This window comes from Chryseobacterium sp. CP-77 (assembly GCF_036362765.1).
GTDB classification, from domain to species: Bacteria; Bacteroidota; Bacteroidia; order Flavobacteriales; family Weeksellaceae; genus Chryseobacterium; species Chryseobacterium cupriresistens.
The window spans coordinates 346,029-807,401 of the sequence record NZ_CP143637.1; the positions used below are offsets into that span (position 1 = coordinate 346,029).

The 461,373-nt window shown below is 37.5% G+C and carries 388 protein-coding genes, 2 tRNA genes, 1 pseudogene, 1 CRISPR repeat array and 1 riboswitch (2 of these 393 running past the window's edge); of the genes and pseudogenes, 226 read left to right on the plus strand and 165 right to left on the minus strand.

Features of this window, described 5'->3' with window-relative positions; translation table 11 throughout:
* Positions 1 to 122: direct repeats of the CRISPR family, unit length 47 nt; unit sequence GCTGTGACTAATCACGAAGATAATAATTTTTGAAAGCAATTCACAAC (it extends 2,467 nt beyond the left edge of the window).
* A 1,616-nt stretch (positions 123 to 1,738) separates the two neighbouring features.
* Positions 1,739 to 2,056: a DUF6922 domain-containing protein gene (locus V0410_RS01550; RefSeq protein WP_330746028.1), complete on the minus strand. Its 318-nt coding sequence runs from the start codon at positions 2,054 to 2,056 to the stop codon at positions 1,739 to 1,741.
* A gap of 37 nt (positions 2,057 to 2,093) precedes the next feature.
* A complete protein-coding gene (locus V0410_RS01555; protein WP_227941659.1) occupies positions 2,094 to 2,774 on the minus strand; it encodes a nucleotidyl transferase AbiEii/AbiGii toxin family protein in 681 nt (226 codons plus the stop codon).
* A gap of 819 nt (positions 2,775 to 3,593) precedes the next feature.
* Between V0410_RS01555 and V0410_RS01560 the strand changes: the two genes are divergently transcribed.
* From V0410_RS01560 to V0410_RS01585, 6 genes are all read left to right on the plus strand, one after another.
* On the plus strand, positions 3,594 to 5,144 hold the full coding sequence (locus V0410_RS01560; protein WP_330746029.1) for a T9SS type A sorting domain-containing protein: 1,551 nt from the start codon (positions 3,594 to 3,596) through the stop codon (positions 5,142 to 5,144).
* Positions 5,145 to 5,147: 3 nt separating this feature from the next.
* Positions 5,148 to 8,300, plus strand: coding sequence for a hypothetical protein (locus V0410_RS01565; protein ID WP_330746030.1), 3,153 nt, complete (start codon positions 5,148 to 5,150; stop codon positions 8,298 to 8,300).
* Positions 8,301 to 8,304: 4 nt separating this feature from the next.
* The gene (locus V0410_RS01570; protein WP_330746031.1) at positions 8,305 to 11,820 is read left to right on the plus strand and encodes a DUF6443 domain-containing protein; all 3,516 of its coding nucleotides are present in this window, start codon (positions 8,305 to 8,307) and stop codon (positions 11,818 to 11,820) included.
* Entirely contained in the window at positions 11,814 to 12,470 is a 657-nt protein-coding gene (locus V0410_RS01575) for a hypothetical protein (protein ID WP_330746032.1), read from the plus strand. The genes V0410_RS01570 and V0410_RS01575 overlap by 7 nt, the downstream gene beginning before the upstream one ends.
* A gap of 195 nt (positions 12,471 to 12,665) precedes the next feature.
* Positions 12,666 to 12,791, plus strand: a complete 126-nt coding sequence (locus V0410_RS01580) for a hypothetical protein (RefSeq protein WP_330746033.1) — start codon at positions 12,666 to 12,668, stop codon at positions 12,789 to 12,791.
* A 278-nt stretch (positions 12,792 to 13,069) separates the two neighbouring features.
* Entirely contained in the window at positions 13,070 to 14,236 is a 1,167-nt protein-coding gene (locus tag V0410_RS01585; protein ID WP_330746034.1) for a hypothetical protein, read from the plus strand.
* 591 nt (positions 14,237 to 14,827) lie between these two features.
* Here the strand turns inward: V0410_RS01585 and V0410_RS01590 are convergent.
* Both V0410_RS01590 and V0410_RS01595 read right to left on the minus strand, forming a co-directional pair.
* A complete protein-coding gene (locus V0410_RS01590; protein WP_330746035.1) occupies positions 14,828 to 15,922 on the minus strand; it encodes a transposase in 1,095 nt (364 codons plus the stop codon).
* 1 nt (position 15,923) lies between these two features.
* Positions 15,924 to 16,745, minus strand: coding sequence for an RNA polymerase sigma factor (locus V0410_RS01595; RefSeq protein ID WP_330746036.1), 822 nt, complete (start codon positions 16,743 to 16,745; stop codon positions 15,924 to 15,926).
* 364 nt (positions 16,746 to 17,109) lie between these two features.
* Between V0410_RS01595 and V0410_RS01600 the strand changes: the two genes are divergently transcribed.
* Positions 17,110 to 17,334, plus strand: a complete 225-nt coding sequence (locus V0410_RS01600; RefSeq protein ID WP_330746037.1) for a helix-turn-helix domain-containing protein — start codon at positions 17,110 to 17,112, stop codon at positions 17,332 to 17,334.
* Between the two features lie 403 nt (positions 17,335 to 17,737).
* Here the strand turns inward: V0410_RS01600 and V0410_RS01605 are convergent, their stop codons facing one another.
* Positions 17,738 to 18,001: a transposase gene (locus V0410_RS01605; RefSeq protein WP_330746038.1), complete on the minus strand. Its 264-nt coding sequence runs from the start codon at positions 17,999 to 18,001 to the stop codon at positions 17,738 to 17,740.
* A gap of 327 nt (positions 18,002 to 18,328) precedes the next feature.
* Here V0410_RS01605 and V0410_RS01610 point away from each other — a divergent pair, with 327 nt between their 5' ends.
* The gene (locus tag V0410_RS01610) at positions 18,329 to 20,653 is read left to right on the plus strand and encodes a TonB-dependent receptor (RefSeq protein WP_330746039.1); all 2,325 of its coding nucleotides are present in this window, start codon (positions 18,329 to 18,331) and stop codon (positions 20,651 to 20,653) included.
* A 1,001-nt stretch (positions 20,654 to 21,654) separates the two neighbouring features.
* Positions 21,655 to 22,947, plus strand: a complete 1,293-nt coding sequence (locus tag V0410_RS01615) for a hypothetical protein (protein ID WP_330746040.1) — start codon at positions 21,655 to 21,657, stop codon at positions 22,945 to 22,947.
* Positions 22,948 to 23,296: 349 nt separating this feature from the next.
* Here V0410_RS01615 and V0410_RS01620 read toward each other — a convergent pair whose 3' ends face one another.
* Positions 23,297 to 25,051: a hypothetical protein gene (locus V0410_RS01620; protein WP_330746041.1), complete on the minus strand. Its 1,755-nt coding sequence runs from the start codon at positions 25,049 to 25,051 to the stop codon at positions 23,297 to 23,299.
* Positions 25,052 to 25,507: 456 nt separating this feature from the next.
* Between V0410_RS01620 and V0410_RS01625 the strand changes: the two genes are divergently transcribed.
* The 3 genes from V0410_RS01625 to V0410_RS01635 all read left to right on the plus strand — a co-directional run bounded on the left by V0410_RS01625 (position 25,508) and on the right by V0410_RS01635 (position 26,813).
* Positions 25,508 to 25,819 carry a helix-turn-helix domain-containing protein gene (locus V0410_RS01625; RefSeq protein ID WP_330746042.1) on the plus strand — a complete coding sequence of 104 codons (312 nt, stop codon included), beginning with the start codon at positions 25,508 to 25,510 and terminating at the stop codon, positions 25,817 to 25,819.
* A gap of 130 nt (positions 25,820 to 25,949) precedes the next feature.
* Complete coding sequence (locus V0410_RS01630) at positions 25,950 to 26,276, plus strand: hypothetical protein (protein ID WP_330746043.1); 327 nt, start codon at positions 25,950 to 25,952, stop codon at positions 26,274 to 26,276.
* A gap of 306 nt (positions 26,277 to 26,582) precedes the next feature.
* On the plus strand, positions 26,583 to 26,813 hold the full coding sequence (locus tag V0410_RS01635) for a hypothetical protein (RefSeq protein WP_330746044.1): 231 nt from the start codon (positions 26,583 to 26,585) through the stop codon (positions 26,811 to 26,813).
* A 472-nt stretch (positions 26,814 to 27,285) separates the two neighbouring features.
* On the opposite strand, the gene V0410_RS01640 is transcribed toward V0410_RS01635, so the two are convergent.
* Positions 27,286 to 28,074, minus strand: coding sequence for an AraC family transcriptional regulator (locus V0410_RS01640; RefSeq protein WP_330746045.1), 789 nt, complete (start codon positions 28,072 to 28,074; stop codon positions 27,286 to 27,288).
* 89 nt (positions 28,075 to 28,163) lie between these two features.
* On the opposite strand from V0410_RS01640, the gene V0410_RS01645 reads away from it, so the two are divergent.
* From V0410_RS01645 to V0410_RS01800, 32 genes are all read left to right on the plus strand, one after another.
* Positions 28,164 to 28,424 (plus strand): hypothetical protein, encoded by a 261-nt coding sequence (locus tag V0410_RS01645; protein ID WP_330746046.1) that lies wholly within the window; start codon positions 28,164 to 28,166, stop codon positions 28,422 to 28,424.
* Positions 28,411 to 29,745, plus strand: a complete 1,335-nt coding sequence (locus V0410_RS01650; RefSeq protein ID WP_330746047.1) for a TolC family protein — start codon at positions 28,411 to 28,413, stop codon at positions 29,743 to 29,745. Before V0410_RS01645 ends, V0410_RS01650 begins: the two co-directional genes overlap by 14 nt.
* A gap of 11 nt (positions 29,746 to 29,756) precedes the next feature.
* Positions 29,757 to 30,803 (plus strand): HlyD family secretion protein, encoded by a 1,047-nt coding sequence (locus tag V0410_RS01655; protein ID WP_330746048.1) that lies wholly within the window; start codon positions 29,757 to 29,759, stop codon positions 30,801 to 30,803.
* A gap of 2 nt (positions 30,804 to 30,805) precedes the next feature.
* On the plus strand, positions 30,806 to 32,395 hold the full coding sequence (locus V0410_RS01660) for an MFS transporter (protein ID WP_330746049.1): 1,590 nt from the start codon (positions 30,806 to 30,808) through the stop codon (positions 32,393 to 32,395).
* A 573-nt stretch (positions 32,396 to 32,968) separates the two neighbouring features.
* Entirely contained in the window at positions 32,969 to 33,694 is a 726-nt protein-coding gene (locus tag V0410_RS01665) for an NUDIX hydrolase (RefSeq protein ID WP_047430953.1), read from the plus strand.
* A gap of 15 nt (positions 33,695 to 33,709) precedes the next feature.
* Entirely contained in the window at positions 33,710 to 35,194 is a 1,485-nt protein-coding gene (locus V0410_RS01670) for a xylulokinase (RefSeq protein WP_330746050.1), read from the plus strand.
* Positions 35,195 to 35,301: 107 nt separating this feature from the next.
* Positions 35,302 to 36,630, plus strand: coding sequence for a xylose isomerase (xylA, locus tag V0410_RS01675; protein ID WP_330746051.1), 1,329 nt, complete (start codon positions 35,302 to 35,304; stop codon positions 36,628 to 36,630).
* A gap of 93 nt (positions 36,631 to 36,723) precedes the next feature.
* Positions 36,724 to 39,618, plus strand: coding sequence for a SusC/RagA family TonB-linked outer membrane protein (locus V0410_RS01680; protein WP_330746052.1), 2,895 nt, complete (start codon positions 36,724 to 36,726; stop codon positions 39,616 to 39,618).
* A gap of 12 nt (positions 39,619 to 39,630) precedes the next feature.
* On the plus strand, positions 39,631 to 41,589 hold the full coding sequence (locus tag V0410_RS01685) for a RagB/SusD family nutrient uptake outer membrane protein (RefSeq protein ID WP_330746053.1): 1,959 nt from the start codon (positions 39,631 to 39,633) through the stop codon (positions 41,587 to 41,589).
* Between the two features lie 79 nt (positions 41,590 to 41,668).
* On the plus strand, positions 41,669 to 42,844 hold the full coding sequence (gene uxuA, locus V0410_RS01690; protein WP_330746054.1) for a mannonate dehydratase: 1,176 nt from the start codon (positions 41,669 to 41,671) through the stop codon (positions 42,842 to 42,844).
* 31 nt (positions 42,845 to 42,875) lie between these two features.
* On the plus strand, positions 42,876 to 43,691 hold the full coding sequence (locus V0410_RS01695; protein WP_330746055.1) for an SDR family oxidoreductase: 816 nt from the start codon (positions 42,876 to 42,878) through the stop codon (positions 43,689 to 43,691).
* 224 nt (positions 43,692 to 43,915) lie between these two features.
* Entirely contained in the window at positions 43,916 to 45,334 is a 1,419-nt protein-coding gene (uxaC, locus tag V0410_RS01700) for a glucuronate isomerase (protein ID WP_330746056.1), read from the plus strand.
* 4 nt (positions 45,335 to 45,338) lie between these two features.
* Entirely contained in the window at positions 45,339 to 46,334 is a 996-nt protein-coding gene (locus tag V0410_RS01705) for a sugar kinase (RefSeq protein ID WP_330746057.1), read from the plus strand.
* Entirely contained in the window at positions 46,331 to 46,963 is a 633-nt protein-coding gene (locus V0410_RS01710; protein ID WP_330746058.1) for a bifunctional 4-hydroxy-2-oxoglutarate aldolase/2-dehydro-3-deoxy-phosphogluconate aldolase, read from the plus strand. The genes V0410_RS01705 and V0410_RS01710 overlap by 4 nt, the downstream gene beginning before the upstream one ends.
* Before the next feature lie 4 nt (positions 46,964 to 46,967).
* Positions 46,968 to 48,242, plus strand: coding sequence for an MFS transporter (locus V0410_RS01715; RefSeq protein WP_330746059.1), 1,275 nt, complete (start codon positions 46,968 to 46,970; stop codon positions 48,240 to 48,242).
* Between the two features lie 180 nt (positions 48,243 to 48,422).
* Positions 48,423 to 50,141, plus strand: coding sequence for a glycoside hydrolase family 43 protein (locus V0410_RS01720; RefSeq protein ID WP_330746060.1), 1,719 nt, complete (start codon positions 48,423 to 48,425; stop codon positions 50,139 to 50,141).
* Positions 50,142 to 50,227: 86 nt separating this feature from the next.
* Positions 50,228 to 51,835 carry a glycoside hydrolase family 43 protein gene (locus V0410_RS01725; protein ID WP_330746061.1) on the plus strand — a complete coding sequence of 536 codons (1,608 nt, stop codon included), beginning with the start codon at positions 50,228 to 50,230 and terminating at the stop codon, positions 51,833 to 51,835.
* Between the two features lie 346 nt (positions 51,836 to 52,181).
* On the plus strand, positions 52,182 to 54,110 hold the full coding sequence (locus tag V0410_RS01730; RefSeq protein ID WP_330746062.1) for an alpha/beta hydrolase-fold protein: 1,929 nt from the start codon (positions 52,182 to 52,184) through the stop codon (positions 54,108 to 54,110).
* 313 nt (positions 54,111 to 54,423) lie between these two features.
* Positions 54,424 to 56,871: a glycoside hydrolase family 31 protein gene (locus tag V0410_RS01735; RefSeq protein ID WP_330746063.1), complete on the plus strand. Its 2,448-nt coding sequence runs from the start codon at positions 54,424 to 54,426 to the stop codon at positions 56,869 to 56,871.
* Between the two features lie 16 nt (positions 56,872 to 56,887).
* Positions 56,888 to 58,282, plus strand: coding sequence for a glycoside hydrolase family 43 protein (locus tag V0410_RS01740; RefSeq protein ID WP_330746064.1), 1,395 nt, complete (start codon positions 56,888 to 56,890; stop codon positions 58,280 to 58,282).
* 8 nt (positions 58,283 to 58,290) lie between these two features.
* Positions 58,291 to 59,667, plus strand: coding sequence for a glycoside hydrolase family 43 protein (locus V0410_RS01745; RefSeq protein ID WP_330746065.1), 1,377 nt, complete (start codon positions 58,291 to 58,293; stop codon positions 59,665 to 59,667).
* A gap of 2 nt (positions 59,668 to 59,669) precedes the next feature.
* Positions 59,670 to 61,607, plus strand: a complete 1,938-nt coding sequence (locus tag V0410_RS01750) for a glycoside hydrolase family 97 protein (protein ID WP_330746066.1) — start codon at positions 59,670 to 59,672, stop codon at positions 61,605 to 61,607.
* 27 nt (positions 61,608 to 61,634) lie between these two features.
* Positions 61,635 to 62,855: an SGNH/GDSL hydrolase family protein gene (locus tag V0410_RS01755; RefSeq protein ID WP_330746067.1), complete on the plus strand. Its 1,221-nt coding sequence runs from the start codon at positions 61,635 to 61,637 to the stop codon at positions 62,853 to 62,855.
* A 17-nt stretch (positions 62,856 to 62,872) separates the two neighbouring features.
* Positions 62,873 to 65,395: a glycosyl hydrolase 115 family protein gene (locus V0410_RS01760; protein WP_330746068.1), complete on the plus strand. Its 2,523-nt coding sequence runs from the start codon at positions 62,873 to 62,875 to the stop codon at positions 65,393 to 65,395.
* Between the two features lie 269 nt (positions 65,396 to 65,664).
* Positions 65,665 to 68,403, plus strand: coding sequence for a T9SS type A sorting domain-containing protein (locus V0410_RS01765; RefSeq protein WP_330746069.1), 2,739 nt, complete (start codon positions 65,665 to 65,667; stop codon positions 68,401 to 68,403).
* A 399-nt stretch (positions 68,404 to 68,802) separates the two neighbouring features.
* On the plus strand, positions 68,803 to 71,436 hold the full coding sequence (locus tag V0410_RS01770) for a glycoside hydrolase family 3 C-terminal domain-containing protein (protein WP_330746070.1): 2,634 nt from the start codon (positions 68,803 to 68,805) through the stop codon (positions 71,434 to 71,436).
* Between the two features lie 52 nt (positions 71,437 to 71,488).
* Positions 71,489 to 73,477: an alpha-L-arabinofuranosidase C-terminal domain-containing protein gene (locus tag V0410_RS01775; protein WP_330746071.1), complete on the plus strand. Its 1,989-nt coding sequence runs from the start codon at positions 71,489 to 71,491 to the stop codon at positions 73,475 to 73,477.
* 128 nt (positions 73,478 to 73,605) lie between these two features.
* Positions 73,606 to 75,306 (plus strand): ribulokinase, encoded by a 1,701-nt coding sequence (locus tag V0410_RS01780; RefSeq protein WP_330746072.1) that lies wholly within the window; start codon positions 73,606 to 73,608, stop codon positions 75,304 to 75,306.
* A 33-nt stretch (positions 75,307 to 75,339) separates the two neighbouring features.
* Positions 75,340 to 76,050 carry an L-ribulose-5-phosphate 4-epimerase gene (locus V0410_RS01785; RefSeq protein WP_330746073.1) on the plus strand — a complete coding sequence of 237 codons (711 nt, stop codon included), beginning with the start codon at positions 75,340 to 75,342 and terminating at the stop codon, positions 76,048 to 76,050.
* A gap of 39 nt (positions 76,051 to 76,089) precedes the next feature.
* Positions 76,090 to 77,586 carry an L-arabinose isomerase gene (gene araA, locus V0410_RS01790; RefSeq protein ID WP_330746074.1) on the plus strand — a complete coding sequence of 499 codons (1,497 nt, stop codon included), beginning with the start codon at positions 76,090 to 76,092 and terminating at the stop codon, positions 77,584 to 77,586.
* Positions 77,587 to 77,613: 27 nt separating this feature from the next.
* The gene (locus V0410_RS01795) at positions 77,614 to 78,771 is read left to right on the plus strand and encodes an aldose epimerase family protein (RefSeq protein WP_330746075.1); all 1,158 of its coding nucleotides are present in this window, start codon (positions 77,614 to 77,616) and stop codon (positions 78,769 to 78,771) included.
* Positions 78,772 to 78,774: 3 nt separating this feature from the next.
* Positions 78,775 to 80,502: a sodium:solute symporter family transporter gene (locus V0410_RS01800; protein ID WP_330746076.1), complete on the plus strand. Its 1,728-nt coding sequence runs from the start codon at positions 78,775 to 78,777 to the stop codon at positions 80,500 to 80,502.
* A 743-nt stretch (positions 80,503 to 81,245) separates the two neighbouring features.
* Here V0410_RS01800 and V0410_RS01805 read toward each other — a convergent pair.
* The 4 genes from V0410_RS01805 to V0410_RS01820 all read right to left on the minus strand — a co-directional run bounded on the left by V0410_RS01805 (position 81,246) and on the right by V0410_RS01820 (position 85,698).
* Positions 81,246 to 82,115, minus strand: coding sequence for an IS3 family transposase (locus tag V0410_RS01805; RefSeq protein WP_330746077.1), 870 nt, complete (start codon positions 82,113 to 82,115; stop codon positions 81,246 to 81,248).
* On the minus strand, positions 82,112 to 82,546 hold the full coding sequence (locus tag V0410_RS01810; RefSeq protein ID WP_330746078.1) for a hypothetical protein: 435 nt from the start codon (positions 82,544 to 82,546) through the stop codon (positions 82,112 to 82,114). Before V0410_RS01810 ends, V0410_RS01805 begins: the two co-directional genes overlap by 4 nt.
* Positions 82,547 to 82,640: 94 nt before the next feature.
* A complete protein-coding gene (locus V0410_RS01815; RefSeq protein WP_330746079.1) occupies positions 82,641 to 84,362 on the minus strand; it encodes an RICIN domain-containing protein in 1,722 nt (573 codons plus the stop codon).
* 649 nt (positions 84,363 to 85,011) lie between these two features.
* Positions 85,012 to 85,698, minus strand: a complete 687-nt coding sequence (locus tag V0410_RS01820; protein ID WP_330746080.1) for an NUDIX hydrolase — start codon at positions 85,696 to 85,698, stop codon at positions 85,012 to 85,014.
* Between the two features lie 514 nt (positions 85,699 to 86,212).
* On the opposite strand from V0410_RS01820, the gene V0410_RS01825 reads away from it, so the two are divergent.
* Genes V0410_RS01825 through V0410_RS01850 form a run of 6 tightly spaced genes read left to right on the plus strand, consistent with a single transcriptional unit; the run spans position 86,213 to position 96,176 of the window.
* Entirely contained in the window at positions 86,213 to 88,588 is a 2,376-nt protein-coding gene (locus tag V0410_RS01825) for a glycoside hydrolase family 127 protein (protein ID WP_330746081.1), read from the plus strand.
* 32 nt (positions 88,589 to 88,620) lie between these two features.
* The gene (locus V0410_RS01830) at positions 88,621 to 90,525 is read left to right on the plus strand and encodes a sialate O-acetylesterase (protein WP_330746082.1); all 1,905 of its coding nucleotides are present in this window, start codon (positions 88,621 to 88,623) and stop codon (positions 90,523 to 90,525) included.
* A 28-nt stretch (positions 90,526 to 90,553) separates the two neighbouring features.
* Positions 90,554 to 91,999 (plus strand): MFS transporter, encoded by a 1,446-nt coding sequence (locus tag V0410_RS01835; RefSeq protein WP_232719807.1) that lies wholly within the window; start codon positions 90,554 to 90,556, stop codon positions 91,997 to 91,999.
* A gap of 10 nt (positions 92,000 to 92,009) precedes the next feature.
* On the plus strand, positions 92,010 to 93,119 hold the full coding sequence (locus V0410_RS01840; protein ID WP_330746083.1) for an endo-1,4-beta-xylanase: 1,110 nt from the start codon (positions 92,010 to 92,012) through the stop codon (positions 93,117 to 93,119).
* Between the two features lie 21 nt (positions 93,120 to 93,140).
* Complete coding sequence (locus tag V0410_RS01845; protein ID WP_330746084.1) at positions 93,141 to 94,115, plus strand: glycoside hydrolase family 43 protein; 975 nt, start codon at positions 93,141 to 93,143, stop codon at positions 94,113 to 94,115.
* Between the two features lie 27 nt (positions 94,116 to 94,142).
* Positions 94,143 to 96,176, plus strand: a complete 2,034-nt coding sequence (locus V0410_RS01850) for an alpha-glucuronidase (protein ID WP_330746085.1) — start codon at positions 94,143 to 94,145, stop codon at positions 96,174 to 96,176.
* A 124-nt stretch (positions 96,177 to 96,300) separates the two neighbouring features.
* On the opposite strand, the gene V0410_RS01855 is transcribed toward V0410_RS01850, so the two are convergent.
* Positions 96,301 to 96,897 (minus strand): hypothetical protein, encoded by a 597-nt coding sequence (locus V0410_RS01855; protein ID WP_278353373.1) that lies wholly within the window; start codon positions 96,895 to 96,897, stop codon positions 96,301 to 96,303.
* 156 nt (positions 96,898 to 97,053) lie between these two features.
* On the opposite strand from V0410_RS01855, the gene V0410_RS01860 reads away from it, so the two are divergent.
* The 17 genes from V0410_RS01860 to V0410_RS01940 all read left to right on the plus strand — a co-directional run bounded on the left by V0410_RS01860 (position 97,054) and on the right by V0410_RS01940 (position 113,619).
* Positions 97,054 to 97,926 carry an AraC family transcriptional regulator gene (locus V0410_RS01860; protein WP_330746086.1) on the plus strand — a complete coding sequence of 291 codons (873 nt, stop codon included), beginning with the start codon at positions 97,054 to 97,056 and terminating at the stop codon, positions 97,924 to 97,926.
* Between the two features lie 167 nt (positions 97,927 to 98,093).
* Positions 98,094 to 99,278, plus strand: coding sequence for a galactokinase (gene galK, locus V0410_RS01865; protein ID WP_330746087.1), 1,185 nt, complete (start codon positions 98,094 to 98,096; stop codon positions 99,276 to 99,278).
* Positions 99,262 to 100,311: a UDP-glucose--hexose-1-phosphate uridylyltransferase gene (locus V0410_RS01870; RefSeq protein ID WP_330746088.1), complete on the plus strand. Its 1,050-nt coding sequence runs from the start codon at positions 99,262 to 99,264 to the stop codon at positions 100,309 to 100,311. Before galK ends, V0410_RS01870 begins: the two co-directional genes overlap by 17 nt.
* Positions 100,312 to 100,388: 77 nt before the next feature.
* Positions 100,389 to 101,189, plus strand: coding sequence for a Cof-type HAD-IIB family hydrolase (locus V0410_RS01875; protein WP_330746089.1), 801 nt, complete (start codon positions 100,389 to 100,391; stop codon positions 101,187 to 101,189).
* A gap of 40 nt (positions 101,190 to 101,229) precedes the next feature.
* Entirely contained in the window at positions 101,230 to 101,436 is a 207-nt protein-coding gene (locus V0410_RS01880) for an ArsR family transcriptional regulator (protein ID WP_330746090.1), read from the plus strand.
* Between the two features lie 309 nt (positions 101,437 to 101,745).
* Positions 101,746 to 102,567, plus strand: a complete 822-nt coding sequence (locus tag V0410_RS01885) for an alpha/beta fold hydrolase (protein WP_330746091.1) — start codon at positions 101,746 to 101,748, stop codon at positions 102,565 to 102,567.
* 16 nt (positions 102,568 to 102,583) lie between these two features.
* A complete protein-coding gene (locus V0410_RS01890) occupies positions 102,584 to 102,895 on the plus strand; it encodes a phosphoribosylpyrophosphate synthetase (RefSeq protein WP_330746092.1) in 312 nt (103 codons plus the stop codon).
* Positions 102,896 to 102,927: 32 nt separating this feature from the next.
* A complete protein-coding gene (locus V0410_RS01895) occupies positions 102,928 to 103,560 on the plus strand; it encodes a hydrolase (protein WP_330746093.1) in 633 nt (210 codons plus the stop codon).
* Between the two features lie 19 nt (positions 103,561 to 103,579).
* Positions 103,580 to 104,968, plus strand: a complete 1,389-nt coding sequence (locus V0410_RS01900; RefSeq protein WP_330746094.1) for an alginate export family protein — start codon at positions 103,580 to 103,582, stop codon at positions 104,966 to 104,968.
* 20 nt (positions 104,969 to 104,988) lie between these two features.
* Entirely contained in the window at positions 104,989 to 105,732 is a 744-nt protein-coding gene (locus tag V0410_RS01905; protein WP_330746095.1) for a M17 family peptidase N-terminal domain-containing protein, read from the plus strand.
* Between the two features lie 6 nt (positions 105,733 to 105,738).
* Positions 105,739 to 107,628, plus strand: coding sequence for an amidohydrolase (locus V0410_RS01910; RefSeq protein WP_330746096.1), 1,890 nt, complete (start codon positions 105,739 to 105,741; stop codon positions 107,626 to 107,628).
* Between the two features lie 12 nt (positions 107,629 to 107,640).
* Positions 107,641 to 108,066 (plus strand): DoxX family protein, encoded by a 426-nt coding sequence (locus tag V0410_RS01915; RefSeq protein ID WP_330746097.1) that lies wholly within the window; start codon positions 107,641 to 107,643, stop codon positions 108,064 to 108,066.
* A gap of 1 nt (position 108,067) precedes the next feature.
* Complete coding sequence (locus tag V0410_RS01920) at positions 108,068 to 108,541, plus strand: Dps family protein (protein WP_330746098.1); 474 nt, start codon at positions 108,068 to 108,070, stop codon at positions 108,539 to 108,541.
* A gap of 4 nt (positions 108,542 to 108,545) precedes the next feature.
* Positions 108,546 to 109,211, plus strand: coding sequence for a YoaK family protein (locus V0410_RS01925; protein WP_330746099.1), 666 nt, complete (start codon positions 108,546 to 108,548; stop codon positions 109,209 to 109,211).
* Between the two features lie 45 nt (positions 109,212 to 109,256).
* On the plus strand, positions 109,257 to 111,524 hold the full coding sequence (locus V0410_RS01930) for a tetratricopeptide repeat-containing sensor histidine kinase (RefSeq protein ID WP_330746100.1): 2,268 nt from the start codon (positions 109,257 to 109,259) through the stop codon (positions 111,522 to 111,524).
* 12 nt (positions 111,525 to 111,536) lie between these two features.
* Positions 111,537 to 112,889, plus strand: a complete 1,353-nt coding sequence (locus V0410_RS01935; RefSeq protein ID WP_330746101.1) for a sigma-54-dependent transcriptional regulator — start codon at positions 111,537 to 111,539, stop codon at positions 112,887 to 112,889.
* 115 nt (positions 112,890 to 113,004) lie between these two features.
* The gene (locus V0410_RS01940; protein ID WP_330746102.1) at positions 113,005 to 113,619 is read left to right on the plus strand and encodes a TMEM175 family protein; all 615 of its coding nucleotides are present in this window, start codon (positions 113,005 to 113,007) and stop codon (positions 113,617 to 113,619) included.
* Here the strand turns inward: V0410_RS01940 and V0410_RS01945 are convergent.
* The 20 genes from V0410_RS01945 to V0410_RS02040 form a co-directional block, all read right to left on the minus strand.
* Complete coding sequence (locus V0410_RS01945) at positions 113,616 to 114,098, minus strand: hypothetical protein (RefSeq protein ID WP_330746103.1); 483 nt, start codon at positions 114,096 to 114,098, stop codon at positions 113,616 to 113,618. The genes V0410_RS01940 and V0410_RS01945 overlap by 4 nt on opposite strands.
* Before the next feature lie 5 nt (positions 114,099 to 114,103).
* Entirely contained in the window at positions 114,104 to 115,657 is a 1,554-nt protein-coding gene (locus tag V0410_RS01950; protein WP_330746104.1) for a sigma-54 interaction domain-containing protein, read from the minus strand.
* A gap of 133 nt (positions 115,658 to 115,790) precedes the next feature.
* Positions 115,791 to 116,612, minus strand: coding sequence for an alpha/beta fold hydrolase (locus tag V0410_RS01955; RefSeq protein ID WP_330746105.1), 822 nt, complete (start codon positions 116,610 to 116,612; stop codon positions 115,791 to 115,793).
* 47 nt (positions 116,613 to 116,659) lie between these two features.
* Positions 116,660 to 117,178: a DsbA family protein gene (locus V0410_RS01960; RefSeq protein ID WP_330746106.1), complete on the minus strand. Its 519-nt coding sequence runs from the start codon at positions 117,176 to 117,178 to the stop codon at positions 116,660 to 116,662.
* 2 nt (positions 117,179 to 117,180) lie between these two features.
* Positions 117,181 to 117,642, minus strand: coding sequence for a redoxin domain-containing protein (locus V0410_RS01965; RefSeq protein WP_123899497.1), 462 nt, complete (start codon positions 117,640 to 117,642; stop codon positions 117,181 to 117,183).
* A 4-nt stretch (positions 117,643 to 117,646) separates the two neighbouring features.
* Positions 117,647 to 118,339, minus strand: a complete 693-nt coding sequence (locus V0410_RS01970) for a YoaK family protein (RefSeq protein WP_330746107.1) — start codon at positions 118,337 to 118,339, stop codon at positions 117,647 to 117,649.
* A 5-nt stretch (positions 118,340 to 118,344) separates the two neighbouring features.
* The gene (locus V0410_RS01975; RefSeq protein WP_330746108.1) at positions 118,345 to 119,391 is read right to left on the minus strand and encodes a cupin domain-containing protein; all 1,047 of its coding nucleotides are present in this window, start codon (positions 119,389 to 119,391) and stop codon (positions 118,345 to 118,347) included.
* 133 nt (positions 119,392 to 119,524) lie between these two features.
* Positions 119,525 to 120,082: a hypothetical protein gene (locus V0410_RS01980; RefSeq protein WP_330746109.1), complete on the minus strand. Its 558-nt coding sequence runs from the start codon at positions 120,080 to 120,082 to the stop codon at positions 119,525 to 119,527.
* Positions 120,083 to 120,283: 201 nt separating this feature from the next.
* Positions 120,284 to 120,835, minus strand: coding sequence for an antibiotic biosynthesis monooxygenase (locus V0410_RS01985; protein WP_330746110.1), 552 nt, complete (start codon positions 120,833 to 120,835; stop codon positions 120,284 to 120,286).
* A gap of 22 nt (positions 120,836 to 120,857) precedes the next feature.
* Positions 120,858 to 121,916 (minus strand): NADH:flavin oxidoreductase/NADH oxidase, encoded by a 1,059-nt coding sequence (locus V0410_RS01990; protein WP_330746111.1) that lies wholly within the window; start codon positions 121,914 to 121,916, stop codon positions 120,858 to 120,860.
* A 12-nt stretch (positions 121,917 to 121,928) separates the two neighbouring features.
* Entirely contained in the window at positions 121,929 to 124,136 is a 2,208-nt protein-coding gene (locus V0410_RS01995; RefSeq protein ID WP_330746112.1) for a hybrid sensor histidine kinase/response regulator, read from the minus strand.
* Positions 124,137 to 124,248: 112 nt separating this feature from the next.
* Complete coding sequence (locus V0410_RS02000) at positions 124,249 to 124,944, minus strand: LytR/AlgR family response regulator transcription factor (RefSeq protein ID WP_002978774.1); 696 nt, start codon at positions 124,942 to 124,944, stop codon at positions 124,249 to 124,251.
* Positions 124,945 to 124,998: 54 nt separating this feature from the next.
* Positions 124,999 to 125,472, minus strand: coding sequence for a Dps family protein (locus V0410_RS02005; RefSeq protein WP_110011611.1), 474 nt, complete (start codon positions 125,470 to 125,472; stop codon positions 124,999 to 125,001).
* Between the two features lie 164 nt (positions 125,473 to 125,636).
* The gene (locus tag V0410_RS02010; protein ID WP_330746113.1) at positions 125,637 to 126,479 is read right to left on the minus strand and encodes a sugar phosphate isomerase/epimerase family protein; all 843 of its coding nucleotides are present in this window, start codon (positions 126,477 to 126,479) and stop codon (positions 125,637 to 125,639) included.
* Positions 126,480 to 126,497: 18 nt separating this feature from the next.
* The gene (locus V0410_RS02015; RefSeq protein ID WP_330746114.1) at positions 126,498 to 127,907 is read right to left on the minus strand and encodes a carbohydrate porin; all 1,410 of its coding nucleotides are present in this window, start codon (positions 127,905 to 127,907) and stop codon (positions 126,498 to 126,500) included.
* Between the two features lie 5 nt (positions 127,908 to 127,912).
* Positions 127,913 to 129,157 (minus strand): sugar MFS transporter, encoded by a 1,245-nt coding sequence (locus V0410_RS02020; protein WP_330746115.1) that lies wholly within the window; start codon positions 129,155 to 129,157, stop codon positions 127,913 to 127,915.
* A gap of 10 nt (positions 129,158 to 129,167) precedes the next feature.
* Positions 129,168 to 130,082, minus strand: coding sequence for a carbohydrate kinase family protein (locus tag V0410_RS02025; RefSeq protein WP_330746116.1), 915 nt, complete (start codon positions 130,080 to 130,082; stop codon positions 129,168 to 129,170).
* Positions 130,083 to 130,137: 55 nt separating this feature from the next.
* Positions 130,138 to 131,145 carry a LacI family DNA-binding transcriptional regulator gene (locus V0410_RS02030; protein ID WP_330746117.1) on the minus strand — a complete coding sequence of 336 codons (1,008 nt, stop codon included), beginning with the start codon at positions 131,143 to 131,145 and terminating at the stop codon, positions 130,138 to 130,140.
* A 366-nt stretch (positions 131,146 to 131,511) separates the two neighbouring features.
* Positions 131,512 to 131,658, minus strand: a complete 147-nt coding sequence (locus V0410_RS02035; protein ID WP_330746118.1) for a bacteriocin-like protein — start codon at positions 131,656 to 131,658, stop codon at positions 131,512 to 131,514.
* 27 nt (positions 131,659 to 131,685) lie between these two features.
* The gene (locus V0410_RS02040) at positions 131,686 to 131,829 is read right to left on the minus strand and encodes a bacteriocin-like protein (RefSeq protein ID WP_330746119.1); all 144 of its coding nucleotides are present in this window, start codon (positions 131,827 to 131,829) and stop codon (positions 131,686 to 131,688) included.
* A 271-nt stretch (positions 131,830 to 132,100) separates the two neighbouring features.
* Here V0410_RS02040 and V0410_RS02045 point away from each other — a divergent pair, with 271 nt between their 5' ends.
* From V0410_RS02045 to V0410_RS02055, 3 genes are all read left to right on the plus strand, one after another.
* Complete coding sequence (locus V0410_RS02045) at positions 132,101 to 132,961, plus strand: alpha/beta fold hydrolase (protein ID WP_330746120.1); 861 nt, start codon at positions 132,101 to 132,103, stop codon at positions 132,959 to 132,961.
* Positions 132,962 to 132,968: 7 nt separating this feature from the next.
* Positions 132,969 to 133,190 (plus strand): hypothetical protein, encoded by a 222-nt coding sequence (locus V0410_RS02050; protein ID WP_330746121.1) that lies wholly within the window; start codon positions 132,969 to 132,971, stop codon positions 133,188 to 133,190.
* 247 nt (positions 133,191 to 133,437) lie between these two features.
* Positions 133,438 to 133,980, plus strand: coding sequence for a hypothetical protein (locus tag V0410_RS02055; protein WP_330746122.1), 543 nt, complete (start codon positions 133,438 to 133,440; stop codon positions 133,978 to 133,980).
* Between the two features lie 83 nt (positions 133,981 to 134,063).
* Here the strand turns inward: V0410_RS02055 and V0410_RS02060 are convergent, their stop codons facing one another.
* Positions 134,064 to 134,525, minus strand: a complete 462-nt coding sequence (locus V0410_RS02060) for an Lrp/AsnC family transcriptional regulator (protein ID WP_047422640.1) — start codon at positions 134,523 to 134,525, stop codon at positions 134,064 to 134,066.
* A 195-nt stretch (positions 134,526 to 134,720) separates the two neighbouring features.
* A riboswitch (cobalamin riboswitch) is annotated at positions 134,721 to 134,906 on the plus strand.
* A gap of 172 nt (positions 134,907 to 135,078) precedes the next feature.
* On the opposite strand from V0410_RS02060, the gene metE reads away from it, so the two are divergent.
* Entirely contained in the window at positions 135,079 to 137,382 is a 2,304-nt protein-coding gene (gene metE, locus V0410_RS02065; RefSeq protein ID WP_330746123.1) for a 5-methyltetrahydropteroyltriglutamate--homocysteine S-methyltransferase, read from the plus strand.
* Between the two features lie 190 nt (positions 137,383 to 137,572).
* Here the strand turns inward: metE and V0410_RS02070 are convergent, their stop codons facing one another.
* From V0410_RS02070 to V0410_RS02105, 8 genes are all read right to left on the minus strand, one after another.
* Positions 137,573 to 138,370, minus strand: a complete 798-nt coding sequence (locus tag V0410_RS02070; protein WP_330746124.1) for a helix-turn-helix domain-containing protein — start codon at positions 138,368 to 138,370, stop codon at positions 137,573 to 137,575.
* 115 nt (positions 138,371 to 138,485) lie between these two features.
* Positions 138,486 to 139,901 (minus strand): aldehyde dehydrogenase family protein, encoded by a 1,416-nt coding sequence (locus V0410_RS02075; RefSeq protein WP_330746125.1) that lies wholly within the window; start codon positions 139,899 to 139,901, stop codon positions 138,486 to 138,488.
* Between the two features lie 365 nt (positions 139,902 to 140,266).
* Positions 140,267 to 140,668, minus strand: a complete 402-nt coding sequence (locus V0410_RS02080; protein ID WP_330746126.1) for a DoxX family protein — start codon at positions 140,666 to 140,668, stop codon at positions 140,267 to 140,269.
* Between the two features lie 13 nt (positions 140,669 to 140,681).
* Positions 140,682 to 141,302, minus strand: coding sequence for a hypothetical protein (locus V0410_RS02085; protein WP_330746127.1), 621 nt, complete (start codon positions 141,300 to 141,302; stop codon positions 140,682 to 140,684).
* Between the two features lie 65 nt (positions 141,303 to 141,367).
* Entirely contained in the window at positions 141,368 to 141,967 is a 600-nt protein-coding gene (locus V0410_RS02090; RefSeq protein ID WP_442879196.1) for a Crp/Fnr family transcriptional regulator, read from the minus strand.
* A 132-nt stretch (positions 141,968 to 142,099) separates the two neighbouring features.
* A complete protein-coding gene (locus tag V0410_RS02095) occupies positions 142,100 to 142,513 on the minus strand; it encodes a hypothetical protein (RefSeq protein ID WP_330746129.1) in 414 nt (137 codons plus the stop codon).
* A gap of 196 nt (positions 142,514 to 142,709) precedes the next feature.
* On the minus strand, positions 142,710 to 143,912 hold the full coding sequence (locus V0410_RS02100; protein WP_330746130.1) for an MFS transporter: 1,203 nt from the start codon (positions 143,910 to 143,912) through the stop codon (positions 142,710 to 142,712).
* A gap of 115 nt (positions 143,913 to 144,027) precedes the next feature.
* Complete coding sequence (locus tag V0410_RS02105) at positions 144,028 to 144,984, minus strand: helix-turn-helix domain-containing protein (RefSeq protein ID WP_330746131.1); 957 nt, start codon at positions 144,982 to 144,984, stop codon at positions 144,028 to 144,030.
* 271 nt (positions 144,985 to 145,255) lie between these two features.
* On the opposite strand from V0410_RS02105, the gene V0410_RS02110 reads away from it, so the two are divergent.
* Entirely contained in the window at positions 145,256 to 146,101 is an 846-nt protein-coding gene (locus V0410_RS02110; RefSeq protein WP_330746132.1) for a hypothetical protein, read from the plus strand.
* 132 nt (positions 146,102 to 146,233) lie between these two features.
* On the opposite strand, the gene V0410_RS02115 is transcribed toward V0410_RS02110, so the two are convergent.
* The 3 genes from V0410_RS02115 to V0410_RS02125 form a co-directional block, all read right to left on the minus strand.
* A complete protein-coding gene (locus tag V0410_RS02115) occupies positions 146,234 to 146,845 on the minus strand; it encodes a response regulator (protein ID WP_227941448.1) in 612 nt (203 codons plus the stop codon).
* On the minus strand, positions 146,838 to 149,840 hold the full coding sequence (locus V0410_RS02120) for a sensor histidine kinase (RefSeq protein ID WP_330746133.1): 3,003 nt from the start codon (positions 149,838 to 149,840) through the stop codon (positions 146,838 to 146,840). Before V0410_RS02120 ends, V0410_RS02115 begins: the two co-directional genes overlap by 8 nt.
* A gap of 950 nt (positions 149,841 to 150,790) precedes the next feature.
* Positions 150,791 to 151,438: a DUF1349 domain-containing protein gene (locus V0410_RS02125; RefSeq protein ID WP_330746134.1), complete on the minus strand. Its 648-nt coding sequence runs from the start codon at positions 151,436 to 151,438 to the stop codon at positions 150,791 to 150,793.
* Between the two features lie 89 nt (positions 151,439 to 151,527).
* Here V0410_RS02125 and V0410_RS02130 point away from each other — a divergent pair, with 89 nt between their 5' ends.
* The 9 genes from V0410_RS02130 (at position 151,528) to V0410_RS02170 (ending at position 160,442) form a co-directional block, all read left to right on the plus strand.
* Positions 151,528 to 152,265: a response regulator transcription factor gene (locus V0410_RS02130; protein WP_330746135.1), complete on the plus strand. Its 738-nt coding sequence runs from the start codon at positions 151,528 to 151,530 to the stop codon at positions 152,263 to 152,265.
* Between the two features lie 91 nt (positions 152,266 to 152,356).
* Positions 152,357 to 152,713 (plus strand): helix-turn-helix domain-containing protein, encoded by a 357-nt coding sequence (locus tag V0410_RS02135; RefSeq protein WP_330746136.1) that lies wholly within the window; start codon positions 152,357 to 152,359, stop codon positions 152,711 to 152,713.
* A 434-nt stretch (positions 152,714 to 153,147) separates the two neighbouring features.
* Positions 153,148 to 154,404, plus strand: a complete 1,257-nt coding sequence (locus V0410_RS02140; RefSeq protein WP_110011634.1) for an aminotransferase class I/II-fold pyridoxal phosphate-dependent enzyme — start codon at positions 153,148 to 153,150, stop codon at positions 154,402 to 154,404.
* Positions 154,405 to 154,409: 5 nt separating this feature from the next.
* Positions 154,410 to 155,042, plus strand: coding sequence for a TetR/AcrR family transcriptional regulator (locus V0410_RS02145; protein ID WP_047375406.1), 633 nt, complete (start codon positions 154,410 to 154,412; stop codon positions 155,040 to 155,042).
* Between the two features lie 97 nt (positions 155,043 to 155,139).
* On the plus strand, positions 155,140 to 156,225 hold the full coding sequence (gene dnaX / locus V0410_RS02150) for a DNA polymerase III subunit gamma/tau (protein WP_202842770.1): 1,086 nt from the start codon (positions 155,140 to 155,142) through the stop codon (positions 156,223 to 156,225).
* A gap of 38 nt (positions 156,226 to 156,263) precedes the next feature.
* A complete protein-coding gene (locus V0410_RS02155; RefSeq protein ID WP_330746137.1) occupies positions 156,264 to 156,839 on the plus strand; it encodes a hypothetical protein in 576 nt (191 codons plus the stop codon).
* Between the two features lie 400 nt (positions 156,840 to 157,239).
* Positions 157,240 to 158,319 carry a chorismate mutase gene (locus tag V0410_RS02160; RefSeq protein ID WP_047431451.1) on the plus strand — a complete coding sequence of 360 codons (1,080 nt, stop codon included), beginning with the start codon at positions 157,240 to 157,242 and terminating at the stop codon, positions 158,317 to 158,319.
* 162 nt (positions 158,320 to 158,481) lie between these two features.
* A complete protein-coding gene (rsgA, locus tag V0410_RS02165) occupies positions 158,482 to 159,408 on the plus strand; it encodes a ribosome small subunit-dependent GTPase A (RefSeq protein WP_330746138.1) in 927 nt (308 codons plus the stop codon).
* 617 nt (positions 159,409 to 160,025) lie between these two features.
* Positions 160,026 to 160,442 (plus strand): nucleoside-diphosphate kinase, encoded by a 417-nt coding sequence (locus V0410_RS02170; protein WP_034722935.1) that lies wholly within the window; start codon positions 160,026 to 160,028, stop codon positions 160,440 to 160,442.
* 65 nt (positions 160,443 to 160,507) lie between these two features.
* On the opposite strand, the gene V0410_RS02175 is transcribed toward V0410_RS02170, so the two are convergent.
* Complete coding sequence (locus V0410_RS02175; RefSeq protein ID WP_330746140.1) at positions 160,508 to 162,355, minus strand: alpha-L-fucosidase; 1,848 nt, start codon at positions 162,353 to 162,355, stop codon at positions 160,508 to 160,510.
* Positions 162,356 to 162,508: 153 nt separating this feature from the next.
* On the opposite strand from V0410_RS02175, the gene chrA reads away from it, so the two are divergent.
* The 3 genes from chrA to chrI are packed head-to-tail and all read left to right on the plus strand — an operon-like array spanning position 162,509 to position 164,354.
* Entirely contained in the window at positions 162,509 to 162,730 is a 222-nt protein-coding gene (chrA, locus tag V0410_RS02180; protein ID WP_442879166.1) for an MNIO class RiPP chryseobasin precursor ChrA, read from the plus strand.
* Between the two features lie 3 nt (positions 162,731 to 162,733).
* Positions 162,734 to 163,831 carry an MNIO family chryseobactin maturase gene (gene chrH, locus V0410_RS02185; RefSeq protein ID WP_330746142.1) on the plus strand — a complete coding sequence of 366 codons (1,098 nt, stop codon included), beginning with the start codon at positions 162,734 to 162,736 and terminating at the stop codon, positions 163,829 to 163,831.
* A gap of 37 nt (positions 163,832 to 163,868) precedes the next feature.
* Positions 163,869 to 164,354, plus strand: a complete 486-nt coding sequence (gene chrI, locus V0410_RS02190; protein WP_330746143.1) for a chryseobasin maturation helper ChrI — start codon at positions 163,869 to 163,871, stop codon at positions 164,352 to 164,354.
* 209 nt (positions 164,355 to 164,563) lie between these two features.
* Here the strand turns inward: chrI and rpe are convergent, their stop codons facing one another.
* The gene (rpe, locus tag V0410_RS02195) at positions 164,564 to 165,214 is read right to left on the minus strand and encodes a ribulose-phosphate 3-epimerase (protein WP_034698534.1); all 651 of its coding nucleotides are present in this window, start codon (positions 165,212 to 165,214) and stop codon (positions 164,564 to 164,566) included.
* Between the two features lie 124 nt (positions 165,215 to 165,338).
* Positions 165,339 to 166,412, minus strand: coding sequence for a chryseobasin maturation metalloprotease ChrP (chrP, locus tag V0410_RS02200; RefSeq protein WP_062670358.1), 1,074 nt, complete (start codon positions 166,410 to 166,412; stop codon positions 165,339 to 165,341).
* Positions 166,413 to 166,463: 51 nt separating this feature from the next.
* Between chrP and V0410_RS02205 the strand changes: the two genes are divergently transcribed.
* On the plus strand, positions 166,464 to 167,168 hold the full coding sequence (locus tag V0410_RS02205; RefSeq protein ID WP_110011641.1) for a DUF4294 domain-containing protein: 705 nt from the start codon (positions 166,464 to 166,466) through the stop codon (positions 167,166 to 167,168).
* A 21-nt stretch (positions 167,169 to 167,189) separates the two neighbouring features.
* Here the strand turns inward: V0410_RS02205 and V0410_RS02210 are convergent, their stop codons facing one another.
* Complete coding sequence (locus tag V0410_RS02210; protein WP_110011642.1) at positions 167,190 to 167,606, minus strand: NUDIX domain-containing protein; 417 nt, start codon at positions 167,604 to 167,606, stop codon at positions 167,190 to 167,192.
* A gap of 199 nt (positions 167,607 to 167,805) precedes the next feature.
* Positions 167,806 to 168,480 (minus strand): tRNA (5-methylaminomethyl-2-thiouridine)(34)-methyltransferase MnmD, encoded by a 675-nt coding sequence (gene mnmD / locus V0410_RS02215; RefSeq protein WP_062670352.1) that lies wholly within the window; start codon positions 168,478 to 168,480, stop codon positions 167,806 to 167,808.
* 85 nt (positions 168,481 to 168,565) lie between these two features.
* On the opposite strand from mnmD, the gene V0410_RS02220 reads away from it, so the two are divergent.
* The 6 genes from V0410_RS02220 (at position 168,566) to V0410_RS02245 (ending at position 174,480) form a co-directional block, all read left to right on the plus strand.
* A complete protein-coding gene (locus V0410_RS02220) occupies positions 168,566 to 169,636 on the plus strand; it encodes a branched-chain amino acid aminotransferase (protein WP_277694593.1) in 1,071 nt (356 codons plus the stop codon).
* Between the two features lie 172 nt (positions 169,637 to 169,808).
* Positions 169,809 to 170,321 carry an FKBP-type peptidyl-prolyl cis-trans isomerase gene (locus V0410_RS02225; protein WP_227941437.1) on the plus strand — a complete coding sequence of 171 codons (513 nt, stop codon included), beginning with the start codon at positions 169,809 to 169,811 and terminating at the stop codon, positions 170,319 to 170,321.
* 82 nt (positions 170,322 to 170,403) lie between these two features.
* Positions 170,404 to 171,441, plus strand: a complete 1,038-nt coding sequence (locus V0410_RS02230; protein WP_228406592.1) for a peptidylprolyl isomerase — start codon at positions 170,404 to 170,406, stop codon at positions 171,439 to 171,441.
* Between the two features lie 166 nt (positions 171,442 to 171,607).
* Positions 171,608 to 172,183, plus strand: a complete 576-nt coding sequence (locus V0410_RS02235; protein WP_330746144.1) for a hypothetical protein — start codon at positions 171,608 to 171,610, stop codon at positions 172,181 to 172,183.
* 147 nt (positions 172,184 to 172,330) lie between these two features.
* On the plus strand, positions 172,331 to 172,552 hold the full coding sequence (locus V0410_RS02240; protein ID WP_330746145.1) for a hypothetical protein: 222 nt from the start codon (positions 172,331 to 172,333) through the stop codon (positions 172,550 to 172,552).
* A 143-nt stretch (positions 172,553 to 172,695) separates the two neighbouring features.
* Positions 172,696 to 174,480: a DUF262 domain-containing protein gene (locus V0410_RS02245; RefSeq protein WP_330746146.1), complete on the plus strand. Its 1,785-nt coding sequence runs from the start codon at positions 172,696 to 172,698 to the stop codon at positions 174,478 to 174,480.
* 63 nt (positions 174,481 to 174,543) lie between these two features.
* Here V0410_RS02245 and V0410_RS02250 read toward each other — a convergent pair whose 3' ends face one another.
* The 8 genes from V0410_RS02250 to V0410_RS02285 form a co-directional block, all read right to left on the minus strand.
* Entirely contained in the window at positions 174,544 to 174,774 is a 231-nt protein-coding gene (locus V0410_RS02250; RefSeq protein ID WP_330746147.1) for a hypothetical protein, read from the minus strand.
* 1,066 nt (positions 174,775 to 175,840) lie between these two features.
* Positions 175,841 to 177,199: a M20/M25/M40 family metallo-hydrolase gene (locus tag V0410_RS02255; protein WP_330746148.1), complete on the minus strand. Its 1,359-nt coding sequence runs from the start codon at positions 177,197 to 177,199 to the stop codon at positions 175,841 to 175,843.
* A 3-nt stretch (positions 177,200 to 177,202) separates the two neighbouring features.
* Positions 177,203 to 178,561, minus strand: coding sequence for a M20/M25/M40 family metallo-hydrolase (locus V0410_RS02260; RefSeq protein WP_330746149.1), 1,359 nt, complete (start codon positions 178,559 to 178,561; stop codon positions 177,203 to 177,205).
* A 2-nt stretch (positions 178,562 to 178,563) separates the two neighbouring features.
* Entirely contained in the window at positions 178,564 to 179,967 is a 1,404-nt protein-coding gene (locus V0410_RS02265) for a M28 family peptidase (RefSeq protein ID WP_330746150.1), read from the minus strand.
* 54 nt (positions 179,968 to 180,021) lie between these two features.
* Positions 180,022 to 181,266 (minus strand): DUF1015 domain-containing protein, encoded by a 1,245-nt coding sequence (locus tag V0410_RS02270; RefSeq protein ID WP_137903953.1) that lies wholly within the window; start codon positions 181,264 to 181,266, stop codon positions 180,022 to 180,024.
* 2 nt (positions 181,267 to 181,268) lie between these two features.
* Positions 181,269 to 182,234, minus strand: a complete 966-nt coding sequence (locus V0410_RS02275) for a D-2-hydroxyacid dehydrogenase (RefSeq protein ID WP_330746151.1) — start codon at positions 182,232 to 182,234, stop codon at positions 181,269 to 181,271.
* Positions 182,235 to 182,357: 123 nt separating this feature from the next.
* The gene (gene serC, locus V0410_RS02280; protein WP_330746152.1) at positions 182,358 to 183,422 is read right to left on the minus strand and encodes a 3-phosphoserine/phosphohydroxythreonine transaminase; all 1,065 of its coding nucleotides are present in this window, start codon (positions 183,420 to 183,422) and stop codon (positions 182,358 to 182,360) included.
* Positions 183,423 to 183,531: 109 nt separating this feature from the next.
* Positions 183,532 to 183,882, minus strand: coding sequence for a 4Fe-4S binding protein (locus V0410_RS02285; protein ID WP_126650419.1), 351 nt, complete (start codon positions 183,880 to 183,882; stop codon positions 183,532 to 183,534).
* A 59-nt stretch (positions 183,883 to 183,941) separates the two neighbouring features.
* Here V0410_RS02285 and V0410_RS02290 point away from each other — a divergent pair, with 59 nt between their 5' ends.
* From V0410_RS02290 to V0410_RS02300, 3 genes are read left to right on the plus strand one after another with little or no spacing between them, the layout of a single operon-like run.
* Positions 183,942 to 184,976: an acyl-CoA reductase gene (locus tag V0410_RS02290; protein WP_330746153.1), complete on the plus strand. Its 1,035-nt coding sequence runs from the start codon at positions 183,942 to 183,944 to the stop codon at positions 184,974 to 184,976.
* Between the two features lie 47 nt (positions 184,977 to 185,023).
* Positions 185,024 to 185,458, plus strand: a complete 435-nt coding sequence (locus V0410_RS02295) for a peptidylprolyl isomerase (RefSeq protein WP_330746154.1) — start codon at positions 185,024 to 185,026, stop codon at positions 185,456 to 185,458.
* 39 nt (positions 185,459 to 185,497) lie between these two features.
* The gene (locus V0410_RS02300) at positions 185,498 to 186,187 is read left to right on the plus strand and encodes a Bax inhibitor-1/YccA family protein (protein WP_110008636.1); all 690 of its coding nucleotides are present in this window, start codon (positions 185,498 to 185,500) and stop codon (positions 186,185 to 186,187) included.
* Between the two features lie 525 nt (positions 186,188 to 186,712).
* Here V0410_RS02300 and V0410_RS02305 read toward each other — a convergent pair.
* From V0410_RS02305 to V0410_RS02330, 6 genes are all read right to left on the minus strand, one after another.
* Positions 186,713 to 186,961: a DUF6952 family protein gene (locus V0410_RS02305; protein WP_002980002.1), complete on the minus strand. Its 249-nt coding sequence runs from the start codon at positions 186,959 to 186,961 to the stop codon at positions 186,713 to 186,715.
* Positions 186,961 to 187,269, minus strand: a complete 309-nt coding sequence (locus V0410_RS02310) for a thioredoxin family protein (protein ID WP_062670320.1) — start codon at positions 187,267 to 187,269, stop codon at positions 186,961 to 186,963. Before V0410_RS02310 ends, V0410_RS02305 begins: the two co-directional genes overlap by 1 nt.
* A 126-nt stretch (positions 187,270 to 187,395) precedes the next feature.
* On the minus strand, positions 187,396 to 188,028 hold the full coding sequence (locus V0410_RS02315) for a peroxiredoxin (protein WP_002980000.1): 633 nt from the start codon (positions 188,026 to 188,028) through the stop codon (positions 187,396 to 187,398).
* Positions 188,029 to 188,277: 249 nt separating this feature from the next.
* A complete protein-coding gene (locus V0410_RS02320; protein ID WP_330744724.1) occupies positions 188,278 to 189,615 on the minus strand; it encodes an IS1182 family transposase in 1,338 nt (445 codons plus the stop codon).
* Positions 189,616 to 189,721: 106 nt separating this feature from the next.
* Positions 189,722 to 192,661 carry a M16 family metallopeptidase gene (locus V0410_RS02325; RefSeq protein ID WP_330746155.1) on the minus strand — a complete coding sequence of 980 codons (2,940 nt, stop codon included), beginning with the start codon at positions 192,659 to 192,661 and terminating at the stop codon, positions 189,722 to 189,724.
* A 34-nt stretch (positions 192,662 to 192,695) separates the two neighbouring features.
* Complete coding sequence (locus V0410_RS02330; protein ID WP_330746156.1) at positions 192,696 to 193,889, minus strand: pyridoxal phosphate-dependent aminotransferase; 1,194 nt, start codon at positions 193,887 to 193,889, stop codon at positions 192,696 to 192,698.
* Between the two features lie 250 nt (positions 193,890 to 194,139).
* Here V0410_RS02330 and V0410_RS02335 point away from each other — a divergent pair, with 250 nt between their 5' ends.
* From V0410_RS02335 to V0410_RS02360, 6 genes are all read left to right on the plus strand, one after another.
* Entirely contained in the window at positions 194,140 to 195,477 is a 1,338-nt protein-coding gene (locus V0410_RS02335; RefSeq protein WP_330746157.1) for a M20/M25/M40 family metallo-hydrolase, read from the plus strand.
* Between the two features lie 98 nt (positions 195,478 to 195,575).
* On the plus strand, positions 195,576 to 196,211 hold the full coding sequence (gene rsmG, locus V0410_RS02340) for a 16S rRNA (guanine(527)-N(7))-methyltransferase RsmG (RefSeq protein ID WP_110008640.1): 636 nt from the start codon (positions 195,576 to 195,578) through the stop codon (positions 196,209 to 196,211).
* A gap of 62 nt (positions 196,212 to 196,273) precedes the next feature.
* The gene (locus tag V0410_RS02345; RefSeq protein ID WP_330746158.1) at positions 196,274 to 196,678 is read left to right on the plus strand and encodes a hypothetical protein; all 405 of its coding nucleotides are present in this window, start codon (positions 196,274 to 196,276) and stop codon (positions 196,676 to 196,678) included.
* On the plus strand, positions 196,678 to 197,214 hold the full coding sequence (locus tag V0410_RS02350) for a DUF922 domain-containing protein (RefSeq protein ID WP_330746159.1): 537 nt from the start codon (positions 196,678 to 196,680) through the stop codon (positions 197,212 to 197,214). The genes V0410_RS02345 and V0410_RS02350 overlap by 1 nt, the downstream gene beginning before the upstream one ends.
* Positions 197,211 to 199,898, plus strand: coding sequence for a PD-(D/E)XK nuclease family protein (locus V0410_RS02355; protein ID WP_330746160.1), 2,688 nt, complete (start codon positions 197,211 to 197,213; stop codon positions 199,896 to 199,898). Before V0410_RS02350 ends, V0410_RS02355 begins: the two co-directional genes overlap by 4 nt.
* A 169-nt stretch (positions 199,899 to 200,067) precedes the next feature.
* Positions 200,068 to 202,431 (plus strand): patatin-like phospholipase family protein, encoded by a 2,364-nt coding sequence (locus V0410_RS02360; protein WP_330746161.1) that lies wholly within the window; start codon positions 200,068 to 200,070, stop codon positions 202,429 to 202,431.
* A 107-nt stretch (positions 202,432 to 202,538) separates the two neighbouring features.
* On the opposite strand, the gene V0410_RS02365 is transcribed toward V0410_RS02360, so the two are convergent.
* The 4 genes from V0410_RS02365 to V0410_RS02380 form a co-directional block, all read right to left on the minus strand.
* The gene (locus V0410_RS02365; RefSeq protein WP_330746162.1) at positions 202,539 to 204,494 is read right to left on the minus strand and encodes a T9SS type A sorting domain-containing protein; all 1,956 of its coding nucleotides are present in this window, start codon (positions 204,492 to 204,494) and stop codon (positions 202,539 to 202,541) included.
* Positions 204,495 to 204,655: 161 nt separating this feature from the next.
* Positions 204,656 to 205,834, minus strand: a complete 1,179-nt coding sequence (locus V0410_RS02370) for an acyl-CoA dehydrogenase family protein (protein ID WP_110008646.1) — start codon at positions 205,832 to 205,834, stop codon at positions 204,656 to 204,658.
* Between the two features lie 128 nt (positions 205,835 to 205,962).
* Positions 205,963 to 206,751, minus strand: coding sequence for an NUDIX hydrolase (locus tag V0410_RS02375; protein WP_052186977.1), 789 nt, complete (start codon positions 206,749 to 206,751; stop codon positions 205,963 to 205,965).
* Between the two features lie 16 nt (positions 206,752 to 206,767).
* Positions 206,768 to 207,952: an MFS transporter gene (locus V0410_RS02380; protein ID WP_330746163.1), complete on the minus strand. Its 1,185-nt coding sequence runs from the start codon at positions 207,950 to 207,952 to the stop codon at positions 206,768 to 206,770.
* A gap of 176 nt (positions 207,953 to 208,128) precedes the next feature.
* Here V0410_RS02380 and V0410_RS02385 point away from each other — a divergent pair, with 176 nt between their 5' ends.
* The 6 genes from V0410_RS02385 to V0410_RS02410 all read left to right on the plus strand — a co-directional run bounded on the left by V0410_RS02385 (position 208,129) and on the right by V0410_RS02410 (position 218,666).
* Positions 208,129 to 211,050: a SusC/RagA family TonB-linked outer membrane protein gene (locus tag V0410_RS02385; protein WP_330746164.1), complete on the plus strand. Its 2,922-nt coding sequence runs from the start codon at positions 208,129 to 208,131 to the stop codon at positions 211,048 to 211,050.
* Between the two features lie 11 nt (positions 211,051 to 211,061).
* Complete coding sequence (locus tag V0410_RS02390) at positions 211,062 to 212,612, plus strand: RagB/SusD family nutrient uptake outer membrane protein (RefSeq protein WP_330746165.1); 1,551 nt, start codon at positions 211,062 to 211,064, stop codon at positions 212,610 to 212,612.
* Between the two features lie 3 nt (positions 212,613 to 212,615).
* A complete protein-coding gene (locus V0410_RS02395) occupies positions 212,616 to 214,040 on the plus strand; it encodes a glycoside hydrolase family 30 protein (RefSeq protein WP_330746166.1) in 1,425 nt (474 codons plus the stop codon).
* A 9-nt stretch (positions 214,041 to 214,049) separates the two neighbouring features.
* Positions 214,050 to 216,272, plus strand: coding sequence for a beta-glucosidase BglX (bglX, locus tag V0410_RS02400; RefSeq protein ID WP_330746167.1), 2,223 nt, complete (start codon positions 214,050 to 214,052; stop codon positions 216,270 to 216,272).
* A 104-nt stretch (positions 216,273 to 216,376) separates the two neighbouring features.
* Entirely contained in the window at positions 216,377 to 217,186 is an 810-nt protein-coding gene (locus V0410_RS02405; RefSeq protein WP_330746168.1) for a glycoside hydrolase family 16 protein, read from the plus strand.
* A gap of 40 nt (positions 217,187 to 217,226) precedes the next feature.
* Positions 217,227 to 218,666, plus strand: coding sequence for a glycoside hydrolase family 30 protein (locus tag V0410_RS02410; protein ID WP_330746169.1), 1,440 nt, complete (start codon positions 217,227 to 217,229; stop codon positions 218,664 to 218,666).
* 89 nt (positions 218,667 to 218,755) lie between these two features.
* On the opposite strand, the gene V0410_RS02415 is transcribed toward V0410_RS02410, so the two are convergent.
* The 3 genes from V0410_RS02415 to V0410_RS02425 form a co-directional block, all read right to left on the minus strand.
* On the minus strand, positions 218,756 to 220,618 hold the full coding sequence (locus V0410_RS02415) for a DUF3472 domain-containing protein (RefSeq protein ID WP_330746170.1): 1,863 nt from the start codon (positions 220,616 to 220,618) through the stop codon (positions 218,756 to 218,758).
* A 431-nt stretch (positions 220,619 to 221,049) separates the two neighbouring features.
* On the minus strand, positions 221,050 to 221,862 hold the full coding sequence (locus tag V0410_RS02420) for an enoyl-ACP reductase FabI (protein ID WP_202842680.1): 813 nt from the start codon (positions 221,860 to 221,862) through the stop codon (positions 221,050 to 221,052).
* A 120-nt stretch (positions 221,863 to 221,982) separates the two neighbouring features.
* Positions 221,983 to 222,282, minus strand: coding sequence for a hypothetical protein (locus tag V0410_RS02425; RefSeq protein ID WP_114821904.1), 300 nt, complete (start codon positions 222,280 to 222,282; stop codon positions 221,983 to 221,985).
* 139 nt (positions 222,283 to 222,421) lie between these two features.
* On the opposite strand from V0410_RS02425, the gene V0410_RS02430 reads away from it, so the two are divergent.
* The gene (locus V0410_RS02430; RefSeq protein ID WP_330746171.1) at positions 222,422 to 222,979 is read left to right on the plus strand and encodes a DNA-3-methyladenine glycosylase I; all 558 of its coding nucleotides are present in this window, start codon (positions 222,422 to 222,424) and stop codon (positions 222,977 to 222,979) included.
* A 146-nt stretch (positions 222,980 to 223,125) separates the two neighbouring features.
* The gene (locus tag V0410_RS02435) at positions 223,126 to 223,887 is read left to right on the plus strand and encodes a hypothetical protein (RefSeq protein ID WP_330746172.1); all 762 of its coding nucleotides are present in this window, start codon (positions 223,126 to 223,128) and stop codon (positions 223,885 to 223,887) included.
* A gap of 319 nt (positions 223,888 to 224,206) precedes the next feature.
* On the opposite strand, the gene V0410_RS02440 is transcribed toward V0410_RS02435, so the two are convergent.
* Positions 224,207 to 225,061, minus strand: a complete 855-nt coding sequence (locus V0410_RS02440; RefSeq protein WP_110366003.1) for a nucleoside phosphorylase — start codon at positions 225,059 to 225,061, stop codon at positions 224,207 to 224,209.
* A gap of 21 nt (positions 225,062 to 225,082) precedes the next feature.
* A complete protein-coding gene (locus V0410_RS02445; RefSeq protein WP_330746173.1) occupies positions 225,083 to 225,568 on the minus strand; it encodes a hypothetical protein in 486 nt (161 codons plus the stop codon).
* A 230-nt stretch (positions 225,569 to 225,798) separates the two neighbouring features.
* On the opposite strand from V0410_RS02445, the gene V0410_RS02450 reads away from it, so the two are divergent.
* A complete protein-coding gene (locus V0410_RS02450; protein WP_330746174.1) occupies positions 225,799 to 227,628 on the plus strand; it encodes a cytochrome-c peroxidase in 1,830 nt (609 codons plus the stop codon).
* 198 nt (positions 227,629 to 227,826) lie between these two features.
* Here V0410_RS02450 and V0410_RS02455 read toward each other — a convergent pair.
* A pseudogene (locus V0410_RS02455) lies at positions 227,827 to 228,236 on the minus strand (XRE family transcriptional regulator).
* A gap of 339 nt (positions 228,237 to 228,575) precedes the next feature.
* Between V0410_RS02455 and V0410_RS02460 the strand changes: the two are divergent.
* Together V0410_RS02460 and V0410_RS02465 are read left to right on the plus strand one after the other, a co-directional pair.
* Positions 228,576 to 230,729, plus strand: a complete 2,154-nt coding sequence (locus tag V0410_RS02460) for an alkaline phosphatase PhoX (protein ID WP_330746175.1) — start codon at positions 228,576 to 228,578, stop codon at positions 230,727 to 230,729.
* 58 nt (positions 230,730 to 230,787) lie between these two features.
* The gene (locus V0410_RS02465; protein ID WP_330746176.1) at positions 230,788 to 231,687 is read left to right on the plus strand and encodes a leucine-rich repeat domain-containing protein; all 900 of its coding nucleotides are present in this window, start codon (positions 230,788 to 230,790) and stop codon (positions 231,685 to 231,687) included.
* Between the two features lie 2 nt (positions 231,688 to 231,689).
* Here the strand turns inward: V0410_RS02465 and V0410_RS02470 are convergent, their stop codons facing one another.
* Entirely contained in the window at positions 231,690 to 232,013 is a 324-nt protein-coding gene (locus tag V0410_RS02470) for a translation initiation factor (protein ID WP_002979957.1), read from the minus strand.
* Between the two features lie 111 nt (positions 232,014 to 232,124).
* Here V0410_RS02470 and V0410_RS02475 point away from each other — a divergent pair, with 111 nt between their 5' ends.
* The 6 genes from V0410_RS02475 (at position 232,125) to V0410_RS02500 (ending at position 238,418) form a co-directional block, all read left to right on the plus strand.
* A complete protein-coding gene (locus V0410_RS02475; protein ID WP_330746177.1) occupies positions 232,125 to 233,357 on the plus strand; it encodes a CBM20 domain-containing protein in 1,233 nt (410 codons plus the stop codon).
* Positions 233,358 to 233,556: 199 nt separating this feature from the next.
* Complete coding sequence (gpmI, locus tag V0410_RS02480) at positions 233,557 to 235,098, plus strand: 2,3-bisphosphoglycerate-independent phosphoglycerate mutase (protein WP_227941400.1); 1,542 nt, start codon at positions 233,557 to 233,559, stop codon at positions 235,096 to 235,098.
* A gap of 150 nt (positions 235,099 to 235,248) precedes the next feature.
* Positions 235,249 to 236,226: an acyl-ACP desaturase gene (locus V0410_RS02485; protein WP_110008663.1), complete on the plus strand. Its 978-nt coding sequence runs from the start codon at positions 235,249 to 235,251 to the stop codon at positions 236,224 to 236,226.
* Between the two features lie 97 nt (positions 236,227 to 236,323).
* On the plus strand, positions 236,324 to 236,755 hold the full coding sequence (locus V0410_RS02490) for a BT0820 family HAD-type phosphatase (protein ID WP_330746178.1): 432 nt from the start codon (positions 236,324 to 236,326) through the stop codon (positions 236,753 to 236,755).
* Between the two features lie 86 nt (positions 236,756 to 236,841).
* Positions 236,842 to 237,651, plus strand: coding sequence for a type I methionyl aminopeptidase (gene map / locus V0410_RS02495; RefSeq protein ID WP_110366009.1), 810 nt, complete (start codon positions 236,842 to 236,844; stop codon positions 237,649 to 237,651).
* Positions 237,651 to 238,418 carry a class I SAM-dependent methyltransferase gene (locus tag V0410_RS02500; RefSeq protein ID WP_262908293.1) on the plus strand — a complete coding sequence of 256 codons (768 nt, stop codon included), beginning with the start codon at positions 237,651 to 237,653 and terminating at the stop codon, positions 238,416 to 238,418. Before map ends, V0410_RS02500 begins: the two co-directional genes overlap by 1 nt.
* A gap of 56 nt (positions 238,419 to 238,474) precedes the next feature.
* Here the strand turns inward: V0410_RS02500 and V0410_RS02505 are convergent, their stop codons facing one another.
* The 3 genes from V0410_RS02505 to V0410_RS02515 all read right to left on the minus strand — a co-directional run bounded on the left by V0410_RS02505 (position 238,475) and on the right by V0410_RS02515 (position 240,485).
* A complete protein-coding gene (locus V0410_RS02505; RefSeq protein ID WP_330746179.1) occupies positions 238,475 to 239,188 on the minus strand; it encodes a T9SS type A sorting domain-containing protein in 714 nt (237 codons plus the stop codon).
* Positions 239,189 to 239,338: 150 nt separating this feature from the next.
* Positions 239,339 to 239,671, minus strand: a complete 333-nt coding sequence (locus V0410_RS02510; RefSeq protein ID WP_202842646.1) for a DMT family transporter — start codon at positions 239,669 to 239,671, stop codon at positions 239,339 to 239,341.
* Between the two features lie 250 nt (positions 239,672 to 239,921).
* A complete protein-coding gene (locus V0410_RS02515) occupies positions 239,922 to 240,485 on the minus strand; it encodes a Crp/Fnr family transcriptional regulator (RefSeq protein WP_330746180.1) in 564 nt (187 codons plus the stop codon).
* Between the two features lie 349 nt (positions 240,486 to 240,834).
* Here V0410_RS02515 and era point away from each other — a divergent pair, with 349 nt between their 5' ends.
* The 3 genes from era to V0410_RS02530 all read left to right on the plus strand — a co-directional run bounded on the left by era (position 240,835) and on the right by V0410_RS02530 (position 244,742).
* On the plus strand, positions 240,835 to 241,710 hold the full coding sequence (gene era, locus V0410_RS02520; protein WP_110008669.1) for a GTPase Era: 876 nt from the start codon (positions 240,835 to 240,837) through the stop codon (positions 241,708 to 241,710).
* Positions 241,711 to 241,776: 66 nt separating this feature from the next.
* On the plus strand, positions 241,777 to 242,205 hold the full coding sequence (locus V0410_RS02525; protein WP_110008670.1) for a DoxX family protein: 429 nt from the start codon (positions 241,777 to 241,779) through the stop codon (positions 242,203 to 242,205).
* Between the two features lie 134 nt (positions 242,206 to 242,339).
* Complete coding sequence (locus V0410_RS02530) at positions 242,340 to 244,742, plus strand: alpha/beta hydrolase family protein (protein WP_330746181.1); 2,403 nt, start codon at positions 242,340 to 242,342, stop codon at positions 244,740 to 244,742.
* Positions 244,743 to 244,828: 86 nt separating this feature from the next.
* Here the strand turns inward: V0410_RS02530 and V0410_RS02535 are convergent, their stop codons facing one another.
* Positions 244,829 to 245,518 (minus strand): HAD family hydrolase, encoded by a 690-nt coding sequence (locus tag V0410_RS02535; RefSeq protein ID WP_330746182.1) that lies wholly within the window; start codon positions 245,516 to 245,518, stop codon positions 244,829 to 244,831.
* A 76-nt stretch (positions 245,519 to 245,594) separates the two neighbouring features.
* Here V0410_RS02535 and V0410_RS02540 point away from each other — a divergent pair, with 76 nt between their 5' ends.
* Positions 245,595 to 246,158, plus strand: coding sequence for a Crp/Fnr family transcriptional regulator (locus V0410_RS02540; protein WP_330746183.1), 564 nt, complete (start codon positions 245,595 to 245,597; stop codon positions 246,156 to 246,158).
* A 343-nt stretch (positions 246,159 to 246,501) separates the two neighbouring features.
* Positions 246,502 to 247,005, plus strand: a complete 504-nt coding sequence (locus V0410_RS02545) for a GNAT family N-acetyltransferase (protein ID WP_330746184.1) — start codon at positions 246,502 to 246,504, stop codon at positions 247,003 to 247,005.
* 158 nt (positions 247,006 to 247,163) lie between these two features.
* On the opposite strand, the gene V0410_RS02550 is transcribed toward V0410_RS02545, so the two are convergent.
* The 9 genes from V0410_RS02550 to V0410_RS02590 form a co-directional block, all read right to left on the minus strand.
* Positions 247,164 to 248,525: an MATE family efflux transporter gene (locus V0410_RS02550; protein ID WP_330746185.1), complete on the minus strand. Its 1,362-nt coding sequence runs from the start codon at positions 248,523 to 248,525 to the stop codon at positions 247,164 to 247,166.
* Between the two features lie 100 nt (positions 248,526 to 248,625).
* Positions 248,626 to 249,810 carry a sigma-54-dependent transcriptional regulator gene (locus V0410_RS02555; RefSeq protein ID WP_110008675.1) on the minus strand — a complete coding sequence of 395 codons (1,185 nt, stop codon included), beginning with the start codon at positions 249,808 to 249,810 and terminating at the stop codon, positions 248,626 to 248,628.
* Between the two features lie 56 nt (positions 249,811 to 249,866).
* Positions 249,867 to 250,526 carry a YggS family pyridoxal phosphate-dependent enzyme gene (locus tag V0410_RS02560; RefSeq protein WP_330746186.1) on the minus strand — a complete coding sequence of 220 codons (660 nt, stop codon included), beginning with the start codon at positions 250,524 to 250,526 and terminating at the stop codon, positions 249,867 to 249,869.
* A gap of 64 nt (positions 250,527 to 250,590) precedes the next feature.
* Positions 250,591 to 251,457: a polysaccharide deacetylase family protein gene (locus V0410_RS02565; protein WP_330746187.1), complete on the minus strand. Its 867-nt coding sequence runs from the start codon at positions 251,455 to 251,457 to the stop codon at positions 250,591 to 250,593.
* 296 nt (positions 251,458 to 251,753) lie between these two features.
* Positions 251,754 to 252,482, minus strand: coding sequence for a DUF72 domain-containing protein (locus tag V0410_RS02570; protein ID WP_330746188.1), 729 nt, complete (start codon positions 252,480 to 252,482; stop codon positions 251,754 to 251,756).
* Between the two features lie 4 nt (positions 252,483 to 252,486).
* A complete protein-coding gene (locus V0410_RS02575) occupies positions 252,487 to 255,354 on the minus strand; it encodes a heavy metal translocating P-type ATPase (protein ID WP_330746189.1) in 2,868 nt (955 codons plus the stop codon).
* A gap of 190 nt (positions 255,355 to 255,544) precedes the next feature.
* Entirely contained in the window at positions 255,545 to 256,105 is a 561-nt protein-coding gene (locus tag V0410_RS02580; RefSeq protein ID WP_330746190.1) for a helix-turn-helix domain-containing protein, read from the minus strand.
* Positions 256,102 to 256,497: an acyl-CoA thioesterase gene (locus V0410_RS02585; protein ID WP_137903989.1), complete on the minus strand. Its 396-nt coding sequence runs from the start codon at positions 256,495 to 256,497 to the stop codon at positions 256,102 to 256,104. The genes V0410_RS02580 and V0410_RS02585 overlap by 4 nt, the downstream gene beginning before the upstream one ends.
* A gap of 97 nt (positions 256,498 to 256,594) precedes the next feature.
* Positions 256,595 to 257,008 (minus strand): DUF6157 family protein, encoded by a 414-nt coding sequence (locus V0410_RS02590; protein WP_330746191.1) that lies wholly within the window; start codon positions 257,006 to 257,008, stop codon positions 256,595 to 256,597.
* A gap of 346 nt (positions 257,009 to 257,354) precedes the next feature.
* Here V0410_RS02590 and V0410_RS02595 point away from each other — a divergent pair, with 346 nt between their 5' ends.
* Both V0410_RS02595 and V0410_RS02600 read left to right on the plus strand, forming a co-directional pair.
* Positions 257,355 to 257,705, plus strand: coding sequence for an RNA recognition motif domain-containing protein (locus V0410_RS02595; RefSeq protein WP_034696719.1), 351 nt, complete (start codon positions 257,355 to 257,357; stop codon positions 257,703 to 257,705).
* Between the two features lie 86 nt (positions 257,706 to 257,791).
* Complete coding sequence (locus tag V0410_RS02600) at positions 257,792 to 258,028, plus strand: hypothetical protein (protein ID WP_330746192.1); 237 nt, start codon at positions 257,792 to 257,794, stop codon at positions 258,026 to 258,028.
* A gap of 63 nt (positions 258,029 to 258,091) precedes the next feature.
* On the opposite strand, the gene V0410_RS02605 is transcribed toward V0410_RS02600, so the two are convergent.
* Genes V0410_RS02605 through V0410_RS02615 form a run of 3 tightly spaced genes read right to left on the minus strand, consistent with a single transcriptional unit; the run spans position 258,092 to position 261,009 of the window.
* Positions 258,092 to 259,876 carry a DUF4153 domain-containing protein gene (locus V0410_RS02605; protein ID WP_330746193.1) on the minus strand — a complete coding sequence of 595 codons (1,785 nt, stop codon included), beginning with the start codon at positions 259,874 to 259,876 and terminating at the stop codon, positions 258,092 to 258,094.
* 24 nt (positions 259,877 to 259,900) lie between these two features.
* Positions 259,901 to 260,398, minus strand: a complete 498-nt coding sequence (locus tag V0410_RS02610; protein WP_110008685.1) for a BlaI/MecI/CopY family transcriptional regulator — start codon at positions 260,396 to 260,398, stop codon at positions 259,901 to 259,903.
* Between the two features lie 8 nt (positions 260,399 to 260,406).
* Positions 260,407 to 261,009, minus strand: coding sequence for a phosphatase PAP2 family protein (locus V0410_RS02615; RefSeq protein ID WP_110008686.1), 603 nt, complete (start codon positions 261,007 to 261,009; stop codon positions 260,407 to 260,409).
* Positions 261,010 to 261,203: 194 nt separating this feature from the next.
* On the opposite strand from V0410_RS02615, the gene V0410_RS02620 reads away from it, so the two are divergent.
* The 11 genes from V0410_RS02620 to V0410_RS02670 all read left to right on the plus strand — a co-directional run bounded on the left by V0410_RS02620 (position 261,204) and on the right by V0410_RS02670 (position 271,214).
* Positions 261,204 to 261,629: an NIPSNAP family protein gene (locus V0410_RS02620; RefSeq protein ID WP_330746194.1), complete on the plus strand. Its 426-nt coding sequence runs from the start codon at positions 261,204 to 261,206 to the stop codon at positions 261,627 to 261,629.
* A 317-nt stretch (positions 261,630 to 261,946) separates the two neighbouring features.
* The gene (pdhA, locus tag V0410_RS02625) at positions 261,947 to 262,948 is read left to right on the plus strand and encodes a pyruvate dehydrogenase (acetyl-transferring) E1 component subunit alpha (protein WP_110008687.1); all 1,002 of its coding nucleotides are present in this window, start codon (positions 261,947 to 261,949) and stop codon (positions 262,946 to 262,948) included.
* A gap of 84 nt (positions 262,949 to 263,032) precedes the next feature.
* Positions 263,033 to 264,628 carry a 2-oxo acid dehydrogenase subunit E2 gene (locus V0410_RS02630; protein ID WP_330746195.1) on the plus strand — a complete coding sequence of 532 codons (1,596 nt, stop codon included), beginning with the start codon at positions 263,033 to 263,035 and terminating at the stop codon, positions 264,626 to 264,628.
* Positions 264,629 to 264,923: 295 nt separating this feature from the next.
* A complete protein-coding gene (locus V0410_RS02635; protein WP_002979895.1) occupies positions 264,924 to 265,592 on the plus strand; it encodes an ABC transporter ATP-binding protein in 669 nt (222 codons plus the stop codon).
* A gap of 15 nt (positions 265,593 to 265,607) precedes the next feature.
* Entirely contained in the window at positions 265,608 to 266,186 is a 579-nt protein-coding gene (locus V0410_RS02640) for a murein L,D-transpeptidase catalytic domain-containing protein (RefSeq protein ID WP_330746196.1), read from the plus strand.
* Positions 266,187 to 266,203: 17 nt separating this feature from the next.
* Positions 266,204 to 266,881, plus strand: a complete 678-nt coding sequence (gene radC / locus V0410_RS02645; RefSeq protein WP_330746197.1) for a RadC family protein — start codon at positions 266,204 to 266,206, stop codon at positions 266,879 to 266,881.
* On the plus strand, positions 266,878 to 267,792 hold the full coding sequence (locus V0410_RS02650; RefSeq protein ID WP_330746198.1) for a hypothetical protein: 915 nt from the start codon (positions 266,878 to 266,880) through the stop codon (positions 267,790 to 267,792). The genes radC and V0410_RS02650 overlap by 4 nt, the downstream gene beginning before the upstream one ends.
* Positions 267,793 to 267,865: 73 nt before the next feature.
* The gene (locus V0410_RS02655) at positions 267,866 to 268,798 is read left to right on the plus strand and encodes a phytanoyl-CoA dioxygenase family protein (RefSeq protein WP_330746199.1); all 933 of its coding nucleotides are present in this window, start codon (positions 267,866 to 267,868) and stop codon (positions 268,796 to 268,798) included.
* Positions 268,799 to 268,872: 74 nt separating this feature from the next.
* Complete coding sequence (locus V0410_RS02660; protein WP_330746200.1) at positions 268,873 to 270,048, plus strand: hypothetical protein; 1,176 nt, start codon at positions 268,873 to 268,875, stop codon at positions 270,046 to 270,048.
* A gap of 24 nt (positions 270,049 to 270,072) precedes the next feature.
* Positions 270,073 to 270,585: a DUF7935 family protein gene (locus V0410_RS02665; protein WP_137903997.1), complete on the plus strand. Its 513-nt coding sequence runs from the start codon at positions 270,073 to 270,075 to the stop codon at positions 270,583 to 270,585.
* 17 nt (positions 270,586 to 270,602) lie between these two features.
* Positions 270,603 to 271,214, plus strand: a complete 612-nt coding sequence (locus tag V0410_RS02670) for an inorganic pyrophosphatase (protein ID WP_047495607.1) — start codon at positions 270,603 to 270,605, stop codon at positions 271,212 to 271,214.
* Between the two features lie 83 nt (positions 271,215 to 271,297).
* On the opposite strand, the gene V0410_RS02675 is transcribed toward V0410_RS02670, so the two are convergent.
* A complete protein-coding gene (locus V0410_RS02675) occupies positions 271,298 to 273,019 on the minus strand; it encodes an amidohydrolase (RefSeq protein WP_330746201.1) in 1,722 nt (573 codons plus the stop codon).
* A gap of 135 nt (positions 273,020 to 273,154) precedes the next feature.
* Between V0410_RS02675 and V0410_RS02680 the strand changes: the two genes are divergently transcribed.
* Positions 273,155 to 275,887, plus strand: a complete 2,733-nt coding sequence (locus tag V0410_RS02680; RefSeq protein ID WP_330746202.1) for a sodium-translocating pyrophosphatase — start codon at positions 273,155 to 273,157, stop codon at positions 275,885 to 275,887.
* Positions 275,888 to 276,049: 162 nt separating this feature from the next.
* On the opposite strand, the gene V0410_RS02685 is transcribed toward V0410_RS02680, so the two are convergent.
* Positions 276,050 to 277,189, minus strand: coding sequence for an aminotransferase class I/II-fold pyridoxal phosphate-dependent enzyme (locus V0410_RS02685; protein ID WP_330746203.1), 1,140 nt, complete (start codon positions 277,187 to 277,189; stop codon positions 276,050 to 276,052).
* A 160-nt stretch (positions 277,190 to 277,349) separates the two neighbouring features.
* Here V0410_RS02685 and V0410_RS02690 point away from each other — a divergent pair, with 160 nt between their 5' ends.
* The 6 genes from V0410_RS02690 (at position 277,350) to V0410_RS02715 (ending at position 284,132) form a co-directional block, all read left to right on the plus strand.
* A complete protein-coding gene (locus V0410_RS02690) occupies positions 277,350 to 278,390 on the plus strand; it encodes a M28 family metallopeptidase (protein ID WP_330746204.1) in 1,041 nt (346 codons plus the stop codon).
* Between the two features lie 388 nt (positions 278,391 to 278,778).
* Positions 278,779 to 279,813, plus strand: coding sequence for an IS110 family transposase (locus V0410_RS02695; protein ID WP_330742961.1), 1,035 nt, complete (start codon positions 278,779 to 278,781; stop codon positions 279,811 to 279,813).
* Positions 279,814 to 279,929: 116 nt separating this feature from the next.
* Entirely contained in the window at positions 279,930 to 280,751 is an 822-nt protein-coding gene (locus V0410_RS02700) for a GNAT family N-acetyltransferase (protein ID WP_330746205.1), read from the plus strand.
* Positions 280,748 to 281,248, plus strand: coding sequence for an endonuclease V (locus V0410_RS02705; RefSeq protein ID WP_330746206.1), 501 nt, complete (start codon positions 280,748 to 280,750; stop codon positions 281,246 to 281,248). The genes V0410_RS02700 and V0410_RS02705 overlap by 4 nt, the downstream gene beginning before the upstream one ends.
* Before the next feature lie 156 nt (positions 281,249 to 281,404).
* Positions 281,405 to 282,580, plus strand: coding sequence for an acetyl-CoA C-acyltransferase (locus V0410_RS02710; protein WP_330746207.1), 1,176 nt, complete (start codon positions 281,405 to 281,407; stop codon positions 282,578 to 282,580).
* A 241-nt stretch (positions 282,581 to 282,821) separates the two neighbouring features.
* The gene (locus V0410_RS02715; protein ID WP_330746208.1) at positions 282,822 to 284,132 is read left to right on the plus strand and encodes a GEVED domain-containing protein; all 1,311 of its coding nucleotides are present in this window, start codon (positions 282,822 to 282,824) and stop codon (positions 284,130 to 284,132) included.
* Positions 284,133 to 284,230: 98 nt separating this feature from the next.
* On the opposite strand, the gene V0410_RS02720 is transcribed toward V0410_RS02715, so the two are convergent.
* Positions 284,231 to 287,572 carry a DEAD/DEAH box helicase gene (locus tag V0410_RS02720; RefSeq protein WP_330746209.1) on the minus strand — a complete coding sequence of 1,114 codons (3,342 nt, stop codon included), beginning with the start codon at positions 287,570 to 287,572 and terminating at the stop codon, positions 284,231 to 284,233.
* A 134-nt stretch (positions 287,573 to 287,706) separates the two neighbouring features.
* On the opposite strand from V0410_RS02720, the gene V0410_RS02725 reads away from it, so the two are divergent.
* Positions 287,707 to 288,504 (plus strand): SDR family oxidoreductase, encoded by a 798-nt coding sequence (locus V0410_RS02725; protein WP_227942818.1) that lies wholly within the window; start codon positions 287,707 to 287,709, stop codon positions 288,502 to 288,504.
* Between the two features lie 76 nt (positions 288,505 to 288,580).
* Positions 288,581 to 289,495: a helix-turn-helix domain-containing protein gene (locus V0410_RS02730; RefSeq protein WP_330746210.1), complete on the plus strand. Its 915-nt coding sequence runs from the start codon at positions 288,581 to 288,583 to the stop codon at positions 289,493 to 289,495.
* Between the two features lie 51 nt (positions 289,496 to 289,546).
* On the opposite strand, the gene V0410_RS02735 is transcribed toward V0410_RS02730, so the two are convergent.
* Positions 289,547 to 290,158: a GNAT family N-acetyltransferase gene (locus V0410_RS02735; RefSeq protein ID WP_330746211.1), complete on the minus strand. Its 612-nt coding sequence runs from the start codon at positions 290,156 to 290,158 to the stop codon at positions 289,547 to 289,549.
* 429 nt (positions 290,159 to 290,587) lie between these two features.
* Here V0410_RS02735 and V0410_RS02740 point away from each other — a divergent pair, with 429 nt between their 5' ends.
* The 3 genes from V0410_RS02740 to V0410_RS02750 all read left to right on the plus strand — a co-directional run bounded on the left by V0410_RS02740 (position 290,588) and on the right by V0410_RS02750 (position 293,467).
* Positions 290,588 to 291,745 carry an MFS transporter gene (locus V0410_RS02740; protein WP_330746212.1) on the plus strand — a complete coding sequence of 386 codons (1,158 nt, stop codon included), beginning with the start codon at positions 290,588 to 290,590 and terminating at the stop codon, positions 291,743 to 291,745.
* Between the two features lie 122 nt (positions 291,746 to 291,867).
* Positions 291,868 to 292,725: a helix-turn-helix transcriptional regulator gene (locus tag V0410_RS02745; RefSeq protein WP_330746213.1), complete on the plus strand. Its 858-nt coding sequence runs from the start codon at positions 291,868 to 291,870 to the stop codon at positions 292,723 to 292,725.
* A gap of 91 nt (positions 292,726 to 292,816) precedes the next feature.
* Positions 292,817 to 293,467: an HD domain-containing protein gene (locus V0410_RS02750; RefSeq protein ID WP_330746214.1), complete on the plus strand. Its 651-nt coding sequence runs from the start codon at positions 292,817 to 292,819 to the stop codon at positions 293,465 to 293,467.
* Between the two features lie 64 nt (positions 293,468 to 293,531).
* On the opposite strand, the gene V0410_RS02755 is transcribed toward V0410_RS02750, so the two are convergent.
* The gene (locus V0410_RS02755) at positions 293,532 to 293,921 is read right to left on the minus strand and encodes a hypothetical protein (RefSeq protein WP_330746215.1); all 390 of its coding nucleotides are present in this window, start codon (positions 293,919 to 293,921) and stop codon (positions 293,532 to 293,534) included.
* A gap of 38 nt (positions 293,922 to 293,959) precedes the next feature.
* On the minus strand, positions 293,960 to 295,336 hold the full coding sequence (locus V0410_RS02760) for an MFS transporter (RefSeq protein ID WP_330746216.1): 1,377 nt from the start codon (positions 295,334 to 295,336) through the stop codon (positions 293,960 to 293,962).
* A gap of 71 nt (positions 295,337 to 295,407) precedes the next feature.
* Between V0410_RS02760 and V0410_RS02765 the strand changes: the two genes are divergently transcribed.
* From V0410_RS02765 to V0410_RS02775, 3 genes are all read left to right on the plus strand, one after another.
* A complete protein-coding gene (locus tag V0410_RS02765) occupies positions 295,408 to 296,253 on the plus strand; it encodes an AraC family transcriptional regulator (RefSeq protein ID WP_330746217.1) in 846 nt (281 codons plus the stop codon).
* A 115-nt stretch (positions 296,254 to 296,368) separates the two neighbouring features.
* A complete protein-coding gene (locus V0410_RS02770; RefSeq protein WP_330746218.1) occupies positions 296,369 to 296,863 on the plus strand; it encodes a MarR family winged helix-turn-helix transcriptional regulator in 495 nt (164 codons plus the stop codon).
* On the plus strand, positions 296,860 to 297,624 hold the full coding sequence (locus V0410_RS02775; RefSeq protein ID WP_330746219.1) for a hypothetical protein: 765 nt from the start codon (positions 296,860 to 296,862) through the stop codon (positions 297,622 to 297,624). The genes V0410_RS02770 and V0410_RS02775 overlap by 4 nt, the downstream gene beginning before the upstream one ends.
* A gap of 65 nt (positions 297,625 to 297,689) precedes the next feature.
* Here V0410_RS02775 and V0410_RS02780 read toward each other — a convergent pair whose 3' ends face one another.
* Entirely contained in the window at positions 297,690 to 297,932 is a 243-nt protein-coding gene (locus V0410_RS02780) for a hypothetical protein (protein ID WP_330746220.1), read from the minus strand.
* A gap of 187 nt (positions 297,933 to 298,119) precedes the next feature.
* Here V0410_RS02780 and V0410_RS02785 point away from each other — a divergent pair, with 187 nt between their 5' ends.
* Positions 298,120 to 299,415, plus strand: a complete 1,296-nt coding sequence (locus V0410_RS02785) for a cryptochrome/photolyase family protein (RefSeq protein ID WP_330746221.1) — start codon at positions 298,120 to 298,122, stop codon at positions 299,413 to 299,415.
* A 97-nt stretch (positions 299,416 to 299,512) separates the two neighbouring features.
* Here V0410_RS02785 and V0410_RS02790 read toward each other — a convergent pair whose 3' ends face one another.
* From V0410_RS02790 to V0410_RS02810, 5 genes are all read right to left on the minus strand, one after another.
* Complete coding sequence (locus tag V0410_RS02790) at positions 299,513 to 300,208, minus strand: ABC transporter ATP-binding protein (RefSeq protein WP_330746222.1); 696 nt, start codon at positions 300,206 to 300,208, stop codon at positions 299,513 to 299,515.
* Positions 300,202 to 301,548: an ABC transporter permease gene (locus V0410_RS02795; RefSeq protein ID WP_330746223.1), complete on the minus strand. Its 1,347-nt coding sequence runs from the start codon at positions 301,546 to 301,548 to the stop codon at positions 300,202 to 300,204. The genes V0410_RS02790 and V0410_RS02795 overlap by 7 nt, the downstream gene beginning before the upstream one ends.
* Positions 301,549 to 302,994, minus strand: a complete 1,446-nt coding sequence (locus V0410_RS02800; protein ID WP_330746224.1) for an ABC transporter permease — start codon at positions 302,992 to 302,994, stop codon at positions 301,549 to 301,551.
* Between the two features lie 3 nt (positions 302,995 to 302,997).
* Positions 302,998 to 305,307: a TonB-dependent siderophore receptor gene (locus tag V0410_RS02805; protein WP_330746225.1), complete on the minus strand. Its 2,310-nt coding sequence runs from the start codon at positions 305,305 to 305,307 to the stop codon at positions 302,998 to 303,000.
* 130 nt (positions 305,308 to 305,437) lie between these two features.
* Positions 305,438 to 305,791, minus strand: a complete 354-nt coding sequence (locus V0410_RS02810) for a hypothetical protein (RefSeq protein WP_137904009.1) — start codon at positions 305,789 to 305,791, stop codon at positions 305,438 to 305,440.
* 300 nt (positions 305,792 to 306,091) lie between these two features.
* Between V0410_RS02810 and V0410_RS02815 the strand changes: the two genes are divergently transcribed.
* Entirely contained in the window at positions 306,092 to 306,478 is a 387-nt protein-coding gene (locus tag V0410_RS02815; RefSeq protein WP_330746226.1) for a Rid family hydrolase, read from the plus strand.
* 580 nt (positions 306,479 to 307,058) lie between these two features.
* On the opposite strand, the gene V0410_RS02820 is transcribed toward V0410_RS02815, so the two are convergent.
* The 6 genes from V0410_RS02820 to V0410_RS02845 all read right to left on the minus strand — a co-directional run bounded on the left by V0410_RS02820 (position 307,059) and on the right by V0410_RS02845 (position 314,196).
* On the minus strand, positions 307,059 to 309,320 hold the full coding sequence (locus V0410_RS02820; RefSeq protein WP_330746227.1) for a PAS domain-containing hybrid sensor histidine kinase/response regulator: 2,262 nt from the start codon (positions 309,318 to 309,320) through the stop codon (positions 307,059 to 307,061).
* 2 nt (positions 309,321 to 309,322) lie between these two features.
* Positions 309,323 to 310,459, minus strand: coding sequence for an FIST signal transduction protein (locus V0410_RS02825; protein ID WP_330746228.1), 1,137 nt, complete (start codon positions 310,457 to 310,459; stop codon positions 309,323 to 309,325).
* 436 nt (positions 310,460 to 310,895) lie between these two features.
* Positions 310,896 to 311,939: an MlaD family protein gene (locus V0410_RS02830; protein ID WP_330746229.1), complete on the minus strand. Its 1,044-nt coding sequence runs from the start codon at positions 311,937 to 311,939 to the stop codon at positions 310,896 to 310,898.
* 12 nt (positions 311,940 to 311,951) lie between these two features.
* The gene (locus tag V0410_RS02835) at positions 311,952 to 312,731 is read right to left on the minus strand and encodes an ABC transporter ATP-binding protein (protein WP_330746230.1); all 780 of its coding nucleotides are present in this window, start codon (positions 312,729 to 312,731) and stop codon (positions 311,952 to 311,954) included.
* Positions 312,731 to 313,495 carry an MlaE family ABC transporter permease gene (locus V0410_RS02840; RefSeq protein ID WP_330746231.1) on the minus strand — a complete coding sequence of 255 codons (765 nt, stop codon included), beginning with the start codon at positions 313,493 to 313,495 and terminating at the stop codon, positions 312,731 to 312,733. The genes V0410_RS02835 and V0410_RS02840 overlap by 1 nt, the downstream gene beginning before the upstream one ends.
* A gap of 38 nt (positions 313,496 to 313,533) precedes the next feature.
* Entirely contained in the window at positions 313,534 to 314,196 is a 663-nt protein-coding gene (locus V0410_RS02845; protein ID WP_330746232.1) for a BON domain-containing protein, read from the minus strand.
* Positions 314,197 to 314,446: 250 nt separating this feature from the next.
* On the opposite strand from V0410_RS02845, the gene V0410_RS02850 reads away from it, so the two are divergent.
* The 10 genes from V0410_RS02850 (at position 314,447) to V0410_RS02895 (ending at position 329,467) form a co-directional block, all read left to right on the plus strand.
* Complete coding sequence (locus V0410_RS02850) at positions 314,447 to 315,811, plus strand: L,D-transpeptidase family protein (protein WP_330746233.1); 1,365 nt, start codon at positions 314,447 to 314,449, stop codon at positions 315,809 to 315,811.
* Positions 315,812 to 315,822: 11 nt separating this feature from the next.
* Positions 315,823 to 316,698, plus strand: coding sequence for a universal stress protein (locus tag V0410_RS02855; RefSeq protein ID WP_330746234.1), 876 nt, complete (start codon positions 315,823 to 315,825; stop codon positions 316,696 to 316,698).
* 120 nt (positions 316,699 to 316,818) lie between these two features.
* On the plus strand, positions 316,819 to 318,006 hold the full coding sequence (locus tag V0410_RS02860) for a PAS domain-containing sensor histidine kinase (protein ID WP_330746235.1): 1,188 nt from the start codon (positions 316,819 to 316,821) through the stop codon (positions 318,004 to 318,006).
* Between the two features lie 11 nt (positions 318,007 to 318,017).
* Positions 318,018 to 319,070 carry a response regulator gene (locus V0410_RS02865; protein ID WP_330746236.1) on the plus strand — a complete coding sequence of 351 codons (1,053 nt, stop codon included), beginning with the start codon at positions 318,018 to 318,020 and terminating at the stop codon, positions 319,068 to 319,070.
* Positions 319,071 to 319,151: 81 nt separating this feature from the next.
* Entirely contained in the window at positions 319,152 to 319,523 is a 372-nt protein-coding gene (locus V0410_RS02870) for a hypothetical protein (RefSeq protein ID WP_330746237.1), read from the plus strand.
* A gap of 69 nt (positions 319,524 to 319,592) precedes the next feature.
* Positions 319,593 to 320,009: an Hsp20/alpha crystallin family protein gene (locus V0410_RS02875; protein WP_110008728.1), complete on the plus strand. Its 417-nt coding sequence runs from the start codon at positions 319,593 to 319,595 to the stop codon at positions 320,007 to 320,009.
* Between the two features lie 11 nt (positions 320,010 to 320,020).
* Positions 320,021 to 321,400 carry an MBL fold metallo-hydrolase RNA specificity domain-containing protein gene (locus V0410_RS02880; protein ID WP_330746238.1) on the plus strand — a complete coding sequence of 460 codons (1,380 nt, stop codon included), beginning with the start codon at positions 320,021 to 320,023 and terminating at the stop codon, positions 321,398 to 321,400.
* A 235-nt stretch (positions 321,401 to 321,635) separates the two neighbouring features.
* The gene (locus V0410_RS02885) at positions 321,636 to 324,143 is read left to right on the plus strand and encodes a cation-translocating P-type ATPase (protein ID WP_330746239.1); all 2,508 of its coding nucleotides are present in this window, start codon (positions 321,636 to 321,638) and stop codon (positions 324,141 to 324,143) included.
* A 660-nt stretch (positions 324,144 to 324,803) separates the two neighbouring features.
* Entirely contained in the window at positions 324,804 to 325,925 is a 1,122-nt protein-coding gene (locus V0410_RS02890) for a T9SS type A sorting domain-containing protein (protein ID WP_330746240.1), read from the plus strand.
* Positions 325,926 to 326,503: 578 nt separating this feature from the next.
* Positions 326,504 to 329,467, plus strand: coding sequence for a response regulator (locus V0410_RS02895; RefSeq protein ID WP_330746241.1), 2,964 nt, complete (start codon positions 326,504 to 326,506; stop codon positions 329,465 to 329,467).
* A gap of 92 nt (positions 329,468 to 329,559) precedes the next feature.
* Here the strand turns inward: V0410_RS02895 and V0410_RS02900 are convergent.
* The 3 genes from V0410_RS02900 to V0410_RS02910 all read right to left on the minus strand — a co-directional run bounded on the left by V0410_RS02900 (position 329,560) and on the right by V0410_RS02910 (position 332,090).
* Positions 329,560 to 329,631 (minus strand) — tRNA-Arg (locus V0410_RS02900).
* Between the two features lie 569 nt (positions 329,632 to 330,200).
* Positions 330,201 to 330,971, minus strand: a complete 771-nt coding sequence (locus tag V0410_RS02905) for an alpha/beta fold hydrolase (protein WP_330746242.1) — start codon at positions 330,969 to 330,971, stop codon at positions 330,201 to 330,203.
* A gap of 9 nt (positions 330,972 to 330,980) precedes the next feature.
* Positions 330,981 to 332,090, minus strand: a complete 1,110-nt coding sequence (locus V0410_RS02910) for an epoxide hydrolase family protein (RefSeq protein WP_330746243.1) — start codon at positions 332,088 to 332,090, stop codon at positions 330,981 to 330,983.
* Positions 332,091 to 332,437: 347 nt separating this feature from the next.
* Here V0410_RS02910 and V0410_RS02915 point away from each other — a divergent pair, with 347 nt between their 5' ends.
* Complete coding sequence (locus V0410_RS02915) at positions 332,438 to 333,079, plus strand: NAD(P)-dependent oxidoreductase (protein WP_330746244.1); 642 nt, start codon at positions 332,438 to 332,440, stop codon at positions 333,077 to 333,079.
* A 148-nt stretch (positions 333,080 to 333,227) separates the two neighbouring features.
* Here the strand turns inward: V0410_RS02915 and V0410_RS02920 are convergent, their stop codons facing one another.
* Together V0410_RS02920 and uvrA are read right to left on the minus strand one after the other, a co-directional pair.
* Positions 333,228 to 333,995 carry a methyltransferase domain-containing protein gene (locus V0410_RS02920; RefSeq protein WP_330746245.1) on the minus strand — a complete coding sequence of 256 codons (768 nt, stop codon included), beginning with the start codon at positions 333,993 to 333,995 and terminating at the stop codon, positions 333,228 to 333,230.
* A 90-nt stretch (positions 333,996 to 334,085) separates the two neighbouring features.
* Positions 334,086 to 336,878 carry an excinuclease ABC subunit UvrA gene (gene uvrA / locus V0410_RS02925; RefSeq protein ID WP_330747648.1) on the minus strand — a complete coding sequence of 931 codons (2,793 nt, stop codon included), beginning with the start codon at positions 336,876 to 336,878 and terminating at the stop codon, positions 334,086 to 334,088.
* Between the two features lie 639 nt (positions 336,879 to 337,517).
* Between uvrA and V0410_RS02930 the strand changes: the two genes are divergently transcribed.
* Positions 337,518 to 339,329 (plus strand): TonB-dependent receptor plug domain-containing protein, encoded by a 1,812-nt coding sequence (locus tag V0410_RS02930; RefSeq protein ID WP_330746246.1) that lies wholly within the window; start codon positions 337,518 to 337,520, stop codon positions 339,327 to 339,329.
* A 72-nt stretch (positions 339,330 to 339,401) separates the two neighbouring features.
* Positions 339,402 to 340,118 carry a DUF2490 domain-containing protein gene (locus tag V0410_RS02935; RefSeq protein ID WP_330746247.1) on the plus strand — a complete coding sequence of 239 codons (717 nt, stop codon included), beginning with the start codon at positions 339,402 to 339,404 and terminating at the stop codon, positions 340,116 to 340,118.
* Here V0410_RS02935 and V0410_RS02940 read toward each other — a convergent pair.
* The 12 genes from V0410_RS02940 to V0410_RS02995 all read right to left on the minus strand — a co-directional run bounded on the left by V0410_RS02940 (position 340,115) and on the right by V0410_RS02995 (position 351,651).
* Entirely contained in the window at positions 340,115 to 340,561 is a 447-nt protein-coding gene (locus V0410_RS02940) for a phosphohydrolase (RefSeq protein ID WP_041461800.1), read from the minus strand. The two genes, V0410_RS02935 and V0410_RS02940, sit on opposite strands and share 4 nt — an antisense overlap.
* Positions 340,562 to 340,642: 81 nt before the next feature.
* Complete coding sequence (locus V0410_RS02945) at positions 340,643 to 340,978, minus strand: YegP family protein (protein WP_330746248.1); 336 nt, start codon at positions 340,976 to 340,978, stop codon at positions 340,643 to 340,645.
* 27 nt (positions 340,979 to 341,005) lie between these two features.
* On the minus strand, positions 341,006 to 341,320 hold the full coding sequence (locus V0410_RS02950) for a hypothetical protein (RefSeq protein WP_330746249.1): 315 nt from the start codon (positions 341,318 to 341,320) through the stop codon (positions 341,006 to 341,008).
* 145 nt (positions 341,321 to 341,465) lie between these two features.
* Positions 341,466 to 343,241 carry an acyl-CoA dehydrogenase family protein gene (locus V0410_RS02955; RefSeq protein ID WP_227942772.1) on the minus strand — a complete coding sequence of 592 codons (1,776 nt, stop codon included), beginning with the start codon at positions 343,239 to 343,241 and terminating at the stop codon, positions 341,466 to 341,468.
* 113 nt (positions 343,242 to 343,354) lie between these two features.
* Entirely contained in the window at positions 343,355 to 343,723 is a 369-nt protein-coding gene (locus V0410_RS02960) for a four helix bundle protein (RefSeq protein ID WP_131433628.1), read from the minus strand.
* A 53-nt stretch (positions 343,724 to 343,776) separates the two neighbouring features.
* The gene (locus V0410_RS02965; RefSeq protein ID WP_114822156.1) at positions 343,777 to 344,955 is read right to left on the minus strand and encodes a thiolase family protein; all 1,179 of its coding nucleotides are present in this window, start codon (positions 344,953 to 344,955) and stop codon (positions 343,777 to 343,779) included.
* 104 nt (positions 344,956 to 345,059) lie between these two features.
* Positions 345,060 to 345,524, minus strand: coding sequence for an IS200/IS605 family transposase (gene tnpA, locus V0410_RS02970; protein WP_330746250.1), 465 nt, complete (start codon positions 345,522 to 345,524; stop codon positions 345,060 to 345,062).
* An 81-nt stretch (positions 345,525 to 345,605) separates the two neighbouring features.
* On the minus strand, positions 345,606 to 347,999 hold the full coding sequence (locus tag V0410_RS02975; protein ID WP_330746251.1) for a 3-hydroxyacyl-CoA dehydrogenase/enoyl-CoA hydratase family protein: 2,394 nt from the start codon (positions 347,997 to 347,999) through the stop codon (positions 345,606 to 345,608).
* A 53-nt stretch (positions 348,000 to 348,052) separates the two neighbouring features.
* Positions 348,053 to 348,505 (minus strand): MarR family winged helix-turn-helix transcriptional regulator, encoded by a 453-nt coding sequence (locus V0410_RS02980; RefSeq protein ID WP_330747650.1) that lies wholly within the window; start codon positions 348,503 to 348,505, stop codon positions 348,053 to 348,055.
* Between the two features lie 165 nt (positions 348,506 to 348,670).
* On the minus strand, positions 348,671 to 349,594 hold the full coding sequence (locus tag V0410_RS02985; protein ID WP_330746252.1) for an ABC transporter ATP-binding protein: 924 nt from the start codon (positions 349,592 to 349,594) through the stop codon (positions 348,671 to 348,673).
* A gap of 502 nt (positions 349,595 to 350,096) precedes the next feature.
* A complete protein-coding gene (locus V0410_RS02990) occupies positions 350,097 to 351,068 on the minus strand; it encodes an iron ABC transporter permease (protein WP_330746253.1) in 972 nt (323 codons plus the stop codon).
* 19 nt (positions 351,069 to 351,087) lie between these two features.
* On the minus strand, positions 351,088 to 351,651 hold the full coding sequence (locus V0410_RS02995) for a TlpA disulfide reductase family protein (protein ID WP_330746254.1): 564 nt from the start codon (positions 351,649 to 351,651) through the stop codon (positions 351,088 to 351,090).
* Positions 351,652 to 351,684: 33 nt separating this feature from the next.
* Here V0410_RS02995 and V0410_RS03000 point away from each other — a divergent pair, with 33 nt between their 5' ends.
* Positions 351,685 to 352,809: a ferredoxin--NADP reductase gene (locus V0410_RS03000; RefSeq protein ID WP_330746255.1), complete on the plus strand. Its 1,125-nt coding sequence runs from the start codon at positions 351,685 to 351,687 to the stop codon at positions 352,807 to 352,809.
* Between the two features lie 56 nt (positions 352,810 to 352,865).
* Entirely contained in the window at positions 352,866 to 353,423 is a 558-nt protein-coding gene (locus V0410_RS03005) for a SanA/YdcF family protein (RefSeq protein ID WP_395974871.1), read from the plus strand.
* Here V0410_RS03005 and tamL read toward each other — a convergent pair.
* On the minus strand, positions 353,420 to 356,029 hold the full coding sequence (gene tamL / locus V0410_RS03010; RefSeq protein ID WP_330746256.1) for a translocation and assembly module lipoprotein TamL: 2,610 nt from the start codon (positions 356,027 to 356,029) through the stop codon (positions 353,420 to 353,422). The two genes, V0410_RS03005 and tamL, sit on opposite strands and share 4 nt — an antisense overlap.
* On the opposite strand from tamL, the gene V0410_RS03015 reads away from it, so the two are divergent.
* Positions 356,015 to 356,740, plus strand: a complete 726-nt coding sequence (locus V0410_RS03015; protein WP_110008752.1) for a TrmH family RNA methyltransferase — start codon at positions 356,015 to 356,017, stop codon at positions 356,738 to 356,740. The genes tamL and V0410_RS03015 overlap by 15 nt on opposite strands.
* A 67-nt stretch (positions 356,741 to 356,807) precedes the next feature.
* On the opposite strand, the gene V0410_RS03020 is transcribed toward V0410_RS03015, so the two are convergent.
* The 5 genes from V0410_RS03020 to porQ all read right to left on the minus strand — a co-directional run bounded on the left by V0410_RS03020 (position 356,808) and on the right by porQ (position 359,897).
* Positions 356,808 to 357,308: a phosphoribosyl-ATP pyrophosphatase gene (locus tag V0410_RS03020; protein ID WP_202842456.1), complete on the minus strand. Its 501-nt coding sequence runs from the start codon at positions 357,306 to 357,308 to the stop codon at positions 356,808 to 356,810.
* 3 nt (positions 357,309 to 357,311) lie between these two features.
* Positions 357,312 to 357,620 (minus strand): phage holin family protein, encoded by a 309-nt coding sequence (locus V0410_RS03025; RefSeq protein ID WP_202842454.1) that lies wholly within the window; start codon positions 357,618 to 357,620, stop codon positions 357,312 to 357,314.
* A gap of 79 nt (positions 357,621 to 357,699) precedes the next feature.
* On the minus strand, positions 357,700 to 358,050 hold the full coding sequence (locus tag V0410_RS03030) for a YtxH domain-containing protein (RefSeq protein ID WP_047431084.1): 351 nt from the start codon (positions 358,048 to 358,050) through the stop codon (positions 357,700 to 357,702).
* A 95-nt stretch (positions 358,051 to 358,145) separates the two neighbouring features.
* Entirely contained in the window at positions 358,146 to 358,820 is a 675-nt protein-coding gene (gene cmk / locus V0410_RS03035; RefSeq protein WP_330746257.1) for a (d)CMP kinase, read from the minus strand.
* 84 nt (positions 358,821 to 358,904) lie between these two features.
* Positions 358,905 to 359,897, minus strand: coding sequence for a type IX secretion system protein PorQ (gene porQ / locus V0410_RS03040; RefSeq protein WP_110008755.1), 993 nt, complete (start codon positions 359,895 to 359,897; stop codon positions 358,905 to 358,907).
* Positions 359,898 to 360,063: 166 nt separating this feature from the next.
* On the opposite strand from porQ, the gene pyrH reads away from it, so the two are divergent.
* A complete protein-coding gene (pyrH, locus tag V0410_RS03045; RefSeq protein ID WP_076355472.1) occupies positions 360,064 to 360,771 on the plus strand; it encodes a UMP kinase in 708 nt (235 codons plus the stop codon).
* Between the two features lie 81 nt (positions 360,772 to 360,852).
* Here the strand turns inward: pyrH and V0410_RS03050 are convergent, their stop codons facing one another.
* Together V0410_RS03050 and V0410_RS03055 are read right to left on the minus strand one after the other, a co-directional pair.
* A complete protein-coding gene (locus tag V0410_RS03050; protein WP_330746258.1) occupies positions 360,853 to 362,208 on the minus strand; it encodes a lipase family protein in 1,356 nt (451 codons plus the stop codon).
* Between the two features lie 462 nt (positions 362,209 to 362,670).
* Positions 362,671 to 363,609: a DUF4238 domain-containing protein gene (locus V0410_RS03055; protein ID WP_330746259.1), complete on the minus strand. Its 939-nt coding sequence runs from the start codon at positions 363,607 to 363,609 to the stop codon at positions 362,671 to 362,673.
* Positions 363,610 to 364,107: 498 nt separating this feature from the next.
* Between V0410_RS03055 and V0410_RS03060 the strand changes: the two genes are divergently transcribed.
* The 3 genes from V0410_RS03060 (at position 364,108) to V0410_RS03070 (ending at position 366,386) form a co-directional block, all read left to right on the plus strand.
* Positions 364,108 to 364,299: a hypothetical protein gene (locus tag V0410_RS03060; protein ID WP_330746260.1), complete on the plus strand. Its 192-nt coding sequence runs from the start codon at positions 364,108 to 364,110 to the stop codon at positions 364,297 to 364,299.
* Between the two features lie 272 nt (positions 364,300 to 364,571).
* Positions 364,572 to 365,126, plus strand: coding sequence for a ribosome recycling factor (gene frr / locus V0410_RS03065; RefSeq protein ID WP_034694343.1), 555 nt, complete (start codon positions 364,572 to 364,574; stop codon positions 365,124 to 365,126).
* Between the two features lie 198 nt (positions 365,127 to 365,324).
* Complete coding sequence (locus V0410_RS03070) at positions 365,325 to 366,386, plus strand: 3-oxoacyl-ACP synthase III family protein (protein ID WP_330746261.1); 1,062 nt, start codon at positions 365,325 to 365,327, stop codon at positions 366,384 to 366,386.
* Positions 366,387 to 366,428: 42 nt separating this feature from the next.
* Here the strand turns inward: V0410_RS03070 and V0410_RS03075 are convergent, their stop codons facing one another.
* The 5 genes from V0410_RS03075 to V0410_RS03095 form a co-directional block, all read right to left on the minus strand.
* Entirely contained in the window at positions 366,429 to 367,073 is a 645-nt protein-coding gene (locus V0410_RS03075) for a hypothetical protein (protein ID WP_330746262.1), read from the minus strand.
* An 83-nt stretch (positions 367,074 to 367,156) separates the two neighbouring features.
* Positions 367,157 to 367,948 carry a hypothetical protein gene (locus tag V0410_RS03080; protein ID WP_330746263.1) on the minus strand — a complete coding sequence of 264 codons (792 nt, stop codon included), beginning with the start codon at positions 367,946 to 367,948 and terminating at the stop codon, positions 367,157 to 367,159.
* 131 nt (positions 367,949 to 368,079) lie between these two features.
* Positions 368,080 to 369,537 carry an LptF/LptG family permease gene (locus V0410_RS03085; protein WP_330746264.1) on the minus strand — a complete coding sequence of 486 codons (1,458 nt, stop codon included), beginning with the start codon at positions 369,535 to 369,537 and terminating at the stop codon, positions 368,080 to 368,082.
* 110 nt (positions 369,538 to 369,647) lie between these two features.
* Complete coding sequence (locus V0410_RS03090) at positions 369,648 to 370,295, minus strand: LolA family protein (RefSeq protein ID WP_227942755.1); 648 nt, start codon at positions 370,293 to 370,295, stop codon at positions 369,648 to 369,650.
* A gap of 64 nt (positions 370,296 to 370,359) precedes the next feature.
* Entirely contained in the window at positions 370,360 to 372,939 is a 2,580-nt protein-coding gene (locus V0410_RS03095; protein ID WP_330746265.1) for an FtsK/SpoIIIE family DNA translocase, read from the minus strand.
* A gap of 362 nt (positions 372,940 to 373,301) precedes the next feature.
* Here V0410_RS03095 and V0410_RS03100 point away from each other — a divergent pair, with 362 nt between their 5' ends.
* The 13 genes from V0410_RS03100 (at position 373,302) to V0410_RS03160 (ending at position 391,390) form a co-directional block, all read left to right on the plus strand.
* Positions 373,302 to 373,937: a cysteine hydrolase family protein gene (locus V0410_RS03100; protein ID WP_330746266.1), complete on the plus strand. Its 636-nt coding sequence runs from the start codon at positions 373,302 to 373,304 to the stop codon at positions 373,935 to 373,937.
* A 325-nt stretch (positions 373,938 to 374,262) separates the two neighbouring features.
* Complete coding sequence (locus tag V0410_RS03105) at positions 374,263 to 374,841, plus strand: Crp/Fnr family transcriptional regulator (protein WP_330746267.1); 579 nt, start codon at positions 374,263 to 374,265, stop codon at positions 374,839 to 374,841.
* 269 nt (positions 374,842 to 375,110) lie between these two features.
* A complete protein-coding gene (ccsA, locus tag V0410_RS03110) occupies positions 375,111 to 378,380 on the plus strand; it encodes a cytochrome c biogenesis protein CcsA (RefSeq protein WP_330746268.1) in 3,270 nt (1,089 codons plus the stop codon).
* Positions 378,381 to 379,143: 763 nt separating this feature from the next.
* Positions 379,144 to 380,010 (plus strand): SPFH domain-containing protein, encoded by an 867-nt coding sequence (locus tag V0410_RS03115; RefSeq protein ID WP_110008771.1) that lies wholly within the window; start codon positions 379,144 to 379,146, stop codon positions 380,008 to 380,010.
* Positions 380,011 to 380,088: 78 nt separating this feature from the next.
* Positions 380,089 to 380,277 carry a hypothetical protein gene (locus tag V0410_RS03120; protein ID WP_034694367.1) on the plus strand — a complete coding sequence of 63 codons (189 nt, stop codon included), beginning with the start codon at positions 380,089 to 380,091 and terminating at the stop codon, positions 380,275 to 380,277.
* Between the two features lie 475 nt (positions 380,278 to 380,752).
* Positions 380,753 to 382,303 carry an L-piperidine-6-carboxylate dehydrogenase gene (gene amaB, locus V0410_RS03125; RefSeq protein WP_330746269.1) on the plus strand — a complete coding sequence of 517 codons (1,551 nt, stop codon included), beginning with the start codon at positions 380,753 to 380,755 and terminating at the stop codon, positions 382,301 to 382,303.
* 112 nt (positions 382,304 to 382,415) lie between these two features.
* Positions 382,416 to 383,741: an L-lysine 6-transaminase gene (lat, locus tag V0410_RS03130; RefSeq protein ID WP_330746270.1), complete on the plus strand. Its 1,326-nt coding sequence runs from the start codon at positions 382,416 to 382,418 to the stop codon at positions 383,739 to 383,741.
* Positions 383,742 to 383,802: 61 nt separating this feature from the next.
* Positions 383,803 to 384,033, plus strand: a complete 231-nt coding sequence (locus tag V0410_RS03135) for a DUF2007 domain-containing protein (RefSeq protein WP_110008774.1) — start codon at positions 383,803 to 383,805, stop codon at positions 384,031 to 384,033.
* A gap of 430 nt (positions 384,034 to 384,463) precedes the next feature.
* Positions 384,464 to 384,976, plus strand: a complete 513-nt coding sequence (locus V0410_RS03140; protein WP_330746271.1) for a GNAT family N-acetyltransferase — start codon at positions 384,464 to 384,466, stop codon at positions 384,974 to 384,976.
* A gap of 116 nt (positions 384,977 to 385,092) precedes the next feature.
* Positions 385,093 to 385,548 (plus strand): hypothetical protein, encoded by a 456-nt coding sequence (locus V0410_RS03145; RefSeq protein ID WP_034694378.1) that lies wholly within the window; start codon positions 385,093 to 385,095, stop codon positions 385,546 to 385,548.
* 1 nt (position 385,549) lies between these two features.
* The gene (locus V0410_RS03150; protein WP_110008776.1) at positions 385,550 to 386,737 is read left to right on the plus strand and encodes an efflux RND transporter periplasmic adaptor subunit; all 1,188 of its coding nucleotides are present in this window, start codon (positions 385,550 to 385,552) and stop codon (positions 386,735 to 386,737) included.
* Positions 386,737 to 389,883 (plus strand): efflux RND transporter permease subunit, encoded by a 3,147-nt coding sequence (locus tag V0410_RS03155; protein WP_062670038.1) that lies wholly within the window; start codon positions 386,737 to 386,739, stop codon positions 389,881 to 389,883. The genes V0410_RS03150 and V0410_RS03155 overlap by 1 nt, the downstream gene beginning before the upstream one ends.
* Before the next feature lie 91 nt (positions 389,884 to 389,974).
* Positions 389,975 to 391,390, plus strand: a complete 1,416-nt coding sequence (locus V0410_RS03160; RefSeq protein WP_330746272.1) for an efflux transporter outer membrane subunit — start codon at positions 389,975 to 389,977, stop codon at positions 391,388 to 391,390.
* Between the two features lie 152 nt (positions 391,391 to 391,542).
* Here the strand turns inward: V0410_RS03160 and V0410_RS03165 are convergent, their stop codons facing one another.
* Together V0410_RS03165 and V0410_RS03170 are read right to left on the minus strand one after the other, a co-directional pair.
* Complete coding sequence (locus V0410_RS03165; protein ID WP_330746273.1) at positions 391,543 to 392,394, minus strand: C1 family peptidase; 852 nt, start codon at positions 392,392 to 392,394, stop codon at positions 391,543 to 391,545.
* Between the two features lie 230 nt (positions 392,395 to 392,624).
* Positions 392,625 to 393,605 carry a BtrH N-terminal domain-containing protein gene (locus tag V0410_RS03170; RefSeq protein WP_330746274.1) on the minus strand — a complete coding sequence of 327 codons (981 nt, stop codon included), beginning with the start codon at positions 393,603 to 393,605 and terminating at the stop codon, positions 392,625 to 392,627.
* A 168-nt stretch (positions 393,606 to 393,773) separates the two neighbouring features.
* Here V0410_RS03170 and V0410_RS03175 point away from each other — a divergent pair, with 168 nt between their 5' ends.
* Together V0410_RS03175 and V0410_RS03180 are read left to right on the plus strand one after the other, a co-directional pair.
* Entirely contained in the window at positions 393,774 to 394,262 is a 489-nt protein-coding gene (locus tag V0410_RS03175; RefSeq protein WP_330746275.1) for a GNAT family N-acetyltransferase, read from the plus strand.
* A gap of 2 nt (positions 394,263 to 394,264) precedes the next feature.
* Positions 394,265 to 394,747 carry a MarR family winged helix-turn-helix transcriptional regulator gene (locus V0410_RS03180; RefSeq protein WP_330746276.1) on the plus strand — a complete coding sequence of 161 codons (483 nt, stop codon included), beginning with the start codon at positions 394,265 to 394,267 and terminating at the stop codon, positions 394,745 to 394,747.
* Here V0410_RS03180 and V0410_RS03185 read toward each other — a convergent pair whose 3' ends face one another.
* Positions 394,748 to 395,374, minus strand: coding sequence for a hypothetical protein (locus V0410_RS03185; protein ID WP_330746277.1), 627 nt, complete (start codon positions 395,372 to 395,374; stop codon positions 394,748 to 394,750). It lies immediately after the preceding gene.
* Between the two features lie 169 nt (positions 395,375 to 395,543).
* Here V0410_RS03185 and V0410_RS03190 point away from each other — a divergent pair, with 169 nt between their 5' ends.
* On the plus strand, positions 395,544 to 396,125 hold the full coding sequence (locus V0410_RS03190; RefSeq protein WP_330746278.1) for a YdeI/OmpD-associated family protein: 582 nt from the start codon (positions 395,544 to 395,546) through the stop codon (positions 396,123 to 396,125).
* Positions 396,126 to 396,214: 89 nt separating this feature from the next.
* Here the strand turns inward: V0410_RS03190 and V0410_RS03195 are convergent, their stop codons facing one another.
* On the minus strand, positions 396,215 to 398,824 hold the full coding sequence (locus V0410_RS03195; RefSeq protein ID WP_330746279.1) for a TonB-dependent receptor: 2,610 nt from the start codon (positions 398,822 to 398,824) through the stop codon (positions 396,215 to 396,217).
* A 374-nt stretch (positions 398,825 to 399,198) separates the two neighbouring features.
* Between V0410_RS03195 and V0410_RS03200 the strand changes: the two genes are divergently transcribed.
* The 7 genes from V0410_RS03200 to V0410_RS03230 all read left to right on the plus strand — a co-directional run bounded on the left by V0410_RS03200 (position 399,199) and on the right by V0410_RS03230 (position 404,768).
* Positions 399,199 to 399,594, plus strand: coding sequence for a low affinity iron permease family protein (locus tag V0410_RS03200; protein ID WP_330746280.1), 396 nt, complete (start codon positions 399,199 to 399,201; stop codon positions 399,592 to 399,594).
* 27 nt (positions 399,595 to 399,621) lie between these two features.
* Positions 399,622 to 400,191, plus strand: coding sequence for a CinA family protein (locus V0410_RS03205; protein WP_330746281.1), 570 nt, complete (start codon positions 399,622 to 399,624; stop codon positions 400,189 to 400,191).
* A gap of 24 nt (positions 400,192 to 400,215) precedes the next feature.
* Positions 400,216 to 400,968 carry an SDR family oxidoreductase gene (locus V0410_RS03210; RefSeq protein ID WP_330746282.1) on the plus strand — a complete coding sequence of 251 codons (753 nt, stop codon included), beginning with the start codon at positions 400,216 to 400,218 and terminating at the stop codon, positions 400,966 to 400,968.
* A gap of 11 nt (positions 400,969 to 400,979) precedes the next feature.
* Positions 400,980 to 402,458 carry an alpha-amylase gene (locus tag V0410_RS03215; protein ID WP_330746283.1) on the plus strand — a complete coding sequence of 493 codons (1,479 nt, stop codon included), beginning with the start codon at positions 400,980 to 400,982 and terminating at the stop codon, positions 402,456 to 402,458.
* Between the two features lie 163 nt (positions 402,459 to 402,621).
* Positions 402,622 to 403,194, plus strand: coding sequence for a YciE/YciF ferroxidase family protein (locus tag V0410_RS03220; RefSeq protein ID WP_330746284.1), 573 nt, complete (start codon positions 402,622 to 402,624; stop codon positions 403,192 to 403,194).
* 224 nt (positions 403,195 to 403,418) lie between these two features.
* Positions 403,419 to 404,027, plus strand: coding sequence for an alpha-ketoglutarate-dependent dioxygenase AlkB family protein (locus V0410_RS03225; protein ID WP_330746285.1), 609 nt, complete (start codon positions 403,419 to 403,421; stop codon positions 404,025 to 404,027).
* Positions 404,028 to 404,156: 129 nt separating this feature from the next.
* Positions 404,157 to 404,768, plus strand: coding sequence for a DUF4142 domain-containing protein (locus V0410_RS03230; RefSeq protein ID WP_330746286.1), 612 nt, complete (start codon positions 404,157 to 404,159; stop codon positions 404,766 to 404,768).
* Between the two features lie 122 nt (positions 404,769 to 404,890).
* Here V0410_RS03230 and V0410_RS03235 read toward each other — a convergent pair whose 3' ends face one another.
* Entirely contained in the window at positions 404,891 to 405,352 is a 462-nt protein-coding gene (locus V0410_RS03235; protein WP_330746287.1) for a PA2169 family four-helix-bundle protein, read from the minus strand.
* Between the two features lie 255 nt (positions 405,353 to 405,607).
* On the opposite strand from V0410_RS03235, the gene pnuC reads away from it, so the two are divergent.
* Both pnuC and V0410_RS03245 read left to right on the plus strand, forming a co-directional pair.
* Complete coding sequence (gene pnuC / locus V0410_RS03240; protein WP_330746288.1) at positions 405,608 to 406,204, plus strand: nicotinamide riboside transporter PnuC; 597 nt, start codon at positions 405,608 to 405,610, stop codon at positions 406,202 to 406,204.
* Complete coding sequence (locus tag V0410_RS03245; RefSeq protein WP_330746289.1) at positions 406,191 to 407,222, plus strand: hypothetical protein; 1,032 nt, start codon at positions 406,191 to 406,193, stop codon at positions 407,220 to 407,222. The genes pnuC and V0410_RS03245 overlap by 14 nt, the downstream gene beginning before the upstream one ends.
* 492 nt (positions 407,223 to 407,714) lie before the next feature.
* On the opposite strand, the gene V0410_RS03250 is transcribed toward V0410_RS03245, so the two are convergent.
* Positions 407,715 to 408,251: a GNAT family N-acetyltransferase gene (locus tag V0410_RS03250; protein WP_330746290.1), complete on the minus strand. Its 537-nt coding sequence runs from the start codon at positions 408,249 to 408,251 to the stop codon at positions 407,715 to 407,717.
* 165 nt (positions 408,252 to 408,416) lie between these two features.
* Between V0410_RS03250 and V0410_RS03255 the strand changes: the two genes are divergently transcribed.
* The 3 genes from V0410_RS03255 to V0410_RS03265 all read left to right on the plus strand — a co-directional run bounded on the left by V0410_RS03255 (position 408,417) and on the right by V0410_RS03265 (position 409,728).
* Positions 408,417 to 408,490: transfer RNA gene (locus V0410_RS03255), tRNA-Ala, on the plus strand.
* Between the two features lie 411 nt (positions 408,491 to 408,901).
* Positions 408,902 to 409,336 (plus strand): NAD(+)--rifampin ADP-ribosyltransferase, encoded by a 435-nt coding sequence (gene arr / locus V0410_RS22990; RefSeq protein WP_442879197.1) that lies wholly within the window; start codon positions 408,902 to 408,904, stop codon positions 409,334 to 409,336.
* Between the two features lie 206 nt (positions 409,337 to 409,542).
* Positions 409,543 to 409,728 (plus strand): bacteriocin-like protein, encoded by a 186-nt coding sequence (locus V0410_RS03265; RefSeq protein ID WP_330746292.1) that lies wholly within the window; start codon positions 409,543 to 409,545, stop codon positions 409,726 to 409,728.
* A gap of 89 nt (positions 409,729 to 409,817) precedes the next feature.
* Here V0410_RS03265 and V0410_RS03270 read toward each other — a convergent pair whose 3' ends face one another.
* Positions 409,818 to 410,501 carry a hypothetical protein gene (locus V0410_RS03270; protein WP_330746293.1) on the minus strand — a complete coding sequence of 228 codons (684 nt, stop codon included), beginning with the start codon at positions 410,499 to 410,501 and terminating at the stop codon, positions 409,818 to 409,820.
* A 382-nt stretch (positions 410,502 to 410,883) separates the two neighbouring features.
* Between V0410_RS03270 and V0410_RS03275 the strand changes: the two genes are divergently transcribed.
* The gene (locus V0410_RS03275; RefSeq protein ID WP_330746294.1) at positions 410,884 to 411,252 is read left to right on the plus strand and encodes a hypothetical protein; all 369 of its coding nucleotides are present in this window, start codon (positions 410,884 to 410,886) and stop codon (positions 411,250 to 411,252) included.
* 39 nt (positions 411,253 to 411,291) lie between these two features.
* Here V0410_RS03275 and V0410_RS03280 read toward each other — a convergent pair whose 3' ends face one another.
* Entirely contained in the window at positions 411,292 to 411,936 is a 645-nt protein-coding gene (locus V0410_RS03280) for a hypothetical protein (protein ID WP_330746295.1), read from the minus strand.
* Between the two features lie 181 nt (positions 411,937 to 412,117).
* Here V0410_RS03280 and V0410_RS03285 point away from each other — a divergent pair, with 181 nt between their 5' ends.
* The 16 genes from V0410_RS03285 (at position 412,118) to V0410_RS03360 (ending at position 428,733) form a co-directional block, all read left to right on the plus strand.
* Positions 412,118 to 412,663 (plus strand): C40 family peptidase, encoded by a 546-nt coding sequence (locus V0410_RS03285; protein WP_330746296.1) that lies wholly within the window; start codon positions 412,118 to 412,120, stop codon positions 412,661 to 412,663.
* 240 nt (positions 412,664 to 412,903) lie between these two features.
* The gene (locus V0410_RS03290) at positions 412,904 to 413,515 is read left to right on the plus strand and encodes a methyltransferase family protein (protein WP_330746297.1); all 612 of its coding nucleotides are present in this window, start codon (positions 412,904 to 412,906) and stop codon (positions 413,513 to 413,515) included.
* Between the two features lie 71 nt (positions 413,516 to 413,586).
* Positions 413,587 to 414,399, plus strand: a complete 813-nt coding sequence (locus V0410_RS03295) for a 2,3,4,5-tetrahydropyridine-2,6-dicarboxylate N-succinyltransferase (RefSeq protein WP_330746298.1) — start codon at positions 413,587 to 413,589, stop codon at positions 414,397 to 414,399.
* Positions 414,400 to 414,428: 29 nt separating this feature from the next.
* Positions 414,429 to 415,598, plus strand: a complete 1,170-nt coding sequence (locus V0410_RS03300; protein ID WP_330746299.1) for a glycosyltransferase family 87 protein — start codon at positions 414,429 to 414,431, stop codon at positions 415,596 to 415,598.
* A gap of 5 nt (positions 415,599 to 415,603) precedes the next feature.
* The gene (locus V0410_RS03305; RefSeq protein WP_330746300.1) at positions 415,604 to 416,533 is read left to right on the plus strand and encodes a glycosyltransferase family 2 protein; all 930 of its coding nucleotides are present in this window, start codon (positions 415,604 to 415,606) and stop codon (positions 416,531 to 416,533) included.
* 1 nt (position 416,534) lies between these two features.
* Positions 416,535 to 417,311 carry a polysaccharide deacetylase family protein gene (locus V0410_RS03310; RefSeq protein WP_330746301.1) on the plus strand — a complete coding sequence of 259 codons (777 nt, stop codon included), beginning with the start codon at positions 416,535 to 416,537 and terminating at the stop codon, positions 417,309 to 417,311.
* Positions 417,308 to 418,405: a glycosyltransferase family 4 protein gene (locus V0410_RS03315; protein ID WP_330746302.1), complete on the plus strand. Its 1,098-nt coding sequence runs from the start codon at positions 417,308 to 417,310 to the stop codon at positions 418,403 to 418,405. The genes V0410_RS03310 and V0410_RS03315 overlap by 4 nt, the downstream gene beginning before the upstream one ends.
* A gap of 247 nt (positions 418,406 to 418,652) precedes the next feature.
* Positions 418,653 to 419,510, plus strand: coding sequence for an ATP phosphoribosyltransferase (gene hisG / locus V0410_RS03320; protein WP_330746303.1), 858 nt, complete (start codon positions 418,653 to 418,655; stop codon positions 419,508 to 419,510).
* Positions 419,511 to 419,832: 322 nt separating this feature from the next.
* Entirely contained in the window at positions 419,833 to 421,107 is a 1,275-nt protein-coding gene (gene hisD / locus V0410_RS03325) for a histidinol dehydrogenase (RefSeq protein ID WP_330746304.1), read from the plus strand.
* Positions 421,108 to 421,370: 263 nt separating this feature from the next.
* Positions 421,371 to 422,396 carry a histidinol-phosphate transaminase gene (gene hisC, locus V0410_RS03330; protein WP_330746305.1) on the plus strand — a complete coding sequence of 342 codons (1,026 nt, stop codon included), beginning with the start codon at positions 421,371 to 421,373 and terminating at the stop codon, positions 422,394 to 422,396.
* An 83-nt stretch (positions 422,397 to 422,479) separates the two neighbouring features.
* Positions 422,480 to 423,574 (plus strand): bifunctional histidinol-phosphatase/imidazoleglycerol-phosphate dehydratase HisB, encoded by a 1,095-nt coding sequence (gene hisB / locus V0410_RS03335; protein ID WP_330746306.1) that lies wholly within the window; start codon positions 422,480 to 422,482, stop codon positions 423,572 to 423,574.
* A 2-nt stretch (positions 423,575 to 423,576) separates the two neighbouring features.
* Complete coding sequence (gene hisH, locus V0410_RS03340) at positions 423,577 to 424,155, plus strand: imidazole glycerol phosphate synthase subunit HisH (protein ID WP_330746307.1); 579 nt, start codon at positions 423,577 to 423,579, stop codon at positions 424,153 to 424,155.
* A gap of 2 nt (positions 424,156 to 424,157) precedes the next feature.
* Positions 424,158 to 424,880, plus strand: a complete 723-nt coding sequence (gene hisA / locus V0410_RS03345) for a 1-(5-phosphoribosyl)-5-[(5-phosphoribosylamino)methylideneamino]imidazole-4-carboxamide isomerase (protein ID WP_330746308.1) — start codon at positions 424,158 to 424,160, stop codon at positions 424,878 to 424,880.
* The gene (hisF, locus tag V0410_RS03350; protein ID WP_330746309.1) at positions 424,873 to 425,625 is read left to right on the plus strand and encodes an imidazole glycerol phosphate synthase subunit HisF; all 753 of its coding nucleotides are present in this window, start codon (positions 424,873 to 424,875) and stop codon (positions 425,623 to 425,625) included. Before hisA ends, hisF begins: the two co-directional genes overlap by 8 nt.
* Positions 425,622 to 426,209 carry a bifunctional phosphoribosyl-AMP cyclohydrolase/phosphoribosyl-ATP diphosphatase HisIE gene (gene hisIE / locus V0410_RS03355; RefSeq protein ID WP_330746310.1) on the plus strand — a complete coding sequence of 196 codons (588 nt, stop codon included), beginning with the start codon at positions 425,622 to 425,624 and terminating at the stop codon, positions 426,207 to 426,209. Before hisF ends, hisIE begins: the two co-directional genes overlap by 4 nt.
* Before the next feature lie 400 nt (positions 426,210 to 426,609).
* On the plus strand, positions 426,610 to 428,733 hold the full coding sequence (locus V0410_RS03360) for a TonB-dependent receptor (RefSeq protein ID WP_330746311.1): 2,124 nt from the start codon (positions 426,610 to 426,612) through the stop codon (positions 428,731 to 428,733).
* A gap of 73 nt (positions 428,734 to 428,806) precedes the next feature.
* Here V0410_RS03360 and V0410_RS03365 read toward each other — a convergent pair whose 3' ends face one another.
* The 6 genes from V0410_RS03365 to V0410_RS03390 form a co-directional block, all read right to left on the minus strand.
* On the minus strand, positions 428,807 to 429,976 hold the full coding sequence (locus V0410_RS03365; protein WP_330746312.1) for a M28 family peptidase: 1,170 nt from the start codon (positions 429,974 to 429,976) through the stop codon (positions 428,807 to 428,809).
* Between the two features lie 196 nt (positions 429,977 to 430,172).
* Positions 430,173 to 431,408: a M28 family peptidase gene (locus tag V0410_RS03370; protein ID WP_330746313.1), complete on the minus strand. Its 1,236-nt coding sequence runs from the start codon at positions 431,406 to 431,408 to the stop codon at positions 430,173 to 430,175.
* Positions 431,408 to 432,589 (minus strand): M28 family peptidase, encoded by a 1,182-nt coding sequence (locus V0410_RS03375; RefSeq protein WP_330746314.1) that lies wholly within the window; start codon positions 432,587 to 432,589, stop codon positions 431,408 to 431,410. The genes V0410_RS03370 and V0410_RS03375 overlap by 1 nt, the downstream gene beginning before the upstream one ends.
* 353 nt (positions 432,590 to 432,942) lie before the next feature.
* The gene (gene rplT, locus V0410_RS03380; protein WP_002979659.1) at positions 432,943 to 433,287 is read right to left on the minus strand and encodes a 50S ribosomal protein L20; all 345 of its coding nucleotides are present in this window, start codon (positions 433,285 to 433,287) and stop codon (positions 432,943 to 432,945) included.
* A gap of 117 nt (positions 433,288 to 433,404) precedes the next feature.
* The gene (rpmI, locus tag V0410_RS03385; RefSeq protein WP_034694453.1) at positions 433,405 to 433,602 is read right to left on the minus strand and encodes a 50S ribosomal protein L35; all 198 of its coding nucleotides are present in this window, start codon (positions 433,600 to 433,602) and stop codon (positions 433,405 to 433,407) included.
* 230 nt (positions 433,603 to 433,832) lie between these two features.
* On the minus strand, positions 433,833 to 434,654 hold the full coding sequence (locus V0410_RS03390) for an alpha/beta fold hydrolase (RefSeq protein ID WP_330746315.1): 822 nt from the start codon (positions 434,652 to 434,654) through the stop codon (positions 433,833 to 433,835).
* A 972-nt stretch (positions 434,655 to 435,626) separates the two neighbouring features.
* Between V0410_RS03390 and V0410_RS03395 the strand changes: the two genes are divergently transcribed.
* The 3 genes from V0410_RS03395 to V0410_RS03405 all read left to right on the plus strand — a co-directional run bounded on the left by V0410_RS03395 (position 435,627) and on the right by V0410_RS03405 (position 440,993).
* Positions 435,627 to 438,092, plus strand: coding sequence for a tetratricopeptide repeat protein (locus V0410_RS03395; protein WP_330746316.1), 2,466 nt, complete (start codon positions 435,627 to 435,629; stop codon positions 438,090 to 438,092).
* Between the two features lie 61 nt (positions 438,093 to 438,153).
* A complete protein-coding gene (locus tag V0410_RS03400) occupies positions 438,154 to 440,361 on the plus strand; it encodes a tetratricopeptide repeat-containing sensor histidine kinase (RefSeq protein ID WP_330746317.1) in 2,208 nt (735 codons plus the stop codon).
* 2 nt (positions 440,362 to 440,363) lie between these two features.
* The gene (locus V0410_RS03405; protein WP_330746318.1) at positions 440,364 to 440,993 is read left to right on the plus strand and encodes a response regulator transcription factor; all 630 of its coding nucleotides are present in this window, start codon (positions 440,364 to 440,366) and stop codon (positions 440,991 to 440,993) included.
* 81 nt (positions 440,994 to 441,074) lie between these two features.
* On the opposite strand, the gene V0410_RS03410 is transcribed toward V0410_RS03405, so the two are convergent.
* Positions 441,075 to 441,641: a hypothetical protein gene (locus V0410_RS03410; RefSeq protein ID WP_330746319.1), complete on the minus strand. Its 567-nt coding sequence runs from the start codon at positions 441,639 to 441,641 to the stop codon at positions 441,075 to 441,077.
* Between the two features lie 86 nt (positions 441,642 to 441,727).
* Positions 441,728 to 442,801, minus strand: a complete 1,074-nt coding sequence (locus V0410_RS03415; RefSeq protein ID WP_330746320.1) for a resolvase — start codon at positions 442,799 to 442,801, stop codon at positions 441,728 to 441,730.
* 158 nt (positions 442,802 to 442,959) lie between these two features.
* Here V0410_RS03415 and V0410_RS03420 point away from each other — a divergent pair, with 158 nt between their 5' ends.
* Positions 442,960 to 443,523, plus strand: coding sequence for a hypothetical protein (locus tag V0410_RS03420; protein WP_330746321.1), 564 nt, complete (start codon positions 442,960 to 442,962; stop codon positions 443,521 to 443,523).
* Between the two features lie 98 nt (positions 443,524 to 443,621).
* Here V0410_RS03420 and infC read toward each other — a convergent pair whose 3' ends face one another.
* Together infC and thrS are read right to left on the minus strand one after the other, a co-directional pair.
* Positions 443,622 to 444,122, minus strand: a complete 501-nt coding sequence (infC, locus tag V0410_RS03425) for a translation initiation factor IF-3 (protein WP_027372223.1) — start codon at positions 444,120 to 444,122, stop codon at positions 443,622 to 443,624.
* A gap of 174 nt (positions 444,123 to 444,296) precedes the next feature.
* Positions 444,297 to 446,216: a threonine--tRNA ligase gene (gene thrS, locus V0410_RS03430; protein WP_330746322.1), complete on the minus strand. Its 1,920-nt coding sequence runs from the start codon at positions 446,214 to 446,216 to the stop codon at positions 444,297 to 444,299.
* Positions 446,217 to 446,459: 243 nt separating this feature from the next.
* On the opposite strand from thrS, the gene V0410_RS03435 reads away from it, so the two are divergent.
* On the plus strand, positions 446,460 to 447,431 hold the full coding sequence (locus tag V0410_RS03435; protein WP_330746323.1) for a dipeptidase: 972 nt from the start codon (positions 446,460 to 446,462) through the stop codon (positions 447,429 to 447,431).
* Positions 447,432 to 447,726: 295 nt separating this feature from the next.
* On the opposite strand, the gene V0410_RS03440 is transcribed toward V0410_RS03435, so the two are convergent.
* Positions 447,727 to 449,271 (minus strand): hypothetical protein, encoded by a 1,545-nt coding sequence (locus V0410_RS03440; protein WP_330746324.1) that lies wholly within the window; start codon positions 449,269 to 449,271, stop codon positions 447,727 to 447,729.
* A 148-nt stretch (positions 449,272 to 449,419) separates the two neighbouring features.
* Here V0410_RS03440 and V0410_RS03445 point away from each other — a divergent pair, with 148 nt between their 5' ends.
* The 4 genes from V0410_RS03445 (at position 449,420) to leuB (ending at position 453,917) form a co-directional block, all read left to right on the plus strand.
* Positions 449,420 to 450,583, plus strand: a complete 1,164-nt coding sequence (locus V0410_RS03445; protein WP_082798676.1) for a 2-isopropylmalate synthase — start codon at positions 449,420 to 449,422, stop codon at positions 450,581 to 450,583.
* A 30-nt stretch (positions 450,584 to 450,613) separates the two neighbouring features.
* Complete coding sequence (gene leuC / locus V0410_RS03450; protein ID WP_330746325.1) at positions 450,614 to 452,002, plus strand: 3-isopropylmalate dehydratase large subunit; 1,389 nt, start codon at positions 450,614 to 450,616, stop codon at positions 452,000 to 452,002.
* A 201-nt stretch (positions 452,003 to 452,203) separates the two neighbouring features.
* Positions 452,204 to 452,812, plus strand: a complete 609-nt coding sequence (gene leuD / locus V0410_RS03455) for a 3-isopropylmalate dehydratase small subunit (protein ID WP_330746326.1) — start codon at positions 452,204 to 452,206, stop codon at positions 452,810 to 452,812.
* Complete coding sequence (gene leuB / locus V0410_RS03460) at positions 452,793 to 453,917, plus strand: 3-isopropylmalate dehydrogenase (protein WP_110008826.1); 1,125 nt, start codon at positions 452,793 to 452,795, stop codon at positions 453,915 to 453,917. The genes leuD and leuB overlap by 20 nt, the downstream gene beginning before the upstream one ends.
* A gap of 98 nt (positions 453,918 to 454,015) precedes the next feature.
* On the opposite strand, the gene V0410_RS03465 is transcribed toward leuB, so the two are convergent.
* From V0410_RS03465 to V0410_RS03500, 8 genes are all read right to left on the minus strand, one after another.
* A complete protein-coding gene (locus tag V0410_RS03465; protein WP_062669731.1) occupies positions 454,016 to 454,201 on the minus strand; it encodes a hypothetical protein in 186 nt (61 codons plus the stop codon).
* Positions 454,202 to 454,273: 72 nt separating this feature from the next.
* Positions 454,274 to 454,879 (minus strand): DUF4230 domain-containing protein, encoded by a 606-nt coding sequence (locus tag V0410_RS03470; protein WP_330746327.1) that lies wholly within the window; start codon positions 454,877 to 454,879, stop codon positions 454,274 to 454,276.
* Positions 454,880 to 454,882: 3 nt separating this feature from the next.
* Positions 454,883 to 455,446 (minus strand): TlpA family protein disulfide reductase, encoded by a 564-nt coding sequence (locus V0410_RS03475; protein ID WP_330746328.1) that lies wholly within the window; start codon positions 455,444 to 455,446, stop codon positions 454,883 to 454,885.
* A 3-nt stretch (positions 455,447 to 455,449) separates the two neighbouring features.
* On the minus strand, positions 455,450 to 455,917 hold the full coding sequence (locus V0410_RS03480; protein ID WP_110008830.1) for a nucleoside triphosphate pyrophosphohydrolase family protein: 468 nt from the start codon (positions 455,915 to 455,917) through the stop codon (positions 455,450 to 455,452).
* A gap of 232 nt (positions 455,918 to 456,149) precedes the next feature.
* Positions 456,150 to 456,569: a hypothetical protein gene (locus tag V0410_RS03485; protein ID WP_330746329.1), complete on the minus strand. Its 420-nt coding sequence runs from the start codon at positions 456,567 to 456,569 to the stop codon at positions 456,150 to 456,152.
* 10 nt (positions 456,570 to 456,579) lie between these two features.
* Positions 456,580 to 457,293, minus strand: a complete 714-nt coding sequence (locus tag V0410_RS03490; RefSeq protein ID WP_330746330.1) for a hypothetical protein — start codon at positions 457,291 to 457,293, stop codon at positions 456,580 to 456,582.
* Between the two features lie 440 nt (positions 457,294 to 457,733).
* Positions 457,734 to 459,935, minus strand: coding sequence for a zinc-dependent metalloprotease (locus tag V0410_RS03495; protein WP_330746331.1), 2,202 nt, complete (start codon positions 459,933 to 459,935; stop codon positions 457,734 to 457,736).
* 189 nt (positions 459,936 to 460,124) lie between these two features.
* Positions 460,125 to 461,373: the 3' portion of a reprolysin-like metallopeptidase gene (locus tag V0410_RS03500; RefSeq protein WP_330746332.1), read on the minus strand. 1,682 nt of this gene lie beyond the right edge of the window; 1,249 of the gene's 2,931 nt are visible here — the last part of the coding sequence; its start codon lies off the right edge, out of view; it ends in the stop codon at positions 460,125 to 460,127.

Here is a 461,373-nt window from a genome sequence, read left to right on the forward strand (position 1 = left end):
GTGACTAATCACGAAGATAATAATTTTTGAAAGCAATTCACAACATCAATATGGTTTAATGATCAAGGCATTAAGCTGTGACTAATCACGAAGATAATAATTTTTGAAAGCAATTCACAACATAGGCTTGATTTAATTGCCTCAATTTCGGGCTGTGACTAATCACGAAGATAATAATTTTGAAAGCAATTCACAACGTTCGTTAAATCATACCGGTTCCTGGCGATGCTGTGACTAATCACGAAGGTAATAATTTTTTGAAAGCAATTCACAACGTCGTTTTCGATTCGGATTAATCTCTTTTCGCTGTGACTAACCACGAAGGTAATAATTTTTGAAAGCAATTCACAACAACGAATTCGTTACGCAAAATATTTCCAATGCTGTGACTAATCACTAAGATAATAAAGATTGAATGCAATTCACAACAGTCCTCCGCATGGGGTCTTTGTGCTCTAAGCTGTGACTAATCACGAAGATAATATTTATTGAAAGCAATTTACAACTAAATCAAAAAGCTACACTTTGGTTAGTTTGCTGTGACTGATCACGAAGGTAATAATTTTGAAAGCGATTCACAACTACTGACTCGATTGCTTCTTTTCTTACTTCGTTGTGACTAATCAAAGGTGATAATTTTGAAAGCAATTCACAACTAAATCAAAAAGCTACACTTTGGTTAGTTTGCTGTGACTGGTCACGAAGGAATAATTTTTGAAGGCAATTCGCAACTGATAAACTGGTCTTCCGGAAGGTTGAAGAGCTGTGATTAATCACGAAGGTAATAATTTTGAAAGCAATTCACAACACATGGTCTCTTTTAGTTCAGTCCAGGTTTGCTGTGATTAATCACGGAGGTAATAATTTTTGAAAGCAATTCACAACGTTGTGTTTGTGATTTGAATCCGGTAAATGGCTGTGACTAATCACGAAGATAATAATTTATGAAGGCAATTCACAACTCCATGGAAAAACATGGAAGAAATAGAAAGAGCTGAGACTAATCACAAAGATAATAATTTTGAAAGCAGTTCACAATTGGGGTTAACAAACAATGGATGAAATGCCGGTTGTGACTAATCACGAAGATAGTAAATTTTGAAAGCAATTCACAACTGTATCGCCTGTAGGTGATAATAAAACACTGCTGTGACCAATCACTAAAGTAATAATTTTCGAAAGCAATTCACAACCATTTCCGTGAGAACTTCACTCAAAGGCACTTGTAACTAATCACTAAGGTAACAATTTTTTGAGAACAACTCACAGCCATGAGCCTCATTACTTCCGGGAATTAAATGCTGTGACTAATCACTAAGGTAATAATTTTTGAAAACAATTCACAGATAACTACTAATATGTTTCCCCATTGGTTTGGCTATGACTACAAGAAGATACTAATTCTCGAAAGCAATTCACAATTTATTTGATAGTCTAGGTTCATGATTGAAAGCTGTGATTAATCACTAAGGTAATGATTTTTGAAAGCAATTCACAACTTAACAGCACATATACCAATGAAACAAGCGCTGTGACTAATTACTAAGATAATAAATTTTGGAAGCAATTCATATCTATGCAATGTATCGTGAAAGGTTTTAGGCTGTTGTAAGTGGTTGGAAAGATAGTAATTTTTGCAATTCATAATCGTTTATCCATTACTATTGCCATTGTTATTTCCAATGTAGCTCCTTTCAATTATATTTTTGAGTTATGTCTCAAATAACTAGTTTCTTAGCTATATCCAATGATATGGTTTATCCTTACGATTGATATAGCAGTGCATATCCTCTTTTTTAAGTTCGGGGAAAAATTCTATAGCTTTATCAATTGCATAATTTGGAAGGAAATGGATTTCGTCACGAATTGCTTTGACTACTTTTTCGTAAGTATAAAATTCTACAATTCTATCAATGTCGTTTTGATTGCCACGTTCAACAATACGGGCAATAATTGACTTATAGGCTTTATCTAGATCCATCTCATCTAAATCAAAATCCCAAAAAAATGAAGGATCAATATCAAAACTTGGTCTTTTTTTATTTCCTGTTTCCATAGTATAAATTTACTGAATAATAGTGATATATAAAAGTTTAATGCTTGAATCCACGTCTCTTTTGTTTATTATTTTGCTCTTTGATTTCAGTAAATTTAAGTAATGGGTTATGTACTGACTTTTTTAATCTCTCCTCTATCTTTTGCCAGGTTATATCTTTACTTTTTATCATCTTTACTTGTACATTCCTATCGATATTGTCGTGATGTAGTAAACTTAATGCAGCAAGTGAGGGATTTCCTCCGTATTTTTTTTGATAAAAATCAAGATAAGTCTTAAGGGAATTATGTTCTAATAGAAAATGCATATCAACGAAATCTTTAATTCTGCTTCCATCTTGAAATATAGCGTGAAGTTTCATAGCGCCTATATCCTCAAGGGATGCCAGCCTAATGTCTTCTTTTGTTATTATTCTAGGTAATTGCCATGGATACTGATGGGCAAGGATATCGACCTTGATTTCAGATATTTTCAAAAGTAATGTGTTTTCAAATGTATTTTTAATTTCTACAGGATAGTTATTCGAAAGATAGTTTAGGACAGACTTCTCATTAAATGGTTTAGTTGTAAACAGATCAATATCAATACTTAAACGATGGCCAAGCATTAGACTGAGTGCGGTACCACCTACCAGGGTAAAGTCCTTTAGTCTTTCTTCTTTCATTAGTTTTTGAAGAAGTTCCCACATTTCCTTACTGACAGTTTCTTTATGTAGCATATTTCATTTTTCAGAAAATTAAATCTGCAAATGATGTATACCTTTACAATGGCGTTGCAAGGAACTATTTGGCTTTGATTATCAATGAAAGCTAAATTATCAGCCTTTTATTGATGGAGATATTAGTAAGTGGAATTACAATTTTTTTCTGTTGGCAGTTAGTATCTGCATAATGATACAGTCCACTTAAATTTTGACATAGTTTGTTCTTCTAATTGGCTCTTATAATTCTAAGAAGTCCACCTTTTAGTTGAATACCTTAAAATCTACAATATGTAGATGGCTTCATTTTGTATTTTTTTAAGATTAATGAAAACCCCTGCGTTATAAAAAGTAATGTTCCTAAAATTCTGTTTTAAGAAAGTATTAAAATGCGTATGATTTTACAACTATGTGCAGAAGTTAGGAGCTCATTCGCAACTTTGAAAGTCCTGATGTCCTAACAAAGTTGCTGCTTCGCTCTGTGAGACTTTGATTTTTACCAAATAATATGGTTGAAGTTTGTTAATCTAAATCTGAGTTGATACATTTTTCTTTTAAGTCACATGCCAGAGTATCTACTAGTTTACTTTTATTAGCAAATATTTAGCTTTCTTTATAAACCGAAAATAATACGACACATTTAGTCGCTTTATTTAAATACCTTTGCCTTGTTAAAGAAATTTAATACCCCTCTTTGGGATAAACTTTAAAAGTCATAATTTTGTGAGCATTAAAAAACAAACATAATCATGAAAACAATAATTACACTCGGTAATTTATTTATTTCTATATACACAATAAATTAATCAACATTTACTTAACATTAATAACACAAGTATGAAAGAATTCTACATGTGTGCATTATCTTTATGCACTACTATGGGCATATTTGCTCAGGAGGTACTCTGGCAGAAAGATATTAAATCCAATTCTCAGGATTTTTTAAGCCAGGTCACTACGACAATTGACGGACAGTACCTTATCACGGGGAGTAGCATTCACACTGATAAGCTCCAAGAAAACAGCAAACAAAATAACGGTTACGATTTGCACCTGATTAAATTAAACCAGCAGGGGGGACAGGTTTTTGAAAAATATTTTTCTGGAAACAATCACGACTATTTATCTTCAACGGTTACTACCCAGGACGGAGGTTTCCTGATTTCTGGAACTTCATATTCAGGAAAAGGACTTGATAAAAAAGACGATTCTAAAGGAGGCTCTGATATCTGGCTAATCCGAATCAATGAATTTGGTGATGAATTATGGCAGAAAACCTTAGGAACGTCTTCAAATGAGGAAGCAAGAGTTGTGATTCAGACTACAGATCAGGGATTTTTTATAGGTGGTAATATACAAAACTCTTCTAAAGGTTATGGCTCAAAAGATGTCCTGATTATTAGATTAGACAAGAATGGAAAAACACTATCTGAACAAACATTAGGAGGGCGAGGTTTAGACGAAGTAGAAAAGATGATACCTACTCGTGATGGAGGAGCACTACTTGGAATTTATTCCAGAAGTTCTATAAGTGGAACAAAGAAAACAGAGAACTTCGGTGAAGGCGACTACTGGATTGTCAAGTTAGACAAAAACGGAAGGGTAGAATGGGAAAAGAATTTTGGAGGAAAAGGAGATGATCATATCAGAACTCTGGCATTAACTTCAACTGGTTTTATTATTGGTGGAGAATCCAGATCGGAAAGATCAGGAAATAAAACGACAGGCCTTGAAGAAGGTTCGGATCTTTGGCTGATTTCCTTGAGTGAAGGAGGCGATGAACAGTGGCAGAAATCCTTCAATTTCAAGAACCGTGATATCCTGATGGGTATAAGTGTAGTAAGCGGGAGGCTGGAAGATGGAAGCGAGAAGTCTAAAGGTATTCTGCTGGGAGGTTTTACTCAGGCTGAAGGAAGAATACAAACTGATGATGAAACTTTCTGGATACTTTACCTGGACCAAAACGGAAATGAGCAGTGGAGAAAGCATGTAAAAGGAGAAACCAAAAAAAAGGAAGAAAGACTTTCCGATTTAAAATTGAACAGAGACGGGTCTATTGTTCTTGCAGGTACAAGCGCAGAAGAACTCGGTAAAGAAAACTGGAAAATTGTAAAGCTGGGTGACAAACAGCTAGATCAATTAATTGAAAAATATGATATCAAGATTTATCCAAATCCTGTGTCTGATTATGCTTACGTAGAAATTGGCTTTGACTTTAAAGATGCAGATATTTTGTTATATGATATGAGCGGAAGACAGCTTCAAAGTATTAAAACAAAGAATAAAGTGACAAAGATAAATACAAAGGCTTTGGTACAGGGTGCTTATCTGGTAACTATCAAAACTGACACGAATAAAATGACAAATGCTAAATTGATTAAAAAATAAACAATGAATAAAAGATTAACAATATTATTTTTTTCACACGTATTCCTATTCTACCTTTCACAGACAAAACCTCCTGAGAGCTATTCATTAATGAGAGGAGTAAATGAAAATATTAACTTAAATAGAGGACTTGTAGATCTTACTATTCCTTTATTTGACATTTCGGAGGGAGGGTTTAAAATCAGTAATAGTCTTACCTATGAATCGAGAGGATTTGTTCCATATCTATACCCAAGTTATGTAGGACTGAACTGGAATCTCAACCAGTTTGGAAAAATAACCCGCGAGTCTAAAAAAATAGATTTAACAACCACGACAAGTAAGATTCTTAATCCTTTTTATGGAAATTCAGACAGTAGTTTAAATGATTTACAATATTCTTCATTTCAGTATGACGATGTTCGCAGTTACGATAGAAATGACTGCATCAAGACCATTTACGCTAATAATGCAAAGAAAAAAGAAATATATGATAATGCCGGGGATTATTATGCTACGAATCAGTTTCAAGGTATAGGAGGCTATTATGGAAAATCTTATAACTATGAGCCAGATAAGTACTATTTTGATTTTATGGGATATAAGGGTTATTTTGTTGTAGACAATACTATGAAGCCTATTGTTTATTGTGAAAATGCATCTTTAAAGGTTGATATATCAGGAGTAAACTGTTATGATATTTTTGGAAATATTTCTTTTTCACAATTTGTAATACATGATGATAAAGGGAATCAGTATCTTTTTGGAGGAAATACAGATGCTCTGGACATTAACTATAGCTATAATAGATTTACTTATTACATTCCTGTAGATACTGCGCCTTTTACCTATCAAGGATCTAGCTCAAACCGTACAAACTATATTGATTCCTGGTTATTAAAGAAGATTGTTCTAGCCAATGGATCCGAAATTAATGCTTATTATAGACAAAATGATCTTACCGTACTTAATAATTACAGAGGAACATATTCTGGGTATAATGGTAATGAGAGTATCAATTATACTCAGGAGAATAATCATGTTTATTATATTAATGAAAACACGGGATTTCCTGCCAAGCAAACCCTTTTACAGAATAATCTTTCTGTAAAGCATTCCAGATCTATAATGCGTGATTTTGATAATGTTATGGAAAGCTTCGAAACTCAGGTAGATACATATACCAAGATGGCAGTATTAGACAGTATCAGTTTTAATGATGTTACCATAGGATACAAATACCATAATACCCTTAACCCTCTGGAACTTAGCAATAACTACCTGGATGAGATCGTTATGAAGAAAAAAAATAAAACCATCAAAAAAATAGATCTAATTTATCAAGAGCTGGGGAGCACAAATAAAAGAACTTTTTTAAAGCATATAAATAACTCAGCAGGTGAAAATATTGGATTTGATTATTATAACACAGATGATTTTCCTGCATATAAAAACAGTGCCATACTAACCCACATTGGAGGTGTATGGAATGGAAGCCATTCTATTTATTACCCTCCTACTGCCACTCAATACCAGAACTCTTATGATACAGGTTTATTAAAGAAAGTCACATATCCTACTAAAGGAAGTACCACCTATAGTTATGAATTTTCAGATTATTCAAAAATAATGGCTTATAGTAAAAATTATAATGGTATCAATATACTTGACTACCAGCATTCTCTTAATGCTCCCAGGTTAAAAAAGAAAGTCGAAAGCAGCATGCCTAGTGATAGTGTTGTAACTAGATATAGTTATTTAAATGATGCAGGAGCCTCTTCCGGAGTTTTAGAAGCAGGAAAGCTATATTCGGTTGCCGTCATCAATGATACTTATTTAAAAAATCTGCTAGGTCCTGTAGCTCCAAACATACAAGGTCTAGTAAAATACAGTTTAGTTAAAGTCTCTACCGAAGGAAAGGGTTTTAATAAGCTATACTTTAGTGATTATGTAACAAATTCCGACACCCTTACCGTTAGGTATGATCATCAGGAACATGAGTATCTCTCCAAAAGCAATGAAAGGGGAAAATTATTAAAAGAACTGGTTTATAACAATAATAATACTTTGCTTAAGGAAACCATGTATAAATACCGGAACTTCCTTGGTAAGCTCCCTGTGATAAACACTATGGAGAATTGTACAAATTGTAAAGTATCTGATTTAAATTATTATATAAGTGTAAAAAGTGAACCTATTATGTATAATAATAACAATTACTACAGCTATAATAATAGATATACAATGTATGTTCCGGTTATTCCTTATTTATTAAGCTCTCAGACGACCAAAGAATATTTTGGTGATAAGGTTATTGAAACGGTTAAAAAAAATATATATAATGATAAATCAAATAACTGGGGTTGGCATCCTTATCCAATTGAAGAGTCATTAACCTCACCTGTTGGAACAGTTACAAAAAGATATTTATTTGCTCCAGATTTGCTTAAAAAAGATTGTCGAGGATTTATGGGTTGCAGGAACGAAAATTCTGCTGTTGGTGCACAATGGGACATCTATGATGGGATGATTGCTTCTAATTATTTTGTTCCACTGGTAGAGATGACCAAAACTACAGATAGTAAATTTTCGCTTAAAGAAAATCTATTTACAAAGGGAGCTACCTTTTTATACGCCCCAAAGAAAATAAGACATTCATTGGCAAATGCTGTATCAGATTTTGACAATTATAATATTTCTTTAGTAGATAACATAGTAGACGATATAGATTTTAATGTATATGACAACAAAGCAAACAGTCTTCAAAGTACAATGAAAGATGGCATTCCTGTGACTACAATTTATGGATATGATCAAACATTACCAATTGCTACAATTACAGGAATATCTTATGAACAGTTGATGCAAATATTTGGATTACCAGTAACCTCTACAGGATATTTAAGTTTAGATATTGTTTCTAAATCTAATACTGACAAAGACGAGGCAGGTGAACAATTATTGCTTACTGCATTGAATAATTTTAGAAATAATGCTTCATTATCTGGATATCAGATAACAACCTATACCTACGATCCTTTAATTGGAGTAAGAAGTATTACACCACCATCAGGAATAAGGGAGAATTACCTCTATGATTCAGCAGGTAGGCTTCAGAAAGTAGTGGATGTAAATGGCCAGATTGTAAAGGAAATGAAGTATAATTATAAAAACTAAACTGATGAAAAAACTCATAATACCGATGGGAGCATTACTCTTATCGAATATAACCTATGGCCAGCTTTCCACTATTTCAAGCAATGAAAATTATATTCAAACTAAAACATATTTAGATTATAATGGAACTACGGTTACCAAATCCTCAGAAACGGTACAGTATTTTGACGGGCTGGGAAGACCCAAGCAGATTGTTAAAGTAAAAGCATCACCACTGGGAAAAGATGTGGTTACTCCTATAGAATATGATCCATTTGGAAGACAGGTTATGGACTATCTTCCTGTTCCCCAGGGAGGTACTTTAAACGGAGCTATTACCCCTAACCCTTTAAGCAATCTCTCCAATAGCCCTTATGGCAATGAAAAGATTTATTCTGAAAGAGTTCTGGAAAAATCCCCTTTAGATAGGGTTCTGGAACAGAAACAGGTAGGTAATGACTGGAACGGAAAATCTGTGAAGTTCAGCTATGACACCAACGGATTTAATGAAGTATATCAGTTTACCACGACCACAAGCTGGGTAGATGGAGCTACTAAAAGTGCACTGAGCTTATCCTCTGCCACGGTTTATGCCCCCAACCAGCTTTATAAAAACTCTGTCAAAGATGAGGACGATAATGAAACCATAGAGTTTAAAAACGGTAAAGGTCAGGTTCTATTGGTAAGGAAAATAAAGAGTTCTTCGGAACATATAGATACCTATTATGTTTACAATGAATATGACCAGCTGGCTTTTGTTATTCCTCCACTGGCTGTTCATAAACCTATTACGGATGATCTTCTCAATACCTTATGCTATCAGTACCGTTATGATGGCAGGGGAAGACTTGTGGAAAAGAAGCTTCCCGGAAAAGGCTGGGAATATATGGTGTATAATAAAGCTGATCGGCTTATCCTGACCCAGGATACGGTTCTTAAAGGAAAAGGACAATGGCTTTTCACTAAATATGACCAATTTGGAAGAGTGATTTATACTGGAATAACAGGTAGTACTTCCAGCAGGGTATCAATGCAAAACAGTGCCAATATCAATGTTAATTTATATGAGACCAGAACTGCTACAGCTGGTTTGACTTTAAATGGTATGCCTGTATATTACACTAAGGTTTCCACTCCTACCAATGTTACTCAGGTGTTAAGTGTTAATTATTATGATACTTATCCTGCCTACAGTTTTAATCCGGCTTTTCCTTCAACGATTCAGGGAGAGCCGGTATTGACTGAAACTCCTACAGCTGACGGAAGAAGCACCAAAGGACTACCTGTAATGAGTTTTGTAAAGAATATTGAAGATAACAACTGGACAAAGAACTATACCTATTACGATCAGAAAGGAAGAGCTATTGGAAACCACTCCACTAATCATTTGGGAGGATATACCTATACAGAATCCAAACTTGATTTTGCAGGAGTTACGAAACAGACTGTAACAAGACATAAAAGACTTAGTACGGATACTGAAAGGGTCATTACGGAAACCTATGATTATGATAATCAGAACCGCTTGGTTACCCACAAACATAAGATTGATAATAATGCTGAAGAAATTCTGGCTCAGAATACTTATAATGAACTTTCCCAGTTGGAATCAAAAAAAGTGGGAGGAGTTACCGCTTCTTCTCCGCTTCAGCAGATAGACTACAAATACAATATCCGTGGGTGGCTAACTCAGATTAACGATCCTGCCAATTTAGGAAATGACCTGTTTGGGTATAAGATCAATTATAATAAAGTGGAAGGTTTGGAAATTCCTAATTCGGATTATCCCAATCAAAAAGTAAAACCGAGATACAACGGAAATATTGCAGAAGTATCCTGGAAAACATTAACTGAGGAAAATGAACCACTGAAAAGATATGGTTATGTATATGATCCATTAAATAGACTTTCAGCAGGATTCTACCAAAAAGCAGGTAATGAAACGGCAAAAGAATATTTTGAAAAGATAGAATATGATCTTAATGGGAATATTGCGAGATTGCAAAGATCAGCAGGTTTATTGACAGGCAGTACTATAGCACTATCAATTGACAACCTTAAATATGACTACACTGGAAACAGACTTACAAAAGTTACGGAGGAACAGATAGGAAACAGCGACGGTTATCCGTATTTAGCTACTCATAATATTATTGGTTATGATGATAATGGAAATATGACCTCGCATAAGGATAAGGGCATCACTGATATACAGTATAACTCTCTGAATTTAGTCAAAAAGTTTAGTTATTCATATGGTTCATTTTCTTACAAATATAGAGCTGATGGAGTAAAAGTAGAAAAAGAATCTTATTTCATCATTCCGAACGAAACATATCGAGTTCATTATTTTGATGGATTTCAATACTCTGAATATAATGATAGTAAAATATTTGGTCTTGATTTCGTACCTACTGCAGAAGGCTATTTCGATTTCAGAAAAAATTTATACATTTACAATTATGTTGATCATTTAGGAAATATAAGGTTAAGTTATTCTGACTCAAATAAGGATGGAACAATTCAACCAAGGGATATGTCTACAGATCACTGTATAGACTTAGGTAATGGTATGACAGGCTGTACTGCAGTCTGGATTCCAGGAGAAATTGTTGAAGTTAACAATTATTATCCTTTTGGATTAAAGCATGAGGGATATAATAATTCTAATTTAGGATTTACGCCTTATCAGTATAAGTATAACGGAAAGGAGCTTCAAGAGTCGGGGATGTATGATTATGGGGCGAGGATGTATATGCCGGATTTGGGTAGATGGGGAGTAATAGATCCACTAGCTGAAACTTCAAGAAGATGGACTCCATATAATTATGCGTTTAATAATCCTTTGAGGTTTATTGATTCTGATGGAAGGAAGGCAACTGATTGGATCAGACAGGATGGCGTCTGGCGGTATGATCCTAATGTCACTAGTGTAGAACAGGCTCAAAAAATAAAAGGAGTAGACGGCTTTGCTAAGAACGGGACAGTACTTTCGAATGTGAGCGTAGACGGAGGAAAGGAATCTGCTTATGCACAATTAAATGAGGGAGGTTCTATAACAAAACTTGCTGCAGATGATCTGGCTTCCATGAATGCAATTGTAGATGCACTACCAATGTCTTTAGGTGGTTCCTGGACAACCTGGACTCAAGAGACATTCCAGATTTTTACAGGTGGGGCAAATGAAACAGATCCTGAAACTATGAAAAAAGTTTTACCTGGAGACAAGCTTGAAACAAACAATATGTTTGAGTATATATTGAACGGATTTAATAGATCACGTTCTCCTGACCTAGATCAATTTGCTATTGATATGCAAGGAATTGGAAATCCTTTTAATTTCAAGAGTAATGATAGTACTGCTTTAGTGGAGCAAATCTCAGATTCTCCATTTTCTTATTCAAGAGATACAATAAAAAAAGTTCCTACTCAAACAAAAACTAATGACAGTATTATGTTTAATAAAGCTGTTAAAAATGTTAATGATCAAAAGTTAAAAAACTTTTATAATAAAATAAATTTTCTAGGCAAAAAATGGTAGTAAAAAATAATAAAAGAACGGCGAAAAATTTTCTTTTACTTTTAATTATCTTTTTCTCTTTTTCATGTAAAAAAGATGATAAAAAGTTTAGTAAACAAGTCAATATTCAGAATATTACTAATGAACATAATTATGCAATTAGTAGTAAAAAAGAAAATGATTCAATAATTTTAATTAGTGGTGAAAGTAATCAATATACTTTGCAAGGCTATAAGAATGTTAAAAATAATGAAAAAATCGGATGGTGGAAAGTTAAGGATAAAACTAACGATTTTTTGTATGAGATTGAGTTTTTGTCAGTAAATATGGAAAAAGAAAATCAGATTAAATTTTATGAAAAAGGTAAATTGATAAATCGATTTAGTCAATATTATGATGTTATTTATAAGAATAACGGATATGAATTTAAATTTTATTTTCCAAAGTATAAAGATGAAAAAACCAGAGTAGAATTTAATTATATGACAAAAAATAATAATACCATAGAAGATAAAAGGATCGATTGTAAAACCGAAAATGACTATTATATATGTTTTATTCCTGGGGAAAAAAAAGAAAAATCAATTGCAGGGGTTGCAACATTTTTTTCTGAAAGTGAAAATAAAAAAGAAACAACTTTTTCATCTGTAAGTATGTTTGTTAATAATTAAAGCTTCGTGCTGGCGTTGCTCTCACACGAATTGTTCATAACCACTGCTGTTTTTGCAGTGGTTTTTGTGTTTAATAAGAATTTTGAATTTTTTATAGTTGTAGTAATGAATAAAAAATCATGATGGAAATGTTAAAGAGTTTATGAAAAACAGTGGGGTATACCCAGCAATATATGTCCAAGATTATATCCATGGATGTATTACAGCCGCAAAAAAAGAGGTAATGTAAGGATTTATGATAATAAAGGGAAGCTGGCTAAAGCTTTAGACTTTCCGGTAGAAGATGTCAAAGAAGAAGCCTTCCAGTATTGTTCAGAATAATGATAATCTGATCTTCAATGATAACTCTGGTGATTATAATTATTATTGCAGTATAGAGACTGAAATAGATTATGCATCACTGCTTTTTTATGTTGCATTTAGTAGGCGAAAGATAACCGAATAGATGGAAGATCGATTAATATATGATTTTGAAAATCTTTGAATAATCCGTATCTGATAGATACGGATTTATTTATTATTAAAGCCAATAGATGACGGTTAAAGCCAAATGAGTTTTATTATTTATATGTAATAATAAATGAACTATTTTGTTAGATATGAAAACGTCTATCAATTTTAAGGCAGTCAAAACAGATTCCGAAGCGCACAATTTCAGAAGAAAAACTTTTGATTATATAAAAAAAGATCTTACGAAAAAAAATGAATATTGGGTAGAAAGTAAGATTTCAGATAGGCTAATATCAATAGAAGATTATTGTAAGGAAAAGTCTGGAAGAAAATTACAAAAAAATGCATTACCCATTAGAGAAGCTGTAGTCGTAATTAAAGAGAATACAACAATGCAGGATTTGCATAAGCTTTCTAAAAGGCTTGAAGAAGAACTGAGAATAAGAATTTTTCAAATTGCTATCCATAGGGATGAAGGGCATTATGATAAAGATTCTAAAGAATGGAAATCCAATTATCATGCTCATTTAGTAGCCGACTGGCAGGATTTAGAAACTGGAAAAACATTGAAGCATCAATCCTTTCACTATTCAAAAATGCAGGATATTACGGCTGAATGTCTGGAAATGGATAGAGGTGTTTCAGGGTCTAAAGTACGACTTGAAGCCATAGAATTTAAAATTCAAAAAAGAGAAGAAGAACTTTTGTTGCTAAACAACAAAATAACAGAAATAAAAGCAACGCTCAATTCTAAAAAGTTTGAAGATCTTATCGTAAAAGAAAATGACTTTCTAGGCTTTAGTAAGATCAAAACAGATAAAACGATTGAAAACTACGAGAGAGCTTTTAAATCATATAATACAGAACTGCTTAAAAATAAAGAAACTCTTCAATCCAAAGCTAAAATAATTACTGAGCTTCAACAAAAGAATATTGAGTTAACCAAAGAAGTTTCACTACTAAAAAACAAGCTGTCCACTATTCTGTCTAATATCACAGCGTATACAAATGAAAAGGACATTTATTTCAATTCAGTGAAAGATACAATTATAAAGGCCATACGGTTTGAAAAATTTAAACAGCCCAAATTATTCGATACTACCAAAGAGAAACTCATATCAATAGTTGATCGTATTTGTAAAAAATTTTCTGAAGAGAATAATATTCCTTTTTCATCACTGGAGGAGATTTTTAGAAATCCTGACAGCAGCTTAGAAATTTTTTCGTTATTGAATTTTGATAATCATGGAACAAAGTATAACACCGAAGATATTCAGGTTCAGCAAAAAAGGAAAAAGATAAAGAGGTCACAGTAGAACTGTGTAAAAATTCATAAAAGAAAACGAAGGTATTGTTTCAGATTTTTAAAAGACAAGTTCAAGTCCAAAGGATATGCTAAAAAATCTCCACCTTGCAGGTCGTATTTTTCATCATAAACTTGCTTTTTAAAATCTTTCATAATGAATTTTGTGCTTTCTTTTTTTCCTTTTTCTTTTGAAAAATATAATTGATCGTCGGTGAATTAGGGTAAGAACTCCAAAATTTTCAATGGAAAAAACAATTAAACGACTATTAAAATTGGAAATATATTTGTTTTTAGATCCTTTTAGAATATTTAATACAGCATTAATAATTTAGCCAGATAACTCTATTTTGTTCAGTCAAAAAATTATATTTCGTTTCTTCCTTTTTGAGAAAGAAATTTCTTCTGATTGAGTCAAGAACTAAAGCCTCTTGCTTTATTCAAAACATTATTGTAAAGCGTTTTATGTTTCTCTCTTATATATTTTCTGTTCAATATTATAAGTAAGAAAAGAACCCACGCCGTTGTATATACTATCATGTATTTAGTGAGAGTTCATAACCTCACCCTACGGGTGTACAAGCACCCTCGTTATTTTTTTTAGCTATCCAATGATTAATTCGATACCAGCTTTTTCTGCTTTATATTTTATTTTGGTCTGTAATTCATAATAACTCCAGTTGCGAAGCACAAATTCCTGTTCTTTTGCGATACCAATTTTGTCCTCTTGATTTTTAAGAATTAGTGTGCCCGCCTGTTGTTGGATGCAGAAATCGATAAGCTTCCGGCTGTACACATGAAGTCGATGACTTACATATCGGCTCTCCAAATTTTCAGTTTTATACAATGCCTTTTGTTTGCGTTTAGCTCCTTTTCCCGAGCGGGCATAAGCAATGCCGCTTTGAATTCTCTTTTGACTTGCCTGAATGGCGAGCCTGCGGTATAAAAACTCTTCTTTTGAACCAATATTGATTCGTACATTATTGGCTTTTGCTACGATAGGATGTTCAAGAGACAGGGAAGCTTCTGCAATGATTTCAGGTTTTAAATAATGTTCTTCCTTTTCAAATTCAAAAACTGCAAGCCAGAAGATTTTCCTGGCTTTCAGTTGAATCTGTGATGTACAAAGCTTGATCTCTCCCCTTAAAAGCCGTTCCATCATAAGGCGCTTATCAGAAAAGTCTCTCCCTAAATATGTTTTAACAGGAATTGCAAACATGTTGAAGCAAAAGGATTTCGTTCTTTCGTCATATCTCATTTTGCTGATACATTTAACAGGAAGCGGGATTGGAATGTTTTTTTTATAGTTTCTCAATGATTTTGTTCCCTGCCAATAGTCGGTTTTATTTTTAGAGAAAGTAGATTGAATCGTATGGTTGAGACTCCCTAGAATATCGGTAGGGATTTCCCCTTTGAATCGATCAAAGACCATTCTTGCTGTGCTGTTTGTTTTCGAACGGTTAAACATTCCCATTTGATCTTTTTTTTCATCAGCCAACTTGTATTGAATTTCTTCGGTGAAGTAAAAAAAATCCTTGATCATTTCCTGAACATACAGATGGGAAGCTATTAAGTTTGCCGCTCGGAAACACCTATTCTGATAACGGTAGAGCTTGTCCCACACTTCATTTTTTTTTTCTGACGGGACATCAATCAGCAACTGAATTTTTCGGGTAAGTATAGTCGTTGATTTTTCCATTTCAAAAAGGGATTTGAGAGATATTTCGATTTTGTAGAAACTGATAAGCATATAGAAATTCTAGGTGGACTTCTTTTTCAGAAAGTTTGAGTTCCCTGGCAATTATTATGAAAGAAGATTTTTGCTCAAACCTTCTTTTTAATATCTCGAGCTGCCGGTTACTGAGTTGAGCTGGCTGCTCTTCATTATCGTAAGCTTTTTTCTGTGGCTGTTCAAAAGAACTTCCTTTAATGATTTTCCGAAGATCATCTATGGCTCTGTTTATTTCATTGCTAATATCCTTTACACTGCTTCCCATTGCTTCTGCAATGGGTTTGTACCGAAAACCATAATGAAGGCAAAGCTCGATTAGTTTTTTTCTTTTGGGGTTTATCACCTTTAATACCTTATTGACTTCATCAAAATTTTTTTGATCTGACTCCTGCTGAAGAAGATGTTCTTTATCTTGCAGAGGATCATATCCGATAAGATAATCCTGATAGTTCTCAAAACTTTCAAGTGACGCTGTTAAGCGTGCGAATTTATTTTTTGGAGTGCTATAGTACGTTATACAGTCTCTTTTCAAAACAAACCGTAAAAAGCCAAGAATATGATTAGGAGTTTCAATGGAATCACGGTGTAGCCACAATTTAAGGAAGACATCCTGCACAAGCGTATCCACTACAAAATCATCATCGAGCAGTTGCTTTCCGAGCCAGAAAAGAAGTCTTTTGTATCGTAAATGAATATGTTCTAAAGAGGTCGGATTGCCTTTTTTCAGCAGTTCATATAACTGGTTATCATTCAACATACGGGGCAATGGTAACGAATCTGTTCTTTTCATAAGCAGTGTATTAGCTGAATTATTGCTGGAAGGAACTGCTTAGATAAAAAGAATTCACTACATCTTGCTCAAAAGAAAAGGCGTGGAACTCAACTTATTGACTAGAGGTACTGGTATACCCGTGTACGATAAGAGAGCCCACGCCGCGGTCGTGAGCTAATTTACTTATCTTCTCGTACACATAAAATTACCAGTTTTCTAGTCGAGAATCTAAGCAATAGCTTCGATTATTTTTTTGAAGTATTGCAAAGTTACCATTATTGTAACTTATTTAGCAAATATAAAACATTTTTCTTTATGTAGGTTAATTCAACTACAATAATTTATTTAAATCTTATCATTTTGTCTATTCAAGTTAACTGCGATGGATAAATTAGAATTTAGAATAGCATTTGGTAAAAGAGTTGAGAAGTTTAGAAAAAAGTTGAATTTGAGTTATAGAGAGTTGGCTCAGAAATGTGATGTAGATCATAGTAATATTAGTAAAATAGAAAAAGGGGAAGTAGATCTTAGAATTTCTACCATTCAAGAGTTAGCCAAAGGACTAGATGTGCATCCACAGGAGCTATTTGATTTTAAATTAAAATAAAAAAACTACTCTTAAACAATTTTTTTAATTCATAAATGAATAAAATACTAACGACGATTGGTATTTTATTGTCTTATAAATGTGATGAGAGTATTTTAGGATTAATCAGATCAGAGAACTAAATTTACTTTGTGATGTAGCTCATAGATACTGAATAGGGAAGGGCTTACTGATGGAGCGTTGCCTGAAAATTCTAGTCACAATTAAAAAATGATTCTCTGACAAATATATTAATAATAGATTTTTTATATTTGTAATTCGAAACTAAAGAATTCTTTAGTCAAGATTTAAGATTTTGCAGATTATAAAAATATATAGAGTTGTGTCAAATTCGTGGCAATTGTCTGAAACTTATTTAATTTATACGATATTCAGATAGTTTTTATTGCTAGGTTCGAATCCCTCACTCTCCGCAAAAAAAGCCTTGAATTAAATGATTCAAGGCTTTTTTATTGCTCATCATTCTAAAGAGCAATTCGGGATCAAGGATCAAGCGCAAAAGTTGGGGACTAGGCAAAAATTTTGTTAATCTGAAGAGAAAAAATGTTCTGTCCTTCACACCTCTGAGCTGAATTCTAAAGTTTTTGATTCTGGCATTGAAGGATTCAGCTGCTGCATTGGAGCTTCTTTGATGAAAATAGTTTAAAATATCCCTGTAATGAATCATTATTGTTTTTCTTAAGGTAGAAAAAAGATTTAAAATCTGCTTCTTCCACCTTTTTGAACCAATGGGCAAGTTTAGTCATAGCCAAAGATTTAGGAATATTCTGATGATAAATCTTTCGCAGTCCATCGGTCAACTGATACCTCTTTTACCTTTATCCGAAGTTTTCTGCTGATCTTTAAAAGATGTCCTCGTCACATTTAAATTTCACCAATTTTGCCCTGTTATTTATTTAGAATTAATAAAAATAATATATCTTTGCATTCGCTGATTTATCAGCAAAATTCGAAAATCTATTCAGTACAAGCAATGAAAATTAATCAATACAATATGGCTAAGATCACAGCCGTATTATTATATTGTTCTTATTCCGTATCCTCTAAAGTTTCTGCTGCGGTACCTTTTGTTCAACCCACTCCTTCATCTTTTTATTTGTTTCATTTTCAGCAAAATGGTGTTGTCGCTGGCCGTGTTGTCAATGAACAGGGGCAACCTTTGTTTAATGTCAATATTCAGCTAATTGGAGCAGGAGAAACAAGGTCTGATAAAGATGGGTATTTCAGATTCGAAGGGATAGAATATGGAAAATATAACTTGGTACTTAGTTCAGCGGGATTTGAAAGTATTACCAGAGAGGTTGAGCTGACAGAAGAGTCCTTTATATTTTCCAGTCCATTTGTCATGCTTGAAAAAGGGCATAATTTGGATGAAGTTGTTGTTACAGCGAGCAGATTAGCAGAGCATATTGATGAAGTGCCTTCGTCAATTACTTATATTGGAGGTAAAGCACTTGATCAACAAAGGCAGATCAATGACAATCTGCCTTCAATCCTGATGCAGAAAGTTCCCAGCATTTCTCCAAGTGAAGAAAGTCAGAATAATTTTATTGCCAAGATCCGCGGACGTAATTTCCTGGTGCTGATTGATGGTATTCCACAATCCACACCTTTACGTAATGGAGGACGAGATCTTCGTACGATTGATGCCAGTGCCATAGATCATATTGAGGTGATCAACGGAGCCACAGCCATGTACGGTAACGGAGCTGCTGGCGGAGTGATCAACTACATTACAAAAAAGCCTAGAAAAAATAAAAATTTCAGCTCTTCAACTTACCTCAATAATTCTATGAGCCTTGTGAAACCGAGTGCAACTTATGGTTATAATATTGCACAACTTTTTTCGGGACAGGTTGGCAAATGGGACTATGTTGTCCAGGGGAAGATAGGACACAGTGGTGTTGTTCGCAGCGCTGATGGGGTAATAGTAAGTCCGTTTTATGGGCTGGGTGAAACAAAGTCTTATAATGCGCTGGCTAAAATTGGCTATCAGCTTTCTCAGAATCATCACATAGAATTAATGGGAAACTATTATCGCAGTTTACAGGATAGCAAATACGCAGGCACAACGGGTATATTTGGGCAATCACCGGCAATTGGCATTCCATCTGATGTGGTTGCCAATGGTGGGACTCCTTATAACAAAGCCCTGCATTTAAAATATGATGGACAATACGGAAATACGGCAGCGAACTTAAGTCTGTATTATGAAGATATGAACACTGTTTTTGAAACCTATAATCAGAATTATTCTGATCACAAAGGGGCAAGACTTAACTTCAACACACCATTTCAACTAGGCAGTTCTTCTAAGATGTCTCTTATCTACGGTCTGGATCTCCTGAAGGATCATACAGTACAGAAAACTCTCAAAGAGGAACTGGTAACACCGGACATGAATATGAACAATTTTGCTGTTTATGTGCAGAGTAAGTTAAACATGGGTACATACTGGATTCTAAAAGGAGGAATTCGTTATGAGAATATCCGGTTTAAGGTCGGGGATCTGACAAAAAACGGCAAACTTACAGTCGGTGAAAACAGTAATTCTGATGCTTTTGTTTTTAACCTTGCGACCAGATATAATAAATATAGCTATCTTCAACCTTTTGCGTCCTTTTCTCAAGGGTATTCTATTGGTGATGTGGGACTTATATTGCGTAACGGTGTGCCTTTGAGCCAGATTGACCCCAAACCTGTTGTTGTCAACAATTTTGAATTGGGTATCAATGGCAAGCTATCTTTTTGGGACTACCAGCTTACAGGTTATTATAGTACGTCTAAGAAAGGAACCAACTTTGCAGAGACGTCCGTGCCCGGTAAGTATGAACTACTCCAGGTTCCTCAACGTATTTATGGTGTCGAATTTGTGGCAAATGTAAAACCGGTTCAATGGTTGTCTATTGGTACGGTACTAGGGTACATGGACGGACGTCAGGATTTGAAAAATGAAGGTACCTTTAGGGATAAGCTGGACAATTCTATAATTTCTCCTTTCAAAATTAATCTGAATGTTGATTTTAAGCTGACAAAACAATGGAATGTTTATCTGCAGTACCTGCATTTAGGAGGAAGAGATGTCTTTCCTACAGATGCATATAACTATGGTAAATATCCGATTTCCGGATACAATCTTGTTGACTTTCAGACGAAATACAAATATCACAATTTTACTTTCTTATTCTCCGTTAATAACTTATTTAACGCCGATTACTACCCGATACATGCTGAAGTACGTGGTGCAACCAATGAGGGACGCTACTACATCAAAGGGGCAGGAACAATGGCTAATCTGGGGATACAGTTTGACCTGTAGTAATAAGCATTTAATTCGGATGAAGTTGATTCTACATAGGATAAAAGTAGGGATAACTTTTCCTGTGATCACCTTATAAAGTATGGCTCCGGAAAACTCCGGAGCCTTTTTAGCCTTTTTCCGGCTTATCTAACTGCGTCCTACATTGCTAAGTGGAATTTAGTTGCTGTATTTTTTCAGATTTAACTGGAGATTAAGATTCATTAAAGAAATATTTTTCTTCTTACCTTTTAAATCCTTTTTGTTCACCCCATTATCAGCAATATGTTCTCTAATTCCCATACACCTCAGAAGATCTTTTTCTAAATCATTTTTATGAATGGGTTTTTGAGTGATTGGTTTATAAAGACCTTACATAGCTCTTTAATTTATAAAATGATTACATTTTTCACTTACAAAAATACGAGAAATATTACTTTTCAAATAGTGATTGAACTTATTGCGTTTATTTAAGATTTGTTAATCATATTGTTGTGCTGAATTGTATACCTAATGTATACTTGGCTTTTTGAGACTGCATACAGTATGTATACTCTGTTTTCTTTTATCTTACGGCTTATCTATAGATCTTTGTACAGGGATTAAATCCGAGTAATATTCGAGTTGCTACCCATTTTAATTTAAGTAAAAATACGATAGCATCTTGGAAAAAACAGTTTTTAATAAAATAATAATTAAGATAACTGATTTTAAATATAGACATTGGTTCATATCTAAGTACATTGTATAGATTGTGAAATGAGCCCATTACGAATCAGTAATTAAAAAACGGAAAAAGGAAAAATGACTTCTGCCAGAGTCATTTCAGAATACAGGATTCCCAAAATAACTTATACACGTAGTATCAAAAAGATGGAAACAATAATATTTCCAAAGCAAAATAAGATTGATACTTCGACATTTTTTACGGACACAAATTTAGTATATAACTCGGGAAAAGGAATTGTTATAAATTTCCTTTTCTCTCTTTTTCAAATTAAAATTTTTAAAACAAGTAAGTAATGAAAAAAAACATTCTAGTAATTTTAACAGTATTGTCCAGTTCACTTTACTTTGGGCAGGTAGGAATAAATACAACAAACCCACAAGGAATTTTCCATGTAGACGGCGCAAAAGATAATCCCGCAACAGGAAGTACGTCGCAAGCTCAGCAGGCAAATGATTTAGTAATTACGCCTACTGGTAGCACAGGAATTGGTACTGTTACTCCTGATGCTTCTGCAATATTAGATTTGACATCTTCGGATAAAGGGATGCTGGCACCGAGGGTAAATCTTACTTCGGCAACAATGCAGTTGGGAACTAGTGCAAATGCGGTTGGATTATTGGTGTTTAATACAGGGACAGCTTTATCTCAGGGATATTATTTTTGGAATGGTTCAGAGTGGCGTATTGTGAGCTCAACAACGGCAACTCCGCCTGCTATAGCTGGTCTTAATTGTACTGCTGCAACATTAAGTCCCGGTACCTATATCCAGGGAACTCCATATGTGGGAGTATTAAGAATACCTTATACGGGAGGTAATGGTGGAATTTATAGTTCAGGGGCACCAATTACTGTTAATGGTTTGACTCTGACTCTGCAATCAGGGCAATTGGAAGCTGGTGATGGCTTCTTGATATTTAATGTGACAGGAACACCTACGGTAAGTACGCCTACTCCTACAGATTTTCCTATTAGCTCCACAGTAGTTCCTTTTTATACAGGAAGCTGTACTGTTACGGTAGGGAAATTACAAGCAGCAGATGTTAATACAATTGCATTTTCAGGACCTTTGATGTTGACTTCTGATAATGGTAGAGTAGGATACTCTTTAGATGCAACCACGCCGGATGGCAAGTTTTCTGTAAGATGCTTTGTGCCGCAAGCAATGCTTTTTTCTAATGTGAATCTTCAGATAAGAAATAATGACACTGCTAATACAGTTGACATTATATCAAACACTGCCTATTTTTGGGGAGGTCTTGGGTCTTCTCAAAACAACCAGGCAAGATTACCCGCAAACAACTGGGCAGGGTATTCTGGAAGTTCAGCAAGTTTGGTAATAGCAACCGCACAAAATTCAACAAACTTTCCAAACTGGTGGGATCCGGAGGTATATGCCGGAGGTATGCCAGAATACAGACTTTACCACTGGAGTAAGGCAGATCCTACAGACAAAACATTTTACACCATGGAATTTATGATGGCAAGTACAACACCTGCTGGAGTTGCCAATTCTACAACTTGCCCAGGAGGAACATGTTCCAGTACAAAAGTGTTTTTCTATTTAAGACAGATTGTGACACCATAAGCACTTTTTTAATACAGAAAATTGAACATAAAGTAAGTATAACGTAATTTTCAACATTCAGATGGTTGTAATGATATTGTCTCTTTGCAACAATTGACCTCACAGATCTAAATCTGTGAGGTTCTGTTTCTCCCTCTATTTCTCCTTTATTTCTCCGGTTGTGGATGGAAGCTATACCTATCATAAAAAAGGGAGTTGATATGCAGAAGTAGCTATTAAAGAAACAAAGTACCTCAGAAAAAGTTTAAGAATTCTTAAAAATAAATTAAGCAATTTTGTCGTGCATGCAGATAATTTCAGACTTCAAAATTCTTCAGAGACACTCCCAATTCTACCGTAGAAATGCCTATTAAAAGTTTAAGTTTTGCAGGAACAAGTTCAGGTCCTGATCTTTAGGCAAACCTATCTTTTGTTTTAGTCTGTATTTTTGTATTTTCACAGTGTTAGGATCAGTTTTAAGTATTTGGGATATCTCTCTGTTATTCATATGTAAATAAATATATCCGGCATATTTCAGATCTAAATCTGTAAGCTTCTTACTTGAAATTTCTATTAATTTTTTGTAAAAACCAGGATGAATTTCCTCAAATAAAATCTTAATATTTTTAATATCACCTGAAATGATTTTATCTTCTTTTAATTCTTTTTCTATATTGATATCTTCCTGATTACTTACTTTTGCCGACAGGTTTTTGATGAAGTTATTCTTTTGCTCCAGTTGTAAAGAAGTCGCAAGTATTTGCCTGTATAATTTTTCCTTTTTTGTTTTTGTTAATTGTAATTCTTCTCTTACCTTATTCTTCTCCTCTTTTTCCCTGATAAATGATTGCTCTATTTCTACTTTCTCCCTTCTGATTATGTTCATTTTGCGAAGTTTCAACTTTAATCTGTTACGATAATAGTAAAGTAAGAGAGCCATACCTATGAGGGATACAGTAATAATAATAAAAAGGATAATGCTTTTATTCTTTAACTGTCGCAGCTGAAAACCTTCTTTTTTTTCAGACTGATAAATTACTTCATAGGTGGAATTATAATTATTAAACAGTGATTCATAGTACTTATTTGTAATATGCTGGCTTTCTTTTGTATACTTTATCACTTTATCATAATCTTTCATACTTCCATAGAGATTGGAAATATTATCTATGATCATTACAAGATTCAATACGTTGGTATCATCATTTTTTTTAGATAAATTATAAGCTTTTAAAAGATAGTTTTCTGCAGTTTTGTATTCCCCTAATGTATAATAATAAGTACCTATATTGTTGTATATAAGTGGGGTAAAGTAGGAAAGCTTAGGCTCATTGGCTGCTATTTGCAGTGCTTTAGCGTAAGCCTTCTGACTTTCTGCCTTCTGATTTTTATACAGTTCTCCATACTGTAAATAGTATTTTACGAGGCATCTTTCGCGTGCCGCTTGAAATTTTATCTTTTCTGCATATTGATAAGAAACCTGCAGCGCATTCCCGGCCATTTTTCTATAACCTTCATTGTTTGTCTTTGCTAATTGTTTTATATAATAACTGCTCAGGTTTGTATAAGATGAACTTATTGCTATTGGGTTTTTGGAGAGTTGTGCATACCTGGTTAACTCTAAATAATATTTTCGTACGTCTCTTTTTATATTATGCTGAACATAAAAATTGACTTTAAGGTACGATATAACAGCGAGGAGAAAATTGTTGTTTTTATGCTTTTCAAAAATGTTGATGCTACTGTTGACATATTTTCTGAATAAGTACTTATCATTAAGACCTGCATAATAACTTGCGTAGCCATAATTAACGTACGCTGTTAATAATTCTTCTTTATCTTCTGAAAGTAATTGGGATGCTTTCTCTAAAGTTTGTTTGGCTTCAGGATATTTTTTTAATTTGGTATAATAATCTATCAGATACACCATACCTATAATCTTCTTAGAGTGATCAGATGAATTTAGAAACTTAGTATCTATATTATCTTTTGCTTTTTCAAAATCTCTCCCGAATAAATAGGCATACGTTTCCTGTTGTTCCCAATCTGTATCACTTTGAGCATAACATTTATTGGTAACACCTACTATGAAAATCAGCAATAGAAAATAAAAACTTTGCATCATTTAAATATTTACAAAATGAACTCATTTTTTACTACAAAAATATAAGAAATTATACTTTTTTGATAAATGATTTAATTCATGGTTTTTTATTAATGTATTGATAGTTAATGGCTTTTGTTAAATTGTATACAGAATGTATACCTGTCTTTTGGCGCTGTGCACTCTAAGTATACTTTGGTTTCTCTTCTCTTCAAAATCGTCTGCGGAACTTTGCAGAGAAAATGAGAACAGATTATACCTCTTTCAATTTTCTAATATTTTTTACTATTAATCTATTAAAATTAAGAATTTATATATATAAAAAACAACTAAGTATAAAATATTATTCTAAACTATGGATTTTATTTTAAAAGATCAATAAATATTACACTGATAGTCGTATCTCGCTTATCAATTTTTTCAGGAAGGTATTAAACACATTAAAATAACTTCAGATTACAATTAAAATTTCTAAAAATGGATAGACCAAACTACAAGCAAATTTACAATGATATTATCCTTGAACAGTTTCCCAATAAAATGAAACAATGTCAAGATATTCTTAGTAAAAGTGTTTTATCTGCACTAGATGTTATTAAACTTAATAATATCCTTTGGATAAAGCATAATGCTAACAACCAGAAACATAAGTCTTATGATAAGGCAAGTATTTTAAAAATGCTTGAATTTCAGAAAAAAAATAAAATGAATAATCTGCAGTTGGCTGCCCATTTTAATGTCAGTAGAAACACGGTAACTGCCTGGAAGAAAAGATTTTTAATAAAATAAAAATAATCAGATGGTTAATTATAACAATATACACATTGGATCCTATATCAAAATGCGTTGCAAAGAGTGTGAAATAAGTTCACTAAGAATAGTTAATTTTTTTGGCTGTTCAGTTTCTGAAATCGAAAAGATGTATCTACAAGAAGCGATGTGTACAGATTTACTACTGAAGTGGTGCAAATTACTGGAATATGATTTCTTTAGAATTTATACCCAACATTTGATTCTGTATTCACCGCCCTCCAAAGAAAATAATAACAAAACGACAAGAACACTATTACCTAAATTCAGAAAGAACATTTATACAATGGAAATCATTGAATTTATCCTTCGTAAGATCGAAAAAGGAGAAATAACCAGAGCTGAAGTGATTTCTAAATACAGAATCCCAAAAACAACTTTATACAAGTGGTTTCAAAAATATAGAAGTGGAAATGTTCCCAACAATAACCACTAGTGTAAAGTTTTTTTATAAACACAAATTAATTATATAATCAGAAGGAAAGCATTATGAAAAACTTTTCTTTTTTACAATGCAAAATTTAAAAGCAAAAATGGTAATGAAAAAGTCATGATCTCCGACACTTTGATGAACAGTCATATTCCATTTTTTTAGCTTAATCATGGAGCAGAGATGATTTGAAGTTCAATGAATAGGTTTGCGGTAGTAAACACTTTTTGATGATATCGAATCTGAATAATCCCTAAAGCTACTGGAAATGAAGATACAACAATTTATGTTAAACTAAAATATCTAAGTATATTGAAAAACTTATTTTATTACTCGTTGAAAGGTAAAACAAAATCCCAGACTGTTACAAGGCTTAAAGAAACTGCCGGAAACATAATTGAAAATGAAGACAGTATTACTATTATCATCAATAGATGGTATGTAAAGGTTGTTATTTCTCTGATATTATTAAATGATTCTGTTGCAGTGATTGTTATAAAAAAAAAGAGTGTACCGTTCTTTGAAAAATATACGGTATTTTAAAGAAAAACAATCTTCTTCACCATGGAACCCGATATAGAGGCAAAATAGAAAATAATATTTTCAGTAGGAGATTAAATAACAAAATATATACAGATAGCTGATCAGAGGCTTTGCTATGGGAAATCGTAAAAATTGATAATATCAAATTCCTTATCCAAAAAACGCCTTTATATCTTTAATGGTAGTGTTATCTTTAATGGACTCCAGAGGTGCTTCGACATAAAAAATGACTTCTGTTGTTGGTGGATCAACCTGTTCGCGTGTCTTTCTGATGACAGATATTTCTTTATCGTTTTAATTAACAGCTCATCATCAAATAGTCAATACTAAAATAAGTACTGCCGCCAAGTCCGAATCCCTCATTCTTCGCAAAAAACCTTAAATCATTTGATTTAAGGCTTTTTTATAATGTCTTATTTGTCCATAATTCTTAAACAGCAATTCCTTAGAATCACATCTGATAAATGAGTTTTCATATTCTGGACATTGTTCTGAATTCGGTAGGTCTCATATTGGTTAACTGATAAAAATTATTGCTGAAAGCCGCAATATTGGAGTACCCAATTTCATAGGTAATTTCAGTCATATTCAGATCGGTATCTTTGATCAATTCCATTGCCCGGATAATCCGGAGCATTTTTATATACTGAATAAACGTAATATGAAGTTTTGTCTGAAAAAGCCTTGTCAGACTTCTTACACTCATTCCTGCTTGTCTGGCGGTATTCTCTAAAGTAAGCTTTTCATGTAACTGGGTCCTGAGATGATCCGTAATAGCATTAAGCCGGTGGTCATCAGTTGTAGGAAGCTGGATTGAAAATTTTTTGAGATTTTCTCTTGATATAAGTTCCTTCAGTGTTGTAAGAAATTGAAATTCCCAGGAACCTTTATAATAGTCTCCCTGCCATTTTTCGCTGAACGTAAGCATTTCCGATAATAGCTTGCTTACCGGATAGATTCCCAGTTCATTATAAAATCCGTTAGTGTTTTCTTCCGGAAAGTAAATGTTAATAATGTACAGATCCTGAGTATTAAACATCAGATTATGGGGATATCTTCCAGGTATCCAGATGTAATGGCTGGACGGAATATAAAAATCCTTCTCAGCAGTCTTCAGATAAGCAATTCCTCCAAAAACCAATAACAGCTGCGCCTTATCATGCTGATGTGGAGGCATCTGCTGTTCAGTTTGCTGTCGCACCACCAGGATAGAGTCGGGGTTTTGATCTACGCTGTCTAAAAGTTGTTTAAGAATTTCCATATGGCCAAATATAACAAATATCAGGCTGATTATATTAAAAGATAGTTTTTGACCATGAATAATTTTGCTCTTGTAAATAAAACAGAATTATGATAAAACATACAATAACAAACCGGGATCACAACCCCGAAACTGAAACCAAAGAAAAAGCTTTCGATCATAGCGGTTTTGATCAGGCAGAAACTTTCGAACAAATTAATTTCTACCGCTGGGCCTATTCTTATCCTTATGTGCCTATGGTTGATTTAACTTTAATCTTTGATGAACTAGGGAAAATGATGGCAGACCGGCTCTTTAAAAGAAGGGAAAATAGAAACACTTACAAAAATAAAATTCATGAAACCCTATAAATTACTTCCAATATGGGTGGCAGTATTGTTGCTGCCCATGTCAAATATTCATGCCCAGAACACAGCCGCTGCTCAGGTGATGAGCCTGGAAGAAATGTGGAAAGCAGCCGAAGCGAATAATCGTCAACTGAAACTGTCAGATTTATATCTCCGGCAAAGTAAAATGGAAGTACTTGAAGCTAAAGACCGTTTGCTGCCGGAACTTTCGCTGGGTGGAGAAGTGAAGCTCAATTCCAGATTCCTTCTTTATAATGAAGGTTTATTTTCGTCTCCGCAGGATGTACCCGTTAAAAGCTATGGATATGGAGCAGGATATAGTCTGAATTTTAATCTCTATAATGGCGGAAAGGAAAGGATAAATATAAAAATGAAGCGGGAAGAAGAGTTACGCAGGCAATATGAAGCTCAGCTGGAAAAGCACGGTGTGAAATATACGATTGCAGTTGAGTATTTTGATTTGTACAGATTCTTGTATTTCCGGGATTTTCTCTATGCAGAAATTGCTGCAGAAAAAAAACAGTTATCAATGATCGCGAGCCTGCATCAAAATGGAGTAGTACTAAAAAGCGATGTGCTGCGAACCTCTGTAAAATTATCCCAATTGGAACTAAACCTGTCTGATATAGAGAAAAAAATAGATATCAGAAAACAACGTCTGAATGTGCTGATGGGAAGAGATCAGCTTCAACAGCTGGAAATTGATTATAAAAAAAGTCAGGATATGGAAATTATTCAGGACAGCAATTACACCGGTTACCTCGATATTGCGCTCAGCCAGTCACCGGAACTTAAGATGATGGACAGCGATATTAGATCGAGTGAATTAAATATCAGTCAGGTTAAAGCAGCACGTTTGCCAAAAGTGTCATTATATTCCACTTATAATTATACCTATCCCCAGATCTCATTCTATCCTTACTCAAATGATATATGGGGATTCGGGCAAACCGGAATCAGAGTACAGTTTTCCCTGGATAATTTATACAAAAGCGAACATTCCATTGCTTTGACCAGGATTATCAGCATCGAAGCTAAGGAAAAAGCCAATAGGAAAAATGATGAAGTTACCCTTCAGATCAAAGAAGCTTATCTCCAGCAAAAACAAGCTTTGGAAAGCGTGGAAACCGCAGAGAAAAATATCTTAAGGACTACGGAGACTTTACGGGTAATCCGAAACAGTTATCTCAATCAGGAATCCCTGCTCACCGATCTTCTTGAAGCAGAAAACGCCTTACTGGAAGCAAAATTTGATTTAACAACTGCACAAACAAACGTAAAACTTAGTCGTATCCGGATTCTGGCAATCGCTGGAATTCTTTAAAACCAATAATTATGAATAAAAATAAAACAGATCAATGGATTGTCAACCTAACTCAATGGTTGGGAGCTGTATTGTTAACAGGTATTTTCATATGGGGAGTCCTGTATTTCATAAGACAATATCGCTATGAACAAACCAATGATGCACAGGTAGATGCCTATTTGTCTCCCATTAATGCAAAAGTAGGAGGGTATATCAGTAAGATTTATTACAAAGACAATCAACAGGTGAAAAAAGGGGATACACTGGTTCTTATTGAGCTTGATGAATATGGTTTAAAAAGAGATATTGCATCAGCGGAACTGGCAGGTTCATATGCTAGATTGCCTATTTTGGCTGCCAGTGAAGAAACACAAAGAAAAAGTATTGAGGTGATAAAAGCACAACTGGCCGGAGCTGATGCCAAACTGAAACAGCAAAAAAGAGAATTCCAACGCTACAAAAACCTTCTCGCAGACGAGTCAGCCACACCACAAAAATTTGACAATGTCAGCACTGCTCTGTCTATCACACAATCTGATTACGATCAGACCCAGGCCTCCTTACGGGTAGCCGAATCAAAGCTCAGTGATATTCATGCACAGCGAAATGCAGCAGAAGCAGAAATAAAAATCAGGAAAGCTATGGTGAAACGCCAGGAACTGGACATTAAATATACTGTAATTACTGCACCTTTTGACGGACAGATTGGTAAAAAGACGATTCAGGAAGGACAATTGATACAGCCGGGTCAGACGCTGGCATTTCTGGTGAATAAATCAGCGGAAAAATGGGTGACTGCCAATTTTAAGGAGACACAGATTGGCAGCTTCAAAACCGGTCAGGCTGTAACGGTGGAAGTAGATGCTTTTCCGGATGAACAATTCCATGGAGCCATCGAATCACTTGCTCCCACAACAGGTTCCCGATATTCATTGCTGCCACCGGATAATGCCACCGGAAATTTTGTGAAAATCATACAGCGTATTCCTGTGCGCATCAGACTGAGAGATACCCCTGAAAAATTAGCAAAACTTTCTGCGGGAATGAATGCCAATGTTTACATTTTAAAAGATTAACGATGCAGGCTCACAAAATTCCGGTTTTTAAACCCTGGGTTTCCGAATGGCTGGCAAGATCCGTAATATTCGCCATTTTGATGACCTGCCTTTTTAGTTTTGCTTACTATAGCAGTCCTGTTTCTGCAATGGGTTTTTATGGTGTGCAAGCTACTGATGTTCAATATGCCATGGTGGTAACTTATGGTTCAACTGTAGCCTTTTTAGCATTGGATTTTCGTATTGTAAAATATTTTGCTCCAAGAAAATATTTGTTGACGGCGTTTGCAGCTAATATAATATGTTCTGTTATCTGTTTTTATTCCAAAGACTGGACACTGTTTGTAATCTGTCAGTTTGTGCAGGGAATTACCTGTGCACTGACCTCGGGGATTGTCTTACAGCTTATCTTTCCGAGATTGCATTCCACACGTGCAAGGATAATTGCATATAGTCTTCTCTATGGGAGTATACAGATTGCTGTCCCGTTCTATTCCATCTACTCCAGCATCGTGCTTTATTTTTATGACTTCAACAGGCTGTTCTATGGTCTCGTCATGATACTTATTTTACTGGCGTTGGTTGTATTGGTAACAATGAACGGTAAGGCAAGATTTACCAGAAAAATACCTCTTTATCAGGTAGACTGGGCCGGTTATTTGTTTTATGGCTCTTTTATTTTGATTCTGGGATACATCCTTGTATATGGAAGGCAGTCAGGCTGGTATGACAGTCCGGTAATTATTCTGCTTACTCTCTGCAATATAACTATTCTTGCGCTTTTTGTTGCCAGAGAGTTGAAGCTTAAACGGCCATTGATTAATTTACAAATTTTCAGAGCAAAGAATTTTGTGATCGGATTGCTGTTGCTTTTTCTGTTTTATATTTTCAAAGGAAGCACGGGGCTTGCTTATGGTTATCTTGAGGCTATTTTAGGTAATGATCCACTCAGCACGATACCGATCTGGATAGCCGTAATTGCAGGAACTACAGTGGGAATGTTTGTTACCTCCCGGTTGATACTGATGGGGTTTAATCTGATCAGGATTATTATTGCAGGATTTGGTTTTATGGCTCTCTACTACGTCTACATGCTGATTTTTGTTTCTGTGCAGGGTGAAACAGCAGATTTCATTCTGCCTATGTTGATCTATGGTGCCGCAACAGGTGTTTTATTTGTTCCGATTGTTTCTTTTACTACATCCGCGGCACCGCCAAAAATTGCCGGCAATGCATCATTGATAGGAATATTGGCCAGATTTGTTGGTTTTAGCGCCAGCCTGGCTGTTAATAATGAACTTCAGCTGTTTACCAAATCGGCCGTAAGGGAAAAATTCCGGGAAACATTAACAGAAACGAATACCCAATTGCCTGTTAGTTTAATGGATATTCAAAACCAATATATGAATGCGGGCAATGATGTGTATACTGCAAAAGCTGCTTCAGCTGCCCAATTCAATGCTTTGATCCGGCAGCAGGTTTTGGCGCGTGCTACCCGGGATTATTATGACTGGATGCTGTTGGGAATAGTGTGTGTTATGATAATGCTCCTTCTGTTTCCAAAAATTCAGCAAGTGCTGCTTAGACTAAGGAAAGGAAATATACCCTATTAGAAAGAAGCAAATCTTTAAGATATTTTTCCGTTTGAGACTGGGAAACATAACTTTCATCTAATCCTGCAGAATCCCATTTTTGCAGGGTTTTTTGTTCTCTGATTTCCGAAATTTTCAGGTGTCTCCCAGATGCTGTTTTGTGGAGTTTTTTTATGTTTACATTCTTATATCATATTATTATTTAAGCTGACTGTTTCGTAATTATTTGTAGTTAGAGCATAAAAAATGGTAATCTAAAATGATGATTTACCTCTTTTTTAATAATGAAAAGTGTGCTTTTTACATTTTTTTTTCGTGCAAAATGAAAAAAAAAATAATTCTTCTTATCATAATATTTATTCAGAAAAAAATAATCTTTTTAAGGGTATTATAAAATTGCAATTGATTGTGAATTCATGTCTTATGAAATAAGTAAGTGTAAAATTAATGATAACCTTATCATATTTTTTATACAATTGATATCATAAAAATTCGATATGTAAATCATTGATAAGCAGTAGATAATAGCGGATTTATTTTTTTTATTCAGATGAATTTTTATATTTGTAATGTTACCAAAATGTTAACAAACTAATGAATCAGAACTTTATTCATACTTATGTCTCTGTAGATTGTGTTGTCTTTGGATTTGACCATGAAAACAGGTTGAATATATTACTAGTACAACGCCATGTTGATGACGTTCCGTTGGAAAAGCAGATCAAACTTCCTGGAAGTCTTATTTTCAGCGATGAGGATGTAGATGATGCAGCACAAAGGGTACTTCATGAACTGACAGGGATTAAAAAAATGGTTCTCAAACAGTTCAAATGCTTTGCCGATCCCATGAGAGCGAGCAATGCCCATGATATCAAATGGATGGATCAGGAATACAAACATCATATAGACAGGATTATTACAGTGGCCTATCTTTCTCTTTGTAAAATAGATCATAAGATCAACAGTACAAAATATGATACCGTAGACTGGTATCCTATTGATGAGGTTCCGGTACTGCCTTTTGATCATAACAAAATTATCACTGAATCTTTAATGGAGATCAGAAAATGGATTGAATCTGATTTCTCCATTATTTTTGAGCTGCTGCCTAAAAGATTCACCATAAGACAGCTTTATCAGCTGTACAGTGCTTTAAATGAAAAGAATATTGATATTAAGAATTTTCATAAAAAAATATCCTCATTCCCCTATATCGTTCCTTTGGATGAAATTCAAAAAGATGTATCACACCGCGCCGCAAGATATTACCGATTTGATGCTAAGATCTACAAGAAAAACAATACAAAACTTATAAAATAACCCTTTTAAAAAATTATGTACTTACTAGGCTATGACATTGGCAGTTCTTCTGTGAAAGTGTGTCTCATTGAGGCGTCCAGCGGAAAAGTGATTGCTTCTGAATTTTCTCCCAAAAAAGAGATGAAAATCACTGCTATAAATCCCGGCTGGGCAGAGCAAAATCCGGTAGACTGGTGGATCAATCTTAAGTTGGCACACGAAGCTGTCATGCATGAATCCGGAGTACATGCAGAAGATATCAAAGGAATTGGAATTACCTGGCAGATGCATGGGTTGATTCTTGTAGACAAAGATCAGAACCTTTTAAGACCATCCATTATCTGGTGTGACAGCCGTGCTGTACCTTATGGTGAAAAGGCTTTCAAAACCATAGGAGAAGAAAAATGTCTTTCACATCTGTTGAATTCACCGGGAAACTTTACAGCATCAAAGCTTGCCTGGGTAAAAGAAAACGAACCTGAGATCTTTGAAAAGATAGATAAAATAATGCTTCCCGGAGACTATATTGCCATGAGACTTTCAGGGCAGATAGGAATGACCATTGAAGGATTGTCAGAAGGAATATTCTGGGATTTTAAAAACAACTGCATTTCGGAGGATATCATTAACCACTATGGAATTTCTGAAAGTTTCTTCCCGGAAATTGTACCAACATTTGGTATTCAGGCAACAGTTTCAAAGGCAGCATCAGAAGAATTAGGCTTAAAGGAAGGTACACCTATTTCTTACAGAGCGGGAGATCAGCCCAACAATGCGCTTTCCCTGAATGTCTTTAATCCTGGAGAAATTGCCTCTACAGCAGGAACTTCAGGAGTGGTTTATGGAGTGCTGGACCAGCTGGAATATGATAAATTATCAAGGGTCAATACATTTGCCCATGTCAATTACACACCGGAACAGATCAGGCTTGGGGTTTTACTGTGTATCAACGGAACCGGAATTTTAAATTCCTGGCTGAAGCACAATTTTGCAACTTCGCTTTCTTCCTATGGTGATATGAATGATATGGCTTCACTTTCACCCATCGGATCTAAAGGGTTAAGCATTATTCCTTTTGGAAACGGAGCTGAAAGAGTGCTGGAAAATAAGGATACAAGCTGTTCAATTCACGGAATAAACTTCAATATCCATTCAAAAGGCGATATTCTTCGTGCAGCACAGGAAGGTATTGTATTCTCTTATGAATATGGAATGGATATCATGAGAAATATAGGCATGGATATCCAGGTGATCCGTGCAGGAAATGCCAATATGTTTTTAAGTTCAATCTTTCGCCAGTCGCTATCCAGTGTCAGCAATGCGGTTATTGAACTTTATGATACCGATGGAGCGGTAGGAGCAGCAAGAGCTGCCGGAATGGGAATAGGATTTTATTCAGATTCCAGAGAAGCATTCTCTTCACTCGAAAAAATAGCAGTGATAGAGCCCGAACATGAAAAACAGGAACAATATTTAGAAGCCTATGCCAGATGGAAACATCATCTTAACGAAATAATCTAGGACCATTACAACAGCATTTTTCGTCCTCTTACTGACTTTTCAGAATCAGTGAGAAGGGAATTTCTACGCAAAAAATTAAAAACAAAAATAAAAATAATCAAATAAATATGAACACTTTAACAGGTACAAAAGAGTTTTTTACAGGTATTGAAAAAATTAAGTTTGAAGGGAAGGAAAGTAAGAACCCGTTGGCATTCCGTTACTATGATGCGGAAAAGATCGTGATGGGAAAACCTATGAAAGACTGGACAAGATTTGCAATGGCATGGTGGCATACCTTATGTGCCAACGGAAGCGATCCGTTCGGAGGACCTACCATTCACCACCCATGGGATATCGGAAACGATCCGGTAACAAGAGCAATGCACAAAATGGATGCAGGTTTCGAATTCATGTCTAAAATGGGCTTCAACTATTACTGCTTCCATGATATCGATCTGGTAGACCCTGCCAACAACTGGAAGGACTACGAAAAAAATATGCAGACTATTGTGGAATATGCAAAACAAAAACAGCAGGAAACAGGAATTAAGCTTTTATGGGGAACAGCCAATGTTTTCACTCATGAAAGATACATGAACGGTGCTTCTACCAATCCAAATTTTGATGTAGTAGCCTGTGCAGGAACTCAGGTGAAAAATTCAATAGATGCTACCATAGCGCTTGGTGGTGAAAATTATGTTTTCTGGGGTGGAAGAGAAGGATATATGAGCCTTTTGAACACAGACATGAAGCGTGAAAAAGATCACCTTGCCCGTTTCCTTTCCATGTCAAGAGACTATGCACGCCAGCAAGGTTTTAAAGGAACTTTCCTGATTGAGCCTAAACCAATGGAGCCTACCAAACATCAGTACGATTATGATTCTGAAACCGTAATAGGATTCCTTAGACATTACGGATTAGATAAGGATTTTAAACTGAATATTGAAGTGAATCACGCTACATTGGCAGGTCATACATTCGAACATGAGCTTCAGGCTGCTGTTGATGCAGGCCTTTTAGGAAGTATTGATGCCAACAGAGGAGATTATCAGAACGGTTGGGATACAGATCAGTTCCCAATTGATTATTACGATATGGTTCAGGCTTGGCTTGTATTGCTTCCGGCAGGAGGTCTGGGAACCGGAGGGGTAAATTTTGATGCCAAAATCAGAAGAAATTCTATTGATGCTGAAGATCTGTTCATTTCCCACATTTCAGGAATGGATGTATTCGCAAAAGGTCTTCTTGCTGCAGCTGATATCCTTGAAAATTCAGATTACAAAAAGCTGAGAACAAACCGTTATGCTTCTTTTGATAACGGAAACGGAAAAGCATTTGAAGAAGGTACGCTTACACTGGAAGATCTGCAGAGAATAGCTCACGAAATCGGCGAACCACAGCCAAAAAGCGGAAAACAGGAATTGTTTGAAGCCATCGTGAATATGTATATATAATTAAAAATAAAAGGCTTATAAACACTAAGGATTTTTATACACAATAATTATTAAAGAGCCTTTTATTCAACAACTAATATTAAAATAATAATTATGAACCGATTTTATTTCAATAAAAGCAATAGAGCAGCACTGTTTTTTGCAATGACTCTATTGCCTTGCGGCATAGCATATTCACAGGTTAAGAAAGATACAGTAGCTAAAGAAAATAAAATAGATGAAGTTGTTGTGATAGGATATGGAACCCAGAGAAAAGAAGCTGTAACAGGTTCTGTAGCCACTGTAAAAGGAGATGCCCTGCGTGAAGTACCTTCTGCCAACATTACCCAGGCATTACAGGGAAGAACGGCAGGGGTAGATATCTCACAAACCTCCACAAAACCGGGGGCTGCCATGCAGATCCGTATCAGGGGAACACGATCTCTGACAGGAGATAATAACCCGCTGATTGTATTGGATGGTATTCCTTTCGTAGGGTCACTGGGAGACATCAGCTCAAGTGATATCAAAAGTATTGACATCCTGAAAGATGCTTCTGCTACAGCTATCTACGGGTCCAGAGGAGCAAACGGTGTTATCCTCGTTACCACCAACAGAGGAGCAAAAGGGCAGAGGCCCAAATTCAGTTATAATACCTTTACAGGAGTCCAGACATTGTTTTCAAAATATCCGATGATGGATGGTCCTAAGTTTGCAAAACTGCGTGCTTATGCCATTCCTGCAGGAAATACGACACCTTTGTATTCCAACGGAGCTGATGAAAATAACAGCGTCAATACTGACTGGCAGAGCCTGTTTTATAAACCGGCGATGATGACCAGTCACGATGTAGGGGTTTCAGGAGGAACAGAAGGTGGAAATTATAATGTAGGATTGTCCTATTTTAAACAAAATGCATTAATTCCTATTCAGAGTTACGAAAGATTCGCCCTGAGAATGGCGATTGACCAGCAGGTAGGATCTGTCTTTAAGTTTGGTTTTACAACCAATACAAACTATTCTGTTTCTGAAGGAAATGGGGTAAACCCAGGAGCTGTTTTAGGATATTCTCCTATTGCTAATCCTTATAATGCGGACGGAACTCCCAAAAGAGTAATGAGTACAGCTGGCGGTATCGATCAGACATGGATTTATACCAGAAGAAGCCTGGAGAGCCTGGCGGAGAAATATATTGACGAAACCAAATCTTTTGCATCCTATAACAACCTTTACGGAGAAGCCAGCCTTCCAATCAAAGGATTAAAATACAGGTTAAATGTAGGGTTGGATTTCCGTACTTCAAACAGCGGAAACTATAGTGGTGTAGGAGTCTTCAATACAAACCCTCTGGGACCGTCAGCTGCAGGAAGAGGGAATAACCAGACCTACCACTGGGTGTTGGAAAACCTTTTAACGTATGACCGTACATTTGGTAAACATAAGGTAAATGCTGTAGCTCTTTATTCAGCAGAACAGAATAAGTATACAAGCTCATACATGAGTGCAAAGAATGTTCCGGCAGACTTTTTCCAGTATTATAATTTAGGACAGTCGCCTCAGGCTGATATTACCGTAAGACCTGAAGACCAGGTGTACTGGAAAACCGGCCTGCTTTCAGCGATGGGAAGAATCATGTATACGTATGATAACAGGTACATGCTTACAGCGACACTTCGTGCCGATGGATCTTCCAGACTGGCACCGGGTAACAAATGGCATACCTATCCCGCATTATCACTAGGATGGAATGTTACCAACGAATCTTTCATGCAGAATATCAAAGCAATTAATCTCCTTAAATTCAGAGCCGGATGGGGACAGACCTCCAATCAGGCAGTGGATCCATATTCTACGATGGGAAGATTTAACGTTGCTCCTTATAACTACGGAAGTGCAGGAAGTACAGGGATCTATGGAAATCAGCCACCTAACCCAAGCCTGGGATGGGAATATTCAAAAACACAAAACTACGGAGTAGATTTCGGGATTTTGAACAACCGCCTTACAGGGAGTGTGGAGTATTACAAAACCCATACCTATGACCTGTTAACACAGAAAAGCCTTCCGGCATCAAGCGGATGGTCTTCCATTGTTTCCAATGTAGCAGAAACAGAAAATAAAGGAGTTGAAGTTTCTTTAAACGGGGTTATTTTTGATAATCCGGATGGATTTACCTGGGAAGCAGGAGTTAATTTTTACACCAATAAAAACAAAATTTTATCGCTTGCATCCGGAACACAACGTGACATCAATAACTCATGGTTTGTAGGACATAATATCAATTCATTGTATGATTATCAGTACATCGGTCTTTGGCAGGCTGGTGACCCGTATCAGAGCATTCTGGAGCCGGGAACTGCTGCGGATGTTATAGGATCTATCAAGGTTCTTTATACCGGAGGCTATAATGCTGACGGAACTCCGGTAAGAGCAATTGGACCGGATGACAGACAGATTTTTGATACGGCTCCGAAATTCCAGGGAGGTTTTAATATGCGCTTTGCCTACAAAAATTTTGAACTGAGTACAGTAGGAGCTTTCCAGCACGGAGGAATCCTGGTGAGTACGATTTACGGATCAGCAAGTTATCTTAACAGATTAACGGGAAGAGGGAATAACGTGGATGTAGACTACTGGACAGAAGACAATACAGGAGCTTATTTTCCACGTCCGGGGCGCCATCTGAGTGGTGATAATCCGAAGTATTCTTCAACTTTAGCCATGTTTGATGCTTCTTATCTTAAGCTTCGTACCATTACTTTAGGATATAATGTCAACAAAGATTTTTTAAAGGATCTGAAAATTACCAGCTTAAGAATTTACTTCACCGTGACTAATCCTGTTGTACTATTCTCACCGTATCATAAGTTCTCAGGGATGGATCCGGAACCGAACTCTTTCGGAAATGAAAATCAGGCGGTAAGCGGATATCAGAGCCGCCAGCTTGTTATAGGAACCAATAACCCTTCCACAAGAAATTACTTAATGGGACTTAACTTAACCTTTTAAAACTGTATTGTCATGATAAATTTTAATAAAAAACTGTTATTAGGAGCAATCTTTTTATCCTTAACATTTACAGGTTGTAATGAAATTCTTGATGAACAGCCAAGATCAATATATACCGCTGATTATTTTAATACGCCGGATGGTGTTAATCAGGGATTTACGGCTTTATACAGACAGATGAGATTACTGTATGGCAACGGCTACTTTATGAGCAATTGTCAGAACGGAACTGATGAATCTACCTGGGCACAAAGTGCGGATGGAAACTTCAAAGAATTGGATATGTCCGGAAACGGGATTATCAATTCCAATACCTTTCCTACAAGTATGGTCTGGAACTCCGTATTTCCGTATATCAATACTGCCAACGGAATTATTGAAAAAGGACCAGGATTCGGAATTGCAGAATCTATGATTTCTGAAGCCCGTTTCTTCCGCGGATTTTACTACTTCATGCTCGTACAGACCTATGGAGGAGTTCCTCTGGATTTAGGAGCAGGAGAATTGAAATATAACACTTTACCTTCCACCTCTTCCGTAAGAAATACCGTACCGGAAGTATATACAAAAACGGTTTTTGCTGACCTTAAAAAAGCAATAGAAAATTTACCTGCATCACCAAGGGTAACGGGAGGTGTAACCAAAAATGTTGCAAGATTGATGCTTGCCAAAGCTTACCTTACTTATGGATGGTGGCTGCAGAATCCAAACGGAATTCCAACGTATCCTGAAACAGCAAGAACTGACCCGGACGGACACAATGCCCAGTGGTATTTCCAGCAGGCTTATGATATCGCCATGGAAGGAATCAACAATCCCGGACCTTATGCGCTTCAGCCTACTTTCTATGATGTGAATGTAGGTTCCAATGACAGGAATGCCGAATCGATGTTGTATGCAGATCATACTCAGTCGAGCACATACTATAACGAAAGTGATCCTGTAGGATTCGGATCAGGCTGGGCTCCGGACAATTTTGCAGCATGGATGCAGACCTGGAACTATACTGCCATCAAAAGTAGTAGAACAACAGCATGGTTAGGGGCAGACGTTGTTAGCCCCGTACAGAGAGAAGCATCACAGCCTTTGGGACGTCCTTGGGTTCGTATGTGTCCTACTTTAGGGGTTATTAAAAATACTTTTGCAGATAAAACCAACGATTCCCGTTATGACGGAACCTTTGTAACCACTTACAGAGGAAACTGGAACAAGAATGGAACGGGTCTTACGACAGTACCTGTACTTTATAATGCCAATAATCTGCCTGTACAGCCAGGAGGAGCTATTTTAAGCTTCCTTAATGATGACAGCCAGACTCCTTCTTATCCTACGGGAGCAGGGCAAAGTGGTGTGGGAGCAGGAACTCTGTCAGGAAGAGCAGACTGGGTCATTGCACCGAACGGAATCAGCAGAATTGTATATCCTGGTCTTTGGAAAATAGGAACTTACCGTACCGATGATCCAAATGGATTAGGATATCCGAATGCAGGATTAACCCGTCCTTTCAGTGTTGCCAAATTTTCAGAATTCTATTTTATTGCTGCAGAAGCAGCTGTAAAAGGTGCTTCAGGAGCTATGACAGCCAGAGATCTTATCAACGTCATCCGTGCCCGTGCCGGAAAATGGAAGTTCAATAATGCACAGAATACCGCTTATGTAGCAGATAACAGTGCAGCGATGACGGCTGCTACGCCATCTGTAATTACCATTGATTATATCCTTGCAGAAAGATCCCGTGAATATTACGGAGAATTCTACAGATGGTATGATCTGGTACGTACACAGAAGTGGGGAGATTATGCGGCAAGTTATCAGATTGGAGGAGCTTCTTATGGAGATCATGCTCCGCAAACGGTTACTAGAACGATAAAACCATTTCATTATCTGAGACCGATTCCTCAGAATCAGATTGATGCGATGGAAGTATCGGCAGATATTAAAGCAAAATATCAGAATCCAGGATACAATTAATTTCATTCTACATTCATATCAGTAACAGAGTAGGTGTGAAAAGCACCTGCTTTGTTTATCTGAATTAAATTTTAAAACTATGGAAAAAACCTGGCGTTGGTTTGGCAAAAAAGACAAAATAGCACTCACCACACTTCGTCAAATAGGAGTAGAAGGAATTGTTTCTGCCCTGCACGATATCCCAAACGGAGAAATCTGGAATTCAGAGGCCATCAATGATTATAAAAACTATATAGAAAGCCACGGACTTCGCTGGTCTGTTGTGGAAAGTCTTCCCGTGAGCGAAGCCATCAAATATGGAGGTGAAGACCGTGACTCTTTAATAGAAAATTATATCATAAGCCTGGAAAATCTGGGTAAAGCAGGTGTTACAACAGTTTGCTACAACTTCATGCCCGTTCTTGACTGGGCACGCACCGATCTTTTTCACGAATGGGAAGACGGTTCATCCTCTCTTTATTTTGACAAAGCCAAGTTTGCGTACTTCGAAATTCATATCCTTAAAAGAGAAGGAGCAGAAAACGATTATGACCCGGAAATCCTTCAAAAGGTAGAAGAATTAAAAAATACCTTAACGGAAAAAGATAATCATGACCTGATAGACTCAGTCATTGTAAAAACACAAGGATTCGTGAATGGAAATATCAAAGAAGGCGAATTGAATCCTGTAGAAAAGTTCAAAAGTCTGCTGGCTTTGTACGATGGTATAGATAAGCATCAGCTTCGTCAGAACATGAAATATTTCCTTGAAAAAATAATGCCTGTCTGCGAAAAATGGAATATCCAGATGTGTGTACATCCTGATGATCCGCCTTTTTCATTACTGGGCTTACCCAGAATAGTGACCAATGAAGAAGATATCGACTGGCTTCTGAAAGCTGTTGATAATCCTCACAACGGATTAACATTCTGTGCCGGATCTTTAAGCGCCAACCTTCAGAATGATGTTCCAAAGCTTGCGCAAAAATTTGCCAACAGAACCAAATTCGTTCACCTGAGAAGTACAAATGTCTTTGAAAACGGTGATTTTATCGAGGCTCATCACCTGGGAGGAAGAGGAAAGCTCATTGAAGTGATCCGTGTATTCGAAAAAGAAAATCCTGATCTTCCGATGAGGATTGACCATGGTAGGCTTTTAACGGAAGATGTTGACAAAGGATATAATCCCGGCTATTCATTTTTAGGAAGAATGCTGGCATTGGGCCAGATCGAAGGAGTAATGGCTGCAGTACAGTCGGAATTACAAAAAAATTAATCTGCGTTTGTAATAAATAATAAAAAGTAAAATGAAAGACCTGTTTAGTATTGAAAACAAAGTAGCAGTCATCACAGGGGCTTCGGGCGTTTTAGGAGGCAGCCTTGCCAAAGGTTTTATAGAAGCCGGAGCAAAAGTTGTTGCACTGGGAAGAAACCAGGAAACACTGGAAGCCCGGGTAAAAGAACTGACAGATTTGGGCGGAGATGCACTTGCTGTAGAAGCCAATGTGATGGATATTGAAAGCCTTGAAGCCGCTTCAGTGAAAATAAAGGAAAAGTATGGCCGTATTGATATTCTGCTCAATATAGCGGGTGGAAATATTCCGGCAGCCACCTTATCTCCCGAACAGTCATTTTTTGATATGGATATGAAAGGATGGGCAGAGGTTACCGATCTTAATATCAACGGAACCGTTTACCCTAGCTATGTTTTCGGAAAAGTAATGGCTGAGCAGGGGAGCGGAAACATTATTAATATTTCTTCCATGGCTGCGTATTCAGCAATTACAAGAGTAGCCGGATATTCTGCCGCCAAATCAGCAATTACCAATTTTACCCAATGGCTGGCCTCTGATCTGGCATTGAAATTTGGAGATAAAATACGCGTTAATGCCGTGGCTCCCGGATTTTTCATTGGAGATCAGAACCGTGCAATCCTTCTGAATCCGGATGGAAGCTTAACGGAGAGAAGCAAAAAAGTAATGGCGAAAACACCCATGCAGAGATTTGGAGAAGTAGAAGAACTGAACGGGGTTGTACAGTTTCTGTGTTCCGATGCTGCAAGTTTCATCACAGGAGCACTGATTCCTGTTGACGGAGGGTTCAGCGCATTCAGCGGAGTATAAAAAGCTAATTTCTTCATATCATCAAACAGAACCTTAGTGGTTTCATTAAGGGTTCTGTTTTTAAATGTAGACACCTAAGTGTTGTGAAAATCTTTGATTTTCATCTTATGTGAACTTTTCTGCATAAGCATAATTGAAGTGTTCTAAAAACAAAGCTTTTGTGACTTTTGTGGTTTTGCAGAGCTTAAACAAGTTAATTAAATCCAGGATTGTAAAAATAAATAATGAGTAATTCCATTAAAAATAAAAACGTTTTCGGAGAATTGTTTTTGCTTGAATCAGCAAAGGCAGAGAATCTGTATTTTGGATATGCCAAAGACATGCCGGTGATCGATTATCACAATCATCTGGAACCGGATGTTATTTCTGCTAATCAGAACTTCCGTTCTCCAAATGCTATCTGGCTGGATGGTGATCATTATAAATGGAGAGCCATGAGAAATTTTGGCATTGATGAACAATTTATTTCCGGAAATGCTTCTGATCACGAAAAATTCATGAAATGGGCAGAAGTGGTGCCTTATACCCTTCGCAATCCGCTGTTTCACTGGACCCATCTGGAACTCAAAAATCCTTTTGGTATCAACGAATATTTATCACCCAATAATGCAGATACGGTATATCATCAGATGAATGAAAGTCTGCAGACAGACGGCTTTTTACCACAATCCATCATTCAGAATTTTAAAGTAGAAGCGTTGTGTACTACGGATGATCCTGCAGATGATCTGGTTCATCATAAAGCTTTAAAAAACAGTGGATTTAACACAGCTGTTCTTCCGGCTTTCCGCCCTGATGCTTATATTAATATGATTAATTCCGAACAGTATCTTTTAGGAATTAAAAAGCTTGAAAAAGTCTGCGGGTTTTCCATCGTGTCAGCTTCTGATCTGTTGAATGCACTTCACTCCAGAATCAATTATTTTGTGGAAACAGGAGCAAAAGTAGCGGATCACGGCTTTGAATATTTCCCGGATACCACAAAGTGGAATCAAAACCTTGAAAAAGAGTTTTCAGAATTTCTGAAAGGGAATATTCCGACATTTTCCGACCCGGATGCCTTATGCGGTTATATGCTGAAAGAGCTTTGCAAAATGTATGCAGAAAAAGGATGGGTACAGCAGTTTCATGTAGGGGCAACCCGAAACAACAATTCAGAAATGTTCAGGAAAATGGGTGCTAATGCAGGATACGATGCCATTGGAGAACCCTATTATGCACAGCGGTTGAGTGTTTTGCTTGATGCATTGAATTCAGAAGGAAAACTGGCCAAAACCATTATATACAATCTGAATCCGGCATGTAATGAAGTTCTGGCAGCCCTTGCCGGAAATTTCAACGAAGGAGGCATAAAATCCAAAGTACAGTTTGGAGCAGCCTGGTGGTTTCTCGATCAGCTCGACGGGATGACCAAACAGATGAATACACTTTCCAATATCGGTCTGATCAGCACTTTTGTAGGAATGCTTACCGATTCCCGAAGCCTGCTGTCATTTTCAAGACACGATTATTTCAGAAGACTTTTGTGCAATCTGTTTGGAAGTGAAATGGAAAGAGGTCTTCTTCCCGATGATGAAAAATGGGTAGGAAAGATCATTCAGGATATCTGTTATCATAATACCAAAAATTATTTTGAAATCTAATACCATGCAGGACTCGGCGAAAATACTATGTTTCGGGGAACTGCTCCTCCACTTTGCCCCGGATTCCGAAGGAAACTGGCTCAATGAGCAGTCTCTGAAGATGTATGTGGGCGGCGCTGAATATAATGTCGCAGCAGCACTTTCCCAGTGGAAGAATCCTGTGAAATTGCTTTCAGCTTTACCGGAAAATTTCGTAGGAAACCAGCTGGAATCCCAGCTTAACAATAAAGGAATAGAAGTCCTTGCAGAAAAAACTCAAGGGAGAATAGGAACATTTTATCTTTCTTCTGATGGAGATATGCAGAACGCTTCAGTAGTGTACGACCGCTTTCCGTCTGTTTTTACCCAGTCGGATTTTGAAACTTTCAGTGATGATGACATATTTTCAGGAGTAAAATGGCTGCACATCAGTACTATTACACCTGCTCTGAGTGACAATGCATTCCGCAAATGTCTGCAAATCATGAAAGAAGCCAGAACAAGAAACATTACGGTTTCTCTCGACCTGAATTACAGAGCGTTGCTTTGGCAAAATCAGAACCCTCACAAAATTAAGGAACTAATGCCTTTTGTGAATGTTCTCATGGGAAATATCTGGTCTGTGGAGAAGTTCCTGAATATTCCTGTTGAATATGAGCTTAATGGAAAGTTTGATGATGAAAATCTTCTGAAACAGGCCGAAAAAACAGCATTGGAAATCAGAAGACAATTCCCGGAGGTGGAAAAAGTTGCGAATACCTTCCGCTTTACAAACGGAAACCGGGTCAATTATTTTGCCACCTTATTTACTGATGAGCTTTTGATTTCGGAAAAATATAACTCAGATACCATTGAAGAAAGGGTAGGAAGCGGTGATTCTTTCATGGCGGCCTTGATTCATGGAATTTTAAAAGGAAATCCCGATCAGCAGATCCTTGAGGATGCGACAAAAGTTGCTTTTAAAAAACTTTTCGTAAAAGGAGATACCATTGATGAAAGCATTAATATCGAAACATTATGAGTGAAATAGTACTAAAAATAAAGGATCAGAAAATCGTTCCGTTGTTTTATAACGAATCGTTTGAAGTCTCAAAAAATATTGTAAAAGCTTTATACGAAGCAGGAATCCGTGTGATAGAATACACCAACCGGGGCCATCAGGCATTGGAAAATTTCACTAAGCTGAAAGAAATTTCCCATACAGAATTTCCTGGTCTGTTGTTAGGAATCGGAACGGTAAAAAACATACAGGAAATGGATGATTATGCTAACGTAAAAGCAGACTTTATCATTACACCTGTTATCAATGAAGCACTGGTGAAACATGCTCTCGAAAAAAATATCCTTTTGATTCCGGGCTGCTTTACCCCTTCCGATATCAATATTGCCTATCAGAATGGATTGACACTCGTTAAAATATTCCCGGCAGATGCTTTAGGGAAGAACTACATCAAATCGGTGCAACCTGTTTTTCCGGGAATGAATTTTATGCCAACCGGAGGAATTCATGCTGAAACTGAAGATATCAGAGAATGGCTCAATGGAGGCGCCATAGCGGCAGGGTTGGGAAGTTCCCTAATTGGAAAAGATTTTAATGAAGAAGAACTGACAGTGAAAACAAAAAAATTATTACAACAACTTAATCAATAACTCAATGCAGGCTCCTCAAAACCGTAATATAAGATGGTGGATGCTGTCTCTTGTCTTTCTCGCCACTACGATCAATTACCTTGACCGTCAGGTAATGGGTTTGCTGAAACCTGTGCTGGAAAAAGAATTCAGCTGGGATGAAAAAGATTACAGCTATATCGTCATGGCCTTTACCACGACATATGCCATCGGTTATATGGCGATGGGAAGGTTTATAGATAAGGTAGGAACCAAAATCGGGTATGCGGTTTCCCTTATTGTATGGAGTTTGGCCTCTATAGGACATGGTTTTGTAAAAAGTACCATTGGGTTTATCATTGCGAGAAGTACCTTAGGCATCAGTGAAGCAGGAAATTTTCCTGCTGCCATCAAATCTGTGGCCGAATGGTTTCCCAAAAAAGAAAGAGCACTGGCAACGGGAATTTTTAACTCGGGAGCGACGGTGGGAGCGATTTTGGCGCCGCTATTGGTTCCGTTCATTCTTGGGCATTACGGCTGGAGACAGACCTTTGTATGGATTGGTGCTTTGGGCATGGTCTGGATTATTCTTTGGTGGAAATTTTATACCGTACCGGAAAAAGCCAAAAATATCAGCAAGGAAGAATTGCAGTACATAAAAAGTGATCAGGCTGAAAAAATAGATGAGAAAACCAGAATTCCTTTATCGGAATTACTGAAATATAAAGTAACATGGTCATTTGCCATCGGTAAAATGTTAACCGATCCTATCTGGTATTTCTTCATGTTCTGGCTTCCGGCGTATTTCTCGGATGTATTCAAGATGGATTTAACAAAACCATCCCTTCCATTGATTATTATTTACAGCGGAACTACCATCGGAAGTATTGGCGGAGGTTATCTCTCATCATTTCTGATCAAAAAAGGCTGGGCCATCGGAAGGGCCAGAAGTATTACAATGTTATTATTTGCATTAATGGTGGTTCCGGTCATGTTCTCAAAATATGTAGATAATATGTGGATGATCACGATCATCATTGCCTTGGCAACAGCTGCGCATCAAGGATGGGGAGCCAATCTTATGACTACGGTCGGAGATCAGTTGCCTAATAACTATGTCAGTTCTGTCATTGGTTTTGGCGGAATGCTGGGCTCAGCGGCAGGAATTATTTTTCCGCTTTTTATCGGAATTGTTCTCGACGCTTTTAAAAAATCAGGAAACATCAACGGGGGCTACAACATTATATTTTTCATAGCCGGAATATCCTATGTTACAGCCTGGGGATTGATTAAAATAATCAACCGCAAGAAAACCTTATAAAAACTATATAAATAATGATCTGTAATTGATTATAATAATAAAATATGATACGCATTGCTGAGTGTAACGCCCTTGCGAAACTTATTAAGGATGTAGTTGAAAAATTTGCGGACTTAGCGTTAAAAAGAACAACACCTATTCAAAAATATACATTTTAAAAACTATAAAAAAAGAATAACAATGAAACAGAATATAATGAATTTAGCTTTCTTCAGAAATAAAACGAATATCCTTGCAGCAGCTGCTTTGCTCTCGGTGACTTCGATTTCTGCCCAGACATTCTCAGACTTTAATTACCGTGGAAACGATAAAATATATAATGACAATCCTCTTAAACCGGACGAATTTTATTCTCCGATTTTACAGGGCTGTTATCCCGATCCAAGCATTACCAAAAAAGGCGACGATTATTACCTGGTAAACTCTTCTTTCTCAATGTTTCCGGGCGTTCCGATTTTTACGTCTAAAGATCTGGTAAACTGGAAACAGGTGGGACACGTTTTGGACAGGCCTTCACAGCTTAAAGTTGAAAATTCGGGCGTTTCGCATGGAATTTATGCACCGGATATCAAATACAATAAGCATAACGATACTTTTTATATGATTACTACCCAGTTTGCAGGTGGTATCGGAAATATGGTCGTAAAAACCAAAGATCCGTCAAAAGGATGGAGCGAAGTTCAGAAACTGAATTTTGAAGGTATTGATCCCTCTGTTTTCTTTGATGATGACGGAAAAGCATATATCGTTCACAATGATGCTCCGCCGAAAGGTACTGAGCAGTACAACGGCCACCGTGTTATTAAGATTTGGGACTATGACCTCGAAAAAGACCAGGTAGTTGCGGGCTCGGATAAGATTATTGTAAACGGAGGCGTGGATCTTTCCCAAAAACCCATCTGGATTGAAGGTCCCCATATTTACAAAAAGAACGGAAAATATTACCTGATGTGTGCAGAAGGCGGAACCGGAGGCAACCATAGCGAAGTGATTTTTATGGCAGATTCTCCGAAAGGACCGTTTGTTCCCGCTAAAAATAATCCAATTCTTACACAAAGATATTTTCCGAGAGACCGAAAAGAAAAAGTGGATTGGGCAGGTCACGCAGATTTGGTGGAAGGTCCGGACGGACAATGGTATGGTGTATTTTTAGCAATTCGTCCGAATGTCAGCAACCGGGTTAACAAAGGCCGTGAAACGTTCATTCTTCCTGTAGACTGGAGCGGAACGTATCCAGTTTTCCAAAATGGCCTGGTTCCGATGAAACCAAAATTGAAAATGCCACAAGGCGTTCAGAACCAAACCGGGCAAAGCGGATTTTTCCCGAACGGAAACTTTACCTATAACGATAAATTAACCGATAAAAATCTTGATTTCCGATGGATTGCGATGCGCGGACCGCGTGAAAGCTTTATTACGGTTACAAAAAACGGTGTAAAAGTAAACCCTTTTGCAACCAATATCAAAGCATTGGCCCCGGTTTCGGCATTATTCCACAGATTACAGCACGAAGATTTTGAAACCTCTGTAACCTTGGATTTTAAGCCTAAATCAGGAAAAGAGCTGGCAGGAATTACCTGTTATCAAAGTGAAACATTCAATTATGTTTTCGGAATTACCAAAAAAGATAAAGATTTCTACATCGTATTGGAAAGAACGGAAAAAGGACAGTCAAAGCTGATTGCCAGCGAGAAAATTTCATTATCCAAACCGGTTAAATTGCAGGTTGTTGCTGATAAAGATCAACATAGCTTCAATTATTCTTTGGACGGCAAAAACTTCAAAAATCTTGGCGGACCCGTTTCAGGAGATATACTTTCCACTGATGTAGCGGGAGGCTTTACAGGAAGCCTTATCGGGCTTTACAGCACCTCTTCCAATGATATTATACCGAATTAAGTTAGTATTAGCAATGTCACACTGAGCTCGTCGAAGTGTTTCCTTCTAAAATTGAAAAAGAATAAAACCAAACATCACAGTACATTTTGAAAATCAAAAAATCTTATATAGTTTCTTTATTGGGATTTATCGGGCTGAATCTTCTTTCAGCCCAGGTAAATCCTTCCGGAAAACAGAGTACGACATTTACAAACCCAATCATATGGGCAGATGCACCGGATTTATCCATTACCAGAAACGGAAACGATTTTTACCTGATCAGTACCACTATGCATCTGATGCCGGGAGCTCCGGTGATGCATTCCAGGGATCTGGTACATTGGGAAATGTCAGGATATGTTTTCGATACTCTGAATGACAACCCGAAATATGATTTATTGAACGGAACCGTTTACGGCAGAGGCCAATGGGCTTCCTCAATCCGCTATCATAAAGGGAAATATTACGTTTTATTCTCTCCGAATGATGAACCTTTCAAATCTTATTTCTATGTGACTGATGATCCCGAAAAAGGAAAATGGAAACTCATTACCAGAACACGGCATTTTCATGATGCTTCACTGTTTTTCGATGATGATGACAAAATATATGTTTTCACTTCCAACAAGGTTTTTGAACTGAGTCCTGATTTTAAAGAAGTGATCGGAAATCCGGATGGCACTGAGGTATTTCAGAAAGATGCCTCGGAGACCGGACTTCTGGAAGGAAATCAGATCATCAAAAGAAACGGAAAATATTATATGATGATGATATCCTGGCCAAGAAACGGAAAACGCCGTCAGGTAGTCTACAGGGCAGATAAAGTGACAGGTCCTTACGAGAAAAAAGTAGTTCTGGAAGATAATTTTTTAGGATTTTCCTATGCAGGACAGGGCGCTTTGATAGATGATAAAAACGGAAACTGGTATTCCCTTATTTTCCAGGACAGAAATGGAGTAGGACGCGTTCCGCTGCTGCTGCCTGTTCAATGGGAAAATGACTGGCCGGTACTGGGAGATAACGGAAAAGTTCCTTTGAAAGGAGAAGTTCCGCTTCCACCATTCAAACCCAAAAATCATTTGGTGGAAAGCGATGAATTCTCTGATAAAACAATGAAAATCCAGTGGCAATGGAATCATAATCCGGTGAATGAAGCGTGGTCTTTATCTGAAAGAAAAGGCTTTCTGAGACTGAAGACCAGCAGAGTGGTAGACAATCTGTACGCTGCACCCAATACTTTGACCCAGAGAATGGAAGGCCCAACTTCGTCAGCAGTTGTGGCAATGGGTCTTAAAGGAATGAAAGATGGAGACGTTGCAGGTTTCAGTGCTTTCAACGGAGATTCCAGGATCTTGTCAGTAGTGAAGGAAGGTGAAGAAAAATTCATTGTTTTTTCAACCAACGAAGTGAGCCTGGACAATAAAACAAAAGCCATTACTAGAGTTAAAAAAGAAGAAAAAAAACGGATTCCTCTTAATTCTGATAAGATTTTTCTCCGTATTGATGCTGATTTTAACCTCGGGAAAGATCTTGCAGACTTTTATTACAGTACTGATCAGAAGAACTGGACGGAAATGGCAAAAGACTACAAAATGATCTTTGATTACCGTAGATTTTTTATGGGTTCGAAATTCGCAGTTTTTAATTATGCCACTAAAAATACCGGAGGATTTGTAGATGTGGACTTTTTCAGAGTCAGTGAAGCTGGAAAATAAGAATCAGAAGCAGATAAAAGCCTGCTGTAAATAGATAGAATTAATGTTAGGTTGTTTGAACTTAACATAACCACAAAAGGCACAAAAGCTTTCATTTTAAAACACTTGAGTTCACTTAAGTAAGTTTAAAATGATTGTGTAAAAAAGTTCACATAAGATGAAAATCAAAGATTTTCACAAAACTTAGGTGTACTTATTACACATGAAGTTTGGCTCTGAAAAGATTAAAGTGTTTAAAACTTTTGTGCCTTTTGCGGTTAAAAATAATCAATTATAAAACTTTAAAACAGCGTTGCTATTATTTTTTTATCTGAAATAATAAGTGTAAAAAATACAAATAAAAATCATGAATAAATCAGTTGTATGGGCTTTAGGACTTGTTTTGTCGGGAATATTTGTTTCCGCACAAACTCTTGATCAACAGGCGCCGCAGGGTTTCGATGTGGAAAACGCTGCTGTTTCCCACGGGAAAATTGACACGATTCAATATCCGTCAAAAACTGTTGGAACAACAAGAAAAGCTTTGATTTACACACCACCGGGATTCAAAAAAGGTGAAAAATATCCTGTTCTTTATCTTCTTCACGGCATCGGCGGGGATGAAAAAGAGTGGTTTAATCAGGGAAAACCCAATATTATTCTGGACAATCTGTATGCACAGGGAAAACTGCAGCCGATGATTGTTGTACTTCCCAACGGCCGTGCGATGAAGGATGACAGAGCAACGGGAAATATAATGGCTCAGGATAAAGTTGAGGCCTTCGCAACTTTTGAAAAAGATCTGCTGAATGACCTGATTCCGTTTGTAGAGAAAAAATATCCGGTTAAAAAAGACCGTGAAAACCGTGCTTTGGCAGGGTTGTCAATGGGAGGCGGACAGACACAGAATTTTGCTTTCGGAAACATTGATAAGTTTGCCTGGCTGGGCGCATTTTCTTCTGCACCCAATACAAAAGAGCCCAATAAGCTTTTACCCAATCCACAGGATGCGTTAAAGCTGAAGCTGATTTTTATTTCCTGCGGTGATGCAGACGGGCTGATGCCTTTCAGCAAAAGAACCAGCGATTATCTGAGAAAAAATAAAATCCCTCATATCTTTTATATAGAACCAGGCGGTCACGATTTTAAGGTTTGGAAAAATGATTTATACATCTTTTCACAGCTGTTGTTTAAGCCTGTTGACAAAACTAAGTTTGAAGGATTTACCGTTTTGGGAACTCCTGCAGCAACCAATATCAGAAATGCCCGGTATCCTCAGATCCTTCCGGACGGAAGAGTGATGTTCAAAGTGAAGGCACCGGAAGCACAGAAAGTTCAGATCGATTTAGGGAAAAAATATGACCTGAAAAAAGATGCTGATGGCTTCTGGACAGGTACAACTGATCCGCAAAGCGGAAGCTTCCATTATTATTATTCCCTTCTGATTGATGGTGTTGCGGTTGCTGACCCGTCCAGCGAAACATTCTACGGAATGGGAAGGTATGCCAGTGGAATAGATATTCCTTTCGAAGGAGATGATTTCTATGCATTAAAAGACGTCCCTCATGGAGATATCCGTATTAAAAACTTCTATTCCAAAGTTACCAATTCCTGGAGAAGAATTTTTATTTACACGCCACCGGGTTACGACCAGAATCCTGCTGAATCTTATCCTGCACTGTATATTTTACATGGCGGAGGTGAAGATGAAAGCGGTTGGGCGAACCAGGGCAAAACCAATCTGATTCTGGATAATCTGATTGCAGAAGGAAAAGCAAAAAAAATGATCATCATTATGCCGGATGCGAATATCGGGCAGGGCGGAATCCGGAACTTTGGAGAACGCAATCTTCAGATGTTTGAAAAAGAACTGAAAGAATCCATCATTCCGTTTGCCGAATCTAATTACAGGATAAAAAAAGGTAAAGAAAACCGTGCGTTGGCAGGACTTTCCATGGGTGGAATTTATACGCTGTATGCCGGAATTCAGAACTCTGATATGTTTTCCGGTTTGGGAGTTTTCAGCTCAGGATATATGTTACCGATGCTTCAGGATGTTGCCGATAAACAGTACAAATTTTTAAATGAAAATAAATCTGCTTTTTCATCCAGTATCAGAAATTTCTGGATTTCAATGGGTGGAAAAGATGATATTGCTTATGAAAACGGTCAGAAAATGTTGAAAGAACTGGATAAAACCGGAATTAAATATACGTACACAGATTATCCGGGAGGTCATACATGGCCGGTTTGGAGAAATAGTCTGCATCAGTTTGCCCAGGTACTTTTTAAATAGTAAAGTGACTTAGACTTATAAAACCACAAAAGTCACAAAAGCTTTTATTTAAGCCACTTGAGTTCACTTAAGTAAGTTTAAAAATGGTACCGCAGAAAAGTTCACATGAGATGAAAATCAAAGATTTTCACAAAAACTTAGGTGTACTTATTTACGCATAAAGCTTGGGCTTTGAAAAAACTTAAGTGTTTAAAACTTTTGTGCCTTTTGACTTCGTCGAATCTTCGATTTGTGGTTAAAAATAATGAATATAAAAGTTGCAACAGCTTCAATGTTTTAAGGTAATGATATAATAATTCAAATTTAAAATGAAATGAGCTTTACAAAGATGAACATCAAAACTTCCATTATTACAGTCATCATGTTTTCCGGAATGGTAAATGTCAGTGCGCAGTCTTATCAGAAAACAGATTCAGGATTGAAGTTTTTCGCTGATCATATGAATGTTGAAGTGAAATTTTATGGAGAAAATAAGATCAGGATTATTAAATATCCCGCCGGAAAATCATTTGTCAAAAATAGTTTGTCGGTCATTAAACAGGAGCAGAAAATCAAATTCTCAGTTTCAGAAAAAAATAATATTATTTCATTAAAAACAAATGACCTTCTGCTTTCCATTAATACTAAAAATGGAGTGATCACCTATACATTGCTATCCGGAAAAGAGCTTTTGAAAGAAACCGCAAATGATTTCAAACCATTTAACGATGCTGGAACGCAAACTTATTCCGTAAGACAGGATTTTCAGCTTGAAAAAGATGAACCAGTTTACGGTCTGGGAATTCTGCAAAATGGAAAAATGTCCCAGCGGAATACCGATGTAAAAATGATTCAGAATAACACATGGGATTTTGTGCCTTTTTTCCAGTCTGTAAAAGGATATGGCGTCTTTTGGGACAACTATTCGCCGACACAATTTACGGATACGCCTCAGAAAACATCCTTTTCATCAGAAGTGGGAGATGGTATTGATTATTATTTTATCTACGGTAAAAATGCAGATGGAGTAATTGCCGGAATGCGTGACCTTACGGGAAATGTACCGATGCTTCCTTTATGGACATATGGCTACTGGCAAAGCAAAGAACGTTACAAAAGCCAGGATGAACTAACAGAGGTGGTTAAAAAATACCGTGATCTGAAAGTTCCTTTAGACGGAATTATACAGGACTGGCAATACTGGGGAAATAATTATCAGTGGAACGCCATGGACTTCATCAGTCCCGACTTTCCGGATGCTAAAAAAATGGTACAGGAGATCCATGATATGAATGCCCATCTTTCAGTTTCCATCTGGTCGTCATTCGGGCCAATGACCAGGCAATACCGTGAAATGGATTCAAAGGGAATGCTTTTCAATATCAGTACATGGCCTGAATCAGGCCGTGATGTCTGGCCTCCGGATATGAATTATCCTTCCGGTGTCCGTGTTTATGATGCGTACAATCCTGAAGCCAGAAATATTTATTGGAAATATCTGAACAAAGGTATTTTCAGCCTGGGAGTAGATTCCTGGTGGATGGACTCAACAGAACCCGATCATCTCAGCCAGAAATCAGAAGACCTGGACACTAAAACCTACCTTGGCTCATTCAGAAAAGTAAGAAACGCATATCCGCTGATGACAGTAGGCGGTGTTTACGATCATCAGCGTGAAACCACTGGTGATAAAAGGGTTTTTATTTTAACAAGATCAGCTTTTGCAGGCCAGCAGCGATATGCCGCCAACACCTGGTCCGGAGATGTCAATTCTTCCTGGGAAACATTGCGCAAACAGGTACCGGCAGGATTGAATTTCAGTCTTACAGGAAATCCGAATTTCAACTCTGACATCGGTGGTTTCTTTGCTGGTACTTACAAAAGAAATGGAGGTTCAAAAAATCCAATGTTCCAGGAACTGTATGTCCGATGGCTGCAGTATGGAACCTTTACGCCAATGATGCGCTCTCATGGAACCGATGTTGCGAGGGAAATTTATCAGTTTGGAAATAAAGGAGACATTGTGTATGATGCAATAGAAAAATTCATCAGACTGCGTTACAGTATGTTACCTTATATCTATTCTGTTTCCCATGATGTTTCAAAAAACGGGTCAAGCTTTATGAGAGCCCTTTCCATGGATTTTCCTTCAGACAGAAAAACATGGGATATAAATAACGAATATCTTTTTGGAAAATCATTGCTGGTGGCGCTGGTTCTCAATGCCCAGTATACTCCTGAAAAGACAGTTAAAACCGATGAAAATGAAGGCTGGAATAAAATCGACGGCAATAAGGATAATTCGGTTTCCAATATAGATTTTACTCAAAATAAAAGCGTGAAAGTTTACCTTCCGGAAGGAACAGATTGGTTTGATTTCTGGACCAATGAAAAATACAGTGGAGGAAAAGAAATTCAGAAATCTGTTAATCTTCAGACTATTCCTTTGTATGCAAAAGCAGGAAGCATCATTCCGTTGGGGCCTGATGTACAATATGCCACTGAAAAAAAATGGGATCATCTTACCATAAAAGTTTATCCGGGAAGCGATACCGATTTCATTGTATACGAAGATGAATTTGATAATTATAATTATGAAAAAGGTGCCTATACAGAAATACCTTTTCACTGGAACGAAAAATCAAAAACACTCACGATAGGTGACCGGAAAGGTAAATACAAAGGGATGATTGAGACAAGGAGTTTCAACCTGATTCTTCCTGATGGCCGACAGAAAACGGTAAGTTATTCAGGGCAAAAAACAGATATTCATTTTAAATAAACTTAAAATATTGAATATGAAAAATTTAAGTTTAATAATAGCATTAGGGTTTTTCCAGGTTTGTTTTGGCCAAAATCCAATTATTCAGACCCATTTTACGCCAGATCCGGCTCCCATGGTCTATAAAGGGAAAATGTATGTTTATACAGGGGATGATCAGCCGGGATTTGATTTTTATACAATGACCAAATGGAGGGTGTATTCCACAGAAGATATGGTCAATTATACAGACCATGGTTCGCCTATTTCTTTAGAGTCCTTCAGCTGGGCACGGGACAGGGCCTGGGCAGCACAGTGTATTGAAAGAAACGGAAAATTCTACTGGTATATCTGTGCCCAGACCGTTGACAACAATATGGCTATTGGGGTTGCGGTGTCTGACAGTCCCACCGGGCCGTTCAGAGATGCTTTGGGAAAACCTCTGATTTCAACCGGAACCTGGGATAATATTGATCCTACGGTTTTTACAGATGATGACGGACAGGCTTATCTGTATTGGGGAAACAGTAAATTATTTTATGTGAAGCTCAATAAAGATATGACTTCCTACCAGGGGAAAATCACAGAAATTCCGCAATCGGTGGAAGCTTTCGGCGGGCTGAGACGTCCCGGGAAAAGTGATGAAGTTCTGCAAAAGCAGGAAAAATTTGATGATGTATATGTAGAAGGACCATGGCTTTACAAGCGAAACAATCAATATTATATGATGTATGCCGGAATGACCGGAAGAACAGAATGTTTATCCTATTCAACCAGCCCATCGCCAACCGGGCCGTGGAAATATCAGGGGAAAATAATGACCGACCAGCCGACCAACAGCTTTACCAATCACGGTGGAATTATTGATTTCAAAGGAAAATCCTATCTGTTTTACCATACCGGATTATTGCCGGCCGGAGGAAGCTATGGACGCTCAACTGCTTTAGAAGAATTCACATATAATGCTGACGGGACTATTCCGAAGATCACCATGACCAAAGAAGGTGTAGCTCCGGCTGGAACCTTAAATCCATATCAGAGAACCGAAGCCGAAACTATGGCATGGTCGGAAAAATGCAGCACTTCCGAAAACAGAAAAACCGGAGTGTATGTCTCCGATGCCAGAGCAGGAGGGTATATCAGGGTCCGTTCGGTAGATTTTGAAAAGGGAACTTCAGGATTTTCAGCTTCCGTTGCCGCAGGAATTGATGGCGGAATTCTGGAAGTTCATCTGGATAATGTTAAAGGGCCAAAAATAGCCGAGATTGAAATTCCGAGAACCGGTGGCTGGGAAGAGTTCAAAACCCTGACCTCAAAAATTTCAGAATCTGTTTCCGGTGTTCACGATGTCTATTTTGTGTTCCAGGGAAAAAATATTACGGCAGGGAGAAAGCTGTTTAATTTCGATTACTGGAGCTTTCAGAAAAAATAAAAATGACTATGAAAAATACAATACAATATATACTGGGGCTTTGTCTGATAGGTTTTTCCGAAAGTTTATCAGCGCAGAACCCTATTATTCAGACCAATTATACTGCAGATCCTGCACCGATGGTTTACAATGACAGGCTGTATGTGTACACCACACACGATGAAGACGATTCCACCTGGTTTACCATGAACGACTGGAAAGTATATTCCACCAACGATATGGTGAACTGGACAGACCACGGGACAATTCTCTCGTATAAAGATTTCGACTGGGCGAAACGCGATGCCTGGGCCGCACAATGTGCAGAAAGAAACGGAAAGTTTTTTTTATACGTTCCGATGTGGTCCAAAACCAATAACAAAGGCGCTATAGGGGTTGCCGTTGGCGACAGCCCGTTTGGGCCTTTTCATGATCCGCTGGGAAAACCTCTTGTTCAGAGCGAATGGGGAGATATTGACCCCACCGTTTTTGTGGATGATGACGGACAGGCTCATATGTATTGGGGAAATCCTAAATTAAAATACGTAAAGCTGAATGAAGATATGATCTCCTATTCCGGAAATATTACAGAAGTTCCGATGACCGAAGAATCATTTGGAAAAAGGGACGGAAAACCTAACCCGGAAAGACCCACAAAATACGAGGAAGGCCCGTGGCTGTACAAAAGGAAAAACCTGTATTATCTTTTCTGGCCGGGTGGCCCGCTTCCAGAATTCATAGGATATTCTACAGGTAAAACAGCACACGGACCCTGGCAATATGGAGGAATTGTAATGCCTACTGAAGGGAAGTCATTCACCAATCATCCCGGTGTTATTGATTTCCGGGGGAAAACGTATTTCTTTTATCACAATGGGGTATTGCCAGGCGGAAGCGGTTTTACAAGATCGGTAAGTCTGGAAGAGCTTACATTCAATAAAGACGGTTCCATCTCACCATTTAAAATGACCAACGGAATTACAAAAGCTATCGCGACAGTTAATCCTTATTCATTCAATCAGGCTGAAATGATTGCTTGGTCGGAAAATGTAAAATCCTATCAGAATAAAGAGGCTGGTGTTTTCATCAAAGCAAAGAAAAATGGGGCTTATAGCAGTGTAAAGAATGTAGATTTCCGGAAAAAAGGAGCTGCTGCCTTCTCTGCAAGAGTAGGAACTACTCATAACAGTGACGTTACAATGACCGTTCATCTGGATGCTGTGAACGGCCCGGTTGCTGCAACGGTAAAGGTTCCGCTGACGGGTGGAGATGACCGCTGGGAAACAGTAAAAGTTCAGTTGACTGAAAAAATTACCGGCATTCATGATCTGTACTTTGTATTCAATGGAAAAGCCCCAACAGATATTATGTATTTCGATTACTGGACCTTTCTTGAAAATAATTAATTATGAGAAAAAAAGTTTTATATATCGTATTCAGCCTGTTCCTGATCAGCAAAAGCTTTGCACAGGTAGCAGAAATTTCAAGCCCTGATGGGCATCTGAAGCTTCAGGTTTTTTCAGAAGAGGGAAAAGCATCGTATAATGTTATCCTTCAGGGAAAAATAATGCTTGAAAAATCTCCGCTGGGTTTGGTAACCAATGAGTCCGATTTTTCAAAGAATCTGAAATTTTTGGACAGCAAAAAAGATTTCGTTTCTAAGAAATATACGAACGAAAAAATCAAAAAATCTGAGATTGATTATAAGGCCAATGCTTTATCGGTTAATTTCATCAATGCAGACCAGCATCAGATTGGCATTGAATTTCAGGTAAGCGATAACAATATTGCTTTCCGCTACAATATTCCACCAATGAAAGAACGGTTGAGTGTTGTGGTACAGTCAGAAACTACAGGATACAGATTCCCGTCACAGACCACTACTTTTCTTTCACCTATGATGAAGCCGATGACAGGATTTGCCCGCACAGCGCCAAGTTATGAAAGCGGCTATAAAGCAGATGCTGAGCTGGGAATGCCATCCGATTACGGATACGTTTTCCCTGGTCTTTTCCATATCGGAAATGAAGGCTGGGTATTGCTTTCCGAGACAGGCGTGAACAGTTCGTATTGTGCTTCACATCTTGAAACCACAGCAGAAAAAAATCTTTATAAAGTAGCATATCCGAACATTGCTGAAAATAACGGTTTCGGAAGTACCGGAGCAGCTGTTTCTCTTCCCGGAAAGACGCCGTGGAGAACAATCACGTTAGGCAGCTCCCTGAAACCCATCGTAGAAACTACCATTCCTTTTGATGTGGTAGATCCGATGTATGAGCCTTCACAGGAGTATCAGTTCGGAAAATCTACCTGGAGCTGGATTCTTTGGCAAGATAACAGTATGAATTATGATGATCAGGTGAAATTCATAGACCTTGCTGCTGCACTGAATTATCAGTTTATTCTTATGGATGCGCTTTGGGATAAAAACATAGGTAAAGATCGCATGAAAGAGCTTATTCAATATGCAAAATCGAAAAATGTCGGGGTATTGCTCTGGTACAATTCTAACGGTGCTGCGAATGATGCACCGATGGGACCTAGAAATAAAATGAGCTCATCCGTTGAACGGAAAAAGGAAATGAAATGGCTGAAAGAAGCAGGTGTAAAAGGGCTGAAAGTAGATTTCTTCGGAGGAGACAAACAGGAAACCATGCGTCTTTACGAAGATATTCTGTCAGATGCCAATGATTTTGGACTAACCATTATTTTCCATGGAGCTACTTTACCGAGAGGCTGGGAAGTAATGTACCCGAATTATGCAGGAAGTGAGGCCGTTCTTGCTTCAGAAATGCTCTATTTCTCAGAAGATGTCCGTAAACAGGAAGCTTTTTTTGCCACACTTCATCCTTTCATCAGAAATACAGTGGGAAGCATGGAGTTTGGCGGCACTTTCCTCAACAAATATTTAACGAAATCCAACAGGGATAAAAATAAAAGACATACTACGGACGGTTTTCAGCTGGCTACAGCAGTACTGTTTCAGAATCCCGTTCAGATGTTTGGCATCATGCCGAATAACCTGACCGATGCTCCGGAATTTCAGCTCAGCTTTATGAAAGAAGTTCCGACACTTTGGGATGAAACCATCTTCATAGACGGCTATCCCGGGAAATATGCCGTGGTTGCGAGAAGACATGCGGATCAATGGTATGTGGCTGGCGTAAATGCTGAGAAGCAATCCCAAAAACTGAAAATAAAGCTTCCGATGTTTGCAGGGAAAAACTTGAAACTTATCAATGATGATGCAAAAGGAAATACATCAGAAAAGGGAGTGAAAGTAAATGCAAAAGGCGACTTTACGATTGAAATTCAGCCGAACGGAGGATTTGTACTAAGAAATTAAAGATTGATAAAACGAAAAACAGAAAAAATGCGCTTCAAAAACTTATACATCTTTATCATTTCGGGATTTTTGGTTTCCTGCTCTTCCTCACAGAGTCTGGAAAAGCAGTCTTCCAAAGACCAGTGGCTTACCACCTGGGCAACGGCTCCCCAATTGGTGGAACCTAAAAACCTTCCGCCGGAACCGGGGCTTTCGGGGAATACCCTGCGTCAGATTGTCCGTGTATCTGTGGGTGGAAAAAAATTGCGGTTACGTTTTTCCAACAAATATTCCATGGACAGCCTGGCGGTAAAAGCCGTTTCTATTGCCGTGCCATCTGATAGCAGCAATGTGAATGCAGCCACCATCAAATCATTAACGTTTGAGAAGAAAAACAATTTTAAAATTGCCCCCGGATCTGATATCTATTCTGATGAAGTGAACTTTAACCTGAAGCCTAATTCGTTGCTGGCTATTACCATTTCCTATGGAAAAGTAACCCAATCTGTCACCGGACATCCGGGGTCAAGAACAACCTCTTTTATTGTAAAAGGTGAGCAGACCAATGCTGCTGTATTTAAAAATCCAATAAAGACAGATCACTGGTATTCGCTTTTTAACATCGATGTAAAAACCAGTGAACCCTCACATGTGGTGGCTATTATGGGAAATTCCATTACCGACGGAAGAGGATCGGGAACCAACAGGCAGAATCGCTGGCCGGATATTTTTTCTCAGCGGTTACTGGCGAATCCTTCTACCGGGAATGTAAGTGTTCTTAATTTCGGAATTGGTGGGAATTGTGTAGTGCGTGGCGGTTTGGGTCCTACAGCATTAGACCGTTTTGATTATAACATTCTCAATCAGCAGGGCGTAAAATGGCTTATTATTTTGGAAGGAGTGAATGATCTGGGAGGAACTAGAGATCCTGATGACGCTTCCAAAAGAACAGAAGAACTGATTGCCGCTTACCAGGTGATGATCGATAAGGCACATGCTAACGGAATCAAAGTGTACGGAGCAACGATTCTTCCTTTCGGAAAGTCATTCTACGACAAACCTTTCCGTATCGAGGCCTGGAAAAAAGTAAATGACTGGATCAGGAACAGCGGGAAGTTTGATGCCGTCATCGATTTTGCAAAACAAATGCAAAGTGAAAATTCGGAGGTCATCTTAAACGATATGCACGATCATGATTTTCTTCATCCCAATGAATCCGGCTACAGAAGAATGGGAGAATTTGTGGATCTGAACTTATTTAAAAATTAAAATCAAAAAGATATAGTATGAATTTTACAAAAAACATTTCGCTGTTTCTTACGTTGTTGTTTATATTTTTTGTAAAAGCAACCGAACCATTTATTTCTTTTGCCAGGACTGAAAATTCGATGGTGTTGAAAGAGCCCAATTCAGGTTTGATGCTGCTTTCAGATAGCGATTCAGACAAAGGAATTCTGCGTGCCGTTGCGAACCTTCAATCTGATTTTCAAAAAGTAACCGGTGTTCAGCCTGAGCTTATTTCCCAAAATTCCGGTATGAACGGAATGGTCATCATTATTGGTGAAGCAGGTAAAAGCAAAACCATTGATGCTTTGATCAGACAAAAAAAGCTGGATGGAAAAATATTAACAGGGAAAAGAGAAAAATATATCATTCAGAATGTCAGTAATCCTTTTCAGGGCGTTTCTGAAGCCATTGTGATTGCAGGAAGTGATAAAAGGGGAACGATTTACGGAATTTATGAAATGTCTCAGCAGATAGGTGTTTCACCATGGTATTATTGGGCAGATGTTCCGGTTGAGAAAAAAGAAAATGTATACTTTAAAAAAGGAATATATACTGATGGTGAGCCTGCTGTAGAGTATCGCGGTATTTTTCTTAACGACGAAGAGCCTTCGTTGGGAGGTTGGGCCAGAGCAACATTTGGCGGAGTAAACAGTAAGTTTTATGAGAAAGTTTTTGAGCTGATCCTGCGCCTTAAGGGAAACTATATCTGGCCGGCAATGTGGGGGAAAGCATTCTATGATGATGACCCTCTGAGCGGACCGTTAGCCAATGAAATGGGTATTGTCATGGGAACTTCCCACCATGAGCCTATGGCTTTGGCACAAACCGACTGGCACAGATATATTAAAAAAAATAACCTCCCGAATGTCTGGGACTACGCTAAAAATGCGGACGTTTTACAAAAGTTCTGGAAATCCGGACTCGAAAGAAGCAAAAACTGGGAAAAGCTTGTTACAGTAGGGATGAGGGGTGATGGTGACGAAGCGATGGGAGAGGGAACTAATATTTCCCTGCTTGAGAAAATTGTAAAAGATCAGCGTAAAATCATTGCTGATGTTACCGGGAAAAAGGCTGAGAAAACACCGCAGGTCTGGGCATTGTATAAAGAAGTTCAGGACTATTATGATAAGGGAATGAGGGTTCCGGATGATGTGATCCTGCTGTTCTGTGATGATAACTGGGGAAATGTAAGAAAGCTTCCGGATCTTTCAAAACCTTTGCATAAAGGAGGCTATGGCATCTATTACCACTTCGATTATGTCGGCGGCCCGAGAAACTCAAAATGGATCAACATAAGCCCCATCCAGAGAGTCTGGGAACAGATGAACCTTTCCTATGAACACAAAGTAGATAAGCTTTGGGTCGTGAATGTAGGAGATTTAAAACCGATGGAGTTTCCGATCAGTTTTTTTCTGGAAATGGCCTGGAATCCGAAGCAGTTTAATACTAAAAATCTTTTGGAATATACTGAGAAATGGGCTGCTCAGCAGTTTGGTGCAAAACACGCGAAAAAAATTGCCGGGATGATTAATCTGTATACCAAATACAACAGAAGAGTAACCCCTGAAACCCTTGACAGCAAAACGTACAGCCTTCAGAATTACCATGAATTTGAAACGGTTTTAAATGATTACAGAGCATTGGCTGTAGAAGCCTTACGGTTAAAAGAACAGATTCCTGCCGAATATCAGGATGCTTATTATCAGCTGGTTCTGTACCCGATTGATGCATGCAGTAATTTGTATGAAATGTACTATGCGGTAGCAAAAAACAGGGAACTCGCAGCTCAATATGACTTAAAAGCAAATGATTACGCTGATAAGGTAAAAGAGTGTTTTGAAAGAAATGCTTATCTGGATAACCAGTACAACAATGTGATTGCCGGCGGAAAATGGAAGCATATGATGGATCAGATGAGGATAGGTTATAAAAGCTGGGCAGACGGAAAAGAAAATATAATGCCTGAAGTGACCTACATTTCTGATGCTGAGGTTCGCAAAGAAAAGATATTTCAGGAGAAAAACGGCTATGTTTCCATTGAAGCAGAAAATTTTGCAAGAATGAGCAATTTTGACCGGATCCATTGGGAAGTGATTCCTGATTTTGGAAAAACAAAGTCGGGAGTGACAACCTTTCCACAGAATGCCTATCCAAAAGCTGATGAAAATATCTGGCTGGAATATGATATCAATTTTGAATCAAAAGGCGAGTTTGAAGTCCAGTTACTATTAGCACCGACTTTAAATTTTAATCATAATAAAGGACTCCGCTACGAAATTTCTTTTGACAACGAGACTCCGCAAATTGTCAACTTCAATGGCCATTACAAAGGAGAATTGGGAAGATGGCAGTCTGAACATATTATTAAATCCGCTACAAAACATTCGGTTCAGCAGGCTGGAAAACACACGTTACGTTTCAGAGTGCTGGAACCCGGCATTGTCCTTGAAAAGATACTGATCAACACCGGAGGCTTAAAATCCTCTTACCTGGGCGCTCCCGAAAGCGAAATGCTTCACTGAGTGACCCAATATTCATCACAAACAACACTTTAATTATGAAACACGAATCTTAATTCACATTCCAATCTGAAATACAGTTCCCTCACAGAGAATGAAGAGAAAGAACAGCGAATGATTTTGTAAGCAACTTTATTTAACAGATCGCGGCCTGATATCATTCAGGGTATTTTCCTGACGGTTTTTGAAAATGAACCGTCTTGATGGGGAATCTATTGCCCTTACTTTAATTGTTTACGATCAAAATCACGACTATCTAAAACTAAACCATTATGAAAAAAATTTTAAGTCTTGTAACCATTCAGTCTATAGCTCTGTTTTGCAGCCTGATGCTGCATGGACAGCTTACAACCGTAAAAATTGATAAGAATATTCCTTATCAGAAAATAAAAGGATTCGGAGGATTTGTCTGCAGTCCCCAGTTTGCGTATAACCATATGTCTACGTCAGAGATTCAGACGCTTTGGGGAGCTTCCAGTGAAGGTGGGTATAATATTATGAGATTGTATATTCCCGAGAACAGCAGCAACTGGAGTTCTGTACTGGCTACAGCACAACTCGCCAAATCTATGGGACTTACCATTTTTGCTTCGCCCTGGACCATGCCCGCAGCCTGGAAAACCAATAACCATGTCAATGCAGTGTATACTGATGCTAACGGAGTACAACAGATCGGATATTTAAAGCCGGAAAATTATCAGGATTATGCCCTTTATCTCAACAGTTTTGTAACCTATCTTCAGAACAACGGAGTAGAGCTTGATTATATATCCATTCAAAATGAGCCGGACGAAATGGCTCAGTATCAGGGATGTATCTGGACTCCTGCACAAATTGCAACTTTTATCAAGAACTATGGGCAGCTCATCAACTGTAAAGTGATTGCCCCGGAAAGTGTGGGATTTACGGATAATTTTGCCAATGCTTTGCTGGATCCTTCGGCAATGGCTAATTTTGAAGTGTATGGAGGGCATCAATACGGGCTTATGCAGTCTACCTACAAACAATTCCAGAATTACAACAAAGAAATCTGGCAGACAGAATATCTGATCAACTGGAACTCTTCATCCACCCAGCCGGCCCGTGACTTCAGCTGGAATACAGATGCATTTACCTTTGCCAGCAGCGTCAACAATGCACTATTAGGTAATGTCAATGCATGGATTCATTACTCTGCAAAAAGGTATTATGGCTTAATGGGTGATGGAACTTACGGAACTCCTGCAGGTGTAATGACCAAAAGAGGTTACATCCTTTCTCATTATGCCAAATACACAACAGGAAAAACGAGAATAGAAGCCAAATGGGATGACAAAACCGGAGTTTTACAAGGATCTTCCTATATTTCCCAGGATGGAAATCAGGTTGTTCTTATGGTTATTAATCCTTCTCAGAATTCCTATAGTTTGAAGGTTGACCTGCCTTTTTACACTACTTCAGGAACAAAAGTACTGACCAATACACAATCCAATATGGTGAGTACACCTATTTCTTTGAGTACGGCAACATTCCGGCCTACTGCTGATATCAGCCCTTCCAGCGTCATGACTTTTGTTTTCAATAAAAGCGGTGACAGACCAGCTTCTCTCATGACAGGCGGCGATATTCATTATAATAAAATTGAAACCCAGACTGCGACCAGTACAGCTTTTGGGACAGGATTCAATATCAGTAATACAACGGTGACGTTCTCCAATCCAAGCCCTCTTATCAGTAATAATATGACTGCGGCTAACGGATATCTTCAGCTTAATGACCGATACAATAAACTGATCCTGCATGTAAACAGCTATACAACAGCGGGACAAAGCTATTCGGACAATACGACTTTATATTACATCAACAGTCAGGGTGTAACAAAATCATATAATTACGGCAAGATTAATTTTCCACAGGGAGGAAATTTCGATATCACATTAGATATTTCAAGACAGGTGCTTACGGACGGATGCAAAGGAATTTTAGGACTGAGAAATTCCAATTACAGCTCTGTACTGACTCTTAATCTGGGAGATGTTTATTTCAATGTAGGAAATGAAATTGCTTCTAAATTCGGAGGAACCTACTCCGCAAGCGACAGCTATCTGATGGATGCACTGGAAAACGGCTATTATACTTCTGTAGATTTCAGAAATGTATCAGGAGTTACTTCTTCCAACAACTGGCAGCCTATGAGTGCCAACACTAACAGCATTTATTATGTGAATTCAAATGTAAGTTCATCTGCCAATAATGTGATTTCAGGGACAGCTTGTTCAAATCTTGTCCTTTCCGGTCAGGGTAAGGATTTTCAGGTGCCGTTTAACTTTACAGCCAATACAGCTTCTTACAGCCGTACCATTAATGGCTATGACGTCCTTATCTTGCCATTCCAGGCTAATATACCTTCCGGAGTTACTGCTTATCTGATGTCTCCGGATGCAAGCAATATCAATTGTACCGCAATTTCAAACGGGATCATTCCCGCGAATACTCCGGTACTCATCAATGCGACAGGGAATATTACTTTCAACGGTACAGGAAATGTTTCCACATCCAAAGCAATCACGGTCAATCAGATGAACGGAGTCTATCAGAGTATCAAAGTTCCGGCGAATGCCTATGTGCTGAAAACAGAAAACGGAGTAACAGGCTTTTATAAAGTAACTGCCGGAAGTGAGCCTGTAATAGGATCTTTCAAAGCATATCTTACAGAAGAAAATGCCTATTCAGCTAATGTTCTTCCTTTAAATTTCGGATCGTTAAGTGCCAGAAACATTTCTGCTGAAGCTAAAAAAGAGGGAATAAAAATATATCCTAACCCGGTAAAAGCAGACCTTTTCATTGATTCTGATCTGTCAGAAGCTGCCGCCACCATTTTTGACGGAAGGGGAAGTGTGATCAGATCCGGATTAAAAATAAATTCAGGAAAAAACCATATTAATGTGGGAGATTTCCCGGCCGGTATTTACTTTATTGAGGTTACTCATAAAAATAATACGGTACTAAAACAAAAATTTACCAAAGAGTAAACTGAATCCAAAGCCATCATGAGCATTGCTTATGGTGGCTTTATTTCCACAATTTGGTAGATGAAAACCAAAAGTAAGTAGGATTTACTATCAATTTAAGTGTATTATTTACATTTATTTAAAATAGAACGTTATATTTGTTTTTTAGAGCATTGCTGCCCAATGATAAGGCAATTTGTATAAAATAAGAATGAAAACATAATTATCCATGAAGATATGTGAAATCAGTGGTTAAATCATTATTTGCAGAATCCACAAAAGTTTTTAGGACTTTACTGACCTCTAATTATTATAAAGAAATATGCGCAGTCATCTGTGAAAATCCGTGAAATCAGTGGTTAGAAATCATTATTTACAGAATCCACAAAGTCTTAGGACTTTATCGAAACCATATTACCTATGAAAAGAATTGTATTAATCCTATGTGCAACCCTGGCAGCACCTTTATTTTTTGCCCAGAGCCATTATAAATACCCATTCAGAAACCCGGATCTTCCGGTTAATGAAAGAATAGAGAACCTTCTTACTTTACTGACAACAGAAGAAAAGATAGGAATGATGATGGATAATTCCCAGGCAGTTCCCCGTTTGGAAATTCCAGCCTACGGATGGTGGAATGAAGCGCTTCACGGGGTGGCAAGAGCAGGAACAGCTACTGTTTTTCCTCAGGCGATCGGGATGGCGGCAACATGGGATGTTCCGGAGCATTTGAAAACTTTTGAAATGATCTCTGATGAAGCACGGGCAAAATACAACAGATCTTTTGATGAAGCCCAAAAAACAGGGCGGTACGAAGGACTGACCTTCTGGACACCCAATATCAATATCTTTCGTGACCCAAGATGGGGAAGAGGCCAGGAAACCTATGGCGAAGACCCTTATCTTACCTCTGTTCTGGGTGTTGCTGCAGTAAAAGGGCTGCAGGGAAATGACCCGAAATATTTTAAAACCCACGCTTGTGCCAAGCATTTTGCAGTACATAGCGGACCGGAATGGAACCGCCACTCTTATAACGCAGAAATATCAAAAAGAGATCTGTATGAGACGTATCTTCCTGCTTTCAAAGCATTGGTTCAGGAAGGAAATGTAAGAGAAGTAATGTGCGCCTACAATGCTTTTGATGGCCAGCCGTGTTGTGCCAATAATACGTTGCTTACTGAAATTCTCCGTGGAAAATGGAAGTATGATGGAATGGTGGTCTCAGACTGCTGGGCACTGGCCGATTTCTTTCAGAAAAAATACCATGGCACTCATCCTGATGAAAAAACAACCGCAGCAGATGCTTTGAAACATTCTACAGATCTGGAATGCGGAGATACCTATAACAATCTGAATAAATCTCTTGCAAGTGGACTGATTACCGAAAAGGATATCGATGCATCAATGCGCAGAATCCTTAAAGGCTGGTTTGAGCTGGGAATGCTTGATCCGAAATCTTCCGTTCACTGGAATACCATTCCATATGCTGTAGTCGATTCTGAAGAACATAAAAAGCAGGCACTGAAAATGGCACAAAAATCAATTGTGCTGATGAAAAACGAAAAGAATATTCTGCCTCTCAGCAGAAATATTAAAAAAATTGCCGTTGTAGGACCAAACGCTGATGACGGATTGATGCAGCTGGGAAATTATAACGGAACCCCTTCTTCCATTGTAACCATTTTGGACGGAATCAAAACCAAATTCCCGAACGCTGAAATTATCTACGAAAAAGGAAGCGAAGTCACAGATCCTTCTTCCAGAACCTCACTCTATCAGAATTTTATCAGTCAGAAAAACGGCGCGAAAGGAATGAAAGTAGCGTTCTTCAATAACAATGAATTCAAAGGCCAGCCGGCCAATGTTTCCGTAAATTCTACTGCCATCAGCTACAACAGCTTTGGAGGAACCCAGCTTGCACCCAATGTAGGAAGAGAAAATACCTCAGCGATCATTTCAGGGATTTTTAAAAGTACCTATACAGGAGAGGTCGTGTTTTCTGCTTCCACTTCCGATATCTATACCCTTTTCGTGGACGGAAAAGAAATCGCAACAAGAAAAGGACCTGATGCAAGACATCCTTCAGAGTTTCCTGTAAAAATGGAAAAAGGAAAAGAATACAAGATAGAACTGCGTCATACACAAAAAGGAAAATATGTGAGCATCACCTTTGAAGCGTACAGAAAAGACCCTGTTAATTTTGCTTCGGTGAGAGAAAAGGTAAAAAATGCAGACGTCATTGTCTTCGCAGGCGGACTTTCACCAAGTCTGGAAGGTGAAGAGATGATGGTGAATGCAGAAGGCTTCAGAGGAGGTGACAAAACTTCGATTGCCCTTCCTAAAGTCCAGAGGGACCTGTTGGCGGAGCTTAGAAAAACCGGAAAACCTGTTGTTTTTATTCTTTGTACAGGAAGCGCCCTGGGATTGGAACAGGATGAGAAAAATTATGATGCTTTGTTGAATGTCTGGTATGGCGGACAATCCGGAGGAACGGCTGTAGCAGATGTTTTGGCAGGAGATTATAACCCTTCCGGAAAACTGCCCATTACTTTTTACAAAAACCTTGAACAGCTGGATAACGCTCTTTCAAAGACAAGCAAGCACGAAGGATTTGAAAATTATGATATGCAGGGGAGAACGTACCGTTATATGACAGAAAAGCCTCTTTATCCGTTCGGGCATGGCCTGAGCTATTCAAAATTTGTTTACGGAGATTCAAAACTCAGCAAAAATACGATCAGTACCAGCGAAAATGTGACGATCACAATTCCGGTAACCAATATTTCAGAAAGGGAGGGTGAAGAAGTCGTTCAGGTCTATATCAAAAGAAATCATGATGCCCAGGCACCGGTAAAAACGTTAAGAGCTTTTGAAAGAGTTTTAATCAAATCTGAAGAAACAAAAAATATTCAGCTAACCCTCTCCAAAGAGTCATTTGCCTTCTATGATGAAAAAGCAGATGATCTGGTTGCAAAACCCGGCGATTATACCATTTTTTATGGCGGAACTTCTGATGATGCGGGGTTAAAAAGTATTCAGTTAAAAGTAAAATAAAATTGATTCAGGATAAATTGAGGTATGCTTTAGCTTTCAAAATATATGATCTATGACAACAACAAATAAAATATTTTCCATCGCGGTTTCTCTGAGTGCTGCTTTTTTTTCGGCTCAGAATAATACGGTCCGTACTTTTAACCTGGATTTGAAAGAAACTCCGGCACCTGTTAAAATACAACCCACCATGTACGGGATTTTCTTTGAAGACATCAATTTTGCTGCAGATGGCGGATTATATGCGGAGCTTATTAAAAACCGCAGCTTTGAATTTGACGAACCTTTCACAGGATGGAAACAGCCCAACACAAAAACACTTTCTCCTAATCTGGACTCCGGGTTTCTGACCATTTATTCCGATCCTGCCAAAACCAATAAGAATTATGCAAGAATTACCGTTCTCAATGATAAAAATTATATTCTGGAGAATGAAGGTTTCAGGGGAATAGGGCTTCACCAGGGAGAACAATATGATTTCAGCTTTGATCTGGAGAATGTTTCAGGAAATATTGCTGCGGTAAATGCAAGTCTTGTTGATGAAAATGGAAAGGAAATTTCTTCAGTCTCCACACTCATTAAAGGAAAGGGCTGGCAGAAATATACAGCCGTTTTTAAATCACCACAAACTGTAGAAAAAGCAAAACTGCAGATTACATTTACCGGAAACGGCATTGTCAACATGGATATGATCTCACTTTTTCCTCAAAATACCTGGAAAAGCAGAAAAGGAGGATTACGAAAAGACCTTGTTCAGAAACTATACGATTTGCAGCCCGGATTTTTGAGATTTCCGGGAGGCTGTATTGTAGAAGGAAGAACTCTGGCAGAACGGTATCAGTGGAAAAAAACAATAGGAAATGTGGCAGACCGTGAATACCTCATCAATAAATGGAGCACAGGCTTTCCACACAGGCTTACACCGGATTACGGACAGTCTTTCGGATTAGGATTTTATGAATATTTTCAGCTTTCCGAAGATCTGGGTGCAGAACCGGTTCCTATTCTGAGCTGTGGAATGGCATGTCAGTTCAATACCGCAGAGCTGGTAAAAATAGAAGACCTCGATCCTTATATTCAGGATGCCCTTGATCTGATTGAATTTGCCAACGGAGATTCCGGAACAAAATGGGGTAAAATCCGTGCTGAAATGGGACATCCACAACCTTTTAATTTAAAATTTATCGGAGTGGGAAATGAACAGTGGGGAGCGGATTATATTGAACGTTATAAAGTATTTGAAAAAGCCATTCATACAAAATATCCCGGCATTAAGATTATTTCCGGAAGCGGACCATCACCCGATGGCGAGTTCTTTGAATATGGCTGGAAAGAACTGAAGCAGCTTAACGCACAGATTGTAGATGAACATTATTACAACTCACCCGACTGGTTTATGAAAAATGCAGGCAGATATGACCAGTATGACCGTTCCGGGCCAAAAGTCTTTGCCGGGGAATATGCAGCCCAGTCGGTAGGAGTGGTAAAACCTGATAACAAAAATAACTGGCTGACGGCCCTTTCAGAAGCTGCTTTTATGACCGGTCTTGAAAGAAATGCAGATGTGGTCTATATGACTTCCTACGCACCGCTTTTTGCCCATGCTGATGGCTGGCAGTGGACGCCCGATCTCATCTGGTTCAATAATCTGAAATCTTACGCCACTCCCAATTATTATGTTCAGAAATTATTCTCCAACAATAAAGGAACGGATGTACTGAAAATAGAAAGCAACGGAAAAGCAGTATCCGGCCAGGAAAAATTATACGCTACAGCAGTTAAAGATGCCAAAACTCATGAGATCATTATAAAAATGGTCAATACTGATACTCAGGCTAAAACGGTAAGTATCAACCCCGGAACTCTGAAAATCGGTAAAAAAGTAACCAAAATTCTTCTGTCTGCCCCACAGCTTTCCAGTGAGAATAATTTCGATGCTGAACCTGTGAAACCCAAAGAGGAGAATTCAGAAGCTAAAAAAGGTGAAATTTCAACGGAAATTCCGGCCAATTCTTTGGTTGTTTTAAAGGTGAAAACAATTTAATAAACTGTTTTATAGTATGTTATAAAAAATAAGTGTGTTTTTTACATTTATTTAAAATAGAATCTTATATTTGTTTTTATCTCATCAGGAGAATTTAAAATCTCAATAATCAAAAACGTTTCACCACCATGAAAAAATATGTTATCGGGCTGGACTACGGTACAGATTCCGTACGGGCCGTCCTTATTGATACTGAAAACGGTTCTGAAATAACTTCTTCAGTCAGCTACTACCAGAGATGGAAGGAAGGTAAATTTTGTAATCCTTCAGCCAACAGTTTCAGACAGCATCCTTCAGATCATATTGAAGGTCTGGAGAAAACCATTTCAGAAGTAGTAAAAGAAAGCGGGGTACCGGCAGAGCAGATCGTCAGTATTTGTATTGATACTACAGGCTCTTCACCGCTTCCGGTTACAAGTGACGGAACAGCTCTGGCGCTGGTTCCGGGGTTTGAGGAAAATCCCAATGCCATGATGGTTTTATGGAAAGACCACACCGCTATCCGTGAAGCCGAAGAAATCAATACCCTTGCAAGAACCTGGGGTGGTGAAGATTATACAAAATATGAAGGCGGTATTTACTCTTCAGAATGGTTCTGGGCCAAAATACTGCACATCAGCAGAGCTGATGCAGAGGTAAAAAATGCTGCATACACCTGGATGGAGCACTGTGATTATCTGACCTATCTTTTATCAGATCATAAAGACCTGGCAACCTTCAAAAGAAGCCGTTGTGCTGCCGGCCACAAAGCCATGTGGCATGAATCATGGGACGGGCTGCCTTCCGAAGAATTCCTCAACAGGCTAGATCCTTCTCTGGGAACGCTCAGAGGAAGATTATACAGGGAAACCTATACTTCAGATGAAATTGCCGGCTGCCTGAATGAAGAATGGGCCGCAAAAACCGGTCTTACCACCCAAACTATTATTACAGTAGGAACTTTTGATGCCCATTCAGGCGCAGTGGGAGCAAAGGTGGAAGAAAATACCCTGATCAGAATTATGGGAACTTCTACCTGTGATATTATGGTAGCCTCACAGGAAGCTATCGGAGATACAACCGTAAAAGGAATCTGCGGACAGGTTGACGGCTCTGTAATTCCCGGACTGATAGGACTTGAAGCAGGGCAGTCTGCCTTTGGAGATGTACTGGCATGGTATAAAGATATCCTGATGTGGCCGGTTCATCAGGTGATGATGCATTCCGAAAGTATTTCAGAGGAGCAGAAGACAAAGCTTGCTGAAGAAATGGAGACCGGACTTATCCGAAAATTGACCCTTGAAGCAGAAAAAATTCCTCTTTCAGATACTGTTCCGGTTGCCTTGGACTGGGTAAACGGAAGAAGAACACCGGATGCAGATCAGGAACTTAAGGCAGCGATCAGCCAGCTTTCTCTGGGAACAAAAGCACCCCATATTTTCAAAGCTTTAGTCAATGCCATTTGTTTCGGAGCTAAGAAGATCGTTGACCGTTTTGAGGAGGAAGGGGTGAAAATCAATAAAGTGATCGGAATCGGAGGAGTCGCAAGGAAATCGCCGTTTATCATGCAGACCCTTGCTAATGTTCTGGATATGCCGATTGTTGTTGCCGCTTCAGACCAGACTCCTGCTTTGGGAGCTGCTGTTTATGCGGCCGTGTCAGCAGGAATTTATCCGACCGTTCAGGAAGCCAGTATGAAAATGGGCTCCGCATTTGAAGCGGAATACCAGCCGAAAGCGGAAGAAGTGCAGCACTACAGAGAACTAATGCAGCAATACCAGAAGCTCGCTGATTTTGTAGAAAACAATACCAGACTGAAAAACAACAGGAAAGAACTTCAAAACTCCTGATTCTCCCATTTAACCTTTTGAATACTACTCAAAATGAATACCTATAAAGAACTCCAAAGAGAATGCTATGAAGCGAATATGCAGCTGGATGCCCTGAAGCTGGTGGTCTATACTTTCGGAAATGTAAGCGCTGTAGACCGTGATAAAGGTATTTTTGCCATTAAACCAAGCGGTGTTCCCTATGACATTTTAAAGCCGGAAGATATGGTGATTTTAGACTTTGATGCCAATGTCATTGAAGGCAGTCTCAGACCTTCTTCTGATACCAAAACCCATGCTTATCTGTATAAAAACTGGGAAAACATCGGTGGAATTTCCCACACGCATGCGATCTATTCCGTGGCGTGGGCACAGGCACAATTGGATATCCCTGTTTTCGGGACCACCCATGCAGATCATCTTACGACGGATATTCCCTGCGCTCCACCGATGCGGGACGAGCTGATCGAAGGAAACTACGAATACAATACAGGAATACAGATTCTGGAATGCTTTAAAGAAAAACAGCTCTCTCCGGAAGAAGTAGAAATGGTTCTTATAGGCAATCACGGTCCGTTTACCTGGGGGAAAAATGCAGAGAAGGCTGTCTACAACAGCAAAGTGCTGGAAACCATTGCCGAAATGGCTTATCTCACCAGGCAGATCAATCCTGATGCGGAACGTCTGAAAGACTCACTCATCAAAAAACATTATGAACGTAAGCACGGCAAGAATGCCTACTACGGACAGAAATTTAAACACTAAACACTTTAAGATAAACAACTATTAACGATCAACAAAACTATGTTAACACCTCTCAATACCAAAGAAGTCTGGTTCATCACAGGAAGTCAGCATTTATATGGGCCAGAAACACTGGCACAAGTGGCAGACCACTCAAGAAAAATTGGGGAAGAACTAGAAAAATCTTCTTTCATTCCGGTAAAAATCATTGTAAAGCCAACGGTAAAAACTACCGAAGAGATATTTGAAACTATTGCAGCCGCCAATCATGCAGAAAACTGTATAGGAGTTATCACCTGGATGCACACCTTTTCACCAGCCAAAATGTGGATCAGAGGATTAAAAATTTTACAGAAACCTCTTCTGCATCTGCATACCCAGTTCAACAGAGATATTCCGTGGTCTACCATGGATATGGATTTTATGAACCTTAACCAGGCGGCTCATGGAGACCGTGAATTTGGTTTTATGGTAAGCAGGCTCCGAAAGAACAGAAAAGTTGTGGTTGGGCACTGGTCGGAAGAAAGAGTTCAGAAGCAGATCGGCGACTGGAGCCGTGTTGCTGCAGGCTGGGACGACTGGCAGGGAGCTAAATTTGTACGCTTCGGAGATAATATGCGATTTGTTGCCGTAACAGATGGAGATAAAGTGGAAGCTGAAACCCAGTTCGGCTTTTCAGTCAATACCTGGGGAATCGGTGATCTTGTAAGCGTTATCAATTCTGTAAGCGAAGGAGAAGTAAAAAGCCTTATGGAAGAATATGAATCTTCTTATCACATGGCAGCTTCCCTTCTGGAAGGAGGTGCTAACAGAAGTTCACTGCACACCGCCGCAAAAATTGAATTAGGACTTGAAAAATTTTTAAAAGATGGAGGATTTAAAGGATTTTCAGATACCTTTGAAGACCTTCACGGGCTGGAACAGCTGCCGGGAATTGCCGTACAGCGCCTGATGCAGAAAGGATACGGATTTGCAGGCGAAGGAGATTGGAAAACAGCGGCACTGGTACGTGCCATGAAAACAATGGGGCAGGGCCTTGAAGGTGGAAATGCCTTTATGGAAGATTATACCTATCATCTTGATCCTTCTAACCCTTCTATTTTAGGCTCCCACATGCTGGAAGTAGACCCTGTGCTGGCAGCCGGAAAACCTTCATGTGAGATCCATCCGTTGGGAATCGGAGGAAAAGCAGATCCTGTTCGTCTTGTTTTTAACTCCAGAGGAAATATTGATTCTCTGAACGCAGCACTGATGGACTTTGGAAACCATTTCAGACTGCTGATCAACAAAACCAGAGCATTGGAAATTACAGAAGAGCTGCCAAAACTTCCGGTAGCAAGAGTTTTATGGAAACCTCTTCCTGATTTATACACAGCCGCAGAAGCCTGGATACTGGCGGGAGGGGCACACCATACATGTTACAGTGAAAATATTTCGGCAGAGCAGCTGGAAGATTTTGCTGAAATAGCAGGAATTGAATCATTAGTCATTGATGAAGATACCAGAATGCGTGATTTTAAAAATACACTTCGTTGGAATGAAATGTATTATCGTTAATTAATTGTAAAAAATATGTAAATAATTATGAAAAAAACAACATATAACGGCATTTTTATTTTATTATTTTTAATTATTTTCGGCTGTAGAAAAGAAAATAACAAACAGGATATTTCAGGAAAAATGGAGAATGTTCAAACTTCAGCCTATGGAGTGACGCCCAAAGGTGATTCTATTAAAAAATACACGCTGACCAATAAAAACGGGATGAAAGTTGAGGTCATCAACTTCGGAGGAATTATCACCTCTTTAACCGCTCCGGACAGAAACGGAAAATATGAGGATGTAGTCCTTGGCTTTACAAAACCCGAAGGATATTTCGATGGCAACCCTTATTATTTCGGAGCATTGATCGGAAGATACGGCAACAGAATTGCTAATGCCAAATTTACACTCGATGGCAAAACCTATGAAATCAACAAAAATGATGGTCCCAACAGCCTTCACGGAGGAAAGGAGGGATTTCATACCAGATTCTGGAATATTGAGATAGTAAAGGATGCAAAATTTCCGACATTGAAATTATCCTATACCAGCGCAGACGGTGAGGAAGGATATCCGGGGAAGGTAACAACAACTGTTTTCTACACCCTTACAGACGATAACGCCTTGGAAATTTCTTACGAGGCTGAGACGGATAAGCCTACAGTGGTAAATCTTACCCAGCATTCTTATTTTAACCTGTCCGGGAATTTTACTAAAACGATTACTGATCATGAACTACAGATTAATGCAGATCATTTTCTTCCGGTAAATGAAACATTGATTCCTACTGGTGAGCAGAAAGCAGTAAAAGGAACTCCTTTTGATTTTACGGTTTCAAAGTCTATCGGAAAAGATATCAGTGCAGACGATGATCAGCTGAAAAAAGGAAAAGGATATGACCATAACTGGATTTTAAATGGAAAAGGTTTGAGAAGTATCGCGAAAGTGTATCACCAGGGAACAGGAAGATTAATGGAAGTCTTCACGGATGAACCCGGTGTGCAGTTTTATTCCGGAAATTTTCTTGATGGAAAATTTGATACCAAAACCGGAGGTAAAAATGAATTCAGAACAGGATTCTGCTTAGAGACACAGCACTTCCCGGATTCACCGAATCAGGCCTCTTTTCCTTCCACAGAACTGAAGCCCGGACAGAAATACCACTCGAAAACCATCTATAAATTCTCCGTAAAAAAGTAAACTATGGGAAAATTAGCAACTATTGATATCATCATATTCCTGATCTATTTTGTAGTGGTAGCTTCTTACGGATTATGGATCTATAAAAAGAAAAAGTCTGAATCCACAGGAAGTAAGGATTATTTCCTTGCGGAAGGATCTTTGACCTGGTGGGCGATCGGAGCCAGCTTAATTGCTTCCAATATTTCTGCTGAACAGTTTATCGGAATGAGCGGTGAAGGTTTCTTTGTCGGAATCGCTGTTGCCGCTTACGAATGGATAGCTGCTCTTGCGTTGATCATTATCGCAGTCTGGTTTATTCCCATCTATCTTAAAAATAAGATCTATACCATGCCCCAGTTTCTGGAAAGAAGGTATAACAAATCTGTTTCACTCATCATGGCCGTATTCTGGCTGTTTCTGTATGTTATTGTGAATCTTACTTCCATTCTTTACCTTGGAGCTCTTGCTATTGATACTTTATTGGGAGGAGAACATCTTCACGGTATTATGATCGGTCTTTTGCTTATGGCCCTTCTGATTGGTCTCGGAGGAATGAAAGTAATTGGATATACAGACGTTATACAGGTGGCTGTCCTAATTATCGGAGGTTTTGCAACAGTGTATATGGCTTTGCAGATCGTGGATCAGAGAATCAACGGAGCAGCTGTAGGAAATGCACTGGCAGGATTCAATACCCTGATCAATGAGGCTCCGCAGCACTTTAAGCTGATTCTTCAAAAACCAACAACTACGAATACTACTTTGGCAATGCCTCAGAACCTTGAGGTACAGAAATATGTGGTGTTACCGGGTCTGGCCATGTATTTTGCCGGGCAATGGATTGTTAACCTGAACTATTGGGGGTGCAATCAGTATATTACACAGAGAGCTTTGGGAGCAGATCTGAAAACGGCAAGAACAGGAATTCTGTTTGCAGGTTTTCTGAAACTATTTATGCCTGTGATTGTAATGCTTCCGGGAATTGCCGCTTATGTTTTATATTCAAAAGGACACCTTCCCGGATTCAACGGAGTGAAAGACGGTGCCTACTCTGCAATATTGGGATTCTTACCAGTAGGATTGAAAGGATTGGCTATTGCAGCATTGACCGCAGCGATTGTAGCTTCACTGGCAGGAAAAGTGAACAGTATCTCAACCATTTTTACCCTGGATATCTATAAGAAATACCTTAAAACAGATGCCACCGAAATTCAGATGGTGAGAACGGGTCGTTGGGTTATTATTATCGCCATGATGGCTGCACTGGCCTTTACCTGGACAGATGTTTTAGGAATTGGTGGCGAAGGCGGTTTCACATTTATCCAGAAATATACAGGCTTTATCAGTCCGGGAGTTTTTGCCATGTTCCTTCTGGGAATGTTCTGGAAAAGAACAACTGGCACAGCGGCTTTGGTAGGAGTAATTTTAGGATTTGTCCTGGCGATCTTCTTCAACAGCTTTGCCGTGGGAATTTTTGGGAAAGAAACCTGGATGTATACCGCATTCACTTATGAAAAGCTTGAGAACGGAGTAGTGCATACCATTACCGAAATTCCTTTCCTGATCAATATGGGATGGTCATTCTTTATCACCATAATCGCGATGATTCTGATCAGTCTTGCAGGTCCGAAAATTAATCCTAAAGCCTTTGCCATTGATGTAGCAATGTTTAAAGTAGACAACAGGACATTAGTTTTGATTGTGATGACGCTGCTTTTACTGACCGCCTTGTATGTAAGATTTTGGTAAACGTAGAAATATGTTATAAGTGAATGGTCAATAGTGAATTCGTTTCACTTGTCAATTTTAAAAATTCACCATTGACTTGCGAAGCAAAATTGACTTTTCACACATTATTAAAAATAGGATGCTTTTTTTTGAGCATCCTATTTTTTTTTATTTCAGAATTAGCTATATGCACTTCTATTGCGCTTGGTTCATCTCAATATATTTGAATCTGAATTTTAGTTTTGATCGTATGCAATGCTTTTACTGATTATTTTGTGTAGATTGAATATATGACAAAAGTGAATGGTCAATAGTGAATTCATTTCACTTGTCAATTTTAGAAATTCACCATTGACTGCGAAGCAAATTGACTTTTTAAAAGTTAATAGTCAATAGTGAATTCGTTTCACTGTCAATTTTAAAAATTCACCATTGACTTGCGAAGCAAATTGACTTTTCACACATTATTAAAAATAGGATGCTTTTTGAGCATCCTATTTTTTTTGTTTCAGAATTAGCTATATGCACTTCTATTGCGCTTGGTTCATCTCAATATATTTGAATCTGAATTTTAGTTTTGATCGTATGCAATGCTTTTACTGATTATTTTGTGTAGATTGAATATATGACAAAAGTGAATGGTCAATAGTGAATTCGTTTCACTTGTCAATTTTAAAAATTCACCATTGACTTGCGAAGCAAAATTGACTTTTCACTGACTAGTCCTGAAAATCTGATACAGATTATAGTACAAAAATAAATAATTAAACCAGAGTAATTTTACTATTGCTTTGGTTTTTGTTTTTATAGGTTTTCATTTTAATTTTTGACTGGTTATGCATTTGGTTTGGAGTTAGATAATGATTTGAAAAATGTGGGCGTAAATTATTGTAGATTTCGATAGATTCATTTACTATCTTTTTCCTTAAATTGTTGTTTATATCATGTTTATCAATATCAAACTCATGCTTTAAAATACCATTTATTCTCTCTGCTACTGCATTTTCATAAGGATCAGAGTTTTGTGTCATACTACATTTTAATTGATGTTTCTGTAAAAGTCTTTGATACTCGTTCGAGCAGTATTGTAAACCACGATCGGAATGATGGATTAAAGATTCTCTCATACCTTTATACTTTTTTAGAGCTCTTTTTAAAGCTATAATACTACTCTGTGTATTTAAATTGTCTGCAACAAAGTGTCCCATTATTTTCTTAGAATACGCATCAGTTATTAAACTTAAATAGCTTGGATTTTTTCGGTTCCCTATATAAGTAATATCTGCAACCCATACCTGGTTGGGCTTTGTTATGTGATAGTCAAGGAGCAGGTTCTTATGCTTTCTAAAACGATGATGAGAGTTGGTTGTAATGTGATAGCTTTTGCGAGGTTCAATCAATAAATTATTAGCTTTTAAGATGGCAAAGAATTTATCTCTCCCTACCTTAATGGAGCTTAAGGATCTCTGTAAAATAAAATATAATTTCCTGCCTCCTAACCTTGGCATCTTAACACGAAGATTCTCTACAAGCTTTACTACCTCTGAAGCTTTATCTTTACAAACTTTCGTACGCTTTATACTTCTATAATAGATTTGTCTATTTAACCCTAACAATCCGCAAGTAAAAATCAAAGTTTCTTTTTCTTTACTGCGGAAGTAATCGATTGTTCGGGTGGTGAGTTTTTTCGAATATCAATGTGATATTCTTTCTCAGCCAGATCAATCATCATATCAAAAAATATGGACTTCTTATCTGCAATATAAGCCTGCTTTTCTAAAAAAGCCTTTTGCTTTTCAAGAAGCCTTACCCGGGCTTCTAATTCCATAATACGTTGTTCAGGTGTTTTTTCCATGGCATAAGGTCTTTGGTTTTCCCAATCAAAGTTACCATATTTTCTCAGCCAATTTAAAATAGTACCATGAGATTGAATACCATATTTCTTACGACAACTAGTAATAGTGGACGCTCCACATTCAACTTCTTTCACGATTTGAAGTTTTAAACTTAAACTGTAATCCTTCTGTGTGCGTTTAATGTACGTGGATGTTAATGTTTCTTCCATAACGATTCTTTTTTGTGTATCGCTATTTCAGGACGAGACACACATACAATAAAAAAACAGGATGCTTAAAAAGCACCCTGTTTTTTTATTGATATCAGTTCATTCCAATATATTTAAACTTGAACAATTGACATGACGTACCATAATAATCCCAAAGGTGTAAGTTTGAATTGCCATCCATGGTACAGTTGGGAATGTCCCAGCCACGTGTAGGGTCTACCTTGGACAGGATTTTATAATAACCATTGGAGACAGCAACTACCTGCCAGGCTTGTGCATCATTACCATAGTTCTGCCAAAGCCTTATCGAAGTTCCCAGTGTATTGCTGTTACTGGCTAAATCAATGCAGCGATTGGTTGCACTCGCTTTGGATACAAAACGCCAGTAACCATTGCCGGCGTCAATGGCAACCCAGCGCTGTGCGGCAGCACCATTCCTTGTCCATGGTCTTAACACTGCGCCATTGGCATCCTCTCCGGATTTTAGATCAACTACTTTATTGGCATCGGTCTGAAACTCGATCTCATAAATACCATTATTAACCAGGCTGCTGGTTGTATTACAGTTTCCAACAGGATAATTGGAGGATGCATATTGCTGAAACCACTGTTTAACTGGTGCGGCGCAGGCTTCCCAATCGTTGTTGTAGGCTGTTCCTGCATTAGGATCGCCTTTGTGGAGGAGATTATCCGGGGCAAGAACATTCCAGCTTACATTGCCTGACTGATCCACGATATATTTTAAATTGGCGCCAAATCCGCTTCCGCCTGCGGTACCTGTTGTACCGATACCAAAAGTACCATAGCCCTGCGGTGCCCAGTCGGTCTCGGTAATGGCAATCGGTGCAATGTCTGCAATCGGTTTAACATTGATATTCCATGCGTTCTGAAAGGCTTGATAGTTGCTGAGACCGCCCCAGTAAGCTGGATAAATATGAACAGCATAACCAATATTACCACCTGTAATCTGGTTATTGACATAGCCTTGGTAATGGGATTGCCATCCTGTGCCCGGTATCCAGCAAACATTATTGGCTCCATTGTTGCGAATGATGTTAACCAATGGCTGGAAGAAGTTTTTAAGTGCTGCAAAGTGCTCGTTTCCAGTCGATCCCCATGTGCCATTGGTGCCCAGAATCTCAACTGGTTCGTTGGCCAATTCGAACATTACATTGTCAGCGTTCTTTAGGCCCGGATGTTGCGACAAAAAGGTCCATACGGTTTTAAGATAGCTATGATAGGCATCGTTCACAGCAATACGGTTTGGACATACACCTGGTGGACGCAGGATGACATACATTCCCAGGCTGCGGGCATGGTTAATCAGCGGGATTATCACCTGATCTGTATACGTTACAAGGCGGTTATAATTGAATCTTGAGATATCGTTCTCAGGGATAGCCGGTCCGGGATCATTGGTCCAATACGGGTCAATATGAAGACGGATGTAATTGAGATACCAGCCATCAGCAGCGCTGCTAAGCTTGTTCATGACAGCTTTATTATAGTTCAGAGCGCCCTGTACATTGTAATTATCCCAGGTACAGTAGCCGGAATTAGCCCCATACTGACAACCATTGAACCAGGGGCTGGGAGTTATGGCGACACCATGTAAGATGACATTATTGTCACACGGGTCTTTAAGGTATCTGCCTCCGACATGCAGCATTGGTGTTGCTGCCAATGCTCTTGCGCTAGCGCCGGCACTTAAGTTGGTGTCAGGGTCTTCTAGTAAATTTTTTTCATCCATCGTAGAACAGCTGGAAAGAATGATTAACAGAAAGGCCAGAAAAAGCCACATTTTGTTTGTTCTCATAATTTGATATATTTAAAGTTTGGTCTTATTTTTTAGCCGTCAATATCTTGATTCTCCGTCCTGCGCAGGAGTATTGCGCAGATAAGTAAAACTTCTTAATTTTTATTAACGGTGGATTTGAATAAGGATTGATTTCAGATGACTAAACCGTTTAACCTGTTTGTCTCCATATCTCCTTGCCTAAATACCGGTTTCAGGTAGAATACTGGAATCATTTCTATTCAGTTTGCAATTTGAAAATCTTTTTCTCTCTTTTTCTGGTTCCCGCGAAGTTAAGTTCGGGGTTTGTGAAAATTTGATCTGTTGTTAAGTATGGTTATTAATTTTGTATAAAAATACACATAATATTAAATATAAATCAATATTTTATTAAAAATTAACAAAAAATTACATATCATAAATAGGATTATAAACCATATAATTATAATGCCTTGTGTGGTAGGAAAAAAGAAAAAACCTTATCATAAATTTTTATGACGAGCATTCTGAAAAAAGACAAAATAACTGTTTGTCCTGCTGGAAATTTCCGCCAGGAGCACAAAAAAAATCTCACAAAAGTGAGATTTTAATAAGAGTATGCTGAATTTTTTATCATTCCAAAATATTAATTTTCTGGAATACTTTTTCCAAAATTAAACAGGTTGGCCTGTCAGATTTTAAACATAAATCCCCGTGAGATTTTTTTATTGTATTTTTTTTCATCAAACCGATAAAGAAAAGACCCTTTTCTGGATGACGTCATATCCTTTTTATTCGTATTCACAAGGATATCCATACTGTTGATCTTGCTGGTAAAATTCCGCTTGTCAAATTTTTCATCAAAAATAGCTTCATAAAGATTCTGAAGATCTTTCATTGTGAACTTTTCAGGAAGAAGCTCAAATCCTATAGGTCCTGTGGAAGCTCTTCTCCTCAGCCTGGCTACAGCATCCTTTACCATTTCGTTATGATCGAAAATAAGGTCAGGAGCTTTCTGAAGTTCCACCCATTTTGCACTGTACTGCTCATTGATCTGGATATCTTTCTCAATATTGATCAGTGCATAATAGGAGATAGACATGATTCTGGCTGTCGGCTCACGGTTAATTTCTGTATAACATTTCAGCTGTTCAAGATATATATTTTCAAGACCGGTCAATGTACACAGAACTCTGTTAGCCGCCTCATCAGAAGTTTCCTCATTGCCAACGAAGCCACCCATCAATGACCATTCGCCCATTTGAGGTTCAAAATTTCTTTTTACCAAAAGGATTTTAAGATTTTCGCCGTCAAAACCGAAAATGATACAGTCAACAGCAACAAGGTGTTTGGGATATTGGGAGTAATCCTCAGTCATCTTTTATATTTTACTACAAAGGTAAAGCTTTTATGAATATGATATTATATAAATGTGATTCATACACTTTTTAATCTGAATGATTTATTTCATTAAAATTATTCCTAACGGATATTTTGGGAGGTAAAACGGGTATCAAAACCGGAAAATATCACTGAAATCAGGTTAATCATACATGAATTGAATGTTAAAATTGTGTTAAAATTAAAAAGAATGTTAATAATAGTCAAGAAAAGGGACTTAACGTTAAAAATACGATAAGGTATTTGCTATATCTTTGAAATTTTTGCCAAAACATATCCTGGATTCATTTTCATAGGGAATCATATGGTTTTAAGGTTTTGTTTTACTGTAAATTAATTATCTTATTTTTTATGATAAGGTAGTATGTTTTTTGTTGTTTTCAGGGCTTTATTGAAAGTTTTAAATGAAAAAATAAGTCAAACAGACTCAGGAAATGTTTCGTATATAGATTCTTTCTGTTATTTTAGAAATGTTGAATTAACATTTATCCATGACCCCAAAACTTTCGGTTATTTTATTGTGTTTTGCTTCATTCGCCTCAGCGCAGATGAATAAGAAAATTCATTATTTCCCTTTGGAAACTGTAAAGTTATCAGAGAGTGTTTTCAATAAAGCTATGATGGCAGACCGTCAATATCTCATGGCAATGGAACCTGACAGGCTGCTGGCTCCTTATCTTAAAGAAGCCGGGTTGAAACCCAGGGCAGATAATTATCCTAATTGGGAAAATACCGGACTGGATGGGCACATAGGAGGACATTATATTTCCGCATTATCCCTGATGTACGCCTCTACAGGAGATAAGGCAATACAACAGAGAATTGATTATATGATCAGTGAGTTGGAACGCTGCCAGAAAGCCTCTCCGGACGGATACATTTCAGGGATTCCCAACGGGAAAAAAATCTGGAAAGAAATAAAACAGGGAAATATTCGCGCTTCAGGCTTCGGTTTGAACGACCGCTGGGTACCTTTATATAATATTCACAAACTATACTCAGGGCTGCGCGATGCGTATTGGTATGCCAAAAATGAAAAAGCAAAGGCAATGCTTATAAAGCTTACAGATTGGATGGCAAATGAAGTTTCAGATCTTTCTGATGAGCAGATACAGGATATGCTGCGCAGTGAACATGGAGGACTCAACGAAGTTTTTGCAGATGTTTACGATATCACTCATGACCGGAAATATCTCAAACTGGCTCACCGTTTTTCCCATCAGGCTATTCTTACACCGCTTTTATCAGGAGAAGATAAACTTACAGGACTGCATGCCAATACACAGATTCCAAAAGTAATCGGCTACAAGCGTATTGCCGATCTTGAAAACAATACGTCCTGGAGTAATGCCGCTGATTTTTTCTGGCATAACGTTACAGAGAAAAGATCTTCAGTTATTGGCGGTAACAGTGTCAGTGAGCATTTTAACCCTGTCAATGATTTCAGCAGTATGATAAAAAGTATTGAAGGTCCGGAAACCTGCAATACCTATAATATGCTGAAGCTTACCAAAGAGCTTTATGCAACGCAGCCCGAATCGTATTATATAGATTATTACGAAAAAGCATTATACAATCATATTCTTTCCACAGAAAATCATGATCAGGGAGGCTTTGTTTACTTTACGCCAATGCGTCCCGGACATTACCGTGTGTATTCGCAGCCTCAGACCAGCTTCTGGTGCTGTGTAGGATCCGGAATGGAAAACCATGCCAAATATGGGGAAATGATTTATGCCCGGTCGGATAAGGATTTATTTGTAAACCTGTTTATCCCTTCCACATTGACATGGAAACAGCAAAAAGTAGTGCTCCGTCAGGTGAACAACTTCCCGGAAGTTCCTGAAACAACATTGATCTTTGATGCCGCGGGAAAATCAGAATTTGATTTAAAACTGAGATGCCCGGAATGGACCACACCTTCGGAAGTAAAAATTCTGATCAACGGAAAACAGGAAAAAGCACAGCGTGGTTCCGACGGCTATTTTACACTGACTAAAAAATGGAGAAAAGGTGATGTTGTGAAAATGACCCTGCCGATGCATCTTTCCGCAGAACAGCTGCCTGACCGCTCCAGTTATTATGCATTTAAATACGGTCCTGTGGTGCTTGCCGCAACATACGGTACCGAAAATCAACAGGGACTTCTTGCGGACGATAGCAGAGGAGGCCATATTGCTCATGGTCCGCAGATCCCTTTAAACGAAATTCCCGTTATCCTCGGAAATTCTTCAGAAGTTGTCAGTCATGTTGCGCCTTCGAACAATAAACCGCTCAACTTTACCGTTACAGGTCTTTATCCGTCTGAAAAATTCGGGAAAGGTTTAGATCTTGTACCGTTTTACAGTATTCAGGCAGAAAGATATATTTTGTACTGGCCTCAGGCTGACAAAAACGGGATAGAAAATATTGTGAAGCAAAGGGCAAAAGAAGAAGCAGAAACCAGCAAGCTGGATATGATCACCACAGATAAGATCCAGCTGGGAGAACAGCAGCCGGAATCAGATCACTTTATAGAAAGCAAAGACTCTGGTACAGGATATATGGAAGACCGCCATTTCCGTGATGCCAAAGGCTGGTTCAGTTATCAGATGAAAAATAACGGAAAAAATGCTTCATACCTTTACCTGCTGTACTTTGATGCGAATACCAGCCGTACGCTGAATATTGAGATCAACGGTAAAAAAGTCATTACCCAAAATCTGGAAGGAAAGTCCGGAGCCTTACCTCAATATCTGGTCATTCCGATTCCGGATTCAGAAAAGAATAAAGAAAATCTTAGTGTAAAATTTCTGGCAGACGAAAAACTCATGACCGCTAAAGTCATTGAAGTCCGTTTACTGACAAAAAATTACGAAAAGAAATAAAGCTGAACCAACATTAAAAACAGATTTTTTCCATGAAGAACAGAACTCTATATTTATTATTTTTTCTTGCAGCTATTTGCAGTTTTCATGCAAAGGTAAGGCTTCCCGCATTGGTTTCAGACGGAATGATCCTTCAGAGAAATCAGGATCTTAAAATCTGGGGATATGCAGATGCAGGAGAAAAAATTACAATTAAGTTTATCAATAAAACCTATAACGCCACCGCAGACCAAAGGGGAAACTGGTCTCTTATGCTTCCAAAGCTTAATGCCGGAGGCCCATATACTATGATGATTAATGAGATCACCCTTAAAGATATTCTTATTGGTGATGTGTGGGTAGCCTCAGGACAATCCAATATGGAACTTCCGATGCGCAGGCTGACACCTTTATATGAAAATGAAATTAAAAACGCCAATAATCAGAATATAAGATTCTTTACAGTTCCGCAGAAATATAATTTTAAGGCTCCGCAAAATGACCTTGACGGAGGGAAGTGGGAAAGTACCAATCCTCAGACTATTCTTGATTTTTCAGGAGTTGCCTATTTCTTTGCCAAAGAACTGAATGAAAAAAATAAAGTCCCGGTAGGAATTATTCATACCAGCTTGGGAGGCTCTCCGGTTCAGGCCTGGATGGATGAAAAATCACTGAAAAAATACCCGGAATACCTGGCTGAAGCAGAAAAATGGAAAAACGATGACCTGATACAATCTACAGAATCCCAGGAAAGATCATTAAGCAAAGCATGGTATGCAGAGCTGGATCAGAGTGATATTGGTTTCAACCAGCACTGGGAAAAAGATAACGGGAATGATTCCGGGTGGAAAACCATGATGGTTCCGGGATCATGGGAAGACCAGGAAGCTCCGTTTGACGGTTCTGTATGGTTCCGCAAAGAAATTATTCTGCCAAAAGGAGTGGATCAGAAAACAGCATTTCTCAATCTGGGCAGGATAAAAGATGCCGATATTACTTACATCAATGGAATCAAAGTAGGCAATGTAACCTATGAATATCCACCGAGATGGTATGACATTCCGAAAGGTGTTTTAAAAGAAGGAAAGAATATCATTACCGTAAGAGTCATCAATGGCAGCGGAAAAGGACAGTTTATTGCTGATAAACCGTATTATCTGGAAATCGACGGTCAAAAAACTGACCTTAAAGGCGAGTGGAAATATAAAATAGGAGCAAAAATGGAAAAAATGGCTCCCGGACAGACATTTATCCGCTGGAAACCGGTAGGGCTTTACAATGCGATGATTAATCCGCTGATCAATTATAAAATCAAAGGATTTATCTGGTACCAGGGTGAAAGCAATACAGGAAAACCAAAAGAATACGGAGATTTGCTGTCAACAATGATCTCCGACTGGCGTTCAAAATGGAATAAGAATGATCTGCCGTTCTTCATTGTGCAGCTGGCCAATTTCATGGAGAAAAAAGATGAACCAATTGAAAGCAACTGGGCCGAGCTGAGAGAACAACAGAGACAGGTTTCTCTTAATGTTCCTTATTCAGGACTTGCGGTAACGATTGATGTGGGAGAATGGAATGATATTCATCCGCTCAATAAAAAAACAGTGGGTGACAGGTTGGCTTTGCAGGCTCTGAAAGTCGGGGAAGGCAAAAAAATCATAGCTGACGGACCCGTTTATCAGTTGATGAAAACAGAAGGAAAAACCATTATTCTATCCTTTAAACCCGGTACAGACGATCTGATACAGGGAGAACTGAATGGTTTTGCCATACAGCAGAAAGATGGCCGTTACCAATGGGCAAAAGCAGAAGCAAAAGGAAATAAAGTTAGGGTATGGAATGATCAGGTCACCAACCCTGTCAATGTACGCTACGACTGGGCAGACAACCCGGACGGCAATCTTAAAAATAAAAGCGGACTTCCGGCTTCACCTTTTACAACAGAAAAAAATTAATTTAACATAGAAAACCTTATTACAATCAATGGATCATCAGCCACAAAAAATATCGGTAATAGAAAAAGTAGGGTATAGCCTCGGAGATCTGGCAGCCAACCTTGTTTTTCAGACCTTAGTCACCTACCTGACCTATTTTTATACAGATATTTACGGACTCAAAGCAGAAGATGCTTCTGTTATCACCCTTACGGTAGGTTTAATTGCCGGGTTTGGCTTTAACCCGCTTATCGGAGCACTGGCAGACCGTACAAGCTCACGATGGGGGAAATTCCGTCCATGGATTTTATTTACGGCTGTACCGCTTGGTATTGCAGCTCTGTTAGCCTTCAGTACGCCTCACTTTTCCTATCAGGGTAAAATGATTTATGCTGCAGTTACTTATTCATTATTATTGTTATTATACGCTTCCAATAACCTGCCTTATGCTGCTCTGAGTGGCGTTATCACGGGAGATATGGGAGAAAGGAACAGTATTTCTTCATACCGTTTTGTAGCAGTAATGTTTGCACAATTCTTTGTACAGGTATTTATGCTCCCTATCATTTTATATGTAGGACATGGAGACAAGGCACAGGGAATTGAGACCGTTATGACATGGCTGGCTGTGATCGGATCCATCATGCTTTTGATTACCTTTTTTACCACCAAAGAAAGAATCATTCCCAAACCGGAGCAGAAATCGAGCCTGAAAGAGGATTTAAAAGATTTGTTCCAGAACAGGCCATGGATTATTATGCTGACCGTGACTGCATTTATATTCATCACGCTTGCAATGAAAGGAGGATCGTATGTATACTATTTCAATAACTATGTGGATGAAAATGCTCTCAAAAGTTTTATCTCACCCATTACAGCATTTTTTAATTCTGCAGGGATGAATTTCTTTGGAGAAGATCCCAAGTCTGCTGGGTTCGGATTATTTAATGCAGGAGGAATTGTGATGATGATCGTCGGCATTACCTTCTCTAAAAAACTGGCAGACAGATTTGGAAAAAGAGATACTTTCATAGCGTCATTATTTATCTCTACACTTTTCATTCTGTTCTTTATATTTTATCCTCCGAAAGCAGTGGGAATTATGTTCCTGTCGCAGATTTTACACGGATTCTTTTATGGAATCAGCACACCGCTTTTGTGGGCAATGATTGCTGATGTGGCCGATTATTCGGAATGGAAGAACAACCGCAGGGCAACGGCTATTATTTTCTCTGCCATGATGGTAGGATTGAAAGTGGGGCTAAGCATCGGAAGCTCTCTGGTAGCTTTGATCATTGGAAAATACGGATACATCTCCGTACATGGGAGTGAACAGGTGATTCAGCCTGAAACAGTGGCAGCAGGAGCGAAAATGCTTGTGAGTATCTTCCCGTCCATTCCGTTTTTCATTGCCTGCGGACTGCTTTTATTTTACAAAATCAACAAAAAAATGGAAGTTCAGATTGAAAAAGATCTGGCTGAAAGAAGAAAATAAAACAATTACTATGAAACGTATTTTAATTGGTTTGGCGGCTCTTACCGCTTCCGGGCTGTCGGCACAGAAGTCTGACGGTACTTTAAAAAAAGCATTTCAGGATAAATTCTATATCGGAACTGCCATGAGCCTTCCCCAGATTGACGGCACAGATCAGAAAGCTGCAGCGATTATCAAAAAACAATTCAGCTCCGTTGTTGCTGAAAACTGTATGAAATCGATGTTCCTGCAGCCTCAGGAAGGAAAGTTCTTCTTTGATGATGCCGATAAATTTGTTGATTTCGGACTGAAAAATAAGATGTTCATCATCGGGCATACACTAATCTGGCATTCCCAGCTTCCAAAATGGTTTTTTACAGATAAAAATGGAAAAGATGTTTCTCCTGAAGTATTGAAACAGCGCATGAAAAACCACATTACAACCGTAGTTTCCCGTTACAAAGGAAAAGTAAAAGGATGGGATGTGGTCAATGAGGCCATTCTTGAAGACGGAACCTATAGAAAGAGTAAATTTTACGAAATCCTGGGTGAAGATTTTATTCCTTTGGCATTTCAGTATGCACAGGAGGCTGATCCCAATGCAGAATTATATTACAACGATTATAATGAATGGTATCCTGAAAAGGTAAAAACAGTCATTGCAATGGTTGAAAAACTTAAATCAAGAGGAATCCGTATTGATGGAGTAGGAATGCAGGCCCATGTCGGAATGGATAACCCTTCTATCGATGAATATGGAAAAGCAATTCTGGCCTATTCCAATGCCGGAGTTAAAGTCAATATTACAGAACTGGAAATTAGTGCGCTGCCTTCTCCATGGGGCAGTTCTGCCAACGTTTCAGATACTGTTGCCTATCAGAAAGAAATGAATCCTTACACCAAAGGACTTCCCAAAGAGGTAGAAATGAAATGGGAAAAACGTTACCTTGATTTCTTTGGCTTGTTCTTGCAACATAAAGATAAAATAAGAAGAGTTACCTTATGGGGAGTTACCGATAAGCAGTCCTGGAAAAACGATTTTCCGGTGAAAGGAAGAACAGATTACCCGTTGCTGTTTGACAGGAAAGACCAGGAGAAACCTGTGGTACAAAAAATAATAAAACTGGCAGAGAAAAATTAAAATCAATAGAATTTTTACTTAATGAAAAAATCAAAATATTTATTCCCGGAAGATTATATGGCAGATCCTTCCGTTCACGTTTTTGAAGATAAAATCTATATCTATCCTTCTCACGACCGCGAAAGCGGAATTGAAGAAAACGATAACGGAGACCACTTCGATATGAATGATTACCATGTTTTCTCAATGGATGATGTGGACAGCGGAGAAATTAAAGATCATGGCGTGGTCCTTTCGGTAAAGGATATTCCATGGGCGGGAAGACAGCTTTGGGATTGCGATGTTGCCTTTAAAGACGGCAAATATTATATGTACTTTCCCCTAAAAGATCAGAATGATATTTTCAGAATCGGTGTTGCCGTGAGCGATAAACCTTACGGGCCTTTCATTCCTGAAAAACATCCGATGATGGGAAGTTACAGCATCGATCCCTGCATTTTTGAAGATAAAGGTAAATATTATATGTACTTCGGAGGAATCTGGGGTGGACAATTACAGCGTTACAGAGATAATAAAGCACTTGAATCTGCTGTAATTCCAGAAAATGATGAACCCGCAATCCATTCAAAAGTGGCTCTGCTGAGCGATGATATGCTTGAATTTGCGGAAGCTCCTAAAGACGTTGTCATCATTGATGAAAATGGAAAACCGCTGCTTCATGGTGATAAACACCGCTTTTTTGAAGCATCATGGATGCATCAGTACAATGGTAAGTACTATTTTTCATATTCTACAGGAGACACCCACCTGATTTGCTATGCAACCGGGGATAATCCTTACGGTCCGTTTACTTTTCAGGGAGAAATTCTTACTCCGGTGGTAGGTTGGACTACTCATCATAGTATTGTGGAATTCAAAGGGAAATGGTATCTGTTTTTCCATGATTCTGTTCCGAGTGGCGGTAAAACCTGGCTGAGAAGCATGAAAGTGATTGAACTGGAATACGATAACGAAGGCAAAATCAAAACGATTGAAGGTCTTGATGACCAGTCATAGCCATCTTTAATAATTTAAAATTTTTCAATGCGATATCTGAGACTCAATATTCTATTTTTTCTGATCATTCCGTTACTGGCCTTCGCGGAGGACGGAAGTCAGCTCTGGCTTCGGTTTCCTGCAAAAAACGGAATATCGGCAGATAAAATTATTTCCAAAGGGAACAGTCCCACACTGAACATTGCCAGAAAAGAGCTGAGCAGCCACTGGCAGGGGCAGGCGGTGGAACTTCGTACCGAAAACAAAGAGAAAAACCTGAAAGACGGCTACAAAATTGTTTCCACGCCTGAAAAAATTGTTATTTCTGCGGGGAAAGAAATAGGACTGTTGTATGGAGTTTATCATATTTTAAGATTACAGCAGACAAAAGCCGATCTGTCCCATTTAAATACGATTGAAAAACCTTCATATGATGTAAGGGTCCTGGATCATTGGGATAATCTGGACGGAAGCATTGAAAGAGGCTATGCCGGAAGATCACTTTGGAAATGGGAAGATTTACCCGGGAAAGTTTCGCCGCGTTATGAAGAATACGCAAGAGCCAATGCTTCTGTAGGAATCAATTCCGTTGTTTTGAATAATGTGAATGCATCGCCCAATATGCTTAGGGAAGACTATCTTAAAAAAGTAAGGGTTCTGGCCGATATTTTCAGACCTTATGGCATCAAGGTATATCTTTCCGTGAATTTTTCTTCACCTAAAGTGCTGGGCGGATTACAAAATTCAGATCCGTTGAATAAAGACGTACAAAAATGGTGGAAAGATAAAGCAGCTGAAATTTACAAGTTGATTCCCGATTTCGGCGGATTTTTGGTGAAGGCCAATTCCGAAGGGCAGCCGGGTCCTCAGGATTACGGAAGAACCCATGCAGACGGAGCCAATATGATGGCCGATGCCCTGAAACCTTACAACGGGATCGTGATGTGGAGAGCCTTTGTCTACAGTCCGAGCAAAGACGACAGAGCCAAACAGGCTTATCTTGAATTTGTTCCTCTGGACGGTAAATTCAGGGATAACGTGATTATTCAGATCAAAAACGGACCTGTTGATTTCCAGCCGCGTGAAGCGTTTAATCCACTTTTCGGAGCTTTAAGAAAAACTTCCGAAATGGTAGAGTTTCAGATCACCCAGGAATATCTGGGCTTTTCAAATCATCTTGTTTTTCTGGCTCCATTATTCAAGGAGACACTGGATAGCGACACCTATTCTGACGGCCAGGGATCCACGATTGCTAAAATTACAGACGGCACCTTAAGACCTGCAAAAATTTCAGCGATTTCAGCCGTTGCCAATATCGGGGAAGATACGAACTGGACAGGTCATCATTTTGCACAGGCCAACTGGTATGCATTTGGCAGATTAGCATGGAATCACGAACTGAGCTCAGAGCAGATTGCCGATGAATGGATAAAAATGACCTTCACAGACGATCAGAACTTCCTGAATCCGGTAAAAGAGATCATGCTTTCTTCCAGAGAAACCGCTGTGGATTATATGATGCCTTTAGGACTGCACCATATCTTTGCAGGAGGTCATCACTACGGCCCTGAACCGTGGGGAGATTATAAGGGCGGAAGACCGGACTGGTCACCTGTCTATTACCATCAGGCTGATGCTAAAGGGTTAGGTTTTGACAGGACAAAAACGGGAAGTAATGCTGTTTCACAGTATTTTCCGCCACTGAATGAAAGATATGGAAATATCTCAACCTGCCCGGAGAATCTTATTCTTTGGTTTCATCATGTTCCGTGGGATTATACAATGAAAGATGGAAAAACCCTATGGGATGAGCTGTGCTATACGTATGATTCAGGAGTAAAAAAAGTAAGGGATTATCAGAAAACCTGGGATAGAATGGAACCTTATATTGATGAACAGAGATTTGCCGATGTTCAGTCAAAACTCAGAATTCAATCTAAAGATGCGGTATGGTGGAAAGATGCCTGCCTGCTGTATTTCCAGACTTTTTCCAAAAAGCCGATACCGTATGATATCGAACGTCCTGTTCACGAACTGGAAGATCTGAAGAAGATTAAACTGAACATGGGCCATCACAATTAAAAAATGAGGCAGCTCTTTTTCTGTTAGGAAATGGAGCTGCCTCAAAACAATAAACTGTAAGTAAAATTTTAATCCAAAATAATTGGAATGATCGATAGGTCAATCTATCTGTATATATTCCGTTTTATCGGAGAGAAATTATCTTATTAAAAACATTTCCGTTTTCTTCAACCTGGATGATATACTGATCTGCTGTTTTAGGATCAAGATCAAAAGTGATATCCACCTTGCCGTCAGCATATTTTTTGTTCGAAGTATAATATGTTGTATTGGAAAGGTCATACACTGAAATGCTTACAGGTCCTTTTACATCAGACATGTGAAGCTTGGCCATATGCCCGGAAATCGTATATTCAGGCTTATGTACAGCGCTTACAGGTGTTTTTTCCACCTCCATTACATTATCAGCATTGATTTTAATCTTGTATTTTTCGATCTTCGCTTCTGATTCTGCTACCAGATAATACGTTCCCGGTGTAAAGCTCTGGAAATCATAAGTCTTCATCACATGATCTCCATCCGCAAGATTTTCGGAAAATAGTTCGTCATGTGCAGTGTTATAAACAAAAACAGAAACACTTTTAGCATTTGAAAGCTCAAAATTCAAGGTTTTGTCTTGTACGTTTCCAAAGGAAAGGGAAAAATCTCTGTCCTTACTCATTACATTTGCTGAAAACAATAAGGCTCCTGCAAAAAATACGGCTTTTAATAATGTGCTCATGGGTTAAGGCTTTTAGGATTAATACTGCAAAGCTATGGCAGCAATAGTTCTCAGGCTATAATTAAATTTTCATATTAATGTACTATATTAACCTTGTTTAATGATATTAATGTATTATTTGTTAATTTTGCATATGAAATTATTTGTATTTGGCCTATGAAACATGTAAATCCTTCTTTTGAGGCGGTAAGACCTACTATAGGAAGCAGTTTTACCAGCCTTAAATTTCTGACTAATGAGAATATAAAATCACATGTCTGGCATTATCATCCTGAGGTTGAGCTGATTTTTGTATGCAAAGGTTCCGGGAAAAGACAGATCGGAAGCAGTATCACTTATTTTTCAGAAGGAGATCTTGTACTGATAGGAAGCAATCTTCCGCATTGTGGGCTGACCAATGAAAGTACACATAATGAGTATGAAATGGTGATCCAGTTTAAACCTGATTTTTTAGGAGAACCGATCTGGAATATTCCGGAGATGCAAAGGATTTCTGCACTGCTTGAAAAGTCAAAAGCAGGAATCGTATTCGGGGAAGAAGTGAAGAAAACAATCGGGAAAGAGATTACGGAGATGCATGATGCTTCCTCCCTCGACAAGCTGTGCAGATTTCTGAAAATATTGGATGAACTGTCTGTGACTCAGGATTACAGGATTTTAAATGCAGGAAAATATTACCTTCAGACACAGGTTGAAGACAATGAAAGAATCAATCTTATATTCAATTATGTTAAAGATCATTTCAAAGAAGCCATAACCCTTGAAGAAGTGGCTGATCTTGCCAATATGAAAGTACCGTCTTTTTGCCGGTATTTTAAAAAAATTACCAATAAAACCTTTACACAGTTTGTTAACGAATACAGAATTACCCATGCCCTCAAACTTTTGGCAGAACAACCTTTGAGCATTACGGAAGTCTGCTTTGAATCAGGGTTTAATAACTTCAGTTATTTTAACAGAACTTTTAAAGAATATATCCAAAAAAGTCCTTCTCAATACCGTAAAGAATTTAATTACTTCATGGAGTAATTGATAAGCTGATCTAAAATTTTTGTAAAGCATTATGATGTATTAAAATATAAGTGTATATTTAACACTTATAAGTAATATTTTTAAGAAGTATAAATTTCTCTGTTATAAATTCAGTAGTTTTATACTTGAGATCCCCAGGATCTGTTTGATCAGATAAGATTGATATGCATGAAAAGTTAATCAACCCAACCCTAGAAAAGTTTAGAGCCGAATTCAGAGAAGAGCCTGAACATATTTTCCTTTCTCCCGGCAGAATTAATATTATCGGCGAGCATGTAGACTATAGCGATGGATTTGTACTTCCTGCTGCCATAGATAAATACATCTGTTTTGCTGTCCGTAAACTCCCTCAGACAAACCTTTGTACCATCATAGCCAAGGATCTCGGAGAAGAATATACATTTGATGTCACAGCGGAGATAAAACCGGTACGGCAAATGTGGGCAAACTATATTCTGGGCGTTTTCAGTCAGCTGCAGAAACCCGAAAATCAATTTTGCGGAATGGAAATTGTTTTCAGTAGCACCATTCCGATGGGATCCGGGCTTTCCTCTTCGGCAGCTCTTGAATGCGGTTTTGCCTATATCCTTAATGAACTTTTTGATCTTCATCTCACCAAAAAAGAAATCGCGGTGATCGGGCAAAAATCCGAACATACTTTTGCAGGAGTTCAGTGCGGAATTATGGATCAGTTTGCCTCCGTTTTCGGTAAGGAAAATCAAGTGATTATGCTCGACTGTCATTCCCTGGAACATCAATATTTTGATGCTGACCTCAAGGGATACAGCCTTTTGCTTTTCGACAGCTGCGTGAAGCATACTCATTTGACATCCGGCTATAATGAAAGACGCAAAGATGTTGAGCATGGTAAAAAAGTTTTATGGAAAAATTTTCCGGAAATCGAAAAATTCCGGGACTTTACGTTGGCAATGCTTGATCATGTAAGAGAAGAAATGGGAAGTATCTCATATAAAAGATGCCTCTATATTCTGAAAGAAATCCAAAGAGTGGAAATGGCATCAAAAGCTATTTCAGAAGGGAATATTGAATACCTGGGAAGACTTCTTACGGAAACCCACACTGGGCTGTCCACTGAATTTGAGGTCAGTTGCGATGAACTTGATTTTTTGGTTGAAAACACATTGCAGCAGGAAGGTGTGCTGGGAGCAAGAATGATGGGAGGAGGCTTTGGTGGCTGCAGTATCAACCTGATTCAGGAAGATAAAGCTGAAGAAGTGATTAAAAATATCAGTAAAAAATATCTGGAAAGTTTTAATATCCAAATGAAAGTTTATCAGGTTAAAATTTCAGACGGGATAAAAGAATACACCAATGAATACATTATTTGACCCTAAAAAACATCCCCACAGAAGATACAATCCTCTTTTGGATGAATGGATACTCGTTTCCCCACAACGGGCAAACAGGCCATGGCAGGGGCAGAGAGAAGAAACAGTAGCAGAAAACCGTCCTGAATATGACCCGCACTGCTATCTCTGTTCAGGAAATATACGTGCCAACGGAGACCGCAACCCTGAATATAAAGGAACTTATGTCTTTAACAATGATTTTGGAGCATTGCTGAATGAAGAAGTTGATTTTTCTGAACAACAGTCTGTATTTTTTACCCTTCTTCCGGAACGCGGCATCAACAGGGTCGTTTGTTTTTCTGAAAATCATAGCCTTACCTTACCGGAAATGTCTGTGGAACACATCAAAAATGTAGTGGATGTATGGCAGGAACAATTCAATGAGCTGGCCGCTCTCGACCATATCAATTATGTTCAGATTTTTGAAAATAAAGGAAGCATCATGGGGTGCAGCAACCCTCATCCGCACGGTCAGATATGGGCGCAGTCGTCCATTCCGGCAATGGTTCAGAAAACCCAGAATCAGCTGAAATCGTATTTTGAAAAGAATAAAAGAACATTACTGGAAGACTATCTGGAACAGGAAATCACGGCTGGTGAGCGCATTGTCACAGAAAATGAACACTTTGCCGCATTGGTTCCGTTTTGGGCGTCGTGGCCTTACGAAACAATGATTATCAGCAAACAGAAAAGAGAAAATATTGCGGAATTTTCTGAAGCGGAAAAAAAATCTTTTGCTGCTGTCCTCAAGGATCTGACCACAATATATGACAACCTTTTTGAAACGTCATTTCCTTATTCTGCGGGAATTCACCAATCTCCGACAGATGGTAAAGAACATCCGGAATGGCATTTTCATATGCACTTTTATCCGCCGCTGCTCAGAAGTGCGGAAGTTAAAAAATTTATGGTAGGATACGAAATGCTGGCAGAGCCTCAGCGGGACATCACCCCGGAACAGAGTGCCGCAATATTAAGAAACCTTCCCACCATTCATTATAAGAAAAAATAATAAAATCAATATCTTTGAAAAGAATAAGCGAATTATGATTCTGCAATATACAGAATATCGTTTTTCCCAATAAAATTATGGAAGAGATTAAATTAATTGTGACGGACATGGATGGAACGTTTCTCAACTCCAGCCATGAAATGAGCCCCGAGTTTTCAGAAGTTTATAAAGAACTGAAAAAAAGAAATATTGTATTTGTGCCGGCAAGCGGAAGACAGATGCCGGGAATTACCCATTATTTCGGAGAAATAGAAAGTGAGATCGGTTTTATTGCTGAAAACGGAGGCTATGTCATCTATAAAGATCAGGAACTTTTTGCCGATACACTGGAATACAAATATATCGTTGAAATTATTAAAGCGGTCCGTGAAATACCGGGTGCCAAAGCCGTATTATCAGCCAAAAAGATGGCATATTACGAAACTGATGATCAGCAGTTTGTGGATTTTTTCTCAAAATATTACACCGAAAATATGAAAAAGGATGATCTTACAGAAAGAATTGATGATACCGCCTTCAAAATAGCAGTATACCATCCGGATGGCTCGGAAAAATATCTTTATCCTGCCCTTAAAAGGTTTGAGGAATTCGGACTGGAAATAGTGGTTTCAGGAGCGCATTGGCTGGATGTTATGAATAAGGACATCAATAAAGGAAATGCTCTGAAAATCCTTCAGAAATCGTTGGGAATCTCACCTGAAAATACGATGGCTTTCGGAGACTATATGAACGATATAGAAATGCTTAAGAATGCCAAATATTCTTACGCTATGCAAAATGCACATCCCAATGTAAAACAGGTAGCCAATTTTGAAGCATGCACCAATGACAGCTTCGGAGTTCTGAAAACGATTAAGGATTATCTGCATTTGAATTAGTACATCGATATAACACCAATTAAACTAATAAACTAATAATATGAATACATCAACCGGCAGAAAGCCAGCCAAAACATGCTATGAGCATATCGGCGGAAAACTGGGACAGCTTCTTTTAGAACAATTCGTTGAGAAAGGCTGGATTGCCAAAGAAAATCCCGCAGACCGTAATTATTATATTACAGAGAAAGGAAAGGAAGAATTTACAAAACTGGGGCTTGATCTGTCACAAATAAAGGCAGAATAACGGCTCATCATAACTTTCAAGTATTACAAATAGTATATATTTAAAAATCAGACCTGAGTCTGATTTTTTTTGTTTTTAATCGTATGTAAGCATGAATTTTAGGTTTGTACCGCATGTTTTTGGATGTTTTATATGCTTACATTTCTATGTTTTTTATATAAATAGTAATAGGTGAATCATAATACTACGATATTTCGTAGTATTATTTACTGGTTGTTTTTAATAATGTATTGAAAATCAATTGATTTATTGTTTTGGGTTGTTTTTTGGCATTATGCTCATAAGTTTAATTCAAAAAATATTACAACAATGAGCACATTAACATTAAAAGACGGAACAGAAATTTTTTACAAAGATCAGGGGCAAGGCCCGGTATTAATGTTTCACCACGGATGGCCTTTATCGTCTGACGATTGGGATGCACAGGTGATTTTCTTTTTACAGAAAGGCTACAGAGTAGTTACCCACGACAGAAGAGGCCACGGGCGTTCCAGCCAGAATATTTACAACCATACAATTGAACAATACGCTTCTGATGCTGCAGAACTGGTTGAATTTTTAGATCTGAAAGATGTTGTACACATCGGGCATTCAACAGGCGGTGGTGAAGTGATCCGTTATGTAAATAAATACTCGAATGGAAGAGCTAAGAAAGCGGTTCTGATCAGTGCCATTCCACCGGTAATGGTGAAAAGTGAGAACAATCCTGACGGCGTTCCTATGGAAGTTTTCGACAATATCAGGGAACAGACGATGAACAACAGAAATCAGTTTTATTATGATCTGACTTTCCCTTTCTATGGCTACAACAGAGAAGGTGCCGATGTGAAAGATGGGGTACAGAGAAACTGGTGGAGACAGGGATTGATGGGAGGAATTGTTGCTCATTATGATGGGATCAAAGCCTTTTCAGAAACAGATTTAACTGAAGATTTAAAAGCTGTTGACATTCCGGTATTGGTTCTTCACGGTGAGGATGACCAGATTGTACCGATTGAAAATTCAGCGATAAAATCAGCCAAATTACTGAAGAACGGAAAACTGATTACCTATCCGGGATTCCCTCACGGTATGCCGACTACAGAGTATCCAACCATCAACAAAGATATTTTAGCTTTTATCACAGAATAATCAGCATTTTTTACCAATGAATACGATACAGCCAGCTTTTGATACGTTGACTGAGGCCGTTCAGTGGCTTAATCAAAAAGGATATACAGAAGATTTTAACCTTAAAAATGATTGCATCAGGCTCAATAATTTTCTTGATGTCTCTCCGGAAGACTTTAAAATACGATATACATTCCGCTTTGAAGGAGATACCGATCAGGGAGATGAGGAAGTAGTCTACGGCATCGCTTCCGACAAGTATTCTGTAAAAGGCATCCTGACGAGCGCTTACGGAATCTACGCCGATACTGTAAGTACAGAACTCATCAGAAAACTATCATCCAATTAATGTAACCCCAATTATTTAATAAAATAAACTTTATGAAACCATCATCAAAACTCCTTTCCCCTGAAAATCATGCACTGGTACTGATTGATTTCGAAGGACAAATGGCATTTGCCACCAAAAGTATCTCCATGAATGAGCTGCGTAATAACGTTGCGGTACTGTGTGGTGCTTCTAAAATATTTAATGTTCCGACCATCGTCACCACAGTTGCTGAACAAAGTTTTTCAGGTCCCGTTTTCCCTGAAATTGAGGAAGCATTTCCTATGGCAACCTCAGGATATATCGACAGAACAACGATGAATACATGGGAAGATGAAGCTGCATATAAAGCTATTACAGGAACTCAGAAGCAAAAACTGGTTTTCGCAGGGCTTTGGACAGGTGTATGTATCGTAGGGCCGGCTTTATCTGCACTTGAGGAAGGCTATGACGTGTATGTCATTACCGACGCCTGTGGTGATGTAAGCGATGAAGCGCACGAAAGAGCGGTACAGAGAATGATCCATTCAGGAGTAAAGCCCATGACTTCCATTCAGTATATCCTGGAACTTCAGAGAGACTGGGCACGCCAGGAAACCTATGGTCCTGTAACTGACCTTATGAAAAAATACGGAAGTTCTTACGGATTAGGGATCCACTATGCTCACCATATGCTGAATCACTAAAATCCATATACCATTTTCAATGTTGAAATCTGCACCTTCAATACTGTTTTTAAAAGCTTTTTTCATAACAGTTCTTTTATGTTCTGAAACTTTATCGTCCCAGAGCTTTAAACTTCTGCGGTATGATGAAAATTATGAATATCTGAAAGATTCCACCAAAAGCTTTTATGATAAAATTAAATATCTCCCTCTCAATGAAAAGAAAGATATCTATCTCTCATTGGGTGGCGAGGCAAGGTATGAATATGTGGATTTCAACAATGAAGATTGGGGAAGGCTTAACATAGGACACAACGACTTTTTCCTGCAGCGCTATGACCTTCATGCAGACTGGCATTTCGGGAAAAACTTCAGAATATTTTCACAGATCAGAAGTGCTTTGCAAAACGGAAGAAAAAACGGTTCAAGAGGCATTGATGAAGACCAGCTGAGTATTCAGAATCTCTTTCTGGATGCAGGTTTGGTGAATAAGGAAGATCAGAAGCTGATAGTGAGACTGGGAAGACAGGAGCTGGACTATGGTTCCGGCAGATTAATTTCTGTAAGGGAAGGGCCGAATGCAAGGCTGTCTTTTACAGGAGCTAAAATCATGTATTCCTATAAAAATGTTTCCGTAGATGCTTTTGCAATGATGGCAGACTCTGTCAAGACTGGCGTTTTTGATAATACCCTTTCAAAGCAGCTTAATCTTTGGGGGCTTTATTCCAAAATCATTATTCCTGAAGCGGGGAATCTGGATCTGTATTATCTCGGAATCCGTAGAGACGAATCTGTTTTTGAAGCCGGAACAGCAAGAGAAAAGCGCCACACAGTTGGTGGAAGACTCTGGAAATATGGCGGCGGATTTATCTATAACCTGGAAGCGGCCTATCAGTTCGGACGTTTTGGAAACGAAAAGATCAGTGCCTGGACGGGATCTGTAGATATCGGTTATCTCTTTGAAAACCTTACATTCAAGCCAAGCATCAATCTGAGAAACGACTATATATCAGGAGATCATTCTAAAAATGACGGCAAGCTCAATACATTTAATCCTTTATATCCGAAAGGAGGGTATTTCGGCTTCAGCCCGCAGGTGGGACCCGTCAATTTAATTGATATTCACCCATATATGACTCTTGATCTGACGTCTCAACTCAAAATGCAGATGGATGTTGTCTTCAACTGGCGATATTCCCTGAATGATGGTGTATACAGACCAAGCGGAGCATTGAACCGTCCCGGAAGCAGCTCAGATAAAATGTATATCGGAACGGCTTATTTAACCAGCTTTACCTATAATTTCAACAAACATTTCTCTTTGGTGAGCGGACTTCAGTATTTCCACAAAGGGTCTTTTATTGAAGATATCATTCAGGATGCCAAAAGCGGTGTTTTCTGGAATATCAGGCTGGGATTCAAATTTTAATCATTACTAAATCATTTATTATGCAAAATTCAATTTCAAAATACATCAATTGGTCAAAAACAATCTTTACAGTATTGGTGTTGGTAACTGCGGGAACCCACTTCGTTTCAGCACAGGCTGCCGCAGAAAAAACAACAGTCGGAACCTCAAAAACATGGGGAACTGTTGACGGAATTTCTGTTGTAGGGCTGGTTCAGGGGCCTTCTGCCGCCAAAGCAGATTTACAGATCGCCTGTGTTTTCGAGTATACGGAAGGAGATATTTTCAATCCACCGGCGCTTCCCAAAGAACTGAACGGAATGGTTCATCTGGATGAGGCACTCAAAGGAATTATTACAGAAGTCCGTAAAAAAGGACAGTTCAAAGGACATGCTTTGGAAACCTTATTAATTAATCCTCCGAAGGGAAGCCTTGCTTCCGGGAAACTGCTGTTGATCGGCCTGGGGAACAGAAACTCTTTCGATGCTGAATTGATGAAAGAAGTAGGAAGTGTTGCGATGAGAGAAGCTTTGAAACTGCAGGTACATACCGTATCCTTTGCCAGCGATATCAAAGATGCAGGAATTGATTCTCCGACAGCTCTGGTGGCAGAAAATATGGTCTTGGGCGCCTTTGACGCCTATCGTGCCCAGTCTTATTTAAATACTCAGCATTTATCCGATAAAATGAAATTAAAAAAACTGATTCTGCTGGCCGGGCCGTCTTTTTTCACGGTTGCCGGAGGAGGAATTCAGGATGCTATTTCGAAGTTGAACACCAAATAATTAAAGATGAAAGCAGATCTTATCATATACAACGGAAAAATCCACACTTTCAATAAAGAAACTCCGGAAGTTTCTGCAGTGGCCGTTAAAGACGGGAAAATTATCGCGGTTGGAAATGACGGACTGGCAGACCAGTTCGCAGATGAGGCCACAAAACTGATTGATCTTAAAAAGAAAAGAGTGGTGCCGGGAATCAATGATTCTCACATCCATTTGATTCGTGGCGGATTGAATTATAACCTGGAGTTAAGATGGGACGGCGTTCCCTCACTGGCCGATGCGCTCAGAATGTTAAAAGACCAGGTAGACCGTACACCTTCCCCGCAATGGGTACGTGTTGTGGGAGGATGGTCAGAATTCCAGTTTGCAGAAAGAAGGATGCCTACTTTGGAGGAAATTAATGCCATTGCTCCGGAAACACCTGTTTTTATCCTGCATTTATACGATAGGGCCTTAATGAACAGAGCCGCATTGAAAGCGGTGGGATTTACCAAAGACACCCCGGCTCCGGCAGGCGGACATATTGAAAGAGATGCTAACGGTGAACCCACAGGGCTGATTATTGCTACACCTAATGCCATGATCCTATATTCAACATTAGCACAAGGCCCGAAGCTTTCCTACGAGCACCAGCTGAATTCTACCAGACATTTTATGACAGAACTGAACCGCTTCGGAATTACCAGCGTCATTGATGCCGGCGGAGGATTCCAGAATTTTCCGGACGATTATCAGGTGGTGAACGAACTGAATGAGAAAAAACAGCTTACGGTAAGGATTGCTTATAATCTTTTTACACAGAAACCCAAGCATGAATTTGAAGATTTCAGCGATTGGATCGACACGGTAAAATTATATCAGGGCGATGACATGTACCGCCACAACGGGGCAGGAGAGATGCTTGTATTTTCGGCAGCCGATTTTGAAGATTTTCTTCAGCCAAGACCGGATCTGCCTGAAAACATGGAAGCAGATCTTGAAAAAGTAGTCCGTTTACTGGTAGAAAACCGCTGGCCATTCAGGCTTCACGCAACTTATAATGAAAGCATCACCCGTTTTTTAAATGTTTTTGAAAAAGTAAACTGCGATATTCCCTTCAATGGTCTTCCATGGATTTTTGATCATGCAGAAACCATTGATGAAAAAAATATTGAAAGAGTGAAAATGCTTGGCGGCGGAATCGCCATCCAGAGCAGAATGGCTTACCAGGGAGAATATTTTGCAGACCGTTATGGTTCCGAAGCCGCAGAAAGTACACCACCCGTAAAAAAAATGCTGGAAATGGGAGTTCCTGTAGGCGGAGGTTCGGATGCCACCAGAGTAAGCAGCTACAATCCGTGGGTTTCCATGTATTGGCTGACCGCAGGTAAAACTGTTGGCGGACTTCAATTATACCACGAAACAAAGCTGGACAGATCAACCGCACTGGAGCTGTACACAAAAGGCAGCGCATGGTTCTCTCAGGAACAGCAGAAAAAAGGCGATATCAGAGTAGGAATGTTTGCTGATCTGGCGGTCCTTGATCAGGATTATTTCACGGTTGATGATGAAGAGATCAAAAATATTGAAGCGGAAATGACCATTGTAGACGGGAAAATAGTCTATGCCAAAGGAACATTCTCATCCTATGCACCACCATCTATCCCTGTGATTCCGGATTGGTCTCCAACGAATCTTTATAACGGATATTACCCTGCAGGCGGACATTTTCAGAAAGAAATTGAGAAAAATGCAAAACAGGATCTAAAAGCTCCTTTAGCTTCACAAATTCATAGCTGTGCAGGAAGCTGCGATATCCATCATCATAACCATAACCAGGCAAGAATGAGCAATGTGCCCGTTAATAATTACCACACATTCTGGGGAGCTTTAGGCTGTTCGTGCTTTGCTTTTTAACTATCAATACATATGGAAATTTTAAAACAGATCCTTTCATCAGATTTAGGTTCACCATTCAATGATGCTTCATTCCTGGTTTTCCGGGTACTCTTTGCGATTCAATTGTTCAGAGTGCATGGTTTAAAGAAATTCAGGCTGGAAAACGGACAAAGGGAAGTCATTCCAAATCCTCTGGGATTGCCTGATCAACTCAATGCCATAGTCGCTTCATTTGCTGATCTGGTGGTTCCGTTTCTGATTATTTTAGGATTGGGAACCAGGCTTGCCGTTTTACCGACCATCGGGGTAACGGCTGTCGGATATTTTGTGGTTCACAGAAAAGATTCACTGGAAGTACGGGACGTTCCTTTTATGTACACCCTTTCCCTGTTACTGATTCTTGCCTTGGGAGCAGGAAGATATTCACTTGATTATTACTTATTAAATATTTTATAAAATGAAAACTTCAATCGGAATTAAAAGCGAAAATTTAGCAAAAGTTGCTGAAGTACTGGTTACCACTTTAGCAGATGAATTTGTATTGTACACCAAAACAAGAAAAGCCCATTGGAATGTGGAGGGACCGGACTTTTACAATAAACACCTGTTTTTTGAAGCACAATACGGACAACTGGACGACATCATCGATGATCTGGCTGAAAGAATCAGGACGCTGGGGCATTACGCTCCGGCTACTTTAAGGGAATATCTTGCATTAACCCATTTGTCTGAGCATCACCTGGAATCGAACGACAGTTTGACTTACATCAGAGCGCTTCTTTCCGACCACGAAAGCATCATCATTCATCTTCGTGAAAATATTGAAAATTTCGCTGCTGAATTCCGTGATTCAGGGACAAGCGATTATATCACAGGATTACTGGAAACCCATGAGAAAATGGCCTGGATGCTCCGTTCACATTTAAAATAGAAAAATGGAAGTAAAACATAATATCGGCTTTGTCACCTTACTGTTAACCATGATTGCCGGATATTGCGATACCGTGACTTTTGTATCGGCAGATGCCCTTTTTTCGGCGCATGTTACAGGGAACTTTATTGTCTTTGCCTATCAGTTTGTGAAGGGATCGGATATTCATGCGTGGGTAAAGCTGCTTACGTTTCCGGTCTTTATTCTTGCGGTTATGACAGGAGGGAGGATTGCCGGGAAAGTCATCAATCATTATACGCTGCTATTCTGGGAAGGAGCACTGCTTTTGTCGGCCGGAATGATTGTTGCCGTTTTCAGTTACTACGGAATGTTTTCAGAAGTCGTGATGTATACTGTGGCTATGATTACCGTTTTTGCAATGGGGCTTCAGAATGCTTTCGGAAAACTCTATGCAAAGGAAACCCATGGCCCGACTACCATGATGACAGGAAATGTAACCCAGGCTTCCCTGGATTTCGGAACGCTTCTGTCAAGTGGCTTTCACCACCCTGAAGCATGGACAAGCCTGAAGAAACAGCTGATTACCATTCTTGGATTTCTGGTTGGTTGTTTTTTAGGGGCTTATGCAGGAAAACAATATGGGCTGGTAACACTGATTTTACCCGGACTGGCAATGATTATCTGCTATTTTTACCACCGTAAAAACTAGCACAGGACTATGGCAGATTACAGGATAATAGATTACCTTTAAAAAATGAATTTCGGCCTTTATTTTTTATCTAAAAATCTACTAAGGATAGTATTTTTTTCGTTGGTTTTGATGTTTTCATGCAGTGTAAAAGCACAGACCAAGGAAAATCCTGCACTGTTGAGAAAACAGATTTCCTCTTCCACCAATACTGCTCAGAAAATCGCTTTATTGCTGCGCCTGAGTAACTATTACATTACTAAAAAAGGAGAGCTGAAAGCCGACCTCGACAGTGCCGCTATTCTGAACCGACAGGCAAAAGCACTCAATATGAAATCCGGGGATCCGTTGTCTGCCGGAAAAATCATATTTCTGGATGCCAAAATAGATAAAGAAAGAGGCCGTAAAACGATTGCTTTTTCCAACATGAAACAGGCGCTTTCTTATTTTGAAAAAAATCATTTTAAAGAGCAGGCCGGAGAAGCATACAATGAATTATCATATATGTATGACAATAACCCCGAATATTTTGATACTAAAATCAAACTGAAAGAAAAAGCATTGGAACTGTTTAAGAATTCTGGATCAAAACTGAATCAGGCAGGTGTTTTAAAAGATCTGGGTGAGCTTTACTACATCAAGGAAAATGCTGATAAGGCTCTGGGCTTGCTCAAACAATCCCTGTCTGTTTATCAGTCTGTGAAATTCAGAGAATTACAGAGTGTTTATAACCTTATCTCCCAGGTTGAAATTCAGAAGGCGGATTATGAGGAAGCGCTCCGATATGGTCTTCTGGCAGAAAAAACAGCCGAAAGTGTGAATGATTATTCTTTGCAGATGTGCTCTATTTACAGCAATATCGGAATGGTGTATTATTATCTCCGTAAGAATGACGATGCCATGAAGTATTGGGAAAAATCACTGGCCACGGCAAAGAAAAACAAAGATAACGGCTATATAAGAACGGTAGCCAATAATATTTCTACAATGCTGATCAGGCAGAAAAAGTTTAAGCAGGCTATTACCATGATTCAGGAGTACAGAGAAAAGTATCCCATTGTTGATCAGAATTTTGAAATGTCGGAAAACTATATCCTTTTCAGCACCTACACTATTCTAAAGCAGTTTAACGAAGCGGAAGCCTACTACAAAAAACTGGCGGCCTATTATGGTGAAAATGCAGAAAAAAATAACCAGCAGGCCTCATTGCTGCGAAGCTTTGTTTTCTATCATTACCAGACCGGGAATTTTGATAAAATGTACCGTGAAGCCAAACTTTTTGATTCAATAGCCAAAAATAACGGAAATGATATGCTTCGATCGGAAAACCATTTAATGTGGTTCAAAGCAGATTCCATACAGGGAAAATACCTTGACGCCATACAGCATTATCAGCTGTACAAAAAGCTTTCCGATTCTGTTTTTAACGGTGAAAAAAGCAAACAGATCAACAGCCTTAAAATTCAGTTTGAGACAGAACAGAAAGATAAAAATATTCAGCTGCTGACCCAGAAAGCAAAACTGCAGGATATTAAAATTGCGAATGATACTTTTATCAGATATGTTTTCATCGGAAGCATTCTGGCGCTGATCCTTTTTGCTGCTTTGCTGTATAACCGTTCAAGATTAAAAAGCAATGCCAATAAAAACCTTGAACTGAAACGTAAGCAGATTGATGAACAGAACGAACAGCTGAAAAAATTACTTTCCGAGAAAGAATGGCTCTTAAAGGAAATCCATCACAGGGTTAAAAATAACCTGCAGATTGTGATCAGCCTGCTGAATACCCAGTCTGCTTATCTGGATAATGAAGATGCCCTGATGGCCATCCAGAACAGCCAGCACAGAATGCATGCTATGTCTCTGATCCACCAGAAACTTTATCAGTCTGATAATCTTTCAATGATTGACATGTCGTGGTATATTTATGAGCTGATTACCTATATCAAAGAATGTTATTCATCCGAAAGGAAAATCAACTTTACGGTGGATACCGATAAAGTATTTCTTGATGTGGCACAGGCCGTTCCGATGGGACTGATCGTCAATGAAGCGGTCAATAATACCGTAAAATATGCATTTCCGGATGACCGCAAAGGGGAAGTTTTCGTTTCATTTAAAAATACCGGCGAAGATCTTTGTGAACTGATGATTTCAGATAATGGAGTAGGACTTCCTGAAGATTTTAATATCGAGGAAACAGAATCTTTGGGGATGAATCTGATGTGCGGACTTACCGATCAGCTGGACGGAACCTTCCACCTCGAAAACAAAGGGGGCTTAAAAGTGACGATTACCTTCAGAAAAAATACAGAAATAACTCCTTCAAATTAAAGGCTGATTATTATGAAAGAAAAAATATTAATTGTAGAAGATGAATTTATTGTAGCCAATGATCTCAAACTGATGCTGATGAAGGCCGGCTATCAGGTCACTGGAATTGCATCTTCAGTGGTTCAGGCCAGGAAACTGATTGCAGACAACAAGCCGGATTGGGTACTTCTTGATATCATCTTAAAAGGTGACCTTACAGGAATTGATCTCGCCTGGGAACTGCGTGAAATGCACCTGCCTTTTCTTTATATTTCAGCCAATACCAACCAGTCTACCCTGGAAGCAGTGAAAGAAACACAGCCCTACGGATTTATGGTAAAGCCTTTCCGGGAACGTGACATGATTGTTATGCTTGACATTGCCAGATACCGCTATGACATGGAAAGAGGCTGTGAATTGTGTACTGATACCGGAAATAATGAAGTCATTGAAGGAATTATCGGGAAAAGCAAGGTACTTCAGGATGTGGTTGAAAAAATAAGGGTAGTGGCCCCTACAGATACTTCAGTTCTGGTGGTTGGGGAAAGCGGAACGGGAAAGGAAAAAGTGGCCCATTCCGTTCATGAGCTTTCAGAGCGTAAAGCTCATCCTATTGTCGTGGTCAACTGTGCTGCACTGCCGCATGCGCTTATCGAATCCGAGCTTTTCGGACACGAAAAAGGAAGCTTTACCGGAGCCAATACATTGAGGATCGGAAAGTTTGAGCAGGCCAACGGAGGAACCGTCTTCCTGGATGAAATAGGGGAGCTGCCATTAGATTCACAAGTTAAACTGCTGAGGGTTTTACAGGAGAAAGAAATCGAACGGCTCGGAGGAAACAACACGATTAAAGTAAACGTAAGAATTGTGGCAGCGACCAACCGTTCTCTGGAAAAAGAAGTGGCAGAAGGAAGATTCAGGCTGGATCTGTATTACCGTTTGAATGTTTTCCCTATTGAACTGCCTCCGCTGAGAGAAAGAAAGGAAGATATCGTATTGCTGGCCCATTTTTTCCTGAATAAATATGCCGCTGCTTCAAGAAGAAATATCACTTCTATCAGTGAAAAAGCATTGGAACAGTTGTTGAATTATCACTGGCCGGGAAATATCCGTGAGCTGGAGCATTTGATCGAACGAAGTGTTCTTTTAACCAAAACCACAGAAATAGAAAGTTTTGATCTGCCCAAAATCGTTGAAAAACCTACAGAAACACAAGGGCCGCTGAAATCATTGGAAGATATGGAAAGAGATCATATTATGACTGCACTTCAGTCTTCAGGTGGAAAAGTTTCCGGGCCGGGCGGCGCTGCAGAGCTGCTGAAGATCCAAGCTCAGACTTTATATTCCAAAATGAAAAAACTGGGAATTGACAAAGGCTATAAATAATTAAGGGGAAAGCTAGCCGGAGACCCTATTTTCTTTCAATTTTTTAATCATAATTCTTCAAATAATTTGAGGACAAAACCATTATGTCTTTACAATCATAAATCAATCGATAATTATGGAAAAAGAAACGCTCAGAATAGAAGGGTTCAGCGATGGTGTTTTTGCAATAGCCGTTACGCTTTTGGTACTGGATCTTCATTTTCCTGAAGAAAATTCAATACAAAACGGGAATGATCTGCTGATCTTTCTGAAGAATCAATGGCCGGCATTTCTGGCATTTATCCTTTCATTTTTCAGCATTTTCATCATGTGGGTAAACCATCATAAGATTTTCAAACAGATCTACAGCCGGAATTCAGCAATTATGTTTGCCAATGGACTGATCCTTTTCCTGGTTTCAGCAGTTTCTTATCCTACCGCTTTGCTGGCAAGATATTTTGATGGTGGAGCTTCCTCTGTTGTCGTGGCCCTCTATACCGGTATTTTCGTTCTGATCAATCTTGCTTACAATTTATTATGGTTTCTGGCCACCCGTAACAAAAAGCTTTTGCGTCCCGGTATTACCGATACGGCTATAAAAAAGATCCATAATAATTACCTGTATGGGCTTCCTATTTATGTAATTGCATTAATCCTGTCGTTCTGGATCCCGGCCTTGTCGTTGCTGATCATTTTAGGACTTTGGATTTTCTGGGCATTGTCTTCCGGGAAAATAGAAATGGTTGATTAAAAAGGATTATGTCCCTGTTTTACATCATCGATCTGATCTTCTATATATTGAGAGAGAGTCCTGTTTAAAAGGGACGTAATAAATTGGATATCGCTCCTTGACGGTAAATAGGCTTGTCTTATTATTGGATCATCTCCTTCATCCAGATATATAAATAAAAATTGATCCCCTGCATTATAGGCATCGACAACAAAAAAGTTTCTGTTGATATTTCTATTATAGAACAATAACCACGACCTGGCAGCATCTTGAAGTTCTTCCTGAGTTTCAAAAATATTATAATCAAGAACATAACAATAGTTTCCTGCAAGAAATAAAAGTTCTTTTAAAACTTTTGGAAAAGCTTGTCCATTGTTATATTTTACTTCAAGCTGTTGTATTTCTGTAGGCGAAATTGGTTTTATCCTTCCTTCATATTCCTGATTATTGGGATATGCTGCCGGATTACTCTGTAAATATTTTAAAAGCTCTATTTCCATATTGATTATTTCTTATAATAATGTTCCTTCTCTATTCCAAGTTTCTGCATTTTGGAGATCAGCGTGGTTGGAGGTAATCCCAGCAGTTTCGCCGCACCTGTTTCCCCGAAAATACGGCCGTTACATTTTTTGATTATTTTTAAAATATATTCCTTTTCAAATTCCTGCAGCGTTTTAACCTGAAAATCCTGATCCGTGTTTTGAGCGTTCATAACTTTTGGAAAATCCATTTCTCTGATGATATCTCCTTTTGCCGTCAGCATACTTCTTTCAATCATATTTTCCAGTTCACGGATATTACCCAGCCATGGATTGGCAATCATCATTTTTACTACGTTTTGAGAAAAGCCATTAATCTTTTTGCCTGTTTTCGGGTATAATTTCTCCAGGAAATAGTTTGCCAGTAATGGAATATCCTGTTTTCTTTCCCGCAAGGCAGGAAGATGGATAGGAAATACATTCAGCCTGTAAAAAAGATCACTTCTGAACCGGCCTTCCGCCACTTCTTTTTCAAGATTCCTGTTGGTGGCCGTAATGATGCGCACATTCACCTTAATCCTTTTGTTTCCGCCGATTCTTTCGATTTCTTTTTCCTGGAGAACCCTCAGAAGCCTGGCTTGTAATTCCAGAGGTAGTTCGCCTATTTCATCCAGGAAAATAGTGCTGTTGTGAGCCTGCTCAAACTTTCCTTTTCTTTGTTCAGTTGCTCCGGTAAAGCTTCCTTTTTCATGACCAAAGAGTTCAGATTCTATTAAGTTGGCAGGAATAGCCGCACAGTTTATCCTGATCATTTTCTTTCCCGAAAATTCTGAAAGTTCATGAACCGCCTGTGCTATAAGCTCTTTTCCCGTGCCCGTTTCTCCAACGATAATCACATTGGATTGTGATGGAGCTACCTGCGATATCTTTTCGAAAATGAGCTTCATCGCTTCACTTTGCCCCACAATTCCCTGAAAGCCGTGTCTGCTTTTCTTGTCTTCTTCAACTTCTTTCGGAAAGTCCCGGATATTTCCCTGAAATGTTTTCAACTGTTCCTGAACATCCATATTATGGAGGGTAATGGAAAGCTGGGTAGAAATGCCATTTAAAATTCTTTCCGGAATTGTATCTCTTGAAATAAAGCTTTTGTAGAAAAGAAAGAGTACATTTTTACTTTCACCGACAGCCGGCAGTCCCAATCCGACAGCCATCCGCATCCCCGAATTTTTAGCTTTGGTAAAACAGGAAGGAAGGGGTGACAGTTCTTTAAGATCAAAAAGAAGAGGCTCTGCAGAATCAAGACAGTTTTTTACATACCTGTCAAGCTGTTGGTCTGTGGTATAGTTCTGATTTTCAGTCCCGCTGCTGAGTATTTCAATATTTCCTTTTACATCCCTGATCATCATACAATCATTGAATCCCAGTTCAGTTTTGAAAGATGTGTTGATAACAAGCTGAAGCTGTTTCTTATCTAAAATGGTAGACAACTCTTTGGTTAAACGGGAAATCATAAGCTGTTCTTTCTGCATTTCCTGCAGGCGTTTCATCATTTCTGCATTGGGACCAGAAGGCTTACTCATAGAAAATTCTTACTTGAAAGTTTAAAGATAGGAAAAATTGAAAAAGATCTGCATGTGAGTGTTACAATACCTGAAATAAAAAAAGATGAACCGTTAAAGTTCATCTTCAATATATTGAAAAAGAGATGGTTTTTTAAGATCTGATAAATTCAAGAAGGTCTTTGTTGATGGTTGGATGCTCTGTAGTCGGCATACCATGAGGGAATCCCGGATACGTGATCAGTTTTCCGTTCTTTAATAATTTAATTGATTTTAATGCCGCATTGGCAATAGGAACGATCTGGTCATCTTCGCCATGCATTACCAAAACAGGAATGTCAACAGCTTTTAAATCTTCCGTTAAATCTGTTTCTGAAAAAGCTTTGATCCCATCATAATGAGCAACAATTCCACCCATCAGTCCCTGTCTCCACCAGTTTCTCTGTACCCCATCTTTCACATCGGCACCTTCTCTGTTGTAGCCGTAGAAGGGGAAAGTCAGATCATAATAAAACTGATTTCTGTTGTTCATCGTCTGTTCCCTGATATTATCGAAAACTTCCATAGGAACACCGTCAGGATTGTTCTCACTTTTCACCATTATCGGTGGAATAGCACTGATCAGAACCGCTTTCTTAGCTCTCCCGTTTGAATATTTATTCACATAACGGATCACTTCACCGCCACCTGTTGAATGCCCGATGTGGACAACATCTTTCAGATCTAAAAATTCAACCAGCTCAGCGGCATCAGAAGCGTATTGTTCAATAGTATGATTACAAATATTCTGGCTGGAACGCCCATGGCCTCTTCTGTCGTGGGTAACCACTCTGTAGCCTTTCTGTAAAAAGAAGATCACCTGCGCATCCCAGTCATCAGATGATAAAGGCCATCCGTGGTGAAACATTAATACAGGTCCTTCTCCCTGATCTTTGTAAAAAATTTCTGTTCCGTCTTTTAAGGTTAATGTGCTCATGTTGTTTATTTTTAATGTTATGAATTGATTTTTAAATATTTTTCTGATTAATAGGCTGTATTTTCACGTACCAACTGGAAAAGGTCTTCGGCACCGCCATTGAATTTATTTCCGTTAATGAAAAATGAAGGAGTTCCGTTCACTCCGCTGATGATACCGCTTTCAAAGTCTGTATCTACCTTTTCTGCTAATTCCTTCTTATGAATATCAACTTTGAATTGGGGAATATTTAATCCCAGTTTTTCTGCAAGCTTTAACGGAAGATCAGCATTCAGGTATTCCTGGTTTTCATAAATAGCATCATGCATTTCCCAAAATTTTCCCTGCAAAGCTGCCGCTTCTGCTGCCAGTGCTGCCGTTCTTGCATACTGATGCATTTCTGACAGCGGAAAATTTCTGAAGACAAATCTGATCTGATCTCCGAATTCTTTCATTAATTCTTTAAGAACCGGATAGGCTGCTCCGCAGTAAGGACACTGATAATCCCCGTATTCTACAATGACTAAGCTGGCATCTGAGTTGCCCTGAGTGTGGTCAGCATTGCTGACTGATGGTTTAAGTGACATAATTATTTCGTGTTAAGGTTTTCTAATGCTTCTAAAATTCCGTCTGCGCCAGGATTGATGGCGGTGGGAGAGAGATAGCTCCATTCGATGATGCCGTCTTTATTGATGACAAAAAGAGCTCTGTTGCATTCTCCTTCTTCGTCATTGTAAACACCATATTTCCTGGCTGTTTCTCCTTTGGCTTCAAAGTCTGCAAGCAGTGGGAAGTGCAGGTTTCTGGATTGTGAAAATGCCAGGTGGCACCATTTGCTGTCCACGGAAATTCCGAAAATCTCCGCATCATATTTTTTGAAATACTTAAGCATTTCGTTGTATAATGCCATCTGGTCACTGCACACCGGGCTCCAGTCTGCCGGGTAAAATGCAAGGATAACGTTTCGTCCTCTGAATTCGGATAAGGTAATCTTCTGATCCGGGGTTGCAAATAATGTAAAATCAGGAGCAACCGTATTTTTTTCTAGCATAGGATTAGTTTTTAATCGTTGTAATTGGTATTGTGAATGCACAGATGAGCAGTAAGGCTGCCGGAAACATCAACGTCCAGTTTCCTGAATAAGAGAGCAGGAAAGGAGCTACTAAAGCACCGGAGAGAAAGCCCATCCATAAGAATAACAAATGAAAGATATTTACTTTGTATTCCTTCCGCTCCTCTGCCTGATCACTCATGACAAAAAGAGCAGCTGTTCTTGCCAGGCTGTTTAAAGTTCCTGTCACAAAATCGGTGTTGATCTTTTGGTTACCCACGGAAGTGACAATGGTGTTCATAAGACCCATAGAGAAACCGATAACAGCTATAGACACTTCATGGGCAATATGCTCATAATAATCAGTGATACTGTAAAGGATCATGATGCCGGAGACTGTGTAGAAGATCATCTTTGTGCTTCTGAACTTCTTTGATAATGATAGACACGTTCCTGTATAAATCCCCGCCAGAAAAAAGATGATTACAATGACAGAACTGATGATAACACCATATTTTTCACTGAAAACTGCTGCACCTAACTGGGTCGTATTGCCGCTCATAAAAGAAACATAGGTTTTCCACCGTATCAGTCCTGTAGCATCTGTATATCCTGCGATAAAAGCAAGGAATACTGCCAGTTTCTCCTGTGTTCTGACGGTCTTGTCAGGAAGCAGGATTTTTGTTTCCGGAAGCACAGGCGCTATTTTCCAGGTTTGATGAATACTTTCTTTTCCGGAAATTTTTCTATTTCTCCTTCCTTCAGTCCGAAATTGGTGATGACCACATCTTTCGGGTTTCCTGCCAGCCATTCGCTGATATCAATGGATTCATAGGTGCCGCTATTAAATCCGATCAATACTTTACAGACGGTATCTCCGGTATTTTTGATATAATGCCCGGCTCCCATAGGGACATAGCCTACATCACCGGCATTGAACTGTTCTGTGACAGATACTCCTTCCGCCAGGAATACCGACATTTCTGCCTGTCCGGATATAAAATACTGCCACTCATCGGCATTAGGATGCCAGTGCATTTCTCTTAATGCACCGGGCTGCAGCTCCAGTACAGAACCGGCCATTGTGGTGCTGATCGGAAATTCCTTACGGGTAACCAATCTCTGCAGCCCTCCGCCAGGAATGATTCTTGGCTGCTGGGAATGCAGAGGATAGCGGTGAAGACTTGTCAGTTCAATGTCTGATTCCTCGGGACGGGCTGCGGCGTTCACAGATAATTCGTCCGGAACAACTCCTGCTGCGAAGTAAACCTCTTTCTGTGGAAGTTCTGCTACTTCTTCAAGGCTTAGTCCTAAATTCTGTGCAACGATTTCAGGTGGCACACTTGACACAAAATCTGTAACGCTGAAGGTATGGTCTTCCGAAAAATTACCGTTGTCGAAAATCAGGATAAAGTGGCATTCCTCTGTTCCGGTAGCCTGGATGGAATGTCCGTAGCCTTTCGGGAAATACCATACGTCACCAGGTTCAAAATTATCAGTATAACTCTGTCCGTCCGGATGGATAATCGTTGTACGTACCGTTCCTGAAATTACATACGCCCATTCTGCGGCATTGGCATGCCAGTGAAGTTCTCTCATGCTTCCGGGCTGTAATCTCATGGAAACTCCTGCAATACCTACAGAAGCAGGGAATTCTTTTACGGAAGCGCCTCTTGTTGTACCGCCGTCACTGGTACGCGGTTCTTTTTTTTCTAATTCGTATCTGAAACTTAATGATGATGGATTCATAGTATTATTTTTTTGTGATTAATTTTCTTTGTTTTTGCTATTGTAAAGCTACTCCTGAATTTTACTTTTTCTTGATGTCATTCGGTGAAAAGGCAAAATGAGTCGTTGAGGATATGAAGGGCTTGCCACTTTCTTAAAAAGGCTGGTTATATTGACCTGTCAGTGCTTTATTTTCAATGCTTTTTGCAAAATTTGGAGTTTCCTCATGATTGTGGGCGTCAGAAGCGGCCTGTCTGGATGCGGCAGCATCTGCAAGGTTAATCCCGTGTTCTTTCAGATATTCAAACATTTCGGGAGTGGCTGTCGCATGAATTTCATTGGTGTAAAGACAGGTGTTTTCATCAATCTTTATCACTTTCAGTTCCCATAGAACCTGAACTTTTGTACGTCCGTTTTGGGTAATTGAATCCGAGATGGAAAGCATGCGGCAGTAATCGGGACGGTGAACATCTGCAACATAATGCTGAATCATCAGTGCATCTCCAATCGTTTCTACATTTAAAGACACTGGTTGACCATCAAAAGTAACTGAAATAGCAGCTCCGATATGCTGGGTAGAGCAGCGCTGGTATTCGGCGTCCGGCAGATTAAGCAGCCAGTCTGCGATATTCACTTTTTCAATGGGTGCATGGATGATGGCGCTTACGCTTAAATGAGATAGTGCGTTTTCGGGAGTTTGTAAGATTTCCATAGTTGTTGATTTTGATTGTTATGTTATTGATGATGTAAAGCTACAAACCGGCCGTTTTCATTTTTAATGCTGTTCGGTCAATAGGCGAAAACTGTCGTTGAATAAGCTGATGATGTTCAAATAGCAACAGGGAGGGGTTCCTGAAAACAAAAAAATCACTGTAGGTTACAGTGATTGATGAAAGATAATTTTTAAATGTGGCTATTTATACAGCCATTTTTTAATCAGTTTGGTATAATTAGGCATTACAGCAAACACCATCAGAAAAACAATAATTCCGGAATTGATGAATCCGTCAAAATAATGATTGGCTGGAATATGTAAAAACCGTAAAAAAGGAATGATCAAAGCAGGAATAAGAACCGACAGCGGATAAATGGCAGACCAGGTCGCCAGAAACTGTTTCCAGCGTACCGGAACTTTATTCCCTTCATTTTCTGTCGTAAAAAGAAAATCAAGCCCGGACCTGATCTGGTAATGGTCGTTTTTCCTGAACAGTGGATTCGCTTTTTCAATAAGCTTTTTCCGGTTATCCGATTCCATCCAGCTTTTAAGATGGTTAATGGTATCAAAACGGATAATGACAGTATACACAAAAGTCAGATCGGGAATCGGCCGAATAATCTGCAGATCAATAAAGCCTTCAGAATGTTTGGTGACAGGCACAATTTCGTCCAGCCATTTTTCATACTGTGATTGTTTTCCATCCAGAATATGATGGGTAATCACTACGGAGGCACCCTGATTTTCCATAACTGATTTTTTATTGGTTAATTTAATATGCCCTTTTATATTGCCACGGAATTTCTGTTTCAACACCTAATGCTCTGGCTGAATGAATGGCAAAATAAGGATCTCTAAGATGTTCCCGGGCGATAATCACCAGATCTGCATCTCCATTGGCAATGATATCATTGGCCTGTTCCGCTTCGGTAATCATTCCCACAGCTCCTGTCAGAATCCCGGTCTGTTCTTTAATGGCTTTTGCAAAAGGAACCTGATATCCCGGAAATACCTTATCCTTGCTTACATTGGTAAATCCGCCGCCGGATGCCGTAATGAAATCTACACCGTTTTCTTTTAGGATTTCCGAAAGTCTGGTACTGTCTTCCAGAGTCCAGGCTTCCTCCGATTCTATATAGTCAGTGGAAGAAATTCTTACGAAAAGAGGCATTTCAGCAGGAATAGCTTTTCTGATTTCCCGAACGGTTTCCACAAGGAAACGGATCCTGTTTTCAAAACTTCCGCCATATTCATCCTGTCTTTTGTTGATCACTGCGGAATAAAACTGATGGAACAGGTAACCATGCGCTGCATGCAGTTCAATGGTATCAAAGCCTGCTTCAAGAGCACGAAGGGCTGCTTTAACGAATTTCGTCTTCAGTTCCTGAATCTCAACAATGGTGAGCTCTTCAGCAAAAATTCCGTTGAATTCCTGGGCAGAAGATGATTTTACCGTCCAGCCTCCTTCTTCCGGAGTGAGAGGTTTCATTCTTTCATTGGGATGTTTCAGGCTGCCTTTTCCTCCTGCATGCCAGAGTTGAACCCCTATTTTGGCATCCTGTTCATGCACAAAATTTACGATGTTTTTCCAGGCATTTTTCTGTTCATCGTTCCAGATCCCTACATCGGATAATGTAGCCAGACCTTCTTCTGAAACGGCTGTACATTCGGTAAGGATCAATCCTGCACCGCCGACAGCCCTGCTTCCAAGGTGAACGAGATGCCAGTTGCCGGGAACTCCGTTTTTAGCGCTGTATTGCTGCATAGGAGATAGTGCAATCCTGTTCTTTAAGGTAAGACTGCCAATGTGTATGGGTGAAAATAAATTCATTTTTTCTTATTTTTAAATTGTTTTTGAAAATGCTTCAGCTTCGGAAACTGCTTCTGTCAGAACTTTCTGTACTTCTGTCAGCATTTTTTGCAGATCAGAGCTTTCTGCTGATGCTGTTTCAAGAATATCAAGTTTTTCCTTTAACAGAGGATGTAATCCCATGATGGCAATGCTGGATTTCAGATCATGAGCCCACAGTTTCACCTCCTGAAAATCTTTGTTTTCGTAAGCCGTTGTCAGTTTCTGTAGATGATTGGGAATATTCTCAATAAACTGTTGAGTGACCATTTTTTCGAAGCTTTTGTCACCACCGCTTACCGCCTGCATATAAGAGAGATCAATATACTGATAGTCAGATGACGGATTTTCGGTTTTCTTTTCGTTTTTATTATTTTCTTTAAACCCGAGTTTAGAAATCAGCATAAACAGCTCTTCTTCATTGACAGGCTTAGGAATATATTCGTTCATCCCACGGCTCAGGCATCTTTCTCTTTCGCCTGCCAGCGCATGGGCGGTCATTGCGATGATCGGAATATCCAGTCGGAGTTCTTCCCGTATTTTTTGGGTGGCAGCATATCCATCCATCTGCGGCATCTGTATATCCATTAAAACCAGGTCGCATGCATTGCTTTTGAGATAACTTACTCCTTCAAGACCATTCGATGCAATATGAAAATCAATATTCCACTGGGAAAGTAAATGTTTCATCAGGCTTTGATTGATCACATTATCATCAACCACCAGTACTTTCAGGGGCGTATTGGATTTATCTTTAAAATAGTGGGGATCAACAGCTGGAATGACAGTAAGCTGTTCCTCAGCAATTCCGTAAGGAATATAGAAATGAAATGTAGTTCCTTTGCCCTGTTCACTGCTCACCTCGATGTTTCCGTTCTGAAGTACAATTAAGCTTTTCACGATGGATAAGCCTAATCCTGTTCCGCCGTAATTTCTTGTCGTTGAATCTTCTCCCTGGTTGAATCTTTCGAAGATTTCAGTGAGCTTTTCTTTGTCAATTCCAATTCCCGTATCTGAAATTTTAAATCCCAGAACAGCTTCCTTCTCTGTTTGCTGTTTACTGTAGATTTCAACAGAAATATTTCCCTGATGGGTAAATTTTATGGCATTTCCGATGAGGTTCACTAAAATCTGGGTCAGTCTTGTGGCATCTCCCACCAATGTGTCAGGAATAGAAGGATCAATCGTACTGGATATGGTAAGTCCTTTTTCTCTGGCCCGTTCTGTAAAAAATGTTTCTACGGAATTAACCAGTCCGTTGATGCTGAAAATTCCAGGGGTAATACGCATCATTCCGGCTTCTATTTTGGATAAATCAAGAATATCATTGATGATGGCCATCAGGTTTTCCCCGGAACGTTGTATTGAAGAAACAAATTCTGCTGAGGTTTCGTCCAGTGGACGTTTTTGCAGTAGATTGGTAAACCCGAGAATCCCGCTTAAAGGAGTTCTGATTTCATGGCTCATATTGGCAAGGAAGTTTTCTTTGGTCTGTGCTGCTACCAATGCTTTTTTCTCGGCAATATCAAGTTCGTTTATAAGTAATCTCTGGCGTTTGAACTGACGAAGAATGTGATAGCCTACGACAGAACCGCCCAAAATCAGTAAGACCAATATTGAAATGTCATAAAATCTTGCTTTCTGCCCCATTTCCTCACTTTTCTGGCTGAGTTCAACCATATTCAGCTTTCTGCTTTCATATATTTTAGCCGTGATGCTGGTGATTTCATTAGAAATTTTTCGTGCACGCGGATTGGCAATGGAGGTATTATCGTCCATGTTTCCAACAGAAAGATAACGGTGCAGGAGTTTATCTTTGGTTGTTTTCTTTTCCATGGCAAGAACACTTAACCTGTGGATCAGCTTTTCTTCTTCGGCGTTTACATTGTCTTTGGAAAGAGAATCGAGGAAATTTTCAATCTGACTGATTTTTTGGTCGATGCCTTCAAGATGAGTGGTGTCATTCGTTGCAATAGAAGCTCTGATTCTGCTTTCCACCCCCAGAATATCACGGTCAATCTCCCGTAAATGATTGCTTGAACGCAACTCGCTCAGCAATGTATTGTTATTCTGAATCAGCGCCTTGGTATTTCCTGCAGAATTGAGCTGAACAGCTATCAATAGGAGTGAGCCTGCAATAAAAGTCAGGATAATAAAATAGCTGAATCGTTTGTTATCCATTACTGAAGATATGTTTTTCATAAATAACGGTCTGATTTAAGATAAAAAATTCCCGTGAAGAGTCGGGGTTACTCCGGGCCCATTCACAAATAGAGATCAAAAGATGGACAAACATGCCAGATGTCTGTCAATGCTAAAAGACATTCATTCTTGTATTGAGTGCCTTACGGTACGCATCCGCTACGGGAATGAATTTACCGTTGATCATAATACCGCCGTCCTGAAGGGTGTCAATTTTGCCTACAGAAACAATATAGGAACGGTGGACTCTTATAAAATGATCCTTGGGAAGACGTTCTTCGGCAGTTTTCATTTTACCGTGAATGGCAAACATCTTTTCTTTGGTGTAAAACTTTACATAGTCACCCATGGCTTCTGCGTAGAAAATATCATCCAGTTTTAAGCGCCTTGTAATATTGGAATCCCTTACAAAAAGAAACTCATCCCTTGTGATTTCCACATTTTCTTTTCTGCTTTCAAGAATTGTCTGTGCCTTGCTTACTGCCTGCAGAAATCTTACCGGCATAATGGGCTTCAGAAGGTAATCTGCAATATTAAGCTCAAAGGCTTCCAGTGCATATTCTTTTTTCGAGGTTGTGAAAATGATGATGGTCTCTTTACCGGAAAGCGTTTTCGTGAGTTCAATCCCTGTCATTTCCGGCATTTCTATATCAAGAAATATCAGATCTACTGAATTGGACTGAAGATAATGATAAGCTTCTATGGCATTGGAAAACTCGCTGACAATGGAAAGATCCGGAACCTGTTTGGCGAGATGGGCTAATGTTGTTCTTGCAATATCATTATCATCCACGATTAAGGCTTTCATAGGTATAGTTGTTTATGATTCACACAAAGATAATTATAACTTTTTTATTTTATGTTATCTGAAATAGGAGCGGATCATCCAGGCCATTTCTTCATGAGCTTCCATCAAACCTGTAATGAAATCACTGGTGCCATAATCTTTGTACTTTTCTGCAAATGGAGTGATGTTTCCGCGGAGAAATTCAATGATGCTTTCATGGTCACTTAATAAATCTTTCATGTATCCGAGGCCATCGTTTGTTCTTTCACTGTATTCCGTTAAATGAGTCAGTTCCAGATAGATTTTCATAGTCGCCGGTGCATAATGTCCGATTTTACGCATTCTTTCTGCCACGCTGTCAATCAGTTCATCCAGTTGTTTGTACTGTTCTTCAAAGAAAATGTGATTGGCATGGAAGTTATCTCCGGTTACGTTCCAGTGGGCATTTCTTGTTTTGATGTAAAGCAGTGTTTCATCTGCTAATAGTTTTGCTAATTGTTCTGCAACAGCTTCTGTGTTTTTTTCTGTAATTCCGATTTTTGTTTTCATAATAATAAGATTTTAGTTGAGCATTATTGCTTTTTTCTGATGTAAAGGTCTTCAATAACGCAACAAAACGGCTTGGAATTTCGATGAATGGGCAGAATCAGTCGGTGAAAAGCGGACAATTTCCACTTTCCATAAGTTTCAAAATAATATAACACATAATTTTATCAACTGCAGAGATGCTTTCTTAAAAAATCAAGACTGCCTTCAGCCAGCTCCTGGGCATCATGAGGTGATTTCTGCCACAAAGAAACCTGTTCCTGCATTCCGGGAATTGAGGAAGAGAAATTTTCAAGAACCAGATTCCCTTCAAAATTGATATTTTTCAATGCTGAGAAAAACTCTTCCCAGTTGACAGTTCCTTCTCCCGGCATACCCCGGTGGGATTCTGTAACATGAATATGCTTCAGCATTTTTCCGGAATTGATAATCGGATCATAGAAATTATTTTCCTCAATATTCATATGAAAGGTATCAAGGTGGAGGAAAAGATTATTTTTGCCTGTTTTCTTTATAAGTTCCAGGACATTTTCTGCCGTATTGCAGACATAGGATTCATAGCGGTTAATAGGCTCTATGGCAATATCGATACTTTTGGTTTGGGCGTAATCCGCCACATGGCACCACACATCAGCAATGATTTCTTTTTCGTTTTCTGTAAGTGGTTTTCCTGTAAAAACACCGATTCCGCCATGCAGGACACCAGCCAGAAGATGGGTTTCCAGTTCATCAACTTTATCAATTGCTTTTTTAATAAGCTTTTCCGCAGCTTCAGGATAGAACGCAATATGAGCGTCTTTGGGAAGGTTCAGCGAGCATACCGCTTCAAGATGGTTGTCTTCCAGCTGTCTTTTTACGGTTTTTGCATCAAAATCCATTGATGCAGGTAACAGTATTTCGATCAGATCAAATCCGGCCTGAGCCGTTTTTTCTATCGCATATTTTCCAGATTCCGCATTCCATAGCGGAGTGATCCAGGAGAGTAGGGAAGCCCCTAATTTTATATTCATTATATTTTTTTATTTAATTTAAAAAATCCACCATTCTGTTCGTATTCCGAAATAAGTCCCGTATCTTTTGGCTCCTGACTGCTGTAAAAACGGTGAGTAAAGACTGTTCATAGCCTCATCATTATACCTTGATACTTCTGCAATAAAACGGATGTGGGGTCTTGCCCAGACGCTTCTTTCAGCGGTAGGTACGATGGTAGGAGCCAAAACCAGCTTCATCATTGATGCTGCATCCTGGATTCCGTTTTTTCGTGTTGCATAGTGAAATTCAGAGAGAATATGAAACCAGTTGTTGTAGTAATAAGTGGCTCTGATTCCCGTATTAAATTCTGTTTTTTTGTTGAAAATTTCACGGTTATAATAGTCCATCGCTTTGTCAGTACTGGTTGATCCTCCCTTACTTTTGGTGAAAACGGCATAGGGATTAAGTGACCACCGGTTTGAAATATTCCAGAGGAAATGTTCAACAACCGTAAAAGAGTAAGCTCCTTTGTATGTTTTTGTGACCTCATCAGGTGCTCCGTAGGTTCGCCAGGTCTGTGTATTACCATTATCACCTCCATTGGCAATTCCTGTCCCGTATCTTACAGAAAGCTGATTGAATGAACCCGGGATTGTTGTTGGAATATCTGTATTTAATTTAGCTCCAAAAACCCAGCCCTGATCCGATGGATATTGCTCTACGGAATTTTCCCCTGATTTTTCTACATGATGAAATTCTGCCAGTAATTTCAGCTTGTGCTTTGTATTTTTAAAGGGAAGGGCCTGCTCAAGGACAAAAACTTCTCTTTGCCTGTAGATCAGGTTTTTTGATCCGCTGATCACATTGGTGTAAGAATAAGGAGTGGAGTTGCTGGCTGTGGTATCAATAGCTGCCGGGAAAAACATTGAAAACCTTGTGTTTTTATGTCTCAGTCCCCAACCGGTTGCCGAATGGTCATCAAAATAAAAGTAATCTGCAATGTGAATGTCATCATATCTCAGCCATCTTGATCCGGCCCAAACATCCCAGTCACTTCCCATAATGTTTCTGGCCTCAACAAAGGCTTCCGGTAAGGCAACAATCATTCCCTGATTGGATTTTGAGTCTACATTTCCCAGAAAAGTCCCTCCTGAATAAAAGCTCAATCTTGCCTGCATATCGATCTTTGTACTTTTTGTACTGTCACCGTTCACCACCGGGCTAAAATGGAAGGCTGGTAAGAAATCTACGTAATCTCCCTGATCCATTCTGCCTCCTAAAGATCCCTGGTTGTTCAGATTCAGCTGTCTTCCTGTTTTTCCATCGGCATTCGGAGAATAACCGGCTCCGATTCTTCCCGTTGTTCCGAAGGAAAATTTCTTATTGGTTATCGTGATCTGGGCATTAATTTCCCTGCCAGCACACGTAAGTAACATGAGCCAGGCTAATAAAAGCTTTGTTTTCATAGGGATTATTTAAGTGTTTTAGGCTTGTAGTACTTTAATGCAAATAATAAAATAACAACATAGCAAAGAATAGGAAGCAGATACGCATGAGCAATATCTTTTTCAGCAATTCTTCCCATGATCGGTGGAAAAACAGCTCCTCCAAACATTGCCATAACCAGGAATGAGGAAGCCTGCTGAACTTTAGATCCTAATCTTTTAAGCCCAAGACTGAATATGGTAGGATACATAACACTCAGGAAAAGATTGAGCAAAATAAGGCTTACAAATGATACCCATCCGAAACTTTGGGAAATAATCAGGCACAGAACAATATTACATGCGGTAAAAATAGCCAGCAGTTTGTTGGGAGCAATAAATCTCATCAGGAAAGTTCCGATAAATCTTCCGATCATCATCATGGCCATACTTAAAGAAAAGTAATAGGAAGCCTGAATTTCCGGAAGGTGCATTTTTTCTACACCGTAATTGATAAAATAAGCCCAGGTTCCGCCCTGTGCGGCAATATTAAAAAACTGGGCAATAACTGCAAATATAAAATGTCTCTGCTTATAAAGCGGTGCATGAGGATCTGATACAGACTGGTCTTCTCCTTTTTCATTGTCTGAAATGATGATGTCTTCCGCATGAGGGTCTTTCAGATCAGGAACTCTGATAAAGCTGAAAATAATAGTAATCGCAAGAATGACAATCCCAATCCAGGTATAAAGATTTTTTACTGAATCCAGTGATCCAGATCCGGAATCAGGGGTTCCGAAAATAAAATATCCGCCTAAAAGAGGACCGATAATAGCTCCCAGACCATTAAAAGACTGGGCAAAATTAACCCTCTGATCACTCGTCCTTTCATCCCCCAAAGCGGCTACAAAAGGATGGGCTACTGTTTCAAGGGTTGCCATTCCCATCGCAAGAACAAAAAGAGCAAGTCTGAAAAAGTTAAAAGAAGAAGTATTGGCTGCCGGAATAAACAAAAAAGATCCCAGTGCAAACAATGACAGTCCCAGGATGACCCCTAATTTGTAACCGAACTTTTTCATAAACAGGCCTGCCGGAACGCCCATCAATGCATATGCCCCAAAAATGGAAAGTTGTACCAGCCCTGATTTGGACTTCGAAATGTGAAGAATGTTCTGGAAATGCTTATTCAGAACATCACCCATGGTAAGGGCAATAGCCCAGAAAAAGAATAAAGAGGTAACAAAGGACAGGATGATATAGTATTTCTTATCTGTAAATTTTGGAGTATTCATATCGTTGTTTTTAAGAGGTTTTACAGCTGTTTTTTTCTCTGAATGCCTTGAATTCTTCATAGGTGTAATCCGGGCATGCTCCTGATTTGGAAGTGATAAAGGCTCCCAGTGAAGTTGCCTGTTTCATGATCTCTTCCGGCGATTTTCCCTGAATTCTTTTAGACAGAAACCCGGCCAAAAAAGAATCCCCACTGCCCACAGTATCTGCAATTTCAATATGAACTGCCGGAAAATCATACGCAGTATCCCCTACAAAATATCTGGCGCCTTTACTTCCTTTGGTAAGGACAATTTCATTCAGGTTGAAATAAGCCTGAAGATGTTTGATGCTGGTATCTTCATCAATATAGTCTTCACCGAGATATTCAAGAATTGTTCTGAGCTCTGCCTTATTCATTTTAACAAGGTCAGATTTGTGCAATAATTTTTTAATGAATTCAAAATCGATGAAAGGAGGGCGGAAATTAACATCAAAAACCCTGAACTTTGAATATTCCAAAAGTTGCAATAGCGTATTTTGTGAAGCTTCACTTCTGGTGATCAGACTTCCAAAAACAAATGCTTCTGAATTTTGTATCAGTTCTTTGTGTTCCGGCAGAGGATGAATATAGTCCCAGGCAACCTCCTGTACAATATCATATACAGCTTCACCATGCTCATCAAAATCAGCAATTACAGTTCCTGTAGCCTTTTCCTGGTCTATCTGAATGAAATCTGTTGTTATTCCCCAAGTCTGAATTTGGTTAAGAAGGCGGTGCCCTAATTCATCATTTCCTATACGGCTTAGCATTTTGGTGTCGATTCCCATTTTAAAAAGATTGTAGGCAACATTAAATGGTGCACCACCAGCTCTGGATCCGGAAGGGAAGATATCCCACAGCACTTCTCCGAAACATACCACGTGATTTAATTTATTTTTTATCATAGTTGGTTAAACGTTTAAGTTATTATTTAAAAAAAAATGATTGATGTAGATTTGATTATTTTAAAGATGCTTTGGCAATCAGTTTTGCGGATAATGTTATTCTTTTACCTGTTGCTGCATAATGGTTAATTTGTCCATCCAGAAGCTTGATAGCCTCTTCAGCCATTTCTTCAATCGGCTGCTGGATGTAGGTAATCTCCGTAGGGAAGAGGTCATAGGCATCCGTTTCATCAAATGCCAATACTGAGACCTGTTCCGGAACTTTTATATTGTTTTTAACGAGATAGGAAAGCCCTGCTACCGCAAGTTTATTACTGGAAAAATATAATGCAGTATTTTCTGGAGTTTTCCCCAACGTACTTTCAAGCTTAGAATGTACCTCCTGTACTATATTTTCCAATCCTACCAGAAGATATTGAATTTCAACTGTTTTGCGGGAAGAGCTTACCGCTTTCTCAAAGCCATGCTGGCGGTCCAGAAGGTGTGGAAGATCAGTTTCATAGCCTATATAGATCATTTTGTCAAAGTTCTTATTAAGAAGCAGGCTGGCCGTGTTTTCCGCAATCTCTTGATTATCAATGGTAATTCCGGGAACAGAAACCCCTTTAAGATATCTGTCAATCGTTACAACAGGATATTTAATATGAATAAGGTTTTCAAGTGTCTTTTCTGATCCTGCTACGGGAGCAACGATCATTCCGTCTACCTGCTGCTGCGAAAAAAGCTCGGTAAGTTTTTTAAATTTTTCTGCATTTTCATCAGAACTGCCGATGATCAGGGTATAACCCAACTTTAAAGCTTTATCTTCAAGGTTTCTTGCCATATGGGAATAGAAGTCATTGGAGATATCCGCCACGATTAATCCAAGAAGCTTTGTTTTATTAGTTTTAAGGCTTTTTGCGATTTTATTCGGGGTATAGTTAATCGTTTCAGCAATTTCAAAAATTTTTTTCCGGGTCTCCTCACTGATACGCTGCCCTTCCTTTCTGTTAAGAACATAAGAAACGGTGGCTACGGAAACTCCTGCCAGTTTAGCAATATCTTTTATGGAAGACCTTTTCATCTTATTTTTTAATGCACAAAAATATTTCAGAAAATAGTAAAAAAACAATAGCTGTTTTTTTTGGTGGTTTCCGAAAAATATGTAATTTCGCAATTTTTTAAAAAATAATCAACGTTTTCATTATCAGTGCTTTAGATTATTGTTGTCTTTTTTAATATGAATAAATTGTTAACTTATTTAATATAGAGATTAAATTTGGGTTAAACGTTTATCCAATAAATTTAATTTTTAGATTTAAATAGCTGGAAACTAAGTTTTATATCTAATAATAAAAAAACATAATAATGAGAGTTTTTACTTTACACCATAAAATAAAAACCCTGCAATTTATAAGAATTGCAGGGCTTATTTTGAGAATACAGTCTTTTAACTTAAAATATCACATGGCGCTACACAGATCACCCATGGACATCTTTTGATTCCCGGAGGTGGGCAGCAGGCTTCAGAGCAGCTTGTCGCTCCGCCATTAATATTCCTCAACTGGTCTCTTGAAATTTTTTTAAAATTTTTCATAGTCAAGTAATTGCATTAAACCTAAAATTAAGGCTGGTTTCCGCCACCACATCCGTCGTAAGGCATGCACTGCCACTTACCATCGATTAAGCATAGCTGACCGCCTCTGCAGTCAATTCCTCCCTTAATTGTTTTCAATTCTTTTCTTTCGATTTTCTTTAAATTTTTCATAATAAATTGTACGTTTAGTTCAATTCGAAATTAATAAAATTTTATCAACTATGGTAGAATTATTGTAAAATTTTTATTTTTTAGTTGCTTAATCGTGGGCTGATTGAGGTTTATTTCATGTAATGAATTAAAATATTTTTGAGGAAATAAACTTAAACCAACCCTTAAAGAATTCCTCCCATTTCCATAAAATCTTGTCCTGTGACAAGTCCGTTTTCCGATCGGGTTGGTAACTTTGACTTAAAATTAATCCACCAAATCTGATAATATTATGAAAAGTTTATTCAAATTCTCTGCAGTATTGTTCTTTATTATTATCCTTGCCGCCTCTCCGGTATATGGACAAAAAATAAAACCTTCTGAAAGCGGTTATGCACCTGTTAATGGTATCAAAGTTTATTATGAAGTCTATGGCAAAGGAAAGCCTCTTGTATTGTTACATGGTGCCTTCATGACGATTGATTTGAACTGGGGTGAATTGATCCCGGAACTGTCTAAAAACAGAAAAGTAATAGCTCTTGAATTACAGGGACACGGACACACGCCTTTTTCAGAAAGGAAATTATCGCATGCTACTTTAGCCAGTGATGTTACAAAGGTAATGGACTATCTGAAAATTGATAAAGCAGATGTGGCAGGCTACAGCTTTGGAGGTGAAGTGGCCTATAAACTGGCTATTCAAAGTCCGGAAAGACTGAACAAACTGGTTATTATTTCATCAACCTACAAAACTAACGGCTGGTTGCCCGAAGTAAATAAAGCTCTTGAAGGAATGAAACCTGAACTCTTTACAAACAGCCCTATGCATGCTGCCTATAATGCTGTAGCACCTGATAAAACAAAATGGAAACCATTTCTGGAACAGATGATGGCTTCTGCCGGACAGCCTTTCGACCTGGGTGATGATAATATCTCTAAAATTCCGGTGCCTGTTTTAATCATAGCTGGTGATAATGACGGATTGGATAAAACAGAACTTTCAAAAACCTATAAATTATTGGGAGGTGATGTTTTTGCAGATATGGGCGAATTGCCAAAGTCCCAGCTGGCTATCGCTCCCGGACAAACCCATGTAAGCCTGATGATGCAGACGGCAATGATTTTGAACTACCTGAATAATTTTTTAAAATAACTTGAGGATGAATACAAAATTTGAGGCAGGAATTAATATCGCTATCAAAATTCCCAAAAATAAATACGAAAAAACGGTTGCTTTTTACAGAGATATTTTAAAATTGAAAGTTGAGGAAATGCCGATAAAAAATCCCACTGTTTCAAGAACCCACGAGGTGAAATTCGGGAATAATATCATATGGCTGGATTGTGTTGATAACTATACCCATTCTGAAACATGGCTGTAGCTTACCGTTCCCGATGTAGAAGCTGCTACACAATATCTGCTGTCAAACGGTGTGGAAACCTGTGACGAAATAGAAGAGCTTCCTGAAAATATGCACTGGATTACCGATCCTGCCGGTACCGTGTTCAATTTACAGGAAAGAAAATAGCCAAAAACAGAAATACGATGTAAAAAATTGCTTAAAATAGGGCTTTGTTCAAAATTTTAATATCTTTAGCCGTCAAATCATTACAATTTAAAATATTTTTATGCAGACGAGACCATTCCATTTCATTGTCACCATCTTTTTTCTGGTATTAAGTGCAACTGCATTTTCACAGAAAACAGCCGCGTTGGGTTCTTTACTGGACAAAAACTCAGAATTTATATTCCCGCAGACTCCGGATAAAATTTCAAAAGCATTGAACGTAAAAACTGTTTTTTATGAAGATGCCAACGAAGAAAAATACGCAAAATGGCCTATGAAAACAGGACTGGAGCTTTATTGCAGCCTGGGAAAAGACAATACTATCAATGAAATGTTTTTTGTGACTTCAGACAATAAACCTGTCATTGTGGAAGGACTTCCTTTTGGTCTTGTGCTGAATAAAAGTACCTTACAGGATAGTAAAACCAGGTTCACTAAATACAATGCTAAAACGCAAAAATTAGGAGCTGACAGTGAATTTCCAGGTGGATCAAAACTTGTTTTTAAAAAAGGAAAACATTATGCAACATTGTTTTTCGACAGTAAGAACCTGTTAAAATCAATAGGTTTAACAACAGAACTTACGGATCCGGCTGCCAATTAAGTACTAAAAAACAAAATAATTATACTATCCGTCATTATTGACGGATTTTTTTATCCTCAGACGGCGTTAACTTTAAAATAAATCTATATCGTCAGCCCATGGTTGTTTTTTACCTCAGCCATCACAAAAGTACTGTGCGTGCTGCCGATAGAATCTACGGATCCCAGCTTGTTAAATACAAAATCCTGATAATGCTTCATATCCCGCACCTGCACTTTCAGAAGGAAATCAAAATCTCCGGAAATATTGTAACATTCCGCAACTTCTTCAATTTCTAAAATTTCTTTTACAAAATCATACCCCACAGACCGGTCGTGAATTTTAAGTTTGATCTGGCAGAACACCGTAAATCCACGGTTCAGTTTTTCAGCATCAAGAACTGCCGCATATCTTTTAACAAAACCTTCCTGTTCAAGCCTTTTTACCCTTTCGAAAACCGGTGAAGTAGAAAGGTTCACTTCTTTAGCGAGCTCTTTAACGGTAAGTTTGGCGTTTTTCTGGAGGAGCCTGAGCAGCTGTACATCCTTATCATCGAGTTGTTCCACAGAATATTATTCTTTTAAATGATTAAAACAGTCAAATATAAAGAATTATATGCTTTTATTTTTAATTACTGAAGTTTAATTTGCTTAATTATTTGTTTCCAGTTGTGGTTTTATTCTGTATTACTAATTTTACACAAAATTAAAAACTTTTACTGATAACCTTTGTTAAAGGTAAAAGTACAGTTCTTTACAGATACTTCATCAAACAGGAAAGGTTTTACTTAAGGTAGATTAATAGGGAATCGTGTGCAAATCACGAGCTGTCGCGCAACTGTAAGTAACCCACCAAAAGTTTCTGTCCTTGCAGATCCACTGCCAAAAGCGGGAAGGATGACGGAAACTGTTACAAGTCAGGAGACCTGCCTTTACTGAATTGACAATGCTTTCGCGGGCTGAAGCTTTGGGTCATACAGATGGTATATCAAATTTTGTATTTTCTTCTGAAGGGAAATACATTGTCTGCTATGTCACTATTTTCCTGAAACTTTTTCCGCAAAACATAACGAAGCATTGTAAAGGACTTCCCAATAAGTTTAATTAAAAAGTTTAAAAAATGCAAACTCACATTCTTGGCTATCCGCGTATTGGTAGCAAAAGAGAACTCAAAAAAGCCTGCGAGCAGTACTGGTCAGGTAAAATCCTTTTGGAAGAACTTCTGAACACCGGAAGAACTCTCTGCAGTCAAAACTGGAATATCCAGAAAGAAGCAGGAATAGATCTTATCCCATGTAATGATTTTTCATATTATGATCAGGTATTGGATATGAGTCTTGTCGTAGGTGCCATTCCAACACGGTACCATGAAGTGGTGCTTAAAAAGAACAATACTGAGCTGGATCTTTACTTTGCCATGGCAAGAGGCTATCAGAAGGACGGCCTGGATATCACGGCCATGGAAATGACCAAATGGTTCGATACCAACTATCATTACATCGTTCCGGAATTTTATAAAAATCAACAGTTTAAGCTGAGCTCAGATAAAATTTTCAATGAATTTGCAGGAGCAAAACAAGCTGGAATCAATGCGAAACCGGTTATTATCGGGCTGGTTTCTTATCTGTTATTAGGAAAAGAAAAAGAAGAAGGGTTTGATAAACTGGATCTGGCCGGAAATCTTCTTCCTGTTTATATAGAGATTTTAACCAAACTTCAGGAGCAGGGTGCAGAATGGATTCAGTTTGATGAACCTTTCCTGGCATTGGATTTAACAGAGAAAGCCAAAGAAACTTACCGTTATGTGTATGCCGAAATCAGAAAACGTTTCCCGAAACTGAAATTTATTGTGGCTTCCTATTTTGACGGATTAAAAGACAATACTTCACTTGCCGTTTCACTTCCTGTCAATACATTGCATGTTGATCTGGTTAGAAATCCTGAGCAGCTGGATGATATTCTGAATGTTATTCCGGACAGTTTAAACCTTTCATTAGGACTGGTTGACGGTAGAAATATCTGGAAAAATGATTATGAAAAGTCGTTGTCTTTTATCAGTAAAGCGGTTGAAAAATTAGGATCTGAAAGGATTTTCATTGCACCATCATGCTCATTGCTTCATTCACCTTGTGACCTGGATTTTGAAACCAATCTTAACCCGGAAATTAAGAACTGGCTGGCTTTTGCTAAACAAAAAGTAAAAGAAGTAGTAACTCTTAAAGAACTGGCTTCCGGAACGGAAAATGAACAGATTTTTGAAGCATTTGAAGAAAATAAAAAAGCAATTGAGAGTAGAAGAACTTCTTCTCTTATCCATAATGATCAGGTAAAACAAAGAGCCGATGCTGTTACTGAAAAAGATGCTCAGAGAACAAACACCTTCAAAATCCGTAAAAAAGAGCAACAGGAAGTATTGCAGCTTCCTTTGTTCCCCACCACTACGATCGGATCATTCCCGCAAACCGCAGAAGTGAGAAGCTGGAGAGCCAAATTCAAAAAAGGAGAACTGACAGCAGAACAATATGATATTTTACTGAAAGAGGAAACGCAGAGAACAATCCGCTGGCAGGAAGACATCGGAATTGATGTATTGGTTCACGGAGAATTTGAGCGTAACGATATGGTGGAATACTTCGGAGAACAGCTGGAAGGATTTGTATTCACCCAAAACGGTTGGGTACAAAGCTACGGAAGCCGTTGTGTAAAACCACCTGTGATCTTCGGTGACGTTTCCCGCCCAACTCCGATGACGGTGTACTGGTCTCAATATGCCCAATCTCAGACTGAAAAATGGGTAAAAGGAATGTTAACAGGCCCGGTTACCATTTTACAGTGGTCTTTTGTACGTGATGATCAGCCTCGTTCAGAAACTTGTAAGCAGATTGCCTTGGCAATTCGTGATGAAGTGGTGGATCTGGAAAAAGCAGGAATCAGAATTATTCAGATTGATGAGCCTGCCATAAGAGAAGGTCTTCCATTAAGAAAAACAGACTGGCAGAACTATTTGAAATGGGCCGTAGAAGCTTTCAGAATTTCAGCAAGCGGAGTAGAAGATGCCACTCAAATCCATACGCATATGTGCTATTCAGAATTCAATGATATTATTGAAAACATTGCGGATATGGATGCCGATGTGATTACGATAGAGTGTTCCCGTTCTCAGATGGAACTGCTGAATGCTTTTGCAGATTTCAAATATCCGAATGAAATTGGTCCTGGAGTATACGATATTCACTCACCAAGAGTTCCGTCAAAAGAAGAAATGACTGAGCTGCTGAGAAAGGCTCAGAATGTAATTCCTGCCAATCAGCTCTGGGTAAATCCGGATTGCGGACTGAAGACAAGACACTGGGAAGAAACTGAAAAAGCTTTAATCGCAATGGTGGCTGCTGCCAAAGAAGCTTCTGTAGAATATGCACTTTAGAAAACTTTTACAATAATTAGATTCAATAATTCAGATCGTGTTATGATTTTCATGGCACGATCTGATATTTTTAAATTATTAAATTTTTGAAAAATAAAGTAGTTGAAAATCGTCCTGATTTAAAGTGTAAGCAAACTTGTCTTCATAACCTTAACACTTTCATAGGATCTTAATGGTTCAACAATCTAAATTATTTTGCCTGTAATACACTTGGCGGATAGCCATACTGTTTTTTAAAGGCAAATGAGAAATGGGATAAATTTTCAAATCCAAGATCCAGATAAATATCAGAAACAGATTTTCCTTTTTGGCTTAGCAGAAAATGAGCTTCCTTTAATCTTCGAAGCTGCAGCCATTGTCTTGGAGGGATTCCGAATATCTTTTGAAAATCCCTTTTAAATGCAGACAGACTTCTCCCTGTTAAATAAGCAAAACGTTCTACATTGACATTGAAATGAAAGTTTTTATTCATAAAACTCTCAATATCTATTTTATAGGGCTCGGAAAAATCAAACAAAATATCCTTAAGACCGGGATCGTAATTCAACAGTAAAAGGAGAGCTTCTTTTTGTTTAAGCCTCAAGATTTCTTCGGAAGCAGGAAGATCTTCGTACGGTAATAATGAGTACATAAAAGAATGTAATGCCTTTTGCTCCGGTTTTATATAGGCCTGAACATTGTCCTTTTTTTCTGCCTGATACCCATATTCTCGGCTGAAATCATGAAGCATGGCATCGTCAAAATAGATGGATATGGTTCTGATTTCCCCGTTTTTGGGTGGATATTTTGCAAATTTTAATAAATGATTTTTTCTGGCAGAATAGAGTTCTCCTTCTTTAAATATCGTTTTTGTGATGCCGTCATTAAGTTCCATTTCCCCGGAAAGCACCAGGCCGAGGCTGTGAATTCGTGCAAATTGTTCTCCTTCCCTGAATTCTGAAAAATGACAGGAATAATTGATGGGAAAAGGAATATTATTTTCGCTCATAGCTCAGATAGTTGTTTCTTGATCAATTCTTATTCAAACTTACAAAACTTTTAAGGATCATAGAATCTCCACAGCAAAGTAATCCTGAGAATATTTTGCTGTGAAGAAGATCCTACTAAGCCAGAATCGTTTTGGGTTCCAGGTAAGCTTCCAGTCCGAATACACCAAACTCACGCCCGATACCGCTTTGCTTGAAACCACCGAAAGGCGCGTATGGATCGTGGGTAAACCCATTAATACAGATTCTTCCGGCATCAATCCGGGCAGCTACACGTTCCGCATGTTCATGATTATCAGAGCTGATATAAGCTGCAAGTCCATAAGTGGTGTCATTGGCAATGGCAATGGCTTCTTCCTCATCAGCATAAGGAATAATAGACAATACAGGCCCGAAAATCTCTTCCTGTGCAATGCGCATATCATTACGGACATTGGTAAAGATGGTTGCTTTTACAAAATTACCGCTTTCAAGGCCTTCCGGTTTTCCTTCACCACCTGCAAGCAGAACGGCTCCTTCTTCCTGTCCCATACGGATATAACTTTGCACTCTTTCAAATTGTTTTGTACTCACCATAGGCCCTACAAGAGTATCTTCTTCAGCAGGATTTCCTACTTTTACCTGTCCGGCTGCTTTTTTAGCCAGTTCATTTACCTCCTCCAGTCTGTTTTGCGGAACCAATAATCGGGTAGGGGCGATGCAGGCCTGGCCATTATTCATATAAGCCCCGAAAACGGCCATTGGGATTGCTTTTTCAAAATCGGCATCTTCAAGAATAATATTAGGAGACTTTCCTCCAAGTTCCAGGGTTACCCTTTTCATGGTGTCTACAGCTCCTTTGGCAATCGCTTTTCCCGTAAGTGTAGATCCGGTGAAAGAGATTTTTGCGATATCCGGATGATGGGTAATTTCATTTCCAACTACATTTCCTAATCCGTTAACAATATTGAAAACTCCTTCCGGAAGGCCGGCTTCATGGAAACATTCAGTAAGCAGCTGGGTTTGTGCCGCACTCATTTCGCTGGGTTTGATAACAGCGGTACACCCGGCAGCAATGGCTGTAGCAAGTTTATTACAGATAAAGCTGTTGCTGGCATTCCATGGGGTAATGATTCCAACGACACCTAAAGATTCAAAACGTACTTTGGAATGTCCCACCGTTCTTTCGAAATCATAAGATTCTAAAGTATTGATCGTAGCTGTAAAGGCAGAGATTGCATTTTGGACACTCATTCTGCTGAACTGTAAAGCTCCTCCATATTCATTCACCATGACAGCAACCAGCTCATCTTCTCTTTTGCTTACGGCTTCATGCAGTTTTTTAAGAAAATGGATTCTTTCTTCCTTTGTTGTTTTTGAAAAAGTTTTAAAAGCTTTCTTTGCCGCTGCAATGGCCATTCTGGTATCTTCTTCATTTCCCAGAACCACTTCTCCGGTTTTTTGGTTGGTAACGGGATTGATAAGATCAAAAGTTTCTGTTCCTCTTGGCGTAACAAATTCGCCGTTGATGTAAATTTTATTAATCTGATTCATTTTTAATGATTTTAATACCACAAAGTTCGGCAGAAACGGAAAAGAGAGGTTTGTTGTAAAGCTCAATTTTTCTTTGTTGTATGGTCCATTTCAGAGATTGTCCATTGGGTTTTTGGATTTACCTGTGAAAAGCTCTGTTCTCCGATAGAATTGGCTAGTTTTATCATAACCAGGTAAATAAAACGTTTTGAGAGCCACTCTGAAACTTATTTTCGCTTAGTATCAAACTTTACTACAGAGAAAAGCTATAGCTTACCTGATTTTTGAGTAACACTACAGGTGTAAAGAATTTTTACTCAGAAAAAAATAAACCAGAATCCTGAGACTCTGATTTATCCATAGTGAATAGAAAATTTCTGAGTATTTTAATCCCATTTATTTTGGGTTGAAACGGCATATTTTCCTGCTCCGGTAAAGAAAAAGCTTAAACTTACAAGCATATAGATGACAAGCAGTTCCAAAGCCCAGCCTCCGAATTCATTAAGTTTGAAAATATTAGCTGTTTGTGCAAGAATCGTAGCCGTGAAGCAATTGACAGCAAAGATCAGGCCTGCCAGACGAGCCCGAAATCCTATGATCAGCATTACAGGTGCAATAATTTCTCCGGCAAACACGCCATACGCAAAGAAGGACGGTAAGCCATGCATGCTCATCATATCTTCAATAAAACCAACTCCATGGATCATTTTACTGATTCCATAAACGGACATCGGAAATGCAATTGCTATTCTGGTGATCAGTAATCCTGAATCAATGTTCTTTTTCATTTCTTATCATTATTTAAAAGTTATATTTTACAAATGCCCCGATATTTTCCAGGGTCTTTTTTCCATTATTAAACTGGTCGAAATTGGAAGCCAGCCCGTACATCATTTTATCCTGTTTCAGGCCCAGTCTGATAAACTGCAGCCCTCTGGGATATCCGCTGTCATCGAGGTTTCCAATAGCAAGTACACTGAAATATCCCTTTATATTTTCTGTCAGATAAGGGATGTATTCAAATGATACAGACTGTTCCAGAGAAAATCCTTTCTGATACGTAGTTCCTATAGAGTAGGAAAGTGAATAGGAGGACTGAATGATTTTATATTGCAGATAGGCACTGAAAAATGCGCCCGGATTTTTCATTCCAAATGCTGCATTGGCACTCAGTCTTTTGGTAAGATTATACGAGAGGGTATTTCTGATGAAGAATATGTTTTCTTTATCTTTGGTGTATTCTGTATCAAATAGGGTAAGATTGTTCAATTTCAACCGTTCATTCAGCTGATAATTGATATTGTGCATATAAGTATAGGAGCGATGCCCTAAAACAAGATCCGGGGTATAGGAAAGTTTCTGTGCATTCAGGTTCAGGGAAGCTGATGCAAGAACTGTTACAGCGATAATTTTTGCCTTCATATTTCACTCATTAAATTTCTGTGAGCAAAATTATTCGGGCTGGAGGGGAATAAACTTAAGAAATCTTAAGAAACGTCAGACAGGTGTTTTTTTCTCAGATAGCTCAGATATTCTACGGTGATTCCGAGGTAGGAAGCGATCATGTATTGAGGAAAACGCTGTTCGATATTACGGTAAGCAGTGACAAATGTGTGGTATTTGGTATAAGCATCAACACGGGAATGTTCAAAGGTTCTTTCCTGTAACGTAACATAGGCAGACTGCATTTTCAGACGCCAGAATTCTGAGACAGCCGGAACTTCTTTGTACAATAATTCCAGATTATTCTTACTGATCTGTATGATGGAGGTATCTTCATTAGCCTGAATAAACATTCTTGAAGGCAGTTCGCTAAGATAGCTGTAAAGATCATTCACCCACCAGTTTTCAATACCCAGCTGGGTGGTATTTTCTTTTCCCTTTTCATCAATATGGTACGCATAGAGGCTTCCCTGTGCAATGAAACGCATATGTCTGGAAACCTGTCCTTCGCGAAGCAGATAATCTTTCTTTTTAAGTTGTATAATTTCTAATTTGGAACTAATACAGTCAATATCTTTATCTTCTAAAAAAACGATCTCTCTAAAGTGTTCTATAAGTTGTAAAACTATTGTATCTGTATCCATCATTAGAGTTTATAGGTATAGGCACAAATTTACGCAAATATTAAATTACGGAAGCAAGATGAAACAATTATACATAAGAAGACCACAATTTATACGATAAATTGTGGTCTTCTACAACTAAGAACTATTTAACTACGATTCTGTTTTCAAATAACCATAATGCAAAGCTGTATCTTTTCCGAATAAACTTGAGAAAATATTCTGAAACTCATGGATATACTTACATTTTATAGCATTTCCATATATTTTAAGCCCTTCCATTATTTTTCTGGAACTCAAGTCTATATCATATTTTATAAAAGCTTCCGGTCTTTCATACCGTATACTCTGATCTGAACTGTCCGTTCGTGAAAAGCCGAGCTTTTCAAGCCATTCTTCCGTTATTTTAATCGGTTTAATGGATGCTGCCGGGACCGAAATACTTTGAATATCATTTTCAATTTTAACAAAATAAGCCTGTTCGACATTTTGAAAGATCTCAGTAATGGTATAAATCTGATTTTTATACTCAACCAAGTTCTTGATTTTTAGATCTGCTACGTTCATAATATTTTGATTTTAAATGGTGATATGGTCTTTAGTAAAATAGCAAATAGTATGCCCGACATTGCATTGTTAAATCTTGTTTTGAATGAGATTAGGTTAAATTTTTGATATAAAAAATTAATAATACGTTAAAATAGTACACTATACGCGAATTGTCACATAATCATGAAATACCGGATGTGGTATCTATGTGGTATTAGTTTTTTATTCCCGCTTTTGGATTGGTATTAAAAGTGGTAAGAAGAAGAGCTGTTATAACACTTATCATTAGAACTGTTATGAAAACATCCCATGAAAAGGCATGAAGCAGATAACCGGTACCGCTTCCCAGAATACTTGAACCAAAATAATAAAAAAGCCAGTAAATAGAAGTGGCTGAAGATTTTCCCCGCCTTGCATACAATGCAGTCATCTGGCTGGCCATAGTATGAGCAGCGAAGAATGAAAGAGTGAAAAGCCCGAGCCCGAAAATAAGAATATAAATATTTTCAGATAATAGAAGAGCAGCTCCGGTAAGCATGCACAGGATAGAAGCTTTCAGAATGCTATTCATCGGAAACCTTCTGGAAAGACGGCCTGCGATCATCGTTCCGAAGACTCCAAAAATATACATCAGAAAGATAAAGGCTATAATAAAATGGCTTAACGAAAAAGGTTTTGCTTCCAACCTGAATGTCAGGTAATTATAAACACTCACGAAAACTCCCATCAGCAGTGCGGCAGTACAATATAACCGAAGCATATAAGGGTTGGTAAGGAAGAATTTCATCTGTTTTACCTTTAGATGATAATCCGTTTTCTGTGGATTGAAGAACTTTGATTCCGGAAACAGTTTCCAGAATACAACGCCGAGGATGAAACTTTCTATACCAATCAGCAGAACGGCATTACGCCATCCGAATTCCCCTGCAAACAAAGTAGCCATTATTCTTCCGCTCATTCCTCCAATGGTATTACCGCTGAGATACATACTGATGGCTGCTGGTACTGCCAGAGCGTCCACTTCTTCTGTAAGATAGGCCAGGGCAACTGCAGAAACCCCGGAAACAACAAAACCTTTCAATACTCCGATAGCAATCAGTAGACTTAAATTTGGAATCCAGGTAGAAATAATAGTCAGAATAGCAGATGAAATCAGCGAAAAAACCATAAGACTTTTTCTGGAATAGCTGTCTGCTTTAAAAGCAAAAAACAGTAATCCCAATGCCATGCCTATTGTGGATGATGAAACCAGCAGGGAAGTATCACCTACGGACACCCCAAACTGTTCCGCAGCCATAGGCAGCATCGGCTGGAAAAGATAAAGCTGTGCAAAAACCGAAAGTCCTGAAAAAAAAATACAAAGTTTTATATATCGGAAACGTAAGCTTCCCTGAATGGCTTTTTCAGATGAATTCATGATTTTTTTTGCAATTACAATGCAGTGGTTCTACAGAAAATTTGTCTTGTAAATTTCCTGATTATTTTCCGAACTTAAAAATTATTATCTCAATGATATTGATTGGCGAAACAAATCAATGAAACTGCAGGCTGCTGATATACTCGGAAGGGGTAATATTTTCCATCTGCTTGAAAACCCTGTTGAAGGTAGACTGGTTGGAAAATCCAGCCTCAGTATAGATATACATGAGAGTTACCTTTTCAAGGTCATTTTCATTAAGCAGCTTTTTTACGCATTCAATCCTATGCATATTAAGGTAATTATTGAAGTTGGGATATCCTTTTGCACGAATTGATTTTGAGATATAGCTACTGTTAATTTCCATTTCTGTGGAAAGCTTTGATATATTAAAGTTTACATCTTTATACAGGTGTTTTTCTCTCATCACAGATTCAATTTTGTCAAACAGTTCATCCGCAAAAGGAGCTTTGTCTGCTGTAGGAACCTGCTGTATTACTGTTCTCTGGGTTTTCTCCTCAATTTCATGGTAAATTTCAACCCGTTTTATTTTATCCTTAAAATAGAGCAGGAGTGATATTACGGCTACATTGGAAATCATAAGGATGGTATCGGTAATTCTCACATCTTCTGGTTGGTGTATTGGGAATTTAAAGCTGAAATACTTAGAAATAAGGTATCCCGCTATAATATTCAGCAAAACATACATGCTGTAAATAAAAACATACTTTCTTTGAAAGAAAACATAGGCTGCCAGCGGAATCGGAATAAGCCAGACAAAACTCGCTATAGAATTGTTCCAGAAAGCCAGCATAATGTAAAAATTATAAAGCGTTGCAATAATGATGTAGGAATGCACCATGACATTCACCGAGTAGGTTTTGCGCACAATCAGATACGTATAAACCATTAAAAAAAGTCCTCCGAAAAGATACCAGGCCATTATTTTATCGGGAATAATAAAAGTAAATATTAAACCAAATAGGGCAAGAATAACAGACATCAGAATATTATAATAATACACCAGTTGTCTTTTGTACTGTTCAATTTTTATGTCTTTTTCGGTAGTCATTTGTGGCAGAAGGTAATTTTAAATCATTCCAATATTTTCTCGTAACAGTCAGATTTCAGAAAATGACTGGTTTAACTTTCTGGTTATTAGTGATTTGTGTTTTGTGAGCTGTTTCCTGTTTTTCATTGATTATTGATGGATTTGATTTATCAGTCCGGATAACTTTGCACCAGCTAGCTCAACAAAGGCTGATTGATGATCTATCAATTAACCCTAAACGATTTATTCAATTTTTAAATAAATCAAATAATTTTTAAACAAATATACTAAAATGAAAAAAATAAAATTACCTCTTGCCAGCATTATGATGTGTTTTTCAATAGCTGCATTTTCCCAGGTTGGGATCAATACAGATTCCCCTAAAGTAACATTACATGTAGAAGGAAAGCCCGATGTGGCTACTGCGGCTGATGGAGTGATGGCTCCCCGAATGACAGGAGACCAGTTAAGAGCTAAAGATAATGTTTATCTGGCAGCTCAGACCGGAGCTTTGGTCTATGTAACCCAGGCGGTAACTGTTCCTTCTGTAAAAACAGCAAAAGTAGACAAAGCCGGCTATTATATGTTCAACGGAACTACCTGGAAATTTGCTTTTGGAGGACAAGATAATGATATTCCCATTGGAGATTTAATCTATTATCACGGGAGCATGCCCGCAGGTACTTCAGGAGCAAGTACATTAGCCAGTACCTATCTTACTGATCTTCCGGTTTTGGGAGGTTTCCTGAGACTTGATGCACAATTTAACAGCAGTTCAGCAGGTACGGGAGCGGCTACTACTTTTAATCCGCGACTTTACAATGTGGGAACTTCAGATGTGAAAATCTGGGTTTCGGAAATGTCTACCCATACCGGTGATTCTGATAATGGAAATATTAAATTATCACCGGGAGCTTACAGACAGTTTGATGATGGTGTTTATCTTACCCAGACCCATAATGAGACGGTAACATTTGATATTACAGTACAGGAACCGGAGCCTAGATGGTACAGAGTGTATTATGCATTCCGTGTAGATAATAAATCTACAACAGGAAGCAGCGATGCTACAACCACAGATTCCAATACTTCTGATAATACAAGGGAGTTATTTCTCTCTGTACAGAGACTGTATTAATACGCCGACAGATGATTCTAAAAATACAATGATAAAAAATAACGCATACAAAATCAATGGGTTAGCTATTAAAATCTCATGAGATTTGTGTTTTTTCGGGGCAGGAATACTTTAAATCCCGGCCCCGTTTTCTTAATGCATCATTTCATAGACTTTAATCAGCTCTGCAATATTTCCGACATTAAGCTTTTGAAAGATCCTTTTTTTATAAGTACTTACCGTAGACATCTGAATATTAAGCCTGTTGGCAATTTCCAGATTGCCGTTGCCATCTGCCAGAAGTTTAAAAATTTCATATTCCCTTGATGATAACTTTTCGACAGGATTGTTCCTTTTGTTCTGAATAATTAGACCAATCAGCTCCGCAGGGTAGAAATATCCCTTTTCAATGACAGTTTTCACAGCATTCTTAATTTCCTCTTCACTGCTTTGTTTATTCAGATAGCCTTCAGCTCCTTCCCTGATATACTGGATCGCAACATCCTTGTCATATCCTGAGAAAATGAGAATCTTCAGGTCATTCTGAATATCTTTAAGCTCCGGAATCATCTTTTTATACTGGGTTCCCGGCATATCAATATCTAAAATAAGAAGATCATACCTTTGATCTCCCAGCTTTTCTTTCACCTGGTCATAATTTTCAGCAAAATCTATATTCAGACCCGGATAAGCCGTTTCAAGAACCAGACAGGTTCCTGCCCTTACTACATAATGATCATCAGCAATTAAAATTTTTTCATTCATAAAGATTAGTTTTTTTGAGTGTTACTTCCACAACAGTTCCCTTAGGATGGTTTTGCCTGAAATTCATTTCTGCGTTGATCTTTTTTACGAGATGGATAACCATATGCAGGCCCAGCCCTTTTCCTTTAAAACTGGGAGTTTCCAGTTTAGGATTTCTGAAAAGGTTCATATAAACCGCAATCTGTTCTTCAGACATTCCCGTTCCTGTGTCACTGATTATTATTGTGGATTTTTGTGGATTTTCGGTAATTATAAGGGTGATATTTCCCTGAGAGGTATTCTTCACAGCATTATCAAGGAGGTTATGAATAATGGCTGTTAAAATACTTTCATTTACCCTGGAATATGTGACACCCTCAGTAAGATTGGTAATCGTCGTTCCTTTTTCTTTAGCAATTTCACAGAACAGCTTGTTCTTGGTTTCCAGGATTCTGTTGATGGGATATTCCTTTTCTTCGAAAATATTTTCTGCCTTATAAAGTTCGGTATACTCTTTCAGATTCAGCGTAAACTGATAAAGCTGTTCTGATGATTTATAGATACTGTCAAAGTACTTTTTCTGAAGTTCCACATCATCAGACTCATGAAGTTTCTGGGAAAGCATGGCTATAAATCTGATAGGAGTGGTAATGTCGTGGCTGATGGTTTCCACCAGTTTTTTCTGGTATTCCGTTTCTTTCTGAAGGTTATTTTTTACAACCTCCAGATGAAGAGAGGTTTCCTTCAGTTCAGAGTTTTTATTATGGACAATCTGTTTTAAAGCTTTATTTTTTATCCTTAGAAAATTGGTGGTTAACTGAACGATAATGATGATGATAATAAGAATAATGATGGACGCGGACACTCTGAACAGCAATGTCTGATAAAAAAGAGGCTGAATTTTGAAACGTACTGTTTTTTCTTCATATTTCCCATCAGCAGATATCAATACCCTTACCCTCAGGGTGTAATCTCCCGGAGAGAGATTGCTGATGGTGTATTTTAATTCTTTTCCTGTGGCAATCTTTTCCCATCCTGTATTTTCTTTTCCGGATATTTTAGCTTCAATATAAAGGTTTTCAGGATTGGAAAAATAAGGAATATCAATAAAGACATCCGCAGTTTTGTAATCATTTTTCAAATCAAGGATCTGATGGAAATACTGAGGCTCAGAATTACCGATTTTTACCCGTTCAATATAAATGTTATTTCTTCCCGGGTAATACGTCTGAATATTTTCCGGATTGAAAAATACAAAACCATCCATTGAAGGGAATACAAAATTCCCATTCTCAAGAGCATAGGCGTTGGGTTCTGAACTTCCATTAAATTCATTGGTCAGAAAACCATCTTTTTTGGTGAAACGATAATAGAAAACCGGAGTGTTTTTATGGTCTGCATAGCGCAGCAATTGTTTTTTGGAAACTTTAAACATCCCGTTGTTTGAAGAAATCCAGTAATATCCCTTTTTGTCTTCAAGAATATAATGAGCTGACTGAAGATAATCATTGATGTCATTCGGCATCTTGATAAGCTTATGATTCCTGAATAGATAAAAGCCGCTTTTCTCCGTCGTAATCCATATCAGATTATCTTTTGTCCTGATAATGCTTTTGACATGAATATTTTTGATCAAAGGTGTTACGGTATTGCTTCGCAGTGCTATGGAATAAAGGCCGTCGCTGTTTCCGGTCAGAATTTCATTCTCATTGTATTGATGAAAAATATTGACAAAACTCTTAAAAGTATAGGTGTAATCCGGCTGGCTGAATATATCCTTTTTGTATAAATGAAGCTGAGTGCCTGAAAGATCTGTGAAAGTAGTGCCGTAAAGAGTTCCGCTTTTCATAAATGTTTCAAGCCCCTTTTTAACAAAAGTGGAATCCTTCTTTTTATAGCCCGAGTTTTTATAAAACCTTACGATATGATTTCTCTTTTTGATCAGAATATTTCCGGAATTGTCATACATCATCAGATAATTGTCATTGTTTCCGAAAAGGTGGGTGTTTACAATTCCGTTTCTGCCGAATTCTGTTCCGTCCTCAGCAATGATCGTACTTTGGCTGAAAGGAAGAGATGCAAAATATACATTGCTGGAAAAATCAGCTTCTTTTCTTGATACATAGAAATTGGAAAGCTGAAGAACATTCAGTCCGTTATTAAGCGTTCCCAGGTATAATTTGTTGAACGCTTTATCATAGAACATCGAGCAGTAGGAATGATTTCCGATTTCTTCAAAATTGACAAGAAATTTTAAACGGAGATCCTTTTCATTACCTTCTAAAAGATAAATATTGTCGTGGTTAATAATAAAAGTCTGATTGGTAATCTGCTGCCAGTATATTTTGGTATCAGGGTGGTTGAAAAGTGTTGGTTGATCAGAAACAGAAAGATGTCCCTTGTAGATAGAGTAGGTTTTTCTTTTTTTCAGATCATTGATGAAAAGATGGTTATTCAGTACAAAAATGTAATTCAGGTCTTTATTGGTAAAAGGCAGTGTAATTTTTATTTCCTTTTTTCCTTCCTTATAAATGATGGCATTCTTTTCGGTAAAATGATAAACAGAATTCTTAAGCTGAATAAAATACTGAACATCATTATAGAAATCTGATGTAATGATATTATTGGCAATACGGTGCAGGATATCGGTACCATTGCAATAGGTCATTTTATCACCGGCAGTGAGTCTTGCAATTTTTGGGAACCTGTTTTTAATAATGATTTTATTTTCCTGAAAATTATTAAGAACCGTTATACTGTCAAGACAGGGATCTCCTATAAATTCACCAAAATGCAGATTATTTACCCTGAAATTACTGAAGGTAATAAAAGAACTGCCGTCATACCTTACCAGCCCGTTTTCGGTAGAAATCCAGATAAAGCCATATTTGTCTTTGACAATGGCTTTTGCACTGCTTTGTGGAAGCCCATTGTCTATATTGTACCACATAGAGGTATAGTGCTGCCCGGAAATGTTTAGATAGATGCAAGCAAAAATAAATGCCCAAACTCTCATATATGTGCAAAACTTATCTATATCTGCTGCTAATGCAATAGACGGTTAATAATGGTATTTGTACAAGTCAAAGTTTTTTTAAAAGGCAGGAACGATTGAGAATAAATTTTTATCATTGAAGTTTTCTGGTCTTTTGTGTTTTATATTTTTTGATCGTGTAAAAATAGTGAAATTATGGCGATAAATCAGTATTGCATATTTTGTTTTCTCTAAGTTTTATCATGTTTTGCAGACAATACGTCATTCCGGTTTTTTATAAATATTATCGTATTTCAATAATAAGTGATAAATTAATGTGAGATTTGTTTCAAATTCTCGCCTGTAGATCTCAGTATTATGCTGGATTTGTATTTATTTTTAGAATTTTATAAATGGTAAATAATCTTATGTTTGGAAATTTTTAATATTTTTTTATTAATGGCTGAATATTTTGTTTTTTGTCTTTTTTGTAGTAATAGTTTGACAAAAAATACAGGTTTATTCTACATGATAACTTTGCCGATGCCTATGGATATTCATATTTTTGCAAAATATTCTCATAACTATTAAAGAAGATTTATTGCCAAAATAATGATTCTAAGAACACAAACGGTTTTTATCTCAAGAAAACAAAAGAGACTGTACTTAAAGTAAACAGTCTCTTTTTATTACCAGCACTCAGAATACACATAGTTGAATAAATGGTAGGTATAGTCTTCTGTTATTTAAGTTTCGGCTGAAGCCGGATGAAAAACGTTTTTATTTTAAACCGGGCTTCCTTCGTCTACGCTCTGGATTATAGCCTGGCCCTATTGAGTTTCCAATATTGAAGATAAAATATAGAAAGTATCGGCTTTTTTATGGTAATTATTTTGTTTTTTTCTCGCAGATAACCTTTTCTAAACAAAAAACCTCCCGGAAATGATGGGAGGTGAATAAAATTGACTGTATATTGAAGTGTAATTCAATCGTTATTGATGAGTTTCAAGCCACTTCAGCCTGCGCTGATCAGGCAGATGTTTTACTTTAAAGTTTTCAAAAACAGCATTGAATCCTTCTCCGTCAGGACAGGCTGCCATTAAGCCAACCACTACAGGAGTGTTGTCCTGAAGAGGAGCATTCCGCATCATGATATAATTTTTATCATCAAAAGAATAAAATATTTCCACAGCATCCAGCCTTCTCACTGCTTTTATCCATAGGGCAGGAGGTGTTTTTTCCAATGTAATGACACTCCAGTCACTTTTGTTGTGGGTTACTACAGTGCTGAGATTGTATTTGCCGTCTACAAATTCTACTCCGGCTTTGATATAATGTTCCTGATCTGTTCTCAGCATAAGGCCCATCTGGTCAAATCTTGCTTTATAACTGCCTGTTATTTTTACTTTTGCTTCAAATTCACCACCATAGGTAGCATAATAGAAAGGAGCGTCATCTACCGTGAATCCATAATGTGAAACCCTCCAGTAATCACTTTGTGGGGTTACAAACATGGAAAGACTGTTGTTTTTGATTTCCCATTTTTCAGGTTCATTAAACCAGGTCATTTTTTCCAGACTCTGGGCGGAAAACTTTTGAATCAGGAATAAGGCGCAAAAGCCGAAAATCATTTTCTTCATTCTCTTTGGGATAAGTTCTAAGCGTAAATTATTATTTTAGCAAAAGTATTATTAAACCTTATTTGCGTCAATACTGATAAATAACCATTATGGAAATCCGTAAACAGCTTAGTGATCAATTACTGGACAATACCTCGAAAAAATGCAGTCTTGACATCGGGGTCTATAAACAGCAGGCGTTGGCATATTCCCAGATGGAAGGTGCAATATGTGTGCTGAGTGATATGCAGGAGAATAAAAGCTTTGTTTATAAATCTGCAGCAGCATATGAACTTGGACTTAAGATGGAGGAAAATCCTGCAGAAATAAACTCCATCTGGGAAGAAGAGATGCTGAAAAAAATACATCCTGATGACCGCCTGAAAAAGTACATCCATGAACTCCGTTTCTTTAAATTACTTGATGCTATGCAGATGGAACAGCGCGCAGCATACAGTGTTGTATCAAAAATAAGAATGAAGGATAAAAATGAGAACTACAGATGGGTAAAACACCGTATGTTTTATGTTTATTCTCCTGATAACGGACGGTTGAGGCTGGCTCTTTGCCTTTATAATATGGCTCTGACTCCTTCTAATGCTTCCAGTTTTATGATTGTGAATACCGAAAAAGGAGAGGTGGTTGTAAAAGATAAGCTTGATTATAGAAATATTTTAAGCCCAAGGGAACTGGAAGTTTTAAAATTTATAGGGGAAGGGCATGCAAGCAAAGAAATTGCAGATCTTCTTTCTATAAGCATCAATACCGTAAACAGACACCGTCAGAATATACTGGAAAAGTTAAAAGTAAAAAATTCTACACAAGCCTTTAAGGATAGTTTTTATTAAACATTCATTCTGGAATATCCGAAAAGTTCACCATGTTATTTTGTTCCTTATGATTAATTTTATAACTTGAATACAGATTAGCAAGACCCATATGATGAAAAGAAGTGAAGAAATTACCCGTCAGTATTTTACCTTTTTAGATCAGCATATCCAGAAGGTGATTTCCGGAACTGTACCTGAATTTATGGAACTGAATGAAATTGCCAGAGAACTTGCTGTCTCTCATAAACATCTTACTGATACCATTAAAAAGGAAACCGGACAGCATCCCTGTTTTTATTATGATGAAAAAATTATTGAACAGGCCAAAAAGATGCTCATTGTTACGGATAAATCTGTAGCAGAAATTGCCCGTATTTTTACTTACGACCCTTCCAATTTTTCAAAGTTTTTTAAAAAAATGACCGGTTTTACTCCCGGAAAATTCAGAGATTCCCATTCTGTTTAAAACTGACTGTTTTTATTCTTTAAAATTCCTGTTACAGGAGTTTTGGGGCATTTTTCGTCTCCGGGTAGGGATTTAATCCTGCTGAATTCCTACTGTAAAAGACAATTTAGTGAATTATAATGTTAAAATTTATAGAAAATAATCTTTTATAAATGAGATGGTTGTAAAAAATAACGGTCGTTTTTTATTATTTATCTATTAATATTTCTTTATTGTTTAGTTTTTTTATTAAATTTAGGTAAGAAAAAACTAATTAATTCAATACACATAAATGTTAAAAAGAAACCGGTATATGGTATTAAGTTTGGTTTCCAGGGGATAAGAATAAATTATTGTGTCTTTAATAATATTTAATCTTAATATGGGAGCTTAAGCCCTTCAAATAGTTATATATTTGTTTTTTTTTAAACCACACACAACAAACAAGATTAAGGATGAGCATCAATTTCACAACAGCAACCATTAAAGACTTTGAGAATATACCAGACAATGATATGGCTCAAAGGGCTGAAATTTTTTATGAATATTTAGACTTTGTAAAGTCTAATGGCCACATGAACTACAGACTGAAGAATACTTCAGGAACCAATGCAGTACTGAATGTTAATATTGCAGATCACAACAGAGAATTTGTTAGTTTTGTATCAAGTGATTATTTAGGATTTACGCAGCACCCAAAAGTAAAACAGGCTGCCATTGAAGGAATCGAAAAATATGGTACAGGAACAGGAGCTACTCCTCTTATCGGAGGATATTTTGATTACCACAATGCATTAGAAAAAAAAATCTCAGGTTTTTTTAAAAGAACAGAAGATGAAGCTGTAGTGTTTACTACGGGTTATACAGCTAATAGTGCTTCTTTACAATGCTTGATGCAGAAAGAAGACCTTGCTATTTTAGATATGGCTGTACATGCCAGTGTGCACGAAGGATGTGCTTTTACCAACAAAAAAACATTTCCGCACAATAATTTGGAATCTTTGGAACACATTTTGAAGGTATCTGAAAATCTGTACCGTACGAAACTCGTTATTGTGGATGGAGTGTATTCCCAGGATGGTGATACCTCCCGTATTAATGAGATCTATGACCTTGTGAAGAAGTATAATGCCTTTCTGATGGTAGACGACGTACATGGTGTCGGTATCCTTGGAGAATCTGGTAGAGGTACTTTGGAACAGGCCGGGTTATTGGATAAAGTAGACCTTATTACAGGTACATTCAGCAAAACATTTGGAAATCTGGGAGGATATGTCATTGCAGATAAAAAAATAGCGGCATTCATCAGATTCCATTCCCGTCAGCAGATTTTCTCAGCGACAGCTCCACCATCATCAGCAGGAATTGTTAAAGCCATTGATTTAATTGACGAAGAACCCATCTGGAGACAAAAACTCTGGGATAACATCAATTATTTCAAAAAAGGGCTTGACGACCTAGGGTTGGATACAGGTGTTACCTGCTCTGCAATTATCCCTGTAAAAATCGGAGATCCTTATGTAACAGGAGAAGCCGGAAAACTACTAATAGAAAAAGGAATCTATACCAATCCAATTCTGTACCCGGCTGTACCCCGAAAAGATGCGCGTATCAGGATGAGTGTGACGGCAAGACACGAAAAAGAACATCTCGATAAAACGCTTAATGCGTTTGATGATATTAATAAAAAATTGCATATTGCGAAAAAATAATAATTATGCCTAGAAAAGTAGTGCAGGGCCCCATTAGGGACAAAGAAAAAACAAAGCAGAAACTGCTTGCTGCAGTTGGTAAAATTTTAAGAGTAAAAGGATATTCCGGATTAAAAGTAAGCAAAATAGCTGCCGTAGCCGGATTTGATAAAAAATTGATCTATGAGTACTTTGGAAGTACTGATAAGCTGATCGATGAATATATCAAGTCTCAGGATTACTGGAGCCAGGTCAACCAGGATGTTGATATGGATTTCTCGGACGGTGGACACGAGCTTACTAAAATGGTTGTCTTGAACCAGTTCGAAAACCTGAAGAAAAATAAAGAACTTCAGAAGATTATCCTTTGGGAGCTTTCAGAAAGCAAGCCTATTCTTAAGAAATTAGTTGAACAACGTGAAGAAGTTGGAGAAGTTTTATTTGGAAACATCTCAGATCCTTACTTTGGTGAAGGAGTAGCAACAAGACACAGAGCAATTATGGCTCTGATTGTTTCCGGAGCTTACTATCTTAACCTTTATACGGGGTACAACGCCAATAAGTTTTGCGGTATTGACCTGAAAACTGAAGAAGGACGAAAAGAGATTGAAGGCGCTATTGTTGAGTTGATTGACTTTGCATACAGCAAAAAGAAATAGAGGGTAAAAGTTTTCCGATTTGAACAGAAATATGTTTTTGTTGATATTTGAAAACTTTTAATTTTCAAATTAAAACTATATTTCTTATTTTTGACCAATGGAAAATTTTATAGTATCTGCAAGAAAATATCGTCCTCAGGAGTTTGATACGGTTGTAGGACAATCCCATATTACGGATACTTTAGAACATGCAATTGAAGAAAGTCAATTAGCTCAGGCATTACTTTTTTGCGGTCCTCGTGGTGTGGGTAAAACTACTTGTGCCAGAATTCTGGCAAGAAAGATCAATGAGAAAGATGGCTCGGTTTCAGAAGATGGCTTTGCTTACAATATCTATGAATTGGATGCTGCATCCAATAACTCTGTTGATGATATCAGAGAACTTATAGATCAGGTACGCTTTGCACCTCAGGTGGGTAAATACAAAGTATATATCATTGATGAGGTTCATATGCTGTCTTCTGCCGCTTTCAATGCATTCCTTAAAACGCTGGAAGAGCCGCCTGCGCATGCTATTTTTATTTTGGCTACCACGGAGAAACATAAAATTATTCCAACAATTTTATCCCGTTGTCAGATTTATGACTTCAAAAGAATCGTCATCGAAGACATACAGAGCCATCTGAGAAACATTGCCCAGAAAGAAAATATCCAGTATGAAGATGATGCCCTGTATCTGATTGCTCAGAAAGCAGACGGTGCATTAAGAGATGCACTTTCTATCTTCGACAGACTTTCTACTTTCTCCCAGAAAAATATTACACTGGCAAAAGCCGCCGAAGTGCTCAATATTCTGGATTACGATCAATATCTGAACATTGTGGATCTTGCCAGGGAAAACAAAATTCCTGAAGTGCTTTTCGCATTTAATGAGATTGTAAAGAAAGGTTTTGATCCTCATATTTTCATTGCCGGATTAGGAAATCATTTCAGAGACCTGATGATGGCACAAAATGCTTCCACCATGGAACTCATTGAAGTAGGAGAGAAGACCAAGGCCAGATTTGTAGAGCAGGGACAGAAATGGGCCGCCCAGCAGCTTATTGATGGTATTGAAATCTGCAACCATGCAGATATTAATTATAAGAATTCCAAAAACCCTAGACTTACGGTTGAAATTGCATTAATGCAGCTGGCTTCACTGACAGCTAATTTAGGCGATACTAAAAAAAAAAATTCCTGATACTGGCTCCGTTTCTCAGTGAGAAACAGGAAGTGAAAATGCCGGAAAAAACTCCGGAGAAAATAGAAGTTAAAACAGAACAGCTATCTGTTGTTTCTCAGACAGTTCAGGAAGTTGCGGTGACCAAAACAACCAAGCCTTTGTCAAGACCGGGAATATCCTCAGGTTTCAGCATCAATTCCTTTTTGAATAAAGAAGATAAAGTGGAAACAGCAGAAGATGTTGTGGTGAGAACTGAAAATCTTCCTCAAAACCATTTTACAGACACGGATCTGCAGACGGAATGGAAAATTATGCTTAAACAGCTTCAGGTAAAAAATAACTTTGTATTTAATGCGGTCAAAACCTTTAAACTGGTAAAAGCCGAAGAGCATAAAATCAAAGTTTTGTTCCCGTCGGACTCTGCAAAAGTAGAATTTGATAAAATAAGTGGAGAATTTTTTAATCATTTTAAAAGAAAAATTCAGAATCATATTATTGAGGTAGAATACGTCAGAGACGTTGAAAATCTGAAGATTGAGGTGGTAACGAAGAGAAAATTATTTGAAAAGTTTATAGAAAAAAATCCACTTTTGAAAGATCTTGATGATTTAATGAAGTTTGATTTGACATAATTTTTATATATTTGTCAAATATTTCTGTCAGAAATAAGTTTCTGACAAAAACAAATTACAAACAGAAACGCTAAAACAAGACATTTCCAGAATACAATGGAAAAATTGATTAACACATATCAGTCTTTTTTTGCACCCGCTAATTACTTTTTTAGCGGTTATTTTAGTTTTTCTGCTTCTTATTATAGAAATTTCAGAACGTATTACCGATTTTATTGGTACTGTTAACTGAATTTCTTTCCAAAAAATACAGGAGAAGTAGAGCCCTATTATTTTCCTGATTCCTTTAAACAATTTTGAACGGCATTTTTTGAAAAGAATTATAAATTAAATTTTATAATCCAAAGGGCTATTGCTGTCAATGAATAAATAATATAAAAAAACAATAAAATTTAGAATAATGAATTTAAATGATTTAAAAAATGAGTGGATCGATGGGCTTACACAGCCACTAATGATTGCAGGACCATGTAGTGCGGAGAGTGAAGCTCAAATGCTTGAAACGGCCAGGAGAATTAAGGAATCCAATGCCAATGTATCCGTTTTCCGTGCCGGAATCTGGAAACCGCGTACCAAACCCAACGGTTTCGAAGGAGTAGGAGTGATCGGTTTGAACTGGCTGAAAAAAGTAAAAGAAGAATACGGTTTTAAAACAGCAACTGAGGTAGCCAATGCACACCACGTATTTGCAGCTTTAGAAGCAGACGTAGATGTTCTTTGGATCGGAGCGCGTTCTACAGTGAATCCATTTACGGTACAGGAAATTGCAATGGCTTTAAGAGGAACTGATAAACCGGTATTTGTGAAAAACCCTGTAAATCCGGATCTTGCTTTATGGATCGGAGCATTGGAAAGGCTTTTAGGACAGGACATTAAAAACCTGGGAGTTATTCACAGAGGATTTTCAACCTACCAGAAAACAAAATACAGAAACAATCCAAACTGGCAGATTGCCCTTGATTTCAAGAGCCAGTTTCCCAATATTCCAATGTTAATCGATCCTTCTCACATCTGCGGAAACAGAACAGGTCTTGCGGATATTACACAGGAGGCACTTAACGTAGGATACCAGGGAGCAATCATTGAATCTCACTGTAATCCTGATGAAGCATGGAGCGATGCTTCCCAGCAGATCACTCCTGAAGTTCTTGCAGATCTTATCGGAAATCTGAAAGTGAGAAGCTCTAATCTTGCCGGTTTTGAAGGAGAAATGGGAAGACACAGAACTTTAATCTCTGATCTTGATTTCCAGTTAATTGAACTTCTTTCTCAAAGGATGAAAATTTCTGAAAAGATCGGTAAGCTTAAAAAAGAAAATGACATCGCGATCTTCCAGCCTGAACGTTGGAAAGTAATTACAGAATACGCTACCCAAAAAGCAAAAGAAACAGGAATGTCTCAGGAGTTTATTGAAAAAGTATTCAAAGCGATTCACGAAGAATCTATTGAAGTTCAGAATAATATTATGATCGAGAGATAAATTGCGGATAATAGTAAGAGTAGTACAATTTTTACTAGATATTCAGTAAAAAAAATAAATCAGGGCTTAGCCATCAGTATTTAGGAGATTGAAACATTGTGTTTTTGACCCTATTTTCTGAATGCTAAGCCCTAATTGCGTATATTTGCACCAGCATTATCTATGAAAGGAAAAATCATTAAATCTACAGGCAGTTGGTACCAGGTTTTGGAATTGGAAACACATAAAATTTTCGAGGCCAGAATCAGGGGGAAATTCAAATTAATAAAAACCAGACTTACCAATCCACTTGCTGTAGGAGATTTTGTTGAGTTTCAACTGGAACAGGATGATATTGCCTGGATCACGAAAATTGAACCCCGCTCTAATTATCTGATCAGAAAATCCGTAAATCTTTCCAAAGAAGCTCATATTATTGCTTCCAATATTGATTTGGCATGCTTTATCTTTACCCTGAAACATCCTGAAACGTCATTAGGTTTTCTGGACAGGTTCCTGGCATGCTGTGAAGCCTATAATATTACCCCGCTGATTCTTTTTAATAAAATCGATGTTTTACACGAAGAGGAAATTGAAATTGTAAAAGATATTGAATTCCTATATCAGGACATAGGGTATGATACCCTGGAAATTTCTTCCTATTCAAAATTAAATCTTGACCAGCTTCAGGAAATTCTGAAAGATAAAACTTCTGTATTCTTTGGCCACTCAGGTTGTGGAAAATCTACCTTAGTGAATGCTTTACAGCCGGGATTGAATTTAAAAACTTCTGAAATTTCAGATACCCATCTGAAAGGAAAACACACAACAACTTTTGCCCAGATGCATTTCTGGGATTTTGGAGGAAACGTTATCGATACTCCCGGGGTTCGTGAATTTGCAATGATTGATATTGAAAAAGAAGAAGTACAGCATTACTTTCCTGAAATTTTCAAAAAGAGAGAAGAATGTAAATTTCACAACTGCCTTCACATCAATGAACCTAAATGCGCTGTTATCGATGCTCTTGAAACAGGAGAAATTCAGCATTCGCGCTATGCTACTTACATTAAATTGATGGACGAGGCAGAAGAAGCGTCTCAGAAATAATCATACAATCTTTATGTAACAGGACAAATTTTGTTAGAAATAATATAGAGACTATCATTGGATGGTCTCTTTTTTCTGTTTTAAACTATTTTGTCGAAAGTGCTAAAGAATAATATTTACTGTTATTCTTTTTTTTAAAGATCAATTTAATGTATTCTGGATATTTTATTTCTTGTAATTATTTTTTTTAATTTTAAATGAAAAAAATGTTCGTTTTTAAATAACTCTACTTTTCAACTTTACAATTTTGGCAGATAACTCCACTTTTGTCATATTTCTGACCACCATGAGATTGGATTTTCAAAAAATAAAATTATTTCACCAATTGAAATAAAATGGATAAAATCATTAAATATAATCCGATATTCATTAAAAAATTATATAATTAATAAAAAATACCGCCATTTTTTACAAATAAAAAACCCAGCCGAAGCTGGGTAAAAACTAATAACCATGAAAACTCAAATTAAACATGAGAATCGCAATAGAATAAACAATTACTGTGCCAAAGTTTATCTTATAATTTCTTAATAAAAGTTATTTTTATGTTAAAAAAAAATAAAATAAAAATCAAAGATATTTTTTGTAATTTTGCGCCATTAAAAAAATATACATTTATGTCTAACATTACATTCACTATGATTAAGCCTGATGCAGTTGCTGACGGACATATCGGTGCTATATTGGGTAAGATTGCTGAAGGAGGTTTTAAGATCAAAGCTTTAAAATTAACTCAGCTTACAGTTGCTGATGCAAAAAAATTCTATGAAGTACATGCTGAGAGACCATTTTATGGAGAATTGGTAGAATTCATGAGCTCTGGTCCTATCGTTGCAGCAGTTTTAGAAAAAGACAATGCAGTTGAAGACTTCAGAACATTAATCGGTTCTACTAACCCTGCAGAAGCTGCAGAAGGTACAATCAGAAAAATGTTTGCAAGAAGCATCGGAGAAAATGCTGTTCACGGTTCAGATTCTGACGAGAATGCATTAATCGAAGCTCAATTCCATTTTTCAGGAAGAGAGATTTTCTAAGAAAATCATCTTACAAAATAAAAAATCCGGAGAATTTTCTCCGGATTTTGTTTTTACAGGGATCTTTAAAGATTATTTTCAATGGCTCCCACTTTTTCTCTGTATAGCTCAACAGGTTTATTAAGCAAAACCGCGATCACCGTCAGTTGTTGATCCAGTCTTTCTTTAGGGATATCAATATAAATAATTCCCGGTCTGTCACTCCAGTACAGTTTATTATAAATCGTATGAGGAAGAATAGTGCCTTCACCCACAACTCTTATTCTGGCAATTTCGTTTTTTATCCCTTTCAGAGCAATAGGTCCCGTAGGAACTCCTTCCACAAAAAGATATAGAGTCTGTTTGTCTTTTGATAAAGCACTCATTCCTGGGTAGTGACCCGCCGGAAGGCCTTTTCCTGTTTCAAATAAAGCTTCGGCATGCTTGCTTATCCATTCTATGGTTTCCGGATTTGTTTTAGACGTTTTTTTTATTTTCATGTCAAGGCCATCTTGAGTAAGGCCTTCATGGGTAACTAAATTCTGATCATAGTTTAAAGCATTGGCGATATCATAGACGGCTTCCTGGGTATTTTTGCTTTCCAGTATTTCGGAAAGAGAATGTTTTTCCTTCTTAAAATCGTTCAAAAATGCAGGAGGAGTGTCAAAAGTAAGTTCTGCCACAGTGACATCCTTGTCAAATTTTACTTTGGAGAAATTCAAATTCAGTGTGTTTTCAGCATTATAATCCATTGTAACAACAGCAGATGGATCTTCAATGATTTTTACAGAAAGGGGTTTTGTAGCCAGTCCATAGATTTTTGTAAGTTTTTTAGCTTCTTCAAGATAAAGAAACAAAGATTTTTTCGAGGTTGAAAACGCTGATTTTCCTTTATAGTTGTCAAAAGAAATTCCGCGTGTTGTTTCATAGATGGCATGTTCATTTTTGGATGTCCATCTGCCCAGGTTTTTCAGAATTTCAATTTGCTCTTCCGGAATGGTGCCATCTGATTTCGGACCGATATCAAGCAAAAGATTTCCTCCCATGCTGATCACGTCTGCCAAAGTCCTTACAATCATATTGGGTGTCTTATAACTTTTGTCAAAAGGCTGATACCCCCAGGAATCATTCATGGTATAACAAAGCTCCCAATATTGATTTTGAGGCGGAACTACCGGAATGCCCTGCTCGGGAGTGTCGTAATCTCCATGATTATTGAGTCTTGAGTTAATAATGATATTGGAATTGTATTTCCTGAGTAAATCCAGGGTTTGAGAAGCTTTCCATTCTTCGGAAGTGTGTTCCCAATCTCCATCAAACCAAAGGAGGTCGGGAGAATATTGGGCAGATAACTCATTAAGCTGACCCTGATAATAGCTGATAAAATTCTGCCAGCGCTTTGGATCATTTTTAAGTTCATAGCGTTTTTTTGTCCGGGTATTGATGTCATAGTACGGATGGCTCCAATCCGGCAAAGAGAAATAAAGTCCAGTTTTTAATCCAGACTTTTTCATCGCAGAAACAAAAGGAGTTAGCACATCTTTTTTAGCCAAAGAATTTTGAGGGATAGTTGTTGCTTTTTCTGCTCCCGAATTCCATAGTGAAACTCCATCATGATGTTTTGTGGTAATCACCGCATATTTTGCTCCGGATTCCTTAATGAGGTTTACCCATTGCTCGGGCTGGTATTTTGAAGCTGAAAAACCATTCAGCTGTTTCATGTAGTTTTCGTGATTGATATAATTATTGAAGAATGACCATGATTCCGAGATTCCATTAACCGAATAGATTCCCCAATGAATAAAAATTCCCAGTTTGGCATTTTTAAACCATTCCATTTTTTTGCTGTTGTCAACTGCCTGAACCTGTGCATCGATACTATGTGCAGATAGTATCAATCCAAGGAAGACAGCTTTAATCAGACTGCTTTTCATATATAGTTTTATTTTAACATTAAATATAGATAAAGAAAACATTATAGTATAGAATAGTTTGTGATATTTAATGATAATTGTTGTCAAAACGTTTCTTATTATTGTATTTTTATAAATGGAACGTTTATTGTAAAATTATCTGAAAAAGAAATTATGAAAATTCCAGCAATATTAATGGCAAGTTTACTAGCGGTAAGTGTCTCTGCGCAGACTACTAAACCAGAAACTAAAGCAAAAAAGCCTGTCAAAAAAATAAAGAAAGCCACTTCCGCGGACACCGTTGAAAAGAAAAAACCGGGAACCCCTAAGCCGATAGTTAAAAAAGATACCCTTGTACTCCGCGAATATGGTTGTCCGGCCTGCGGAATGGGATAGAAGATGAGAAAGCCCATGTTAGGAGTGTCAATGATGGCGGAAGCAGATTTTCTTTCTGCTGTTTTGCCATTGTTGCAGGATAATTCCATAGAAGTGATGGAATGGTCTTTTGATACGCTTTATCACACCAATGAGCCGGATTGGCTTCGGGATCTGTTGAATTTCTACGCAGAAAATAACCGTTTAATAGCGCATGGAGTATATTATTCTTTATTTGATGCAAGATGGACAGCAAGGCAGGAAGAATGGCTGAAAAAACTTAAACAAGAGGTCAGCCTGCGGAAATACAATCATATTACGGAACATTTTGGCTTCATGAATACTGAAAATTTTCATCAGGGAGTTCCGTTGCCGGTGTCTCTGGGGCCGGAAACCCTACAGATTGGGAAAGACAGGTTATACAGACTTCAGGAAGCTGTTAATATTCCTGTAGGTGTAGAAAATCTGGCATTCTCATTTTCCATTGATGATGTGAAAGAGCAAGGGGTTTTCCTTGACAAACTGATAGAAGATACTGATGGTTTTCTGATCCTCGATCTGCATAATATTTACTGCCAGTCCTGTAATTTTGAAGTTGGTCTTCAGGAAATAATAAACCAGTATCCACTTGATAAAATAAAAGAGATTCATCTTTCAGGCGGCAGCTGGCAGGAGAGTGCGTATGGAAAGAAGCAGGTGAGGAGAGATACTCATGATGATGTTATTCCTGAAGAAATTCTCTCTGTTTTACCCTTGGTTCTTACCCAGTGTCCAAATCTGGAATACATTATTATTGAAAAATTGGGAAATACCTTGAAAACCGAAGAAGAAAGAAATGATTTTCTGGATGATTTTAATAAAGTCAGAACAATAATTGAAACTTCAGACCTGAAATTCAAAGAAAAAAAACGTTGGTGTAAAAAGGAAGTGAAACTTTCCGAAAAACCTTTGGAAGACCTTCTTTTGTATGAAGAACAGTCGAAACTCACAAGGCTTCTTTATGATAACGCAGATGTGAAGGCTATTCAAGATGCGGACTTTCAGTATTTTAAAACACAACACTGGGACGCTGAAATGATTCTTACAGCACAGAATATCATTAAAAAATGGAATCCTTATTAATTCTATTCTCTGATAACCAAAATCAAAATATATGAAAATGACAACATTAGTATTGATCATTACCGCTGTCCTCACTGCTTTGATAGGAGGACTTTTCTATGCGTATTCATGCTCAGTTGTGCTCGGTCTGGGAAAACTTTCTGACACGGAATACCTCAAAGCTATGCAGAATATCAACAAGGAAATTCTGAACCCTGTATTCTTTATGAGTTTTATGGGAACGCTGGTTTTTCTTCCCTTATCTACATTTTTGCTCCGCGGACAGCAACCTGTTTTTATTTTTCTTCTTCTTGCTACACTGGCTTATCTGATTGGAGTTTTTGGGGTAACGGTCGTTGGAAATGTTCCTATGAATGATACTTTGGATAAGTTTGATATCTCCAGTTCCACGACAGAAGTGATCAGGCAGATGCGGGAAAATTTTGAAAACAGATGGAATTTTCTCAATAATATAAGAACTGTTTTTTCCGTGATTTCCATCCTTTTTGTAGTTTGCGCCTGTGTCTGGAATAAAGAATTGTAAGGGACTAAGTGAAAATACCTACTATTAAATTACGTATTTCTACCGATGTGTACGTCTGGTTTTATTCAGATCTTTGTGTTGTTAGCAAGATAGTTTTAAACATTTTCAAATAAGTTGAAAAAAAGATTATAACCAAGACGACTTAAATTTCCAAACAAGAGAAAAGGCAGCCATTGGCTGCCTTTTGTTTTATCATGAAGATGCTTCTTTTAGATTTTTAAAAGCTCGATTGTTCTTTCCGGACTTTCCGCTGAGAAAACAGCATTTCCAGCAACAAGAACATCGGCACCTGCTTCAAATAATTTGGAAGCGTTGTCAAGATTTACTCCTCCGTCTACCTCGATAAGTGCAGTTGAGTTGTTACTTAAGATCAGGTCCTTGGTTTCTGCAATCTTTTTGTAAGTATTTTCAATGAACTTCTGTCCTCCGAATCCCGGATTTACACTCATCAGCAATACAAGATCCACATCAGCAATAATATCTTCAAGCATCAATACCGGAGTAGAAGGATTTAAAACAACACCTGCCTTTGCTCCCTTGCTTTGAATATGATGAATAGTTCTGTGAAGATGGGTACATGCTTCATAATGTACAGAAACAAGATCAGCACCATGGTTGATGAATTCATCAACATATTTTTCAGGTTCCACGATCATCAGGTGAACATCTACGAATTTTTTAGCATGCTGCTGAACAGTTTTCATCACCGGAAAACCAAAAGAAATGTTAGGAACAAATCTTCCGTCCATGACATCGATGTGGAACCAGTCGGCCTGAGAATTGTTCAGCATTTCAATGTCTCTTTGCAGATTCCCAAAGTCTGCTGATAAAAGGGATGGAGCAATAAGCTTCGTTTTCATTTTTACTTTTTATACTTTTTATTTAGATATAAGATGCTAGATCTCAGATTTCAGATCTTTAAAGAGCAGAAGTAGGTGTATTTATTAGAGTCTGATATCTGCTGTCTCATATCTGAAATCTCAATTAATGATACTTCAGTTTCATTTCTGGCTTGATCTTAAGAACCGTTTCATAGATAAGTTTGATGACATTACCTACATCTTCTTTAGATACCATTTCTACCGTAGTATGCATATAACGCAAAGGTAAGGAAATTAAAGCACTTGGTACTCCGCCGTTGGAATGGGCGAAGGCATCTGTATCAGTTCCGGTAGCTCTGCTGGCGGCAGCTCTCTGGAAAGGAATTTTTTTGGTTTTTGCAGTATCAATAATCAGTTCTCTGATAGTATGATGAACGCTTGGAGCGAAGAATACTACTGGCCCGGCACCACATTTCTGATCTCCTTCTTTTTTCTTTTCAATCATCGGAGTGGTTGTGTCGTGGGTAACATCTGTTACAATGGCAATATTCGGTTTGATGGTGTCAGCAATCATGTCTGCTCCATATAAACCTACTTCTTCCTGTACAGAATTGGTAATATAAAGTCCGAATGGGATTGATTTCTTATTTTCTTTTAACAGCCTGGCCACTTCAGCAATCATGAAGCCGCCGATTCTGTTGTCCAGAGCTCTGCAGACAAAATATCTGTCATTCATTTCAAAGAATTCATCCGGGTAGGTGATCATACATCCTACAAAGATTCCCATTTCTTCCACCTCTTTTTTAGAAGTAGCACCACAATCGATAAAAATATTTTCAATTTTAGGAGTAGGCTCATTCTGATTGGTTCTGGTATGAATCGCCGGCCATCCGAATACTCCTTTTACAATTCCGTTTTCACCATGGATATGAACAACTTTTGAAGGAGCAATCGTCTGATCGGAGCCTCCGTTTCTGATGACATAGATTAATCCGTCATCCGTAATATAATTGACGTACCATGATATCTCATCAGCGTGTGCTTCAATCACTACTTTAAATTCAGCTTCCGGATTGATGATTCCATAGCAGGTTCCATAATGGTCTACTTCAATTTTATCTACGTAAGGTCTGATGTAATCCATCCAGACTTCCTGCCCTTTATGTTCGTAACCTGTTGGAGATGATGTGTTTAAATATTTCTCTAAAAATTTCAAAGATTTCTTTTCAAATTTCATAAAAAGGAATGATTTTTGCGTTTAATTTTTCTTCTTATAAGTGTAAAAATAATGAATTTTAGTAAGATTATCTGCCTTTTTATTTTCTTTTTTGGAGTCAGTGTTTTTGGTCAGAAAGATGGTATAGTGGCAAAACCACTCAATCAGTATCCGCCTGAATCTCTGAAAGTGGATGAATTTGGCAATAAGTATTATTATGACGAACAGCAGAAGATTAAGGTGTATGAAATCAATGGGGAGCCTGTAGTTGTATTGGATGAGTTGGTTTTAGTGAATAAACCGAGATTTAATAATCAGCTGGATAAGAATTACTATTATTTTCTGAATAAAAAGCTGTACAGGGTGTATCCGTTGTTTGTGACTGCATTGCAGCAGTACAGAGATATCCAGAAAGATATGAATGATCTGGACAGCAAAGCCAAAAGAAAGTTTGTAAGAGAAAGGCAGAATATACTGGCTGACCAATATGAAAAGCAATTGAGAGATCTTACAACTACAGAAGGACAGGTTTTTGCAAAACTGATGAACAGGGCAACCGGAAAAAATGTATTTGAGATTATCAAAGAATTAAGAGGCGGATGGAGTGCCTTCTGGTGGAATGTAAAAGGAAAAATGGCTGATATTGATCTGAAAGAACGCTATGATCCCCATACCAACAGAAGTGATGAATTCATAGAGTCCTTACTGCAGTCCAACTGGAACTCTGGTTATCTGCAGCCTTATCCCGGAGCTAATGATTTTAAAGTAAAGAAATAATAAAAATTCCTGTAAGAATGCTTACAGGAATTTTTCTTTTAATTTATCAAATACAATTTTATCTATGGGAAGAGGAAAAGGATTGTCCGGTCTGTCGATATCAATCCATTCTGTTTTTTCGATACAGGGGTCCAGAATAATAAAGTCTTCCTCGTTAACGATATCTACTATATAATATATGGTAAGAAGCTGTTCGTTTTCTCTGAAACGCGATACCAGAAAATTTTCCTGAGTATAGAAATGTTCCAGCACATTGATTTTTACATTCAATTCTTCATCAAACTCGCGGTGCAGACATTCAAGAACTCCTTCACCGTATTCCAATCCGCCGCCCGGAAATTTCATTAAAGGTTCGCCGGCATATTCTTCAAATAAGGTCAGAACTTGTTTATCTTTTACCGCACAGGCATACACTCTAATGTTGATCTTGTCTATCATATATATAATGTATAATATTTTGTATAGCTAATGTAAGGAATTTTGTTGGAAAAGCCGGAAGTTGGAAGCGTGAAGCTGGAAGTTTAATACCATCTAATAATATTGAATCATATTATATTGATTATTATTTTAAAATAAAAAATCAAAATTAATTAAGCTCCCGGCAGTAAACATCCAGCTTCCATCTTCTGGCTTCCTTCTACAACTTAATTGCATTAATCATCTCTCTTTTTCCCGGAGGTCCTTGTTTTTTCTCCACCTTGAAATTCAGTTCCTGAAGAATTCTTCTTACGCTGCCTTTAGAAGAGTAGGTGGTTAATAATCCGTTAATGGCCATTTTGTCAGCTACGAGTTCAAACAATGGCTTTTCCCAAAGGTCTGGCTGTACTCTGGCTCCAAAACAGTCGAAATAGACGAGGTTGATTTTTGGCAGATCAATGTCTTTCAGGTCGAAAAAATCACATTCTATCTTTTTTAAATTGAATCCACTAATAATTTCTACTGACTTTTCCCAATCTGCCAGATGAATTTTCTGATAAATATTTTTAAACTCTGGGTTATCAAAAAGTTCAAAGTAAGCCAAATCCTTAACTTCGGATTCATTTATGGGGTATTTTTCGAGCGAAAAATAATTGATGACATGATTTTTGTCAGTTTTTAAATATTCATTAATTGTTACCAAAACATTCAAACCTGTTCCAAAACCGAGTTCTAAAATATTAATTTCGCAATCATTTATTAAATTTAGTCCATTTTTGATAAACACGTGTTCGGCTTCCTGTAAGGCTCCGTGATGAGAATGGTAGTTTTCATTTAAATCATTGATAAACAATGTTTTACTTCCGTCGTTTGTGGTCTTAATCTCTCTTTTCAAGCTAATTTTTTGTCAAATTTACTCTAAAATTTTTATATTTAGAAAATTATGTTAAATTTGTAGAACATCGTAAAAATTTTAAAAAATGATAATTCAAAAAACTGAAAACTCCAGAATTTCTACATTTGACCCTAACAATTTTTCATTTGGTAGTACTTTCATCGATCATATGATCATTTGTGAGTATGAAAACGGAAAATGGGGTGATGTAAAATTAGTTCCTTACGGTCCGATTCCATTTACGCCTGCCATGATGGGAGTAAACTACGGACAAGCTTGTTTTGAAGGTATGAAAGCCTATAAAGACAAAGACGGGCAGGTTTTCCTTTTCAGGCCTGAAAAGAATTTTGAACGTATCAACAAGTCAGCGAAACGTCTTGCTATGCCGGAAGTGACGGAAGAAATGTTTTTAGACGGATTGAAAGCTTTGGTAGATATTGACAGAGAGTGGATTCCACAGGGGGAAGGAATGTCGCTTTATATCAGACCTTTGATTTTTGCTACAGAGGAAGCTTTGAAAGCAAGAGTTGCTAATAAATATATGTTTGCCATCGTTGCAACACCGGCACAGAGTTATTACTCAGAACCGGTATCTGTAAAAATCTCTGATCATTATTCAAGAGCTGCAAACGGAGGGGTAGGTTCTGCAAAGGCTGCAGGTAACTATGCGGCTTCTTTTTATCCAACACAGTTGGCTATTGAAGAAGGGTATGAGCAAATCATCTGGACGGATGATGCTACACACGAATATTTCGAAGAGAGTGGTACAATGAATGTGTTTGTTAGAATCAACGATACGATCTATACGCCGCCAACATCTGAGAAAATCCTTGACGGAGTAACGAGAGACAGCTTCATTCAGTTAGCGAAGAAAAGAGGTATCGAAGTGAAAATTGAACCGATTGCGGTAAAAACTGTAATCGAAGCTTTAAAGAACGGTGAACTTAAAGAAGTATGGGGTGTAGGTACAGCAGTAGTAACCACTCAATTCCAGGCTTTAGGATATCAGGGAGAAAAACTTGCGCTTCCGAGATTATCTGATGAAGAAAGCTATGCGGCTATCCTTAAGAAAGATCTGGTAGACTTACAAACCAATTTGTCTGAAGATCCGTTTGGATGGAGAGTGATGGTAGATCACGTATTGGAAACAGTATAATACTATTGATATAATGATATGAGAGCCGGGTTTTTCCCGGCTTTTTCGTACCTGTGTATTCACGTAAAATGCACGAAGACTTTTTGGCTGGGATCAATGCGTTACAACATTCACATATTTCTGTGTCAAGTTTTGTAATTGATTCGCGAAATGTGTATTTTCGCAAAAGTTTATGAAAAAAATACTCTTCATATCAGCCATAAGCCTGTTGAGCTGCAACAGAAATACACAGACGGTACATCCCCCTGTAGGCGGGGTATTGAGCCAGAAAGATCTGGATGTTTCTAAAAACAGGATGAAAAATTTAAATGGTATAGAACGTGGCCAGATTCAGGACTGGATCAGTGGCCAGTCTGTAAAATATTATCCAACGCAGCTTAATTATTGGGTAACGGTAGAAGGCTATGATCAAAGAGAAAGAAGGAAAGATGAAACAACCATTTCCTATTCTTATGATCTGTATGATTTTGATCAGACGAAAATCTACGATCAGCCTTTTGAAAGAAGAGATGCCAGATTCGGACACTTTGATGAACTGAGAGCAGTGGAGAACGCTTTGCGTTTTATACATGATGGAGAGGAAGTAACACTTTTGGTACCGTCTTCTTTGGCCTACGGAACTTACGGAGACGAAAAGAAAATAGACAACGACATTCCATTAATCATAAAATTAAAAGCTTTATAAATACATGAAATTGTTTAACAAGAATATAATTCTGGCAGCGGCAAGTATTTCGCTGATGAGTTGTACCCCAATTTATAAAAAAATGAACGTAGACAAAGAAACTTACGAAGGTCTTAATGACGGACTTTATGCCAATCTTCAAACTACAAAAGGTAACTTAATTGTAAAATTTGAAGACAAGAAAGCACCAGTAACTGTAGCCAACTTTATCGGTCTTGCAGAAGGGAAAATCGATAACAAAGCTAAGGCTAAAGGAGTTCCTTACTATGACGGAACTATTTTCCACAGAGTAATCAAAGATTTCATGATCCAGGGAGGAGATCCTCAGGGAACAGGAATGGGAGATCCTGGGTATAAATTCGAAGACGAAAGAAACGACCTTAAACACACAGGGAAAGGGATTCTTTCTATGGCTAACTCTGGACCAAACACCAACGGTTCTCAGTTCTTCATCACTGAAGTGGCTACACCTTGGTTAGACGGAAGACACACGATCTTCGGAAAAGTGGTAAAAGGAAATGAGGTAATTGATGCGATTGCTAACGTTGAAAAAGGAGCTCAGGACAAACCTAAAACAGATATCGTTTTAGAAAAAGTTTCTGTTTTCAGCAAAGGTGATGAGTACAAGCACTATGATGCAGCTAAAACTTTCAATGAAGGAAAAGCTAAAATCGCAGAAAACAATAAAGCTTTCATTGCTAAAGAAGAAGCTGAAAAGAAAAAAAGAGAAGAAGAATTCAAAGCTAACCAGGAGAAATTGGTTGAAAACCTGAAAGCTGGTATGCAAAAAACAGAATCTGGTCTTTACTATAAAATTACAAAAACTGCTGACGGTAAAGCCCCAAAAGCTGGTGACAATGTATCTGTACACTATGCAGGTAAACTGGTAGACGGAACTGAATTTGATTCTTCATTCAAGAGAAATGAGCCTATCGAAATTCCAATCGGAATGGGAAGAGTAATCAAAGGATGGGATGAAGGTATCCTGTTATTAAAAGAAGGTGAAACTGCTACATTATTGATCCCGCCAGCAATGGCTTACGGAGAAAGAGGAGCAGGAGGGGTGATCCCGCCAAACTCATGGTTGGTTTTCGATGTTGAGCTTGTAAAAGTAAAATAATTGAATCTTCACAATAGTATCAAAGCCGTCCGTAAGGATGGCTTTTTTTATTCTGCTCAGAGATATTCTGTAACGATCTGTGTAAATGGTACGACCTATTTACTATCCGGAAAGGCTAAATGTTTTTCTGATACGAAATCATCTTAAACTTGTAATAACCAAGATAATGAAAACCAAATCACTTCTGTTTCTGTTCGTTCTGCTGTCTTTTATGGGGTTTTCCCAGAGCGGGGCAAGTCCTGACGATGCAGCGATAAAAAAATCACTCACCTATTTTGTCAACAGTATTCAAGCTAAACAAATGGATCAGGCAGTAAACGGCATATACCCAAAATTCTTTACCATAGTTTCAAAAGAGCAGATGACACAGATTTTGAATATGACTTACAATAATCCATTCATGAAAATTGAATTGCAGGATCTGAAGTTCGGAAATATTGAAAAACCTGAGCTCATAACCGGCGAGTATTTTTCTGTTACCCCTTATTTTTTGAAACTGAAATGTAATGTCAGTTCATTGAATGATGATATGAAAAAGAAAATGAGCGGTGCATTGACAGCCAAATACGGAGCAAATAATGTGAAATATGTCGCCAGCGAAAGCTCATATCTCATCAACGCCGCTATGAAAGCCTGTGCGGTTTCAAAAGATAAAAAGGCATGGAAATTTGTTATTCTTGAAAAAGAATATAAAAAGGAACTGGTGAAGATCTTGCCGAAGAAAATTCTGGATAAGTTCTAAAGATTAAACATTAATTTTTACATTGAATCGTACCGTCCCGAAAAAGACGGTTTTTTGTTTCCTAAAAATACCGTAGAAATACGGATTTCGGTATGGCTTTATTACTTCTATCTTTATCATGTACTTAAAAGAACAAAATAAAAAAAAATGTTTGACCTGAATTACGACTATATAAAGAAGGAAATAGAATCTGAAGTGTGCAATGAACACGGTAGGCATCCGGAATTTGTAAAAACAGATGAAGGTTTTGGAATAAAAGCCTGCTGTGAACCATTCAGAGAAGAACTTGTTGAAAAGTCAGGGAAAATGATTGAAGAAGAAACCCAAAAGATCCTTGAAGAAATGATGAAGGATCTGTTTAAAGAATAAGTTTTTACGATGTTAAGATAACTTTGTTATCGGAAGCTGCTTCGGAAGGGGTGGCTTTTTTGTTGAAAATGTAATGATTTTACGGGTTTCCGTAAGGTATGGTGTGTTGGTATTTATAATTTTAGAATTAATTATAAATAAATATGGCTAGTCCCAAAGACAACACTGTGCAGACTGATGTTTCTGTTAGAAATGAAAGCATCCAAAGAATTTTTAACTTTTATAAGAATAATCTATTTTATGTAAATAGAAGATATCAAAGAAAACTAATCTGGACTATTGAAGAAAAGGAACGATTCATCGATTCTATAGTTAATGGGTTACCAATTCCCTTAATTTTATTAGCTGAAACTGAAAATCTAGGTAATACATCTTATGAAATAATAGATGGAATGCAACGTTTAAATACTATTAATTCTTTTATTGAGGGTGAATTTTCATATGGTGGAGCTTATTTTGACCTTAATACATTAGTAGAGTCTAAATCCTTGCTTGATAATGGAGTTTTAGAACAAAAGTATCCGATTCTTTATAGAATGATTTGTGAGAGATTTGCTAGCTATATTCTACCAATTTCGATTTATTATTTTTCAGATGAAGATAAGGTAGATGAAGTATTTATAAGGATTAACAGCTATGGAAGGCATTTGTCAAGACAAGAATTAAGGGCTGCAGGTACTCTGGAATCATTTGGAGACTTAGTAAGACTTGTTTCTTCTGAAATAAGAACTGACGTTTCTCATGGTGATATATTAAGCCTTAGGCAAATGAAAGAAATTAGTATTACAAATGCGGGTTTAGATTATGGAATAAATGTAGATGGATTATTTTGGATTTCAAATAATATTATTACGAAAGAAATGGTAAGGGAATCTAAAGATGAAGAAATAGTAGCTGATTTACTTTCAGCAATAGCTTTAGATACAATTCCAGGAACTAGTTCAACAATCTTAGATGAATATTATGGTCTGAAAAAAAGTTCGAAGTCTGATGAGTTAGACATTGCACTGAGGAAAATTGGGGCAAATGAATTAAGGCATCAGTTTTTAACTGTTTATAACGTTATTAGAGAGTCAATTAAGGTTGCTGAAAAAAGCTTTCGAAACTTATTATTTGATGATAATTCCCAAAAAATACCAAGATACTTCCAAGTCGTTTTCCTTGCAATTCATAAATTGATTTTTAGAGAAAATAAGGAAGTTAACAGTTATACAGATTTAGTAGCGCGACTTACTGGAATTTCAACACATATCAGAATAACAGAAGGAGGGAATTGGAGTGCTATAAATAGAAATCAAAATGTTGATGCAGTAGCAGGAATATTAGGAGGTTGTTTTAGGGATAAGACTCACGATCCAGCAGCAGCAAAGTGGTTAACAGAATTTGAATCTCTATTAATGCAGTCAAAAACGGAACAAACTTCTTATGATTTTAAACAGGGTTTTACACGATTGGATGGGCATAATCAGTTTGATGAAGAAAGTTTCAATAAAATTATACTTACTTTGACAGCTATAGCAAATAATTCAGCTAATACAAGTGGATATGTTTGTGTGGGTGTTTGTGATAATGTAAAAGAAATAGAAAGGATTAAAGAAATTTATAATGTTGATCCACAAAAATATCGTGGTTTTTTTGTGACTGGAATTCTACATGAGGCGCAAATTCTTGCTAAAGATTTAGATGATTTTTATAGAAAAATAATTCAAAAAATTAAACAACAACCGATATCTGAGGATGCAAAGGATTATATTTCTAAGAATATTAGAATTGTAAATTACTTCGATAAAGATGTTGTGATTTTCAAAACAAAATCATTAACAAATCCTTTGATATATGGAGATAAATATTATATCAGATATGGGGCTAACGTTGAAGAAGTTAAGCCAGAAAATTATGCTGCTTTTTTTCAATCGTATAAACTATAAACAAAAACCGCCCCAAACAGGGCGGTTTTCTCAGTAAAATAAATTGAAAAGTTATATGTTCTGTTATCTTTTCTTCATGCGCGTTCCGGCAAGGGAACTGATGAATACAAGGCCAAACCCGATATAAGCGGCAAATGCCGTCAGGTATATAATTAAGCTGTTAAAGCTAGGTTTTAAGGCGTATACCAACACTGAAAATGTAGCAAAACTTAACACCATCAACAGGCTCCATATATTCAATTTTGCAGCATCTTCATTTCTCTTAAAAATCATTTCAAAAAAGGCTCTCATCATTACTAACATTTTAAGGGTTATACATTAATTTATAGCATAAAGGCGCACTCATCACGGTAAAAAGAATATATTCCTTTACTGGGCTAAGGTTCACGATGACTTTGCCATTTATTTATATCATAACACCGGGCCAAAAGTCCGGGATATTTTTGTTTTTTTTGAATCAATAAATGATTCCTGGTTATTGTGATACCAGTCAGATACGGGTGCAAAACTGCTGTGAAAAACTAACGGGGGTTAATTAATCACGGACCCGTATCTTTTACGGCATCGTAGAAAAAAAAGGATTCATATACTAGATATGAACTTGAATCAGTGGAAAAACTGAAAATCCACAGAAAACCTTTTTTCTCATCCTTAGTGTTTTTTTAATTTTTTCTCAAGAATTTACATGCCAATATCATGCCAAAATTCAGTTTGTGCGATTAACACTTTGTTTCACGGGATTGATGAGATCAGCAGCGAAGCATTTTTTCTTCTGTTATTTCCTTAAACATAGAAAAATTTTCTGTTTTTTAAAGCTAATAACAATGAACAAAGAAAATATTACGGAGGAGAAGTGTTTTTTATGTATTTAAAATAAACCACGAATAACTCAAATGTTCCTGCAAAAATTTCACAAATACAACAGACAGTTAAAAAAATTGTGGCTAAGATCATTCGCATCCCATAATATCAACTATTCAATTTGTGTTATTGGTGAAATCATTCGTGTCATTTGTGTTCAATTTTAAAAACCACAAGTAACACCAATATTCCTTCACAAATAACACAAATATATATACGCAATCATCCGTGTCAATCTGTGAAATCAGTGGGATACTTATAAGTTTCGGCTAAAGCCATTGGAAGAGATTCATTTAAAATAAACGGGCTAAAGCCCATTTCTATTGATATTATTAAATTTGTGTTATTTGTGAAATCATTCGTGTCATTTGTGTTTAATTGTAAGAATCACAAACACCATCAATATTGTTCACAAATTTTCACTAATGGAATACTGTGAAATTTATTATGCATTACTATTAAAATAAAAAAACCGCCTTTAGAAAGACGGTTTCATATTTTACCAGTTTTTATCAATCATATAAATAATCTGAGTCAAAGCGGTGGCTCCCAATAAAAGCTCCCTTCGGTTCACCTTTTCAAAAGTATCTTCTTCCGTGTGGTGAATATCGAAATATCGCTGTGAATCCGGCATCAGCTCAGCAGCGGGAATTCCCATGTCATGAAGCGGATAAAGGTCTGTTCCTGAAAACCGCTCTTCAAAATTATAAACTCCGTAGGGAAGAAAAAGATTCGACCAGCTTTTAATCTGATTTCTTTTCGCATCATCCATATCCAGAGCAATACCTCTTGGGGCAAAGCCTCCGGCATCTGTTTCAATAGCAAAAAGATGTTTTTCGTTTTTCTCTTTTACCGTTTTACCGTACTGGATTCCTCCTTTTACTCCGTTTTCTTCATTGGCGAAACAGACAACCCTGATGGTGTGGTTATTCTGAATACCCAACTTTTTAAAGGTTCTTAAAACCTCAATGCTTTGTACAATTCCGGCTCCGTCATCATGGGCTCCTTCACCTACATCCCAGGAATCAAGGTGTCCACCGACAACAATAACACTCTGGTCTTTTTTACCTGTAATTTCACCAATAACAGAGTGGGAGAGCTTTTCTCCTTTCATTCCGCAGTTGGAGTTAAGTTTTGCATTAACTTTCTGGCTTTTCAGTAAACCTTCCAGTTCATCTGCAGTTGTGCTTCCGATGGCTACCGCAGGGATTTTGGAAACTTTGTCTTCATAGCGCATTGCTCCGGTATGAGGCACATCATCAAAAGCGGAAGACAGTGATCTTACGATGGCGAATTTTCCTCCTTTTTTAGCGGTTAAAGAAGCGGCAGTCGTTCTGTATTTGGCGGCATCACCATAGGCTTTGAAAGTCTCTACAAATGACTGGCTGAAAGGATAGTTGAAGAAAACGATTTTATCTTTCACTTTTTCAGCAGGAAGTCTGTCATATTCTTCCATCGATTTTACCATGATGATTTCTCCCGAAACATCTTTTCCTCCTGTTCCTTCAGAATTCCCAAGGGAAAGCATTTTAAGGCTTTTCCATTTTCCGTTGGAAGTCTGGATGTTCAGAGATTCTTTTCCTCTTACCCAAACCGGGATCATCACTTCCTGAAGCCATACTTTATCAGCTCCGGCATCACGAAGTTTCTGTTCTGCCCATTTTACAGATTTTTCATAGGCTTCGGATCCACTTAAGCGGTGGCCTATATTTTTTGTAAGCTCTCTTAGCTCTGTATATCCTTTTCCGTTGTTCAGAATTTCTGTAGAGATTTTTCTGAACTGTACAGAATCTTCTTTAGACTGGCCAAATGCAGCCATTCCAAAAAGCAATAATGAAGTTCCTAGTATCTTTTTCATTGTTTACCAATTTTTGTCAATCATATAAATAAGTTGTGTCATCACCGTAGAACCCAATAATAATTCTCTGCGGTTGATTTTTTCAAAAGTGTCTTCTTCGGTATGGTGAATATCAAAATAACGTTGCGGATCAGGAACGAGTTCAGCTGTAGGAACTCCCATTTCGTGAAGCGGGGCAATATCCGACCCTGAATATTTTCCTTCAAAGTTGTAAACGCCATACGGCAAAAACAGATTCACCCAGCTTTTGATCTGGTTTCTTTGAGGTTCATCCATTTCGAGGGAAATTCCGCGTGGTGAAAAACCTCCGGCATCAGATTCAATGGCGAAAATATGTTTCTCGTTGTTTTCTTTGACCGTCTTACCATATTGTTTTCCGCCTTTTGTTCCATTTTCTTCGTTGGCAAAACAAACGGCGCGGATCGTATGATTATTCTGAATCCCTAATTTTTTAAAGGTTCTTAATACCTCAATGCTCTGCACAATTCCGGCCCCGTCATCATGGGCTCCTTCGCCGACATCCCAGGAATCAAGATGTCCGCCGACAACAATAACACTTTGATCTTTTTTACCTGTAATTTCACCAATAACAGAGTGGGAAAGCTTTTCTCCTTTCATACCACAGTTGGAATTGAGTTTAGCCGTAACCTGATGATTCTTTAATAATGCCTCAAGTTCATCAGCTGATGTATTTCCGATTGTTATGGCTGGTATTTTGGAAATATTTTCGTCATAACGCATGTTTCCTGTGTGTGGAATATCATCAAAAGCAGAGGAAAGAGACCTGACAATGGCAAATTTTCCTCCTTTTTTAGCCGTTAATGAGGCTGCAGTTCTTCTGTAGGGGTTTGCATCACGATAAGAAATGAATGTCTGTACATTTTCCTGACTAAAAGGATAGTTGAAAAACACAATTTTATCTTTCACCTTTTCAGCAGGAAGTCTGTCATATTCTTCCAGTGATTTTACCATGATGATTTCTCCGGAAAAATCTTTTCCTCCGGTTCCTTCAGAATTCCCAAGGGAAAGCATTTTTACACTTTTCCATTTTCCGTTGGAAGTCCGGATGTGCAGAGATTCTTTTCCTCTTACCCAAACAGGAATCATCACTTCCTGTAGCCATACTTTGTCAGCTCCGGCATCATGAAGTTTCTGTGCTGCCCACTGAACTGATTTTTCATACGCTTCTGACCCGCTGAGACGGTTTCCTATAGTTTTGGTAAGCTCTCTTAGTTCGTTGTATCCTTTTCCGTTGTTCAGAATTTCTGTGGAGATTTTTCTGAACTGGACAGAATCTTCTGTAGACTGACCAAATGCGGCCATTCCAAAAAGAAGTAATAAAGTTCCTGTTATCTTTTTCATTGTTACCAGTTTTTATCAACCATAAAAATCATCTGTGTTATGGCGACAGCTCCAAGAAGAAGCTCTCTTTTATTTACTTTGTCAAAAGTATCCTGTTCGGAGTGGTGATAATCAAAATATCTCTGGGTGTCTACCACAAGCTCTGCCAAAGGAATATCCAGTTTTTTCAAAGGAGAAATATCCTGAATGGCTTCTGTCTGGTCAAAATCATAAACGCCATATGGCAGAAAATATTCTTTCCAGGGATAAACCAGTCTTCTTCTCTGCGGGGACATATCTAATGAAAACCCACGGGGAGAATAACCTCCTGCATCGGTTCCTAAGGCAAATATGTGTTTTTCGTCTTTCTTTTTCACATAAGCAGCATACATCTCACGGCCTTGTCCTCCGTTTTCACTGTTGGCATACAAAACAACGCGGATCGTATGATTGTTTTCATATCCAAGTGCTTTCAGCGTTCTTAGCACTTCGATACACTGTACAACACCTGTTCCGTCGTCCACGGCACCTTCGCCAATATCCCACGAATCAAGCTGAGCGCCTAAAACAATTACTTTTGAATCTTTTTTGCCTCCAATTTCAGCAATAATATTAGGATTCGTAGTATCACCTTTTGATTCTGCGGTCATGTTGATTTTCGCAGTCACTTTCTGTTTTTTCAATGTTTTTTCCAACTCATCTGCAGATCTTACTCCAATTGATAAAGCCGGAATTTTAATTTTATCATCTGGCTCGTAGTAAATCATTTTGGCATGAGGAGTGTCATCAGTGGCGGTGGTCAGTGACCTTATAATTAAGGCTTTTGCACCTGTTTTGGCAATTACCGAAGCGGAAATTAATTTTGATTTTGCTGCCTGTAAATAAGAATCGCTTGTATTGATAACTCTCGGGTCCATAGGAACATTTACAAAAACTATTTTGTCTTTTAGCTGTCCCAGCGACATGGCATTAAGTTCTGATGTGGAATTGATTAAAACAACTTCACCTGTCAGATCTTTACCTCCTGTTCCTTCAGAGTTTCCGAAAGAAAGCATTCTGATGTTTTTCCAATCTCCATTTCCGGCTTTGATCTGTAAAGATTCTTTTCCTCTGATCCAGACCGGTGCTTTAGCTTCCTGTCTCCAGATCATATTAATACCAATTTCCTTGAACTTTTTTTCAGCCCATTCTACAGCTTTTGTATAACCGGGAGTGGCGCTGAAGCGGGGACCGATTCTTTTGGTAAGTTCCCCGAGATTATCATAAGCAGTGCCGTTGGTCATAATTTCATCTGAAATTTTTTTGAACTCATCGTGATAATTAAATCTGGCAACAGTGCCTTTTTTCGCAGGGCCTTTTTGTGGTTTTTTTTGAGAAAATAAAAATCCACTCAAAAAGAGTGGAAGTATAATGAATATTTTTTTCATTTATTATTTACTTATCTTTTCCATTGATAAAAGTAGGAAAAAAATAGTAATTTATTAAGGTTTCATGTCGTACATTAACAAGGCTGTAATTAATTTTGGCTCAATAAATGTACATTTTGGAGGCATGCTTAATTTCAGGTCTGAAATTTTAATCATATCATTAAAACTTACAGGATAAATTCCAAAGCCGACTTTACCTTCACCATTGTCTACTTTTTCTTTTAAAAGATTGATTCCGTTGATGTTGGAAGTTCCTTTTACATAAGAAATAAGTTCAGAACTGTCCGGATCTTCAATTTTCAGAATGTTTTTGAAAATATATTTATCCAAAAGATGGTGATCAAGATTATCCAGAGACATTTCTTTGGAACGAAGATCATGTTTCACGTGAAGAGAGTAGAACTTCCCATCCATATACATTGAGATATGGAATTTCTGAGAAGGGTAGTACGATGTTTCCCCTTTTTCGTGAATCAGGAAATATTTTTCAAGTTCCTTCAGGAAATCTTCCGGAGAAATACCATTTAGATCGTGTAAGATTCTGTTGTAATCGTGAATCTTTATTGACTGGTTGGAAACAATGAAACTATACACAAAGTTGTAAAGCTCTGTACCGTTATGTTTTTTGTTTTTCTCCTTATGGTATTTGGCATTCATTGCTGTAGAACCAATTCTGTGGTGCCCATCGGCAATGTAGAACGAATCTATCTGATCAATCACTTCTTTAAACTGCTGAAGCTTCAGACGATTGTCTATTCTCCAGATTTTATGTCTGATACCCATAGAATCCACGTGGTTGAAAATAGGAACATTTTTTTCTTCATGGTTCATCAGCAATTCAATTTTTGAATTGGCAGGGTAGGTAAGAAGTACAGGTTCTGCCTGCAGATTTACTTTTTCAAGGTAGTGAGCCAGTTTCTCCTTTTTCTGCGGGATGGTACTTTCATGTCTCTTGATTTTTCCATTCCAGAAATCTTCAATACTTGCCAATCCCAGAAGTCCTCTGAACATCTGTTTGTTGGGATAGATCTGCTCATAAAGATAGTAAGACGAATTGTCCTGGACCAATTTCTTTTCTTCCAGAAGTTCTTCAAAGGTAGAACGGATCTTTCGCAGGTTCCGGTCAATATCTTTAGATTTACTTACAACATAGGGTTTAATCATATTGATGTAAGTATTTTCAACTTGAGCTTTCTCCGCAATCTCTTCCTGGGTGAAATTATCCAGTGGATGGGTAGGGAAAGTACTCTCAAAGTCTCTATGAGGTCTTATTCCACGGAAAGGTTTAAAAACAGGCATATTTATCTTATAGTTTCTTTTTGTAGCTTAATAATTTGTTCTGCAAGTTCGACACCGATTTTTTCCTGCGCATCCACTGTATTGCCTCCTACATGAGGGGAAAGTGATAATGCGGGATTCATCAGTAAAGGCAGTTCCGGATTGGGTTCGTTTTCAAAAACGTCCAGTGCTGCTCCGGCTACTTTTCCCGACTCGATAAAATCGATAAGTGCCACTTCATTGATGACACCACCTCTTGCAGTATTCACAATATAGACTCCATCTTTCATTTTTTCAAACTGAGGGGTGTCTATAATATACTCATTCGTTTTCGGCGTATTGATACTGATGAAGTCTGCATCTTTAAGGAATGCATCCATATCATTGGTGGAAGTGATTTCAAAGTTCACAGACTGTCCGTTGAAGAAGTTCAGCGTAAGAACTTCTGTTTTCGGGCTTCTGGTCAGAACAGTTACTTTCATTCCTAAAGCGATTCCTATTTTTACAACTTCCTGGCCAATACTTCCAAAGCCGATTACTCCTAATGTTTTTCCTGAAAGTTCATACGCATTACTGAATGACTTTTTCATGGCGTTGAAATGAGTTTCTCCTTCCAGAGGCATCAGCCTGTTGGATTCGTGAAGGAATCTTGCCAGTGAAATAAAGTGGCCAAAAACCAGTTCTGCCACTGATTTTGAGGATGCTGTGGGAGTATTGATTACTTTAATACCTTTATTTCTGGCATATTCCACATCAATATTATCCATTCCGATACCGCCTCTTCCAATGATTTTAAGGCCGGGGCAAGCATCAATCAGATCCTGTCTCACTTTCGTTGCACTTCTTACCAGAAGAACATCCACATTATTATCGTTGATAAAATTAATAACGTGATCCTGAGCCACTCTATTGTCCAGAATATCAATTCCGGCTTCCTTTAAAGTGTTTTCTCCTGCTTTTGAAATTCCGTCGTTTGCTAAAACTTTCATGAATTATTTGATTTAAAGATTGAAAGAATTACCATTTCAACATTTTAAAACTGGGGCGCAAATTAATAAATTTTAATGAACTGCCTTTCATTCTTTCAATCTTTGAATTTTTTACTATTTAATTTACTTGACAGACTTCATTACATCTACCAAAACCTGTACGCTTTCAATTGGCAGGGCATTGTACAAACTTGCTCTGTAACCGCCAAGACTTCTGTGTCCGTTTAAGCCGCTGATTCCTGCTGCTTTCCATGCATTGTCAAATTCTTCTTTCTTGCTTTCGTCTGTAATTTTGAAAGAAACATTCATTAACGAACGGTCTTCTTTTACGCAGAACGTTTCAAATAGCGGGTTGCTGTCGATTTCATCATATAAAAGCTTAGCTTTAGCTTCATTTCTTTGTTCTGCAGCAGCAATTCCTCCGTTTCTTTCAAGATACTGAAGGGTAAGTAAAGAAGCATACACAGGAAATACCGGCGGGGTATTGTACATGGATTCTTTAGCAATGTGCTGGGAATAATCCAGAATAGAAAACATATTTTCTCTTCCTGTTTTACCAAGAATTTCTTTTTTGATAACCACTAAAGTAACTCCTGCAGGTCCCATATTTTTCTGAGCACCGGCATAGATCAGGTCAAATTTTGAAAAATCCAGCTGTCTTGAGAAAATATCAGAACTCATATCACATACCATCAGTGTATCCACTTCAGGGAAGGATTTCATTTGAGTTCCGTAGATGGTGTTGTTGGAGGTACAGTGAAAATAATCGTATTCTGAACCAACAGTATAGTCTTTAGGAATAAAAGAATAATTGTCTTCTTTTGAAGAACCTACCACATCTACCGTTCCCACTTTTTTAGCTTCTTTGATGGCTCCTGCTGCCCATGTTCCTGTATCCAGGTAAGCTGCTTTTCCACCTACTTTCATCAGGTTGTAAGGAACCATTGCAAACTGCAGGCTGGCTCCGCCTCCTAAATAAAGTACCTCATAATCATCACCAAGATTCATCAATCTTTTTACAATGGCACGCGCTTCGTCCATTACCGCAACGAAATCCTTGCTTCTGTGAGAAATTTCAAGAAGAGACAATCCGATGCCGTTAAAGTCAAGGATAGCCTGTGCTGATTTTTCAAATACTTCCTGTGGTAAAATACATGGTCCTGCGCTGAAGTTGTGCTTTTTGTTCATATTTTTATTTTTTGGGTGCTTTGGGATTTCAATATCCTTCAGCTTTATTTTGATTTATTGGATTTTGGGTTAAAAAAAGCCGCCTCACAGATGATGAGACGGAATTTTTTTATTCGCCGTGTAAGAATGCTTTTTTATTAAGAAGAGCTTCTTCAGACTCTACATGATCTTCATCTGGCACACAGCAGTCTACCGGACATACAGCTGCACACTGAGGTTCTTCGTGGAATCCTTTACATTCTGTACATTTATCTGTTACAATGAAGTACACATCATCACTTACAGGTTCCTGTGGTGCATTGGCATCTACAGTAAGTCCCGACGGCATCGTAATTGTACCTTGAAGAGCCGTACCGTCAGAAGCTTTCCAATCTACAGCTCCTTCATATATTGCATTGTTTGGGCATTCTGGTTCACAAGCCCCACAGTTAATGCATTCATCAGTTATTTTAATAGCCATCGCTAATTTTTTTTAAATTTGCACAAAATTACAAAATTTTACCCAATTTTAAAGTAATTATGAATACCGAAAATCAAGTTTTAGGACTTATTAAATTAAGTGATTATATAAAAGCGTTTTTAGCGAAGAAACCGGAAGATCACAATGAAGATGATTCTGATATTGAATTATTATTGAAAAGGTCTGAAATAGAGAACCCGTGGTTTACTATTGATAATCAGAAATTTGCTTTACAGCAATGGACAGATCTTCTGACTGAAGAAAACATCAAAAACTGGCTTGGAAATTATTCTATCTCTAAAATTTCAAAAAGAGTTGGACTTATTTTAGCCGGAAATATCCCTTTAGTAGGGCTTCATGATGTAATTTCTGTAATTCTGGCCAACCATATTCCTGTCATTAAGCTGTCTTCAAAAGATAAGTATATGATTCCGTTTTTATTGAGGAAATGGAATGAGTTTTCCAATGAAAATGTAGCTTTTGAGTTTGTTGAAAAATTAGAGAATTTTGATGCTGTTATTGCAACAGGAAGTAATAATACAGCGAGATATCTGGAATATTATTTCAAGAATCATTTGAGTATCATCCGTAAAAACAGGACTTCAATTGCTGTTTTGAAGGGTGATGAGACTAATGAAGAACTGCAGCTTTTAGCAAAAGATATTTTCCAGTATTTCGGATTGGGATGCAGAAATGTAACGAGGATTTTTATTCCGCAGGATTTTGTGATTGACAGGCTGTTTGAAAACTTCTTAGGCTTCCAGGATATTATCAATCATAACAAATATGCCAACAATTATGATTATAACAGAGCGGTTTATCTTTTAAATCAGGATAAATTCTGGGATAATAATTTTGTGATGCTTAAAGAGGATGATAAACTGTTCAGCCCGCTTTCTGTAATCAATTTCAGCAGGTATGAATCATTGGATGATGTGAAAAGCTTTATTGCAGAAAATGAAGAAAATATTCAGTGCGTTGTGGCAAAAGAAGAGTTGGAAATGAATGCGATTCCTTTTGGTGAAGCACAAAATCCGGGACTTGATACTTATGCTGATAATGTAGATACAATGAAATTTTTAGAACTGGTCTGATTTTCGTATCTTCCATCACTTATTTCACCAGAACAAAAATGAATACTATGAAAAAATTATTGCTGGGACTTGCTCTTGTGGGGGCACAGCTGGTTTTTGCGCAGAAAGTAACAGGTGCAAAGGTTGAAAACAGTCCCAAAAAAGAACAACAGGCTTCCATAAGTAAGGAAAAGATCAGTTTATATAATGATAATTTCCAGAAGTTCGTTGTAGCTTTGCAGGCTTCAGACCGGAAGGCTATTGATGGATTGATTTCTGAGAAGGTAAAGGAAATCGTAACGGATGATGTTCTTAAGAAGGTCAAAGATGATATTGATCCCAACAAAAAACTTGAAGTCTTAAAGGCCGGATATTATAAAACAATGGACGGAATCAATCATCCGAGTATTAAATATAAATATGCAGGAGAATCTTCCAGGGAAGTTATTACCGCTGTATTTGAGGATGACGGAAAAATTCTTGGGGTATTGCCCTCGAAATAAGACTTAATTTTATTTTCGATTAACAAAAAAATATTAACTATGATGACAGATGTTTTAGTCGCTCATTCCTCAGATGTGGAGAAGGCGAATTTTTACAAGAAGACGTACTTACATGTTGCTTTATCGATTCTTGCATTTATTGGAGTGGAAACGATATTATTAAAAACAGTTCCGGTAGAATTGATTGCGATGATGTTTGGTCAGAGATATATCTGGCTATTGATTATCGGGGTTTTCTGGCTGGCTTCTGTTTTGGCTTCTAAATGGTCACTTTCACAGAGCAAATCTACCCAATATTTAGGATTAGGATTTTACATCTTGCTGGAAGCGATTATTTTCATGCCGCTGCTTTTTATTGCCACTAATATTGAAGGTGGAGCAAATGTTATTTTTCAGGCTGCGACGTTAACTGTTGCTATGTTTGCGGGTATTTCTGCAGTAGCATTCACTTCTAAAAGAGATTTTTCTTTCTTAAGAAATATCATTGTAATCGGTGGATTTATTTCCATCGGACTGATTGTAGGAGGGATGATCTTTGGTTTTAACCTTGGACTGTGGTTCTCGGTAGGAATGGTAATTTTAGCTTCAGCTACTATTCTATATCAGACAAGCAAATTAAAGGATTCATTTGGAACCAACCAATATGTAGGAGCAGCATTGCAGCTTTTTGCTTCGATTATGCTTTTATTCTGGTATATTCTGAGTATTCTGATGAGCAGAAGAAACTAATTGATAAGTTGTCTTTGCTTTAAAATATAGTCCCGGTGATTTTTCATCGGGATTTCTTTTTTTATGTAAACACAAATGTCACAAATGTTTTCACGAATAAACACAATTTACTAATATCAATAGGAACGGGCTTTAGCCCGTTTTACTTTAAATAAATCTTTTCCAACGGCTTCAGCCGAAACTTATAATAATATTTAAATATATTTTTGCCCACAGATTCCACAGATTAACACGGATGCTTGCGTATCTTTATTTGTGTTATTCGTGAAATCGCTCGTGTTATTCGTGTTGTAAACCAAAATCCAAAAAATCCTGATGAAAATATCACCGGGATTTTAATGGGTTATTCTTTACAATTTTTCATACAGCTTCCAGCTTCATGTGACCGGTTAAAGTCCTTTGAAGTAGATTTTAAGTTGAAATAAAAAGATTCTTAAAGAATAGAAAAAGTATAGTAATGAGGAAAACCTCAGGTATTGTAGTTTGTGTTTTTACATTCTTTTGGTTAAAAATAACCGAAAGATGTTATTTGTCAATTGATCCCAAAACCTTCTGAGCAAAAGAGTTTAAAGCATCTTTTTCGCTCATTCCGTTTTGTACATTCGCGTGAACTTCTAAAGCTCCACAGATGTTGGTGATCAATTCTCCTGCAACATTCAGATCTTCTTCGCTTGTTCCTCTGAATTCGCAGAAACTTTCCAGTACTTCTAATGTTTTTTCAAGATTTTCAGGAGTCTGATTCTGGTAAAACTGTCTGATTACGGGTAATTTCATTATGCTAATTCGTTAAAAAGGTTAATTAAACTTTCTGCCTGGTTAGATTGAACCTGGTTCACCAGTTCTCCGTTTTTAAAGATGGCGAAGGTAGGTAAGTTATCTACTTTTGCTAATTTTCTGCTTTCAGGAAGCTTTTCTGCATCTACATATAAAAATGGAATAGAATCATTTTCAGAGGCTAATTTTTTGAATTTCGGCTTCATGATTCTGCAGTTTCCGCACCATGTTGCGCCATATTGAACGACTACTTTTTCGTTTTCGTTAACTATATTCTGTAATGTATCTTCGGTTAATTCTGTGTACATAAGTTTATTTTTAAAAAAATAAACAATGTAACAATCTAAAAAATTGACCAATCTAACAATTCAAGAAATGACTTTTCAAATTGTTATACTGTTAGATTGTTACATTGTTATATTTAAATTAAGATATTAATTTTTTGCTAAGTATTCTGCTGTAGAAGTTCTGTCAGCTTTCATTGCTTCTTTTCCTTCTTCCCAGTTTGCAGGACATACTTCACCATGTTTCTGTACGTGAGTGTAAGCGTCGATTAATCTTAAGAATTCTTTTACGTTTCTTCCCAAAGGCATATCATTTACCGCTTCGTGGAAAATTTTTCCGGTTTCGTCGATAAGGTAAGTTGCTCTGTAAGTTACGTTAGAACCTGTGAAAACTTCGTTTCCATCTTCATCATATTCAAAATCCTGATCAACAATTCCCAAAGTGTTAGCCAATTGTCTGTGAGTATCAGCTAAAAGCGGGTAAGTTACTCCTTCAATTCCTCCGTTATCTTTTGGAGTGTTCAACCAAGCGAAGTGTACTTCGTTAGTATCACAAGAAGCACCGATTACTTTAGTGTTTCTTTTTTCGAACTCACCTAAAGCCTCCTGGAAAGCGTGAAGCTCAGTAGGGCATACGAAAGTGAAATCTTTAGGGTACCAGAATAAAAGAACTTTTTGCTGGTTGTTTACTGCTTCATCAAGGATGTTGATTCTTAAATCGTCACCCATCTCAGACATTGCGTCAATTGTTAAGTTTGGGAATTTTTTTCCTACTAAAGACATAATTTTTCTGTTTTTATATTTAAATTTCTTATGCAAATATATAAAAGATTCATCTATCGAACAAACTAAAATCGATAAATAAAATCTATAATTGTTTTTGATCTGCAGCTAAATAAAAAAGAGGCTGTCTCAAAAGGACAGCCTTTTTTATGGTCGTATTTTTTTGTAACTTATATTTTTCAATGAATTTATTTTTTTTAGATCATATTTTTGAGTTATTATGGTAGAATAAAACAAAGGAAGGTTTTTTTACCCTGCCAGAGCCAATTTTCTAAGATTATGCGCAATAGCAATCAAGCCGGTTTCTATTTCGACTTTATTTTGTCCTCTGAGAAAAAATCTTTTAAATCCTTTGTTATGTTTGATTTGAGCAAACACAGGTTCTACATCGTGACACCTTTGTTTTCTAAGCATTATGCCCCGTTTTGTATTGAGAAGCTTATGAACCTTATGCCGGAGCTTTGAAAGTTTTGGGTTAGAGGGCGAAGATGTTATAATTTTGGTTTTCTGATCTTTATCAAAATAATTATACTTGATATAGGCTTTGACTTTTCTCTTTTGGAGAAAAATATAGTTCTCTTCTGAGCCATATCCTGCATCAGCCACTATTTCGTTGGGAGGTTTATGATAAAGGTGTTCAAAATTCTTAATATGAGCAAGAAGGGTTTTAGTGTCACCAGGATTAGGATGCAGAGTATAATTAATGATAAACTGATTCTCGGTACTCAACTGAAGATTGTAAGCCGCTTTGAGCTGCCCATTACGCATATGATCCTCTTTCATGCGCATAAAAGTAGCATCAGGGTCTGTTTTTGAATAGCTGTTCCTATTCCCAAGAATAGCCTCTTGGTTCTCATATTTTTCAAGATTTTCAGGCCAGTTCTTTTTTGCGTAATTAATCTTCTGACGAACTTTAGAGCAAATTTTCTTCTTTTTTAAAGTAGAATCTATCGTTTCTATAACAGATTTTATTTTTTCTTTGTCCATAGACTTAAAGGTTACCTCCGAAGTATCTTTCATTTCTTCCCTGGCTATTTCCTGAGTGTAGTTCCACAAATCCTCAAGTTGGGACTCTATACGTTCTTTATTCTTTTTGATAGCCTTTCCCCATACAAATGTGTAACGATTGGCATTGGCTTCTATTTTAGTCCCATCTGTAAAGATGGTTTGCAGGCTTACCAGACCTTCTTTCTCCAGATATAATACAATTTGTGCGAAGATCTCTTTGAGTTCTCCTTTTAACCTCTCACTTCTGAAACGGTTCAAAGTATTATGATCGGGACGGTTCATGGCGCTTAGCCACATAAAATGAACATTCTCTTTGAGTGCCTGCTCCAGCTTTCTACTCGAATAAATATTACACAAATAGCCATAAACCAATACTTTCAAAAGCATTTTGGGATGATACGCCGATGTGCCGCCGGGTTTATAATTACGGAGTAAATTAGTGATGTCCAGACCATCTATAACAGCTGAAACAGTTCGTACAGGATGATTATTTTCTATCAGCTCCGACAAATCAGGAGGAAAAAGAAAATTTTGCTTGGGATTATAATCTTTAAAGACTACCTTTGATTTAATTAACACACAGCAAATTAATCAATTTGCAACTATTAGGAAAGCAAAAGCTTTCCTTTTTTTATGCTCAAAAAAAAGACTGTCTCACTTTTGAGACAGCCTCTTTTTGTTTATTTTAATAACCAAAGATCTCAGTTAAATTAAGTTTTTTTACTTCGCCTAATTTCTGCATATCGGCCTCATTTACTTTGTCCTGAGAAGCGACAAGGCAATAGGTATAGTTTTTATTCTTCATTTCTTTATCATGGAAAGAATTGATATCTGTGAAAGACAGTTTGGGAGCCTGTTCATAAACATTCTTTCTCATGTCAAAGTTGTTTCCAAGCTTTTGAGATTTCAGATAAGAGAAGATGATTCCATCCTGAGTAATTCTCTCAGAGGCAATAGATTTTTTCAATCCGCTTTTCGCTGTTTCAAATAACTGCTCAGATTTCGGAAGGGTAGTCAGAAGCTCATTCATGGCTGTTGTAGACTCATTGAATTTGTCTGCCTGCGTTCCTACATAAGCCATCACCATATCTTTGTCTGTTTTCTTACTCGGAAGGGCAAAGTAAGAATACGTGGAGTAGGCAAGCGCCTTAGATTCTCTGATGGTCTGGAAAACAATAGATCCCATTCCTCCCCCGAAATAGTTGTTGAATAAACTTACCGTTGGAGTAGCAGATGGATTGTATTGGTCAGAATTTCTTACCCAGAACACTTCTGCCTGCACCATGTCATAATGAGCAAATAATACTTTGTTCTTGTCTGTCGGGATCTGTACAAAAGTTTTAGACTTAGGCAAATCTTTCAGGGTGGCAGGAAGTTTGTGGACAGGTTTCAAAGCTGCCACCACTTCATCTCCTGATTTGGGGCCGTAATACAATACTTTATGTTTGAAATTGAACAGATCATGAAGCACATTAATTAAATCTTCTGCTTTCAATGCATCAAGTTCAGCATCGCTCAGTACATTGTTGAAAGGATTTTGAGGACCGTATTGAGCGTAACTTCTCAATCCTGACATAATTACTCCTTTATTCTGTTTTGCGTTCGCTCTCGCTTTCTTAAGCCTAACTTTGTAAGCATCAAGAGCAGCCTGGTCTGCCTGACAGTTTTTGATTAAATCTTCAAATAAAGAAATGGTTTTATCAAAGTTTTCATTCAGACCTTCCAGTGATACGTAAGTTTCTTCGTTTCCTGCACTCACATTGAAGCTTGAGGCAAGTTTATAGAATTCCTTACTGATGATCTCCGAAGACTTATCTTTCGTTCCCAGATACTGAAGATATTCTGCTGCCAATGGAAGGATTTTGTTGTTCCATTTTCCTGAATCAAAGTGGTAATACATTCTGAATAAAGCATTGTCTGTATTTTTTACAGAAAGTACATCCACATCAGCTAATTTGTTTTTAGCAATGTCTTTGTCATAATTCAACCATACCGGAGCGATAGGGTTTTCAGGCATCTCGTCGATTTTTTTAAGGAAAGGAGACTGGTCTTCTCTGTTAACGGAAACCGGGGTAATCGTTGGCTTATCAACTTTTACAATGCTCTTATCTTCCCCTTTTCTTTTGTAAACTGCAACGTAGTTATTGTTCTGAAGATACTTGGATACGAAATCCATGATATCTTTTTTCGTCAGTTTTGAAATTTCGTCCACATATTCCAGCGATGTTTTGTGGTCAACGTCCGAAGTGAATTCATCCATCAGAATACTTGCTCTGGTTGAGTATTTTTCATCTTTTTGAATGATCCCTTTCTTTTCGTTGTTAACGATTGACTGAATCAGGTCGTCAGAAAACTCGCCCTTTCTCAGTTTGTCAATTTCCTGAAGAAGAAGATTCTTTACTTCATCCAGAGACTGCCCTTCAGTGGGTTTACCCTGTAAAAGTAAAACGGAATAATCTTTCAATGCATAAGAACCAGCGTATGCACCCAGTAATTTCTGTTTTTTTACCAGATCAAGATCGATCAGCCCTGCCTGTCCGTTGGTAAGCATATTTCCAACAAGATTCAGCATTCTGGCGTCTTTTGTAGAAGCTCCCGGAAATCTGAAACCAAGCATTACGTTTTCAGGATTCGGTCCTACCACTTCTTTTACAATCGGAGCAGTGATCGGTTTTTCCTGTCCAACTTTATATTCAGGGATTGCTTTAGGCTTCATATAAGAGAAAGCCTTGTCAATTTTTGCAATCACTTCATCCGGATTAAAATCTCCGGACATGATGATTCCCATGTTATTAGGAACATAATAATTGTTATAATATTCTCTGATAGCATGCAGAGAAGGGTTTTTCAGGTGTTCAATGGTTCCGATGGTGGTTTGCTTTCCGTAATTGTTGTTAGGGAAAAGGTTGGCAAACATCGTATCGAAAACCTTGTCTCCATCATCATCAAGAGATCTGTTTTTTTCTTCGTATACGGCCTCAAGCTCTGTGTGGAAAAGTCTCAGAACCGGTTCCCTGAATCGTTCAGCCTGTACTGCAAGGAATTTGTCAAGAACATTCGCAGGTACATCTTCCGTGTACACCGTTTGTTCAAAAGAAGTGAAGGCATTGGTGCCATCAGCTCCCATACCGGCCATCATTTTATCATATTCATTGGCGATTGCAAATTTTGCTGCTTCTCCTGAAACCCTGTCAATTTCTTTGTAGATTTCTTTTCTTTTGGCTTCGTCCTTAGTCTGATTGTACTTTTCGTAAAGAGCATCAATCTGGTCTAAAAGAGGCTTTTCCTTTGCCCAGTCTTTAGATCCGAACTGGTTGGTTCCTTTAAAAAGCATATGCTCCAGGTAATGGGCAAGGCCGGTGTGGTCTGCAGGATCTGTTTTACTTCCGGCTTTTGTGGCGATATACGTCTGGATTCTCGGATCCTTGTTGGTAGGACTTAAAATAACCGTTAATCCGTTTTTCAAAGTGTAATACCTTGCAGAAGTAGGGTCATTGGTTACGTACCTGTATTGGTAGCCGTTCGAAGTAGCTTCTTTCCACTGGAAATCCTGTCCAAAAGCATATCCGGCAAAACTTGCAGCGGCAATACTTGTAGCGATGGTTAGTTTTTTTAACAGATTCATTGCTGTCGTTTTATTTGGGGTTATTAGTTTTTTGTTAATTGAATTTCTCCAACAAGTCTTTAATTCGTTTCATAGCCTCTCTCAGCTCTTCCTCAGAAGCGGCATAAGAGAATCTGATACATTCCGGACTTCCGAAAGAGAATCCGCCTACACATCCAACATGGGCATTTTCCAGAAGGAACATGGCAAAGTCGTCAGAATTTTTAATTTCTGTTCCATCTAGGGTTTTTCCGATATAATACGAAATATCAGGGAAGAAATAGAAGGCTGCCTTTGGAAGGACCACTTTGAATCCCGGGATTTCTTTGATCAGTTCATAGACAAGATCTCTTCTTTTTTTGAAGGCATCAATCATGTATCTGTATTCGGAAGGATCTGCTTTCAGGGCAACGATAGAGGCTCTCTGTGCTACCGTATTGGCCCCGCTGGTCATCTGTCCCTGTACTTTTTCACAAGCTTTTGCCAGCCATTCAGGACATGCGGAATACCCGATTCTCCATCCGGTCATCGCAAATGCCTTTGACATTCCGTTGATTACAGCTGTCTGTTCATAAACTTCCGGAAACTGGGCAATCGAAGTGGTATTCGTTTCGTAATTGATGTATTCATAAATCTCGTCAGAAATTATCGTTATCTGAGGGTATTTGGCAATTACTTTGGCGATGGATTTTAATTCATCATAAGTGTAGTATCCTCCTGATGGGTTACATGGCGAGCTGAAAAGTACCGCTTTGGTTTTCTCTGTAATAGCTTCTTCAAGCTGTTCGGCAGTCACTTTGAAATCGGTAACATACGAGGTAGGAAGTATTACGGAAGTTCCGCCCATCATTTTTACCATCTCATCATAACTTACCCAGTAAGGTGCTGGAAGAAGAACTTCATCGCCATCATTGATAATAGCTGCCAAAACATTGATGATAGCCTGTTTGGCTCCGTTGGAAACACAGATCTGGGAAGGTTTGTATTCCAGATTATTATCCCTTTTTAATTTATAAGCAATAGCCTCGCGCAATTCCAGAAATCCCGGAACCGGAGAATAGTGGCTGTAATTTTGATTGATGGCATCGAATGCTGCCTGTTTGATATTGTCCGGAACATCGAAATCCGGTTCGCCAAGAGTTAAACTGATCACATCTATTCCATTGGCTTTCATTTCTCTGGCTTTGTTTGACATAACAAATGTTTGTGAGTATCCTAATCTTTTTACTCTATCTGAAAGTTTATCCATTGTATTTTTTTGAATTTTAACAAATATATAATAAAAACGTGGTGTGGAGGTAATAAAAATAGGGGTGTTTTAAAGATTTTTATCAGGTTTTTGTCAAATTGTCTTCTGGGTTATAAAAATATTCTATTTTGAAGTAAGAGATTGATTTCAATCTTATTTTAGCCAAAAAATCATAATTCAAAATAAATTATTGCAGGGAATAATTTTGCAGTGTAGGTTTTGTATCTTTAAACAATCTAATACCGCTTCTATGAAATATTCTGTTTTTTTATTGCTCATTTCTTGTTCTTTTTTCTCTCAAAAACATTCAAAAGATGATGAAGTGAAAAAATATGTCTCGCAGGTGAATGAAGATTCATTAAAATCATATATCGGGAAGTTGGTAAGCTTTGAAACCCGGCATACCCTAAGTTCAACAGATGACCCAAAGCGTGGAATAGGTGCGGCAAGGAACTGGGTGATCAGAAAATTCAATGATTATGCTAAAAATTCGGGTGGAAGAATGGAAGTGTATCTGCAGCAGGAAGACATTCAGCCGGATGGAAAACGAATTGACAAAGCAGTAAATCTTGGAAATGCTGTTGCTTTTCTGAAAGGAACAGATCCGAATGATAAAAGAATTTTCCTGATCGGAGGACATCTGGATTCCAGGGTAACGGATGTGATGAACAGAACTTCTGCAGCGCTGGGAGCCAATGATGACGGCAGCGGAGTAAGTGCTGTGATAGAATCCGCAAGAATACTGAGCAAATCTTCGTTTCCGGCTTCAATTATTTTTGTAGCATTTTCCGGTGAAGAACAGTCACTGTTGGGATCTAAACAGTTGGCTGAAAAAATAAAAAGAGAAAATCTGCAGCTGGAAGCGGTTTTGAATAATGATATGATCGGCAATCCAAAAGCAGGAGAAACCGGAGAGATCAACACCCGTATACTTCGTGTATTCAGCGAAGGCCTGTCTTATAAAGATCTTGATAAAAAAGCAATGATGATCAGAAATCTTGGTTTTGAAAACGACAGTGAATCCAGACAGCTGGCCCGCTATATCAAAGAAGTTACGGAAGAATATGTGAAAGGGCTGGAGATCAAACTGATCTATAGAAATGACAGATTTCTGCGCGGAGGAGATCACACCAGCTTTGTGAATAATGGATTTCCTTCTGTAAGACTGACCGAATATTATGAAAATTACGACCATCAGCATCAGGATATTAGGGTTGAAAACAATAAGCGGTACGGTGATCTTCCTGAATTTATCGATTTTAAATATCTGAAAAAGAATGTTGCGGCCAATATTGCTGTCCTTGCCAATCTTGCAAAATCTCCTTCAAAACCGGAGAAAGTTGAAATGGATGTAAAAGAGCTGACGAATTCCACTACTTTACATTGGGAAAAGCCAAAATCCGGAATACCAGCAGGGTATTATGTGCTGGCAAGAGAAACAGACAGTGCGGTGTGGCAGAAAAAAATATTCACCACTGGACTTTCTATGAAGATTCCGCTTTCTAAAGACAATTATATTTTCGCCGTACAGAGCGTGAGCCCGTCAGGAAACCTGAGTGCCCCTGTTATACCGGGAATTGCAAAGTGATGGATTGTGCTGAAAACCAGAATTTACATCAGGACCAGGAAAAGTTGATTTGAATACAAGAGAAATAAAACTTATTTTTGCGGTTTATAATAATTCACATGTCTGCATCGTTACTATTAAAATATTTCCCGGATCTTACTGAAAAACAGAAAGAACAGTTCTCCAAATTGGAAAATCTGTACAATGAATGGAATGAAAAGATCAATGTAATTTCCAGAAAAGATATGGAATCACTGTATGAAAAGCACATTCTGCACTCGTTGGGAATTGCAAAAGTGATGGAATTTGCACCGGGAACCAAAGTTTTGGATATCGGAACCGGAGGTGGTTTTCCAGGGATTCCTTTGGCGATCCTTTTTCCTGAAGTAGAATTTACCCTGATTGATTCTATTGGGAAGAAAATCAGTGTGGTACAGGCTGTGGCAGACGGAGTAGGATTGACCAATGTAACGGCTATCCATGGAAGAGCAGAAAAGCTGAAAGAAAAATTCCACTTTGTAGTCAGCAGAGCAGTAACCCAGATGCCGGAATTTTTAAGATGGCTGAAAGGGAAATTTGAAAAAGAACAGTTTAATCCTAAACACAACGGAATTTTATATTTAAAAGGCGGTGATCTTGCTGAAGAGCTTGCCGGAATTAAATGTGAAATATTCAATCTTAAACACTATTTTGATGAAGAATTTTTTGATACCAAGAAAGTAGTTTATGTATCAAAAGGTAATTTTAATTCCTGATTTTTATGTAAATAAGGAATAATTTTTGCTAATATTTGTTAATAATCAGAAAAGTAAAGGTTATGAAAAAACTTTTAAATATTGGATCTTCAGTATTCCTGTTGGGCGTGCTTCTGGTTTCGTGTAATGATGATGATTACCATACCATCGAATCTATTGATAAAATCAAGATAGACAGCGTAAAAATTGTTAATGATACCATGGACGTTTACGCGATACAGAGCATAAAAACGTATTCCACCTATCCGTCTCATTGTGAAGGATTTTACGGATATGATTATGTTTACAATAATAACCTGGAAAGAACAGTTACTTCCTATAAATATATTACCAACGGCCCTTGTACACAAGGGAAATATGTAGGAGCAAATCAAATTAACTTCAGCCCGCAAAGTAAAGGAACCTATACTTTTAAATTCTGGAATGGAGGAAATAACTGGATTACAAAAACCATTGTAGTAAAATAATGAAGTTGACTTTCGTATTGTGTTTACTGGCAGCGCAGGTAGTGTACGGGCAGAAAATTTTCTGGGAGGAAGGCAGAAAGCTAACCTGGGACAATTTTAAAAGCCCGGTTAACAAGAAGAAGAATCCTGATGTGGCAGCTTACACCCATTGTGGCTGGGAATTTTATGCTGAAAAATCCTCCGATCCCAAAGCACCGGTTGCCATTACTATCAAAACACTGTTTCATGAAGATAAATCATGGAAAGATACCAAAAGAATGAATGATTATATTCTCCTTCATGAGCAGAAGCATTTTGATATTGCAGAATTATTTGTAAGAAAATTCAGAAAAGCTGTTGCTGAAAAAATCAAAAATTCAGGAGACTACAACAAATATTTCAAAGCAATTTACGACGGAATATCCGTTGATTATAAAAACTTCCAGATGGCTTACGACAGAGAAACCCGTCATGGGCTTGATAAAGAAAAACAAACCGAATATAATCAGTCGATTTCTGAACAACTAGACAACTTAAAAAGCTACCAAACCCTTTGAAATTCCTCAATAAGATCATCCACGAACTGCTGGCACAAAACACTGACCTTTCTGCGTTTAATATCATTCTGCCCGGAAAACGTCCCATTGTGTTTATCAGACAGATTCTGGAGGAAAATAACTATTCAGGGTTTCTCCCCAATTTTTTTACGATTGAGGAGCTTATTAATAAAATAGCAGATCATCAGACGATTCAGGGGATTCCGTTGTGGCTTTTCTCGTTTGATGTGTACCGAAGCCTGAATCTTATCCCAAGAGATGATTTTTCCGATTTTCTGAAATGGTTTCCCACGCTGCAGAAGGACTGGGATGATATCCTGAAATTCTCAGACAGCGATCAGGCAGTACTGCAGTATATGTTTGATGAGGAAAGGATCAAAGAATGGGCCCAGGACCTTGGAGAGGATGACGATGTTCCAAGAAAGAAGTTTCTTAATTTCTGGCAGAATATGAATGTTTTTCTCCCGGTTTTAAAGGAGAGACTGCAGGAGAGAAACTGGGCTACTTCCGGAATGATTCATGAGGCGGCTAAAGCCAGAATTGCTGATTTTGCGAAAAATACCAAAGAAGAATTTGTTTTTTGTGGCTTCAATGCCTTTACTCCGGTAGAAGAAAAGCTTGTAAGAAGCCTTTTGCAGTGGAATAAAGCGCAGTGTTTCTTTCAGGCAGACCGTTATTATTTTAATGATGAAAGACAGGAAGCCGGAAAATTCCTTAGAAATCATAAAACATGGAAAGAATTTGATGATAACAGAGCTTTTCAATGGATAGAAGACGATTTTAATCAACCTAAAAAAATTAAGGTATACGAAGTGTCCGGGAATGTAACCCAGACCAAAGTGCTGCCTGAGATCTTTAAAGAGATCAATAATAAAACCTACTCCAATACGGCAGTTGTACTCCTGGATGAAAACCTTCTTCCGGCCAGTCTTGATGTGATGCATGGTGTTGATAATTTGAATATTACAATGGGATTTCCGTTGAAAAACTTGTCTTTCTCCAATGCCGTGAAACGTCTTTTCTACCTGCAGAAACAATTGGAAAAAAACAAATTGTCCTATTATTACAGAGATGTTTTCCCCATTTTGGAAGAGCTGCCGAAATCAGCAGAAGATGAACAGATTATCAATGAGTTTAAAGCTAAAGTAGAAGAGCGGAATATCGTTTATATTTCCAGAAAACTTTTACATGAACTGCTGGGCGGCCTGTCTTATTATGGCCTTCTTCAGAAAGCAACAGGAACCAATGGTTATCTGGATATGCTTATTGAGTTCTGCCAGCAGGTAAAATGGCTTGAAATAGACGATATCCAGTATGAGAATGTCTCTCACTTTGAAAACGCCTTCAGAATCATCAAAAACCAGTTGACTCCCTACAATATTGAGATTAAAATGGAAACGCTGGAGATTCTGATCAACCAGCATATCAATTCTGAAAGTATCGATTTTCAGGGAGAACCATTACGAGGACTTCAGATTATGGGATTACTGGAAACGCGTCTTCTGAACTTTGAAAACGTTATACTGCTTTCTGTCAACGAAGGAAAACTTCCGCTTGGAAACTCACAGAATACCTATATTCCTTTTGATATCCGGAGATTCTTTGATCTGCATACTTTTCTTGAAAATGACAGCATTTACGCCTATCACTTTTACAGGCTGATTCAGGATGCGAAGAATGTCCATTTGCTATATAATGCTTTAAGCTCCGGAGTGAATACCGGAGAGAAGAGCCGTTTCATTACCCAGATTGAAATGGAGAGTTCTCATGAGATCGAACATCTCATTATTGAAAATTCTTCAGAGCCTATTGCCACCAAACCGATAGAAATTTCCAAGACACCAATTGTACAGGAGCGTCTTCAGAAATGGAAGGAAAAAGTATCTGCTTCCCACCTGACGAGCTATCTTTACAACCCGATTGATTTTTACCTTTCCAAGATTTTAAACACTTCGGAAACGGATGAAATTGAAGAAGAACTGTCGATAAAAAATTACGGAAATCTGGTTCATTATTCACTTCAAGAAGTGTATGAGGTGTTAAAGGGTAAGGTTTTAAAAGAAAGTGATTTAAAGAATTCAGTTAAAGCAGTAGATGAATATATAAATATCGCTATTGAAAAGCTGAAGCACCAGCCGGAATTCTACGAAAAAGGAATGAATTATATCCATAAAGCCATTGCTAAAAAGGTCATTGAAAATGTGCTGAATCATGATCTTGAACTCATAAAGCAAGGCAATAAACTGGAGATTATTGATATTGAAAGAAGGTTTGAAAACATTGATTTTCCTCTTGATGGAAATGATAAAATTTCTTTCTTCGGATTCATTGACAGGATTGATAAACTGAACGGTACTCTTAGAATTATTGATTATAAAACCGCCAGGACTAAAAATCTTACTGTAAAGATTGATCAGGATAACGTAGATGAATATTTCCATAACAGCGACAGGAAGCAGGCCCTTCAGCTTTGTATTTATCATTACGTAGTACAGCACCTTCCTGAGTTTTGGGGTTTCCCGATTGAAACCGGAATCTGGAGTTTTGCAGATGCCAAAAAGGGAATGGTTGCCCTGCAGTTTGATAAAGGAAATATTGATGATGCCATGAAATCTGTGAAAAGCCTTATCCTTGAAATTCTTAATCCAGATATAAATTTCATAGAAACTATAAAAACGTATTAAAAATTTTTAGTATTAATATGTTTTTTTTCTATGTGTATTCTCAATAAATAAGCTGGCTTAGAATCGTTTACTTCACGAAATGTTGTGATAAAGCAGGTAACTTTTTGTGTATCTTTACTACTTATTAAAAACTTATAAAGTTTAAATCAGATACATTAAGCACCCATCAATGAAAAAGATCCTGATATTTTTAGCTATTGCTTTTTCTCTTATTATCAAATCTCAGCAAAAAAATGATTCCCTGAATATTGCGCTTCAAAATGTAACCAAAGATACAAAGTTTGGTCTTGCACTCAGTGGCGGCGGGGCAAAGGGATTTGCACACATCGGGATTTTAAAAATGATCGATTCATTGGGAATCAAAGTAGATTATATCACAGGAACCAGTATGGGAGGGATTCTGGGAGGCCTATATGCAATGGGATATAATGCTGACCAGTTGAAACATACGATCTATAAAATGGACTGGAGCAGGATTCTGAGTAATAAAATTCCATACAATAAAGTGAATATCAGTGAGAAGGACGAATATGATAAGTATATCCTTGAATTTCCTGTAGTCAGAGGGTTTCCGACTCTTCCAAGCTCTTATATTGAAGGACAGTACATGGGAGAAGTACTTAATACGCTTACGTTTAATGCAAAGCATATCAATGATTTCAGCAAACTGAGGATTCCCGTGCAGCTTACTTCCTCCGATATTGAAAACGGAGGTCTGGTGATGCAGAAAGAAGGATCACTACCATTGGCTATTCGATCTACATTGGCCATTCCTGCAGCCTTTGCTCCTGTTTATATTGATGGAAAGCTTTTGGTGGATGGCGGTTTGGACCGTAATTATCCGGCTAATGAAGTTCGTGAGATGGGCGCCGATTTTGTGATCGGAGGCTATACCGGATTCAGACTTTTTACAAAAAAAGAGATTGAAAATCCGATGAAGATGATCTATCAGACTCATGCCATCCGCTCTGTAGAAGATTTTAAACATCAGAAAGAACTATCAAATATTCTGGTTGATTTTGTAGATCCTCTGGGAGAAATTACCACGAAAGATTTTGCCAGATTCAGAAGGATCATAAAAATAGGAGAGATGGAGGCGAGAAAGCATCTTCCTGAGTTTGTAGCTCTGGCAGAAGCTCAGCGCAAAGCCGGAATTACGTATGAGCATACAATGATTGAAGAAGTGAAACTGCCTACCACTAAATTTACTTTTAATGAAGAAGACGGAACACCCATTACAGATGCTGCAGAAATTGAAGTGCTGAAAAAGCAGATGGGACTTACGGAAGGGAAGTATTACGACGTAAAAACGGTTAATGAAGCTATAGACAGGGTGTTTGGAATGCGGCAGTATGTAAAGGTGTATTATACCTACACGAATGTAAACGACGGTCTTGTGATGAATGTTTTTGTGAAAAGAGCAAAAAAGGGAGCATTTAAACTGGCGCTGCACTATGATACGGAACAGTCCGTAGGAATTATTGTCAATTATACGTACAGAAATATTCTCCTGAACAGATCCAGGTTTCTGGCAACAGTAGATATTTCCGAACGTTTCAAAGCGAAACTTGCTTACCAGCAGTTCCTGGATAGTGGTGAACGTTTATGGCTGGATCTGGAAGCCAAGATGGTGCACCTGAAAAGTAATGACCTGAACTTCAGGTTGTATGATATCAGTGAAGATGGCGGCGACCGTTTCCCTAACCATATGTACCGCAATATAACCGGAAAGATTGCACTGAATTATAATATCAATCCAAACGCCTATATGTCATTGGGAACAGAATTCAGTACGGAAAGAATGTACAGCTTACTGGATAAAGTAGACCAGTCGAAGGTAGATAATTACAGCAAAAAGCTGTATAACCACAGCAATTTCAATACTTTCCTGAAATTTGAACAGAATAATCTTAATAAAAGGTATTTTACAACCACGGGGAATCATCTTCAGGTGAGCACAAGACTTTACTATGGAGATCAGTATGAACTTTATGACCTGAATGTGGTACAGCCTCTTCTTTATCAGATCCTTAACCCGAAAGAATCTTACTATTCCGAGCCTAAAAACCTTGTTTCATTCACGCTGAATGAAAACTTTTTCTATCCTATCACAAGAAGGCTGACCGTAAAAGCAAATGTGTTTCTGGGAACGAGTTTCGGTTCCAAAAAAGAAGATAAGGTTCCGTATCTGTTCCTGAACCAAAAGTATAATCTGGGAGGCAGCGAATACAATTACGATCTGCTAAGCCCTGAATTCAATGGTCTACGTCAGAAAGAACTTCCGATGACTTCGGTAGCTAAGGCGGCCATCTCATTTCAATACAGAATTATGAAAAAGCTCTATCTTACCCCGTCATTCAGTTATGGAAAGGTGAGTGAAGAGTTTTCTCCTTTCAATGATAGTTTTGATATGTTCGGCTACGGAGTAAATCTTGGCTATGAATCGCTTATAGGACCTATTGGTCTGAATATTTCCAGAAACAGCCAGCTTGATTTTTCAAGAATATATTTTAGTGTCGGATTTAAGTTTTAAGGGATATGCTGCATTTATAATATTTTAAAATTATCGGAACAAAAAGGCACTTCATTGCTGAAGTGCCAAAAATTAACTTGAAATGAAGATATAGAGGAGTGATTGATTTATAGTTTTACTTTTTTATTGATGATTTTTCCATTAGAAAGAGTGATCTGCACCAGATATATTCCCGGTTCCAGGTTTCCGGACTCAAACACCGGTTTATTAACTTCCTGCTGGACTATGACAGAGCCAGATATACTGTAGATGCTGATGTTCTTAATATTATTCCCGGATTTAGCCACAATCTGTTGTCTCAGGGTATAAATATCAGTACTGCTTTCGGGTGATAATATGCCGCCAGCCGATTTACTGAACTGAAGGTTATAGTATGGAGTAACAACTTCAAACGTATAGTTTTTGTTTTCAAGATTCTGAATATTGATTCCTCCGGCATCCCGATATTGTTTTGAGGAAATACTTCTGATCAGGGTTTTATTTTCATCAAAAATATTCACAGCAGTAAGTTCATCCTGATCTACTTTTAATTGCAAAACCAATGCAGTCACAGATTGTACAATTTCGTTTTCGGTAACTTCCTGAGGGGTGTTTTTGATGTATGGAATTATTTTATTTTCATTGTTTTCCGATACTTTCAATAAATAAACACCGTCTTTTAAGGTTGACAAATTTTGGTTACCGGCCGTTCTGCTCTGGGCTTTTTCTTTATTGAAATCTGTAATTTCAACCAGCTGCATACTACCTAGGTCCGGTTTTATCTGTGAAGACAGAAGGGAAGGTTTTTCAGAAGTTTTCTCCGATTGCTTACCGAAAATTGAACCTGCAATCGCCCATTCATTAAGAAGGCCGCCGCTTCTCAGGGTATTGAATTTGGCATTGGAAGCTAAAGTGAAGGGCAGAATTCCACCCACATGGCCCAATGGTCCCCAATAAAAAGAATCCAGCTTATATTTATTAAGATCCCACCATGGATAATAGCCACGCTGAACATCAATGGTTTTTGAAGTATTTTCAGGCGGGATAGCTAAATCTATAGTAGAATGTCCCAATGTCATTGGAGTTTTATTGTACCAGTCATACACATCCTTAGGTTTCATGCATAGCCTTAGCTTGTTATTGGGATTGCTGGTAACATCATTGACGAAACTGGTGGTAAAGAGCTTTCTCCATATAACAGGTCCCCACAAAAGTCCGCCGTTATCCTGAACGACATGATAGTTGTATTTGTCCAGATATTCTGCAGAAATAACTTCTGAAATGTCATTATTATAGGTTTTATATCCCGTATTGTTGCAGGTATGAAGGACATTGGCCAGGAATGAGGTGAAAGGGTAGATATCTTTTTCTAGGACTCCTTTATTTAAAGTTACTCCAGAAAAATCATAAGGGCCGTCGCCCATGTAAGCATATTTGAATTTGATATTACCGGGATTTGATATGCTTAACCTTTTTAAGGTAGACATAGCAGCATGAGCGCCCTGAGAATATCCGGCTAAGAAATATTCATCATAACGCTTGATGTTCAGTTGTGCCAGTACTTTATTGGCAGCGGTGATAAAATCTATGGTTGCTCCGGCTTCTGTGGCATAATCTACATATGGGTGAGTTCCGTCCCCGGTTCCCATCCCTACGTAATCAGGGGCCATCAGAATATACCCGTTGAGTACATACGATAGTTCAACAACAAACCCAGCGGTTAAAGCCCCTTTGAAATTAGACGGAACATTGTGTCTGCTGTCTGTAGTTCCATGGTCAGATACCACTGTTGAGAGTTTAAAAGGTACATTAGGATACATGAGTAATCCGGTAGCTTTTACAAGAACGTTGTTCTCATTTTTGGTGTAATAGGTGATTTTGTAACCTTTCAGCCCAAGATTGAAGCTGTTCAGGTAGTTGGCAAACTCAGGAGCATTCTGATCACCAAGATTATTGGCTATAAAATTGATGACTCCCTGTGGTGTTAAATCCAGTTTCTGTTCGGCACTTACAACATCACCCGCCTGCTGGGCAAAGTAAAATGGAGCTGTAAGACTTAGTAAAAAAGTTGTGATTTTTTTCATATTGTTTGTTTTTGTGTGGTATTAAAGTAATAAATTTAATAAAACGACAAAAACTTTGTAAGATCAATAATTATTCATTGAATATAAAATCCCTGCAAAGTGAGTAAACAAAAGAGTCTGACCATTGGCCAGACTCTTTATTATTTATATTGGTATATTTTTTAGAAAGCGTTGATTCCTGTAATATCCAATCCGGTGATCAGTAAATGCACGTCATGGGTTCCTTCATAAGTAATTACAGATTCCAGGTTTGCGGCATGTCTCATCATCGGGAATTCACCCATAATTCCCATACCTCCAAGGATTTGTCTTGATTCTCTTGCAATGTCAATCGCCATTTTCACGTTGTTACGTTTAGCCATTGAAATCTGGGCTGGAGTTGCCTTATGGTCATTTTTAAGGTTTCCTAGCTGAAGACACAGTAACTGAGCTTTTGTAATCTCTGTTAAAAATTCAGCTAGTTTTTTCTGCTGAAGCTGGTAAGAACCGATTGGTTTTCCAAACTGTTTTCTTTCTTTGGAATACTGAACGGCAGTACAGTAACAGTCAATAGCAGCACCTATTACTCCCCAGGAAATTCCATATCTTGCAGAATTCAGACAAGATAAAGGTCCTTTCAGTCCTGTTACTCCAGGAAGAAGGTTTTCTTTCGGAACTTTCACGTTGTTAAATACCAGTTCTCCGGTTTTGGAAGCTCTCAAGCTCCATTTATTATGAGTTTCAGGAGTGGTAAAACCTTCCATTCCTCTTTCAACGATCAATCCCTGTACTTTTCCTTCCTCATTTTTTGCCCATACTACAGCGATGTCGCATAAAGGAGAGTTGGTGATCCACATTTTTGCTCCATTTAAAAGATAATGATCTCCCATATCTTTAAAATAAGTTTCCATAGAACCAGGATCAGAACCGTGGTTAGGCTCAGTCAATCCAAAAGATCCGATCATTTCTCCGGCAGCAAGTTTTGGAAGATATTTCTTTTTCTGCTCCTCAGAACCGAATTCGTTAATAGGGAACATCACCAATGAACTTTGTACCGAAGCAGCAGAACGTACTGCAGAATCTCCTCTTTCCAGCTCCTGCATAATCAGACCATAAGAAATCTGATCTAATCCTGAACCGCCATACTCAACCGGGATATAAGGTCCCAATGCTCCGATTTTCCCCAATTCTCTCATAAGATTAGGAAGATCTGTATGATTTTGAGCGGCCTGATCTATCTGCGGCATGACAAAACTTTCAACCCAGTCTCTCACAGATTGGCGGATTAGTTTATGTTCTTCAGTAAGTAAAGCATCAATTCCATAATAATCAGGGATGCTTGTAAGAGGATAATATGACATGATTTTTTGATTTGGTTAAAAGTAACATTTTTCGTGATGTTCTGAAAATTTTTTTAAAAACTTGTTTTACTATTGATTTTCAGAGGGCTACTGCTACTTTGTTGATGATTTGAGTTAAATTTATATTTTTATGACTCCTCATCATTAGAGATGGGATACTGATTGGTAGAATTATGAACTTCAGTTTTAAATTTATACAGATATGGAGCTTTATTGGCCGAACCGTCATACAGTTTTTCCATTCTGTCCAGAATATTTAAACTTAAAATTTTTCGCTGAAAATTATTTCTTCTGAATTTTTGTCCTAAAATAGTTTCATACAGAGCCTGAAGATCTTTCATGGTAAATTTTTCAGGAAGCAGGTTACTTGCCGCAACCTCTGTATTGATATTCATTCTCAGGTATTCAAGACCTGTCTCTATAATTCTGTCGTGGTCGAATGCCATTTTAGGCAGGTTGTTGACTTCAAACCATTCACAGCTTTCATTGAAAGCATCAGGGAAAGTATCAGCCAGAGAAAAATCAATGAGGCTGCAGTAACCTACTGTAACAAAACGCTGGAATATCCAGTGATCTTCAGGAACGGTTATTCCTTTATTTTTAAGAAGGATCTGATGTACATTATTCTCCGTACGGTCTATTCTTCCAAAGGTGTGAAACTGTTTCAAAAATAATCCTTTAAGATGGGTTCTTTCAAACAAAACCCTTTCAGCAGCTTCTCTCAGGTCCTCATCATTGAAAACAAAACCACCCGGAAGTGACCATAGATCCAGATCGTGATATTTTAAAAGCAAAACTTTCAGAATATTATTATGAAAGCCGAATATGGTACAGTCAACGGAAATATGCGCTACGAAATCTTTCGTGTCAATGAGTTCCTGTAGCGTTTCTTTACTTTTTGTGTCTTTAATTTTCATGGCAGTAAAAATAAAACTATTTTCTATTTGTGACAGTAAAATATATAAAACTAATCACAAAAAGCAGAATTACAGAAGATAAGATGTATAATGGATAATAATTCAACAGCTGTTTTTCAAACAAAACGGCCATAATGATAGAGCTTACAGAGCTGCCCAGAGAAGAAAAAATAACAATAAGCGAGGTGAAAAGATTAATCTTGTCTTTATCCACCTGTGCAATCATTCTTGAGTTGATTACAGGGTAGAGGGGCGAAAGAAACAAACCAATAACCGGAAATAAAAAAAGTAAATAGCCGGAATCCTCAGAATCAAAATACTGTATCCCCAGTATAATGATCAGTAAGGTGATTATAAGAGCCATACATGTTATATAATATCTGGGCAGTGAAAACTTTTTGATGATATTGGCAGTAACCGTTCGTCCGGCATAAGAAAATACGGATAGAAAAGAAGTGGCCTGAAGCGCAAAAAAAGAATTGACCTTCAAATGGTTTTTGTAAAAAGAAGGAAGCCATGAATTGAATCCCTGCTCTACAAAGACGATAAAAAAGATCACTCCTAAAAATAGAGCTACTGCAGGTGTGGTAAACCCGGAAAGTTCTGAGAGAATGCTTTTGTTTTCCATAGGCCTGGAATCTGCTACTTCTATCTTTGACAGCAGAAAAATGGTAAATGCTGATAATAAAGCAATCATCAGGAAACCAAACTTCCAGAATTCGGAGTACTGGCTGGAAATTATCCATCCAAAACCGGTATTAACCACGAAAATTCCGATCATAAAAGAGGCTTCTACGTTATTCATGGTCTTTGCCAGGGATTTTTCATCCGAAATATTATTCCTGATAATTCCAAAAACACAGATTTTACCAATAGCGAAACAGGCTCCTATAATTGCAAACCACAGTTTATAAAACCAGAAAACCTTTACAAAGGGAAGAAGACAGGAACAGACTCCTACAATAGTCAGGGCCAGAATCAATGCTTTCTTTGGACCGGTTTTGTTGATAAAGCTCACTGCAAAAAGAGAGATAAATGCAATGGGCAGATCTTTAAAAGATTCTAAAAGCCCCAGTTCTCCGTAGGTAATTTTTTCTTCAGACAGCTGCAGAATCACCAACCCCATACAGTTTAAAACCATTGAAAAAATGAGAAAGGTAAGTTTTAGCGGAAGAGAAATTTTGGAAGGCTTGGTGGTCATTTTGGGAGATGAATTTATTAATTTTTTATGATATTTTATGAAATATTGATGCGAAGATAGGGCTTCTAACCCTGAAAAATAAAAGAAAAATTAAAATTTTTATGAATAGAATGTTAATTAATTGAAAAAAAATATATTTTTATTGTCTCAATTTGAGAATTAAACAATAACTGTATATGAATGTAAGAATATCAAGAAGCGTAGGAGTGGTTGCCGTCCTCTATTTTACGGCCAACTTCAGTGCCCAGACCACCAAGTCGAAGGACACAATTGCGAAAGAAAACAAAATAGACGAAGTGGTAGTCATCGGTTACGGTACACAGAAAAAGAGTAATGTAACGGGAGCTATTGCGAGTATTAAAGCCAGCGACATTGAAAACATACCGGCAGGTAAGCCTGAACAGGTATTGCAGGGTAGAGCTGCAGGGGTTTCTGTTGTTACGAATTCGGGACAGCCTGGTGCTGCTGCTACTGTACGTGTAAGAGGGATTACCAGTTTTGGAGCGGGAAGCAACAGCCCATTGTGGGTAGTAGATGGTATTGTGGTAGACAATATCGGATGGCTTAACCAATCGGATATAGAAAGTGTAGAAGTGCTAAAGGACGGAGCATCATCTGCAATCTACGGGGTCTCTGCTGCAAAAGGGGTAATACTGGTAACAACCAAAAAAGGGAAAAAAGGAAAACTGACTTTGTCTTATAATGGTTTTTACGGTTTTTCAAATGCCTCAAAAAAGCTGGATCTTCTGGATGCTACACAATATGCTAAAATTATCAATGAAGGTTTCGTTAATGACGGACAAGCACCAAGGTTTGCCAATCCTGAATCATTTGGGAAAGGTACCAACTGGCAGGATGCTATTTTCGGAACAGGTGAAAAATCATCTCACGAAGTAAGCATTACCGGAGGGAATGAAAAATCCACCTACTATACCTCTTTCGGATATTTTGATCAGACAGGTATCGTAATGAGTGATATTTCTTATTACAAAAGAATCAATGCAAGATTCAATTCAACCCATAAAGTGACAGATTATCTGACCATTGGACAAACCTTTGCGTACACACACGTGAAGTCTCAGGGGGTAAGTGCAAACGAAGAATTCGGAGGACCTTTGGCTTCAGCCGTTAACCTGGATCCTACGACTCCGGTTGTGGTGACAGATTGGTCAATGGTTGACCCAAGCGGTTATACAAATCCTTATATCATCCGTGATTCTGAAGGGAGGCCATACGGAATTTCCAGATATGTAAATCAGGAAATGACCAATCCACAGGCTTTCCGTCATATACAACAAGGAAATTATAGCTGGTCTGATGATTTTGTAGGAAATGTTTTTGCTGAACTTAAGTTTCTTGATCATTTTACATTTAAATCCAGTCTGAATGGTAAGAAATCTTATTGGGGAAGCCGTTCTTTTACCCCGAAATATTATTTAAGTCCAAACTATAACAATACCAGCTTCAACAGTCTGAATAAGGTGGACGAAAATAAATTCGAATGGAGTATGGAAAATACTTTGACCTATCAGAATAAGTTCGGAGATCATAATATCAATATTATGATTGGGCAGGGAGTTTATCGATACAACATTGCAGGCGGGGCTAGTCTGACATACAGTAATCTGCCTATCGATAACTGGCAGGATGCTTCATTCAACTTTAATATTCCGCAGGATAATATTACCGCAACAGGATGGGATGGAATTCAAACCCGTAAAGCATCTTATTTTGGTAGAATTATTTATGATTATGCAGACAAATATTTATTTACAGGAACAATTCGTAGAGATGGATCTTCAAAGTTTGCTACCAATCAGCATTGGGGAACTTTTCCATCAATGTCATTAGGGTGGAATGTTCATAAAGAAAACTTCTGGCCTGAAAATAAAGTCATCAATAACTTAAAACTGAGAGGTGGTTATGGAGTTTTAGGAAATGATGAGATGGATAATTTCAGATTTGCAAGTTTCATGGTTTCAGGGAGTAACTATACCAATTCTGGAAATAATATCATCATTGGCTATGCACCAAGTACACTGGAAAATCCAAATCTGAAATGGGAACAGACCAGCCAGCTGAATATTGCTGCTGATTTGAAACTATTCAACAATTTTACCCTTACGGCAGATTGGTACAAAAAGAAAACAACCGATATTCTCAGACAAATCAATATTCCTGGCTATGTCGGAGTTCCGAATTTACCCTGGTCAAACGTAGGGGATATGCAAAATAGCGGTCTGGAACTTGAATTGGGATATAAGAAGAACTGGGAAGATTTTGGAATTTCAGTTAATGGTAACTTCGCTACGATAAAGAATGAAGTTCTGAGATTGGAAGATGACATCAAATACTTCAATCTAGCTTCTTTCCAAACGATGGGAGCGGTATCCAGAGTAGCAGTAGGACAGCCATATGGATCGTTCTACGGACAAACATATAGTGGTGTTTTCCAGAATCAGGCACAAATTGATAATTATGTAAATGCGAATGGAGTAAAATTATTGCCTGATGCGAAACCTGGAGACTTTATCTGGCAGGATAACAACGGAGATGGTAAAATTGATGATGAAGATAAAGTGAACCTGGGGAGCTCTATTCCGAAATATACTTTCGGACTTACTGTAAATCTTAATTATAAGAATTTTGATTTAATGATGTTCGCACAAGGACAGGCTGGTAACAAGATTTTCCAGGGTCTGAGAAGATTGGATATGCTTGATGCCAACTATCAGACAAGAATCTTAGATAGATGGACAGGTGAGGGATCTACCAATGATAACCCAAGAGTTACGCGTAATGACCCGAACCACAACTATTCATGGATGTCCAATTATTATCTTCAGAAAGGAGATTATGTACGCTTGAAAATTGTTCAGTTAGGATATACCATTCCTCAGGATGTTACCCAACGTTTTGGAATGAGCAAAGTAAGGCTGTATATCACAGGAGAAAACCTGCTTACCTTCACAAAATATACCGGATATGATCCGGAAATTGCAGGAAGAAATAATTCTGAACAAGATATTATTGGAGTAGACAGAGCTTACTATCCACAGGCAAGAACATTCCTGATAGGTGCTAATATTCAATTTTAATGACTAACAAAATGAAAAACAAGAATTTTATATATAAAGGACTTGCTGTAGCGTTTCTTGCAGGTCTGGGTTTTACCAATGTCGCGTGTAGCGATTCTTATCTTGATGACGTACAGAATTCAGGATCTTTTAATACTGATTTGTATTTCCAGAATGAACAGCAGTCTTTCAGTGCACTGGTTTCAGTTTATGATGTTTTAAGAAAGTATTCAGGAGGGTTTGAAAATACTGTAACATTCTTTAATGCAGGATCTGATGATTTCTATTCCGGAGGAGGAAACTCTAATGACGGTGCGGGTATCCAGGGGCTAAACAATTATATGATTAACCCAAACACGATGCCTGCCAGTTACTGGAGAGATTACTATCAGGGAATAGCACGTGCTAATCTTTTAATAGAAAGAGTTCCCGGGGCTAATATGAGTGATGATCTTAAGAAAAGATATATCGCAGAGGCAAAAGTTCTTCGTTCATTATATTATTTTGAGCTATTAAGAATGTTCGGAAATATTCCTTTGATTCTGAAATCCGTAAAATTTGATGATGATTATTGGAATATTCCGCAAGCTGATCCTAGTGATGTTTATACTCAGATAGAAAATGATATCAATGCTGCTATTCCGGATCTGATGATGGTGTCAAGTGGAAATGATAGAGGAAGAATCACACAGGGAACTGCAAGAGCTATTTTAGGTAAAATTTATCTTTATGATAAAAAAATGCCTCAGGCAGCAGCACAGTTTGCCGAGGTAAATGGTACTCCGGGAGGAACCAGCCAATACGGATATAAGCTTGTTGCCAATTATGCAGACTTATTTAAAGTAGGTCCTGAATTATCGGATCCTTATAAGTTTTCTACTGAATCTATCCTTGAAGTAATGCATACCAATAAAGGAAACTCCGACTGGGGCTTCTGGGGGCAGGGCAAAGATGAAGGAAACTCTATTAATGTAATGGTAGGGCCTCGTTCTTATTCCCTAAAAAACATCCCGAATAATGATGCTCCGGATATCTATTCCGGCTGGGCATTTAACACTGTAACAGAAAACTTTGTTACTTTCATGCAGGGAGACCCAAGGCTGGATGTAACCGTTTTCAATGCAAAAAAGCTGGTAACAGATGGTAAAATCACCTACAGCCCTGCTTTTGCTGATACAGGATATTTTTTAAATAAATACTTACCTACAAATGCTTTAAAAAGTTCACTTCCAGGTCCGGCAGAACTGAATTTCCGTCAGAATTATATCGCAATAAGATTAGCAGATACTTATCTGATGGAAGCAGAAGCTTTAGGTGGAGCAGGAGCAAGAGCCCAGGCATTATTAGATGCAGTAAGAGCAAGAGTCGGTTTAGCATCGGTTCCGGTTTCTTTACAGGCTATTAAAGATGAAAGAAGAAGAGAGCTTGCAGGCGAAGGGCACAGATGGTTTGACCTTGTAAGATGGGGAGATGCTCCTTCTAAGCTTGCCTTCAAAGGGTTCAAAGCTAATAAAAATGAAATTCTGCCAATTCCGTTTAATGAGTTGCCGAATACAGTTTTAAAACAAAATCCTGGTTACTAAAATATGAAGTTTCACAACTTATATAGTTTCTTTAGAGGTGCCGCACTACTTAGTGGTGTGGCCCTTTTTTCTTTCTCATGTACCTCAGTGGCTTCCAATAAAGGAAATGAAGTGCAGTACTGGCTTACCAAAGGGGATGAAAGTGTAAAATTACAACAGCAGACTTCCGTTAAATTTGCAAATACTACCAACAGCTTTCAGAATATTGAAATTGATGACACTCAAAAGTTTCAATATATTGATGGCTTTGGCTATACATTAACAGGAGGAAGTGTTGAGGTAATCAACCGGTTGTCGCCTTCCAAAAGAAAAGCACTGCTTAACGAACTTTTTGGAAATGATAAAAATTCAATATCCATCAGCTATTTAAGACTGAGTATTGGCGCTTCCGATCTTGATGGAGAAGTATTCTCCTACGATGATCTTCCTGAAGGACAGAGCGATCCTTCGCTTTCAAAATTCAGTCTGGCAAAAGACAAAGCTTTGATTGGGATGTTGAAGGAAATTTTAGCAATTAATCCTTCCATTAAAATCATTGCTGCCCCGTGGTCTCCTCCGGTTTGGATGAAGGATAATGGAAAGTCAAAAGGAGGAAGTTTAAAACCTGAATTCTATGGAACGTATGCTCAATATTTTGTAAAATACATCCAGGGAATGAAAAAAGAAGGGATCACCATTGATGCTGTAACTCCTCAGAATGAACCTTTACATCCGGGAAATAATCCAAGTTTGTATATGCCGTCTGAACAGCAGGGAGATTTTATTAAGAACCATCTGGGACCTGTTTTTAAAACAAATGGAATTAAAACTAAAATTGTTGTTTACGACCACAACTGCAACAAACCGGAATATGCTATTGATATTTTAAAAGATTCTGAAGCTGGCAAATATATAGACGGATCTGCTTTTCACCTTTACGAAGGCGATATTTCTGCATTAAGTACGGTACATAATGCTTTTCCGGATAAGAATTTATACTTTACTGAACAATGGACAGGTTCAAAAGGCACTTTTACCGAAGACCTGAACTGGCATACGAAAAATGTAATCATAGGCTCTATGAGAAACTGGAGCAAAATAGCTCTGGAATGGAATCTTGCCAACGATCCAAAATTTGCCCCTCATACAGATGGCGGATGTACGGAGTGTAAAGGAGCCATAACGGTTTCTGACAGTGAGAATTTCACCAGAAATGTTTCTTACTATATCATTGCACACGCTTCAAAATTTATTCCTGCAGGATCCCAGCGTATCGCTTCCACTCAGACGGATAAGCTTTCAACGGCTGCCTTTAAGACTCAATTTGGGAAAATAGTTTTAATTGTGCAGAACGATAATCAGGCAGATGAGAATTTTAATATTAAATTTGCCGGGAAAACCGCTGCTGTAACAATTTCGGGACGTTCTACAGCAACCTATATTTTTTAATTTGATACTATGAAAAGAGTTTATTTCTTACTGGCATTTTCTGCATTGGGATTGAATGCTTACGGACAGAAGACCATTGATCAGAAAGTAGCAGAGCTGCTGTCTAAAATGACCCTGGAAGAAAAGGTAGGGCAGATGGTGCAATATAGTGGTTTTGAATATGCTACAGGACCCCAGCAATCCAATTCCGCAGCTGTTTTGGAAGAAATCAGGAAGGGTAAAGTAGGTTCTATGCTGAATGTTGCAGGATCAGAGGAAACCAGAGCTTTTCAGAAACTGGCGATGCAGTCAAGGCTGAAAATTCCTTTACTGTTCGGGCAGGACGTTATCCATGGTTATCGTACCACATTCCCTGTCAATCTCGGACAGGCGGCAAGTTGGGATCTGGCCATGATTGAAAAGTCTGAAAGAATTGCTGCTACAGAAGCTGCCGCTTACGGTATTCACTGGACGTTTGCTCCGATGGTGGATATTGCCAGAGATCCGAGATGGGGAAGAGTAATGGAAGGCTCAGGAGAAGATACTTACCTTGGAACAAAAATAGGACTGGCAAGGATTAAAGGATTTCAGGGTAGAGGTCTGGGAAGTCTTGATGCAGTGATGGCCTGTGCCAAACATTTCGCGGCATATGGAGCTGCTGTAGGCGGAAGAGATTACAATTCTGTAGATATGAGTCTCAGACAATTGAATGAAACTTATCTTCCTCCTTTCAAAGCCGCTGCGGAGGCAGGAGTAGCCACTTTTATGAACTCCTTCAATGATATTAACGGAATTCCCGCAACGGCCAACCAATATATACAGAGAAACCTCTTAAAAGGAAAATGGAATTATAAAGGTTTTGTGGTGTCAGACTGGGGAAGCATCGGGGAAATGGTTCCTCACGGTTATGCCAAAGATGGAGCTGAAGCTGCTGAAAGAGCAATACAAGGGGGAAGTGATATGGATATGGAAAGCCGTGTGTATATGGCAGAGCTTCCAAAACTGGTGAAAGAAGGAAAAGTAGATGCAAAACTGGTAGATGATGCAGCGGGTAGAATTTTAACCAAGAAATTCGAAATGGGACTTTTCGATGATCCTTACAGATTCAGCAATGAAAAAAGACAAAAAGAACAGACCGATAATCAGGAAAACAGAAAATTCGGAAGAGAATTCGGATCTAAAAGTATTGTTCTTCTTAAAAACCAGGGAAATATTCTTCCGCTTTCGAAAAGTGTAAAAACAGTTGCGCTGATTGGCCCTTTCGGGAAAGAAACGGTAGCGAATCACGGTTTCTGGTCTGTTGCTTTCAAAGATGATAATCAAAGAATCGTTTCTCAATTTGACGGAATTAAAAACCAGCTGGATAAAAACGCTACTTTATTATATGCAAAAGGCTGCAATGTGGATGATCAGGATAAAAGCCAGTTTGCCGAAGCGGTAGAAACGGCGAAAAAAGCAGATGTTGTCATCATGACGCTGGGAGAAGGCCACGCGATGAGTGGAGAAGCAAAAAGCAGAAGTACTATTGGTTTTACAGGTGTTCAGGAAGACTTATTGAAAGAAATTGCCAAAACAGGTAAGCCAATCATCCTGATGATCAACGCCGGAAGACCTCTGATTTTCAACTGGGCATCAGACAATATTCCTGCCATTATGTATACATGGTGGCTGGGAACAGAAGCAGGAAACTCTATTGCAGATGTTTTGTTCGGGACAGTGAATCCCGGTGGAAAGCTTCCAATGACTTTCCCAAGAACAGAAGGGCAGATTCCTGTGTACTATAATCATTACAATACAGGAAGACCGGCAAAAAATAATACAGACAGAAACTATGTTTCCGCGTATATAGATCTTGATAATGATCCCAAATACCCATTTGGATATGGTTTAAGCTATACGGATTTCAAATATTCTGATATGGTTTTAAATTCCACAAACCTTACAGGAAATCAGACCTTGAATATCAGCGTTACGGTTTCCAACACAGGAAAATATGACGGAGAAGAAGTGATACAGCTGTATATCAGGGATCTTTTCGGGAAAGTAGTCCGACCGATAAAAGAATTGAAAGGTTTCCAGAAAGTATTCATCAAAAAAGGAGAAACCAAAAAGATCGATTTTAAACTGACTCCCGAAGATCTGAAATTCTTTGATGATAACTTGAATTTTGACTGGGAAGGCGGGGAATTTGATATTATGGTCGGGACGGATTCTCAACATGTTCAGACCAAAAGAATCACCTGGACAAAATAAATTGAATTCAATTCAATAGGAGTGGGTTATAATCCTGAGCATGGACGAAGGAAGCCCACTTATGAAAATATAAAAAGAACGGCTTTAGCCAAAACTTAATACACATGAAAATCAAATTCAGAAATACAATAAGTATCTGTGTAATAGGAATATTCTTTCTTTCTGCTTTCAACTGTGCTTCAAACAAGCCAGATTCCCGCAGAACACTGATCTGGAATGATGAATTTAATGGCAAAGGACTTCCGGATTCATTAAAATGGAATTATGATATCGGAGGAAGTGGTTTTGGAAATGAAGAAGCTCAGTTTTATACCAAAAACAGGCTTGAGAACGCCAGAATGGAAAAGGGAAATCTGATCATTGAAGCCAGAAAAGAAAATTGGGATAATAATAAATACACTTCTGCTAGGCTTTTAACCAAAGGAAAATTCGCCTTTCAGTATGGAACAGTAGAAGTAAGAGCAAAGCTTCCCAAAGGACGTGGAACATGGCCTGCCATCTGGATGATGAGTGAAAATATGAAGAAATGGCCGGATGACGGTGAACTGGATATTATGGAACATGTAGGATACAATCAGGGATTTATACATGCTTCTGTTCACACCAAAAAATACAACCATATCCAGGGAACACAGAAAACAGATACCTTGTTTGTAAAAGATGCCAGCGAAAAATTCCATGTCTATAAGGCAGACTGGACTCCCGAAAAGATTGATGTGTATGTAGATGATAAGAAATTTTTTACGTATGTAAACAAAGAGAAAAACGATGAAGCATGGCCTTTTGACAGACCTTACTTTATCATTTTAAATCTTGCTGTAGGAGGATTTTGGGGTGGAAAAGAAGGCATTGATGATGCGGTATTTCCACAGAAGTATTATATAGACTACGTAAGAGTCTATCAAAATAAATAATGAAAATGAGGACCAGAAGGGTCCGGAAACAGAAAAAATCATGAGAAAATTAATTGTAAGTTGTTTTGTAGTAGGCGTTGTCATCAATGTCAATGCTCAGAATTACTGGAAGAAGAATGCAGGAAAAACAGCTAAAGTAATCCTTACCAACTCGAAAGTGAATGAGAAGATGGCGGATAAAGGAACCGTTACATTTGAACAGTTCGGACAGCCTAAAGAAACTGAGGCGTGTATTTTTGTGGCTCCCAACTTTAAATATCAGAAACTGATAGGAATTGGAGGTGCTATTACAGACGCCTCAGCAGAGACTTTTTATAAAATGCCAAAGAATAAGCAGAAAGAAATTCTGGATGCTTATTTCGGAAAAAATGGATTGGGATACACTGTCGTTCGTACCAACATGAATTCCTGTGATTTCTCCAGCGATTCGTATACCTATGTGGAGGATAATGATACTTCTCTGAAGACGTTTAACATTGCTCATGATGAGAAGTATAAAATCCCGATGATTAAAGAAGCTCAGAAAGCCATTGGTAATAACTTCACATTCTATTTCTCGCCTTGGAGCCCGCCAGCCTGGATGAAATCCAACAAAAGTTTGTACAAAGGAGGAAGATTGGAAAATCAATACTACCAGACATGGGCAGATTATTATATCAAATTCATCAAAGAATACGAAAAGAGAGGAATCAACATCTGGGGGTTAACCGTTCAGAATGAGCCAATGGCTACCCAAAGCTGGGAATCATGCATCTATACTGCTGAAGAAGAAGGAGAGTTCCTGAAAAAGAACCTTGGACCAACGCTTTGGAAAAACGGATATAAAGATAAAAAAGTTATGATCTGGGATCACAACAGAGACCTTATCTATCAAAGAGCAACCACTACATTAAGTGATCCTGAAACCTCAAAATATGCCCATGGTATCGGTTATCACTGGTATGAAACGTGGAATAACAAAACTCAGCTTTTTGACAATCTAGCAGAAACACACAGAGCATTTCCTGATAAATTCCTGGCCTTTACCGAAGGATGCAAAGAACAGTTCAATATGGATAAAATATATGATGTAAGCCTCGGAGAACTTTACAGCAAAAATATGCTGAACGATTTCAACAAAGGAAATGCTTTATGGACTGACTGGAATATTCTGCTGGATGAAACCGGAGGTCCCAATCACAAAGGAAATTTCTGCTTTGCTCCAATTATTGCTGATACCAAAACAGGAGAGGTGTTCTATACGTATGAATACTATTATATAGGACATGTTTCAAAATATATCAAACCCAATGCGCAGAGAATCGGAAGTTCTTCCAACAGAGCAGCTCTTACATCTTCTGCTTTTATGAACGAAAACGGACAGCTGGTAACCGTTATCATGAACGATTCAGACAATGATATTGAAACGAATCTATGGATAGAAGGGATGGCTGCCAAACTGAATGCTCCTGCGCACTCTATACAGACCGTAATTTTGTAATATCATATTAATATTATTTTTGACAGAACGGGCGGCCTTTATTAAGGTCGCCCGTTCAGATTATATCATGTTATTACCATCTTATACTATCATTGTACAGAGAATTTTCCTGAAATAGTACCATTTATGCTTTTAGCAGTATAGAAATATACACCGTTTTTTATATTTGAGGTTGAAATTGTGGTTTTTCCACCTTTTACTGTCTGCTGTTTTATTGTTAGCCCATCTGTGTTTACAATTTGTAATTCATAATTTCCATTTTCAGGAAGATTTATGGTAAGATTTTCACCTTGTTTTACAGGGTTGGGATAAACGGTTGAGGTTATTTCCTGTTTCGCAGACATGCTTGACGTTGTAGTTGTTACCTGTTCAAGCACCCACTGATGATTTATTCCTGCCGTACCATTCATATCCTGATCCCAAATATTAATAGTAGTACCTGCTGTTTGGGAATTGGCAGGATTATCCATCGATTTCATATTTGATAAAGCTGTGCCTATAAGTATGGTATTGGGTGTATAGGATTTTAGTACCCATTGCTGATTGTTATTTCCGCTTTTGGAATATTGTATCAATGTAGTTCCGTTAGTAGTATTAGAACCGGGAACATCAATTACCAATCCGGAAGCATGGTTAATAATAATATAGTTATTTCCTGTTTTTTCAAGCTTCCATTGCTGTGCCGGATTAGTACTTAACGGATATTGTACCATCTTAACATTTGATGCAGAACTATAATTTGCCGGGCTTATATAAAGGTTACTTCCTGCATTTTTTATTCTGTAATAGGCATTCGGGTCAATGACCGGAGGGGTTATGATATTAATATTGTTATATCCAAAATTAGAAGTTTGCTTAAAGATATCGTCCAATACTACACTTACATAATATTTTCCGGATTGAGAATTAGCCGGAAGAGGGATATTTACATTTCTGAGATCAGGACGGATACCGGAAACTACTGCAACAGGAGTATAATTATTTCCCCAGCTGGCTTCAGTATACAAAGCAACTTTATAGGAAAGTTGCGGACTTGTTGTTTCTGAATTGGCCCACGTTACATTGACCGAATTAGTGGATGAATTATATGATGGGGTAACGTTAGTAACACTAATAGGAATAGTGGTGGCAGGTTTGGTGCCTTCCTGAGTAATACTGTTAAAAGTTACCGAGCCACCAGCAGGAGCAGGAGTTGTTCCACACGATGTTATTTTAATGGCAGTATTGTTAAATGCTGTTTGTGCTCCCCAAGAGCCGGTTCCTGCTGAAGCCGTATATCTTAATGGTTTTGACCAGCTTCCCTGTGCATTCATACTCCAGAAATTCCTGTAATATCCACAGCGGGAATCTTTATTCAAGTCGGAATTCCAGTTCTCTACGAAACCTCCCAGTTTTGTTCCGGTAAATGAAGCATCATTTTCCGGGGTTATAATAGTCACATAATGTTTCCATTTTCCCACACCATAATCATACATAAAGAACCCTATTCTTGTCTTTCCATCACCGGTAGACCACCTTCTGGCAACTGTTGCGTACCATACTCCCGGTACCCAAGGCATGGGATTATCTGTATGAAGACCTGTTCCTTCTCCTCCGAAACCATCTACCAAAGTATTGGGGGCTGCATATTCCGTTGTACACTGTGGAAGGCTGGAGTCTTGTATGTCCCACATAGAGAAGATGTTATTATACACTTCATTTGGTTTGTATTGAATTCCTCCATATCCTCCTCGCGGACCTAAAGAAAAGTTCAGCGTTGAATAATAGGTGTTGATTTTTTTACAGGTATTGTCTACCATTACTTCCGAGTACCAAAGTTCCCCGGTATTAGCCATATCAAATCCTTCTATATAAGGCCCCCAGCTTGGGCAGGTCTGAGCCTTTATAGGATTAAAAAATGAAATTGCTGCAATAAAGTGTATTGAGGCAAAAAAAATTAAATGTTTCTTCATAAAACTTGTTTTTAGTTAATGATGTTAAATTATTAATTATTTTGTTTTATGATTTATATTATAGAAAATTAATATTTTTTTATGGGAAATTAATATTGCTGTTATTAATTTAAAAAGATATTTTTAAGAAAATAATAATATTTCAATGTCAGGTTTTTAATTTTCTTTTTCTTAAAATAGAGTTGTTGTTGACTTTCTTAACTAAGAATTATTTCACACATCCGATATATATTATAGATGGTATATATTTTAATGATGAACAGATATCTTTATTTATTTCGGATAATGTAGAGAATACAACACTTTTGACTGTCGGTAATAGTGGCCTAGAAGAATTCGCCAAATGAGGAGTCTTCAGATGATAAAAAACAGAAAACCCATGAAAAAACTTCATGGGTCTTATGTATTGTAAATGAAACTTTATCAGTTCATTATTTTTCAGCGTCATATTTACTGATCACTTTCTGAGTAACTCCTGAGCTGCTGAAACCTCCGTCATGGAACAGGTTCTGCATCGTTACTTTCTTCGTAAGATCAGAGAATAACGTTACACAGTAGTCTGCACATTCAAGAGCAGTAGCATTTCCTAGTGGAGACATATCTTCTGCATATCCAAGGAATCCTCCGAAACCTTTAACACCACTACCTGCAGTAGTCATTGTAGGAGACTGAGAAACTGTATTTACACGTACTTTTCTTTCTCCCCAGTAGTTTCCGAAAGTTCTTGCAATACTTTCAAGGTACGCTTTGTTATCAGACATATCGTTGTAATCCGGGAATGTTCTCTGGGCTGCAATATAAGTAAGCGCCAAAATGCTTCCCCATTCGTTCATACAGTCTTTTTCCCATGCTACACGCATTACTTTATGGAAAGAAACAGCGGAAATATCCCAGCCTTTTTCCAACCAGTCGTAATTCATTTCTGTATAGTGTTTTCCTTTTCTTACGTTGATAGACATACCGATAGAGTGAAGGATAAAGTCGATTTTTCCAAATTTTGCAACAGCGGCATCAAAAAGTTTTTCAAGATCTTCTACAGAAGTAGCATCAGCACCTATTACTTCAGAACCTGTTTTTTCTGCTAAACCATTAAGTTCTCCCATTCTTAATGCTATAGGAGCATTAGATAAGATAAATTCAGCACCTTCCTCATGGCATCTTTCAGCAACTTTCCATGCGATAGATTGTTCATTAAGGGCTCCAAAAATAATTCCCTTTTTGCCTTTAAGTAAACCGTATGACATAATTTTTTAATGTTTATTATAATACAAATGTAACAATAATTGTGCTTATGGCATAATAAAAAATGGAGCCTTATCAATTTAAGACTCCATTTTATTGAAAATATTTATATGACTGAAATACTAATTGGTTTTCTTATTCCATTCTGCCTTTACATCTTCCGCCGCATCTTTGGTTTTTTCCCATGCCTCATCTGCTTTATCCTTGATATCTTCCCAGGCATCGGATACATTAGCTTTTACCCTGTCTAGCCAGTCTTCCTGGCTGGCTTCCTGATCATTATTCCTTTTCTCATTAATATAATCTTTAGCCTTATCTGCCAATTCATCGATTTTCCATTTGGCTTTGTCCGTTGCATTCTGTAAAGAATTTTCTACATTGTTTACTGCATTTTCCGCTTTGTTGTACTCTGAATTGTTCATAATAGTATAAATTTTAATTTGGTATGAATAATTAAACAATAACCATTCCTAAAACTGAAGGTCATTGTTAAACTTTTCATAATATTTTGTTATACTTTTCAAAATCAATAGTAACTTTAACCTGTAAAATATGATAATTATGGAAAAAATCCGGTGTGGCTGGTGCGAAAAAGATGATCTCTACAGAAAGTATCATGATGAAGAGTGGGGAAGACCTGTTTATGATGATGAAACAATATTTGAGTTCCTGATTCTGGAGAGCTTTCAGGCCGGCTTGAGCTGGTACACTATTTTATCTAAAAGGGAAAATTTCAGAAGAGCCTTTGACCATTTTGATTATAAAAAAGTAGCAGCATACTCTGACAAAAAGATTGAAGAACTCATGAACAACCCCGGAATTATAAGAAACAGGCTTAAAATTCTGGCAGCAGTTACCAATGCTCAGAGATTTATGGATGTTCAGAAAGAATTTGGAAGCTTTTCCCAATATATCTGGGATTTTATCGATGGAAACCCCATTGATAACAATCCGGAGAAATTGTCTGAAGTTCCTGCTACGACAGAGATTTCTGACCGTATTTCTAAAGACCTTAAAAAGAGAGGATTCAAATTTGTTGGTTCTACAGTAGTTTATGCCCATATGCAGGCCACCGGAATGGTTAATGATCACGTAAGGGATTGCTTTACAAGGAAATAAATGTAGGATGTTAACTTTAATAACGTTTTACACAAAATACCCTTTAAAATAATTGCGAAATATAAATTCTGAAAGGTTTATCAATACCCTGTTTCATAACTTATTGATATTTTTGTGGGATTAAAAATGAAAACCTCTGTTGAAATATGAAGAAAATAGGAATTATAGGCTATGGCTGGCTGGGAGAGAGACTTGCATCTTCCTTATCCGGAAAATATAACCTGTCCGCAACGACCACTACAGAAAATAAAGCAGAAGATCTCAATAATAGAGGAATCACTGCTGTAATAGCTTCTTTCCCGGACTATCAGTTGACAGAACCTCTTTCCCAATGGCAGGAAATTAAAAATATGGATGTTTTAATTATTACAATTCCTGTTTCGGAAAAAAGCTGTTGTGTGAGTTCTTTGTATAACAGAATTCAAAATTTATCAGCTTTTATCGGTGATTTTAAAGGACAGATGTTTCTGATGAGCTCTACAGGTGTTTATCCGGATGTATCCAAAGACTTTACAGAGGAAGACATTCCATTTGTGAGCGTATCAGGGGAAAGAATGCTTAGAAATAAATATCCTCAGCTGAATATTCTGAGACTTGGAGGGCTGATGGGAGATAACAGGCTTTTAAAAAATTATAACGTGAGCAATCTGGACCATGCGGTAAATCATATTCATTATGCTGATATCAGCGGGATTATCTCAGAAATGATTGAACAGAAAACTGAATCAAAACTTTATAATGTTACGGCTCCGATTCATCCGGCAAAAAGCCAGGTGATCAATGCGCAGAAAAATCTACTTGATGCAGAAGAGTTTGAAGTGAAAGGAAAAAAGGTTCTGTCATCAAAGCTGGTTTCAGAACTGAATTATGTATTTCAGCATCCGGATCCGAGAACATTTCATTTATAACCATGGTATTTGTATCATTGATTATTGGCCTTTAACCTATTTTACTTACAAGATTTCCATTGACAACTCTGTCGTTCCGCAGGAATCGCTTCTGTATTTGAATCTCTTCGGAATGAGAAAGGTGAGTGGTAAGTTTATTCATCATGAAAAAAATATTTTCAGCAAGATACAATTCAATAGCAACGGGTTAACATCCTGAGCGTAGACGAAGGGAGCCCGTTTTCAAAAAAGATAAAATTCCATCGGCTTTAGCCAAAATCTAATAAAAAACCTCCGGAAAAAGTTTCCGGAGGTTTTGTGTTTATTATTAATAAAGTAATTATTTAATAATTCTTTCCAATACCCATTCAATAAGGTTTTTCTCGGAAGCATGGTGGTCTGCAGAGAACTCACCGCGTCTTCTGTTGGCAATAACGTTATTCACGGTAATGGCTTTGTGCCCTAATAATTTTGAAAGGGCATAGATTGCAGAAGTTTCCATCTCAAAATTGGTAATTCCAAGATCATTCAGCGTTTCCAGGAATTGATCATCAACCGCTTTCAAACGAAGCTGTCTTCCCTGTGGAGCATAGAATCCCGGGAATGTTGCTGTATTTCCGTGGTATTTGGCATCTTTATAATATTCACCCATTTCTTCCGCCCAGTCTGAGAAATAAAGCATCGGCTTGATTCTTTCGTAAGGGAATTTTTCCATGAAGCTTTTAGAAAACTCATTTTCGAAGTTGTAATCCTGGTAGAAATGCATCAGCCCGTCTAATCCAACTACATTCTGCGTTACCAGCATATTGTCAACCTGTACATCAGGGTTTACACTTCCACAGGTTCCCATACGGAAAAGTTCAAGAGCTTTGTGTTCAGTTTTAAATTCTTTGTTCTGAAGATCAATGTTCACCAAAGCATCCAGTTCGTTCATCACGATATCGATGTTTTCAGTTCCGATCCCTGTAGACATTACGGTAATTCTTTCTCCACGAAGCGTTCCTGTATGCGTATAGAATTCTCTTTTGTTTTTCTTGATTTCCACGGTATCAAAGTATTTTGAAACCTTTGCCACTCTGTCCGGATCACCCACAAGGATGATTTTGTCAGCGATATCTTCAGGTAAAAGATTCAGGTGGTATACACTTCCGTCTTCATTCAGAACAAGTTCCGAGGCAGCAAGTTTGTTTAGCATAATATGTATATTTTTTGTTTTTTAATTAATCATAATGGCTTCTTTATAAGGAGATGCCATCACCTCGTAGATGTCATTGTATTCTTCTACAATTCTTTTCTGGCCGTTCATTACTTCATATACGGTAACAACGGTTTTTTCAATATTTTTAGGATCTTTCCTCTGTGAAGTGATTTCATAGAAGTGATCGTCTTTTTTAAGAATAGAAATCAGTTCTTCCTTTGTGGAATTGTTGGAAGTCATCATTCCCGGAAACTCCGTAACAATGTCTTTCAGGTCAGAATAATTTTTATAAGGCTTGGTTACCCCATTGGAATGTACATAGACATTGGGAATATTTTTATCTTTTTCCAGTCGAACCAAATAATAATCAGAACCTCTTTTCTCAGCATAAACAGCCATTTCCTGTTTCTTTTCAGGTTGTTTTTCCTGCTGCTTTTTCTTTTGGGAAAATGCTGCCACAGAAAGGAAACTTGCTGCCACAGCAAACCATAGTTTTGTTTTCATACTCCTATTTAGTTTTTTTGATGTGTTGAATTTAATGTAAAAAATCCTCTCCCAATAATCTTCCGCCATTATTTTTTACCGGTATTTCGAAAAACCGTTTCTTTAGAATAATGAATTTGATTTCGGGGTTTAAAATTAGTGAAAAATATAATATCAGAAATATAAACATTATTTAATCTCTTATTAAAACTCAGATAACATCAGATGAATAGTTTTGCAGCTAAAAATTCATGAGATCTTATCCACTGCTTATAATCATCCTTCTGACAGGATTTGCAGTAATGTCCTTTAATCCTGTTTATAAAGGAAAAGAAAGCGAAAATACATTTGTCAATAAAGGGTTGTCCGACTTTAGAATAAAGCTTGAACAATTGAAATCAGATGTTGATAAGTTCTCTGAAGACCGTATTTCTCTGGAAGAACTGCAAAAATCGCTGAGCAGTACAAGAAACTCATTCAAGGAAATAGAATTTTATATTGCTTACCATTATCCTGAATTTACCAAAACCCACCTTAATGCAGCGCCATTGTTTCACATCGAAGCAGCTGGGACATCGTCATACACACTTCCTCCTGAAGGATTGCAGGTGCTTGATGAACTTATATTTTCAGAGGAAGCAGAAAATGAGAAAGAAAAAATCAAAACCATCACTACCTTTTTGTACAACAGCTATTCCGGGTTTTATTTAAGTGCTTTAAAAAATGGGTTGAGCAAAGGAAACAACAAAACATTGCCTTTGCGTATAGAGCTGATCAGGATCTACTCACTGGGTGTTTCAGGTTTTGATACACCAGGCTCTTTGAATATTTCCGAAGAAACAAGCCATGCACTTGCAGGAATACAGAAATACATTAATGATGATCTTTATTTTAAAAATTATAATACTGAAAAGGCTAACCAGATTTTAACAGAAGCCATCAGTTATCTTTCAAAAAACACCGACTTTGAAACCTTTGACAGGATTGAGTTTTATAAAAAATACGTACAGCCTTTATATGAAGAGTTCGGGAAATGGGATGGAAGACCGGATGACCTTAAAGAATTCTCAGGATGGAATGTAGGGAATAAGAACTTTTTCAGCAGTGATTTTTTAGATCCTTATTTTTATACCTTATTGAAATCTTCGGAAGACAGTCAGGAAATCCGAAACCTTGGAAAATCCATTTTCTACGATCAGAACTTAAGTGGTAACGGGAAAATGAGCTGTGCAACCTGCCACCTTCAGGAAAATGCTTTTACAGATCTGAAAGCAAAATCACAAAGTAATGTGGAAGGGAAAACAGTGTTGAGAAATTCTCCATCTTTATACAATGCGGTCTTCGCTAAGAGATTTTTCTATGATCTTCGGGCTTTTTATCTTGAACAACAGGCAGAACATGTTATCTATAATGAGCAGGAATTCAATACAAGTTATGAAAGCATTATTCAGAAATTAAAAATAAAACCTGAATATAAAAAAGCATTCCGAAATGCCTTCAAGGACGGAAAAATCAGTAAAGAAAATTTCTCGAAAGCATTAAGTTCTTATGTGGCTTCCCTGTACTCATTTGACAGCGATTTTGATCGTTTTATGAGGAATGAAAAAAATGTTTCCGATGATGTGAAAAAAGGATTCAACCTCTTTATGGGAAAAGCCAATTGTGCAACCTGTCATTTTGCACCCACCTTTTCCGGATTGGTGCCTCCATTTTTTAATGAAAATGAATCTGAAGTCCTGGGAATCACTACCAGACCCATCAAACAGCTTCCTGTAGAGCTTGATCAGGATTTAGGAAGAGGAAACAGCCCTGTGAAAAAGGAAAAATCATGGATTTATGATTATTCTTTTAAAACCGTGACAGTAAGAAATATTGCCCTTACCAAACCTTATTTCCATAACGGAGCTTTCAATACCTTAGAAGAAGTCCTGGATTTTTATAATGAAGGCGGAGGAGAAGGATTGGGATTAAAAATGAAAAACCAAACTTTGGCACCGGATAAATTAAACCTCACCGAAACAGAAATAAAACAGATCATTGCCTTTCTGAATGCTCTTACGGATGTGAGTAAAGCGAAATAGGCGGGATGCGGGGTTTGAGGGTTTTAGAGTGAGAGTGTAGAGATTCGGGGTTCGGGATTTCGGGTTTGTGAGAACCGGGATTCAGTAGGAATGATAGGTTTAATAAAAATAGGCTAAATTTTGAAACTTGTGTAAATGTGATCTACGAAGGTTTCAGAATTTAGCCTAAAGTTTTACAGATCGGATCAACCTGTCTGTTTATTTGTTTTGGATCAGCTTTTCCAGCTTATCAATCATTTCCTGCTGTTGTTTTAGCATACGCTCATAAAGTTCAATCATTTTGTCAAGGGGATTGAAAGTAGGTTGGTTATTAAAAAAGGCTGGTTGTTGACAATGATCAAAAGTGGCCGTATTAGAAATAATGTTTATCGCTTGTTCTTCATCAAAATTCTCAATCGCTTCTGCCGGAACCTTCAAAATCTGAGCTACCTGCGCCAAAACATCAGACTCTACAGTTTCTTTTTGTTCCAAAAGAGAGACTTTCTTCTGATTCCAGTCGTCACCTAATTCAAAACTAATGCTTCATGCTTGATACCAAGCATTTCACGGAAACGTTTAATATTTCTGCCCTGATGTATTTTTTTGTTTTGCATAGCTGTGTCAATCATAATAACAAATATAAAGTTTTAAGAGATAAGAATAAAGCTCGTTTTTAAAATAAATTATCTTCTAAAATACTCATGTTTTTGAATAAAAATTTCTCTTTTCTGGCAGATTTATCGTGTTTAATAGATCCTGTTTGGTAACAATGAGTAAATAAAATAATTGCATTTCACTTCCAACCCGAGATCCCGAACCTCGTATCCCGGATTACTTAACACAAAATTAATCCCCTTAACATTAGGTTTTTGATAAGTTAATATTGGGTGATTTAGATTTAAAATCCTATTAACAGAGGAAAAGCGCTAAAAAAATAGTTTTGCAAGGTCTAATAAATCAAATAAAAAATGAAGAAAAAACTACTAACAGTGGGAGCTTTGGCGATACTGGCCAGTTCTGGTCTTCAGGCGCAGACTCTGATATTCAATAAGAATGCGTCATGGAGCTATAAAGATAACAACCAGGCACAGCCAGCCGGATGGAATGCTCAGACGTATGATATTTCAACATGGGCAGTTGGAAATGGCCCTTTAGGATACGGAGATCCTGTAACGACTACCATCAATTCAGGGCTTACAACCGCTTATTTTGCTAAAGATTTCACTGTAGATCTTTCAACACTTTCCGATACGATGGAACTTGGAGTGATGAGAGACGACGGTATCATTGTATACCTGAACGGAGAAGAAGTGGTAAGAGATAATATGCCTGCAGGAGCTGTTACATTCAATACTTTCTCCAGTACTACTATTGACGGGGCAGCAGAGAGTGTTTATAACATTTTCTCTATTCCAAAATCCAAGTTTGTAAATGGTGTTAACAGATTTTCTATTGAATTACACAACAGAAGTACCACCAGTTCAGACTTAAGAATTGATGCTTATCTGAAAACTACGACCAATACAACTATCCCTGTAGCTTGTAACGGAACGCATATCAGCTGCTTTACTTCCATTGTTCCTACAGCACAAACCAATAAGTTGATTATCCCTGCTGAACACAAATACCAGCTTATTTTAAAAGAAGGGGATAGCTATACTGAAGGCGGAGGGTTGGTAGGAGGTCAGAACGACTTTACCGCTTATGTTCCAAAAACTGGAAGCAGTACCAACGGATATCTTTCTGTAAACCATGAAACGAATCCCGGAGGAGTTACCATGGCAGAAATCAACTATAACGCGACTTCAAAGCTTTGGCAGCTGACAAAATCAAGAGCCGTAAGTTTCTCAGAACCAAGTTTGGTACAAACCATCAGAAACTGTTCAGGAGGAATTACGCCTTGGGGAACTGTGGTGACCGCTGAAGAATCTGTAACTTCCAATGATGTGAACAATGACGGTTATAAAGATTATGGCTGGTTGGTAGAAATTGATCCTGCTACAGCTCAGGTTATATCTAAAAACCCTAACGGGACAAAAGGTAAGCTTTGGCAGATGGGAATTATGAACCACGAGAACGTGGTGATCAATAATGCGGGAACTATAGCGTATTATGGAGAAGACGGTGGAACTCACTTGGTGTACAAATATGTAATGGATACTCCTAATGATCTATCTTCAGGAAACCTTTATGTATTAAAACTGGATCAGGGGTTAACGGCTGCAGGAGATCCGGTAGGAACTACAGCGACATGGATTCAGGTTCCGAATAAAGAAAAAGCAGATCAGAATAATACCAATACCAATGCTCTGACTTTGGGAGGAACAAAATTTAATGGAGTAGAGGATGTTGATATCAGCCCGCTGGATGGTAAAATCTATTTTACAGCCAAAGGATTAGACAGGGTATATCGTCTGCAGGATAACGGAACAACGGCTTCACAGGTAGAAACATTTGTAGGAGGAGGTTCTTCGGTATATTCTTTCAATACAGCTCAGGGAATGAAGTCTGAAGCATGGGGAGACGGAAATGACAACCTTACTTTCGATGAACTTGGAAACCTTTGGGTACTTCAGGATGGTGGTAAAAACTATATCTGGGTCATTGCTCCAGATCATACACAAGCCAACCCTAAAGTAAGATTGTTTGCTTCTATGCCTGCTGGTTCTGAACCTACAGGACTGACATTTACTCCTGATCATAAATTTGGTTTCTTCTCTATTCAGCACCCGGATTCAACAATCTCTACAGACGTAGACGCCACAGGGAATACAATTGATTACAGAGGAAAATCAGCAACAATCGTTATTGCACTTAAAAATAATCTTGGAACTGAGGGAACTTTAGGAACTATTGATACCAAAATTGAAGAAAATACAGTAACGGTAGCACCGAACCCAACTTCAGGAGTGGTAAAAATCAATTCAGCAAAAGGATTGAAAGATATTTCTGTAACAGCTTACAGCATGGACGGGAAAATCGTTTATACGAAGAAATTCAACGGAACCAATAAAGCATTGGATCTTGATTTCACACAACAGTTGGAAGGATCTCGAGTTCTGGTTTTAAATATTGAAGCGGAAGGCGGATTCCAGAAAACAGTTAAACTTGTAAAGAAATAAATTATTTATAATTCTTGTCTGTCGGCGGCCACGGTTGCCGGCAGACCTTTTTATTTTTATGAAAAAGCTTGTCTTACTGATTTCCATCCTCTCACTTTCTCAGATCAAAGCACAGATTGATCCGGTGAGATATCCTACTTTTACTACTATTGAAGAGGCTCTAAAGAGTGAAAAAACAGTTTACAGTATGAGTTTCAGAGAAAAGGGTCTTTTTAATCTTCCTCCTCAGATTATAAAACTGGATTCATTATTCTTTTTGAATATCATGGCCAATAAGCTTGAGAAAATGGATCAGGAACTTTTTGCTTTAAAAGAACTGGAAATTTTAAATGTGAATGAAAACAGCATTAAATTTATTCCTGATGAGGTAAGTAATCTGAAAAAACTGACCACTTTTTCAATGAATCTGAACAGTTTGACGAGTATTAATCCTAATCTTGCAAAACTTCAGAACCTGAAAGTTGTCCATTTTGATGCCAATAATCTGAATACTTTTCCCGAAGCCCTTATGGAAATTCCAACACTGGAAGAAATCAACCTTCAGGGAAACCAGATCAGCTTTATTGCAGACAAACTGGATCGGATCAAAAACCTGAAATTTCTCAACCTTTCGGATAACCAGATCAATGATCTTGGAAATCTTTCTTTTCCAGAAAATTTAAAATATCTTGAACTGCAGCAGAATGCTATCATAAAACTACCGGAAAATCTTTTCAAATCAAAGAATCTGGAATTCTTGAATGTAAGCGGAAATCATATCACAGAAATTTCACCCAAAGTAAAAGGGCTGAAAAATATGGTCAGCATGAATCTGGCCCATAATAATCTGAAAGACATTCCTGTAGAAATCAAACAGCTTAAAAATCTGAAAACATTGATTCTTACAGGAAATCCTATAGAAAAATCTAAAATTGAAAACTTAAAAACCTTACTGCCGGAAACCCAGATCTATTTCTAGAACTATCCGCCAACACGTTTGGTTTTATAGCCCATTTCTTTAAGGATATTCATGATTTTATCACGGTTATCTCCTTGAATGATAATCGTTCCATCCTTCTCAGAGCCGCCTATACCAAGGGTGGTTTTTATTTTCTTTGAGATTTTTTTCAGGTCTTCCTCGCTGCCTTCCCAGCCTTCAACAATCGTTACAGGCTTACCGTTTCTTCCTTTTTTCTCAAATTTGCATACTAAAGGCTCTTTCTGCTTGAATTCTTCTTCAGGCATCTCAAAATCCTGCTCTTCATGATCAGGAAAAAGATTCTTCAATTGATCTCGTAAATCCATACCGCAAAATTAAAAAGAATTATGGATTTATAGGGTAAATACTTCCGAAATTATAATAAACCTTATTGAATTTACGTTTTTCATTTTTTGACACATAACTTAAAAACTAATATGAAAACCAATCTTCTTGCAGCCTTACTGTTGGCTTTTGGGATTACAAATGCACAAACCGGTTTTACTACAGATCCTCTAAACGCAGTTTTAGAAACGAAAGACGCAAAAAACTTTTGGAAAGCATTTGATAAAATGGAAACGTCCACCGCCAATCCTTTTGTAGAATACATAGAAAATGGTTCACCGGGAGTGAAAAGTTTTATAAGGAACCGTATCGTTAATGCAGATTCTCTATATGCTACAGTGAAAAAAAACAAAGAGAAATATCTTAAAACCAGAAATGTATTAGATGGGATCGGAGCAAAAGATAAAAAGCTAAAAGCCAGTTACAGCGCTTTAAAATATTGGTATCCGGAAGCTAAATTCTCACCCGTCTATTTCGTGTATGGAAGAATGAATACAGGAGGGAACTCTTCTGATGATGGAATTTCAATCGGTACCGAGCTCTTTAAAAACCTTGATGGAGTAGTTCCGCTTATCGTCCATGAAATGATCCATTTTCAGCAAAATAACAGAGGAAATGAATCTTTATTAAAACAAGCTCTAACAGAGGGCGGAGCTGATTTTATCGCAGAATTCGTTTCCGGAGAGCAAATGAATGTAAAAGCATTTCAATATGGAGAAGCTAATTCAGATAAATTATATAAAGAATTCGTAACAAGGTATAAAAGTGATGATTTAAGGGATTGGTTTTACTGGACCTCCAAAAAAGACGACAGACCCAATGATTTAGGATATTGGATCGGATACAAAATATGTGAAACCTATTTCAATAAACAAACCGATAAACATAAAGCGGTACATGATATTTTAAACATTGAAGATCCGTTTTTACTTCTAAAGGAAAGCGGTTTTTTGGATGCTTATATCCAAGCCTATGCAAAAGAAAAGAATATCAAGTATGATGATTTCTTTCAGGAGTTTTCAGGAGAACCTTCATCTGTAACATTAATAGTGAATGTTCCTGATAAAAACGATGAGGTGTATATTGCAGGAAATCAGAAAGGGCTGGGGAACTGGAATGCCTCTTTAGTGAAAATGGAAAGAACAGGTGATCTTGAAAGAACGCTTACCTTAAAAATATATGTACCGGCGCAATTGAAATTTACCAAAGGAACCTGGAATCAGGAAGCAAATGTAAAAGGAGTGGAAAAAGGACAGAACATTAAAATCGAAAGCACAAAATCAAAAAAGCTTACCTATAAGATTAATAGCTGGTTTAAAAATTAGAGTTGAAGCCAGGATTTGAAATCTATAATCATCATTTTAAAATCTGCGAAATCAGCAGGATCTGCGAGAATAATATTGTTCAAAGATTTTGAAGAGGACACAGATTTTTTCTTTTTACTCTGAATACATAAAAATCAGAACTCCAAATTCTTCTATTCATAGGAAATTAGGTAAATTTGTCTAACAAAAGTTTTACAAAATGTCGAAAAAAGCAATACTGGCCATTCTTGACGGATGGGGATTGGGAACAAACCCAAACGTTTCTGCAATAGATAAAGCAAATACACCATTCATAGACAGCTGTTACCAGAAATTTCCACATACCACCCTTGAAGCAAGCGGGCTGGCGGTAGGTTTACCAGCCGGACAGATGGGGAATTCTGAAGTGGGACACATGAACTTGGGAGCCGGAAGAGTCGTTTACCAAAACCTGGTAAAACTGAATATGGCTGTTGAAAACGGAACATTGGGTCAGGAAAAAGTGATTCAGGACGCCTTTGAATATGCAAAAAAAGAAAATAAAAAAGTACATTTCATCGGACTGGTTTCCAACGGAGGTGTACACTCACATATCAATCACTTAAAAGGATTACTGACCGCTGCAAAAGAGTTCGGATTGAATGAGAACGTTTTTGTTCACGCATTTACCGACGGTAGAGACTGCGATCCGCATTCCGGATTAGGATTTATCGATGAACTTCAGAAACATATGGAGGCAACTACCGGAAAGCTGGCAACAGTGGTAGGAAGATACTATGCCATGGACAGAGATAAAAGATGGGAGCGTGTAAAATTAGCTTACGGTGCCCTTGTGGAAGGAATCGGAGAACAGACAACGGATGCTTTGGCAACAATCAAGATGTATTATGATAATAATGTAACCGATGAGTTCCTGAAGCCTATTATTTTAATGAATACTACCGCTACAGGAAATGTAGTACCGGTAGCAAGAATCATTGAAGATGATGTGGTGATCTGCTTCAATTTCCGTACAGACAGAGGAAGAGAAATTACAGAAGTTCTTTCCCAGAAAGATTTCCCGGAATTTGGAATGAAGAAACTGAACCTGTATTACATCACATTGACCAACTATGATAAAACCTTCCAGAATGTACAGGTCGTTTTTGATGAAAATGTACTGACGGAAACTATGGGTGAAATCCTTGAGAAAAATGGAAAAACCCAGATCAGAATTGCAGAAACAGAAAAATATCCTCACGTTACTTTTTTCTTCTCAGGAGGAAGAGAAGAGGAATTTGCAGGAGAAAGAAGATTGCTTTGCCCAAGTCCGAAAGACGTTCCTACCTACGACCTGAAGCCGGAAATGTCAGCCTATGATATCACTAATGCTATCGTACCGGAACTGGAGCAGGGAACGGCTGATTTTGTTTGTTTGAATTTCGCCAATACAGATATGGTTGGACACACAGGTGTTTTTGAAGCCGCTGTAAAAGCCGCTGAGGTGGTAGATCAGTGCATTGAAAAAGTAGCTACAGCTGCCTATGAAAACGGATATGCTGTTTTCATTCTTGCCGATCACGGAAACTCAGATGTAATGATCAATCCGGACGGAACTCCAAATACCCAGCACTCTACAAACCTGGTTCCTTTTATCGTGATGGATAAAGACCATACATGGAATTTAAAACCAGGAAAACTGGGCGATGTAGCCCCAACAATCCTTAAAGTAATGGGCGTTGAAATACCAGATGCAATGACTGGAGAAGTTTTGGTTAATTAATATTCAATAATATTGTTAAAAAAATGCCGTTATGCTTTTGTAGCGGCATTTTTTTTATGATTTATGTCAGATAAAGTATGCAAGTCATACTTTATTATGCGTTAAATAATAAATAAATCATATCTTTGTAAATTAAAACTGAATAGTAAAATGTATCAAAAGCTTGTTAGGAAAGAAGTAATGGGATTATTGGAAAAGGAAGTAGGTTCTTTTCTTGATAAATTTTTAACGCCAATTGAAAAAATATGGCAGCCTTCCGATTATTTACCAGATCCTTCAAGTGAAGAATTTAAACACGACTTAGAAGAAATTCAGACTTTTGCCCGCGAAATGCCTTATGATCTTTTTGTAACATTGATCGGTGACTGTATCACGGAAGAGGCACTTCCATCTTATGAGTCTTGGTTAATGGGCGTTGACGGAATCAATCAGGAAGAAAAAGTAGGCTGGGCCAACTGGGTAAGAGCGTGGACCGCTGAGGAAAACAGACACGGAGATTTATTAAACAAATATCTTTATCTGTGTGGAAGAGTAAACATGAGAGAAGTGGAAATCACTACCCAATACCTGATCAATGACGGATTCGATCTGGGAACAAGTATGGATCCCTACAGAAACTTCATTTATACGAGCTTCCAGGAAACAGCTACCAATATCTCTCACAGAAGAGTAGGAACATTGGCTAAACAATCAGGAAACGGAAAATTAGCAAAAATGTGTGGTGTAATTGCTGCAGACGAAGCAAGACACGCTAAAGCATACAAACATTTCGTAGCAAAAATCCTTGAAGTAGACCCTTCGGAAATGATTCTTGCGTTTGAAGATATGATGCGTAAGAAAATTGTAATGCCTGCTCACTTAATGAGACAGTCAGGACAAAAAGCAGGCGAACTTTGGGGACATTTCTCAGATGCCGCACAAAGATGTATGGTGTACACAGGCCAGGATTATATCAACATTATGAAAGACCTTTTAGATGAATGGAAAATTGAGCATGTAAAAGGACTTACTGAAAAAGCTGAAAAAGCTCAGGAATACCTGATGAAACTTCCTGCAAGGCTGCAGAAGATCACAGACAGGGTTTCTACTCCCGATCTTCAGTTCCAGTTTAGCTGGGTAAAAAGCTAATAAGATCTTTATTATTATTAAAATATAAAAGTATTGAGTGCCTTTCTTTTTGGCACTCTTTTTATTTCTTATCTTTGCAAAGCTAAAAAAAGACAAAATGTTAAATAATAAAAAGATTGCTGTTGACTTTGACGGGACTATTGTTGATGATGCTTACCCGGCCATTGGAAAACCGAAAACTTTTGCATTCGAAACTTTGAAAAAACTTCAGTCTGAAGGATTCAGATTGATACTTTGGACATACAGACACGGAAAAACATTAGATGAAGCGGTGGAATTCTGCAAAAAAAACGGAATAGAATTTTATGCTGTGAACTCAAGCTTTGAAGGGGAAGTTTTTGATCCTGAAAATCAGTCCAGAAAATTAGATGCAGACTGGTTTATTGACGACAGAAATTTAGGAGGATTCCCGGGATGGGGTGAAATCTACAACATCATTCAGGAAAGAATAGAATTCCGTGTGGAAGGAAAAGAGGTTCTTGCCTATTCAAAACTTAAAAAAGAAAAGAAAAAAGGACTTTTCTGGTAGAATAAAACAATTTAAATTTAACAGTGTACCAATTTACCAATCCATATTGTTACACTGATCTATTAATACATTGGTAAATTAATACAATGATTCAATTAAAAACGATAGACGAATTACGTCTGATGAAGGAGAGCGCCCGATTGGTTTCTAAAACATTGGGAATGTTGGCAAAAGAAATTAAACCGGGGATTACTACCTTATATTTAGATAAACTGGCTCATGATTTTATTAAAGATCATGGTGCTGAACCTGCATTTTTAGGATACGGAGGATTTCCAAACTCTCTTTGTATCTCTCCCAATGAGCAGGTTGTTCATGGTTTCCCAAACAATGATGTGGTAAAAGAAGGAGATGTTCTTTCTGTAGACTGTGGAGTTATTCTGAACGGTTTTGTAGGAGATCATGCCTACACTTTTGAAATCGGGGAAGTAAAGCCTGAGATTAAAAAATTACTACAGGTTACCAAAGAATCTCTGTACAAAGGGATTGAGCAGTGTGTCAGAGGAAAGAGGATCGGAGATATCTCCCATGCGATTCAGGCACATTGTGAAAAAGAAGGATATGGAGTGGTAAGAGAGCTTGTAGGCCATGGATTAGGCAGAAAAATGCATGAAGATCCGCAGGTTCCGAACTATGGAAGACAGGGAAGCGGTAAAGTCATTAAAGACGGTTTAGCAATTGCTATTGAACCGATGGTGAACATGGGAACTGAAAAAGTGAAGTTCCATAACGACGGCTGGACGGTTACAACGCTAGATAACATGCCATCTGCTCACTTCGAACATGATGTAGCAGTGATTAATGGTAAGCCGGTATTGCTTTCAACATTTGATTATGTATATGAAGCTTTAGGGATTGTAAGTGATGAAGAAAAGCAGTTCCAACTGGATTTTTAATGAAAAAGATAACTAAGCTTTTACTGAATAAAATTCCACGTCCTATGCTTATTAAAATGAGCATCTGGGCAAGACCGCTTATTTATCAGTTTTTCAAAGGAGATCAGTTTTTAGATCCCATTGACGGAAGATCTTACAGGAAATTCCTTCCGTACGGCTATGGAAAACAAAGAGAAAATGCACTCTCTCCGGGAACGTTAAGTTTGGAAAGACACCGCCAGATGTGGCTGTACCTTCAGAACGAAACCGATTTTTTTATTAAAAATTATAAAGTTCTGCATATCGCTCCTGAACAGGAATTTTTAAGAAAATTCAAGAGAATGAGCAACCTGAATTATATCTCGGCAGACTTATATTCTCCGATTGTAGACGTGAAGGCTGATATTCTGGATTTACCTTTTGAAAATGACAGCTTTGACATTGTTTTCTGTAACCATGTTCTGGAACATATTGAAGACGATGCCAAAGCAATGAGCGAGCTATACAGGGTAATGAAGCCCGGCGGATGGGGAATCCTTCAGGTTCCGATGAAAAACTCACTGGAGAAAACCTATGAAGATTTTACCATTAAAGACCCAAAGGAACGTCAGAAGCATTTCGGGCAGTATGATCACGTTCGTTGGTACGGTATGGATTATTTCGACCGTTTAAGAAAGGCCGGCTTTGAAATAGAACCCAACTTCTATTCACAGAAATTCTCTGAAGAAGAAATAAAAAAATACGGGTTAAGACATAACGAAATCTTACCGGTAGTTTATAAAAAATAAAATAAAAACCCGTTTCAACTTTTGAAACGGGTTTTGTATAATTGAAAAGTCAGTTGTTATTCTTTGACAAAAGGATATGGCTTATAATTTTCTATCTTGATCATATATTGTCCTTTCTGTAAACCGCCTGTATCAATTGACGTTTTGCTGCCGTTAGTTGTCGTTTCAAATACCAGTTTTCCTGATATATCGTAGATCTTAAGGGAAAGGTTTCTCTCAATATTTTCAATATGAAGGACCTCTTTTACAGGATTTGGATATGCTTTAAACGTTTTTGCAGCGGCATCAGTTTCTTTAGTACTCATTTGTGCAGTATTATTGTTGTAATAGACCTTATTTCCTGAAGGATCCGTTATTATCAGTGTTTTGAGGCTGCCATTTGTGATAATCTGATAGCTGTATATAGAAGCATAGGCTCCCGAAACGTAAGTGTCACAGTTTTTCTGATCGTAGGCCCGAACAGCTGGAGCGTTTCCGCCATTATAAAACAAAAGAGTACACGAGCTGGCTGTTTTGATAAGATTGTTACTTCCAGGCATAACTCCGAAACTCATCATGGATGTATTATAATATCTGGAATTAATAACATAGCTTGTTCCTCCTGCCGAATTAAATGTAGTAGCAGGCACTCCATTATCTATTAAAGGTGTGTTGGTGGTCTGGCCGCTACTGGTCACCATTTTGGAGATATACCAATTATTGGAAAGCAGTTCAGAAGTTTGCTGGGCAGTCAGTAAACCACCTGCTAAAAGGAATAGAATTTTTTTCATAGGTTAAAAGTTTCCGGTAAAGATATAAAAGAATTACTTACTGTTTGCTCTTTTTATAAGGATCATCAAAATGAAAATTAAGACAGACAAAAACCGCCTTCATGACGAAGACGGCCCATTTTTAAATATTGTTAGAAGTTTATGCGCTTTCTAGTGTGATGAAGATACAGCCTTTAATCCTACCACAGAACCGATAAGTGTTACAATAAAAAATACCCTCCAGAAACTTACAGGATCCTTAAAAAAGATAATTCCCATTAAGGCAGTTCCCACTGCTCCGATGCCCGTCCATACTGCATAAGCAGTCCCGATAGGCAGCGTTTGAGTTGCTTTAATCAGCAAAAGCATACTGATCGTCATGGTGATCAGAAATCCCGCGTACCACAGGTACATTTCAGTTCCTGACGTTTCCTTTGCCTTTCCCAGGCATGATGCGAAGGCAACTTCAAATAATCCTGCGATAACTAATAGTAACCAATTCATTTTTTAAATTTTTCTACTCCAAAGTTCAGAATTTGACAGGAGAAAAAAATTTACAATTGTTAAAAAATGAAGGCAAGCTAGAAGTTGAAAGAATGAAGCTGGAAGCTGGAGGATTTGAATAGATTTCTGCCATCATATCAATAGGAGCAGACTTTAGTCCGCTTTCAATGTAGATAATCATTCCTTTGGATTTAGCCAAAACATAAGAATATTTAAATCTTTCAATTCTTCAATCTTTGAATCTTTACATTTATTTTATCTCCGCCCTTATTCTGCTCAGACTTACCTGCGTAATCCCAAGATAAGACGCAATATAACCCAGCTGTACTCTTTTAAGAAGCTCAGGCTGATAGGTCATAATATCTTTGTAGCGTTCCAGAGAAGTTTTAAACTGTCTTGAAATAATCAGTTCTTCGGATTTTATCATTTCTGCTTCAGCAAGCTTTCGCCCCCAGTTGGCAATATGAATATCTTCATTGAACAGTTTTCTGAGGCTTTCCGTTTCCATTCGATAGAGATCGCAGTCTTCCAGAAGCTCGATGCTCTCGTAGCCGGGTTGATCTTTCACATAGCTTTTCATCGAGAGAACGCATTGACCTTCGCTTCCGAACCAGAAGGTAATATCATTGTCAGCTGTTGAAGAATAGGCTCTTGCAATCCCTTTTCGTATAAAATAAAGATAAGGAATCACTTTGTCGGCTTCCATCAGACAAAATCCTTTAGGATGGGAAACTTCGGTAATATGTTCTTTTAAGCTGTTTTTTGATGCTTCAGGAAGAAGGTAAATCTTATCAAGAATCTGGTCTATATTCATAAAGATGAATTCTAATATTCAAAAATATCAGTTTTAAGTAATGCAATACAAAATTATTCCTTAATTTTTATCAGAAATCTTGTAATGAATACGATCAAAATTCTTCCTGATTCAGCTTATTTATTGCCAATATTACCACGAAAATAGCAAAATTCACTTCTTCCTGAGGGATGTAGAAAATTCAAAGAATTTTTGGCGGAGGTGGTTAGCTCAGCCATCGAATCCCTTTAGACTTCCTCTTCAATATCCCTTATTTCAAACTATAACTCTCTTTTTTCCTTTAAAAATTAAGATTAACCGTAAAGACCAATTTTGTTTTACTAACTTTGCAGTTCGTAATATTATTTTTATGCACAAAGCAGGATTTGTAAATATAGTTGGAAAGCCCAATGCAGGAAAATCGACCTTGCTCAACCAATTAATGGGGGAGAAGCTGGCGATTGTAACGCAGAAAGCTCAGACAACCCGCCACAGAATTTTTGGTATTTATAATGAAGATGACCTTCAGATTGTATTTTCTGATACTCCGGGAGTATTGGATCCAAAATACGGACTGCAGGAAAAAATGATGGATTTTGTAAAGGATTCTTTGCAGGATGCTGACGTTTTCCTGTTTATTGTAGACGTTACCGATAAAGCGGAACCATCAGAATTCTTAATTGATAAACTGAATAAAATCCCCGTACCTGTACTTCTTCTCTTGAATAAAGTAGACCAGACCGATCAGGCAGGTCTTGAAAAATTGGTGGAAGAATGGCACAACAGAATTCCAAAAGCTGAAATTCTGCCTATTTCTGCCCTGAATGCCTTCAACACTGAAGTTATTTTACCTAAAATAAAATCTCTGCTTCCAGAAAATCCTCCTTACTACGATAAAGATCAGTACACCGATAAACCGGAAAGATTTTTTGTAAATGAGGCCATTCGTGAGAAAATCCTTTTGAATTATGATAAGGAAATTCCCTATTCTGTAGAAGTGGTAACAGAACAGTTCAAGGAGAAAGAAGGAATTATCTTTATTGATTCAATTATTTATGTTGAAAGAGATACTCAGAAGGGAATTATTATCGGGCATAAGGGAGAAGCGATCAAGAAAGTAGGAACTGAAGCCAGAATAGATCTGGAGAAGTTTTTCACCAAAAAAATTCATTTGAACTTATTTGTAAAAGTGAAAAAAGACTGGAGAAAGAACGATAGAGATCTTAAAAATTTCGGTTACAGATAAACTAAAATAGCCGGAATCCCGTTGTATTAAAAGATTTTTATTACCTTAGTATAAATTTTTTAGTAGATGAACTATAATAATTCAAATTGGAGCTCAATACCTAAAGATATTATATTATTAGCAGTGAGAGTGTTTGTTGGTTTTGCCATGCTGTCACATGGTTTTCCAAAACTTCAGATGCTGTTGGCAGGCGGTAAAATTGAGTTTTTCGATTTTATGGGACTTGGCCCTCAGATTTCACTGATTCTTACGGTTTTTGCTGAATTTGTATGTTCGATACTACTTATTTTAGGGCTTTTTACAAGAGTTTCTTTAGGCTTCCTGATCTTTACCATGATCATTGCTGCTTTTGCAGTACATGGAGCAGATCCTTTTGAGAAAAGAGAAATGGCACTTGTCTATCTTTCTGTTTATCTTCTGCTCATGGTAACTGGAGCCGGGAAAGTTTCAGTAGATCATATGATAGAAAGAAGGAAAAGAGCTTCAGACTGGTAATTTTACAGCACAATAAATAAAAGGCACTTCAGGAATGAAGTGCCTTTCTGTTTTTAATAATTGCAATGCGGTAAGAGTCTTTTTAATGTTAAAATTCTTTTAAAATTCACTACATTCGTAGAAAATGAATTTATATGAAGATAAAACTGACTATTTGCCTTCTGGCATTTCTCAATTTTTATGATGCACAGGAAAATATTACGTATCAAAAGCCTTCTGCTGAGATTTTAAAACTGGCAGATTATGACAGACCTCCAGGTGTTCTGATGAACAGCAAAAAAGACTGGGTAGTTTTTACCTATCGTCCAACATATAAAACATTAGAAGATCTCAGCCAGAGTGAAATGAAGCTTGGTGGACTTAGAATCAACCCGGTTACGAATATTTCAAGTAGCATGACCTACTCAAATAATCTGAAGATCAGAAAGATCAATGATAAAAATGAGATTCAGGTAAAAAATCTGCCTTCCAATCCAAAAATTGCCTACGTTTCGTTTTCACCGGATGAAAAAAAACTGGCTTTTACCAATACAACCGCCAAAGGAGTAGAGCTTTGGGTAGTGGATATGGAAACTGCATCTGCTAAAAAAATTACAGCAGATAATCTGAATGCCAATCTGGGAATGCCTTATGTATGGTATAATGACTCTCAAAGCTTCCTGATCAGAACACTTCCGCAAAACAGAGCTGCTCTTATAGATGCCACTAAAGATCTTCCTACAGGCCCGATTGTTTCAACAGCAGACGGTAAGGTTTCCCAGAACAGAACGTATCAGGATCTTTTGAAGAATCCTCAGGACGAAAAAAACTTTGAGACCCTTACAGCTTCCGAACTTTACAACGTAGATCTTACAGGAAATCTTAAGAAACTGAAAGATCAGGATATGTATGCCGGCTTAAGTTTTTCTCCGGACGGAAACTATCTGATGGCTACCATGATCAAGAAACCATTTTCCTATATCGTTCCGCTTAATAGGTTCCCATCCACAACGGTTGTCTATGATATGAAAGGAAATATTGTGAAAACAGTAAATGATGTTCCGTTGAATGAAATCATGCCGAAAGGATTTTCTTCTGTAAGAACCGGAAAAAGAGATATGGCATGGAGAAGTGATGCTCCTGCTACGCTTACCTATGCTGAAGCTTTGGATGGAGGAGACCAGTCTAAAAAAGCAGATTACAGAGATGAAATATTTACCTGGGAAGCTCCGTTTACAGCAGCTCCAAAATCCTTCTTTAAAACCAGACAGAGATATGAAGACGTAGTCTGGACCAATGATCATTATGCGATTGTTTCTGAAGGCTGGTATGACACACGAAATACAAAATCTTACCTGATAGATATTAACAACGGAGAATCCAAAGTTTTTGATGACAGAAATTATCAGGATGTATACAGCGATCCGGGAAGATTTAACACAACGAAAAACCAATACGGGAGATATGTAATCGATATGAAAGGTGGAAAAGCCTATCTGATCGGGGACGGATTTACCAAAGACGGCCAGCACCCATTTATTGACGAAATGGATGTTAAATCACTGAAAAAGAAAAGACTTTACACGTCTGATATAAAAAACGGTAAAGAAGAAATCATTGATATCCTTAATGCTTCAAAGGGTGAAGTCCTTACAACTCAGCAGTCACCAAGTCTTTATCCGAATTACTTCAGAAAGAATATTAAATCCAATAAAGCAGAAGCTGTAACCAATTTTGCCAATCCTTTTGAAAGTATCAAAGACGTTTACAAAGAAGTGATTACCTATAAGAGAAATGATGGTGTTACCTTAACAGGAACTCTTTATCTTCCTGCCAATTACGACAGAAAAGCAAAAAAAGAGAAGCTTCCGTTGCTAATCTGGGCTTATCCAACTGAATATAAAGATAAAAATACAGCAGGACAGAACACCCAAAACCCAAATGACTTTACATTCCCGTATTACGGATCTTTTGTGTATTGGACAACGAAAGGATATGCTGTTCTGGATGATGCCGCTTTCCCGATTATCGGTGAAGGAAAAACAGAACCTAATGATACCTTCATTCCGCAATTGGTAGCCAATGCTGCTGCTGCTATCGATGCAGTGGATCATCTGGGATATATCGACAAAAAGAAAGTGGCTGTTGGAGGACATTCTTACGGTGCCTTCATGACCGCAAATCTTTTGACCCATTCTAATCTTTTTGCATGTGGAATTGCAAGAAGTGGTGCTTATAACAGAACATTAACACCATTCGGATTCCAGAGTGAACAAAGAAACTATTGGGATGTTCCGGAAATCTATAATACGATGTCTCCGTTCATGCATGCAGACAAAATGAAGACACCGCTTCTTCTGATTCACGGTGATGCAGATAATAACCCGGGAACATTTACTTTGCAGACGGAGAGATACTTCCAGGCATTGAAAAACCTGGGGGCTCCGGTAAAAATGGTTCTTCTTCCAAAAGAAGCTCACGGATACCAGGCTAAAGAAAATATCTTACACCTTTTATGGGAACAGGATCAGTTCCTTGAAAAGTGTTTGAAGAAATAAATGACAAAAGAGACTGTTTGCTATAAACAGTCTCTTTTTTTGATTAAAAAATATAATAAGGAAGTTGGGGCGTTGCTATATCGTATTTAAAAGCACTTCAAAATCTCATCAATACTCTTAAGCTCCATAAAATTCGGATGTTCCAGATTAACATCATGCTGTTCATGGCTCCATGTGACATGGTAAGGAATATGTGCTGCAAAACCTCCGATTTCCAGTACCGGTAAAATATCTGATTTGATAGAATTTCCAAGCATCAGAAAGTTTTCAGGCTGGCAATCCAGATGTTTCAGCAGTTTTTTATAGTCATTTTCTTTTTTGTCACTCATGATTTCAATGTGGTGGAAGTACTCCTGTAAACCGGAATTTTTCAATTTACGCTCCTGATCCAGCAGGTCTCCTTTCGTAGCAACAACCAGCCTGTATTTTCCTTTTAAACTTTCAAGGGTTTCTGTAACGCCATCCAGCAATTCAATAGGTTTCTGCAGAAGCTCCCGGCCTAGTTGAATAGCTTTATTAACCAATTCTAATGAGGCTGTATTGTCGGATATTCTGGATATGGTTTCAACCATACAAAGCATAAATCCTTTTACTCCATAACCGTACAGATGAAGATTCTGCATTTCTGTTGTAAACAATTCCTGTGATACCGAATGTTGGGGAAGATAATCTTCAAGAAGTACACAGAATTCTTTTTCTGCTTCCTGAAAATAAGGTTCGTTGATCCAAAGTGTATCATCCGCATCAAAAGCAATGGTTGTAATATGATTATTCATTTTTGTTTTGTAATTTTCTGTCCGCAAAATTCAGTATAAAAACTCAATAAGAAAAGGACATTTGTCCCGGGAGAATATGTTAAGGACGAATCAGACATTTTTAAACTATCTTGATGAACTGCACAAAAAGCAGAACAGGAGTGATGATATTATTGTGAAATCTTTTTCTGCAGGGGATAAAATACTGATACAGGATCATCAGCTTTCTCATGTCATGATGATTAAGGAAGGGATTGTCAAATGCTTTCTCGCCGAAGAAAACGGAAAAGAATATATTGTTGAGTTTCTGGGAAGCGGGGAAATCATCGGGGAAATGGAATTGATTAAAAATATAAACTGTCTGTGCAGTATTGAGGCTCTCAATGAAGTGAAAGTATATGCAGTAAAGATTCCCGTTTTTAAAGCTTTGATTAAAAATGATCTTGCCCTGAACCATCTTCTTTTAGAGTCTTTTGCAGAACGAATTATCAATACTTCCAGCAGGGCATCCTATCAACAGTTGTATACGGTAGAACATACTTTAAAACAATTGTTACAAATGCAGGCTAAGCAAAATATTCAAATTTCCAAAGAAGATATGGCAGCCTATCTCGGAATTGCAGTAAGAAGTTTAAATAGAATTTTAAAAGATTTGAAATAATTTTGTTGAATATGCTAATGGAATTACGGTAATTTTTCCCGCAGAATGAAGAGATTGCGTAGATTTTTCACTAGCAATTTTAATCAGCATAATCCTCAAGCAATAAAATGATCAGAATTTAATTTTATCGAAGATAAAATCGTTGCGCCTTAAAAATATTCTAGCTTTCAATCTTATTGCGCCTTTGCGTATTCCAAAAAAAACATTAAAACAGATGCGAGTGTTGGTGTTATTACAAGGGTTTTTCTGTTTTAATATTAAAATTTGGATAAAATATATTAAATCTACAGGGGGGGGGTAAAATTTTGTATTTTTGTATTAGAATTAGTTGAATCTAATATTCATGGAAAAATTAAAATTCAGAAATGCTGAGTTGGCAGATTTAAATAAAATCGTAGCTATATATAATTCAACAATTGCCTCAAGAATGGTGACTGCAGATATGGAAGAAGTTTCTGTGGAAAGCAAGCTAAAATGGTTTGAAGAGCATAATCCCCAGACAAGGCCGCTTTGGGTAGTTGAAGATGACCAGAAGCAAACCGTTGGTTGGGTAAGTTTCAGTTCATTCCATGAAAGGGCTGCGTATAACGGTACGGTAGAAGTAAGTATTTATCTGGATGAATCCTGCAGAGGAAAAGGATACGGAAAAACCATTCTTCAGTATTGTATTGATAACGCCGGAAAATTTGGAGTAAAAAATCTTGTAGCCCTTATTTTCCTTCATAATGAGCCAAGTTTAAAACTATTCAGACACTTTGGATTTGAAGATTGGGGAAGTCTTCCTAATGTAGCGATTCTGGATGGTGTGGAAAGAAGTCTGAAGATCTTAGGAAAGAGGATAGATTAAATTAAACACGAAAATAAATACCTTGTGTCTATTCGTGAATTAATTGGTGCTATTGGTGTTTAGAAAATACACATAATGTGAAGGAAGGGCATCAATCATGTTCTGCTGTAAAAAAGAATAAAAAAAGCTGTCTCAAATATTGAAACAGCTTTTTGTTTTTATAAATTCTGCTTCATTCTTTTAGCAGACATATTCAGGAATCGTTTCACCAGGAAAACAGCGGAGACTGTTAATCCCAGTCCAAGTGCGATCCACATTCCGAATGCGCCCATTTCCAAAGTAACACAGAAGAAATATCCCAAAGGAATGGTAATCACCCAGTATGCAATAAAGGTATAAATAGAAGGAATTTTCACATCCTGCAAACCTCTTAACATTCCTAATGCAGTCACCTGAATTCCATCAGAAAGCTGGAATAAAGCGGCGATGATCATTAATTTCGCAGCCAGTGTAATCACTTCCACTTCTTCTTTTTTCGTGAAGAAAGTCGGAAGTATATTTCTGCCTAAAATAAATACCAGTCCACAGATGCACATGAAAATAAAAGCAATTTTCAGGTTGTTGATTCCTACTTTTCTCAATTCAACAAAGTTCTGTTCACCCAGTTTTCTGCCAATCATTACGGTAGAGGCAACACTGAAACCGACACAAAGGTTGAAAGTAAATGAAGCCATACTTAAAGCGATCTGATGGGAAGCAATATCGTGTGCTGAGATCAATCCACAGATAAATGCAGCTCCGGCAAAAGCGGTTACTTCAAAGAACATCTGTAGCGCTGTAGGCAATCCCAGTTTTACCATTTTATCAAACATCTGCTTTGAAAAATTCTGAATTTTTAAAGAAAAATCTTTGATATAACGTCTTGTTCTTTTTTCTTTAAGCAATACAAAATAAAGGAAAACCACCATGAAAATTCTGGAAATCAAAGTTGCTAAAGCAGATCCCTTAACTCCCATTGGAGGTATTCCCCAAAGTCCTTTGATAAATACGTAGTTTAGGGCAATATTGATGATATTGGCAATAATGGTTGCTTTAGTAACTCCAATCGTATAGGAAAGTCCTTCAGAAACTTCACGAAGGGTCTGAAATGCCATGAATGGAATCATACTCACTACCATTATGCTCAGGAAGCTTACCGTATCAGGAATGATCTTGGCAGGCTGGCCGGAATGATAGAGCAGCGGCATTCCCAACAATAAGATGACCATCAGGATAATCCCTACAGACATATTGATAATAAAACCGTGGCTGAAAACAGAGTTGATCGTAGCATGATCCTCTCTGGAATGTGCTTCCGAAACCAATGGCGGAATCGCAAATGAAAAGCCCAGGGCTAGTACAAATATGGAGAAAAATACAGCATTTCCCAATGAAACGGATGCCAGCGCATCGGCACCCAACAATTTTCCGACAATAATATTATCGAATAAGTTTACTGAAACCTGCCCCACCTGGGTAAGCATCACAGGCAGAGCCAAAGTCAGGCATTCTTTCGTATAATTTTTGTTTAAAAAGTTCATAATATTTTAAGATTCATATAGTTTATCATTCAAATAGGGTCAAAAAAAAATTTGCAGTGGTAACACTGCAAATTTTTATAATATGGTAAATAATAGCTTATTATTTCCTTACAAAACTTGCAACGTCACCTTCGGAAACAGTGTTTCCACCAAGAATAATCAATCTTTCAACAACATTCCTTAATTCTCGGATATTTCCAGTCCACGAAAGCGCTTTTAAAGCATCAATAGCTTTATCATCAAACTTTTTCGCAGCAGTACCATGCTCATCAGCAATCATTCCTGAAAAGTGCTCAACCAATAATTTGATATCTTCTTTTCTTTCATCCAATGGCGGAACATAGATTTCAATAACAGAAAGTCTGTGATAAAGGTCTTCTCTGAATTTCCCCTCCTCAATTTCTTTCTGCATATTTTTATTGGTTGCCGCAATTACTCTTACGTCAACTTTAATTTCTTTATCACTTCCCACAGGAGAAACTTTGCTTTCCTGAAGTGCTCTTAATACCTTAGCCTGAGCAATAAGGCTCATATCTCCAATCTCATCAAGGAAAATGGTTCCACCATTAGCCTGTTCAAATTTTCCCTGCTTATCTTTAATAGCACCTGTAAAAGATCCTTTTACGTGTCCGAAAAGTTCAGACTCAATAAGTTCAGACGGAATCGCAGCACAGTTGACCTCTACCATAGGACCTCTTGCACGCTCACTTTGATTGTGGATCGCATGAGCTACCAACTCCTTTCCTGCACCGTTAGGCCCGGTGATCAGAACTCTGGCATCAGAAGCGGCTACCTTTTCAATCATATCCTGAATCTTTTGAAGAGCAGGAGAGGTACCGATCATCTGGTATTTTTTACTTACTTTTTTCTTTAAGGTTTTATTTTCTGTCTGAAGGTTTTTGTTTTCTTTCTTCAGGGTTTCTTTTACCAATGCATTTTTCACACTTGTAATAAGTCTGTTGATGTCAATGGGCTTGGAAATAAAATCATATGCACCCTCTTTCAGGCAGGAAACAGCAGAATCGATGTCTGCGTGGCCTGAGATCATGATAAAAGTAGTTTCCGGTTTTAAGGCAAGACTTTGTTTCAAAAGCTCGGTTCCTGAAAGCTTAGGCATCTTGATATCAGAAATCACCAATGCGAAATCTTCTTTTTCCACCTGCTTGTAACCTTCAAGGCCATCTTCGGCAATAACAAATTCATAATCGGTGAGTTCATCCGAAAGAATACTGTGAAGTACTCCCGAGATTGCTTTTTCGTCTTCTACTATAAGGATTTTTTGCATAGTTGCAAATTTAAATTTTTTGTTTCAATTATTAGCAAAAACTGTACCTAAATATTCTATTTGGAGTAGTCTCTTCTCCCGAAAATGGCAGATCCGACCCTCACAGAGTTGGCCCCACACTCGATCGCTATCGGGAAATCATCACTCATTCCCATTGATAGGGTATTTAATGTTTTTGATTGATTTAATTCATCAAAAAGCTTCTTTAGGGTTAAAAACTCATTTCTAACCTGCTGCTCCTCATCGGTGAATGTGGCCATTCCCATGAGGCCGGTAATTTCAACATGCGGAAATTTACCTTCAATGTATTGCTGGAAAAGATCTTTTGCTTCAGAAATTTCAAGCCCGAACTTGCTATCCTCAGCTGCAATTTTTACCTGCAGAAGGACTTTGATGATTCTGTTATTTTTTTCTGCTTCTTTATTGATTTCTGTTAATAATCTTTCAGAATCCACACTTTGTATGGTATCTATGAAAGGAGCAATGTACTTTACTTTGTTAGTTTGTAAGTGTCCGATCAGGTGCCATTGGATATCCTGAGGAAGGAGAGGAGCTTTTTCCATCAGTTCCTGAACCTTGTTTTCTCCAAAAACCTTCTGTCCGAGATCATAGACTTCCTGTACTGCAGAAACCGGATGGGTTTTAGAAACGGCAACCAGCTGCACAGTAGATGGCAGCTGGCTTTTTATAGTGTTGTAGTTCTCTTTAATACTCATAATACAAATGTCCGAAAATTCTCTGAATGTTCAAAGCTTAGTGATATCAGGTCTTCTGGGGTTATTAATTCAAAACCTCATTGATTTTAGGATATTGAGATATTTTTCTGAACACAAATTTGTTGCTCTTCTGCAATTTCTCAATAAACATATCCAGTTCATTGATAGAGTCTGCATCTCTAAGATACTGGTCGTGGGTAAGGAATACAAGGTGCCTCGATGTCTTCTCAAGATCGTTTAAGAAGATACTGTCTACTTTCTTGATCATGGCTTCATGACTTCCTTTTAAAGTCATTTTTTGAGAAGGTCTCCATTCAAGATCCCAGCCAATAACTTTATAGCCAGCTTTTTTAAGACCGTCAGCAGCTGCTGTTGAACTTTTGATATCTGTTACGTTAATATTGTTGAGTCTCCAGATATTTCTTCCCGGAGTTCTTGCTATTTTATCAGTAAGCTTCAGGCTGTCTTTGGCAATATCAAAATCATGAACTACAGCATCAGCATTTTTATAAAAATCAGTGTATTTGTTATGGGCGTGCGTGAAACTGTGATTGGCCAGTTCTATAAGAGGATTTTGCTTCAAAAGCTGAAAATCATCTTTTTGTCTTTTACTTCCATAAGCATGTTTACCAACCAGAAAGGCAGTTGCGCAAACGTTTCTTTTGTCAAGGATTTTTAAAAGATTTTCTGTTCCCTGATTGGGGCCGTCATCGAAAGTAAGATAAATCACTCTTTTATCAGGGTCTACTTCTTCTTCATTATTATCGGGGACTATTTCTGCGGAAGGATGTTCCTGTGAACTGACGACGGGGTCATTATTCACTTCGTTTTTGAAATTACAGCTGTTCAGTAATGCTGAAGTTGCACTCATCAATGCAACCATCCCAAGAAAAGTCATATTTTTTGACTTTCCCGCAAAAATTTTTTTCATAAAAATAATGGAATTTTAAATTGTTAAAAATCGTTAAAAATAACAGTTGAAAATTAACAAATTATATGCCAAGCTGTGCAGTGTTTTTTCTTTTTAAGTTTATTTTAAGAACTTTATTTTAAGGGAGATTTCCATTACCTGACAAGTTGTAAATTTATGATTTTCTTTTCTTTAAAATTTAACATTTATAAATATGAAAACGATAGTATTCTTCTATGTTTGTTAAGATTTCAACATTCTTCAATTGACGGGGAATTATTTTATTTTAACAAAATCAAATCATTACAGTCAGTTCATTATTTTAGAATGCTTTTTAAATACAGCGAATTTTTAATAGCTGCCGTTCCCCAGGTATTATTAAAGAAAATAAAAGAGGTTTGAGAGGCATTTTTAATCTTTTCAGCTAATGCATCTATGAAATCTTTACTATATTCTGATTTGTAAAGAACAGGTTTTCCATGAAGTCTGTAATAGAGTATTTCCGGATGATTAATAATAAGATCTTCAGGAAGATGGCCTGGAAAACTTACGCCTGAGAAGACAATATCATGTTGTTTTAAAAGACCGAATATCTCTTTTTGCCACCATGAGCTGTGCCGGAATTCAATGACGTTCAGAAATCTGGAATCGATATTGTTGATAATCCGTTCTGTATTCTCTGCCGTATTTTTAAAGGAAGGAGGAAGCTGATACAGAAATCCGGAAAGTTTATCTTTCAGACTGTCCGGAATGTGGTCACAGAATACAGCAATCTCGTCCTTGGAATTTTCAAGCCGGTTTTGGTGGGTAATAGCCTTTGGAATTTTAATGAAAAATCTGAATCCGTCGGGTGTTTCATCATGCCACTTCAACAGTGTTTTTGAGGTTGGCTTCCTGTAAAAAGTAGAATTAATTTCTACGGCATTGAACGTTTTTGAGTATAAAGAAAGAAAATCTTTACTTGGGGCATTTTCAGGATATAAAGACCCTTTCCAGTCATTATTATAAAATCCCGAACACCCTATGTAAAGATTTTCTTTTGTCATGTTATTATTTTATATCCAGATCCACGGAGTTTAATCTCAATGAATTCAGTATCACAGACAGGGAACTGAAGCTCATCGCAGCAGCTGCAATCATTGGTGATAAGAGAATTCCAAAGAATGGATACAATAATCCTGCCGCAACCGGAACGCCCAGTACATTATAGATGAATGCGAAGAACAGATTTTCCTTAATGTTTTTGAGAAGCTTTTCACTCAGTAATTTAGCTTTTGCAACACCTAAGATATCACCTTTTAATAAAGTGATTTCAGCACTTTCAATGGCAACATCAGTTCCTGTTCCCATGGCAATGCCCACATCGGATTGGGCAAGGGCAGGAGAGTCATTGATTCCGTCTCCCGTCATCGCTACAATTTTGCCCTGCTGTTGTAGTTTTTTCACCTCATTAAGTTTGTCTTCAGGAAGACAGTTGGCTTTGAAATGTTTGATTCCTAACTCATCAGCAACAGCTTTGGCAGTATGTTCGTTGTCTCCGGTCATCATGATAACGTCTATACCTTCACTCATCAGCTGTTTTACGGCTTTTTTAGAGCTTTCTTTAATTTTATCTGTAAAGCTTACAAATCCCAGCACTTGCTGTTCCTGTGCGATATAAGAAATAGTATGAGCTTTAGACTGAACTTCTACTGCTTTCTGTTTTAAGCTCTCCGGAATCATAATCTGATGCGAGGTCAATAGACTTTCATTTCCAAGATAAGCGGTCTTACCGTTGATATTTCCTTTGACTCCTTTTCCGGATATGTTTTCAAACTGATTTACTTTTTCAGCACTTATATTCCCTTCTTTTGCTCTTTTTATGACGGCATTGGAAAGCGGGTGTTCAGAATTCTGGTTCAGAGAAAAAGCCAGTTTTAAAATGTGATTCGGATCTCCGTTTACCGTTTCAATATGTTCTACTGAAGGTTTTCCCTCTGTTAAAGTTCCTGTTTTATCGGTAATCAGAACATTTACTTTATTCATCTGTTCAAGAGCTTCTGCATTTTTGATCAGAATTCCATTTTTAGCACCTTTTCCGATTCCAACCATTAAAGACATTGGAGTTGCCAGCCCAAGGGCACAGGGACAAGCCACAATAAGCACTGCAACAGCATTCACAAAAGCAAATAAGGTTCTTTTCCCTTCCGGACCGAAAAACTGCCACAGAATAAAAGTAAGCACCGCAATAAGGATGACTACAGGAACAAATACTTTAGAAACTTTATCGGTAAGCTTCTGGATAGGAGCTTTGCTGCGGCTGGCTTCATTCACCATTTTAATGATCTGGGAAAGCAGTGTTTCATCACCTACCTTTTCTGCCTTCATAATGAATACCTGGTTACCGTTGATGGTTCCGGAAGATACTTTATCGTCTACACTTTTTTCAACGGGAACAGGTTCTCCTGTAATCATACTTTCATCTACGATAGAATTTCCTTCAATGATTTTTCCGTCTACCGGGATTTTTTCTCCTGGTTTTACTTTTAATAAATCTCCTATTTTCACCTGGGAGAGCAGAACTTTCTTTTCTTCACCGTTTATTATAAGGTTGGCTTCATCCGGTGAAAGGTTCATTAATTCTTTGATGGCATTTCCAGTTTTTTTATGAGCTGCTGCTTCCATCAGCTGACCTAAAATAACAAGGGTTAAAATCACACAGACTGCCTCAAAATACAGTGGGATTTCATGATTATGTCCACGAATTTCATGGGGAATAATGTCTGGAAATACCAGAGCAACAATACTGAAAATAAATGCAGCAGCAACTCCCAGAGCAATCAGACTGAACATATTGAGGTTCCATGTTTTGAAGGAAATCCAGCCTCTTTTCAACAGAAACCATCCTGAATAAAACATTACAGGAAGAGTCAAAGCAAGCTCAATAAATCCCTGGATCTGATGAGAGAAAGGGAAGTTGATCACCATTCCTCCCATTGAAAGAATGAAAACCGGGATGGTAAATGCCAGTGAAATGAAAAATTTTCTTTTTAAAATATTATAAGTTTCATCCTCTTCGTTATCACCGCTGTCCGGCATTCTTACGAGATCCATTCCACAGATCGGGCAGTCTCCCGGTTCGTCACGGATGATTTCCGGATGCATAGGACATGTGTATTTTGCGGTTTTCTTTTCAGGATATTTTACAAGGTCCATTCCACAAACGGGACATCCTACATTGGAATCGTAGGTTTTGTCACCTTCACAGTACATCGGACAGTAATATCTGCCGGCCATTTCATCGGTCACTTTTGGCGCTTCGTGATGATGGCTGTGATGGTGATCGTGATGGTTGTGAGCATGGGAATGAGCGTGATGCTGATGAGGGCTTACATTTTGTACAAGTTCTTCAGTGATGGGCTCCAAATCCATATGACAAACAGGGCAGCTGCCTTTTTCATCATATACTTTATCCCCTTCGCAAAACATCGGGCAATAGTATTTTCCTATGCTGTCTTTAAAGTTTTCAGGAAGGTTGGTTGATGAATAGGTTGGTTTATGATTAGGATCCTTAGCCAGCTTTTCTTCAATAGGAACCAGATACATTTTACAGACAGGACATCTTTCGCCCTGTTTGAAATATACCTTATCTCCTTCGCATTCCATCGGACAATAGTATACAGAAGACGGCGATACACGGTCCTGAGGTTTTATAAAAGTTTTCTCAGGATTATCAGGATCTTCAAGTCTGTATTTTCCTATCTCTGCCAAAGCGTCATTCAAAACTGAAAGTTTCACTCCATGATCAGAAGTGATGGTGGCGGTATGGGTTTCCAGATTTACATCGGCAGTGACGCCCTCAACACTGTTCAGTTGGTTGGATATCTTTTTCTGGCAGCCGGAACAGGTCATTCCGAGTATTTTATACTGTTGTTCCATGATTCTTAAATTTATACTACAAATTTCCAAAATGGAAACCTAAGGTTGTTATAAATTTAAGGATAATAGTTATAAAATTAGGTGGAGTGGGAGAGGTTGAGAGTATAAGCGTAAGAGGGTTTGAGAGTTTGTAAGTGTGATAGGGATATTTAACTCCTTCACTCATTAAACGCTCAAACACTCAAATATATTAAAGATTGTCAAGCGCTTTGCGATGGTGTTCTTTAAGTTTTTTAAACTCTGTCGGAGTAAATCCGGTTATATTGCGGAATTGGGAAGAAAGATGCTGAACGCTTTTGTAGCCAAGCTTTCCTGCGATTTCGGTAAGATTGAATTCATTATACAAAAGAAGTTCCTTTACCTTTTCAATTTTCTGAAGAATGAAGAACTGCTCTAATGTGATATTTTCGTTTTGTGAAAATGTTTTTGAAAGAGCGCTGTAATCCTTGTGAAATTTTGAACTTAAAAATTCTGAAAGCAGGAAATCTTCTGAGATATCAAGATCACTTATTTTTACAATAATCAGGTTTTTGATTTTTTCTACGGTCTGATGTGCAGAATCCATGATCCTTTCAAAACCTGTATCGAGCAATTCCTTTTCTATCATCTGCATTTTTTCAGGTGAAATTTCATTCTCTGTTTCTACTTCACCTAATAAGATATTGCTTATCCTTACATCTGCATTGCGGAAAATATTTTCTACTGCCGCAATACATCTGTTGCAGACCATATTCTTTATGAATATTTTCATAAGCTTTTGTTTAACCTGTCTTTTACGAATTCAATCTGGGTTTTACCATGAGGAGCCGGATTGCCCTCCGCATCAAGGTTGACCATAACAATTCTTTCTACAGTAATAATCGTCTGATGCGTCATTTTGTTTCTTACATCACATCTTAAAGTAATGGAAGAAGAACCGAAATGAGTAGCTTCAATTCCTATTTCTATAATATCTCCCTGTTTGGCGGAGCTCACGAAGTTGATTTCAGAGATAAATTTGGTTACTACTTTTGTGTTTTCCAATTGGATAATAGCATACAATGCCGCTTCTTCGTCAATCCATTGAAGAAGTCTTCCTCCGAAAAGTGAATGGTTGGGATTTAAATCTTCGGGCTTCACCCATTTTCTGGTATGGTAGTTCATATCTTTTAATAATTTGAAGTACAAATTTAGTGTTAAAAGCTGATCTTTTCAAAAGAATAGTATTTATTGAACTGAAAAGAATTATTCATGTTCTCAATCATTTTCTTTTGGAGCGCATGGCTTTTGTTTTTGCTATGGAAGGTTCATTCAGCAATGTTTGATATTCTTCACTCTCCACAGGAATCAGGGCAACTTTTCCTTCGGAATTGTGATGAAACCCGAATCCGTATTTTTTTGCAAGAGGAGAGCAGCGGAGGCAGGGCTGGCCTTTGGAAAAGAATTTTTCTCTTTCACTTTGTTTTTCGCTTTCTGATAGATCATTTTTAATTGCATAACATTCAAAAATAAGATCATCGGACGAGTATTGATAAGGCTGTTTTATCAGCTTCTCATATTGAAGGTTGGCGAGTGTCTTTGTTTTCTTTTCCGGAGGAATCTGTGCCTGGGAAACCGGACAGTCTTCAGCAATTTCAATAAGAGTATCTGTGTAATTGGTGGTATGCTGTTTCATATGTTGATGATTTGATGTTTTTTCGAATTTAAAATGAAAATAAGTGCGTCAATACAAATGCAGGATTAAGTTGGATAAAGGTTGTTTTTTACGTCAAATGTTAAATAAATTAACTAAATGATAACGTGGCGTTTAATTATTTGATTTTCAGTTATTTAAATTGGTTTTATATCCTTTTTGATCGCTTGTACTCAACATAATGTGAGAAATATGTTAAAAAAGCTTTGATTTGAAATTTTTAATTGTATCTTGCATACGTTTATATTTGGAATCAATATTTGTTCATTAATTTATGTTGTTTTTCTTTTATATACCAAATTTTTATTAATTTTTTAATTTATTTAAAATGAACATTTTTGTTTCAAACATCAATTACGCAACTAAAGAGTATGAGTTGCACGATCTATTCGCAGAATTTGGAGATGTATCATCAGCTAAAATCGTTACAGACAGAGAAACTGGTCGTTCCAGAGGTTTCGGTTTCGTAGAGATGGGTGATGAAGAAGGAAAGCAAGCTATTGAAGCTCTTAACCAAAAAGAATTCAACGGAAAAACTCTAAACGTATCTGAAGCTAAACCAAGAGAAGAAAAACCAAGAAGAAGCTTCGATAACAACAGAGGTGGAGGTTATGGTAACAACAACAATAGAGGCGGAGGCTATGGTAACAACCGTGGCGGAGGCGGAAATCGTTGGTAAAAATATGAAGCGGCTTTTAAGCCGCTTTTTTTATGGAAATTTAATTTCCAGTAAATCATTTAATTATAATTTTGTGGTGAGATGTTGTGGTATTTTATAACAAATCCGGTGTTCCTGTATGGGAAGCAAAGACAACCAGCAGAGGAGTAAGAGCAATTTTCCAGGAAGATGGTAATCTGGTAGTGTATACACGTGGAAATGGCGTTGCCTTCAGTTCAAATACAGATGGTAAAGGAGCAAACAAGTTATCCGTTCAGGATGACGGAAATCTTGTGATCTACGGAAGAAACTCTCCGCTTTGGAGTTCCGGAACGAACAGATAAATTATACAACTCAGATAAATAAAAGAGACTATCCAGAAGGTAGTCTCTTTTTTATTGGAACGCTTATTTTAATTTTATAAGAATGTAAACGTTTTCGTAATAAATATCGGCAGTGTCATTTTCAGAGTATTTTTCCTTTGTGATCTCATTGAAAATAAGTTTAACGTGATACTTGCCTAAGTCAGATTCCATCGCAATTTCAGGAAGTTTTACGTTTCCTGTTTTGTTTTTATTTTCCTCAAATAGTTTAATGATCTGTGGTCCGAAATCTACTTCTTCCTGATCATTTAAACTTAGTTTTAATGAGGATTTTTTTGTCAGTTGGTCTGTAAGCTCAAACTGGTCATTATTCAGTTGTTGTGGATCTCTGCTATAACGATGGAAAGAAATTAAATATTGATAATTCCCGATTTCTACAGCCTTTTCTTCACGAACAAGAACGAGTCTGTTCATTTCGTACGCCCTGTTTTTTACAGTGACATTCACATCTGAAAACTTATTCTGAATACTGTAATTGATGCTGTAAAAGGAACCTTTTTCAATATTTTCTGACAATTCAGCCTGATCTTTTTCATTCAGTAAACCCGATAGGAATGCTCCTTGTTTTCTTTCAGCCAGAAATTCAAATTTATTGGCAATTTCAGTACGGATTGTATCTGTAACCTTTTTCTGGAAATTAATCTTGCCGGCACTGATCAGTTGATGTTGTTTTAAGATATTCATTAATTCCGTTTTCTGACTTCTTTTAGCCACGCTAAAAGCATTAAGGTAAGGGAAAATCAATGCAAAAACACCAAATAAAAATAAGCTGACAGGAAAGAATTTTATGGTGGCTTTTTTGTTGAAAATAAAGTAGACAACTATGCTTGACAGCCATAAAGCAAGCAGGAGAACAAAGTACCTTGGTTCTGTATAGCCATATTCTAAAATTCTGGTAAAAATTGCAGTGAAAAGCAGAACAATCAAAGGTAGTATTGTATAATAGAACGCTTTTGAGAATATCCTGACCCAGGATTTTGCGTTTTCTTGTTTCAGAGGATGTACAAGAAGCAATGCTAGAATTCCCACGATGCTGTACGCTAAAACAAGATAAGAAACCCAGCCTCTCGGAAGCTGCCAGTTGATGACTATTTTAACAGAATAGAAATAAAGGATCGTTACATAGAGCAGGAGTAAAGGAATTAAAATAAACTGAGTGAAAAACTTCAGAACAACAGGATAGGTACCATCTTTTTCAAGGTTGTTTAAGCCTTTATCATTAAATAAAAGGAATATAAAACTACTCCCGAAAATAGCGAGAACAAAGAAAGTATCTCTGTAAATTCTGTCATGAAAGTTAAAATCAAAAAGTTTATCAATGGCCAGAATTGCCAATTCAACGCCACCAGTCAAAACCCCTGTAAATACGGCAGTAAGAAAGATATTGATAAAAAGATTTTTGTTGTACTGCCAGAACCTGAGCTCTCTGTCTCTCTCCAGAAACGGAATAAATGATACGAGTAAATGGACGAGAAGAGCGGTAACAGCAATAACATAAGTATGCACTTCTGTAAAACTTTCCTTTCTGTCAGGGAGAATACAATAAAAACCGATGAGAAAGATAACGCCGGATACGTGCAGTAATAATTCTTTTCCGATTCTTTGTGACAGCATTTTTAATGCAAACATCAGGGAAATTCCCAAGCAGGCACAAATGGTAAATTTGATATAAGAAGTGATTTCAAAGCGATCTGTTTCCGCAATACATATGGCACCGGCAGAAGCTAATAAAGCCATTACCAAAACCATTGGATATCGGAAAATGGCTTCATTGGCCCGGCTTAGAGTTTCCTGGAATTTTGTTTTCATGATTTGGTGTTTTTTGAATTTAAATTAATCTTTTTTCTTTTTCTTCTTTTTGTCCTTGTCCTTGTCTTTCTCTTTTTCCTTTCCTTTGGTTTTCTTTTCTTTTTTGGGATTCAGGATTTCTTCAGCTACTTCGAACTTAGGTTCTTCAATTTTTGCCGGCTTTATTTCGATTTTAAGATCAAAATAGCCTTTCATATCTTCCTGGGAAATTAATTTTTCACTTAATAAAAGCTCCAGAATTTCTTTCCCTGAATGATTAAAAAAGTTGTGTGAAAGCTCTTTTAACAGGAATTTTTTATACTCTTCTAAAGGAACAAGCACGCTGTATTTGAAGATTCTCCCTTCTTTTACAGTGGACAGATAGCCTTTTTCAACTAATATTTTCAAATAAGTGGAAACCGTATTCTGGTGTGGTTTCGGTTCCGGATGCTGCTCCATAACGTCCTTTAGATAGAAAGATTCCATTTTCCAAAACAGCTTCATAAAGTTTTCTTCTGCGGCAGTAAGATGATTTATTTTCATAGAGTATTCTAATGTTGAAATTGAATATTGCAATAAAGATAGATAAAAGATACCAGAAAAGCTATTCCAGCCCCCATAAATACTTCTTTTACGGTATGTCTTTTTAAAATGATACGGGTGATTCCGACCAAAACAGCAATTCCCAGCCACACCAGACCCATTTTCCAGTCAAGTGAGAAAAATAATGCTGCTACAAATACATTAAATGCTGTATGCATCGAGCTTTTTATAAAAAGATTGCTGATCTGCAGGGCGAAAAGCAGTACCAGAATAAACAGCATGACAAGATCAATATATCCGTTTCTGATATAATTAAAAAGAAGATAAACAATGACACAAACTGCAATAAATATATACAGGCTTTTCCTTTGAACACGGTTGGAGACATCCATATTGGTGTATCTTCCCGTTTTTACATTCCATACCAGCCATACAACAACCGGAATAATGATCATTAATAATACAGGCAGAAAATACAGCATAGAATCCTTAAGAGAATATTCCCTGATGCTCATGTAGGTAAAGAAAATGATCAGAGAGACCAAAGGATTAAAAAAATCAGAAATGACTTTTGAAATTTTGTGTAATAATGAAGACTGCTTTTCTTCCATAATCAAGTTTAAAAACCAAATATACTATTATAACCTCAAAAAACAAGGGGAAGAAGCCGATGGAAGTTGGTGGATAAATTGAGAAAATAATTCATTATTATAGGTTTTGATGTACTAACTTTTTTTACTTTTTAGATTAATATTAAATTTTGCAGGAAATGTTTTATTTTTAATTGATCAGTTTAATCATTATCATGAAACACCTATTCACATTCGTATTGGTTATCTTAGGATTTTTTACTTTCGGACAAAAGGTTTCCACGGAAAATATTTCTTCGCCGCCTGTACATCAATTAAGAATTTATGAAATTCCTAAAGAGAACAAGCAGGTTTTTCTGGACCGCTTCAGAGATCATGCTCTGAGAATAATGAAAAAATATGGATTTACCATTGTATCGATCTGGGAATCGGAATTTAAAGATAAGACAGAATTCGTTTATTTGCTTGAATGGAAAGATGAAGCTACTATGAAAACCGCTTGGGAAGGATTTATGGCAGATCAGGAATGGAAGGAGATTAAAGCCCGGACAGCCAGTCAATATGGCAATTTTGTTAATGAAATTGAAGACAGAACGCTCAAACTTACCGGTTTTTCTCCGGAAAAAAAGCTGTTGAAATAACCAAAAGGTATATTAACAATAATTAAAGGGGAAGAAAATAGAGAGTGAAGCATAATCATTTCCCTGTATTTTTGTCTTGATTCTAATTTTGGAAAAGCCACATTAACAGGCTGATTGCTTAGCTGTCATGATAAGAAAATGATCAATAAAAGGTTGCCTTATGAGAGTTTCAAAGGCTCGAAAATTAAGAATAATCCGTCCGGCCTGCAAGTAGATTTTACAGAAAAATCGAAAAGTTATCTATGTATAGAATAAAAACAAAGTTTTTTTCATAATTTTGCTCAACTATTTCATCATAAAAAAGCAAGAGCTAACACATGAAAGAATTTTCTAAAGAGGTATACCTGAAGTGGTATGAAGATATGACAATGTGGAGAAGGTTTGAAGACAAATGCCGTTCTCTTTACCTAAAACAAAAGATCAGAGGATTTTTACATTTGTATAACGGTCAGGAAGCTATCCCTGCCGGATTTACACATGCAATGGATCTTACAAAGGACAGTATGATTACTGCTTACAGATGTCACATCCATCCAATGGCGATGGGCGTGGATCCTAAAAGAATCATGGCAGAACTTTGTGGTAAAGCTACTGGTACATCCGGAGGTATGGGTGGATCTATGCACATTTTCAGTAAAGAACACCGTTTTTACGGAGGACATGGTATCGTTGGAGGACAAATTCCTTTAGGTGCAGGTATTGCTTTTGCTGATAAATATTTCGACAGAAAAGCTGTAAACATCTGTTTCTTTGGAGATGGTGCTGCAAGACAAGGTTCTTTACATGAAACTTTCAATATGGCAATGAACTGGAAACTTCCGGTAGTATTTGTTGTGGAAAACAACCAATATGCAATGGGAACTTCTGTAAAAAGAACAGCCAACCACGAAGATATCTATAAATTAGGTTTAGGATACGAAATGCCTTGCCTTGCTGTAGATGCAATGGATCCTGAGAAGGTAGCAGAAGCTGCTTACGAAGCTATTGAAAGAGCAAGAAGAGGAGACGGACCTACATTTATTGAAGCAAGAACTTACCGTTACAGAGGGCACTCAATGTCTGATGCTGAGCCATACAGATCTAAAGAAGAAGTAGCTCTCCATAAAAATGATGACCCGATCGAATTGATAAAACATAGAATTTTAGAAAACGGATGGGCTACAGAAACAGAATTGGAAGCTATCGATAACAAATCCAGAGATTTTGTTGAAGAGTGTATCGAATTTATGGAAAACTCTCCGTATCCTGATGCAGAAAAAATCTATGAGTATGTATATGCTCAGGAAGACTATCCATTCCTAGACAAATTAGAAAACTAAAAAATAAAAATTTATTTGAAATTTGAAGTTTGAAATTTCTGAAATCTCAAATCTCAAATCTCGAATCTCAAATCAATATAGATTATGGCAGAAGTAATTACGATGCCCCGCCTGTCCGACACAATGACGGAAGGTAAGGTGGCCAAATGGCATAAAAAAGTAGGAGATAAAGTAAAAGAAGGAGATATTTTAGCTGAAATTGAAACTGATAAAGCAGTTCAAGATTTCGAATCTGAAATAGAAGGGACTCTTTTATACGTAGGTGTAGAAGAAGGATCTGCTGCTGCTGTAGACTCTGTTTTAGCTATTATCGGGAATGAAGGAGAAGATATTTCAGGATTGACAGGTGGGGCTGCTGCTCCCGCTGCTGCAACTGAAGAAAAAAAATCAGAAGAACAGCCTAAAGCAGAAACTGCTGCGCCTGCTGCTGCAGAAGTTCCGGCAGGAGTTGAAATTATTACAATGCCAAGACTTTCTGATACAATGACAGAAGGTAAGGTGGCTAAATGGCACAAAAATGTAGGTGATACAGTAAAGGAAGGAGATCTTCTTGCTGAGATCGAAACAGATAAAGCGGTACAGGATTTCGAATCTGAATTCAATGGAGTACTATTGAAGCAAGGTGTAGAAGAAGGAGGTGCTGCTCCGGTTGATTCCGTATTGGCAATCATTGGCCCTGCAGGAACAGATGTTTCCGCTGTAGGAGCTCCAAAAGCTGCGGGTCAGTCAACTGAAAAACCAGCTGAACAAAAAGCAGAAACTAAAACAGAAGAAAAAGCTGCTCCTGCTGCCAATTCTTCATCTTCTGACAGAGTGGCAATCTCTCCACTGGCTAAGAAAATGGCTCAGGATAAAGGAGTTGACATCAACAGTGTTCAGGGTTCTGGTGAAAACGGAAGAATCGTTAAAAAAGATATTGAAAACTATCAGCCAGCTGTAAAACCAGCTGCTTCAGCTCCTGCAGCAAGCGCTGCTCCTGTTGCAGTAAGCTTTGTACAGGGTGAAGATACAGAAACTCCAAACTCTCAGGTAAGAAATATTATTGCAAAACGTCTTTCTGAAAGTAAATTCTCTGCCCCTCACTACTACCTGATGGTTGAGATCAATATGGATAAAGCAATTGAGGCCAGAAAAGAAATCAATTCTTTACCGGATACCAAGATCTCTTTCAACGATATGATCATTAAAGCCACTGCAATTGCTTTAAGAAAACACCCTCAGGTAAATTCAAGCTGGGCAGGTGATAAGATCATCCACAGAGGAAATATCAATATTGGTGTAGCAGTAGCTATTCCGGACGGATTGGTAGTTCCTGTATTGAAACATACAGATCAGATGACCTATACTCAGATTTCAGCAGCTGTAAAGGATATGGCATCAAGAGCTAAGAGTAAAGGTCTTAAAGCTAACGAAATGGAAGGTTCTACATTCTCTATTTCCAACTTAGGAATGTTTGGAATTGAAACTTTCACAAGTATCATCAATCAGCCAAACTCTGCAATCCTTTCAGTAGGAGCGATTATCGAGAAGCCTATCGTTAAAGATGGTCAGATCGTAGTTGGAAACACTATGAAACTTTCATTAGCTTGTGACCACAGAGTAGTAGACGGTGCTACAGGTGCTCAGTTCCTACAGACATTAAGAACATATTTAGAAAGTCCATTAACATTGTTACTGTAATTTTCTGAATTGAAAATATTGAAACCTCCCGGACTGGGAGGTTTTTTTGTTTTTTTGGGTAAATGGGAATGATGACGAATGACAAACCTATAAGGTTTCAAAAACCTTATAGGTTTAGAAAAAGCTTCTGGTACAAATATTTTTATAAAAAATAAGACTGTAATAATTTAAAAAATTAATAGAAAAGAACTGTATAAGTAGATTGCCGGAATCTAAACACTCAAAAAGTAAAATAAAATACAAACCGCTTCAAAAAGCGGTTTTTTATTTGCAGGCAATTCACTATTTTTGAATCATGATTAAAGCAAGAAATATCCATAAATCTTATGGGAATTTAGAGGTACTGAAAGGAGTTGATATTCATATCAAAACAGGAGAAGTGGTTTCTATTGTAGGAGAATCAGGAGCAGGTAAATCTACACTGCTGCAGATTTTAGGAACACTGGATCATCCCACCCAGTCCGGTAAATACGATACTGAAATTGAAATAGCAGGTGAATCATTTATCAATATGAATGATAAGCAGCTTTCAAAATTCAGAAATCAGAATATCGGTTTCGTATTTCAGTTTCATCAGCTTCTTCCGGAGTTTACCGCGTTGGAAAACGTATTGCTTCCGACAAAAATAGCAGGAGCCAACGAAAGAGAAGCTATCGAAAAGGCTTATGCTTTATTTGAAGATCTGAAGATAGAGCAAAGACTGAATCATAAACCCAACCAACTTTCTGGTGGAGAAGCGCAAAGAGTAGCGGTGGCAAGGGCTTTAATCAATTCACCGAAAATCATTTTTGCAGATGAGCCTACAGGTAACCTTGATTCCAAGAATGCGGATGATCTTCACAGATTGTTTTTTGATCTTAGAGACAAATATAACCAGACTTTTGTCATTGTAACCCATAACCCTAATCTTGCAGAAATTACAGACCGTAAGCTTGTTATGAAAGATGGAATGATCATAGAATAGCAGTATAAAAACCGCATGATGAAACACCTTATTTTTCTTTTCTTAATGGTAATTTCCTGTTCAAAAGCTGAATCCCAGCAGTTGAACTCATTAGGTATTCCTCAGATAAGGATTTCGGAGATTAAAAATTACATTAAAGGAAAAGAATACAATCAGGAACTGGCTGTTTTTATCAACTTTAAAATCCCTTCAGGAAAGTATCGCTATTTTATTTATAACCTGAAAAACAATACAATCGTACAGCAGGCTATAGTCTCCCATGGTTCAGGTTCAGTGACTCCAAAGTCAGATGCTTTAAAATTCAGTAATATTGAAGGATCTTATCAGTCATCCCTTGGAAAATATGCTATTGGAGAAAGTTATGTAGGAAAATTTGGTAAAGCGTATCGGCTGACAGGTCTGGATTCTACCAACAGTAATGCTATGCAGAGAGCCATTGTTCTTCATTCTTACGGATGTATTCCTGATACTGAATCCCGGAATTCTGCATGTTTAAGTTTAGGCTGTCCTATGCTTTCGGTAAATGCTTTTAAAGAGACGTCAAAATATATTGATCAGTCGAAGAATCCGATCATTTTATATGCATTCTATTAACTTATAATTCCTTTTCCATGGCTATAAAATTTCTTGCAGAAGATGACAGACCCAGAGAAAAGTTTTTGCAGAAAGGCAAGAGCTCACTTTCTGATTCTGAGCTGTTAGCAATTATTATGGGAAGTGGAAACAGGGATGAGAATGCTGTAGAGCTTGCAAGAAAAATTCTGAATTCTGTCAATAACAACTGGCATCAGTTAAGTTTGCTATCCGTTAAAGACCTGATGAAATTCAAGGGAATTGGTGCTACAAAGGCTATTTCAATCATTACGGCCTTAGAGATCGGAAAGAGGAGAGCTGTTCAGGAAATTCCTGAAAAAACAATGATTGGAAACAGTCACGATGCCTATGTCATTCTCAGAAACCAGCTTTCTGATCTGAGAACAGAAGAATTCTGGGCGATTTTCCTTAACAACAGCAATAAAGTGATTCATGTTTCCCAGCTTACCCAGGGAGGAATCAGTCAGTCTATTGTAGATGTAAGAACTCTTTATAAAGCCGCACTGGATCATTTTTCAACCGGCATTATCATTGCCCACAATCACCCTTCCGGAAGCTTAAAACCAAGCCGGGAAGATATCAACATTACACAGAAAATAAAAGAAGCAGGAAATACATTAAGTATCCAGCTTTTAGACCATATTATTGTCACGCAGGATGCTTATTTTAGTTTCTCGGACGCAGGATTATTATGATTAGAAGATTAAAATACCATGAAATTGACTTTGTGAAATATGCTCAGTGTTTAGAAAATTCCGAACAAAGAAAATATTCTGCTGCAAAGCATTTTTTAGATACTACTTCTACAATGCCCTGGGAAATTCTTGTTTATAAAGATTACGAAGCAGTAATGCCTGTTCCTTTTGTAAGAAAATACGGGATGAAAATCGTGCACAACCCTAAGCTTTGTCAGCAGCTTGGTGTTTTTTCCGTTAAAGATGATGTGGATCTTAATGAGGCTTTTCTGGAATATCTGGAAAAAAATTATATGATAAGGGCATATCCTTTCAATGATGTCAATCAGCTTCGTACAAAGATCAGAATCAAGAAGAATTTTTTACTGTATCCTGATGCTTATGAGAAGGTATATACAAGATATTCACCCAAAAGAAAAAGAAAACTTCGGTTAGATGAAGCTGTTTTAAAAGAATCAGAAATTAAAACAATCACTTACGATAAAGCTAAAGCTTTTATTGAAGCGAATACCATCGGGTTGAGCAAAGAAAATGATCTTGGAGAATTCATGAGGATCTTTGAAAGTTTTCATCATCTTGGTTACCTCAAATTTACGGCATTTTACTATCAGCATAAGATTATCAATGTAATTGCTACCTATACGGACTGTGATATGGTAGCGCTTTTAGGAAATTTTAATGATAAAGACTATGTCAGATTATCGGGAGCATCCGTATTGATTGATCATGTCATTAAAGAGAATATTGAAACTCATATATTTGATTTTGAAGGAGGAGAACTCCCTAATATTGAGGAATTTTTCCGCGGATTCCGGCCGGAATTAAGGCCTTACGGAATTATTGAGAATTCAAAAAAGAACCTTTTCAAAAAGTTAGGGTATCTTATATTGAGAGGAAAGCCATTTTTATGATGAAAAGCATTGTTTAGATTGGTTCTAATTAAGTAATATTCCGTAACTTTATAAAACCCTTAGTAAAACAGTTATGTTACAACAGATTCGTCAGTACAAATTATCATACATGCTTTATAACTTGTTTAAAAAGAATAAATTAAAGCATAATATTCCATTATATAAAAAATACGGAATCAATAAGAACTATTTTTCAAGTATTTCAAGCAAGGATTTTGCTCACCTTCCAGCCAGCGAAAGAACACTGGATTATACAAAATTGAAGGAAACGTCTTTTTTTAAGAAGCTTTCTGAAGAAAATAAAGAAAGTGCTCTTCAGTATGATGAGAATGGGTATATGATTCTGAGAAATTTCCTTAGTCCGGAAACAGCAGATCAAATCAATACTGAAATTGATAAATTGATGAAGGACGGGACTTTGAAATTTATTTACGGAGGAAAGCTGATGTTTGCAATCCATCATTCAGAAATCATTAAAAATATTGGAAGTGATAAAGAACTGTTAGACTTTTTATCTGTTTTACTGGACGGAAAATCCAAGCTTTTCCAAAGTATCAACTTCATCAACGGCAGCCAGCAGAAAACCCATTCTGACAGTATCCATATGACCACTTATCCATTGGGAGGACTGCTCGGAGTATGGATTGCCCTGGAAGATGTAGACGAAAGTAACGGAGCGCTTCATTATATTCCTAAAAGTCATAAGCTTCCTTATTTCCTGAATTCCGATTATGATAATGAAGGCACAGCCCTGAAAATAGGAAAGAAAAGCTACAGAGCCTATGAAACCTTTCTGGAAGATAAAGTAAAAGAATTAGGTTTACAGAAAGAAATTTTTAAAGCCAAAAAAGGAGATCTACTGATCTGGCATGCCAATATTCTTCATGGCGGAGAACCTCACACGGATAAGAACAGAACGAGGAAAAGTCTTGTCTATCATTTTTTTGATGAAAATAGTGTCTGTTATCATGAAGTGACACAGAGGCCGGCACTGTTTGAACTTTAGGGAACTTTCATAAAAACTTTCTTTAGGCATTTTAAATGATAGTTTTTTTACATTTGTATCCTTAATATCAGTGTATGGAAAAAAAGAAGAATATTCTTGTTTTTATATTTTCAATCTATGTATGCATGATGTCATACTACCTGTATACCCATCATTACTACAATACTGATATGGAGGCCTATATGGGACTGATCTATAAAACGGAATATCCTGAAATGAAAATTGAGGAAATTCATCAGAAGGTATATGACGAACTGAGAGAAAAAAATCCTGATTTCGCGGGACTTGGTCCTGTTAATCCAATGGCTGAGGAAGTGGCAAAAGGGGAGAGTACTTACTATAAAATTATCTCACAAAATCCTAAAGCCTACGAGGAAGAGCTGCAACTTTTTGTGGTGAAACCTTTTTATAATTTTATCAGCTGGTCATTATTTAAATTAGGTTTCAGTGCTTCTGCTTCCATCTCCCTGATTTCAGTTATCTCTTATGCATTAATTCTGGTTCTGATTTTCAGCTTTTTGATAAAAATTCTGAGAAATTATCCTCTTGCCTTTATCCTTACTGTTTTAATTTCATTGTTCAAGCCTTTGCCGGAATCGGCCCGGCATGTTTCAGCAGATTCCTTATCATGCCTGCTGCTTCTTTTGAGCTTTTATGTGTTTTTAGTGAGAAAAAATTTCTTTTTTGCAGGAATATTGGCTATGCTGTGTGTGCTTACAAGACCTGAATATTTTATATTCTATTCATTCCTGTACGCCCTTATTTATTTTTATAGGAATAACTTTCAGATTACAACAGGTTCATTACTTGTATCATACGGATATATATTTCTTTCCTTCTTTTTAATACAGGCTTTTAATCGGGTTTCGTGGTCTGCACTTTTTATGAATCAGTTTACCAAAGTTCAGATTTATCCTGTGTCGCGGCCTGATCCGTTTTCCTTTGCAGATTATATTCACTTTATTAAAAGTAATGTAATGTTGGAGTTCAATTCTTCCTACTTTCCGATCTTATTGATTTTTATTGTAATTATTTTAGCCAATCGTTTCTCGTTTTACAATAAAAAGAACCAGGCTCAGCTCTTGTTTTTTGCTGTTATTTACACAACTGTCATGCTGAGATTTTTGGTTTTTCCGTCTCTGGTAAACAGGATGATGCTTGGCTTTTATCTTATAATTATCCTTGCATTGGTCTATATACAAATTTCTAAAGTGGATATCTTTAAAAACTCTTTAGAAGACGGAAAATAATTAGTAATTTTGCAGTCTAAAATTATGACGAGTCTATCAGGATATTTACCCTATGCATTTGCATTGATTATTGCAATTCCTTTTCTGGTTTTGCTCAGACAATTTGTACACTCATATATTACTCTTAAGAACCAGGAAATCAAATTACTTAGTGTGAAATCCAATTCAGAGAACAAAGCACATTCCTATGAAAGAATGACCTTGTTTCTGGACAGAATGAAGCCTTCCAACCTTATACAGAGGTTCGACAGGGGACTGGCTGTTCATGAGTTTATTTTCCTGACTGAAAAGGCGATCAATGAAGAATTTGAATACAACTCTTCACAGCAGCTATACATTACAAAAAACTCCTGGAAGAATATCGTAGACTCAAAAAATGCAATTATAGAACTGCTTCATAAAACTTATGACGGGTTGAAAGGAGAGGTTCAGCTGGATGAATTCAAAACGATTTTCATCATGAACTATATGGAAGGCAACGACTATATTGCTGAAACTATTGAAGATTTAAGAAAAGAAATTTTAATAATAACTTAAAAATTAACAGATAAATAATGATTCCAAATTTTAAAGCACATCCATGGCACGGAATTTCTGCAGGAGAAGATGCGCCAAATGTTGTAAACGTATTTGTGGAAATTGTTCCTTCAGATACTATTAAATATGAAGTAGATAAAGAAACAGGATATTTAAAGGTAGACAGGCCGCAGAAATTCTCTAACATTATCCCTGCTTTATATGGTTTTGTTCCTAGAACTTACTGCCACAATGAAGTAATGAAACTTGCTATAGAGGCTGGAGCTGATGATGTAACGATGGGAGATCATGACCCGCTTGATATCTGTGTTTTAAGTTCTCACAACATCCATGCAGGAGGTTTATTGATGGAAGCTATTCCAATCGGTGGTTTCAAAATGATCGACGGTGGTGAAGCAGATGATAAAATTGTTGCTGTAATGATCAATGACCACGCCTTCGGACACTTCAGAGATATTTCTGAATTACCGGAAGCTGAAGTGAAAAGATTAATGCACTACTTCCTTACCTATAAAAACTTACCGGATGAGCCTGCAAAATGCAGAATCCAGGAAGTTTACGGAGCTGAGCACGCAAGAAAAGTGATCAAAGCTTCTCAGGCTGATTACGCAGAAAAATTCGGAGGATAAGATTTTCTTCCCAACACATACAAAAAAGCAGGTGAATTTTCATCTGCTTTTTTCTTTGTAAATATTTTATGATATCAATAGATTCAGTTTCTTTGGTATACGGAATTTCCTTCTTTTATCGTTTCAAGCACCTTAATGTTTCGGAGATTTTCAGGACTTATCGTTAAAGGATTCTGATCAAGAATAACAAAGTCAGCCATTTTACCTGCTTTAATAGAACCTTTTTTATTTTCTTCCTGCAACTGATAGGCTCCGTTAATGGTAATCGCTTTTAAAGCTTCCATGGGAGTAATTCTTTCATTAGGTCCTAAGATCATTCCCGAACGCGTCTTTCTATTCACTGCTGCATAAACTGCGGTAATCAGATCGGGTGGTGTAACCGGAGCGTCATGATGAATGGTAAACGTAATTCCTGCTTTTAATGCTGAGTTGGCCGGACTTATAAAAGCAGCTCTTTCAGGACCGAAAACACTCGAATAATGCCAGTCTCCCCATAAATACGCATGAGTAGAAAAGTAAGAAGGAATTACCCCTAATTCTTTTATCTTTTGAATGTGGTCCGGGCGGCTGTTTTGCACATGAATTAACGTTGCCCGCAATTCCGGATGGTAAATATTTTCATCTTTTAACCTTTTAATAACCCGTATAGCCTGATCAATGGCGGCATCTCCATTTACATGAAGCTGTGCAGTTATGTGATTCTGGAAAAGTGTTTTCAGGTCGTTATATAACGTTTCATCCGTGAAGATGGGAAACCCTTTATAATCTTTAGACTGACCTTCAGGTGGAACTAAATAAGGCTGAGTGAGCCAGGCCGTTTTACCTTGTGGAGAACCATCATCAGAAAATTTGAACCCGGCCAGTTTCAAGCGGTTTTCATACTTCATATATTTTGGTTTGAAACTGTTGAAATTCTTTTTGAAATATTCATAATCGGGAAAGTAAACAACATCAGCTTTAAAAAGATGTTGAGATGCTGCCTTTTCTAACAGAGCAACACTTTCGCCCATGGTTCTCCCATCACAAATGGTAGTCTGTCCATAGCTGAGCCATTCATCCTGAGCCTTCATCAGGTTTTCCATGGCGTGAGCCTGAGTATCTTTGCCTGTATTCATTTTTTCCGTTAAGGTCAATAAAGCAGTGAAACTGGCATTCTCTTCTAGTTTTCCGTTCAGTTTTCCTGTTTTTTTATCCCTGCCAATGTGTCCTCCTTCAGGATCTTTTGATGACTCTGTTATTCCCAGCAGTTGTAACATGGCGCTGTTTGCAACGCTGGCATGGCCCGAAGCATGAATAACAATAATAGGATTGGTTTTGCTGATGGCATCCAGTTCCGTTTTTGTAGGATGACGGTGCTCTGTCATAATAGCATCATCATACCCATTTCCGATAATGGGCTGCTGACCGTTAATTTTATTGTTTTTGATATAGTTTTTAATTGTATTCTGCAAATCTTTGATTGAATTCACCGTGCCATAGGGTTCGGGAGACAGATCTACAGCATCCATAATTCCTGCTCTTGAAGTAAGATGCCCATGAACATCTATAAAACCGGGAAGAAGGGTTTTTCCATTTAAATTAATCATTTTGGTGGCCGGCTCTGAAAAACGTTCTGCCTCCGATTTTGTTCCGGCAAAAAGTATTTTCCCGTCTTTAACTGCTACTGCTTCAACTTGCGGAAGAGAATCCTCCATGGTTATAATAGGACCTCCAAAATAGAGTATTTCAGCTTTTTCTTTAGGTATCTTATTATGACAACTGCTTATGCTTACAGATAAAAAAAGTGTATATAAAATCCTTTTCATAAATAATTAATTCAAATTATGGTGAGAAACAAATTTATAAAATAATAGATTATTATTAGTGAATTTTATTGCGTGTTTATAATTTCATTATATTTATAAGACTAATCTCAATTTTTTAATATAAAATAATAAACTATGGATCTATTTGTGTTAGTGCCAATTTTTGGTGTCATAGCTTTGCTTTATACATTTCTTCAGAGCAGCTGGGTCAATAAACAGAATGCCGGAAATGAAAAAATGAAAACAATCAGCGGCCACATTGCAGATGGTGCAATGGCTTTTCTAAAGGCTGAATACAAAATCTTAACGTACTTTGTTGTAGTCGTTGCCATTTTACTGGCAGTGATGGGGTCAAGTAATGCCAATTCACACTGGAGTATAGGAATTGCCTTTGTAGTAGGTGCTATTTTCTCAGCATGTGCAGGTTTTATCGGAATGAAAATCGCTACCAAAGCTAATGTCAGAACAGCTGAAGCGGCAAGAACTTCACTGTCAAAAGCCCTTAAAGTATCTTTTACCGGAGGTTCTGTGATGGGAATGGGAGTAGCTGGCCTTGCTGTTTTAGGATTAGGTGCTTTATTTCTGATCATTAAGCAGATTTTCGCCCCTGAAGCTACCGTAGATTCCCACGAAATGGAAAGAACCATTGAAATTCTCACCGGATTTTCTCTGGGTGCTGAATCTATCGCCCTTTTTGCAAGAGTAGGAGGCGGTATTTATACAAAAGCGGCAGACGTAGGTGCTGACCTTGTGGGAAAAGTGGAAGCCGGAATTCCAGAAGACGATCCCCGAAACCCGGCTACCATTGCTGATAACGTTGGAGACAATGTAGGAGACGTTGCTGGAATGGGAGCAGACCTTTTCGGATCTTATGTGGCGACGGTTCTGGCTACTATGGTATTAGGAAGAGAAACCATTTCTGATGACGCCTTCGGAGGCTTTGCCCCGATTCTTTTACCGATGCTGATTGCAGGAACGGGAATTATATTTTCAATGATCGGAACTTTATTTGTAAAAATTAATGATAATGAAGGTTCATCTACTTCCAGCGTACAGAATGCATTAAATCTTGGAAACTGGGGAAGCATTGTGATTACGGCTATTGCTTCCTATTTCCTGGTAACGTATATCCTTCCTGAAAAAATGGTTTTAAGAGGACATGAGTTTACTAAAATGGGTGTTTTTGGAGCGATAATGGTGGGATTAGTAGTAGGAACCTTAATGAGTATCATTACAGAATATTATACAGCTATGGGAAAAAGACCGGTTTCCAGTATTGTGAGACAGTCTTCTACAGGGCACGCAACCAATATTATCGGCGGACTTTCCGTTGGGATGGAATCTACTTTACTTCCCATCATTGTACTGGCAGGAGGAATCTATGGTTCTTATCTGTGTGCCGGACTTTACGGAGTGGCCATTGCCGCAGCTGGAATGATGGCTACCACAGCAATGCAGCTAGCTATTGATGCTTTTGGGCCTATTGCAGACAATGCCGGAGGTATTGCGGAAATGAGTGAGCTTCCCAAAGAAGTACGTGAAAAAACAGATATTCTGGATGCTGTAGGAAATACAACGGCTGCTACCGGAAAAGGATTTGCCATTGCTTCAGCAGCTTTGACAGCACTGGCTTTGTTTGCGGCTTTTGTAGGAATTGCAGGAATTGATGGTATCGATATTTATAGAGCAGACGTTCTTGCCGGACTTTTTGTCGGAGGAATGATTCCGTTTATCTTCTCATCCTTGGCGATTACCGCAGTAGGACAGGCTGCCATGGCCATGGTAGAAGAAGTAAGAAGACAGTTCCGCGAAATTCCGGGAATTCTGGAAGGGAAAGCACAGCCGGAATATGAAAAATGTGTTGCCATTTCTACCGATGCGTCCATCAGAAAAATGATGCTTCCCGGCGCAATTGCCATCGTTTCTCCTTTATTAATAGGATTTATTTTTGGTCCCGAAGTATTGGGAGGATTTCTGGCTGGTGCCACAGTATGCGGTGTTTTGATGGGAATGTTCCAGAACAACGCAGGCGGGGCCTGGGATAATGCCAAAAAATCATTTGAAAAAGGAGTTGACATCAATGGTCAGACTTATTATAAAGGCTCAGAACCTCACAAAGCATCTGTGACAGGTGATACGGTGGGAGATCCGTTTAAAGATACATCAGGACCATCGATGAATATTCTGATTAAATTAATGTCAATTGTTTCTCTGGTAATTGCACCTACTTTGGCTGTTTTGCATAAAGATAAAATTGAAGCCAACAGAAAAGCAAAAATTGAAAGTCTTACAGGAGTTTCCGGTATGGCATCAGCTGTAAGTGGTGATACTCCGATCATTACTGCTGTTCCCGGAGAAATTAAAGGATATCTTAACGAAAACGGGGACTTTGTGTATGAAACAGGAAATCTTCAGAAAATAAAACTGAATGGAGGAAAAACAATTGCCATAGGTGATGGAAGCCAGCTTTACCAACTTTATAATGTGGTGAAACAAAAAGATAAATCGGCTTTAGATCCCAATAAATGGTACACCATTGAAAACCTTTATTTTGAAACAGGTTCCAGCGATCTGAAAGTGGAATCCGCACTCCAGCTCAATACGCTGGCAGAAATTTTAAATGCTTATCCCGATCTGAAAATAAAATTGGGCGGATATACAGACAACAGTGGTAACGAGGACAGTAACCTTAAATTATCCAATCTGAGAGCGCAGACAGCCAAACTCAAACTACTTGAGCTAGGTATTGCAGCAGACAGAATAGAAGCAGAGGGATACGGATCACAATATCCTGTATGTAAAGCCAATGATACTGATGAATGTAAAGCAAAAAACAGGAGAATTGATGTAAGAGTATTGGCTCTTTAAATCAAAGCATAAATAGTACAAAAGCATCGCCCTGGCGGTGCTTTTTTAGATTATAAAACGAAACTCACACAAATAAATATCTACAATCATCTGTGAAAATCTGCGCAATCTGTGGTTCAAAAAGCATCTGTGCGATCTGTGGGAAAAACAACTGCAGCAACATCAAAGATTCCTTTTCAAATGCTCCAGAGCCTGAATGATCAATTCATCTTTTTTAGCAAAACTAAACCTGATATAATCTGAATTGTCTCTGGAATTATAAAAAGCAGAAAGTGGGAGACAGGAAACTTTTTTCTCTATCGTAAGCCATTTTGAAAACTCTACATCTGTCATGCTTTTAGAAATACTCCTGAAATTTACAACCTGGAAAACACTTCCTTCCGCTTGTTGTTCAATCTGAAAAGGGGTTTCCTTCATCATTTCATTAAAAATATCTCTTTTCTTCTGCATGAGTTTTTTATTGATAAGCGGATCAAATACATCAAGATATTTGGCGATGGCATATTGTGCCGGAGCATTGGCACTGTAAGAAATATACTGCTGATGGCATTGAAATCTTGTTGTTAACGTTTCAGAAGCCAGCATATAGCTCACCTTCCAGCCGGAAGTATGAAACATTTTGCCAAAAGAAAAAATACAGAAAGTCTTTTCCCTAAGTTCAGGATGAATAAAAGAACTGTAATGTTCTGTCTCATCATAACAATATGTATCATATATTTCTTCGGAAATCAAATAAATATCACGATTTTTAATCAGTTCATAAAGCATGTCCCAGTCTTCTTTTTTCCATACTTTTCCCGTTGGATTCTGCGGGGAATTGACAATGACTGCTTTTGTCTTTTCCGTAATACATTTTCTGAACAGCTCCCAGTTAATCGTAAAATCATTATCAAGATCATAATAAACAGGAATTCCGCCGTTCATTACAACAGCAGGTCCGTATGTATAGTAGGAGGGTTGAATAATAATAACTTCATCACCTTGATTCAGAATTGATTTAAGAGAAGTATATAAACCAAAGGTTGCACAGGGGATAATAGTGACTTCCTTAGCAGAAACTGAAATTGTATGGGTTCTTTGGGCATTGAAACGGATAATACTTTCAATCAGAAGAGGATTTCCGGCAAGAGGTTCATAATGATGGGTATTCTCTTCGGCAGCTTCTTTTAGAAAAGCCTTCAGACGTTCATCAATATCAAAATCGGGAAGTCCCAGAGAAAGATCAAAGCTTCCATGGCGGGCTGCCAGTTTTGACATTTCTGTGAAAAAAGAGTAATGAGTAAATCCGTAAATTTTATCCACCTATTTTGTATTTTAATCAAATATAATAAAATTTAAGTATCAAATTATATTTAAAACCTGTATGCTGTTAGATTTGTAATGAACTGCATATTATTTTGTCCTGTTGATTATTGATGCCGGGATTCAATAAAAATTGTTATTTTTAAGAAATTTATTCTTTATGAAAAAAATACTTATCCCGTTATTGGCCATGGCGGTAGTAACCAGTTGCGGAACGGCAAAAATAGCTGACGGAAGCGCGTCACATTCTGTTTCAACAAAACATAACAAAGCATTTAACAATGCCTATAAAGAGATTAATGCAGAGGATTTAAAGAGAAACCTGTACGTTATTGCAGCAGATGATATGGAAGGGCGCGATACCGGAAGCAAGGGGCAGAAAAAAGCGGGTGAGTATATGATTAATTATTACAAAAATCTGGGTATTGCAGCTCCTAAAGCACTAGGATCTTACTATCAGAAAGTGCCGTCTGAATTCATGAAGAAAAGAGGTGGCGGCAATCTTCCTGATTCTGAAAATATTTTAGCGTTTATTGAAGGAAGTGAAAAACCGGACGAGATTGTAGTGGTTTCAGCACATTATGACCATGTAGGTACAAAAAATGGAGTGGTATACAACGGAGCAGATGATGACGGAAGCGGAACCGTTGCTGTAATGGAAATAGCCAAAGCGTTTCAGCAAGCTAAAAAAGCAGGAAAAGGGCCTAAAAGATCCATCCTGTTTCTCCATGTTACAGGAGAAGAACATGGACTTTTCGGTTCAGAATATTATTCCGAAAACCCTGTTTTTCCATTAGCCAATACCGTTGTTGACCTTAATATTGATATGATAGGACGTGATGATCCTGCCAACAGAGGTAAGCAATATGTTTATGTAATTGGTTCTGATATGTTAAGCTCTCAGCTTAAAGTCATTAACGAAGCAGCTAACAAAAGGACCAACAACCTGGAACTGAATTACAAATACGATGATCTGAATGATCCTGAACAATTGTATTACCGTTCAGACCACTATAATTTTGCCAAGCATAATATTCCTGTAGCCTTCTTCTTTGACGGTATTCACGAAGACTATCACAAACCGGGTGATGATCCCGAAAAGATTGATTATCAGTTATTGGAAAAGAGAACCCAGCTTATTTTTACCACAGCATGGGATATTGCCAACAGGGAAGAAAGAATTGTCGTTGACAGAAAATAATCACCAATTTTAGATTACACTGAAATACATTGGTAAGCCCAAAGGCATAAAGTATCTTTTATTTATAGCGCTTTTAACATGATCAAATTTTATAGGAGATAAAATCCCTGCGCCTTAAAAACTTCATCATAAAAATATCTCCTATGTTTGTATAAGTTATAATTTTCCTTATCTCAATTATTATCTTAGCAATAAAGTGAATAAGGATGAGAGTTGAATAAAAATCCAATAGTTCAAAGAAACATATTCGGCGCAAGAAATCACCTCATCCTTTTTTATCTTTTAGAGTCAGAACAGAATGTAAGGAATTAAAAACAACTTTTAATATCCAGAATATCCAATTAGGAGAAAAGACGAAGGAAGATTCCTCACTTAAACAGAATAAAATATGAGAGTATTAAAACAAGTGGCAGGTATAGATGTAGCTCAACAAGAATTAGTAGTTACTTTAGGTTTTCTATATGAAGATCAGACTATAAAATTTATAGCTTATAAGGTATTTACAAATACAGATACAGGAATCCAATTATTGATTAATTGGGTTGAAAAACAAATTGTTGAAGGGCTGGAAATTCACTATATTATGGAAGCCACAGGGATTTATCATCAAAAATTTGCTTATTATCTGGCTGACAATAACAAAAATGTCTATATCGTTTTGCCTAATAAAATAAGCAGTTATATAAGAACTCTTGATATTAAAACGATAACTGATAAGAGTTGTTCTCAGGCTATTACTCAGTTCGGTCTTGAAAGAAAATTAAGTGTCTGGAAAAAGCCTGATCAGACTTATAATGAGCTGCAACAGCTGACCAGAGAGCGAGATCAAATTGTTCAGGAGCGGAGTGTAATAAAAAATCAACTCCATGCGGAAACTGTTCAAGCTCGTCCTCATTTAAAAAGTATAGAAAGAATGCAAGCTCGCCTGAATTTACTCAACGCTCAAGAAAAAGAAATAAAGAAAGATATCGATACTATTATCAATACTAATGCTGTAGTAAAACAATCGATAGAACGACTTACAACGATACCTGGAGTTGGTGTTTTAACTGCCGCTACTGTTTTGGGAGAGACCAATGGTTTTGAACTGATTAGAAATAAGTCTCAATTATCAAGTTATGCGGGTTTAGACGTTAGGGAAAAGCAATCTGGAACATCAGTAAAAGGTAAATCACGAATATCCAAAAAAGGAAATAGAAGCTTAAGAAAATGTTTGTTTTTACCTGCTCTAACAATTGTGAAGTGGGATGATAATTTTAAAGAAATTTACATAAGGCTGACCTCAAAACATGGAATAAAAATGAAGGCTCTAGTAGCGATCCAAAGAAAAATATTAGAATTGATCTATATTCTTTTTAAAAATGAAACGGTCTATGACAGTAAGTATAAATCAAAAAATAGCGTGAAAACTGAGATAGTATAGCACGCTACAGAGTCTAGCTCTGGGCCGACTTAAGAAACAAATTTACAAAAAAATAAATTTTATTTGCAGGTTAACACAGAATCTTGCGCCTTTGCGTTTACCAAAAAACCATCAACATGAAAACCATAATCCGAGAAGCAAGACCAGAAGATATTCCACAGATTCAGAGGGTAAGAAACGCTGTGAAAGAAAACACGCTGCCACATCCTGGATTGGTTACCGATAAAGACTGTGAGGAATTTCTGTTCCAGAGAGGGAAAGGCTGGGTTTGTGAGGTGGAAGATCAGATCGTTGGTTTTTCCATTGCAGATCTGAAAGAAAACAATATCTGGGCGCTCTTTGTACATCCTGATTTTGAAAACCAAGGATTGGGTAGAAAACTTCATGAAACCATGCTCAACTGGTATTTTGAACAAAACAAAGATTGCGTATGGCTTGGGACTTCACCAGAAACAAGAGCTGAGATCTTCTACAGAAAATCTGGCTGGAAGGAAGCTGGAACTCATGGAAACGGAGAAATCAGGTTTGAAATGACTTATGAAAACTGGAAAAATAGAAAAACTATGACCCCAAAACTAAAATCCATCAGACCTTTTATCGGAGCACAAAACTTTGAGATCAGCAGAAATTTTTACAGAGATCTGGGATTTGAGGAAGTTGTTCTTGAACCGAAATTATCACTGTTTGTAAGAGAAGAAATAGGCTTTTACCTTCAGGATTATTATGCAAAAGATTGGGTGGATAATACCATGATCTTTATGGAAGTTGCCGATACCGATGAATTCTGGAAAGAACTCTTGTCTCTGGAGCTTACAGAAAAATATGAAAATGTGAGGCTTACTCCTGTAAGAACAATGGATTGGGGGAAAGAGTGCTTTGTACATGATCCGTCAGGAATATTGTGGCACTTCGGTGAGTTTTTTAAGAAAGAAATATGATTTACGCATTTGATACCTATTATTATGAGGATTATGCCAATACCGTGTGTATTGCATTTGAAGACTGGACCTCTGAAAAAGAAGTGGAAACGTTTATAGAACAAACTCCTGTGAGTTCAGAATATGAAAGCGGAGCCTTCTATAAAAGAGAATTACCCTGTATTGTAAGCCTGCTGAAGAAAATTACATTAAGATCCGGAGATATCATTATTGTGGATGGATACGTCACTTTGGATGATCACGGGAAAATTGGCCTGGGTGGTCATCTGTATGAAGAACTGGAGGAAAAGTATCCTATAGTTGGGATTGCAAAAAATGAATTTACAACATCGGATTTCCAACGGAGAAGTGTATTTCGTGGAGAAAGTAAGACTCCGCTATTTGTTACTGCCAGAGGAATGAGTGTAGATGAAGTTCAGTCGAAAGTAGAGCAAATGCATGGCGCTTACAGGATTCCTACATTATTAAAAAAACTTGATCAGCTAAGCAGAGCATAAATAATAAAATCTTACCCAGAAAGTAAGATTTTTTTCTTCTTATTAATATACCGATTGGTATATTTTAGCTATCTTTGCTATATTCCTTTGTCAAAATAAAAAAGGATTTTTTTAAAAACAATAATATACCGGTCGGTATATTTAAAAATAAAATCTATGAAAGAAGTATTTATAGTAGCAGCAAAACGAACCCCGCTTGGTGGTTTTATGGGAAGTCTGTCAGGATTAACAGCACCTCAGCTGGGGGCTTTGGCCATTCAGAATGCTTACGAAAGTATCGGACTTGCTCCGGAACATATAGACAGTGTATACATGGGAAATGTGCTGAGTGCCGGATTGGGACAATCGCCAGCAAGGCAGGCGGCTATCTTTGCCGGAATTCCTGTGGACAAAGACGCTACCACAATCAACAAAGTTTGTGCTTCCGGAATGAAATCGGCAATGATGGGTGCACAGCAGATCCAGCTTGGGATGGATCATATTGTTATGACGGGAGGAATGGAAAGCATGAGCAACGTTCCGCATTATGTCAAAATCCGCCAGGGAATAAAGCTGGGAGATACCAATCTTACGGACGGATTGATTAAAGACGGGCTCTGGGATGTCTACAATGATTTCCACATGGGAAGTGCAGCTGAATTGGGTGTGAAGAAATATGGACTTACCAGACAGGAGCTTGATGATTATGCCCTTCTCTCATACCAGAGAGCTCAGGAAGCTGCAAAAAACGGCAAGTTTGGCAACGAATTGATCCCAATATCCATTGAAGGGAAAAAAGTAACTGCAATCGTTGATAAAGACGAAGATATTGATAAGCTTGTCCCGGAGAAAATTTCCTTGTTGAAACCTGTATTTGAAGAAGACGGGACCCTCACAGCAGCCAATTCCAGCAATCTGAATGATGGTGCTTCTGCCATAATATTAGCCTCTTCAGAAGCTATAGAAAACCATAATCTGAAACCTTTGGCAAAAATAATAGCCTATGCAGATGCTGCGCAGGCACCGGGATGGTTTACTACTTCACCTTCCATCGCTATTCAGAAATTGTTGAAACAAACAGGTCTCAATCTGTCAGATATCGACCTTTTCGAGATTAATGAAGCGTATTCTTCAGTCATCTTATCCAATCAGAAAATCCTGGGTTATGACCTGAACAAAGTCAATGTATATGGTGGTGCAGTGGCATTAGGACATCCGATCGGTGCTTCAGGAGCAAGAATTATGACCACTTTAGTGAATGTTTTACACCGGGAAAAAGGGAAGTACGGAATTGCTGCCATCTGTAATGGAGGAGGAGGCGCTTCCGCCGTTCTTATTGAAAGTATAGGCTAAAAGGGATAAAATACTTTAGATTCCAATTATTATATTAAAAAAGATCTTTCTTAAAGTTAAATTTGAGAAGGATCTTTTGCGTTGGTAACAGATTGATTATCCATTGGTCAAACAGAATATTCAATAAGTACAGACGAAGGTTTAATGCTCTATTTTTATTAAACTGATAAATATCATTACATTCTTATTTTTATTCATTCTAAATAAATATAAATTTGTCCCAAGAAATTGAACAAAGAAAATGAAAAAAATAACTACTCTTTCTGGTATTGTACTTGCATCCCTGACGAATGCGCAGCTGCAATATTGTATGCCAACCTTTCAGTATGGAGCTGACAGTAATATGATCAGTAATGTGACTTTCGGAACGATTAATAATTCATCACCCGTTCAGTCCTCCAATGCACAAATTTATGAGAATTTTACGGCAATCTCCACAGATCTGCAGTCGGGAAGTTCTTATCCAATCTCTGTACAAGGTCCTTCCAGTACATTTCCCAGCGATGTAGTTGTTTTTATAGACTTTAATCAGAACGGAAATTTTGATGATGCAGGAGAGAGCTTTTATATCGGAAGACTTGATGCCGCTAATCCGGCCAATGCTTTTACAGTGAATAATACCATAGCAATCCCGGCTAATGCTGCCAGCGGAAGTACAAGAATGAGAGTTCTTAAAAATACCAATGTTCAGGCTTATTCAAATCCGTCAGCCGCTAATTCTATAAGCTCAGCTTGCGACAGCAGTTTAAGAGCAGGGCAGACGGAAGATTATACATTGAATATCATTGGAAATACGGCGAGTTTCCCGGCTCCTTATTGCGGTACTGAAAATATTACAAGCTCAACCGTGAGTGAGATCAGTACGGTAGAATTTGCCGGAGTTATTAGAAACAGTGCACTTGACGGGAATTCTGATGTACTTGAAAACTTTACAGCAACAGTTTTCAATGTGAACCGTGGAAATAGCTATCCTATAAATATTACAGGTGGTACCCATGGCCAAACCACCGTATCCGCTTATGCTTATATTGATTTTAACCATAATAAACAGTTTGATGCCGATGAGCAGTTTAATCTGGGCTATCTGGATAATTCCAATCCGGTTCCCGGCCATCAGTCCGGGGTGACAACAGGAAATATCACCATTCCGGCAGGAGCACAGTTGGGAGAAACCCGTTTCAGACTGGTAAAAGCCTATGAATCCAATTCATGGATGGGAGCTTTGAAGAATCTTCCGTGTCCTTCAGATTGGTTTATCGGCCAGGCAGAAGATTATACTATAAATATTCAGCCTGAGAGTCTTTCAACCCTTGAAGTTTCCAAAGAGGCATCAAATCTTGTTACAATATATCCAAACCCTACCGCTAATTCTATAACAATCAAGATGAAAGGAGGATTGGAGAAATATGAAATTTATAACATGTCCGGACAAAAGATGCTGGAAGGTAATTCGATGACGATTTCAATGGACCGTTTTGTTCCAGGAACTTATTTGATCAAAATTCATACAAAAAATCAGAAAACAGCTACAGAAAAGATTATTAAAAAATAGACACATCATATCTAAATCATATCCATATCAATTTTTGTTTTTTAATCGACAGGTCTTTTACCTGTCGGTTTTTTATTTGCTGTTTTTAAGCTTTTATATTACGATTCAGATCCCAGTAAATCCATCAAATCCTGTTTAGACAATCCCTGAAGTTTCTTTCCATCTGTAGTCAGCAGATTCTGAGCCAGTTCTTTTTTCTTCTTTTGAAGGGTAAGAATCTTTTCTTCTACAGTATTGGAGCAGATCATCCGTACAGCAATTACATTTTTGGTCTGTCCTATACGGTAACTTCGGTCAATAGCCTGGTTTTCAGCTGCAGGATTCCACCATGGGTCAACAAGATAAATATAATCTGCCTGGGTAAGATTGAGACCGACACCTCCGGCCTTTAAGCTGATCAAAAATACACGGATATCTTCATTGTTCTGAAAATGAGCTACTTTTTCACCTCTGTCTTTCGTTTGACCTGTTAAATATTCAAACTGAATATTGTGGCGTTTCAGCTCAGCTCTGATCAGATCCAGCATTCCGACAAATTGTGAGAAAACAAGGATTTTATGATCTTTGGATTTTCCAAGGATCTGTTCCATCAGAATTTCAATTTTAACGGCATTTTCACCTGAATATCCCTCTTTCATCAGAACAGGGGAATTACAGATCTGTCTGAGCCTCGTAAGTCCTGTAAGGACGTGCATGCTGTTTTTGTTAAGATCATCGTCATCATTGGCGGCAATAAACTCACGAAGTTCTTTTTCATAAGCATCGTAGATCTTGCGCTGTTCCGTATTCATTTCACAGTAAATTACTGTTTCAGTTTTCTCCGGAAGTTCTTTGGCAACCTGTTTCTTTGTTCTTCTGAGAATAAATGGCTTTATCTTTTGCTGAAGCTCTATGGCACGTTTGCTGTACTCAAATTTATCAATAGGAATAGCATAAATGTCTTTAAAATACTGTTTATTTCCCAACAATCCGGGACAGGCAAAAGAAAGCTGGCTGTAAAGGTCAAAGGTGCTGTTTTCAACGGGCGTCCCCGTCAGTACAATTCTGTTTCTTGATTGGAGAAGTCTTGCGGCTTTGTATCTTTCTGAATTAGGATTTTTAATCACCTGTGATTCATCCAGAAATACATAATTGAAATTAAAATTTTTCAAAAATTGAATGTCAGAAAGAAGCATTCCGTAGGTGGTAAGGACCACTTCATAATCAGGCATATGAGCTGTTGTTTTCGGTCGGTCCACACCATAATGAAGCAGAACTTTTATGGAAGGTGCAAATCTGCTGATCTCTTCCTGCCAGTTGAAGAGCAGGGAAGTAGGAACCACAATCAGGTTGGTGGTATGGCCTCTTTTTTCCCTCTGCGAAAGAATAAAAGCAATGATCTGAATGGTTTTTCCAAGCCCCATATCATCTGCAAGACATCCTCCGAAGTTGAAACTGTCAAGAAAATTAAGCCAGTTCAATCCGTCATGCTGATAATCTCTCAGCTCAGCATTCAGCTCAGCGGGAACAGCTACTTCCGGAATGTTCTTTACTTTTGAAAACCTGGCGGAATAGGAGGTAAGTTCTTCCTGAATCTCCTTGCTCAGAATTTCTTTTTCAAACAGCGACGTTACCTCCGAAAAATTGATTTTCGGAATCTTTAAAAGCTCTTCATCAATTTCTCCCGCTCTGAAGTAAGCAGCTATCTTTTCCATCCATTCTTCGGGAAGAATTCCCATGCTGCCATCATCCAGCTGGACAAATTTACTCTTATTCCGGATGGCCCGGTGAAGCTGTTTCAAAGAAGCTTCTTTAGGTCCAAATCCTACTTTCAGCTTAGCGTTAAACCAATCCAGTCCGCTGGTAATCTGAATATTGATTTTTGCCCGGTGAGGATTTAATTTATTGTTTTTTAATTCGTTAAAGCCAAGTATGGTAATTCCTTCGTTTCTCCAGGTCTCAAATGCTTCAAGAAACCAGTTGTTATCCAGGAACTTATCCCTGTGGAGATAAAAATACTGGTAGCCGTCCATCTGATCTTCAAAATCAGGATGCTGCTGCATCACCAAAGAAGTAAAACGGGCTTCAGCTGATTCGTTTCTTTCTATTTTAAATGGATTTCCATTCTGATCGGTATCAAAGAGCTGCTTCCTGGAATAGACTGGAACTTCCACATCACCGTATTTCATGACGGGAGTAATTCCTATATAATTTTCCTGCTGACGGAGATAAATGACTTTTTCAGTCTGATAATTCTTGTCTTCAAGCTGTACTTTCGTTGCGGGTTGTATATAGCTGTAATTAATATGGATACGCTCTTCTAAAGTAGACAGGATGTCCTGCATGAAAGCTTCATATTTTGAAGAATGAACCAGTAAAATTTCATTATGAGCCTTAAAGAACCGGATGATTCTGAGCATGTCCGGATTGTCTACAAAGCTGAAAATGTTTCGGTTATATACAAAATACTCATTTCTGAGAACTATATTTTTAAATGGAAGAGCAATGTCATTAAACAACAGCTCTCCGGTGATTTCAAAAAACGGATCTTTCTTAAGTACAGATAATTGAACCTCCGCATCTAAAGTATTTAATTCAATAAAGGAAAGTGACTTTGAGGAAACGGTTTCTGCGATCTCCCTGTCATGATAATAGACCTCAAGCTCCAGAGGATTCTGTACAATGAGCCTTAAAGCTTCCAGTTCTGCCGTATTGTAATCTTCATTATAGTTGTTCTGAAAAGTAGTAATGGCAGTATAAAATTTGATGTCTGCCGGTTTCTCTGCTTTCCAGATAAGCTGCATAGCATCTACAGGAGTTACGGGATTTTTGAGCTTTCCTGTCTGTGTTATTTCTGCCTCCATCAGAGAGAAGGTCATATGATTGTAATAACGGTGTTTACCGATAACCAATATCTGCTTTTTACCCGATTCCAATACTGCCAGCTCATCCAGTTTAGAAGGAAGCTGAGGAAGAAGATCCCTTGTCAGCATCACATCATCTGCAGGAAGCATTTCTTTGATTTTGGGCAGTATTTTAATTTTACCTTCAGTAAATTCCAGTTCAAAATACTGATCCAGATCCGGCTCATTTTCCAGACCATATTCTTTTGCTCTGGGAAGAAAGGTTTTTTTGCGGAGTGCGTCATCAAAAAACAGGCGATAGTTTTTATCCTCAATAATGCAGTGGATTATTTCTGCCTGATGAGAACAAAGCTGGTTCTTTTCATTGCTGCAGGTGCAGGAACAAAGCAGAGTGCTGTTTATTTTGCTGATGGTAACCACCGGAAAATCCTGTAATGAAGACTCTTTTGTAAATATTCCTGTATTATTTTCAATAGCCACAGGATAGATCTCACGAAAATCCCTGATCCCGATAAACGTACTGTCTGAGGTATGTTTCAGCAGGTCATATACGGAAAGTGTACTGATATTGATGTTGTCAAGAATATATTCTGCCATAAAAATAGATCGGGACAAACTTACAAAAAACAAATGTATTGAAGAATCCGTTTTGGCTACACCTTACCCCATTTTGGCAACTCCGGCGTTTCTTCTAATGCTGAACTTTGTCCTGTAATTTTAAACCAAGAAAAATGAAAACAATTTTTATAACAGGTGCTTCTACAGGATTAGGAAAAGCAGCTGCCCAATTATTTCAAAACAACGGATGGAAAGTAATCGCCACTATGAGAAACCCTGAAGCAGCAGCTGATCTTGCGGCTTTGGAGAATGTAACTGTACTTCCGCTGGATGTTACCAATCCGGAACAGATTAAGTCTACTGTAAAGCAGGCTCTTGAACTTGGAGACATCGATGTGGTGTATAATAACGCGGGATATGGCCTTATAGGACCTTTGGAAGCGCTTTCTGATGATCAGATCGTCAAACAGCTTGACACGAATTTATTAGGGGTTATACGCGTTACACAGGCATTTATTCCTTACTTCAGAGAACAGAAAAAAGGTATGTTCATTTCTACAACGTCTATAGGAGGACTGGTAGCATTCCCATTGGGTTCTACTTATCATGCAACCAAGTGGGCGCTTGAAGGGTGGAGTGAAAGCTTAGCTTTTGAGCTTAATACTTTGGGAATTGATATTAAAACTGTTTCTCCAGGAGGAATCAAAACGGATTTTGTAAGCCGTTCTCTGGACTCAGCATCCAGTCCTGCTTATGAAGAGATGACGAATTCTTTGTTTTCTAAAATGGAAGGAATGATGGAAGCGGCATCTACACCGGAACAGATTGCAGCAGTAGTTTATGAGGCTGCAACAGATGGTAAAAAACAACTGAGATATGTGGCCGGAGAAGATGCTAAAGCCATCTATGCACAGCGTCTTGAACTAGGTGATGAAGCATTCAGAGAGCAGTTCGGAAAACAGTTTATGTAATCAGGTTTTTGAAAGACAGTATAAGTAAATTACATTTGTACTGTCTTTTTCACCCAATAATTTATAATTTTATATTATGGAAAAAAAAGATAATATTCCCCTGAAGATCTCATCCATATCAGAATTGCACGATATGCTGCAGCTGCCCAAGCCGCTTCATCCGTTGGTAAGCCTTGTGGATAATACGAAAATGAGTATCAGAAAAGATATGCTGAAGAGAAGCTTTATCCTGAATTTCTATAAGATCTCGTATAAATATTCCACGGTGGGAAAAATGGGCTACGGCCAGGGATATTATGACTTCAATGAAGGAGGCATGATGTTCACAGCACCCGGACAGGTTCTTTCCACCGATGAGAATGCAGAATACAGCGGGTATACTTTGCTGGTACATCCGGATTTTATCAGAAGTTATCCTTTGGCAAAGAATATCAAAAACTTCGGTTTCTTTTCTTATGATACGAATGAAGCACTGCACTTGTCTGATCAGGAAAAGACAACGATAACAGGCTTGTTGGATAATATTGGAAATGAATTAAATACAGCTATTGATGAAGTGAGTCAGGACGTTATTGTTTCTTATATTGATGTGCTTCTCAATTACAGCAACCGTTTTTATAAAAGACAGTTTATTACCAGAAAGGCAGTCAATAATGATGTGCTGGCTAAAATGGATGTGGTGCTGGAAAAGTATTTTAACGAGCAGGAAACATTAAATAAAGGGCTTCCAACAGTGGAGTTTCTAGCATCCACACTCAATCTGTCACCCCATTATCTGAGTGATATGCTTCGTAACCTTACCGGATTGAATGCCCAGCAGCATATTCATGAAAAACTGATTGAAAAGGCGAAAGAATATCTTACTACCACAGGTTTTTCTGTATCTGAAGTAGCGTATGCTCTCGGATTTGAACATCCGCAGTCTTTCAATAAGCTGTTTAAAAAGAAAACCGATAAAACACCATTGAGTTACAGACAGTCTTTCAATTAAATAAATACAAACACCTGGTTCAAATATCAGGTGTTTTTTATTGTGTGCTTTTTAGCCAACACTTTGTTTTTCTTTAATCAAAGCTTCAATTTTAAATTTTGCAGTGGTCCATTCATCATCCAAAATACTGTAATAAGCCGCATTTCTTGTGCTTCCATCCCTGAGAACTTTGTCTTTACGTAAAATACCTTCAAATACACCACCGATTTTTTCGATCGCTTTTCGTGATCTGAAATTATCGTCTTTCGTTTTCAACTGTACCCTGTTTGTTTTCAGCACATCAAAGCAGAAGGTGAGCAGTAGTAATTTGCATTCCAGGTTGATGGCTGTTCCCCAGAACTCTTTGGTGATCCATGTCCATCCGATTTCCAGTTTTCTGTCTGCAGGATATATTTCAAAAAAGCGGGTGGAGCCGATCAGTTTTCCGGTTTTTTTATGTCGTATGACAAACGGGTACTGATTTCCGGTTTCTCTTTCTGATAAAGCGAATTCATAAGTTTTATAAAACATCGTCTCCTCTGAACAGTCGGTAGGAATGAGTTCCCAAAGTTCTTTATCTGATGCGGCAGTATATAATTCTTCAAAATGCTGTTTTTCAAGAGGAATTAATTCAACTGTTTCCCCTTCCAAAATGGTTGGATAAGCAATCCATTTTTCTTTCATGGCTCATTATTTATACAACGAAATTAATGAAAAAGTTATTTAAACATTATAAAACCACAAAAGACACAAAAGCTTTTTAAACACTTAAACTATTTAAAGTTATATGCTTTGTGTATAAAAGTATCCTAAAGTTTTGTTGAAAATCAAAGATTTTCATCTTATGTGAACTTAATTACACAGTATTTCCTTAAACTTTCTAAAGTATACCAAAGTGTTTAGAAAATAAAAACTTTTGTGACTTTTGTGGTTAAGTTTAAACAGACTTGAAAATAAAAATTTGTGTTCAAAAAATAAAGTGATTTTCCACCATAATGAGGTCGGCAATTTCATTAATTGGTCAAAATGGAACATAAAAATGACAAAAATGAACTACATTTTAATAGCGCAGCGTGTCTAAATTTGCAAAAAGGATTTTATTACCCTGTTATAATGAACGAGACCCCATCTTTTAATGCAAAAATGCCGACCGCCTGTTTTTCACTATTCTTTGCCCACGGGCTTGTTTTTTCCTCCTGGGCGAGCCGGATTCCTATCATTAAAACTGCTCTTTCCATTACTGAAGCACAGTTGGGAACGCTGTTGCTTCTGATGCCGATAGGACAGCTGTCGACGATGGTTCTGGCCGGAAAACTGATCAGCATCTACGGAAGCAGCGGAATTATTAAAAGATGCTTTATGCTGTATCCTTTTTTTCTTCTCTTAATTGGCTTATCACCTTCTTATTGGACTTTAGGGGGCGTTCTGTTCTTTTTCGGCGTGTCCGGGAATATGTGCAATATTGCCATCAATACACAGGCAATTGAGATAGAATCTATCACGAAAAGAACCCTTCTTTCTTCATATCACGGGGCATGGTGCTTTGCAGGGCTTACAGGGGCTTTAATCGGGTTGCTGATGATTAATCTCCATGTAGGAACTTTTTATCATTTTCTTTTTATTTTCATTCTGGTAGGAATACTTTGGTTTTACAGTACAAAAAATCTGACCAATATTATTCATAAAGCAGAACCGCAGACCCGTTCCATTTTCAAAGCGGTGAATCCTACACTGATTGGTTTGGGAATTATAGGCTTTCTGAGTATGGCGATTGAAGGCGCAATGTTCGACTGGAGCGGGGTTTATTTTCAAACTATAGTTAAAGCACCTGAAAACCTTGTCATACTGGGATATACAAGTTTTATCTTAATGATGACTTTAGGTCGTTTTATCGGGAATAAAATCATTGAAAAATATGGGAAAAAGATCGTTCTGCAGTGTTGTGGACTGCTGATGAGCAGCGGACTTTTCCTAAGTGTTTTCTTTCCGGAACTGTGGATCTGCATTATTGCCTTTATGATTATTGGCCTTGGAAGTTCCCTGAGTGTACCTTCCGTTTACAGTACAGTAGGAAAAGTGAGTACCGTAGCTCCGAGTATTGCTTTGTCATTTGTTTCCAGTATTTCATTTTTAGGATTTCTGATGGGTCCGCCTCTTATCGGATATATTGCAGAAAGTTTTGATCTTAGATATTCCTACGGACTTTTTGCCTGCTTTGGAATTTTACTGGCGGTTATGGCGGGGCAGATGAAAGTCTTCAGGAAATCATAATCAATTTCTTTTTAAGGGGTTTTTTGACATCTTTTAAGCGTTTTTTGACATGTTCTGGCTCATGATCGTTACCTAATCTTGCATTGTAAAATACTTTTTATCTTTATTAAAAATTTCCTTTTATGAAGCCGGTCTCAGGAATTGTATCAGAATCTGTTATTGACCATTCTTTTTCCGTAAAACGATTGGAAGATGATCTCCCGTATTTCGTGAATTTTGTGAGGCTTAATTATCATCACATTGTAATGATTGAAAAAGGTAAAGGAGTACTGGTGATAGATGAGCGCTCTTTTGATATTACAGATCAGGAAATTTTTTTACTCTCAAAAGGCCAGATCTGCAGATTTGAAAATGATGCTGAAGTCTGTGGCTATCATATTTCCTTTGGCGATTGTTTCTGGGAAAGAGTTCCTTCCAGTGCAAGCAATTGCAAGGCTGTTCTGTTTAATAATGCTGCTGCGAATCAAAAACTGATACCGGACCAAGCTGAAACAGATGAATTTTTAAACTTATGTAAAAACTTATTGACGGAATACAAAGCAACATCTTATAGCAATCAAATGGATGTACTGGCGGCCTATTTAAAAATCATGATGATCAAGCTGGCGAATGTAAAAATGGTAAAAGAGGATACTTTTGACAGTCAGGATTATATCATTTACCGCAAGTTTATGGAATTGCTGAGCAGTCAGTATCATAGCCTTCACGCCGTGAATGATTATTCGGAAAGATTGAATATTACGCCAAGAAGGTTAAGTGAATTGTGTAAACGGTGTTCTGATAAAAGTGCTAAAGAAATCATCAACGGACAGATTATAGCAGAGGCAAAAAGACTTCTTCAGTTCAGTTCCCATTCTGTAAAAGAGATTGCTTATCAGCTTCATTTCGGTACATCGGAGCAGTTCAGCCACTTCTTTAAAAAAAATACGGAAATATCTCCGGCAAACTATCGCAGTAAGTTCATTCATATCGGAATATAATTTCGACGGAAATTTTGACATCTTATTGGCATTTATTGATATTCCGAAGCATTTCTAATCAGGATATCTTTGGATAAAATTATATAAAGATATGTCAGTACATCGTATGAAAGAAGTTGCGGGAATCATCATCCCGGACAGTAAAATTGCAACAGAAGCCACAGAACTTCTATTGGAACACGGAACAGAATTTATCTACAATCACTCTATGCGTGTTTTTCTATTTTCTTCCTTACATGCAAAACGTGAAAACAAAGCGCATGACTCGGAACTATTGTATGTAGCATCCGTATTTCACGATCTGGGGCTTGTTTCTCATTACAGCAGCCCGGATCTGAGATTTGAAGTAGACGGAGCCAATGCAGCCAGAGACTTTTTGAAGGGTCATGGTATTGCTCAGGATAAACTTCAGCTCGTTTGGGACACAATTGCCCTTCACACTACCATTGGAATTGCGGAACATAAAGAAAATGAGGTTGCTTTAATGTATTCAGGAGTGGGATTGGATGTGATGGGCGAAGGCTATGAAAACCTGAGTGCGGAACATCGGGAAGAGATTATCAGAGCTTTTCCGAGAAATGATTTCAAAAAGAAGATTATTCCTACATTTTTCGGTGGTTTTGAACATAAAACCGAAACTACTTTCGGAAATATAAAAGCAGATGTATGTGCCTTCATGATCCCAAATTTTGAAAGGAAAAACTTCTGCGACTGTATTTTACATTCTCCATGGTCTGAATAGGAAAATAGCTCTTTCAAAAAATAAACAGCCCCGGACATTCCTAGATGATCAGGGCTGTTATGGTTTATATCCAGTTTTCTATAAGATGAAGCCAGAGTGCTTTTTCTTTATCAAGCAAAAATACCGCAGATGATTTTCTCTTAGTCAGGACTTCTCCAGTGACCTGTGTTTCAATATAGGCAGCAAGTCCGTGATGCGCAGAATGATTCACTTCAATATTTTCAACCTGAAGACTTCGCTCAGGAAATTTTCCAAATACAGTTGGAAGCCATTCTTCAAGCATAGATAGGGTAACAGTATCTCCGTTTCCATTAATCAATTTAAAATCTTGTGAAAATCCGGCTAATAACTCCTGATAAAGACTTTCCTGATTTTCGGCTTTCCCCTGAAACCATTTTTCGATATTCCCGTGGAATTCTTCTATTTCGCAAATGATCTTTTCTGTATTATTCATAATTAAATGTATTATATCTTTTGATTTAAACTTATCTTTTAATTAATAATTTTGCTTAATCTGTTTCGTGCCCAGAGCCCAGCCAGCTGAAAAATACCTATCATTCCTACAGCGGCTGCAAAGGCTTCTGTAAACCCCAGAATTGGGATCAGATTAAAGAACAGCGTACCAATAACAGCTCCTCCGGTGACGCTCCCAATCTGAATACCAATACTTACCAAACCTGAAGCCTGCCCGGCTTTATCTTTTGAAACCAGGGAAATGGCCGTCCGCATCATGACCGGCATAATCGTACCATGTCCAAATCCGGCAATAAACAATGTCAGATGAGTCACAAATGAGGGTTTGTGCTGAAAATAAAAAACAGCTGCACTTATCAGAAATCCTGTCATTAACAATCCTAATCCTATATAGATCATTTTGGATGCGTTTAATTGTACTCTGGAAGTAACCAATGGTGCCAGAAAAAAAGCGAGACCATAAGGAATGATGGCAAATCCTGTCTGCATTGAATTTTGATGAAGAAACTGCTGAAGATAATAAGGATAGCAAATAAATAAACCAGCTGTGAAATTATAAAAGAAAATAATCAGAAGACTTAATGCGAAAGGTTTCTGCTGCAATAAAGCCGGCTCTATAAGTATGGGGCGATTATCTTTGAGCTGTTTCTTCTCGTGTTTTAAAAATAAAATTATTAATACGATTCCGGTGACAAATATTCCGAAAATCCACCATGCCCATTCGAATTTCTGGCCGAAAATAAGAGGGCAGATGAGAAAAAGTAAGGCAATAACTAATAATAAAGCTCCCACAAAATCAATACCTGTTTGTTCTTTCGGGGTACTGTTGCTCATAGTAAAATGAATGCCCAGAATACAGATAATGGTAATTGGCACATTGACAAGAAACACCATTTCCCAGGAAAAATTTCCCCAATGCATGCTTAAAAGAATTCCGCCAAATAACTGTCCGATCACCGAAGCAAGACCAAATACCGAGCTGAAAATACCTACGGCCTTAGGCTGTTCCTGACTGTTGAAAAGGTCTTTTATAGAAGCCAGTACCTGTGGAGCAAGCAGTGATGCACCAACACCCTGAAACAATCTGAAAGTAATTAACCATGTAACATCCGGAGAAAAAGCGCAGGCAAGAGAGGAAAACAGAAAAGTATACAATCCTGCTATAAATATCTTTTTACGTCCGTAAATATCACCCAGGCGTCCGCCACACACAACAAGTGCGGCATAGGTGAGTCCATAAATGGCTATAACCATCTGAAGCTGATGATCACTGGCGTTCAGTGATTTTTTGATGGAAGGCAGAGCCATATTAACAATAAAATAATCCAGTGGTGAAAGAAAAGCACCTGCAATCAGAAAGTTGAGTGCCTGCCACCGTTTCGGATGTATGTTCATATTTTTTTGAGCAAAATTACCTCCTTTGTGTTCTGTTAAAATTGTACTTTTGGAGGAAAATACAGTGTGTCATGAAAGGATTGCCTCTTGAAGAGATTGATGTAAGAGAATTAGAACTGAAAGAAGAGATTGTACTTAAAACAAACACTTTTCTCTCATTCGTTTATATTGTGAAGGGAAAAGGATCGCTTACTTATGATGGGCGAAACATTAATTTTTCGCAGGGCAAGCTCTTTATTATTCCACAAAAGGAGGTCTATCGTTTTGAAAGTGAGTCTGCCCAGCTTATTACAATTCAATGCCCGGTGGAGTTTATTGATAAAATCCGTTTGGAAGCAGACCGTATTGAAAGCTGTGAGAATTTACATAAACTACAATACATCAGCCATAATTATCATGCAAGAGCAGGCTGTGTCTTCAGAGATAAAAATGATGAGCACTTTGCAGAAACCCTTATTCTGCAAATTGCAAATGAATTCAAAAATAAGGCGGAAGATTATCTAATTATCCGTAACTGCATGTCGATCCTTCTGAACCTTATTGCCCGGAATATCATTCAGAGTGAAACTTCAGATCTGCAGGAAAACCGGAAAGCTTTCTCCATCATGAAAATCATTGCATATATTCAGCAACATATAAAAGACCGTGAGAAAACCGGAATTCAGACTATTGCCGGTCATTTTGGGATTTCCGGGAATTATTTCGGAGAATATTTTAAACAGCAAACCGGAATTTCTTATCAGGATTATCTGCTGGACTATAGATTAAAACTGGTGGAAACCTATTTAAAATACAGCAGTGTCAGACTCAGTGAGATTGCCTACGAGCTCCAGTTCAGCGATGAAAGCCACCTTTCCAAACTGTTCAAGAAATACAGAGGAGTAACGCCCGGAGAATACAGGAAAAGTTTTAAGTAAATATCTTTTTAGAAGAAGGCTTTTTTTATTAGGTTAAAATTTGATTTCAAAAAATATAAAGTGAACTATATAGTTGACTTTATATTTTTATATATTTACATCAAATATATTTCAGATGGATTTTGACTTTATTAAAGAACTAGGATATAAAGCTTTGGATAGCAGACTGAAGAGAATCAGTGACCGCATGTCTCATGATGTGCGGAAGTTTTATAAAGAATTCGGAATTGATGTGGAACCCAATTGGTATCTGGTTTTTATGTTGCTGCAGAAAAAAGGCGAAATTTCTATTACCGATATCGCTGAGCCTTTGGGCTATTCACATCCATCCGTTGTGGCTATCGTTAAAAAAATGAGCGAAAGCGGTTATCTCATCATCAAAAAAGATAGTGTAGATAAGCGAAAGCAGATCATTTCATTATCTCCCAAAGCCATTGATATGCTTCCTCAGCTGAAGAAGATCTGGGACAGTTGTGAAAAAGCAATTCTGAAGGTATTATCAGAAGATCTGTCGATTTTAACGTATCTGGATGATATTGATCAGGAATTAAAAAATGAATCTTTTCATCACAGATTTAAACAGGAATATTTAAAATCAATTCAATCATGAAAGCATTACTTCTCATTACAGCATTTCTTTTTTCCACGAATTTGATTTCGGCAACAGAAACGAAAATCATGATCAGAGCCAAAGCAAGAGATGCAAAGTTTATCGGAACTTCATTGGGCGGCGCGCATATTATCATCAGAAACAAACTTAATCAAAGAATTCTGGCAGAAGGAAATACAACCGGAAGTACGGGAAACACGGATCTGATTATGAAAACGCCCAAAATCAGAGGAAACTCCATTACAGATGAACAGACAGGAGGTTTTATGGCTGCCATAGATATTGATGAACCCACATTTGTGAATATAGAAGTAGTTTCTCCTTTGAACAGCAAGCAGGCTCAGGCGGTGGTAAGTACAGAGCTATGGCTGATTCCCGGGAAACATATTTTAGGAGAAGGAATTATCCTTGAGATTCCGGGATATATTATTGATATTCTGAAACCAAGAACCCATCAGTATATTGCTTTGAAAAGTATTAAAGATAAACCTTTCCTGTTTCAGGCCAATATTGTGATGATGTGCGGATGTGTCATTGATAAAGGAGGCGTATGGAATTCTGATGAAATAGAAGTGAAAGGAATCCTGAAGAAAGAAGGGAAATTGGTGAAAAATGTAGATATGTCGCTGGTTTCAACCAATCTGTTTGAAGGAAGCCATATCATCAGTTCTCCCGGAAATTATGAGCTTGTTCTGTATGCCTATCATGAAAAAACAGGAAATACAGGCGTAGATAAGGTCAATTATGTAGTTTTCGAATAAATGAAACTCAGTATACTGGAATGAAAAGAGACTTCGGAAAAGTCTCTTTTTTTATGCAGAACCAATTATAAAACCTGAAGCTCTTTAAATACTTCAATAATGGCTTCAATAAGTCCTTTATCTACATTTTTTTCGGAAGCAGCATCGGGGAGAAGAGCTCTTAAGTCACCGTGATCATCACGCTCAATAACGACTTCGGTTCCGTCTACATCCACGTACAGTTTGTATCCATAAGAGAATGTGGCAAGCTTTCCGTTGAAAAGCAGTTCTTTACCCTTATAGATTACCGGTACTTCAAATTCTTCCATGCGTAAGCTTCTATTATAATTAGGGCAAATGTCGGAAAATTTTAATTCATATCATCATATAAACTGTAATGATAAAGCCGGACCATGCAAATTATTAAAAATATTAATGTAGTAAATCTGTATATTTATCCTTAGTTATGGAGTCATTTCCAAGCAGGAATGATCAATGAATTTGAATTAAGGAATTATGAAAGATACAATCACCATTTTCTGGTTCAGGCGCGACCTGAGATTGGAAGACAATATCGGACTTCATCACGCTCTGCAGTCTGATGCACCAGTACTACCTATTTTTATATTTGATACTGATATTCTCGGGAAGCTGGAAGATAAAGAAGACCGCAGGGTTGATTATATCCACCAGGCTTTGACGGATATCAATATTTCATTAAAAAAGCATCACTCAAAAATCAATACCTATCATGGTAAACCTATAGAAATATTCAGAAAATTATCCGAAGAGTATACTATTAAAGGTATTTTCTGCAACAGAGATTATGAACCTCAGGCGATTGAAAGAGATAAGGAAATCTATTATTTTTTCAAAGAAAAGAATATTCCTTTTAAAGCCTGTAAAGATCAGGTGATTTTTGATAAGGATCAGATTGTTAAAAAAGACGGTTCGCCTTATACGGTTTACACGCCTTTTGCCAAAAAGTGGCGGGAAGCCTTAACTCCTGAGCATTATCAATCTGTTGAATTGGATTGTAAGAACCTCTTTCCACAGAAATATTCTGAGATTATGGCATTAAAGGAAATAGGTTTCAAAAAAACAGATTTTGATTTTAAAAACCCGGTTCTGGAGGCGTCTATTATTGATGATTACGATAAGTACCGTGATTTTCCGGCATTACAGCATACCACACAGCTCGGAATTGCTTTACGCTTTGGAACCATCAGCATCAGAAAGTGTGTGGCTTTTGCGTTGAAGCATAATGCGGTATGGCTGTCCGAGCTGATCTGGCGTGAATTTTTTATGCAGATTTTATATCATTTCCCACAGGTGGTTCATCAGTCTTTCAAAAAGCAGTATGATAATATCCACTGGCGGAATAATGAAAAAGAGTTTAAGCACTGGTGTGAAGGAACCACAGGGTATCCGATGGTAGATGCCGGAATGAGGGAGCTGAATGAGACAGGCTATATGCATAACCGGGTAAGAATGATTGTCGCGAGCTTTTTATGCAAACATCTGTTGATCGACTGGCGTTGGGGGGAAGCGTATTTTGCATTAAAACTGGATGATTATGACCTGTCTGCCAACAATGGAAACTGGCAGTGGGCTGCAGGCTCGGGATGTGATGCAGCACCTTATTTCAGGGTTTTTAATCCAACGGCTCAGACAGAAAAATTTGATAAAGATTTACTGTACATCAAAAAGTGGCTCCCCGAATGGAATACACCAGCATATCCATCACCCATAGTAGAACACACCTTTGCCCGTGAAAGAGCTTTATCAGAATACAAAAAAGCTTTGGCATAAATATCAGGTATTAGCAAAATGCCCGGTAACAAATTGTCACCGGGCATCAACCAATTGATATTAATATGAAAAGTTACTTACAGAAGTAACGGAATCATCAGATTGTTTTCAGATACAGCTCCTGTAATTCCTGTGCTGTAAACGCTTTGGAAGGTAAATTCTGGACAAGTTCTCCTTGTTTCATAATACCGATATTGGTAGCAACACTTACCGCATTGAAAATATCATGAGTTGCCATTAAAACAGTTCTGCCTTCTTTACCCAGCTGCCTTACAATTTCTGTAAATTCTGCAGTAGCAATCGGATCCAGGCCGCTGGTAGGCTCATCCAGAAGAAGCACTTTGGCATCTTTGGCCAGGGCAATGGCAATTCCAACTTTCTGGCGCATCCCCTTGGAATAACTGCCCAATGCTTTATGATGGGCGGTTTCCTGCAAACCGGTACGTTTAAGGAGCGCAGACAGTTCATCTTTCTGGTAATCAAAACCTGCGATTTTGGAGAAAAAATCAAGGTTTTCTATTCCTGTAAGATGAGGATATAAAAGAACGGTTTCAGGGATATAGGCAAGATGTCTTTTAATTTTCTGAGGTTCCTCCTTTACCGAAATATTATTAATGAAGGCATCTCCGGATGTTGCTTTAATGAGTCCCAAAAGAATATTGATCGTTGTACTTTTTCCAGCTCCGTTTTGTCCGAGCAGTGCAAAAATTTCACCTTTTTTTACTTCCAGATTAAGAGAATGAAGGGCAGTGAAATCGTTGTATTTTTTATGTAGATTGACTGTTTTTAACATAGTTTTCTGTATTTATATTGTGAAAGAATGATGAATAAAGCAATGAAGATGAGATAGGGAAGAAGTACCTGTATCCATTTGATAGAGGAAGAGAATTTGAAAACCTCTATCGTTTGCTGTGCCCAGTTGACAGATTCCGCACTCTTGCCTGAGAAAATTAAAGGATAGAAAAACAGCCTTTTTTTCTCATGGAATTTTTTGAGCGATGAAGCATACTGTAAATGATTATTCATATCAGATTTTGCTAAATGACTTTGTGCCAGCTGAGTATGAAGATTCGGAAGGAAATAGCCTAAATAGTCTGCTGCCTGATTCCTTTTTTGCATTTTTTCCGTATACTGTTCCGAAGATTTTGCCGATTCAAGATCTCCCATATGCTGCATGGCATAATACCAGGTCCAGGTGAATGCATCATTCTCTTCCACGGTAAAATTTCTGTATTGAGGATATGCTTTGTAGAACTTTTCCATCGTAGGCTGCTTAGCTTCATCCCATTTGTTGTGATAGCCTTCTCTCTGTTCCATCACAGCTTTAAGGGACTCATGTACCGGATAAAGCTTCTGTATCAGGATATTACCGCTCATCGGGATAATAAAATTGATGCCGACCCAAACAATCAGCAGAATTAATGCATTCTGGGCCGATGTTTTACGGAACGATACAATCCATCTGCATAAGGCAAACCAAAGAATAATATACAGCCAGCCACTGATGATAAAAGCAATATAATAAGAATCTAAAGGTATTTTTATCCAGACTGAAGCGATGATAATTAATGCGAAATAAACAGCTGTAACAGCCAAAAGACGTACGAACATCTTGTGATCCAGGAGCTTTTGTAAATTACCGCTCTGAACGGACAGCAGCTTCCAGGTTCCTTTTTCTTCTTCTTCAGAAATCAGATTATAGCAGAATGCGACAATCACCAGTGGAAACAGGAAAACAACAACGAAACTGAAGTCAAAATTTCCAACAGCTGCATTGGCGGGATTATAAAAATCTGCATTATAGCGCTGTTCTTCCAGATTCCGGATGGTTACTCCCTGAATAGAAGGGTTTAAATCACGCATTCCGATATTTAAAGCAGCCAGCCTGGGTGTTTCATTCACCAGATTGAATTTAATATAATAAAGAACCAGTCCCAGATCATCCTTATGAAATTTTGTATTTCTTTCAATACTTTCTTTCTGAAATGCTCCGCTTCGGGAGATGATGTCTTCGTTCCTGTCCAGGAATTTTTTTCCTGTATAGATAGCCATAAGCCCTGCCATCAACAGAAACAGAAGTGCAATGATGTACGATTTATTACGGTAAAATTGGATATATAAATAACGGTTCATTTAGATGAGTTTTAATTTTCTTCCACTTATTTCGATAGCAATGATGCAGATAACCATCCACAGAACTAATGCAGCAGCAGGTATTGGCTGTTGCTTTAAACTTTTCAGAACAGAAGTATACTGATACTGAAAATCCGGAAACTTTTCCCAGTTGTGCCTGTCGATGACAGCAGCTGGTCCGCCGTTTTCCAGTTTAATATTGCTGATGTGCTCAATTTGTAAATCATTTAAGTGCTGAGCCATTTTATAGCGATATTCTTCTGCCTGTTTCTGAAACTGGTTATAAGCAAAGAAATCTGTTCCTGCAGCAGTCATGGAAAAGTTTTTAATGGCAATAGCAGGATTAATGAATCCTGAAATATCAGTCAGATTTTGCTGTTTACTGTAAATGTTCTGCAGTTCTTTCTGATGTCTGATATAGATATGTGAACTTATTTTTTCCCCTTCCTTCATAACGAATCCGCCATAGTTGAAAGGAAGTTCATTGGTTGTTTTTACCTGATATTTTGCCAGTAAAGAATCCTTGATTTTTTTGAAATGCGGATCATCAGGATTATGGCTGTCTCCTGACTTTAAAATATCCTTTTCCAGGCTTGTTTCAAAAGCAATCCGGGAAGGGGCAGGATATAAATTCTGTGCTGCAAACTGAATTCCTTTAGGCAGAACGATAATAAAAAGAAGCCAGAACCCGATAAGGCTGATCAGTGCTGATGAGGTACGTTTACTATTGGCCGATACGATAACGGTTAATGTGCAGATAAAAAAATAATAAATCATGTAAGCAGGCAGCAGTAATGACAGACGTAATAGAATATCCGCCGAATCTGTTGTCTCGGACATCAGTGCAGCGATGAAAACAACAGGAATTACGGGAATAAGAAAACAGAGAGAAAAGAGCCATAGCCCCAGAATTTTACCCCAGATAATTGCTCTTCCGGAAGTTCCCTGAACACTGATGATTTTTAAAGTGGCATTCTCACGCTCCTGTACAATTAACCCAAATCCTGAAAAGAGAATAATCAACGGGACAATGCTCTGCAGAATAAATGCACTGCTGAACGCTCCGAATCTTACCAAAGTACCCGAGCTTCCCGCTTCCGACAGATTGGCGGTATTCTGTTTATGAGCCTCCAGAAATATGACATTTCCCAGAAAGTCATCCAGACCGTTGTCAAAAATATTCAGCGGATGTCCGATTCTGAAAACCAGATAGCCATAGTGAGCCATACGGTGCGGATGCTTATCCGGTCTGTGTTCCCAGTTTTCCCGGACTTCCTTCCGGTATTCTTTTATTTTCGAAAAAGAATCGGTGTATTTTGTATATCCTATGCCAATACTCAGCATACAGAACAGGAGTACGGCAATCGTGGTGAACAGATTTTGTTTTCCTTTAAACAAATCCTGCCAGGTTTTTCTCACCATCAGTTGTAAATTAGAAATAGCCATAGTTTAAAATTTATAAGTAGCAGTCAGCAGATAATTTCTTGGAGTTCCCGGAAACAGTCTTAAGTAGTTCTGAGCTCCGATCCAATAGACTTTGTTGGTTATATTATTCAGATTGAAAGAGAGCTGGACCGTTTTTGCCGGAGTGTAATACAATGCTGCATCCAATGTCGTATAGGCGGGAAGTTCAAAGCTTCTTGTAAACCAGGGGATTTTAGAGCTTTGATACAGTATTCCGGCACCGATTCCGAAGTCTTTGAGGAATTCAATAGTTGAAAAATTGTAGCGTGTCCAGATATTCACCGAATTTTTAGAAGTGTTTTCCTTTCTTTTTCCCACAAGATCACGGTTGGTGTCATCCAGTATTGTAGCATCAATATAGCTGTAGCCTCCGTAAATATGCCATTGAGGAAGGATATGTCCGGAAAATTCAGCTTCAAATCCACGGCTCCGGTCAGCACCTCGCTGTACAAGCTCATCAGGTTCTGAAGGGTTATTGGCATTGATGATTATATTTCTTTGTTTGATTTCATACACTGCAAGATTCAGTGAAATTCTGCCAAAAAGCTGCGCTTTGATTCCCAGTTCTTTAAGATCAGAAGTCAGAGGCTTAAATCGGGCTGCAGATCCGGTAAGGCCTGATGTATTGGGCATCAACGTTACGGTATTGGACTGAGGTTGATAGCCGGTTAAATAAGTTCCATATACATTGATATGATCCGTTACACTATAGGTAATCCCGAATCTGTACAGAAGTTTATTATTTTTGAACGATGACTCATTGGCTTCTTTGAAATTGGTGATATCCTGAAACCATTCCTGACGTATTCCCGATAATATTGTCAACTTTTTCCAGGTAAGAAGATGCTGAATATAAGCAGCATGCGTTGTGGTAAGAGCAGAAGGCAAGGGTGTGATTACATTAAGCGTATTAAAATCAGTACCCTGATAATTGGCTGCTCCCGGATTCAGGTCAAATGGTGTTACATTAGGTCTGGGAATGATTGTTCCATTATAATTGATGGTCTGATAATCTGACGCTTTTGCTGGATTATAAGAGGAAGTCACAGAGCCATTCTTTAAAAGAAAACCTCTTGCTGCATTCTGCTCTCCGCCTTTGCGTTTCTCCCAGATCTGGCTGTCGTAACCTATCAGAGCCTGATGCAGAACAGAACCCGTTTTAAATTTAAAATTGAAATACGCATTGATATTATCTGTTGCCCAGTTTTGTTTTCTTTGAACAAACTGCATCATGGCAAGGCTGGAAACCGGGATATTGTTCATATCAGGAACAAATGAATTGGTAGTTCTGTGCTCCTGAAGATTTTCTCTCCAGTATTGCTTCATATAAGATGCATTAAAGCTGATATATTGGTTAAAATGATGGGCAACGGTTCCCATCAGGATCAGTTCCCTTGTTTTAAAAAAATCATCAGGAGCTCCCAGGTTCAAAGATCGTGGAGTGCTGTATAAATCTGTTTTTCCTGCCACTGCCCCGAAAATAGGTTGTCCCCGATCCAGATTTCCATAGAGATCATTGAAAATCATTTCCACATTCACGGATGTTTTTTCATTCGGAACAAAAGTGATAGAAGGGGAGATCAGGATACCACTGTTTTTAACATGATCCCTGAATGAACGGGCATTCTGATACGCTCCGTTAAAACGGTATAATAAAGTTTTGCTCTTATTTAAAGGGCCTGTAAGATCTGTAGTAACACGATAAGTTTCAAAGCTTCCACCGGATAAACTGATTTCATGGCGAGGATTGGATAATGGTTTTTTAGTAACCATATTGATGGTTCCTCCGGGATCTACACTGGACATAGTAATACTTGCAGGACCTTTGAAGACCTCCACACGTTCTATATTGGAAGTCATGGGCTGCAAAAAATAATATTGCCTTGTCCGCATTCCATTGATGATCTGGCCTTCTTCATTCTGGCTGATCCCACGGATGTTGTATTGATTATAATAGCTTGAAGGAGAAACACCGTTCACATTTTTCATGACATCTCCAAGCTGAAAAGCCTGGCGGTCGGTGATCAGTTCTTTGGTAACGGTATTGAGCGTTAAAGGCAGATCTTTGTTTTTCATCGCAATCTTGGTGGCAGCAAAAGAGTAGTCGGAAGTATAATCTTTAGACTTTCTTCCGATTACCTCAACAGTTTGTACCACCGTAGATAACGAATCTTCCGGACGTGACTGAGCAAAAAGAAGTGATGAGACAGTGATGAAACCTGTACTGAAAAGCTTTACAGGATTTGGGGAAATACAATAAATTATTCCCGAATAATTAAAATTACTGGTAGTCATGAATAAGCATGTACGGGCAGCGAATGGCCCATTAATAAAAGGATATCCTTAATTGTGTAAAGACACAGGTATCCACGGAATTACAGTACAGACCAAAAAATCTGTAAACGAAATAGTAAGGCAGCATCGATTAAGCTACCGCGGAAAATAAGGCTGGGGGAGCTCTGGAGCTGAAAAAGTCGAGAAGACAACGATAGGAAATGGCTTTTGGCTGCGGCATTTCATTATCACTGGTTGTGTCAATGGCAAAATCCATGTTCAAAGAGTCAGGGAGAAGAATTTGTGTCATATGCATATGAAGGGCACACTGACATTCATCGTCCTGAGAAAAGGAAGGAATTTTCTCTTCTTTTGAACCTTTTTTATAGATTACTTTACTTTTGGCGTGTCTGGCATGATCAAGACATGTGGTTACCCCGCTGACATTTGAAACAAATATCAGAAGCAAAGAAAAAACAAAAAAGACTCTGAGAAATTTTTGCATAACAGAAAGCAAATGTACAATTTAATTTGATAAAAATTGAATGATGAAGAAAAACTAGGTGATGTTTTTCTTTAAAAATTAAAAATAATTCAGTTCCAATTACCATTTACCGGATCAAAATGATTGGCTATTTGGGTTTGCAGCAATATTGATAAACAATGATATAAAATAAAGCACTCATAAAACTACGGTATTTCGTATATTATTTTAGGTGAATTCCATTTAAATAAGTTTATAATCAATTTATTATGATTTTGTGCCTGTTTATTGATTACAGAATATTGTAAAAATAAATACATTATGAATACTAAAGAATTCAGAACTTTTGATATGCCCTGGGAAAAGGCATATGGCTATGTGCAATCTGTAAAAAGCGGTGACACGGTGTGGATCTCCGGACAGCTTGGCCACGATATGCAGGGAAATCTTGCAGAAGGAATGGAGAACCAGTTCAGACAGACCTATCAGAATATAGGCAAGTTGCTGAGTGAATTTGGATTACATGCCGGCCATGTTACAGAAGAAGTCATCTATGTTACCGATATGCAGGAAGGCTTTGAAAGCAGAAAGGTTTTTGGAAAAGAATTTTATGGTGAGTCCTGTATGGTTGCCAGTACCATTGTCGGAGTGACTGAGCTGGCACTTCCCGGGCAGAAAGTGGAAATTAAAGTTACAGCTAAAGTTTAAAGGGATTATCAGAATTCTATGTACTGTTTATTCGGTATATGATTGAGATCATATTCGACGGTATTGACACTTTATTATATTTGGGCATTGAAAATTTCATATTTCTGACAAATTACAGTATAACCTCTCAGTGATTCGGGAGGTTTTTTTGTGGAAAAATTTAAGTAATAATACTCCACAATTTGTTTTATGATTATTATTTATTTTCCTAAAATACAAATAATTAAACGCTGCCATTACGGTTTCCCGTAGAGAATGACTACAGCTTATCCGTATATTTACAAAGTTTTAAATAACAATAAGTACAGAAAGTTTTTTTAGCCTCCTCAGGGAGGTTTTTTTATGATCATAATCATAACTCCATTCATGGAGATTTATTAATTTTGAAATGTTAATCAAATTTTTTTTTATAAGTTTTATCCTCGGAAAGATCCGGGGATTTTTCATTGTATCATTTGGTATATCAAATTCAACCCTGGAAGCAGGCTTTGGAAGACTGTTTTTATGATCTTATGGATTAACAGGAAGATTGTAATCTGAAAAACAAAATCAATCGTAATTCCGGATCAGGCAGATGAGGTTATTTAATCTCATCTTTCAATTGTGTCACCACTATTTCAAGGGTCTTTTTTATTTTTTCAAATAAGGAATACAGTTCAGGAAATTCTTTATTTTGTTCCTTTGCAAGTAATTCAAGCTGTTTTACAATATCCTCAATAGAAACTATTCCTACAGACTGTATGCCCGGTCGGATTTTATCCATCAGTTTTGCAATTTCGGTGTAGTTTTTCTCTTCAAACGCTTTTTCCACCAATGGAATTATTGTCTCGGTCTGCATAATAAATAATGAGATCATTTTCTGTATAAATTCTTTATCACCCCTGCTGAGGGCTTGTATCTTTTTCAGGTTGTAGAGGCTTTTTTCATCTGTATCAGATACTGTCTCTGCAGTTTTTTCATGAATTTTGACATACTTATAAATGATATTCAGCAAATTTTCTTCATTAAAAGGCTTAGTGATATAATCATTCATTCCCGCGTTAATGCAATGATCTATTTCTGTTTTAAAAGCATTGGCCGTAAGTGCGATCACGGGAGTCTTAATTCCAAGTTCCTTTCTTACTATTTTAGTGGCTTCGATACCATCCATTTCCGGCATTTGCAGGTCCATCAAAATAATGTCAAATTCTTCTCTTTTTAAAATTTCTATGGCTATTTTACCATTTTCGGCTTTGGTAACGCTGCATTTAAAATGATGTAGTGATTTTTCGGCAACCAGCTGATTAAGAGCATTATCTTCCACCAGAAGAACCCTTGTGCCGGCGATGGAAATATGTTGATTTTTCCAGTCATTTTTTTTCAGATCCTCTTCACTGCCTCTGTCCAGAAGTAAAGTTATTGTAATAGATGTACCCGTATTTTTTTCACTTTCTACATTAATTTCACCCTTCATAAGGTAAATAAGTTCCCGTGTAATAGACATTCCAAGACCAGTACCTCCATATTTTCTCGAAATTGAACTGTCTTCCTGATTGAATTTTTTGAATATATCACGTACATATTCTTCACTCATTCCAATTCCAGTGTCCGTAATGCTGATTGAAATGGTCTGTTGGTCGGGGAAACTTTTCAGGACCCTGGATTCAACTCTGATCTGGCCCTCATTGGTGAATTTTAGCGAATTCCCAATAATATTATACAGAACCTGTTCAAGCCTTAACGAATCACCTTTTAAAACAGAAAAAATATCAGGTGAAAAATAGGTGATCAGTTTGAGTTTTTTCTCATCCGCTTTTGGTTTGAGAACAGAAATCACCTTTTGAATGCTGTCTTTTAAAGAAAAGCTTTTGTTTTCCAAAGACATTTCTCCGGATTCAATTTTAGAGATATCCAGTATATTATTGATAATTGATAACAAGTGTTGTGAAGCATTATAGCTGTTTTCTACAAATTCTTGCTGATCTGAAGACAGGTGGCTTCTTTTAAGTTCACGCAAAAAACCAATGATACCATTAAGAGGAGTTCGGATTTCGTGGCTCATATTGGCCAGAAAAACCTCTTTTGCCTTGGAGGCCTCCAGGGCTTTTGCTTTTTCAAGTTTTAATTCGTCTTCCAGTTTTTTTTGGTCGGTTATGTCAAGATGAATTCCTATGGATCCTAATAAATTTCCCTGATCATCATAACTGGGAGCTCCACTTATGGCCCACCATCTTGTTTCACCTTTCTTATTCCTGACAGGAAGCTGATACACACTGGAAACTCCTTTTTTTCTTAATTCTATCTGATCCTGTATGAAACGGATATTATTTTCTCCATACAGGAAAAGTTCACTGGGATTTTTACCAATGACTTCATCCAGTGAAAACCCTGAAACATCACAAAAACTCTGATTAGCGTAGCGGATAATTTCATGATTATCTACTTCAATGAGCCCTAAATTCATATTAGCAATGATATTACGGTATTTCTCTTCCTGTTGTTTTATGTAATCTTCGGCCCTTTTTCTTTTTCTCAGCTGTTCAGAAAGGTACAGGGATAATTCTTTAAGATCTTCTGATTTTTTTATTTCAATATCAGAATCAATAATCTTTAATGACTCATATAGATTGCTGATAGATTCCTGTTTAAGGGTATTTTCATCTTTAAGATTTTGATAAAGCTCCTGATATTCTTCTTCACTTTGTTTGAAAGCATAGTCCATGAGTTCCTTATCCCTATCAAATGATTTGTAAGATTCGTTAACTGCATTGATGAAATTAGTAAACTGCGAATGATTTTTAAAGTCGTCCGTAAGGTATTTATTAATCTGCCTTTCAAGCAAATTGTGTAATTTGATTTCCATAGCTATTCAATTTCATTCACTGTGGTAATGGTAATGGTTTGATTGTGCAGAGCACAGTTGCCAAACGGGCTTAAAGGAGATAATTCTCCATATGAATAAAATCCGGTCAGTACCGTATCTGATTTGAAAACATCCCGAACAATATCTGCTTCTTCATACACTCTGTCACCCAGTACGATCTTTCTTCCCACGCAGCTGATAATGATTCCCAGTTTAATGTTATGTTGGGTCATCCGGAGGCATTCATTGGCTGCGTCATTTGCTGCATCAATAAGCCTGTCCATATTGGCTTTCATAAACCTTACTTTGCTTCCTTCCGGTAAATCTCCTGCAAAAATCATTGTGTCATCTTTAATGGACAGAATCGTTCTCACTACTGATGACGGATCTCTGGATAGCTTAAGCGATAACGGAAAAAGCAGGGCAGAGCCGGGAAGCTCTTCAGCATATTTTCCCAGATATTTTTTATAGAGATCCAGTGCGTTTTTATTATCAATCTCGTAAAGAAGATTATTTTGTGATTTTGTAACTATCCTTTCAAGTCCGAAGCTTTCCCAGCCTCCGATTGAAGAATGTGATAATTCAAGATGTTCGCCATAAAATCCAACAGCAAGAATTTTATTGGGCTGGGGAACCTGATTGAGCCCAACCACTGTTTTTTCAAATTTATCCCCATCTCCGGCAAGTCCTCCTGAGATCAAAACTTTATCCGGACGGCTGGCGTTAAGCCCATGTACCAGCTGGCTGCCATTTACCTTGCTGCCATCTGATAGGATGAATACCCATCTAAGCCCTTCTGAAGGCAGATTTTCAATTAATTTTTTTCCTGCGTCATAGCTGTCTGAAAAATCTTCAATATCAATTTGTGACGTTTTTATGGAAGATGTTGAAAAACTAATTGCGGTTAAAACAACGGTTCCGTCATACACTTCATTACAGAAAATTTCTCCTGAGGAAGAAGAGAGAGCGATCTCTGCGTTCGGGAACTTTTCCTTTAAAAGAATAAAAAAATCTTCCTTCTCGATAATACTTCTGGTTCCGAATCCTATGACGAGCTGCACTTCGTGATAGTCAAGCTTTTCTTCATTTCTTTCTGATTTGAAGTCCCCGTTTATAAAAAGTAATTTGGCAACTTTCATATAATTATTTGCTGTTTCAAGGTTATTAATCGCTTATAAATAATTTATTTTCCTATCTCTTTTAGATGGCTTCAATCTGTTTAAAGAGTTCATCAGCTTGAATGTCAGGCAATCCAAGGTCGGCATAGATTAGATCGGGGTATAGGTAAGTATTTGAATTACAGTATTTTGTATTGGTTGATAGTGGGGCTTTATAAGCGGGATTTAGCTGGAGATGATATTTTAACATTCCTCCAAAGAAATTATCATCGTCGACTATAAATATTTTACACATTTGCGTTGGTTTTTAGTTTAAGGTTACTACTAAAATAAGTAATTTTCATCAACTAATGAATTATTTTATCATAAAGGTTGATAAATTTAAATTATAATTGATTATTATTGAATATTATGTATGAAAGCAGCAGGTGAGTCTTTGATTTTATTAAAGCAGGTTTCACTTATTCGCAGCCTTTTTTTTGAAATAACCCCTCAATAAAAAGTTGTTTCTGGCCGCAGCCTCTAATTCCCTGAGCTCATCAACCCCTTTACCGATATTAGTGATGGTAGAATCTACCGACCTTCCCAGTCTTGGATTATCAACCAATTTGGAAACTACATTTTCATCATTGTTGATTTTTGTAGTAAATTTTTTCAGATCCTCAGAAGATTTCTCCAGATTGGTCAATGTTTTTCCCAATGAGGCTGCTAAAGTATCATTTGTTGTTATTTGGGAAAGTATATTGTTCTTATCATTGAGCTTCGCAGCGAAAAGGCTGATCTGCCCTGCACTGCTTTTTAAATCAAGAATACTGCTTTCCATATTATCGCTCAGGCTTTTATCAGTAAATACCCTGTAAATAATTCCATCCTTATTGTGGAGAACAGGAGTGAATGAAGCGAAATCATTCATGCTTGACTGAAGATTCTGTACCGTTTTATCTATACGGTCTGCAAAATCTTTACTGGTCATTATTTTTACCAGTAAACCATCCTTATTGTTCATCTTGGCTGTGAAATCAACCAGTCCGGTGGTGACAGTCCGGATATTGTCTGCGCTTTTCTTAATGCTGAAAAGAACATCTTCAATTTCCGTGGTTTTGTATGAAGCAATTACAGCATCGTTACCAACTATATTGGCAGAGCCCGTTCCCGGAGAAATAACAAGTACTTTATCACCAACCAATCCGTCTGAAGCAATGCTTGCGACAGCATCTGTCTTAATATACTGCTGAACATCTTTTTTGATGCTCATTTTTACCATAACCAGTGAATCAGAAATAAAATCTATTTTACTGACAGTTCCGATATTGATCCCTGAAAGGCGCACATTGCTGCCTTGTTTTAATCCGCTTACATTTTCGAATTCTGAACGCAGAATAAAGTTAGAACCAAATATATTTCTTTTAAGGCCAATAAAATAGATGGTCAATATAAAGAGAATAATCCCTGCGATAACAAAGATTCCTAATTTCAGATTATTTGATGATTCGTTTTTCATGACTTGCTCCGTTTATTTTTCAAAAAATGATTTTATCCAGCTGTCCGTACTGCTTTCAATAGATTGATAGGTTCCTTCCATATTAACCTTTCCATCTTTCAGTACTATAACCCGGTCACTGGTATACTTTGCACATAGTAAATCATGGGTGATAATGATAGAAGTTGTATTGAACTTCTGCTTAATGCTGCGTATCAGCTCTATAATTTCTTTGGCAGTAATCGTATCCAGCCCTCCGGTAGGTTCGTCATAGATCATTATTTCAGGCTTGATGATCAGAGCTCTTGCGAGGCCTATTCTTTTGCGCATTCCTCCTGAAAGTTCTGATGGCATTTTGTCGATGGCTTCTTCAAGGCCGACATTGCTTAGCGCTTCTGTAATGGATTGGTCTATTGCCTCTTCACTCAGTTTTTTATTATGATGCTGTAAGGTGAATGCTAAATTTTGTCTCACCGTCATAGAATCATATAAGGCTCCGCTTTGAAACAGAAAACCAATTTTTTTCCTCACCTTGTTAAGTTCTTCTTCATTAAGGCTGGTGATCGCTTGTCCGGCAATATAGATGTCTCCTTCATCAATTTTGGTAAGACCTACTAGGCATTTTACCGTAACGGACTTTCCTGAGCCTGATCTTCCTAATATCACCAGATTTTCTCCTTTTTTAACCTGAAAGCTGATCCCGTCCAATACCTTATTATTGCCATAAGATTTGCATACATTCTTAAACTCGATAAGCGGTCCGTTAATCAGAGGTAAGGTAAATTCAGCGTTAAGGTTTTCATATGTTTTCATTACAGTTCAAAAAATAAATCCGCAATCTGTACTGCGAGCAAGTCAATAATAAAAATCATCAGGGAAGCTGAAACTACGGCTGTGTTGGCAGCTTTTCCTACACTCTTTGTTCCTCCTTCAGCACTAAAACCATGATAACAGCCGATAATTCCGATAAAAAAACCGAAAAAAAATGTTTTCAGGGTTGCCGGAAGAAGATCGGCAAATTCCAGTGACTCAAAAACATGGGAAAAATAGTGACTGATACTATTATCTCCGTGAATATTGATTCCTATAAAACCTCCCAGAATTCCCACCAGATCGGCAAAAATTACCAGGACAGGGATCATTAATGTTGTGGCAAGGGTTCTTGTCACTACAAGATAACGGTAAGGATTAATGGCAGAAACCTCCATAGCATCAATCTGTTCGGTAACCTTCATGGACCCAAGCTCGGCACCTATTCCGGATGAAACTCTTCCTGCACAGATTAAAGCGGTAATAACCGGGGCAATTTCTCTTATTAATGAAAGGGAAACCATACCCGGTATCCAGGATTCAGCCCCAAATCTGGACATTGCCGGACGTGACTGAATGGTAAGTACCAGCCCCATAATAAAAGCAGTTACGGTGACCAGAGGCAATGACTGGTATCCCACAACAAAACACTGTCTGGCAAACTCTTTATATTCAAAACCGGGTTTCATCATCTCTCTGAAAAACCGGGCAGAAAAGGAGGCAATATTGCCTGCAAGAGCAAAGCTTTTTGTAAGAAAAGGTTTCACAATATTCTGTTTAATTTCTGATAACCGGAATCGTTTACTTATACATTGTATTCATAATCAACTTCCAGTTTGTTTTTTAAATGTTTAATACCAGGAGTTTTCCAGGCAATCCGGCCTGCTTCTTCCTTTTGCTGCCATGAATGGACTGTTCCTGTCAGGGTTACTGTTGTATCAGATACAGAAACCGTTATTTCTCTTTCATCAACAGCACTTCTTTTCAATGCTTCCTCTACTTTTTTTTTGTTTACTGTATCATCAGTATCGGGATTGATGGTGATATTATTAAAGATACCTTTTATTCCGGGGAGGAATTGTATTGCATTTTCAGTAATCTCTCTCTGATAATCCCAGGGAAGCTCACCATCCAGATCTACCCATCCGTTTTCGACCTTAACCTTTATCTTATCCTGAGGAATAATAACATTGGAAGTAAAAGCACTGATAATTTCAGCACCAATTTCAGCATCAGTTTTTACCTTTGAATCCGGGAGTTTTACCTGGATGTTTTCTACCAGTACCTTTACTCCGGCTACATTTCTGGCTGCATTTTCTGCCTGTTTCTTTTTCGAAAAGCTATCAACAGTTCCGGTTAAAGATACAACCCCATCTGCTGCCGTAACTCCTATTTCTGCAGGATGGAGCAGAGGTTCCCACTTGATGGCATCCTGTACATCTTGCTGTAATTGTTCATTTGTTTTCATCTGTAGTCAATTTTATACTTCAAAGTTCAGGAAGACTTACAGGTAAAGGAATGATGGCAGTCATTCTGAAAAATGATGTTGATCATATGACGGTTGTGTATATAGTTTTTAAGTTGATTTATCAAAAACAGATGATTACTGTATTCATATAAGAAAAATATGGGACAGGATTATGTCATTTTTTTATGTGATAAGGGTCATTATTCATCAGGCAATGAATTTGGAACTTTACATTCATAAATTAAGCATTATGAAGACTTTATTGAACTGGATAACTGTTATTTTCAGTATTACATTTTTCCACGGACAAGATATAAGTACTGCCAATCAAATAGCAATTGTACTCCGTGATAAGGCTGAACTTATGGAACTGCACTTTCCAAAATCTGTCAACCAGTTTTATCATCAATACGGGTTTGAATATGTCTGGATCAATCCCTCTGTAAAGAAGAGCGTGCTTCAGGATGCTATTCTTTTATTGAAAGATACCGGTAAAAGAGGATTGTCTTCCAAAGATTACCATGAACAGAGTCTTACCCCGGAAATTTTAAATACTGCTGCGGGGCAAACTCAATATACAGACACCAAAGAAAATGCTGTAACTGATATTTTAATGACAGATGCTCTTATTACTTACATCAATTACCTGCACTTTGGAAAGTACAATCCTTTTTACAGTTCATCTTTTATTGATGGTAATAATATAGAAGGTTTTAAGGCGGTAGAAATATTGTATCAGGCATTACAGAAAGATGATTTTCAAAAAGCAGTTCTGGATGTTCAGCCTGAAATTCAGGAATACGTTGATTTTCAGAACTATCTGAATGTGAATTATGGTGATGGTGTTAAAAGCCGGGAAGAAGAATTCAAAAAGATAGCTATCAATATGGAGCGTTTGCGCTGGATGGACGTAAGCAGGGATACTTATCTGTTGGTGAACATTCCTTCTTATTCTCTGGATTTTGTTCAGAAAGACAGGATATTCCATTATAAAGTGATTGTAGGAAAACCCTCTACGCCAAGTCCTGTTTTAAAGAGTACCGTTGATTATTTTACAACTGCTCCTGACTGGAAAGTTCCTCAAAATATATTCATAAAAGAAATGCTTCCTAAAATAGTAAAAAACAGCCGATATCTCGAAGATCATCATTATTCACTGTATGACAGATCAGGAAAAGCAATACCTGCTACTTCTTCAAATTTGAAACAAATATATAAAAACCCGTATCAATACAGTATAAGGCAGTCTTCCGGCTGTGATAATGCGCTTGGAGCTGTCGTTTTCAGGTTTTCAAACTCCTATGGGGTATACCTTCATGATACCTCTCAGAAACAATTATTTGAAAAGACGCAGCGGGCCTTAAGCCATGGATGCATCCGTGTAGAAAATGCAGGAGACCTGGCTGCCCAGCTGCTGAAATATGATGGAGCTGAAAAAGAGATCCCGCTTATGAAATCTTTTATGGACCGTTATGAAAGAAAAGATTTTGTTTTAAAACAACCGGTTCCTATCATGATTGCTTACCTTACCTGCCTTATCAAAAACGGAAAGGTGGTATTCTATAATGATATTTATAATCTTGATCCTATCCTGGAACGTAAACTTCAATTTTAATACCTAAAATAATGAGAACAATTGTAGTACCCACCGATTTTTCAGAGCCCGCCAGAGCTGCTGCAGAATATGCTCTTCACCTGGCACATACATTAAAAAGTAATATAGAGCTGTGTCATGCCTTCCATATTCCTGTAGAAGAGCCGATGCTCGGACAGACCGCATGGACTTTATATGAATATCCTGTACTAAAGAAAGAATATGAGGATGAATTGAAGAAAGAGGTAAAAAGTATTGAATATAAAGAAAAGCATTTGTGGGGAGAGGATTCTTTTCCTTTTCACCCTTCCATCTATTATACATGCGAAACAGGAGATCCCATACGGCTGATCAACGATACAGCAGCTAGAAACAGAACATTACTGGTGGTAATGGGAATGAAAGGAGCAAGCAATCTTGCACGGTTTCTTCTGGGGAGCAACAGTATCAAAATGATTGAGCATACTGAATATCCATTACTTCTCATACCGGCAGGATATCAATATCAGGACCTGAAAAAGATTGCATTTGCTACAGATTTGAATATACAGGATATAAAAATATCACATGCGCTGATCAAATTTGCGAAGTATTTCAATGCTGAGCTGCTTATTACACATATCACAGACACCGCTGTTGATCTTATAGATAATACATCCTATCAGCAGAAGAAAGATACTTTTTTTAGAGATCTGGAAGGAAAAATCTGTTATAACTATATTGAAAGCGAGAGCATTGATACAGGACTGAACATTTTAAAAGAGAAAAGCATCGATATGCTGGTTATGGGTCATCAGCAAAAAGGTTTTATAGGCAGGCTTATTGCCGGTAGTCATGCAGCCAGACAAGCTCACGATTTGCAGATTCCTTTATTGATTATTCCGGAAGGAGGACACATCTATTTTTAAACTCCGGAATATTGATAAAAATAATAATTAAAAAATATTTATTTGTTAACATATTAAAGTGTTTCATAGGAGATTGATTTAAAATACTTATCTTTAATAAGGGTAAGTATTTATTTTTTTATGGAAAGCACCAGACTCTTACAAGCAATTATTGAAACAGCAATAGACGGGATTATTACTATTGATAGTCAGGGTAAGATTGAAAATTTAAATCCCTCTGCGTTAAAGATATTTGGGTACAGAGAAGAAGAGTTAATTGGTAAAAATATTTCTGTATTAATGCCGGAACCCGATCACAGCAGACACGATGGTTATCTTCTGCGCTATCAGCAGACAGGAGAGAAAAAAATAATTGGTAAAGGCAGAGAAGTAAAAGGACTTAGAAAAGATGGTACCCAGTTTCCATTCAGGCTTGCTGTAAGCGAAGTCCAGCTCCAGGACAGGGTTATTTATACCGGGTTTATTCACGACCTGTCTAAAGAGAAAGAAGCTGAGGAATTTCTTAAAAAATACACCGGGGAACTTGAAGACCTGGTTGAAAAGAGAACAAAATCTCTTCAGGAGATGCTAAGTGCTTTGGAAAAAGCAAAAGAAGAAGCGAATCTTTCCCTTGAAAAAGAAAAGGAGCTTAACCGGATGAAAAGCCGTTTTGTATCTATGGCTTCGCATGAATTCCGTACCCCTTTAAGCTCTATGCAGCTTTCTGTCGTTCTTATTGAAAAATACCTTCAGCTTGCTGATCATTCTCAAATCCTGAAACATCTTCATAAAATAAAAAATGCAATTGCTGGTCTCAACGGGATTCTTAATGATTTTCTTTCCCTGGAAAAACTGGAAGCGGGTATGGTAACCCCGGCATATAATGAGTTTGATATTATAAAATTCTCAGAAGAACTTGTGGAAGAAATGCAGCTGATTACCAAAGACAATCAAATTATAATTTATCAGCATACGGGAGTAGAAAATCTTGTCAGTCTGGATCAGAATTTATTAAGAAACTGCCTCATGAATCTGATCAGTAATGCTATAAAGTATTCCGGGGAAAATACACTTATTGAGTTTTGTACGGAAATAAATAAAGAATATTACCTGATGACGGTAAAAGACAATGGAATAGGGATTCCTGAAGATGATCATGCAGGGCTCTTCCAGCCTTTTTTCAGGGCTCATAACATTGGTAATATTCCGGGAACCGGTCTGGGACTAAATATTGTTCTCCGGTATGTTAATCTGATGAACGGGAATATAGATTTTAATAGCGAGCCTGGTAAAGGAACTCAGTTTACGTTGTCTTTTACAAGGAAATAAGTTCATTATGTATGGAAAAAACAAAAATATTGATCATTGAGGATCATGATGACATCCGGGAAAGCACATCCGAAATTCTGATGCTGGCCGGCTATGAGGTTTTGCAGGCAAAAAATGGCAGACAGGGAGTGGAGCTGGCCATCAGATATATCCCTGACATCATATTGTGTGATATTATGATGCCTGAGCTCGATGGGTATGGAGTATTATATCTTTTAAGCAAAAGAGAAGAAACTTCACTGATCCCCTTTGTCTTTATTACAGCTAAAGCGGACAGGGCAGAAATACGCAGGGGAATAGAAATGGGGGCGGATGATTATCTGACAAAGCCGTTTGATGATATTGAACTTTTAAATGCTATTGAGAGCAGGCTTAAGAAAAGAGAGCATCAGAAAAAATTTTATAGCGCTAATGATGATCAGATGAACCATTTGTTCCGATCTGTAAGTGGTCTTGAAGAACTGAAAAAATCTTTTGATGTCCGCAAAATCAAAACTCTCAAAAAGAAACAGATTATATACACTGAAGGTGATACGGCAAATGCTGTGTACCTCATACTTTCCGGGTCGGTAAAAACTACAAAAATGACAGAGGAGGGAAAGGAGCTGATGACATGTGTATATTACCTTGACGAATATTTTGGAATTACCTCATTGTTTACAGGAAGAGAGTATAAAGAAACGGCCGAAGTACTTGAAGATGCTGCTTTATGTTCTATTCCCAGAGAAGAGCTGGATCAGCTGATCTGTAAATATCCTGATGTGGCAGAAAAGTTTATTAAAATTCTTGCACAAAATGTGGTCAATCATGAACAGCAGCTTTTACATCTCGCTTATTTTTCAGTAAGAAAAAGAATGGCAGAAATTCTCAGCAGATTATATCAGGTGCATTCGGAGACGGGAAACTTTGAAATTTCCAGGGAGAATCTTGCTTCTATGGCCGGTATGGCTATCGAGACAGTAAGCAGGATACTCGGAGACTTTAAAGAAGAAGGTCTTATTGACAGAAATGCTGGAAGGATTACAATTTTGGACATTACCCGATTACAGAAGATGAAAAATTAAAATACAGATCATCTTTAATAATGATTTTGCACACGGCTGGCTTTTTTATTCTTCAATACATTTGATGAATGAACAGAAGCTATGAAAGTGATCGCATATAATATAAGTCAGATTGACAAACAATTTCTTGCTTTAGCCAATCATAAAAGACATAAAATTACCATCATCAGCGTTCCGTTGGATGAGGCAACGGTATATTTTGCACAGGCAAAGGATGTTGTTATCATTACCGATGATGATTGTTCTGTTTCGCCCTCAATTTTTAAAATTCTTATTTCATTAGGAGTTAGATATATTATAGCATGGCTTAACGACCCTTTAAAAGATGATGTGCCCGGAATACGGAATGACAGTTTACGATGGACATCTGTCAGAAATGCAGATCCGTCCGGTGCCTGGGAAGTTATCAATATTATCAATAGCTGGCAGAAGGATGATGACGATCACAATTAAGTACAATCACTGTCACGGTTTCTGAATACGCCTTATAGTACCTTTGATATCTAATCAAAAACGGTTATTATGAAAACTTTAGCCCAAAAACAATCTGCAGTAAAACTATTAACAGAAGAGTTCTGGAGTAAAAACGAAATTGTTAACCAGCCTGCTAAAATAGAACATTCAGTGAATATCATTGATAAAAACGGGAATTATAAGATACAGGTTAATGCTCCCGGCTTTAAGAAAGATGATTTTAAGATAAAGATAGAAAACGGCGTTTTGAATATTCAGGCTTATACATCAGATAAAAAAGAAGAAATTAAAAAAAATTATGTAAGAAAAGAATTTCTAACCTCTTCTCTTGCGAGAAGTTTCAGGCTTCCGGAAGGTATTGATGTCAGTAATATCAAAGCCCGCTATAAAAATGGCCGGCTGTACATTAAAATGGGTAAAGCCAATACCGTAAAACAAATGAATAAAAAAGTAAAAGTCCAGTAAATGATATCAAAATGAAAACGATTACTTTAAAATCACTTGGCGGTGCGGAAACAGTTACCGGATCGAAGCATTTATTAAAAACGCCTGAACTAACTATTCTAATTGATTGCGGCTTGTTTCAGGGTGTAAAATACCTTAGAGAGCAAAACTGGATGCAGCTGGATACCGATGTTTCGGAAATAGACGCCATTATTCTTACCCATGCCCACCTTGATCATTGCGGATATATTCCGCTTATCGTAAAGAATGGGTTTAAAGGTAAAATTTACATGAGCGGTCCTACTAAGGAACTTACAAAACTGATATTACTAGACAGCGCCAAACTTCAGGAAGAAGATGCCGAAAAAGCCAACCGTCATCATTATACAAGGCATCATCCGGCAAAACCTCTGTATACGGTAAATGACGCTGAAAGGTCTTTTAAGCAGTTTTTTGTGATTGATGAAAATGAGGAAATTAAGCTAAGCGAACATATAAGCTGTATGTTTAAGCCCTGCGGGCATATTATAGGAGCCTGTTCGGTGAGAATTACCTGCTTTGGGAAAATAATAGTTTTTTCAGGAGATATAGGAAGAAATCACAGTGCAGTTTTAGCTCCTCCAGATTTTTTTACACAGGCTGATTTTTTGGTTATGGAATCAACTTACGGAGACAGGCTCCACGAAAATAAAGACCTATCGGATCAGTTGGAATATTGGATTAATAAGACTGTAAAAGACCGGGGAAATATAATTATTCCCTGTTTTGCAGTCGGGCGGGCACAGGAAATCATTTATATCCTTCAGGAACTTAAAGACAGGAATAAAATCCCGGGCAGTATTCCGGTGGTGCTGGATAGTCCTATGGCAGCTGCTGCTACCGAAATTATGGTAAGGTACTCAGATTATACATTAGTCGGGAGACAGCAATGGAATGACATTATTGAAAAGATTTACATAACAAAGGATTATACTGAAACCCAGGAAATAATTGCAGAAAAACAATCAAAAATTGTTATTGCAGGAAGTGGTATGATTACAGGCGGAAGAGTGCTGGAATATCTGAAACACTATATCGGTGACAGCAGAAATACAGTACTTATCGTTGGATTTCAGGCTGAAGGTACCAGGGGCCGGGCATTGTTAAATCAATCTCATGAACTTAAAATGCACGGAAAATACTATGAGGTCAGAGCCCATATTGCAGAAATTACAGGGTTATCCGCGCATGCAGATCAGTCTGAATTATTGGAATGGATCAGAAAATATAAAATTCCTCCAAAGCAGGTCATGCTTGTCCATGGTGAGCTGTCTGCATTGGAAGCCCTGAGGGTAAAAATCCAGACGGAGCTTCAGGTTCCGGTTAAGATTCTTAAAAAAGATGAAGAAAGTATTTTAGCACAAGTGGAATAGGAATTTTTTATTTTAAATGACAAATCGCATTGCCACAGGAGTTGTGTCCATAAAGGTCAAAATCGACCACAATAAACTTTCGAAAGCCACCTGTTTTTAAACGCTCCCATAATACTTTCATTTGCTGATTCTTAAAGGATGTGAAAAAAGATCTGTCGAACCTGATAAAAATAGCAGGGTGAAATTCTGCTGATAAGCAAAACAATCAGTAAATTTAGTATCATATCCATTTCGTATGAATTACAATATACCGGAAAATTTGAAAGGGCTTACAGAATCCGAAGTAACCGCTTCCAGAAAAAAATACGGATATAACCGTCTCGAAGCGGTTAAGAAAGAATCCTGGACAGATCTTCTTCTCAACATCCTAAAAGAGCCGATGCTGATTCTTCTTATATGTGTTTCCTTCATTTATGTGCTTACAGGAGATTATGGCGAGGCTTTATTTATGTTTGCTGCTATTGTTGGAGTTACTGCAATTTCTTTTTACCAGGATAACAGGAGCAAAAAGGCACTGGAAGAACTTGAAAAATTGAATGAACCTTTAAGTAAGGTAATCAGGGATTCAAAGATTATAGATATTCCTACTTTTGAGATAGCAGTCGGAGATCTGTGCATTACCGAAGAAGGAAACCTCATCAATGCTGACGGAAGAATTGTTCACAGTAACGATTTTTCTGTCAATGAATCATCCCTTACGGGCGAGAGCTTTTCTGTTTTCAAGGACAGCAGATCCGAAGATAACAGAGTCTACAGCGGAACAATTACTGTTTCCGGACTTGCCGTTTTTGAGGTGGAAAATATAGGAAAAGAAACTAAAGTAGGAAAAATAGGACAGTCTATACTCAATATCAAAACAGAAATATCTCCTTTACAGCTTCAGATCCGGAACTTTGTAAAGGGAATGGCTGTTATCGGAATCATTATCTTTCTTGCAGTATGCATCTTCAGTTTTGTTAAAACAGGAGATTTTGTGACCAGCTTACTCAGTGGACTTACATTGGCAATGTCTGTTCTTCCTGAAGAAATTCCCGTAGCCTTTACAACTTTTATGGCTTTGGGGGCATGGAAACTGATGCGGGAAGGAATTATCATTAAACGAAGCAGTATTGTAGAAACCCTGGGAAGCGTTTCCGTAATCTGTACTGACAAGACAGGTACGATTACGGAAAACTCCATGAAGTTGAAACATCTTTATGACTACCGTTCCGACAGGATTTATGAAGAACCGGAGTTTGGAATAACAGCGCTGCATGAGCTTATTGATTATGCGATGTGGAGTAGTGAGCCCGTACCTTTTGATCCTATGGAAATAACACTGCATAAGGTCTATGAGCAGACCCGGAAGCCTGACCAAAGAAAAAATTACCAGCTTTTTCATGAATATCCGCTGGAGGGCAAGCCGCCGATGATGACCCATCTTTTTGAAAATGAACAGAAAAACCGCATAATTGCAGCTAAAGGAGCTCCGGAAGCCATTATCAGTGTTTCCAGTCTTTCAGAAGAAGAAAAAAACGAAATTAGAAAGTTAATAAAGAATTTCGGAGAACAGGGATTCAGGGTTCTTGGTGTTGCCAGATCTCATTTTGAAGGAAATGATTTTCCGGATAAACAGCAGGATTTTAAATTTGACTTTCTAGGATTGACCGTATTTTACGATCCTCCCAAAAAAGGAATAAAAGAAGTATTTAAACATATCTACGATGCCGGTATTCAGGTAAAAGTCATTACAGGAGATAATGCAGATACTACTAAAGCCATTGCATTGCAGGCAGGAATAGTAAACAATACTCCGCCTGTTAATGGAAGTGAAATAGCCGCGTGTTCAGAATCAGATCTTATAAAACTTTCTGAAGAGACTACTTTGTTTACAAGAATGTTTCCGGAAGCAAAGCTCGAAGTGGTTTCTTCCTTGAAAGAGCAGGGCCATGTAGTGGCCATGCTGGGGGACGGTGTGAATGACGGCCCTGCTTTAAAAGCAGCTCATATTGGGGTGGCAATGGGAAATAAAGGAACTGAAATTGCCAAATCAGCCGCAGCACTGGTCATCACCAATGACGATCTGGATAAGCTTGTAATTGGGGTTGCTGCAGGAAGAAGAATTTATGCCAATATAAAAAAAGCGGTCCAGTATATTATTTCTATTCATATTCCTATTATACTCACCGTTTCTTTGCCTTTATTTCTGGGCTGGGTATTTCCCCATATTTTTACTCCGGTGCATGTGATTTTTCTGGAACTGGTTATGGGGCCGACGTGTTCCATTGTTTATGAGAATGAACCAATGGAAAAAAATGCGATGCAAAGGCCTCCGAGACCATTGACAGATACTTTTCTTAATTGGAAAGAACTTACAATAAGCATAATTCAGGGGATCATCATTACTGCAGGAATATTATGGCTGTATCAGTACTCTGTCAGTCATGGAAATGGTGAAGCTAAAACCAGAGCATTGGTTTTCACTACGCTTATATTTTCCAATATACTGCTAAGTCTGGTGAACCGTTCTTTCTATTACAGCATGCTGGAGTGTTTTAAGAACCGAAACGTCCTGCTTGCCGGGATTTCTGTATTGGTGGTAATTTTCCTTCTGATTATTCTCTATGCAGCTCCTGTTTCCGGGTTTTTCAGTGTAACCGCTCTCAATGTAGAAGAACTTGGACTGGCACTACTCACTGCTTCAGTTTCCGTACTGTGGTTTGAGGTTTATAAATTCATAAAAAGGCTTTATTTTAGGAAATAATCAATATGGAAAAATAATTATCCATAATAAGTATATATAATTTTGATTCGTATGCCGGAAATCAGATATGGACACTATAGAAAGTCTGAAAGGATGAGTACGGATATTATTTCTCTGAATCTAAGATTCAGGTAGCAGAGGATTATACTAATAAACTTAAACTGTTTGAGTTCTTTTCAACATCAAACAAAATTGAGAATTGTTACCAACAAAATCTACACGCCTGCAATTATATATCTACAGAATTACTTTGTGATTACCTTAATGATCATTGTAGATTTGTTCCATTATAAAAGTACTGATGAAACCTTGCAGCTTACGTTGAAAGCATTTAAATAATTTAACATTAATAAACGTCCATATATTAATAAGAAATAACATATTTTATGTTATATTGATTTGATTTTTTCCCCGGCGAGATCCGGGGATTTTTTGTGATAATTTTTTAATGGGTGTCTGGTGTATCAAGGACAGTGTTTTTATTATCTATTGTCAATAAGTTGACATTAAGCACAATTAAAATCTATACACCTGCAATTAAATATCTACAGAATTTCTTTGTTACTACTTTAATGATCATTGTAGATTTGCCTTATAATCGAAAGGTACCTGATTAAACTCATCATTTATTAATTTATATCCAATTAAAATTTTTACAGAATGAAAAAATCTTATTTTCTACTTCTTTTAGCATTTTCAGGGTTAAGCTTCGGGCAAACCAACCATACCTGTTCTACTGCCAGACAGGTCACCCAATTCCCCTATACTTTTGATCAGACAGATGGAATAACATCTCCAGCTGATGGCTTGATAACTGCTTGTCCGGATGAAATGAATGATGGCCTTTGGTATTCTTTTACAGGTGATGGGAGTTATGTAAGTATTAAAGTTACTGCTACATCAGATTGGTACTATCAGATAGGAGTATTTACAGGAAGTTGTAACGCTCTTATATGTGGAGCAAAAACACATCCTTATGATCTAGCACCGGTTAAAACACTTACCATTCCAACTGTAACTGGAACCATTTATTATGTAAATGTTGGTGCGTATTTACCGCATACAGACATTCCAGAGGGGAATTTCAAAATAGAAATAAACAAGATAGACATTGCACCAACTAATGACCAATGTTCAACAGCCACGCAAGTTACTCAATTGCCATATGCATGGACCCAAGTTAATGGTGTTTATGCCGCCAATGATGGCTTGACAGATACTTGTTCAGATAGCATGAATAATGGTCTCTGGTATTCTTTTACAGGGGATGGAAATAATACAACAATTAAAACCATTACTCTTTCTGACTGGAATCATCAGATAGGAGTATATACCGGAAATTGTAACGCTCTTGTATGTGCAGAAACAAAAAATAGTGAAGGTGGAGGTATAGGAAAAATTGAAACAATGACTATTCCTACTACAGCTGGAACCACCTACTATGTAAATGTTGGTAATCATGATGGCTCTGATGATCGTTCAGAGGGAAATTTCATTATTCAGATTACTACAGAATCTTCACTGGCTACTCATGAGACATCTGGTTCAAAAGCTGGCAGTCCTATCAAATTATATCTTAATCCATTCACAGATGAATTACATATTTCTGATAGTACCAAAGTAAAATCAATTTCAGTCTTTGATATTTCAGGGAAGTTGGTTAAAACTATTGATAAACCTGATTCTGTTCTTTATTTAGGAGAGCTGAAGCAGGGAGTATATTTAATTACTTTGAATCAAAAAGACGGTTCTAAACAAACGCTGAAAGCGATTAAGAAATAAATTGGCGTGTACATAATTTGTACTGTATCATAGTCCTTGTATAACGTATTACATTGATGAGCAAAGTTGAAAAACTTTGTTTGTTAATAAAAAGCGACTCATCTCAGATTTGAGTTTTCATGGTTATTAGTTTTTTTTTATCCCCGGTTAATCCGGGGATTTTTCTTTTCATAACTTAGAGTAAAAATCAACCATAGAAGTAAAAGAAATTGCTTTTTAGCAAATTAATGACCGGAAATGTTAAGAGGTTAGGAATTGATTTTTAATAAAACTACGATGCCCGGGAAATCATTTTCACGTACTCTCCAAAATTTACGTTAAACTTTTGATGGTCGCAAAAGCATTACAAGTATAAAAATTTTATTTTTTAATCGAATATCTCACGTAATCAATTTTTTTTAAAATAAACACCAATGGAGAAAAATGATATACAGAGTAAACTTTTATAAAATTGATAAACCCATCTTTAACACTTTAATTGTACTCATTTTCCAATATCTGCTGACAAATTTCTAAATTAATTTGCTAATAATATAAAATGACTTATTTTTAGTATTTTATTACAAAAATACTATTCAATGCCGAAAAAAATTATAAGAAATCTTCAAATTGGTGTAGTGATTTCTTTGATGCTTCTGATTGCTAGTTCCATAGCATCTTATATCAGCATACATAAGCAGATGGAGAATAGGAAAGAGTTGTTAAAAAATAAGGAATCTATAAGCTTGGCAAAAGATATCTTAAATACTCTTTTAAATGCTGAGACGGGAAATAGGGGATATCAGCTTACCGGCCGGGAAAATTTTCTTGAACCTTTCAATAAAAGTAAGGATGAATATCCGCTTCTTGTTTCGAATATAGATAGGCTTAATCTTAAAAATAAAGATCAGATTAATGTCCTAAATGAACTGCTGCATACTTCAGAAATGTTGATGAAAGAATATGTCCTGCTTATTGAGAATCGTAAAAAAGGAATATTAATGAGTCCGGAAGAGCTTGTTCAAAACAAGGAGGCTATGGACAGATGCCGCAGGCTCGTTCAGAAATTTGTAAAACTTGAGGAAGTTCAACTTGCCATAAAAAATGAAGATCTGAACAAATCTTCCAACTGGACTGTTTTGTTCATCATCTTTTCTGCCGTTGCAGCTATCGGTGTAACCCTTTTTGTTTATATACAACTAAAATCTGACCTTATTCGTCGTGGTAAGTTAGAAAAAGATCTGTTTTACACTAAGGAAATGCTTGAGGAAACAGGCTCAGTAGCCCAGGTGGGAGGCTGGGAAGCCAATATGAAGACCGGAAAGCTTTTCTGGTCTCAAAGTACTAGAGAAATTCATAAAATAGAAAATAATTTCCAGCCTACTTTTGAAAATGCCCTTGGATTTTATAAAGGAAAAAGCGGGGATAGAATAAAATATCTTTTTAACAGGGCAATACAACAAGGAATTCCTTTCGATGAGGAGCTTCAGTTGTTGCGTAATGATGGCGCCACGATCTGGGTAAGAGTAAAAGGTATTCCTGAATTTGAAGGTGATAGCTGTAAAAGAGTTTTTGGAATCATTCAGGACATTGATGCATTCAAAAAAATGTTTCTCGAGGTTACCCGGAAGGAGGCTATAATGCAGTCTTTTGTCACTGATGTTCCTGTTCCTTTGGCCATGTTTGATAAAGATCTTAACTATATTGCTGTAAGCAGCAGATGGAGAGAGGAATTTAATATGAATGATATAGATCTTATCGGTAATAATCTTTTCACAATATCACCTAATATTCCCGAAGAAGGAAAAGAGATCTATAAGAATGCGCTGTTGGGAAAAACGTACATCAACGGTGATTTTACGTTAAAGGTGGAAGGAAAAGAAGAAATTCAGCATTACGACCTTAAAGTGGGACCTTGGTATCTTACAAAAGATGAAGTAGGCGGTGTCATTATTTCCATACAGAATATTACCAATGCTGTTAAGATCAATGAAGAACTGAAAAATGCCAAAGAAACAGCAGATACAGCCAGCAAAGCAAAATCCGAATTTCTGGCCAATATGAGTCATGAGATCAGGACTCCTTTAAACGGAGTTATAGGTTTTTCAGACCTTCTCCTCACGACACCGCTGAATGAAACACAGATGCAATATCTGAATTACATCAATGAGTCTGGGGAAAATCTGCTTAGCATCATCAATGATATTTTGGATTTTTCTAAAATAGAATCCGGAAAAATGGAGCTTTTTATTGAAAAATGTGATGTTTATGATATGGTAAGCCAGGTAATCAATGTGATCATTTATCAATCCCAGAAAAAAGATATTGAACTTCTTCTCAATATTGAGCCAGGCCTTCCGAAAATACTTTTTATGGATGAAGCAAGGTTAAAACAGATCTTGATCAATCTTCTGGGGAATGCTGTCAAGTTCACAGAAAAGGGAGAAATCGAGCTTAAAGTAGAGAAGTTGCACATGAATGATCATACTATCGCTTTGCGCTTCTCAGTAAGAGATACAGGGATTGGAATCCCTGTTGAGAAACAGAAATACATTTTTAATGCCTTTACCCAGGAAAACAGTTCCATCAGTAAACGATATGGCGGTACGGGTCTGGGGCTTACTATCTCCAACAATATCCTGGGATATATGGGAAGCCATTTGTCGCTGAGCAGCGCAGAGGAAAAAGGGTCTGTATTTTTCTTTGATATTGAAATTCCTTACGAGATCCCTCAACTGAGAGAGGAGGAGGACATAACTATTAAAACGGCCTTAGTGGTTGATGATAATGAAACCAACAGGATTATTCTGGAGCACATGCTTACCTATAAAAATATCAAGTCTACCTTGGCTTCTAATGGGATGGAAGCCTTAGAGATCCTGTTGAAAGGTGGGAGGTTCGATGTGATCCTGATGGATTATCATATGCCCGTTATGTCCGGATTGGAAACTATAAATAAAATAACAGAACTGTTCAATCAGCGAAAAGAAACTTCACCATTTATAGTACTTTCTTCTTCATCTGAAGAACTGGGAATACTTAGTTCAATCAGGAAAATAGAAAATGCGCATTTACTTTTAAAACCCATCAAATCACATGATCTATACAAAACTTTAAAAAAGGTAGACCAAAGTTATACAGTAGAAATTAGTAAGGATCATTCTGAGAAAGTTTCGCATGTATTTGCCTCGGAATTAGAAGTGCTTTTGGTTGATGATAACGTAGTGAATATGGTCCTGAATAATAGAATAATGAGATCTCTTGCACCTGGTATACATCTAACGGAAGCCGTTAATGGGCTGCAGGCTTTGGAAGAATGCCGGAAAAAACAGTTTTCCATTATTATGATGGATGTACAGATGCCGGTAATGAGCGGTATTGAGGCAACACAACATATTAGAATGCTTCCGGGGTATGAACATATACCTATCATAGGTGTTACAGCTGGAAATGTGCTGGGTGAAAAAGAAAAGTGCCTTGAAGCCGGAATGAATGATTTCCTTCCCAAACCTGTAAAGCAGGCGGACCTTCTTGAAATACTCAAAAAATATATTATCGTTTAGAATTGATGAAAAAACAGGACTTGATTTCTTATTAAAATAGAAAGAAAATAAAATAATGTATCTTATTTAGTTAGTGCCATTTGGAAAATTTGTAGCCCCACCAGGAATCGAACCTGGATCTAAAGTTTAGGAAACTTCTATTCTATCCATTGAACTATGAGGCCGGGTTTGACTCATAAAAATACAAATTATTTAATAATCAACAATAAATGCAGAGAATGGAGATTGGGGCAAAGATGTTGGTACCGTTTTGTGCCTTTTTGAATATAATAAAGATACGAAAATGCTTTTATAAAAGGACTGTAGGATAAAAGAATCTGCCCTTTAGAGGCAGATCCAGTAGATAAATACATCTCATTTTTTTAATTAGACAACAATAAAAAGCACAGCCGACAATGCTGTGCTTAAATTTTTATTTCAAATTTAATTGCAATTTCAAGAGTAGTAAGAAAAGCAAATAAAGTTTCCACTTCGATGTTTATTACATAGTAAATGTAGTAATTATTTTAATACCAAATATGAATTTAATGTTAAAATTCACAAGTTATCCACATTTTTTTGTGGATAAGTCCGAAACTCATTTAAAAATCCAGGTTGATGCAGTTTCGATATCCATATCCTGACCTCCTATTGGCTGAATTAGATTCAGCTGATGATTTTCCAAAAAGTTTTACATTGCTTTTTCCAATACATGTGGCGGCATTAGAAACTCTACAGTAAGATACTTCTTAAATTATTGCTCAGAAAGATATTTAAAAACATATTCATTTAAGGTTTTTTTCTCTTCATCACGGCCTTTATTGTCCATATGACTATGATTAATGGAGGTTGTTTGTACTGTTATAGAATACTTTTTTTGTTCTGCCTCATCTGGAAGTACACCTTCATCAGCCGGATAATCATTAGAACGCAGAGTATATACTTTAGGAACAGAAGTTCTGGGCAGAAACATTCTGCGGTTGTCCATTGTGATCAGTTTATATACCAGGTTAGGATGCTGATTGGCGAATAATGCTGCCATATCACCACCATTGGAATGGCCTATTAAGGTCAGATGTTTATAATCCAGTTCCGGTTTCATCTTTTTAAGTTCATTCAGTACAAAAAGAATATTATCCGAACCATTCTGCCAGAAAGGTCTTCTCACCATTTGTAAATTTCCTTCAGTGGGCAACAGATGGTCTGTTGTAAGTTCGTGCTGAATACTTACCGTAAAATAACCTTTTGAAGCCAGTTTTTCAGTCAAATAAGAATAGACAAAATAATCGCCACCCTTATTAAAACCATATCCGTGATTAAAGATAATAACCTGTTGATTGGGAATCTTTTTATTCGTTTTAGAGTGATAAAAGGCTACAGGAATCTTCCGGTTTCTGCTCTGGTCAAAGAAGGTTAAAGTATCAAGTTTTACTTCATAATCATTACCTTCGGTATTTTTTTTTTGTATAGTACAGCTCATCATCAAAACAGAAACTGTAAAAAGGGCAGATATATTATATTTCATACATTGTTTTTATGGGACAGAATAGAAAAATGATCTCAGTTCATCTGCAAATATATGGGGTAATTCCAGGGCGGCAAAATGGCCACCTTCATTCATCTTTTTAAAGCTGGTGACATTCACGAAACGTTCTGCCCATTCTTTCGGAAACTGAGCTTCACGGGGAAATACAAGTACTCCTGCAGGAACATTGCTCTTTTGATGCGCATGTGTTCCGCTCCATAAAGCGGCTGCATCTTCCTTATACATTCTGGCAGAAGAACCAATGGTTTGGGTCATCCAGTAAATCATAATATTGGTGAGCAACTCATCTTTTCCGCCAAATGCCGTTTCAATCATTTCAGGTGGTGCGCCTGCATTGATAAAACTTATGATCCAGCCTGCCAGTCCGACAGGAGAGTCGTTGAGACTATAGGCCAAAGATTGAGGTTTGGTAGACTGTACCATAGCGTAAGCTCCTTCACTGTACCACCATTGCTGAACAAACTGTGCGAATTTCTGTTCCTCTTCACTCATGGTAGCAGGGTCTTCCTGGCCGGTGGGGTAGCCAACATCTGTAAGGTGAGCAGCTTCCAGGGCTTCAGGATATTTTGAAGTCAATGCCTTTACGACTCCCATTCCGATATCTCCTCCGGCAGCACAGAACTTTTCATAGCCAAGCACTTCAGTCATCAGTTTTTTCCACAGATCTGCCACCTTCTCACTGCTGACCGCTGTTTTATCGGAAAAGCCAAACCCCGGAATGGAAGGAATAACCAGATCAAAACTCTGTTCACCTTCCGTAAGCAGTGGAATAATTTTATGAAAGCGGTAATAGCTGTCCGGCCAGCCATGGGTAAGGATCAACGGTTTAGGATTTAAGCCTTTTCCTCTGATGTATTGAAAATGAATTAAAATTCCGTCAATCCGGGTGACATACTGTGGATGCTGATTCAATTGCTGTTCATGCATCTTCCAGTCGTAATCATTGATCCAGTATTGGACAAGTTTTTTCAGGTAGGCCTCGTTGGTTCCGTAGTTCCAGCCGGAACCTTCCGCTTCTCCCGGCCAGCGGACATTTTGCAGACGGTTTTTAAGATCGGTTATCACGGGTTCGGAGATGTTTACTGTAAATGGTTCCATATGATGATATTTTATTGGTGTAAAGTAAACTTGAGGAATGTGTTGATAATAAGTATGTTATCAAAGTTAAAAACTTTCTCTTTTAATACATGTTGTCAAAATCATAAATTTTTGATTTTTTTTTGAGAGAAAAAATGTAACTTTAATTCATTAAAATCTCGTAATACATATTACTGTGAGTCAGGTGTTATTTTTAACCCTGAACATCTTAGGTTCAATTTTCTGAGCCCTATACATTTATTATATCATATCTAAAAGCAAAGACAATGTGTTATTTGCCGTGTCAGTGTTCATTAGCGGTTATTCTGCTTTTGATTATTGATATTTTACTATTAAAAAAAATCATTATGAAAACTTATAAAATTGCCGTAATCGGCGGTACAGGAAAATCGGGACAATATCTGGTGCGAAAATTACTGGAAAAAGGATATTCACTAAAGCTTTTATTAAGACAACCTGAAAATTTTGCTCCTCAAAACCCATTAATCGAAATGATAAAAGGAGATGCAAGGGATGAAACAGCAATCTGTAATTTAATTGAGGGAACTGATCTTGTCATGAGTACTTTGGGACAGCCAAAAGGGGAGAAGTCTATCTTTAGTGATGCTGCCAAAAATATCATCAAAGCAATGAATCATTATGGGAGTAAGCGTTATATTGTAACGACTAGTCTCAGTGTAAATACAGCATCTGATCATAAAAGTGAGCGGGTAAAAATGGCTACAGACTGGATGTATCAGAACTATACTGAGACAACCGCTGATAAGCAGAAAGAGTATGAACTTCTTCTGGAAAGTAACCTCGACTGGACGTTAGTAAGATTACCACTCATTCATCTTACAGAGGAAAACTTTCCAATCGAAACAAATCTTACAGACTGTAAAGGCGAAGGGATCAATGCAGGAGATCTGGCTGAGTTTCTGGTTTCTCAGATTGAAAATTCTGAGTATATCAGGGAAAGTCCGTTTTTGTATAATCTGAAAGAGTAAATAATCTATAAAGAAGAAGCTGCCACAATCTTGTCATTCTGAATGAAACGAAGTGTAATGAAAAATCTCATATCATTGGTTATTAATGGGATTCTTTCTTTGTCAGAATGACCATTGTGGCAGTTTTTTTATTGAGTATTAAGATTTTCTATTTTTTGCGGCCATAGATCAGGATGCGCTTGAATGCATAGATAGCCGTATATTTTGTAAACCTTTTGGCGATACGCGATTTAAATTCGGAGATGAATTGTTCTTTCTGTTCTCCTTCCAGACGCTCTAAATAAGGCAATAATGCGGTTCCTGAAATAAACTCATATAAGGCTTCGTGATCATCTGCAATGATAGGATAAACCTTCTGAAATATTTCAATATCCTGAATTCCATTATCAAATAATATCTGGGCATAATCGTCCATTGAAAGGACTGGTGAATCACGGTTAAAATGATTTAACTGCGACTTGTAAGGCTCCTCATTTGCCATTTCCGTTAGAATCTGGTTCAGAATATTTTCTTTCTGAACGGGCATTTGTATGGCTAATTGTCCATTCTCTGAAAGTAATCCAATGATTTTAGGAAATAAAGTTTCGTGATCATCAGCCCACTGTAAAGCGGCATTACTGAAGACAAGATCCCATTTTTCGTCAGACTGCGCTGTTTCTTCAATGCTCTGAAGCTTAAAGTGTAAATGATCGTTTTCATATTTCTTCGATTTTTCAAGCATTTCTGCTGATGAATCAATTCCCAAGAATGTAGAGCCTGTGAGTTTTTCCGTAAGAATAGAGGTTTGTTCTCCGGTTCCACAGCCTAAGTCAATAGCTTTAATATTGTTTTCAGGCTTGATTAACGCTGCTAAATCATAAAAGGGTTTGTAACGTACATCTTTGTATTGATCATATAATTCAGGATTCCAGGGCATAAATAATAATTTTGTAATGAGTTGATAAGTTGAATAAAGATAAGTAATCTCAATAAAAAACCGGCTGTTTTTAAACAGCCGGTTGTGTATTTATTGTTCCAGTTTTTCTTTGATGTATTTTGCCGTATAAGACTTTTTATTTTTAGTCAGATCTTCCGGTGTTCCTGCAAATACAACTTCTCCGCCGTGTTTTCCAGCTTCCGGACCGATATCGATAATATAATCGGCACATTTGATAATATCAGGCTGATGCTCAATAACAATCACCGAATGTCCTAGATCAATCAACGCCTGTAATGACTTCAGTAATTTTTGAATATCGTGGAAGTGAAGCCCTGTGGAAGGCTCATCAAAGATGAATAACGTTTTATCTGTTGTTACCCCTTTTACAAGGAAAGAAGCCAGTTTCACACGCTGTGCCTCACCTCCGGAAAGGGTAGAAGAGCTTTGTCCCAGTTGTAAATAACCTAAACCTACTTCCTGTAAAGGTCTCAGCTTCGTTACGATCTTTTCTTCATTATTATCTTTAAAGAATTCCAATGCTTCATCTACGGTCATATGAAGGATATCAGAGATGTTTTTCTCATCAAATCGTACTTCAAGGATCTCATTTTTGAATCGTGTTCCTTTACAAACCTCACATTCAAGCTCGATATCCGCCATAAACTGCATGGAAACATTGATCACTCCTTCTCCTTTGCATTCATCACATCTTCCGCCATCTACGTTGAAAGAGAAGTGTTTCGGCTTATAACCCATCATTTTGGCTACTTTCTGCTTGGCAAAAAGATCACGGATATCATCGTAAGCCTTTAGATAAGTTACAGGATTTGAACGGGATGATTTTCCAATCGGGTTCTGGTCAATCAATTCAATGTTTTTGATCAGTTTCTTCGGGAATTCTACAGCATCATAATCTCCTTTTTTACCGCCCATTCCCAACTGGATCTGGATGTCATTGGTAAGAATTTCTTTCATCAAAGTAGATTTTCCACTTCCTGAAACTCCGGAAATAACAACCAGATTTTCCAAAGGCACATCTACATCTATATTTTTAAGATTATTCTGACGGGCTCCTTTAATGTGAATCCATTCTTTTGCTTTTCTTCTTTTCTTCGGAACTTCTATTTCAAGTCTTCCGGTAAGGTATTCTGAAGTAAGTGTATTCGCTTTTTTCAGATCCTTATAATCTCCGGCAAATACCAGTTCCCCGCCAAGATAACCTGCTTCCGGGCCAATATCAATAATATAGTCAGCCGCTCTCATTACATCCTCGTCATGTTCTACTACAATCACGGTATTTCCGAGGTCGCGAAGATTTTTCAATACTTCGATCAGGTTTTCCGTATCTTTGGAATGCAGCCCGATAGAAGGCTCATCCAGAATATAAATAGAACCTACCAAAGAACTTCCTAAGCTTGTTGCCAGGTTAATTCTCTGACTTTCTCCTCCTGAAAGGGTATTCGAAGTTCTGTTTAATGTTAAATAACCTAATCCTACTTTTAATAAAAATTCCAGACGGGTTGTGATTTCGTAAATCAGTCTCTTGGCGACTTCTTTGTCATGATCTGAAAGTTTTAATCCGTTGATCACCGGAGCCAGTTCATCCAAAGGAAGTTCAATCATCGATTGAATATTGTGTCCGTCTACTTTTACCCAGCTTGTTTCTTCACGAAGCCTCAAGCCTTCACATGTCGGACAAAGGGTTTTTCCTCTGTAGCGGGAAAGCATTACTCTGTACTGGATTTTGTATAGATTTTCTTCAAGCATCTTGAAGAAATTGTTGATGCACGGGAAATTACTCCTTCCGTCACCTTTCCAAAGGAAGTTTTTCTGTTCTTTTGTTAATTGATGATAAGGTTTGTGGATAGGGAAATCACCTGCCTTTTTGATGAAATCTTTTTTCCATTCGCTCATGGTTTCTCCTCTCCAGCAGACAACGGCATCTTCGTAGATAGAAAGAGTTTTATTAGGAACTACAAGATCTTCGTCAATTCCGATCACTTTTCCGTATCCTTCACATGCCGGGCAAGCTCCGTAGGGGTTATTAAAGCTGAAAAAATGAACGTTGGGTTCAAGGAACTCCATTCCGTCCAGCTCAAATTTATTGGTGAATTCTTTTACCTTCTCAGTGTTTGTATTCTTTAATGAACAATAGCCGCGTCCTTCATAAAATGCCATTTGAATAGAGTCCGCAAGTCTTTGTAAAAAGCTTTCGTCTTCCTCATAGGAGAAACGGTCGATGACAAGATTGATCGTCATCCCTTTTTCCGGAGCAAAACCAAAACTTTCCAGATCTTCAATCCCGGCTACATTTCCATTGATTTCAAGCCTTGTGAAACCTGCCAGCTTTAAAACATTCAGGGTTTCTTTAAAATTGTCTGCATCATATTCCAAAGGAGCAGTTAATAGAAAGGATGTATCTTTTTTTGAAGCCTTGATGAAGTCAACTACATCAGAAACTGAATCTTTCTTCACTTCTTCTCCCGAAACCGGTGAAAAGGTTTTCCCGATCCTCGCAAATAAAAGTTTCATATAATCGTAGATCTCTGTAGAAGTTCCCACCGTAGAACGAGGGTTGGAAGAAATTACTTTCTGCTGGATGGCAATAGAAGGGGCGAGTCCTTTGATATCATCTACTTTTGGTTTTTCAAGTTTTCCCAAAAACTGACGGGCATAAGAACTTAAACTTTCAACATATCTTCTCTGTCCTTCTGCGTAGATTGTATCAAAAGCCAAAGAGGACTTACCGCTTCCTGAAACTCCTGTAATAACAATCAGTTTGTTCTTTGGAATAAGGACGTCTATATGTTTCAGATTATTAAGATGTGCATTCTTAACGAAAATCTGCTTTTTTATATCTATTTCTGTTGTGTTAGCCATATTTTGTTTATTCATAAAAGTAACTGTAAAGCATTAAAACTTTCAGTATAATGGTGTTTTGCCTGAGAATCTTTCCAGGCTGTCATCAATTGAACTTTTACCTAAATTCTGATTTCGCCTGATATTTTGCCAGCATTTCTCCAAATAATGCCAACAAAATTACTGTTTGAAAAAGAATGTTTTCATCGTAAAATTAAGACCCACAAAATTACGAAATTTTAGCGAAAAATTTACGCTTATCTTATTGTTAAAAATTGTTATCATGATCGTTATATGAAATAGGTTAAACCCATATTTTGCTTTCAAAACCGTATCAAAAGGTGTATGTTTTGTGGACTTAATTTTATTTTGCTGTTTATTTTACAGTGTTTTATATAATTTTTTAAAATATATTGTGTTTTTTTATTGAACTATTGTTTTATATTGTAAAATTATTTAAAATTGCATTCATAAATATGTAATAGAGAAATGAGAAAATTATTCAGAGATCTGGTTACACATTTAATGAGAAAAAGATAGAAATTACTCCCTCAGAAAGATGCAGTGTAAAGCTGCATCTTTTTTTATGACAACTATCATTTGCCTGTCTTGGTGAACTCCCTTACTTTTGGACTCTCTTAAAAAACTACGGAAACGATTATGATCAAAAAGATAGGAAGTGCTTTTTTTCTGGGATCTTTACTTTGGGTAAATGCACAGGAAAAGACAACAGATATTGAAAGCATTGAATTTCAGGGGAAATTTATCTCTACACCTTATAAAAGTGCTAACCAGAACATCAGCGTGATCACCAGAGAAGATATTGTAAATTCTCCGGCTAAAAGTATCGACGAAATTCTTCAGCAGGTGTCGGGAATGGATATCAGAAGGAGAGGAGCCAATGGAGTGCAGAGTGATATCGGTTTCCGTGGTAGTTCTTTTGAGCAGGTTCTTTTGTTATTGAACGGAATCAGGATGAATGATTCCCAGACCGGACATAATAATATGAATATTCCGGTAGATCTGGATGAAGTAGAAAAGATAGAAATCATAAAAGGCCCGGCCGCAAGACGTTTCGGACAGAATGCTTATGCAGGTGTTATCAATATCATCACCAAAACTTTTCCGGGAAAAAAAGTGAAGATAAGCGCTGAGGGAGGAGATTATGGAAGTTATGGTCTGGGATTTAATGCGCAGATCGGAAATGAAAAGTTCACAAACTCCCTGCAGGCGAATTCAGCTTCATCAGAAGGGTATATGTTCAATACGGATTATGAGATCAGAAATGTATTTTATCAGGGAAAACTGAATATCAAAAACGGAGATGTGAGAGTTCAGGCCGGCTTTTCAGAAAAGAAATTCGGAGCCAATGGCTTTTATGCTTCCAGTGCTGCGACGAAGCAGTATGAGGAAACGCAGGCTTCTATCGTAAGTGTAGCTCATCAGCAGACTTTTGGAAAGCTGAAACTTAACTCTAATGTGTATTGGAGAAGAGGGCAGGATATGTACCTTTATGACAGATGGAATCCTGATTTTTACCGAAATATGCACATTGGAAATAATGCAGGTGGAGAAGTGAATTCCAGCTATCAGTGGGGGTTGGGAACAACCGGAATTGGTGTTGAGCTGAGAAAAGAATTTTTAGTAAGCAGTAATTTGGGTGACCGAAACCGTTTTGTCTCTCAGGTTTTCTTTGAACATCATTTTTCATTACTGGATAAAAAACTGAACATCAGTCCGGGAATTTCATGGGCCAATTATTCTAAGGAAGGAAATTTCTTCTATCCGGGTCTGGATGTAGGCTATAACTTTAATGCCAATTCTAAAATGTATGGAAATATTGCAAAAGTACACCGTGTACCCACTTTTACTGAATTGTATTATGTAAGTAAAACGGAACAGGGAAACCCGGATTTGCAGCCTGAAAATGCGATTTCTTCAGAAGTAGGATATCAATATCTAAATAACAGGATTTTAGCAAAAATAAGTGGATTTCTAAGAAACTCCAATAATTCCATTGACTGGGTAAAAAAAGATCTGAGCGATAAAATATGGTACGCCCAAAACGTAGGTGATATCAAGACCAAAGGAATTGAAGCAGAGTGGAGCCACAGACCGACCGACTGGTTAAAATATACGGTTGGTTATACCTACATTGACAGCAAATATGAAGAAAAAACTGGTGTGGTTTCAAGATATATTCTGGATAATCTGAAACATCAGTTTGTGTCCAAGTTAGAGGTAAAATTCCTGAAAAACTTTACCAATGAACTTGTTTACCGTTACAATGAAAGAGTTAATCTGGGAACGTATAATCTTGTAGATGAGAAGCTGAGCTTTGCTAAAAAAGATTACTCAGTATATGTGTTGATTAACAATTTGACCAACACAAAATATACCGAAGCATTTGGGGTGGGAATGCCGCAAAGATGGTTCCATATTGGTTTTTCTTATACAATCAATATTAAGTAATTGTTAATTTACACATGAATAAAAGTTAATATTAACAAATTGTTAAAAAATATACATTTGCAAAAATTTTTTATGAAACGTCTTATAGGTTTAGGTTTATTACTTGGAATATCTTTTTTTAAAGCACAGGAACATATTTCCAGCTTCAATGCAGTAACTCTGACCTATAAGTTTCATCCTAAATTTTTCCTGTACGCAGAAGGGCAACTGCGTGGTAACGAAGATTATACATACCCCGATTATTATGAAATAAAAGGGGGATTAGGGTATAATCTTACCAAAAACCACAAACCTTTTGTGGGACTGGGAAGATATGTTAATTATAAAGAACACAGCCTGAGCAGAGAAGAGTTCAGGGTATGGCTTCAGGATGTTATCGACGTTAAAAAAGGTATTGTAAAGTTTGAAAACCGTTTTCGTGCTGAAAAGAGCTGGTTCTATGAGCCGAAAACAGATCAGACTTCCCAGAGAATGCGTTACCGGTACCGTCTGAACGTAAGTGTTCCTTTAAACGCCAAAACCATCAAGAAAGGAACTGTTTTCGCTAATGCTTATGACGAGGTGTTCTTTGTTTCTCCGATGAAGCCTACTTTTGCCAGAAACAGAGTCTATGGCGGTTTCGGCTATCAGATCGATGATTATTTTGGAATCGTGAGCGGATATCTGTGGCAGCGTGAATTTGAAGCAAAAGGGAACAAAAATTTACATTTCGTTTACCTTGCGTTAAACATCAATATCGACGGAACAGATCATCACACGAAAACATATGATTTCCCGGGTGCGGATTAATATTTCTCTATCAGATAACGATAGGCTTTCAGATATTTATTGAATCTTTTGATATCTTTAGGAGTAAGCTCTCTGTTGACTCTTCTGAGATCCATATTGTCGCGAAGGTCATTCAGCTTTACAGCAACAGATAGCAGAGATCTTTCTGTTCTTTTGATGAATTCATCATAATCTTCTTCCGGATCAAGCTTTGTAAGGCAGCTGATGGCAAAAATAATATATTCAGGGAATCCTTCAGATCTTAAATAATCCAGACTAAACTCCTGTGGATGGTCTTCTACAACATCATGAAGTACTCCGACGATTTTTTCATCCAGTGTTTTACCATAGTTCATCACACGCATTACGTGGGCAATGTAGGGAGCATGGTATTTATCGGTTTGTCCTTTATGAGCCTTATCGGCGATTTTGATTGCTTTATTCAGTAATTCTTCTTTTGTCATTGCTAATGAAAAATAGAGTACAAAAATAAAAAATGCCTTAAGAACTAAGGCATTTTTTATGAAGAATATTTTCACATGATTTTACAAGTTTGTTTCATCCTCTATATGGGCATGCGGAGCATTGTTTTTTACAGATTCTATTCCGTTTTCCATACCATTATCAGATTCATACATCTGGCTGGTTCCGATGATCTGCCCGTTTCCGGCTTTTAGATTAAAATAGCACCTGCCGTCATTGGCTGTATTTCTTTCAAATTTTGCATCTTCCTGTGCATTGAGTTTTACGGATCCGATTCCGCTTTCACAGGAAGGTTTGGTACTGTATCCCTGGCTGGTTAAAATGACCTGCCCGTTTCCTGCTTTAAGATTAAACTGGAATTCTCCGTTTGTTCTTTTAGAGATAATAAATTTTCCCATGGTGATTGTTTTTAGTTTGTATTGTGTTTATTTTGACGGTATTATCTTTTTCCGGCTGACATGAAGCTTATCAGGAGTAACCGCATTTAGAATTTTATATTGTGAATAATCCTTTGAAGGTTCTTTTAAAGCCAGATAAAGAGTGGTATCATTGGGCTTAACCGTTAATATTTTGTAAAGTTCTTTTTGAGGTTGATCGGGTTTCACAACAAAATATCCCGGGAATTTCCCTTTAGCAACAATTTTTGTCGTATCCATCCTGGGAGCAGGAAGTACATTGTCTTTTTTTTGTGCTGAAAAAGTAACGGAAATAAGGAGTATTGGAAATAATAGAATTTTCATGTGTTATGTATTTTAAAATAAAAATAATGATTTTTTTTGAATAACCTTACCAAATGTCATTAATTTCAATGGATGTCATCATTGATGAAGATCAAAAAAGCGCCTCAAAAATTGCGACGCTGAATCAAATTTATGTTATTAAAGACTAATAAGCTCCTTTCTCGATATAGTGAGCGGCTACTTTTTCAGTAAGTGCTACTACATTCGGATGGTTGGTATATTTAGTGAATCTTCTTAGTCCTGAAAGCATCATTCTCTGCTCATCTCCTTCAGCGAAAGAAACGATTCCTTCTTTAGCTGCAGTGATAATTTTTTCAACAGCTTTGTAAAGGTTTAACTGAGCCATAGCTGCTTCTACAGATTCAGGAGAGAAGTGTTTCTCTGCTCTTAATACTGCGGATTCTGCCATATAGATCTGGTTAAGGATTTCAGAAGCATTCAATAATAAATGCTGTTGTTTTTCAATGTCCATCATGTATTTCTGAAGAGCAGCTCCGGAAACCATTAGGAATACTTTCTTAAGGTTGGCGATAATTGCCTTTTCTTCACTCATGAATTCTGAATAATCAGGAACTTCAAATGAAGGGATACCCATCAATTCTTTGCTGATCGCCATTGCAGGAGATAAAAGATCCAGCTCACCTTTCATTGCTCTTTTGATAAGCATTCCTACAGCCAGCAGTCTGTTGATTTCGTTGGTACCTTCATAAATTCTTGAAATTCTTGAATCTCTCCAAGCCGCTTCCATAGGAGTATCTTCAGAGAATCCCATCCCTCCGTATACCTGGATTCCTTCGTCTGCGGTGTGTTGTGCAAGATCAGAAACGAATACTTTAAGGATTGAACATTCAACAGCGAATTCTTCTACACCTTTTAATTCTGCTTCCTGATGGCTTAATCCTGCTGCAACAAGCTCATCAATTTTATCCTGAACATTTTTAGCGGCTCTGTAAGAACCTGCTTCACTTACGAAAACTCCGGTTGCCATTTCTGCCAGTTTCTTTCTGATCGCTCCGAAAGTAGCGATTGAAACACCAAACTGTTTTCTTTCGTTAGAGTACTGGATAGAGTGGTTTAAGATTCTTCTCTGTGCATCAAGACATGCGGCAGCCAATTTGATACGGCCTACGTTTAATGCATTTAAAGCGATCTTGAAACCATTGTTTCTCTCTCCTAAAAGATTTTCCACAGGAATCTTCATATCATTGAAGAAAACCTGACGGGTAGAAGAAGCACGGATACCCAGTTTATGCTCTTCCTCACCGAAAGTTAAACTTTCAGGGTTTTCAAGTTCAGATCTGTTGATCACAAATCCTGTGATATTTTTATCATCATCAATTTTAGCGAATAATGTAAATGTATCTGCAAATCCTGCATTGGAGATCCACATTTTCTGGCCGTTGATGATATAATGTTTTCCGTCTTCGGAAAGTTTTGCTCTTGTTTTCCCTGAATTGGCATCAGAACCGGCATCAGGCTCTGTCAGACAGTAAGCTCCGAATTTTGTTCCTGTTGCTAAATCCGGAAGGTATTTTTTCTTCTGCTCTTCAGTTCCGTAAAGAACGATAGGAAGCGTACCGATTCCCGTATGTGCTCCATAAGCTGTAGCCAATGAACCTGTAGTTCCTGATAGATAATCACAAGCAAGCATTGTAGTCACAAAGCCCATTCCAAGACCTCCGTATTCTTCAGGAACCGCGATTCCCAACATTCCCATTTCTCCCAGTTTACGCATGGTCTCTTCAGTAAATGCGTAATCTTTCTTCTCAAAACGTTCTCTTTGAGGAACTACTTCTCTATCTATAAATTCCTTCGCAGAATCACGAAGCATCTTTTGTTCTTCATTCAGTTCTTCAATACTGAAAATTTCGTTTGCAGGAATTTGTTTGATCAGGAATTCCCCGCCTTTTAATGTAGCCATATATTATTTTGTTTTTAAAATTTTTTGAGACCTTCAGATCATAGACGGATAGATGATAGATTATTAATGTGTCTATTTTCTATCTGTCTATTCTCTCTTTGTCTTTTGTCTTATTAGTCTTTATTTAAAGTATTCTGAAATACCATTGTTGCTTTTTGAAATTCTTCAATCTTAATTTCAAAGATTTCAGTTTTTTCATCAGATAAATACTTTCTATGATTTGCTAACAATATTTGTGTTTGTAATTCAAATGAAGAACCTAAAGAAATATCCAAAAAATGACTAAAAGACTTATTTGTCCTGCTTGAACCTTCAGCTATATTTGATGGAATTGAAATTGCACATCTGTCCATTTGATTTTTCAAACCATACTTTTCATAAGTCGGAAAAGTATCTGTAAGATCTAAAGTTAATCTTGATAATTCCATACTCATTTGCCAAATTTTAAGCTTTTTAAAATTGTGCCTCTTAAAATCATTCATACATTTTGGTGTCTTTAAGTCTATTCTCTATCCGTCTATTCTCTATTTGTCTATTAAAGTAGTTCAAAAATAGAAGCAGCTCCTTGACCTGTTCCCACGCACATAGAAACCATTCCGTACTTGTTGCCTCTTCTTCTCATTTCGTCAAGAAGTTGTACTGTCAGTTTTGTTCCTGTACATCCAAGCGGGTGACCAAGGGCGATAGCTCCTCCGTTTACGTTTAAGATGTCAGGATTTAATCCTAATTCTTTTTTGATCGCAACCGATTGAGAAGCGAAAGCTTCGTTAAGCTCGATCAAATCGATATCTTTTAATTCTAAACCAGCCTGTTTCAATGCTTTTGGAATAGCATAGATAGGTCCCATTCCCATGATTCTTGGCTCAAGACCTGCTGCGGCATAGGCTACTAATCTTGCTTCGGGTTCAAGACCTAATTCTTTTACCATTTCCTCACTCATTACCATTACGAAAGCTGCTCCGTCGCTCATCTGAGAAGAGTTTCCGGCAGTTACGCTTCCTCCGTTGGCAAATACAGGTCTTAGTTTTGCTAATCCAGCTAAAGAAGTATCTGCTCTAGGTCCTTCATCTACTGAAAAATCAAACTTTTTAGTCTGCAGTTTCTGATTTTCATCCAGGAAATTATACTCTACAGGAATCGGAACAATCTGGTTGGCAAATTTACCTTCCTGATTAGCTTTTAAAGCCTTCATATGAGATTCAAAAGCAAACTGATCCTGTTCTTCTCTTGTAATATTATATTGTTTTGCAACTTCTTCCGCTGTGTAACCCATTCCCCAGTAATAATCAGGGTTTGTTTTTGCGATATCCGTTTCAGGAACAGGCTTATAACCTCCCATAGGAATATATGACATTGATTCTGTACCACCCGCGATGATACAATCTGCCATACCAGCCTGAATTTTCGCAGAAGCAATAGCAATTGCCTCACTTCCTGATGCACAATATCTGTTTACGGTTACTCCCGGAACTTTATCGGTATTTAACCCCATCAAAGAGATCAGACGCGCCACATTAAGCCCTTGTTCAGCTTCCGGCATTGCGTTTCCTACGATAAGGTCATCAATTCTGTTTTTATCTAATTGTGGTAGCTCAGCCATTAATTTTTCAATAACGGTAGCCGCCATGACATCAGGTCTTGTAAATCTTAAACTTCCTTTTGGAGCTTTTCCAACGGCAGTTCTGAAACCTTTTACTATGTATGCTGTTTTCATTTTTTTTGTTTAATTAAATTGTTTTAAGAATTTTTTGCCTCGTAGAGGTAAACTGTTCATAGATTTTGTTTTTGTTTTTTGCAGAGCTCCGTAGGAGCGACCTGTTAATCATTAATCCATTCAAATAAATATTTTGGATCATATTCTATCTCAAATTTTGACATAAAATCCAGGTATTCTTCTCTAAAAGTTTTCTTTTTATGATGTTCTTCCTGATTTAAAATATATTTTACAACAGAATCAACACTGCTTTTAGAATAAGAAAAAGCTCCGTATCCTTCCTGCCAATTGAATTTTTCATCTACCCATCCTTTTTCATTGATGAATTTTGAAGAACCCGCTTTAATATCTCTTACTAAATCTGAAACCGAAAGTGTCGGATTCATACTTACAAGAATATGCACATGGTCAGGCATTGCAAAAACTGCGAATAATTTTTGATTTCTATTGGAAATAATACCTGTTATAAACTGATGTAATTCTTCTCTGTTTTCTTTTGAAATCAGATTTTGTCTTCCTTTTACAGCGAAAACAATTTGAATATAAATCTGAGTGTAGGTATTTGCCATACATTAACAGGTCGCCTCTACGAGGCTTTCCAATTTTAAATTATTCATGCTATTAACAGTTCGCTCCTACGGAGCTTCCCGTTAGTTTCTCAAAGGTTTACCATTTTGTAACATGTACTGGATTCTCTCCAGAGTTTTTCTTTCTCCACAAAGCTGAAGGAAAGTTTCCCTTTCAAGGTTCAATAGATATTGTTCCGTTACAACTGTTGGCTCTGATAGATTTCCTCCTACCATCACGTTGGCTAGTTTATCAGCAATTTTCTTATCGTGTGCAGAAATAAAGTTTCCGGTTAACATCTGGTCAGTTCCTACGTAGAACATTCCTAATGCGTCTTTACCCAAAACTTTTACTTTCTGTTCGATGGGCTGGGTATAGCCTTGTTCTGCTAATAGCTTCGCTACTTTTTTCGCTTCAGCAATCTGTCTGTTTTTGCTTACAGAAACGATGTCTTTTCCTTTTTCAAGGATTCCCATATCGTAAGCTTCGTAGGCAGAAGTCGCTACTTTACCCATGGCGATGTTCATGAAAGCATCACGAAGTCTGTTATTTTTAACATCATCGTTGTGGAATTCTCTGGAAGTTCTTAAAGTAAGCTCTTTAGTACCACCACCACCAGGAATTACTCCAACTCCGGTTTCTACCAGTCCGATATACGTTTCTGCAGCGGCAACCACACGGTCTGCATGCATGGTCATTTCGCATCCTCCACCTAAAGTCATTCCGTGAGGAGCAACTACAACCGGAATAGAGGAGTAGCGTACTCTCATCATTGATTTCTGGAAGTAAGCGATCGCCATATTCAGATCATCCCAATCCTGTTCGATTGCCATCATAAGGATCATCGCAAGGTTGGCACCTACAGAGAAATTAGCTCCCTGATTACCAACTACTAATCCGTCGTATTCTTTTTCTGCCAGATCAATCGCTCTGTTCAATCCGTCAAGAACTTCGCCCCCAAGAGAGTTCATTTTTGAACGGATCTCAAAGTTGATAATTCCGTCTCCCAAATCTTGAATAGCAGCACCTGAATTGCTCCAGAGTGTTTTATTTTTTCTGATATTATCTAAGATGATGAATGCATCCTGGCCAGGGATTTTGTTGTATTCTCCCGAGTTTTTATCAACATAAATACTTTGTCCTTCATCATTCACTTTATAGAAGGTTTCAACATTTTTTACCCAGTTTGAAACCTCGTATCCTGCGTCTTTTGCCAGTTCAATACCTTTCTGAACACCTACGGCATCCCAGATCTCAAAAGGACCGTTTTCCCATCCGAAACCGGCTCTCATCGCGTCGTCAATTTTGTAAACTTCGTCGGAGATTTCAGGAACTTTGTGTGAAACATAAGCGAATAATGCCCCTAAAGACTTTCTGTACAATTCACCCGCTTTATCTTTACCGCCGATCAATACTTTGAATCTGTCGATTGGCTTATCAATAGATTTTGTTAATTCTAATGTCGGGAATGACGATTTGCCTTGAAGTTCATACTCTAAAGTATCAAGGTTTAATCCATGAATTTCAGATTTTCCTTCTGCATTTTTCACTTTTTTATAGAAACCTTGTTCTGTTTTTGAACCCAGCCATTTATTGTCCATCATTTTCTGGATATAAGGAGGAAGGGCAAATACATCATTAAAGTCGTTCGCTTCTGCACCGCTCTGGCGAACTCCATTGGCTACCATTACCAAAGTATCAAGACCTACAACGTCAGCTGTTCTGAATGTAGCAGATTTTGGACGTCCGATTACCGGACCAGTTAATTTATCAACATCAGAAACGGTAAGTCCTAATTTTTGTACATTGTGGAGAAGATCCATCATAGAGAATACCCCGATTCTGTTGGCGATGAAGGCTGGTGTATCTTTGGCTAAAACAGTCGTTTTACCTAAGAATTTTGCTCCGTAATTCATATAGAAATCGATGATTTCAGGAGCTGTATCGTTGGTTGGGATAATTTCTAAAAGAGGAAGGTATCTTACCGGGTTGAAGAAGTGTGTTCCGGCAAAGTACTTCTTGAAATCCTCGCTTCTCCCTTCTGTAAGGAGATGAATAGGAATACCGGATGTATTGGAAGAAATTAATGTTCCCGGTTTTCTGAACTGTTCAATTTTTTCGTACACAGACTTCTTGATGTCAAGTCTTTCCACGACTACTTCAATGATCCAGTCGGTATTTTTTATTTTCGGTAAATCATCATCGAAATTTCCGATTGTAATTCTGTCTGCAAACTTGGGTGAATAAAGAAGTGCAGGACTTGCTTTTTTAAGTTTTTCAAAGTTTTCGGAAGCAATTCTGTTTCTTACTGCTTTGTCATCTTTGGTCAAACCTTTTTTCTGTTCAGCTTCAGTAAGTTCAAAAGGAACAATATCCAAAAGTGATACTTCAACGCCGATGTTGGCGAAGTGAGCAGCGATTCCGCTTCCCATAATTCCTGAACCAAGAACCGTTACATGTTTGATTCTTCTTTTCATATGTAAATTTTTATTTGTATAAGATGATATGAGCCCGAAGGCTTCATCATAATTTATTTCCTGTTATTTAATAATTCGTTTGCTATTTTCATGATTTCACCCATCACATCCTTGAAAGCATCCAGTTTTTCCGGAGAAATTTTTTCCATCACCTTCTTGTTGAAATTCACAACGACTTCTTTAGACATATTTCTGGAGTTTAATCCTTTGTCTGTAAGTTTAATGATCACCTCTCTTTTATCAGTGGTGGTTTTTTCCTTATAGATGTATCCGTTATCTTCAAGAAGTTTGATAATTCTTGTTAATGAAGTGGGTTCAATAGCCATCTTGGGTCCAAGATTCGTACTTCGGGTTCCTTCTTTAGGATCTATTTTTAAAAGTGTGAGTGCCTGTACCGCTGTGGAATCATGTTCCTGGGCTAATTCTGTGTACATTTTAGAAACAGCCAACCAGGTCTGCTTTAAAATTAAATCTACGTTTTCTATTTTTTCCTTATTATGATCCATCATTTTTGCGCCAATGGTTTTACCCAAATTTAATAAATATTATGCATGCATAATATTTATTAACGTTAAATTTTGTTAATAGGCTGTAAATAAACGGATTAAATTGTATGATTAGCATAATACTATGCATGCATAGTATGTGGATAAATCAAAGAAAATCAAGTATTAATGAATGTTTGAGACTAAATCAATGATTTCTTCAAAAGATTCACATTGATAGGTGGCGGAATCCTTAGTAATTACCCAAAATGGGTTCTGAAATTCGAAATTCAGGTCAGACAGGTCTTTTTGGAAGTTTTTTTGAAGCAGAGAATACAGCATTTCCTTATGAAACTGAGGTGCAGAAATAAATGGCGGAATAAAAGTCTCATTAATTTGAAATAACGAAACATTGGTAAGTTCATCATGCTGAAGCAAAATATCCTCAACAATTCCCGAATACAGATGATTCTCCTTTACATACCATATTTTGTCTGCAAACTCTTTGGCGAGGCGCCAGTCGTGGGAGGAAAACAGGATAAGTTTGTTTTGTTCCTTAGCCAGCTTTCTCAGGGTTTTAAGAATGATGATTTTATTTTTTTCATCCAGATGGGTAGTAGGCTCATCCAGAATGATAATAGGCGAATTTTGAGTAATAGCACGGCCAATAAACGCTTTCTGAAGATTTCCATCTGATAGGTTTTTCAAAAGAGTATATCGGTACTGATTCAGATCCAGTGCTTCAATAATATGGCCAACCTCTTCACGATCTTCTTTTTTGAGTTCAAAATAAAAAGGATAATAGATATACTTTCCGAGAGAAATAAGATCTTCAACAGTATAATGCTGCGGAATAACCGACTTTGAAAAGACAATGGCAATATTCTCCGCAATCTCTTTTACCGAAAGATTTTTTACATTTTTTCCATTAATAGAAATTTCCCCATTCAGCAAAGGGAGCTGATGCAGGATAGATTTGATTAATGTTGTTTTTCCTACACCGTTATTACCAATCAGCAGGCATACATCGCCAAGCTTTAAATCTGCATTGGCATTGGAGATTAAAGTTGTATTGTAGCCGATATCAGCATGTTTGATTTGTAGGTGCATGTTTAAAAGAAGAATAGTATTAGAAATAAAAGGATAGGGAGAAAACTTAAAAATAGATATAAGAATTTATTTTTTTTAACTTTCCATAAGGTATAACCACCTAAAATAAGAGAGCCCCAGAATGCTGTAGGTAACGCAAACATAATCCACCAATTATGACCCCAAGAATAAATCCAATGCAATTTCTGATTCATCCGAAACATTTTTGAATACTCCAGAAATACAAAACTTACTACAAACAAAATGATGTGTGCAGAAATTAGTTGTTTTTGTGTTATTTCAATTTTCATTGTTTCGTTTATAACTATATAAGTTTTACTTAATAAATCATGCTGAAAGCATCTCGATAAAGTAATTTAGATTCCTTCGGAATGACACAGTATGATTGATTTCCTTTTTTATCCACTGAAGCAAGTTATAAAATTATTATCAAATTCTATGGGGTATTTTCCTGACCCCGTATTAATTTTGAAACTGGTTGTCCGGTTTGTGTATATCACGATCACACTTTATTCTGTTTCAACAGCATCATCAGAATCACAGGAATCCCGAATACAGAGCTTATCACATTCAAAGGAATCTGTGTTTTTTCGGCAATGACAGAGAAAAATAACATGATCAGCATTCCCAGAAACATATTAAGAATCCATTGCTGCCATAATCTGGATGGATTATAAACAAGTCTGCAAAAGTGTGGCACAATGATTCCGATAAAAAGAATAGGTCCTAAAAATGCAGTAACAGAGGCGGATAGGAGAGAAGACGCTACTATGATTAGGAGCTTCAGTTGTTTCAGGTTGACCCCTAAACTTTGTGCATAGGAATTGCCCAGAGAATTTCCAATAAGTGGTTTTATCGCTCTGAAGCAGACCAACATTCCGATTAAAACCAGAACGGAAAGTACATAGATCTGATTCCTCGTTACCATATTATTCGCTCCGAAAGACCATAAAATATAGTTTTTAAGACTCTGATTCTCTGCATAAAACTGAAGCAGAGAAACAATAGCTCCGGCAAAAGCAGAGACAAGAAATCCAAAGATAATAAGATATGATTTGTCCTGAAATCTATTGGACATAGAGAGAAGTACCAACATCAACAGTAAGCTTCCTCCAATAGCTGATAAGCTGAGAAAACTATTCTGTAAAAATTCAGGAAGGGAAATAGTATGGGAAAAGAAAATATAAAAAGCAACTGATAAACTGGCGACTGATGTTATCCCCAATATATCAGGTCCTGCCAGTGGATTTTGAAAATATTCCTGCATCAGAAAACCAGAAGTAGGAATGGAAATCCCAGCCAGCATCATCACCAGAACACGGTTGATACGGATCTCAGCAATTTGATTCTGAGCAGAATCCTGAAAGAAATCCTGGAAGCTTAAACTTAAAAATCCTGTGTTCAGATTAATAATTGCGCTTGCCATAATAGCAATCACGAATAATAAACACAGGATTTTAAATCTTTTTGACATGATTCAGAAAGAGTTCAGTCTATTTATTTAGGAAAGAATCGATTTTAGAATTCAATACATCTTCCGTCATCATTCCCAGATATTCGTCGGTTTTATCACCTTTTCTCATGAAAGTAAAAGGAATAGAACCTCCGTCCCATTGTTTGAAGTTGTTGTGAAAGAAGTTTGGATCTAATTTTTGTCCATCCAGTAATATAATGCTGCCTCCCAATTTATTTTCTGCAGCAAAATTCTTAACAGCACCAGCCCAATCTGCCTTATCATCGAGGTTGACGAAAGTGAACTTTACAGGTTTTCCTTTCAATTCATCCATTTTACTTTTAAAACTTGGAATTTCTCTGATACATGGGCCACACCAGGTTGCAAAAAAGTTGGTTACATATAACGTATCATTATTTTTTGCCAAATGCTGGCTTACGTTTTCAGGAGAAAGCTCTTTGGGAATAGCGGTACTTCCTTCTGCCTCTGCAGTTTGAGATACAGGAACAGAATCTGCAGCTGTGATATTTTCAGATTTCTGACCTTCTTTTTTACAGCTGTAGAGAGCAGTAAGAAGTAACGTGGAAAAAATTATCTTCTTCATAAATTATTTTTTATCTATTTTTGAATTGAAGTTATGGAACAACAAATCTATAAAGGGAAACTTATACAGTTTCATCCGTTAAAAATAGCGAAAAAGGAAGAGCTGACCAAAAATACTTTTTCTCTGGAATTCGAAATTCCTGAGAATTTAAGAGAAAATTTCAGGTTTGAAGCCGGGCAATTCGTCAGTATACGATTTCAATCACATGGGGAAGAGGTTATTAATGATTATTCAATGACTTCGGCTCCTTATGAAGGTAAAATATGTCTGGGGATAAAGGTTAATTCTTCTCAAGGTGCTACTTCTCAGTTATTTCAGAACTATAACGAAGGGGATGAACTGTGGGTAAGTGAACCTGCCGGAAGATTTACAATCGTATCCAAACCCAGCGAATTCAGAACTATTGTTGCTTTTGCTGCCGGTATTGGGATTACGCCCATTTTGAGTCATTTTAAAAATATTCTCCACAACGAACCCAGAACACGGCTGTTCTTATTTTTTGGAAATAAAAGTTCAGAAGATTTAGTCTATCGCGAACAGCTGGATAATCTTGCCAGAACATGTGGAGACAGACTTCAGATATTTTACTTTTTTTCTCAGGAGAAAACGGCAGATCAGTTTTTTTATGGAAGACTTGATGAAAAAAAGCTGAATCTTATCATCAATCAGATTCTTCATTTGGATGATACAGACGAAGAATCTACAATCTGGGATGCTGTAGACGAAGTGCTGATCTGTGGAAAAGGCGAAATGATCAAAACTTTGGCTAATGCCTGTTATCATCACGGAATTCCGAAAAAGAATATCCATTTTGAACTTTTTGAAGAATTTAATGACGATATTTATCCTGTGGAAAAAGAATTTCCTCTTATTCAAAATATAGAGGTCGAGTTTACCATGCGTGGAAAGAAATATACCACTTATCTGCCTGATAATAAGGATAAAATCCTACAGCAGCTTCTGATGCAGAAATTCCCTGTTCCTTATTCTTGCAAGTCAGGAATCTGTGGAAGCTGTGAATGTTCTCTGGAGGAAGGGGAAGTAGAACTGCTGGAGAATGAGTATCTTACCGAAAAAGAGGAGGAGCAGGGACATATTTTAGCTTGTATGTCTATTGTGAAAAGTAAAAAAATAAAGCTTAACTTTGATCTTAGTTGAGAATTATTAGGAACATATTTAACCTTGGATTTATATCACTGGAATTGGGAATTCTGATGATATGCTTCTGTAATGTGTGGGTTTTCGGGCTTACCAACGGAAGAACTTATACCAAAATCTCAAAAATTCCGCCAAGGGAAATTGCACTGGTTCTGGGAACCTCTCCAAAAATGAGATCAGGAAAATCAAACCCTTATTTCACCAAAAGAATGGATGCGACAGCCCTTCTATACCATCATGGGAAAATCAAGAAAATTATCGTTAGCGGGGAAAAGAGCAAAGGCTACAATGAGCCGGGAGCTATGAGAAATTATCTGGTTAACCAGGAAGGTGTTCCGGAAGATATTATTGTAGAAGATCCGAAAGGCTTTAATACCTATAAAAGCATTCTGCGTTGTAAGGATGTTTATAAGAAGAAGAATGTCATTATTGTATCTCAGGGATATCACAACCTGAGAGCATTGTTTTTTGCAAGAAATAATGATATGAATGCTTTGGGATTTGATGCGCAGGATGTCACAAAACCTGAGAGTTTCTACAGAAACCAGACGAGGGAAATCCTCGCCCGTGTGATTGCTGTAGTGTATTTTATTTTAGGCGTTTCTCCGGATTAGAAAGGATATCCGAACGCGATATTAACTGTAGGTTTGAAAGGCTGGATGAATTTGAATCTCCATCGGTCGCCTTCAGGTTTATTCGGGTCATAGATCTTATACGCAAGGTCAATTCTCGCCGTTACATAGGCAATATTTAATCTTAATCCGAATCCACTTCCGATACCTACCTGTTTCCAGAACTTACCGAACTTAAATTCATCTCCGTATCCATCGTTATAATTACGAAGACTCCATGTATTTCCGATATCGGTAAATAGTGCGCCTTCATAGGTTTTATTGAATGGAATTCGGTATTCAATATTGGTGGTAAGCTTCAGGTTATCCGTCATATAAGTACGAACTCTTTCGTCTACCTGAGAATCGGCAGGACCTAGTCCTCCAAAGGCTACCCATGCTCTGATATCGTTGGAACCTCCATTGAAATAAGACTTGATGATGGGCATATCCTTAGAGTTTCCATAAGGTATTCCAACTCCGATAAACTGGCGCAGCACCAATGTCTGGTTTCCGTTAAACTTGAAATATTTTCTAGTATCAATATCAAATTTTACAAACTGTGCGTAGGGCAGCCCGAAAATAGTTCCTTGAGGGCCGGTAACAATACCTCCGCCGTTATCTTTTTTATTGAATATACTCAATATATTTCCCGCAAGCTCCACTTTTCCGTTAAAATAAAAGGCATTTGGATATTCCTTTTTTCCAATTTCACTATAAACAAAATTATAGATCATAGAAGAGATAAGGACATCCTGGGTCTGTCGGTCTTTGTTGACCAATGTTCCGGTAAAGGCCGTTAAAAGATCTCTTCCCTGCTGATTAAGACTTCCACGGTAAGCATCGTTCTCAATAATCATTTTGGAAACTTCATCTACATTCAGTTTTCCATCTTTGTAATCTTGTCCGGTCTGCGCGGTTTCCGGGCTAAACATAAAATAATTTCCGAAAACTTCATCTTTTACCCTTCCGTCATTCACAAAGTAGTCATAGTAGGCATCTTTATTTTTTGTCAGACTGACCTGAGTATTGAATAAAGTAAGCTTGTGATACACCTGATCATTAACACTTGCCTGATAATTCAGTCCGGTATTGAAAATCAACCTTCCCAAACCGATGTTGTTCTGTATCGACGCCCCCAGCAAAATAGATGATGTAGGCGTGTATCGTTTTGGAATAAACTTATAATAATTAAAAGGAAGCAGCAGTCGTGGGAAGTTCAGGGATGCCTGGGCTGAAATTTCGTAGGCCGCAACCCTTTTACTGATGTCTTTTGTACTTCTGATAGAACCAAATGTCCCAGAAAGGCTGGTAGAAAGGTTTTCTGCTCCTCTGAAAACATTTCGCGTGGTAAGGTCAACAGAAGGAGAGATCCCCAGATTTAAAACCTGAGAATAATTGATATCCGTTCCCACTTTAAGTTCGTACTTTGGTAGTGGTTTCAATACATACAAAACATCAACAATACTGTCGTTAGGAGAAGTCATTCCACCTTGTCTCAGAGAGTCTCTGGCTTTAACGATGCTGAAGTTATTCATCGATAAAAGATTTCTCTTGGTAACATCCAGTTTTGTCTGGTCAAAAACCTTTTTACTGTCCGGAATAATAGCTCTCCACACCGATGAAAGTTTATATTTATCATTCATCGTATGGAATCTTATTCTCCTTAAGCTGTCTTTTTTGGTATTTTTAGGATAGTCACCGGGTTCATCCACAATAGCCACATCTATATTTCCAAAAGTGGCTATTTTATAGGGAGTATCCAGAGAATCTTTATGAATTTCCAGGGTTAAAGGAACCTGTTTTCTGCTTTTAAGGGAATCTGCAACGAAATAAACTTCATCATTGGAAGCATTGAACCTGTAGAAACCAAACTCTCTCATCAGATCAGTAATTCTGGTAACCTCTCTTTCCAGAACGGTCTGGTCAAGGATCTGTCCGGATCTTACAAGACTTCTGTTCAGATTATAGTTGTAATACCCTTTGATCCCCTGATCCGGAATATTATAGAAATAATCCTTGATACGCGTAGGTTCATTATGTTTGATGGAATAATTAACCGATGCTTTTTTGGAAGCGGAATCCAGCGTATGTTTAAAATTGACATCAGCATCCCAATATCCCCTGTAGGTAAGTCTTTTCTTGATAGATTCAGCACTTTTTTCACTTCTCGTCTGATCAAGAATAACCGGCGGTGTTCCCCAATTGTGCAGTAGACGGTCAAAAAGAAGGCTTTTCCCGACACTGCTTTTCATATTATATTTAATAAATAAAGAATCTCTCAGCTTCTGATTTCTCATCTCACCGGGATAGGTCATATATTCATTAAGTATGGTGTCGTATTTCGGATCCGCCATATTGTACAGGAGGAGACTTAATGGCATGAAAAGAAACTGCTTTTTGTTGGGCTTCTGCTGAATATAATCTTTAAGTTCCTCATCGAAAAATACTTTCTTATCCTCGAACTCTAAACTGTTCTTGGTAAGCAGGTATTCGCCGTCAGGAACTTTTTTTGTCGTACTACAAGCATAAAGGAGACCAACAAATGTTGCAAATGAGATAATTTTATAATATTTTTGAGGAGAATTCTTATAATGCTTACAGCTCATACAATAAAAGTTTTACAATCTTTAGATAAAAAGAAGTTCAGACAAAAATACAATTTGTTTTTGGTTGAAGGTAATAAAATCATTTGTGAACTTTCTAATTCTAACTTTAAAGTTAAAGAAATATTGTCAACCGATCCGCAAAAATTGGACCGTACTGACGTTCCTGTTACCCATATCTCTGAAAATGAATTAAAAAAAATAAGTTTTCTTAAAACTCCAAAAGATTCCGTGGCGGTATGTTATCTTGCTGAGGAAGAAAAATGGGAAGATAAGAATATACAATTGGTTTTGGATGGAATACAGGATCCGGGAAACCTGGGAACCATTATACGATTGGCAGACTGGTTCGGGATAGAACAGATCATCTGTAGTGAAGACACTGTAGATGTTTACAATCCGAAAGTGATTCAGGCAACCATGGGATCTTTTACCCGGGTGAATGTTGTGTATACTGATCTGGTGGAATATCTTTCCAAAACAGAGAATGTAAATATCGGAACGGATATGGAAGGGGAGAATATTTATACTTTTCAGAAACCCGAAAAGCTAAACCTTATTTTAGGAAATGAAGGAAACGGAATGAGACCGGAGACGGAAAAACTGGTACAAAAAAGTATCAGTATTCCTAGATTTGGAAAATCCCAGTCTACAGAAAGCCTGAATGTGTCAATGGCTGCCGGGATTATTTTAGGACAATTATTTTCAAAATAAGATTCAGAAATTAGGGCCCAGGAAGTGAAAATGTAAAACTATTTTCTAAATCCTGAGCCCTAATTTCTTAAATCAGTTGTTCCATACTTGAAACACTTTTGTTTTTCTGGTATACTTCTATTTTTTTTCTGACATATTTCAGCGCAATAGGAGCAAGGTAAATCAATGCAGCACCAATCAGTTTTTTCTTCCAGTTGGAACTTTTCATATTCTTTTTGGCATAGTTCCCTACGATAGCAGTAACCCCCAGTTTTACAAGCCCGTCTGTAAGATTTCCTCCTTTGAAAGCAGAGCTGGCAATTCCTACAGCTGTATTTTTGCTGATCAAAAGGTCTTTCACCTCTGAAGTAAGCTGTTTGGCAATGACATCCTTCCTTAGGACTACTTTTTCATCACCGTCTTCATCAATCTTTTCCTGAAGATACTGATCAGTTAAACCATTGGTAAATGCACTCAGGCTTTCTTTTGTATTTTTGAAGGTCAGAAGATTTTCAAGATCACTTATTTCACCCTGAAGCAGTTTTTTCTTTCTTCTTAATTCTTCTATGCTCTCGTATTTTCTACCCATAGTTTAATGATTTAAAAATTTAATAACCTGATCTGCAACAGTATTCACAATTTTTGTTTTGAATGCAACCACAAACGCCATTATCAGCGCATAAAATGCAGCTACAATTAAGAATCCATAGGAATAATTATCCAATGCTTTTCCGATAAGGAAAGCAATTCCAAAGTTGAAAAGGATAATAAAAAAAGCAAAAGCAACAAGCAGTACTACAAAGTAAGTAATGAGCCCGGCAGAAAGTGACGACTTTTCAGTCGCTTCAATTTTCAGAAGATCGATTCTCTTGGAGGCGTATTCTTTAATAGTTTCTATCATTGTTTTTTTTTAAAGTTACAAAAAAAGGAACTTTCGCACAAAAGTTCCTTTCTGTAATTTACTTAAAAAGATAAATTACTTATTTTTTCAGATCATTCAGTTCTGCTTCTACATCTTTTGCCAAATCTGCAGTTTTAGAAACAATCTGATCTTTGTATTTGTCATATCCGTCTTTCACAGTATGTGCTACGCTGTTCGCCGTTTCCTTGAAAGTAGAAGAAATATTGCTGTACTGGTCTTTCACTTTTTCAGAAACCTCACCGTATTTGTTTTTTGCCTGATCTTTAAGATCATTAGCCTTCGTTTTGATTTTTTTTCTGGTTTCTTTACCTTCTTCCGGTGCGTATAACATTCCTAAGATTACACCTGCCGCAGCACCTGCAAGAAGTCCTGCCAATATACCTGCTGTATTATTTCCTTTTCTAGACATTTTAAGTTTTTTAATAATTAATAATAGATTAGTTTTTACAGTAATAAAACTTACAATTTGTATACCAAAGGAGGCCTGAAGCCTATTAAAAATTGTTAAATCTTTTGGATGTGAGATAAAATAAGCTGTATGGTTTCCTCTTTGGTGAGTGCCGAATTGTCAATGACAATAGCGTCGTCAGCCTGCTTCAAAGGGGCTATTTCACGCTCACTATCGATTTTATCGCGTTCTACAAGGTTTTGCTTTACCTGTTCCTTATCCGCCTCAATTCCCAGTCCTTTCAGTTCCAGAAACCTTCTGTTGGTTCTTTCATCAATACTGGCAGTAAGAAAGAATTTATAGTCTGCATTTGGCAGAACTACTGTCCCGATGTCACGTCCGTCCATAATAACGCCACCTTTTTCTGCCAAAGTGCGCTGTGACTGCAGGAGGAAATCTCTCACCTCTTTTTGCTTGGCAACAAGGCTTACATTATCAGATACGATATTGGTACGGATTTCCGTAGAGATATCTGTGTCATTCAGGAAAAGAATAAGCGTGCCGTCGCTGTTTTTAAATTCAAGTTTAATCTGGTCAAAAGAAGAGAACAGCGTATTCAGATCAATCTCGCCGTTTTCATTCAGACAATGCTGCAAAGCATACCAGGTAACTCCTCTGTAAAGCGCTCCTGTATCCATATGAATAAGTCCCAGCTGATCAGCAATGATTTTAGAGATAGAACTTTTTCCGGTAGACGAGTACCCATCGATAGCAATTACAGGTTTTTTCATACTGCAAATTTCAAGATTTTTTTTAGAAAATCAAGAGGAAGTAAGAAATTTTCAGAATAATTAAGAAATTTCCGGCCGGGAAAATTATTCTCCTCTGTGGCTGGAAAGGTCCATGGAAATTCCTATCTGATTGACGTTCGAAGAGTTGTGATATCTTACGTGGGCATAATCAATACGGAATCTGGAAACTTTAACTCCAAATCCTGCAGAAAGTCCTGAGAAATTTCTTTGATCGGCAACCGCCAGCTCATTTCCTCTTTTTACATTATATCCCAGCCTGATATTGAAATTCTTTTCCGGAAACAATTCGGCTCCCAAAGAAAAGTGGTCTGCGATCTTTCTTCCGGCACCTACTTTTTGCCCGTCCAGGTTTTCTTCTGAAGAAATATCAAACTTCTGAAGATCATGTGCGGTAATAGTAATGGCAAGAGGGAAGTTCTTGATGATTTTGGTATATCCAAGATCAATTCTGAAAGGAAGATTTTCTCTTGTTCCATTAAAAGACTTCAGCTGAAACCCAAAGTTTCTCATGACCAATGAAACGACTTCCTTGCTCTTTTTATTATGATAGGTAATTCCCGCTGTTCCTGAGATCGCGGAAGAAGTATAGTTATCAATTTTTGAGGTAATAAAATTCAGTCCTCCACCAATCGTCCAGTCTTCTTCAAACTGGTAGGCATAGCCTGCGCCAATCGCTACATCTGAAGCTTTGAATTCTCCGTTTTCGAAACCGCTTTCATCCGTCCTCGGAATACTTCCATAGCTCATATACCTTGCATTGATGGTAGCCATATGGCCGTTCTCAAAGTCTTTGGCATAAGCAATCGTTCCGTATTTCGAGTCGGCAAGGTAAGCCGTTGCGTTTACAGAAAGCTGTTTGTCAGAATCTTTATTTAACAGGGCAGGGTTTGCAATAGCAAAGGAAACATCATAATCTCTTACCGAAATTGCATCGCCGCCCAAAGCAGCCTGTCTTGCAGATACAGGTACATTTAAGAACGGATAAACATTTGTTCCTGTTTGCGCATAAGAAACAATTCCTGATAGAAATAATGAAAAAATGATAATTTTCTTCAACTCAATTTATAATTAATGCAAAAATAATCCTTTTTCGTACTTTTCAAAATATTTCTGACATTATTTCTATTTAAATATTTTTCTTTCATCAATATCTTTAATGATTATATTTGCAAAATCAAATTCCGGGGAAACCCATACTAATAAAAGTTATTAAAAATAAAAGATGAAATATAAAAGAATCCTTCTGAAACTAAGCGGTGAGGCCTTAATGGGAAACAGACAATACGGTATTGACAATGAAAGACTGCAGGAATATGCAGCTGAGATCAAAAAGGTAGTTGAAAAAGGCTGTGAAGTAGCGATCGTAATTGGAGGAGGAAACATTTTCCGTGGTGTAGCAGGAGCTGCCAAAGGAATGGACAGAGTGCAGGGTGATTATATGGGAATGCTGGCCACGGTAATCAACGGAATGGCTTTGCAGGGAGCATTAGAAGATGCAGGAATTAAAACAAGACTTCAGTCTGCTATCGAAATGGATAAAGTAGCTGAACCTTTCATCAAAAGAAGAGCGGTAAGACACCTTGAAAAAGGAAGAGTAGTGATCTTCGGGGCAGGAACAGGAAATCCTTATTTTACCACAGATACAGCGGCTACCTTAAGAGCCATCGAAATCGGAGCTGATGTGATCTTAAAAGGAACCAGAGTAGACGGAATCTACGACAGCGATCCTGAAAAGAATGCAGATGCTGTAAAATACAATTCATTATCTTTTGATGAAGTATTTGAGAAAAACCTTAAAGTAATGGATATGACCGCATTTACTCTGAGCCACGAAAATAAATTGCCAATCATTGTATTCGATATGAACAAAGATGGAAATTTAGAAAAAATCGTAGACGGAGAAAATGTAGGGACTTTAGTTGATTTATAATCAGTTTAAGCGTTTAAAATATAAAAACACCTGTTACAGTAATTGTGACAGGTGTTTTTTATTAATGATTGTTTTAAGTACTTATTTGTCTGCTTCAACATTCTGTGTGGCATTTTCCTTTTCAACCAAAACATAACGGGAAGAAATCCACCCGATGATCTGATTTATTATTTTAAGAATCATCTCCAATTCCGTGACAGCAGTTACTCCCGGTACCAGCTTCACCTTTGGTTTTGGTAATGGCTGTGATAAAATAAGTCCTTCTACCTGTGGATTGGATCCTTCCGCAGGAATACCATTATACATTCCCACATGCTGTACGGATAGCTGCAGCATATAGTCCTGCAAAGATTCAGGCGGTGTTTTGATGCTCACCGAGGAGGCACTTGAGTGTTGGAGCTGACCTGGGAGCGATTGGTTCTGTATTCTTGTATAACTGGCTCCTGAATTTGAAGAATCAGCAATCGCCATCTTTTGTAAAGCGTTTAATAAGGCTGCCGTCATATAGGTAGGAGCCTGGCCATAAATCGTTGCAATTTTCCCCAGTTCCGATACCGGCCATGCATGAGGAACAACGTCCAGATCGTTCCAGTGCATGGTATTCCAGCTTTGATAAGTACCTGTCTGTTGCTGCCATCCCGGAGGCAATGGCGGGAATTTACTGTTGAACAGGCTGGCAAATGCAGCTTCACCCGGCGTTGGTCCGGCGGTAGGATATACAAGCGTTACTCCGAAGGCATCCAGATCCTTATTCTCTTTCAGATAAAGGGCAAGGGTAGGAGATAATGCTCCGGCAAGGCTATGTCCACAGAATATGATGGCAGTATCCGGATCCGGACTTAAGCTGGCAAGGAACTGTTGAAGCGTGGTATTGGGTGCGGCTGCATCACCTGGACTTATAAGTCCCAGAAGTATACCGACCCCGGTGGCCGTTCCTTTTGAAATATAAGGGTCAATGCCGTTAAAGGCTGATGGAGCAAAGTTGGAAGGATTATAAGTCGTCCAGTTGACTACTTCGGCTACCGAAAAATCTTCTGTTTCCCAATCGTAAAGAGAGGAGGGATTAGTGGCAGCAATAGCCACAACGTAAGTAGGTAATGTAGGACCTCCCGGAAATGCGACAGCATCAGACTTAACGACATATAATGCATTATCTGCAACACCGGTAGGAACTCCTTTTTCATTTTTTTCTTCGATCAGGGCAGGTCCCCAGACCAGATCCCAGTTTCCTAATTCCGATACGGCTGAAGGATTAGCTATGGAAGGTGTTTTCTGATCCATTATTTTAACCGGAGGAACATTGTTAAAATAATAGGATAAATCATACTGAAGCTGTTGCTGCAGTTGGATACCAAAACCGTTGTAGCCTCCGGCACGGTTGGCAAGACCTGCCATACCGAAAACTTGTTGATAGGCATCTAATGATGGATTTGTCATGATGTGATTGGTTTAAATTAGTTTATAATTGTTCATTTCTGCAAAATGTCTTCTTCAAGACTTTTCGTTTGTTACGGCAAGTTTTCAATGTAAAATACCTGCCGATATTTCGTTTAAAAGAATAGAGTAAAGGACGTTATTAAAAATGATATCACACTAAGTAGAAATAACCAAAATATTCGGTAGGTATTTGTACCTGAAGTTTTTTGCTTGAAGTTGATATTAAAGGTAAAATGGAGCAGATTAAGAAATGGTCAGAAATTCTACTTAAATTTTTAACAAGGGAATCAATTGCTTCTATAGTAGGTTCGTTTCTTTTACTGTATTTGGGATATAATGTTATACAAGTAATGAAATTAGACTGCCCCCAAAAAGTTAGAAACTTTTTAGGGGCATTTTTTATGGGCAAATCAAAGTATAGTTTAGGATTTAAAACAGATTGTGTCGTTAACAGCTTTATTGTTAATTTCTTAAATTTATTCTTAAAGGATCTACACTAGATTTTTTACTGCCCGAATGAATCTTGATGGAACTTATTTTAAGACCGATGTGTACGGTATTTTGTTTGTTCACTACAATTTCTCCTTCCTCACCATTTTCTTTTAATAGCTTGGCTTTATATGTATGTGCGATATTAGGTTTATTATATTTATTAGCTTTTGAAATCAAAAGATGTATATATTCTTTATTTATTAATTCGTTAAAAAATACTATTTCATTAGCGTTTAAAGCTTGCAGTAAATTTAATTGATCAACCTCAAGCTTATTTACAATAGGTATAACGTTATCTTTTTTATTCCCAATTTTATATGTTGATTTATCGTAGAAAATAACTGTTAGAAACGGATTAATTGGTATAAAGACTAATAGTCCTTTGCTTCGATATCCTGTTGAAGAAAAGTATTTAGGCAAATTTTCGAATAATAAATTATATTTTGCTATAGGGAAATCAGAGCTAATAAATGCTGTTTTAGTTTCGTTTTTAAATAGTTTATACTCTAAATCTAAAACAGTTGGAAGAACATCAAGAAATACGGAAAATATAATATCTACAATTCGCTGATGCCCTAAATTAGGAAAGTTATATTCAGAATCTAAAGAATTTACTCTTGCATGAAAACTTTTCATGTTTTCAATATTTGTCAAACTTCGCATCTCAGTAATAACAAGAAATGCTAAAAGAATGTGTAGCTCTTCCTTATTTTTTTTAAGTAAATCTTTAGTAAATATTATTTGTTTAATACAAGAATCAAATTGACCTTCTAATTTAGATAAAAAGTTTTCAATTTTTTCATCTTCTCCATAAAAAAAGTCTTTTGAACATTGATGCTTTAGAGGAACATCTTGTTTGAAAAAATTAGTATTTACATTGTATATACCAATTTGCTTCAAATTTTTCATAAAAGAGAAATATCGAAGATAAAACCTAGGTATATAATGTTGGTTTTTTTTTGCCATTATTGTTTATAATAAAGAATATTTATAGCTTTTATCAAAGATAAAAAATTAGTTAAATACAGAAAGCTTCAACTGTAACTGAAAGCAAAACATCAAGGAATTAGACAATTAATAATTCCTAAGTTTATTTTTAAAAGAAGATCTGCTTCTTCTTTTGTAGTTGGCTGATATCGTTGAATAAATACAATTTCATCCTTAGGCGATATATCCGTTATTGTTTTATCCTTATGGATCGTTAGAGAGTTCCAAATATTCTCTATAGTTCTTTCTGGTAGTTTGTACAGAAAGTCGTTCCGTTTGCCTCACGAATAATCTTTTTTTGATATCCGTTTTCTTCTAGGAAATTGTAGAAATTAAAGTTATCAATTTGTTAGGTTTTTTAATTATTTTTTCCGATATTAGAGATTAAGCATTAAGGAACAATTTAAAAAATGCGCAGTAATGAAAATAGAGATGTTAGAGGATTTTATTTTGTACCTAAAAATGAGAACAGATTCTGTCGCTGTTGAATGTTTATCAAAAATGCATGAATTAGCTGATGGATTTCATTCTAAGGAGTTTTCTTATTCTGTTGACATTAGAATTCCTAGGGAATTGATTATCGATTATTTAAATTTTAAAGACGGTTTATAATCGTCTTTTCTTTTTCCGTTGAGTTCAACGCCGTATTTACAACAAAACAAATAGTTTTGTACAGTGTCCTATTCAAAAATATCAACGTTTTCACAAAATACAGAATGCAGTCTTACCAGAATATGGAAATAATCATTATTTTTGCAGCACTGAATAGTAAAAAATAATTTAAAATAGTAAGAAAACCCTGATGTTTACGGTGTTTTTGGATTTAATTAATTGATATTCAGTTGAATTAATAGATGTGTAATTTATCAAACTTTAATATAATAATGGAAGAATTAGATCTTATATTAGAATCTGTAAAACAGGACATGGATGCAGCGGTAAAGCACCTGGATCACGCATTTCAAAGAATTAGAGCAGGACGTGCTTCTACGACAATGGTTCAGGATGTAATGGTAGAATACTACGGAGCAATGACTCCTATCAACCAGGTTGCGAATGTTTCTGTTCCGGATGCAATGACAATCTCTATTCAACCTTGGGACAGAACGGCAATCAATGCGATTGAAAAAGCAATCATCAATTCCAACTTAGGTTTTGCACCTTCTAACAACGGGGAAAACATTATCCTTAATGTTCCGCCTTTAACAGAGGAAAGAAGAAAAGAGCTTGCAAAACAGGCTAAAGTGGAAACTGAGAACACTAAAGTAACGGTAAGAAATGCAAGACAGGACGGTTTGAAAGAACTTAAAAAACTGGAAGGAGTTTCTGAAGATGTCGTAAAAGGCGTGGAAGAAGAAATCCAGGCTTATACTGATAAATACGTTAAGCTTTGTGATGAGCATCTTAAGACAAAAGAGGCTGAAATTATGAAAGTATAATTTTCAGTTTTTAAAATATTTTTAAAGAGGTTTCTTTTGGGAGACCTCTTTTTTTGTGATTTTTTACTATGACATTTCACTTTTTTGCAATGCAATGCATTCTTGTTCCATACGATATTGTTAAGTATTTACGTTCATTCATTATATTTAATGAATTATTCCTGACGTTTAATTAAAAAACAGGAAACAGATACTATAATGATGACAAAAATAATCGGGGTAGGAAATTATATCCCATCGGAAACCATAACCAATTTATTTTTTGATAAACATATTTTTCTTAATGAAGAAGGGATTTTATTAAAGGAGAATAACGCTTCCATTACGGATAAGCTTAAAAAGATTACGGGTATTGAAGAAAGGAGGTATGCGGACAGTACACAGGTCACTTCAGATCTTGGCGTCATTGCGGCGCGTGCAGCCATAGAAAATGCAGGGATCGATCCTGAAACATTAGACTATATTATATTTGCCCATAACTTTGGGGATGTTCGTTTCGGAACCGTTCAGTCTGATATGGTGCCCAGCCTCGCTGCAAGGGTGAAACACTTACTGGGGATCAGAAATAATTTCTGCGTGGCCTATGATGTTCTTTTTGGATGTCCGGGATGGATTGAAGGCGTCATACAGGCTCATGCGTTTATCAAATCCGGTTTGGCAAAACGATGTTTGGTGATTGGGGCAGAAACCCTTTCCCGTGTAGTGGATATCCACGACAGGGACAGTATGATTTATGCAGATGGAGCGGGAGCAGCGGTTCTGGAAGTGAACTCTAATGATGATTCCGGGATCAAATCCCATTTGTCAGCTTCTTATACCCTTGAAGAGAAAGACTATCTGTATTTTGGAAAATCTTACAACAATGAAAGATGCCCGGATACCCGGTATATTAAGATGGATGGCAGGAAAATATATGAATTTGCTCTGGTGAATGTTCCGGATGCGATGAAAAAATGTCTGGACAACAGTGGATATTCCATCAACCGGTTGAATAAGATTATCATTCATCAGGCGAATGAAAAAATGGACGAAGCCATCGTTAACAGGTTTTACCAGCTGTATGGAAAACCCGTTCCGGAAAATATCATGCCTATGGTTATTCATAAATTAGGTAACAGCAGTGTGGCTACGATTCCTTCTTTGCTGACGATGATTTTACAGGACGAGCTGGAACATCATAAAATTAACAAAAATGATATCGTATTATTTGCTTCAGTAGGAGCTGGGATGAATATCAATGCTTTTGTGTATCAGTTTTAAAAATATAAAAAAGAGATTGGCTAAGGTCAATCTCTTTTGTTTTTATAAACATTGTATGGAGCCTTTCTGGTCTTTATGCTTTAACAGAGATTGGTAGCTCTGAAGGATTTCATCCGCATTACACCTGATTTCTTTTCCCGGAATCGTATCCGGAGCTGTTTTCTCTTTCTGGTCGGATTTTATGCTGTATTTCTTTTCAAAACATTTCAGCGGCTGATTATTCTGAAGGTAGATACGGGTTTCTGTAATGTCATCTTTGGTGACCGGTTTTTCAGGGGTGCCACCGTCAAAATTCCATACGGTTTCCTGTCTGAAAATAAAAAATGGGTTCCCGTCTTTGATAAAATATTTTTCAGATGCCGAAAAATGACTGTGTTCTGCATAAAAATGCTCTATCACTTTAATTCCATCCTTGTCAGAATAAAAAATAACTTCCCCTGAAGGTTCATCATGGCAGTCATAACTGAATTTTGAAGAACTCAGCTTTTTAGCTTCCAGTTGAGCCTGGAGCACAGCATATTCTTTTTTAATCTGATCAATAGGGTTTTCTGCTGTATCTGTTTTTACTGAATCCTTTTTTGCAGTAGAACTATCTCTGGAAATGGATTCCTTCAGGATGATTTTATCTTTTTCATTTTTACAGGAAACAAAAAGAAGCATGCTCGCTGTCAGAACTAGGATTTTCATAGAGTTAATGATTTGGTGGTGAATAAAAATACAAAAATTTTAAGGACATAAAAAAGGCCTTCAACTGAAAGCCTTACATAGTTTTATTTGCAATTTTCGTTATAATCGTAGATCACTTCATTGATAATTGAAAGTTTATCCACCGTTGAATTGCTGATCTCATCCCGGATGAATTTTCCAAGACCGCTTCTTTTCTTCTCTTCGTTTTTCAGGGAACCGTATTCACCCTTTGTTATTTTTGCTTTTACGTAAGGGCAGTCTGCCAGGATAATTTTGGCTTTTGCGGGCGTTAATTCTTCAGCTTTTCCTCCTTTCTTTGAAAAGATATAATTGGGATTCTCTCTTAACCGGTCTGTTTCCCGCTGTGTGATGGCCTGAGTACTGTTTGCAGAAAGAGCCGTAGGATAGCCATAAAGCTTATAAACTGTAATTTTACCTTCTGCTACTACTTCAGCAAACTGTTCCGTTCTTGACAGGTTGTTGATTGCCTTAAAGCCGGCCGATAATCCTGTTGAACTTTCAGAGCTGTTCAGAGCCTCTCTCATGTTGGAGTATTTTACCGACTTGAAAACCCTCGGAGTGTCACCTTCATACAACATGTATTCTTTGATATCGTCTGTGTCGTAGGTTTTGAATTTTATCTTATTCTTTACTTTGTCAATATCAGCAATGGCCGCAAATTTTACTTTTAACTGATTTTGCCAGGGACTTGAATAGCCGCCGTGCAGATGTACAACACCTTCAATTTTCTTTCCGGATTTGTCAATGATGTAGCCGTATTTTTCACCGTTGTAGGTTCCGGTTTCATCCTGATCCTGAGCATGGGCATTGAGTGATACAAGACCGAACAGGCCTATAAGTAGTAATTTCTTCATGGTTTTGTTTTACATTCCCACAAATATAAATTTTTAAATTCAAAATCATTGTCGACAAAATATTTTAATAATAATCAGCAAAAAAGCTCCGGAATTTCTCCGAAGCTTTCAATTTTATTTTAAAATCAGAATTATTGATATCTCTGATGTTCCTTACTTTTGGTAAACCTTTTGGTGATAGGTTTGAACAATGCTTTGTATTTTTCTGCATCAAACAGCTGTGAGTCCGTAAGAGCTTTATAAGTCATCCAGACTCCAAAAGGAAGAAGGATCAGGTTAGGAAGCCAAGCTGCCAGATAAGGATTCATTTTTCCGCTCCATGACATATTTTCCACCCCAACATTCATGACATAAAAGATGATGAAAATAACGATTGCAATGATGACCGGAAGCCCCATTCCTCCTTTTCTGATGATAGAACCTAAACTGGATCCTATCAAAAAGAAGATGATACAGGTCACAGAATAGGCAACAATTCTCTGCTGGTAAATCACTACCTTACTGAAGTATTTTACATTAGAACTATACTCATTCTTTTTGGATTCCAGTGTTGATTTCAGGTTGTCAAGCCTGGTGTAGGAATTATATATGATTTCCAGTTTTTTATCACCTTTTACCGTATCCAGTTTGATCTGGGTTTTCGGAGCAGCTTTATGTTTATTCCCTTTATTCATATAGGTAATTACAGAATTGGTCTGGTTAAGAACCTCGGATCCGATGTTATCAAAGAACTGCTTATTGTCTTTTTTGGTTTTGGTAATCGTTCCGTCAAGCTGGTTATAAGTCTGGAAACGGTAGTCATCCGTAATCTGTTCTTTTTCGATCGCTTTATTGATGATTTCACTGATGTCAAAGTGAGAAACCAATGTATCAAATTTAATCGCCTGATCAGGTTGTTTCAGTCTTACATTATCACCTTTTCCGGCAAAAGCATCTTCAAATACATAACCGTTATACAGTACCAGTTTTAAAAAGTTCTTGTTAGCCGCTGGAACAAATTTTCCTTTTTCTGCAACAACAGACTGCTGGTTTTCGTAAGCATTGGCTTTTTTATGAACAAAAACGCCTTCAATATTTTCTCCGTTTTCCCCGTATATTTTATCAAACTTTACCATATAACCGGGAATCTGATCAATAAACTGTCCCGGAGTGAAGTTGATAGCCGGTTTGGTTTGGGCAATATTAAAAAGCATATTCTTTGCTTTTTTCTGAAAATCCGGGATAATATTGTTGGAAAAGAAAAACAGCATGATGGCAAGTGCTGTTGAAATTCCAAGAAGAGGCGTCATTACACGGGTCAGAGGAATTCCCGCTGCTTTCATGGCAGCAAGCTCGTAGCGTTCTCCAAATTCACCGAACGACATGATACTCGCCAGAAGGATCGTAAGCGGGAGCACCATACTGATGACGTTTACTCCAAGATAAAAAAGAAGTTTAAGGATTTGCCAGTAGCTTAATCCTTTTCCCATAAACTGTCCCAACTGTACCCAGATAATGTTTACAATAAAAATGAAAAACAATACGCTGAATATAAAGAAAAACGGTCCAAAGAAGGTTTTTATAATGTATCGGTCTAGTATTTTTAACATGCGCCAAAATTAATCAAAAAGCCACAAAGTTTACTTGTGGCTTTTTATATTTTGTTATTTTTTTAACGTTAAAAGTAAATTTACATAGTTGCGAATTCACTTTCAGCTTTTTAAAGTTCTGTAACGATGTAGTTTTTAAACTTATTTTTGTCAAAAACAAACATATTAGGATCCAGTTCCTGGTTTTCTTTATATTCTTTAATAGCAATTACTGCAACATCTTTATTGTTTCCGTGCTGTTCCAGTTTTACCATCTGCTTTTTCGCTGAATCGACAAAAAGGTACACAAACTTAATGCCGTTGGCTTTCACCGGAGTCAGTTTAATAAAATCGGCATTCACACCATTCACCATTTTCTTACCGTTGTATGTTACATTATAATCGTTTCTATACGTGGTAAGATAGTTGATAGGGGAGAACATGGTGCTGGTTCCGTTGGGCTTGGCAATGGTAACTTCCATATCATCGGCGTTGATGTTGTAAATTTTATTTCCGTCGAAGATCTGTTCCGTATCCATGATCTTCAGTTTGTATTTCTCTCCGGCAACATAATAAATACCAGGTTCTGTTTTGGTCACCTGTCCGTTAAGGCCGCTTCCAAAAGAAAATTTGAAGTAAGAATTCTTTTTAGAATTGTAGTTGGCTGTAATATCATCCAATATCTTTTTAGCTTTCGCATCAATCTTCTGAGCGTTGGCCATACCTACTGCACCTACAACAAAACTTCCCAATATAACTTTTGAAATAATATTTTTCATTTTCTTAATTTAATAATCGTTAGATTTTCTTTAATTCTTAAGGTTAAAACGATGTGCTTTTCCTTTAACTACGCAGATCTTCCAAAAACTGTTCCAAAGAATGAAGATCACTGATCAAAACCTCTCTTGCTTTAGCACCATTGAATCCTCCCACAATACCACTTGCTTCCAGCTGATCCATAATTCTTCCGGCTCTGTTATAGCCCAGTTTCAATTGTCTCTGAAGCATTGAAGTAGATCCCTGCTGGGTAGAAACGATTATTCTTGCAGCTTCCTCAAATAAAGCATCTTTTTCGTTCGGGTCAAAAGCACCTACTGTACTTGCTGAATCTTCAGAAACGTATTCAGGAAGTAATAATGCTGAAGAATATCCTTTTTGTTCTCCGATAAACTCTGCCAGTCTTTCCACTTCCGGAGTGTCTACGAAAGCACACTGAAGTCTCAGGATCTCATTTCCGTTGAAATAAAGCATATCTCCTTTACCAATCAGCTGATCTGCTCCCGGAGAATCAAGGATGGTTCTGGAGTCAACACTGGAAATTACCCTGAAGGCAGCTCTTGCAGGGAAGTTAGCCTTGATCATACCTGTAATAACATTAACGGAAGGTCTCTGTGTAGCCACAATAAGGTGGATTCCTACGGCTCTCGCAAGCTGTGCAAGTCTGGCAATCGGTAATTCAACCTCTTTTCCTGCGGTCATGATCAAATCTGCAAACTCGTCAACTACCAATACGATATACGGTAAATAACGATGTCCGTTTTCAGGATTTAATTTTCTTTCCGTAAACTTTTTATTATACTCTTTTAAGTTTTTACAAAACGCATTTTTCAGAAGATCATATCGGGTATCCATTTCAATACAAAGAGAGTTCAGTGTATTGATTACTTTATTGGTGTCTGTGATGATGGCTTCTTCTGCATCCGGTAGTTTTGCCAGGTAATGTCTTTCAATTTTAGAATATAATGAAAGTTCCACTTTTTTAGGGTCTACCATGACGAATTTCAGTTCGCTCGGGTGCTTTTTATAAAGAAGGGAAGTAAGGATAGCATTAATACCAACAGACTTACCCTGACCTGTTGCTCCTGCCATCAATAAGTGAGGCATTTTTGAAAGGTCGGCCATGAAGATTTCGTTGGAAATGGTCTTTCCAAAAACTACCGGAAGGTCCATATCTGTATTCTGGAATTTCTGGGAAGCAATGACAGAACGCATAGAAACCATAGTAGGATTCTTTCTTGGCACTTCAATACCGATTGTTCCCTTTCCTGGCATTGGCGCTATAATTCTGATTCCTAATGCGGAAAGGTTCAGCGCAATATCATCCTGCAGTTTTTTAATTGCTGCGACTCTGATTCCTGCTTCAGGAACAATTTCATACAGCGTAACTGTAGGACCGATGGTTGCTTTAATCTCTGCGATTCCAACATTGAAATTTTTCAGAAGTCCGACAATTTTGTTTTTATTTTCTTCTAATTCTTCCTTATTGATGGAAATTTCTTCATTACCGTAATCTTTCAGCAAATCTACAGGTGGCATCTGGAAGTTGGCAAGATCTAGCTTGTGGTCATACAAACCATGCTTTTCTACCAGTTCCTGAGACTTTTTATCAGAATCATCCAAAACATCAACCACCTGTGCCACTTCTACATTGAATTTAATGTTTTCTTGTGCCGGAGTTGTTGTTACTGCCGGAGACGGAGCAGAAGGTCTGATATCAAATGCTTCTTCGGGGCTTGAAACCGGAACAATGGGCTTGGTAGAAAGGTTTAAGCTGACCTGTTGAGAAACATCTCTTGGCTCTGCTTCAAAAGAAGTATGGTTAGGCGTAGAAATGGTTTCTATTTCGTTGGAAACCGGAACCTCAGGAAATCCTTTCGGAGCACTTACCGGTTCCGGGTCTTTTATTGTATTGACAGGAGTTGTAACGGGCTTATTGGTAACATCACTCACCGTAACTCTGGAAAGTGTTTCCTCTTCAGCTTCCTCTGCTTCCTCTTTCAATTCCTCATCAGCCTCAAAATCATCATTAGAGTCAGGCATCATGGATTTTACTTTTCCGATCGTATTTTCATTGATCTTATCCAGCTTCGCCTTGATCGAACTTGGACGAAGATTAAACTCAAGGATAAAATAGAGAAGAATGCTTGCAGCTAACACGGTCCACAGGCCTACTGCTCCGATGATGGAGTTAAGATAGTCCATGATCTGATATCCATAAACACCTCCTAAAACACCCTGACCTTTCGTAAGTGCTCCCATAAAAATAGGAAGCCAGCAGATGAAAAATAAAGAGTGGCCGATCGTTTTCCATGGTTTGAAGATTTTCTTCTTAAGGATCAGAGTCCCCACTACAAGGAATAAAAATGCAATGATAAATGAAGCAATACCAATACTTTCAAAAATGAAAATATTTCCAAGCCAGTCACCTACCTTGCCAAAGATATTGGAAGATTTTATGCTTTTGTCCAGCATGGTTCCGGCCTGGCTTTGATCCGCTTTCCAGTTCATCAGATAAGAGACGAATGAGAGTGCAAGAACAGCCGATAAAAGTATAAAAGTAAGCCCGAAAAAAATACGTGGCTTAGATAAGATTCTGCCTTTCTCAGGCGATTCAGTCGGTTTTTTTTGTGTCTTTTTATCCATAATATCAATGTCGCAAATTTAATGTTTTATTCAACACTAAATAAATCTTTTTTATCCAAAAAACATTTTGGTAATCCCGCTTTTACAAAGGTTATTTAAAATTTTTACTTTAAGAATATTTTCATTTATGACAGAATAAAATAAGGTTATTTTTTTGGCTTATCCAAATCTGATACCGTTAAATTATATTAACTGTTTATGAATTGTTTTTCTTTAAAAAGATAATAAAATTTTTGGTTTAATCGGACAGAGATTAAAAAAATTAACAATACTAAAGTTTTTAGATAGCAATAGTGTTTTTTGAACTAGTTCAAAGGTCAGGACGTAAAGTCTCTGTAATTTTGGCCTATACAATTTCACCTATGAAAAATAAATTTAAAACTATTCTGACCTCTTGTCTGATAGTAATTTCAATGATTACAATGAACGCACAACAACAAAAAACGGAACACACGGCACTATTAATTATCGACGTACAAAATGATTATTTCCCGGGCGGAAAAATGACACTGGAAAAAAGCGTACAGGCCGCTGAAAACACCAGAAGAGTTTTAGAATATTTCAGGAACAATCATCTTCCTGTTATTCACATTCAGCATATTTCTACCAATGATGGTGCAACGTTTTTTCTTCCGGGTACAGAGGGTGCTAAAATCCATCATTTGGTTTTACCGGGGGAAGATGAAAAAGTTATCGTTAAGCATTTTCCCAACAGTTTCAGAGAGACGGATCTTCTGGATTATCTTCAGTCAAAGAACATTAAAAACCTTGTGATTACAGGAATGATGACAGACGTCTGTGTGGAATCTACAGCCAGAGCTGCTTTTGATTTCGGGTTTACCAATACCATTATTGCCGATGCCACAGCAACCAGAAATAGTGAACTGAATGGGGAAGTGATAAAGGCTGAAGAAGTTCAAAGATCCTTCCTTGCGGAGATATCTGCTCTTGGAAATCTTTATGCCCGTGTCATAAATACTGATGAACTTTTAAAATAAGGCTATTTTTAGATAGGGAACGTGTACAATGAACTTCAATTTTTGTTGGGTAAACGCAAAGGTGCAAAGTTTTATCATACATATTGTTTAATTTAAGACGCAAGGAAATCGAAGATTTCCAGCAAAATGAATCTAATAAATTTTATCATAAATAAAATCCTTGCGCCTTAAAAACATCTGATATTTCAAAAAATTATTAGCGTCTTTGCGCTTGCCCAACAAAAAAAACAGAGTTCTATTGTTTAAATACAAAAATAACTTAACCTAACTTAATTTCATAAAGGTGTCAATAATTTTGATACCTTTATTTTGCTTAAATAATCCTATGTCCGATTTACTTTTTAAAAATATCAGTCAATATATCAATCTTTCAGAAGAGGATTTTCAAAAGTTTGCAAAGCCTTTTGAACACAAAACATTTAAAAAGAAAGAGGTGGTGCTCAAAGAAGGAGAGTATTGTTTCTTTGAAGGATTTGTTCTGAACGGGTGTTTTAAAATCTATTATCTCAATGAAAACGGATTGGAGCAAACCTTATATTTTGGGGTTGAAGGCTGGTGGATTACGGATATTGACAGCCTTATCAATACCGTTCCCAGTATTCTGAATATTGAAGCCCTTGAAGATAGTGAAGTATTGATGATTTCTAAAAAAGATAAGGAACATCTGTATAAAACAATGCCACAGATAGAAAAGCTTTTCAGAATTATGAACCAGAAATCTTCGGTAGCACTGCAGAGAAGAATTCTTTCCTTAACGGGTAAAACGGCAGACAAACGCTATCTAGAATTCCTGGAAAAGTATCCGGGATTGGAACAACGAATTACCCAACAGCAGGTAGCATCCTATCTGGGAATTACCCATGAGTTTTTAAGTAAAATCAGAAAAAAATTATTGATTGGCTGAGGGGATTTGATTTTTGTATCAAAGTTGAGCTGTAAACCAATGTTTTACAGTGTTTTATTTTACTTTCATATAGAAGGGTTCAATCATCAGAATAGTTTTTATAAATCTATATCTTTTCGGAATTAGAAATTGAATTTTTCCTAATGTTTTCAGGCTTATTAAGAATGTTTCAAAATAAGCAAAACCGAGGTTAAAGTGATAAAAAACAGCTTTTTTTAGGCTCTTTGTGGTTTATCATGCTTATTTTTGCATGTCAAGTACAATAAATCATGAAGAAGCTCCAAGATATTCTTATCTCAACCAGGACAATGGCTGTATTGTTGCTGGTGTACGCATTCGCGATGGCTTATGCAACGTTCTTAGAAAACGACTACGGAACTCCTACAGCAAAAGCATTAATTTATGAGGCCAAGTGGTTCGAACTGATCATGGTCTTACTGATTCTCAATTTCATAGGAAATATCGGAAGATACAGACTGTGGAAAAAAGATAAGTGGCCGGTTCTTGTTTTCCACCTTGCCTTTGTTTTTATTTTTATTGGTGGTGCCATCACCAGATATATCAGTTTCGAAGGCCAAATGCACATCAGAGAAGGTGAGACATCCAACGAAATCGTAACTGATAAAAATTTCTTTAAAATTCAGATTGAAGAAAAGGGTGATGTACTGAATTATCAGGATGTTCCTTATCTGATGTCTCCGTTACACAAAGATTTCAAAGCAACTTATGACTTCCACGGAAAAGAAGTGAAAGTGTTTGCCAAGGAATACATCCAAAGAAAAAAAGACAGCCTTATTGCTGAACCAAATGGTGCTGAGTATCTTCATCTGGTTTCTACCGGAAATACCGGAAGACAGAATATTTACATCAAACCGGGAGAAACAAAATCTATCAACGGAACTTTGGTGACCTTCAACAGAGCGATTGAAGGAGCTGTTGAATTTAAAAATGAAGGCGGAAAATTATTCATCAAAACTCCTGTAGATGCCAGCTATATGACCATGGCCACGCAGGCAACAGGAACTACAGTGAAAGATGCGTTTCAGCCTTTGGCATTAAGAAGTTTATATACCATCAACGAACTGAAGCTGGTAGTACCTGAAGGTCTTAAAAAAGGAAGACTGATGGCTATTGAAGGCGACAGAAAGAAAGATGCTAATGTTCCGGATATGCTTCAGATTGAGCTTCAGGGACCAAAAACAAAACAAATTGTAGACCTTTCAGTTGAAAAAGGAAACCCAAATGCTTACAAGCAGGTGACGATGGATGGTTTAAACATCATGGTAGGTTTCGGACCTAAAGTATACAACACGCCTTTCGCGTTGAAACTGGATGATTTCGTGATGGAAACATATCCGGGAAGTTCATCTCCAAGTGCTTATGAAAGCCACGTAAAAATAATTGATGAAGGTAAAGAAACTCCTTATAAAATCTATATGAACCACGTTCTTAACCATAAAGGATACCGTTTCTTCCAGTCGAGTTTTGATCCGGACAGAATGGGAACCGTTCTTTCTGTAAACCACGATTACTGGGGAACATTGATTTCTTACATCGGATACGGACTTTTATTCCTTGGAATGTTTGTCATTTTCTTCTGGAAAGGAACTCATTTCTGGAAATTAAATAAAATGCTGGCTGACGTGAATAAAAAGAAAGCAGCAGGTATACTTTTATTGTTCTTAAGTTTAGGTTTACATGCACAAAAAATCGAAACTCACGGAACTACCGACGGAAGCAGAGAACATATTCATGTGGAAGGAGACAATCATTCCCATGCTCCGGCACCTTCTGCCCAGCCGCTTGATGGCACTGCTCCAAAGCAGAATTCTCTGGCAACTCCAATGGGAAAAATGAGAACTATTTCTCCGGACGAGATCATTGCAAGAAACAAAATCAGTAAAGAACATGCTGATAAATTCGGATATCTTTTGGTTCAGAACTTTGAAGGAAGAATTGTTCCTATCAATACAGAGGCAATCGATATTTTAAGAAAATTATACAAGAAAGACGAATTTAAAGGAACAGACGGAAAATCTCTTACAGCCAACCAATGGTTCCTTTCTATCAATACAGATACTCCAAGCTGGACAATGGTTCCGATTATTAAAGTAGGAACTAAAGGAGGGGATGAGCTGAAGAATAAAACAAAAGCAGATGAAGATGGTTATACTTCTCTGATGAACCTTTTCCCGGCAGATGCAAACGGTAATCTTACATATATTCTTGAGCATGATTACAATACCGCATTCCGTAAGAAACCGGCTGAACAAACGAATTATGATAAAGAAGTAATTGCTGTAAACGAAAGAGTACAGATCTTCAATGAGTTCTTCAGCGGTCAGTTTATGAGAATTGTTCCTGTGAAAAATGATGCCAATCACACTTGGCATTCATGGCTGGATCAGAAATTCGAACCGGATATGGAATCTCAGCAGGTAATGGGACCTTATTTTGCAGAAGCGCTTACCGCACAAAAAACCGGTGACTGGAGCAAAGCAGATGCTGAGTTGGCGAAGCTTTCAGACTATCAGCAGAAATGGGGTAAGGCAGTTGTTCCTGCTAAATCCAAAGTAGATCTTGAAGTATTTATGAATAAGGTAGATATTAACTTCAAATTATTGATCTTCTACACGCTTATCGGCGGTCTTCTTCTGATCTTGGGATTTGTTGAATTATTCAAATCAAATAAAGTATTAAATAAAGTAATTAAAGTAATTATTGCGATTGGTTTAATTGGATATCTGTGTCATTTCTTAGGACTTGTTGCAAGATGGTATATTTCAGGTCATGCCCCTTGGAGTAACGGATATGAAGCAATTATCTTTATCTCCTGGGTAGGGATTACGGCAGGTTTGATCCTGTACAGAAATGCTAATGCATTGATTCCTGCAGCCGGCTTCATGGTGGCTGTTATTATGATGGGATTTGCCCACGGAGGTTCAGCACTTGATCCGCAGATTACACCGCTTGTTCCGGTATTGAAATCTTACTGGCTAATTGTTCACGTAGCCATTATTACCTCAAGTTACGGATTCTTCGCACTCTCAATGATTATTGCGGTGATCTCATTAGTATTCTATATTATCTCCAATAAAGAAACGTATAAAATTCACCACGATACGACATTGAAAGAATTGGTAATCGTTTCTGAAATGTCATTAACCATCGGATTGTTTGCTTTAACAGTAGGAAACTTCTTAGGAGGAATCTGGGCCAACGAATCATGGGGAAGATACTGGAGCTGGGACCCGAAAGAAACATGGGCTTTCATTTCCATTATGGTGTATGCATTTGTACTGCACATGAGATTAGTACCTGGATTGAGAAGCAGATGGGCATTCCACGTAGCAACAATGTTTGCGTTCTGCTCAATGGTAATGACATACTTCGGAGTAAACTATTATCTAAGCGGACTTCACTCGTACGCAGCAGGAGATCCGGTACCAGTGCCAGCATGGGTATACATCGGAATAGGAACAATGATTCTTTTATCAGTTGTTTCTTATATCAAGTTTAAAGCTTTAACGAAGAAATAAAATACTGAACATATAATTTAAAATCCCGGAAAGTGAATTCCGGGATTTTTTATTTCTATGGTTGCTGGTTTTAGGATGAGTGGTTTTAACGCTGCGTTCGCAATGATGTATATTGTGATGAGTTATTGTTCGCAGAGGCATTTCATTCAGCAAGAGAAGACGTTTTAGTTAAGCTGGAAGGTTGGTAAAAGGTCAAGAGTTTGTGTTTTTTTAACGCCAAGGCTCGCAATGATTTTGATGATGATAAAATATTGTTCGCAAGGGCGCTTCACTCAGCAAGAGAAGAAGACGTTTTAGTTAAGCTGGAAGGTTGGTAAACGGTCAAGAGTTTGTGTTTTTTTAACGCCAAGGTTCGCAATGATTTTGATGATGATAAAATATTGTTCGCAAGGGCGCTTCACTCAGCAAGAGAAGAAGACGTTTTAGTTAAGCTGGAAGGTTGGTAAACGGTCAAGAGTTTGTGTTTTTTTAACGCCAAGGTTCGCAATGATTTTGGGATGATAAATATCGTTTACAAGGGTGTTTCACTCAGCAAAGAAAGTAGTGGTCTTTGCTAAACGAAGTGGCTTTGCGAACTAAAATAAAATGCACCATGGTAAATTAACCTCGCGAACTTTGTGTTAGTAAAAAATACCCGAATCCTATATCCCGCAACCCCGCACCCCGAAACTCGCCCCTCAAAAAAATCAAAATTTATCATTCATAATTCAAAATTCATTACTATCTTTATGATATCAAAATAATATCAAATTAAAATTCAATCATGGAAAAAATCTTAAAACCTATGTCCGGCTATCTTACACTGGTTATTTGCCTGGCTTTGTTTATCGCAGCTGTCTACTTTTTTATTACCGGAGTAGACCAGAATATAACTTTTGTTGCGCTCGCTATGCTGTGTTTTCTGATATCATGCTTTTTCTTAAAAGGATTAATGATTATTCAGCCTAACCACTCAAGGGTGCTTAACTTTTTTGGAAAGTATGTTGGAACGGTAAAAGAAAACGGACTTTTCTTTATCAACCCGCTTTATTCATCACAGAAAATAAGTCTTCGTTCTGAAAACCTTCAGGGACAGACTTTAAAAGTAAATGATAAGATGGGGAATCCTATTGAAATTGCAGCCGTAATTGTATGGAAAGTAGGAGATACTTACAAAGCAGCTTATGAAGTAGAAAGATACACGGATTATGTAAGAATGCAGAGTGAGGCCGCTGTAAGACACCTTGCGGTAAGTTTCCCTTATGATAACCTTGAAGATGAACATGCGAACATTACCTTAAGGGACGGTGGGGATCAGGTCAACAAAATTCTCGAGCAGGAATTATTAGAAAGACTGGCACCGGCAGGAATCATTATCCAGGAAGCGAGAATTACCCATTTGGCTTATGCTTCAGAAATTGCAGGAGCAATGCTTCAGAGACAGCAGGCTACTGCGATTGTTGCTGCAAGAACTAAGATTGTGGAAGGAGCAGTAGGAATGGTGGACCTTGCCCTGAAAAAGCTTTCTGAAGATAATATCGTTGAACTGGATGATGAAAGAAAAGCGGCGATGGTAAGCAATTTAATGGTTGTTCTTTGCGGTGAAAAAGCGGCAACACCTATCCTAAATGCAGGAACACTTTACAATTAAGAAATTTAACAGTGGGCTTTTGGTACAGACAGTTTCTATACTGACAGCAACTGTAAATAATGTTAGAGAATTAAAAAAATGAAATCAGAAAAAGCTCAGAACTCTTCAGAAAGCAAAGGCAAAAAATCCTTTGTGATAAGAATAGACGAGTCTACTTATAAACTCCTTGAAAAGTGGGCCAATGATGAATTCAGAAGTGTAAACGGACAGATAGAATACCTGCTGCATCAGAGTCTTGTTAACGCGGGGAGAAAGAAAAAAGAGTAAATGAAAGGAAAGAATAGAGAAGGAATGATAATATTTTGGGGAGGTATACCCACAAAAAATGATGATATCCCTCTTTTTTTAAATTACATAAAACATAAAAAAGACCTTCTTTTTTAGCCTTTCAATAAAGAAATAACAATTCAGTTAACTTATGCCAAAAAAGAAAGCAGAGAAATTTTCTCTGCTTTTTTTATTGTATACAACTTTGAAGACTATCTGCTCCAACGTAGAATATGACGAGCCAAATCAAGCCTTTAATGGTAAAGAAAGCTAATCCTGCCCATCCCACACGCTTGAACCACTTTTTAAGCTTTGAGTTGTTTTCCTGTGAATTTTCCATCGGTGATTATCAAAATGATTACTTTACAAAGATAAGCATGTTTATAATTAGTCCAAATAAAAAGCCTATTAAAAATTAAAGTTTTGAGGTTCACATAATATTTTTATCTTTAGAGAGAACGAAAAGTAAGATTTTATGTCAAAAAAAGTAAAAGATTTCGGAATCGAAAAAACACTCAGAAATCTTGGGATTAAAGAAGAGAACAAAGGGACTTCAGTGGGCGGAAAATATTTCGCATCAGGAAAAGTGATAGAAAGCATTTCTCCTGTGGACGGAAAGTTGATTGCTAAAGTAAAAACTTCCGGAGAAAGTGATTATGACAAAGTAATTGAAACTGCTCAAAAGGCATTTCAGGAATTCAGGCTGATTCCGGCTCCCAAAAGAGGAGAGATGGTAAGACAGCTGGGCTTAAAATTAAGAGAATATAAAGACGACCTGGGTAAACTGGTTTCTTATGAAATGGGTAAATCATTACAGGAAGGTCTTGGAGAAGTTCAGGAAATGATTGATATCTGCGATTTCGCAGTAGGTCTTTCAAGACAGCTTCAGGGATACACCATGCACTCTGAAAGACCGGGACACAGAATGTATGAGCAATACCATCCGCTTGGAGTAGTGGGAATTATCACAGCATTCAACTTTCCGGTAGCCGTATGGTCTTGGAATACAGCATTGGCATGGATCTGCGGTAACGTTACCATCTGGAAGCCATCTGAGAAAACGCCGCTTTGTGCTATTGCATGCCAGAATATCATGATGGAAGTTCTTAAAGAAAATAATCTTCCTGAAGGAATTTCAAGTGTATTGGTATCAGATCACGAAATCGGACAGAAATTAGTAGACGATAAAAGAGTTGCTCTTGTTTCTTTCACAGGATCTACTAGAGTAGGAAGAATGGTTTCTTCTAAAGTAGCTGAAAGATTCGGGAAGTCTATCCTTGAATTGGGTGGAAACAATGCAATCATCATTACAAAAGAAGCAGATATTGATATGTCAATTATCGGAGCTGTTTTCGGAGCTGTAGGAACTGCGGGCCAGAGATGTACTTCGACAAGAAGACTGATTATCCACGAAAGTGTATATGATGAAGTGAAAACTAGATTGGCAAAAGCTTATGGCCAGTTGAAAATCGGAAATCCGTTGGATGAGAAAAACCATGTAGGACCACTTATTGATACGGATGCTGTAAACCAATACGAAGAAGCCATCAAAAAATGTAAAAAAGAAGGAGGAAAATTCGTTGTGGAAGGCGGAGTTTTATCCGGGAAAGATTACGAATCCGGATGCTATGTAAAACCTTGCGTGGCTGAAGTGAAAAACTCTTATGAGATTGTTCAGCACGAAACTTTTGCACCGATTTTATATCTGATCAAATACAAAACATTAGAAGAAGCGATCACTATTCAGAATGATGTTCCACAAGGATTGTCTTCTGCGATCATGACCCAGAATCTAAGAGAGGCAGAATTGTTCCTTTCTCACGCTGGTTCAGACTGTGGGATTGCCAACGTCAATATCGGAACATCCGGTGCTGAAATTGGTGGAGCTTTCGGTGGTGAAAAAGAAACCGGTGGTGGAAGAGAGTCAGGATCTGACGCTTGGAAATACTATATGAGAAGACAAACCAATACTATAAATTACACCACACAACTTCCTCTAGCACAGGGAATTAAATTTGATTTATAAAAGCTTTACTTAAAGCACTCAAAAAACATAAAACTTAATAACCTGAATGATTAAACGCTTCATTTTTGGATCATTTAATTATTCATTTATTAAATCACACTACAAATTTATTATGGAACACACATTAGATATAAAAGCAAATAAAGTAAAAGAAACAGTAGGAAAACATGTGTTGGCAGACGGTTTCGATTTTGTGATGGATATTGAAAAGTCACACGGATCATGGCTTTATGATAAACTGACAGACAGAGAATACCTGGATATGTTCTCTATGTTTGCATCTGCATCTATCGGATATAACCACCCTCATCTTGTTGAAAGATCAGAATGGTTAGGTAGAATGGCTGTTAATAAACCTACGCTTGCGGATGTTTACTCAGAAGAGTACGCTCATTTCCTTGAGGTATTTGAAAGAGTAGTTATCCCTGAAGAATTACAATATGCTTTCTTTATCGAAGGCGGAACGATGGGAGTTGAAAATGCAATGAAGGCATGCTTCGATTGGAAAACCCGCAAAAACTTTGAAAAGGGATTAGATACTGAAGCTGGAATCTGTATTCACTTCAAACAGGCTTTCCACGGAAGAAGTGGTTATACTTTAAGTTTAACAAACACTGCTGACCCGAGAAAGTACCAATATTTCCCGATGTTCAACTGGCCGAGAATTTTAAATCCGAAATTAAAGTTCCCGATTACAGAAGAAAACCTTGAAGAAACTATCAAAAACGAAAACCTTGCTTTACTTCAGATTGAAGAGGCTATTTTGATGAACCCTGATAAAGTGGCGTGTATCATCATCGAACCTATTCAGGCTGAAGGAGGTGACAATCATTTCAGAGACGAATTCCTGGTGGGATTAAGAAGGATCTGTGATGATAACGAAATCTTACTTATTTTTGATGAAGTTCAGACAGGAATTGCCATTACAGGGAAAATGTGGGCATTCCAGCATTTTACAGCAAAACCGGACATTATTTCTTTCGGGAAAAAAGCTCAGGTTTGCGGTGTGCTGGCTAATAAGGAAAAATTTGATCAGGTTCCGAACAATGTTTTCAGGGAAAGTTCAAGAATCAACTCAACATTCGGAGGAAACTTTATTGATATGCTTCGTTTCCAGCTGGTAATGGAGGTGATCGAAAAAGAAAACCTTGTAGAAAATGCAAGAGTAGTTGGAGATTTCTTACTGGAAAGTTTAAAAGCTCTGGCTGAAAAACACCCTGAGAAAATTTCAAATGCAAGAGGAAGAGGCTTGATGTGTGCTATTGATCTTCCTACTGCAGAACAGAGAAACCACCTGATGAATGAACTTTTCAATGACGGATTAATTATTCTTCCTTGTGGAGATCAGTCTCTTCGTTTCAGACCTCATTTGAATGTTACGAAAGAAGAAATCCAGCTTGCTTTAGATAAAATCGAGAGCAATATTAATAAAATTTAAATCCCGGAATTTGTAATTTTAAAAAAAACGTTGTACATTTAGATACTCAAACATTTAGAATATGGAAAGAAGTACGAGAGTATCAGTTTATGAAAGTGATAACCCTTCAGAAATTCAGTTGGTTAAATCTAAATTGGATGACGCACAGATTACAAACACGGTTGAAAATAGCTATCTTACATTTACTACAACGCCAACGGCAACTTCGCTGAAGGTGATGGTAGATCTGGAAGATGAATCCAAAGCATTTGAAATTATTGATGCTTACCTTCAACAAAGTGAAAATCAATAAACAATTTCATAATTTTAAATTTTACTACTTCGAACCGAAAATTAATTTTAATTAATTTTCGGTTTTTTAATTAAAATAATCTTTAAATTATTGAAAAACTAAATGTTTAAAAGATGACGTGAAGAACTGTTATTTTATATCAGAACAGGAGTTTGTATCGGTCAGTTTTAAATTTGACGCAAAGTTTTAGTAACTCTATATTATTGTAAGGAAGCAAAGAAGGAATCAATTTCATTGATTCTCATTAAGCGAGCGGGTAGCCATTCGCTTATTCAACGACGGAGTCGCAATCTTTGCTCACTTAAAATCTTAAGTTTTTATAAATAAAATCTTTGCGTTAATAACAATTAGGTTTTTGTTCAGATAATCAAAGAGAAACAGTTCAGACTTTAGCCTTTTAACTTTATGCTTTTTAATCAAAATCAACAACATGAATCCAGAAATTAAACTAAGACAAGCGGAAATTGAAGACATAAACATGATTTGGGGAATCATCCAGCAATCCATTGAAAGAAGAAGACAGGACGGAAGTACCCAATGGCAGAACGGATACCCTAATCTAGGAACGGTAGAAAGTGATATTGCCAAAGGATTCGGGCATGTTTTGACCGTAGACGGAGAGATTGCAGTATACGCAGCCCTGATTTTGAATGATGAACCGGCTTACAGCACCATTGAAGGAGCATGGCTAAGTGACGGTGAATTTGTTGTGGTTCACAGAGTGGCCGTAGATGAAAAATTTGCCGGACAGGGAATGGTAAAGAAACTTTTTGATCAGATTGAAGAGTTTACCAAATCTCATGGAATTCAGAGTATTAAAGTAGATACCAACCATGATAATATCGCCATGCTGAAAATTCTTGAAGGCAGAGGGTATTCCTATTGTGGAGAGGTTCTTTTAAGAGACGGGATGAGGAAAGCTTTTGAGAAGATTATAATTTAGGCAAAAAGTTAAATCAACTTTCATTGAATTTTTAAAACGTCCAGTATTTATAAACTCTATCGGGTTTGTTCGTTTGGTTCTGAACTAATTTCTACTTTTGTTCAAATTTTTATATTATGCACCAAAGTATAGAAATTGATGAAAAAATTTTTCAGGATGCCGTAAAATTTTATGGTACTGTGTTCAGCTTACCTCCTTTAGCATCAAAAATTTATTCCTACCTTCTTTTTGACTATGAGAAAGTAGGAATTACTTTTGACGAGTTCGTTGAAGTGCTCTCCGCGAGCAAAAGTTCTGTTTCCACCAGTATTTCATTACTACTGAATGCTCAGCTTATCGTAGACCATAACAAAATGGATGAGCGGAAACGGTATTTTTTCATCAATGATGAATACAAAAAAATACGATTCGAGAAAATTGTCCAGAAAATGCAGGACGAACTAAGACTATTAGATGATTTAAACAATTTTAAAAAAAGTAAAGACGATGGATACAACGAAAGAATAGAAGTTTACAAAGCACTCTTAAATAAAAACATAGAAAATATTCAGGAATCTCTTAATAAACTATAAAATGAATAATAAGCTAGTTATACTTTCCATTGCAGCGCTTTCACTGACAGCCTGCAAAAAAGAAGCTCCGAAACAGGATGGTGCCAAGCCTTATCCTGTTATCTCAGTGGAGTCAAAAAATATAGTGGGTTATCAGACGTTTCCGGCTACCATCCAGGGTAGAGTAAACAATGATGTACGTGCAAAAATACAGGGATATATTACCCAGGTATTGGTAGATGAAGGACAATATGTTACAAAAGGACAGCCATTGTTCCGTCTGGAAACCAATATCCTGACTGAAAATGCAGCCGCTTCCAAAGCAGGAATCGGTGCTGCAGCATCAAGTGTTGCCGCAGCGCAGGCTTCTGTAAATGCAGCTCAGGTTGAAGTCAACAAACTTAAACCTTTGGTTCAGAAAAATATCATCAGTAACGTACAGTTACAGACCGCTCAGGCTCAGCTGGCACAGGCACAGGCACAGCTTCAGCAGGCCAATGCTGCTAAAAGACAGGCAGAAGCCAACTATAAAGGAGTAGAAGCCAACATCGAATATTCTATTATCCGTGCTCCTATTTCAGGGGTAATCGGAAGATTGCCATTGAAAGTAGGAAGTTTGGTAGGGCCGTCTGATCAGACTCCTCTGACAACGATTTCTGATACCTCTGAGATCTATGCTTACTTTGCAATGAATGAAAAAGAGTATTTTGATTTCCTTGAAAAATCTCCGGGAGCTTCTATGCCTGAGAAAATCAAAAACTTACCAATGGTTGAACTTCAGTTAGCCAACGGAAGTCTTTATCCTGAAAAAGGAAGAATTGAAGCCATTACCGGCCAGATTGATCCTACAACCGGAACCATTCAGTTCAGAGTTGCTTTCTCGAATGCCCAGAAATTATTAAGTAATGGAAACAGTGGAACGATCAGGTTCCCTCAGCATTATGACAATGTACTTGTAGTACCTGAAAGTGCTACTTATGAGCAGCAGGGTATTGTTTACGTATACAAAGTAGAAAAAGGAGATACTGCCAGAAACGTTGTTGTGAATGTTATCGACAGAATCGACAATATGGCTCTTATCAAATCCGGAGTTAATAAAGGTGAAAGAGTTATTGCAGCTGGTATCGGAGGTCTGAAACCGGGAACAGCCGTGAAACCGCAGCCAATTAAAATGGATAGTCTTGTTCAATCAATAAAACCGAAATTCTAATGATAAAAAACTTTATTAACAGACCGGTTTTATCCACCGTAATCTCAATCCTGATTGTGATTCTCGGTGTGCTGGGACTGATCTCGTTACCGGTTACACAGTATCCGGACATTGCACCGCCTACGGTGAGTGTTTCCGCAAACTATACGGGAGCCAATGCCGAGACGGTAATGAAAAGTGTAGTAGTACCTTTGGAAGAACAGATCAATGGGGTGGAAGGTATGGATTATATCACTTCCAGTGCCGGGAATGACGGTTCTGCCCAGATCCAGGTCTTCTTCAAACAGGGAATAGACCCGGATATTGCAGCGGTAAACGTACAGAACCGTGTGGCGAGAGCTACACCGCTGTTACCTGCCGAAGTAACGCGTTCAGGGGTAGTAACCCAGAAGCAGCAGACCAGTGCCCTGATGTATATGTCCTTTTACTCTGAAAATAAAGACCTGGATGACGTATACCTTCAGAACTTTTTGAATATCAATATTATTCCTAACCTGAAAAGGGTAAATGGTGTTGGAGATGCAAACGTTTTCGGGGGTAAAAACTACTCGATGAGAATCTGGCTTGATCCTGCAAAAATGGCTGCCTACAGTGTAACACCTACTGATGTTACCAATGCCATCAATGAGCAGAGTAGAGAAGCGGCGGCAGGTTCTATCGGGCAAAACAGCGGTAGTTCTTTTGAGTATATCATCAAATACGTAGGGAAATTCAACGATAAGGAACAGTACGATAATATCATCATCAAATCTCTCGCAAACGGACAGAACCTGATGCTGAAAGACGTTGCTAAAGTGGAACTTGCAGGACAGTCTTATACAGGAATCGGGGAGAACGGAAACAATCCTTCCATCAGTATGGGGATCTTCCAGACTCCGGGATCCAACGCACAGGAGATTATTAAAAATATCAAAGCCTATCTGAAATCTGCTGAGGGAACTTTCCCGCAGGGAATCAAGTATACTTTCAACTTCGATACCAACGAATTCCTGGAAGCTTCTATTGAAAAGGTGGTTCATACCCTTATCGAAGCCTTCATTCTAGTATTTATCGTAGTATATATTTTCCTTCAGGACTTCAGGTCTACGCTGATCCCAGCTATCGCCGTTCCGGTATCTATTGTGGGAGCGTTCTTCTTCCTGAATCTCTTCGGATATTCATTGAACCTCTTGACTTTATTTGCATTGGTACTGGCCATTGGTATTGTAGTGGATGATGCCATCGTCGTCGTCGAGGCCGTTCATGCGAAGATGGAGCATGGTATTTCTGATGCTAAAAAAGCAACTGTAGAGGCGATGGATGAGATTACAGGAGCTATTATCTCTATTACTTTGGTAATGGCAGCAGTATTTATCCCGGTAACGTTCATTACGGGGCCTACAGGGGTATTCTATCAGCAGTTTGGTATTACGCTGATTATAGCCATCATCATTTCTGCGATTAATGCATTGACCCTGAGCCCGGTTTTATGTTCATTATTCTTAAAACCTCACGAAGCGCACCATGCAGAATATAAAAATCTGAACCTTTTACAGAAGTTTTTTTATAAGTTTAATATTGCTTTTAAAACAACTACTGAGCGTTACGGAAGAGGATTTGTATTCCTGTTGAGACATAAATGGGTAACCCTGATTATTTTCGCTGTTACCGGAGGTATTCTGTTCTGGGCAAGCAGCAGCATGAAGAAAGGGTTTGTACCTACAGAAGACAGAGGGATTATCTTTACCGATGTTCAGCTTCCTCCGGGAGCTTCTATGGAAAGAACTTACAACGCATTGAAAACTCTTCAGGCTAAAGCATTGAAAGTGCCTGGTGTGCAGAATGTAACGATTTCAACAGGTAGAGGGTTCTTGTCCGGAAACGGAAGTAATAACGGTCTTGCCTTTGTTAAACTGAAACCATTCGAAGAAAGAAAAAAAGACGGACAGACTTCTGAAGATATCACCAAAAAATTATTTGGAATTGTAGGATCTGTTCCTGACGCTAAAGTAGTATTCTTCCAACCGCCAAGTGTACCGGGATTTGGTAACAGTGCAGGTTTTGAAATGGTATTGCTTGATAAATCAGGTGGAGAATATGCTGATCTGGATGCTAAAACCAATGAATTCATCGGTAAGCTGATGCAGAGACCGGAAATTCAGTTTGCACAGACTTCATTCAATACCAAATATCCTCAGTATCAGATGGAAATTAATGTTCCCCTGAGCAAACAGCTTGGAGTTTCTGTCAATGAAATTCTGGCAACGATGCAGGGGTATATCGGAGGTATTTATACTGCAGACTTTACCAAGTATGGAAAGCAGTTCAGAGTGATGGTTCAGGCTCTTCCTGAAAACAGAAAGAATATTGAAAACCTGAATCAGCTTTATGTGAGAACAGGATCAGGGATCATGACTCCGATTTCACAGTTTGTAACATTGACAAAAGCATACGGACCACAATCCGTAAGCCGTTACAACCTATTTACTTCAGTGAAGGTGACGGGAGCAAACTCTGACGGATACAGTTCCGGGGATGCGATTGCTGCGGTGCAGCAGGTGGCAGATGAAACCCTGAATCAAAACTATGCCGTAGAATTTACCGGGTTAACGAGAGAAGAATTAAATTCAGGATCTCAGACACTTCTGATTTTCGGGTTAAGTTTGATCTTTGTTTACTTTATCCTTTCTGCCCAGTATGAAAGTTATATCCTTCCGCTGATCGTTATTATTTCTCTTCCTCTTGGGGTAATGGGAGCTTATTTCGGCCAGAAAATCATGGGACTTGAAAATAATATTTACTTCCAGATTGCCCTGATCATGCTCGTGGGACTACTGGCAAAAAATGCGATCCTTATTGTCGAATTTGCTGTTCAGAGAAGGCATCATGGAGAAACGATTGTGATGTCAGCCATCAATGCGGCGAAAGCCAGGGTGAGACCTATTCTGATGACGTCATTCGCCTTTATTTTCGGTTTATTGCCGCTGGTACTGGCAAGTGGGATCGGAGCAGTAGGTAACAGATCTATCGCTACGGGAGCGGCAATCGGACTATTGATAGGAACTGTTTTGGGATTATTTGTAATTCCGGTTCTGTATGTGATTTTTGAAACACTGCAGGAAAAAATCAAACCTATCAAAAAAGAAGATATCAATTTAGCAGAATAAAATTAAGATTTAAGAAATTAGAAGTTAGCAATTAGAGATAAGTCTAAAAACTAACTTCTAACTTCTAAACTCTAACTTCTAATTAAAAATAATGAAGAGTTTATTAAACATCATAAAAGGAATCACTTTTTCAGTTTTCATACTCGGAGCCATCTCGTCCTGTATGGCGAGAAAAGAATATGAAAGACCGAAAAATGTTGTAGACGAAAAGCTTTTTCGTACAGACATGCTTCCTTCGGACAGTACGAATATTGCAGATATTTCATGGAAAGAAATATTCACTGATCCGATATTGCAGGGGCATATTTCCAAGGCATTGGAAAACAATCTTGATATCAGAATTGCTTTAGAAAGTATTAATTCTGCGGAAGCCTATCTTAAACAGAGTAAGGCAGCCTATCAGCCGACGCTTTCTATCGGACCCAATTATACATTTCAGACCCAGTCTATCAATACCCAGTTTGGACAGATCATCGGAGAAAGACGTTATGTAAACCAGTTTGACATTACGGCAAGCATCGGATGGGAAGCTGATATCTGGGGCAAATTGAAAGCCCAGGAAAAAGCCCAGCTGGCGACTTATTTAGGAACTGTTGCAGCGCATAAAGCCGTTAAAAGCAGTCTGGTGTCTTCCATAGCTTCTGCATATTATCAGTTACTGACTTTTGATGCTCAGAAGAGAATTATCAAAGAAACCATCGCGGTACGAGAGAAAAATCTTGAAGCTACAAAGGCTTTAAAAACTTCCGGAACAGTTACCGAAGTAGCCGTACAACAAAGTGAAGCACTTGTTTTCAATGCCAAATCATTACTGATTGATATTGATACACAGATCCAGCTGCTTGAAAATACAATGAGCCTTTTGATGGGGGAACCTTCTCATTCTATAGAAAGGTCTACCTTGGAAGGGCAAAAACTTCCGATTGATTTAAAACTGGGTTACCCGACTCAGCTTCTGGCCAACCGTCCGGATGTGATGAGAGCAGAATTTAATCTGATGAATGCTTTCCAACTGACGAATGCTGCCAAAGCTCAGTTTTATCCTACTTTAAAACTGACAGGAAGCGGCGGATTGCAGTCTGTGGATATTGACCACTTATTCAGTGTAAACTCTTTATTTGCAAATGTAGTGGCAGGACTCGCTCAGCCGATTTTAAATAAAAGACAGATCCAGACCAACTATGACGTAAGTCTTGCCAATCAGGAGACGGCTTATCTTAACTTCAGAAAAACAGTTTTGACTGCTGGAAAAGAAGTGTCGGATGCCATCAGGGTTTTCTCTGTTCAGGATTCATTTATTGAATTGAAACAAAAAGAACTTGATGCCTACAAAAAATCGGTTGACTATTCCCAGGAATTAGTGAACTATGGAATGGCGAACTATCTTGAGGTATTGAATGCAAGTGTGAATTCATTGAATGCAGAACTTAACATTTCCAATGCAAGATACAGTAAAATGAAAGCAGCCGTAGAGCTTTATCAGGCTTTGGGCGGCGGCTGGAAATAACCGTTTCAGCAATGTAATATCATAAAAACGTATGTCAGGAACGGCATACGTTTTTTTATTGACAAAGATTACAATTACAAAAATAGGTTATGATGTGCAAAGACATAAAAATAGCCGGAATTATTCCGGCCACGATTCATTTTAATAATTTTTTATTGAACGTATGCTACATAAGATTCATTGATAGCTCCTTTTCTAGTCTTGGCAAAAAATGCATAGTCTATCCATAAAAATCCATTGTTTCCCCATGCGGTACCCCAGGAATTTTGTACTTTAAAAGCTTGTTTAGCATCGTCATAACCCACTACGCAAATGGCATGTCCTCCTCTTACCGCACCGTAATGACTTTTCCATATCCAATTGTTTGCTGAGCTTAAACTATCAAAGCTTCCATCTACCGTCACCGTAATAATTATGGGTAAATTCATGCTTAAAAGTGTTTTTACATTGGTGATATTGGTCTTATCTACAGTAGCCCAGGTTGTAAATTTATGAGTACTTGCTGCACTTTTTTGAGTTGCATTGGGTTGTGTAGAGCACTCTACGTCTGTGTAGGGCATTTCATCCCAGCTGCAAACTCCCTGATCTTTTATTAAATTTAATCCACTGGATGCATAAGTTCCATTAGCGCAGCCATTTATCTTTATCTGATTATATACGTACTCTGGACTTCTTGGGGTGGTTATCCCTTTAAAATTATATTCCAGAATACTTGCAGCAGCATAAGCTGTAGCAAATGCAACGCATGAACCTTCCTGTCCCTGATTTACTATTGGAGGAGTGTTGGGTATGGTATAACTTGATGGAATAGAAGCTATAAGCGTTTCTGCCGATTTGCCCTTGAATTTCATAGCTAATGCATCTATATCAGCTTTAGCAAATGAACTGTAGGTTTTGTCATCTACCGGGATTGCTCCTAAGGAACGCATTGCTTGATTTTCCTTGTTAGGCTGCTGAGTATTTTGTTCTTCTTCATTTCTATTACATGAAGACAGAGATAGCATCCCTAATGCGATTGCAATTAATTTTAGATTTTTCATCATTGTATTATTTAAAATTTATTGCATAAAAATATAAATTATTTTCATACAATCGTAATATAATTTATGAATAATCTATTGTTTTAGCTTTTTTTATGTGTTTGTATGTTTTTATTTTTCGATTTGTTGATAGGAGTTAATATTATTCATTCTTTTGTGAATTTATTATAACAGGAGTCTCGTTTCTTTTCCAGCTATAAAGTTGTCAATATTTCCATAGTTCTTTTTTCTTTTCCAGATATTTCTTTTAAAATATCCGAAGCCTGATGAATATATTGAATTTCCTTTGTCTGACTTACTTTTTCAAACAGTTGAGATACATTTGTCCAGAGTTCGGCAATTTCTGAGAAGGTTTCATAGCCTGATTTTAAAGGATCAAGTCGAAGGAGTTCATAGCTTTCTTTCAAAAAATCACGGTATAAATTTCTGAACAATGCACCACCTGTTCCAGCTCTTTCCATCAGCATTGCAGCTTGTTTAAATTCTCCTTCAATATTTTTGCTTGTATTGAACCATTTGACAATTTCAGTACTAGTTTTTAAAATTCCTTTGTAGGAGATATTGGTAATAGGTGGATTCAGATATTCAGCCGCATTATTCTTAATCGCAGTGATGATGACTTTTTCCAGATCAAATTTTATATCGGTTTTCCTGAGGGTATAATACAGATTTTTGGAAGCCATCGGTCCTTTTTCAGCCCTTGCTCTTGCCAGGCTTTTTAAGGATGTTTTTACCTGGCCGCCCTGTTGTCTGGTATCAATCAGGAAAGCATTTTCATCATCATAACCATAAATGGCAGCATAATGTCCGGCAAAATGGAAAGGATTGGAGAAATATTCCAGGTGATAACAATCCATTTTCAATCCTACTGCCTGTCCGTCATCGAGAAGTTCTTTAACCTGATCCCAGGCTTTTTGCTGTGAAGAAGTTTCCTTTACGGTTAATTCAAGATTCAGATTTCTGGCTAAATTTTGAGTGAGCAGGTCAGGTTTTATCCGTCCTCCAATGAAAGGGAAGTCCATTGTTTTCATGTTCCAATAGATAAAACCCAGCCCTTCACCCAATCCGAAAAGCATTGGTTCGGAAAGGTCGATTCCGATTTGTTGTAATAATGTTCCCGTAGCGGTCGTTTCACAATGCTGACCGTTAAAAGGCTTTATGTTTTCTATTTTCATTGTTAAAGTAAAGTTTTGAATGGTATTAATTTTTTGAGAAAATTACATAAATATCATCATGTAGAAATTCCGGATTTGAAAATTTAGTGTTAAAATTTTTTAAAAAGTAGAATTGATTTGTATTTATGTATTCAACTACGTAGTTTTGTACTTTAAAAGGTAAACACTATGAAATTAGAAATACAACCCATAGGAAATTCTTATTCGGAACAGGCCATTGATTTGATTTTGACGATCCAGCAGAAAGAGTTTAATATTCCGATTACCATAGAAGATCAGCCTGACCTTTTGCAGATAGAAAGTTTTTACACAGCAGCCGGAGGTAACTTTTGGGGTGCTTTTGCAGATGGTGAGCTGGTAGGTTCTATAGCATTGGTTAAATTTGACGAAAGGGCAGCAGCCATCAGGAAAATGTTTGTTAAAAAGGAATTCAGAGGAAAAGAACTGAATATTGCGCAAGAATTACTGGAAGTTTTGATTTCTTTCTGCCGTAAAAACAGAATTGATGATCTATATTTGGGAACCATAACGGTACTGAAAGCAGCCCAGCGTTTCTATGAAAGGAATCATTTTGTAAAGATTGAAAAAAGCAATCTTCCTGCGAAATTTCCTTTAATGAGTGCCGATGATGTTTTTTACCACTTACATCTTGACTGAATATGAATGTAATCAACGAAGCAGGAATTCTTGCCATATCCACAAGGCTGCACCGTCTCAGTGAACAATTGAGGAAAGACGGAGCATTGATCTATAAAGCATTTGGAATTGATTTTGAGCTGAAATGGTTTCCGGTTATTTTTACAATTTATAAAAAAGAAATAGCAAGTGTAGTAGAAATAGCCAACGAGATCGGTTATACCCATCCATCCACCATAACACTGCTCAAAGAAATTGAAAAGCAGGAGTTGATCCAATGGGAAAAAGATAAACAAGACGAGCGCAAAAGGCTTTTTAAACTCACTTCAAAAGGGCAGGAGCTCATTGAAAAAATGAAACCCGTTTGGGAACTGATGTCCCAGATTTTAGGTGATATTGCAGATAATAAAAACAATCTGCTGACTGCCATTGATGAAGCAGAAGAGAAAATTGCCAATCAATCTTTTTATCAGAGAGCGATACAGGTGAAGAATGGGAAAAAATAATTATTCTATGATGTCAAGCGGATCTCTGGCAGGTGTGATATCTATTAAATATTCTTTATCTTCTGCAGTTAACTCAGCTATACCCAGTGCAATATCTTCCCATGCTTTTCCGTCTTGACGTGTAAGGGCAAATTCAATGGATTGAATTTTAGGCTTTTTATTAAGACCCAATATTCTTAAATCTATTCTTTGTCCTTCTTTTATTTTACCTTCTGCAATTTGTCCTAATAAGAAAAAATTTCTTCCTGTAACTTGAAATGTATTATTGAGTTGAAATTGAGCAACCGTTAAATGATGCCAGTTATATCCACAATATCTGCATTGCTTTGCACGTGGAGTACGGGCTAGTTTGTGGCATTTAGGACAATTGTTGAAAAAAACTTTTTCAGGAGTTTCTTTCATGATCCGGGTTACAACATTTTGTTCAAAAACGTCATATCCATGCTCTAATAGTTGTGTGACTTCAGGATCAGAATTTATCCAGCCTCGCTCAATCATTATATTTCTCATACGTGTATTTTCAGAGCTCTTCAAAGTGTACATATGATGATTCAGTGCTAAAGCTTCATCCTTGGTCATTAATTTGCTAAAATATCTGATAATATAATCTATAGTTTCTCTGTCCATATCCAAGTGAAAAAGATAGAATGTTTTTTAATGATTTATTTTGCCTAATTTATCATTTATTTCTTGAAGATAAGCTTGTATTGATCTTATTAGGAAATTAAAATTTTAATACTGACAAACTATTGTCACTAAAGTATTTTAATTTTACATCATCAATAAAATAAAAGCTATGGGAAAAATTGCAGAGAAACAAACTTTCAATGTTAATATCAGGACAGAATGGCGGCAATGGCTGGAAGAGAATCATCATACAGAACAATCGGTATGGCTGATCTGCAATACCAGAAAATCCAATTTACCCAATGTTTCCTGGAGCGAACTGGTAGATGAAGCGCTTTGCTTCGGCTGGATTGACAGTACAAGAAAGACTATTGATGAAGGCTCGTTTATGCAGTTATTCAGCAGACGCAAGCCGAAGAGTACCTGGTCTAAAATCAATAAAGAGAAGGTTCAGAAGCTGATAGAAAATAATCTGATGATGAAAGCGGGATTTGAAACCATCAGAATTGCCAAAGAAAATGGCTCCTGGACTATTTTAGACAGTGTGGAAGACCTGATAATTCCGGAAGATCTGAATGAAGCATTTAAAATTCATGAAGGTTCTGGAGCCTATTTTCAAAGTTTGAGCAAGTCCATAAAAAAAATGATGCTGCAATGGATTGTTCTGGCCAAAAGACCCGAAACCAGAAAAAACCGGATTGATGAAATTGCAAGACAGGCTGCTCAGAACAGGAAGCCTAAAAACTTTTAATTTTTTATTGATGATTAATAAATATAAAAACAGGCTGTTCCAAAAAGGAGCAGCCTGTTTAATAGTTTCATTATTGAAATGATATTGTATTAGAATCTCAAAGTCGCTGCAACAGACCAGGTTCTTCCAAAACCAAGGAATCCTGTATTACCGTCTGCAACACCCTGATACACTCTGCCAGCTTCCTGATACGTTTTTCCGGCATCCGGACCATTGGCAATTTTATCGCCTGCAAAGATATTGGAGCTTAATTCAGAAATATAATATTTGTTGAATAAGTTGTATACGTTTGCTCTCAATGTCAAAGATTTTTTCGCATCAAGCGTGAATTTGTAAGAAGCTCCTACATCAAACAGGTGATAGCTTGGCAATTTTACAATTCCTTTTTCTCTTGCCGCTTCAGTAAGGAAATTGATCGGGTTGAACTGAGCATACAGCTTGTCATAATATTCCCAGTTGGCATCGATACTGAAAGCTTTGGTAATATTGTAATCTACTCCGATGCTTGCTGTTGTCTGGGCAGCATCTCCAACCTTCAGGTCTTTGATATTGATCATTCCGGTTGCACCTGCTATTTCCTGGTTGTTCTGAACATCCAAGATGTTGAAGTTAGCGTTTCCTTTATATTTCCAGTTCCCCAATGATACCATTCCTCTCAGTCTAAGATTAGCGAAAGGTCTTGCTTTGGCTTCCAATTCGATTCCCTGGTGTAGTTGCCCAACGTTCAATGCATTATAGAAATAGGCATTTCCAAGGGTTAACTGAGAGAATTTGGCAACATCTGCAGCCGTAGCATTGAATGTTCTTGAAATGAATCGGTCATCCCACTGTGTTCTGTACGCATTGATGTTCACATCCACATAACGGGATTTGAAACCGTAACCTAATTCCACAGAGAAGATTCTTTCATTCTTGGCATCATTGTAAATATTCTGGTTTGAAGGGAATAAAGCATTGAATAAAGGCTGTCTTGAAATAACTCCTGTATTGAAAAATACATTGTGGTGATCGTCAATATTATAGTTGGCACCTCCTTTTACAATATAACCTGTTTTATGATACCATTTTGTTTCCTGGTTCCCTGGAGTGTACAGCATATAATCCCTTCTCTTGTAATATTGCTCGGAAACAGATCCCTGAACGGATGCACTTAGCTTTTCAGAGCTGTATTCAACCATACCGTAGATACCTGCCCATTTTACAAGACCTTCGTTGTGTATGGATACTTTCTGAGCATCTTTAAGCTTGGTAAGCGGCTCCGGTTTTACAGTTTGATTAATATAATATCCTTTTGGCGCGTTGGCTGTGGAAGGAACAAATAGCGCATCAGATCCTAACATATCAGTTACAATGTCATACAAAGCTCCTTTGTACGTTTTAAGATCGATACCTCCGTTGAAAGTCCAGTTGTTCTTTCTGTAATTAAGGTCTGCGATTACACCATACCAGTCATGAGCATTGATACTCTGCTTTCTCACGATACCAGTGGTTCCGTTCAAAGTAGAGACATATTGTCCGTTATAATCACCGGGAGATCCTGCAGGTGCTGTAAAGGTAGATTTCTGGAAAGTATTTCCATTATAATCTGTTACCATACCGCCTCTGTTGTAACGGTAAATCATATCCCAGTTAATCGTACCGTCTCCTCCTGCACCATAATTCATGAAATTCATGGTTTGTCCTGCAGCGTTTTTGATAGAACCGTTAAGTCCTGTACCTCCGCCACCGCGTCCCCATGAGCCGTAAACCACTGTAGATAATTTCAGGTTGTCATTCATGGTCCAGTCCCAGTTCAAAGAGGCGATAGGCTTATGATAGAAATTAGGAGCTAAATTGAATTGAGAACCATTCAGCATTCCTGTTTGCGGGTTGTATCTTCTTCCATAGGTTTCAAACTGCTGTAAAGTGGCAACATTAGCTCCGGTTGCAGAAGACCTTCTCGTATCGTGTACCTGTGGTGCTCCGGTTGCAATTAAATTGAATGCATGTTTGTCATTAGGCTTAAATCCTGTTGAGAAAAACCATGAGTACCCTTCTCCTTTTGTTCCGTTGATGTATCCGTCACCTTGCCAGCGGGAAAGCAATACGGTTGTTCCCCACTTGTTTTTTAACCCTGAAGAGTACATGGCAGAAATTCTGGAGTAGTTATCGTTTCCGACTTCTCCTTTGATCATTGCTTTTTGCTCGGAATCGGTAGCTTTGGTTACAATATTGATCGTTCCTCCAACAGAAGGTACTACAAATTTGGAAGCACCCAATCCTCTCTGAATCTGAATATTGCTGGCAATATCAGCCAAACCGGTCCAGTTGGACCAATACACGGTACCTCCCTGCATGTCATTCACCGGCTGCCCGTTGATGATTACCGCAATGTTAGCTCCGTCAAAACCTCTCATGTTGATTCTGCTGTCTCCGAATCCTCCACCTACTTTCGTTACGTAAACGGATGGAGTAGACTTCATAATTTCAGGGAATTCTCTGTTTCCCAGTTTCTCCTGAATTTCTGCAGCCTTAATGTTGGAAACCGCAACAGGTGTTTTTCTCTCTTTGGCTGTTTGGGAAAGGTTTCTACCTACCAACATAACCTCATCAATAGATTTGGATTTCTCTAAAGAATCCTTCGTACTCTGCCCATAATAGATGGCGGCCGTAGGTAATACAAGCGCTATAATTAGTCGCTTTTTAAAAGTAATGCTCATGAAATAAACTAGCGTGTTTGATTTTTAAGGCTGCAAAGATGGATAATTATTTTTTAATTAAGTATTAAATCTTAACGAAGTGATTTTATTCAGTTGTTGGAATGTGCTTTATTTCTCACTTTTTGGAATGTGTTAATTATTCCACATCTTTCGTTTACAATTTGTTATAATAGAGAATGATGAAAAAAATGGGTTGTTTTTAACGGATAAAAATAATTATGCGGTTCTCCACATTTTTAAACAAAACTCAATATTGTTGGAAAATATACTATAATAATAGTTAAGTCGTAAAGGGCATAGGTGACTTGAATCATAATTTTTATCCTGTTGTTTTGATAACTTGTATTACCATTTTATTCAAAATCGTATTATTTATGAAAAAAAATTTTTTTGAAAGGTTTTCAGACCGTGTTGTCTGTATAACCGGAAGTCCGGGTGCTTTTATTACAGCAAGTTTACTGGTTATTGTCTGGGCTGTATGCGGACCTCTTTTCAATTATTCTGAAACCTGGCAGCTTGTTATCAATACGGGTACCACAATTGTAACTTTTCTAATGGTATTTCTAATTCAAAAAACTCAGAATAAAGATTCTAAGGCTATTCAGATAAAACTCAACGAATTGATAGCCTCCTACGAAAAGGCCAGTAACAGACTGGTGGATATTGAAGATCTGACGGAAGAAGAACTGGACAGGCTTCACAAATACTATGAGAAACTTGGACAACTATCCCAAGAAAAAGAACATTCACAGGATCCCGTGCAAGAATAGTCTTAATCCTATTATAATATATATAGCATGATTTTAAAATCTTCTCAAATTGCCCACGCTGATTCACTGTCAGTGAAATCCCTGGTGCATTTTGTCATAGAACTCGAGAAACTGTTTAAACGTATCGGAGAGTATCTTCTTTCCGGACAGGAAACCGTTTCAACGGCTGAAAGTGTTACAGCCGGATTTTTACAGTTTTCGTTTTCCCAGATGAAGGATGCCTCCCAATTTTTTAAAGGCGGCATGACAGCGTATACTTTAGAAGAAAAGGTAAACCTTCTTGATGTAGATGCTATGGAAGCAAGACAATATAACTCTGTATCTCCTCATATTGCTGAGACAATGGCGTTGCAGGTAGGTAAACTCTACAAAACCGACTGGTCTATTGGAGTAACAGGATATGCCACTCCGGTGGAAGAATCAGAAGGGAAGCTCTTCGCTTACTTTGCCATTGCCCACAAAGGAAAAGTGGTTCTTTCAGAGAAATTAGATCTGCACTCCAGAACCAAACCTGTTAATGCCCAGCTCTATTACAGTGAATTCATTCTGGGATGCTTTAAGCTGGAACTGGATAAGAACCGGAAAAACAAAGAATAAACCTATTTCAATAATAAACTACCTATGAAAGATTTACAACTGAAAAATAAATCTGTCCTTATTACAGGAGCAGACAGCGGAATTGGTAAAGCCATCGCTCTTTTATTTGCTCAGGAAGGAGCTGATATTGCCTTCATACACTATCATGATGCCAAAGATGCCATGAAAACAGTGGATGAAATAAAAAAAACAGGAAGAAAAGTCCTTTCGTTTGAAGGAGATATTAATGACAGTAAATTTTGTGAATCTGTTGTTAATGAAGTCGTTTCCAAACTGGGCGGAATAGATATCCTGATTAATAATGCCGGAACCCAGATTCCCTGTGAAAGTATAGAAAATCTTAAAGAAGAGGATATCCGTAAAACTTTCGATTCCAACATTATTGGAATGATCCTGCTCACAAAGATCGTATTTCCTTATTTAAAACAAGGGGATTCTATTATCAATACTACTTCAGCTACTGCCTATCTGGGACATGAAGAATTACTGGATTATTCAGCAACCAAAGGAGCCATCGTTTCGTTCACCCGTTCACTGGCATTACAGGCTAAACCTAAAGGAATAAGGGTGAATGCTGTTGCACCCGGACCGGTGGCCACGCCGCTTACGGAAAAAACATTCGGAGAAGAAGATGAAGATCAGAATAAACCGCCGCTAGAACGTAATGCTTCTACCGAAGAAGTGGCAGCAAGTTTTCTATTTCTTGCCACTGATGCTTCATCACAGATAACAGGACAGGTTCTTCATCCTAATGGAGGTTTAATTGTTAACGGTTAATCTTAACGGATATGAATGGAGTTATTATTCAGTTTTTCCATTGGTATCATCCCGGAAACCTATGGAATGAGTTTGCTGAAAAAGCAGAATATTTAAGAGATTTGGGGTTTACTGCCGTCTGGTTTCCTCCTGCCAATAAATGCAGTCTCAATAGGGAAGGGCGTGGCTATGATGTATATGATCTTTATGATTTGGGAGAATTTGATCAGAAAGGAAGTATACCAACACGATATGGGACGAAAGCTGAATATTTAATGGCTATAGAGAAAGCGCATGAAGCGGGAATGTCTGTGTATGCGGATATTGTTTTAAACCACAGGATGGGTGGAGATGAAGAAGAAAAGATTATGGTACATCAGCTGAATGAAGAAAACCGTAATGAAAGAATCTCAGAAAATATGGAGGTTTCAGCCTATACGAAATTTACTTTTCCGGGAAGAAAAGGAGTGTATTCGGACTTTATATGGGACTGCCACTGTTTCAGCGGCATTGACTATGTGATCAGAGAAGGTGAGGAGATGAAGGGGGTTTTTAAAATCCATAATGAATATGGTGAGGAGTGGACAGATGCCGTAAGTCATCAGTTCGGTAATTATGATTATCTGATGGGAGCTGACATAGAGTACCGTAATCCTTATGTTGTGGAGGAAATGAAAAACTGGATCAGATGGTATATGGAAACAACAAAAGTAGACGGTATCAGATTGGATGCCTTAAAACATATCTCCTCCGACTTTTTGAAAGACTGGATCTCCTATATTAAAACAGAAGTAAATCCTGAATGTTTTGTTTTAGGCGAATTCTGGAAAGACGAGGCAGAAAAAATTGAGTATTTTTCCGATAAAATGTCTGATCTTATCTCTTGTTTTGATGCTCCGCTGCATTATAATTTCTTTAAAGCATCACAGGATGGTAAAGATTATGATATGAGCCGGATTTTAAAAGGAAGCTTCCTGGAGAAGAAACCGGTATTCTCAGTTTCTTTTGTTGAAAATCACGATACACAGCAGCTGCAGGCTCTTGAATCTGCGGTGAAAGACTGGTTCAAACCCTTGGCTTATGCTATTATTCTTCTTACCGATGAAGCTTATCCCTGCATCTTTTATCCTGATCTTTTTGGTGCAGACTATATCGATATAAAAGATGAACAGGAAGTGCATATCATCATGCCGAAGGTTGAAGAACTTCCTGGTCTGCTTGAAGCGAGAAAGCTTTTTGCATATGGTGAGCAGATCGATTATTTTGATCATCCCAACTGCGTGGCTTTTGTACGGAAAGGAGATGAAAAGCATCCGGGATGCATTGTAATTTTGTCTAACAGTGAAGAGGGTTATAAAGAAATAGAACTGGGAAAAGAACATGCGGATTCGGTTTATACCGATTTTTTAAAGAACCGTCATGAAGAAATTGATACGGATAAAGACGGGAAAGCGGTGTTTACTGTAAATCCGGGTTCAGTAAGTGTATGGGTAAAAAAACAAACACCGTAATCATAGACAAATTTTCAGACCTTTTATTCTCTGCAAGCAGCTGTCCTGATTCTATCTTACAATATAAACTCTGGTAATTTTAGATACCACATCTTTGTATTTCAGGTAAAAATGGTCTTATAGTTGCAGATTTACCACCAATCAAACACTAAATTATTATATTATGGAAACTAAAACGGCAACCAAAAAATCACCAGCCAAAAAAACGACAACAGCAAAAGCAACAACCAAAACTCCTGCTAAAAAAAATGCAGCCAAAAGCTTGGAAGATCTTTTTGAAGATGCGCTGAAAGATATCTACTGGGCTGAAAAAGCACTATTGAAAGCGCTGCCGGTAATGATGAAAAATGCAACCAGTGAAAAGCTTAAACAAGGAATTGAGAAGCACATCACGGAAACGGAAGGCCATGTGGAAAGACTGGAAGAATGTTTTAAAGCATTAGGGAAAAAAGCCCAGGCAAAGAAATGCGATGCTATGCAGGGACTACTGGATGAAGGAAAGAGCATCATGGAAGAAACAGAACCCGGAGCAGTAAGAGATGCAGGAATTATTGCAGCAGCACAGAAAGTTGAACATTACGAAATCGCTACATATGGCACACTTGCTGCATTTGCTAAAGTATTAAAAGAAGAGGATTGTCTTAAAAACCTTTTAAGCACACTGGAAGAGGAAAAAAAATGTGACGAACTGCTTACAAAAGTTGCTGATACCAATCTTAACAGCGAAGCAATGTAAATACAATCTTTAAAAAAGGAGACCTGATTTTTTCAGGTCTCTTTTTATTGTAATCCGGAAAGGGTTCAAATGCAGTATTTTTATTCTGGTTGATTTTGTATCAGTTTTAGTATATTTGTGGATATTATTTGTATCAATTTGGTTTTTAATAATGAACTGTAATGAATACCCAAACTGTTACACTGTAAAAGAAAACGGTATTCCGCCATTTATAAAGTTTAAAAATGACCCAACTTAGTCTGTTCGACTCAGCAGATCTGTACGAATTTCCAAAAGACCTTCTGGAATACAGAGAACATTTCCTGAATCAGGAAGAAGCTGACCGCCTTAAAATTCATCTGCTTGAAACAGCTCCGTGGAAACAACGTACCCAGAAAATGTATGATAAAATGGTGCTGACACCACGCTTAACCGCCTGGTATGGAGATGAGAAAAATGCTTATCCTTCAGACAATGAACTGGATGCCCATCATTGGACACCCGAACTGTTTTCTTTAAAACAAAGAATAGAAGAAACATTTGGCTATCAGTTCAATTCCGTATTATTAAACCTTTACAGAGATCACAACGATTCTGTTGCCTGGCATCGGGATAAGGAAAGCAGATATGGGAAACGTCCGGTGATTGCATCAGTAAGTCTGGGGCAGACCAGAAATTTTGATTTCAGGAAAAAAGACCATCATCAGAGTAAATACAGCCTGCCTCTCCCTCACGGATCATTATTGATTATGAAAGGAGATCTTCAGGAAAACTGGGAACATCGTATTGCCAAGTCTCTAACCTCTATGAAGGAGCGTATTAATCTTACATTTAGGTTGGTTAATAAGTCGTAAAATATTTACTCATAATGTTTTATGAGTTGGCTATAAATGTTTTAATCTTTTTTTTGGCAGATAAATTGTTGCATTTATAAACAAAGTCATTGTTTGACTTCTCTATATCACCATTTAAAATTTATTATTATGAAAAATCTTGTAGTAACAATTTTTGCATTGGCTGCTTTAACGGCCTGCAAAAAAAACGAGCCGACAACCACGAGTCAATCTGAGGAAAGTACCACAATGTCTGCACCTGCAGAATCCGGAATGACGGTAAGCGACTCCACAAAAATGACAGACAACAAAGAACAGAAAAGTACTCTCAGTGATCAGGACAAAAAGTTTGCAGATGCTGCAGCAATAGGAGGACTGATGGAAGTAATGATGGGGAAACTGGCCGCAACAAACGCTGAAAACTCAGTCGTAAAATCTTTGGGAGCAATGATGGTAACCGATCATTCCAAAGCGAATGACGAACTCAAGAATTGGGCTTCAGGAGCAGGGTACACCTTACCCACAAGCTTGGATGCCGAAAAGCAGAAGATGTATGATGATCTGAAAGCTAAGAAAGGAAAGGACTTTGACAAAAAATATACAGATCTTATGGTCAGTGATCATAAAGAAGATGTAGAAGCCTTCAAAAAAGAGGCATCTGAAGGAACAGAAGCTTCATTAAAATCTTTCGCAGCGAAAACACTTCCGACACTTGAACATCATTTGCAGGAATCGGAAAAAGCTAAAAATGCAGTCAAATAATATTCAGTTTATATGACCTGCATCATAAATATGAACATAAAGTATTTAATAATTTTGATGTGATTAAATATTATTTTGTTCTTGATTATAGTAAGCTCCTCTTTTGAAGAGGAGTTTTTTGATTATTCTTTCTTTTTATATTCTTCAATTTTCTTAAACTGTCTGTAAGAATCTTTAAGGATGCGAAGCTGTTCAGACACAACCTCAGTACTTTTTGGGCTGAGATCACCTGTGTCCAGGGCATTTTGATAGGCTTCAATAGCTGCTTTTTCGCCAAACACTACATTTTCTAATGTAGATTCTATGAGGTTTCCCATGGTAAAAGAATTTTTAATGTCAATCCATGTTCTGTGAACAGCTCCTGCCATGGACGTTGAGTCCTCCGGAATGCCTTGCTTTTCTGTGATGAGGTTAACCAGTTCATTTTTCATGATTTTCGACTGCGAAATCATATGTTCGTACTCATCTTTTACATCTGGATACATTTCCCAGACTTTCCCTTCAACTTTTTCAAAACCTTCCTTTCTGTCGTTGGTAATGTGGAGTAAGTCATTAAGTACCGATATTTCCTGCTGATGATCCATAATATTATTTTTAGATTAACGATAAAAATAAAACTTATCCGGTGAACTCTTTATAATCCTGATCATATCTGAAAAATAAATAGCCAAAGTCCTTTCTTTTTCCAGCAAAAAAATGCACCTTTGCCCAACAATGGGGTGCTACAGATTAACAGTGGCTGAGATGATACCCAGGAATATACTTCCACACCTATCCGGATAATGCCGGCGTAGGGATTGCTTATTGATCATCTCATCATTTGATTTCTAATAATTAGTATGATGCAGGACATTTTAAAACAAATTACCTTACCGGAATGGTTTGGAGTCTTATTTTCAGTAATCCAGGTTTTACTGGCCCGTAAAAACAATGTCAACAACTATCTTTTCGGAATTGCAGGTATTCTGCTTACACTCTATGTGATGCTGACTTCGAAGTTGTATGCTGAATTTACCTTAAATCTTTATTATCTGATCATGAGCATCTACGGATGGCTGTACTGGAAATTCGGGAAGCAAAAATCCGAGATGGAAATCTCTGTTACCTCAACCTCAGAAAAATGGATTACCGGAGGAATTGTGCTGGGAACGTTTATTTTATTCTGGTCTTTTCTGACGCATTTTACCGACTCGGATGTTCCGGTCTGGGATTCTCTGGTGAGCGCTTTCGCCTGGGCCGGAATGTGGTTGATGGCAAGAAGAAAAATTGAAAACTGGGTGATACTCAATGTCAGTAATCTTATTTCAATCCCGCTAATGATTCATAAAGAATTATATCTCTATGCTGTTTTAACGTCGTTTTTATTTTTAGTGGCCATTTCCGGATATATAGAGTGGCAGAAAATCATTAAATCCAAAGCTAATGCTGAGTATTAAAGAGATCAGGCAAGAACTTCAGGGTGCCTCTGTAATTTCTGATAAAGTAATGCAGCATATTCATGAGGAAGGACTGCTTAAGATCTGGGTTCCTCAAAAATACGGCGGACTTGGCTGTCGTTTTGAAGAAGGACTTAAAGCCTTATTTAGCTGGGCTGAAACCGATGGAAGCTTTGGCTGGATGCTGACACTTTGTGCCGGTGCCAATTATTTTTCAAGAAACATAAGACCTGAAATTGCTCAATTACTCTTCACTCATTCTGAAACCTGCTTTGGAGGAAGCGGAATGGTTGGCGGTATGGCAGAAAAACAGGATGACAGTACGTATCTGATCAACGGTTCATGGAATTTTGCAACAGGAGCACCTCATCTGACGCATTTTACATTGAATGCAAGGGTTATGGAAAAGGGTAAGGCTATAACGGATAAAGACGGCAATGAGATTATCCGTTCATTCATCGTTCCGAAAGAGGAGGTTCATATTATCCCCAATTGGAACTCTATGGGAATGAAAGCCAGCGGAACCTATTCCTTTACCATTAATAATGTCTTTGTCAGTGAAGATTACAGCTTTGTTTATGATACTTTTTTCACAAATGATATTCTGGACAGCATTCCGTTCCGGGTTTTTGCCGACTTGACACTCCTTGTCAATTATCTTGGAATAGCTTCTCATTTTATTGAAGAGGCAGGGCGTATCCGCCCCGAAATCAATTTCAAACATTTTACTGAATCTATTGAAAAACATTTGGAAAAGGTATTCAGCATAGCCGGAGAAGTAGAACAAATACTCGGCGGTCACAAAGAGATTGCGGAGGGTAAACAACACGTGATTCATCTGTATGGAGTAGAGCTGGTTCAAAAATTATCCCGTCAGATTCTCACGGTTTATACACAGCTGGGAATCCGCGCAACGGATATTGATTCTGCAGTGTACCAGGTATTCTGCGATTATTTTACCGCGGCTATGCATTCCAATTTCAGGCCTTCTGCAGATGATCCGGACTTTTCTTTTTGAGTTAAAGTTTCAGAAAATAATTCTGTTAATGAGTGTTTTATGTGAATATTTTGTTAATAATGTTCTTTATAGTGAATATTGTATAATAAATTTTAATTATTTCACTATATTTGGAATAAACTAAAACCTGAAATAAGCCCAACATAAAACCTGCTGAACTAAAGCAAATCAGATTACAAAACATTATGAAAGACTTATTTTCACTCAACGGAAAGAGGAAGGATCACGTAATTATGTATTTTAAAAAAGAGAGGTATCCATTGGTAGAAAATGATAACTGGATTACCATTACCGTTAAAAATTGGTACCGGACAATGATCATATCCTGTTTGATATGCAATGACTTGGTAACTTTAATTATCGTAAGGACAAAACTCACCCCATTTTACGAAAAATATACCGTACTGTAAATTGATCCCTGTTGATACTTTTGTAAAAACGCGTGGCCCGAGCAGTTGATGGTGATATTGATCCCCGGAAGAAGTTGCATTCTTATCTGGCAAGCCATTCTTCCCGAAGAACTGCATAAATAACATCATCAACCCATTTGTTTTTCCAGAACAGACTTTTTACAAAATGACCTTCTTTTCGTAAACCGATTCTCTCCATCAATAGAACAGAAGCGGTGTTATCCGGATCCACAGACGCTGTAATTCTGTGCTTATGTAAATCATTAAACAGGTAACTTATGATGCCTTTTAAAGCCTCAGAAGCATATCCTTTTCCCTGAAAAGACGTATTTAATGTAATTCCCAGTTCTACCTGTGCATTTTCATCTCCGGTAAAATGAATTCCGATATCTCCGATAACTGTTTTTGTTTCTTTATCCGTAATCAACAGCTGATACCAGCTTTCAGGCTGGTTGAATTCTCTGGTATTTCTTAGGATAAAACTTTCCACCTCTTCAAGGGTTTCAGGAATCCAGCCTTGAAATCTATTCGCTTCAGCATCGGAACGGTAATCGAAGATGTCCTGTTGATCCTCCATCGTAATATCCCGTAGAACCAATCTTTCTGTGTAGAGCTGCATAAGGGTAATATAATTTCGGACAAAAATAGGGGTAATTGGTAGTTATTCAATGGGGAATTCAAGTTTTTATGAAGATTAAAGCTAATTTATTTCAATAAAAACGATAAAATATTTGCAAATACCATTTAAATACTTACTTTTGTACCGCTTTAAAAAATAAAATACGGGGGATTGGCGCAGTTGGCTAGCGCGTTTGACTGGCAGTCAAAAGGTCACGGGTTCGAATCCCGTATTCTCCACTAAAGAGCTGTAATACAATGTATTGCAGCTCTTTTTTATGATTAATATTTTGTCCCCGCAATTCCAACAGAATATGCTAGATTTGAAATAAAAAATTAAGCATGGAATTTTCTCCTTTTAATCCTGTGATTAAGCTTTGTCTGCAAGGAATGGATTTTGAAGACAAAGGAATGCCTGAAAAAGCAGGTGAATTATTTTTGCAAGCCTGGGAAGAAGCTACGGATGACCATGAAAAGTTTCTGGCAGCTTATTATCTGTCACGTAACCAGAAAACCACTGAGGATCAGTTGAAATGGCTTGGAACTTCTTTAGAATTTGCTTTAAAAATTAATGATGATACTGTTAAAAGCGCGTTGCCTGCTCTTTATCAGTACATTGCTCAATGCTGGGAGAAGACGGGAGATACAGAAATGTCAAAAAAGAATGCTGAACTGGCATTACAGTTAAAAAAACATCCGTCCGATCAAGGGCCTTTTTACCACGGGACCAAAGCAGATTTAAAAATTGGAGATTTACTGACAGCAGGTGGAGATTCCAATTATCAGTCTGACCTGAAAATGAATCATATCTATTTTACCGCTTTGGTAAACGGAGCAGGACTTGCTGCTGCATTAGCAAAAGGAGAGGGCACAGAACGTGTGTATATTGTAGAACCAACAGGAAATTTTGAGAATGATCCCAATGTTACCGATAAGAAATTTCCAGGAAATCCCACCCGCTCTTATCGTTCCGAAATGCCTTTGAAAATTATCGGAGAAGCAGCTGATTGGACCAGACCCGCTCCTGCAGATCTTCAGAGATTTCGCGAAAAGCTGGAAAACAATAACGGGGAGATTATCAATTAGTGAACAATGGAAAACAGCTGATTATGATTGTACTCATAAAAGTCAGGGTGGATATTTCATACATTTGGGATAAGTTTTTCATTCATCCAATAATAGTTTCTAGCCTCTTTTTAGAGGCTTTTTAAGTAAAAAGTTAAATTTTTCATAAATTAAATCGCCCTTTAATGAATATTCATATATTTGAATGAACTAAAACATTTTAAACCATGAAAAACTTAAAGAAAATCTCGAGAGAAGAATTAAAAACAGTTAAAGGAGCAGGACCTAATGTTCCGGCATGTCCTCCCGGTGCTTTATGGAGATGTGATGCCATTGGTGTTTGTTCAGAAGATTTTGATCAATGGGACTGCCTTTGTGGTTGCTATCCGGCAACGCTTCCTTTACCAAGATAAATCAAAATCCTCTTTCAGAAGGTTTTTATTAACAAAAACAGCCACAATATTTTCATTGTGGCTGTCTTTTTGAAATCAAATATCGACTATTATAAAGATCTGGAGCGGGCAATATTAATAAGGTACAAAAGGTGTGCGTACATGCTTCGCTTTACAGATTCAATTTTTATGTCTCCGGTAGTCTGATTGATCGTTGTTACCAGATCGGTATTACATTGACCGGCAAAATTACCGCTTCCCAGATAGTTCACTGTATTGGTACTCGGATAAGAAATTCTGGGGTAGTCGGGTGCGGTCTGGTTAGCAATAGGTGTTGTATTGGCAAATCCTTTATTATCAACATATCGGGCTGTCCATGTGCCTAAGAACTGTCCATTGGAGGTATTGATCCCTTGCCCCACAATGATCTGAGTATCTACTGGATTGGTAAATCCTGCACAAGAAGTGTAATGGTTTACGGAAACTGTACAGGAAGATGCATTATCACCAGGCTGAAAACATTTTCCTTCGTATACAGTTGACCTCTGTTCACTGGAAGAGGTTGAAGTGTTCAATATAGCCTTTGGAGCAAAAATTTCCTCAGGAGAAATAAGAGTTAAAACTCCCTGCGCATCCGCCGCAACAATCTTTTTTTCGGCATTTGAAAGTCCTCTTACTCTTACCAGGCCATTTACGTCTAAAGTATGACTTGGAGTGGATGTGTTAATCCCAACCTGTGCCGTTGAGCTGCCAAAAATAGCAAGTGCTCCCAAAAATAATGTTTTTGTTTTCATGTAATTTTTAGAAAAGGTTAAATTTTTCACTAAGGTAAGAAATATCTTTAAAACATACCATAAATGATCTGAAATCTGATATAAAGTAATTGTAAACAAATTTTGAACATATTGCTATCTAACTTAAACCTTATATTTTTAATTAACTCAAATTTGTACAGTCTCTGTTTGTTTGAAAAATATTTGTATTTTAGCCGAAATATGTTGTTTTTTAATAAACATATTGGACACTGATTAAAATTCAGATAATTTGAATAAAAAAATTAGTAGATTTGCACGGAACAAAAAAATAATACATATTAAGCAATATTCTCAGTCAGCTGTACTTTTAGAAAGAAGGCACGTGAGAATAACAGAATTTAGGTTATAAACTACTGAAACTATGAAGAAACTTTTTTTACTTTTATTTACGGCGTTTTTATTTATCGGTTGCAGCTCTGATGATGATACTATTTATGATTATGTAGGAACATGGTCTGGTTCTTATCAAGGAGGAGATAAAGGAGTTTGGAACTTCGTGGTAGATGAGAGTGGTAAAGTAGTGGGAACAATGCATTCCGATGTCAATAATGAAAACTATAGCATTACCGGAAATTTAAGTGAAAGCGGGGATCTTAACGCCAGGGTAGGGCTTCCTTCACAGGGAGATTTTAAAGGAACCTTAACTACAGACAAGAAAGGAAACGGAAACTGGTCCAACTCACTTCCGACACCTTCCATATCAGGAAGCTGGAAAGGAGAAAAGAAATAAGACAAGAAAGTCTGCAGGATATCCTGCAGACTTTTTTATTTACAAAAATCCCATGTGGGTAATCTCATCATTTTCATTTTTCACTGCTGCAAAACAGAGCAGAAAATCCTCATCAGAAAAATATTTTTTTAACGGTTGATCTTGCTCTTGCTCTTGATTCCAACTCATAATCTCTTCATTGCTTTCTACGGTATAATTTTCAGAATCCAGTTTTAAAGTTAAAATCACCGCATGGTCTGATGTACAATCATCATTTTTATACAGAACATGATCTTTAATCCTTATACATTCAGAAACATTTTTAACACTGCCGAATTGAAATGCTCCCAGCAATTTTCTTCCTGCTTCAGTCTTTAAACCGTTTTCAACTGTTCTTTTTCCCCTTTCAGAAATTGTATCCAAATCTTTGATGGCTGTCATCACCTTGGCAAACTTCTGGTAGAGCAGGGGATCTCCTGATTCTTTAATATAGGCATCCAGACTTTTCCGGATAACTTTTCCCATTTTGGAACAATGCCCGAATTCAGAACTGTTCTGTCTTACCTTTTCATATGACGGATTCTTTTTAAACGCAGCTTTATTAAACCCGCTTTTCTTCCGAACCACATTTTTGCCGTTCAGGTTATAAAATACCAGGTCGCCCACCGCTCCTTTAATCTTGATTACACTTTCATAGGTTGCCATATCATTAAAATAGAAATCAAATATACCAATAAATAATGAAAATCAAAATTTTAACATATATTTATAATATAGTTGTAGTATAGTTGTACTATAATTAAAATATAAAATGTATATTTGTGGTACGTTTTGTTAATTAATTATAAATCAGAAGAGTATGGGAACGGGATTATTTCAACAAAAAATGACAATAAAGCAGATTGCTGTTGTATTGGCAGCCTCTGTTTTGGTAGTTTCCTGCGGATCCTCGAAAAGTGCTTCCGCCAGTAAAAAATCAAATACAAAGAGTGTTGCAAAAGCTGAAAACCTCAGAAAACTGGATTCAAAATTTAACGGAAGTGTATCCAGATCAATCAATGATATTCTGAAAGATGCAGAAAAGTATATCGGAACACCCTATAAATTCGGAGGAAGTACTTCTTCAGGATTTGACTGCTCAGGATTTACCGTAAAAGTATTTGAAGAAAATGATTTTAATCTTCCGAGAAGATCCTCTGATCAGGCCGGCGCCGGAAAAAATATTGATATCAAAGACGTAAAACCCGGGGATCTCTTATTTTTTGCAACAGCCGGAGGAAGCAGAGTCTCTCACGTAGGGATTGTTCATGATATCGGTCCTGATGGAGAAGTGAAATTCATTCATGCTTCTACTTCAAAAGGTGTTATTATTTCATCTCTGAATGAAAAGTACTGGAATAAAGCCTATCTTCATGCTCAAAGAGTGTTGTAAATATTCTATCAATAGAAACGGGCTTTAGCCCGTTCAATAAAATGGCAATCAATCAATTGGCTTTAGCCAAAACTTATATTATCATACTCTTTCACCACCCCGTCAAAAATTCTTTGAATTTTTCACCACCCCTCCGGAGGAGGGGAATTTTTAGATTTCCGTTTGTAATTTTTCTGTAAGCAATCATTGCAATAGCATTGCATCCCAAAACTTAGCAAATTTGCCCAAAACAATTATCATATGGCAGATTTTATCAGATTTTTTATCCCTTTTTACTTCATTATTTTCTTTTTGGTCTCTTTTGTAGGAATTAGCTACAAAGTGGCTCAACAAATTGGTAAAAATCCTAATGTCCTTCCCAAAGATGATTCTGCATACGGATTGGTAGGATTTTATTTTAAGCTGATTTTATTTGCTTTGTTTATGTATACAATACTTCTTTTACTCTTTCCGAAGGACATGTTCTCTGCTTTTAAAATCAATGCTTTGGAATATAATCTCGTTCAATACACAGGGTTGGGTTTAATGATGATGGCCTTGATCTGGGTTGTTATTGCCCAGTTGCAAATGAAAAATTCATGGCGTATCGGGATTGACAGTACAACGAAAACGGATTTGGTAACCCACGGATTATTCAGGTATTCGAGAAACCCCATATTTCTGGGTATGACTATCAGCCTTATAGGATTTTTTCTTGTTTTACCGACTGTAATTGTTTTTTCTTTTCTCCTGATTGGATCTGTTTTGATGCAGATTCAGATCAGGCTTGAAGAAGAGTATCTCTTAAAAGAACATGGCCAAATTTACGTGGCCTACAAAAAGAAGGTGAAGCGCATGTTGGGTCTGTATTAAAAGCATCATGTTAAAACCTGTTTTGCTGAACTTTTTTGTATCTTTGGCCGGTATAATTTTAAATAAGAAACATGTCATTACAACAAACTATTGAAAATATCTGGGACAACAGAGAATTATTGCAGAATGAAGACAGCCAGAAGGCGATCAGAGAAGTTATTTCTTTAGTTGATAAAGGGGAACTTCGTACTGCAGAACCTACAGAAAGCGGATGGCAGGTAAATGAATGGGTGAAAAAAGCTGTGGTAATGTATTTCCCGATCCAGAAAATGGAAACTATTGAAGTAGGTCCGTTTGAATTTCATGACAAAATGCCTTTGAAGAGAGGTTATGCTGAAAAAGGGGTGAGAGTTGTTCCACATGCAGTAGCGAGAGAAGGTGCTTACATTGCTCCGGGAGTAATTATGATGCCGTCTTACGTAAACATTGGTGCTTATGTAGATTCCGGAACAATGGTAGATACTTGGGCTACAGTAGGAAGTTGTGCACAGATCGGTAAAAACGTTCACCTGAGTGGTGGTGTTGGTATCGGTGGGGTATTGGAGCCATTACAGGCAGCTCCCGTAATCATTGAAGATGACTGCTTTATCGGTTCAAGATGTATCGTTGTGGAAGGAGTTCACGTAGAAAAAGAAGCTGTATTGGGTGCTAACGTCGTATTGACCGCCTCTACAAAAATTATCGATGTTACAGGAGATACACCAGTTGAAATCAAAGGAAGAGTTCCTGCACGTTCAGTAGTAATCCCTGGAAGCTATACAAAACAATATCCGGCTGGAGAATATCAGGTTCCATGTGCTTTGATCATTGGTCAGAGAAAAGAATCTACAGACAAGAAAACATCTCTGAATGATGCATTGAGAGATAATAATGTAGCCGTTTAAGATTAATATTTTAATCTAATACCACAATCTTGAAAGAAAAATTTCTTAAAATACTATTAAACCCTAAATATATATTTGGGGTTTATCTTATTATATCCGTTGTTACAGCAATTTCCAAATACCTGAGAGGAGATTATGCGATCAATAACTATCTGATTTTTAAAAATGTATTCTTTAATACCATTCATCAGAAAAACTTATTTATCCATTATCCTGATCTTTATTTTGATCTGAACCATTATGGTGTATTTTTCAGTGCTTTGATTGCGCCGTTTGCCATGATGCCGGATTGGCTGGGAATCTCACTCTGGAATATTGCCAATACTTTCATCTTTATCTACGGAATTTATAAACTGCCGTTTTCAGACAGCAAGAAAGCTATTTTCGGATTGCTTTGTCTTCAGGAATACATTACTGCGGCATTAAGCCTGCAGTTCAATGTGGCGCTGACAGGTCTTTTGTTGTTATCTGCAGTCTATATTTACGAAAGAAAAGAAGTGAAATCTGTAACCGCAATTTTAATAGGAATATTTGTGAAAATCTACGGAATTGTAGGATTAACGCAGTTTTTCTTTATTAAAAACAAAACTAAATTTATTCTTTCAGGAATTGGTATTGCCATATTATTTTTCGTGCTTCCAATGGCTTATTCAAGTCCGCAGTTTGTCATTCAGTGCTACTCGGACTGGTTTCAGTCTATTGTAGAGAAGAATAATGAAAATCAGGTACTCGGAAATATGCAGGATATCTCTTTAATGGGCTTTGTAAGAAGAATTTTGGGAGATGCATCTATTTCAAATCTCGTATTTTTAGCAGGCGGACTACCACTTTTTGCTTTGCCTTACATCAGAATTAAACAGTATAAACACTATGCATTCCAACTGATGATTCTGGCTTCAACATTACTGTTTTTGGTATTGTTCAGTTCCAGTTCAGAATCTCCAACCTATATTATTGCGGTGGTAGGAGTGCTGATCTGGTTTTTCCTTCAGAAAGAAAGAACACCATTGATTATTGGATTGCTGGTCTTTGTCATTATTTTTACCTGTTTCTCCACTTCGGATCTTTTCCCGAAATTTGTAAAAGAGAATTATATCATCAAATATTCATTAAAAGCCGTACCTTGTATTGTAATCTGGTTGAGAGTGACTTATGAACTTCTGACTAAAGATTTTGAGAAAAATTACAGCCTGAATTAATGCATATGAAGAAAATTTCAATTGTAATTCCCGCTTATAACGAAGAAGGAAACGTTGCCATGATCCATCAGAAAATTAAAGAAGTTTTTGATGGTTTAAACAATTATGACTTTGAAATCATATTTGTGAATGATGGCAGCAGAGACAATACTCAACAAAAATTAGAAGAACTTTCCAGTCAATATGATGAAGTGAAATTCATCGAATTTTCCCGTAATTTCGGACACCAGCCGGCTGTAAAGGCAGGTATGGACAATGCCCACGGAAATGCAGTCATTTCTATGGATGGAGATCTTCAGCATCCGCCGGCGCTTATTCCGGAAATGATTAAGAAATGGGAAAAAGGGTATGATGTAGTTTTTACCTTTAGAACGTATCCCAAAGAGATTTCTTTCTTTAAAAGAAAAACATCAGACCTATTTTACAAGCTTTTATCAAGCCTTTCAGATGTTAACTTAACGAAAGGCGGCGGCTCAGATTTCAGACTATTGGATGCAAGTGCTGTTGAAGTCATGAGAAACTTTAATGAAGACGATCTGTTCCTTAGAGGATTAACGAGCTGGATGGGGTTCAAACAAACAGGAATCGACTTTACTGCAGCAGAAAGACTTTCAGGGAAAAGCAGTTACAACCTTAAAAAGATGTTTACCTTTGCTTTTACAGGAATCACAGCTTTCAGCGTAAAACCTCTTTATCTGGCTGCGTATCTGGGCTTTTTATTCTCAGCGCTTTCAGTAATCGGATATGGAGCCTACGTGATCCATTCATTTATTGCCAAAACAGAGATTTCCGGTTGGGCATCTTTGATTATGACCATTGTTTTCTTTGGAGGACTTCAGCTAATCATCCTTGGTATCATGGGAATTTATTTAGGTAAAATATTTAAACAGGTGAAAGACAGACCTAATTATATTATTAAAAACAAAAATTTTTAAAATGGTTTTATTGAGTTTTGACATTGAAGAATTTGATATGCCATTAGAATATAAGGGTGAAATTCCCTTTGAAAAGCAGATTTCAATTTCACAGACAGGATTGGAGAGAATCCTCAATATCCTTAAAAAACATAATGCCAAAGCTACCTTTTTTTCCACGGTAGTTTTTGCAGAAAACAGCAAACCTCTTATTGAAAGGTTGCTACATGAAGGTCATGAGCTGGCCTCTCACACGTGGTTTCATTCAGAATTTGAAGACAAACACCTGAAAGAATCAAGAGAAAGGCTGGAAGAGTTATTTTCGACAAAGGTGACCGGATTAAGAATGCCGAGAATGATGCCTGTAGACGAAAAAGAAGTGGAAAGAGCAGGGTATTCATACAATTCTTCTATCAATCCTACGTTTTTGCCTGGAAGATATAATAATTTAAAAGTATCCAGAACCTATTTCAAAGAAGGAAATGTGACTCAGGTGCCGGCGTCGGTTTCTCCTAATTTCAGGATTCCTTTGTTTTGGTTAAGCTTTCACAATTTCCCTTTGTTTTTCTACAAAAAACTGGCTTCGGATTGTTTGAAAAAAGATCAATATCTGAACATTTATTTCCATCCCTGGGAATTTGCAGAAATTAAAGATGACACCTTTAAACTTCCCGGATTTACGGTAAAAAACTCAGGAAAAGATATGGTGGAAAGATTTGACTCGTTTGTAGGATGGTTGAAAGAAAAAGGACATACATTTGGTACATTTCAGGAATTTCAAAAACAGATCCAACGATGAAGATTGCCTTTGATGCCAAACGGTTTTTCCACAATACATCCGGCCTGGGAAACTATTCGAGAGATCTTGTAAGAATCCTTTCCGAATATGAACCGGAGAATGAATATCTGTTATTGAACAAAAATAAGTCCGGGAGAGGGAAAGATATTCTGGAACGCCCGAATGTTCACTTTATTGAAACCTCAAAAGGAAACTTTTCACGTCAGCTGAAAATGGGTAAAGATGCCCAGAAGCAGGGCGCAGATATTTTTCATGGATTATCAGGTGAACTTCCCTTAAAATGGGATCCAAAACCTATAAAAAAGGTTGTTACCATTCATGATCTGATCTTCGTAAGATATCCGCAGTATTATTCTTTTTTTGACAGGAAAATCCATTTCTGGAAATTCAAAAAAGCAGCTGATACCGCTGATAAAATCATTGCAATTTCGGAACAGACCAAAAGAGATATTATTGAATATTTAAAAGTTCCTGAGTCTAAAATTGAAGTCATTTATCAGGGATGTCATCATGCTTTTAAAGAACAGCAGTCTCCGGAATTGATGGAAGCTGTCAAAGAGAAATTTAAGCTTCCCGAAAGATTTGTACTCAATGTTGGAACCATTGAAGACCGCAAAAACCTTTTTAATGTTGTAAAAGCAATCAGCGGAACGGAAATTCCTCTTGTAGTTGTGGGAAGAAAGACAAAATATTATCAGAAAATAGAACGTTTGCTGAAAAAAAACAAAATGGAGAAGCAGGTGCTTTTCCTGGAAGGCGTTTCTATGGATGAGCTGGCCTGTCTCTATAAACTGGCAGATATTTTTGTCTATCCAAGCTTCTTTGAAGGCTTCGGAATTCCTGTCATTGAAGCACTTTTTTCCAAAACGGTAGTCGTTACAAGCAACACCAGCTGTCTGCCGGAAGCGGGAGGAAAAGACTCTGTATATGTGAACCCAGAAAATGACCTTGATATCCGCGCGAAAATCAAATTTCTATGGCAAAATGAATCTGAGCGAAAACGCCGTGAGGAAAAGGGTTTCGAGTTTGTTCAGAAGTTTAATGACGAACCCATTGCAAAGGAGTTGATGAATTTTTATCAAAAAATTCTTTGAAAAAACTTTGCATTTTAAAAATAAATCCTACATTTGCATCATAATTCAAACAATGAAACCAATATTTTTAGCATTACATCATTATCATCATCATCTCTGCTAGACGGAATTGATTGATATAAGTATGTGCTAAAATCAAAAATAATTAAAACCGTCTGAGTAAATAGGCGGTTTTTTTGTTTCCTGAATTCTCCTCAGAAATTTCAACAGATCAGTTTTTATTTGCTCGGACCCAAAAAAAGGCAAAATGAGTAAATTAAAAATTGCAATTCAAAAAAGCGGCCGGCTATACGAAGAATCTCTTCAGCTTCTCAAAGACTGTGGAATCTTTGTCAACAACGGTAAAGACCAGCTCAAAGTTTCAGTCGATAACTTTCCGATGGAAATCATGTACCTTCGGAACTCAGACATCCCGCAATACCTGGAAGACGGAGTAGTGGATGTAGCCATTCTTGGCGAAAATCTTCTGGTTGAAAAAGGTAAAAACATCAAAACTATCCAGAAGCTTGGTTTTTCAAAATGCCGTGTTTCACTGGCTGTTCCCAAAGAAATAGAAACGGACGACATCTCTTATTTTCAGGGTAAAAAAATTGCTACCTCTTATCCTAACACCCTCAAAAACTTTTTAGAAAACCAGGGAATTGTATCAGATATTCACGTTATTTCGGGTTCTGTAGAAATAGCTCCTAATATTGGTCTGGCGGACGGGATATGTGATATTGTAAGTTCCGGAAGTACTCTATTCAAAAACGGATTAAGAGAAACAGTCACTTTGCTGAAATCGGAAGCTGTGCTGGCTCAAACGCCCTGTCTATCACCTGAAAAAGAAGCCATTCTTGAAAAATTTGTCTTCAGAATCAAAGCTGTTTTAAAAGCAAAAAACTCAAAATATATTCTGATGAATGTTCCCAACGAAAAAATCCAGAAAGTAGCTGATGTTCTTCCTGTTTTAAAGAGTCCTACGGTGATTCCGCTTGCAGAAGAAGGCTGGAGCAGTATTCATTCCGTGATTGATGAAGAACGTTTCTGGGATGTCATTGACGAACTCAAAGAAAATGGGGCACAGGACATTCTAATTATTCCAATTGATAAAATGGTTATTTAAAAAAATCATAATGATAGATGTTGGTTAACACAAAGGCGCAATAAAAATGAAGTTGATACTATTTAAGACGCAAAGATTTTATCTCCGATAAAATTGAATACCATTTTAAGTCACAAAACTATACTCACGCACTTGCTGAAAATCTTAGATTTTCTTGCGCCTTAAAAAAGTAAAGATTTAAAAAACTTGCGCCTTTGCGTTCATAAAAAAATTGAATTATTAAGGTACCAGGCAGCTGAATAAAATAGCTTCAGCTATGATCTTAATGAAAATTAGCAACTTAAAAGAATCTTAATGGTTCAAAAAAAATTAAAAAAGTACAATGAAAATATACAGATATCCCACAAAAGACACCTGGAAAAACCTGGTAAAGCGCCCTGTCTTGGAACAGAAAGAAATTTCAGGTCTGATCACAGAAATATTTGCAGAAGTTGAAAAAAATGGTGATAAAGCTTTAATAGAATTCAACAAAAAGTTTGATAAAGCAGAAACCTCAATCTTAAAAGTTTCTGAAATTGAGATCAAGGAGGCAGAAAATCAGATTCAAGATGAATTAAAGCAAGCCATTCAACAGGCGAAGGAAAATATTTCAACATTTCACGCCTCTCAGAAACAGGAAATTCAAAAAATTGAAACCACAAAAGGAGTGGTTTGCTGGCGGGAAAATCGTGCTGTTGAGAGAGTCGGGATTTATATTCCGGGAGGAACAGCACCTTTATTTTCTACAGTGTTGATGTTGGCGGTTCCTGCAAATCTGGCCGGATGTAAAGAAATAGTTCTTTGTACGCCGCCGGATAAAGATGGCAATATCAATCCTGCAATCCTGTATGCAGCAAAGCTTTGCGGTGTTTCGGAAATCTTTAAAACGGGGGGAGCACAGGCTGTTGCAGCGATGACGTTTGGAACAGAAAGTATTCCTGCCGTGAATAAAATTTTCGGTCCTGGAAACCAGTTTGTCGTAGCGGCCAAAGAATATGCACAACGGTATGGAGTTGCCATTGATATGCCTGCCGGACCGAGTGAAGTTCTTGTGATTGCAGATGAACAGGCTGTTCCTGAATTTTGTTCGGCAGATCTCCTTTCGCAGGCAGAGCACGGAAGCGACAGTCAGGTAGTTTTTATCACTACAGATCTTAAAGTTTTTAATGAAACAATCATTGCTGTTGAGCAGCAAATCAAAGAATTACCAAGAAATGAATTCGCAGGTCAGGCCTTGGAAAACAGTTCTTTTATTTTGATCAATACGCTGGAAGAGGCTCTTGAGTTCAGCAATCTTTATGCTCCTGAACACCTTATTCTGGCCATCAATGATTTTGAAAAATATATACCGGAGGTTCAGAATGCAGGTTCGGTTTTTTTAGGAAACTATTCCTGTGAAAGTGCAGGAGATTATGCCAGCGGAACCAATCACACGCTTCCTACCAATGGTTATGCAAAGAATTACAGCGGCGTGTCGCTGGATAGTTTTGTGAAGAAAATAACATTCCAGCAACTTTCAAAAGAAGGGCTACAGAATTTAGGAAAAACAATAGAACTCATGGCGGAAGCTGAAGGTCTGTTTGCTCACAAAAATGCAGTGTCGATAAGATTGAAATAATTAATTGTTGGAAAACCCAAAGACGCAAGAGATTATAATGAGAAACCTTTTTAAGACGCAAGGATTTTATCTCCGATAAAATTGAATACCAAGTATTTTGATCTCTCACAGATTCTTCAAATGAGGAAGGCAAATATAAAAAATCTGTGAAATTTGTGAAATCTGTGGGAAAAATACTTAATGATCTGAAGATGTTTTCTTCACTATTCTTAATCACTCCATACATCTTAATGGTTTAAAAGTAGTTTTAAATAAACAATACAATGAAAAATAACAGTATCAAAACACTCGTAAGAGAAAATATATTACAATTACAGCCTTATATCAGTTTCAGGGACCATAATGAATTTAATGCTCCTGTCATGCTGGATGCGAATGAAAGTCCGTTCGGGGAATGCAACCGCTACCCGGATTCTACTCAGAAAAAGCTTAAAACCAAGCTTGCAGAGATTAAAAACCTTTCACCTTCACAGATCGCCATAGGAAACGGAAGTGACGAGCTGATAGATCTTATTATTAAAATTTTCTGTGAGCCTAAAAAAGATGCTATTCTGATGATGAATCCGTCTTTCGCGATGTATGGTTTCTATGCGGCCATCAATGAAAATAAAGTTCTGAAACTGGATCTGGATGAAAACTTTGAAATCGTAAAAGATAACTTCTTAAAGATGGCAGATGATTCTTCACTTAAGATTTTCTTTTTATGTTCTCCTAATAACCCTACCGGAAACAGTGTGGATGATATTGAATTTTATCTTCAGAATTTCAACGGCATTGTCGTGGTGGATGAAGCTTATATTGAATTTTCAGGAAAAAAATCAAGTCTGGAGCTGTTGGATCAATATTCCAATTTGATTGTATTGCAGACGTTTTCCAAAGCTTGGGGAATTGCCGGAGCAAGAGTAGGGATGGCTTATGCATCTCAAGAGATTATCAGCTTTATCAATACTGTAAAAGCGCCTTATAATGTGAATGTTCTGAGCCAAGAGTTGATTTTAAAAACGCTGGAGGATAAAAACAGACTTCAGGGAAACGTAAACCGTATTCTGGAAGAGAGAACATGGCTAAAACAGCAGTTTGAAGGAATTCAATGTATTTCCAAAGTCTTTTCAACGGATGCCAATTTTTTCCTGATCAGAATGGATAATGTGGATCGTGTATACGGAAAAATGCTTGAAGAAGAGATTTTAACCAGCAGAAGAGATCCTGCGATTCCCGGATGTATCAGGATTAATGTGGGAAACCGTACTGAAAATGAAAAATTAATTAACCTTTTGAAAGGAATATAAATTATAAACCACTAAGAATAAATAAGATAAAAAGAAAAGTTAAGTTTCATTCATTTTAATGGTTAAAAAAATATAAAAAACATATGAAAAAAGTACTCTTTATAGACCGCGACGGAACGTTAATTATTGAACCGCCTACAGATTTTCAGGTGGATTCTTTGGAAAAGCTTGAGTTTTATCCGGGAGTTTTTCAAAACCTTGCAAAAATTGTCAATGAATTAGATTATGAATTGGTAATGGTAACCAATCAGGATGGGTTGGGAACTGAAAGTTTTCCTGAAGAAGATTTCATAAAACCACACGAAAAAATGTTGCAGGCGTTTGAAAATGAGGGGATTATTTTTAGTGATATTTTAATTGACAGAAGCTTTGAATCTGAAAATCTTCCTACCAGAAAACCAGGAATCGGAATGTTGACAAAATACATTTATGGCAACTATGATCTTGAAAATTCCTATGTAATTGGTGATCGAAGTACTGATATTCAACTTGCTAAAAATCTTGGATCTAAAGCTATTTATCTTAACAAAAACTTCAATGGGGAGGCGGAGCTGTCTGCAACACGATGGTCAGAAATCTATCAGTTCTTAAAATCCGGAATGAGAAAGGCTAAAGTTTCCAGAAAAACCAATGAGACTGATATTGAAATTGAAGTTAATCTTGATGGAAACGGAAAATCAGATATTTCAACCGGGCTTCACTTCTTTGATCACATGCTGGATCAGATTGCCAGACACGGAAATATGGATCTTACGATTAAAGTGAACGGAGATCTTGCCGTAGATGAGCACCACACGATAGAAGATACCGGAATTGTGCTGGGAGAAGCTATTTTAAAAGCCTTAGGAAAGAAAAAAGGTATTGAGCGATATGGTTTCCTGCTTCCGATGGATGACTGTCTTTCTCAGGTGGCTATCGATTTCGGCGGAAGACCGTGGCTGGTGTGGGATGCTCCGTTTAAAAGAGAAAAAATTGGAGACATGCCTGCGGAAATGTTTTTTCACTTCTTTAAATCCTTTACTGATGCTTCAAAATCCAATCTGAATATCAAAGCAGAAGGAGATAACGAACACCACAAAATTGAATCCATTTTTAAGGCCTTTGCAAAAGCCGTTAAAATGGCAGTGAACCAATCGGACGCTAACTACAGTTTACCTTCTACAAAAGGAAGTTTATAAATATGATCGCTATAATAAAATACAACGGAGGGAATGTAAATTCCGTTCAGAATGCCCTCAACAGATTGAATGCCGATTCTGTGATCACCGATGATCCCGAACAGATTTTAAAAGCTGATAAAGTGATCTTTCCGGGTGTAGGAGAAGCTTCATCAACCATGAAACTGCTGAAGGAAAAAGAGCTTGATCTGTTGATTCCTGGTCTTACACAGCCTGTTTTAGGAATATGTCTGGGCATGCAGCTGATGTGCGGGGAAAATGAAGAAGGAGATACCGCAGGAATGGGGATTTTTGATATCAATGTCAGAAAGTTTCCGGCAAAGGATATTGTTCCCCATATGGGCTGGAATACCGTTTCCGGCCAGACTTCGCCACTGTTTTCAGGAATTGAAAAGAGTAGTGATGTGTATTTCGTTCACAGCTATTATTGTGAACTGTCAGACTATACAACATCGGTTTGTGATTATATCCTGCCTTTCAGTGCTTCTTTGCAGAAAGACAATTTCTATGCAGTACAGTTTCACCCGGAAAAATCGGGAATAGTGGGAAATCAGATCGTTAAGAACTTTATAAATTTATAATCATGAAAATAATTCCGGCTATTGATATTATCGACGGGAAATGTGTCCGTTTGTCAAAAGGAGATTACAATACAAAGAAAATATACAATGAAGATCCTGTAGAAGTGGCAAAAGAGTTTGAAAGCTTTGGGGTTCAATACCTTCATTTGGTGGATCTTGACGGGGCGAAATCAAAGCATATTGTCAACCAGAAAGTTCTGGAAAATATTGCCCGTTCTACTTCGCTGCATATCGATTTTGGAGGAGGGCTAAAAACTCAGGAAGATATTGAAACCGCTTTTAATTCCGGGGCAAAGCAGATCACTTTAGGAAGTATTGCCGTTCAGGATCCTGAATTTTGTTTTGGAATGATTGAAAAATATGGAGCGGAAAAAATCATTTTAGGTGCAGATTGTGAAAACAGAAAGATTAAAACATCCGGATGGCTGGAAGAAAGTGCTCATGATATCATTGATTTTATCCTTCAGTATCAGGAAAAAGGAATACAAACAGCCATTTGTACTGATATTGCAAAAGATGGTATGCTGGAAGGTCCCTCAACAGGGCTTTACATTGAGATCTTATATAAAACATCCGTTCAGCTGGTAGCAAGCGGCGGTATTTCAGGCATTGCTGATGTCTACAAGATGAAGGATATCGGCTGTACGGGAACAATCATCGGAAAAGCAATTTATGAGGGAAAAATAAGTTTACAACAACTTCAAAATTTTATTGAAAATGCTTAAGAAAAGAATTATCCCATGTCTGGATATTAAGGATGGAGCTACGGTAAAAGGTGTTAACTTTGAAGATCTTAAAAGCGCCGGAGATCCAGTGGAACTTGCCAAAAAGTATGAACGGGAAGGTGCCGATGAGCTTGTTTTTCTGGATATTACCGCCACAATTGAGGATAGAAAAACATTTGTAGAACTGGTAAAGGAGATCGCAAAAGAATTGAGTATCCCTTTTACAGTAGGAGGCGGGATTTCGTCTGTGGAGGATGTGAGAAAGCTTTTGGAAGCAGGTGCAGACAAGATCAGCATCAATTCTTCAGCCGTAAAAAATCCAGGTCTTATTTCTGATCTGGCCCAAGAATTCGGGAGCCAGTGTGTAGTGGTTGCTATTGATACAAAGCAAGTAGGTGATAAAGATCTGGTGCATATCAAAGGAGGAAGAGAAGCCACTGAACTTTCTACGCTACAATGGGCAAAACAAGCAGAATCTCTTGGAGCAGGCGAAATTCTACTGACTTCTATGGATGGTGACGGCACAAAAAACGGCTTTGATATTAGGATTACAAAGCTGGTTTCAGAAAAGATAAGCATTCCGGTGATTGCTTCCGGTGGCGCTGGTACCATTCAGGATTTTGTTAAAGTATTTAATGAAACAAAAGCTACAGGAGGATTGGCAGCCAGTATTTTTCATTTTAATGAAATAGGGATTCAAGATTTAAAACAACAGTTAAAAACTCAAAAAATTCAAATACGATGAAAATAGATTTTAATAAAGATAATGGCCTTGTGCCTGTGGTTATTCAGGACAGCCGAACATTGCAGGTTTTGATGCTGGGCTACATGAACGAGGAAGCTTTTGAAAAAACACAAGCAGAAGGAATTGTGACCTTTTTCAGCCGTTCCAAAAACAGACTGTGGACAAAAGGTGAGGAATCGGGTAATTTTTTAACCGTAAAAAGTATTGACATCGACTGTGATCAGGATACCATTTTAATTAAAGCCGTTCCGAAGAATGTAGTATGTCATACCGGAAGTTTCAGTTGCTTTGGAGAAAAGAGTCCCAAAGGATTTCTATATGAACTGGAAGAAAAAATCTCTCAGAGAATAGATACGAAGGCTGAAGACTCATATACTTACTCATTATATCAGAGAGGAATCAATAAAATGGCTCAAAAAGTAGGCGAGGAGGCCGTAGAATTGGTTATAGAAGCAAAAGACAATAATGATGATCTCTTTAAAAATGAAGCCGCAGATCTGCTGTATCACTTTTTAATTTTATTGAAAGCCAAAGGATTTTCAATGGAGGAGATTGAAGAGATTCTTAAAAAGAGAGGTCAATAAAGAGATTGTCTCAAAAGTCAAGTAACTTACTGAAGGTCTGTGAACGTAGTTCAACAACGCGGTGAAGAATCCCATATAGTTAGTTATCAATGAGATTCTTCCTTCGTCAGAATGACCAAAGCTAAGTGTTCAGAATGACACTTTTGAGACGCTTCCTTTTTTGTTAAAACAGGGAAAAATCATAAAATCAAATGTATTGTAAGGCATTTTTATACATGACGATTATCAGTTGATATTGATAAAATAAACTATATAAATCTTATTATTGGATTATTTTATTTAAATGTATTTATTGAATTAATTTAAAACTATATCAGAAGAAAGGTTGTTAAAACACCCAAAAATTCAAAGGCGGCGAAAATTGTACTTTTGTTTTTAATTATTCTAAATAACACTTAGTATGAATAAATCTATTTTCTTAATCGGAAGCCTTGTGGCATTTTCTCAAGTCGCTGCCCAGAAAAAAGATTCATTAGAACAGAACAGACTTGATGAAGTGATTGTAACCGCATCAAGATCTCCGGAAATTGTAAAGAAAACAGCTTCTACCGTCAATATCATCAACAAAAAAGAAATTGCAGAGCAATCATTGATTTCTGCAGATCTTAGTAATATCCTGGCTTACAAAGTTCCCGGATTAGCGTTTGGAAATAATCTGGTAAGCAACAGAGGGCAAACATTAAGAGGAAGAAATGTTTTGATTATGGTCGACGGAATTCCACAATCCAGTCCTTTACGTAATAACGACAGAGAAATAAGAAGTATTGATCCTTCGGTCTTGGAAAGAATTGAAGTGGTAAAAGGAGCTACTTCCATTTATGGTAATGGCGCAGAAGGAGGAATCATTAATTATATTACTCAAAAAAGCACTTCTGATAAAATTTTTTCAGGAAAAACGATTTTAGGATTTACCAGCCATGATCTGTTTAATAATAAAATGTTCAAATCAGATGGTGGCGCCGGATACAGGGTTTCACAAAGTTTCTTTGGAAAAGCAGGAAAGTTTGATTATCTGGTGAACGGAACTCTTACTCAAAGCGGCGTTAAAATAGATGGTGAAGGATTGGTTCAGAACCCACGATATGGATTGGGAGAAACTGCCGTCAATAATATCTTTGCGAAAATAGGATATGATTTAAATGACAACAACAGGCTGGAAGTGATGTATAATTACTATTCAAGTCTGCAGGATTCCAAATATATTTTGGATCTTGGAAAATATGGTGAACAGCCTTCTACAGGGAAATTAGGAGACAGAGAAGGAGTAAAAGAAGGAACTAGATATAATCACAACGGATATCTTAAGTATATCAATAAGAATATTTTCCGCAATACAACGCTTAACACTACCTTGTATTTCCAGGACTTTTACACGATTTATGATTACAGGAATGCACCGAGATGGAAAATAGGAGGACAATCTGCCATTTTGGAGAAAAAGTACGGTTTCAGAGCAGATTTTAATACTGAATTTGGAAAAGAAAAGGCATTAAAAGGCTCATTAACTTATGGTTTGGATCTCTTAAATGAAAAAACAAGTCAGCCATTAGTAGATGGAAGGATCTGGGTTCCGGAAATGAATATGCTGGCTGCCGCACCTTTCGTACAGGGAAAGTTATTTCTTACTGATGATCTGACGGTAAAAGCAGGCGTTCGATGGGATAAAATGTCCGTAAAAGTTCCCGATTATACTACTTTACCTTCTAACAAAGATATCCCCTTCAATGTAGAAGGAGGAAGATTAAACTATTCAAATCTGTCCTATAATGTAGGTGTGAGCTATGTAGCATTTGATTTCTTCCAGCCTTTCACTTCTTATTCCAGAGGATTTAATATTTATGATCTGGGCCGTGTGCTGAGAGATGCAAAAAGCAATGTTCTGAGTGAAATCAATACAGATCCTGTGGTTATTGACAATTATGAAATTGGTTTCAACAGTAAGATCGGTCAGTATGTGGATTTTTCAGCCAGTTATTTTTATAATTACTCGAAGTTGGGAGCTGATCTTGTTTCTGTGAATGGTTTCTGGACTCCGCTTCGTGCTCCTCAGTATATTAACGGAGTAGAATTGGCAGTGAATATCTATCCGGCACAGGGATTAACTTTCGGAGCTAATTATACCTATCAGGAAGGAAAAGTAGATGTGAAAAATGACAACAGCTACGAAAAATATTTAAGTGGTTTAAGAATTGCACCCGCAAGGTTGAATTCTTTCATAAAATGGAATGATAAAGCGCAGAAATTACAGCTCGGTGTTTATCACATGTATTCATTCGAAAGAGATCAATTTGAACCTGCTGCTTCAGGAAAGTATGATGAAGGAGAAGGTCCTGTGAAAAGTTTTAACCTGTTCAATGTTCAGGGAAGCTATAAACTGAATAAACTTCTGACCATAGGACTAGGAATCGAAAATGTTTTCAACACTTCATATTTTACACCTACCTCGATGTATACTGCTCGTGATGCAGAATATGTACGAGGAAACGGAAGATATTACACGGTTTCTCTTAATTTTAATTATTAATTTGAATCCTTTTTATAAAAAACTTGCCCTTTTCTATTCAGAAAAGGGTAAGTTTTTTTAGTGAAATTATATTTTATCTTTCAATCATAATATTCTTAACAAGGGTTTCTTCGCCCACTTTCAAAACTCCAATATAGACTCCGTTCTGAAGAGATGAAACATTAACGTTTCTTTCGTTATTGACTTTCAAAAGTGATCTTCCCAAAGAATTGCTGATTTCAAAGCTGAAATCCATCCCCTTAGCATCCGTTAAGTCAATATTAATAACATTATTGGCTGGATTAGGGTAGATCTTTACAGCTTCCAGTGAATTTTTTAAAGTGGGTTTGCTCATGGTAGTGGATGCTGCTGCAAAATGCTGTAAGGCACCCACGGTTGCTTTTCCGATCTTGTATACGTAAACAGGATCCATATTGGTGAAAGTATCTTTAGAGCTGTGAGGGTACGTGCTTCTTATCCTTTCAAAAAATCCGGTAATCACTTCACCTTTCTGTTCGAAAGGAATATAATCCGTATCAGCTGCCGGATCTACGGCAGTCAGAAGAGGAGAGTAGAGTGCTGTACAATTTCTCAGTTGTTGTGTGACCGCTGCAGAAGCAGCATTATTACTGGAAACGCCTCCCTGATCTTCATCACAATATACGGTGGTATTATTATTTCCTTTCACTCCGCCTACCTGATCCAGATTGAAAACCAGCTTGATATCCAGTTTGCGGACACCTCCCTGATATACGACATTGTTCACATAATGGCTGCTTCCTTTTAATCCTTGTTCTTCACCGGAAAAATGAATGAACTTTATAGAATATTCAGTAGGGACATTTCTCAGAATCCTTGCGGCTTCCAGTATAATTGAAGTCCCGCTGCCGTTATCATTCACTCCCGGGCCATAGATGGTATCGAAATGCCCGCAGATAATGACATATTTGTTAGGATAAAGCGTTCCGGTTTTGGTAATAATTAAATTTTTCGAACTGGTACTTCCAAAGGTAAAAGGACTTTCTTCTATCTGACTGGCCGTATAACCGTAAGAAAGGTACTTGTTTTTGATCCAGTTCAGGGTATTGGTATTCGCTACCGAACCTGTTGTTTTTACCCCTAAATTACTAAACTCCTGAAGGTTGGTAGTAATATTCGTTTGGGTAACCAAATCCGCTCTGTCTTTATAAGCCTGAATAAAAGTTTGAGCTGCAATGCTCTGCATCATCAATGCTGAGCATAAAAGTGTTGTGAATTTTTTCATATATAATATTATTTTGGTGACACGAATGTAGTAAATAAATCACAACAAAGTGTTTAATGTGTTAAAATAAAATAATATTTATTATGAATATCATATTAATTATTGTAATTAACTTAAGAATATTATAATGCGGTTCTGACAAAAAAAAGACTCTTGAATAGCTTCAAAAGTCTTTTTATTCGTATTGTATACTGGTTTATCTTTCAATCATCACTTTTCTGACAACCTTTTGATCTCCAATTTTTAAAATTCCGATATAAGCTCCGTTTTCCAGGCCTGAAGCATTAATACTTGTTTCATTGTTTCTCCTGAAAATGGAACGCCCCTGAAAATCTGTGATTTCAAAACTGAAATTTTTAATTCCGGAGTCCGGAAGTTCAATATTGATAACATCTTTGGCTGGATTTGGATAGATTTTCACACTTTCCAACGTATTTTTTCCTATGGTTTCATTCGTTCCCAACGTGCCGGTGGCAACGGCGAAATGCTGCAATGCTCCCACAGAAGCTTTTCCTATCTTGTAAATATAAACAGGATCGGTGTTGGCAAAAGTATCATTCACTGTATGTGGATAGGTACTTCTTATTCTTTCAAAAAAACCTGTGATCACTTCACCTTTTTGTTCAAAAGGAATATAATCCGTATCAGCAGCCGGATCTACGGCAGTCAGAAGAGGAGAGTAGAGCGCTGTACAGTTTCTCAGTTCCTGAGTTACAGCAGCCGAAGCTGCATTGTTTGTTGAAAGTCCGCCCTGATCTTCATCACAGTAAACGGTATTGTTGTTATTTCCCATAACACCGCCTACCTGGTCGAGATTAAAAACAAGTTTAATATCCAAAACACGAACACCACTTTGGTAAGCCACATTGTTGACATAATGTTTGCTTCCCAGAAGTCCTTGCTCTTCCCCGGAAAAATGAATGAATTTTATAGAATATTCAGTCGGAACATCCTTCAGAATCCTTGCGGCTTCAAGAATAATAGAAGTTCCGCTTCCGTTATCATTGATTCCCAGGCCGGTAATACTGTCGAAATGTCCGCAAATGATTACGTATTTATTGGGGTATACCGTTCCTGTTTTGGTAATAACAAGGTTTTTAGAATTATAACTTCCTGCAGTGAAAGGATCTTCTGCTATCTGGCTGGCAGTATATCCGTAAGAAAGATACTTGTTTTTTAGCCATGTCAATGCATTGGCATTAGCTGGTGAACCCGTGGTTTTCACCCCTAGATTAGCAAATTCCTGAAGGTAAGTGGTAATATTGGTTTGATTTACCATATCCGCTCTGTCCTGATAAGCCTGAATGAAACTTTGAGCTCCAATACTTTGCATAGCAACAGAAGCGAATAAAAAAGCAGCGATTTTTTTCATTTGAGGAGAGTAATGCTGAATATTCCAGAATGCAACAGATGCGGAATATCCGTCAGACATTATTGATTAATGATAATTTTTTTTGTGGTATTTCCTTTATCGGTTGTAACAGTAAAAGTATAAACCCCGTTTGTTAACCCTGATGTATTTATTTTTTCCTGATTTTCAAGGTTTAAAACAGTATTTCCTGCCATGTCATTGACTTCAACTTTGAAGTGTTTTACTTTCTCCTGAAATTCCACAGTCACAAGATCTTTTGCAGGATTAGGATAGATCCTGATGGCTTCACCTGATTTTTGCACAGAGCTTTCGTTGGTACTTAACAGGTTACTGGATGTAGAGGCAACAGCAAAATGCTGCAAAGCTCCCACGGCTGCTTTTCCTACGTTGAAAACATAGACGGGATCCAGATTGGCAAAAGTATCACTTACGGTATGCTCATTATTACTTTGGATGGTTTCATAAAACCCGGTAATGGTATATCCTTTTGCTTCAAAAGGCATATAATCTGAGCTGTAAGCGTAAGAAAGATTCGTCTGAAGAGGTGAGTAAAGAGTAGTGCAGTTCATCAGTTCCTGCGTTACAACTGTAGAAGCTGCATTATTGGAAGACACCCCACCGGTATCCCGTTCGCAGGTAATAGTATTGTTGTTATTTCCAAGAAGACCACCCACCTGGTCAATATTTAAAACCAGTTTTATATCCAGAACCTGACTGCCATTTTGGTAAGCTACGTTATTGACATAATGGTTGCTGCCTACAAGACCTTGTTCTTCCCCGGAAAAATGAATAAATTTGATAGAATATTCTGTGGGAACATTTTTCAATATTCTGGCTGCTTCCAGAATAATGGAAGTTCCGCTTCCGTTGTCACTCACTCCAGGACCTACAATCGTATCATAATGTCCGCAGATAATAACATATTTGTTGGGGTATACTGTTCCTGTCTTGGTAATAATTAAATTTTTTGAAGTGCTGCTTCCGTAGGTAAAACTATCTTCAGACATATTATTGACAGTATATCCGTAGGAAAGGTATTTATTTTTAAGCCAGTTTAAAGCGTTATTGTTAGCTGTTGTACCTGTTTTTTTAATCCCAAATCCCGCAAATTCCTGAAGGTTTGTACTAATATTGGTTTGGGTAACCATATCTGCTCTGTCCTTATAAGCCTGAATAAAACTTTGTCCACTCATATTCTGAAGTGCAATTGAACTGAGCAAAAGAGCCGCAACTTTTTTCATTTTTAATACTTTCTTTAGAGATTGCTAATATAACAATTAATCATTATTTATTGTTGATTATTAAGTGAAATGTTGCTTATTTGCTTAATTTATTAACAATAATATGTGTTTTTATTAAATTTATCATTAATTTAGATTAAAATTCGCTAAATATATAAAATTTAAGTAAATTTTTCTTTTTTATTAAATATATTCAATGATAAATTCATGTTTTATCACTGCAGCTTAATAGAAAATACTGTTGATATTGCAATTACACCAGGATTCGACTCGTGATAAAAGATGAAAAAGTATATAACAAAAAAATCCCGGGAAAACCCGGGACTTATATTGATAACAAAATCTATTCTACATTATTTTACTTGATCTACAACAGCTTTGAAAGCTTCAGGGTGATTCATTGCTAAATCTGCTAAAACTTTTCTGTTAAGTTCGATGTTGTTCTTTTTAAGAGCTCCCATAAATTGAGAGTAAGACATTCCGTGCTCTCTGGTTCCCGCGTTGATACGAGTGATCCAAAGTGCTCTGAAATTTCTCTTTTTCTCTTTTCTACCACGGTAAGCATATTGCATTGCTTTTTCTACCGCGTTTTTAGCTACAGTCCAAACGTTCTTTCTTCTTCCGAAATAACCTTTAGCGTGCTTAAAAATTTTCTTTCTGCGAGCTCTTGAAGCTACGGCATTTACTGATCTTGGCATAATTTAAATTGTTTTTTTGAAAAGGGCGGCAGTGTTATTGCTCTTGTTGGCACCGTTTCAGGGTTAAAATTGTGAATTTGTTTGAATTCTTATAAACCGAATATAGATTTATAAAAACTACTTAATTGCTAATTGACGTTGAACGCTTTTCTCATCCACTTTAGCTACGTAAGAAGTAGACGTAAGATTTCTCTTCTGCTTAGTTTCTTTCTTAGTTAAGATGTGGCTTTTGTAAGCGTTTTTTCTTTTGATCTTACCTGTTCCGGTAAGAGCAAAACGTTTCTTAGCACCTGATTTCGTTTTTAATTTTGGCATTGTTTTGCTTTTTTATTGTTTTTGTTATCAATATCTGTTTTGGCTACTCCTAAAGACATTAGGAATAATAGTGTGCAAAATTACGAAAAAAAAGTGATACACGAAAGGAATTTTTAATGTATATCAACAGGAAGGTCTTTTGGGTTGAATTATAAAGGCAAACCCATATCAATACGGGCTTGCCTTCAATGCTATACGTTCATAAAAACGTAATGATGTTCTTATTCTTATTATGATTTAAAAAACTCCAGAAGATCTCTGTTGATGGTTTCAGCCTCTGTAGTTGGCATTCCGTGTGGAAACCCGGGATAGGAAATCAGTTTTCCGTTTTTAAGAAGGGTAGCAGCAACCTTGCCAGTGGTTTCAAAAGGTACAATCTGATCATCTTCGCCATGCATTACCAATACAGGAACATCTACACTTTTAAGATCTTCAGTGAAATCTGTCTCAGAGAATGCTTTCACACAATCATAATGTGCTTTGATAGAACCACTCATTCCCTGTCTCCACCAGTTTCTCTGGATTCCTTCTGAAACTTTGGCTCCTTCTCTGTTGTATCCATAAAAAGGGAAGGTAATATCAATAAAGAATTGTTGTCTGTGTTTCGCCGTATTATTTCGGATATCATCAAAAACAGAGATGGGAACTCCATTAGGATTGTTTTCATTCTGAACCATAATAGGAGTTACTGCACTTACCAGAACAGCTTTTGCCACTCTTCCGTTACCATGTTTTGCGACATAGCGGATCACTTCACCGCCTCCTGTAGAATGTCCCACATGAATCACATCTTTTAAGTCCAGCGCTTCAACAATTTCTGCCACATCAGAAGCATAAGTATCCATATCATGTCCGTAAGGAGTCTGTCCGGATCTTCCGTGGCCTCTTCTGTCATGAGCAATTACTCTATAACCCTGTTCCAGAAAGAAGAACATTTGGGCATCCCAGTCATCACTTGATAATGGCCATCCGTGGTGAAAGAAAACCGGCTGTCCTTTCCCCCAATCTTTGTAATAAATTTCTGTACCGTCTTTTAATGTAAGTGTGCTCATTGTTTCTTTTTTTAATATTAATAAATAGTGTGTTTGATTTTTATAATCACAAATGTAGATAGAAAATCTTCAGAATACCTTGATCTAAGATAATAATTGATTAAAAATTTGTTAACAATAGTAATGTATTGTCAACACTCTTCAAAGAGCAAATGGATTGAAAATCTTTTTGTTACAAAGAAAAACATTCAAAAAAGTAAGGCAGCATACAATATACCTGATAATAGGGATTGCAGTATTTGACGGTTCTCTCTAATATTGACGATGAATATGAAACATACAATTCAGGCAGGTTTGATCATTTCTATGTTCAGTCGAATCTGCTGAACTTATTGTTAACCTGTAAATTTAAACCCTTATGCTTTCATCTGCAGACTTACACCTGGAAAGAGCTTTATTTTTTGCTGTCTTAATTATATTTTTTGGAGCAGGATTCCTGTGCACGCTGATTACTTTCATTATCAATTTTATACAAAAGAAAAATAAAAAAGCCGTGTATTATCTTCTTATATTTCTTATTTCCGGCCTTATCGGAGTAGTCTTAACTGCATTTTATTGTTACATGATCCTGTTTGAACAGGCCGAAACCTACAGGCCATAAAGAAGATGCGATGCATTATAATATGAAACAGACTAAACTAAAAACCACTGATATCAGGGATGTTTTTATACCGTCTCTATTTTTATCTTTGACCTAAAAATCTAATAAAGATAAAACGGTTAAATCTCTCCGGATAAACAATAATTAATAACTTTTATAGCTTTCTTTTTCACACCCGATTCAACGATAAATTCTTATTTCGAATAAACACTAAAAAACTATGGGTAAAAACACTAGCCAGATACAATGGAGTGAGGAAGAAGCTGTAAAAGTAATATTGCTGCGTATATTTGTAATTTGCAGCTGCTCGGGAGGCAACCTTAGGTAACAGGGAATGCTGTGATGCTTTCCGATATGTTAAAATTGAATGAATGGCACACCGGATTTATTTATACAATTACGATCAAAAAACAAATCAGACATTCGATACCTATCTGGGCGAGTGGAATTATGAAATTCCATTATTGCTGTATCCTCTGCTGGCAGAAGATATCAAAGTGGAAGGTGTTGAATTTTTCTCCGATAAAAACCAGGGAATTGTTCAGCTGCGTTATTTTTTCAATCTGCTGGCAGATACTTATCAGCTGCATTACAAGAAGGCTTATTACGAACCCGTTAATAAAATGTTCGAGTTTCTGGAAGCTTTACCTTATGACTCTTTTGTATTGAATGCAACAGATGTTTTCAATATGAACGAAGAAGAACATACGGTACAGGCAAAGGAATGGCTGGTAGAAATTCAGCAGAAAAGCAAGCTGTATAAAAAGGCTGTTAAAGCCCGGAATCTTTCGCTGCTGGATTCCTTGTTCTCACAGACAGGATATTCCTCATTTCTTGAAATTTTACAAACCGACTGGATTAATTACGGATTGGGATACTTTGAAGAGCTTGCCTATAAAAAAGCGGCATCTTCTGTATTTGAAGAGAACGGGAAATTCGGTCTTAAAGATGCAAAAGGTGCTGTTTTAGCTCCTGCGGTTTATGACGATATTTTTGAAGCAGATGATTACTACAATATATCGGTAATTCAAAAAGGGGCTTTGTTCGGTTACCTGCAAAGTGACGGAAAAGAATGGATTTCTCCGGTGTATGAAGATGCTTTTGACGTATTCGATTTTGGGCAGGAACCTTTAGGCGAAGTAAAAGTGAATGGAAAATCAGGGATTTTAAAAATCTATTCAAATACCTGGATGGTTCCTGCGGAATACAATGCCATTGAAAGAACAGCCTATGGATTCTTTGGGGTAGAAAAAGACGGCAAATTCGGAGTTTATAGCGATGAAAACGGACTGGTTATTCCTGTTGAAAGCGAAAACCCTTATGAATATGATTATTTCCCTGAATTATTTTTTGCCAGGCAAAAAGGTACCGGCAAACGAAAATATTATACAAAAGAAGGAAACTACCTCGGAGACTTTTTAGAAGGCAGCATCTCAAAAGCAAGTACCTGTTTCTGGGTCAAGCCGAACAAATTTGACAAGAAAGGCAGATTGATTGATGAAAGAGGCCGCCTCATTATAGACGAAGCAGATCAGCTGATCATAATCGATAATTTTGAAACTCTTGCTGTTCGCAAAGACAAAAACTGGAAGATCTATCATGTTGTAAAACACCAGTTTCTGCTGGAAAATGAATATGTTAGTAAAGTAAAAGCAGAATCCAATAGATATAGAAATAATGTCTTTATCCTGGAAACCAACGTAGGATCAGGACTTTTTGATGCAGGCAATGGAAATTGGTTAATCACTCCCCAGCCGGAAATTAAGCAGATTCACTATCTGGAAAATGGATTTTTATCGGTTCAAAAGAATGAAGGGTATCAATTGTTCGATTTTGAAAATGGTCTGTCAGCCCAATTGTATGACTATATTTCCAATCCTTTGAATTATAGAACGGAAGAAGGCTTGTTGTTTTTGTATCAGGGTGAAAATATGTTCAGGATGCATGAAGACAGAAGCATTCGCCGGGTAGAGGCTTCCGAATATGGTGCCGTTTATCTGGACCGGTATTCATTCCGGGGAAAAGATCTGGAATACTTTACTTCCTTTTATAACCGTTGGAAAAGCCGGAAAGGTAAGAACCCCGAACAATTCATGGAGGTTGGAACGATTAAAAAAATGGCTTTTGACGAAAAGGAAAACCAGAATTACCACGAAGCACTTCGTCTTTTTGAGTTATCTGCTCAAAAGGGTGACATGGATAGCCTGGTAGAAATAGGGCTACTGCTTACGGATCCTGAAATAGAATCATTATTTGATCCGCAAAGAGGCATTGCATATTATGAAAAAGCAGCACAACGAAACCATCCTGTAGCCTGGAACAATCTCGGGGCTTTATACCACAACGGAATAGGGTATTCTTTTAATATCAAAAAAGCAATTGAGGCCTATGAAAAGAGTGCTGAGCTTGGTGACGAAATGGCTCTTGTCAACCTGGGTGATCTCTATTATTTTGGACAACACGTGAAGCAGGATTACAGTAAAGCTTTGGATTTTTATCAGAAAGCTGAGAAAAAATACGCCTACAATTACGATAAAATCTCAGAAATATATTACCAGTTAAGAGACTATAAAAACCTTTTGGTGTACTTAAAAAAAGACTATGATCAATCTTATTCCGGGATTTATTACGGCATTATCTACGAGCACGGTATGGGAGTAAAAACGGACCTGAAGAAAGCCATTAAGTATTATGAGCAGGCCAATATTTACAGTGCCTACGAATATGCAACTCAACGTTTGATGTATTATTATGGTGAAGATCCGGCCTTTAAAAATGAAAAGAAATACCTGAAGTGGAGTGCTTTTGCTGAAAAGCATGGTTTCGAAACAGATTAGCAGGGATTTGCCTATATTTACGTTCCTTAATGGAATGCAATTTAATAAAGATAAGGGTTTGATGCACAGGTTATTACTTATATTTACTTTACTTATTTGTCCGTTTTTTGTTCAGGCACAGGATGTTTTAAGCAAATTAGAAAGAGAATACAGCCATGCCTCAAACAATACGGCAGAACAGCTCAACCTGGCTCCCAAGTACGCTACAGCATTATTCTTTCATAATCTTAAGCCCAAATCTTACCAGATTTTAGATACTAATATTTCCCTTGCTGCAAAACAGGCGGATGGAAAGTATGCCACAATTTTGTATGCGGTACAGGCCATGAATTACCGGCTGGATAATAAAACTGCGGAGTCTTCAAAAAGCCTCGAAATGGCAAAGGCCTACAGCTTAAAAACGAATAGTAATGAAGCAAAAGGTTATGTACAATACGCAAAAGGCTGGATTCTGGTACGCAATAATAAAACGACCGATGCCGTCGCCGCATACCTGAAAGCGATCGAATATTATGAAAACTCACCAACCACTTCCACACTATATGGAAGATTGGGCAATGCAGCGAAGGAATTATCTGCCATTTATTCTGACCTGAATGAATATCAGCTGGAAGAAAAATACAGCAAACAGTTTCTATTGTTAGCTTCCAAACAAAATGATCCCAATCTTATCTTTGATGCTTACATGCGGATGGGCTACGTATATGAACAAAAATATACACAGGAGCCATCCAATACAGTGTTTCGGGATAAAACAGAACAGTATTATTTACAGGCTATTGCTACTTTTAATAAAAATAAAGATGCGATGCTTAGCAGAAACAGCCTTTCATATGCTGCCATCAATTTAGCTAATTTATATACTGGGTTTGACAGTAATAAAGCCATGCAATATGCTCAGTTAGCCAATAAAGTGAGCCTGGAAATTGGTGATGCTATTCACATTGCTTCTTCCTTTGGAATTCTGGCAGAATTGGCATTGCAGGATAAAAATTATGATTTAGCCAAGTCCTACTTTCTGAAAGCCTCCATGGAGATTGGGAAAAGCCCGGTAAGGAATCATATGATAGAATTGTCTATCCTTGAATCTCTATCCAGAATTAGTGAAGAGCAGGGCAATTATAAAGAAGCACTGACTTATTATAAAAGCTATGTTGATCAATACAAGAGCATTTACGATCAGGAAAAACTGGATATCACCAAAAGATTAGAATCCCAGTTTGATAAAGAACGGCAGGAACAGAAATACATCAAACTACAGCTGGAAAGCGACAAGAAAGCTCAGGAAATCAAGCTTATTAATATTTTGCGTGCACAGCGTGAACAGGTTTATAACAACCTAAAATTGGTAGAAGAAAACCAGCGTGAGCGACTGAAATTTTCAGAACTTGAATCCGAGAAAAAAGAACAGCAGCTTCGTTTGGCAAAACTGGAAACCCAACAGAAGAATAACGATATTAATACCTTTAAAAAGCTTCTGGCATTCAAGGAAAAGATCAATACGTACTACATTTTTTTTATTATCTTTTTCATTGTTTTGATCCTCTTGTTGCTGTATGCGTATAAGCAGCGTGCCAGGTCTATTAAGCGAAGAGACGAACTGCATGCTTTAGCCATGGAACAAGAAAAACAGAACTCCAAAATATCTACCCTTACAGCATTGCTTGAAGGGCAGGAGCAGGAGCGTGGCCGTCTGGCCCGTGATCTCCATGACGGACTGGGAGGTTTGCTTTCAGGAACGAAACACCAACTGTCTTATTTAAATCCTGATCAGGCTGAAAATATAGAGGAAGGAATTTCAAAATCAATTGAACAGATCGATGGTGCTGTAGAAGAACTGAGAAGGGTGGCGCATAATCTAATGCCTGATTTATTAACAAAATACGGTCTGGAAGTGGCTATTCAGGAGTTTGCTTCACGAATTTCCAATCATGCTCTGGAAATCCATACAGAGTTTATCAATTACAGCAATTCCATATCGAAGGAAAAACAGCTGGTTATTTACAGAATCATCCAGGAACTGGTTAACAATGCTATCAAGCATGCTGATCCTTCCGAAATTATTGTTCAGGTAAGCGAAGAAGAAAATCTGTTAAACCTTACCGTAGAAGACAATGGTAAAGGCTTCGATCATACAAACTTAGACGTTAGAAAAACAGCAGGTTTTCACAATATAGAATTAAGAGTCCAGTTTTTAAAAGGAACCATGAATATCACCTCCGAATTAAATATTGGCACCAGTATAGAACTTCAAATCCCTATTCATTAAACATGATAAAAGTAGCCATAACAGACGATCATCCGCTTCTATTGGAAGGACTGAAAAATATTTTAGGAAACAGCGAAACAATAGATGTCGTAGATTGTTTTAAAAATGTCTCAGAAATGAATGAAGGCCTTGCAAAACAGGCGGTTGACATTCTGCTGCTCGACATTAATCTGGCAGATATCAACAGCATTGAACTCATCAAGCCTTTAAAGAAAAAGTACAGCAACCTTCAGATTATTATCCTGAGTGTTCATAACGAACTGCCTGTCATCAACAGTACTCTTGCTGAAGGGGCTTTGGGATATATTCAAAAAAATGCTTCAGTTTCCGAAATTCTTGAAGGAATAACCTCTGTATATTCCGGTAACAGGTTTTTATGCTCTCAAACCAAAGCTGTTCTGGAGAAAAAATCAACAGACGGATTAAGTCAGGTTCCGAAACTGACACGAAGAGAAAAAGAAATTCTGGGTGAAGCAGCAAAAGGACTTACTACCAATCAAATGGCGGAAAAGCTTTTTATAAGTCCGCATACGGTAGAAAGCCACCGGAAAAATCTTATCGAAAAATTTCAGACCTCCAACCTGAGTTCAGCTATAAAATTAGCTATAGAATACGGCTTGATTATCGAATAAAATAATCATCCGGAAAAAAGGCTGCTCACATCATGTAAGCAGCCTTTTTCTTATATAATCAAATAATTTGGGTGTGTACGGTTAATCTTTGAATTTCAACGCAGCCTGGAACAGATTCTTTTTGTCTACTAAATCATATTCGTCATTGTAAACCGGGTGATACATCAGGATGAAAACGCTGCCGTCAAAATCTTTTAAACTGATGGGCTGATCTACCATGATATCATAAAATCTTGTAATCGTACGGGTAGCAGTCCATTGCTTTGCATTGCCTTTAGGGTTTTTATCAAATCTGTGATCTTTTGCATCTGTGTAATACCAGTATGAAGGTGCGGAATCCATCAGAAACATTTCTTTATCCTTGTTGTAAAGCTCCTCGGCCATACCTGTATTCTGGAACCATTGTACTTCAGTATTCAAAGCGCCCAAAGCTCCTGCATAAATGTCTTTATTTGTGGTTGCACCCACTAAAAATCCTTCCAGATTGGAAGACGTGATTTCAAATAAAAAAGGAGATTTTTTCAGTTCATAAACATCATTCACGGGTTCAATTGCTTTTCCATCCTGTTTAATAACGACTTTTAACGACTGTGCAAAAGTCATAAAACTTAATAAACAAAAAAGAAGGGTCAAACTTAATTTTTTCATTGTATCTCTTTAAATAATTGCAGCAAAGATATTAGACTTTATTTCCCTGTACACTCGCTGATTTCAGGGGTTTTTATCTCATCAAATTAAAACAGGTCAGCCTTCAGCTGAATTTTTATATAAGCTGTTTTCTGTTTTTTACCATTTCCAGAAGCTGAATTAAGAGGGTAGACTTCTGCGTAGAAGGTGTCATTATCGGTCCAGAAAGCCTTTTTATCATCTGCTATTTTAAAGTTGGTGAAATTCACATATAAAAGGTTGTCCTGTTTCTTAGTTTGAGGAAAGTATCTGGAAATAACAAAATTACTCCCCACATCATGATTGGAAGAGACGAAGGTAACCCAGCCTTTAGAAGGAAGAATTTGCGGATAACCTTCGGTACTCAGTTCAAACATAACTGCGTTTTTTAGGCTGTAAAAAGAATAGTAGGAATCTGCAACTTCATCAGAATTTTCTTTGAATACTTCCAGGTTTAAATAAGGCGATCTTCCTACATATTCATTGGCAAGCGGTCCGGTCTCGGTAGAGATACTTTCATGTTGTGTAATTACGTCTTCTCTGCCGTTTTCTTTATATACCCAGTTATCTGCCTGCAGTTGTATATTGGGATTTTTTGTCAAATGTTCACCGATTTGTTTTTTTGAACTGGCTTTAAATTCCTGTTCAGAAATCTCCACAATGGTTCCGAACTTCTTAAATGATTTATTCTTAAAATCACTTGATTCCTTAAAGGTGCTGCTTCTGATCTCATAAAGGTCAACACCTTTTAACGTAAGTTCGTATGCCGGTGTGAATTCCGACTTCAGGACAAACGCTTCAATACTGTTCGAAATGTTATTATTAATGCTGTAGTGAATAGAATAGAAGTCCTCAAATTCTTCAAATCCATAATAATTATCGAGTTTATTGTAAGGAATTTTCAAATGGGCAGCATCTTTACTCGGAGTTATAAAAAACTGTACAGAATCCAGTTTAGTAAATAATTGAAACGGTACCTCCTGAACATTGTCCACGCCTTGTATTTTTTTGAAATCGGCAAATGTTACCGTTTTCTGCTTTACTTCAGTTTTTACATTGTGTGTCCCTGATGTTTTATCCTTCTGGTTACATCCTGCAAAAATTACCAGGGATGATATAAAGAATTGATTGATGACTTTCATTTTTATATTTTTGCGCAAATGTATCAGTATTAAGACCAGCAGCCAACAAAACCGCCTGATATAGGGAATAAATGGCCGAAAACAGGGATGTTTTGAACAAAGGATTTTGGAGAATTTTACAAAATAATAACCCCAATATTGTAATTTACTTTATAAGAATGAAAAACTTAATAATCAGCCTTTCAGTTTTGACTGCTTTATTAGCATCCTGTTCACCTTCTGCAGACAAAAAAGCAGAAACCAATACTTCTCCGGAAACTCAAATAGAAGGGGCAGCATCTCAACCGGAACCCGTAAAGAATGATCCGGAAATAGTAGAAATACCTGGTGATTTTTCTACCTTGGTTCCTATTGACGTATTGAATAGTAAAAGCACTAATGTGCATGATAAATATGGTATAGAATTTTCCGGGAACTGTTACTCATGCGATTTGGCCAGTCTTTCTATCACAAAGAAGCAGATCAGATGGACCAACGTCTGTGATGAAAAAGACACTTTTGAAATTGATGATTTTTCTTATACTATCGAAGGAAATAAAACGATCTTTAAAACACCGGAAAGAACATATATTTTAACTCAAATAGATAAAGCACCTGTCTACGAACTCGTGATAGAAGGTAAAAAACTGGAGTTAAAAAACAAGAGAGTTTCGAAATATTTTACCACCAAAAAAGCTTTGCCGCTTTTCACAGAGCATGATTGCGGGGATTTTGAGGGCTAAGCAATAGAGTAGTAGTCCGGAACAGTTTCTTTTGAAAATATAAGCATAAAAAAACCTCAAATTACTTTGAGGTTTCTTTATATAAAATAATGACTTAATTATTTTGCTGGTTTTTTAGGACTCATCATCATAATCATTCTTTTTCCTTCAAGTTTAGGAAGCTGGTCTACTTTACCCACATGCTCCAGTTCCTGAGCAAGTTTTAAAAGCAAAATTTCTCCCTGGTCCTTAAAGATAATCGAACGTCCTTTAAAAAATACGTAGGTTTTTAATTTAGAACCTTCTTCAAGGAATTTTTCAGCATGCTTCTTTTTGAATTCGTAATCGTGATCATCAGTCTGAGGTCCGAAACGGATCTCTTTTACGACCACTTTTACCTGCTTGGCTTTAAGTTCCTTCTGTTTTTTCTTTTGCTCGTATAAGAATTTCTTATATTCCAATACTCTTGCAATAAATGGTTCTGCCTTGTCAGAAATTACTACTAAATCCAATTCCTGTTCCGCAGCAATTTGTCTTGCTTTGTCAATTGGATAAATTCCTGGCTCTACGTTATCGCCCACTAAACGAAGCTCTCTCACACGAATTTTATCGTTGATCAAGTGAGCGTCCTCTTGTACCGGACGTCTCTGTGGGCCCCTGTTGTTAAATCTTTGTGCTATTGTATTATAATTTTATTGGTTAATTACTTAATTTAATTGATTTAAATATTTAAAATTGAAAGATTCCAATTAATTATTTAAATTTTTGAATCCTTCAATCTTTTAATTTAAAATTTAGATTGTTGCTTCTTTTTTGAAGTAAGCAACGAAATCCTCCAGCTTCATCGCTCCAAGATCACCTTCTCCACGTCTTCTTACAGAAATCGTGCCTTCTTTCTCTTCATTTTCTCCTACAACAAGCATGAAAGGGATTTTCTTCAATTCAGCATCACGGATCTTTTTACCTGTCTTCTCGTTTCTTTCATCAATCTGACCGCTAATATCGTGATTTTCCAAAAATTGTGAAACTTTTTTTGAATAATCTACATATTTTTCACTGATTGGTAGAATAATAAACTGATCCGGGCTCAGCCATAACGGGAAATCACCTGCAGTGTTTTCCAGCAGAATAGCGATAAAACGCTCCATAGAACCAAAAGGTGCTCTGTGGATCATCACCGGTCTGTGTTTTTCATTATCATTTCCGATATAGTGAAGATCAAATCTTTCCGGTAAGTTATAATCTACCTGGATTGTTCCTAACTGCCATTTTCTTCCTAAAGCATCTTTCACCATGAAGTCAAGCTTAGGACCGTAGAATGCCGCTTCGCCGTATTCTACTACTGTTTTTAAACCTTTCTTTTGAGCTGCATTGATGATCGCACTTTCTGCTTTCTCCCAGTTTTCATCAGAACCGATATACTTTTGTTTGTTTTCAGGATCTCTTAATGAAACCTGAGTCACAAAATCTTCAAAACCTAAAGATTTGAACACATAAAGCGTTAAGTCAATTACTTTTTCAAATTCTTCAGAAAGCTGATCCGGAGTACAGAAAAGGTGAGCATCATCCTGAGTAAATCCACGAACTCTCGTTAAACCGTGAAGCTCTCCACTTTGCTCATATCTGTATACCGTACCGAATTCTGCATATCTTTTTGGCAAATCTCTGTAGCTCCATTGTGAAGTTTTGTAAATTTCACAGTGGTGAGGACAGTTCATCGGCTTCAACAGGAATTCTTCTCCTTCGTTCGGAGTTTTAATCGGCTGGAAGCTGTCTTCCCCATATTTGTCCCAGTGTCCTGAAGTTACATATAATTCTTTTGCTCCGATGTGTGGAGACATTACGAATTCATAACCTCCTTTTTTCTGAGCATCAGAAAGGAAGTTTTCCAGTTTTCTTCTTAAAGCAGTACCTTTTGGCAGCCAAAGTGGTAAACCTGCACCCACTTTTTCAGAGAATGCGAAGATTCCAAGTTCTTTACCTAATTTTCTGTGATCTCTTCTTTTGGCCTCTTCCAATCTTTCAAGATATTCTGTAAGATCTTTCTGTTTAGGGAAAGAAATACCATATACTCTTGTTAATTGTGGGTTCTTTTCATTCCCTCTCCAGTAAGCTCCTGCTGCATTTAATATTTTAACCGCTTTTACGATTCCTGTATTCGGGATATGACCACCACGACATAAATCTGTGAAGTTATCGTGCGTTACAAAAGTGATTTCTCCATCATTAAGATTAGAGATCAATTCTACTTTGTAAGGGTTATCTGCATACGTCTTCAAAGCTTCTTCTTTAGAAACCGGATATAAAGAGAAGGTAGAACCTTTCTTCGCATTTTCCAGGATCTTTTTCTCAATCTTCTCAAAATCTTTTTCAGATAGACTTTCATCCCCGAAATCTACATCATAGTAGAATCCACTTTCGATAGCAGGACCGATGGTCAACTTAGCATCAGGATAAAACTCAAGGATTGCCTGCGCCAGAAGGTGGGCAGAAGAGTGCCAGAAAGCCTTCTTTCCAAGATCATCATTCCAGGTCAAAAGCTGTACCGTAGAATCCGTGGTTATAGGTGTGGTCGTTTCTACTTGTTTGTCATTAACAATTGCGGAAATGGTGTTTCTAGCCAATCCCTCGCTTATAGATTTTGCCACATCAAGGGGAGTCACTGCTCCCTCGAATTCTTTGACACTATTGTCTGGAAGTGTAATTTTTATCATTGTTTACTAAGAAATTTTAAGATGCAAAAATACGGAATTTTTAGATAAAATACTATATTAGCATATATTTAGAATGAGAATTAATATTAAAAATGTAAAAGATGCAGATGGTTTTAGTCTCACTGAATTCCATATTTCGTTTTTCATAGAAAAATGCCTTTAATTTTTTATTAATGATAATGGCAATATTAAAATCCTTATTCTTTTTGTAAGTCATTAAAAATAAACAAATTACAAATTAACATGAATCCTATAAATGTCGATCTCCACTGCGATTTATTATATTATCTGCTAAGATCCGATGCAGCTGTCGATAACAAAGAAATTGGCTGTTCACTGCCTTATCTACAGGAAGGAAATGTAAAACTTCAGGTGATGGCTATATATGCAGGAACAGGAGCGAATAGCACAGTTCATGGTTGGGAACAAAGCAAATTATTCTCAAAATTGATTAAAAATGAGAGTTTTTTCCTTTTTAACAATGACAATCAGAATGATTTGGAGAATAAAAATCGGGTAGGAGTTATTGCGTCTATAGAGAATGCATCTGCTTTCTGCGATGAAGACCAAAGTCTGGAATCCGGCTTCAGAAACCTGGAAACCATTATTGAAAATACACATAAAGTTTTGTATATCGGAATTACCCATCATCTGGAAAATCGTTTTGGAGGCGGAAATAATGCTACCGCCGGCTTAAAGGACGATGGAAAAGTTCTGATTGACTATATTGCTGACCGTAAAATTGCTATTGATTTAGCCCATACAAGTGATCAGCTGGCCCATGATATTTTTACTTATATCGATCAGAGAAACTATTCAATTCCTATTCTGGCGAGCCATTCCAACTACAGGTCTGTTTATAAAAACAATAGAAACCTTCCTGATGAACTGGCAAAGGAAGTCATCAACAGAAAAGGCTTAATTGGTCTCAATTTTATCAAAGATTATGTGGATATTGATCATCCTGAAAGACTCTATGAACATATTCAGTATGGTTTAGATCTTGGAGGAGAAGACAGCATTGCCTATGGAGCAGATTATTTCTACTGGAAAGATCATCCGGACAAATCCCGTCATCCTTTTTTCTTCCCCGAGCATTCCAATGCCTCAGGATATCCTGCCATCAATAAAGAAATTGAAGAACGATTTTCATCAGAACTGGTTGAAAAAATCAGTCATAGAAATGCATTGAATTTTATAAAGAAGATGTATTAATAAAATCATCATCCGATTACATCACAGCATAATGAACAGGTCGCTCCTCCGGAGCTTTATTTTACGGGACTTCATCATTTTCTACTAACAGAAGATCCTGATAGGATCATAAGCAGCTTCTATAGGAGCTAACTGTTAATAGAAATTATTTGGTTTTAAAATCAGAGCTCCGGAGGAGCGACCTGTTAATACCTAAATCTATAAAAGATTATATTAAAAATATTTTTTGATGTTTTATTTTACATGAAATAAAACATTGTAAATTATTGAAAAATACATTTTTATAGATTCTTATTTAATGTTTTCTTTTATACCTTACTTTCTGCTTGATAATCTCAATTACGTCCACATTCTGAACTTTGGATTTAATCCATCCATGAATATCGATATAGAATAATGATCGGCGGTAATATTCATTGCCGGCATACTCTTCCAGTTTTTTATCAAAATTTTCAAATGCTTTCTGTCGCTGATCCGGTACCTGATTATTAAGATTCTTGAAAAACTGAATACTCTCGAAATGGAACTCTTCCGGCTTTTTCATTTTCTTTGCAAACTTTAAAGTAGACGCAGTAAACTCATCATAATCTTCATCATTCCCTGATTCATATTTAGCCATTAAGATCAGAATCCGGGTATGGAACAACAGATCTTCCTGAACATTTCCTTTGGATTCTATGACTCTCATAGAATATTCAATCGATTTTTCAAACATTTTACTGCCAAAGAACATAGCTGCCATTTTAAGGTAGAGAATCATAAAATGGTGTTCATCGATCCTTTCTCTGAGCTTTTCCATTTTTAATTCTACCTCAGGAATAAGCTTGGTTCCTGTAAAAAATTCCCCTTTTACAAAGTGAATATTCATCAGCGTATTGTAGTGGGTAAGGAAAATAAGGGACTGCAGATTCTCATTCTGAACAAAATTCTCGGCATGTACCATTGTATTGAAGTTCTGGAAATGTTCCTCCAGAATATCAATATTTCCATATAAAAAGAGGATTTTCAGCAGATACGTATTCCCTTTGATATACCAAACCGGGTGGCTGTAGATCATTTCAGGCTTCTTATGAAAAAGATCTACCCACTGATAAGCATATTTCAAGGTATATTTATAGTCCTGTAAAAGCTGGTTTTTCCAGACATGGGCTTTGTAATACCATAATTTCTCTGTAAAATTCAGTTTTTCAGGGTTGATACTTTTAATCTCTGCGTTAAAAATATCCATAACTTCCTGCCGGTCTGCATCGTTTTTTACATAACCATGGGTCAGCATTTCACTGTATAATTTCAAAGAAAGATTAGACAATTTTGTGGTATAACGGTTCTGTTTACTGATCTCCTGCGATTGTTTGATAAGCTCTTCGGCACGACCTTCGATACTTCGCGTAATAAACTGTGATTCAATCACTTTTTCAAGGTCGATGATCTCCGAAGCAATACTTTTTTCATCCAGTTCCAGTGCCGTCTGTTTGGTTTTATCCAATATTTTTAAAGCCTGTTTGTAAAGTCCTTTCTGATACAGAATGTTGGCGAAATCCAACTGTTCACGAAGCTGGATTCTGTAGTTCTGATGACTCGGGTTCATTCGAAGGCTTACAAGAATCTGTTTGTAAAGATGGGCTTTAAGATTAGAAAGCTGTTGTTTTGTAGATATTTTTTTCTCAATAATAATACTTTCGTCATATTCTTTCATCTTGTCCATCTCAGAAAATAACAATAGGAATTTGGCATCTACGTTAATTCCGAGGCGGTTTACGTAGAGCTTAAACTGTCTTTTTTCAGAGGTTGTCAATGACTTTACCAATACAAACAAAAAATCTTTCTGCAATTCTGCCATTGTAAATTTTAAGGAATTAAATTATTGATTAATAAATAAATACAATTGTTTATTGAGCTGTTGAATATTGTAATTTTCAGAAAAAGTGAAAATAAAAAAATATCGCAAGCTGTAGTTTTGAGCCAAAATTAAGTAAAAAACTTCACTTATGAATTCCGAAAAAATCGAAATATTTGATACGACACTGAGAGATGGAGAGCAGGTTCCGGGATGTAAACTGAATACGGAACAGAAGCTGATTATTGCTGAAAGGCTTGACGAATTAGGAATTGATATCATTGAAGCAGGATTCCCGATTTCCAGCCCGGGAGATTTTGAATCGGTTTCAGAAATTTCAAAACTGGTGAAAAATGCGAAGGTATGCGGACTCACAAGAGCGAACAAAAAAGATATTGATGTAGCAGCAGAAGCGCTGAAGCTGGCAAAGAAACCGAGAATCCACACAGGAATCGGAACTTCGGATTCTCATATTAAATACAAATTCAACTCAACAAGAGAAGATATTATTGAAAGAGCAGCAGAAGCAGTAAAATATGCGAAAACATATGTTGAAGACGTTGAATTTTATGCTGAAGATGCCGGAAGAACGGATAATGAGTATCTGGCAAGAGTATGTGAAGCAGTGATCAAAGCAGGAGCAACTGTTCTGAATATTCCTGATACCACAGGATATTGCCTGCCGGAAGAGTATGGTCAGAAAATAAAATATCTGAAAGAAAATGTAAAGGGAATTGAAAAAGCAGTGCTTTCGTGTCATTGCCATAACGATCTGGGGCTGGCTACTGCCAATTCTATTGCCGGAGCAATTAATGGAGCCCGCCAGATTGAATGTACGATCAACGGATTGGGAGAAAGAGCAGGAAATACAGCACTGGAAGAAGTCGTCATGATTTTAAAACAGCATAAAAATCTGAATCTGCATACCGATGTGAATTCCAGAATGCTGAATGAAATGAGTGCCATGGTTTCTGATCTGATGGGAATGTCTGTACAGCCCAACAAAGCTATTGTAGGAGCTAATGCCTTTGCTCACAGCTCAGGAATTCATCAGGACGGAGTGATTAAAAACAGGGAAACGTACGAAATCATAGATCCTGCAGAAGTAGGTGTGAATGCCTCTTCAATCATTCTTACTGCCAGAAGCGGACGCTCAGCATTGGCTTACCGTTTCAAACATATCGGTTATGAGGTGACCAAAAATGAACTTGATTATCTATATCAGGAATTTTTGAAAATCGCTGATCTTAAAAAAGAAATAGACAACGATGATCTGAGTGTTATGATGGATTCTTTCGCCAGAAAAATAGGATAGGTTTGATTTAAAATCAAGATAAAGTAAAAAATGAACAACAGTAAAAAGACACTTTTTGATAAAGTATGGGACGCCCATGTGGTAGAAACCATTCCTGACGGACCTCAGATCATTTATATAGACAAACATCTTATTCATGAGGTAACCAGCCCTCAGGCCTTCGCAGAACTTGAATCCAGAAATCTGGAAATCTTCAGACCGGAACAGATTGTAGCTACCGCGGATCACAATGTACCTACATTGCATCAGGATCAGCCCATTAAAGATGATCTTTCAAGAAATCAGGTAGAACAGCTTACAGAAAACTGTAAAAAAAATAATATTGAACTTTTCGGATTGGGACACCCATATCAGGGAATTGTTCATATCATCGCTCCGGAATTAGGGATTACCCAGCCGGGAATGAGTATTGTGTGTGGTGACAGCCATACCTCTACCCATGGGGCATTTGGATCAATTGCCTTTGGGATTGGGACCAGCCAGGTAGCTCAGGTATTTGCCAGCCAATGTTTATTGCTGAACAAGCCAAAATCAATGAGAATTACCGTCAATGGCAAATTAAACGAAAATGTTCAGCCTAAAGATGTTATTCTTTATATCATTTCAAAAATAGGAACAGACGGAGGGACAGGATATTTTTGTGAATATGCGGGTAATGTATTCGAGGAAATGTCAATGGAAGGAAGAATGACGGTCTGCAATATGAGTATTGAAATGGGTGCGAGAGGCGGAATGATTGCTCCGGATGAAACCACTTTTGAATATGTACAGGGAAGAAAATTTGCTCCGGAAGGAGAAGACTGGGATGAAAAAGTAGCCTATTGGAGAACCTTGAAAACAGATGAAGGCGCTGTTTTTGATCAGGAACTCAGTTTTGATGCTGCAGATATTTATCCTATGATTACCTACGGTACTAATCCGGGAATGGGGATTTCAATCCGTGAAGTTATTCCGGCACCGCAAAATGAATCTGAAGAGAAAGCTTTACAATATATGGGACTGGAAGCCGGACAGACAGTTAACAGCATCAAGGTTAATTATGTCTTCATAGGAAGCTGTACCAATGCAAGAATAGAAGATTTCCGTTCTGCAGCCCAGTATATTAAAGGGAAAAGCAAATCTGAGGCTGTAAAAGCACTGATTGTTCCCGGATCTCAACAGGTGGTTAAACAGATTTATGAGGAAGGTTTGGATAAAATATTCAGTGATGCAGGATTTCAGATTCGTCAGCCGGGGTGTTCGGCATGTCTGGCAATGAATGACGATAAAATCCCGGAAGGAGAATATTGTGTTTCCACTTCCAACAGAAACTTTGAAGGCAGACAGGGACAAGGCTCAAGAACAATTCTTGCCAGCCCGCTTACTGCAGCAAAAGCAGCCATAGAGGGTAAAATTTCAGCTTTTGAAAGTTTAAACTAAAAAGAATTTAACCACAAAGACACAAAAGATGATAACACTTAAGTAAGAAGATGGTTTCATTTGCTTGTAGAAAAAGAATACTTAAGCTTTTTGAAAATCTTTGATTTTCATTCTTATGTGAACTTCAGTTAAGTAAATTGAAAAGTAAAAAGGAAAACTTTTGTGCCTTTTGTGGTTCCAAGTCTAAACAATATAGAATAAATGCAAAAATTAGTTGTTCTAAAATCCCGCGCAGTTCCATTGCCGGCAGAAAATATAGATACAGACCAGATTATTCCGGCAAGATTCCTTAAAAGTATAGACCGAAAAGGTTTCGGAGAGAATCTGTTCAGAGACTGGAGATTCAATATTCATACAGGAGAACCTAATCCGGACTTTGTTTTAAACAATCCCAAATTCGGTGGTGAGATTCTTGTTGCAGGAAATAATTTCGGCTGTGGAAGCAGTCGTGAGCATGCAGCCTGGTCTTTAACGGATTATGGATTCAAGGTCATTGTTTCAAGTTATTTCGCGGATATTTTTAAAGGAAATGCTTTGAATAACGGGCTTCTTCCTGTAAAAGTTTCCGAAGAATTTTTAAAAGAAATTTTAGAGGGTATCAATGAAAATCCCGATAATGAAATCGCTATTGATGTGGAACTACAGTCCATCAGTTTTAAAGATACCACAGAAACCTTTGAAATTGATTCTTACAAGAAAATATGCCTGCTAAACGGTTATGACGATATTGATTTTTTAATCAGCAGAAAGCAGACAATCACAGAATTTGAATTAAAAACACAAAAAGCAAATGAGCGACAATTATTTTAAAATCGCGGTTCTTCCCGGAGATGGGATTGGCCCGGAAATCATCGGTGAAAGCATTAAAATATTAGATGCTATTGCTGAAGCTTTTCAATGTAAATTCCATTTTGAATATGGATTAATCGGTGCGGAGGCTATTTTTAAAACAGGAAATCCTTTGCCCGAAGAAACGCTGAAAATCTGTAAAGAATCTGATGCTGTGCTTTTCGGGGCTATTGGAGATCCGGTTTTTGATAATAATCCGGAAGCGAAGGTAAGACCGGAACAGGGATTGCTGAAACTTCGCAAGGAGTTAGGGTTGTTTGCCAATATCCGTCCTTTAAAAACCTATGCCTCTCTTATTGATAAAAGTCCTTTGAAAAGAGAAATTATTGAAGGCGCTGACATTCAGATTTTCAGAGAACTGGTAAGCGGAATCTATTTCGGTGAAAAATTTACAGATCCGGAAGGTGCTTACGCTTATGATGTCTGCAAATACAGCCGTGAAGATATTATTCCGATTGCGCATATGGCGTTTCAGGAAGCACAGAAAAGAAAGAAAAAGCTTACGCTTATTGATAAAGCCAACGTTTTGGATACGTCAAGATTGTGGAGAAAGACGTGCCAGGAAATTGCACCGGAATATCCGGATGTAGAGCTTGATTATATGTTTGTAGACAACGCAGCCATGCAGCTGATCCTTAATCCTAAGCATTTTGATGTCATTGTAACGGAAAATATGTTTGGTGATATTATTTCCGATGAAGCAAGTGTGATCGGAGGTTCTATCGGATTATTACCATCTGCTTCAGTAGGAGAGAAGAATGCTTTGTTTGAGCCTATTCACGGATCTTATCCGCAGGCGAAAGGAAAAGGAATTGCCAATCCTGTTGCTTCTATTTTAAGTGTGGCGATGATGCTGGATCATCTTGGTTTAAAGACGGCAGCCGAAAAATTAAGACAGTCGGTAGAACATGCTATTGAGAATAAGTATGTCACAATCGATCTTAATAGTAAACAGTATTACTCCACAAGTGAAGTGGGAAGTTTTATTGCAGACCATATCAGATATTCCGAAAAGTCTTATTATAATTTTGAAAATATTAAGATCGGAAAATCGACCATTGTATAGAAACAAAAGTTCAGTTAGATAGTTAGAAAGAAAAGTTCCGCCTCATATGAAACGGAACTTTTCGTTTTTCATTATTAAATAAAGCCTTAAAAGCTCTTTTATTTTTTTGTGTTATCCGTTTTTCCTGATTTGTTTTTGGAAGACTTCTGAACATCTTCTTTATCAATATCAGGCGGATTGGTCTTTTTTGATGCGGCAGGAATATTCTGGAAATCCTGATTTTGCTTTTGGGTTTCTGCGGTATTGGCAGATTCTTTCCTGGTGGTTTTTCCTTTTGTATCCATGAGTTTGAATTTTAAATGTAAACAATATGGATAGTATCATTCAAAGGGTTTGCCAAACAGAAATATTTTAACTTAAAGCCCCAGAATACCAATTTTTCCGGTCTTGTCTTCTATTTCATAATTCAAAGCCTTGGCCAGCACAAAAATATTATTCAGGTTTTCCATGAGCTGTTTGCGGCCCTCACTTCTCAGTTGATTCTGATCAATTGATTTCTCTGCGGTTTCCTTAGCTTTTTGAGTAACATTTTTAATATCCTTCTCCGAAATCCTGTTAAAGAAAGAATCATCCAAAGACTGAATTTCAACGCTAGGTGTAATTCTGATTTCAGCATCAGGAAGTTCGGTAATCACCAGCTTTTTGTTGATGGAATCTACTTCAATCTTCATTTTGTTGAGATCATAAGAAACCTGTGCATTAGTCTTTGTGTAGGTAATAATACTGTTGCTGGAAACTTCTTTTCCAAAAACCTCATAACCCATTTTGGTCTTCTGCATGCTGGATGTATTCTGTTCCATCACGACCATCTTATTCATCTTGGAAATTTGATTGGTCAGGATATAATAATCTGACTTTTCAGTTTTATTTCCAAGATTCAGGTAGGATTTCAGGCCAAAAAAGAGCAGTACCATTGCGCCGGCACCCGCAGCAAAAGATAATATTGTTCTATAATTTCTCAAAATCTATTTAAAAATTTCTTTGATAACAGACGAATCGTTCTTTTTCAGAATTTGAACCAAATCCCTTTCAATATATCCTGTCGTAGGCATTTCGATAATTCTGCCCACTTCTTTTCCATATCTTTTCAGAATAATGGTAGGAACTTTCTGAAGATTGTAAAGACTTTCATCCCCGGTAGGAGATTCTTTCTTACGGTTAACAGCAATAATATTCAATTTACTTTCCGGATAACTTACGGCTTCCAATATTTTCATCAGTCTTGGAAAATCTCTGTGGCTGTCTTCACACCAGGTTCCCATGAAAACGATAATATCATAGGTTCCGATTTTTTCTTTTTTTAATTCACTGACTGCCTTTTGATCAAGAACATACTCATCATGTTCTTTCACATACCAATCTGCATAAGGAGCTTTTAAAAACTGCTCTTTCAACTGGTTTCCCAAAAGCATTTTGCCGTCATTCTGGGTTTCAACTTCACGGTTTACCACTACTTTTTGTGCAGTAAGCTGCTGTGAAGCCAGAAACAAGGTTGAAAAGGCAACAATATTGGTAATAAATTTTTTCATATTTTATTTTTCGATAATTGATTTTAAATCAGCAGGAGAGTAGTATTTGTTTTTTAATACTTTATGATCTGCCTTTCTGTAAACATTAAATTTTTCTCCGGACTTTTCATAAAAAGATTCTACTTCCTTCGCTTTGTAAAATTCTACAGTTTCCTCTGCCTGTTCTTCATTATCACATGCTTTCGACATATTGGAGCGTTGAACTTCGTTGAATAGCTCTACAAATTTGTTGCCAAGTCCGAATTCCAGTACCGCACCACTCAAAACATACTGAAGATCACACAATGCATCTGCAATTTCTACAATATTATTGTCAGCAATAGCTTGTTTCAGTTCGTTTAATTCTTCCTGTAAAAGTTCTACTCTCAGGTTGCATCTTTCCGGAGAAGGAATTTGTGGGGTATCTAAAATAGGGGCTTTGAAAGTAGTATGGAATTCTGCTACTTGGTTCAGACTATCAATTTTATCCATGAATTTTTTTATTTCCCACAAAGATAGAAAAGGATTTGCAAAATGTGAAATGTACAGCAGGAAATGTAAAAATAAAGTGTCTGGGAAAATGTTTTTGAATATACAATCCTATCTTAAAACAAAAAAACTGTAAAAATCTGTATTATCAATGGGGAAATTTTATCCATGAAAATTAAAAAACCACAACTGTAAAAATTGTGGTTTTATTTTGAAGTGATTCAATTCTACTCAATTATTTAAATTCTTCATAATTCCAGACTCCGGAGATGGTAAGTATCATTAATCCCGGCTGCTTTTCTCCATAGCTGAATAGACAGATGAACCTGGAATGACAGGAAGAACAGTCGGTTCCAAAATATAAAGTTGGCAGATCGTTGACTGTCAATTCTCCGAAATGAAACATTCTTTGAGAGGTTCCGTTGACCATTCCGTGGTTTAGCAATTCATTTTTAGATACTACTTTATCTTCATGATACAACTGCAGAACAGGAAATCCTGATTCATAAGGTGCTATTGCAATTCTATTTTTATTTCCGCAATGAGAGCAGGTAAAAGTGGTGATTGCTGATGGGAGAGCTTCATCATTGATAAAGACATTTTTTTCAACAGAAGCTTTTCCAATAATGTTTATTTTTTCTGATAATGAATACATCTGAGCTGATTTATGGCTGAATAACTGTGCCTGCTAAGTTAGGATATTTTCCGCTTGGGCTTCTCTTAATGGTAATTTTAATATAACCTTCTTCTGCCAGCTTATTCCATGTTTTCTGGTAACCTGTATTGATATCAATAGGAATTTTCCACATCGTTTGTTTACCTTTTCCTGCCTGGCTGAACCAAGGAATAATGTCTGCTGTCTGGGTTTTAAACTGCATGGAGTTGTTCAGTACATCAATTTCATAATAAAAATCGTATTTATCTTCAGGTTGGTTTAGAGCTCTTTGTGTAAAAGTATAAACATATCCGTTGATGATAGGGCTTGTAAAGCTTCCCCCTAATGTAGGAACCCCGGTTCCGTTATAACTGCCGACTGCGCCGCTGTATCTGTCGAACTTCTGCCCAACCTGTAAAGGAACATCATCGACAATATTATAACCTCCGTTGGCAGGCGGCCATCCTCCATTTAAATTATTAGCCTTAAAAAGTGATTCCAGCTCACTCCATTTTCCCCTTTTGTATAGGTCATAAGCTTGATTTTTTATGGCTTGACTTACCGAATTACCGGGATCATAGGTTACTGCCAGTTCATCTGCATTTTTGTAGAATACGGTGGTCACATCCGGATTGATGTCTATTACTTCATCATCGTCAGAGCTGCAGGCAACCGAGAACGAAGTAATGGCTAAAAAAAAGAGGTACTTAAATAAATGTTTCATATAAAAAATTTTAAATTATTTTAAAATTACAGAGGTATTTGAAGGGTACCTTTTTGAAACATCGCTTTCCTGATAAAGATTTTAAGTAAATACTGATGTTTTCCGGTCTATAGGAGAAATTTTAAGGACCGGAATCTGGATTAATGTGATTTTTGACCGTAAATTACCAATTCATGCCAAAATAAACTCAAAAGAAGCAATAGCATCAGATGTCAAAAACGATCTGGAGCTCCCTTAAATACAATCTGGGTAAACGGTACAATGAAATATTGTTATGCGATAAATTTAAATTAAAAAACTTAAATGCTGGTAGTTTTATCTAAAATAAATTATTATTCTGAAATTAATTTTAATGATAAATAGATTTAAGATCATATTTTGTATTTCACTAAATAAAAAAGCTGCCCGAATGAGCAGCTTATTGTTTGAACTTTATTTTTCTACTTTTTAATAAATTGTTTTGTAAATCCTGCGATTTGGATGATGTAAGTTCCATTGGTTAGTTTATTGACATTAACCGTTCCGCTTTCCAGGTTTCCTCCACTTACAAGCCTGCCGGACATGTCGTAGATTTTATATTCCTCATTACTGGTATTGGTAAGGGTAAGAATATTTTTTACAGGATTGGGATACAGTTTGATTTCTGTAGAGGATGGAGCAGCATCTTCATTAGAATTTTTTACAGAAATATTGGCATTATTGATATCAAAGAAAATATGATGGCTTCCTTTGATCATTATTCTTCCGGAGTTGGTTAAAGTATCAGGAATTGTAATACTCTCCGAACCGTCATTAGGAGTTCCGGTCATAAGTATCGTCCATGTGCTGCCGTTATCTGTTGACCAGAGGATATCTACATTGGCGGTATTCACACCATTTGCTGTAGTGCCTGCTACATCCCATGTAACCGTTTGTGAGCTTCCTTTTACATAAGAAACAGCTGTGTTTTGTGAGGTTATCATAAATGGTCCGGCTGCCGGATCAACAGTGAGTTTTGTATCATTGGAATTATTGGCTCCGCCTCCGGCTTTATTATCACGGACGGTAAGTCTGAAATTTAAAGCTCTGGCTACAGAAGGAAGTGCCTCAACATCTATTTCTGTTCCGGCGGTTTTGAGAGAACCAGCCAGAATGGAAGACATTGTCGGAAAATATCTAACCGGAGAAGCTGAAGGCGTCCATGATCTGAATATAGGTCCCGGGTTTTTTGATTCCTGCGCTGCAGAATTAGCTCCTGTTTCAGAAGAAGTTCCTTTATCCATCTCTTCCCAGATATAGGTAAGCTGGTCTCCATCAGCATCAGTTCCTGATCCGGTAAGCATAAAAGGAGTGCTTTTAGGAATAATATAATCAGGACCTGCATTGGCTGTAGGAATTGAGTTACCGGTACTGGTATTCACAGAACAGGTTTTTGCTTTGATATTATTGGTGATCTGTTCAATGCTTATGGCATGAAAAAACGGATCAGAGTTATTCTGAACATCATAACTGGTGACACCGGCATAGCCCATAATGGTAGATCCTGAACCTGGTTCTACAGATTTTAAATCCGGTTCAACACGATAAGAAGATGTATGATTTCCGCCGAACTGATGTCCCATTTCATGAGCTACAAAATCTATATCAAAAGTGTCTCCCGAAGGATTACCGTTTGCCGGAGAAGTATATCCGCTTCCCTTATAGCTGCTTGGGTAGGTTATACCCTGACTTTGGTAAGTAGACATGTCGTTATCACAAATACATCCTATACATCCTGCATTGCCGCCGCCACCGTCTCTGCCAAAAAGGTGTCCTATGTCAAAATTATTATTTCCGATAGTAGAACTCAGATTGTTCATCAGCTCCAGATTCCAGTTCTTCATTTGTGAAGAGGAAGAATAAGGGTCTGTAGCAGCATTGGTATAAATTAGATCATCATTATTGGCAATCAGGACCATTCTTGCAGCGAAATCGTTTTCAAAAATACCATTCACGCGGGTCATGGTATTATTCATGGCTGCTAAAGCCTGAGCTTTTGTTCCTCCGAAATAAGAAGTATATTCTCCTGTGCAGGAAAGTGCAAGTCTGAACGTTCTTAATGTAGCATCATCCGCATTTTTATGGGTTACGGCATTTAAATTACCTTTTTGAGCAGCATCAGAAACTGTACATTCGAGTTTATTGAAATGGTCTTTTCTGTCAGATTTTTTATAAATAATATAAGTGGAAAGATCTTTGGTATAGGGCTGAATAAAAACAGCAGATTGATCTCTGTAGATTTCCATAGAAGATAATCCTAAAGGAGAAATGCTGAAATAAACTTTTGAAGCAGGATCTTCGACACCTTTACCGATATAAGATTTGATATCCGGATATTTAGAAGCAAGTTCCGGTTCAAAATTAGAATTTTCCGTTACTTTGAAATGCTCCATTTTTCCTGTTGAATTGGGAAAAGAGATAATGACTTCAGATTTCTCTGTTACTCTTTTCGGAGCCTTTGCCAATACATTTTTTAATCCGCTTATATTCAGATGAAAAAGCTGCGGATCTTCAAAAACGGGAGAGGAGACTTTGATGGAGCTGGAAGTCCATAAACGATCGGTCTGTGCAAAAGAAATACCCGATAATGCGAGCATTCCCGTCATCAATAATTGTTTTTTCACTTACATGTATTTTCGGCAAAAATAGTAAAAAAACTTACTGAAAATGTATTCTTTATATGAATTTTTTATCGCATATACCGATACGAAGAGGTGATAAAGTGAGAGATTGTTTAAAATTTTAAAAAAAGAAAAACCGTTCTGTGCAGAACGGTTTTTCACATCGCTTAATTTTAAAAAGTCTATTCGTTACTAATTTTTAATAAATCTCTTAGAAGATTCTCCAATTTGAATCATATAAGCTCCTTTGATAAGGTTGCTTACATTCACAGAACCTCTTTGAAGTTTTCCTGAGTCAATTAGTTTTCCACCCATATCGAAGATCTTATAATCTTCTGAAGCTGTATTGGAAATATATAGGATATCTCTCACAGGGTTTGGATAAAGCTTCACATCTGTGATCAGATCATTTGTATTATGAAGATCTCCTTTTCCTGAAGAAACAATATTAAGGGTGTAATCTTCCACCTGTCCGTAAGTGAATGCTTCACATGAAGAAGTAGGAATTGAGCTGTACTTCATCATTACTCTCATTCTTGTGGATCCAACAGTAGCAGTAGCAGGGATTGTAATAGATCCGGTTACAGGGCTGGTTGTAGAACCTGCTTTTGTCCATGCCAGTTCTCCGCTGTCTGTAAAGTCTCCGTCTCCGTTATAATCAATATAAACTGCGTACGCTTCGCTATATTTTGTAGAAGTCCACACCGGAGTGATGGAAATTGTGTACGCATTTCCTCTTGTAACATTGGTAGAAACTGAAGTGAAGTTTTCGTAACCAGCAGTTCCTGTAGAGGTATTGTTGATAGATCCGAATGTCACATTTCCAATTCTTTCATCTGCTGTATTTGAGGCCGAAGAAGAACAATAAGTAACTGTTCCTCCGGAAAGAGTTGTAACACTTACAGTGTTGCTGGAAACAGAAGCATTTCCTGCCGCATCTTTTGCTTTCACAGAGAAAGAATAGGTAGTTGCCGGTGTAAGTCCTGTTACAGTATATGTAGTAGACGCTGTAGAACCAATTAATGAAGCTCCCTGGTAAACATCGTATCCGGTAACACCAACATTATCTGTAGCTCCAGACCATGAAAGGTTAGTGGTTGTAGCTGTAGTTCCTGAAGCAGCAAGGGTAGGAGCTGTAGGAGCAACCGTGTCAGGAGTTCCGGAACCTGCATTTACAGAGATATTAGCATTGTTAACATCAAAGAAAATGTGGTTTGATCCTTTTACCATAATTCTTCCTGTTGTTGTATTGGCATTAGGAATAGTTACTGCCTGTGAGCCATCATTCGGAGTTCCTGCCAATAGAGTAGTCCAAGTATTTCCGCTGTCTGTAGACCAAAGGATATCTACATTGGCAGCATTTACTCCGTTAGCTGTAGTTCCTGCTACATTCCATGTTACTGTTTGAGAACTTCCTCCGGCGTAAGTTGTTGCAGAGTTT

Coding starts and splice junctions, on each gene's coding strand:
- V0410_RS01815 (WP_330746079.1), bottom strand. CDS start 84,362: ATGAGAACAAACAAAATGTGGCTTTTTCTGGCCTTTCTGTTAATCATT.
- V0410_RS01655 (WP_330746048.1), top strand. CDS start 29,757: ATGAATAAAAATAAAACAGATCAATGGATTGTCAACCTAACTCAATGG.
- V0410_RS02995 (WP_330746254.1), bottom strand. CDS start 351,651: ATGAAGAAGATAATTTTTTCCACGTTACTTCTTACTGCTCTCTACAGC.
- V0410_RS02020 (WP_330746115.1), bottom strand. CDS start 129,157: ATGAATACTCCAAAATTTACAGATAAGAAATACTATATCATCCTGTCC.
- V0410_RS02505 (WP_330746179.1), bottom strand. CDS start 239,188: ATGAAAAAAATTCTATTCCTTTTAGCAGGTGGTTTACTGACTGCCCAG.
- V0410_RS03370 (WP_330746313.1), bottom strand. CDS start 431,408: ATGTCTGACGGATATTCCGCATCTGTTGCATTCTGGAATATTCAGCAT.
- chrH (WP_330746142.1), top strand. CDS start 162,734: ATGAGAAAGCCCATGTTAGGAGTGTCAATGATGGCGGAAGCAGATTTT.
- V0410_RS02385 (WP_330746164.1), top strand. CDS start 208,129: ATGAATGTAAGAATATCAAGAAGCGTAGGAGTGGTTGCCGTCCTCTAT.
- V0410_RS01695 (WP_330746055.1), top strand. CDS start 42,876: ATGAAAGACCTGTTTAGTATTGAAAACAAAGTAGCAGTCATCACAGGG.
- V0410_RS02205 (WP_110011641.1), top strand. CDS start 166,464: ATGAATTTTAGTAAGATTATCTGCCTTTTTATTTTCTTTTTTGGAGTC.
- V0410_RS02530 (WP_330746181.1), top strand. CDS start 242,340: ATGAAGATAAAACTGACTATTTGCCTTCTGGCATTTCTCAATTTTTAT.
- V0410_RS02915 (WP_330746244.1), top strand. CDS start 332,438: ATGAAAACTTATAAAATTGCCGTAATCGGCGGTACAGGAAAATCGGGA.
- xylA (WP_330746051.1), top strand. CDS start 35,302: ATGAACACTTTAACAGGTACAAAAGAGTTTTTTACAGGTATTGAAAAA.
- V0410_RS02230 (WP_228406592.1), top strand. CDS start 170,404: ATGAACGTAGACAAAGAAACTTACGAAGGTCTTAATGACGGACTTTAT.
- V0410_RS03375 (WP_330746314.1), bottom strand. CDS start 432,589: ATGAAAAAAGTTGCGGCTCTTTTGCTCAGTTCAATTGCACTTCAGAAT.
- V0410_RS02090 (WP_442879196.1), bottom strand. CDS start 141,967: ATGGATACAGATACAATAGTTTTACAACTTATAGAACACTTTAGAGAG.
- V0410_RS03165 (WP_330746273.1), bottom strand. CDS start 392,394: ATGCTATCTCTGTCTTCATGTAATAGAAATGAAGAAGAACAAAATACT.
- V0410_RS01590 (WP_330746035.1), bottom strand. CDS start 15,922: ATGGAAAAATCAACGACTATACTTACCCGAAAAATTCAGTTGCTGATT.
- V0410_RS03155 (WP_062670038.1), top strand. CDS start 386,737: ATGATAAAAAACTTTATTAACAGACCGGTTTTATCCACCGTAATCTCA.
- V0410_RS02675 (WP_330746201.1), bottom strand. CDS start 273,019: ATGAAAAGGATTTTATATACACTTTTTTTATCTGTAAGCATAAGCAGT.
- V0410_RS02815 (WP_330746226.1), top strand. CDS start 306,092: ATGAATACTAAAGAATTCAGAACTTTTGATATGCCCTGGGAAAAGGCA.
- V0410_RS02745 (WP_330746213.1), top strand. CDS start 291,868: ATGAAGCCGGTCTCAGGAATTGTATCAGAATCTGTTATTGACCATTCT.
- V0410_RS02540 (WP_330746183.1), top strand. CDS start 245,595: ATGTTAAGGACGAATCAGACATTTTTAAACTATCTTGATGAACTGCAC.
- V0410_RS02055 (WP_330746122.1), top strand. CDS start 133,438: ATGCAGACGAGACCATTCCATTTCATTGTCACCATCTTTTTTCTGGTA.
- V0410_RS02660 (WP_330746200.1), top strand. CDS start 268,873: ATGGAAAAAAAGAAGAATATTCTTGTTTTTATATTTTCAATCTATGTA.
- V0410_RS02390 (WP_330746165.1), top strand. CDS start 211,062: ATGAAAAACAAGAATTTTATATATAAAGGACTTGCTGTAGCGTTTCTT.
- V0410_RS02465 (WP_330746176.1), top strand. CDS start 230,788: ATGAAAAAGCTTGTCTTACTGATTTCCATCCTCTCACTTTCTCAGATC.
- V0410_RS01550 (WP_330746028.1), bottom strand. CDS start 2,056: ATGGAAACAGGAAATAAAAAAAGACCAAGTTTTGATATTGATCCTTCA.
- V0410_RS02370 (WP_110008646.1), bottom strand. CDS start 205,834: ATGTCATATTATCCTCTTACAAGCATCCCTGATTATTATGGAATTGAT.
- V0410_RS03235 (WP_330746287.1), bottom strand. CDS start 405,352: ATGGATCATCAGCAGGAAATATCGGTACTTAATGACTTACTCCACATT.
- V0410_RS01745 (WP_330746065.1), top strand. CDS start 58,291: ATGAAAAATACAATACAATATATACTGGGGCTTTGTCTGATAGGTTTT.
- V0410_RS02405 (WP_330746168.1), top strand. CDS start 216,377: ATGAAAATCAAATTCAGAAATACAATAAGTATCTGTGTAATAGGAATA.
- V0410_RS01715 (WP_330746059.1), top strand. CDS start 46,968: ATGCAGGCTCCTCAAAACCGTAATATAAGATGGTGGATGCTGTCTCTT.
- V0410_RS02260 (WP_330746149.1), bottom strand. CDS start 178,561: ATGAAAAAGATAACAGGAACTTTATTACTTCTTTTTGGAATGGCCGCA.
- V0410_RS01890 (WP_330746092.1), top strand. CDS start 102,584: ATGAATACGATACAGCCAGCTTTTGATACGTTGACTGAGGCCGTTCAG.
- V0410_RS03310 (WP_330746301.1), top strand. CDS start 416,535: ATGGTTTTATTGAGTTTTGACATTGAAGAATTTGATATGCCATTAGAA.
- V0410_RS02380 (WP_330746163.1), bottom strand. CDS start 207,952: ATGACCACCAAGCCTTCCAAAATTTCTCTTCCGCTAAAACTTACCTTT.
- V0410_RS03120 (WP_034694367.1), top strand. CDS start 380,089: ATGAAATCAGAAAAAGCTCAGAACTCTTCAGAAAGCAAAGGCAAAAAA.
- V0410_RS02690 (WP_330746204.1), top strand. CDS start 277,350: ATGAAAAAAATACTTATCCCGTTATTGGCCATGGCGGTAGTAACCAGT.
- V0410_RS02605 (WP_330746193.1), bottom strand. CDS start 259,876: ATGAAAACAAAATTCCAGGAAACTCTAAGCCGGGCCAATGAAGCCATT.
- V0410_RS03250 (WP_330746290.1), bottom strand. CDS start 408,251: ATGCAGCTCTACACAGAAAGATTGGTTCTACGGGATATTACGATGGAG.
- V0410_RS01905 (WP_330746095.1), top strand. CDS start 104,989: ATGCAAAATTCAATTTCAAAATACATCAATTGGTCAAAAACAATCTTT.
- V0410_RS02135 (WP_330746136.1), top strand. CDS start 152,357: ATGATGAAAAGAAGTGAAGAAATTACCCGTCAGTATTTTACCTTTTTA.
- V0410_RS03445 (WP_082798676.1), top strand. CDS start 449,420: ATGAATTCCGAAAAAATCGAAATATTTGATACGACACTGAGAGATGGA.
- V0410_RS01640 (WP_330746045.1), bottom strand. CDS start 28,074: ATGGAAATTCTTAAACAACTTTTAGACAGCGTAGATCAAAACCCCGAC.
- V0410_RS01915 (WP_330746097.1), top strand. CDS start 107,641: ATGGAAATTTTAAAACAGATCCTTTCATCAGATTTAGGTTCACCATTC.
- V0410_RS01955 (WP_330746105.1), bottom strand. CDS start 116,612: ATGAGCACATTAACCTTAAAAGACGGAACAGAAATTTTTTACAAAGAT.
- V0410_RS02435 (WP_330746172.1), top strand. CDS start 223,126: ATGAAGAAAATAGGAATTATAGGCTATGGCTGGCTGGGAGAGAGACTT.
- V0410_RS02980 (WP_330747650.1), bottom strand. CDS start 348,505: ATGGATCATAATAAGGAAAAAATAGAAAACGTAGATTTAATTTTAAAG.
- V0410_RS03295 (WP_330746298.1), top strand. CDS start 413,587: ATGTCATTACAACAAACTATTGAAAATATCTGGGACAACAGAGAATTA.
- V0410_RS01605 (WP_330746038.1), bottom strand. CDS start 18,001: ATGATTCATTACAGGGATATTTTAAACTATTTTCATCAAAGAAGCTCC.
- V0410_RS02115 (WP_227941448.1), bottom strand. CDS start 146,845: ATGAATGAAAAAATTTTAATTGCTGATGATCATTATGTAGTAAGGGCA.
- V0410_RS03085 (WP_330746264.1), bottom strand. CDS start 369,537: ATGTTAAAAATACTAGACCGATACATTATAAAAACCTTCTTTGGACCG.
- V0410_RS02120 (WP_330746133.1), bottom strand. CDS start 149,840: ATGAGAGTTTGGGCATTTATTTTTGCTTGCATCTATCTAAACATTTCC.
- V0410_RS02475 (WP_330746177.1), top strand. CDS start 232,125: ATGAAAACCAATCTTCTTGCAGCCTTACTGTTGGCTTTTGGGATTACA.
- V0410_RS03270 (WP_330746293.1), bottom strand. CDS start 410,501: ATGAAAACAAAAACATTATTTTTGGGAGCACTTGCTATTTTTGGCAGC.
- V0410_RS01585 (WP_330746034.1), top strand. CDS start 13,070: ATGAAAACGTCTATCAATTTTAAGGCAGTCAAAACAGATTCCGAAGCG.
- V0410_RS01580 (WP_330746033.1), top strand. CDS start 12,666: ATGTATTACAGCCGCAAAAAAAGAGGTAATGTAAGGATTTATGATAAT.
- V0410_RS03135 (WP_110008774.1), top strand. CDS start 383,803: ATGGAAAGAAGTACGAGAGTATCAGTTTATGAAAGTGATAACCCTTCA.
- V0410_RS03410 (WP_330746319.1), bottom strand. CDS start 441,641: ATGAAAAAATTAAGTTTGACCCTTCTTTTTTGTTTATTAAGTTTTATG.
- V0410_RS02375 (WP_052186977.1), bottom strand. CDS start 206,751: ATGAAAATTAAAGACACAAAAAGTAAAGAAACGCTACAGGAACTCATT.
- V0410_RS01685 (WP_330746053.1), top strand. CDS start 39,631: ATGATAAATTTTAATAAAAAACTGTTATTAGGAGCAATCTTTTTATCC.
- V0410_RS02640 (WP_330746196.1), top strand. CDS start 265,608: ATGATGAAACACCTTATTTTTCTTTTCTTAATGGTAATTTCCTGTTCA.
- V0410_RS01985 (WP_330746110.1), bottom strand. CDS start 120,835: ATGGAAAATCAGGGTGCCTCCGTAGTGATTACCCATCATATTCTGGAT.
- V0410_RS02595 (WP_034696719.1), top strand. CDS start 257,355: ATGAACATTTTTGTTTCAAACATCAATTACGCAACTAAAGAGTATGAG.
- V0410_RS02410 (WP_330746169.1), top strand. CDS start 217,227: ATGAGAAAATTAATTGTAAGTTGTTTTGTAGTAGGCGTTGTCATCAAT.
- V0410_RS01600 (WP_330746037.1), top strand. CDS start 17,110: ATGGATAAATTAGAATTTAGAATAGCATTTGGTAAAAGAGTTGAGAAG.
- V0410_RS02795 (WP_330746223.1), bottom strand. CDS start 301,548: ATGAACCGTTATTTATATATCCAATTTTACCGTAATAAATCGTACATC.
- V0410_RS02865 (WP_330746236.1), top strand. CDS start 318,018: ATGGAAAAAACAAAAATATTGATCATTGAGGATCATGATGACATCCGG.
- V0410_RS02415 (WP_330746170.1), bottom strand. CDS start 220,618: ATGAAGAAACATTTAATTTTTTTTGCCTCAATACACTTTATTGCAGCA.
- V0410_RS01810 (WP_330746078.1), bottom strand. CDS start 82,546: ATGGAAGAAACATTAACATCCACGTACATTAAACGCACACAGAAGGAT.
- V0410_RS03465 (WP_062669731.1), bottom strand. CDS start 454,201: ATGGATACAAAAGGAAAAACCACCAGGAAAGAATCTGCCAATACCGCA.
- V0410_RS02870 (WP_330746237.1), top strand. CDS start 319,152: ATGAAAGTGATCGCATATAATATAAGTCAGATTGACAAACAATTTCTT.
- V0410_RS02420 (WP_202842680.1), bottom strand. CDS start 221,862: ATGTCATACGGTTTACTTAAAGGCAAAAAGGGAATTATTTTTGGAGCC.
- V0410_RS02845 (WP_330746232.1), bottom strand. CDS start 314,196: ATGAAAACAAATGAACAATTACAGCAAGATGTACAGGATGCCATCAAG.
- V0410_RS01840 (WP_330746083.1), top strand. CDS start 92,010: ATGAAACGTATTTTAATTGGTTTGGCGGCTCTTACCGCTTCCGGGCTG.
- V0410_RS03405 (WP_330746318.1), top strand. CDS start 440,364: ATGATAAAAGTAGCCATAACAGACGATCATCCGCTTCTATTGGAAGGA.
- V0410_RS02290 (WP_330746153.1), top strand. CDS start 183,942: ATGAATACCGAAAATCAAGTTTTAGGACTTATTAAATTAAGTGATTAT.
- bglX (WP_330746167.1), top strand. CDS start 214,050: ATGAAAAGAGTTTATTTCTTACTGGCATTTTCTGCATTGGGATTGAAT.
- V0410_RS02855 (WP_330746234.1), top strand. CDS start 315,823: ATGAGAACAATTGTAGTACCCACCGATTTTTCAGAGCCCGCCAGAGCT.
- V0410_RS02700 (WP_330746205.1), top strand. CDS start 279,930: ATGAAAACCATAATCCGAGAAGCAAGACCAGAAGATATTCCACAGATT.
- V0410_RS03180 (WP_330746276.1), top strand. CDS start 394,265: ATGAATGTAATCAACGAAGCAGGAATTCTTGCCATATCCACAAGGCTG.
- V0410_RS03205 (WP_330746281.1), top strand. CDS start 399,622: ATGATTTTAAAATCTTCTCAAATTGCCCACGCTGATTCACTGTCAGTG.
- V0410_RS01780 (WP_330746072.1), top strand. CDS start 73,606: ATGAAAAAATATGTTATCGGGCTGGACTACGGTACAGATTCCGTACGG.
- V0410_RS02245 (WP_330746146.1), top strand. CDS start 172,696: ATGGCTAGTCCCAAAGACAACACTGTGCAGACTGATGTTTCTGTTAGA.
- V0410_RS03395 (WP_330746316.1), top strand. CDS start 435,627: ATGGCACACCGGATTTATTTATACAATTACGATCAAAAAACAAATCAG.
- V0410_RS01820 (WP_330746080.1), bottom strand. CDS start 85,698: ATGACTGAGGATTACTCCCAATATCCCAAACACCTTGTTGCTGTTGAC.
- V0410_RS01965 (WP_123899497.1), bottom strand. CDS start 117,642: ATGCTAGAAAAAAATACGGTTGCTCCTGATTTTACATTATTTGCAACC.
- V0410_RS01610 (WP_330746039.1), top strand. CDS start 18,329: ATGGCTAAGATCACAGCCGTATTATTATATTGTTCTTATTCCGTATCC.
- V0410_RS02775 (WP_330746219.1), top strand. CDS start 296,860: ATGAAAGCATTACTTCTCATTACAGCATTTCTTTTTTCCACGAATTTG.
- V0410_RS02105 (WP_330746131.1), bottom strand. CDS start 144,984: ATGACTACCGAAAAAGACATAAAAATTGAACAGTACAAAAGACAACTG.
- radC (WP_330746197.1), top strand. CDS start 266,204: ATGGCTATAAAATTTCTTGCAGAAGATGACAGACCCAGAGAAAAGTTT.
- V0410_RS01735 (WP_330746063.1), top strand. CDS start 54,424: ATGAGCTTTACAAAGATGAACATCAAAACTTCCATTATTACAGTCATC.
- V0410_RS02310 (WP_062670320.1), bottom strand. CDS start 187,269: ATGTACACAGAATTAACCGAAGATACATTACAGAATATAGTTAACGAA.
- V0410_RS02395 (WP_330746166.1), top strand. CDS start 212,616: ATGAAGTTTCACAACTTATATAGTTTCTTTAGAGGTGCCGCACTACTT.
- V0410_RS03415 (WP_330746320.1), bottom strand. CDS start 442,801: ATGAAAGTCATCAATCAATTCTTTATATCATCCCTGGTAATTTTTGCA.
- V0410_RS02860 (WP_330746235.1), top strand. CDS start 316,819: ATGGAAAGCACCAGACTCTTACAAGCAATTATTGAAACAGCAATAGAC.
- hisG (WP_330746303.1), top strand. CDS start 418,653: ATGAGTAAATTAAAAATTGCAATTCAAAAAAGCGGCCGGCTATACGAA.
- gpmI (WP_227941400.1), top strand. CDS start 233,557: ATGTCGAAAAAAGCAATACTGGCCATTCTTGACGGATGGGGATTGGGA.
- era (WP_110008669.1), top strand. CDS start 240,835: ATGCACAAAGCAGGATTTGTAAATATAGTTGGAAAGCCCAATGCAGGA.
- V0410_RS02000 (WP_002978774.1), bottom strand. CDS start 124,944: ATGAAAGCCTTAATCGTGGATGATAATGATATTGCAAGAACAACATTA.
- V0410_RS03060 (WP_330746260.1), top strand. CDS start 364,108: ATGAAAATAGAGATGTTAGAGGATTTTATTTTGTACCTAAAAATGAGA.
- V0410_RS01830 (WP_330746082.1), top strand. CDS start 88,621: ATGAAGAACAGAACTCTATATTTATTATTTTTTCTTGCAGCTATTTGC.
- V0410_RS02035 (WP_330746118.1), bottom strand. CDS start 131,658: ATGAAAAATTTTAAAAAAATTTCAAGAGACCAGTTGAGGAATATTAAT.
- V0410_RS02550 (WP_330746185.1), bottom strand. CDS start 248,525: ATGAACTTTTTAAACAAAAATTATACGAAAGAATGCCTGACTTTGGCT.
- V0410_RS01940 (WP_330746102.1), top strand. CDS start 113,005: ATGGAAAAAGAAACGCTCAGAATAGAAGGGTTCAGCGATGGTGTTTTT.
- V0410_RS01980 (WP_330746109.1), bottom strand. CDS start 120,082: ATGGAAATCTTACAAACTCCCGAAAACGCACTATCTCATTTAAGCGTA.
- dnaX (WP_202842770.1), top strand. CDS start 155,140: ATGGAAAATTTTATAGTATCTGCAAGAAAATATCGTCCTCAGGAGTTT.
- V0410_RS02755 (WP_330746215.1), bottom strand. CDS start 293,921: ATGAATAATACAGAAAAGATCATTTGCGAAATAGAAGAATTCCACGGG.
- V0410_RS01775 (WP_330746071.1), top strand. CDS start 71,489: ATGACAACAACAAATAAAATATTTTCCATCGCGGTTTCTCTGAGTGCT.
- V0410_RS02250 (WP_330746147.1), bottom strand. CDS start 174,774: ATGATGAGAGCCTTTTTTGAAATGATTTTTAAGAGAAATGAAGATGCT.
- V0410_RS03480 (WP_110008830.1), bottom strand. CDS start 455,917: ATGGATAAAATTGATAGTCTGAACCAAGTAGCAGAATTCCATACTACT.
- V0410_RS03490 (WP_330746330.1), bottom strand. CDS start 457,293: ATGAAACATTTATTTAAGTACCTCTTTTTTTTAGCCATTACTTCGTTC.
- V0410_RS01895 (WP_330746093.1), top strand. CDS start 102,928: ATGAAACCATCATCAAAACTCCTTTCCCCTGAAAATCATGCACTGGTA.
- V0410_RS03435 (WP_330746323.1), top strand. CDS start 446,460: ATGAATCCTATAAATGTCGATCTCCACTGCGATTTATTATATTATCTG.
- V0410_RS03290 (WP_330746297.1), top strand. CDS start 412,904: ATGGCAGATTTTATCAGATTTTTTATCCCTTTTTACTTCATTATTTTC.
- V0410_RS02715 (WP_330746208.1), top strand. CDS start 282,822: ATGAAAAAAATAACTACTCTTTCTGGTATTGTACTTGCATCCCTGACG.
- V0410_RS03145 (WP_034694378.1), top strand. CDS start 385,093: ATGCACCAAAGTATAGAAATTGATGAAAAAATTTTTCAGGATGCCGTA.
- V0410_RS02930 (WP_330746246.1), top strand. CDS start 337,518: ATGATCAAAAAGATAGGAAGTGCTTTTTTTCTGGGATCTTTACTTTGG.
- V0410_RS01660 (WP_330746049.1), top strand. CDS start 30,806: ATGCAGGCTCACAAAATTCCGGTTTTTAAACCCTGGGTTTCCGAATGG.
- V0410_RS01935 (WP_330746101.1), top strand. CDS start 111,537: ATGAAAGAAAAAATATTAATTGTAGAAGATGAATTTATTGTAGCCAAT.
- V0410_RS02835 (WP_330746230.1), bottom strand. CDS start 312,731: ATGAAAACATATGAAAACCTTAACGCTGAATTTACCTTACCTCTGATT.
- V0410_RS03200 (WP_330746280.1), top strand. CDS start 399,199: ATGAAAAAAAATTTTTTTGAAAGGTTTTCAGACCGTGTTGTCTGTATA.
- V0410_RS01755 (WP_330746067.1), top strand. CDS start 61,635: ATGCGCTTCAAAAACTTATACATCTTTATCATTTCGGGATTTTTGGTT.
- V0410_RS01770 (WP_330746070.1), top strand. CDS start 68,803: ATGAAAAGAATTGTATTAATCCTATGTGCAACCCTGGCAGCACCTTTA.
- V0410_RS02275 (WP_330746151.1), bottom strand. CDS start 182,234: ATGAAAGTTTTAGCAAACGACGGAATTTCAAAAGCAGGAGAAAACACT.
- V0410_RS03000 (WP_330746255.1), top strand. CDS start 351,685: ATGGAACAACAAATCTATAAAGGGAAACTTATACAGTTTCATCCGTTA.
- V0410_RS02160 (WP_047431451.1), top strand. CDS start 157,240: ATGAATTTAAATGATTTAAAAAATGAGTGGATCGATGGGCTTACACAG.
- V0410_RS01720 (WP_330746060.1), top strand. CDS start 48,423: ATGAAACAGAATATAATGAATTTAGCTTTCTTCAGAAATAAAACGAAT.
- hisH (WP_330746307.1), top strand. CDS start 423,577: ATGATCGCTATAATAAAATACAACGGAGGGAATGTAAATTCCGTTCAG.
- V0410_RS02670 (WP_047495607.1), top strand. CDS start 270,603: ATGATTCCAAATTTTAAAGCACATCCATGGCACGGAATTTCTGCAGGA.
- V0410_RS02875 (WP_110008728.1), top strand. CDS start 319,593: ATGAAAACTTTAGCCCAAAAACAATCTGCAGTAAAACTATTAACAGAA.
- V0410_RS01850 (WP_330746085.1), top strand. CDS start 94,143: ATGCGATATCTGAGACTCAATATTCTATTTTTTCTGATCATTCCGTTA.
- amaB (WP_330746269.1), top strand. CDS start 380,753: ATGTCAAAAAAAGTAAAAGATTTCGGAATCGAAAAAACACTCAGAAAT.
- V0410_RS02080 (WP_330746126.1), bottom strand. CDS start 140,668: ATGAAAAAGAACATTGATTCAGGATTACTGATCACCAGAATAGCAATT.
- V0410_RS02450 (WP_330746174.1), top strand. CDS start 225,799: ATGAGATCTTATCCACTGCTTATAATCATCCTTCTGACAGGATTTGCA.
- V0410_RS01560 (WP_330746029.1), top strand. CDS start 3,594: ATGAAAGAATTCTACATGTGTGCATTATCTTTATGCACTACTATGGGC.
- V0410_RS03475 (WP_330746328.1), bottom strand. CDS start 455,446: ATGAAAAAATTTATTACCAATATTGTTGCCTTTTCAACCTTGTTTCTG.
- V0410_RS02585 (WP_137903989.1), bottom strand. CDS start 256,497: ATGAACTACCATACCAGAAAATGGGTGAAGCCCGAAGATTTAAATCCC.
- V0410_RS01960 (WP_330746106.1), bottom strand. CDS start 117,178: ATGTCACTTAAACCATCAGTCAGCAATGCTGACCACACTCAGGGCAAC.
- arr (WP_442879197.1), top strand. CDS start 408,902: ATGTCAAAAAAGAATGCTGAACTGGCATTACAGTTAAAAAAACATCCG.
- V0410_RS02770 (WP_330746218.1), top strand. CDS start 296,369: ATGGATTTTGACTTTATTAAAGAACTAGGATATAAAGCTTTGGATAGC.
- V0410_RS02500 (WP_262908293.1), top strand. CDS start 237,651: ATGAAAAAGATAACTAAGCTTTTACTGAATAAAATTCCACGTCCTATG.
- V0410_RS01945 (WP_330746103.1), bottom strand. CDS start 114,098: ATGGAAATAGAGCTTTTAAAATATTTACAGAGTAATCCGGCAGCATAT.
- pyrH (WP_076355472.1), top strand. CDS start 360,064: ATGAAATATAAAAGAATCCTTCTGAAACTAAGCGGTGAGGCCTTAATG.
- chrA (WP_442879166.1), top strand. CDS start 162,509: ATGAAAATTCCAGCAATATTAATGGCAAGTTTACTAGCGGTAAGTGTC.
- V0410_RS03095 (WP_330746265.1), bottom strand. CDS start 372,939: ATGGATAAAAAGACACAAAAAAAACCGACTGAATCGCCTGAGAAAGGC.
- V0410_RS02940 (WP_041461800.1), bottom strand. CDS start 340,561: ATGACAAAAGAAGAATTACTGAATAAAGCAATCAAAATCGCCGATAAG.
- V0410_RS03210 (WP_330746282.1), top strand. CDS start 400,216: ATGAAAGATTTACAACTGAAAAATAAATCTGTCCTTATTACAGGAGCA.
- V0410_RS01885 (WP_330746091.1), top strand. CDS start 101,746: ATGAGCACATTAACATTAAAAGACGGAACAGAAATTTTTTACAAAGAT.
- V0410_RS02490 (WP_330746178.1), top strand. CDS start 236,324: ATGTTAAATAATAAAAAGATTGCTGTTGACTTTGACGGGACTATTGTT.
- V0410_RS03225 (WP_330746285.1), top strand. CDS start 403,419: ATGACCCAACTTAGTCTGTTCGACTCAGCAGATCTGTACGAATTTCCA.
- galK (WP_330746087.1), top strand. CDS start 98,094: ATGCATGAAAAGTTAATCAACCCAACCCTAGAAAAGTTTAGAGCCGAA.
- V0410_RS01835 (WP_232719807.1), top strand. CDS start 90,554: ATGGATCATCAGCCACAAAAAATATCGGTAATAGAAAAAGTAGGGTAT.
- uxaC (WP_330746056.1), top strand. CDS start 43,916: ATGAGTAATTCCATTAAAAATAAAAACGTTTTCGGAGAATTGTTTTTG.
- V0410_RS03030 (WP_047431084.1), bottom strand. CDS start 358,050: ATGTCTAGAAAAGGAAATAATACAGCAGGTATATTGGCAGGACTTCTT.
- V0410_RS02130 (WP_330746135.1), top strand. CDS start 151,528: ATGGAAATCCGTAAACAGCTTAGTGATCAATTACTGGACAATACCTCG.
- V0410_RS03185 (WP_330746277.1), bottom strand. CDS start 395,374: ATGGACAGAGAAACTATAGATTATATTATCAGATATTTTAGCAAATTA.
- V0410_RS02630 (WP_330746195.1), top strand. CDS start 263,033: ATGGCAGAAGTAATTACGATGCCCCGCCTGTCCGACACAATGACGGAA.
- V0410_RS02805 (WP_330746225.1), bottom strand. CDS start 305,307: ATGACTACCAGTAATTTTAATTATTCGGGAATAATTTATTGTATTTCC.
- V0410_RS02510 (WP_202842646.1), bottom strand. CDS start 239,671: ATGAATTGGTTACTATTAGTTATCGCAGGATTATTTGAAGTTGCCTTC.
- V0410_RS03285 (WP_330746296.1), top strand. CDS start 412,118: ATGACAATAAAGCAGATTGCTGTTGTATTGGCAGCCTCTGTTTTGGTA.
- tnpA (WP_330746250.1), bottom strand. CDS start 345,524: ATGGCAAATACCTACACTCAGATTTATATTCAAATTGTTTTCGCTGTA.
- V0410_RS02295 (WP_330746154.1), top strand. CDS start 185,024: ATGAAAAAATTATTGCTGGGACTTGCTCTTGTGGGGGCACAGCTGGTT.
- V0410_RS02040 (WP_330746119.1), bottom strand. CDS start 131,829: ATGAAAAATTTAAAGAAAATCGAAAGAAAAGAATTGAAAACAATTAAG.
- V0410_RS02305 (WP_002980002.1), bottom strand. CDS start 186,961: ATGAAATTACCCGTAATCAGACAGTTTTACCAGAATCAGACTCCTGAA.
- V0410_RS02580 (WP_330746190.1), bottom strand. CDS start 256,105: ATGAAAATATTCATAAAGAATATGGTCTGCAACAGATGTATTGCGGCA.
- V0410_RS01620 (WP_330746041.1), bottom strand. CDS start 25,051: ATGATGCAAAGTTTTTATTTTCTATTGCTGATTTTCATAGTAGGTGTT.
- hisF (WP_330746309.1), top strand. CDS start 424,873: ATGCTTAAGAAAAGAATTATCCCATGTCTGGATATTAAGGATGGAGCT.
- V0410_RS01670 (WP_330746050.1), top strand. CDS start 33,710: ATGTACTTACTAGGCTATGACATTGGCAGTTCTTCTGTGAAAGTGTGT.
- V0410_RS02110 (WP_330746132.1), top strand. CDS start 145,256: ATGAAAAAAATAAAATTACCTCTTGCCAGCATTATGATGTGTTTTTCA.
- V0410_RS01595 (WP_330746036.1), bottom strand. CDS start 16,745: ATGAAAAGAACAGATTCGTTACCATTGCCCCGTATGTTGAATGATAAC.
- V0410_RS02635 (WP_002979895.1), top strand. CDS start 264,924: ATGATTAAAGCAAGAAATATCCATAAATCTTATGGGAATTTAGAGGTA.
- V0410_RS01740 (WP_330746064.1), top strand. CDS start 56,888: ATGAAAAATTTAAGTTTAATAATAGCATTAGGGTTTTTCCAGGTTTGT.
- hisD (WP_330746304.1), top strand. CDS start 419,833: ATGAAAATATACAGATATCCCACAAAAGACACCTGGAAAAACCTGGTA.
- V0410_RS02220 (WP_277694593.1), top strand. CDS start 168,566: ATGATAATTCAAAAAACTGAAAACTCCAGAATTTCTACATTTGACCCT.
- V0410_RS03050 (WP_330746258.1), bottom strand. CDS start 362,208: ATGACAAATCCATCATTAGATGCCTATCAACAAGTTTTCGGTATGGCA.
- V0410_RS01855 (WP_278353373.1), bottom strand. CDS start 96,897: ATGAGCACATTATTAAAAGCCGTATTTTTTGCAGGAGCCTTATTGTTT.
- V0410_RS02710 (WP_330746207.1), top strand. CDS start 281,405: ATGAAAGAAGTATTTATAGTAGCAGCAAAACGAACCCCGCTTGGTGGT.
- V0410_RS02810 (WP_137904009.1), bottom strand. CDS start 305,791: ATGCAAAAATTTCTCAGAGTCTTTTTTGTTTTTTCTTTGCTTCTGATA.
- V0410_RS03115 (WP_110008771.1), top strand. CDS start 379,144: ATGGAAAAAATCTTAAAACCTATGTCCGGCTATCTTACACTGGTTATT.
- V0410_RS01570 (WP_330746031.1), top strand. CDS start 8,305: ATGAAAAAACTCATAATACCGATGGGAGCATTACTCTTATCGAATATA.
- V0410_RS02610 (WP_110008685.1), bottom strand. CDS start 260,398: ATGAAAATAAATCATCTTACTGCCGCAGAAGAAAACTTTATGAAGCTG.
- V0410_RS02695 (WP_330742961.1), top strand. CDS start 278,779: ATGAGAGTATTAAAACAAGTGGCAGGTATAGATGTAGCTCAACAAGAA.
- V0410_RS03400 (WP_330746317.1), top strand. CDS start 438,154: ATGCACAGGTTATTACTTATATTTACTTTACTTATTTGTCCGTTTTTT.
- V0410_RS02145 (WP_047375406.1), top strand. CDS start 154,410: ATGCCTAGAAAAGTAGTGCAGGGCCCCATTAGGGACAAAGAAAAAACA.
- V0410_RS03020 (WP_202842456.1), bottom strand. CDS start 357,308: ATGGGTAGAAAATACGAGAGCATAGAAGAATTAAGAAGAAAGAAAAAA.
- chrP (WP_062670358.1), bottom strand. CDS start 166,412: ATGAAATTTGAAAAGAAATCTTTGAAATTTTTAGAGAAATATTTAAAC.
- V0410_RS03280 (WP_330746295.1), bottom strand. CDS start 411,936: ATGGCAACCTATGAAAGTGTAATCAAGATTAAAGGAGCGGTGGGCGAC.
- V0410_RS02825 (WP_330746228.1), bottom strand. CDS start 310,459: ATGAAAGTTGCCAAATTACTTTTTATAAACGGGGACTTCAAATCAGAA.
- V0410_RS02140 (WP_110011634.1), top strand. CDS start 153,148: ATGAGCATCAATTTCACAACAGCAACCATTAAAGACTTTGAGAATATA.
- V0410_RS02590 (WP_330746191.1), bottom strand. CDS start 257,008: ATGAAACAGCATACCACCAATTACACAGATACTCTTATTGAAATTGCT.
- V0410_RS02990 (WP_330746253.1), bottom strand. CDS start 351,068: ATGTCAAAAAGATTTAAAATCCTGTGTTTATTATTCGTGATTGCTATT.
- V0410_RS02265 (WP_330746150.1), bottom strand. CDS start 179,967: ATGAAAAAAATATTCATTATACTTCCACTCTTTTTGAGTGGATTTTTA.
- metE (WP_330746123.1), top strand. CDS start 135,079: ATGCAAACTCACATTCTTGGCTATCCGCGTATTGGTAGCAAAAGAGAA.
- V0410_RS02555 (WP_110008675.1), bottom strand. CDS start 249,810: ATGCAAAAAATCCTTATAGTAGAAGACGAAAAAGCAATCTCGGGAGTA.
- V0410_RS02155 (WP_330746137.1), top strand. CDS start 156,264: ATGCCGGAAAAAACTCCGGAGAAAATAGAAGTTAAAACAGAACAGCTA.
- V0410_RS02830 (WP_330746229.1), bottom strand. CDS start 311,939: ATGAAAAACGAATCATCAAATAATCTGAAATTAGGAATCTTTGTTATC.
- V0410_RS02910 (WP_330746243.1), bottom strand. CDS start 332,090: ATGGAACCATTTACAGTAAACATCTCCGAACCCGTGATAACCGATCTT.
- V0410_RS02655 (WP_330746199.1), top strand. CDS start 267,866: ATGTTACAACAGATTCGTCAGTACAAATTATCATACATGCTTTATAAC.
- V0410_RS03305 (WP_330746300.1), top strand. CDS start 415,604: ATGAAGAAAATTTCAATTGTAATTCCCGCTTATAACGAAGAAGGAAAC.
- V0410_RS03055 (WP_330746259.1), bottom strand. CDS start 363,609: ATGAAAAATTTGAAGCAAATTGGTATATACAATGTAAATACTAATTTT.
- rpmI (WP_034694453.1), bottom strand. CDS start 433,602: ATGCCAAAATTAAAAACGAAATCAGGTGCTAAGAAACGTTTTGCTCTT.
- V0410_RS01910 (WP_330746096.1), top strand. CDS start 105,739: ATGAAAGCAGATCTTATCATATACAACGGAAAAATCCACACTTTCAAT.
- hisB (WP_330746306.1), top strand. CDS start 422,480: ATGAAAAAAGTACTCTTTATAGACCGCGACGGAACGTTAATTATTGAA.
- V0410_RS01920 (WP_330746098.1), top strand. CDS start 108,068: ATGAAAACTTCAATCGGAATTAAAAGCGAAAATTTAGCAAAAGTTGCT.
- hisC (WP_330746305.1), top strand. CDS start 421,371: ATGAAAAATAACAGTATCAAAACACTCGTAAGAGAAAATATATTACAA.
- V0410_RS02560 (WP_330746186.1), bottom strand. CDS start 250,526: ATGAGTATTAAAGAGAACTACAACACTATAAAAAGCCAGCTGCCATCT.
- V0410_RS02440 (WP_110366003.1), bottom strand. CDS start 225,061: ATGCTAAACAAACTTGCTGCCTCGGAACTTGTTCTGAATGAAGACGGA.
- V0410_RS02360 (WP_330746161.1), top strand. CDS start 200,068: ATGAAAAAGATCCTGATATTTTTAGCTATTGCTTTTTCTCTTATTATC.
- V0410_RS01975 (WP_330746108.1), bottom strand. CDS start 119,391: ATGAATCCATCATCATTAAGTTTCAGATACGAATTAGAAAAAAAAGAA.
- V0410_RS01860 (WP_330746086.1), top strand. CDS start 97,054: ATGAAACATGTAAATCCTTCTTTTGAGGCGGTAAGACCTACTATAGGA.
- V0410_RS01765 (WP_330746069.1), top strand. CDS start 65,665: ATGAAAAAAATTTTAAGTCTTGTAACCATTCAGTCTATAGCTCTGTTT.
- V0410_RS02170 (WP_034722935.1), top strand. CDS start 160,026: ATGTCTAACATTACATTCACTATGATTAAGCCTGATGCAGTTGCTGAC.
- V0410_RS01950 (WP_330746104.1), bottom strand. CDS start 115,657: ATGAGTAAGCCTTCTGGTCCCAATGCAGAAATGATGAAACGCCTGCAG.
- V0410_RS02005 (WP_110011611.1), bottom strand. CDS start 125,472: ATGAAAACAAAAATCGGAATTACAGAAAAAAACACAGAAGCTGTTGCA.
- leuB (WP_110008826.1), top strand. CDS start 452,793: ATGAGCGACAATTATTTTAAAATCGCGGTTCTTCCCGGAGATGGGATT.
- uxuA (WP_330746054.1), top strand. CDS start 41,669: ATGGAAAAAACCTGGCGTTGGTTTGGCAAAAAAGACAAAATAGCACTC.
- pdhA (WP_110008687.1), top strand. CDS start 261,947: ATGAAAGAATTTTCTAAAGAGGTATACCTGAAGTGGTATGAAGATATG.
- V0410_RS02100 (WP_330746130.1), bottom strand. CDS start 143,912: ATGAATTCATCTGAAAAAGCCATTCAGGGAAGCTTACGTTTCCGATAT.
- frr (WP_034694343.1), top strand. CDS start 364,572: ATGGAAGAATTAGATCTTATATTAGAATCTGTAAAACAGGACATGGAT.
- V0410_RS03070 (WP_330746261.1), top strand. CDS start 365,325: ATGATGACAAAAATAATCGGGGTAGGAAATTATATCCCATCGGAAACC.
- V0410_RS02975 (WP_330746251.1), bottom strand. CDS start 347,999: ATGAAAAGAAGAATCAAACATGTAACGGTTCTTGGTTCAGGAATTATG.
- V0410_RS02765 (WP_330746217.1), top strand. CDS start 295,408: ATGAAAGGATTGCCTCTTGAAGAGATTGATGTAAGAGAATTAGAACTG.
- V0410_RS02015 (WP_330746114.1), bottom strand. CDS start 127,907: ATGAAAACAAAGCTTTTATTAGCCTGGCTCATGTTACTTACGTGTGCT.
- lat (WP_330746270.1), top strand. CDS start 382,416: ATGGAACACACATTAGATATAAAAGCAAATAAAGTAAAAGAAACAGTA.
- V0410_RS02780 (WP_330746220.1), bottom strand. CDS start 297,932: ATGGAAGAATTTGAAGTACCGGTAATCTATAAGGGTAAAGAACTGCTT.
- V0410_RS02935 (WP_330746247.1), top strand. CDS start 339,402: ATGAAACGTCTTATAGGTTTAGGTTTATTACTTGGAATATCTTTTTTT.
- V0410_RS02570 (WP_330746188.1), bottom strand. CDS start 252,482: ATGACAAAAGAAAATCTTTACATAGGGTGTTCGGGATTTTATAATAAT.
- V0410_RS01630 (WP_330746043.1), top strand. CDS start 25,950: ATGTATCTACAAGAAGCGATGTGTACAGATTTACTACTGAAGTGGTGC.
- V0410_RS01625 (WP_330746042.1), top strand. CDS start 25,508: ATGGATAGACCAAACTACAAGCAAATTTACAATGATATTATCCTTGAA.
- V0410_RS02880 (WP_330746238.1), top strand. CDS start 320,021: ATGAAAACGATTACTTTAAAATCACTTGGCGGTGCGGAAACAGTTACC.
- V0410_RS03220 (WP_330746284.1), top strand. CDS start 402,622: ATGGAAACTAAAACGGCAACCAAAAAATCACCAGCCAAAAAAACGACA.
- hisA (WP_330746308.1), top strand. CDS start 424,158: ATGAAAATAATTCCGGCTATTGATATTATCGACGGGAAATGTGTCCGT.
- V0410_RS02620 (WP_330746194.1), top strand. CDS start 261,204: ATGAAACACCTATTCACATTCGTATTGGTTATCTTAGGATTTTTTACT.
- V0410_RS02920 (WP_330746245.1), bottom strand. CDS start 333,995: ATGCCCTGGAATCCTGAATTATATGATCAATACAAAGATGTACGTTAC.
- V0410_RS02960 (WP_131433628.1), bottom strand. CDS start 343,723: ATGAATGATTTTAAGAGGCACAATTTTAAAAAGCTTAAAATTTGGCAA.
- V0410_RS02750 (WP_330746214.1), top strand. CDS start 292,817: ATGTCAGTACATCGTATGAAAGAAGTTGCGGGAATCATCATCCCGGAC.
- V0410_RS02965 (WP_114822156.1), bottom strand. CDS start 344,955: ATGAAAACAGCATACATAGTAAAAGGTTTCAGAACTGCCGTTGGAAAA.
- V0410_RS02445 (WP_330746173.1), bottom strand. CDS start 225,568: ATGAAAACAAAACTATGGTTTGCTGTGGCAGCAAGTTTCCTTTCTGTG.
- V0410_RS03195 (WP_330746279.1), bottom strand. CDS start 398,824: ATGAGCATTACTTTTAAAAAGCGACTAATTATAGCGCTTGTATTACCT.
- V0410_RS03170 (WP_330746274.1), bottom strand. CDS start 393,605: ATGAAAATAGAAAACATAAAGCCTTTTAACGGTCAGCATTGTGAAACG.
- V0410_RS02300 (WP_110008636.1), top strand. CDS start 185,498: ATGATGACAGATGTTTTAGTCGCTCATTCCTCAGATGTGGAGAAGGCG.
- V0410_RS02175 (WP_330746140.1), bottom strand. CDS start 162,355: ATGAAAAGCAGTCTGATTAAAGCTGTCTTCCTTGGATTGATACTATCT.
- V0410_RS02335 (WP_330746157.1), top strand. CDS start 194,140: ATGAAATATTCTGTTTTTTTATTGCTCATTTCTTGTTCTTTTTTCTCT.
- V0410_RS01555 (WP_227941659.1), bottom strand. CDS start 2,774: ATGCTACATAAAGAAACTGTCAGTAAGGAAATGTGGGAACTTCTTCAA.
- V0410_RS03275 (WP_330746294.1), top strand. CDS start 410,884: ATGAAGAAACTTTTTTTACTTTTATTTACGGCGTTTTTATTTATCGGT.
- V0410_RS03090 (WP_227942755.1), bottom strand. CDS start 370,295: ATGAAAAATATTATTTCAAAAGTTATATTGGGAAGTTTTGTTGTAGGT.
- V0410_RS03025 (WP_202842454.1), bottom strand. CDS start 357,620: ATGATAGAAACTATTAAAGAATACGCCTCCAAGAGAATCGATCTTCTG.
- V0410_RS01760 (WP_330746068.1), top strand. CDS start 62,873: ATGAATTTTACAAAAAACATTTCGCTGTTTCTTACGTTGTTGTTTATA.
- map (WP_110366009.1), top strand. CDS start 236,842: ATGATTCAATTAAAAACGATAGACGAATTACGTCTGATGAAGGAGAGC.
- V0410_RS02485 (WP_110008663.1), top strand. CDS start 235,249: ATGTATCAAAAGCTTGTTAGGAAAGAAGTAATGGGATTATTGGAAAAG.
- rsgA (WP_330746138.1), top strand. CDS start 158,482: ATGAAAGGAAAAATCATTAAATCTACAGGCAGTTGGTACCAGGTTTTG.
- V0410_RS01665 (WP_047430953.1), top strand. CDS start 32,969: ATGAATCAGAACTTTATTCATACTTATGTCTCTGTAGATTGTGTTGTC.
- V0410_RS03315 (WP_330746302.1), top strand. CDS start 417,308: ATGAAGATTGCCTTTGATGCCAAACGGTTTTTCCACAATACATCCGGC.
- V0410_RS01565 (WP_330746030.1), top strand. CDS start 5,148: ATGAATAAAAGATTAACAATATTATTTTTTTCACACGTATTCCTATTC.
- V0410_RS03105 (WP_330746267.1), top strand. CDS start 374,263: ATGTCCGATTTACTTTTTAAAAATATCAGTCAATATATCAATCTTTCA.
- V0410_RS03080 (WP_330746263.1), bottom strand. CDS start 367,948: ATGAAGAAATTACTACTTATAGGCCTGTTCGGTCTTGTATCACTCAAT.
- V0410_RS01825 (WP_330746081.1), top strand. CDS start 86,213: ATGACCCCAAAACTTTCGGTTATTTTATTGTGTTTTGCTTCATTCGCC.
- V0410_RS02535 (WP_330746182.1), bottom strand. CDS start 245,518: ATGAATAATCATATTACAACCATTGCTTTTGATGCGGATGATACACTT.
- uvrA (WP_330747648.1), bottom strand. CDS start 336,878: ATGGCTAACACAACAGAAATAGATATAAAAAAGCAGATTTTCGTTAAG.
- V0410_RS02725 (WP_227942818.1), top strand. CDS start 287,707: ATGAAAACAATTTTTATAACAGGTGCTTCTACAGGATTAGGAAAAGCA.
- V0410_RS02885 (WP_330746239.1), top strand. CDS start 321,636: ATGAATTACAATATACCGGAAAATTTGAAAGGGCTTACAGAATCCGAA.
- V0410_RS01785 (WP_330746073.1), top strand. CDS start 75,340: ATGAATACCTATAAAGAACTCCAAAGAGAATGCTATGAAGCGAATATG.
- V0410_RS02070 (WP_330746124.1), bottom strand. CDS start 138,370: ATGAGCGAAAATAATATTCCTTTTCCCATCAATTATTCCTGTCATTTT.
- V0410_RS03100 (WP_330746266.1), top strand. CDS start 373,302: ATGAAAAATAAATTTAAAACTATTCTGACCTCTTGTCTGATAGTAATT.
- chrI (WP_330746143.1), top strand. CDS start 163,869: ATGACAACATTAGTATTGATCATTACCGCTGTCCTCACTGCTTTGATA.
- V0410_RS01730 (WP_330746062.1), top strand. CDS start 52,182: ATGAATAAATCAGTTGTATGGGCTTTAGGACTTGTTTTGTCGGGAATA.
- V0410_RS02545 (WP_330746184.1), top strand. CDS start 246,502: ATGGAAAAATTAAAATTCAGAAATGCTGAGTTGGCAGATTTAAATAAA.
- V0410_RS03075 (WP_330746262.1), bottom strand. CDS start 367,073: ATGAAAATCCTAGTTCTGACAGCGAGCATGCTTCTTTTTGTTTCCTGT.
- V0410_RS02350 (WP_330746159.1), top strand. CDS start 196,678: ATGAAGTTGACTTTCGTATTGTGTTTACTGGCAGCGCAGGTAGTGTAC.
- V0410_RS02730 (WP_330746210.1), top strand. CDS start 288,581: ATGGAAAAAAAAGATAATATTCCCCTGAAGATCTCATCCATATCAGAA.
- V0410_RS02955 (WP_227942772.1), bottom strand. CDS start 343,241: ATGGCTACATTAAAAGGCGGGGAATTCCTGATCAAACAAATTCCTGCA.
- V0410_RS02785 (WP_330746221.1), top strand. CDS start 298,120: ATGAAAGATACAATCACCATTTTCTGGTTCAGGCGCGACCTGAGATTG.
- V0410_RS01900 (WP_330746094.1), top strand. CDS start 103,580: ATGTTGAAATCTGCACCTTCAATACTGTTTTTAAAAGCTTTTTTCATA.
- V0410_RS02430 (WP_330746171.1), top strand. CDS start 222,422: ATGGAAAAAATCCGGTGTGGCTGGTGCGAAAAAGATGATCTCTACAGA.
- V0410_RS03485 (WP_330746329.1), bottom strand. CDS start 456,569: ATGTATTCATTATCAGAAAAAATAAACATTATTGGAAAAGCTTCTGTT.
- V0410_RS03365 (WP_330746312.1), bottom strand. CDS start 429,976: ATGAAAAAATTCACAACACTTTTATGCTCAGCATTGATGATGCAGAGC.
- V0410_RS02460 (WP_330746175.1), top strand. CDS start 228,576: ATGAAGAAAAAACTACTAACAGTGGGAGCTTTGGCGATACTGGCCAGT.
- V0410_RS03215 (WP_330746283.1), top strand. CDS start 400,980: ATGAATGGAGTTATTATTCAGTTTTTCCATTGGTATCATCCCGGAAAC.
- V0410_RS02790 (WP_330746222.1), bottom strand. CDS start 300,208: ATGTTAAAAACAGTCAATCTACATAAAAAATACAACGATTTCACTGCC.
- V0410_RS02850 (WP_330746233.1), top strand. CDS start 314,447: ATGAAGACTTTATTGAACTGGATAACTGTTATTTTCAGTATTACATTT.
- V0410_RS02705 (WP_330746206.1), top strand. CDS start 280,748: ATGATTTACGCATTTGATACCTATTATTATGAGGATTATGCCAATACC.
- V0410_RS01705 (WP_330746057.1), top strand. CDS start 45,339: ATGCAGGACTCGGCGAAAATACTATGTTTCGGGGAACTGCTCCTCCAC.
- V0410_RS02525 (WP_110008670.1), top strand. CDS start 241,777: ATGAACTATAATAATTCAAATTGGAGCTCAATACCTAAAGATATTATA.
- V0410_RS02210 (WP_110011642.1), bottom strand. CDS start 167,606: ATGATAGACAAGATCAACATTAGAGTGTATGCCTGTGCGGTAAAAGAT.
- V0410_RS02615 (WP_110008686.1), bottom strand. CDS start 261,009: ATGGAAGAAAAGCAGTCTTCATTATTACACAAAATTTCAAAAGTCATT.
- hisIE (WP_330746310.1), top strand. CDS start 425,622: ATGAAAATAGATTTTAATAAAGATAATGGCCTTGTGCCTGTGGTTATT.
- V0410_RS02050 (WP_330746121.1), top strand. CDS start 132,969: ATGAATACAAAATTTGAGGCAGGAATTAATATCGCTATCAAAATTCCC.
- V0410_RS03005 (WP_395974871.1), top strand. CDS start 352,866: ATGATATGCTTCTGTAATGTGTGGGTTTTCGGGCTTACCAACGGAAGA.
- V0410_RS01930 (WP_330746100.1), top strand. CDS start 109,257: ATGAATTTCGGCCTTTATTTTTTATCTAAAAATCTACTAAGGATAGTA.
- leuD (WP_330746326.1), top strand. CDS start 452,204: ATGCAAAAATTAGTTGTTCTAAAATCCCGCGCAGTTCCATTGCCGGCA.
- V0410_RS02905 (WP_330746242.1), bottom strand. CDS start 330,971: ATGAAATATAATATATCTGCCCTTTTTACAGTTTCTGTTTTGATGATG.
- V0410_RS02235 (WP_330746144.1), top strand. CDS start 171,608: ATGAAAACCAAATCACTTCTGTTTCTGTTCGTTCTGCTGTCTTTTATG.
- V0410_RS03440 (WP_330746324.1), bottom strand. CDS start 449,271: ATGGCAGAATTGCAGAAAGATTTTTTGTTTGTATTGGTAAAGTCATTG.
- V0410_RS03390 (WP_330746315.1), bottom strand. CDS start 434,654: ATGAGCACACTTACATTAAAAGACGGTACAGAAATTTATTACAAAGAT.
- V0410_RS03140 (WP_330746271.1), top strand. CDS start 384,464: ATGAATCCAGAAATTAAACTAAGACAAGCGGAAATTGAAGACATAAAC.
- thrS (WP_330746322.1), bottom strand. CDS start 446,216: ATGATAAAAATTACACTTCCAGACAATAGTGTCAAAGAATTCGAGGGA.
- V0410_RS03360 (WP_330746311.1), top strand. CDS start 426,610: ATGAATAAATCTATTTTCTTAATCGGAAGCCTTGTGGCATTTTCTCAA.
- V0410_RS01750 (WP_330746066.1), top strand. CDS start 59,670: ATGAGAAAAAAAGTTTTATATATCGTATTCAGCCTGTTCCTGATCAGC.
- V0410_RS01615 (WP_330746040.1), top strand. CDS start 21,655: ATGAAAAAAAACATTCTAGTAATTTTAACAGTATTGTCCAGTTCACTT.
- V0410_RS01710 (WP_330746058.1), top strand. CDS start 46,331: ATGAGTGAAATAGTACTAAAAATAAAGGATCAGAAAATCGTTCCGTTG.
- V0410_RS02985 (WP_330746252.1), bottom strand. CDS start 349,594: ATGCACCTACAAATCAAACATGCTGATATCGGCTACAATACAACTTTA.
- V0410_RS02025 (WP_330746116.1), bottom strand. CDS start 130,082: ATGATAAAAAATAAATTAAATCACGTGGTATGTTTCGGAGAAGTGCTG.
- leuC (WP_330746325.1), top strand. CDS start 450,614: ATGAACAACAGTAAAAAGACACTTTTTGATAAAGTATGGGACGCCCAT.
- V0410_RS01925 (WP_330746099.1), top strand. CDS start 108,546: ATGGAAGTAAAACATAATATCGGCTTTGTCACCTTACTGTTAACCATG.
- V0410_RS02650 (WP_330746198.1), top strand. CDS start 266,878: ATGATTAGAAGATTAAAATACCATGAAATTGACTTTGTGAAATATGCT.
- V0410_RS02565 (WP_330746187.1), bottom strand. CDS start 251,457: ATGAAAAAAATTTTTGCGGGAAAGTCAAAAAATATGACTTTTCTTGGG.
- V0410_RS02365 (WP_330746162.1), bottom strand. CDS start 204,494: ATGAAAAAAATCACAACTTTTTTACTAAGTCTTACAGCTCCATTTTAC.
- V0410_RS02270 (WP_137903953.1), bottom strand. CDS start 181,266: ATGCCTGTTTTTAAACCTTTCCGTGGAATAAGACCTCATAGAGACTTT.
- V0410_RS02330 (WP_330746156.1), bottom strand. CDS start 193,889: ATGGATAAACTTTCAGATAGAGTAAAAAGATTAGGATACTCACAAACA.
- tamL (WP_330746256.1), bottom strand. CDS start 356,029: ATGAGCTGTAAGCATTATAAGAATTCTCCTCAAAAATATTATAAAATT.
- V0410_RS01650 (WP_330746047.1), top strand. CDS start 28,411: ATGAAACCCTATAAATTACTTCCAATATGGGTGGCAGTATTGTTGCTG.
- V0410_RS02820 (WP_330746227.1), bottom strand. CDS start 309,320: ATGGAAATCAAATTACACAATTTGCTTGAAAGGCAGATTAATAAATAC.
- V0410_RS03190 (WP_330746278.1), top strand. CDS start 395,544: ATGGGAAAAATTGCAGAGAAACAAACTTTCAATGTTAATATCAGGACA.
- V0410_RS03160 (WP_330746272.1), top strand. CDS start 389,975: ATGAAGAGTTTATTAAACATCATAAAAGGAATCACTTTTTCAGTTTTC.
- V0410_RS02345 (WP_330746158.1), top strand. CDS start 196,274: ATGAAAAAACTTTTAAATATTGGATCTTCAGTATTCCTGTTGGGCGTG.
- ccsA (WP_330746268.1), top strand. CDS start 375,111: ATGAAGAAGCTCCAAGATATTCTTATCTCAACCAGGACAATGGCTGTA.
- V0410_RS02240 (WP_330746145.1), top strand. CDS start 172,331: ATGTTTGACCTGAATTACGACTATATAAAGAAGGAAATAGAATCTGAA.
- V0410_RS02315 (WP_002980000.1), bottom strand. CDS start 188,028: ATGTCTTTAGTAGGAAAAAAATTCCCAAACTTAACAATTGACGCAATG.
- rplT (WP_002979659.1), bottom strand. CDS start 433,287: ATGCCAAGATCAGTAAATGCCGTAGCTTCAAGAGCTCGCAGAAAGAAA.
- V0410_RS01575 (WP_330746032.1), top strand. CDS start 11,814: ATGGTAGTAAAAAATAATAAAAGAACGGCGAAAAATTTTCTTTTACTT.
- pnuC (WP_330746288.1), top strand. CDS start 405,608: ATGATGCAGGACATTTTAAAACAAATTACCTTACCGGAATGGTTTGGA.
- V0410_RS02125 (WP_330746134.1), bottom strand. CDS start 151,438: ATGAAGAAAATGATTTTCGGCTTTTGCGCCTTATTCCTGATTCAAAAG.
- araA (WP_330746074.1), top strand. CDS start 76,090: ATGTTAACACCTCTCAATACCAAAGAAGTCTGGTTCATCACAGGAAGT.
- V0410_RS02255 (WP_330746148.1), bottom strand. CDS start 177,199: ATGAAAAAGATACTAGGAACTTCATTATTGCTTTTTGGAATGGCTGCA.
- V0410_RS03150 (WP_110008776.1), top strand. CDS start 385,550: ATGAATAATAAGCTAGTTATACTTTCCATTGCAGCGCTTTCACTGACA.
- V0410_RS02075 (WP_330746125.1), bottom strand. CDS start 139,901: ATGAATCAGATTAATAAAATTTACATCAACGGCGAATTTGTTACGCCA.
- V0410_RS02285 (WP_126650419.1), bottom strand. CDS start 183,882: ATGGCTATTAAAATAACTGATGAATGCATTAACTGTGGGGCTTGTGAA.
- V0410_RS01995 (WP_330746112.1), bottom strand. CDS start 124,136: ATGAAAAACATATCTTCAGTAATGGATAACAAACGATTCAGCTATTTT.
- V0410_RS01990 (WP_330746111.1), bottom strand. CDS start 121,916: ATGAATTTATTTTCACCCATACACATTGGCAGTCTTACCTTAAAGAAC.
- V0410_RS03230 (WP_330746286.1), top strand. CDS start 404,157: ATGAAAAATCTTGTAGTAACAATTTTTGCATTGGCTGCTTTAACGGCC.
- V0410_RS02470 (WP_002979957.1), bottom strand. CDS start 232,013: ATGGATTTACGAGATCAATTGAAGAATCTTTTTCCTGATCATGAAGAG.
- V0410_RS01680 (WP_330746052.1), top strand. CDS start 36,724: ATGAACCGATTTTATTTCAATAAAAGCAATAGAGCAGCACTGTTTTTT.
- V0410_RS03420 (WP_330746321.1), top strand. CDS start 442,960: ATGAAAAACTTAATAATCAGCCTTTCAGTTTTGACTGCTTTATTAGCA.
- V0410_RS02010 (WP_330746113.1), bottom strand. CDS start 126,479: ATGAATATAAAATTAGGGGCTTCCCTACTCTCCTGGATCACTCCGCTA.
- V0410_RS01870 (WP_330746088.1), top strand. CDS start 99,262: ATGAATACATTATTTGACCCTAAAAAACATCCCCACAGAAGATACAAT.
- V0410_RS02225 (WP_227941437.1), top strand. CDS start 169,809: ATGAAAAAAATACTCTTCATATCAGCCATAAGCCTGTTGAGCTGCAAC.
- rpe (WP_034698534.1), bottom strand. CDS start 165,214: ATGAAAACGAAGCTTATTGCTCCATCCCTTTTATCAGCAGACTTTGGG.
- V0410_RS01845 (WP_330746084.1), top strand. CDS start 93,141: ATGAAAAAATCAAAATATTTATTCCCGGAAGATTATATGGCAGATCCT.
- V0410_RS03015 (WP_110008752.1), top strand. CDS start 356,015: ATGCTTACAGCTCATACAATAAAAGTTTTACAATCTTTAGATAAAAAG.
- V0410_RS02720 (WP_330746209.1), bottom strand. CDS start 287,572: ATGGCAGAATATATTCTTGACAACATCAATATCAGTACACTTTCCGTA.
- V0410_RS02515 (WP_330746180.1), bottom strand. CDS start 240,485: ATGAATATAGACCAGATTCTTGATAAGATTTACCTTCTTCCTGAAGCA.
- serC (WP_330746152.1), bottom strand. CDS start 183,422: ATGAACAAAAAGCACAACTTCAGCGCAGGACCATGTATTTTACCACAG.
- V0410_RS02890 (WP_330746240.1), top strand. CDS start 324,804: ATGAAAAAATCTTATTTTCTACTTCTTTTAGCATTTTCAGGGTTAAGC.
- V0410_RS01800 (WP_330746076.1), top strand. CDS start 78,775: ATGGGAAAATTAGCAACTATTGATATCATCATATTCCTGATCTATTTT.
- V0410_RS01645 (WP_330746046.1), top strand. CDS start 28,164: ATGATAAAACATACAATAACAAACCGGGATCACAACCCCGAAACTGAA.
- rsmG (WP_110008640.1), top strand. CDS start 195,576: ATGTCTGCATCGTTACTATTAAAATATTTCCCGGATCTTACTGAAAAA.
- V0410_RS02950 (WP_330746249.1), bottom strand. CDS start 341,320: ATGAAAATTCTATTATTTCCAATACTCCTTATTTCCGTTACTTTTTCA.
- V0410_RS03175 (WP_330746275.1), top strand. CDS start 393,774: ATGAAATTAGAAATACAACCCATAGGAAATTCTTATTCGGAACAGGCC.
- V0410_RS02095 (WP_330746129.1), bottom strand. CDS start 142,513: ATGAACGTAGCAGATCTAAAAATCAAGAACTTGGTTGAGTATAAAAAT.
- V0410_RS02575 (WP_330746189.1), bottom strand. CDS start 255,354: ATGGAACAACAGTATAAAATACTCGGAATGACCTGTTCCGGCTGCCAG.
- V0410_RS01875 (WP_330746089.1), top strand. CDS start 100,389: ATGGAAGAGATTAAATTAATTGTGACGGACATGGATGGAACGTTTCTC.
- V0410_RS02895 (WP_330746241.1), top strand. CDS start 326,504: ATGCCGAAAAAAATTATAAGAAATCTTCAAATTGGTGTAGTGATTTCT.
- V0410_RS02735 (WP_330746211.1), bottom strand. CDS start 290,158: ATGAAAGAAAAATGGATTGCTTATCCAACCATTTTGGAAGGGGAAACA.
- V0410_RS02325 (WP_330746155.1), bottom strand. CDS start 192,661: ATGAATCTGTTAAAAAAACTAACCATCGCTACAAGTATTGCCGCTGCA.
- V0410_RS02425 (WP_114821904.1), bottom strand. CDS start 222,282: ATGAACAATTCAGAGTACAACAAAGCGGAAAATGCAGTAAACAATGTA.
- V0410_RS02680 (WP_330746202.1), top strand. CDS start 273,155: ATGGATCTATTTGTGTTAGTGCCAATTTTTGGTGTCATAGCTTTGCTT.
- V0410_RS02800 (WP_330746224.1), bottom strand. CDS start 302,994: ATGGCTATTTCTAATTTACAACTGATGGTGAGAAAAACCTGGCAGGAT.
- V0410_RS03265 (WP_330746292.1), top strand. CDS start 409,543: ATGAAAAACTTAAAGAAAATCTCGAGAGAAGAATTAAAAACAGTTAAA.
- V0410_RS02045 (WP_330746120.1), top strand. CDS start 132,101: ATGAAAAGTTTATTCAAATTCTCTGCAGTATTGTTCTTTATTATTATC.
- V0410_RS02740 (WP_330746212.1), top strand. CDS start 290,588: ATGAACGAGACCCCATCTTTTAATGCAAAAATGCCGACCGCCTGTTTT.
- V0410_RS03245 (WP_330746289.1), top strand. CDS start 406,191: ATGCTGAGTATTAAAGAGATCAGGCAAGAACTTCAGGGTGCCTCTGTA.
- V0410_RS01880 (WP_330746090.1), top strand. CDS start 101,230: ATGAATACATCAACCGGCAGAAAGCCAGCCAAAACATGCTATGAGCAT.
- cmk (WP_330746257.1), bottom strand. CDS start 358,820: ATGAAAAAACCTGTAATTGCTATCGATGGGTACTCGTCTACCGGAAAA.
- V0410_RS01795 (WP_330746075.1), top strand. CDS start 77,614: ATGAAAAAAACAACATATAACGGCATTTTTATTTTATTATTTTTAATT.
- V0410_RS02085 (WP_330746127.1), bottom strand. CDS start 141,302: ATGAAGGCAAAAATTATCGCTGTAACAGTTCTTGCATCAGCTTCCCTG.
- V0410_RS02945 (WP_330746248.1), bottom strand. CDS start 340,978: ATGGGAAAATTTATTATCTCTAAAAGAACAAACGGAGAATTCCAGTTT.
- V0410_RS02665 (WP_137903997.1), top strand. CDS start 270,073: ATGACGAGTCTATCAGGATATTTACCCTATGCATTTGCATTGATTATT.
- V0410_RS02760 (WP_330746216.1), bottom strand. CDS start 295,336: ATGAACATACATCCGAAACGGTGGCAGGCACTCAACTTTCTGATTGCA.
- V0410_RS02030 (WP_330746117.1), bottom strand. CDS start 131,145: ATGAAAAGGTCTTCCATAAAAGATATTGCTAAACTGGCAGGAGTTTCC.